Consider the following 461,373-nt stretch of genomic DNA (forward strand, 5'->3'; position numbering starts at 1 on the left):
GAAAATAAGCGTATTTATAAAGGTGAGATCACCATTGAAAACGGTAAAATTTCATCTATAACAGAAGCAGAACATAATGTTAATCATTACATCCTTCCTGGCTTTGTAGATGCACATATACATATAGAAAGTTCTATGTTAGTGCCTAGTGAGTTTGCGCGTTTAGCTGTAACTCATGGTACTGTTGCAACAGTTTCCGATCCGCACGAAATCGCCAATGTTTTAGGTGTAAAAGGTGTAGAGTTTATGATTGAAAACGGAAAAAAAGTACCGTTTAAATTTAACTTTGGAGCACCGTCTTGTGTGCCTGCAACAACTTTTGAATCGGCTGGAGCTGTTATAGATTCCGATGATATCAAAATCCTTTTAGAAAATCCAGATATTAAATATTTGGCAGAAATGATGAATTATCCTGGCGTTTTATTTAATGACGATGAAGTTATGAAAAAGATAGCTTGGGCAAAATATTTTAACAAACCTGTTGATGGACATGCACCGGGTATAAGAGGTGACGATGTTTCAAAATATATTAGAGCGGGAATTTCTACAGATCACGAATGTTTTACTTATGATGAAGCTTTAGAGAAGCTTCAAAAAGGTATGAAAATTTTAATTCGAGAGGGAAGTGCAGCCAAAAATTTTGAAGCTTTAATCGATTTATTACCAGAATATTTCGAAAACATGATGTTTTGTAGTGATGATAAACATCCTGACGATTTAATTCTTAATCATATTAATAAATTATGTGCAAGAGCCGTTGCCAAAGGCATCGATGTTTTTAAAGTATTGCAAGCGGCTTGCGTAAACCCAGTGAAACATTATAATTTGGATGTTGGTTTGTTGCAAGTTAATGATGTTGCCGATTGTATTGTGGTAGAAGATTTAAAAGATTTTAAAACACTTCAAACCTATATAAATGGTGAATTGGTTTCAGATAACGGTAAGTCGTTAATTAAGCCAGTTTCTTTTACAAATTTGAATAATTTCAACTGTACTAAAAAAGAAATTTCAGATTTTAAAGTCGCGTCATCATCAGATAAAATAAGAGTTATTGAAGCTTTAGAAGGTCAACTGGTAACCAATGAATTAATTGAACATTCGTTAATTGAAGACGGTAATCTTGTTTCAAATACCGAAAAAGATATTTTAAAAATGACGGTTGTTAATCGCTACAACGATCAAAAACCAGCCATGGCATTTATTAAAAACTTCGGATTGAAAGAAGGCGCTATAGCATCATCGGTTGGTCACGATTCTCACAATATTATTGCTGTTGGAGTTTCAGACGAAATGATTTGCAAAGCGGTTAATTTACTAATAGAAAATAAAGGTGGTATTTGTGCAGTTACTGCTTCCGAAGAAAAAATAGTATCCTTACCTGTTGCAGGAATTATGAGCGATAAAGATGGTGAAACTATTGGTAAACAATATGCTGATCTTGATGTTATGGCGAAACAATTGGGTTCTAATTTAAATGCGCCTTACATGACGCTTTCATTTATGGCATTGTTAGTCATTCCGTCTTTAAAATTAAGCGATAAAGGGTTGTTTAATGGTAAAGATTTTAAATTTACATCACTAGAAATTTAGTTTTTATATAACGTTAATAGGTTAGAGAGAATAGAGTAGAGAAAACAGAACAAAGAAGGTGAAATAATCAAGTAAAGTCATTTCGACTTCAGGAGAAATCACATAAAGAAAGTCACACAACCAACAGTACAGAACATAAAAAATGCCAGTAATAACCGATACTTACAAACCAAAATTCTTTTTTAAAAATGGATTTATTTCCACAATTTACTCTGGGCTTGTGCGTAGAGTTTCTATATCTCAAGAACGTGAGCGTTTAACATTATCCGATGGTGATTTTATAGATTTAGATTGGAGCTTTTCTCCTAAAAAATCTAAAGCCTGTATTGTGTTGCTTCATGGTTTAGAAGGGCATGCACAACGTCCTTATTTAACGGGTGCTGCAAAGCTTTTTAATGAGAATGAAATAGATGCAGTATCAGTTAATTTTAGAGGTTGTTCTGGCGAGATTAATACAAAGTTTAGAAGTTATCATTCTGGTGCTACTGAAGATTTGGTTGATATTGTTCAACATCTTATTTCAGAAAAAAAATATGAAACCATCTACCTTAAAGGGATTAGTTTGGGAGCTAATATTATTTTAAAATATTTAGGTGAACGCGATCATGTTCCAACAGAAGTTAAAGCTGCCATCGCAATCTCCGCACCCTGCGATTTAAATGGTGCCTGTGTAGAATTACATAGGTTGAAGAATAGTGCTTATGCGAGTCGCTTTTTGAGTCATTTAAAAGCGTCTTTAAAATTAAAAATGGAAAAATTTCCAAATGAAATGTCTTTAGAAACGTTTAATTCTATTAAAACGTTAAGAGATTTTGATAATGTTTATACCTCAAAAGCACACGGATTTGTAGATGCTGCGGACTATTACGAAAAAAGTAGCAGCCGACAATTTCTACCAAATATAAAAACGCCTACGTTAATTATTAATGCATTAAATGATTCGTTTTTATCTCCTGAATGTTATCCTGTAAAAGAAGCAAAAAACAATCCGAATTTATTTTTAGAAATGCCTGAGCATGGCGGTCATGTTGGTTTTATTTCTAAAAACAATATTTATTATAACGAGCAACGCGCTTTAGAATTTGTTAATAGTTTAGGATAACTTTTAGGTTTTCAAATCAGCTCGTATTGTCAATTTTTTGAGGCTATTGCTTTCTAATATTCAAATACATTAAAGACTAAACAATATTTTTACATTTGATAATTACGTCATTATTTTGCCAGTTTTCTAAAATATCATTTTTTAAAAGGATAAAATAGTAGGAAGGAGAGATAGCTTAGAGTCGGTTAATCCCATGTTAAAATAATAAGTTCGCAACATTTTCATTGTATTTTTAATATCTTAATACCAAAATATAAATCATGCCAACATTCAACTTAAAAGTTAACAACGAAAAACATACGGTCGAAGCCGATGCTGATACACCTTTATTGTGGGTGTTACGAGATAAAATTAATCTTGTGGGCACTAAATTTGGGTGTGGTATTGGGCAATGCGGAGCCTGTACAGTGCATGTAGATGGTAACGCGACTAGAAGTTGTTTGTTGAAAATTTCTCAAGCTGAAGGTTTAAATATAACGACCATTGAGGGGCTTTCTGAATATGGCGATCACCCGGTTCAACAAGCCTGGAAAGAGGTTGACGTTCCGCAATGTGGTTATTGTCAAGCAGGACAAATTATGACAGCTTCGGCTTTTTTGAAAACAAATCCTAGTCCTTCACAAACTGAAATACGAGATGCCATGCATGGGAATATTTGCAGATGTGCAGCTTACAATAGTATTGAGGAAGCAGTAAAAGTGGCTTCAGAAAAATTAAGTTAATCAACCTAATATATACAAAATGGCACCTTCAAAAAAAATGACATTCAGTAGAAGATCGTTCTTAAAATCATCGGCTTTAGCTAGTGGTGGTATGATAATAGGTTTTAATTTATTCAATGCTTGTAAGCCTGAAGCAAAACTTCCTGTAGATTTAAGCGCTTTAAATTACAATGATTTTAATGCGTTTATTAAAATTTCCGAAGAAGGAAAAGTAACTATTTTTTCACCTAACCCAGAAATTGGTCAAGGAGTGAAAACATCGATGCCGATGATTATCGCAGAAGAATTAGATGTGCTTTGGGAAGATGTTTACGTGGTTCAAGCACCTTTGGATACAAAAAATTATACACGGCAAGTAGCTGGTGGAAGCCAGTCTATTCGTTTTGGTTGGGAGCCTTTGCGCCAAACGGGAGCCACAGCAAAGCAAATGTTGGTTAATGCTGCGGCTGCAAGATGGGGCGTTGATGCTTCAGAATGTTCTGTTAAAAATGGTGTTATTACTAACACTAAAGGAGATAAACTTGGTTATGGTGATGTAGTTTTAGAAGCTGCAGTGCTTGAAGTTCCAGAAGATGTAACTTTAAAAGACCCTAAAGATTTTACTATTATTGGCCAAGGAAAAGGGAATGTTGATATTGATAAAATTATAACAGGCAAACCACTTTATGGGTTAGACTATAAAGAAGAAGGGATGCTTTATGCAACAGTTTTAAGGCCGCCTGCTTTTGGTCAAATTTTAGAATCTTTTGATGATTCTGGAGCCAGGGCTTTACCTGGAGTGGTCGATGTAATTACTATTGGAGAAAAAGTAAGAACCTATAAAGATAGCGGAAAAAATAGCTGGACAATGCCAATGAGTGGCACGGATAAAGTGGTTGTGATAGGGAAAACGACTTGGGATGCCATGAAGGGAAAGAAGGCCATAAAGGCTGTTTGGAAAACCGAAACTGCTCTTGAGAATTCTGAAACTCATGATAAAGTTCTATTAGATTTATTGGAAGGAAATAAATTTAAGACTAGACGACAAGATGGAAATGTAAAACAAGCTTTTGCAAATGCCGATAAGATTCTAGAACGTGTTTATGAGTCACCATTTTTACCTCATAACTGCATGGAACCTATGAATTTCTTTGCTAATGTATCTCCCGAAAAAGTGCATTTAGTTGGGCCCGTGCAAACGCCGGAAGCAGCTGCTCAAGTGGTTGCCGATTTATTGGAAAGAGATCTTGAAGAGGTAAGTATCGATATGACGAGAATGGGTGGTGGTTTTGGACGCCGATTGTATGGTGATTTTGTTTATGAAGCTGCCGAGATTTCTAATGCAATTCAAAAACCAATAAAATTAGTGTCTTCTCGTGAAGATGATATGACGATGGGTGTATATCGTCCTTCTTCGAAATATAAAATATCAGCTTCAATTAAAAGTGGAAAAATAACGGGATATCATTTAAAAGAAGCTTCTATTAACGGAAATATGTATGGTTTAATACCTAACTTTTTTCCAGCAGGAGCGATTGAAAACTATCAAGTAGATACCGCAAATTATAAAAGTAATATTACCACAGGAGCTTGGAGAGCGCCATATACCAACTTTTTGGCAAGTGCAGAACAAAGCTTCTTTGATGAGTTAGCAGAAGAATTAGGCATAGATCGTGTGCAAATGCACATGGATTTATTGGATAATGTTAAAAATAATCCAGATGCTAATATAGAATACAGTCCGGAGCGATTACAAGGTGTGTTGCAATTGGCTATTGAAAAATCGAATTGGGGTAAAACCGAAGCAGGTGTTTTTCAAGGTCTTTCTGTTTATTACTGCCACAATACGCATGTCGCGGAAGTTGCAGATATTACCATGGAAGATGGTATGCCAAGTGTTAAACGAGTTACCTGTGCCGTAGATTGTGGTATTGTGGTTAATCCGTTTGGAGCAATGAACCAAATAAAAGGAGGTGTTTTGGATGGTATTGGCCATGCTATGTATGCTGATTTTGGGTTTGTAGATGGTGTGCCTAAATCTAATAATTTCGATAGTTATCAGATGATTAGAATGGGGCAAACGCCAAAAGTAGATGTGCATTTTATTGAAAGTGATATCGATCCAACAGGATTGGGAGAACCTACGCTACCACCTATTGGTGCTGCTGTAGCTAATGCTATTTATGCGGCCACAGGAAATAGAATTAATAAACAACCGCTTGTAAATAACTTGAAGCCTAAAGAAAAAGTTTTAGGATAAAGTGTATTACTCATACTTTTTATGACACACGAATTTATAGACATTATTAATGAAGCGCTGCTAGCTAAAAAACGCAATTTAAAGTCCGTTTTAGCATCTGTAGTGGCGCTCGATGGCTCGTCTTATCGCAGGCCAGGAGTAAGAATGCTTATCGATGAAAAAGGAGGCATGGTTGGTGCTGTAAGTGGTGGTTGTGTGGAGAAAGAAATATTAAGACAATCGGCTTCTGTTTTTGAAACAGGACAAGCTAAAATGATGACTTATGATGGTAGATATCGCTTAGGTTGTGAAGGTGTTTTGTATATTTTAATAGAGCCTATTCAATTTTCTGATGCATTTCTAGATATGTTTTATGAGTGTATTGATGAAAGATATTCTTTTGAAATCATTTCATATTTTAATAAAAAAGAAGGTGTTTTCGATAGAATTGGTTCGTTCGTGAAATTTGAAAATAACGCAGTGTTTCCTATTTCCGAAGAAAAAGAAAATTTATCAAAATCAGAATCATTATCCGTCTTCAAACAAACTATGCCGCCAAGGTTTAAATTAATAATTATTGGTGGAGAACATGATGCGGTTCAATTATGCAAATATGCATCATTAACAGGTTGGGAGGTGTCTATAATTACAGGACCATTAGAACCCAAATCACTTAAAAATTTCCCTGGAGCGAAAACATTTTATGCAGTTTCACCAGAACAATTGAATGTTAGTAAAATAGATAACCAAACGGCTGTAGTTTTAATGACTCATAATTTTGCGACCGATTTAAGACATTTGGTTGCTTTAAAAGAAACGAATCCGGTATATATTGGCTTACTTGGTCCATCACGTAGGCGAGAAGATTTATTAAATCAGTTTGTGGAGTATACTCCAGAAATATCAGATGTTTTTTTAGATGCTATTCATGGGCCAGCAGGAATAAATATTGGAGCAGAAACACCTCAGGAAATCGCCATTTCTATTGTTTCGGAAATTTTAGCTCTTGTTAGGAATCAAAATCCGATGTCTTTAAGTAAGAAATCAGGACGCATTCATGCTCAGGAATAGGTTTTTCATTTTATGAAAAAAGAAAACCAAAATATAGTCACTGTAGTTCTAGCAGCAGGAGCTTCGACAAGAATGGGAAGTCCTAAGCAATTACTAAATTGGGGCAATTCAAGCTTATTGGAACATACTTTAAACACCGTTTTAGAGCTAAATTCATCAGAAGTTGTTGTTGTTTTGGGTGCTAATTTTGAGATTATAAAAAGTGAAATTTCTAAATATCCGGTTACAGTTTTAAACAATACATCTTGGAAAGTGGGTTTGGGGAAATCGATTGCTGTTGCGGTTGAGTATATTCAGAAGTTAAACTATAAAGTAGATGGTGTGATGATTGTATTAGCTGATCAGCCATTGATTAATTCTCGGTTTTTAGGAAAATTATGTAATGCATTTAATCCTAATAATAACCAGATTATAACAACTTCATATAAAAATGGAAAGCGTGGTGTACCTGTTATTTTTGATAAACATTATTTTAAAGAATTAATACTTTTGAATGATGACGATGGCGCTAAAACTCTCTTAAAAACGTATGCCACTTCGGTGAAATCTTTGAAACCTCAATCTGAAAATTTAGACATTGATTCTAAAGAAGATTATAATTATTTACATAAGGAAATTTTTAAAAAGTAGTTTATTCATTTGTAGCTAGCTGTTTTAGAGTATGATTTTATCAAAATAGAGGATAAATGCTGGTGTGAATAAAGATATTTTTGTGTCTTATGTTTTATTTAATCATTCTTTAGCTATGAAATATTTTTATTTCAATTTGATTAAGTCTTATATAAAAATGTAATTTTAGATAATTAAATAGAAACCACTATTATTTATGAGCAGTTCAGCAAAAGATAAAGCAAAAACACCAGAAGGATTTACCAATTTAAAAACGGAAGCTCCACCAAAAAATACGGTAGGTTTTGGCGCTTTAAAAGCGGCTGCAATACAAGTTAATAAATACATGAAAGCTTCTGATGCGTTGAAGTTATCATTGAAAATAAATCAGAAAGGTGGTTTTGATTGTCCAGGTTGTGCTTGGCCAGATCCGGATGATGAGCGTTCTGCTATTGGTGAATACTGTGAAAATGGTATGAAAGCTATTGCAGAAGAAGCACAGAATAAAACTATTAATCGTGATTTTTTTGCAAAATATGCTGTAGATGAATTAGCAAATTTTACCGATTTTGAAATTGGTAAATCTGGTCGTTTAGCAGAACCTATGTTTTTGCCGGAAGGGGCTACGCATTACCAACCCATTTCTTGGGAAGCTGTTTTTGAGAAAGTAGGAAGCCATTTAAATGCGCTAGATAATCCAGACGAAGCTGCTTTTTATACCTCAGGAAGAACGACGAATGAGGCGGCTTTTTTATATCAATTATTTGTACGCGAATTTGGGACTTCAAATTTACCCGATTGTTCGAATATGTGTCATGAAGCCAGTGGAAGCGCGCTCACTGAAACTCTCGGTATTGGTAAAGGCTCGGTAAAATTAGACGATTTATATAAAGCTGAAGTGGTTATGGTTATTGGTCAAAACCCAGCAACCAATCATCCAAGAATGCTAAGTGCTTTAGAAAAATGCAAAAATAATGGGGGTAAAATAATAGCGATTAATCCGTTGCCAGAAGCGGGTTTAATTAAATTCACCGACCCTCAAAATCCTATAAAATTATTAACTGGTGGTACAAAATTAGCAGATGTATTTGTACCAATTACTATCAATGGAGATGTAGCTTTTATAAAGGCAATTCTTCTAAAATTATTAGAAAAAGAAGAGGAGCTAGGTAATGTTTTTGATAAACATTTTATTGAGGAATATACTAGTGATTACAACGCGTTTATAGCAAATTTAAAAACTTATAATTTAGATGAATGCTTAAAATCTTCGGGTGTTTCTTTAGATGTTTTTAATCAAACTTTCGATTTAATTTTAAATAATGAAAAAATTATTGTGTGTTGGGCCATGGGGTTAAAGCAGCATGAAAATGCGGTTGATAATATTCGAGAGCTTGTTAATCTACTTTTACTAAAAGGAAGTATCGGTAAGGAAGGCGCTGGAACTTGTCCTGTACGTGGGCATTCTAACGTGCAAGGCGACAGAACGGTTGGTATATGGGAAGCTGCTCCACAAGCTTTTTTAGATAAAATTGAAATTAAGTATGGGTTTAAGCCGAGTGCAAAACATGGTTTTTCAGTTATTGAAACCATTAAAGCCATGTACGATAAAAAGGTAAAAGTCTTTTTTGGTTTAGGTGGTAATTTTATTTCAGCTGTGCCTGATACGGGTTATTCAGCTCAAGGATTAGCTAATTGTAACTTAACGGTGCATGTGAGTACAAAGTTGAATCGTTCGCATTTGGTTACGGGTAAAGAAGCTTTGATTTTACCATGTTTAGGACGTACCGAAAAAGATTATCAAAAATCTGGAGAACAGGTGCAAAGTGTAGAGAATTCAATGGGTGTGGTATCATCTACTAAAGGTATTTTAGAACCATGCTCTGATGATTTATTAAGCGAGGTTGCTGTAGTTTGTGGTGTTGCACATGCGACTTTAAAACATAAAACTAAGGTGAAATGGTTATCTTATAAAGATGATTATAAATTGGTTCGTGACGATATTGCTGAAGTGGTTTCTGGTTTCGAGGATTACAATACGCGTTTAAAAAATCCGTCAGGCTTTTATTTACCAAATGGAGCTCGCGTTAGAAAATTTAATACCAAAACAGGAAAAGCTAATTTTTCTGTTAATAAACTTCCTGAATGGAAATTAAAGGATGATGAATTGATTATGATGACAATACGTAGTCACGATCAATTTAATACCACAATTTACGGATTAGATGATCGCTACAGAGGTGTTTTTAACGAACGTCGTATTATTTTTATGAATCGTGAAGATATGGAGGCACGAGGATTAATAGAATCTCAGGTGGTTAATTTAAAGTCGGAATTTAAAGGTGTTAAACGCCATGCTAACAATTTTAAAGTGGTCGGTTATGATATTCCTAAAAACTGCTGTGCTACATATTTTCCTGAAACTAATGTGTTGGTGCCATTAGATAGTTTTGCGCATACCGCGAAGACTCCAGCATCTAAAAGCGTGGTGATTACGGTAGAAGCATCTATTTAAATCCTGATATTTTGATAATTGATAATCCTGTTTTTTGCCTAATACTTAATTAAACGATTGTCAATTTAGGAAATATGTAATTATTGGGGTGCTACGTAAAAAACTATACGTTTAAGTATTAAAATTAAGTAAAATTACTTAGTTTTGTCTTAAATACGTAGTTTATGAAAAATATCATAGTTGTTGGAAATGGAATGGTTGGTTATAAATTTTGTGAAAAATTTGCAGCACAATCTGGAAATGAAGCATTTAAAGTAACGGTTTTTGGTGAAGAACCTCGCCCAGCGTACGATCGTGTACACTTAAGTGAGTTTTTTGAAAATCAAGATGCCAAAGCTTTGGAAATGGCACCTGCCGAATGGTATGCTGAAAATGGTATAGAATTAATAACAGGTGAACGTGTTAGTGATATTCATCGTTCAAAAAAGACCATAACAACGGTTAAAGACCGTGAGTTTTCATACGACTACTTAGTTTTAGCTACAGGATCATCTGCTTTTGTACCACCAATAAAAGGTGTTGAGAAAGAAGGTGTTTTTGTATATAGAACTATTGAAGATCTAGAAGGCATGCTTGCTTATGCTGAAAAGGTTAAAAAAACAAATCCTAACCCTAGAGCTGCCGTACTTGGTGGTGGGTTATTAGGTTTAGAAGCTGGTAAAGCTGCTATGGATATGGGTTTAGAGCCACATATTGTAGAGTTTGCCTCTAAATTAATGCCAAGGCAATTAGATTCACGTAGTAGCCAGGTGCTTCAATTAAAATTGGAGTCTATCGGTTTAAATATTCACCTAAGTAAAGCAACCAATCAAATTTTAGGAGATAAAGCAATTACCGGAATGGAGTTTGGAGAAGACGACGTTTTAGATTGCGATATGCTTATTATTTCAGCAGGAATTAGACCAAGAGATGAACTTGGAAAAACTTGTGGTTTAGAAATGGGCGTACGTGGAGGTATTGTGGTTGATAACAAGATGCAAACATCGGACGATAGTATTTATGCTATTGGTGAAATTGCACTTTACAATCAAATGATTTTTGGGTTAGTTGCTCCAGGTTATGATATGGCTGGTGTTGCTGTGGATCAAATAATAGGTAAAACAGAAAGCTTAATGCCTGCTGAAATTGATATGTCTACCAAATTAAAATTAATTGGTGTAGATGTAGCCAGTTTTGGTGAGCCTTTTATGCCGGCATCAAAAGGGCATTCGGTTATTTTTGAAAATAAAACACAACATTTATATAAAAGAATTAATGTCAGTCTCGATGGTAAAAGTTTATTAGGAGGGATTTTAGTTGGTGATGCATCCGATTATAATATGCTTCATCAAGTGTACTTAAATGGTATGGCCATTCCTGAAGATGCTGCACAATTAATATTACCAGCAACCGAAGGCGGTGCTTTTGGTAGTGCTTTAGATTTACCAGATACGGCGCAAATTTGTTCTTGTGAAAATGTAAGTAAAGGTCAAATTTGTGGAGCTATTAAAGATGGTTCTTGTGAAGATTTAGCTGGTGTAATTTCAGCAACTAAAGCCAGTACAAGCTGTGGAGGTTGTAAACCTATGGTTACCGATTTGGTAAACGAAACATTGAAATCTCTTGGTAAAACGGTTAAAAATGTGATTTGTGAGCATTTTGAATATAGTCGTCAAGAATTATACGGTATTATAAAAATTAAAAAATTAACGTCTTTTGATGATGTTCTAGATACTTGTGGAACGGGGCATGGTTGCGAAACTTGTAAACCATTAGTGTCTTCAATCTTTGCTAGTTTATATAATTTCACCCCAAACAAAGAAGATGTTACACAAGATACAAACGATAAATTCTTAGCTAATATTCAACGTAACGGAACCTATTCTGTTGTTCCAAGAATTGCTGGTGGAGAAATTACACCCGAAGGTTTAATTGTTTTAGGTACAATTGGTGCTAAATATAATTTATACACAAAAATTACCGGAGGTGCACGTATCGATTTCTTTGGTGCAGAATTAAACGATTTACCAGCGATTTGGAAAGAGTTGATTGATGCTGGTTTCGAGAGTGGACATGCCTATGGGAAATCTCTAAGAACTGTGAAAAGTTGTGTAGGATCTACCTGGTGTCGTTACGGTTTAGATGAAAGTATTTCTTTCGCAATAGAATTAGAAAATAGATATAAAGGTTTACGCTCGCCTCATAAATTAAAAGGAGGTGTTTCAGGATGTATTCGTGAATGTGCCGAAGCTCGTGGAAAAGATTTTGGTGTTATTGCTGTAGAAGGTGGATGGAATTTATATGTTGGTGGAAACGGTGGTGCAACCCCAAGACACGCAGAATTATTAGCTGAAAAAATAGATAACGAAACGGTTTTAAAATATTTAGATCGTTACTTAATGTATTACATACAAACGGCTGCGCCATTAATGAGAACAGCTGCTTGGTTAGATAAATTGGAAGGCGGTATCGAGCAATTGAAAAAAATTGTTATTGAAGACAGTTTAAATATTGCTCCAGAATTAGAAAAGGAAATGCAGTTTTTAGTTGATGCTTACGAGTGTGAGTGGAAACAAGCGATAGAGAATGATAAAACTAAAAAACGTTTTAATCATTTTGTAAACTCAGATGATAGAGATGATAATTTAGTCTTTGTTCCTCTACGTGATCAAAAAATGCCAGAACTCTGGAAAAATTAAACAACTTCAAACAAAAATAAAAACGGCTAATTTTCAAAATTTACAGTAATAAATAAAATACAATTATGGATACAATACTTTCTCAATATAAAACGACTCCAATAAACGAAGTTACTGTTTGGTTTAAGGCAGGTGGTGTTACCGATTTTTTTGAAAACGGAGGAGGATGTGTAAAATACAAAGGAAAGCAAATTGCTGTTTTTAACTTTGCTAGAACAAAAGAGTGGTTTGCTTGTCAAAACGTATGTCCACACAAAATGGAAATGGTTTTATCTAGAGGGATGTTGGGCGATGATAAAGGAACTCCTAAAGTAGCTTGTCCATTACATAAAAAAACATTTTCACTAGAAACTGGAGAGAATTTAAATGGGGATTTAGATGCCATTGCAACTTATCCTGTTAAGATTGAAGAAGAAAATGTGTATATTGGCTTTTCAGATTAAAAAATGAAAAAATGAAACCTACAAGATTTGAAACTGCGATTGCTTTAATTGATAAAAAAAATGCTGAAGATATAAATACGTATTCGGTTTCGGGTATGGAATATCCAAAGGAATTATTGTACTCGCAACGTATGAGTAGAACCTTGTTGCAATTTGATCCGAATGCTTCTAAAGCCTTGCAAATAGCAGCTAGAGCACAGCATATTTGCCGTTGGAAAAGTGCTAGAAATGAATACCCAATGGATCGTGTTGGTTATTTAAAATGGCGCCAAGATTTAAAGCAAATGCATGCTGAATTAACTGGTGATATTTTGAAAGAAGTAGGTTACGATGATGAATTTATAGACCGCGTTAAGGCTATTGTACTTAAAAAATTAATCAAGAAAAATAAAGAATCTCAAACTATTGAAGATGTTATTTGTTTAGTGTTTCTTGATTTTTACTTCGATGAATTTGCTGCTAAACACAGCGATGAAAAAATAATTGATATTCTGCAAAAAACTTGGAAAAAAATGTCTGATGAAGGCCATGCCGAGGCATTGAAAATTAAGTTTTCCGAAAAGAGTTTAGCTTTAGTAAAAGAGGCTATTTCTTAAAAATTAAAATATATGACAAAAAACGGCAATTCTTTAGATCAGCGTACGTTTGGTAAATTGAGTCGTTTGTATATTATTGCCTTAAGCACCATTGCTTTATCGGTAATTGTAAGTAACATGTTTGTTCGCCAGCATTTAAAGGCGCAGCAGAGTGATTCTACAGTTATAAATGTGGCAGGTAGGCAGCGTATGCTGAGTCAGAAACTTACCAAAGAAATTTTATTGCTTGCTACTGCAGAAACTCCTGAGGCAAGTATTGTTATTAAAGATAGGTTAAAGAAAACATTGTCGCTTTGGCAATTATCCCACAATGCTTTGCAGGAAGGGGATGCTGAGCTAGGTTTACCTGCGGAAAATAGTAACGAAATATCTATAAAATTTAAAACGCTAAATGTTGTTTTTAAAGTTATAGAAGAAGCTGTACAGCGTATTATAACTAGTATTGAAATCAATGATGATTTGATACCTACGAATTTCAATAAAGATGTTAACTTGGTTAGAGATAACGAGGGTGATTTCTTGTTAATCATGGATCAAATAGTGAATCAGTATAGTTTAGAAGCGGACGAAAAAGTACGCTGGCTAGGCACACTAGAGACACTTTTAATGGTTTTAACCTTAGTTATTTTATTAGGAGAATTACTGTTTATCTTTTGGCCTACTGCGAAATCGGTTCGTGCAACTTTAGCAGAATTACTAAAGGCCGAAAAGCATGCTAAAAAAATGGCTTTTGACGCTGATGAGTTAAGCCATGCTAAAGAAAAATCTATTAAGGAATTACGTGCTTTAAGTCAGGCCATGGATGAGACTTTGCTGTTTGCTCGTATTTTATCTAGCGGCCAAATTATCCATATCGGTAATAAGTTTTCAAGACGTTTTAAATTCTCGAGATTTAATGATACGGCTATGTTTTGGAATGTTATGTCTACTATAGAAAGTGAGAAAATAGCATTAGAAAACTTAGTTACAAAACATAAAAAAACGGGTTGGCAAGGTGAAGTAAAAGCAACTACTAAAGAAGGCGAAAGCATTTGGTTAGAAATGGCTATAATTCCTTTTAGTCCAAATGATGAGAAAACAGAACTTCTTATTATAGCTTCTGAAATTACAGAGCGTAAAGCAGGACAATTGGAAATTGAACGCTTAAATAAAAAGAATTTTCAAGAAGAGATAAGTCAGCAGAAAATTATTTCAAGTAAAATTATTGAGAATCAAGAAAAGGAGCAGAACCGTATAGCTAAAGATGTTCATGATGGTATTGGGCAAATGCTTACAGGTTTAAAATATAATTTGGAAAGCATAAATATTAACGATATTGAAAAAACGGCTTCCAAAATTGAACATCTAAAAGAACTTACCACTAATATTATAAAAGGTGTACGTACGGCAACATTTAATTTAACACCACCAGAATTATCAGATCATGGTATTGTGCCTGCAATAGCTAAACTCACAAAAGAATTAGCTAGGCTTACAGCGAAAGAAATTGTGTTTTTTAATAAAACTGACTTTTCTGAACGTTTAGATTCTTTAGTTGAAATAAATATTTATAGAATAACTCAAGAGGCTATAAATAATGCTATAAAATATGCCGATTCTACTCATATTTTAGTGTCTCTTTCTCATAGTAAAAATATACTAAGTATTGTTATTGATGATAACGGGAAAGGTTTTGATCCTCAAAATGTAAAAAACTTTAAAAATGCCGATGGAGGTATGGGAATGACTTTCATGAAAGAACGTATAAAATATATAGATGGCCGTTTGTTTTTAAGTTCGGAAGAAGGCAAAGGAACTCGAGTTACTTTGAATATTCCTTTAAAGGATGATTAGTTTTTGAGTATTTTAGTGTGATTTTTTATTTTTTTGTCATGTCGAGGCATCGAGACATCGCATGAAAGTAAGTTTTTTGGTTAAGTATTATGTGATTTCTCCTATCGTCGAAATGACTACGGAGGTTAAATTAAGTCTCAGCGATTATTATGAAGTATCGAGACACCTTAAAAAAACGATTTCTTCACGTTGTCTTTTGAAATCTAAAATATTTGATTATTCAAACTTTCCCAATTGGTATTAAAATCAGAGATCAGCTTGTTTTTCTTTTCTCTTCTCCATTTTTTTAATTGTTTTTCTCTTTCTATTCCTGGCTTTGGAGATTCAAAAACTTCATAGTAAACTAAGTAAATACAATCGTATTTTCCGGCAAACGATTTTTTAGCATTCTGACTATCAAAATAATGTTGTGATAGCCTATTTTGTATATTATTAGTGAATCCTATATATAATGTGGTTCTGTATTTATTGGTTAATATGTAGACATAATACTGATGTTGCATGTTTAAATTTAATAAAAAATAACATAATGAAAGATTTTCTAGTTTTTGATTTGTGATTTATCATTTATTTGAAAGACTCTAAAAGGGTAGTTTTATGTACTAATGTTTGTCATGTCGAGGCATCGAGACATCACATTGGAGTGAGTCTTTTGTTAAGTATTGTATGATTTCTCTTGTCGTCGAAATGACTACCGAAGTTGATTTCAGTTTCAGCGATTGTCATGTCGAGGCATCGAGACATCACATTAGAGTAAGTTTTTAGATGCGTATTATGTGATTTCTCCTATCGTCGAAATGACTTGAATAGTTTATTTATGCAAAGTTTTAATCACTATCACATCACCTCCCAAAACACCAAGCCAACAATCAAATTCAAATTACGTAGCATTACTTAAAAAGTCTTACTTTTGTACTTATAATTGTTATTTATGGATATTATTAATGTTGTATTAGCAGATGATCATGTTTTAGTTCGTGATGGAATAAAGGCGCTTTTAGAAGATCAGTCTGGTGTAGTTGTTATAGACGAAGCTTCAAACGGAAAAGAAGCTTTAGAAGTTCTTAAAACCAATAAACCACATGTGTTAATTATCGATATACGTATGCCAGAAATGAATGGTATTGATGCTGTTAGAGAGGTTAATCGATTATATACAGATGTTCGCACACTTGTACTATCTATGCATGATTCGGAAGAGTATGTGTTACAAGCCATTCAAGCTGGAGCCGATGGTTACTTGTTAAAAGGAGCAAGTAAGGAAGAGTTTTTAAAAGCTTTGAATAAAGTAGCTTCTGGTGGAAAATATTTTACAGGAGATGTATCAGCTATTATCATGAATAACTTTGTTAACGGTAATACAAATACAGCTGTTGCTCCAAAAGTAAAGCCTGTAGAAGATCCTTTTAAGCTTACAAAACGCGAAAAACAAATACTTAATTTAGTACTTCAACTTAAAAATAATAAAGATATTGCAGACGAGCTAAACATTAGTAAACGTACAGCAGAAGTGCATCGTTTTAATCTTATGAAGAAATTAGAGGTTAAAAATTTAATGGAACTATCTAATAAAGCCAAGGAATATGGGTTAGAGTAAACAAATTAACGATAACTACTTAAAAGTTTTAAGTAGAGTTTACATATTTAGAGTTGTTAGGTTTTTATAAACTTACCAGCTCTTTTTTTATGCTTCATTTTTATTTAAAACTGTTATAATTATTATGTCTAATAGTTTAATTTATAAATAATTAAGCTGTTCCTTGTCTTCTGTTAATTATCATAATATAAGTTTCTTCTTAAAATTTAATACCATTTTACCAGATCCTCAAAAAGCTTAAACTAAAATTGTCAATCTAGCATAAATTTATAAATACGTATATTTTTTATATGTAAATTAAGTAATTATACTTAGTTTTGTAAGTATAAAATTATCAATTATGGCAAATTTAGCACAAGCAAAGTCAACAACACTAAGTTTATTAGATTTTAAAAGCGTTTCAACACGTACATTTTGGATAACTTCTATATCGTTTTTCATGTGTTTCTTCGCATGGTTCGGTATTGTTCCATTTATGCCCGATGTGGTTAAAGACTTAGGTTTAACACCAGATCAAAAATGGAATTCTATAATTTTAGCCGTTTCAGGAACCGTATTTGCGCGTTTACTTATTGGTAAATTATGTGATAAGTATGGTCCAAGATTATGTTATACTTGGTTACTTACTATTGGAGCGATACCTGTAATATTATGTGGTTTGGTACAAACGCCAACGCAGTTTTTAATTTGTAGATTATTTATTGGTTTTATTGGAGCCTCATTTGTTATCACACAAGTACATACATCTTTAATGTATGCACCAAATATTGTTGGTACAGCAAATGCGACATCTGCCGGATGGGGAAACCTAGGAGGTGGAGCTAACAGATTGGGTATGCCATTAATTGCTGCCGCTGTAGTTAGTTTTGGTGTAGCCGATGCTGACGCATGGAGATATTCTATGATTGTTGCAGGAATTGTTTGTTTCTGTATGGGGATTATTTATTTCTTCTTTACTAAAGATACGCTTAACGGAAACTTTAAAGACTTGAGAGCTTCAGGAGAAATGGTTTCAACTAAAAAAGATCAAATTGGGTTTTTAGAAGTTTTGAAAGATTATAGAGTTTGGATTTTATTCGTGGTTTATGCAGCTAGTTTTGGTATCGAGTTAACGGTTTATGGTACTATGGACGATTATCTTCAAAACACCTTTCAATTAGAGCGTGTTACAGCAGGAAACATTGTGTTATCATTTGCATTAATGAATATTTTTGCAAGAACATTAGGTGGATTCTTTGGAGATAAATTCGGGAAATTAAAAGGCTTAAGAGGTCGAGTTTTATTTTTAGCCTTCATTTTAACCATACAAGGTTTAATGCTTATTACATTTTCTACAACAACAAGTATTGTGGTTGGTGTTACATTTTTAATATTATTTAGTTTATCAGTTCAAATGGCAGAAGGCGCAACGTTTTCGGTAGTTCCATTTATTAATAAAAAAGCTATAGGTTCGGTTTCAGGAATTGTTGGAGCAGGAGGTAATGTTGGAGCGTTTTTAGCAGCAATGCTATTAAAATCACAATCGGCCGTAGCAGAAAAAGGAGCCATAATTGCTAGTCAGGGTTTAGGCGAAGAGGCTATTAAAGCCGCACAATCAGCAGCATCAGCTACCGCAGTTTCCAGTGGCTATTTCATAATTGGTGTCACAGTGGTTATAACTGCGGTAGTTTCTTTATCTATTCGTTTTTCAACGGAAGATGAGAAAGTAGCAAAAGTAGATGCTTTAGTAGAACCAGAGAACTTAATTTTGGTAAAGTAAAAGGTAGTATTACAAAGGTGTTTTTAATAAATAATAAATTAAATGCATCTTTTTTAAAGTATTCAGAATAATAAAAAATGAATTTGTTTTCTGAAGTTAAATAATGTTACTTAGTGTAAAATGTGAATCTCAATGATTAAAAACGAAGTAAAAACAACGTGTTCATATTGTGGTGTAGGCTGCGGAATTATTGTTAAAAAAGATAGCAATGGTAAAGTGTTGGTCGAGGGCGATAAAGATCATCCGGTAAACAAAGGTATGTTGTGCTCAAAAGGCATGAATTTACATTATGTAGCCAATGATGTTTCCGATAGAATTCTATACCCAGAAATGCGTTGGAGTCGTTCACATCCAAGAGAGCGTGTAAGTTGGGACGAAGGTTTAGATCGTGCAGCTAGTGTTTTTAAATCGATTATAAAAAAACATGGACCAGATAGCGTTGCATTTTACGTATCGGGACAAAGTTTAACCGAAGAATATTATATAGCAAATAAGCTTGCCAAAGGTTTTATAGGTACTAATAATATTGATACCAACTCTAGGCTGTGCATGAGTTCTGCAGTGGTTGGATACAAAAAAACATTTGGAGAAGATAGTGTGCCGGTATCTTATGAAGATATTGAATTGGCCGATTGTTTTCTTATTACAGGAGCAAACCCTGCTTGGTGTCATCCTATTTTATTCCGACGCATAGAAATGCGTAAAGAAGCAAATCCGGAGGTGAAAATTATAGTTATTGACCCTAGAAAAACCGATTCTGCTAATTTTGCCGATTTACATTTACAATTACTTCCAGGCACTGATGTTATTTTATATAATGCCATCGGAAGATGTTTGTATAAAAGAGGTTTAATAGATGAAAAATTTATAAAAGAACATACTGAAGGTTTTCAAGATTATAAAGAATTAATATTTAAAACATCATTAAAACAAGCTTCAAAACTTTGTGGTGTAGAGGAAAAAGATATTAGAAAAGCAGCCGATATTATTGGCGTTTCTAAAGGGTTTATAAGTATGTGGGCCATGGGGCTTAACCAAAGTGTGGTTGGTACCGATAAAAATGTATCACTACTTAATTTATCTTTAATTACGGGTCAGGTTGGAAAACCAGGATCAGGACCGTTTTCATTAACAGGTCAGCCCAACGCTATGGGCGGGCGTGAAGTAGGAGGTATGGCAAATTTACTTGCCGTACATAAAGATTTAGGCAACGAAGAACACCGTCGTGAAGTAGCTCAGTTTTGGGGCGTCGATCAAATCTCACCTAAACCAGGTTTAACCGCTACCGAACTATTTGATGCTTTAGAAAGCGGAAAATTGAAAGCGGTTTGGATTGCTTGTACAAACCCATTGGTGAGTATGCCGAACACCCACAAAATTGAAAGCGCCATGAAAAAGGCGAAGTTTGTGGTAGTTCAAGAAATTTCGCATAAATCGGATACTTTAGAATATGCCGATTTAGTATTACCAGCAGCAGGTTGGTTAGAGAAAGAAGGAACGATGACAAATTCTGAGCGTCGTATTTCATATTTACCAAAGGAAATAGAAGCTCCGGGAGAAGCAAGACCAGATGTTGAAATATTCTGCGATTTTGCACAACGTATGGGCTTCCGTGGATTTAATTTTAATAATGCTTCGGAAATTTACGATGAGTACGCATCAATGACCAAAGGAACAAATATTGATGTTTCTTACTTAAATTACGATAGATTAAAGAACGAAGGTACCTTTCAATGGCCAGTTCCAGAATATAGACATAAAGGAACACCGCGTTTATTTGAAGATAAAAAATTCTATACACCATCTCAAAAAGCGATATTCAATTTACCATCAACCATCGAGAATACTTCGGTGCAACCTAATGGCGAGTATCCTTTAATTTTAACTACCGGTAGAGTGCGCGATCAATGGCACACCATGACAAAAACTGGTAAAGTATCGCGTTTAAAAACACATTATCCAACGCCTGTTTTAGAGATTAATCCGGTAGATGCTTTTTTAAATAAAATTAAAGATGGTGATATTTCAGAAATAAAAAGTACAAACGGTGTTGTGCGTGTTCGTGCAAAAGTAACTGATACTATTAAAAAAGGTGTTGTTTTTTTACCAATGCACTGGGGTAAACAACTTCAAAGTAATTTAAATAGAGCAAACAATTTAACCAATACACATGTAGATCCGGTTTCTAAAGAACCCGATTTTAAATTTACCTGCGTTTCTGTTAACAAATATAAAAAGCCCGTAGATAAAATTATTATTGTTGGTGCAGGAGCGGCCGCTTTTAGGTTTGTTCAAAATTATAGAGAATCTAACGAGGTCGATGAAATTCATGTATTTTCAAAAGAGCCTAATTTATTTTATAACCGCGTTTTATTACCAGAGTATATTACTGAAGAATTAACTTGGGATGCGCTTTTAAAAATTAAACAATTAGAATTAAAAAAACTTAAAATAACGGTTCATCCAGAAACCTCTATTTCAAATATAGATTCTAAACACAACGTGGTTACCGATAGTAATGGCGTAGAACATAGCTATAGTAAACTTATTTTGGCAACAGGAAGTCGTGCATTTATACCAAGTGGTGTACAAATAGATTTACCAGGTAGATTTACCATGCGAAATAAGCAAGATGCCGATAGTTTTAAAGCCTATTTAGAAGCTACAGGTTTACCTCCAGAACAGCAACACGTTGTTATTGTAGGTGGTGGTTTATTAGGTTTAGAGTTGGCAGCAGCCATGAAACATAAAAACGTAAAAATTACTATAATCCAAAGGGCTTCACGCTTAATGGAACGTCAGTTAGATAAGGTTTCTAGTAAACTTTTAGCATTAGATGTGCAGGAGCGAGGCATTCAAATTTATTTTGATAATGAAGTAAGTACTGTTTTTGATGACGATGATACAGGCGAAATTAACATTACTCTTAAAAGTGGAAAGTTTTTAACAGCAAACGCTATTGTTTATGCCATTGGTACGCGTCCTAATATAGAGATAGCCAAAGAAAATGGTATTCTATGCGGACGTGGTGTTAAGGTAAATCAGCATTTACAATCGTCTATTCCAAATATATTCGCCATTGGTGAAATTGCAGAATTCAACAATCAACTATTTGGTATTACATCGGCAGCAGAAGAGCAAGCTAATATTTTAGCAAACTTTATAGCAGGCGATATTAGTGTATCGTACAGTGGTTCTGTTTTAATGAATATTTTAAAATTCAACGATTTAAACCTTTGTAGTATTGGAGAAATTAATATTCCGGAGAACGATTTAAGTTACCAAGAAATTATATTTACCGATATATCAAAACGCTATTACAAAAAATGTATTGTAAAAGACGATTTGTTAATAGGTGCTGTTTTAATGGGCGATAAAAATGAGTTTGCCGAGTTTAAAACCATGATTGAGAGTAAAATTGAAATGGCCGATAAACGAAACACGTTACTTCGTGGCGCTTCAAACGATGTTCCAGTTATAGGTAAATTAGTTTGCTCATGCAGTCAAGTAGGCGAAGGAAATATAGTAGAAGCCATCGAAAAAGGTTGTAAAGATTTTACAGAACTTTGCAATAAAACAGGAGCAGGCTTAGGTTGCGGAAGTTGTAAAACAGAAGTAAAAGAAATTTTGAATAACACCAAAGTATTAGCATAATTATGGAACCATATAGACTTAGAATTAACGGAGGTGTTTTATCACCAGGTGAATTAAAATATATTTGCGAAGCCGCAGAAGGTTTAGGTTTAGATGCTATTTCTTTCGGGTCTCGACAAGATATTATTTTTCCAGAGGAGATAGATAAAGAGAAGTTTTCTCAATTCGATAAAATTCAGTTTATAAAACCCAAGCGCGATGGTATAGAAAATATTGTATCATCGTACGTATCGGCCGATATTTTACCAAGTACCTCTTGGCTTACTAGCGATCGTTACCTATATATATTAGAACAATTTAAGCACGATTTAAAATTACGAATCAATATTATAGATCCAAAACAGCGCTTGGTACCCTTATTTACAGGTAATGTAAATTTCATCGCTTCAGAAAGTGAAGATTATTGGTATTTATACGTGCGTTTACCCGAGTGGAAAAAGACAGAAATGTATCCTGCTTTAATTTACAGTTGGGATATGGATAAGGTAGAACTTGCCATAGAGCAGGTTTTGCAAGAAGAGCCAGAAACCATCGAAACGCTTTTTGATTTAGTAAACGATGCTGTAGAAACAAATAACCGTACGGTAGATAAACCTTTAGAAGTTCCTTTTTACCCATTTCCTTATTATGAAGGCATGAATCGTTTTGGCGACAAATACTGGCTTGGTTTGTATTGGAGAAACAATAGATACGATTTAACTTTCCTTAAAGACATGTGCGATTTGTGTGCAGAAAGTAAAATAGGTAAAATCTGTATCACCCCATGGAAATCCTTTATAGTAAAAGGTGTGCCAATCGATTCTAAGTTAAAATGGGAAAAATTTCTTGGTAGTTACGGTATTAATGTGCGCCACTCTATGTTGGAACTTAATTGGCATTTACCCGTAAATGATAAAGATGCGCTAAACCTAAAAAAGTATTTAGTAACAAACTTCGATCAAAACGATATAAGTACCTATGGGTTAACATTTGGTATTTCAAATTTCGAAAGTAAATCTTACCATTTCACATCGGTAGTGATAGAGAAAAATAAAAAACCAGAACTTCTGGGCGATTTTATTATCCGCGATACCTACAATTTACTCTATGCTAAAAACTTCGACCCTAATACGGGGGAGTACATTATGCATGTGCAAGATGTAGATAAGGTAGAGCTTCCGGGTTTATTAATGGAGTTAAGTAAACTCTACTTTGAGCAACTAGGTACGCAACGTGAAGAAGTAAAAGCCGTAGAAGCTAAAAAAGAAACTACCGAAGAAAACGTTTACCAATGTCAAGATTGTTTAACTATCTATAATGAAGTTTTTGGCGATATCACTCAAGATATTGATGCACACACACGCTTTGAAGATCTTGATGAAACTTACGAATGCTCCCTTTGTGAAGCACCAAAAAGCAATTTTCAGAAAAAACTTTTAGTGAAATAATCCTTTTTAGAAGCTATTTCCTGCTATTCGCTATATCTTTTTTGTAGACCTAGCTCGAGTTTCTTACTATCAGCTAAAATAAAATCTTTTAGTAAAATTAGGAATATCAATACATTCAAAAAAGGATGCCGCTGCTATCAGGGCTAAACTATCCGTTATCATTATTTTAAATTCTAACATTTATTAAATTTGTAATAAGTAGGTATACAACTTATTCTAACAAGGTAATCTGTGTTTAGCGATATTACTTACATTAAAATTGTAACGGTCTAAAAGACTTACAGTGTTTTAGGGGCTTCTCGAAGATTTTGTTACAACTCAACTAGCTCCGCTAATTTGTTAAAAACCATTCGTCGACACTAAAGAGCTATTGGGCGCCATTAAAATCCAATTAGGCGAATTACCATTTTAAAACCCTTGTTTAGAACTATTTTTACATCAAATTCAAAGTAAAAAATATATAATACCCATGAAAACTCTCAACATATTATTAATAGAAGACGACATGATTGAAGTGATGAAGTTCCAAAGAACAATCTCATCTCTTAAATTAGATCACAAAATTATCGAAGCTAATAACGGTGAAGAAGCTCTAAAAATTTTAGAGAAAAAAGACGAATTACCTGACATAATTTTGTTAGATTTGAATATGCCGAAAATTAATGGCATTGAGTTTTTAAACATTTTAAAGTCGGATGATGTATTAAAGTACATCCCAACTATAATTTTAACAACCTCTCAAAATCAAAAAGATTTATTGGAGTGTTACAAAATTGGAATTGCTGGCTATGTTTTAAAACCTTTGAAATATGAAGATTACGTTTCTAAAATGGAAAAACTTTTAGCGTATTGGAGTATTAATGAATTAAAACAAATTTAAATGAAAGGTATTGTTTTTACTGAATTTTTAGATTTAGTTGAAGATAAGTTTGGACTAGAAATGGTCGATAGAATTATAACCGCTTCAACTTTAAAGTCGGATGGCGTTTACACAGCTGTGGGTACATATAGTTTCTCCGAAATGCTGCAGTTATTAGAGCATTTAAGTGAAAACACAGGTATATCCATAGATAATTTACTGCTAGTTTATGCAGAGCACTTTTTTAGTGTAATAGAGAAAAGTTACCCAGGGCTTTTAGCAACATATAAAGACCCTATAGAAATGATTTCTTCAATAGAAAACCATATTCATGTTGAGGTTAGAAAAATTTATCCAGATGCCGAGTTACCTACGTTCGAGGTGTTAGATAAAACCGAAGACTCATTGGTACTTATTTATAAATCGAGTCGTGCTATGCACCATTTTGGTTTAGGATTAATGAACAAAACATTTGAGCATTTTAATTCAACAGCTAAAATAGATTTAGAAAAAATAAAAGAGGACGGAACAGAAGTTAGATTTTTTATTCAAAGAAATTAATGAGTCAGGATCAGGCTGAAATATTACAACGCGCCCTAAAAAGAGAAAAAGCAGCAAGAAAAGCTGCTGAATCTATACTTGAAGAAAAATCGAGAGAACTTTTCTTTACTACCCAAAAATTAAAAAATTTACTAGACGAAAAATCTTCTCAACTTCAAGGTGTTTTTGAAAACATTATTGATGCTTATGTTGTAATGGATATTAATGGTAACGTTATAAAATTTAACGAAGCTGCCACAAAATTATTTGGTTACGATATTGATAAAGAAGAAGTAAACGTTAATAACCTAATCTATAAAGAAGACTACGAGTATGCTATAAATTCTTTTATAGAGTTAACAACTAATGGTTTTTTTAAAGATTACGAAGCACGTGTTTACACTAAATCTAAAGAGGTAAAGTGGGTACATATTAATGCCAGTATTATTTTTGATAAAGATAAAAAACCAGTTGCCGCTCAAGGTATTGTTAGAGATATTAGCGAGCAAAAAAAATCGGCAGAAAAATTAATAGAATCAGAAGATAGACTATCTACACTTATAATAAATTTAGATAGTGGTATCATTCTAGAAGATGAAGATAGAAATATAGTACTCACAAATAATAAATTTTGTGAGCTTTTTGGTATAGATGCCAATCCAGCAGATTTAGTTGGTATGGACTGCAAAGCTGCGGCAGAACGAAATAAAGTTTTATTTAAAGAGCCTGAGGCATTTATTCAAAGAATGCAAGAAATTGATGCGGCCAAAGAAAACGTTATTGGCGATGAGCTCGAAATGGTAGATGGAAAAATAATAGAGCGCAGTTACATGCCTATTATAACAGGAAATGAGTATAAAGGTTACTTATGGACTTTTACAGATATTACTTTAAAAAGGACTTATAGAGATAGTTTAGAAGCTCAAAAACAAAAATATTATAACATTATTGCTAACATGAATTTGGGTCTTGTTGAGGTCAATAACAACGACGAGATTTTAATGATTAACCAGAGTTTTACTGATATGTCTGGTTATACAGAAGAAGAGGTAAAAGGTGAAAATGCTGGTGTATTTTTTGCCGCCGAAGATGTTCGACAAATAATTGAAGCAGAAAATGAAAAACGTAAAAAAGGACAATCTAGTTCTTACGAGCTTAAAGCTAAAAACAAAGCGGGAGATATTCGCTATTGGTTAATAAGTGGAGCACCCAATTACGATATAGAAGGTAAAGTTATAGGATCTATTGGAATACATTTAGATATTACCGAAATTAAAAATTTAGAGCTTCAAAAAGAAAAACTTCTTGAAAAATTAGAGAAAAGTAACGATGAGTTACAAGAGTATGCACACATTGTTTCTCACGATTTAAAATCACCTTTACGAAGTATAGACGCTTTGGTAAGTTGGTTGAAAGAAGATAATAAGGATAAGTTGGATGATATGAGTATGCAAAACTTTGCGCTTATTGAAACCACTTTAGAGAAAATGGAGCAACTAATTACCGATGTTTTAAACTACTCCAGTGTTGGATCGGATATTGCAGAAAAAATAGAGGTCGATTTAGACGATATGTTAAATGGGCTAGTTACTATATTATACGTTCCAGAACATATCAAAATTAAAATACAAAAGCCTTTACCAAAAATACAGGGCGACCGAACTAAACTACAGCAACTTTTTCAGAATTTAATTAGTAATTCGGTTAAATTTATAGACAAGGAAGAAGGTAGTATTATAGTAGATTTTGATGACTTAAAAAGTCATTATAAATTCTCAATAAAAGATAATGGCATTGGTATAGATAAAAAATATCATGATAAAATATTTAAAATATTCCATTCATTAAAGAAAAGTAAAGATTCGTCTGGTATTGGATTATCGATTGTTAAAAAAATCGTCGATTTACATGAAGGTGAAATCTGGTTAGATAGCGAGCCTAATATAGGAACCACGTTTTATTTCACATTAAAAAAATAGCCATGAAAACAGTACAGTTAGTAAAACATAAAAATAAAGATTGGGAATACGTAATCGAAAAACAAGAATTAAAGGAACCTTTGGTTCTTGTTTTTGGAAATAGATATTTATTAGAAAACGGTACTATTTACGAAGAACTTAGAGCGCAATTTCCCGATGGTCATATTATATTTGCTTCATCTTGTGCAGAAATTTCATCTAATACTGTAAACGACGATAGTATTACGGTTACGGCTATAGAATTTGAAAAAAGTAAATTTGTTATTAAAACAAGCAACGTTTTAAATGCAGATTTAGACAGTTATAAAACCGGAAAAGACCTAATTAATCAATTACCGCAAGAAGGCTTAAAATATGTGTTTGTAGTCTCGGAAGGTAGTTTTATTAACGGTAGCCAGCTTACTCAAGGTATGAGTGCTTCTACAGATGATAATTTAATTATAACAGGTGGTTTATGTGGTGATGATGCGCGTTTTGAAAAAACCTTAGCATCTTATAACGAAAACCCTAAAGAAGGTGAGTTAGTTGCTGTTGGTTTTTATGGTGATACATTAGAAATTTCGTTTTCAATTCACGGCGGATGGACTCCTTTTGGGCCAGAACGTATTGTAACAAAATCTGAGGGAAATATCCTTTATGAGCTTGATGGTTTACCGGCTTTAGATTTGTACAAAAATTATTTAGGTGAAAAAGCAAAAGATTTACCAGGTGCTGCATTATTGTATCCTTTTAATGTGAAAACTGAAGATGAGAAACAATCTATTGTACGTTCTATTTTAAATATTGACGAAGAGAAGCATGCCGTAATTTTAGCTGGAGATATAAAAGAAAATGCTAAAGTACAATTAATGATGACTAATGTAGATAATATCGCAAATGCATCAGAACGTGCTGCTAAACAAGCTTTAGAATACAGAAAAAATAAGCCACAACTTGCTATGCTTGTAAGTTGTATTGGTAGAAAATTAGTGCTAGACCAACGTGTTGAAGAAGAAATAGAAGAAGTTATAGAGGTTATTGGTGAAGATGCCGTAATTACTGGTTTTTATTCCTATGGAGAAATTGCACCTTTTCACGGTGAAGTAGCGTGTCAATTACATAATCAAACCATGACGATAACGCTTATAAGCGAATAAATAATGAATTCATTACTAAAAAGACAAATACGTAAATTTTTAAGTGACGAATTAAAAAACAATGAGGATTTATCTGAGTTTCTTAACGCGGTAGATTTATCCTACAATAATTTTGACGAACAGTCTAGCATGATTCAAAGAGCGATGTCTATCAGCTCGGATGAATTATATTCAGCAAATCGGAAATTACAGAAAGAAGCCGATGAGCAAAAAGAGGTTATTGATAAACTGAAAAATGTAATCGATACTTTAAAGTTTTATAATCTAAAAGAAGATGAAAAAACCGAAAGTGTTGAGTTAACAGGTTCTAAACTTGTTGATTTTATTGATAATCAAACCAAAGAGATTATCGAAATGAATAAACAAAAGCAATCGCTTTTGACTGAGTTGGCTCATCAAAACCAAGAACTTAGTGATTATGCCCATATGGTATCTCACGATTTAAAATCTCCACTGCGTAGTATTGAAACTTTAACAACTTGGTTAAGAGAGGATTATGTTGGTTCTATTGATGAAAATGGTAAGAAAACATTAGATCTAATTAGGTCGAATGTAGAAAAAATGGATACCTTAATTACTGGTATTTTAGAGTATTCTACCATCGGTAAAAACCGAATTGATGTTTACGATGTTGATGTAGATAAGCTTATAGACGATATTATAAAAACAACCCAAGTTCCTGAAAACATTAGCATATCTAAAGCTAATCTACCCATTGTTAAAGGTGACAAATATAGGTTACAGCAATTGTTTCAAAACTTAATAGGTAATGCTATTAAGTATAATGATAAAGCTCAAGGAATTGTTGAAGTAGGGGTAGAAGATGTCGGTGAATATTGGCAATTTTATATAAAAGATAATGGGAAAGGAATTGAAGAAACCTACTTTAATAAAATTTTTAAAACCTTTATTAAGTTAGAAAATAATCCGGAATCTTCGGGAATCGGATTATCTATTGTAAAAAAAATAGTAGAATTATACGGTGGAAAAATATGGTTAGAATCTCAAGTTAATATTGGAACCACTTTTTACTTCACATTAAAAAAATCACCAAATGGAACAACCTAACCAAACTTACATCGATAGTTTATCTGGAGGAGACGAAGCTTTCAAACAAAAACTAATAGATATTATTAAAAAAGAGTATCCAGAAGAGAAACAAGTGTATTTTGACAACTATAATGCTAATAATTTTAAATTAGCTGCAGATAATGTGCATAAACTTAAGCATAAAATTAGTATTTTAGGCCTTGAAAAGAGTTATGATGTAGCTGTTGCTTACGAAACCAATTTATTAGAAGGTTCAATCGACCAAAAAGAGGAATTTGAAGCTATTTTAAACAACATAACAATATATTTAAAAGACCTCTAAATATTATTTATGAATTGTATTGTTATTGATGACGAAGCTACAGCTAGAGTAATTATTTCTCAACTATGCGCCAATGTGCCAAGTCTTAATGTATTAGAAGGTTTTCCTAATGCCATGCAAGCCATAAAATATTTAAATCAAAACGAAGTAGATTTAATTTTTTTAGATATACATATGCCGGATTTTACAGGTTTCGATTTTATTGATACCTTAAAAAATCCGCCAAAAATAATTTTAACCACATCAGATCCAAACTTTGCAATTCAAGCTTTTGAGTACGATTGTATTGTAGATTACTTGGTAAAACCCGTATCGCAAGAACGCTTTAATAAAGCTATTTTAAAAGCAGAGGCAAAGCAAGTTATTCCAGTTAAATCGGACTCTAATACGGATAAAGCAGAAACAACCTCTGGCAATCACCTTTATGTAAATATTGATAGACGTTTAATAAAAATCGATATCCCGAGTATTTATTTGGTTGAAGCTAAAGGCGATTATATTCAAGTAAAAACAGAAGATAAAAACTATACAGTACACTCTACATTAAAGAAAATTGAAGATAAATTACCAGATGATTTGTTTTTGAAAGTACACCGGTCTTACATTATAAATATCAAAAAAATTATTGATATTGAAGATAATAGTGTACTTATTAAAAAGGATGTTATTCCTGTAAGTCGCTCTAATAGACCAGAACTTATGAAGCGTTTAAACTTGCTTTAATTTGGTTTTTGGGTGATTTTAGAAGTGTTTGTTTTTGTGTCTTTATCATTGAAAAACTTATAAAATGAAGCCTTATTTTAAAAATAATTCAATCCAAATTTATAGAATATTAATAGGAATTGTGTTGATTGGAAAAATATCTAATTGGTTTCTAAATTACAGCGACGAAACTAATAAGTTACTTAATACAGTAATGTTCTGTTTAATAGGGATAGCTTACCTCACTTTTTCATGGGCTTTAGATAAAGCTTTTCTAAAACTCATATTTGCTATTTGCGGACTGTATTTAATAGTTATGAATTTTATACCAGACTTTGGTTGGAATTCACTAATTGGAATTACCTGTGTTTTGACGCCACATGTAATTGGTAAATTTTTACCAGAGGAAGACGTTGAAGAAAGAATTGTAATGTAGTAAAACTAGTTGCCACAACCATTTTAAATAAATATTACCGTAGATATATAATAGTTTATATCGCAAAAGTAATATCTACTGAGTTTTTTATCCTTCTTAATTGTTGTTATAAATATCTGATACTAATGATTAAAACGTCGTTATTTCTCTAAATTACTCAACCAATCCATACTTCTTTCAATAATTGAATTTGCTTTAACTTTCTTGTTTTTAGAGTGTTAAGTGTTTCTTGTTTGTTGTTTTTCTTCAATAAAACGAAACAAAAAGTGTATTACAGCGGTTTTATTTGCTTATTATCGTTGAAATGTAGTTAGAAGTATTCGTCTTTTAAATTTTACCATTCGTCGACACTTCAAATTAAGCTAATCGAAAAACATAAAATTCAACGGTCTTTCCTTATAATTTTGTCATCAAATTAATCCAATCACGATGAAGAAATTATTACTTATAACCGCAGTTTTATTATCAACTTTTTTAACGTCTTGTTCTGTAGAAGAGGATATTAACACACCAGAAGAATACAATACAGAAACCATTAATGTAGAGTATACTCAAATGGATTATGATATTGCAGAGTTAATTAATGAGCACAGAATTTCTAAAGGATTAACTGAACTTAATATTCTAAACAAGGCTTCTAAAGAAGCAATTTCTCATAATGCGTATATGGTTAAAAAAGGGACCCCAAGTCACGACTTTTTTTATGTACGTTCTGAGAATCTAAAAAAGGATGCAAAAGCTATAGCTGTTTCGGAAAATGTAGGGTACGGTTTTAGTACAGCAAAAACTTTGGTTAAAGCTTGGTTGAATAGTGAAGAGCATAGAAAAAACCTAGAAAACCCAAAATTTACCGACATGGGAATTTCATCTAAACAAGATGAAAATGGTAGAAGTTATTTCACTAATATTTTTGTAAAAAGATAATAACAAAAAACGGTTCAACGGCATTAATCTACCATTCGTCTACACCAAAATCGAACTAAACGAAAAATAAAATTTTCATCGTATTTCTAGAGTAAATTTACAGTATCATAAAAACCCAAATCATGACAACAACATTACCTACCTTAAAAAACAAAATAGTAGTACTTACTACGCTGTTATTTAGTTTAATAAGTACTTCACAAAACACACCTTTTAATTGTGATTATAGCGCTTATCTTTTTCAGTATAACGATGTTTATGCTATTGATTTAGCTTCGGGAAATTCATTTCTTGCAGCAGAAGATGTTACTCCAGGAAATATTAATGCAGCAGCCTACAATCCTGCAGATGGTTATATTTGGGGGTATGTAAGTACTCCTGCTCAAACTATTGTTAGAATAGGAAAAGATTTTAAAACAACATCTTTTGTAATTCCAGAATTTGATACTAAAAACAAGTATATTGGAGATGTTAATCCAGATGGTATTTATTATCTTAAAGGTGGCGGAAGCGCTTATTACAAAGTAGATTTAAATCCAGAATCTGATAATTACTCAAAATATATATCTAAAGAAACTTTATCTCAGAATATTAGTATTCACGATTGGGCTTTTAATGCTGTAGATGGTAATTTATATGCTTTAGAGAAAGGAACTAATATTTTATATAGAATTGATCCGGTAACTAGTGCTGTGCAAAGTTTAGGAGAAGTTCCAATTTTAGCAGGATTAAATTATACGTATGGTGCTGTCTATTTTGATGCTGATGGACGTTTTTACGTATCAGCAAACCAAACCGGAACTATTTATGTTATTCAAAGTGTTCAAAATTTAACTCCAGAATCTACTATGGATTCTAATTTATTCGCTTTTGGACCATCAAGTGCAAGTAACGATGGTGCACGTTGTCCAACGGCGCCAGTTGCTCAAGAAATTTGTGATAACGGTATTGATGATGATGGTGATGGGTTAATTGATTGTGAAGATCCATCTTGTTCAGGTTATACCGGTTGTCCAGTTTTACAAGTATCATCAACGTCTAGTGGGAACGACGGAGGTTTAGAAAGTAACAATAGATTATCTCAACAAATAAGTAAACGTAATTTTAATAGAGCAAAAAGTAGTTATAAATTTAATCAAACAGCTGCAAAACGTTTAACTAAGTCTAAAAACTACGGAAGATCTACGGCAACTAAGAATGGCTCTTTTCAACTATCAGATTTAATGCCTGTTGAAGCGATTAATGAAGATAGCGTGATTGAATCTTCTCCAACAGATTTAATAGGAATTACAAATGCAACCGAGGTTTATTCGGTAGATTATATTAGAAACAATCAATCTGTAGCATCAATTTTATTATTAAAAACAGAAGATGGTGTTTATGAGCATACAAAATATATTTGCGATCGTTTATTAGGCGCACAATTAATTTCTGTTTCAACTATCGAAATTAACGAACAGCAGTTTATTAAATCTTTAATTAGAACAATAGAAGGTACGGTAGAGTTTGTTTTAAGTCTTTCGGCTAAATCAATTAATAACGATCAAAACTTCGGAATAGAAAGTCACTGGAATTTAGATAAATATGAAGATAACGTAGGATTTTATAATTTTCAAATTTGGTCTAATTCTTTGGATGATTTATTAAAATTAGGAGAAGAAGTTGTAAGTCTTTTAGAAGTTCAAAAACCAATAGATAGCTACAACAATTCAACGCCACCAACGGTATTTGTTAGAACAGGACATTATAACAATGGTAGATTAAATCTACAAATTGTAAATACAAATAGAAGTGAAGGTGTTGTTTTTGATGGCGGTGTAAGATCTACAGAAACGCACGATGTAGAGTATGTATCTACTAATATTGATTTAAGTGGAGATTATATTTCTAATATTGAAGTTGATGCTGGAAGCTTATTTGATATCGGGTTTAGAATTGGTGATGGTGTACAAACTCCAGATGATTTATTCATGTCTGATGGTCCTTGGGGATTTGATGATGCGGCAACAAGTACAGAAGTTACAGAATATACTGTAGCGACAAACACAGAGGCCTTAAATGATGAAGACTTTAATATAGAGCGTAACATCACTTTAAAGGCTAATACTAGCGAGTATATTGCGGCTTACAGAGCTTTAACGCCTAAGTTTAATCCCATTGATTTATCAAGCTATAACAGCTTTAAATTTGAAGCTAAAGGTACAGGAACTCTTATTGTGAGATTAGTAAAAGAAAGTGTTGATAACTGGGAAACACAGTATAAAGCATCGATTAATTTAACAAACACTATGTCTAGTTTTATTTTACCATTTGCTGAGTTCGAATCGACTAATGGTACGCCACTAGATGCTAACGATGTAACATCTATAGTATTTACAATGCTTGCTGAAAATGGTGAGACAGTATCAAAAGAAATGACATTAGAGCAGCTACGTTTTGCAAAAGCAGGAACCTTATCTGTATCAACAATAAGTGAGGAAGATGGATTAGCAACTATGGCAACGCCTAACCCAATGGCATCTAAAACAAGCATACAATTTACAGCAAATCAAGCTGAAGATGTTGAGCTTTTAGTTTATAATCAACTTGGTAGCTTAGTTAATAAAATAGCTTTTAGTACAACACCTGGTGTAAATGAAATTGAACTTAACAGAGGGAATTTAAGCAGCGGTATCTATTTCTGTAAAATAAAAAGCAGTGTATCTCTTTACAAAACAACAAAACTACTCCTAGAATAATTAATAGCACATTACTCTTGTAGTATGGCGAAAGGCGCGAGTCTTTTGCCATTTTTTTTGTTTAAATATTTAGGTAATCTGTTCCTGTGTTTAATTAATTGAATAGTAATTGTTTATTGTGATTTCCTTGTTAATTAGTTTAACTTGTTTTTAGTTAAAGGATTTATTAGAATTCTATATTATTCCTTTTAATATGAAATATGAGCGTCTAAATATCTCTTTGTGGGATATAATTAAAACTACATTCATATAATTAAATTAATAGCATCTTGAATAGATTAGTAATACTCATTTAAATATGGTTAAGATTGTGGCTTTAATTTCCTTTTGAATAGGAAGATAAAGAAAGTAGTTTAAAATCTATTTTCTTGTTAATATAACCAGACAGTTTCATTTAAAACATAAGCAGTAGAGCTATTCTAATTTTTTAATTGATATGCTGAGGCTATATTGTAATTTGATAAGTAATCTTAAGGCGTAAGTTCTTAAGCCAAGCGTTACTCTTAGTAGTGTTAAAGCGTTTAAGTAGAGTAGGCTAAGTGCAACAATTTATAAGAACAGAAGAGGGGTTTAGACGTTGTGCCTTAACTATAAAACAAGAATATACCATGGTTTTCAATACTTATAGAAAAGCAAAAAGCTCCAATACATTGGAGCTTTTTTTAGTGGAAAATATTTCAGTAATTATATTATAGAAATATCCAAAATATATAATAAGTTTTGATCTATTCTCTAAAAATAGGCGTATCGAACAATAACCATTTAAAACGCAAACCGACTTCGTTAAATGTAAAACCAGCCGCCGTTGCCGATGCAATATTACTTCGTGTACCATAGAAATTTAATAAGGCACGTTCTGTAAACTTATAACCTAATTTTCCTTGTATGCGGTAAGTACTTTGGCTACTACCATCTTCAATGTATTGTAAACCTGTTGCTGCGGTAAGCTCATAAAACCAAGCTTTTGGCTTAGTAATGCTTTCATCTTTTATAATGTTTACAAAAACCTCAGCAGCGTTAAATGTTTCCGGACTAAAATATATAGTTGGTACTTGGTTTTTAAAAGTAATGTATTGGTAATTTAAACCCGCTTTTAAGGCTGGTTTGCTTAATATGTTATAGTATAACGATGTGAAAAGTAAATTTCTAGCATTGTCATCATTTTGCCATGTATAGAAATACTGAGTAAACCATCCTAAGTTAAAATTTGTACTTAAGTTGTAGTTGGCATAGAGGTTATTCATTACAATTTCTCTATCTAATAATTCAGCATTAAAACTTTGTATTTCACTTTTAAAACCAATATCTAAAACTTGAAGTTTAAATGGTTTTATGTTTAAAGAAATATCACTCACTAATTGTGTGTAGTCGCTTGTGTTCGCTTTCGCGGAAGTAACTCCAGCGGTTCCTTTAAAAGTGATGTTAGGTAATAATTGATAAGATAGTCCTAATGAAAAATCGTTAGATGTGGCATCGTTATCCGTAACCTTATTACTTGTTGTTCTATATGAGTAACTCGCCAACCATTTAAATTTTGTAGACGTTGGAAACTCTATATTCGTATTAACAGTAAAAGCCTTGTTGTCTCCATTATCAAAAGAGTAAGATGCTTTTGTTTCCCAAAAAGGAGTAAAGGTTGTGTTTAGTGTTTTTATAAAATTGGTAGCATCTTTTTGTTTGTCGTAAAATGTTAAGGTGTTTTCGGCAGATTTATAAGCGCCATCATATTTTCCAATAGCTTTTAAAGCATTTGCTTTACCTAGATTACCATCAAAAGAACTTTCTTCATTTTCTAAAATACTGTTGTAATCTACAACACTATCTTTAAAGTTACTTTTGTAAATGTTTAAAGTTGCACGTAATGCTAAAATCCAGTTTTCGTTAGGGTGCTTTTCAACTAAATCATCAATTAAAACTTTAGCTTCCTTATATTTTTTATTCCAAATTAAAGCCTGAATATATCGAACTTGAGTTTGTTGTATCAGCGATTCATCTGTTAATTGCGGAATAGAACTATAAGCTTCTGTACTTACATTAAGCGCATCTTTTTCTTTTCCTTTTAAGTGTTTCGCTAAAGCGATGCCGTTTAATGCAATGGTTTTATTGTCTAGATTCTCAGCTATCGTTTTATATGTATTTTCGGCTTCGTCGAATTTTCCGGAAATTAAATAAAGATTAGCCAAATTAAGTAAGGTGTCTTTATCGCCTTCAAAAAGCGTTAAGTTCTTTTTTAATAATTCTTCGGCACCATCATAATCTTGTTGCTGTTGTTTTTGGTAAGCATAGCCTAAATAAATATATTTTTTAGAGGTTAGAGCATTTGGGTTTCCTGGCAAAACTTCGAGCGCTTTATTCACATAGATTAAAGCATCGGCATATAATTTAAGGTTGGATAACGTATTGGCATAACCTAATAGGGCAGCGAAAGATTTAGAATCTTCTTTTATTAAAATTTCGTAGTAAGATTTGGCGTCAGGATAATTTTTATCCCAAAGTAAAGACTCGGCATAGTTTAATTTTATTTCAAAATCGTCAGGATATTTACTTAATAATTCTGTAAAAATGTTAACAGCTTTGCCAGATTCACCGAGTAATCCTACAGCCCGGCCGTAGCATAATTTAGCGGTTTTATTGTCTGGATAATCTTTTAAAACAGTTTCGAAAAACGATTCTGCTTCTGCATACTTTCCTGTTTCTAAGTAAGTAAACCCTGTTTGCATGTCTTGCGAAAAGGCAAAAACAGTTGTGAGTAACATAACGAATAAAAGGCGAAAATTTAAAGGCATAATTATATTTTTATTATCTTGTTGCAAGTTAATCAATAGTATGCAATCATTCATCTATAGCAAACCGTCACTGAACGAAATTTAAGCGCCTTCTGTTGATTCTTCGCTGATTTTTGCACTGGAAATAAATTATTTTACTAATGAATTAATCATTTAAAACCCCAAACCAATGCAGTTCTTTTCCCAAATTAAAGAAAAAAAAATAACACCTGAGCAATTATTTATGCTTAGTGTTTTAGCCGTAAACGGAGGTAACTATTTATACAACTTAATTTTAGGTCGTATTTTAGGTCCTGCTCAATTTGCTGATGCCGCTGTACTTATAACCTTTTTATTAGTTTTAAGTTTTGCTGCCATGACGTTTCAGTTAGTAACGGCTAAATTCTCTGTATTATTCGAAAATGATATTTTTCAGAGTTTTATTTCTAAAGTTTATAAAAACGCATTAGCCGTTGGTCTTGCATTTGGTGCCCTTATTATAATATTTGCCGGAGCGTTACAAAATGTATTTAATACATCATCTTCAAACATGTTTGTTGTATTTGGTTTTGGAGTGCCTTTATACTTTTTAATGAGTGTAAACCGAGGCGTGTTTCAGGGAAAAAAATCATTTAAAAACCTATCGATAACTTATCAAACCGAAATGTTAAGCCGTCTGGTTATTACTTTGGGGTTAATATTAATATTCGATATAAAATCTTCTGTGGTTATTGCTGTCGGGATCTTGGCATCGTTTGTATTTGGTTTATTTCCCTTTAAGTATAAAAATTTATTTCCGAAGAAAGCTTTAGTGTTGAGTCAAACACATTCAAAAGATATTCGTCATTTTTTTATAATTACGGCCTTTTACGAGCTGACTCAAATTATAATAAATAACAGTGATATTCTTTTAGTAAAACACTTTTTTGAATCTTACGAAGCCGGTTTATATGCATCTTTAGCATTAATTGGTCGTATTGTATATTTCATCGCCTGGATGTTTGTTATGTTGCTTTTACCAACTGTGGTAGAGCTAAAAAAGGAAGGTAAAAAAACAGCGCCTATTTTATTTAAATACGTGGGCTATATTGCTGCAATATCTATTACTATAATTTTGGTTTGTTTAGCTTTCCCTGAAACTATTATTACACTTCTATTTGGTGATAGCTATGTTTCTATGGCACCACTTTTATGGAAATATGCCATTGCAACATCTATGTTCGCGATCTCTAATATTTTTGCTTATTACTATTTATCGTTAGATAAGTATGTGCCTGTAGTTATTTCTGGTGTATTTGGTATGCTTCAAATGTTATTGGTAATCTATTTTCACGATAGTTTAGAGCAGGTTGTGTATATGCAAATTGTGGCTATGTTACTGCTGTTAGTGATACAATTAATCTATTTTAAATACGATTCTAGTAAAAGTGCTAAAACGCTTAATCTTAAGTAAGTTTCCATTTATCGACAGTAAACGACCATCGGTCTACAGTAACCCTTTTAATTAGTAATAATTACCCAAATTTGCACTGTAGATATTAATCATCATTTAATACCCCATATAATGAAGTTAGCAATTGTAACTGCATATCCGCCAAGTAAGGTCACTCTCAATGAGTATGCTTACCATTTGGTAAAACATTTTAGACAAAAAGAAGAGGTTACAGAGTTAATTTTGTTAACCGATAAAACCGAAGAGCCAAAGGATGTTACTTTTACGGAAGATGGATGTAAAATTACAATTAAAGAATGTTGGGAATTTAATAGCTACAGCAATATAACAAGCGTTACTAGTGCTATAAGCAATGTTAAACCAGATGCTGTATTATTCAATTTACAGTTTATGAAGTTTGGTGATAAAAAAGTGGCCGCAGCTTTAGGCTTAATGTTGCCTTTGGTTTGTAAAATGAAAAAAATACCAAGTATTGTTTTATTACATAATATTTTAGAAGAAGTTGATTTAGGAAGTGCAGGATTTACACAGAGTAAATTAATGCAAAAAGTATACGGGTTTATAGGTTCTACTTTAACACGATTGATTTTACAAGCTGATGTTGTGGCAGTAACTATGCAAAAATATGTTGATATATTAGAGCACAAATACAATGCTAAAAATGTAAAATTGATACCTCACGGTACTTTTGAAATTCCTGAAATGCCAGATTTTAATGTGCCTGTTACACCAATGGAAATTATGACCTTCGGGAAATTTGGAACTTACAAAAAGGTAGAAGGGATGATAGAAGCTGTAGAAAAGGTTAGAAACTCTACAGGTTTGGATTTAGAAGTTGTAATTGCAGGAACCGATAACCCTAACGTACCAGGCTATTTAGCTAAAGTACAAGAAGATTATAAGCATGTACCACAAGTTCGTTTTACAGGATATGTTGAAGAAAATGAAGTGCCTAAATTATTTAATGATAGTGCTGTAGTTGTGTTTCCATATACATCTACAACAGGAAGTTCTGGAGTATTACACCAAGCCGGAAGTTACGGTAAGGCAGTTGTTATGCCAGACCTAGGTGATTTAGCTCTATTAGTGCAAGATGAAGGTTACCGTGGTGAGTTTTTCGAGCCAACAAGTGTTGATAGTTTAGCAACAGCTATTGAGAACATTGTAACCAATGAAACTTACAGACGAGAATTAGGAAAAACAAATTACGAAGCGGCAACGGCACACCCAATGTCTCAAATCGCTCAAATTTATTTAAATACGTTCAATAAAATAATTGAAAAACGCGCTTAATATTAGCGCGTTCGAAGTGTTGATTAATTATTGGATATATATCTGAACGCGGGCTTGGTCTCTCCATTTTTGTTAATAAAACCAAAATGCTCCTGAGCTCGTTTTCTCCAAGGAAGTCTACCAACGACTTCTTTTGGTACTTCTGTAAAGTCGTATAAAGTCCAAGATATAAAAGCAATATCATGTTTTTTAAATATGTCTTGTGCTTTTTTATGAAACACAGCCTGATCCTCATCGTTATCTCCAAAAGGCTTCCAAAACCCATTGTAGGAAGACATACCATACTCACCTAAAACAATTGGTTTTATTGGTATTTCTGTTTTTAAGTGAGTGTATTTTTCTTCTAATACATCTAAACTTTCATAATAATGAAAGGATATAAAGTCTAGTTTATCTTTAAGTATGGGTGCACTATCTATATTATTCCAACCAATAGTTACAGCGTGCTCGCTATCAACAGATTTTACTAAATTTATCATATTATCTAGCCAAGCAATAACGATATCCTTTCCTCTAGATTCAAAATCTAAATTAGGTTCGTTTTTAATATCCCAAGCTAATAAGGCTTCATGGCTTTTTAATGCCGCTACAATGGTTTCTGCATGACGTTGGTTTAGTGTCCAGTCTAGCACAGAGTAATCTCCATAAAAATCAAAAAGCGTAACAATAACTTTTAGTTTTTCCGATTCAGCGACATCTAAGGTTTGCTTTAATCGATCTAGTTTTTTGTAATCTACTGTTGCTTTACCAAAACTTTCATAAGGCACAAAAATCCGTATCGTGTTTAAACCCGCTTTTTTAATAATTTTTAAATCTTTAGAAATGGTATCTAAATTAAACTTATCGCCATACATATCCCATGGCGAAGCTTGCGGATAATAATTAATACCTTTTATTTTAAAATTATTAAGTGATATTTGGGCGTTATCCAATTTCTGGATTTTCGTATTTTCTTTAACTAAATGCCTCATGCGCCAAAAACCATCTTCTAATAAAAACACCATTTTATAGGTAGATGTTTCTGTGGTTTCTAAAATTAAAGTATCGTTTTTAAAAACACGTTTATATTCTACAACATTATCATCGGTAACTACAGCAAGCTGGCCATCTTCACTATAAAATTCTAGGGTAGGGTGGTGCTCTAAAGTTGTAGCATCTATAGTGATGTTTTGCTCTTTATTTAATTCAATAAAATTGAATAAATTTTCGCGAGCATTATCGGTATAATAATCTTTTATACCTGCTGGTTTATTGGTTTTATATGCTATTTGCTTTACATACCAAGCATCGAGATAGTTGTTTTGTAAGGCGCTTAAGTTTTGCGAATCTATTGGTCGGCCTTCATTATTTAAAGGAGCCCAAGTAACTTTTGGTAAATATTGTTCTACTTTCTGTATTTCTGTATGCAGCATAGTACTTCTATCTGCACCCGTGTTTAAGTAGCTAAATAAAGCACTTACACCAGAAATTATTAATGCTACAAGCATAATGTATGAGGCTATTAAAATGGTGCGTAATATGTTTTTGCTTACACTTACCATAGTTTTATATTATTAAAAGTTTTTTCTAATCCAGCGGTTTGGATTTTGATATTGTAGTTGTCTGGTTTAAAGATATCAGATTTTAGATAAAAATGAGCATATCCATCAACCGATGTTTTAGTATATTTTTCAAGAAGTGTATCATTTTTGTAAACTAGAAGTTTTACTTGTAAGCCATCAGGAATCATTTGTTGCATAAAACTTTGGAGTGGACCCACATTGATATCTCGTCCGTCTTTAGAAAATTCAACAATAAAATCTTCAATAACTTGTGTGTATGCTATGGTTATGGTGTTACTTTCAGACATACCTTCTACGTAGGCTTTAATGCTCCAATTATCGGCATAATCTGGATGAATAATCTTAGCCGTAGCAATACCATCTAACGTTGTTCCTGAGGTTTTTAAAATGTTTCCGTTTTTATTGGTGATGTAGAAAATTACAAAAGTACCATCGCTTACAACGTTATCTTGCTTATCTTTTATTATTGTAGTCGAAAAGGTGGTCACTTGGTTACCATCGGCATAATCGTGAGGTCTGTGTGCCGAAATTTCAAAATCTACAGGCACGGCAGGCATAACGTTAATAGTGAATTCTTTGGAATTTATACTTAAACATTCAGATGATACGAGCATGCGTCCGCTTTCTTTTTTAGAATGAATATTTTTGAAGGCAATTAAATTGTTAGTAACAATATTATCTACTTCTTCCGAAGCTAGAAATTGATGTTTTGCATTTACAGTTGTGTTTTTTGGAACTGGGTTATCTAAAGAATCTGTTGGTATAATAACGAGCATGGTATAATCTTTACCTCCAGCTTCTATACTTGGCGGACCAATATAGGTTTCCATTGTGGCTACTTCGGGCTTAGGCACCATGTGAAATACTCCAGAAAGTGTGTTGCTGTTATAGATTAACGACCAATTGACCACACCTACTTTTTTATAAATATTTGTAGGGATTTGATAACGGAGTTTCTTGTTTTCTAAAGTTGGGGTAATTAATGTAGAGCCATAACTATTTGAGCAATACAGCATAGGTAGTAAGGCATCAGTAGTCGAAAACTCTAAAACTACGTTGGTACCAACAATAAAATCGGTTTGTGTGGTTAGTAGTTTTATGTTCGCTGTATTTGCGTGTATAGTTGTAAAGGATGATAATAAAATCAATCCTAAAGTTAATAGATGTGTACGTTTTAGTTGCATTAATTCGGGCTGCCTATATAAGTATTCATTTCAATTTTAATATAACTATAATCGGGATGCTCAATTTTTTGAAACTGAGTATTCGCATGATTTTCAATTCGATCGGGTACTATTTTATCTGAAATAGCATCGTTTGGTAAACCGTTAATAAAAATATTGGTCATATCATCATTAATAATTTTAACCGTACCATTTTTTATAATCGGGTATTCAAAATGAAGTTTTCTTTGTTGCCTTATGCCTTCTTTTACAAACATATGGTCTACCCAAAGCATATTTTTATCTTCATTGTAATAGGTTACCAATAACTGCGGAATTGTGATTTCTTGAATTCCGCTATTAAATAAATTTCCATCTATAACGCCATCTTCAATGTTTAATTCACTTAAAACAATATTTTTGTACAAATCTGATCCCGAGACATTACCGGCTACTTGTAAATTGAATTTTGTTGGTTGCTCTTCAAATTCAACAGGCGTAAATTCATCTGGATTAAAAGTATCTGGAATAGAATCTTGAGTTTTAGACCAAGCAATGCCTTCAAAATTAATTCGGAAACTACTAGATTCCTTTGGCATTAATTTATGTTTTACATGGTATTTAGCATTGTAGGTTGCTAATTGCTTATTATCATCATTATAGAGTGTTCCTTTTAAAATAACATCGGCAGGCACATTATCAATATTTTGTACTTCACCAATAATAGCGTAGTGGTTATCGTATTTTACAAGCTTAGCAGAAAGTACTTCTAAAACAGGTTGTTTTAAAATATCTTCATGATGCGTTTGTTCTGTTGTAATACGTCTTCTACCTTGGTTAAAATATTTAGTGACATTATTAGAATATAGCTGGTCTGGAGGTAGATCGGAATTTAAATCATCGGGTTGTAAAAACCATTTTCCTTTGTGGCTAGACAAGGTTTTATAGTCAATCTTCTCTATTTTTTCTAATGGTGTAATCCATTGTGTAGTCACTTTTGCAGATGCTGTGCTATCATTATGCATGGTGACTTCGGTTTCTATAGCATCCATTTTGGCATAACTACTCAGTAAACCATCGGTAACCGATATTTCTAGCATATACTGCGCTATAGGTAGATTACTGTCAGGATCAATTAAGCCATGTGCTGTTTCAAATTCTTTAAAATCTAACGCATCATAATAAGCGATAATAGCATTTTCTGGACTGCGCTGCGAATCGTTTTTAAGGTAGAATAAATAGATACCATAAACAATAACACACACCAATATAAGCGACCAAATATGCGTTATAAATAACACGCCTCTAGAGAATTTAATGTATCGTGTAGGGTATTTTAAAAAGTCTGGCTTTTCTTTAATTTTTGTTTTTAAAGCATTTACCCAAAGCATTTGTATATTAATTACAAATGCAATTAATACCGTTAAAAAAGGCATAACTCCCCAAAGAATTTTTAACCATTTGGCTACATCTTCCTTTGGTAAAATAGCAGGAACAGGCGGAATATTTAAACGCTCCCAAACCATAATACCATTTTCTAATTGCCGTAAACGTTGCCAGCCGCAATAGTAGAGAATGGGGTCGTAAAATTTATCGTTAGAAAATATATATTTTAGATTGTATTTTTCGGGTGTGGTTAAAAATTGCTGAAGCGATCCAATACCGGCAACACCTTTAAATTTAGAGTTTTCCAAACGTTCTATAGGGCGCGTAGTTAATTCTGGTAATCGCCTAGCAGAGTGGTAGTTTCCATCAACCGTCATGGCATCTGTTTGTGCACTTAACCAAGCCATCTGGTCTCCAAAACCCAGGGTTAAAAATCGCCATTTATCGTGATCATCTTGGTTTAAGAAATTCACAATAGGAAGCATTTTTATTTTCTGAGGTTGCGATGGTCTAAAGTATCCTAAACTCATGGTGAACATAACCATAAACACAAATAAGCCAGCAAGTATGCCGCCAATAATTCTGTGATAAACAGCTCCAAATTTAGTTTGAATAAGTTCTTTCAAATCGCCTTCTACAAATCGGTATGTAAATTCACCAAACAACGGTATAGACATTATGGACGCCCACAATGTAAAACGGTCTAAGGTTAAAATATTAAATGCCGTTTCGCCAAGTATTTTTAAAGGTACAGGCGTAGTACCACCAGTACCTAAAATAGTACAAATGGTTATAGATAAACCAAAAAATAAATAACGTTTAGAATAGTATCTATAAAATATATAAGGTAAAACAATAAGTAAAGTACCCCAAGGAATCAAAAAGAAAACCAAACCAGAAGATGTGATTTCCAAGAAATTATCACGAGAGCCATGTGGTATAGGGACTTGCGTAATAGGGTTTGCTTTAGAGTTTATCCAATAAGGCAGAATACAGAAAATAATAATAACCAGCGATAGCATACCGAAACTTACAATACGCTTAAAGAGTTTAAAAAAACTGTTTAAAAAAACCTTAAAGGTTACTTCTTTCATGGTGTTTACCTGCTCTCGAGATACATCCATAATAACCATACCAATTAAAGGGAATATGAAGAAGACCATCCCGAAAATAGGTGTTACATGGTGAGATGTTACAGTTACCGATATTAGCGATAGCGAGGTAACTAAGTACCAAAGTTTACCCGTTTTAAGCCATAAATATATTTCGGGTAAGGCATGCATCAATACTGATACACCTATAATACTAGGTAACTGACCAAATATGTGTAACGTTTCTACAAAAGAAGACGAGAAAACGGCTAGAACACAAGCATATCCTGCCACCGTTTTATCCGATGTGATTAATAGAGAAAACCGGTAAGATCCCGTTATAAATAATACAATAGCAATAAGAGCTACAGTAAACATACCAAATTTTAAACCTCCAATTAAGGAGAAAAACCCAATAGATTGATGTACTAACGGCGGATAACTTTGTACTGTAAAGCCCGTATACCACTCGTAATTCCAGGGCTCAAACCAACTATTAGCATAATGATCGGCAAAAAATAAATGTATTAAAGCATCATAAGTTGTTTCTAATGTAAAGAAAATAGAAGAGCCATGAAATGCAAGGCCAACTAGTAAGGCTACAATTAAATATTTATTAGATGTTTCTTTCATTAAGTGGTTTAAATCTCTAAGAGCTACATGGTAAAGATAAATAATTTCCTAAAGGCACATAATTTATTTATCTACAGAAATCTGCAACTCATCGACAGTTAAGCTGAGGTTAATCTAAATATAAATTTTAACAGGGAATTCAGACGTATTTTTGAAGTATAATCCACTGAAACACTAAAATAATGAAAATATTAGCCATAGACGATGACCAGCTAGTTCTGTTGCCGCTAAGGAAAAAACTAGAACAATTAGGATATCAAGTCTGCACCTCAACAGACCCAGAAAAAGGATTTGAAATCTTTGATAGCTTCAAACCCAACCTTTTAATTGTCGATATTAATATGCCAAAATTTTCAGGTTTGGAATTTATCAGGTATATTAGGGACATTAAAAATTCAACAATACCAATAATAGTACTCTCAGGAAATACAAGCGCCGAAGCTATTTCCGAAGGATTTAGATTTGGAATTAATGATTATTTAAAGAAACCAATAAGCTTAAATGAGATCTGTGATCGCATTAAACGTATAAATATTTATTTTAGAACCCATTAACCAATTCATTTAACCTACGAATTTTAAAAATTTTGTTATGAAAATATTAGCCATAGACGACCAACAGCTAGTTTTACTACCGCTCCAAAAGCGATTAACCGATTTGGGATACGAAGTTGTAATTGAAACCGATGCTAATCAAGCAATTTCGGTTTACAATACCTTTAATCCAGATTTAGTAATTGTTGATATTAATATGCCTGGAGTTTCTGGTTTAGATATTGTAAAGTATGTAAGAAACTCTAAAAATGGAGATACACCAATTATGGTGTTATCTGGAAATACAGAAGATAAAGTAATTACTGAAGGCTTTGATTTAGGTATTAACGATTACATGAAAAAACCGTTAAGCTTAAATGAAATTTCGGCAAGAGTAAAACGATTAATAGGTCAGCCAGATGTTGTAAGTACAAATGATACTACTGGAGATGGTGTAATACAACACCGTTGTGTTGGTGTGGTTATACCTTGTTATGATGAAGAGGAGCGCTTGTTAAGTAAAGAATTTACCGATTATATAAGCACAAACACAGGGTACCATTTGTGTTTTGTTAATGATGGTAGTAAAGATGATACCTTACGTGTTTTAAACGATTTAAAAAAAGGTAGAGAAGATTTTATTACAGTTTACGATTGCGAAAAAAATGGAGGTAAAGCCGAAGCCGTTAGGTTGGGAATGTTACACATGGCTAAACATGATGATTTAGATTATATAGGTTTTTTAGATGCCGATTTATCTACAGATTTAAGAGATTTTGACGATTTAGTAAAAACGATTGAAACTACAGATTTTAAAATTGTTAGTGGTTCTAGAATTAGTAGAATGGGGGCAAACATTACTAAAGAGTCTGCAAGAAAAATTATTAGTATGACTATTAATTTCATTATCAGAAAAATACTGGGAATGGACTTTAAAGACACACAATGTGGTGCTAAAATTTTTAGTAAAGATGTTATAGAACTTTCTTTTAGAGAAAAATTTGTTACACAATGGATTTTTGATGTTGAAATTTTTAAAAGAATGACCTTGTATTTTGGTACCGAAACTGCAAAAACTTACATCTGTGAGCAGCCATTAAAAAGATGGATTCATGCAGATGGATCTAAGCTATCCATGAAAGATTCAGTGAAAATCGTGGGGCAACTTGCTCAAATTGCTTGGGTATATAGAGGAAAGAAATCTAATGATAAAATAGTTAAGGCTTCTAGTGTGAAGGCCTAAATACTTGTCATGAAGATTGGAGTAATAATAGTATTTAATAATAATGCTTTAGAAATAGAAAGAGGGTTATTTGATAGTTTATTTAATTTTAGAAGTGAAGTTAAATTGTGCCTTATAAATAATGGCAGTAGAGATGATACATTAGATAAGTTAGAAATGTTGATAGACACATCTGGCTTAAATTGTACACTCATAGATATAAAACAAGATAAAGGAATAAACTTTGCTATTAAAGCGGGTGCCAGATATTTTTTTAATCAGAATAAATTAAAATATTTTGGATATTCTACCACATCAGATTTAAAAGTATCTGAAGATTTGTTTTATTTAATGAATGAGATAGAAAATTTTGTAAAGACAATGATTAATTTTCGAGCAGATAAAGTGGAAAGCACAAACAAAATGAAACCTGTGTTCTTCAAAATATAGCTTAAATAGAAAACTGTTCCTGCTTATGTTGTTTTTAAAACGAAACGCTAAAATCTTCCCCAGATTTTAGCGTTTTTTTTGTTTTAATATTGTTTTTTAATTGGGGTTAACCACCAATAGTTATCATACTTCTATTGTTATTGTGCAGTTTAGGTTCTTGTAATTTTTTTAGAGTATCCATACCACCTCGCACTTTAAATTTAGCTTGTACAGCTTTTTGGATAATTGGCTCAATAGAATTTCCTGCTCTCAAAGTTGTTAGTAAATCGGATTCTCCCGATGAAAACAAGCAGTTTTTTAATTGTCCGTTTGCTGTTAATCGCAATCTATTGCAAGAATCGCAAAACGGATTAGTCACAGAACTAATAATAGCAAAACTACCTTGGTAGCCTTTTATTTTATAGTTTTTAGAGGTATCATTTGGAGCATCGGTTAAGCGCACAATATCCGTTTCGGGGAAAGCGGCGTTAACCAATTGCATAACATCGGCATAAGATACCATTTTACTCATATCCCATTTATTGCCATCAAAAGGCATAAACTCTATAAACCGAACCGCAATGGGTAAATCTTTAGTGAAATGGATAAAATCGATAATTTCATCTTCATTAAAATCTTTCATCAATACCGCATTAAGCTTCACATTAAAACCTTCTTTTACTAAAAGTAAAATGTTGTTATAAACTTTCGTGAATTGATCTCGCCTCGTGATGTGCTTAAACTTTTTGGCATTTAAAGAATCTAAACTTACATTAATATTGTTAACTCCATTCTTTTTTAGAATATCAATATACTTATCTATAATTACAGCATTAGATGTAATTGATAATTCTACAGGAAGTGATGATAGTTGTTCTAAAATTACAGGAATATCCTTTCTAATTAAAGGTTCACCGCCGGTTAGTCTAATTTTAGTAACGCCATGTTTCACGAATATTTTTGCTATATCGTAAATTTCCTCGTAAGTCATTAAATGGCTTTTAGGCGAAAGCGGAACACCTTCTGCAGGCATGCAATAGGAGCAACGTAAATTACAGCGTTCTATTAACGAAATTCGTAAATATGCGTGATCTCTGCCGTGTAAATCTTGTAATACGGGAATTTCGTTTTTCATTACTATTATTTTAATTTATTCTATATTTTCAGGTTTAAAAAACCAGAAGTAATCTTTTAAAAACTAATCGTGTCTAGCGCCTTTCAAAATCCTGAAACTATGTAAAACAGCAGGGAAAATGGCATCCATAGATTCCTTAGCACCATTAGTTGAGCCAGGTAAAGCTAAAATTAGTGTATCTTTTATAGTACCAGCAACGCTGCGCGATAACATAGAAAACGGTGTACGGTCTTGGCCGTAATTTCTAATAGCTTCTTCAATTCCAGGAATACGCCTATCTAACAACGGAATTAAAGCTTCTGGTGTTACATCGCGCCCAGAAAGTCCTGTGCCTCCAGTGTAGATAACCATATCTATACCTTCGGCTTCGTATTGTTTGGCTTTAGCTTGAATATCTTCAATTTCATCAGGAATAATAACATATTCTGAAATTTTCACATCACAAGATTCTAGCTTTTCAATTATGGCTTTACCAGCTTTATCTTCTTTATGTCCAGCAGAAATAGTATCAGAACAAACAACTACTGCTGCTTTTAAATCTTTTCTAAAACGATCTCTAAAATCCGATTTCCCACCTTTTTTCTCTAATAACTTAATGGCGTGAATCTCGATGCCTTTATCAATAGGTTTTAACATGTCGTACATATTTAAAGCCACAACGCTTGCGCCGTGCATGGCTTCAACTTCTACACCTGTTTTGTAAATGGTTTTTACTGTAAAAAGCACGGTGATTTCCAATCCGTTAATATCGTATTCCACACCGGTAAATTCAATAGGTAAGGGGTGGCAATCGGGTAAAATATCTGGAGTACGTTTTACTCCCAAAAGCCCTGCAGCTTTGCTCATCGCAAAAACATGTCCTTTAGGCACGGTATCGTTTTTAATAGCTTCTATAGTTTCAGGTTTACTTACCTTTACCACAGCTTGAGCGGTTGCTGTGCGTAAAGTTGTGCTTTTATGGGTGATGTCGACCATTTTTCTAATGTTTAATCGTTGATTTGTTTAACTATTTACTTTCCATTGATGTGTTTCATCTTCAAAAATCTCTTTTCCAAAAACGGGTACATCAGCTTTAATCGCTTCAACTATAAATTCTAAAGCTTCAAAAACCACTTTCCGTCTCGGTGATGATACAAATACAAATAAGCATATTTCACCTGCTTTTACAGTACCTAAACTATGGTAAATGTGCATGCAGGTAAGGTCGAATTTATCAAAAGCAGCCTCTCGAATATCATGGAATTTTTTGTTTGCCATATCTTCGTAAGCCGTGTATTCTATAGCTGCTACCGTTTTGTCATCGATAACATCGGCACGAACTTGTCCTAAAAAAATGTTATGAGCACCAATACTTGTTTTCGTTTGATGTTTATAAATAGAATTCCCTATAAAGTCTGATGTTATTGGGCCTTCTTTAAATACGCTTTTAGGTTTTTTATCTTTCATTTAGTAACATGTTATTATGTTCGTTTATTTTGTTTTGTATTTCGGCGGCGCCTTCAAGAATACTAAAACAGTTTAATATGTTATGTTCTAATAATACTTCTACAGCGCGTTTACTTCGCATTCCTGATTGGCAGAAAATGGCTTTCTTTTTTGTGATATCGATTTGGTCTAGTTGATTTTCTAGCTGACTTAACGGAATATACATAACAAGTAAATCATTAAGTTTTGGTTGTTCATGAGTTTCTCTAACATCAATAAATTGAATGTTTTTTTCTGATAAAACGCTTTCAAATGAAATAGGAATAATTTCAATCTCACAATTCAAATTAATTGCTTTTAGATGAAAATTGTCTTTGTCTTTAAGAACAGATTGAATGGCAATTTCCGACCGTTTAATTTTTAAGGTTGTGTTTTCTAAAGTTAAGGCATTATAGCAAAATAGTTTCCCAGATAGTGTATTACCAAGTTCCAATATTATTTTTAAAACCTCATTAGCTTGCATGGAGCCAATAATTCCTGGAAGTACACCCAATACACCAATTTCGGAACAATTCGGGGCACTACCTTTTTCTGGAGCCTCAGGAAACAGGCAGCGGTAACTTGGACCATTTTGGTAATTAAACACAGAAACCTGACCTTCAAATTTATAAATAGCGCCAAAAACTAAAGGTTTGTTTGTTATAATGCACGCATCGTTAACTAAGTAACGGGTTTCAAAATTATCAGAACCATCAACAATAATATCGTAGGCTTTAAATAAATTAAGCGCATTTTTATGCTTTAGTTTTTCGGGATACGCTTTAATCGAAATATCACTATTTAAATCTTCTAAACGTGCTTTAGCAGCCTCTGCTTTATTTTTACCTAAAGTTGAAGTGCCATATAAAACCTGACGCTGTAAATTTGAAATATCAACAACATCAAAATCTATAATGCCAATGGTTCCAACACCTGCAGCGGCGAGGTATTGCAGAATAGGGCATCCCAAACCACCAGCACCAATGACTAAAACCTTGGCGTTATAAATTTTATCTTGACCGTTTTGGCCAATTTCTGATAAAATAATATGTCTGTTGTATCTGTTATTCATTTTTTACTAATTCAATAATTGTGTAATTTTTTATTTTAGATTGAAAATTTTACCCGCCGGCAAAAGGTGGTAATAATGCAATATCTTGTCCGGAAAGTTTAGTAGCTTCCGAAACCAATTCTTGATTTTGCGCGACTTTAAAACCGCTGTTTTCTAAGTTTTTGTATTTGGAACGAAGGAAGTTTAAAAGCTCTGAAACATTGTCTCCAGAAAACTCAATCTGCTCTTCCTTAACTTTTGTGATTTCAGCAATTTGGCCGAAATACTTTATATTTATTTGCATGCTTTTTAGCTGTTTTAATTCGTTTTGAGTGTTAACATTGGTTGTGAACTTCGCTTCATTTTTATTAAGAGAAATACTCTTAACGCTACATTGGTTTACTGCAAATTGTAATTTTCGTTCTCCCGCGTTTAATAGCTTCTCAAATTTAGTAGTGCAAGATTTACTATAAAGTGCAATCAGTGGCATTTTTCGATTATTACTTTCTATTTGAATAACTTCGGAAGTGGCATCGATAGCCGAAATTAACTGCCTTAAAACATCTGAATTTATCAAAGGAATATCGCAACTCAGTACTAAATTGTAATCTGTTTTAGATTCTTTCAAACCAGAATAAATTCCGGCTAAAGGCCCTGCGTTTTCAATAGAATCATTAATTCGGTTTACTCCAAAAACATCATAATCCGTATTATTTGCTACTATAATAAGTTTTGATACTAACGGCTTTAAAGCATCGATGCTATGTTGCATAAACGATTTACCATTCAGCATTAAAAAGCCTTTATCAGTACCCATTCTAGAACTTTTTCCGCCTGCGAGAATAATGCCTGTTATGTTCGTTTTATCTATCATATTTAAGTGAAAAATAATTTGCCGCAGGCAATAATTAAAACAAAGGATAAAATATAGCGCAGTTGCATGTTGTTTATTTTTTTACTTCCGAAGTAACCACCTAAAACACCTCCAATTAAAGCAATGGCTACTAATAGAAAGGATTCCTTTTGAAGTGTTACACCACTATATAATTGGCCAACCAAACCTGATGCTGAATTTACCCAAATGAATAGTGCAGAAACGGCTGCGGCTTCCTTCATTTTACCCCAATGAAATAGTAAAATTACCGGACTTAAAATAATGCCGCCACCAATACCAATGAGCCCGGAGAAAAACCCGATTATACTTCCGAAAAAGAGTCCTTGCCAAAGTTTTACTTCTTTTATATTATCACTTTCTTTTCCAAAAACATTCAGCATTTTTAATATGGCAAAAATGAGTAAAACGGCCAATATTTTTTTATAAATAGAAGCGTCAATTTCAATAGTACCACCAAAAAAAGCAAATGGAATAGAGGTTATTGCAAAGGCTAGAAATAGTTTTTTATTAAAAAAGCCTGCTTTAAAATAATAGTAAAATGAAATTCCTGCTACAAATAAATTAAGCAATAGGGCAGTGGGTTTCATTGTTTCTGGAGCAAACGAAAACAAAGCCATAAGGGCTAAATAACCACTTGCGCCACCATGTCCAACACTAGAATATAGAAAGGATACAATGGGCAAAATAATTAAAAACAAGGTTATGTTTTCGGTTTGTAGCATTGTGTTTAATTACTTATTATTTGTTTATGATTGTTGGATTATTTTTTAAGATAACTTCAGACATCATTCTGAGTACTTTTTTTGCTGCGTACTATAATTCATCAAGTTTCTGAGCTTGTTCATCTAAAAAATCCCAACAGTTTTTATTTATTTCATCGAACACAGCAATTAATTGTTTGCCATAATCTGTTAATTCTGCACCTCCGCCACCTTTGCCGCCAGTACTATTTATAGTTACAGGTTTTTTAGCCGATTTGTTTACAGAATCTATTAGCGACCATGCTTTTTTGTATGATAAACCTAAAGTTTTAGCTGCTTTAGATAAAGATCCTTCGGTTTCAATGGCTTTTAATAATTGTACGCGTCCTTCACCTAAAAGCACATGGTTTTTAGATTCTATCCAAATTCGGCTTTTAATTTTATAGCTCATATTATTCGGGTAAAATTATGGTTTCAACGGTTTTTCCTATGGTGATTTCCTGTTCGTTTTCATCCATAAAAACTAATGCGTTGGCCAAAGCAAAGGTTTGTTGCATGGCCGAACTTTGTCCTTCTAGAATTTCAACTTCTCCATTATTATAAATGGCTTTTAAAAACTGAGGCCTATCACCTTTTTTTAGAAAATGTGTTGTGGATTTGGCTGAAACCCGCTTTAATTCTAGATCTTCACGATTCATCATTTGCTGTAAGGCTATGTAAACATAAACGTAAAAACAAGTAAGTGCCGCAGCAGGATTACCCGGTAATGCAAAAACTTGAGTCGCTCCTTTTCTTCCGTAGAATAAAGGTTTTCCTGGTTTTTGTTTCACTTTATAAAAAAGTTCTTCAACGTGTAATTCCGTTAAGGCTCTACCAACAAAATCGTAATCTCCAACCGATATACCTCCTGTAATGATAACAAGATCGTTTTCATTAATTGCCGTTTTTAACTGAGCTACAGTTCGGCCATAATTATCAGCAACGTTGTATAAATTGATATCGTAGAACTTTAAATTGTACAGCGCACTCAGTAACATTTTAGAGTTGCTTTCGTATATTTTTCCGTGTTTTAAATCGGTTCCAGGGTCTACCAATTCATTTCCTGTGGTAATAATAGCTATAGATGGTTTTTTGTATACAGAGACTGTGGTGATACCTAAAGAAGCTAAAAAACCAATGGCCGCCGGTGTTAATTTTGTTCCTTTTTTTAAAGCTAAATCACCATGTTTTACTTGTTCTCCTAAAGGGCGAATATTTTGTTTTATAGAGACGTCACCTTCAATTTTTATTAATAGTTTTTCAACGGTAACTTTTTCTTGCATAACCACTGCATTTGCAGTTTTTGGAACGGCAGCTCCTGTAAATATCCGGTAGGCTTCCCCTGGTTTTAATACAGATTGGTGTCCATCGCCTGCTTGAATTTCTCCCATTAAGCGGTATGTGTTGCTATCGTGCAAGTTTAAAGCATATCCATCCATGGCCGATTGATTAAATGGCGGCATGTTAATAGGGGATGTAACATCTTTAGAAAGTATATAGCCACCGGCTTTTTCAACTGTTTTAATAGTTGTTTTCATTAGAGCGTTGGTGTTTGCCTTTACTGTAGAAATGGCTTGTGCTATGGAGATCATTATAAATATCGTTATGTATTAGCAAATATAACGATATTAATTTTTAATTCTACTTTTTTTATAACATGACATTTGTCATTTTATTTTGTTAAAAATTTTAACATATTTGCTAAGTCATTAAAAATTAGGCTTTTCTTTTTGAATGAAAAGGAAAAAAATGTATTTTTAACATAATATTAGTAGTTGATTTTTTACAAAATAAAATAAGAAAAGGTAGTTAATTAATAAACTTGAATAATTTATACTTGTGGATATACAAAACAAATTATTACCAAATAAAAAATCTAGATGGCGAACAATAGCGGTTTTTTTTATTGCTATTATCACAGGTTTAGGTTTATTTATGACGAAGGAGGCCGAATTGGTTTCTTACATGTCTGATGATCCTTTAGCTTGCGTAAACTGCCATGTTATGACACCGGTTTATAATAGTTGGATGCATAGTTCGCACAGAGAATGGGCATCTTGTAACGATTGCCATGTACCACACAACAACATATTTAATAAGTACTACTTTAAAGCGAAAGATGGTTTGTTTCACGCATCGGTTTTTACGTTAAGAGCAGAGCCAGAGGTGATGTTTATGCGAGAGGCATCTCAAGAGGTGGTTCAAAATAACTGTATTCGTTGCCATGTGCAGCAAGTTACACAGGTAAAGTATGATGGATATATAGAAGATCATGCTAAAAATAGAACGGAAAGACAATGCTGGTCTTGCCATCAAGAAGTACCACATGGTACAGTACATGGAATTTCAACAATAAAAAGTAATATAGCGCCACTACCAACAGATAAGGAAGAGGCTGTAATACCAAGCTGGTTGGAAAAAGAAATGGAAACCAAATAGATTTTAAAATAAATTATACTTAATACATGAAAAACAAGGTTTTATTTATTGTGACAGTAGTAGTCGTATTTCTACTGGGATTATTAGCATCAAGTATTGTTAATAGGAAAAACGAGGCTAAATATCAATATGTTCCAAAGGTTAACATTGGAGATAATGAGCCAAGAAATGCCGAATGGGGAAAAAATTATCCAGCCGAGTATCAGTCCTTTTTACAAACAGCCGACACTAGTTTTGCAACTTACCAAGGTGGTTCTGCTATGCGCGATATGCTAGATGAGGACACTAATTTAGTAGTGTTATGGGCTGGTTATGGTTTTTCTAAAGATTATAGTCAAGGTCGTGGCCACATGAATGCTATTAAGGATATAACAAACTCACTTAGAACAGGTGGGCCTAAAGGAGAAGGTGATGGACCAATGCCTGCTACATGTTGGACGTGTAAGAGTCCTGATGTGCCACGTTTAATGAATGAAAAAGGTATAGCCGAATTTTATTCTGGTAAATGGGCAGATAAAGGTGATGAGATTGTAAACCCAATTGGTTGTGCAGATTGTCATGATTCTAAAACTATGAAATTAACCATATCTCGCCCTGCTTTAGTAGAAGCTTTTGATGCTATGGGGAAAGATATTAACCAAGCAACACATCAAGAAATGCGTTCTTTAGTATGTGCACAATGTCACGTAGAATACTATTTTGATAAAAAGTTACCAGGAAAAGAAGGCATACCTTATTTAAAATTACCTTGGGAAAATGGTATGTCTGTAGAAGCTATGGAAGAGTATTATGATGCTATTGAATTTAGCGATTGGACACACAAATTAAGCCGTGCGCCAATGTTAAAAGCGCAGCACCCCGGATACGAAACTTACTTAACAGGCGTTCACGCCGATCGTGGTGTATCTTGTGCAGATTGCCATATGCCATATAAGAGTGAAGGCGGACAAAAATTTACAGATCATCACATACAATCTCCTTTAAACAATGTATCTAATGCATGCCAAGTGTGCCATAGAGAAGATGCCGATAAGTTAAAGATGAATGTTTATGATCGCCAACGTAAAACAGCCGAAAACAGATTGAAATTAGAAGGCTTTTTGGTTAAAGCTCATGTAGAAGCTAAAAAAGCTTGGGATTTAGGAGCAACAGAAGAGCAAATGAAAGATATTTTAATGGATATCCGTCACGCACAATGGCGTTGGGATTATGCCGCCGCATCTCACGGTGCATCTTTTCACTCTCCAGTTGAAACGGCTAGAGTTATAGGTAGTGGTTTTACTATTATTCAAGATGGTCGTGTTAAATTAGCACGTTTACTTGCTGAGTTGGGCCATAATGAAGCTGTAGCTATGCCAGATATTTCTACTAAAGAAAAAGCTCAAGAGTATATTGGTTTAGATATGGAAGCTTTAAGAAAAGAGAAAGCAGAATTTAAGAAAAACCTAGTACCAAAATGGTTAGAGGCTGCTAAAGAAAGAGAATCTAAATATGGCGCAAAAGATGTGTCTTTAAATAATTAAGAATAAGTATTCGTTTTTAATAATTAGGAAAGATAGTTTTTGATGATTAGTGATATCACCAAAACTATCTTTCTTTTTTTTAATAAAGTTTTATGCAGAAATTATACAAATTTTTTTCATCATCAAGGTTGGCTCTACTTTTATTACTAACATTTGCCATATCAATGGCTGTAGCCACATTTGTTGAAAACGATTATGGAACAAAAACAGCTTGGATAATCATTTATGATTCTTGGTGGTTTGAGATGGTTATGGTTGGTTTAGCTTTTTCATTCATCGCCAATATTTTTAAGTATAATTTATTAAAGAAAGAGAAGTGGGCCATTTTATTGTTCCATTTATCTTTCATTGTTATCATTCTTGGTGCAGGAATTACACGTTATACCTCTTATGGTGGCGTTATGCGTATTCGAGAAGGGCAATCGTCTAATGTGGTTATTTCAGATACTAATTTTTTATCAATAACTATTACTGATGGAAAAACGTCTAAAACGGTAAAAGAAAAACGATCGTTTTCATCGATAAAAAATAACGATTTCACATTAAAAACAGATTTTGAAGGCGCAACAGTAGCGGTATCTTACAAAGATTATGTCGAAGACGCCATTGCCGAAGTTGTAGAAAATGAAAAACATGGTGAGCCCCTTCTAGAAATGGTAGTTACCGAAGGAAATGGTAGAAATACCATATACCTTAAAAAAGGAGAAATTGAAAAGATAGGAGAGCATCAACATGAAATTGGTTTCAATTCGGATAAAAAAGGTATTATTAATATTGTTGAAGAAAATGGTGCTTTTAGTATCGATTCTCCTCACGATTTAGATTTCTTTATCATGTCGTCACAACAAGCAGGTGTTATTCCTAAAGATAGTTTGCATGCCATTACATTAAGAACATTATACCGATCGGGCGATATTTCATTTGTACCATTAACGTATTTCGAAAGCGGAATTTTTCATTTAAAAAGTGAATCTGAAGATTCTAAAGAAAACGATAAAATGAAGGATGATGCATTATTAGTAAATGTATCTGTGAATGATGCTGAAAAGCCTTTAAATATATTGTATCGCGAAGGTTTTCTGCCAACACACCACGAGGTGAATATTGATAATTTAAGAGTGATTTTATCTTATGGAGCAGGCGCAATAGAAACGCCGTTTTCTATTCAGCTAGATGATTTTCAGTTAGAGCGTTATCCGGGATCGTCTAGTCCATCGGCTTATGCTAGTGAAGTTACTATTTTAGATAACGATGAAAAAACACCGTTTAGAATTTTTATGAATAATGTGCTAGATTATAGAGGCTATCGCTTTTTTCAAGCAAGTTATGATACCGATGAAAAAGGAACCGTGCTTTCTGTTAACCATGATAGTTTAGGGACTTGGATTACGTATTTAGGATATTTACTGATGACGTTGGGTATGTTTTTTACCCTTTTCGGAAAAGCATCTCGTTTTCATTTAATTAATAAAAAGCTGAAGCATTTAAAAAAGAAACATGTAGCTGTTGTAATGTTGCTTTTTGGTTTACAGGCTTCATTTGCTCAGCAATTAAACGATTCTACAGCACAACAAATAGAACGTTTAGTAAAATCGCAAGAAGTAGATCGCGCACATGCCGATTATTTTGGAAGAATTTTGGTGCAAGACCTTGATGGTAGAATAAAACCTATAAATACATTAGGTTCTGAGTTTTTGAGAAAAATATCAAGAAAATCGAGTTTTTCTTATGAAGTAAATGGTGAAAAAGTAAAATTTGATGCCAATCAGACGTTTTTAGCCATGCACATAGCACCGCACGTTTGGCAGAAAATACCGCTTGTTAAGGCCGATTTTGATAAAACAGGTAACCTTTTTAAAGATGTGGTAGTTGGTACAAACAATCTATTGCCTTATAGCAGTTTATTAGATGATAAAGGTGATTATATTTTAACCAATCAAGTTGAAGAAGCTAACAAGAAAAAGCCTGCAGAACGTAATGAGTTTGACAAAGAGGTTTTAAAAGTTGATGAGCGATTTAATATTTTATATAATTTATTTGCTGGAAATTATTTAAAGATCTTCCCAAATAAGAATGATGCCAATAATACGTGGTTTAGTTTTAAACATCATTTTAGAGATTTCCCAGAGGAAGATGCTCAGTTCGCACAAAGTATTATCCCGTCTTATTTTAATGACATTGTAATGCTTAAGTATGAGGATGCTCAAGAGAAATTAATGTACATTAAAAAATATCAAGAGGTTTTAGGTTCGAGCGTAATACCAACTCCAGAGCGCATAGAAGCAGAGCTTTGGTATAATAAAGCTAATATCAGTTTTTGGTTATTTCAAGTGTTTTTTGCACTTGGTTTAATGTTACTCGTTTTGGCTATTGTAAAAATGTTTGTGCAGAAAAAAGGTATAGAGTTTTTCAATAATATACTTATAGTATTAACGCTCGTTTCATTTTTATGCTTTACAGGAAATATCATTTTACGTTGGTATGTGGCGCAACACGCTCCATGGAGTAATGGTTACGAAATGTTAGTTTTTGTGTCTTGGGTGTTACTGCTATGCGGATTGCTTACATTTAGAAAATCAGATTTTTCTTTACCACTTGCTACCTTATTTTCCGGGGCATTATTATTTGTAAGTTACTTAGATTGGTTAAACCCAGAAATCACCAATTTAATGCCTGTTTTAAAGTCGTATTGGTTAAAAATACATGTGGCAACCATTGTTAGTAGTTATGCGCCATTAGCATTGTCTGCTATTTTAGGTTTAATGGCGTTGTTACTTTATATTTTTAAAACACCAAAAACGAAGGCGATAATAGAAATTAAAATTAAAGAGCTTACTTATATTAATGAAATAGCCATGACTATTGGTTTGTTTGTATTAGCTGTAGGTACGTTTTTGGGAGGTGTTTGGGCCAATGAATCATGGGGGCGTTATTGGGCTTGGGATCCAAAGGAAACATGGGCTTTAATAAGTATTATTGTTTATGCCATTGTACTGCATTTAAGATTTATCCCGAAGCTGAACAACAACTTTATTATAAACGTAGCGAGTATGTTTGCTTTTTGGTCTATTATCATGACGTCTTTTGGAGTAAACTATTACTTGTCTGGTTTGCATAGCTATGCCGCTGGCGATCCGTTACCAATTCCTAATTTTGTTTATGTTTTGGCTGCTTTTATGATTATTGTAACGCTTTTGGCGTATTACAGAAAGAAGACTTTTTGTCGTAAAAATGAGAGCAGTAGAATAGATTTAAATTCTTAATCAATAGAGATATATACATAAAATCTAATTTTTAAATTACGGTTTTAATAATAAAGACATCATAAATATATGATGTCTTTATTGTTTTTAGAAACTATTTGCGTAATTATTAAAAATAAGTAGTGTTTCTAACAAGTAAGTATTAATACTTATATTTGTAAGAGTCGCTTAAAGCTTTTTTATGCAAAATACAGTTGTAAATACATATAGAACACCGCCAAACGTGAGATCGCTCACGAGAACGGCTTGCGAAGTATGTGATAATTCCGATTGTTTAATTAAAAATGTTTTAAAAACGTTAGGTCCTAAAACTCTAGAAAAAGAAAAGAGTGACATTCGTTGTAAAAAGGGCCAACAGTTTATAATAGAGGGCGCTCCAGTTAATGGCTTGTTTTTTATTCTCAAAGGTACTGTTAAGGTTTTTAGAACCGGTATTAATGGGCGCGAACAAATAGTGCGTTTTGCTAAAGAAGGCGAAATTATTGGCCATCGTGGTTTTGGTACTGAAGAGTATTATTCTATTGGGGCTGTGGCTTTACAAGACACGGTACTTTGTTATTTTTCTAAAGATAGTTTACAAGATGCTTTAAGAAAAAGCCCTGAGTTTAGTTATCAATTAATGTTGTTTTATGCCAACGAGCTTAACCGCAGCGAATCTAAAGTGAAGTCTATTTCTCAAATGACGGTTCGTGAGCGAGTTATTGACACATTGTTGTATATTAATAGAAAGTTTGGCGATTTACGTGGTTATCTCAATTTGCCACTAAGCCGAAAAGAATATGCCGATTATGCAGGAACCACAGAAGAGCAGGTAATCCGTGTGTTTTCTTTGTTAAAAAAGGAAGGTTTAATTTCTGCTAAAGGAAAAAAAATTGGTGTTCCTAATGTGCAAGCACTTAAAAATGAAATTAGCGAACATAACTATTTCCTAGATAGTTAAGCATCATTTTAAAGTTATTCAAATTATATTTTTATTTCACTTTTAGATTTTCTTGATTTCAAGGTAAAGACCGTTTAGTTTGTAAAAGTTATTCTTCATCTAAAAAACATTATTTCAACTTTATTTTTATAAATACGTGTTTTTATACGTAGTTTTTTATGTTTACTATGTTGGTTTACGTAGTTTGTTTTGTGTGTTTAAGTTATTGTTAATTAAGTTATTGGTTGTTTTAACTGTGTTTTCGCAGGTTTTTATATGATAAAAAAGCTATTGTTATATGGGGAATATCATGTATTAAATTGAGTTCTACTTATATATTTGCAATAAGTAAGTATTAATACTTAGTAATTAATTAAAACAATTCAACATGAAATCATTATTAACAAAATCCTCTTTAGTTGTTGCCTTAGCGGTTGCATTAAGTGCTTGCGGAGGCAAAGAGAAAAAGAAAGAAATAGCAGAAACTGTTGTAGCCGAAGTTTCTAAAACAAAAACATTAGATATTGAAAAACCACAATTAACATTTGGTTTTATCAAATTGACAGATATGGCGCCGTTAGCTATTGCGAAAGAAAAAGGATTTTTTGAAGATGAAGGTTTATTTGTTTCAGTTGAAGCACAATCGAATTGGAAAAATATTTTAGATCGTGTTATTGATGGTCAATTAGATGGTTCGCACATGTTAGCCGGGCAGCCTATTGCTGCTGGAGCAGGATTTGGTCGTCAAGCCGATTTAGTAACGCCTTTTTCAATGGATTTAAATGGAAATGGAATTACAGTATCCAACGATGTTTGGGCTAAAATGAAACCAAACGTACCAACAGGAGAAGATGGAAAGCCTGTGCACCCTATTAAAGCAGAAGCTTTAAAACCAGTAATTACAGAGTATAAAAACTCAGGTAAGCCTTTTAAAATGGGAATGGTTTTTCCGGTGTCTACACATAATTATGAAATTAGATATTGGTTAGCAGCAGCGGGAATTCACCCAGGTATGTATACGGCCGATAATGTACAAGGACAAATTGATGCTGAAGTTTTACTATCTGTAACACCTCCGCCACAAATGCCAGCAACGTTAGAAGCAGGAACTATTCACGGGTATTGTGTAGGTGAACCATGGAATCAACAAGCCGTATTTAAAGGTATTGGAGTTCCTGTAGTAACAAATTACGATATCTGGAAAAACAACCCAGAAAAGGTTTTTGTAATGACGAAGAAGTTTGTTGAAGATAACCCAAACACTGCTATTGCTGTAACAAAAGCTTTAATTAGAGCTGGTAAATGGTTAGATGAGCCAAGTAATAGAGCAGAGGCTGTAAAAATATTATCAATGTCTCAATATGTTGGCGCGCCAGAAGAGGTTTTAGCCAATTCTATGACAGGAACTTTTGAGTTCGAAAAAGGTGATAAACGTGATATGCCAGATTTTAATGTATTCTACAAGTACAATGCAACCTACCCGTTTTATTCTGATGGTATTTGGTTTTTAACTCAAATGCGTAGATGGGGACAAATTCCTGAGGCTAAACCAGCAGCATGGTATGCAGAAACTATTAATAACATTTACAGACCAGATATCTGGAAAGAAGCGGCTAAGCTTTTAGTTGAAGAAGGAAACATTCCTGCAGGAGATATTCCGGAAACAGATGGTTTTAAACCAGCAACGGCAGATTTTATAGATGGTACAACTTACGATGGAAAAGATCCGATTTCTTACATCAATAGTTTTAAAATAGGAAATAAAGATAAAGCGATACAATAATTAGTAAAGCCAATACATAGAGAAGTCATGAAGCAAAGTATAACATTAGGAAAAGTAACCAATTTTGTAGGGTTAGGGTTTTTAAGCACCTTAAAAGACCTATTTACTGGGAAGCTAGAAAGAGAAGATTTAAAAAACGTCCTACGTAAAACCGTTGTTCCACTGGCTTCTATGCTATTATTTATTGGGCTGTGGCATTTGGGTGCAAAATCTTTGTACAACATAGAAGCCGAATTTAAAATTGAAAAAGCCCTTACTGATCAAGGTCCTGAAGCTGCCGATGCTTTGCGTAGTTGTATGGCATCGGGAGATTCTAGTTGCCAACCGAATACGTTGCCATCACCGAGTCAGGTTTGGGATTCTTATAAATCATTATTAAGAGATCATAATATTATAAAAGCCGATAAAGCTGCGTTTATAGAAAAAACAGCTGTCTTAAACGAGAAACGTTTGGCAGAAGGCAAGGATGCTATTACGTATACAGGGCGACCATCTTTTGTAGATCAAATATTTAGAAGTTTAAAAACAGTATTTGCTGGGTTTTTATTAGCCTTATTTATTGCGGTGCCCTTAGGAATTTTCATTGGGTTGAGTCCGACTTTAAAAAGTGCATTCAACTGGTTTATTCAAATCTTCAAACCGGTATCTCCAGTAGTTTGGTACTTGCTTGTTTTTATGATTGTAAAAACATTGTTAATAGATTCTAGCGAGGATAGCTCGTTCACTATATCGTTTATTAGTGTTGGTTTTTGTTCTATGTGGGCTACTTTGGTAAATACTGCCATGGGTGTTGCTACGGTAGATAAAGATTATATTAATGTAGCGAAAGTATTGAAGTTGGGTCCTTTTCAAAAAATATTTAAAGTAGTATTACCATCATCTTTACCATTAATTTTTACAGGTTTAAAAATTACCTTATCGGTAGCTTGGATGGTTTTAATTGCTATTGAATTATTAGCTCAAAGTCCTGGTTTAGGTCTATTTGTTTGGGAAGAATTTCAAAATGGAGCAAACGACTCTAACGCTAAAATAATAGTCGCCATGTTTGTTATTGGTATCATTGGTTTCTTGTTAGATCGTATCATGCTAACCATACAAAACTGGGTGTCTTTTGATAAAACAGAAGGGATTTAATTGAACAAACGAATTCGCGTTAGGGATTGCAGCGAAAAGCCCACAGCGTAGGCACGGAGCGAGGACTTGTAACGTAAAGCCCGACCCTTGCGGTAACGCCCAAATAAAACTTATAAAAATGGCATATTTAGAATTAAATAATATTTATAAAACTTACGGTAAAGGCGAAAACGAACCGGAAGTGCTATCGAACATTAATTTATCGATAGAAGAAGGTGAATTTGTCGCTATTGTAGGGTTTACTGGTAGCGGAAAAACAACTTTGGTAAACTTAATTAACGGTTTAATTACACCTACTAAAGGCGAGGTTTTGTTTAAAGGTGAGCCTGTTATGGGAACTAGCCATGAACGTGGTGTGATTTTTCAAAATTACTCGTTGCTTCCTTGGTTAACGGTAGGACAAAATGTGTATATGGCTGTTAAGGAGGCTTTTCCTAAAAAGAGTAAAGCGGAGTTGCATGCTATTGTTGCAGATTATGTGGAGATGGTGAGTTTAACACCTGCCATTAATAAGCGTCCGAAAGAATTATCGGGTGGTATGCGCCAACGTGTATCGGTTGCTAGAGCTTTAGCCATGAAACCAGAAATGATTATTATGGACGAACCTCTTGGTGCTTTAGATGCTTTAACGCGTGGGAATTTACAAGATGAAATTTTAAACATCTGGGGAAAAGATAAACGTACAGCGCTGTTAATAACTAATGATGTAGATGAAGGTATTTACATGGCAGACCGCATTATTCCGTTACGTCCTGGACCAAATGCGACTTTAGGTCCTGAGTTTAAAATTGATATTGAACGCCCTAGAGATAAAACGGAAATGAATGATAATCCGAATTTCAAAAAAACAAGAAATGCCATTATTGAGTATTTAATGGATATTGGAAACGAGAGAAAAACTGAGGCTAAGGAAGCGATTGTACTTCCGGATTTGAGTCCTAAGGATTTTGTTAATCAATTTTAAAAGGAAAAGAAATGAGCGTTATCATTGAAAATAAACAGAGCCATACGTTTGAAAACCATGTTTTCCCATCTAACGATGTGATGCTGGATTTAAAGAATTTGAAAAAGGTTTACCCAACACCAAAGGGCGACTATGTGGTTTTGGAAGATTTAAACTTACAGATTAGAAAGGAAGAGTTTGTTACAATCATTGGCCATTCGGGCTGCGGGAAAACAACGATGCTTTCGATGATTGCTGGATTAAACCCTATTTCGGGCGGACATATATCTGTTTTAGGAAAGCATATAAAAGGCCCTGGACCAGATAGAGGTGTTATTTTTCAGGCGCCGAGTTTAATGCCTTGGATGACATCTTTACAGAATGTTTTGTTGGGCGTAAATAAAGTCTTTCCGCATGCTACAAAAGCACAAAGACATGATATTGCTAAGTATTATTTACAGAAAGTTGGCTTGGAAGATGCGTTCGATAAAAAGGCATCAGACCTTTCTCAAGGTATGCAACAGCGTGTTGGTATTGCTCGTGCTTTTGCTATTAAACCTAAAGTATTATTGCTCGATGAGCCTTTTGGTATGCTCGATTCTCTAACAAGAGGAGAGTTGCAAGATATTTTAATTGAAATTTGGAATAAAGAAAAAATTACAGCCGTTATGATAACGCACGATGTAGATGAAGCTATCTTTTTAGCAGATCGCGTGGTTATGATGACGAGTGGACCTAAAGCGAAAATTGGTGATATTTTGAATATTGATTTTGAAAGACCACGAACACGTAAATCTGTTTTAGAACACGACGATTACTACAAGTATAGAAAACACTTAATAGACTTTTTGGAGCATTAAAAAGTAATATAAACATGAGATTTATCATAAAGTAAAAACGGAGAGTCTTATACATTTGCCTTAATAAGGTAAGCATTATAAAAAATCAATCACAGGATAATTAAAAAACGTAAAACTAGAATTATGAAAAAAATTTATTTAACTATAAGCATACTAGCCTTAATGGTTCAATTTGCACAAGCACAGTTTACTTTAGATGGTGAGTTTAGGCCAAGAACCGAATACCGTAATGGTTTTGGTGGTATTATTCCAGATGCAGCAGACCCTGGTTTTGGAATTTCAACAAGAATTCGTTTAAATACAGGTTACTCTACAGAGAATTATAAGTTTTATGTAAGCTTGCAAGATGTTATGGTTTGGGGAGAAAATAGACAAATTTTACCTTACGACCAGAATAACTCGTTTGCTGTATTCCAAGCTTGGGCAGATATTAAATTAGGAGAAGGTTTTTCTACTAAATTAGGTCGTCAGGTTATTTCTTACGATGATCAACGTATTTTTGGAGGCTTAGATTGGGCACAACAAGGACGAAATCATGATGCTGCAATATTAAAGTATAACAAAGGGAAGTTTTTATTAGATGTTGGTTTAGCGTTTAATCAAGATTACTCGAACCCAACAGGATTTCAATCGACTTCTACAGCTTACGGCACTACAGGATATTTTTCTTATAAAACCATGCAATATGCTTATTTAAAACAATCTTGGGATAGTTTTTCTGGTAGCTTATTATTGTTAAACAATGGTTTTCAAAAATATGAAGCAGATGGTGTAACTCCAGATGGTGTAAACAGCATTCAAACTTTAGGAACACACTTAGATTATAAAAGTGGCGATTTTGGAGCAGCATTAAATGCTTTTACTCAAATGGGTGATACTGTTGATGGTGCTTATTTATTAGGCTTAGAGTTTACTTACAAAGCATCTGCTAAAGTTGGTTTAGGTGCTGGTATGGAACTTATTAGTGGTAACGATACTACAACAACCGATTCTGAAGCTTTCTTCCCGCTATACGGAACTAACCACAAGTTTAATGGTTTTATGGATTATTTCTACGTAGGGAACCATGCTAACAATGTTGGTTTATTTGATATTCACGTAAGTGCAAACTTTAAACTTAACGAAACTTCTAGCTTAATGGTTAAAGCTTTAAACTTTAGCGGTGAGCAAGAGTTAGCTAGTGGAGAGAAATCTTTAGGAACAGAGTTAGATTTAGTATATTCTAAAGCCTTTAAAGGTTATGCTTTAAAAATAGGGTACTCTCACATGTTTGCTAGCGATGGTATGTACGAATTAAAAAGTGTTACAGAAGCTGCTGCTGCCGATGTACAAAACTGGGCTTGGGCTATGTTAGTTATTAAGCCTAAGTTTTTAAACTAAGTTACTTTTAAAGAAACTCAAAATATTAAGAATCCCGCTTTTGGCGGGATTTTTTTTGTTTAAAAATCAGCCTAACCGAAAAAGAACTTACACGCAGTGAAAAACACCGTTAACTCATTATGGATAGTTTGTGGCTCATCCTATAGATATATTCGAGTAAGAAAAATATATATTATGAAACAACAATTAAGTATTTCGGTTAAGCAACCATGTTCGGAAGATTATAATCAATTTAAACCTACGGCTTGTGGCGGGTTTTGTAACTCTTGCGATAAGGAAGTGATAGATTTTAGAAGAATGAATGACCAAAAGTTAACGGCTTATTTTAAAACCAACCAAGAAAACACTTGTGGCATTTTTGCGACTTCGCAGTTAAAGACATATACTTTAGAAGATAAAACGGGAAGCAATACATCATCTTTTAATTTTCTGAGAGTGGCAAGTGTGGCTTTTATTTCGTTAATTTCTTTACAAAATATACAGGCGCAACAACTACAACGGCCAACGCAAACGGTACAAAAAGTAAGTGCTTTTGATAGTGAAAAGCAAACTGAAACAAATTCTTCTAAAACTGAATTTTTAAAAGGAACAGTTTCTGATACGTCTAGTCCGTTACCAGGTGTAAATATTATATTAAAAGGGACTACTATTAGTACAAGCACTAATTTTGATGGTGAGTTTGAGTTTCCTGAAATCTTAAAGGAAGGAGATATTTTAGTAATAAGTTACATTGGTTTCGAAACACAAGAAATCGCCATTAAAAAGAATCAAAAACCATTAGATATTGTAATGCGCGACGATGTTTGCATACTTGTTGGTAAAGTAGCTGTAAAAGAAGTTTATGAGTCTAAGCCAAACTTATGGCAAAAAATTAAAGGTATATTTTAGATGAAGCACTTTTTATTCATTTTAATATTCTTAGTTGGTTTTACGGCGGCATCTCAACAGTCAGATTTTAATACTATCGATTTTAAAAAAGCCGATAGTATTTCTGTATTGTACAATAATACCGCTTTAAAGAATTTACCCGTTTTAGCATATAATCTCACGTTTCATTTAGATTCTGATGTCGAAAAATTTAGAGTCATTTACAAATGGGTTTGCCTCAATATAGAAGGCGATTATGGTTTTTATTTGAAAACGACTCGTAAGCGGAAAAAGTTTAAAAATGATAGTTTAGCTTTTACCAATTGGAACAAGAGTTTGCAGAAAAAAGTGTTTAAACAGTTGGTAGAAAATCAAAAGACTATTTGCTCGGGTTATGCTTATTTAATTAAAGAATTAGCGTCTCTATCGGGTATAGCGTGCGAGATTGTAAATGGCTATAGTCGTTCACCAAGTAGCCAGATAGGAGCGCTTAGTGTGGCAAACCATTCATGGAATGCGGTGAAACTGAATAATAAATGGTATTTGGTAGATGCTACTTTAGCTAGCGGTTATTTTAATGTGAATGAAAACAAATTTATAAAGAGTTATAACGATGGTTATTTTTTAGCCGAACCAGAACAATTTTCTAAAAGTCATTTTCCTTTAGATTCAAAGTGGTTGTTGTCAGATGAAGCTATAGATAGTGATCAGTTTGTTAACGGGCCTATGGTTTATGGGAGTTCTTTTAAATATAAGGTTTCACCTATTTCTCCCAAGAGTCTGAAAAATGAAATTTTAAAAAATGATTATGTTGTTTTTAAGTTGATGGTTTTTGAAGAGCAAGATATAAATGATATAGAGCTTGTAATAATTAAAGGAGGTAGTTTTAAAGTAATTAAATTAGTAAATTATAAATATGAAGATGGTTTATTTGAATTCAAATATCAGTTTGATAAAAGAGGTTCTTTTGATGTTCACCTTAAAAAAGGAAATGATATTCTTGCTTCTTATAGCGTAAAAGTGGATAAGGGGAAAACGATTTAGATCTAATTTAAGAAAGTATGAGTGCTATTTTGTTTTAAAAAATCTCGTCTTATTTTTAAAGAGCAAATGAGACGAGATTTTATTTTAATTGAAAATTAATTTTTTACAAGCTTATAAACTGTACTTTGGTTTTTGTTATTAATCAACTTAACAAAATAAACTCCTTTGCTTAAATTATCCATTGATGCAGAATAAATTTCACTGTTCAAATTTACTTTATTCACAAGTTGACCTATTGAATTTAAGATTGAAATTTCAGAGATGTTTTCTTTAGATTTTATAGTCAGTTTTTGGTCTCCAGAAATAGGGTTAGGATAAAAGCTAATTATATTTTTAGAGAAGTTATTAACGCTTAAAGGAGACGCTTCTAATTTTCTAATTCGTTGATTATTGTAATCCGAAAAGATTACATTTCCAGAATTATCAATGGCAATACCGGTTGGTTTATTTATAGAAGTAGTTGTACCAACTTGTCCGTCACCATTATATGCAGCTGTACCTGTTCCAACAATAGTATTAATAACACCATCTGTTCCAATTTTTCTAATTCTATTATTTTCTCTATCAACAACATATATGTTTCCTGTTGCATCTAAAGCAACTCCATTAGGATCATTAAATTCGGCGTCTGTAGCCTGACCACCGTCTCCGCTAAAAGCATTGAAACCACCTTTGCCAGCAACGGTAGTGATGATACCACTAGTACTTATTTTTCTAATTCGATCATTGCTTCTGTCTGAAAAATAGACATTTCCACCGGCGTCAACAGCTATGCCATCAGGACTTTTTAATTTTGCGGCAGTGGCTAGACCGTTATCTCCAGAAAATCCACTATCACCTGTTCCGGCATAAGTAGATATAACTCCACTTGTATTAATTTTTCTTATTTTATGGTTGTACCAATCAGAAATATAAATATTTCCAGTAGCATCAACTGCAACACCCCTAGGGGTGTCTAAGTTAGCAGCAGTAGCTTGACCACCATCACCACTATCACCATCAGTACCATTACCTGCAACAGTAGATATAATACCGTCAGTAGCCACTTTTCTAATTCTATGGTTACCTCTGTCGGATATATATAAATTACCATTAGCGTCTACTGCTAATCCTGCAGGGAAGTCTAGTTTTGCTACACTAGCAGGTCCACCATCACCATCAAAACTACAATTACCGACAACACCGGCTATTGTTGTTATTGTTCCATCTGTAGCTATCTTTCTAACAACACAATTAGTGAGTTCTGAAAAATAAATATTTCCAGAATTATCAATCACAACATCTGAAGGTAAGTTTGTAACAGCAGAAGTAGCAGGACCTCCATCACCACTATAGCCTTGACTACCATCACCGGCAATAGTTGACACATTTCCATATTGAGAAAAGGAAAGTTGGAAGCATAAAAATAATAAAAAAGCGTATTTTTTTTTCATAAATGTAGGTTTTAAATGAAAACAAATATCTAATTAATATTGTTAAAAAAAATTATTTATTAAAATAATCTTATTAAATTAATGTAAAAGCTTACTTTTTTATCTGTTTAACGATGAAAATGTTATTAATATCCAATATTAGCTTGTTTGTTAAATATTGCAATGAATTTATTTATAGGTGCTTAAAAAATGGATTTTCTGCTTTTTAAGTTTAAGGAGTTATTATAGTAAATCTAAAACGGTATCAATAATTATTTTTTTAGTTTAGTATGTGTTTCAATTAAATTATCTAATCAAAAGTAGTATTACTATTGCATATCTCACAACTGAATAGTAATATTGAAATAATGAAAAAAATATTCACAAAAGCAATTTGGTTAATACTATACTTAGCATTCAATATTGTTTTGTTTTTTATTGAAATAAACCTGTTCTTCAGGAAGAATAACACTAGTTACAGCGGTAATAGTGATATTAATTCATTGGATGATTTTTTTGCTTTATCTCATGCTTCTTTTAATGTTCTTGGAGAATTAGCAATAGTTGGTTTTTCATTCGTGGCTATGGGTATAGCTTTGGTTGCTTTTTTACTTTTTATACCATTTCAAGTTTATTTTTTTAAACCAAAATATAAAACCAGTAAGAAGAAGTTTTTATTTAGTTTGCTAGCTGCTTTCTGTATAGTAATTATACTAAAATTGATTGTTTATATTTGGATGTTTGTGGATATTAATTATTAATGTTCGCTTTTTATTTACAACCAGATATGTCATTAATTTAAACAATAACCCATGAAGAAACTGATAGTTTTATTATTAATATTGGTAATGGGGTTTGCATCCTGTAAAAATTCAGAAAAGCAAATTGACAAGGTTGAAATTTCTAAACAATACTTTAAAGCTCTTAGCGATTCGGATTACTCAAAAATATCTAATTGCGTTACGGATAGTATAGCTACAATTGAAGGCGAGTATAAGATAACATATTCTAAAAAGGATTATTTGGAGTTATTGAAATGGGATGCTGTTTTTAACCCTAACTATAAAATACTTGAAATAGAGGAAGCGGGTGGAATGGTGATAGCAAAAATTTCAAAAATAGATAAAAGAATAGCTTTTCTTCAGGAAGTGCCATTTATAACACATCAAACTATAAAATTTCAAAAGGAAAAAATAATTAATATTGAAACGGAATATTTGGATTTTAGAGAAGCTACATGGGAAAGGAACAAAAACACACTTATAAGCTGGATTGATAAAAATCACCCTGAATTGAATGGATTTATACACGACCAAACAGAATCTGGCGGAATCAAATTCTTGAAAGCCATAGCGCTTTATAAAAACAGAGAATAAAGTGTTTGAACAATGAGTAAAACTCTTGATAAAATTCAGTGTTTAGGCAGCAGAATTGTTTTAATAAAAAGTCTTGATTCTTAATAAATTATAAAATTCCAAATACATTTATTACATTTAAGCATCAAACAAACTTAATTTATGCTTAAAAAAGTTTTTGGAAGCGCCGTTTTTGGTGTTGAGGCTACAACGGTAACGGTAGAAGTGAATGTAGATAAAGGCGTTGGTTACCATCTTGTAGGTTTACCCGATAATGCCATTAAGGAAAGTAACTTTCGTATAGCGGCAGCACTTCAAAACAACGGATATAAAATTCCTGGTAAAAAAATCATTATTAATATGTCGCCTGCCGATTTGAGAAAAGAAGGTTCGGCTTACGATTTAACTTTAGCTGTTGGCATTCTAGCCTCCACAGACCAGATTAAAGCAGAAGGGCTGGAAGATTACTTAATAATGGGAGAGTTATCTTTAGACGGTACGCTACAGCCTATAAAAGGAGCATTGCCTATTGCTGTAAAGGCTAGGGAGGAAGGTTATAACGGTTTTATACTTCCGATAGCTAATGCAAAAGAAGCTGCCATTGTAGATAATTTAGAGGTTTATGGTATTGATAATATTAAACAAGTTATCGAGTTTTTTGATAAAGGTATACCGCTAGAACAGACTATAATAGATACACGCAAGGAGTTTGAGCAGAATTTAGATTTTCCGGAGTTCGATTTTGCAGATGTAAAAGGGCAGGAAGGCATTAAGCGCTGTATGGAAATTGCTGCTGCTGGCGGACATAATATTATTTTAATTGGTCCTCCTGGAGCAGGAAAAACGATGCTTGCTAAACGATTACCAAGTATATTACCTCCAATGACCTTGCATGAAGCCTTGGAAACGACTAAAATACATTCTGTAGTTGGTAGAGTAAAAGATACGGGGTTAATGGCACAAAGACCTTTTAGAAATCCACATCACACAATTTCAAACGTGGCTTTAGTCGGCGGCGGAAGTTATCCGCAACCAGGCGAAATATCGATGTCTCATAATGGTGTTTTATTTTTAGATGAATTACCAGAATTTAAGCGTGAAGTTTTAGAAGTAATGCGTCAGCCACTAGAAGATCGCGAGGTTACTATTTCTAGGGCAAAATTCACGGTTACTTATCCTTCTTCGTTTATGTTGGTGGCGAGCATGAATCCAAGTCCGAGTGGTTATTTCAATGATCCCGATGCACCTGTAACATCTAGCCCAGCAGAAATGCAACGCTATTTAAGTAAAGTGTCGGGACCGCTTTTAGATAGAATTGATATTCACATTGAAGTAACACCAGTACCTTTTGAAAAATTATCGGATGATAGAAAAGGAGAGAGCTCGGTAGATATTAGGAAGCGGGTTACCAAAGCTAGGCAAATACAAACAAAACGTTTTGAAGATTCTGATAAAGTACATTATAATGCCCAGATGAATGTGAAGCAAATTAGAAAACATTGCGTTTTAGATGAGCCATCAAAACAGTTGCTAAAAACAGCTATGGAACGTTTAAACTTATCTGCTCGCGCCTATGATAGAATACTAAAAGTATCTAGAACTATTGCCGATTTAGAGGGTATTGCTGAGGTAAATGGTTCTCATATTAGTGAAGCTATACAATACCGTAGTTTGGATCGCGAGGGTTGGTTAGGGTAGACTTGCTAAAATATCTCCTCCACATGTTTTTTAATATTTGCTGCTATTTTGTCAATAGGTAAATCGTTGGAATCAAAGCCAAAAGGGTCTTCTATTTCTTCTGCAATTAATTCTAAACTCGCCAATACATAAAAAACAAAAACCACCACAGGTACTGCATAATATCCTAGGCTAAACACATAGCCAAAAGGTAAAGTCATGATGTAGAAAAATATAAATTTTTTAATAAAGGCACTGTATGAATACGGAATTGGTGTGTTTTTAATACGTTCGCATGCACCGCAAATATCAGTAAACGATTGAATTTCGGCATTTAAAATAATAAGTTGATCGCCTGTAATTTTCTTCTGTTCATGTAAATCGTGCACTTTTTGGAAAATCATTTTAGCGACTTGGTTCGGGTGGTGTTTGTGTTGATCTATTTTTAAATCGTCATGATCAAAAAGTTGTAAACTCGTTTCTTGATTGTTTAAATGTTTTACTAAAATGGATGCATAACTAGGTATTAACTTTTTAAAATAGCTCCTATCATGTTCTTCTTTTAAAATAACATGCAGTTTTATGGCTAAATTTCGGCTGTTATTAACGAGTGCTCCCCATAGTTTTCTGCCTTCCCACCAGCGGTCGTAGGCAGTATTTGTTCTAAAAACCAACAACAAGGAAATAACAAAACCCAACATACCGTGCATTACGGTAATGTTTGATAAATGACTTTTTTCTGAAAGTTTCCAGTATTCAAGTTCCATATAGCCAACTCCATAGGTGTAAATTCCAATAAAAATCATTAAAGGGAAAAGCTTTCTAAATGTATCCGATTTATGAAATCTAAAAATAAAGGTAATCCAATCTTTTGGGTTGTATTGTACCATAGGTAAATGCGCTTGTTATGTTTTGAAGGCAAAATTATAACATATTTTACATGTATTACTTCAAATTAATTAAAATCTATTTTTTATGATTTAAATATTTTCTGTTTTCATAAGCATGTGTTTTACTAATGTTACTTACTAAATTTGGATGCTTTTATAGTTTAATACTAAAAGTATTTAGAATAATTAAATAGCAGTTCTAGGAGGTGTCGCTAATGTGAATGGTTTTTATCTTAAAAAGTTATTTATTACAATAGTTTAGGTCGATAGGGGCGCTGTGGTAGAGAGGGAAATTCGATATCAATAAAACTTAAACTACTAAATAATTTTTTAGTAGTTTTGCAAAAAAACAATTTCTTTTACAGAATATAAGCAAAACAAAAATGAGTACAGACAAAAAAGTATGGTTTATTACTGGTGTATCATCAGGATTAGGTAAACAGTTAGCTAAAGAGGTGTTATCACAAGGACAAATTGTGGTAGGAACTTTTAGAAAACAAGACCAAGTAGAGGCGTTTAACAATGAAAACCCAGGGAATTCTTTTGGTGTACTTATAGATGTTGCTTCTTCACAAATGATTGTTGATGGTATTAAAACCATTTATGATAAATTCGGGAAAATTGATGTGGTTGTAAATAATGCCGGTTATGGTATTATGGGAAGTGTTGAAGAGATTTCTGATGAAGAAGTTAGAAGACAGTTTGAAGTAAACGTTTTTGGCGTTTTAACGACTATTAGAGCGGTTTTACCACAAATGCGTAAGCAACGTTCTGGACATATTATAAACATAACTTCTATCGCAGGACGTGTAGGTTCTCAAGGTTTAGGGATTTACAATGGTTCTAAATTTGCTTTAGAAGGTATTGGTGAAGCTTTAGCGGCAGAATTAAAGCCACTTAATATTAAAGTAACAAACGTTGAACCTGGACCATTTAGAACAGAATGGGCTGGAAGTTCTGCAGCTTATGATAATACTAAAATCGAAGATTACGAAAGTACTGTTGGTGAACGTATAAGAGGTTTGCAAGGTTTAAGTGGAAACCAACCTGGAGATCCAGAAAAAGCGGCAGATGCTATTTATAAATTGGCTCAGTTAGAAGAGGCTCCTGTGCATTTACCTTTAGGTAAAATCGCTTATGAAGTTTTCGGAAAAGTGAATAACGGATTAATAGAAGAATTAGCTAAATTTGAACACTTAGGTAAAGCATGTGATTTCGAATAGGTTGATATAACCAATTTTATATAAAGTAAAAACCGCCTAATGGGCGGTTTTTTTATTGGGTAATGTTTTGTTAGAAGGAAAGACTTTATTTTTGCTAAACCCACATTAAGAACAGTTTTTACAAGTACCAGTTAAAACACAATTAACATCCTGAACAATGTATGCCTTCGGGATAGAGAAATTAACTTCGGCATGCAAGCATTCTATAGTCTCACAGATTAAACATTTAAAGTGAAGATGATTCTTTGCTATTTCTTGTTCACCGACTTTATTGTACGATGCAAAATATTGTTTACCATCTTCGGCAACAATTTTATGCAAAACGCCATCATCACAAAATCTATTTAAAACGCGATAAATGGTCGCTCTATTGATATCAATATCTATTTCTTGTTCAATCGCATCCTGACTCATCGCTTTTCCGGTTTTTGTTAAAACCTCCAAAACAGCCTCTTTTGTTGGTGTATTTCTTCTTTTCATTTATTAATGCGATTTATTTGCAATAATTTATTGCGATTATGTTGCAATATTATAAAAACATAATATATTTGCAAAACCAATTAATGCGACAACATTGCATTTAAGTTGTCGAAATAATGAGAGAAAGTTAACAAATAGCGCGTTTACTTACTAGTTAAATAACATGTTTTATAAATTTTAGATGAAAATTAAAAATAACACTGTAGATATTATTGCTTTTTCTAGTTCGTTAATTTGTGCGGTTCATTGTGCTACAATACCACTGATACTTTCATTTTCATCATTGGGTAGTTTACATTTTCTAGGAAACCCCGTAATAGAGTGGACCTTTATAGCTTTTGGTATTGTGTTTGTTTTAGTCTCCCTTTGGCCGAGTTATAAAAAAACACATTTTAAATTAAAACCGTTGCTTTATGCTTTATTAGGTTTTTCATTCATTTTATTGGGCAGGCTAGATTTAAATGAATTTTGGGAAGTTAGCAATACCGTTGCAGGAGCTTCTCTAGTATCGTTAGCGCATTATTTTAATTGGAAGTTGTTACAAACAAAAGAAAATCATAAACATTAAAAATACGTTTCAGAAATCTAGTTTAATTATAGTGTTATTATAAATTAATGAAAACAAATCGCATAAAAAATAGTATTACTTATTTTTTACTTGTTATTTTCTTCTCAATGAAAATGGCAGGGTTTCATGTATTGTCTCATGCTGACGATGATGATCATGCTGTACATTGTAACATATGCGATCACGCGATAACCAATAACTTAACACCTCTACTTACTCCTGTTTTTTCTCCTTTTTCTTTAGATGATATTGAATATCTTCTTCCTAAAGAAATTAGTCAGAATTATAAATTTATACTGGCAAGCTCGTCTTCTAAAGATCAGCTTTTTTCCAGACCTCCACCATTTTTGTTATAATACCCTATTTCGTTTAATTTTTTAATAGCAACATTATGCCTAAGGGTTTATATAACCCTTATGGCATATATGTAAAACTTCATTTTTTTATAATGAGGTTTTAGATAAGCCATGTTGTCTTAATAAATTCCATGTTTAGGTTTGGTTTTCGCTCGCTCTCAAGGGCTATTTTTTCAATCTTATAACATTAATATGTTTTACAAAACATTAAGTATTTGGCTATGTTTTAGTCTATACGCCATGGCATTTACCCAAGATTCTTTAATTATAAAAGGTTTGGTAGTAAATGCAAAAACTTTACAACCTATTGAAGGTGTCAATATTATCGGAGACGGTTTTTTTTCGGTTTCATCATCAAAAGGTTCATTCATAATAAAAAACATTACCAATGGTAATTACGTTTTAAATGTGTCTCATATAGGCTATGCGCCTAAAACTATTAATGTACACGTATGGCGTAATATGGATCTTATTTATGTGGCTTTAGATGAAGCTGTAACAAATTTAGATGCTGTTGAGGTTAATGGAAAGACTAGTAAAAGGAGAGACAAGGAGTCTTCAACAATTTCTTATAAGGTATCCAAAGAATTTTTAAATCAAAACCGGGAAAACAGTCTAATGCAGACCTTAAGTAAAATCCCTGGAGTAAGTACCATTAATATTGGTTCTGGGCAATCTAAACCAGTAATTCGAGGTTTAGGGTTTAATAGGGTAGCGGTAGTGCAAAATGGAATAAAACACGAGGCACAACAATGGGGAAATGATCATGGTTTAGAAATAGATCAATATGGTATAGAGAATATACAGATAATTAAAGGTCCGGCATCTTTAGTATATGGGGCCGATGCTATTGCGGGTGTTGTAGATATAAAGCCTAATAAAATACCTGCTATAAACTCCTTTAATGGCGAGGTTAATCTTTTAGGTGAAAGCAATAATGATTTACTAGGTATATCGGTAGGCGTAAAGGCGAGAAAGGAAAATTGGTTTTATCGTAGTCGTTTAACATTAAGAGATTATGGCGATTACAAAGTGCCTACAGATAAAATTAATTACGAAAATTACATTTTTGAATTACATGACAATCATTTAAGAAATACCGCAGGTATAGAGGCTAATGCTAGTTTTAATATAGGGTATACTTCAGAGGGGTTTACTACGGAAACATCATTTAGTAACGTGAATGCTAAAAACGGTTTTTTTGCTAATGCTCACGGCTTAGAAGTTAGAACTTCTAGTATAGATTATGATAGTTCTAGTAGAGATGTCGATTTACCATACCACAAGGTGAATCATTTTAAAATTACAAATAATACATCGTTAGATTTAGGGAACCATACATTCCATTTAGATTTAGGTTACCAAAATAATAATAGAGAAGAACACTCCGAGCCTATACCACATGGCTATATGCCAACACCACCAGATAGTAAAGAGCGTGCTTTTAATAAAAACACGTACACTTTAAATGTTAAAGATGTTTTTAAACCTAATGCTAAGCATGATGTGGTTCTGGGGGTGAATATGGAATATCAAGATAACGATATTGGCGGTTGGGGTTTTTTAATTCCAGAATATACTCGTTTTACTGTTGGTGCTTTTGGTTACGATCAATTTGAAATTAATAAAAACTTACATCTACAAGCTGGTATTCGATATGATTTTGGTGTTGTAGATACGCACTCTTATTTTGATTGGTATCCGTCTACTCGAAATAATGACGATAATACAACCTCTAATATTTATCTGCAGAGGTCTCAGGATAAAACCTTGAATTTTGGAAGTACAAGTGCTTCTTTAGGTCTTAGTTATTTACGTAATAAAACAACGTATAAAATTAATATAGGAAAGAGTTTTAGAATGCCTCTATCTAATGAGTTGGCTTCAGATGGGGTTAATTATCATATGTATCGTTACGAAAAAGGGAATCTGGATTTAGATCCCGAAGCATCCTATCAATTAGATATGGAGGTAGATTATAATGCTAATAAGTTTAGTGTGGCTCTAAGTCCTTTTGTTAACTTTTTCGATAACTATATCTATTTAAACCCAACGTCTAGTTATTACGAAACGTTACAAATTTACGAGTATACACAAGCTAAGGTTTTTAGGGTTGGTGGTGAGTTAAGCGCAAGTAGTACGGTGCTAAAAAATGTAACGCTAAATGTTTCTGCGGAATATGTGTACTCTAGACAAACTAGCGGACCCAAAAAGAATTTTACACTGCCTTTTTCTCCACCATTATCTGGTAGGCTTTCGGCTAATTATCAATTTAAAGATTTGCTGTTTTTTAATAGTCCGCAATTAAGTGCCGAATTAAAAGTAGCAGGAGCTCAAAACGAAATTGTACCACCAGAACAAGTAACAGCCGGCTATCAGGTTTTAAACATGGCTTTTGTTTCTAAACTAAACAGCTCTAAAAATAGCCTTCCTATAGAAATGCGATTAAAATTAAATAATGTATTCCACACAAAGTATTTCGACCACACCAGTTTCTATAGGTTAATCGATGTGCCTGAGGCGGGCAGGAATATATCACTCTCTTTAACAATACCTTTTTAAATAAATTCAAATTAATTATTAAAAACAAACAAATGAAAACAACAATTATGAAAACAAATTTTAAAGTATTAGCCGTTACAGCTATTTTCGGACTCCTATTAAACTCGTGTAGTAGCGATGATACTGAAACACTAGACGCTCCTGTGATCTCTGGTTTTGAGTATGGCGAAGGTTCTACACATTCTACAGATTTAGTAGCTTATAAAGGTTCAGATATTCATCTAGAAGCTGTTATTTCTGCCGAAGCCGTAGTAAGTAGTATTACGCTTTCTATTCATGCTCACGATTTAACTCCAGGTGAGGATGAGGTAGATTGGGATTTTGAACAAGTATTTACAGATGCTAATTATTTAGTGATCAATCCTACATTTCATGAGCATGTAGATATACCAAATAATATCCCTGTTGGAGAATATCATGTAGAATTAACGGTTGTTGATGAGCAAGGTAATAGCACAGAGATTGAAGGTGATCTTCAAATTTTAGATAGTATCACCATAAGTGAGGCGTCTATCGATTCTACAGTGGTACGAGGTAATGATTTTCATGTAGAATTTATGATTAATGCAGTAAACGGCATTCATAATATTACAGTTGATTTTCATGCTCATGGCGTTACTGTAGGTGAAGGTGAAGTAGAATGGGATTATGAAGAAGAGTTTTTAGATGGTTACCATGAAGAAACTGAAATAGAATTCCATGAGCATTTTGATGTTCCTGCTACAGCACCAGCTGGAGAATATCATTTAAGCTTTGTTGTTGAAGATGAAGAAGGAAACACAAAAACATACGAATCTCATATAGATATTACAGTAGAATAAATACAATTATTCCGCATAGCAGCTCATGGTGCTATGCGGTTTTTAAAACCAATAAAATGAAATTTATATCAAAATATAATTACCTAAGCATATTGTTTGTTTTAATATTAGCATCCTGCTCCGGAGATGATAGTGCTAATAAAGATGAAGAAAAACCAACAATAAGTATTAATTACACCGAAGGGTTTCCACAGGCCTGCACAGAACTTGTAAAAGGCGAAACCTATACGTTTAAAGCAATGGTCACCGATAATTTAGCCTTGGCTGCTTATAGTTTGGATATTCATCATAATTTTGATCACCATACGCACGACGACCAAGAAGAAACATGCGATTTGGGAGATGTGAAAACAGCGGTTAATCCATTTATCTACGTCGAAAATTTTACTATAGAAGAAGGTTTAACTTCTTATGAAATAAATATTATTTTAACCATCCCTGATGATATTGATACAGGCGATTATCACTGCGCTTACTCGGTAACAGATTTAACAGGTTGGCAAGCTAGAACGTCTATAGATATTAAAATTATTGAATAAGCGATAATACATACTCGTAAGTCACCCCAAAAATAACAGCTAAACCGAAGCTCAGCAGAGTTCCTATTAAGATGTATTCGGTAAGCTTACGGTCTTTAGCTTTAGATAAATCGCTAAAGCGCAACACCGATTTTGCTGCAATTATAAAACCAATACCTTCCCAATGTTGTGTAATAATTAATGCAAATACAAACAAACGCTCAAGAATACCAATAAAAGCACCTGCGTTTTCTAAAGATAGATTACTGTTGTTTTCTTTAAAATACCATTTAGAAATTACAGTTTTCATAATGATAGATGAAACCACGGTAACACCTAAAAGCGCAGTGATAAATAATAAGAATTTAGGATTGTAAAGTGAGTTTATGTTTAGCTCGTACGGTTGATAAATACTAACAATAATAGCTATCACTATTAAATGTGCTAATTGATCTAAACCAAATAACAGGCGTCCGTTAGATTTTGTTTTCAGCCTTAGCTTAATAAGATCTATAATGTAGTGAGATAATATAATTGACACAAACGCCAGCCAATACTCAAAGTTAAATTGAAGCACCACAAGTAAAGCGGCAAAATGTACTAAAATATGATAATATAGATATTTAGACTTATGCTTTTTAGATTCTTTATGTGTAACCCATTTTTGAGGTTGCAATAGAAAATCACCTATAAAATGAGCAAGTATGAGTTTTATAAAAAGTATAATCATAGTGTTTTTACTTGTGCGTTATAGTAGTTTAATAGTTTAGAAATTTCGTCGAAACCACCACGTTTAAGGCCTTTACTAATATTACTTTGTGTGGTTTCAAAATGGTTGGCAAGCTCTACTTGAGTAAGTTCTGGGTTTTCTAGAGCCGTTTTTATAAGTTTTGCTGAGGTTGTAGTCCAGCTGTTTATGGTCAATAAAGCCAATTCGAACATAATATTGGTTTGTAAATCAAACTGTTTAAAAGGCGATTTAATGGCTAGAGTTGTTTTTTTTAAATCATCAAAACATTCTCCTGAGTTTATAAAAGCGGTGCCGTTAGATTCTGTTATTTTGTCCGATGTATAGGTTTTCTCCCCGATACCTATGGCAATTCTAACATCAATATTTTTAAATTGTTTAATACTCAATTTTATTAAAATAGCAGCTTTCAAAGCCTCTTCGGGTGGAGTTTCTAACTGAAAACTATCACCTCTAAAAACATCCCATTGTTTAGGTTGGCTTCCATATTGGTTTAAAACCTCCTTAAGGGCGTCTAACCATTTTTTTGGTTCGCTCGATTTCGAGTTAATAATATCTCCGGTTATTATGCTAGTCATGTTTTATTATAAGCTTCTTTATCAAATGTATTACTTTTCTTGTTTACTTCAAAATATATTCCTTTAAAATAGAATATTTAATTTTATTCCTTAATATGGTAATATTTATATTTATAACTGTTTTAGGTTATAATTTGAAATATATCGTAATTAACTACTATTTCTCTGCTTTAATTCTAAAAGCGAGGAAAATTAAAAATTCAAACTAATATCTTTGCATAAAAATTTAATATGGGTATGAAGTTATTTAAAGAATTTAAAGAGTTTGCTGTAAAAGGTAATATGATGGATATGGCAGTCGGTATTATAATTGGTGCTGCTTTTAACAAGGTAATCGATGTTTTAGCGAAAAAAGTAATTTTGCCTCCATTAACTTTATTAACTAGCGGTGTTAACTTTAAAGATCAGCGCCTTATCCTTAAAGATGCTGTTCTCGATGCTTCCGGAAAAATTTTAACCGATGAGGTTGCTATTGGTTATGGTGCGTTAGGTGAAGCTTTAATCGATTTTTTAATTATTGGTTTTACTATCTTTATCGTGGTAAAGTTTATGAATAGATTGAGAAATAAAGCACAAGATTCTGAAGATAAAACGGTTACAACACCTAAAGACATTGAATTATTAGCACGCCTTACCGATTTAATGGAAGAGCAAAATAAATTACTGAAATCTAAGTAGTATTATGGGAAAAACAGGGCGTGATAAAAACACGAAAAACAAAGCAAAGCATTCTAGGTTAATGGATCAAAAGAAGAATAAGAAAAAAGCCGAAATTGCTTTAAGAAAAGAGCGATTAAAGGAAATTATAAAACGTTCGAAAGAGGAGAAGAGTTAGTTTTAACTCTGCTCACTTTCAAACATATATTCACTACGTTCGTTATATTTTACATTTTCTTTTATAAGAATATCGATAGGTAAAAATGTTTTAGAATTTGGTGCTTTATTCTGAACCAAATAATCGGTTAATATACGCACGGCTTCATAGCCTTGATCGAATGGTTTTTGAGATATTAAAAAAGACACAGAATCGTTTAATAGGCATTCTATGTTTTGCGGCGTATTATCAAAACCAATCAGTTTAATATTTTCTAAAGTTTTATTTTCAATACAATCTACAATAATGTAAATTCTACTCGAAGGCACAAAAATGCCTTTAATTTCAGGGTTTTCTATTAAATAACTATTTATTTTTTCTTTAGTTTCTACCGTGTTATCTAAGCTTTCCAACTTTAATGTTTGGCTTTTAGAACTTACATTGTTTTTTAAGAAATAATCATTAAAACCTTTTATTCGGTTCGATACCGCGTTGTTTTTTAATATGTTATGTCGTGCTTGTAGAATTAAAAAAGTTTCAGCATTCGGACTACTAAAATGCATTAATTTTCCAGCAATATATCCAGCATTGTAAGAGTCTTGACCAACAAAAGCCATGTTTTTAAATCCATCAATATCAATGTTTAAAAACAAATAAGGAATATTTTTATCTTCTAAAAGTGCTACTATTTTTTTCGTTTCTTTCGAAAAGTTTGGCACCATAATTACTGCCGTAGGTTCCGATTCTAATAAAGTTTTAAAAGTCTCGAAGTAGGAGTGTGCATCATATTGATTAAACAGGAAATTATTAACCTGAATACCAAACGTTTTTAAATCATCGGCAGCTTTTAAAACACCCATATGTGGCGATTTCCAAAATAAATCATCAGCATTATGTTTAGGCATTAACGTTGCAATAGTATGCTTGTTTTTCATGGCAAGCGCACTCGCAATAGGATTTACACTAAAGTTATGCCGATCTAGAATTTCTCTAATCTTTACTTCTGTTTTTTTAGACACACCACCGCGATTGTGGATAACGCGATCTACGGTGCCTTCAGAAACTTGGGCTTCTTTTGCTATATCTTTTATTGTAATCATCTTAAATAGGTCACGTTTAACTTTATACGAAGCAATTAGAAACTGAAATGTATAACTTTAATGTCAAGCAATTTAGTTAATATTTTTTATTTTTTGTGTGCGCACACTATTTTTTTTCGTTACATTTGTGTGTGCGTACACGAAAACGCGAAATTAAAGAAAAATTCAACTATCAAAACTATGAGTAAAGTAATTGTTTTAACAGGAGCAGGAGGCGTTATTTGTGGCGCATTAGCCAAAGCATTAGCAAAAGAAGGTCATAAAATTGCCGTTCTAGATTTACGTAAAGAAGCCGCAGATATTATTGCAAACGAAATTAATGCCGCTGGCGGTGTAGCAATTGGTGTTGCTGCCAATGTTTTAGAAAAAGAATCGTTGCAAGAAGCTAAAGATATTGTGAATGCTAAATTAGGTGCTTGCGATATTTTGATAAACGGAGCAGGAGGGAATCATCCATTAGGGACAACTTCTAATCCTCATTTTGCTGAAGCAGATTTAGAAAATAAAGCAGAAGGCTTTAAAACTTTTTTCGATTTAGATCCTACAGGTATTAAGTTTGTATTCGATTTAAACTTTTTAGGTACTTTATTACCAACTCAAGTTTTTGCTAAAGATATGGTAGGCAAAAAAGGATGTAGTATTTTAAATATTTCGTCTATGAATGCTTTTACACCTTTAACTAAAATACCTGCATATAGTGGAGCAAAAGCTGCTGTATCAAACTTTACACAATGGTTAGCGGTACACTTTTCTAAAGTTGGAATTCGTGTAAATGCATTAGCACCAGGTTTCTTTTTAACCGATCAGAATAGAAGTTTACTTACCGAAAGCGATGGTAGTTTAACACCACGTGGTAATCAAATTATAGATCAAACACCAATGGGTAAATTTGGTGAGCCAGAAGATTTAGTAGGTACAACTTTATGGTTATGTGGCGAAGGCGCATCATTTGTAACAGGTGTAGTAATCCCTATCGATGGTGGTTTTAGCGCTTATAGTGGTGTTTAAATAAATCAAAATTCTGCAAGGTGTTAATCTTGTAAGTTTATAATAAAATATTAAAAATTATGGAACAAACATGGCGTTGGTACGGGCCAAATGATCCCGTATCGTTATCCGATATAAAACAAGCAGGAGCAACAGGTATTGTTTCTGCATTACACCATATTCCTAACGGACAAGTGTGGACTGTAGAAGAAATTCAAAAAAGAAAAGATACTATTGAAAAAACGGGTCTTACTTGGAGTGTTGTAGAAAGTGTACCTGTACACGAAACGATTAAAACACGTTCAGGAAATTTTCAAGACTATATTGAAAATTATAAAACCAGCATTAAAAACTTAGCAACTTGTGGTATCCATATTGTATGTTATAATTTTATGCCTGTTTTAGATTGGACACGTACCGATTTAGGATTTGAAGTTGAAGATGGTTCTAAAGCCCTTCGATTTGATGTGGTTGCTTTTGCTGCTTTCGAGTTGTTTTTATTAAAACGTCCGGGTGCAGAAAACGATTACTCTTCAGAATTACAAGCCGAAGCTAAAGTTTATGCCGAAAACCTTTCCGAAGAAAATAAAACGCAATTAATTAATAATATTATTGCAGGCTTACCAGGAGCAGAAGAAGGGTATACCTTAGAGCAGTTTCAAACGATATTAGATACTTATGCTGATATTGATGCGCAAAAATTAAGAGAAAACTTAGCAGCATTTTTAAAAGAAATTATTCCTGTAGCTTCACAAAATGAGGTGTTAATGTGCATTCATCCAGACGATCCACCTTACGCTATTTTGGGTTTACCTAGAGTTGTGAGTACAGAGGAAGATTATGCTTATTTATTTGCGCAAGTACCAGATAGATCTAACGGAATTACATTCTGTACAGGTTCTTTAGGTGTTCGAGCAGATAATGATTTGGTTCAAATATTCGAGCGTTTTGCCGATCGTGTACACTTTTTACACTTTAGAAGTACACAACGTGATGAAAAAGGAAACTTTTACGAGGCCAACCACTTAGAAGGTGATGTTGATATGTATAGCGTAGTGAAAGCGGTTGTTTTAGAAGAAAGACGCCGTAAAGCTGCAGGTATGAAAGATGCTTTAATTCCTGTACGTCCTGATCATGGACACCAAATGTTAGATGATTTACATAAGAAAACAAACCCAGGTTATTCTGGAATTGGAAGATTGCGTGGTTTAGCAGAGTTGAGAGGATTGGAGTTTGGAATTTCGAAAAGCATATAATTATGAGTACTATAAATTCAAAAAACTTTATAACTGATAATTTCTTGTTGCAGTCTGATATAGCTGAAACATTGTACCATCAGTACGCTAAAGATTTACCAATTATAGACTATCATAACCATTTATCGGCTAAGCAAATTGCCGATAATAAACCGGTTAAAAACATAACGGAGGTTTGGTTAAAAGGAGATCACTATAAATGGCGCGGCATGCGTGCTAATGGTATTGAAGAGTTTAATATTACCGGAGCAGCATCGCTAAAAGATAAGTTTTTAAGCTGGGCAGAAACAGTGCCTTATACCTTAAGAAACCCTTTGTTTCACTGGACTCAGTTGGAATTAAAGCGTTATTTTGATATCGATGATATTCTGCAACCAAGTACAGCAGAAGCTATTTATGCGAAAGCAAATAGTATTTTAGAGCATAAAACGCCTGCACAACTTTTAGAAGATATGAAGGTGGAAGTAGTTTGTACTACGGACGATCCTGCTGATGATTTAATGGATCATAAAAAAATTGCAGAAGGTGATTTTTATACCAAAGTATTACCAACGTTTAGATCGGATAATTTATTTTGGATAGGAAAGTCAAGCTTTTCTAAATATTTAATTCGTTTAGGAGATGCTTCAAGAATTACTATTAATTCTTTCGATGCTTTTCTAAAAGCGATAGATCAGCGTATTGCTTATTTTGATAATTTAGGCTGTAGATTATCAGATTTTGGACTAGGAGAATATTTAGAAATAGTAGATTTTACTAATGAAGATGTTGCCTTAATTTTCGATAAAAAATTAAAAGGAGAAATACTTTCAAATTCAGAGATTACAACATACCGTTCGTTTCTGTTTTTATATTTAGGAAAAAAATATCATGAATTCGATTGGGCACAACAATATCACTTAGGATCAATTAGAAATAATAATACTAGACTAGAAGCAGAAATTGGTCTAGATGCGGGTTGCGATTCTATTGGGGATTTTCCGGTAGCGGAATTCATGTCTAACCTTTTTAAATCTTTAGAGTCTACCAATCAATTAGCTAAAACTATTACTTATAATTTAAATCCGTCGCAAAACGAAGTATTCGCTACCATGATGGGGAATTTCCAAAATGGCGATACTGCAGGTAAAATGCAGTGGGGCTCTGGTTGGTGGTTTTTAGATCAGAAAGATGGTATGGAGAAGCAATTAAATACGCTCTCTAATATGGGCTTATTAAGTCGTTTTGTTGGTATGCTAACCGATAGTCGTAGCTTTTTATCATTTCCTAGGCATGAGTATTTTAGACGCATTTTATGTAACCTTATGGCAGAAGATGTTAAAAATGGACTTGTTCCAAATGATTTAGAATTTATAGGAAAAATAATTCAAAACATTTGCTATTTTAACGCTGTCAAATATTTTAAATTCAACGACTAGACCAAAAACACTAAACTAAACTAAATAAGAATGATGAATAGAATATTATATGCCTTTTTAATTTTGTTCGTTATGCAGAGTTGCAAAAAAGACGACGATATTAAAATGATGTATTTGGCACATACATTACCGCAAACACATCCCGTTCACAAAGGGATTTTAGAATTCCAAAAGGCTTTAAACGAAAAATCTGGAGGAAAAATACAAATCAAAATTTTTCCTGATGGCCAATTAGGTTCCGAGCGTGAAGCTTTAGAGTTACTTCAAATAGGGAGTGTTGCAGTTACAAAAGTAAGTGCGGCAACCTTATCTAACTTTGTTCCAGAATATCATATTTTAGGTATTCCATATTTATTTAAAGATAAACAACATCAATACGATGTTTTAGAAGGCGAAGTAGGGAAATCTATTTTAGAAAAAGGAAGTAAATTTTGGTTACGTGGCCTGTGTTATTATGATGCTGGTAGCCGTAGTTTTTATACATCGAATAAAGCGATACGTAAACCAGAAGATTTAAAAGGTCTTAAAATTAGGGTGATGAACAACCAAATGGCTATTAATATGGTAGAGGCTCTTGGAGGTTCGCCAACACCAATGGCTTATGGCGAATTATACACTGCTATACAACAAGGTGTGGTAGATGGTGCGGAGAATAATCCGCCATCATTTGTATCATCAAATCATTACGAAGTAAGTAAATATTATACTTTAGATCAGCACTCTTCAGTGCCTGATGTGTTGTTGATTGGAACCAAGTTTTGGGAAAAGTTAACTGCTGAAGAAAAACAATGGGTTCAAGAAGCAGCGGATGAATCATCACAAGCTGAAAAAGTGTTTTGGCAAAATTCTGTTGAAGAATCTATGGAGACAGCAAGAAAAGCTGGCGTAGAAATTATAATTCCGGATAAATTTTTATTTCAAGAGCAATCTAAATCTGTATTAGAAGCTTTTGTAAAAGAGCATCCAGAAATGAGTGAAATGATCAATAAAATCAAAAATCAATAAGTATGAAAAAAGCAGATATTCTTTTTGAAAAAGTATGTCGGATTATGGAAATCATTTTAGTTTTCATATTCGGATTATTGGTTATTGATGTTTTAAGTCAGGTATTTTCAAGATATGTATTAAACACATCTTTTGCATTTACCGAAGAGTTAGCGCGTTTCTCATTAATATGGTTATCTATACTTGGTGCAGCTTACTTAAGCGGAAAAAGAGAGCACTTATCTATGGACTTTTTATATCAAAAATTTTCGGGTAAAACCAAGAAAAAAGCACTCATATTTATCGAGATATGTATTTTATTATTTGCATTGGTAGTTATGGTAATTGGTGGTTTTAATTTAGTTTATACCACATTATATTTAGGGCAATTATCTGGTACATTGCGTATTCCTTTAGGATACATTTATGCTATTTTACCAATAAGTGGCCTTTTTATTATGTGTTTTTCTGTATACCATTTAGGAAAAATTAATGCTAACGAAATAACCGAATAATTATGAGTATTGAAGTAATAAGTATCATCGTTTTATTTGTAAGTTTCTTTACATTATTGATGTTAAGAGTACCAGTAGCTTATAGTATTGGTATTTCTACAACTATAAGTTTATTGTTGAATATTGATAAATTACCAGGTCTAACAACCATTGCGCAACGAATGACGACCGGTATTGATAGTTTTGCACTTTTGGCCATTCCGTTTTTTGTATTGGCAGGTGAAATTATGAAGCAAGGAGGTATAGCCAATAGGTTAATAAATTTCGCTAAATCTTTAGTAGCAAGTTTACCAGGAGGGTTGGCATATGTTAATGTATTAGCATCTATGTTATTTGGTGCTATTTCTGGGTCTGCTATTGCAGCAACTTCTGCCATTGGTAGTATCATGACCGATAGAATGGAAGAGGAAGGTTATCCAAGAGAATTTAGTGCATCGGTAAATATTACCTCTGCAACTACAGGTTTATTAATTCCGCCAAGTAATATTTTAATTGTTTATGCTTTAGCAAGTGGTGGTACAGCATCTGTAGCAGCGCTATTTATTGCAGGTTATTTACCAGGTATTTTATTAGGTGTTGCTATCATGGGGTATATTGCCTTTGTAGCTATTACACGTAAGTTTTCTAAAGGAGATCGTGCACCATTATCTTTAATTTGGACGTATTTTAGAAAAGCTTTTTTTAGTTTACTATTGTTAGTAATTGTAGTTGGAGGTATTGTAGCTGGTATTTTTACAGCTACCGAAGCTTCTGCTATTGCTGTGCTTTATGCTGCTGTTTTAGCATTAATTTATGGCGATGTAAAACCTAAAGACTTTTCATCTATTTTATTAACTAGTGCAAAAACTACAGCAGTAGTGATGTTTTTAATTTGTACTTCTATGGCTATGTCTTGGTTATTTTCTTTTGAAGGTATTCCGGAGCTTATTAGCAGTTTTTTATTAGAACAGTTCAGTAATAAAATAGTTATATTTTTAGTAATTAATATAGTGCTTTTAATTATCGGAACCTTTATGGACATGACGCCAGCAGTTTTAATTTTTACACCAATATTCTTACCTGTAGTAGTTGCTTTAGGTATGGATCCTGTGCATTTCGGAATTGTTTTAGTACTTAACCTTTGTATTGGGTTGTGTACACCACCCGTGGGCACCATTCTCTTTGTGGGTAGTGGTGTTGCAAATGTTTCGGTATCGCAAGTAATAAAACCATTAATTCCATTTTTGGTAATTATGGTTGTTGTGTTACTTTTAATTACTTACATCCCTGCAATTTCAATGTATTTACCACAACTTTTAGGGTTGTAAACGTAAATATTTAAATTATAATTTTAAGGTTGAATTTTTAGAAAGCTCACAATTTTATCGAGACTTTAAAAATTCAACCTTATTTAATTTTAATACATTTTGAAATTTCAATTTGAGACTTAACTGAAGTTTTATGGATGTAAAGTCCATTTATTCGACTTTTATGTTAAAACCTAAAGGGAATTGACGGATTATTGTAATTTTACTAAACAAAATGAGACGGAATAACATGTCTTCAAAATAGAACTCTTTTAGAATATAAATAATTTTGATTTACGTTTACAAAACTGATATAGACTTAAATCAGATTATTGTGTTTTTATCACAGTTGTTTTTACTGAAATTTATATGGCAAAACCATTTGAAATAAAAATTAACGAGGACTCTCGTGTACCAAAATACAAGCAAATAGTAGACTCTATTGTAAACGATATTTCTAAAGGAAAACTATCGGTTGGCGAAAAGATACCTTCTATAAATGAGTTGAGTGAATCTTGTTATTTATCTAGAGATACCGTTGAAAAAGCATATCGACAACTTAAGGAACAAAAAGCTATTGTTTCAGTTAAAGGAAAAGGTTTTTATACAGCGAAAACAGATTTAATTTCTAAGGTCAATGTGTTTTTCATGATTAACAAGTTGAGCAATTATAAAATGATGATCTATAATTCGTTTGTAAAAAACTTAGGTAGTGATGCGCTTGTTACACTATCTGTTTATCATTGTGAAGAATCTATTTTTATTAAAACCTTAGAGAAAAATTTAGGAGCCTTCGATTATTACGTAATCATGCCACATTTTAAATCTCAAGATTCTAAGCATATTAGTACAACTGCGCCTGTTAAACTGGCTATAGATAAAATTCCTAAAGATAAATTAGTTATTCTTGATAATAGTAAAATTGATATCGCTGGTAATTATGGAGCCGTTTATCAAGATTTTAAAGAAGATATTTATGAAGCGCTACAAGAAGGTTTAGAAAGACTTAAAAATTATGATAAGCTTGTTTTGGTATATCCAGATAAGTTGGTGTATCCATATCCAAAACGCATTGTGCATGGCTTTCAGAAGTTTTGTGCAGAGTTTAATTTTGAATTTGAAGTTTTAGATCAAATTTATGATCATATGGATCTTGATAGCAAAGATGCTTTTATTATTATTGAAGAAAACGATTTGGTAAACTTAGTACGCCAAGTGCGTAAAAAAAACTTGGTTCTAGGCATAGATATCGGTATTATTTCATACAACGATACACCTTTAAAAGAACTTTTAGGAATTAACGTAGTTAGTACAGATTTTCAAGCTATGGGCGATCAAGCGGCTTATTTGGTTTTAAATAATAAAAAAGATCAAGTAAAAAATGTATTTAATTATATTGAAAGAAATTCCATTTAAATCACGAGACTTTTTTAAATAAAAAAACGCCTGAATTTATTTCAGACGTTTCTAATTCTTCTACTATAAAATCTTATTTTCTAGAGGATATTGGGTTTTCACGTACATATGTTTTTCCTTCAAAAGAGATGTGGTAATCGCTTTCAAAAAATCGACTTGGTAAGTAATAATCGGTTGTTATAATTTGTGCACCAGATTTTTTGGCATCTTCAAAATGTTTATAATCGTTTGCTCTCGCTTCTTTTGTTCCGGCATCGGCACGTGTTCTAATAATATACCCTTTAGATACTAAACCAGATATGGTTTCATTCTCTGGGTTATTTATGATTAAAGTTGCAGCTTCTGGCGTTCCTGGTTCTGCATTTACAAACAAAACACGCTCTTTTAGTGACGGATGGTTTTTAATATATAAAGCGCGCTTAGCTTTTGCATCATCTAAAATAAAAAGAAACTTTCCGCGCGAAGCTTTTAAAGTTGGCCAGTTATTATTTAAAACAGCTTCTTCTAAGGTTGCATGTTCACCTCTAACATCGTCTGGAGTTATAAGTTTATCTCTGCCAAGACCAGTAATTAAAGCATCATCCAATTTTTTAAAACCAACTTCAGTAAAGGCTTCAGGTATAGTTCCAAATCTATTAGTGTCTCCATCTTTGGCTTCTAAAGTTATAAATATAGGTTCGTGCGTTGGGTTAGCGTCAGACCAAGATTTTATTGCCGTTAAACACGCTTCTAAAGTATTATAATGCGATCTAAAATCGATATCAGGCATGTGCAAAACTTTAAAACCTGGTTTTATCATATCTTTATTAGGGTCAAAATCTTCTTGCGCCTCGACAAACTGTAAACCTTTAGGATTTGCAAATTTCCCGCCTTCTGTATCAAGGTAAACATCTATTTCTAAATTTCGTAAGCCTAAATCTAACTGTTCTGGTATTGAGATATGATCGTATTGTAGAGATTTCATCTTATCACTTTGTGATTCTAAAAAGGTATACAATTTATCTTCAATAGCCTTTTTATAACTGTTGTGAGAACCTATAACTTGTATTTGATTAATATGTAAAGCATCGTGTTGCGCAAACAAATTAAAACTAAAAAATAGAAGGAGTAATGTGCTGTAATGTTTCATAAAATAAGTTGGGTTTTTTAGAGGCACAAAAGTAGATTGTTAAGTTTAATGCTATGTTAATAAATTGAAAACAAAACATAAATATTTACTTTCATATTAATGTTTTGAAAGATGTTTAGTTGGTTGATTTTATGTTTTTTAACGATTTATGGTCGGAATTGTAAGTTATAGTTTATTTAATAATGAGATAACGATAAGGTAAATTAGAACAGCTTAATATTTTCTTTTTTTGCAATCTCTAAGAGCATAACAACATGCTAAAACATTAAACCTATAACTTAAAAAATTCGACTCTATGTAATAATTAAATAGCAACCCTAATTTACAAATTAAAAACCGTAGTTGCTGGAACAACTACGGCTAAATTATTAAGCATTGTAAAACCAATCACTTAAAAATGTACACTAAAAATAATTTTTTTACACTAAAAAACATAGCTTTTTTAGTTTTATCTATTCTTTTATACCAAACAGGGTATGCAAATAGTATGCCTAATAGAGATTTAAATTTCAATAATAATACCTTTCAAACAACTATAAAGGGTATTGTTTTAGACGAATCTGGAGTACCATTACCTGGAGCTACCATTATTTTAAAAGGGACTTCAACAGGTGCTTCTACCGATTTTGATGGCGTATTTTCTATTAATGCCGCGATAGGGCAAACACTTCAGGTGTCTTTTGTAGGTTACGAATCTCAGTACGTTGATGTAACTTCTACAGATTTAAAAATTAACTTAAAGCCGTTAAACGCCATGTTAGATGAAGTTCTAATTGTAGGTTACGGCCAACAAACAAAAAAGGATTTAACAGGTGCAGTAACTCAGCTTTCTACTGGCGATTTTAAAAAGGGAGTTAATGTATCGCCCGATAATTTAATCCAAGGTAAAGTTGCAGGTGTACGTGTTGTACAATCTAGTGGCGAGCCTGGTGCAGGTGTTAATGTTTCCATTCGTGGTGTAGGGTCTATACGTAGTGGTAGTTCTCCTTTATTTGTGGTAGATGGTATACCGCTAAGTAATGAAAACGTTAGTGCTGCCAGCCCAAATGTTGGTTTGGGTAGTTCTAGCGCTAAAAACCCGTTAAACTTTTTAAATACTAGCGATATTGCTTCTATTACAGTTTTAAAAGATGCATCTGCAGCAGCTATTTATGGCGCTAGAGGTTCTAACGGTGTTGTAATTATCACTACTAAAAAAGGAAAAACTGGAGAAGCGTCTATTACCGTAGACTCTTATTTAAGTATCGCTTCTGTGATTAAAAAAACAGATGTTTTATCGGCTAGTGAATACAGAAACGCTATTACAGATGTTGCTTACGATCATGGTGGGTCTACCGATTGGCAAGACGAGTTATTGCGTAGTGCAGTAACACATAACAATAATTTCTCGTTTGCTAAAAAGACGGACAGCGGAAATTATTATACCTCTTTATCTTTTATGGATCAAGAAGGTATTGTGGAAACGAGTGGTTTTAAAAGAACAACAGCACGTTTAAATGCTGAAGAGTCGTTTTTAGACAACAAACGTTTAAAGGTTAAAGTGAATTTAACGGCCAGTCAAATTAACGAAACAGGAGTTCCAAATGGGGCAGATGCTGGATCGGATGGGCAGTTAATTATTCATGCGCTGATGGCAAACCCAACACAACCTGTTTTTACTGAAGATGGCGATTTTACCAACTTCAACTTAAACCAGAATTATAACCCTATGTATTTGTTGGATATTTATGATGACCATACGCAAACTCTGCGTGTTTTAGGAAATCTAGAAACAACATTTAGAATTATAGATGGTTTAGAATACAAGTTTAATTATGGTATAGATCGTTCGGTTTCCGAAAGAAATTCTACTATTTATCCAAATGCTACCGATAGAACGCCAGATGGTGCTTATGTTCAGAATAATTTAGAGTCTGAAATTGTTTTAATGGAACATTATTTAACGTACCGATTTGGTTTAAACAAAAGTAAGTTTGAAGTTTTGGGAGGTTTCTCTTATCAAGAATTCGATTTCTCTGGAACGTCTTTTTCTTTAATAGGTATAGATGAAAAAGGTACAGGTGTTGCTCCAGAATACGATCCTGGTTATTCTGGCGAGCAATCTGGAGTTAGCGGATATGCGCAAAGAAATGAGTTGCAATCCTACTTTGGAAGATTAAACTATAATTTTGATGATAAATATTTACTTACCGCTTCTTTAAGAGCCGATGGTTCTACACGTTTTGGAGAAAATAATAAATACGGTTATTTCCCATCGTTTGCTTTAGGTTGGAATTTAGATAACGAAAACTTTATTAGTGAAGTAGACGATATCGATCAATTAAAATTAAGAATGAGTTGGGGACAAACTGGTAACCAAGAAGTTCAGAATAAAATTACTCAAGCCAGCTATTCGCAATCGGCCTCAGGTGGTTATTATTTGTATGACGATTACAATTTAATAAACGGAATTGTTGTAAACCGTACGGCAAACCCAGATTTAAAATGGGAAGTTGTAGAACAATTAAACGTTGGTTTAGATTTTAGTTTATGGAATAACAAGCTTTACGGATCTTTAGATTATTATAATAAAACGACAACCGATGCTATTTTAAATATTTCTTCGGAACCATTAAGTCCTACAACAACCGTTTGGAAAAACATCGATGGAAAAATTGTAAACAAAGGTTTTGAGTTTGCTTTAGGTAGCAAAATTATTAATACTGAAGATTTTTCATGGAGCGTAGATGTTAATGGAGCAACTTTAGATAATGAAATACAAAACCTACCAGTATCAGAATTATACTCAGGTAGTGTTGCAGGTCCTGGATTATCTGGAGTTTTTGCCAATATCTATAAAAGCGGATACGAGGCTGGTTCTTTCTTTATGCTGAAACATTTAGGGTTTGATGCTGATGGAAACGATATTTTTGAAGATTTTAATGATGACAGTGTTATTAATACTGAAGATCGTCAAATATTTGAAGGCGCACTTCCAAATTTCACCTTTGGTTTAAATACAAACTTAAGCTACAAACGTTGGGATTTAAGTCTTGCTTTTATTGGGCAAACAGGAGGTTTATTGGTTAATAACACCAACTTGGCATTAAACATTAACAATATTGTTTCAGATAGAAATGTATTGTCTCAGTTTTATAACGATGGTGCGAGTTTCACGAACCAACCACAATTATCTACGTTGTACTTAGAAAAATCAGATTTCATTCGTTTAAACAATGCAAGACTTGGTTATTCTATAGATACCGATGCACTTAACATAACGTGGTTACAAGGTTTAAACCTTTACGTTAGCGGACAAAATATTTTCACAATCACTAATTATTCAGGATTCGATCCGTTGGTTAACAGCCCGCGAGCTTCTGGAGGAAATCAATCTATTGGTATAGATTATACGACTTATCCTTCCTCAAGATCATTTTTACTTGGTGCAACTTTAAAATTATAATTTATGAAAATTTCAAATAAAATATCAAAAATAGCTTCCGTATTCATGGTTAGTGCACTCGTTTTTAGTTGTACAGATTTGAATGAAGAAGTGATAGACGAAGTTATTGGTGGAGAAAGCTCTAACCCAGAAAGCGCCATGGCTGCGGCTTACGGTCAATTAGCAAATAGAACCTTTACCGATCACGGTAATGTATTTGGTTTGCAAGAATATCCAACCGATGAGTGTATGCTGCCAACCCGCGGAAGTGACTGGGGCGATGGTGGAAAATGGCGTGCATTAACCGAGTTTACTTGGGGAACAAACAATGCTGCAGTTGCCGGTACTTGGAATAATTTAACGAGCGGAATCACTAAAACCTTAACGGCAATTGAGTCTTTAGAGCAAAATCCAGATTATGCAAATTACGATTTGTTTTTAGCAGAAGCTAAAGGTTTATTGGCTTTATATCTTTACAATACGCTAGATTTATTTAACCAAGCGCCATACAGAGATCCGTTTACAGCGGGTGCGCCTTTAGAAATTCTTCAAGGAGAAACTGAAATCGATAACCTTATTGCCGATGTAGAACGTATTATACCAAACCTTGTTAATTTAGGTGAGCAACAAACCTATAATGGGCGTTTTACGAAACAGGCGGCTTATGCATTACTGGCAGATATGTACTTAAATAGAGCTGTTTTTAAAGATCGTTATAATGCCAGTTCTAGTTTTAATTTTACGGAAACTGCTGTAGATAATAATGGTAGCGATATGGATAAAGTTATTTATTACACATCATTATTAATTGATGGTAGCTTTAGTTTAGAGAGCAACTATTTCAAGAATTTTGATATAGATAATGGCAGCGGTTCTGAAATTATTTTTGCCATTGTTCAAGAAAATGATAACATTAGAAGTAGTGATAACGATTTTGCATACATGTCTACAGGGCGTGCACAAAAGCAAACACCAGATAATCGTGGTACAAACGGATCTTGCGTAGAACCTGAGTTTTACTACACTTGGGATGGAAATCATGATGATCCTCGTTTTCACCGTTACTACCAATATAGTGATGGTACTTGGTTTATGAACGATGGAACCACAGGGAGTGTACCTGCTGAAGATACCAGAACAGATACCGGAAAGTTACTTGTACATTTTAACCGTGGTTTACAAGTAGGGCAGCAGTATGGCCCAACTTTAGACGGAAAAGGTGGTTTTAATATGACAGTTGATGGACGTATTGAAATCAGTAAATTGTACATGGAAAAAAACACGACAACACCAATGGATTACACTCCTGATTTAGATTTTAGTAACCCTGTAGAAGCTGTGCTTTCTCAAGATCAAATTAATCGTGGTGTACGTAACTTTAAATGGGAATTCGACCCTAACTACGGTAACGGAAACTCTGCTGTAGATGTGCCATTATACCGTTTAGGAGGAATGTATTGTATGCGTGCAGAGGCTTATTTCCGTAACGGAGAAACAGCTTTAGCACTTGCCGATATCAATATGTTAAGAACAAGTAGAACGCGTGAAGCACTCTTCGGAAATGCGCCAGGTGTTGTTATTACTTCTTTAGATGAAACAACACTTTATAACGAAATTGGTTTTGAAATGTATTGGGAAATGTATCGTAGAAAACAAATGATACGTTTTGGAACTTTTGATAAACCTTATACAGCTAAACCAACTACGGAGCCGTATTTAAGAGTTTATGCTATTCCTCAGGCTACTATCGATGTAACCGCTGAAATTAGTCAAAATTTCGGGTATATCAATTAAGCATCAATTTTATAAATTGGTAATATGGAAAATCTCAGGCTTATGGTCTGAGATTTTTTTTTGAAGTAGTTTTTAAGAAGTTACCCGTTTAGTAATCAGGACCACCTTGTTATTGCCTAAGTCTGTAGTGAAAAATATGTAGAGATCGCCACCATCTTTAATGTTGAATTTTTTCCTAATATTTTGTACCGTTTCCGGGAAATTTCTCGTGGTGATGTTCGCTTTATTTAAGCCTCTTTTTTTTATCTCTTTTTTGTTATACGGTAAAATGTCTTCAATCTTAAAAGTCCTTCCAGGGAAATCTATTAAAGTATCATTGGTGTATAAATGCGAATGTTTATGAAGTTTAGAAACTTGTAATTGATTAGAAATAGAATCGAAAGCACCAGATTTTAAAATAGCCGAGTTCGGCTCGTAAAGATAGGTCAGTGGTAGGCTGTAATTAGAATCAGTCGTTTTTTCTTCATCTAAAATAAAACTAAAAAGGTCTTCTTTTTCCTTTTTAATATTGCATGTTTTAATACCGATATCTCCATTGAAATCAGCTTCTAAAATCCAAAGTAATTCTTTTACTTCGTTATTTACAGCTACAACATGTATGGTTTTTACATGCTTTAATTCGCCAATACCAACGGACAAATCGAGAAGCGGTGATGTTTTAATCATAATATTTTTACTTCTTTTAAAAAGTAAATCTAAATGCGTAGGTACATTAGGTAAGCAATCATTTAAAAAGAAAACTTTTCCTTTGCTATCATGTCGTCTAGAAGGGTCTATGTAAATCCAATCGAATTGAGAATCAAAGCTTTTTAAATACTCAATACCGTCAACAGTTTGTGTTTCTATGTTTTCAACACCTAACTGTTTGTAATTATGACTAACTATTTGAGATAATTTTGGGCTTATTTCGCAATGCGTAACCTTTTTAAAGCGTTTTGAGAAATAATAGCAATCTACTCCAAAGCCACCGGTTAAGTCGATTATAGTATCGCCTTGCATTAAATCCGCTTTATGTTTTGCTGTAACTTCAGAAGAGGTTTGTTCAATATTTAATTTATTAGGAAAATAAATGTTTTCAGCATTAAACCAAGTAGCTAACTTTTTTTCGCTTCGTTTTTTTGCTTCAATTTGTTCGATAATTTCGTTGGTTTCAACAGCTTCAAAATTGGTACCTTTTAATAAAACGGAGCTTATATCTGCCTTTAAATGAGCATCAATAAAATTTTGAATCTCAGTATGTAGTATAGAATTATTCAAAATGAATTTATAAACCTTTAGTTAGTTTTTTTACAATCTTGTTTTCAGCTAAAAACTCTTTTAAAATCACTTTAATAGCGGTGTAAGCAGGCACGGCTATTATTAAACCAATAATGCCAAAAAGAATACCTGTAATTAAAATCACCAAAAATATTTCTAACGGATGCGATTTTACACTCTTAGAAAATATTACGGGTTGGCTGCCAAAATTATCAATAAGTTGCCCAATCATGAACACAATAAATACCCAAAATGTTTTAGGTAAAATAACTTCGCTAAAGCTTTCGCCTAAGTTACTAGTCATGGTTAAAGTAAGCATTAATGCCGCGCCAATTAACGGTCCAACATAAGGAATAAGGTTCAACAATGCACATAGAAAAGCGATAACAATAGGGTTTTCTACACCAATAATAAGTAAACCGATGGTGTAAATAATAAATAGAATTAGTATTTGAAAAATAAGCCCTACAAAATATCGGGATAGTAGATCTTTAATTTTAGTTGAAGAGTTTTTCCAGCGAGACTCTTTGTTAGCGGGAATAAATGTTAGAATGCCATTTTCAAATAAACGGCTATCTTTCAAGAAGAAAAATGAAATAAATAATACTGAAAATAAACCAATACTAAAACTTCCAAGTCCACTTAAAACCGAGTTTAAAAAGTTCGGAATCATAGCGAAATTAATTTTAGACAGTAGGTTAGAGTCTTTTAAAGATTGTTCTACATCAATTTTATGTAAATCAAAATACTTGAGGATTTCAATATATAAATTTTCGATATTTTCTTGTAATAAGTCAATATCTAAAAGCGATAAATTTTGACCTTGTTTTACTACCAACGGAATAAATAAGCCAACCAAACCTATAAATAAGCTTAACAAAACAAGCATAGTTACAATAACGGCAATGGTATTTTTAAACTTCAATCTACGTTCTAAAAACAGAACAATAGGTCGGCCAATTAATGAAATTACTGCTGCTATGGCCACGTAACCAATCACCGATTGTATTTGGTATAGAAAATATAAAATGAGTGCTATGCCTAAAATAATGCCAATAGCTTTGAGTATACCGTTTGAAATGGTGTTCGAATTCATCTTGTAAATATAATATTATTTACGTTGAAATTTTGAGAGCACTCATTTTTTTGAAAATGGAGTAAATAGTAATTTAAGAAAGTTGCTTTGTGATTTCGTAAACAGCGATATTTGTGGCTTGTACAACATTCATACTGCTGTTTTGACCAAACATATCAATATGAAATACTGCATCTGATAGATTTAAAATAGCTTCGGAAACACCAAAGTTTTCATCACCAATTACTAAAACAATAGATTTTTCAGGTGAAAATTTAGCGGTGTGGATTGGTTCACTTTTATCCGTTATTTCTAAAGATATAATATGATGATTGTTTTCTTTTAATTCTTTTACAACCTCTAAAGCCGATGGACATATATCATAATTAACCACTTTTTCTGTTGCTCGTGATGTTTTCGATATTTTTCGTCCCAACTGAATGTTTTCACCACAAAGCACCAGTTTTTCAATACCGAAAGCATCTGCCATTCTAAATAAACTACCAATATTTGGTGCATTGGTAACATTATCGCATACCAAAGTGATTGGAAATGTACGTTTTTTGAAGTTGGTGGTGTAGTGGGTGAGTTGCACTGTAGAGTTTATTTGTTTAAGTGTGAGCTGTATTTTATTAATTTAGGTGAAAAGCCTTTCCACAAATATAGCTAGAATGGCTGGTTTTATATCCAAAGCAACATGTTAAGCCATCTGGACATTCATCATAATGAAAGTTAGAAAAACCAGTAGAATATGTGTGATTATTAATACTACTTAAAGATTGAAATATAAGCAATGCAATAAGTATAAATACCATGCTCTTAACTTTAATTGATGATTTTTTCATACGTTTAATCTCTAATGTTCAAAAGCATACTTTACAATATTAGCTCCCATTTTTAGAGCCTTTTCTCTAACATCTGCAGGATCGTTATGTATTTGTGGATCTTCCCAACCATCGCCTAAATCACTTTCATAAGTAAATAGCAATATCAATCTATCTTTTTCAAATAAACCGAAAGCTTGCGGGCGTTTGCCATCGTGCTCATGTATTTTTGGTAAACCTTTAGGGAAACTAAAAGCCGAATTAAAAACTGGGTGAGTGGCTGGCAATTCGATTAAATCTTTATTCGGAAACACTTTTTTAAGTTCCTTTGTAATATAAGGCTGCATGCCATAATTATCATCAATATGCAGGAAACCACCAGAAATTAAATAGTTACGTAAATTTTCGGAATCTGTTTCATTAAAAAACACATTACCATGTCCCGTCATGTGAATAAAAGGATATTGAAAAATATCAGGACTGCTCACTTCAACAGTTTCTACTTTAGGGTTTATTCTGGTATTAATATTTTCGTTGCAAAATGTAATTAAGTTTGGTAAAGCCGTGGCATTACCATACCAATCACCACCACCTTGATATTTTAAAATCGCCAAATCTTGAGCGGTACAAACCACCGAAAGCAGACAAAATAAAATGGAAGCAATGAATTTCATGATTTAAGTGTATTACATTTCATTAATAAACGCAACAGAATGACAAGCAACAATAGCTGCAGTTTCTGTGCGTAAACGTGTTTCTCCCAAAGTTACAGGAATAAATTTGTTTTGAAGTGCTAGATCTATTTCTTTAACCGAAAAATCACCTTCCGGACCAATTAAAATAGTGATATCTTGATTCGACTGGAGTTCGTTCTTTAACGATTTCTTATCGGTTTCTTCGCAATGCGCAATAAATAAATGTCCAGAAAAGTCTTGCTTTATAAAGGTTTTAAAAGGCACTGCCTCTTTTAATTCTGGTAAATAGCAACTTAAAGATTGTTTTGCTGCCGATTGAATAATGCGCTCAAAACGTTCTGGCTTAATGATTTTACGTTCGCTATGGTCGCAAATAATAGGGGTAATACTATCAATACCTATTTCTGTGGCTTTCTCTAAAAACCACTCATAGCGGTCGTTCATTTTAGTAGGAGCGACCGCTAGGTGTAAGTTATAATTTTTTTTAGGTTGTAATGTTTTGGATACAATTTCTGCTGTGCATTTATTGATATTAGGTATCGATATTTGAGCAGAAAAGAGCCAACCTTTTCCATTTGTAATATGCAAAGTATCTCCAACTTGTTTACGAAGCACTTTTACAATATGCCTGCTTTCTTCTTTTTCAAAAGAAAATTGTGTTGTGTTTTCGTTTATGTCGGGATTATAGAATAGTTGCATTAGTTTTTTGCTTCAACAATTTTTAAAACTTCAATTTCTGCGATGTCTTTAGGTTCATGTGTTTTTAAAACTACATAATACCAGCTTTTTTCAGTAACATCAACAGTAAAAATATCATTTAAGTGATGTTCGCTGCTTATTATTGCGTTTTCAAAATCAGGATGTACTTCTCCTGATAAAAACCAACCTAAATCGCCTCCTTTATTGGCATTATCGTCCATGGAGTATTGTTTAGATAGAAAATCGAAAGGTGCTCCGTTATGGTATTTTGCAATAATTTTATCACGCAAGTCATTAATTTCATCTCGTTTGTATTTAGTACCGTCTAGATAAATATAAGCAACTCTGTAATAGGTTTTCTTGTTTTTTTTAACAACTTTATATACGGTTTTCTCGTATTCGTTTTCGTTAACCTTAGTACCTCCAAGGCGCATATCGAAAAGCTCTTTTGCTAAATTTGTTTTGTGTTTTTCCTCATTAAAGGTGATAAGTTTGTTTTTTTTAGAATTTTTCGACTCTAGAAATTGTTCAATTTGTTCCGGAGTTTCAACAAGTTCTAATTCTTTTTCGATTGATTTTTGTGCATTCAAAAAAGATGAAAAGCCTATAAAGGCCGAAATAAATAAAAGTTTGGTCATAATATTTGGGGTATATTTTCAGAGCCAAATTTAAAGTTAATGTTTGTGATATGAAAGTAGAGGCTATAAGTTATTAAGAATATGTTGTTAATAGCTTTAAATTGAGTGTGTTGGTTTAGGGGTTTTTTACTTTTACTACGTTGAATAACAAGATTATTATTGAAGTTATGCGTTAATTTTCAGCTTTAAGCTGAATAAATAAAAGCACGAGCTATTAAATTTAGAACTGTAAAAAAGGATGAATCCATAGACCGTTCCGAAGAAAACGAAGCATATGAAACTTCTGAAAAACAAAAAAGCCACATAAATTATGCGGCTCTTTTTGAAAAAATATTATAATGAAATTTAGATTTTTAATCGTGCTGATGCTACTACATCCTGCTCGGCAAAATCTTCTTCTAAAAATTTTAAATATCCAACAATAGCAATCATTGCGGCATTATCTGTAGTGAATTCAAATTTAGGCACGTAGGTTGTCCAACCAAATTTTTGTTCACCATCTTTTAAAGCTTGTCTTATTCCCGAATTGGCCGAAACACCGCCACCAATTGCAATATGACTAATACCAGTTTCTTTGGTTGCCAGTTTTAATTTATCAATTAGGATACCAATAATAGTATATTGAATAGAGGCACAGATGTCGTTTAAGTTTTCTTCAATAAAGTTAGGATTAGCCTTAACTTCGCGCTGAATAAAATAAAGAACAGCTGTTTTAAAACCAGAAAAACTAAAATTTAATCCATCTACTTTCGGTTTTGTGAATTTAAAAGCTTTAGGATTTCCTAGTTTAGCGCGTTTATCAATTTCTGGACCTGCAGGATAACCTAGACCCAAAATTTTTCCGCTCTTATCAAAGGCTTCACCAACGGCATCATCAATGGTTTCGCCAATAACCGTCATATCAAAATGAGAATCTACACGAACAATTTGTGTGTGTCCGCCCGAAATAGTCATGGCTAAAAACGGAAAAGGTGGTTTATCAAAACCTTCTTCATCTATAAAATGCGCTAAAATATGCCCTTGCATGTGGTTTACATCAATTAACGGAATATTTAATCCGTAAGCTAAAGATTTTGCAAACGATGTGCCAACCAATAAACTCCCCATTAATCCTGGACCACGTGTAAAAGCAACAGCACTAAGTTGTTCTTTGGTAATATTTGCCTTTTTTAATGCTTGGTGAACTACAGGGACAATGTTTTGCTGGTGCGCTCTAGACGCCAATTCTGGTACAACACCACCAAATTCTTCATGTATTTTTTGAGTAGCAACAACATTACTTAAAATTTTACCGTTGTGTATTACGGAAGCCGCTGTATCATCGCAAGATGACTCAATTCCGAGTATATAAATATTTTGTTCCTTCATTAGTGAATATTAGGCACAATAATTGTTAATTTTGAATCCGAGTAACCGAATTAAGAAATTCTATTTGTTTGTGATTGCAAAAATAGTTTATTCTAAATAAAATTATAACGTTAAGGGTATCAAAAAATTTCTAAAAATATTATTGAAAATAGCAGGTATATTGCTATTGTTGTTCATCATTTTGGTGTTGGTTCTCTCTATTCCTGCCGTACAAACAAGTTTAGGTAATTACGTAACTAAGCGTATTAACAGCGATTTTAAGACCAATATAAATGTAAATCAAGTTAGTCTTCAATTTAATGGAGATGTTGAGCTTAAACAAATTTACATTGAAGATTATAGACAGGATACCTTAATAAGTATTGCCGAATTAAACACATCTATTCTAGGTGTTAGAAATCTAATTAATGGGCAATTGGTTTTTGGAGATATCGATATTGAAAATCTTAATTTTAATATTAAAACCTATAAAGACGAAGCAGAAACCAATTTAGATGTTTTTGTGGCACGTTTTGATAGTGATAATCCAAGATCGGAAAAAAGTAACTTTTTATTATCGAGTAGTGATGTATCCATATACAACAGTGTTTTTAAGTTTACAGATGAAAACAGAGAGACTTCAAAGTTGCTTCATTTTGAAGATTTAAACATTAATGCTACCAATTTTTTAATTAACGGAAGCGATGTAAATGCTAGAATTAATACCCTTAATTTTGTAGATAGTCGTGGTGTTACCGTTAAAAATATGATGACCGATTTTAGTTATACCCTAACAGATATGACTTTCGGGAATTTGAGTATTAAAACACCAAACTCGGAGTTAAAAGGTGATTTAAAATTCTCCTACGATAGGGCAGATTTTAAATATTTTACCGATAAGGTTTTGGTTTCGGCCAGTTTTAAAGATTCTAAAATTAAGTTAGACGAGTTAAATACGTTTTACAATGAATTTGGCGTAAACCAAACAGCAACTTTTAGTACCGATATTTCTGGAACCTTAAATGATTTACAAACCTCTAATTTAAAATTAAACACCAATAGAAATACACGTATTTACGGCGATATCAGCTTTAAAAACCTTTTTAATAAGGAAGAAGGTAATTTTTATATGAACGGGAAATTTAGAAATTTATCGTCCACATATAAAGATTTAAAAGCCTTGTTGCCAAATGTATTGGGTGCCGCTATTCCTTCGTCTTTCGATAGGTTAGGGTATTTTACGGTGGTTGGGAACTCTCAAATTACATCGTCTACGGTGGTTGCAGATATTCAAATAGATACCGAGCTAGGTTTTGTCGATTCTAACTTAAGAATAAGTAAAATTAACGATATTGATAATGCGGCTTATAAAGGTAATATTATTTTTGAGGAATTCGATTTTGGAACATTTTTAGACTCTCCAACCGTTGGTAAAGCATCTCTTAATTTTGATGTAGATGGTAATGGTTTTGTTACTAAAACTATTAATACACAAGTAAAAGGTGATGTGTTTGAAGTTGAGTACAATAACTACAAATATCAAGGTGTAAAAGTAGCCGGAAATGTTAGAAATAATATTTTTGACGGAAACCTTATCGCTAATGATAGAAACCTGAAATTAAACTTTACAGGCCTTGTAGATTTCTCTGAAACTGTAAATAAATATGATTTTGAAGCGAAGGTAGAATATGCCAATTTAAACGCTTTAAACTTCGTAAAAAAAGATAGTATTTCTATTTTTAAAAGTACAGTTAAAATGAATATGAATGCCAGTAATTATGATGATGCTTACGGTAAAATTTCATTTAGAAAAACTAATTATAAAAACGAAAATGACACCTATTATTTTGATGAATTCGATATTTCATCGCGTTTTAGCGAAGGTTTACGTTATATAGAAATTAACTCACCAGATATTATAGAAGGTGATTTTAAAGGAAAATTTAAATTTAAGGAGCTTAAAAAATTATTCGAAAATTCTATTGGTTACATTTATACCAATTATATACCGAATGAGGTAGAAGCGAACCAAAGCGTCGATTTTAATTTCACCATTTATAATAAAATTGTAGAAGTTATTTATCCAGAGCTTCAGTTGGCAAAAAACACCTTTATTCGTGGGCAAGTAGAGAGTGATGAAAGTCAATTTAAACTCACCTTTAAATCACCTAAAATTAAGCTTCAAAATTATTTTGCAAACAACATCGAGTTGCAAGTAGATAATAGTAATCCTGTTTTTAATACTTACGTAGAAATAGATAGTTTAAATACTAAATATTATAATGTTTCCAACTTCAATTTAATTAATGTAACGGTTAATGATACGTTGTTTATGCGATCGGAATTTAATGGCGGAAAACGTAATAAAGATAATTTCAACTTAAGTTTCTATCATACTATTAATGAAGAAAACGAATCGGTTATTGGGTTTAAACAATCGGATATTACAATCAAGGATAATAAGTGGAATATTAATGAGTTACAAGATAAGTTTCATAAAATATCATTTGATAAAAAATTAACGAAATTTAATATTGACAAGTTTAGAATTAACCATGAAAACGAAGAAATTAAACTCTCCGGATTTCTTAGAGATTCTACAGAAAAGGATATAAAACTTAACTTTACTAATGTCGATTTAGCTAAAATAACGCCAGATATCGATAGTTTAAATTTATCTGGAAACGTTAATGGTAAACTAGATTTAGTACAGCAAAACGGGAATTATTTACCCAATTCTAGTATCATCATCAATAACTTTAGAGTTAACGATTTTCTGTTAGGTTCTTTCGATGCTAATATTATTGGTAATGAGTCGTTAACAAATTACACAGTTGATGCAACAATTAAAAATGATGATTCTAATTCCTTTACCGCAAAAGGCGATATTTATGTAGCTGGTAAGGCCTCTAAAATTGATGTGAGTTTGATGTTTGATGGTTTCGATTTGTATCCTTTAAACCCTTTATTGCGCGATGTTTTAAGTGATATTCGCGGTAAGGCAGAAGGAGAAATACAGGTTGTTGGCGATTTAAGAAAACCTAATTTTAATGGTGAACTTATAGTAAAGAAAGCAGGTTTAGGAATTCCTTTTTTAAACGTGAATTACGATTTTGCAGAAAACGCTTCTGTGAGTTTAAAAAATCAAAGTTTTATATTTAACAACATCAATATTACCGATACAAAATACAAAACAAAAGGATTGCTAAAAGGCGATTTAAGTCATGTTAATTTCTCTAAATGGAGTCTAGGTCTAGATATAACAACTAAGAATTTATTGATTTTAGATACCAAAGAAACTGAAGACGCACTGTATTATGGCACAGGTTTTATTGGGGGTGAAGCTAGTATTTATGGACCAACTGAGGAGTTAAGAATTAATGTAATTGGAGAAACGAAACCAGGAACAGTGTTTAAAATACCGCTGAATGATGCTGAATCTTTTGGAGATAACACCTTTATACATTTTATTACTAAAGAAGAAAAAGAAGCACGTAGCAAAGGAGAGGAGCTTATTTTTGATGAAATTAAAGGTTTGGAGCTCGATTTTGATTTAGATGTAACCGAAGATGCCGAAGTAGAAATTATAATCGATAAAGCTACAGGACACTCTTTAAAAGGTAGAGGACGAGGCGGATTGTTAGTTGAAATTAATACTAACGGAAAGTTTAATATGTGGGGAGATTTCGCGGTTTTCGAAGGACTCTATAATTTTGCTTATGGTGGTTTTGTGCAAAAGCAATTTACAGTTCAACCGGGTGGAACTCTAGCTTGGGAAGGTTCGCCTTTAGATGCTGAGATAAACATGAATGCTATTTATAAAACGCAAGCTAATCCATCTCCATTATTAGATACACCAATTAATAGAAGTATACCTGTAGAATTAAACATTGCTTTAACAGGAAGTTTAGAGCACCCAGTACCAGAATTTACTTTTGAGTTTCCTAATGTAAATTCTACCATAAAATCGGAGTTAAATTACCGTTTGGAGTCCGATAGTGATCGTCAAGATCAGGCCTTGTATCTTGTGTCTACGGGTTCTTTTTCTGGAGGTTTAGATGAGCTTAATTTTTCGGGAACTATTGCCGAACGTCTTAACGGTATAATTAACAGCGTGTTTTCTAACGGCGATAGTAAACTGAGTTTGGGTTTAAATTATGAGGCCGGACAAAACACACCAGATTATCAAACCGATGATCGTGTTGGTTTAACACTGCAAACACAAATTAGCGATCGTGTACTTATCAATGGTAAAGTAGGTGTGCCTGTTGGTGGCGCAACCGATACAGTTATTGCTGGCGATGTGGAAGTTTCTTTTCTTTTAAATGAAGATGGTACGTTAACCGCTAAAGTTTTTAACAGAGAAAACAGTATTCGTAATTTTGGTGAAGATATTGGGTACACGCAAGGTGTAGGGCTTTCGTACAATGTCGATTTCGATACGTTTAAGGAGTTGCTTAGAAAAATATTCACTAAGAAGTCCGACAGTGAGGATGATGTGTTAGAGCGCCCTGAAAAGGAAGCAGAAAGCGCATTGCCTGATTATATTTCTGTAAAGCCAGCTTCAAAAAAATAATTCTTTTTCAATAATTCTCAATAAAATTACCTCAATTTGGTTTTAATCGAATAATTAGGGGTTAAAATAGCATGTTATTTAATATTTATTACTAAAACGTTATAGTATCAAACTACTAATAAAACAGTGTTAATAGTATGATTATATTCTTTTTCTTTATTAAATTTACGTTTTAATTATAAGAAATAAATGCCAAATAAAATAAAGAAAATAGGAGTGTTTACATCAGGAGGAGATTCTCCAGGTATGAATGCCGCCATACGTTCGGTAGTAAGGTCTTGTGCCTACTACAATATAGAATGTATTGGTATATATAGAGGTTACGAAGGCTTAATGGAAGGCGATTTTGAATCGATGGATGCCCGTAGCGTAAAAGGAATTATCAATAAAGGCGGAACTATATTAAAATCGGCACGTTCTACAGAGTTTAGAACCAAAGAAGGCCGTCAAAAAGCTTACGATCAATTAAACAAAGCAGGAATTGATGCTTTAGTTGCTATTGGTGGTGATGGTACGTTTACCGGCGCATTGGTTTTTAACGAAGAGTTCGGTTTCCCAGTAATGGGTATTCCAGGAACTATCGATAATGATATTGTTGGAACGTCTCATACATTAGGTTTCGATACGGCTCAAAACACCGTAGTAGAAGCTATTGATAAAATTAGAGATACAGCAAGTTCACATAACCGTCTATTTTTTATAGAAGTTATGGGGCGTGATGTTGGGCATATTGCCTTAAACACTGGTATTGCTGGTGGTGCTGAAGAGATTTTAATTCCTGAAGAAGATTTAGGATTAGAACGTTTGGTAGAATCTTTAAAAAGAAGTAGAAAATCAGGTAAATCGTCTAGTATTGTAGTGGTTGCCGAAGGTGATAAAATAGGTAAAAATATTTTTGAACTTAAGGACTATGTTGATGAAAACATGGAAGGGTACGATGTTAGAGTATCTGTGTTAGGGCACATGCAACGTGGTGGTTCTCCATCTTGTTTCGATCGTGTTTTAGCGAGTAGAATGGGCGTTAAAGCCGTAGATTCTTTATTAGAAGGTAAATCTAACTATATGGTAGGTTTAATTAATAATAAAATGCAGCTTACTCCTTTAGATAATGCCATAAAAGGAAAAACAAAAATTAACTTAGAATTATTGCGTGTCTCAGATATCATGAGCACTTAACATTTATAAACAAGAATATGTCAAAATTAAAAATTGGAATTAACGGATTTGGTAGAATAGGTAGAATTGCTTTTAGAGTAGCAGCTTCTAGATCTAATGATATTGAAGTAGTAGGAATTAATGATTTATTAGATGTTGATCATTTAGCTTACTTATTAAAGTTCGATTCTGTTCACGGACAGTTTGATGGAACTATCGAAACTAAAGATGGTAACTTAGTAGTAAACGGAAATACAATTAGAGTTACTGCAGAACGTAACCCTGAAGATTTAAAATGGGATGCTATTGGAGCAGACGTTGTTTTAGATTGTACTGGTATCTTCACAACTTTAGAAGGTGCTCAAAAACATATTACTGCTGGAGCTAAAAAGGTTGCAATTTCTGCACCATCTGCTGATGCACCAATGTTCGTTATGGGTGTAAACCATAAAGAAATTACTGCTGCACATACTATCGTATCTAACGCATCTTGTACTACTAACTGTTTAGCGCCATTAGCTAAAGTAATTAACGATAAATTCGGAATTGCTGAAGGTTTAATGACAACTGTTCACGCTGCAACTGCTACACAATCTACTGTTGATGGGGTATCTAGAAAAGATTACCGTTTAGGTCGTGCTTCTTTAAACAACATTGTACCAGCTTCTACTGGAGCTGCAAAAGCTGTTGGAAAAGTAATTCCTGAATTAAACGGAAAATTAACTGGTATGGCTTTTAGAATCCCTACTGTTGATGTATCTGTAGTAGATTTAACTTGTCGTTTAGAGCGTCCAGCTCCATGGGCTGAAATTAAAGCGGCTTTAAAAGAAGCTTCTGAAGGTGAATTAGCTGGTATTTTAGGTTATACTGAAGAAGGTGTTGTATCTCAAGATTTCGTATCTGAACCAAAAACAAGTACATTCGATGCAAACGCAAGTATGGCATTAAATGACGGTTTTGTAAAATTAGTTTCTTGGTATGATAACGAGTTTGGTTATTCAACTAAATTAATTGATTTAGCTCAACATATCGGATCAATATAATAAATAATTTATATATTTCCACAGTGTTATTTATTTTGAATAATGCTGTGGATTTTTTTATTCTAAGAACTTATGATTTTAATTGTAGATAGTGGTTCTACTAAGTCCGATTGGCTTGCTGTAGATAAAGACGGAAATAGATTAATGGATAAAATCCGAACTAAAGGATTAAATCCAGCCATTTTAAGCGAGAAAAAGCTTAATAAATTAATTAAGAAAAGTAAAGAATTAAAATCTAATGCCGATAAAGTAACACACGTGTTCTTTTATGGTGCTGGTTGTGGTACAGATAATGCGAAAGACTTATTAAGTACCGTTTTAAAAGATATTTTTACTAATGCTCATGTTGAAGTTAACGAAGATACATTAGCTGCCGTTTACGCTACTATTAACGATCCAAAAGAAGCTGCTGTAGTTTGCATTATGGGTACAGGTTCTAACTGTAGTTATTATGATGGCGAAGTATTACACCAACGCGTTATATCACTTGGTTACACGCTAATGGATGATGCTTCTGGTAATTATTATGGTAAGCAGTTAATTAGAGATTATTACTTTGGTAACATGCCAGAAAATGTTAAAATAGCCTTTGGTGCTAAGTTTAACATGGAGGCAGATTTTATTAAATACAACCTATACAAACAACCAAGTCCTAATGCTTATTTAGCAGGGTTTGCTGAATTTATGTTCTTACATAAAGATTCAGAATATACCATTAACTTAATTAAAGATGGTATTCGTTTGTTTGCAAAAAACATGATTTTCCAATTTAAAGAAGAGCTAGAAACAGCACCTGTACATTTTGCAGGATCTATAGCCTTTTTTGCTCAAAAAGAAATTAGAGAAGTTGGAGAAGAAATGGGCTTTACAGTTGGAAATTTTGAACGTAGACCAATTGATGGTTTAGTGCCATTTCATACCAATAATTTAAAGTAAAAGATAAATGCAAAAGCATTTAGCAATTTATATATCTAATAGTTTTGATAAGGATAGCCTTATCAAAACTATTTTTTTTGGAGAACTAATTTCTGGTTTTTCAAGTTTAAAGGGTGCACTTTTTTCTGAAGTAATTTTAAATAAATTTATAGATGAAGAAATACGTCACGGCAAAATGAACGTAGCTACTCAAACAAAAAATAGTTTACTTCATTCTTCAGAAGGTGAACGAAAAAAAGCACTTCTCGATCATATAATAGCTCAAAAACCCGATTATTTAGTAATTGATAATGTTTTTGGTAATTTAGACGTTGCTACACAAGCACATATTGAAAAGGAGTTGGCTGTTTTAAGCGAAACAACTTCAATTGTTCAAATTGCAAACAGAAAATTAGATGTGCTTCCTTTTATAAAAGGTATATATCAGGTAGAAGATAATAAGTTAGTTGAGTTTTCAAATACAGAAAATAAAACAGAACCTTTTTATTTTATTGAAGCTTTGCCTACGGTAGAGTATCATGATAAACCCGAAATTTTAAATCCTTTAGTCAAGTTTAATCAAGTATCAATTAATTATGGCGAACGTTCTATTCTAAATTCCATTTCATGGGAAATAAAATCTGGACAATTTTGGCAATTAATGGGACCAAACGGATCTGGTAAAAGTACCATACTAAGTATGATTTTTGGAGATAATCCTAAAGCGTACGGACAAGACATAACGTTATTTGGCGTAAAAAAGGGTAGTGGTGAGAGTATTTGGGATATTAAACAGAAAATTGGTTATTTTTCTTCGGAAATGCTTCGCGGTTTCACCCGCCGAGATGCTATTGGTAACATGATTGCTTCTGGTTTTTTTGATACCGTTGGTTTGTATAAAACACCAACCAATGCGCAAATAAAAATCGCGCAACATTGGTTACGCGTTTTAAATATGTTCGATATTAGAAAACAATGTTTTTTATCGCTTTCGCGCGGTCATCAGCGTTTGGTTTTAATAGCAAGAGCGATGGTTAAAAACCCGCAGTTGCTTATTTTAGACGAACCTACTAATGGTTTAGATGATAGTGATGCCGCTTTATTTTGCGAATTAATTAATAAAATAGCAACAGAAACTGATACAGCTATTCTATATGTATCTCATAGAAAAGAAGCTAATTTAGATCCTGATTTTATTTATGAATTACTTCCAACAGAACACGGTTCTACAGGGCGTGTAGTCGATTAATCTACCGCAGGTCTAATATCTACTGCTACTTTCATTTTATTGGCACCAGAACTATAAATAACACCTTTTAGAGGTGGCACATCATAATAATCACGACCATAAGCCACAATAATGTGTTGGTTTTTTGGTATTTGATTATTTGTAGGGTCGAAATCTACCCATCCAAATTTTGGAATATATACAGAAAACCATGCGTGAGATGCATCGGTTCCTATTAGTTTTTCTTTTCCAGGAGGCGGTAATGTTTCAATATAACCACTAACATAACGAGCCGGCAAGCCAATAGACCTTAAGCATGCAATCCCTATTTGTGCAAAATCTTGACAAACTCCTTTTTTCTTTTCCATAACTTCTTGGATAGGAGTAGCCACATTGGTAGCGTTTGAGTTAAACTCAAAATCGGTAAAAATGCGTAACATTAATTCTGAAGTTGCTTCGAATATAGGGCGATCTGGCTTAAAAGATTTTAAGGCGTAGTCTCTTATGTTTTTAGATATTTTAGCAATTAAAATAGATTCTAATAAAAACTGTTTTACTTCTAAAATTTCAGGTGAAATAGATTTTAATTCTTGTTTGGCTTCATCTAAAGTAATAGTGATCCCGCTTTCCGATTTATATATATCGGGCGCTAAAGTATAATCACGAAGTACTTTACTTTTTGCAATAACTTTTAATTCTTTATGGTATTGCTGTATGGAAAAACGGGTAATGGTGTTTCCAAAAAAGTCGGTACGTTCAGATATTTCTGTTGGTTTTGGACTAATTTCCAGATCGTAACTTAAAATGGTTTGTCCCAAAAAATCACGAGGTTTTAAGGTCGCGATATTATGACAAAATGTAACGCCATTGCCGTATTTGTAACTCGTGGTATGTGATAATTGAAAAACCATTATTGTAGTGGGAAGTTTTGATTAACCAATTGATTTTGTTGATATGAATGATTGAAATACGTATCAGAAATAGATAAAGAGGTTTGATGCAATAATTCGCTAAGCTCAGAAAGCATCTCTTCTAAATTCTCTCTTACAGCTTCTGTTTCATCTAACTCTAAAAGCGTATCGATATTCGATTTTTGAATAATTTGATTGGCCTCATTAATTAAATCGTAACATTTTGAGTTACCCGTAATACCAGTTGGTAATGGTAATTTTCCAATATCCTTTAAAATTCGACTTAATTGATAGGTGAGCGAACGGCTGTATTTATCGTTAAGTATAACTAATTTCACCACGTTTTCAACGCTAAGGTAAGATCGGTAACTGTAACGGTAAATATTTAAACTTTCATGACTAGATAGTAAAGCCTCTAGCATTTCATATTCTAAATCTTCATCATAGCTCGCCACAATTAAAGATCTGCATTTAGCAATAGTTAAACTCGCTTGTTCGGTTTGCAAACCAATAAAATAAAGTAGTAAACCTTGGTCTACTAAAATACTTTCTTCAATTAAACCCATAAACGCAATAAGGCGAGTAATAGTACTATCTAACAGTTTAAGCAATTGAGCTGCGGTATATTGCTTCTCTCTATCGTGCTTATTCCATAGTTTTTTGATTCCATCGAACACGCGCCACATATCTTTAGACCATAAGTTTCTAAGCGTGTAATATGAGTTGTTAAAACTGCCTAAAGTTTGTGCTAACGAACCTACTTTATAGCTATCTAGAACTAGAGCGTTTAATTCTTTTAACGGATTTTTAAGAAGTTCTTCTTTTCCTTTACCAACAAAACCAGGTAAAGTATGTGTGATGCCGGTTATGGCTTCAAAAATGATTTTTAAATTTTCAGAAGGTTCTTCTCCATTTTTATATTGCGAACTTTGCATGTTATTTAAACACATACGCAATAGGCGAGAAGTGACTAGCGCACGACCCAAGTAACGACCAGACCAAAACAGGTTTTCTGCTGTATGGCTTGGTAAATCGTTAATATCCGATACTGGATTTCGAAATTTATTATCCCAAGCATAATTATGAAAGTAGTTTTGCTGAGTGTCACTTACAACCCAAAAATCTTTACTAATTCCACCTCTTTGGTTAGATACTATTAAGTTTTCACGTTCTGCGGCAACACGTACTAAACCGCCAGGCATAATGCTGTAGCTGTCCTTTTTAGCGATAGCAAAGGTTCTACACATTATTTTACGTGGCTCTAATTTGCCATCTATAAATTCTGGCGCCGTAGAGAATTGTATTTTAGCTTGTGCTACAAATCGGTAAGGATTTGCTAATATTTCTTCTTTTAGTTTATTTAATTTGGCTTCATTTAAAAATTCACAGAAGTATATACTTTCTCTATTAGAACGATCAATTCGTTTTACAACATATTTTTTTATGTTCTTTAAAACATGATTTCGTTCCTTTTCTTGTCCACACCACCAAGAGGCTATTTGCGGAAGTAGTAATTCTTCATTTAAAAAATACTTACAAATAGCATTCATAAACGGGATAAGTCCAGAGTTTTCTAAAACACCGCTACCTATAGGGTTTACAATGCTTACGTTTTTTTGCCTAATAACATCTAGAATACCTGCGATGCCTAAGTAAGAATCTTCACGAAGTTCTAAAGGATCCATATAAACATCATCTACACGCCTTAAAATAACATGAACTTGCTTTAATTCCTTTAAAGATTTCATCCAAACTTTACCATTTCTAACCACTAAATCGTTTCCTTTTACTAAAGGATAACCAAGAAATGAAGACATGTAAGCATGCTCGAAATAAGTTTCGTTATGCGGACCAGATGTTAATATAACAATGTTTGGATTGTCGATATCTTTTGGAGCCGCATCAATTAGCATTTGGTTATAATCTTGAAAAAAATCGCTTGGCTGCTTAACGTTAATACCGTTAAATAAATTTGATGCCGCCTTGTTCATAGCGAATCTGTTTTCTAAAGCATAACCTAAACCAGAAGGTGCTTGCGTACGATCGTTAACCACCCACATACGGCCATCTGGGCCTCTTGCTAAATCGGCTGCGTGAATTAGTAAATCTTTAGAGGTGTTGTATTTTATTTGATCGCATTGGCGTAAAAAACCGCGATGCGCAAACAGTACTTCGTGCGGTACAATACCGTTTTTAATAAGTTCACGCTTACCATAAATATCTTTTAAAATTAAATTGAGTAACTCAGTACGTTGCTTTAAACCTTTTTCAATGGTTTGCCATTCTTTATCATGAATTAAAAAGGGTACAATGCTTAAATCCCAAGCGCGATGTAAGCCCTTGGGATCGTTATAAACATTGTAAGTTACACCGTTTTCGTCCATTAACCAATCAATTTCCTTTTGTCTAGAAATTAATTCGTCGGGACCTGCATCGGTTAAATTAGATAGTAAATCATCCCATTGTGGGTTAATTTTCATATTAGATTTCAATACTTCATCATAATTTTTATGATTGGTAAAATAATTCTGAAATAGTGTATTTGAATCTATGGTCATTTAATTTATTAATTACTTTTTTCTTAAATCTGTTGTGTTCGGAAACTCAAAATTAACTGGTAATTCTTTATAATTGAATTTTTTAGAACTGCCTTTCTTTTTAACGGTAATGCTTGATGAATTATCGTCTGTTATAGTTTCTTTTATTGGATCGATTTCTCCTTGTGTATGCCCAGATTCCCAAAAACGGTTAATTCGTCTAGATTCTGCTTCGTAACTATTCACCGGATGCACGTCGTAAGAACGTCCGCCAGGATGTGATACAAAATAGGTGCAACCACCAATAGAACGTTTGTTCCATGTATCAACAATATCGAATACAAGAGGAGAATCTACACCAATAGTTGGGTGTAACGCAGAATATGGATCCCATGCTTTATAACGTATACCTGCCACAAATTCTCCTTTTACAGAGGTTGCTTTAAGGTTTACTTTAACACCGTTGCAAGTTACAACATATCTTTCTTCCGTAAAGTTTGTAACCTTAATTTGAATTCGTTCCAAAGAGGAGTCAACATAACGTGCCGTTCCGCCGCCAGTCATTTCTTCACCTAAAACATTCCAAGGCTCAATAGCTGCACGAAGTTCTATATGAATGTTGTTTATAGTTACCATACCATGTAAAGGAAATCTAAATTCGAAAAAAGGATTAAACCATTCTTCTTTAAAGCGGTATCCTGCTTTATTTAGAGAGTTTACAATATCTTTTATATCTTCTCTTACAAAATGTTCTATTAAAAATTTATCGTGTAATTCTGTTCCCCAACGTACTAAATCATGCTCGTAAGGTTTTTTCCAGAACCAAGCAACCAAAGTACGTACCAATAAATTTTGCATTAAACTCATTTGCGGATGTGGTGGCATATCGAAAGCACGAAGCTCTAAAATACCTAAACGCCCCGATGATGAATCTGGCGAGTATAGTTTATCGATACAAAATTCTGCACGGTGTGTATTACCGGTTAAATCGGTTAATAAATGTCTAAACAATCTATCGGTTAACCAAAAAGGAACCTCGCCATCTTTAGGTATTTGGCTAAAGGCAATTTCAAGTTCGTATAGGTTTTCCATACGCGCTTCATCTATTCTTGGTGCTTGGCTGGTTGCACCAATAAAAGATCCTGAAAATAAATAAGAAAGCCCTGGATGATGTTGCCAAAATGTTAATAAACTTCGCAATAAACTAGGTTTACGTAACAAAGGACTATCCGCAGGAGATATACCTCCCAAAGTTACGTGGTTTCCACCACCTGTTCCTGTGTGCTTTCCATCGAGCATAAACTTTTCGGTACCCAGACGCGATTGTTTTGCTTCTTCGTAAAGCGTAAATGTATTTTTAGTTAACTCATCCCAGTTTTTTGCTGGATGCACATTAATTTCAATAACACCAGGATCAGGAGTAATTTTTAAGGACTCCAATCTGTTATCTTTTGGTGCAGGATAACCTTCTAAAATTACCGGAATATTTAATGCTTTTGCTGTCGCTTCGATAGACGAAAGTAAATCTAAGTAATACTCAGCACAATCTAATGGTGGTAAAAATAAGTATAGTTTTTGGTCTCTAACCTCGGCGCAAAGTGCAGTTCTAATAAAATAATTAGTTTTTGGACTTTCAAGATCACCATTAATGTAATCGGCATATCTGTTGGTGGCTACTTTTTTATAGCTAGGGAATCTACCACGTTTGGTAAATTGATCGGGTTCGAATTTTGGAAATTCTTCATATTCCGATTTATGAACTAACGAAGATAAAGGCAAACGTAAACCAACTGGTGAATTACCAGGCGTTAAAAACAAATGATTACGTCGAAACTGCCAGTCACAAGTAAGCCATTGACCAAAACTATTGTTTAATGGCATTAAATAACCAACAACTTTATTTGTGCCCTGCTCTAATATTTCGCCTAATTTCTTTTGAATTAACGAACCGTCTTTATCTTCTCTTGGATCAATATCTGTGGGTAAATTACCTTCTTCCCAAAGGAAATAAAAGGCATCTTCAAAGGCAGGCATTATCGTTTTATCGGTAACACCTAAATATTGAGTTAAGGTCTCTAAAAATAATTTATCGGCATTTTCTGGTACAACTTTATTATCAGCAAAGGTTGAAAGTAATTTTTCGTTATGCCAAATTACTCTACCATCTTTACGCCAACAAAGCTCCGTTCCCCAACGTGGTAAAGGTTCTCCAGGATACCATTTACCTTGTGCACGGTGTAAAAATCCGCCTTTGGCAAATTTATTAAATAAGCGCTTTGTTAAGTCGTCGGCTAGTTGTCTTTTATGTGGTCCATCGGCATCGGTGTTCCATTCCGGCGATTCCATATCGTCTATAGAAACAAAGGTTGGTTCGCCACCCATGGTTAAACGTACATCACCTTTTTCTAGTTCTTTTTCAACTTTAAAACCAAGTTTATAGATATCGTTCCATTGTTTATCTGTGTATGGTTTTGTAACACGAGGCGATTCGAAAATACGTTTTACGGAGTTTTCAAATTCAAACTCAGTTTCACAAATATCTGTCATTCCAGAAACAGGTGCAGCACTTTCAAATGAAGGGGTACAAGCTAAAGGAATGTGGCCTTCTCCGGCTAATAATCCCGATGTAGCATCGAAACCAATCCAACCAGCACCAGGTAAATAAACCTCTGCCCAAGCATGTAAATCTGTAAAATCTTCCTCAGGACCAGAAGGACCGTCAAGCGATTTTTCATCAGATTTTAATTGTACTAAATATCCTGAAACAAAACGTGCTCCAAAGCCTAAATGTCTTAATACTTGTACAAATAGCCAAGCATAATCACGACACGATCCATTTTTTTGAATTAGTGTTTCTTCACAGGTTTGTACACCAGGGTCTAGTCTAATATTATAGCTTAAGAACTCGTATATTTTCTGATTGATATCAATTAAAAAATAGATTGTTTTTCTTGGCGTATAATCTAAAGTTTTAATAAATTCATGAATAAGCGGACCATTATCTGTAATTTCTAAATAGGGTAAAAGTTCCTTTTTAATGGTATCGCTATAAGTAAACGGATATTCTTCCGCAGCTTCTTCAACAAAAAAGTCAAAAGGATTTATGGTTTTTAAATCGGCAATAATTTCAACTTCAACAGAAAGCTCAGTTGTTTTATCAGGAAAAATTAATCGTGCTAAATAATTACCAAAGGCATCTTGTTGCCAGTTGAAAAATTGATTTTCCGGTTTAATTTTTATAGAATAAGCCTCAATTGGCGTTCTGCTGTGTGGGGCAGGACGTAATCTAAAAATATGTGGAGATAGATTTATAGGTCTATCATACTTGTACTTCGTTTTGTGTGAGATTACAATTTTTAACGCCATAAATTTCTTGGTTTATTTTGAATGAATTTATTAGTAAAAAAGATTCTTATAAAAATACATTAATTTTCATTGTAAAATAGGGGTTTCGAATAAAACTAAGCGCTTTATTATAACTATTAAAACATTGAAAATTATGCTGATAAAAAATGATGATTTGATGAGTTTTGTGATTGTTTATCTTTTTTTTGATAAATATTCATGGTAATTATTTTGGAACCATGTCATGTTAATGATTGTAAAATCTATTTTCTTGCTCGTTAACTCTAATAAAAGTAGTACGTTTAGTGAGTTCCTTTAATCGAGAAGCACCAACATAGGTACAAGTACTGCGTAAACCACCCAAAATATCTTGTAAAGTAATATCTACAGGGCCTTTATAAGGCACTTCGACTGTTTTGCCTTCACTAGCGCGATATTCTGCAACACCACCAACATGTTTGTCCATAGCCGTGGAAGAACTCATACCATAAAATTTACGGAATTGTTTGCCGTTTTTTTCAATTATATCACCACCACTTTCATCATGTCCGGCAAGCATACCGCCTAACATAACAAAATCGGCTCCTGCTCCAAAAGCCTTGGCAATATCACCAGGAGTTGTGCAACCACCATCACTAATAATGTGTCCGCCTAATCCGTGAGCAGCATCGGCACATTCTATTATAGCTGAAAGTTGTGGGTAACCAACACCGGTTTTTACACGAGTTGTACAAACAGACCCTGGACCAATACCAACTTTTACTATATCGGCACCAGATAGAATTAGTTCTTCTACCATTTCGCCAGTAACAACGTTGCCAGCAATAATAACTTTATCTGGATATTGTTTTCGAGTGCTTTTTACAAAATCTGCAAAATATTCCGAATAGCCATTTGCGACATCGATACAGATAAATTTCAGTTCTGGATTTATTTTAAATATGGCCGCAAGTTTTTCAGAATCGTTTTTACCGATACCTGTGCTAACAGCAATATGATTTAAGTGTTTTTCTGAAATAGAAGATAAAAATGCTTTCCATTCCGGAATGGTGTAATGTTTATGTATGGCAGAAAAAAGTCCTTTATTAGCAAGTGCTTTGGCCATTTCAAAAGTGCCCACCGTATCCATATTAGCAGCCATAATCGGGATGCCGTTCCAAACTGTAGTACTGTGTAAAAATTTAAATTCACGCTCTAAACTTACTTCCGATCGGCTTTTTAAAGTTGATCGTTTCGGGCGGAACATAACATCTTTAAAGCCTAATTTTATTTCGTTTTCTATGCGCATTACTATCGATTGTATTTTATTGAAAATTATTAAAAGAAAATTTAAATTTAAACAAAAAGAATATAACTATGAGTCACTAATTAATTATATTAGTGTTTTAATCAATATATTTTTTGATTTGTTAACCTGCCAATTATAAATGAATTTTATCCCGGAGTCTGTAAAGTATATTACCGTAAAAAAGAAATTATCTTTTTCAATTTTCACTTCTATTGCGGCTATTTTAATAATTGGTTACCTTTTTGTTGATGATAAAATTTATGCTGAATTAGCAGCCTTATTTCTTTTCGTAGTTGCTGTTATTCAGGTTTTTGCTTTACAATTCTTTTTAAAGAGTTTATTGAAGAATGAAGTAATAAAAGAAAATTTAACATCTAGAATAAAGGAATTAAAAAGAGATCTAGAGAAATCTGAAAATTTAGCTGAGCACAAATCAATTTACTTAGCCAACATGAGTTATGAGGTGCGTACACCACTTAACACGGTTTTAGGTATGTTAAATATGCTTAAACAAACCAATTTGGATGGTGACCAGGTCGCTCAGGTAGAAATTGCAGAGTTCTCATCGATGCATTTATTGCAATTGGTGAAAATGGTTACGGATAATGCGGAAGTGGATAGTGCTGATGTGAAGCTGAATTTTATTGCTATAGACTTAAAACAAGATTTAGGTAACCTATTTAAAGTATTTGAATACCAAGCTTGGGAAAAAGGATTAGAATTCGATTTTAAATTTTTATTTGAAGAAAAAGATAAATCTCTAGTATACGGCGATTCTTCTAGAATACAACAGGTATTAATTAATTTGATAAATAACGCTATTAAATTTACTAATGCAGGGAAGATTTCGATTATAATAGATCAAACCGTAGGTATAGATCATGAACAAATTGTAACTTTTTATGTAAAAGATACAGGAGTAGGGATGCGATCTGATGAAGTTAAGCGCTTTTTTGATGATGACACTAGTATTCCGGCTTCTATTATTAAAGATTATCGCGGAGCAGGTTTAGGGCTTTCCATTTCGAGAAAGTTGGTTAAGCTCATGGGCGGAACCTTAAAGCTTGAAAGTAAAGAGAACGAAGGGTCTACCTTTTATTTTAGCCTTCAATTAAAAAAGACGCTTAATATTAAAATGGTTGAAGAAGCAACACCTGCGCTTCATGCTAAATTTAATGTGTTGGTTGCGGAAGATAATAGAATGAATCAAAAAGTAATTAAGTTTTTACTTGAGAAGCAAGGTGCCGATTGTACGTTTGCGAAAAACGGTTTAGAAGCTGTAGAACTTTATAAAATATTAGATTTCGATATGATTTTTATGGATATCTATATGCCAGATATGGATGGGTATGAAGCCACCCGTGAGATTATAAAAACTAAAAAGTATCAACAGCATAAAACACCAATTATAGCGGTGTCAGCAAGTGCTTTTGAAGAAGATATTGAAAGCGCAAAAGAAGCAGGTGCTAATGAATTTTTAGCAAAACCTCTTGAATTACCAAAACTAAAAGAGTTGTTGGATAAGTATGCGCTTTAAAATCTAATGGTGTTATCTATTTTATTGCGATAACACTAATTTCTACATTTACATTTTTAGGTAATCTAGCCACTTGTACGGTTTCGCGTGCAGGTGCAGTAGCATCGTCAAAATAACTTCCGTAAACTTCATTGATGTTTACAAAATCGTCCATATTACTAATAAAAATAGTCGATTTAATAACGTTTTCAAAAGTCATATCAGCAGCTTTTAACACGGCTTTCAGGTTATTCATTACTTGTGTAGTTTCAGCTTTAATATTTTCTAAAACAAGCTCGCTAGTTTCTGGGTTAATAGCTATTTGTCCAGACGTATATAATGTGTTTCCTGTTAAAACAGCTTGATTATATGGACCTATGGGTGCTGGAGCTTCGGTAGTTGTGATTATTTTTTTCATCTGTAAAATTATTTATAAGGTTGAAAATCGATTAAGTTCGACTATAAAAATAATGAATATATATTTCTGTGTAAACAAAAATATAGCACCTTCAATTTATAATTGAGTATCGGCCGATTTACGTTTTTCGTATTTAAGATCTTGTAAGAGGCTAGATTTTATACCAATGAAGAAATTCCATGAGGTATACGTTCCAAAAGGAACCCAGCTCAAGTTCATTCTCCAGCTTTCTAAATCACGTTCAAAACGAAGTTGAGTAGAGGTGAAGCCATTGTTTTTAACATCGTAACCAGATGATGCTCCAATAGACCATTTATCTGATAATTGAATGTCTCCAGAGAACATTAAAGAGTGTGATGATATTTCGTTTTGCCTTGTGGAATTAGAGTAATTTACAGCATAAGCTAAGCGTAAACTCCATGGGATTTTATAGCGATAAAGAGCGCTCTTAGTGTCTTTATCTTCATCGTCTTTTTTAGGGATGGGTTTAGAGAAATCTTGAGATACACCAAACATGTCATCGTCACGACCACCACCTTGTAAGTTTTCATCGCGATTTCTATCGTCGTCTTTAGAATCTTTTTTGCCTTTTTTATCACTAGATAATGACCAACTAGCTGTCATGTTCGCGCTAGTTAATCTAAATAAGCTTCCGCCGTTATCAACATTAAAAGTATCAATTCTATTATTGTTATTATCCAGAGCGTAAGGATCTAAAGTTGCTCCAAAATTTAAACTTAATTGATTATCGAAAAGTTGTGTACCACCACTCATTCTTATTGGGCTCCATTGTAAAGAGTCTCCAGCAAAATTATAAGATGTAGAAAAGTTTAAGTTATTAAGTAAAACCACCTTTTTAGGCTCGGTTGCCGTACTATCTTTATCGCGTACTTTAGCTTCTATATTATTGGATAATGAAATACCCATAGAGCTAGAAAATGTTTGACCTGGTGTACCGAATATGCTTTCTTCAAATCGGGTGAAGGACACGTCCTCTTTTGTTTCTCCATCGGCACTTACAACCTCGTAAGTATCATAATATTTATCGAAAGCAGGGTTAATATTGTAACTAATAGCAGGACGCATAACGTGCCTTATTTTCTGTATTTTAGGGTCTTTACCTTCTTTTTCAAAATCGAACATACCATAAATGGTAGTTCCTAAACTTGTACTAAAATTATAAGTTCTAAACGAATCGAAGCCGTTTACTGTTTCCGTAACTGTTTCTCTAGTTGTGGTGTCGAAACTTTTATCAATAGTTTTAAAGGTCCAAACTTCATTGAAGTTTGCACTAGTACTCATACTAAAATATTTGAATAACTTAAAGTTTGTTGTTAACGGAATACTATGTTGAAATCCTGCTTTGGCATCGTCGAACATTTCCTTTTTAAAGAATAAAGAATCTGTAGTTTCAATTCTGTTTTCCCCACGTAAATTATACTGGAAGTTTATGTTTTGAATAATCCCTTTTTTAGAACCTGTTTTAGGAGCAAAAGGATACATTCTTCCAATACTACCTTGCAGTGTAGGCAACGTCATATTAATAGTTTCTGTTTGCGTATTTTGCGAGTGCGTCGCTGTTAAGCTAACATTAACTTGTGGTTCTCCTTGAAAAGTTTTAGAGTAAGAAACCGAAGATGATAATGTATTATTAAATCGGTTTGCAATATTCACCTGGTTTAAAGAGCCGCTATAATAATTGCTACTACCAAGGTTTACCGAGGCAGAAAAACGTGAATTAGGATTAGCTTTGGAATCTTGACTATGAGACCATCTTAAGTTGTATAAGGTGTTTTTAGCATAATCGGAAAAACCAAGTTCACTTGTAATTAAGCTCTCATATCTAAAGGCTAAATTACCTCTATATTTATAGCGTTTGGCATAAGTGTTTTCAACTCTTAGCCCATAACTTCCGTTGGTATAATAATCTCCCAAAACAGTTAAATCTACATTGTCGTTAATTGCAAAATAGTATCCACCGTTTTGTAAAAAGAAACCTCTATCGTTTTGCTCACCAAAACTTGGTAAAATTATACCAGATGTATGTGTTTCTGTTTGAGGGAAAAATGCAAAAGGTAAACCTATGGGTGTAGGTACATCATAGATAAATAGATTAGCTAAGCCAGTTACAATCTTTTTACCAGGAACAATTTTCGCTTTTCTAAGCTTAATATAATAATCTGGATCTTCAAGATTTTCAGCAGTTGTATATTTTGCGTTCTTTAAAAAGTAGACCGAATCGTTTTCCTTTTTTGTAATGCTTGCAATTACAGTCCCTTCACCTTGCTCGGTTTTAGAATTATATATAAGTGCTTTTTTAGATTTTGAATTAAAAACAATAGAGTCAGGTTCTACCACGCTACTTCCTTGGGTAAACACAGGCTTTTGAGTGTATTCACCTGTAGTATCAATAATACCTCGAGCACGTACAGTATTTGTTGTATAGTCTACAGTAATACTTCCTGCAGAAATATTCATGTCTCCATAATCAATTTTAGCTTGGTTGTATAAATACAGTTTATGCTTTATTTGATTGAAGGTGGTGTAATCTACGGCACTATAAACGACTTTGTTTTCTAAAAGGCCTTTTTTAGGTTTAATAGAATCGGTTTGAGTGGAATCCTGAACTTTTTCATCAATTATTGGTGCTAGTACACTATCGGTTTTTATAGTCACCCGATTTTCAACAGAAGGTTTAATAGAATCCGTCTTTTTTTTGATGTCCTGCCCAAAGCTTAGCATGTTAATAAACATGGTAAAACTTAGTGCAAAAAGTATATTAAAGTTGTTTGTCTGCAACGCTTTTAAATGTATTTTTGTAAAAGTATGGCTCGGTTTTTGAAAAGCCAAAATTACATATATTTTTCTGTGAATGTTTTATATTCTTAGAAAAATTTTAAATTAAACTAAACCGAGTATTTTAATCGTTACTATTTTAAAAATGGCATGCTTTTTATTTTGAAAATAGCCGTAATTTTTAATACACCGGTTTAAAACACAATCTGATTTATCTCATGAAAACGAACACCTTATTACTTTTCGTATCTTTTATATTAGTATTAACATTTTCTTCATATGCAAATAATGGAAATAGCGACGGCGATAAGTTCGTAGTTGTACTAGATGCAGGGCATGGCGGTAAAGATCCCGGCAATATGGGAAATGGTTATAAAGAAAAAGATATTGCATTAAAAGTAGTTTTAGCCATTGGGAGTGCTTTAGAGAAAAACCCAAATATTGAAGTTATTTATACCCGTAAAGCAGATAAGTTTATAGATTTATTTGTGCGTGGTAAAATTGCGAATAAGGCGAAAGCCGATTTATTTGTATCTGTGCATTGTGATTCTCACACTTCGCAAGCTTACGGAGCAGGTACGTTTGTTTTAGGTTTACATAGAAATAATACTAATTTTGAAGTTGCCAAAAAGGAAAACTCAGTAATTCTATTAGAAGATAATTATCACCAAAATTACGCCGGATACGATCCTAATTCGCCAGAATCGGCAATTAGTATCATGATGGGTATGGAAGATTATCTAGATCAAAGTATTCAATTGGCAAGTTTAATTCAGAGTAATTTTGTTGGTAAATTAAAACGAAAAGATAGAAGTGTTAAGCAAGCCGGTTTTATTGTGCTACACCAAACCGTAATGCCAAGTGTATTGGTAGAGTTGGGGTTTTTAACAAATAATAAAGAAGGTGCGTATTTAAATTCGAAAAAAGGACAACAAGATATGTCTAAGGCTATTACAGATGCTATTTTGCAATACAAAGCGTCCATAGAGCAAAATGTTGCACATACTGTTTTTGAAGATGAAGTTGTAGAAACAGTCTCAACAAGTGATATATATAAGGACGTTACTTTTAAGGTACAAATAGCGGCAAGCTCAAAATCCATAGCAACAAAACCCTATAATTTTAAAGGTTTATCTACTATTTCTAAAGAAAAAACAGGTAACTTATACAAGTATTATTACGGTTCTACATCAAACTACACACAAACAAAGCAATTAGTGAGCGATGCAAAAAGTAAAGGCTATAAGTCTAGTTTTGTTGTTGCTTTTAAGAATGGTAAAAAAGTAAGTCTTACTGAAGCATTAAAAAGGTAATTCAGAAAATAAGAGCATTCTTTTTAAAATTATCTTAAATTTGTCTTTGTTATTTAAAGAAAATACAATTTGAAAATATCTAGAGAAGTAAAAACAGGCATATTAGTATTATTAGGAATTATCCTTTTCATATTTGGGTTTAATTACCTAAAAGGGCAAAACCTATTAGATAGTTCTAAAACCTACTACGCAGTTTACGATAATGTTGAAGGTTTAGCACCAGCAACACCTGTAACTATCAATGGTCTTAACGTTGGAAAAGTTATTAGTTTGAAATTTAAAGGCGATGGTTCTGGTAAATTATTAGTAGAATTATTGGTGGATAATGATTTTGAATTTTCAAAAAACAGTACTGCACAATTGTATGATACAGGTTTAATAGGCGGAAAAGCCGTGGCTATTATACCAGCTTTTGATAATGCAGGAACAGCTGAAAATGGAGCTATGTTAACAGGGAAAATAAAAGCAGGTTTAACAGATGCCTTAGCAAGTCAATTAACACCGTTACAAGCTAAAATTGAAATTATGCTTACAAGTGCCGATGCTTTAATTTCTAATTTAAATGATGTTTTAGATGAAAAAGGAAAGGCAAACTTAAAGTCTAGTTTGGCTAGTTTGAGTGAAACCATGAATTCTTTTCAAGGCACTTCAAAAGCTTTAAATAATATCATGCAAACCAATCAATCTAAAATCACTACAGTTTTAACTAATGCTGAAAGTGCAAGTAACGATTTGGCTAAAATGACAGGAGAACTTTCTAAAACAGATTTAGCAGCGACCATGAAGAATTTAGAAACTACACTAGCGAGTTTTGAAAACATTATGGCAAACCTAGAAAAGGGAGAAGGTACCATGGGTAAACTATTAAAAGACGACGATTTATACAATAATTTAGAAGGTGCAACTGAAGAATTAGAGTCTCTATTGTTAGATTTTAAATTACACCCAAACCGCTACACTAGAATTCTTTCTAAGAAAGAAATTCCATACCAAGAACCAGAAACTAACTAAGATTTAAATGACATATTTACCAAACATAGTATTCGCTATAATTTTATTTTGTGGCATTGGATATTTTGCAAAAAATGTAAAAAAATTATTCCGTAACATTAACCTCGGTCAAGATGTTGATGTTAGCGATAACAAACCCGAACGCTGGAAAAACATGGCACGCATTGCTCTTGGGCAAAGCAAAATGGTGCGTCGTCCTGTTTCAGGATTTCTACACGTTGTGGTTTACGTCGGTTTCGTAATTATAAATATTGAAGTTCTAGAAATTATAATCGATGGACTTTTTGGTACACACCGTATAGGTTTAAGTGTTTTACCAACATCTGTCTACGGTTTTTTAATAGGGACTTTTGAAGTTTTAGCATGTCTAGTTTTTGTATCTGTAGTTGTATTTTGGATACGTAGAAATATTATTAAAATTCAACGTTTTTGGAACAGTGAAATGACGAGCTGGCCAAAAAACGATGGAAATATCATTCTGTATTTCGAAATGGTTTTAATGAGCCTTTTCTTAATAATGAATGCTACAGATTTGCATTTTCAAGATTTAAACTCCGGAAATGTTATCAGTCAATATATAGCGCCAATGTTTTCTGGCTTAACAGAAACTACGTTGCATTTTATAGAGCGTAGTGCTTGGTGGATACATATTATCGGTATTTTAATTTTCTTAAATTACCTGTATTTCTCAAAGCATTTACACATATTATTAGCGTTCCCAAATACGTTTTACGGTAAATTAACACCTAAGGGCCAATTCAATAATTTAGAATCGGTAACTAATGAGGTAAAATTAATGATGGATCCTAATGCCGATCCATTTGCTGCACCAGCAGAAGGCGATGCCGATGAAGTTCCTGCTAAATTTGGAGCTAGTGATGTGCAAGATTTAAGTTGGGTAAGTTTATTAAATGCTTATACATGTACCGAGTGCGGACGCTGTACTAGCGAATGCCCTGCAAACTTAACAGGTAAAAAATTATCACCTCGAAAAATAATGATGGACACGCGTGACCGTCTAGAAGAAGTTGGTAAAAACATCGATGCCAACAATGGTGAATTTAAAGATGATGGTAAACAGTTACTTGGTGATTATATTACAAACGAAGAAATTTGGGCGTGTACTAGTTGTAACGCTTGTGTAGAGGCTTGCCCTGTGAGTATAGATCCATTATCAATAATTATTGAAATGCGTCGTTATTTAGTTATGGAGCAAAGTGCGGCACCAACAGAGCTTAATAACATGATGACCAATATTGAAAATAACGGAGCTCCATGGCCATACAACCAAATGGACCGTTTGAATTGGAAAGATGAAAAATAATGAATGAGATACGCTTTAATCATATTAATTTTAACTTTATTTTGTTTTAATCAGGTTCAATCTCAGGTTGGATACCAAAAAGATTCATTACAAATAAAGGTTTACGCTGCGATTGACTATGTCGATAGTCATCCATCAGAAATTAAGGTTAAAAAAGTGTTTTGTGATTATTGCTCAGAGTTTCAAATAGAAAAACTATCAGAAGAGGCTTACCGAAGAACGTTTTTAATTCGTAATGATAAAAATGTTCGACTTACAAACGGCACATTTAAACATGCTTTATACATTAGAGTTTCAAAAAAAGATTTAGCGGGTTTAAAAAGAGAAAATTTTGATATAGAAGAAGAAGACATAAACACAAATAATTAAAATAAACCATTTTAATTTATAAAAGAATAAAAATGAGCGAACAACTAAACGTACCAACCATGGAAGAACTCATGGCTCAAGGCAAACAACCCGATATTTTATTTTGGGTAGGTTCTGCTGGAAGTTATGATGATAGAGCCAAGAAAATAACACGTGCTTTTGTTAAAATATTAAATAAAGCCAACGTTAATTTTGCTGTTTTAGGCACCGAAGAAACTTGTACAGGCGATGTTGCAAAACGTGCAGGTAACGAGTTTTTGTTTCAAATGCAAGCCATGATGAATATCGAGGTTTTAAATGCTTACGAGGTTAAACGTATTGTAACTTGCGATCCGCATTCTTTTAATTGCTTAAAAAATGAATACCCAAGTTTAGGTGGTAAATATGATGTTTTACACCATACACAATTTATAAAAGAGTTAATCGAATCTAAGAAATTAGAGATAAAAGACGGGGTGTTTAATGGAAAACGCATCACTTTTCATGATCCTTGTTATTTAGGTCGTGCAAACTCAGAGTATGATGCACCACGTGATGTATTGGCAACATTAAACGCAAATCTTCTCGAAATGAAACGAAGTAAATCGACTGCATTATGTTGTGGAGCAGGAGGTGCGCAAATGTTTAAAGATGCAGAAAAAGGAGATAAGGAAATAAACGAACTTCGTACAGAAGATGCGCTTAAAACTAACCCGGAAATCATAGCAACGGCTTGTCCATATTGTATGACAATGATGAGCGATGGCGTAAAAGTGAAAGAAAAAGAAAGTGAAATAACCGTTTTAGATATAGCAGAATTAATTGCACAGTCTCAAGGTTTATAAATAATTCAATTTAATAAATGAAGGATGTTTAGGCTTAATTAACCCGAACGTTATTCATCTTATAAAGAAAAAATAATGCTAGTAGATTTTAATATATTACCACCAGAATCACGCGTTTGGATATACCAAGCCAATCGTTCGTTTAACGAACAAGAGCTAGAAGAAATTAAGGCCAAACTTAATGTTTTTATAGAAAACTGGACGGCACACGGTAGCGATTTACAATCGGGTTACACTATAGAGTATAAACGCTTTATCGTTATTGGTGTAAACCAATCTATGAGTCAGGCTACAGGTTGTTCTATAGATGCTTCGGTGCATTTTATTCAGCAATTAGAAAAGGATTACAACGTCGATTTAATGGATAAAATGAATGTGTCTTATAAACAAGGTGAATACGTTGCTTATAAAACATTAACAGATTTCCGTAAAATGGCAAAAGACAAAGCGGTTTCTAAAAATACTATTGTTTTCAATAACTTAGTTGCCAATGTTGGTGAGTTTAAAGAAAACTGGGAAGTTCCGGCAAGTGAAAGCTGGCATAGTAGATTTGTAAAGTAAAATTTAAACACCCACAAATAATTAAAATTTGTGGGTGTTTTTTTATGTCATTTTGTTATTCAAACAGTGTGATATTTTACAAGAATAGGGCAAAGTGTATTATTCTATAAAAAACTTTCATAATTCAAATAGAATAATGATTTTTACATCTTTCAAAAAGTAAAAACTAAATTATGGCTAAAGAGATTGTTTTATTAAATATTTCAGGACAGGATAAACCAGGTTTAACATCTAGTTTAACTGGCGTTTTGGCCGAATATGGCGCAAAAGTTTTAGATATTGGTCAGGCCAATATTCATGATACATTATCGCTCGGTATTTTGTTCGAAATAAAATCTAAAAAGAAATCGGCAGCCGTTTTAAAAGATTTACTTTTCAAGGCTTATGAGCTTGGTATTTCGGCTAAGTTTACTCCAATTTCTTTAGATAAATATGAAGATTGGGTTACACTTCAAGGAAAAGATCGTTACATCGTAACACTTTTAGGTGAAAAATTAGCAGCTAAACAAATATCTGAAGTAACGAAAGTAATTTCGGAAAAGAATTTAAATATTGATTCTATTAAACGTTTAACAGGACGTTTATCTTTAAAAAAGCAATCTGAATATCCACGTGCTTCTATTCAACTTTCCATTCGTGGTCAAATTGATAATAAAGCTGAAATTACTGCGAAGTTTATGCAAATTTCTAATGATCTCGATGTTGATATCGCTTTTCAGGAAGATAATATTTACCGTAGAAACCGTCGTTTAGTTTGTTTCGATATGGATTCTACGCTGATACAGGCTGAAGTTATTGATAAGTTGGCAGAACTTGCTGGTGTTGGTGATGAAGTAAAAGCTATTACAGAATCGGCTATGCAAGGGGAAATTGATTTCAACGAAAGTTTTAAACAACGTATGAAGCTTTTAAAAGGCTTAAGCGAAGAAGTTTTGCAAGATGTTGCTGTAAATTTACCAATTACTAAAGGTGCTCGTCGCTTAATTGATACATTAAAAAGTTACGGTTTTAAAACAGCAATTCTTTCAGGAGGATTCACATATTTTGGTGAGTATTTGAAAAAAGAATTAGGTATGGACTATGTTTATGCTAACCAATTAGAAATTGTAGATGGTAAGTTAACTGGTGGCTATTTAGGAGATATTGTTGACGGTAATAAAAAAGCAGAATACTTAAAAGAAATAGCCGCAAAAGAAGGTATTGATATTAGCCAAACTATTGCGGTAGGCGATGGTGCCAACGATTTACCTATGCTTAATTTAGCGGGGTTAGGGATTGCATTTCATGCGAAGCCTAAAGTAAAAGATAATGCACAAAGTTCTATATCTAGCATTGGTTTAGATGGTGTTTTATACTTGTTAGGCTATCACGACAGACATATTGATTTAATTGAGTAAAGATTATTTACTTGGTATTATAGAATAAAAAAAGCTCTAAAAATTTTAGAGCTTTTTTTATGGATTATATTTTGTTAGTCGCGATAAATTGCCATTATCGGGATGTCGAAATTGTTTAGCAAATCTTCAGTTAAACTAAAAGAGAATAGACGTTGGTAAAAATTCCGTTTATGGTTTATTAAGCAAACCATATCTATTTTGTTGTTAATGCAGTATTCTGTTAACGATTTCTTCAGGTTAATGGAATCTATAGAAATAAACTCTACGTTACTAAGGTGAGCTAAATCTAACGATTGCTTGAAGGTTTCCATTAAAGGAGAAATTGATTCTACATGTGCTAAATCGAAATGAATAACATGTAGTTTTGAATTGAATTCTTGAGATTTTTCGATAACATCTCCTAACGGAATAATTTCATCTTCTTTATAATCTACAAGAAAAACAATATTATCCAAATAACCATCGAAAACAGCTTTTTCTGGCACGGCAATAACGGGTTTGCTAATTTCTTCTAATATTTTAATGGTATTAGTTTCCATAAAAATGTTAAACAGGCTATTTTGGCTACTTTGTGTGCCCATAATAATCAAGTCAATCTTGTCTTCTTTTTTTATAATGTATTTTTTTAAAGACTCTACAAAAGTACCTTCATCTACAACATATTTTACGTTTAAATTTCCTGCTTTACTGTTTTTAATAAGTTTTTCAAATGGAGGGAATTTATCCTTTTTACTTCTAAAGTTCTGTATATCTACTTTATTGTAAACAGCCTGAGCATCTTCATTTAAAGGATCTCCCGCGGTATAAGTGTGATACACAATTAGCTTTGAATTAGACTTTTGTGCATATTCCATAGCATATGTAAAAGCATTTAAGGATAATTCTGTAAAATCTGTTGGAAATAATATGCTTTTCATCTTTTTAACGATTAGGGTTATGTTTTAATTTTAAATGAAAGTAAGGTTATAGCGTTGCTAAATATTTTACAGCATAAACTAGAACAATACTCACTACAAGGCCTATAAAAACTTTAAACAAATCCATACCTAAATTACTAAACATAGCTCTTCTAGGTTCATTTTTTCTAAGCATGTAGTTTAAGGCAATTTCTCTACCGGCCAGAATACCTATAAATACCCAGGTGGTACTCATTGGCACATTATTTAACTCCTTAAAGTAGAATAAAATAATACCGTATGTAAAATCTATAAGGGTAGCAGACCTTAAATCTACCGTGTTGGTTTTAGATTTAATGATACCTTGTATGGCGCCTCCTTTTTTCGCGATAATAAAAGCGAGCATCACTAATATAATAATTAACGAGAATATTAACTGCCATAATTCGAGTTGTCTTGGTAAGTAAACATAAATATTGGCAAAATCCTGAATAAGCCATTGCGACCATAAAAAACCGGTAGAACCCCATTGTAAAGCGGTCCATATTTGGTTTTCTTTTGCTGTAATTGAGTTTTCTATAAATTTTTTCTCTAGTACTTTAGATATGGCCAAATACAAAATAATGGCGGCAACAAAAGAAACCGCATAACCAGAAACGGATTTTAAAACCATATCTGTTAAATTCTTTTGGTTAAAAAACGTAAGAATTAAAAATGATGTGCTTACAGGAATTCCGGTACGCGTAAGTATCATTAAAATAATAGGAGGTAATATATAATACCATGAAAACGGGTTTGGCATAGGGTATTTTTCTAAACGTCCATAAGAGACATCGCCGTCATGAGTAATGTAACCATAGATAAGGGTAAATGTTAGAATACCACCTGCATAAAGCCACAACACCCACCATTTTTTTCGTTCATTAGAGCTTAGAAAAGTCCCTAACGTTTGGATGGTATCATTACCTATTACAGAATAGGCGGCTAATGTAAAGCCAAGATAAATAACTACTGTAGAAAAATCCATTGATAATGTTGGTCTGGTTGTTTTTTTATTTTGGTGGTAAATAACGTATTTAAAACAATATGATATGTTATATAATGTTTATTAATTAGTTAAATATTATTACTGCTAAATCTATTAAATTCAGAGGTGTAGAAGAGTTTTGTTTTTACGAAAAAGTGTATTTATTAATTAAACTTTTTTGATTTGGTAAATCATTACTGGGGTAGAAGTGATTGGTGTAAATGTGCTATATCTTCTAAAGATTTAATAAATGTTTTAAATGATTGATTTAAAAAAGGTTAACATTTTATTTTAATGTTTTATTAAGATTTAATCTAAATAAGCTTTGATTTCTTTAAAAAGAAAATATATTTGCAATTCTATTTATATCAAGTCTAAATAAAAATAAATTATGAAATTCAAATTATTTAACCCACTTTATCTTTTTACGTTAACACTTTTTGTAGCATCTTGTTCTAGTGATGATGATGGAGGAGACACAAGTGAAAACATCGAAAAGTCTGCTGTTATTGAAAACTACGCCAATCTTGTTTATCAATCTTATTTAGATAGTTATACAGGAGCCGTGTCGTTACAAACTGCGGTAGATGTTTTTATAGAAACACCAACTGATGCTAATTTTACAGCAGCAAAAACGGCTTGGTTGAGTGCTAGAGATATTTATGGGCAAACCGAAGCTTATAGAGAATGCAACGGTCCTGTAGATACAGAAAATGAAGCTTGGAGTGTTGGTAATGAAGGACAACTTAATGCTTGGCCAATAGACGAAAGTTATATTGATTATGTCGCATCTGGAACAGAAGCTTACGCAGGTAGTTTTACAAGTATTATTTCTGATACTACTGTAACTATAGATGAAGCGACTTTAGCTTCTTTAAATGAAGAAACCACCGATAAATCTATCAGTACAGGGTGGCATGCCATAGAGTTTTTACTTTGGGGGCAAGACAATACTTTACCAAGTGAAGATTTACCTGGACAACGTGAGTATACCGATTATACTACCGCAGATGATGCAGATCGTAGAGCTGATTATTTACAAGCTGCTACCGATTTACTAGTAAACGATTTAAATGCATTAACTACAACTTGGGCTCCAAATGGTGCTTATAGAACTGTTTTTGAAGCTTTAGATGAAGATGTTGCGTTAAAGCAATTTATTAACGGTGCTTTCTTTATTGCTGGTGACGAGTTAAGCTCGGAACGTATAATCGCTCCTGTAGATTCTACAGATGGTATTGATGGATTAGGGCAAGAAGATGAGCATTCATGCTTTAGTGATAATACGCACAAAGATATTTGGGCAAATGCGCAAGGTGTTTATAACGTAGTTTTTGGAGCTTATGGTAATGTCTCTGGAGATTCTTTTTACGATTTAGTAAAAGAAAAAGATGCAGCTCAAGCTGAAAAGTTAAAAGATGCGGCAGACGAGGCTATGGAAAAAGTAAATGCAATAGCTAATAATAGCGAACCTTTTGATTATCTAATAGCATTAGAAAACTCTACAGATGCTAACTTTGGTGTAGTGATGCAAAGTGTTGTTGCTTTACAAGATTGGGCAGATGAGATTAGTGCATCGGCAACTGTAATAGGAATTAATTTATAGAATAACACCCCATTTTTAAAGTGAAATCCCGAATTATACATTCGGGATTTTGCTATTTAAAATCATGATTAAAATGAAACTGAAAATCGTACTTATTTCCATAATTATAACTTGCTTATACAGTTGTTCCGATGATGATTATACGGCTACATCTAAAATTGAATATGAAGAAGGTGAAGAGTTTCTTACTGGTGATTTAGGAGTTAATTCAACAAGTAACAATGCTTTTGGTTTCGAAATCAGTGGATTATCATTTGTTGAGCAAGCCGAATTTGCTACAGGTAACTCCTTGTTTAATCAAACTTGGGTATCCTCGCCAGCATCTACAACAGGTCGAGATGGTTTAGGCCCAACATTTAATGCAAGAGCTTGCGCAACCTGTCACTTTAAAGATGGTCGTGGTAAAGCTTTTGTTAATGGTGAAGATTCTAGTGGCTTTTTAATGCGTATAAGTATGCCGGGACAAGATAGTAATGGAGATGCTTTGCCTGTTTTGGGCTATGGAACTCAACTTCAAGATCGAGCAAATAATGGTATTCCGTTTGAAGCGAAAGTTAATGTAACCTACGAAATTATTGATGGAGAATATGCCGACGGAACGTCTTATCAATTACAAAAACCAATTTATAGTTTTTCTCAAGAAGCCTTTGGTTCTCTTTCTGGTGTGCTAATGTCTCCTAGAGTAGCACAGCAAACTATTGGTTTAGGTTTAATTAGTGCTTTGCCAGATGAAGAAATTACAAAGTTTGAAGATGAAGCCGATAGTGATAACGATGGTATTTCTGGTCGTGCAAATTATGTTTATAATTATGATATAAACGAGAGAGATTTAGGTAAATACGGCTGGAAAGCCAATGCGCCTACATTAAAACAGCAAGTTGCTGCGGCCTTACATGGAGATATGGGCTTAACCACATCATTATTTTCAGATTCTAATTGTCCGTCACCACAGCAAGATTGTGCCGATGCTATTAATGGTGGTACTCCAGAAGTTACCGATGTACAATTAGATAAAATGTTATTTTATCAGGCGCATTTAGCAGTACCTAATAGACGAAATTATAAGGATGAAAACGTACTGAAAGGTAAAGCACTTTTCTCTTCATTAAATTGTATTGGTTGCCACGCTATTAATCAAAAAACGGGTACAGAAGCGGCAAGTGATTATCTTAAAAATATAACTATAAAACCATATTCTGACTTTTTATTACATGATATGGGAGATGATTTGGCAGATAATAGACCCGATTATTTAGCAACTGGAAATGAATGGCGAACACAACCGCTTTGGGGTATTGGTCTTATTTCCACAGTAAATGGCCATACTAATTTAATGCATGATGGTAGAGCCGCAAATATTGAAGAAGCTATACTATGGCATGGTGGAGAAGCAGAAGATATAAGAGAAGATTTTAAAAATCTTTCGGTTGATGACCGTGAAAACCTTATCAGTTTTGTGAATTCACTTTAAAAAAACGACTTATTTATTAGTTTCATATTAAAACTAAAACACTATTAAAAACATGAGAAATTTATCAATATTATTTCTGTCTTTTTTACTTTTCACTTGTAACTCGTCGGACGATAATACAAAAGCATCGTTTAAAGTCGATTTACTTTTAACCGATGTTGTTAACCAGAATATTCTACCTGCTGTAGATTATTTTGTTTCAGAAAGTGTTAATTTAAATACAGCTGTAGAAACCTATTTAGCAGCTTCTACAGAATTTAATTTAGAAGCTTTACGTGTGCAGTGGCAAGTTTCCGCGAAAGCGTATGGGAATATTTATGCTTTTAATATTGGAGATGTTCGTGGTCAGTTTATGCATCAGGCTTTATTCAATTGGCCAACATTACCAACGGCTATAGAAAACATTTTGATTAATAACGAAGTTGTAGATGAAGCGCTTGTATTAAGATTGAGTCCACAAATAAAAACACTTTCAGGCTTAGAATATTTGCTTTTTGGCGACGATTTAGCAACGGTTAATGCTGCTTTTGTTTCATCTGAAAAAAGAAGAAATTATTTAAAATATGCGGCTTCTGAATTAAAGGCGCAATCGGAAAGACTTCAGGGTATTTGGGGTACTGCAAACTCTGGTGCTTATGCTTCAACCTTTATAGCTAATCAAGAAACAGGAATAAAAGGATCGTTCAATTTACTATACAACGGTTTATTTAATTTGATTGATAATGCCAAAATCACTAAAATAGGTAAGCCTGCAGGTTTAGAGAATTCTGAGAATGTAAATCCAGAAATTTCACAAGCTTACTTTAGTCATACTTCATTAGCTATTCTCGAAAATAATATTAAAAGTTTAGAGGCGATTTATTTTAATCCAAATGGTTTAGGTATTTCAGATTATGTATTCGCTACAATAGACAATGATGATTTAAACAATGCTGTAGAAGCCAAAATAGCAGAAGTTTATGCAGTTATTGACGGCATACCGACTAATTTTTATACGGCTATTACAAGTAATCCAGAAGAGGTTAAAAATTTACACGAAAAACTTGGTGAGTTAGGTGTTTTATTTAATGTAGATGTACGTAGTATTTTATCTATTATTATCACAACTACAGATAATGATGGTGATTAATTCAATATTTTATTTAGGCTTTAAAATAGATTAAACAGCTTTGCTTCAACTTAAATTTAAAATCTGTTACAAACTTCTGTATAAATCTATCTTAAAGTCTTTTCATCTTCTTTTTAAAAGTATTATTTTGGCATGATTATTAGTATTGTATTAAACGACTAGTAATTTCTTAATTAATTCTTTTTATGCGTCATATAAAATTTATCGTAGTTTGTCTGTTTTCAGTACTTTCTATTTATGGTCAAAATTCTAAAAACCCCTTAGAAACAACCAACCCTCAAGCTCAACACAAATGGGTAGATAGTGTGTATTCTTCACTATCCTTATCCGAAAAAATAGGGCAATTGTACATGGTTCAGGTCATGTCTAGCCAAAGTGCTGCAACAAAAGTTAAGGTCGAAAATTTAGTAAGAAACAACCATATTGGTGGTATAATATATTCTAATGGCGGACCATACCGTCAGGCTAAACTTAATAATCAACTGCAAGCGATATCAAAAATCCCACTTTTAGTTGGTATGGATGCCGAATGGGGTTTAAGTATGCGTTTAGATTCTACTTATGCTTTTCCTTGGAACATGACGCTTGGAGCCATTAAAGATGATAAATTAGTTGAAGAAGCTGGTCGATATATTGGCGAACATTGCAAACGTTTAGGTGTGCACTTTAATTTTGCACCTGTTGTAGATATTAATACTAACCCTAAAAACCCAATTATTGGTAACCGTTCTTTTGGTGAAGACCGAGATAATGTTACTCGTAAGGCTTCTGCTTTCATGAAAGGAATGCAAGGCGCTGGAGTTTTGGCTAATGCAAAACATTTTCCTGGTCATGGCGATACCGATCAAGATTCACATTTAACATTACCAACTATTAGTTTTAATGAAAAACGCATAGATTCTATAGAGTTATATCCATATAGAAAATTAATTACCGAAGGACTTTCTAGTGTTATGGTGGCGCATTTAAATGTACCTGGTTTAGATAATTCTGGTGTGCCTTCATCTTTATCAAAACATATTGTTACCAATGTTTTAAAGGAGAAATTAGGCTTTAAAGGTCTTATTTTTACTGATGCCTTAACTATGAAAGGGGCTGCCGATTTTGATGAAACGGGCGATATTGATTTAGCTGCTTTTAAAGCTGGTAACGATGTGATGCTAATGTCTGAAAATGTAAGTATTGGTATTTCTAAAATTAAAGAAGCTTATAATAGAGGTGAAATTACAGAAGCACGATTAGAACTTTCGGTTAAAAAGATTTTAATGGCTAAGTACAAAGTTGGTTTACAGAATTATAAACCAATTAGTTTAAAGAATCTTGGAAAAGATTTAAATAGACCAGAAGATGATATTTTATATGAAGAACTACTAGAAAATGCCATTACTGTTGTTAAAAACGAGAATAACTTAGTCCCTTTAAAAAAGTTGGAAATTAAATCGATAGCTTATGTTAATTTAGGTGACGATTCTGGTGATGTATTTTTTAATGAACTTAAAAAGTATGGTAAAGTACATGCCGTAAAAGGAAATGATTTAGAAGAATTAATGGGAAGGTTAGAACCTTATAACACTGTTATTGTTGGTTTACATCGCTCTAACGCCAACCCATGGAAAAACTATAAGTTTACAGAAAAAGAGATTGGTTGGTTACACGAAATTTCTAGATCGCACAACGTAATTTTAGATGTGTTTGTTAAGCCTTACGCACTTGCCGATTTAAGAACAATGGCAAATATTGAGAGTGTTATAGTAAGTTACCAAAACAGTGCTATTGCACAACAAAAATCTGCACAACTTATTTTTGGAGCTATTCCTGCAAAAGGAACACTTCCTGTTTCTATTGGTCAGTTTTATAATGCTGGCGAAGGTATAGATAGTGAGGCTATAAAACGTTTAGGTTATACCGTTCCGGAGCGTGTGGGAATGAATTCTGAAAAATTAAACAGAATAGATTCTATCGCTAATTATGCTGTAAATAATAAAATGACACCCGGAATTCAACTTTTGGTTGCTAGAAAAGGAAAAGTTATTTACAATAAAAATTTTGGAAAACATACCTATAGCGGAAAGGAAAAAGTGGGTTTTGATGATATTTACGATGTAGCATCTCTAACAAAAATATTAGCAACCTTGCCTTTGGTAATGGAGTTAGAAGAACAAAACGTTATTTCGCTAGATACTAAATTAGTAGAAGTTTTACCTGAATATAAAGGGTCTAATAAAGAGAATGTAACTTTCAAGAAGATGCTTTCGCATTATGCGCAATTACGTCCATGGGAACCCTTCTATTATCATACTTTAGATACGGTAACTAAGCGCCCAAGTGCAAAATATTATAGAAAAATTAGAAGTCCAGAATTTAATGTTGAAGTGGCTAAAAACTTGTTTTTAAGAACTGATTATCAAGATTCTATTCCGAAGATAATTAAAGATTCAGAATTGCTAGATCGTTTGAGATACCGTTATAGTGACTTTCCTTATTATATTCTAAAGAAATTTATTGAAGAGTATTACGACAGAACGTTAGAGCAATTAACGCAAGCTCATTTTTATGAGTCGTTAGGTGCGAATAACACCATGTATAATCCGTACCATAAAATAAGTAGTAAAAAAATTGTACCTACCGAAGAGGATAATTATTATCGTTTTCAAAAAGTACATGGTTATGTGCACGACATGGGAGCTGCTATGCAAGATGGTATTGGCGGTCATGCGGGTGTTTTTAGTAATGCCAACGATGTTGCGAAAATTATGCAAATGTATTTGCAGAAAGGGTATTACGGCGGAAAGCGTTATTTAAAAGAAGAAACCGTAGATAAGTTTAATACGCGTTATTTTGAAGCTCAAAATAACAGAAGAGGAATTGGTTTTGATAAACCTCAATTAGGAACAGTAGGACCAACATGTGGTTGTTTATCTATGAAGAGTTTTGGGCATTCTGGTTTTACAGGAACTTATGCTTGGGCAGACCCAGATAAAGAAATTGTATATGTGTTTTTAGCAAATAGAACCTACCCAAATGCAGGTAAAAACTTGTTGTTAAAAGAAAATATTAGAACAGAAATTCAGCGTTTAATTTACGAAGCGATTGAAGATTAAAATTTTAAATTGAAGAGCATGAAAATAGGTATAGTGTGTTATCCAACATTTGGAGGTAGTGGCGTTGTAGCAACAGAATTAGGTTTAGAGCTTTCTAAGCGTGGCCATGAAATCCATTTTATTACATATAACCAACCTGTACGATTGGAGTTATTGGGCAATAACGTTCATTACCATGAAGTAAATGTACCAGAATATCCATTGTTTCATTACCAGCCCTACGAGTTAGCTTTATCGAGTAAACTGGTCGATATGGTGAAGCTTCATAAAATAGAAATCCTTCATGTACATTATGCTATTCCGCACGCATACGCGGCTTATATGGCTAAAAAAATGCTTATTGAAGAAGATATTTATGTGCCAATTGTAACTACACTTCATGGTACCGATATTACACTTGTTGGTAGTCATCCGTTTTATAAACCAGCTGTAACGTTTAGTATCAATAAATCTGATGCTGTTACTGCGGTTTCAGCGAGTTTAAAAGAAGATACACTACGTTTGTTTGATATAAAAAACGACATTGATGTAGTGCCTAATTTTATAGATTTAGAAAAATATAAGCATCATGGCGTTACAGAATGTCAACGCGGGATGATGGCTAAAGACAACGAAAAAATAATAACACATATTAGTAATTTACGTCCCGTAAAACGAATAGAAGATGTTATTAGTGTGTTTTATAACATTCAAAAAGCAATGCCAGCCAAACTGATGTTTATTGGTGAAGGACCTGAAAAGGAAAAGATGGAAATACAATGCGCTGAACTTGGTATTACAGATAAAGTAATTTTCTTTGGAAGAAGTAATGAAATTGATAAGATACTTTGCTTTAGTGATTTATTTTTATTGCCTTCTCAAACGGAAAGTTTTGGTTTAGCGGCTCTAGAAGCTATGGCGTCTGGTGTTCCTGTAATTTCAAGTAACACGGGTGGTATTCCAGAAGTTAATGTGCACGGTGTTTCAGGGTATTTAAGTGAAGTAGGCGATATTGAAGATATGAGCAAAAATGCTATACATATTTTAAGTGATGAAAATCGATTAAAAACCTTCAAAGAAAACGCTCGAAAAGAAGCTTTGAAATTCGACTTACACGAAATTGTACCTCAGTACGAGAAAATTTATGAAAAAACACTAGCCAAGTGTTTGGTGCTTTAAAATTATAACTCAGTTTCAAATCCACTCATATCAAAAGAAAATGGAAACATTCACCTTAGCACGCGTTATTCATGTTATAGCTGTTATTTTATGGATTGGTGGGGTTTCTATGGTAACTACTGTTATTATTCCAGCCGTAAAAAAGCTAAAATCCAAAGAAGATCAAATTAAAACCTTCGAAGCATTAGAAGGTAAATTTGCTATACAAGCTAAAGTAACAACTTTGCTAACGGGACTTTCAGGGTTTTACATGTTATATGTGCTCGATGCTTGGGATCGATATTTTGATTATCGGTTTTGGTGGATTCATGCTATGACTTTAGTTTGGGTACTTTTTACTCTTATTTTATATGTTTTAGAGCCGATTATATTGCATAAATTATTTAAAAAATATGTAGAAGAAAATCCTTCAAAAACATTTTCAATACTTCATAAGGCGCATTGGTTTTTACTAATATTGAGTTTAATAACTACGGCAGGAGCAGTTGCTGGTAGTCATGGTTGGTTTTTTATAAAATAAAAATCCGCCATAAATAGACGGATTTTTAAGAGTTTAATTATTGTGTTTAAAAATTTTAGAGCTAATATTTAATACACATCACTAACTGTTTCCGTTAGCGTTTTCATAAAAGCGACTAGGGCGTTTTGTTCTTCAGTTGTTAAATTAAGTTCATCGAAAGGCAAAGTTTGGTGTTCTAAATCGAAACCTAAACCGCCACCACCTCCAAGGTTGTAAAATTCTACAACTTCCTCTAAAGATTCGTAAACACCATTATGCATATATGGCGCTGTTAGAGCAATGTTTCTAATACTTGGTGTTTTAAACATGCCTTTATGCAGTGGTTCTTTAAAGCTCCAATAAAAACCTAAATCGTCATCAAGTTGTTTGTTTTCTACCGTTTCCGGAACTCCAATAACTTCTTTTTCTGTTTCTGTATAAAAAGGAGGAACGGTTCCGTTGGTTAAAGGCATAAAGTGACAAGTAGCGCATAAGGCTTTTCCCATAAATAAATTATACCCCAGTTTTTCTTCATCTGAAAAATTATTTTCTTCGCCTCTTATGTTTTTATCAAATTTAGAATTGAAACCATTTAAGGTTGAAATATAAGATGAAATTGCTTTTATAACATCCGTATTATTTGAAGAAATTTTTCCGAAGGCATCTTTAAAAAGAGTGGTATAAGTTGAGTCTTTTAGAATGGCGTTCGAGAATTTATGCACATCGGAATTAAACTCTTTATCATTTGTAAATACAGATGAAATTTGATCTAACAAGGTGTTTGAGCGTCCGTCCAAAAAGAAACCTTGTTGAAAGGCCGTATTTATAAGTGTTGGTGTGTTTCTTAGCAAGGGTTTACCTTGATTATCTAAATTTAGTGCAACATTATCGGCATAGCCTTTTTGAGGTAAATGACAGGTAATACAAGCCATTTTTCCGTTTTCGGAAAGTTTAGGGTCTGAGAATAATTTTTTACCCAAAGTAATCTGTTTCTCAGTTGGGTTTTGGTTGATAGCGGCTGTAAAATAGTTTAAATTAAAACTATCGTCTTCAAAAAAAGTAGGGGCATCAAAATTAAAAGGTGTTGTGTCTATTGGTTCCCAAAGTGCACTAGATTTTCTAATATCGACCCAATTCCGAGTAATCGGATTCATGTAATCGCGTGTAAATGTAAAGCGATCGAAAGTATCAAAATCTTGATTTTTATTAATAAAAGCAATAGCTTTTTCAATATTAGCATTAAAATCGGAGTCTAATTTTTCATTCTTAAGTTTAATACTATTTTGAATGGTAGCCTTATAGACGGTTTGTAAACTTTCTAGTGAAACAATAGTTTCATCAATACCTAAATGACTTACTGGCGTATCAAAACCAGATATGGCTAAGCTTACTATACGCAATAGTTGCTGGTGCGTGGCTATAAAAAAGCGTTGTGGATTAAGGTCTCTTTTTTCAATGGCCTTTTTGAGGTTTGAAAGCATGCCTTTTTGCACGTATAGTTCTTGTTTAAAATCGGCTTCGGAAGTTTCATTATCAAAAACACTTTCTTCTATTTTTTGATAACCAACGGGTTTTATAATCTTACCGGTGTCTTCTTTATAAATAGGTAGGGCAGGGCCGTTTACTCTGTGGCCAACCTCAGGATTTAAATACGATGCGTAAGGTTCGGCTTTTTTGAAAGCAACACGAGATAAAGCGAAATAGGTTTTGGCTTTTTTACCGTGCATACCTTCGGTTTCTAAACTATCGATATAACTTAAAGCTAAATCTATGTTTTGGGAGTAATAGTTTTGTGCAGCCGACCAATTTATTACAGAAATGGTTTCCTTTTTATTCTGTTGGCATCCAGTTATTGAAATGCAAATAATTAAGAAGAATAGCGATTTTAAATATCGAAACATGTGTGAAAGTTATAAAAATGAAAGAATCTTCATTGCGAAAATGAAGATTCTTAATATTAAAAAAATATAGTGTTTACTATCTAGCTAAGCCTTTTAATAATACAATTTGTCCACCTTGGTTATGTGGTAAACTGCTAGAAACAAAAGCATCGCTTTCCCAGTAATGTGGTTGTAAGTTTAAAATAAATGTATCTGGCACACCTACTTTATCAGAGATATCTGTTAAAGCACCAAACTCACCAGAAAACCCTGTAGATCCTGTTGGGTCTAAGTTATTTTCAACTTTTAATTCTAAAACAACTTTATTATTATTACCATCTAAATCGGCTTGGTAAATTTGTGCAGCATGGTTTCTAGAGAAAGAATTTGGATCTTCTTGCACGTAGATAAAGTTTTCTGTAACACAAATGTTATCCGGACTTTGTAATTCTGCAAGGTTACCATCTTGATTGTTAGTATCAGTGTTTCCGCTAATAATTTGAGTTAATTTACCTTCTAATGGATTGGTTTCATCAAGTTCAATTTTGTAAACAGTTCCCCAATCGTTATAAGTTCCTCTTCCAGGACCTCTTCCTGTTACAGCAAAAAATACGTCTCTTGCATTGGCATCGCTACCTTTTTTATAATCAACATCTTCAACACGCATAAACTGAGAAGCAAATACATTAGTACAAGCTGTTTCCATTTCATTTTTTGTTAAAGCAGCGCCATCTACGATTTCTACAAATTCGATATCGTAAGTTTTTTGAAAATCTAAACTACCTTCGTTGTAAACTTGATCTGCAGCAACATCCATAGTTCCGCCAGCACCATCAGAAACTTGCTTAAATCTTAAAACATAAATTTTTCCGTTTGCTAAATCTGCATCACCGTTTTCAGATAAATACATTGTTACTTGGCCTTCAGATCCGCTAGAATCATCATCTCCACCAATAATTACCGTTTTACCAGCATAAGCACCTTTTGGTAATGGCACAGCATTTTCCCAAGAGAATTCACCTAAAGCATCTAAACCAAAATCTGCAGTTGGAGTAGGCGTTTCAATCCAAGGATCAATTCCTTTAACATCGTAAGCGTAACTTTCTGAAGCAGATAAAAAGATATCTTTATCACCACCATGTACAGCAGCTTCCCACATAGTGCCAGAACATTGTCTTGCATAATCTGCAACACCACTATTTAATAACCAATCGCCAGAAATAGGATTAAGGTCTTTATCAAAACGAATTCTAGAAACAGCATAATCATCTTCTGCATTTACAACATAGATGTACTCTTCACCATCTTTTAAAAATCCTGCACCATCTTGAGCACCAACTAAACGAAAACCGTTAGAAAGCACATCGGTAGAACTTAATAAAGAAAAAGCTTCTACTGTACTAAATTCACTGTGTAATTTCACTAAAGGAGCTAAAGACGATTTGTTAGTAAACATGGCTACTGGAGGTGTAAAATCTTCACCATCCTCACCGTCTTTTCCGTCTTCGCCATCTTTTCCGTCAACACCGTTAATACCATCTTTTCCATCTTCGATATCACAGCTAACTATTACTGTACTTGCAGATGTTACAATAAAAAGGAATAAAAATAATTTAATGTACTTGTTCATCATTTAATATATAAATATTGGTTAATTAATTCGGTTCAAAATTAGAATTTGAATCAAAGAACCGTGTTAACTAACTGCTGTGGTTAATTTAATTTTAGGTAACCTTAGTGTTAAAAAGATTACTTTAATATTAACAATCTCTAGAATTAAGTACCGAAATGTTAAGTGAATATAAAATGAATGTTTTTTAAATTTAATACGACAAAATTGGTGGTTCAATTTCCTGTTAATTCTTAACGAAATTTTTAGAATTGCAAAATTGAATAAGCTTATATTTACACTTTCTATCTATTTTAATATGCCAGCAGACTGTATTTCGTTTAAAAACACAGGATATTTTTCAAGTTTAATTTGTGATTATCTCGATGAAAATCAAGAGTTAAAACCATTTTATAACCGTTTTCCAAACCTTGATAATTTCAAAAATCAAATTGAAGAAAAGGGAGCGAGTTTTACTCCAGAATCTCGAAATGTATTGCATAGTGTACTAAGTGAACAGTATAAAAAGGTTGATGCTTCAACATTAACACTTCAAAATATAGATTTATTAAAATTAGAAAACACCTTTACCGTTACAACAGGGCACCAGCTAAACTTGTTTACGGGACCACTTTATTTTCTGTATAAAATAGTATCGGCTATTAATCTTTCAAAAGAATTAAAAGAAAAATATCCCGATCAAAATTTTGTTCCTATTTATTGGATGGCAACAGAAGATCATGATTTTGATGAAATAAACTATTTTAATTTCAGAGGAAAAAAAGTACAATGGAATAAGGAGGCTAGTGGAGCCGTTGGAGAATTATCTACCGATGGTTTAGCGGAAGTTTTTGAAGTGTTTTCTAATGAAATAGGGCATACCAAAAACGCAGAGCATTTAAAAAGCCTTTTCCAAGAAGCCTATTTACAACATGATAATTTAGCCGATGCTACCAGATATTTGGCAAACGCTGTGTTTCACGAATATGGTTTAGTCATTGTTGAAGCCAATAATGCCGCATTAAAAAAAGAGTTTATCCCTTTTATAGAAACCGAATTGTTGAACCAAACATCGTTTAAGGCGGTTACGGAAACTATAGAAGATTTAAATAATTATTCTGAAGGCTATAAAGCGCAAGTAAACCCTAGAGAAATAAACTTATTTTATTTAAATGAAAATTTAAGAGAACGTATTGTTTTTGAAGACCATATATATAAGGTTGTAAATACGGCAATAACTTGGACTAAAAAAGCGATTTTAGATGAAGTAAAAAATTATCCAGAACGATTTTCTCCAAACGTAATTATGCGACCTCTATACCAAGAAGTGATTTTACCAAACCTGTGTTACATAGGTGGAGGCGGAGAATTAGCGTATTGGTTTCAATTAAAAAAATATTTTAACACAGTAAATGTACCTTTTCCTGTATTGTTATTAAGAAATTCAGTTTTAATTCAAACAGAAAGTCAGAGTAAAAAGCTTGAAAATTTAAATATTTCTAAGGAAGATGTTTTCTTAAAGCGAAGTGCCTTTATTAATAAAAAAGTTAGAGAAATTTCTAATATTGATATTGATTTCTCTGAACAAAAGAAGCATTTGTCACAACAATTTGAAAGCATGTACAAGCTAGCCGAAGATACTGATAAATCGTTTTTAGGTGCCGTAAAGGCTCAAGAAGTAAAGCAATTACAAGGTTTAGAACATTTAGAAAATCGTTTGCTTAAAGCTCAAAAACGTAAATTGAAAGATGCAGTTTCTAGAATGACCGACTTACAAACCGAACTTTTCCCGGGTGGTAGTTTACAGGAACGAAACACTAATTTTTCGGAGTTTTATTTAGAATATGGCGAGCAATTATTACCAAACTTAATAGAAAACTTACAACCTTTAAAAGGCGATTTTTTACTGTTAACAATTTAGTTAAAAAAGTTGCGGTGCTAATTCGTCATTTTAAAATCAATCCTTATTTTTGCGCATGCAACATGACAAGGTACTTATTTTAGACTTCGGATCGCAATACACACAACTTATTGCCCGTCGAGTTAGGGAACTCAACATTTACTCCGAAATACATCCATTTAACAAAATTCCAACCAATTTAGAAACCTACAAGGCAGTTATTCTTTCGGGAAGTCCAAACTCTGTAAGAGGTGAAGATGCTTTGCATCCTGATTTGTCAGAAATTAGAGGAAAAAAACCAATGCTAGCCGTATGCTATGGCGCTCAATATTTAGCGCATTTTTCGGGAGGTGAAGTAGCACCATCGAATACCAGAGAATATGGTAGAGCTAACTTATCGTTTATAAAAACAGATGAGCCTTTTGTGAAAAACATTAGCGAAGGCAGTCAAGTTTGGATGAGCCACTCTGATACTATTAAAAAATTACCAACAAATGGTGTTTTAATAGCGAGTACAAACGACGTAGAAAATGCCGCTTATAAAATTGAAGGAGAAAGCACTTATGCTATTCAATTTCACCCAGAAGTTTACCACTCTACAGATGGAAAACAACTTTTAGAAAACTTTTTAGTAGCTATCGCAGGTTTAAAACAAGATTGGACTCCAGATTCTTTTGTTGAAGAAACTGTAGCAGCTATTCGCGAAAAAGTAGGGAACGATAAAGTAGTTTTAGGGCTTTCTGGTGGTGTAGATTCTACCGTAGCAGCTGTTTTGCTTAACAAAGCTATTGGTGAAAACTTATATTGCATTTTTGTAAATAACGGATTGTTACGTAAAAATGAATTCACTTCAGTTTTAAAACAATACGAAGGTATGGGCCTTAACGTAAAAGGCGTTGATGCTTCTGAGCGTTTTTTAGAAGCTTTAAAAGGTTTAGAAGATCCTGAGAAAAAACGTAAAGCGATAGGTAATTCTTTTATCGAAGTTTTTGATGATGAAGCTCACAAATTAACCGATGTAAAATGGTTAGCACAAGGTACTATTTATCCTGATGTTATCGAGAGTGTATCTGCTACAGGCGGACCATCAGCAACTATTAAAAGTCACCATAACGTAGGTGGATTACCAGATTTTATGAAACTTAAAATTGTGGAGCCACTTCGTGCTATTTTTAAAGATGAAGTACGCCGTGTTGGTGCAACTTTAGGTATCGATCCAGAATTATTAGGTCGTCACCCTTTTCCTGGACCTGGTTTAGGAATTCGTATTTTAGGTGATATTACAGCCGAAAAAGTACAAATGCTTCAGGAAGTTGATGCTATTTTTATAAATGGTTTAAAAGAATGGGGATTATATGATAAGGTTTGGCAAGCAGGAGCTATGTTGTTGCCAGTTAACAGCGTAGGTGTAATGGGCGATGAGCGTACTTACGAGAAGTGTGTTGCACTTAGAGCAGTGGAAAGTACCGATGGTATGACGGCTGATTGGGTAAACCTACCTTATGAGTTTTTACAAAAAACATCGAACGATATTATTAATAAAGTTAAAGGTGTAAACCGTGTGGTTTACGATATTAGTTCTAAGCCACCAGCAACCATTGAATGGGAATAGGGGTTTGTAACCAATTTTAATCCTATGGAATTTTGTTTTAGCAAGCAGAAAACTAATGCCTATAATTTTTAAGAATTAGTTGGCTGTTTTGTTAAAAACGAACGTATATCCAAATAATGATAATACCTAATTGATGTTTAGGTTTTTGGCATGTTATGTGCTATAGCTATTAAAAACAAGCATCAATTAGGTAATTTTAAAAAAACATAAATGAGTAAATTCTTTTCCATTATTTTAATTGCATTAGTGTGTAGTTTTGGCACATTACAAGCGCAAAATTTTAGTACACACCAAGTAAAATCAGGAGAAACAGTAGAAAGTATTGCCAAGCGTTATTTTGTCACAGCTAGCGATATTTATACTTTAAATCCAGATGCTAAAAAGGAATTAAAGGCAAATACTATATTAATTATTCCTATTTCTAAAGCCAATCAGCCAACAGTTACTACGGTAAAGGAATTAAAAGGTTTTAGAACACACAAAACAAAACGTAAAGAAACCTTATACAGTTTAGCTAAAAAGTACGATGTATCGGAAGATGATATTAAAAAGTACAACAAGTTTTTATACGCGAATACACTTCGTAAAGGTGATAAGCTTCAAATTCCTATTTTAAAAGAAACTAAAGTTGTTGATGAAGTAAAGAATACAAAACCATATTTGGTACAAGCCAAAGAAGGTAAGTGGCGTATTGCTTATAAATTCGGAATTACTTTAGAAGAGTTAGAAGCGCTTAATCCTAAAATGGGTGCTGTACTACAAGAAGGACAAGAAATAAATGTTCCTAATTTAGATAAAGAAGATATTAAAAAGGTTGATGAAACTTACGGATACTATAAAGTATTACCGAAAGAAGGATTTTATCGTCTAAAATTAAAATTAGGTTTAACTCAAGAAGAGCTAGAAGCTTTAAATCCTGAATTGAAAAAAACAGGATTAAAAGTTGGTATGATTTTAAAAACACCACAAGGCAATACTAATTTAGCAGGTGTTGTAAACACAAGTTACGATGGTACTTCTTCTGATTTAAAAATGAAAATAAAAGATTACAACACAAAGCATATTGCTATTATGTTGCCTTTTAGATTAAATCGTGTGGAGTTTGATACCACTGCAGATACCAGAAAGAGTATTAAAAGTGATCCGTATTTAAATGCGTCTTTAGATTTTCAATCTGGAGTTTTAATGGCTATCGATTCTTTAAAAGCTTTAGGGCTTTCTCTTAAAGTTGATGTTTATGATACTAAATATGAAGTAAGTGAAGTGTCTAGAATTTTAGCTAACAACGATTTTAGTGATGTAGATGCTGTTATTGGTCCATTAACTCCAAGCACATTTGCCAAGGTAGCATCAGAATTACAAGTTTACAATGTGCCTGTAGTATCTCCAATTGGATCAGATTTACAATTACGTTCTAATGTTTTTCAATCTAGACCTAAAACAGAATTACTTAAAGGTAGAATTGTACAATTCGTTAAAAAAGATAGCTTAAGCAATAATGTTATTATTGTAGCAGATTCTAAGCATGTGTCTATAGTAAACGATTTAAAACGTACCTTTAATCAAGCGTCTATTGTTTATTCAAGAAAAAACAAAAAAGGACAAGATGAAAATTATGTACTTGTTAATGATATTGTAGGTTCGTTAAAAGCAGGTAATAATTATGTGTTTTTAGAAACTACTAATGCTGGTTTTGTATCTAACGTAACAAGTTTATTAGCTTCGGTTAATAACACTATAGAGCCTGGACAACAAAATAATAATAAAAAGAAAATCACTTTAGTTACAACCGATATGAATGATGCTTTTGAAGGTGATCAGGTTTCTAACGAACATTTATCTAAATTGAATTTTCATTTTGCAGCAACTTCAAAATGGTTCGATGAAACTGAAAATAGTTTTGTTAAAAAATACGAAAGTATATATAACACAACTCCAAATAAAAGAGCCGTTCGTGGTTTCGATTTAACTATGGATGTTGTTTTACGTTTAGTATCTTCAAATAGTTTATACGAGTCGGTTAACGAATCGCCATTAACAGAATATATTGAAAGTAAATTTGCGTACAAAAAAGATATTTCTGGTGGTTATTATAACGACAGTATTTATTTAGTAAAACATCAAAATTTACGTATTATAGAAGTGAAATAATAAAAATAAGTCAAGATATAATCTAATCGTTTTTATATCATATTAATAAATTCAATTTTTTATTGTGATTAAAATATTAGCCTTTTTATTTTGTACTATAAGCTTCCAAACAGGAGAAGCTGTTATTTCTTGGTCAGATGATTATAAATTGTCTTGGTCAGATTTTAAAGGAAAACCAAAGCCCAATTCAGGTGCAGTTGCAGAAACGGCATCAGGAATTAGCTTTGGTTTTTCCGTTAAAGAATTAAACTCTAATGTTGTAAGTTATACAGCGGAAGTTCACGCTTATTTTAGTGTCGAAAAATCTTGGTTTCATAAAGATAAAGCCAGTGATTATATTTTAAATCATGAGCAATTGCATTTTGATATTACAGAATTGTTTGCAAGGAAATTTAGAAAAGAAATTGCTCAACAAAAAGTTTCAAACGACATTAAGGCTAAGTTAAAAGTAATTTACAAAAAACATGTTACCGATTTAGGAACGATGCAAAAACGCTATGATGCGGAAACAGATCATTCTAAAAAAATCGATGCTCAACAACGATGGCAACTTTTTATTAAGAAAGAACTTGATAAGCTGTCTAAATTTAAACTTATAGAATAATAACCCTGTGGTTCCAGATAAACATTTCCTGATTACATTAGCGCATACCAAAATGCCTTTTGGTAAATACAAAGATCGTTACTTAATAGACTTACCCGAATATTACGTGGTTTGGTACCATAATAAAGGGTTTCCTAAAGGAAAGTTAGGCGATATGCTGAAACAAGTTTATGAGCTGAAATTAAATGGTTTGGAAGATTTAATTAGGAATATACAACGTAAGTATCCTAAATAAATAGTTATAGTTTATGCGTGTCTTCATTTTAAAATCTGCATAAATTAATTAAGATTACTAGCCGCTTTTTAATTAAAACTAATAACTTTGATATTATTAGAATTTAGTTATTCTAATGGCGCAGCGCTTTTCTTAAAACCCGTTGTATTTAACGAAACTATATTTATACATAAAATGACTTTAGCTGATTTAAAATCGGAGTTATCTGGAGAATTATTATTCGATAATTTATCAAAATCTATTTACGCCACAGATGCTTCGGTTTATAGAATGTTACCCATGGCGGTTGCATATCCAAAGGATAAAGAGGATATAAAAAAGCTAATTAGTTTCGCTAAATTTAATAATACAACTTTAATTCCGCGTACAGCAGGAACATCTCTAGCAGGGCAATGTGTTGGTAAAGGTATTGTGGTAGATGTCTCAAAATATTTCACCAAAATTATAGCGTTTAATAAAGAGGAGCAAACCGTTACAGTACAACCAGGTGTTGTGCGCGATGCGCTTAATAATTTTTTAAAACCTCACGGCTTGTTTTTCGGCCCAAATACGTCCACTTCAAACCGATGTATGATAGGCGGGATGGTTGGTAACAATTCATCTGGAACAACATCTATTCAATACGGTGTTACTAGGGATAAAGTATTACAATTAGAAACTATTTTAAGTGATGGAAGTGAAGCTGTTTTTGGCGAATTAACTTCTGATAATTTTAAAAAGAAAATAACAGAAAATACTTTAGAGGGAAAGATTTATAAATCGATTTACGAAGAATTAAAGCAGGATACAGTAAAAAATCGAATTATTGAAAACTTCCCTAAACCAGAAATTCATAGACGAAACACAGGTTATGCCATTGATGAGTTAATAAAATCGGATGTTTTTTCGGAAACTGCTGAGAAATTCAATATGTGTAAACTACTTTCTGGTAGTGAAGGCACATTGGCTTTTTCAACGGAAATCACTTTAAAATTAGATAGACTTCCGCCTAGCGAAGCCATTATGGTTGCGGCACATTTTGATAGTATAGAAAACTGTTTAAGTGCTGTAGAATTAACTATGAAACATAATTTGTTCAATTGCGAAATGATGGATAAAACCATTTTAGATTGTACAAAACAAAATAAAACCCAAGAAGAAAACAGAGCATTTATAGAAGGCGATCCCAAAGCTATTTTAATGTGCGAGGTAAGAGGTAATTCTGTTGCCGAAGTGGAACGTTTAGGATTAGCTTTAATTGAAGCCATAAAAACATCAGGACTTAGTTATGCTTACCCAGTGCTGTTTGGAGATGATATTCAAAAAGCAAATAATTTACGTAGTGCAGGTTTAGGCTTGTTGGGAAACATGATTGGTGATAAAAAATCGGCAGCTTGTATAGAAGATACAGCAGTTGCTTTACCAGACTTGGCAAACTATATAGCAGAATTTACGGCCTTAATGAAAGGCTACAATCAAGACGCCATTTATTACGCACATGCTGGTGCAGGAGAATTGCATTTACGTCCTATTTTAAATTTGAAAAAGGCTGAAGATGTTGTTTTATTTCGTAAAATAACAACTGATGTTGCTCATTTAGTTAAAAAATATAATGGATCCATGAGTGGCGAACATGGCGATGGTATAGTACGTGCTGAATTTATTCCTTTAATGATTGGTGAAGAAAATTATCAATTAATAAAGCGTATAAAATCGGTTTTCGATCCTAACAATGTTTTCAATCAAGGTAAAATTGTAGATGCTTTTCCTATGGATCAAGCGCTGCGTTACGAAGTAGACCGTAAAGAACCAGAAATAAAAACAATGCTCGATTTTTCGAAATCTCAAGGTATTTTAAGAGAAACAGAAAAATGTAATGGTTCTGGAGATTGCAGAAAATTACCTGAATTTGGCGGAACCATGTGCCCAAGTTATCGCGCAACACGAAATGAAAAAGACACCACTAGAGCGCGTGCTAATGCTCTACGAGAGTTTTTAACGAATTCTGATAAAGAGAATAAATTTGATCATGAAGAGTTAAAATCTGTGTTCGATTTATGTTTAAGTTGTAAAGCTTGTGCGTCGGAATGCCCGAGTAGTGTTGATGTGGCGAGTTTAAAAGCAGAGTTTCAATATCAATATCAAAAAGAACATGGTGTTCCGTTAAGAACAAAACTTTTCGCTTATAATAATAAATTAAATAAATTTGGAAGTATAGCGCCAAGTGTAACGAATTTCATGTTTTCAAACACGTTTACATCTTCAACATTAAAAAAAATATTTGGTATTGCTCCCGAACGAACATTACCATTAATTTCAAAACTAAATTTAGAAAAAGAATATAAAATTTATTCTAAAACTAGAGCTTCTAAAAGTTATATTAAAACCGTTTATTTATATAATGATGAGTTTACAAATTATTTGGATACCGAAGTAGGAGTAGATGCTTTAGAGCTTTTAAATGCTTTAAATTACAAGGTTGAAATGGTTACGAATGAAGAATCTGGAAGAACCTTTTTATCTAAAGGATTATTAGAACAAGCCAAAAAAGCAGCCAATAAAAATATAAACATTTTTAAAAATATAATTTCAGAAAACACACCATTAATTGGTATCGAGCCTTCAGCTATTCTAACTTTTAAAGATGAATATTTAAAATTAGCAGACGATAAAATTTCAGCGGAATCTATAGCAAAAAACACATTTTTAATTGAAGCGTTTATTCAAAAAGAAATTGAATTAGGCAATATAAAAGCAGAGCAATTTACTTCGGAAGCTAAAACCATTAAATTCCATGGGCATTGTCATCAAAAATCTGATAGCAATCAGTTGTCTAGTTTTAACGTTCTTAATTTGCCTAAAAATTATAAAGTAACTATTATACCAAGTGGTTGTTGTGGTATGGCAGGTAGTTTTGGTTACGAGAAAGAACATTATGGTGTAAGTATGCAAATTGGGGAACAAACATTATTCCCTGCTATTAAAAAAGCAGCTTTAGACACTGTTATATCTGCAAACGGCACAAGTTGTCGTCATCAAATTAAAGATGGCACAAATCGTGTTGCAAAGCATCCTGTTAGCGTTTTAAGGGAAGCTTTACTGGATTAATTTATAGATTTCAAAATAATCCGAAGTGTAATAAGTTGTCTCTTCCTTAATAATAATTTCTTTTTATTTTGCAATGGTTTTGGCTTTAAATATGAGGTTAAAATTACGTCAAATTCATTATAAATCAATCACTTTCAAATTAGCCTAAAACAATTCCTAAATAACTATTTAAATTTTGTAAATTTGCCTGCGTTTATAAGCGCAACATGACAACTACAGCAAAATACATTTTCGTAACCGGTGGGGTTACATCATCCCTAGGAAAAGGGATTATCGCGGCATCGCTCGCAAAACTTCTACAAGCACAAGGCTATAGAGTAACTATTCAAAAACTAGATCCGTATATCAATGTCGATCCAGGGACTTTAAACCCTTACGAACATGGTGAATGCTATGTTACCGAGGATGGTGCCGAAACCGATTTAGATTTAGGACACTACGAACGTTTTTTAAACGTGCCAACTAGTCAGGCAAATAACGTTACTACAGGTCGTATTTACCAAAGTGTAATTCAAAAAGAACGCCGTGGTGAATTTTTAGGAAAAACTGTTCAGGTGGTTCCTCATATTACCGATGAGATTAAAGAGCGTATTCAAATGCTTGGTAAATCTGGCGATTACGATATTGTAATTACCGAAATTGGTGGAACTGTTGGAGATATTGAATCTTTACCATACATAGAGGCTGTGCGTCAATTACGTTGGGATTTAGGTGAAAATAATGGTATTGTTATTCATTTAACGTTAGTACCATTTTTATCTGCTGCTGGCGAATTAAAAACAAAACCAACCCAACATAGTGTAAAAACATTAATGGAAAGTGGAGTACAAGCCGATATTTTGGTTTGTAGAACCGAGCACCAATTACCTATGGAATTACGTCGTAAACTAGCATTGTTTTGCAATGTTAAGCAAGAGGCTGTAATTCAATCGATAGATGCATCTACTATTTACGATGTACCTAATTTAATGCTAGAAGAAGGTCTAGATAAGGTTGTACTTAAAAAGTTAAATTTAAAAAGCATTGTACCAGATATTTCTAACTGGAATAAATTTGTACACCGTCATAAAAACCCAAAGTATGAAATTACTATTGGTTTAATTGGTAAATATGTAGAATTGCAAGATTCTTATAAATCGATTTTAGAAGCTTTTATTCACGCTGGAGCGGAAAATGAAGTAAAAGTGAATATCGAATCTGTACATTCAGAATATATAAATGAAGACAATGCTAAACTAAAATTAGGTCATTTAGATGGTGTTTTAGTTGCACCAGGATTTGGTGAGCGTGGTATTGAAGGTAAAATTGATGCTGTACGTTATGTACGTGAAAACAATGTGCCGTTTTTCGGAATTTGTTTAGGTATGCAAATGGCAGTTATTGAATTTGCTAGAAACGTACTGAATTTAAAAGATGCTGATTCTACTGAAATGAGTCCGGATACTAAAAACCCGGTTATCAGTTTAATGGAAGAGCAAAAAAGTGTTACCGATATGGGTGGAACCATGCGTTTAGGTGCTTGGGATTGCGATTTAAAAATCGGTTCGGCCATTCGTGATATTTATAAATCGGAAAGCATTAGCGAGCGTCACAGACATCGTTATGAGTTTAATAGTGATTACAAAGAGCAAATTGAAGCTGCCGGAATGAAAGCAACAGGATTAAACCCAAATACAGGTTTAGTTGAAATTGTTGAAATTCCTTCGCATCCTTGGTTTATTGGTGTGCAATATCACCCGGAATACAAAAGTACAGTTGCCAATCCGCACCCGTTATTTGTAGCTTTTGTAAAAGCAGGATTAAACTTTAGTAAAAAGCGTAAAAGTGCCAAGATGGCACAAAACGAATAGTGGATAGTTTTTTGATTTAAGAAAAATAATATATAAAGGCCTGATGGATGTTTTAATTTGTCAGGTCTAAAATTTGAATACATGGAAGAAAAGAAATTAGACGTTAATTCGATTATTGGTTTTGTACTTATTTTCGGAATATTAGCGTACATGCTTTGGCAGAATAAACCAACGCCAGAAGAGCTTGAAGCACAAGAAAAAGCAAAGCAAGAACAAGTTGCTGCTGAAAATAGTGCCAAGCAAAATGATACCAAAGTTATTACGGCAGACGATTTTAAGGTTGCCGGTGTTTCAGATTCATTACAATTAATTGGCCTTAAAAGTAAATTTGGTGCTTTTGCTTACGCAGCATCAACGGCTTCAGATAAAGAAACCCTTGTTGAAAGTGATGTTTTCGCTTTAAAATTTAGCAATAAAGGTGGTTACCTTTCAGAATTACAACTTAAAAAGTTTGTTAATTACGATTCACTTCCTATTTATTTAATAAAGGATCGTAATGCAGATTTCAATATCAATTTTGGAACTACAGATAGTAGAACTTTAAATACTAAAGATTTATACTTTACACCAACTGTTACAAAAAATGGTGAGAATACTGTGGTTTCAATGAAACTTAAAGTATCAGAATCTAAATTTTTAGAATACCGTTACGAGTTAAAACCGAACGATTACATGATCGATTTTACCGTGCGTTCTCAAGGTTTAAGCGATGTTATTAATAGCTCTCAAGTTCTTAATTTAGATTGGGCTTTAAAAGGATACAGACACGCTAAAAGTATTTCTTACGAAAACAGATATACAGATATTCATTACGAATATGAAGATGGTAAAGCCAACTACACTGGTGCTCGTGATGCTGATGAAGAGTTAGAAGATGTAACCTGGATAGGCTATAAGCAACATTTCTTTTCATCTGTATTATTAACAGATACGGCATTTAAAACAGCACAGATTAAATCTGAAAACTTAGTTGATGATGAAGTTGTAGATACCGTTTACACTAAATATTTCGATTCTAAAATGCCATTGGCATTACAAGCAGGAGAACTTAACCAATCTATGGATTTATATTTTGGTCCAAACGATTTTGAAGTTGTAAACTCTTATGATCGTAATTTAGATGAGTTAGTACCATTTGGTTGGGGACTTTTCGGTTGGATTAACCGTTATATCTTTACGCCATTATTCGGCTTTTTAGGAGGCTTTTTACCTTACGGTATTGCTATTATTGCCATGACGGTTTTAATTAAATTAATGCTATCATTTGTACAATACAAGCAGTTTTTATCGCAAGCGAAAATGAAAATTCTTAAACCAGAATTAGATGCTATTCGCGAAAAGCATAAAGACAATAAAATGAAAGCGCAGCAAGAAACTATGGCGTTGCAAACTAAAGCAGGAGCAAGCCCAATGGCGGGATGTTTACCAGCTTTAATACAGCTTCCTGTATTCTATGCGTTATTTCAATTTTTCCCTTCTGCTTTCGATTTAAGGCAAAAATCTTTCCTTTGGGCAGACGATTTATCATCTTATGATGTTATTGCAGATTTACCCTTTAACATTCCGTTTTATGGAAATCACGTAAGTTTATTTCCATTACTAGCGTCAGTTGCAATTTTCTTTTACATGCAATTAACAACGGGACAACAAGCGGCGTCGCAACCACAACAAGAAGGTATGCCAGATATGGCAAAAATGATGAAGTACATGATGTATTTCTCTCCAATTATGATGTTGTTTTTCTTTAATAATTATGCTTCAGGATTAAGTTTATATTACTTTATCTCGAACTTAATTAGTATCGGAATTATATTAGTGATTAAGAACTTTATTTTAGATGAAGACAAAATTCACGAACAAATTCAGGAGAAGAAAAAACAGCCTAAAAAGCAAAACAAATTTCAGAAAAAAATGGCTGAAATGATGGAGCAAGCAGAACAACAAAAGCAAGCTCAGAATAAGAAGAAATAAAGCATATTTTTTATATAATTTAAAAGCCCATGAACAAATTAGTTTATGGGCTTTTTCTTTTCTTCAATCTTGGGCGTTACCCAAAATGGTCAGGCTTTCGCTACTCAATCTTTTTTTAGCTAAGGCACATTGATAAAAGGTTATGCCATATTGAGATAATAATGTTATTATATTTATTGGAGTATAACCCTAAAAAAAGGATTTCAAACAAGCCGCTCAATCCTTAACGCAAAATCATGCCTTTTTAAAACTATAAAGTCTTTTTTTAGGCAGTTGCATTGTTTATATTAAATTCTATTCTCAGTGACTTATTAAAACATAAAAAAGTCTGTAAGTTTTTTACACTTACAGACCTTTAAAGAGAGATGCTTTATATCTTAAAGCTTGAAAATAAACCCTAGATTAATGCTACGGCCTATATTGTAAATACCATCGGTTTTTAATCTAGATAGATGGCTAATGTATGTTTTGTTTGTTAAATTGGTGCCAGAGATTGTAACCTGAACGTCATTGTTGAAAACCTCAAAACTACCGCCTAATCCTGCACTTAATAAGCTATAACCATCAGTCGCTGTTTCAAAATCACCAACATTGTTTTGGTCAAATGCGGTTAGGAGTTTTACAAAGGCATAACCATCTTGAAACCAATCTTTCTCAAATTCAATTCGAACCATATTGGTTAAAGTATTTGCGGGAATTAATGGTAAATAACTGTCATCATCTAGTTTTCCTGTAACCATTTCGAAACTCGATTCAAAGTGTAACCAATCTATAGGATGCGGGTGTAAGTGAAAACCAAATTCTCCACCATATAAGTAAGCATTGTCTTGTAAATAAAGGAAAACGGGATCATCATTTACAAAGGTTCCATCGGGAGATAAGAAAATGTAATTGTTTATTTTATTATAAAATCCATTAGCAAAAAGCTCTAAATGTTCATTCTGAAATTCTAAAGACAAATCGGCTTGAAAGTTTTGTTCACTTTTTAAGTTTTCATTTCCAATTTCATAACGGTTTGTACCTTCATGGCTGCCTTCCGAAGTTAATTCTGATAAGTTTGGTGCTCTAAATCCTGTTGCCAAATTTATACGGGTTGTTAAGTTTTTAGCAATATCTGTTTTAACACCAAAAGCACCATTAAAACTTTCAAAACTTTTATTTAAGCCGTTTAAAACATCGATAGTTCTGGTGTCAAAGCGGGCTCCAATTTGTATATCTGCTTTTTCAAAATGAATATGCGATGTTCCTAAAATACCAAAATCATTGGTTGTTGCGTCAGGTATAAGTTGTTCTTCACCGTAATTAGAATTGGTTTGGTGCATACCTTGTACACCAACTATAGTTTCAAATTTCTCTAATTGTGGTAAGCTATATTTTACATCATAATTAGCCGTTTTAAGCTTCATGTGTAAGGCTGCTTCTAGAATATCATCATCGTGATCTTCATCTTCGTGATGCTCTTCGTCATCATGGTCGTCGTCGTCATGATCTTCTTCTTCATGCTCCTCATCTTCATCGTGATCGTGTTCCTCTTCAAACTCTTTTCTATCATTATAGATATAACCTAAATTAATATCTAATCTCGAATCGTTAAAAAACACAGTCGATTTGGAGCTCATCACATGGTTTGTAATATCTTGATAAGGTAATAGAGGCGTTTTGTTTGTAGATTGTTCGCCTATTTCTTCTGGAATTCCAAGTTTCGAATGGTTGACGTTGTAACGAAATTCAGTTTTAAATTTAGAAACTTGATAACCAACACCTGCTTTAAAATCTTGCTCTCTAAAACGTGTGTTTGTTACGCGGTAATCCTCTGTATCGTAATCTGAGTGTTCTGCTAAACTTCCTCTAAATAAAAATTTCCAATTATTTTCTGAAGTTTTAAAACCAGCGCTAGTATTAAAACCTTGGGTATTACTAAAATAATTCGCTCCAAAATCACCAGCCGATGTACCTTCTTCTGCAAAACGTTCTGGGTTTAAATATAAAACACCACCAAGAGCATCACTACCATAAAGCAGAGAAGCAGGACCTTTTATAACTTCTACACTTTCAACTCCAGCATCGTTTAAGCCAAGGCCGTGTTCGCCTCCAAATTGTTGGTTTTCTAAACGGACACCTTGTGTATAGACCACAACACGATTTGAACTTAAACCTCTAATTACGGGTTTACCGATACCCATTCCTGTGGTTACACTTTCTACACCTGCAATATTTGTTATCCCGTCGGCTAAAGTTAGAGCGCCTTTTGCTTTTAAAGATTTAATAGATTTTTGTTCTACCTTCATCACATTATCACGCTGTAACTTATGGAAAGGCGTCGATATAATAATACTCTGCATTTCTATAGCAGATGGCACTAATTTTATTTCAATGGCTTCTGTGGATGGTATAACTAATTTTAGAGATTGTGTTTCGTAACCAATCATAGAAAATAAAATATTATAACTACCGGAAGGTAAGTTATCGATAGAGAAGCTCCCGTTTTCATCGGTGGCAGCACCTTTTTCTAAATCGGGAAAATAGATATTTACAAAGGCTAATTGATCTTGGGTTGAAGCATCTAGAACAACACCACTTATTGTATTTTGAGCATATACGCTCGAGATTGCTAAAAATAGCAATGTGCTTAAAAATATTCGCATATTGAGAGAGTTTGCGTTTTCTTGTTAAAATAAATTAAAAGAGAACGTGTTAATTTAAAAATAAGAACACCGAAGAATCTGGTGTGAGATATAATTAAATTAATACTGGTGGGCCACGAAGAGAAGCCTGTAATTGTTGAAATTCACTAATAAAACGGTATTGAGAAACAAGTTCTGTAGGTGTTTCTTTTTCAGTAAATAGAGTAAAAGTGTAATCTGGTAAAGAGAAGTTGTTATTAATATGAAACTTATGAAATTCACAATCTAAATCTACTTGGTGAATATGCAGTTTACCACCATCAGTACATACTTTATGATGATGATGGGCAAAAACATGAGCCATTTTTACACCTGCTGGAACAAACAGCATGAGTGCTAACAAAACTGTTAGTGCTTTAAAAATGATATGTTTTTTTATAGCGTTCAATTAATCTACCAAACGTTTTAAACCAATTCTACGGAGCATTTTCTTTTCGAAATTCCAAAAGAATTTATATTGCCCAAAGATCCAACCTATTAAAACAAGGAGGATTTGATAAAAAATAAAACCAATAACAATATATAAAAACCAGTATGCAAATGTTGGCAAATTGTCTCTGTTAATACCCATAAATTTTATTAACGGACGACTTACAAAAACAGAAGAAGATCCTGTAGAAGCAAAAACCAAGAAAATACTAATTAATTCCCATCGGTAATTGACTTCCCATTTTTTTTCTAGCTTCTCGAAAATTTTGAGAATAAATTTCAGGAGAACAAAAAAGATTACGGCTCCTAAACCTATTAAAATAGCTGGGTTTTCTTTAGAAATAAATAAGCCCGCCAATTTAAAAGAGGAGTAGCCTAATGCAACCAAACCTATAAAAGGAAAGATGAGTTGCCAATTTTTAGTTATTTGCCAGTTAGCCTTAAATTTTTGCACATGATACGTTTAGAAACGCAAAAATAGGTAAAGTGTTTTAAATACGAGGGTTGTAAGGCCCTAATCTTTGTTTATAAGTTCGTTGGAAGTAAATAAAGTAGTTATAAAGTTTGTAGTTTACTTCGTAACCATAATCTATATGGCTTTGATAATCAATTTGTAACTCGTATAAATTACTATTAAATCGAGAGGGTTGGTTCACGCGTTGGTTCCACTCAATAACGTATTGATAATTTCTAGTTTCTAAATATTGTTGTGAATAAAAGCCCTCTGGTCGTGCTTGGCTTGCTAACCAAAAGTTAAAACCTGGTTCTATGATGATAATTTCGTATTCTAAATCGTCGTTTGAAATGGTTACAGTATCACTTAGCTTTTCGTTGGCTACTTGTTCGTTTTCTGTTTTGTTTGGAACTGCTGTTCTTCCGGTATTACAACTAGCAACAAAAGCACAAACTAATAAAAGGTATATAAAGTTTTTCATAATAAATATTATTTAGTCAAATTTAGGCTTCATTACTCTGTTTAAAAAAGATGAATGAGTAAACCATGTTTTTGACTGAGCGAACGGCTTTAAGTTCATCTTAAATTTACAAAAACCATTCCTTAATACAGATAAACTAAATGGTTTTAACAAAAAAAGAGTCAAGCTATTAACTTGACTCTTTTTATATATTTATGTAATTCAGGAATTTATTTACCGAAAAGACCTCCTAAAAGACCTCCAATACCGCCAGATTTGCTAGCATTACCAAGTACCATTCCAGCTACATCATCAACAACGCTACCGTCTCCATCTGCATCTAAAATAGACTCTAAGAAACTTTGTTCTTTATCTGCAGAACTTCCACCAAGTAGACCACCTAATAAACTACCAATTCCGTTAGAATCACTAACGTTTTGTTGTTTAGCTTGGCTGCCTAGAACACCCATTAAAATAGGAGCTGCAACTTTTAATATGTTGGCAACAGAACCAGCATCTAAACCAGATTTCTGACCAATAACTTGTTCTACACCACTTTGTTTAGCTCCTAAAACGTGACCTAATATTTTTTCACCATCATTCTTTACAGAATCATCAACACCACCACTAAATAATCCACCAAGATTATCTAAAATGTTACCGTCTTGCTTACTTTGTATTGCTCCCATAAGTCCTGCTGCACCTTCTGGTGTTGCTGCATTACGTTGCATAGCTTTCATTAAAACGGGTAAAGCCATTGTTAATACGCTTCCTGTTTTGTCTGCGTCGTTTCCAGTTGATCCGGCAACACCGCTAATGATTGATTTTCCTAAGTCACTGCTTAATAAGTCTAAAATTCCTGACATTTGTTTTGTTTTTTAAGTAATACCTATTTAGAAGAAAAAGGTATCTAGGGTTTATAAATTGGATTTCAAGGTACAAAAAAAGTCCTTACTTCTAATATTAGGACACACAATTTACTGATAGGTCACATTTAAAATGAAGAAACCCTCGAAACTAAAAGTTAGGAGGGTTTTTATAAATTTAAATTATTACTAATTCTTATCCAAGAATAGAAATAATTTGAGTTGCTAATTCTGTACCAATTCTATCTTGCGCTTGGTTAGTTGCAGCACCAATATGCGGTGTAAGCGATAACGCAGAATTCATTAGTAATTGCATTTCTGGTTTAGGTTCTTTTTCAAAAACATCTAATGCAGCTCCCGCTACTTTTCCACTTTCAATAGCTTTAACAAGTGCTATTTCGTTAACTACACCACCACGTGCTGCGTTAGCAATAATAACACCATCTTTCATGATATTGAATTCTGCCTCGTCGATAACGTAATCATCTTGAGCAGGTACGTGAAGTGTAACAAAGTCAGATTGTTTTAAAACGTCGTCCTTAGAAATTGTTTTAATATCAAAGTTTACTTTTTGACCATCAAAGAAATCTAACTCTAAGTTAGCATTTTCTAAAAATGGATCGAAAGCAACCACTTTCATACCAGCACCTAGAGCTACTTTTGCAGTGGCTTGACCAATACGACCAAAACCTAAAACACCTAAAGTTTTTCCTTTAAGCTCAGTTCCTTTAGCATAAGCCTTCTTTAAACCTTTGAAGTTGCTATCACCTTCTAGAGGCATATCGCGGTTTGAGTTATGTAAAAAACGTGCTAAACCGTAAAAGTGACCAAATACTAATTCTGCCACAGAGTGAGAAGATGCAGCCGGTGTATTAATTACAGAAAGTCCTTTTTCGCGAGCATACTCTACATCAATATTATCCATACCAACACCACCACGACCAATAATTTTTAATCCTGGGCAAGCATCGATTAAATCTTTACGTACTGTAGTTGCACTACGTACTAATAATACAGCGATGTCTTTTTCGTTGATATAGTTTATTAATTGTTCTTGAGCTACAGTTGTTGTAATTACTTCGTAACCTGCTTTTTCTAAGGCATCAATTCCACTTTGAGAAACGCCATCGTTTGCTAATACTTTCATTGTAATTCTTTTTTTTATTCCCACGAAAGTGGAAATTTTTTATATTTAATTATAGTTGTTGTCTTTATTAGATTTCTACTCTCGCAGAAATTAAAAAGCTAATTTTTAAGCTTTCGCTTCTAATTCGCTCATAACTTCTACAAGTGCTTTTACACTATCTAAAGGTAAAGCGTTGTACATAGAAGCACGGTAACCACCAACACTACGATGACCGTTAACAGCGCTAATTCCTGCTTCTTTCAACATAGTTTCAAACGTTTCTTTTAAGTTATCGTTTGTAAGGTTGAAGGTTGCATTCATCATAGAACGATCGTCCTTAGCGGCGAAACCTTTAAATAATGGATTCAAATCAATTTCAGAATACATTAAACGAGATTTCTTTTCGTTTTCTTTCTCAATACCAGCAATACCACCTAAACCTTTTAACCATTCTAATGTTAACATAGTTGTGTAAACTGGAAATACAGGAGGCGTGTTAAACATGCTACCTGCTTTGATGTGTAATTTATAATCCATGATAGAAGGAATATCGCGAGATACTTTTCCTAATATATCTTCTTTAATAACAACTAAAGTTGTTCCTGCAGGGCCTATGTTTTTTTGAGCTCCAGCATAAATAAGATCGAATTGAGAATAATCTATAACACGAGAAAAGATATCACTACTCATGTCGCAAACCATAGGTACACTTGTTTTAGGAAACGATTTCATTTGTGTTCCAAAAATAGTATTGTTTGATGTGCAATGGAAGTAATCATAATCCGAAGGAACATCATAACCCTTAGGGATATAGTTGTAATTTGCATCGGCAGATGATGCTACTTCGTAAATATCATCTAATTTTTTAGCCTCTTTAATAGCTTTGGCACTCCAAGCTCCAGTGTTTAAATAACCTGCTCTTTTTTCTAAAAGATTCATAGCTACCATTAAAAACTGTGTACTTGCGCCACCTTGTAAAAATAATGCTTTATAACCTTTACCTTCTAAACCTAATAATTCTAAAGCTAAAGCTCTAGCATTTTCCATAATATCAACAAACTCTTTACTTCTGTGTGATATTTCGATTAAAGATAAACCTGTATTATTGTAATCAACTATAGCCTCGGAAGCTTTTAATAATACACTTTGAGGTAAAATACTTGGTCCTGCACTAAAGTTATGTTTTTTCATTTGTAAAGTTATATGGTTTTTTAATGGTTTTAAATATCATCCAAATTATACATTTTATTATACTTTAAAAATGTGGATGTTTCATTTAAATTTTCAAAAAATGTAAGATACAAAGTTGCTAATTAATTGCTGAATTGGTGTTAAAAATTCGATAATTTTTTCGTCAAATCGCTAACAAAAATTCAACAGAATCGACACTATCCGCATAATCCCAAAGTTCTGGTTTTTGTGTGGCTCCAAATGCGATTTCATTTTTTGTAAATCCTTTGGATACTACGCATTGTATTTTTCCTGAATCGGCCTCTAATTTTTCATTTAAAGCGGCTTTAGAATCGTAATACTCGTAAAACAGGGTTGCAATAGGCGAAGCGTAGCTTTCATCTTCTTTTATCATAAAGAATCCGTTTTCTAGCATATCGAATTCACTCATTAAATATACGGCTTTGTTATAATCGTAATTATTGGCGTATTTTGCTTTGTTTACAATATCGTGCCAATGGTAAATACCTTGAAAAAAGCCGTCAAATTTATAACCTTTAGGTACGTAGAGTTTAGATACGTTTCTACAGCCAAGACCATAATATCTAAAAATATCTTCCGATAGGTTTTTTAAATCATCTTCAGTTTCATTTCCGGTTAAAACCGCAACCGAATTTCTGTTATTCCTTATTATAGAAGGTTTTCCTTTAAAATAATATTCAAAGTAGCGGGCTGTATTGTCGCTTCCGGTAGCAATAACGGCATCAAAATCGGTAAGTTTTTCTTCCGTAAAGGTCATTTTGCCTTTAAACTGAGGTTCTACAAATTCTAAATATTTAGCTAAATAGGGTAGTAGGTGCTTATCGTTGCTAGATTGTTTTACAACAACCTCATGTCCGGAAATTAATACGGCAAGAAAATCGTGAAACCCAACTAAAGGAATATTTCCAGCCATAATAATAGCCACCTTTTTAGGTGTTACACTATTAAACTTATAAGCATTAAGCCATGTATTTAGCTTCTCGCTTGTTAAACTATCTGCCCAACCTTGCAATGCGAAAGCCATATTTTCTTTAGTAAACCAGCCGTTATGTTCTTCGGCAAGTTTTAGTTGGTGCTTAAAACCATCGAAAAACACATCGTTATGTTCAATATTATCTTTCTTTTGTATCACTTCGTTAGAAAATTGACTTAAAAATTCTCCTAATTTTACAAAAGCGTTAATTCTTTCTTGTAAATTCATTCTTAATTTGGTTATGAATAGTTTTGGCTTTATTTTTGCAACTGCAAATTTAAGGAAACTGTAATAGAGTTCTTAAATTTTAAAAATAAAAATTACTATGGCAATTATAATAACAGACGAGTGTATAAATTGTGGGGCTTGTGAACCTGAGTGCCCAAATACAGCAATATATGAAGGTGCCGATGACTGGCGCTATAAAGACGGTACAAGTTTAGATGGTACTGTTGTTTTAACAAACGGACATGAAGTAGACGCTGATGAGGCTCAAGAACCAATTAGCGATGAGCTTTACTATATTGTACCAGATAAGTGTACAGAGTGTAAAGGTTTTCATGATGAGCCACAATGTGCTGCAGTTTGCCCTGTAGATTGTTGTGTGCCAGATGAAGATGTTGTAGAAACAGAAGAAGAACTTTTGGCTAAACAACGTTTTATGCATCCAGAAGGATAGAAAATAAATACATTATAAATAAAAAAAAATCCTGAGCCTAAAGCTTAGGGTTTTTTTTGTGATAAACTGAAACTGAATTTCTCTGCTAAAAAAAGTGCTATTTTAGGTATTTGGAAAGTATTAGGGGCGTTTTGTTGTTAATTCGTAAGAAATTCGATTGAGTTAAATTTTACTTCAATTATGATATTTATTAATCTAATAAAGACCATATTAAGCACGGAATGGGTGTATTTTTGAATTGAATAGTCTCAAGATTAAACATAAACTCCTTTTAGTATGAAATTTAATGTAAAAAGTTCCTTGTCTTATAATGTAAATGGTCCCACAACATTTATTTTTAATATTCACGCTTTAAATACATCTAGTCAAACGGTTTTAGAAGAAAACTTAATGATAGATCCTGCTATTAATCATGATGTTTTTACGGCTCATGATGGACGATCTAAATTTATGAGATTAAAAATACAAGAACCGTGTAATTTTTCGATGTCATATTCTGCAATTGTAGACATGAGTTATAAAATTATTGATGAAAGTAACTCTGAGAATTTAGTGTCTGTTGTAGAACTTGATAGTTACATTGCTTCCTTTCTCTATCCAAGTCGTTATTGCCAATCTGATAAGTTAATGAAGTTTTCCTTTAAGGAATTCGGACACTACGCAACTGTTTACGATAGAGTTTTAGCAATAACCGAATGGATTTATAATAATATTGAATACACAAGTGGTAGTACAGATTCTCAAACTTCGGCCATAGATACGGTTACGGAGCGTGTTGGTGTTTGTCGAGATTTTGCCCATTTAGGGATTGCGCTTTGTAGAGCTTTATCTATTCCGGCAAGATATTTTACAGGTTATGCGTATCAATTAAATCCGCCAGATTTCCATGCGTGTTTTGAGGCTTATATCGATGGCGATTGGATTATATTCGATTCGACTAAATTAGTGGCTTTAAACGGACTAGTAAAAATCGCGAACGGTAGAGATGCCGCAGATTCTGCAGTGGCTAGTATTTTTGGAAACGCAGTTGGTACGTCCATTACTGTGGATTGCCAAGTTATGGACGATAATTTCCAACCCTTTGTTTATGGTGGAAATCAAAAAGGTATTTCTTTTCAATAGAAACGTATTTCATAAAAATAATAAAATCCCTAAGTTTGCGCTTAGGTTTTTTTATGTGAAATTAAATTGAAACACGTCTGAAATTATTTTAGACGATTTTTTTTTTTTGTTCAGCATTAAACCTTTTAAAGATAGTTTAGTCAAACCCCAAAAAAAAATATAGTTATGACAAAAAAGTGGATGCGTATAATACATCGTTATTTAGGATTTTTTTTAATCGGAGTAATGATTGTATACTCATTAAGTGGTGTTGTTTTGATTTTTAGAAATACCGACTTTTTAAAAAGTGAGACCAAAGTAGAAAAAACAATAAAACCAAATTTAAATGGCGAAGCTATTGGTCGTGCTTTAAAAATAAAACGCTTTAGAGCAGAAAAGACCGAAGGCGATTTAGTTTTGTTTAAAAATGGACAGTATAATAAAACTACTGGTTTAGCTGAATACACAAATAAAGAATTGCCATATGTGCTAAATAGAATGACGCATTTACACAAAGCCACATCGGCAGAGCCGTTATTTTGGTTGAATGTATTTTCTGGTGTGTCGCTTTTCTTTTTTGCAATATCATCGTTTTGGATGTTTATGCCAAAAACTAAAATCTTTAAAAAAGGTATGTATTTTACAGCTTTTGGGGTGGTGCTAACCATAATTATGCTATTTATTTAATACTGTGTTTATTTAGAAAACATATAGAATTTTGTTTACTATAACTTTCTTATTTTTGTTTAGATGAATACAGAAAAAGTATGCTTGTTTTTAAACGGCGAACAACCAAAGTCTATTCCAGATTTAGAAAACTATAAAATAGTTTGTGCCACAGATGGCGCCTACAAGTTTTTAGAAGCAAATAATATTGTTCCTAATTTTATCAGTGGCGATTTTGATTCTATTGAAACTATTCCGGATGCTGTTGAAGTGATTCATACACCAAATCAAGATTTTACAGATTTTGATAAAGTTTTGCAAATTCTTTCTGATAAAGGATTTAAAACGGTTCATGTTTTTGGAGCAAGCGGGAAGGAGCAAGACCATTTTTTAGGAAATTTACATACGGCACTACAATGGAAAACAAAGCTCGATTTAACTTTTTTCGATAATCATGGCTATTATTTTTTAGCTGATAAATCTTCGGAAATTAAAAATTGCTTAGATAAAACGGTGTCGTTAATTCCGTTACCGAAAGCTACTGGTATTGTAACTTTAGGTTTGCAATATGCTTTAAATAATGAAACTTTGGCTTTTGGAGACCGTATAGGTACACGCAATAAGGCTGTAGAAAATAATATTTCGATAAATTTTAAAACGGGTAATTTATTTTTATTTATTAATGATTAATAGATTCTAAAACATAAAAAAAGCCGAGCAATATTGCTCGGCTTTTTTATTTATTTTTTTTAAAAATACTTTTTATAATTTAAAGTTTAATCTAGCAAAGGCATACGTACCATCAGATCCCATTTGTACAGAATCGGCTAAACCACCTTGATCTGTCCATCCATCAAATTGTGGAGTCGGGTAGGTGTTAAATAAGTTATTAGCACCAATACTCAACTTTAGTTTATCCGAAATTTGGTAACCTAAGCTTAAATCTACAATTAAAGCGGCTTCATAAACATCGGTAGCTACAGGGAAAAGCGCATCTGCTTCAGCTTGTGTTGTTGGAGGAGAATCTACCCATTGAAAATCTTGAAGTGTTACTTCACTAAATTGAGTTAAAGCAACAGAAGCATTGAATTTTTTGTTAGTATACCCAAGGTTTAAACCAAATTTATAATCTGGAGCCGCAGCTTTTAAATAAGCTTGAGAAAATGGTCCGAAAAATGTAAACTCATTTAGAGCACCATTATGGATTTCTTTAATGGTTAAATCATTTAAATTACCAATTAAATCTACTTGAAGTTTACCTTCGTCTCCTACGCTGGTTCCGTAACCCAAAACAATATCTAAACCATTAGTTCTGGTATCTACACCATTTGCAAAAAATTGGGCGGCATCTACATTCAATGGTCCTAAAACAGTTTGATCTGTAAAGTTGTCGGTTAAAATAATACGATCATCAACCGAAATAGAATATGCATCAATAGTTGCTGTAAAACCTCCTTTTTTATAAGTAAATCCAATACTAGCGTTAAAGGCTTTTTCCTCGTTTAACTGTCCTATACCAAAAGCTTTGGTTACTGTACTATTATTAGCTGATAGTAAAGATGGTACTGAAGTTCCTGCAACAATATTGGTAAACTTTAGGTTGTAATACAATTGAGCTAAAGATGGTGCTCTAAAGCCTGTAGAAATAGAACCTCTTAAAGTGAAGTTATCAGTAACTTTTAATCTACTCGTTAATTTTCCGTTAAAAGTACTTCCGAAGTCACTGTATTGTTCAAATCGTAAAGCTCCGGCAAGCATAAAAGCTTCAGAAACATTAAGCTCGGTATCAAAATAAATACCATAATTTGTTCTGCTTCTATCTACTTCGTTATCTGGACTATAACCAGGAAAACCTTGTGAACTTCCTGATAAAACATCGTCGTTAGAATCTGTTGCAACGGTTTGTAACGCCGGGTTTGTAATTATCACGCCGTTTTCATCATAAAGCCCGTAAGAGGCTTCTTCGCCTGCAAAAATGCCAAAGTTTTCTGTTCTATATTCAAAACCAAAGGCTAGACTTAATCCAGAAGCAACATCATCTAAATATTTATTAAAATCTAAACCTGTAGTGTTTTGAGATAAGTAATGTCCACCAGCATCAAAATCTGTAGGCGATAAATCTTGCATAGATGCATTATTACTGTCCTTTATATAGTAGTGGAAAAAGTTTTTTCCGAAGGTATTATTGAAATCTACATTCCAACCATTTTCCATTTCATGTCTTACACCAACCGAAACAGAAACATCGGTAATGTTAGAGGTGATTCTAGGTGTAAAACCGTTAGGGTATAAGCTAGGTACCGATCTGTTATCACCATTTGCAAAACTATCTCTAGAAAAAGCATAAGCGTCGGTATCTCTATAGTTTCTACCACCAAAAGCATAAATTTCGGTATTATCATTAATAGGTAAAGCGGAATTAATCATAAAGTTAAAACCATCAACACCAGCGCTACCATATCCTTGACGCCAAGAAAAACCAGGTCTAAGTGTGTTTTGTCTCGATAAAAATTCTGTTGTAAAATTCATGTAACCACCGGCATCGTTTAAAGATACACCGTAATTAGCGTCAATTTTTACAGTTTCTCCATCCCAGCTCTTACTTTTTCCATCTAAACGATTTTCACCTTCTACATTACTTAAAGTTTCGCCCGTAGCAGCTTCCCAACCGTCACCAATAGCTGTGCTGTATGCACCGTAAGTGATACCACCAGTAAAACCATCGGTATTATCTTTTAAAACAATATTGATTACACCAGCAATGGCATCCGATCCGTATTGTGCCGAAGCACCATCTCTTAAAACCTCAATGCGTTTGATGGCATTTGCAGGAATAGCGTTTAAATCTGTTCCGGAATTTCCTCGACCACGAGTTCCAAAAATATTTACTAAACTCGATTGGTGTCTACGTTTACCGTTAATTAAAACCAAAGTTTGATCTGGACCTAAACCACGTAAAGATGCCGGAACAATATGGTCGGCACCATCAGACCCCGATTGTTTACTTGCATTAAAAGAAGGCGCTGCATATTGTAAAATCTCATTAACTTCAACCTTTCCGGTGTTAGATGCAATATCTGCAACATTAATAACATCAACGGGAACAGCAGTATCTATAGCAGTTCGTTTTGGGCTACGAGAACCTACAAGCATCACTTCATCTAAGCTAACGCCATCATCTAGGGTTACATTAAATGTTGAACGGTTGTTTACGGCTATTTCTTTAGAATCGTAACCAACATAGCTAAAAACTAGTGTTGAGTTACCATTTGCTGAAATGCTGAAGTTTCCATCAAAATCAGAAATAGCACCATTTGTTGTTCCTTTTTCCACAACGTTTACTCCAGCAATTGGCATTCCCGATGCATCGGAAATATTACCTTTGACGACCTGTTGTGCATACGAAAACATAAAGCTCCCTAAGCACAGTATTAACGTGTAAAGTTTTTTCATAATTTAATTAATTTTGTTTTTGAGTTATTTAAAGCTAATATATGTTAAAATTATATTAAAACCATTTGATTGTCGCTTAAAAACGTGCTGAATACGCTGTTAAAGTTTGTTTTTGTTGAATTATGTGTAATCTATTCTCTTTAAAAATAAATAATAGAAATACTCTCAATATACCCTATATTTGCACTCGAAAAATATAGGTTCCCACGTTACGGGAATAATAAAATACATATTTCAATGAAAGCAGGCATCGTAGGATTACCAAACGTAGGGAAATCGACTTTATTTAATTGTTTATCTAATGCAAAAGCGCAAAGTGCAAACTTCCCGTTTTGTACAATCGAACCTAATATTGGTGTGGTAAATGTGCCAGATCCGCGTTTAGAAAAGTTAGAAGAATTAGTAAACCCAGAGCGTGTACAACCCGCAACTGTAGAAATAGTTGATATTGCAGGTTTAGTAAAAGGCGCTAGTAAGGGTGAAGGTTTAGGAAATCAGTTTTTAGCGAATATTCGTGAAACCGATGCTATTCTTCATGTTTTACGTTGTTTTGATAACGATAATATTATACATGTTGATGGTAATGTAAATCCTATTCGTGATAAGGAAACTATCGATATGGAGCTTCAACTTAAAGATTTAGAAACGGTTGATAAAAAGCTCGATAAAGTAAAACGTGCTGCTAAAACAGGAAACAAAGACGCTCAAAAAGAAGAAGCTGTTTTATTAAAAATTAAAGCAGCCTTAGAATCAGGAGTATCTATTCGTGCTTTAGAATTTTCTGAAGAAGATGATATTGAATTCGTAAAACCATCGCAATTTATTACAGATAAGCCAGTAATGTACGTTTGTAACGTAGATGAAGGTTCTGCTGTTTCTGGTAATGCTTATGTAGAGTTAGTACGTGAGACGGTTAAAGATGAAAACGCAGAAGTTTTAGTTTTAGCTGTTGGTACGGAAGCTGATATTAATGAATTAGACGATTACGAAGAACGCCAAATGTTTTTAGCAGATATCGGTTTAGAAGAAGCAGGAGCGGCTAAATTAATTCGTTCGGCTTATAAGTTATTAAACCAACAAACTTATTTTACAGCAGGTGTAAAAGAGGTTCGCGCTTGGACGGTTGATATAGGTGCTACGGCTCCACAAGCTGCAGGTGTTATTCATACCGATTTTGAAAAAGGATTTATTCGTGCCGAAGTTATCGGTTATGAGGATTTTGCAAGTTATGGTAGCGAAGCTAAAGTAAAAGAAGCAGGTAAAATGCGTGTTGAAGGTAAAAACTACATTGTTAAAGATGGCGATGTTATGCATTTCTTATTCAACGTGTAACAATATAATATATTGCATTTTAAAAACTTCATTTCTACATCTTAGGAATGAAGTTTTTTTATGTCTAAACATGAGGTTGTTACTTGAAAAACAAGGTGTTAAACATGGAGGTTTTAATAAGAAAATTAGCTTTAAAGCCCTGATACGAATTTCGTAGTAAAATTGAATAAAATAACGTTTATAGAAATGCTTTCATTTAGATATGTTGCGGAAAATCTAATTTGAACGTCGTAATTATATCTTTTTTTGAATTATTATCAATATTAGAATTCTAAATTCGCGGTATGCAAGCAACAAAAAAGTTTTGGTCGGGTATCGCTATTGGTGTTTTAGGAATTGTTTTATTTTCCTCTAAAGCCGTCATGGTAAAATTAGCTTATAAGTATCAAGTCGATGCTATAAGTATTTTACTGTTGCGTATGCTGTTTTCTTTTCCGTTTTATGTTGTAATAGCTATTATTTATAGAAATAAAGTAGAAGGTGCAATCCTTAGGCATAAAGATTATGCTTGGGTGGTTTTCTTTGGTTTTGTGGGGTATTATTTAGCAAGTTATTTCGATTTTGTTGGTTTAACGTATATAAAAGCGAGCTTAGAGCGTATTATCTTATTTTTATATCCAACTATCGTTATTCTGTTAAACCGCATCTTTTTAAAGCAGGCAATCTCTAAAATACAAACCATTGCTATTGGCCTGACTTATGTTGGAATTATTATTGCTTTTTCCGATGAAGTGAACGTCTCAGGGACCGATGCTTATTTGGGTGGTTTCTTTATATTATTGAGTGCCATAACCTATGCCTCGTATTTAGTGGGTAGCGGTTGGTTAATACCTAAATTTGGTGTTATTAAATTTACTGCTTATGCCATGTTGGTGTCTTGTTTTTGTGTGTTTATCCATTATGGATTTATTGGTAAAATGGACTTATTAGGCTTTACTTGGGAGGTTTATTTACTAGGTTTCCTAATAGCTGTTTTTGCAACGGTAATTCCTTCGTTTTTAGTGTCATTATCAATAAAAATGATAAGTTCGTCCAACTTTGCCATTGTGGCAGGTATTGGTCCAATTTCAACCATAATATTAGCATCTATCTTTTTAAATGAGTCGCTAACTTTGCTTCAGTTTTTTGGAGCGTTAATAGTTATTGGTGGTATTGTGTTTATGTCGATAAAAAGCAGGAAAAAAGACTAAAAACAGCGTTTAAATAATAAAAACACTCTATTGTTCATTACTTTGTTTGCTTGCTATTTTATTTTTTATTTACTTGTGCTATCTTAGCTTTTTAAATCCCAAAATTACGAAATCTTAATGGCAGAAGAATCTAACTATACCGAAGATAATATACGCTCACTCGACTGGAAGGAACATATTAGAATGCGTCCGGGTATGTATATTGGAAAGCTTGGTGATGGTAGTTCGCCAGACGATGGTGTTTATATTCTTTTAAAAGAAGTTTTAGACAACTCTATCGATGAGTTTGTGATGGGAGCAGGGAAAAACATCGAAATTTCTATACAAGGCGTAAAAGTTACCGTTCGCGATTACGGTCGTGGAATTCCTTTAGGGAAAGTAGTCGATGTGGTTTCCAAAATGAATACCGGTGGTAAATACGATTCTAAGGCCTTCAAAAAATCGGTAGGTTTAAACGGAGTAGGTACTAAGGCTGTTAATGCTTTATCTTCCTTTTTTAGGGTAGAATCTACACGTGATAATAAAAGTGCTTCCGCGGAATTTTCTCAGGGAAACCTAACAAATGAGGAGTTTTTAGAAGAAACATCGCGTCGTAAAGGAACCAAAGTATCTTTCATTCCTGATGAAATTATCTTTAAAAAATATAAGTATCGTAACGAGTATATCGTTAAAATGCTTAAAAACTATGTATACTTAAACCCAGGTTTAACTATAGTTTTTAATGGTGAGAAATATTTTAGTGAAAACGGATTAAAAGATTTATTAGCCGAAAAAATAAACGAATCAGATTTGTTATACCCTATCATTCATCTTCGTGGTGATGATATTGAAGTGGCGCTTACACACAGTAAAACACAGTATAGTGAAGAATATAATAGTTTTGTAAACGGACAGAATACCACGCAGGGTGGAACGCATTTAACGGCCTTTCGTGAAGCTTTGGTAAAAACCATTCGTGAGTTTTATGGTAAAAATTACGATGCTTCAGATGTTAGAAAGTCTGTAGTTTCGGCCATTGCTATTAAGGTTATGGAACCAGTATTCGAGAGTCAGACAAAAACTAAATTAGGTTCTACAGATATGGGAGGCGAGTTGCCAACCGTTCGAACGTATATTAACGATTTTCTTAAAAAATATTTAGATAATTATTTACATAAAAACCCAGATACAGCCGATAAAATTCAACGTAAAATTCTGCAAGCAGAGCGTGAACGTAAGGAGTTATCGGGTATTCGTAAACTGGCTAAAGATCGTGCTAAAAAAGCGAGTCTTCATAATAAAAAGTTACGCGATTGTCGTGTGCATTTTGGCGATACTAAAAACGTAAGAAACTTAGAGAGCACTTTATTTATCACCGAGGGAGATTCTGCATCGGGTAGTATTACCAAGTCACGAGATGTAAATACACAAGCCGTTTTCAGTTTAAAAGGAAAGCCTTTAAATTGCTACGGATTAACCAAAAAAATAGTTTACGAAAACGAAGAGTTTAATTTACTGCAAGCCGCATTAAATATAGAAGAAAGCTTAGAAGATTTACGTTATAACAATGTAGTAATTGCAACAGATGCCGATGTCGATGGTATGCATATTCGCTTGTTGTTAATTACATTTTTTCTTCAGTTTTTTCCAGAAGTTATAAAAGAAGGTCACCTTTATATATTACAAACACCATTATTTCGTGTGCGAAATAAGAAAGAAACAATCTATTGTTATTCTGAAGATGAACGCCGTAGTGCTATAGAGAAGTTAAAACCAAAGCCAGAAATCACTCGATTTAAAGGTTTAGGTGAGATTTCTCCAGATGAGTTTAAGCATTTTATAGGTCAAGACATTCGTTTAGATCCTATTATGCTAGATGATAATATGTCTATTGAAGATTTATTATCTTTCTATATGGGCAAAAACACACCAACACGACAAGAATTTATAATAGATAACCTTAAAGTAGAGGTCGATTTAATAGACGAATAACATCTTATTATTATCAAATTGAGAATTTTATATGTTTAAATTTAAATATTTAGTAATTTTGCAGTACAAATATTAAAAATAATCATAAATCACTTACTGTCAGGCTGTTTTGAATATAGTTTGGAAGTAAGTCTTAAAAATTTTATAAAGATGTTATATATTAAAGACAAGAGTAAAGAAAAAAGACGTTCCTATGACTATTTACACAATCACGATGTGACAAGTAAAGCAAAGAAACGTAGAAAAACTGGACGTGTTACCCTTAGCGGTAAACCAAAAGAGTAATCATTTTTAATGGCAGAAGACGAAAACGACGATTTAATTAACAACCAAGAAGAAGAACCCCAAGAAACCATTACCCGTGTTACGGGTATGTACAAAGATTGGTTTTTAGATTACGCATCTTATGTAATTCTGGAGCGTGCTGTACCTGCAATCGAAGACGGTTTTAAACCCGTACAACGTAGGATTATGCATTCCATGAAGGATTTAGATGATGGTCGATACAATAAAGTAGCGAACATTGTTGGGCATACCATGCAGTATCACCCTCACGGAGATGCTAGTATTGCCGATGCTATGGTTCAAATTGGTCAAAAAGACTTGTTGATTGATACCCAAGGAAACTGGGGTAATATTCTAACAGGCGATCGTGCGGCAGCTTCACGTTATATTGAGGCACGTATATCTAAGTTTGGCTTAGATGTTGTTTTTAATCCTAAAATTACCGAGTGGCAAGCGAGTTACGATGGACGAAGAAAGGAACCGGTTAATTTACCGGTAATGTTCCCGTTATTGTTAGCGCAAGGTGGCGAAGGTATTGCGGTAGGTTTGTCTACAAAAATTTTACCACACAATTTTATTGAACTTATAGATGCTTCTATTAAGCATTTACAAGGTAAACGTTTTACCATTTTACCCGATTTTCCAACTGCTGGTATAGCCGATTTTTCGAACTATAACGACGGGCTTCGTGGTGGAAAGGTAAGAGTGCGTTCAAAAATATCACAACTAGATAAAAATACTTTAGTAATTACTGAGTTGCCTTTTGGTACTACAACCACCACATTAATCGATTCGATATTAAAAGCGAACGATAAAGGTAAAATTAAAGTTAAAAAAATTGAAGATAATACAGCTGCCGAAGTTGAAATTTTGGTGCATTTACCATCTGGATTATCTCCAGATAAAACTATTGATGCGCTTTATGCTTTTACAAGTTGCGAGTCGTCAATTTCTCCATTAGGTTGTGTTATTGAAGATAATAAACCACTATTTGTAGGGGTTACAGAAATGCTTAGAAGAAGTACCGACAATACGGTAGATCTTTTAAAACAAGAATTAGAAATTCGTTTAGGTGAATTTGAAGAACAATGGCATTTTGCGTCTTTAGAGCGTATTTTTATTGAAAACAGAATTTACCGCGATATTGAGGAAGAGGAAACTTGGGCAGGTGTAATTAGTGCCATAGATAATGGACTTAAACCTCATATAAAACATTTAAAACGTGCTGTAACCGAAGAGGATATTACACGTTTAACTGAAATTCGAATTAAACGTATTTCAAAATTTGATATTGATAAGGCTCAACAAAAAATTGATGCTTTAGAAGAACAAATTGCACAAATTAAACATCATTTAGCGCATTTAATAGATTACGCTATAGCGTATTTCACCCGTCTAAAAAAAGAATATGGTGAAGGTCGTGAGCGTAAAACAGAAATTAGAACTTTTGATGATGTTGATGCTACTAAAGTTGTTATTAGAAACACAAAACTCTTTGTAAATAGAGAAGAAGGTTTTATAGGAACCTCTTTGCGTCGTGATGAATACGTTGGCGATTGTTCTGATATTGACGATATTATTGTGTTTACCAAAGCTGGTATCATGATGGTAACAAAAGTGGATACCAAAACCTTTATAGGTAAAGGTATTATTCACGTGGCTATCTTTAAGAAGAAAGATAAACGTACTATTTACAACATGATCTATCGTGATGGTAAAGCAGGGCCATCCTATATCAAACGATTTGCTGTTACTGCTGTAACTCGAGATAGAGAATACGATTTAACTAACGGAAATAAAGGTTCTGCATCATTATATTTTTCTGCGAACCCTAATGGAGAAGCAGAAGTAATATCTATTTTATTACGTCAGGCTGGAAGTATTAAAAAGTTGAAATGGGATATCGATTTTACTGATATCTTAATAAAAGGACGTGCTTCTAAAGGAAATTTAGTTACTAAGTATCCTATTAAACGTGTAGAATTAAAAGAAAAAGGGGTTTCTACTTTAAAACCTCGTAAAATTTGGTTCGATGATACCGTACAACGTTTAAATGTTGATGGTCGTGGCGAACTTATTGGTGAATTCAGAGGTGAAGATAAGCTTCTAATTATCAATCAATCAGGAATGATTAAAACGGTAACTCCAGAAGTTACTATGCATTTTGATGACGATATGATTGTCATGGAAAAATGGGTGCCAAACAAACCTATTTCTGCGGTGTATTTTAATGGCGAAAAAGAAATGTATTACGTTAAACGTTTTTTAATAGAGCAAGAAGGTAAAGAGGAGCATTTTATTTCCGATCACCCAAATTCTTTATTAGAAATTGTTTCTACAGATTGGAAACCTATGGCAGAGATTGTGTTTGCTAAAGAGCGTGGTAAAGAACGAAAAGAAAACTTGGAGGTTAACTTAGAAGAATTTATAGCTATAAAAGGTATTAGCGCTTTAGGAAATCAATTAACGAAAGAGAAGGTAAATCAAATTAATGTATTAGATCCAATTCCTTTTGAATCTCCTGAAGAAGTTCATGCAGCAAATATTGAAGTTAATGGAGAGGAAACTGTTGATGGTTCTGAGGAGGATTTAGATGATGAATCGCAAACCACTTTGTTTTAATTTTGTTCGCTTAGATATTTGCGTATAACGAAAATGTTTTTCAATGCTTATTGAAAAAAATAATAAAAAAAACCAATCTTAAGCTATTAATAGTTAAGATTGGTTTTTTTACTTTTATGATTTAGTCTTATTTAAAAAACTTTTTAACCGCGCTACCTTTATCAGTAACTATTTGTAAAATGTAAACACCATGAGGTAACGTAGTCGTTTCTATAAATGTTTCTTTGCTTGTTCTTACATTGATTCCCGAAATATTAAAAACTAATAATTCTTCAACATTAACTCCTTTTGGGCCGTTAACTCGAATATCATTGGTTGTATTTATGATAGTAAATTCATTTTTTAAAGATGCGCTAGCAATACTTAAAGTTAGTGCAGGATCTTCGGTAACGGATTTAAATCCTGTCCAACCAGCATCTTCGTATTTTTGTGTCGTTCCTTCAGGAATGAATAAATCTATTGCAGCGTTAACATTAAAGGCGTCAGAAGGTAATGCAGCAGGATTAGCACTGTAAGATTCTACATTTGTGATAAGATTATCTGCAAATGCCTCATTACCAATAGATGTAAGATTACTTCCTAAAACAACGTGTGTTAAATAATTTTCGGAAAAAGAGTTTTCTCCAATACTAGTTACGCTATTCGGAATGGTGATTTCTTTTAATTCGTTACCCATAAATGCGTTATCTCCAATAGAGTTAACGCTAGAAGGAATTGTAATATCTGCTATTTTATTGTTGTAAAAAGCATTGTTATCAATAAGTTCTACATTATCACCAATAATTACACTTGTTAAAGCATTAAAACTAAAAGCATTGCTTCCAACAGAAATTATACTATTTGGTATTGTAATAGTTGTTAAATCATTATTAGAAAACACATGATCTTCAAGAGAAGTTAAGGTGTTAGAGATTGTTGCGGTTTTTAATGAATTATCACTAAAAGCATAAGCGCCAACAGATGTTACGGTGTCAGGGATGTCAATGTTTTCTAATTTACTATTAGTAAAAGCATTGTTGCCAATAGATGTAATGCTTTTAGGTATGGTAACACCTGTTAAAGAAGAACCAAAAAAAGCGCCAAAGGCTATAGATGCTACAGTGTAGGTTGTTGAATTAGCATCATTTGTTACAGAGCTCGGTAATGCCAATGCTGTTGCTTTACCTTTATAAGATTTGATTTCGACTGCAAGAGCAGGTTGTCCTGCGTTTGTATACTCAATATCATCTTTAATAAAAGGAGTTTGAGCAAATAAAACGGAATTAAATAGTAGTAAAATAAATAGATTTAAATTTTTCATTTTTTTTGGGGTTACGTTAAATTATACAAGTAGGTTTCCGTAAGGATTTACGTTAAAAATACGCATTTAGATCATTTTTTTCAATTAAAAAGTAAAATAATCGGTTAAATGACACGAAATGAAAGTAATAAATCTGATGATTTATTTTTTTTAACTCAAAAAAAGAGATGGCCAAAGCAAAAAATGTGGTGATGTAATTGCTTTAAAAAAAGAATTCATTCTACTTTTTGTAAATACGCAAAGCACAGCATGCTCAAAAAGTCGAAAAGACAGTTTAGTTTGGTAAATATTGATTTGCTTAATGATTAAGAAAGCAAAGCGTCAGAAGCATAAAAAAGTAAATATAAGATTATGGTTTTTTTCGAAATTAAACCATTTGTGCTTGTACTGAAGTTATTATTTTTTCTAAATCACTTTCGTAATCAAACCAAAGTGTGCTTTCATTTCTTTTAAACCAGGTAAGCTGACGTTTTGCGAAACGGCGCGTATTCTTTTTAATTTCTGAAATAGCAAATTCTAAAGTCCATTCTCCGCTTAAATATCTAAACAATTCTTTGTAGCCTACGGTGTTTAATGCATTCAAATCTTCGTAGGGAAGTAGTGTTTTAACTTCGTCTAATAAACCACTATTTATCATGATATCTACGCGTTGATTTATACGATTGTAAATCAGTTCACGATCGGCTGTTAAGCCCACGGTAATTGTTGTAAACGGACGCTTGTTTTTTTCTTTATTTAAGAATGAAGAATAGGGTTTTCCGCTACCAATACAAACTTCTAGAGCACGAATTACACGATGTGGATTATCTATAGAAATGGTATTATAGGTTGTTAAATCTAATGCTTTTAATTGTGTTATTAAAGATTCTAAACCGTTAATCTCTAATTCTTTATTTAGTTCTTCTCGAATAGATGGTTTAACTTCAGGAAAGTAGTCTAAACCTTTGGTTACGGCATCGTTATATAAGCCAGAACCGCCAACCATGACAGCGACATTGTTAGTTTTAAAAAGTTGCTCTAAACAGCTTGTTGCATCTTTTTCGAAGGCGCCAACATTGTAATTATCTTGCACCGATTTATGATGAATAAAGTGGTGTTTTGCGCCAGCAAGTTCTTCTGCATTAGGAGCCGCTGTGCCTATTTGCATTTCTTTAAAAAACTGACGAGAATCGGCCGAAATAATTTCAGTTTTAAAGTGCTGTGCTAGTTTTATACTTAGAGCTGTTTTTCCAATGGCGGTTGGGCCAACAATAGAAATGAGATATTTTGGTGTTGTGCTGATGAGATTTATTTTTTTAGAGTTTTCAAAAATAGAGAAAAGCAAGGAGTTTTTTTAATGAAATAAGAAAGTATTGTGGTGTTAGCTTCTTTAAAATGGTTTTGAAAATACACTTTTAAGAAAAGCAAGACTTAATTGAAGAGCAAAAGTTGGCGGATAAGTGCGTTAAGGATTGAACGGTTTGTTTAAGCTCCCCGACCTTAGGAGGGAGCGCGTAGTGAAAGCCTGACCCGATAGAGTAACGCCCAAAAATTAATGTAATTTATTGCCACAGTTGTAGCAAAATTCTGCTTCGTCTTTATGATTACTTGCAAGGCAATTTTGGCACGATTGTGAGTTTAAATTTACTTTAGGTTTTTGTGGTGTTGCGTCTTTGTCTTTACTCTGGTTAACGTATTCGGCCGAAACAATACCGGTTGGAACCGCTATAATGCCATAACCTAAAATCATGATAATGGCAGCTATTAATTGACCAATTGGTGTTATAGGTGCGATATCTCCAAACCCAACCGTAGTCAGGGTTACAATGCACCAATACACACTTACAGGTATGCTTGTAAACCCACTAACTTCGCCTTCTATAAGGTACATAAGTGTCCCGAAAATAATAGATAAGATAAGTACGGCAAATAGGAATACCGATATTTTTGCACGACTGGCTTTTAGCGAATTAGTAAGAACTTGTGATGCGCCAAGAAAACGGGCTAGTTTTAAGATCCGGAATACACGCAATAAACGTAAAGCGCGTAATGCGGCAAGTGCGTGAATACCACCAAATAATAGCGATATGTATTTTGGACTTGTGGATAGTAAATCGATGATACCGTAAAAACTGGTAACGTATTTTAAAGGCTTTTTTACCGTAACAATACGGGCAATATATTCTATACTGAATAGAATGGTGATAATCCACTCTGAAATGTTTAGTAAATTGTGGTATTTAGCATCGAAACTCTTAATACTTTCTAGCATAACGAGCACAATACTCGCAATGATAGCAATGAGCAGGATAACATCGAAAAGTTTACCCTTTGGGGTGTCGGCCTCGTAAATGATTTCGTGAAGACGGATTTTCCAATGTTTTTTTGATGTTTGACTCATAGTATTTCAAAAGTAAGAAATGATTTTCTATTTTTTCTTGAATAATATTAATGAATTTGTTTGAATATCGACAACTTTATTCATCATTTCCTTTAAATACGGGTAATATTCCGGCGGATATAGAGCATCGTTAAAGCGTACTTTAAACATAAGTTGTACTTGGTTTTCTTTTACAGCCGATGAATAAGATATACTGCCTTTGCTATTTGGTATGGCAAGATTTACGCCTTTTGGAGTTTCCGAAACTTCGTATACTTCGGGATCAAATTTCAATCTTAAGGTATAGAAATAGGTGTCGGCGTAACCAAAGTCTATAGGGTAGGAGCGCTCTTGTAGCTTAAAGGGGTTAGTCGTAAAAAACTTTGCTATAAACGGATTTAAGTAAAGCAAATTAGCGTCAGGATTATCAAACTCTAAATCGACGTTGTAAGATTCGTTAAACCCATTACTAGTTTGGCTTTCGCTTAATACCTCGTGGTTTGTAATCTCTAAATTCGGGTGTTTATCTTCTAGTTTATCGATGTAGTTATCGTTGTTCGGGAAATAAGCTTTTTTAGCATTTAAGGCGTGGTAGCCCGTTTTTTTACCCTTTACAGTACCGCTAACGGTTGCATCATTATTTAGAGTTAACTCTGTAATGTACATGGTTGTGGTTGGGTGTTTTGGCGTAATATCAACCCATTCGCTGCCAGCCTTAAAATCCATAACGCGTCCTCTTTCATTTAAACATCTAAAAGGAATTTCTCCAAATGTTAAAAACTTATCTGTAGCGTCTAAAAAATACGTATCATCACCAATAGTGGCTTGTACTATTAAATAATTAAAATCTGATATTACAGGGTAGATAACGGTAGGGAATCCGTTATTTCGAGTAGAAAGTAGTACTGGTTTTACATCGATATCGGCTTCTCTTAATATGTTATGTAGTAGGATGTTTATAGATGAAACGTTGCCAGAACGTGTTTCTATTAAATCTTTTATGGATACATTTTTAAAAATTTTATAATCGCCATTCCATGTATATTGCTCTTGCACGTATTGATAAATAGCTTCAGTTTTTTTTAAAGCATCGGTTTCGTTGATAATATCATCGGTTAAAAGATCTTCTAAGTCAACAGACTTTCTAATTTGCTTACCAATTTCTTTTTCCGATTTTAGTTCTTTATCAACGCTTTTCCATGTTTTTGTATAGTGCTTAATAGAGCCGTCCATGCCTCTAAAAGTCTCTAATTCGTACTCTATACGTGCTAAATAGTTACTTTTAGTCGTCATGTAATCTTCTTCAATAAAAGCTGGAATGTCTTTCATGGCAAAAGTGCTGTTTCCGCAATCTGCGGTTGCGCCATTACGCATCACTAAGCATTCTTTTTTTATTTCAGATTCTGCAATATCTAGTTTTTCTTGACCAACTAATTTTGTGTGATACAGCCAGTTTGCTGGAATGCTCGCTTTGTATTCACTATAAAGTTTAGGAATATCACTCTGGAAATCCCAACCGTGGTATTTAAACATAAACGGTGAAATAACTTCGTAACTATAAGTAATTACTGAGCCCTCTTTAATATTTGGTAAAGTGAATTTAACCAAAGTTGTGTTCTCGTTATAGTCTTCAGTATAAATATCTTTTTCTAAAAGGTGAGATTTAATTAAATTACCACCAACTTCATTATAGGTAATGGCTTTAATATTTTCAATTTTCTCTTTACTGTTCTCGCTTTTGTATAAGTAAATAGCAACATTGGCATGCTCGAAACCTTCTGTATTAAGTAGTTTTATTTTGTGTTTTATTTTGGTGTGTAAATCGTATTCTTCTTTATCTACATAACTATCGCCTTGCTCGTAAATCACTAAGGCGTTAGCGGAAGAATCTTTTGCAAAGGTTCTCGTTTGTATATCTTCGAGACTTACTGTAAAAGTGTCGGAGCTGTATGGCTCTTCTTGTGCGGAAATAAATAATGTGTTTAATAGGAAGAAAAATAGCGTAATGTGCTTCATGTGTTAATTGAAGTTTATAATTTTTAATCGTTTGTTTTTACGAATATAATTCTTGATAATATGCTGTGCATCACGGTTGTTTTCCATAGGAGTGATAATGGATTCTAGTACCTCAATATTATTAATTTGATAGTTTAAATTAACAAAGCCAAGTCCTTTAAAAACACCGTTTTCAATTAAAATAGCACTGCGCTCATCGATGTCGCGACCTCTATCAATAATTACCATGTTTTTTTTAACGTAGCTATGCTTTTCAATTAAAGCATTTACGCGTTCGTTGTATGCTTCGGGTGCTTCTTTTTGAATACAAGCACCTGCGCATTCTTTAATATCGTAACTAAAACAACTTGTTTTTGTTTTGTAAAGTCCAGCTAGTTTTTGGCATAGTTTGTATTCTTCAACAACGTGGGTTAAAAAACTCTTTGCGCTTTGTCTATTGGTGAACGTGGTTATGTTTTTTTTACGACCATCGGCCATATCAATTTTTAAATTTATATAGCCGTTTTTGTCTACAAAACTATATAAAGCATGTGTAAAAATAGAACGACGTAATGCTCTATTAAATAGTGGTTTGTTTTGTTTTATTTCTTCGTTTTCTTTTAGAAGTGCTACAAGTTCACTTCCGGTAGATTCAAAGGTGACGGTACTTACTAATCGTTGTAGTTTTTTAGACTTCGAGTTGGTGCCTGTAAAGTGTTGGTTTAGGCGTTTTTTAATATTATTGCTTTTACCAATATAGATAATATCGCCTTCGGCATTATGTATGTAATATACGCCAGTAACCGATGGAAGGGTATCTAAAATATTTAAAAACTTAGAATCTAGCTTGTTTTTTTTATGAAGCTTTACAGATTGCTGAATAATATTTTTTGAGGTGTCTTTAGCAAGTAGAAGTTTAAATAGTTTTACCGTAGCTAGTGCATCGCCAGAAGCACGGTGTCTATCGGTTACCGGAATGCCAAGAGAGCGCACAAGCTTGCCTAAACTGTAAGAAGCTTGGTCTGGTATCAAATCTTTAGAAAGTTCTACAGTGCAGAGTGTTTTACGTTTATAATCGTAACCTAAACGTCTAAATTCCGTGCCTAGAATACGATAATCGAATTGCGCATTATGCGCCACCAAAATACAATCTTCAGTAATTTCTATAATACGTTTAGCAACTTCGTAAAACTTAGGCGCATCTCGTAGCATTTTACTGTTTATACCAGTTAAATTAACAACAAAGGGCTGGATTTCACGTTCCGGGTTTACAAGACTTATAAATTGATCGACAACCTCGTGGCCGTCAAACTTGTAAATGGCAATTTCGGTGATGCCTTCTTCGTTAAATTTACCACCTGTGGTTTCAATATCTACTATTGCGTACAAATGCTTTTCTTTTTGTATGTAATCGTCCGTGTGTAATTGGCGGTGCTTAAATTGCCGTCTGTATACTGCGGGCCATCATGTGTATTAGTAATTCCTTAAACCAAATATACTACTTCCAACACGAACCATGGTACTTCCGCATTGAATTGCCAATTTATAATCACCACTCATTCCCATGGAAATGGTTGTAAAGGCGCTATTATTGGGGTTTATCGTTTTTAAATCATCAAAAGTAGATTTCAGTAATTTGAATTCGCTTTCAATTTGAGTTTCATCATCTGTAAAGGTCGCCATGCCCATAACACCTGTAATATTCACGTTTTTTAAAGCTAAAAAAGCTTCCGATTGTATAATATCGATAGCATCTTGAGGCGCTAAACCAAATTTAGAATCCTCCGAAGCTATTTTTATTTGTAACAAGCAATTAATAACTCTATCGTGTTTTAACGCTTGTTTGCTTATTTCTTCAAGTAATTTAAAATTATCAACACCATGAATTAAAGCTACAAAAGGCGCCATGTATTTCACTTTATTACGCTGTACATGCCCAATCATGTGCCATTGGATGTCTTTTGGCATGGCTTCATATTTGTCTGCCATATCCTGAATTTTATTTTCACCAAAAATGCGTTGTCCCGCATTGTAAGCTTCCATAATATCAGAAACTGGTTTGGTTTTAGAAACAGCAACAAGCGTTACGTGTTCTGGTAAAGTTGATTTTATATGAAGGAGATTGTCGTTAACACTCATTATATTATATATTTTGTTTGTTGTCTATTTTGTAAATAGTGCCTACAAAAATTGCTTTGAAACCTTTTCGGCTTTTCTGTTTTCCGAGTAATCGTAAAAACCTTCGCCCGATTTTACACCCAGTTTTCCTGCATTAACCATATTGACTAATAGTGGGCAAGGTGCGTATTTTGGGTTTTTAAAACCGTTGTACATCACGTTTAAAATAGAAAGACAAACATCTAGGCCAATAAAATCGGCTAATTGTAGCGGTCCCATAGGGTGCGCCATACCAAGTTTCATTACGGTGTCTATTTCATTTACGCCAGCAACGCCATTGTATAAGGTTTCTATAGATTCGTTTAGCATAGGCATTAAAATACGGTTTGCTACAAACCCAGGGTAATCGTTAACTTCTACAGGTGTCTTGCCAAGTTTAGCAGAAAGATCCATAATGGTTTTTGTAACCGCATCGCTGGTGTTGTAACCACGAATAATTTCAACTAAAGCCATAATAGGCACCGGATTCATAAAATGCATGCCAATTACGTTTTCTGGTTTCTGTGTTACGGCAGCAATTTGTGTAATAGAAATAGAAGAGGTGTTGGTTGCTAAAATACAGTTAGGCTCGCAAACATCACTCAATTGTTTAAAAATTTTCAGTTTTAAATCGAGGTTTTCGGTTGCTGCTTCTACAATTAAATCGGTGTTTTTTACACCATCAGGTATTGCTGTATGCGTGGTAATGTTGGCAAGCGTATTGTTTTTATCGGTTTCGGTAATTTTTTCTTTAGTCACCATGCGATCTAAATTTTTCGCAATAGTATCCATGCCTTTTTTAAGGGCTGCTTCGTTAATATCGATAAGGTTTACGCTAAAACCACTTTGCGCAAAAGTATGCGCAATGCCATTTCCCATGGTGCCTGCGCCAATAACTGCTATGTTTTTCATTCTGGTAATTTTTTTTATTTCCGCGTAAGCGAAAACTTTAAACTATTTAGAATTTCTATTGCTTAAGCTACAGTTGTATTAAAAGCAATTAATAATTTGTGTTGCAACGCGCAAAGCTTCTGTGCCGTCGTGTAGGGTTACAACTGGTGTGGTGTTGGTGTTTATGGCGTGTGCAAAAGTTTCCAATTCATCTAAAATAGAGTTATTATCGGCTACTTTTGGGTTATCAAAATAAATTTGTTTTTTAACGCCTTCAGCATTTTGTAATACCATATCGAAATCTCCAGGTACTTCTGGAGCATCTTTCATTTTAACCACTTCACATTTCTTTTCAAGAAAATCTACAGAAATATAAGCGTCTTTTTGGAAAAAACGCGCTTTACGCATTTTTTTAAGTGAAATTCTGCTTGCCGTAAGGTTGGCAACACAGCCGTTTTCGAACTCTAAACGTGCATTGGCAATATCTGGTGTGTCGCTAATTACAGAAACACCACTGGCAGAAATATGTTTTACTTTAGATTTTACAACGCTTAAAATAATATCGATATCGTGTATCATTAAATCTAAAACCACAGGCACATCGGTACCACGCGGGTTAAATTCTGCTAAACGATGCGTTTCAATAAACATCGGTGATTTTATATCGTCTTTTATGGCTAAATAAGCTGGGTTAAAACGCTCTACGTGCCCAACTTGGCCACGTAAATTATTTTCGGCTAAAAGTTCTCTAATATGTTCAGCCTCTTCAACGGTATTAGTAATTGGTTTTTCAATAAAAACATGCTTACCCTTTGCTATAGCTCGCTTTGCGCAATCGTAATGCGATAGGGTTGGGGTTACAATATCTACCATGTCTACAGCGTCGATTAAGGCGTCTATAGAACTAAAAAATTTGTATCCAAACTCGGCTTCTACAAGTTTTCCGTTGGCTTCATCGGCATCATAAAACCCGACAAGATTATATTTTTCTGATTGTTTAAGTAGTCTTAAATGAATTTTTCCAAGATGACCAGCACCAAGTACTCCAGCGTTTAGCATAATAATAGGTTTTCAACAAAAATAACATAATTAAAACGTCCTTTTGCTTAATTGGGCTTAAAATTTTCTTCGGATTATTGTTAAAAATAAATTCTTATAAAATTGTTTTACCCTTAGAAATCTTTGACTAATTTTAACCCTGTAAAACCTCCCAACCATTGAAAGACACTTTTAGACACCAAGGATTAAGACAACAACTCGTTAATGTATTAAAAAACAAAGGCATAACCAACAATGCGGTTTTGGCTGCTGTAGCTAAAATACCAAGGCATTTGTTTATGGATTCTAGTTTTTTAGATCATGCATATCAAGATAAAGCCTTTCCGATTGCTGCAGACCAAACCATATCACAACCTTATACGGTGGCGTTTCAAAGCGAGTTAATGCAAATAAAACCTGGGCATAAAGTTTTAGAAATTGGTACAGGTAGCGGATATCAAACCGCGGTTTTGTGCGAATTAGGAGCAAAAGTGTATAGTATAGAGCGTCAAAACGAGCTATTTAAAAAAACGAGCAAGTTTTTGCCTAAATTGGGTTACCGACCTAAAAAACTCATTTTTGGCGATGGTTATATTGGTTTAAAAACCGAAGCGCCTTTCGATAGTATTATTGTAACTGCTGGCGCGCCTTTTGTACCAAGACCATTGTTGAGTCAGTTAAAAATTGGCGGACGCTTAATTATTCCTGTGGGCGATGATGTTCAAATTATGACACTTTTTATTAGAAAAGGGCCCAAAGAATTTGAACAAGAAGAGTTTGGTGAGTTTAGATTTGTACCCTTGTTAGAAGATAAAAACTAAATCTATTTTTATTCACTCTAAAATATTGATATACTTTATTTTAATACAAAAGAGTAAACCATTAGTTTGATGCTAAGGTTTACTCTTTTTTGTTGAAAATTACTTTAAAATATCTAAGGAAATCATGCAGGATTTCATGGTTTGGAAACTGCGTTCAATATCATCATCTAAGCCTATAGAAAAACGGATTAAGCCTTCCGATAGGCTCATTTCTTTCTGTTCCTCTTCTGGTATTTCGGACGATGTTGAGCTTCCTGGAGCGCTAAAAAGCGTTTTATAAAATCCAAGACTTACCGCTAAATAACCTAAGTTTTTATTCTGCATAAGTTCCATAAGCGCATTTGCTTTTTCAGCAGAACCAACATCTAGTGTTAGCATACCGCCAAAACCATAAGCCGCGTTCATCATGCTTTTAAATAGCGTGTGCGATGGGTGTGAGGCTAAACCAGGATAAACGGTTTTTAAACCCAATTGCTCAAATCTTTCAGCTAAATACAGCGCGTTTTTACTGTGTTGCTGCATTCTAATATGTAATGTTCTTAGGTTTTTTAATACCGACGATGCGCGCAAACTATCCATGGTAGCGCCTATAAGCATAGAAGCTCCGCTGTTTACGTTTCTTAAATCGTTAATAAACTCTTGTGTACCACAGACCACGCCACCAACCGTATCGCTAGATCCGTTAATAAACTTGGTTAAACTGTGTATTACAACATCGGCACCTAAAATGGCAGGCGATATAGATAGTGGCGAAAACGTGTTATCTACCACTAATTTTAAATTATGCTTTTTAGCAAGAGCCGCTAAACCTTTAATATCGGCAACTTCTAGCAGCGGGTTGCTAACAGACTCGCAATACAATACTTTAGTTTTTTCGGTAATAGCAGCTTCTACAGCGTCTAGCTTAGTAATATCTACAAAACTAGTAGCGATGTTAAAACGCGGTGTAAAATTTTTAAGAAACGCATACGTGCCGCCGTAAATGGTTCTGCTCGATACTATATGGTCGCCGCTACCGCATAATTGTAGTAAAACCGGAGTAATAGCGCCCATGCCAGAAGCCGAAACATTTGCAGTTTCTGTGCCTTCCATAGCAGCTAAAGCTTCGCCTAAATATAAATTAGAAGGCGAGGAGTGGCGCGAATAGAGGTAGCAACCATCGGCATTACCTTCAAAGGTATCAAACATGGTTTTTGCTGATAGAAAGGTGTATGTAGACGAGTCGGAAATGGAAGGGTTAACACCTCCAAATTCTCCAAAATATTGTAAATCTTGAATGTTGTTTGCGGGTTTAAAAGCCATAGGTGGTTGTTTTATGTTTTACACAAAGTAGGCTTATATTAGATTGTAAAACAAGCGGATTCTATTTTATAGGAAAATAAATCTGTTTTAATTTAATTATTCGGAATATATTTCAGTACATTGTTGTTTAAACCTTATTTTTAAGAAATATTTTCGATTATGATTTTTGATACTACCGATAAAAAACTGCTAGAGTACCTGCAAACAGACAGTAAACAAACCAATAAGGCACTTGCTAATAAATTAAACCTATCGGTAACAGCGGTTTACGAGCGTATTAAAAAACTAGAAAAAGCGGGTTTTATATCGGGTTATATTGCTTTAGTAAGTAAAAGTAAAATTGAACGCGATTTTGTAGTGTTTTGCCACGTAAAACTCGTGCAGCACAGTCAAGATTATGTGGTAAAGTTTGAAAAAGAAGTGGCTAAGCTGCATGAAGTGCTAGAGTGTTACCATTTAAGTGGTGAGTACGACTATTTGCTTAAGGTTATCGTTAAAGATATGGTGGCCTTTAGAGCCTTTATGGTAGAGAAGTTAACTTCCATAAATCATATAGGAAGTACACATAGTATGTTTGTTATAAATGAAGTGAAATATACTACAGCGATTAATTTTTAGCCGAAAATTTTATTATTTAAGCTAATATTTAAGGTTTTTCATACGGAAAACTACTTTATTTTCTAATTGTGTTCAACTAATTTAAGATGGATAAATCTTTTTACTACATTAGCGGAAACCTAACCATTTTAACCAAACATTTATGAAGAATTTAGTGTGCATTATTTTAGGCTTTGTTATAGGAGCTGCATTAACTTATTATTTTTGTCCAAGGCCATTAGAAGGCGCTGTAGCAGAAATTGATAACCCAACCGGAACCATTACAATTCTAGAAGCGACAGAATTAAGTGCGAATTGGGAACAAAACAATCCAAAAGAAATAGACTCTACAATAGAGTTAGACGATAATTCTAAAAGAAAGCCCATGCGTTCTGTAATGTGGAGCTTAAAAAACATTGAAGATTATATCGCTTTCGCTGAAAAAGAATCGGATAGTGTAGGATATACCATGACGGGTTTACGCGTATATTTAGGTAATTACGGAAAAAACGGAAAACCTGGTAAGAAAAACAGAAACACCATGTTTATTGTGCCAACAGGTCATAAAAACACTGCTAAAGCAAGTAGTTTAAATATTTCGCTTAGAGGTGATAAGGATGAAGATATTCCGGTAGATCCATTGAATGAAGGTGGGACAGGAGAAAGGGGGTATCCTTGATAAGCACTTTGTATGGAAGAATTTTTATTAACGTATAAATTCCCAATAACAACTGGAGTTGAAGTTTTAGCAGCTGTTACAGGTTTGCTTTTTTTAAAAAAGTATAAACCTACAGTTGCTAAATTTTTTATATACTTTTTGGTGTATTTGACTTTGTGTGATTTTGCCTCTAATTACGTACGTTATATTAAAAATGATGGATTGTTTGGTTTTTTGCAAGGTACGGTGTTTGTTAAAAATTATTGGTGGGGTACGTTGTTTTGGAAAATAGGGGCTATTATGTTTTTTGCATTTTATTATCATAGAGTTTTGAAAACGGACGTTTTTAAAAAGATGGTAAAAATAGCTGCTTTTAGCTTTTTGTTGTTTTCAATAGGCTATATTGCTTTTAATTGGGACGATTATTTTATCATGTTATTTCCTGCTATTAGTGTTTTTGGGGCTTTTATTATTTTTTTATGTACGGTTTGCTATTTTATAGAGGTATTGAAGAGCGATAAAATACTCACCTTTTACAAATCGCTAAATTTCTATATTAGTTTTGCTATTTTTATTTGGTGGCTAATTATTACACCTTTGGTGTTTTACGATGTGTATATGAGCCGTTTAGATTGGAATTTTATCTTTTTAAGATGGCAGATTTATTTAATTGCCAATATTACTATGTATTTAACTTTTACCTTTGCTTTAATATGGTGCAAACCGGAGAACGACTAGCAAGTACTGCTTCCGAGAGATATTTATTAATTTATATGGTTGCCGTTTTGGTAATTATCACGGCTTTAGTGGTGGTATTTTTTGTAGTGTTTTTAAAGCGAAAAAACAAATTGCTCGAAGATCGTATAAAGCAGCAACAGGCTTTTGAGTCGGAAATTGCACGTGCGCAAACAGAAACGCAAGAGCAAACCTTAAAGAATATAGGTTGGGAGCTGCACGATAATGTTGGGCAGTTGTTGTCTTTTGCAAGTATGCAATTAAGTATTTTAAAAATGCAGGTCGATGCCGATGTGCGTGATAAATTTAAAGATACTACTGCTGCAATAAGTGAGAGTTTATCAGAGGTGCGAGCGCTTTCTAAAACTCTAAATAATGAGGTGATTTTAAATATTGGTTTCGAGAAATCGATTTCTAATGAGTTAAACCGACTTAATAAACTAAAGTTCGCTTCCGCGGAATTAAAAGTTATTGGAGACAAGATTGAGTTTGAAGATAGAAAGCACGAAATTATTATATTTAGAATTCTTCAGGAGTTTTTATCTAATACCGTGAAATATTCTCAAGCCGAGAACTTAAATGTTATTTTAGAATACACCGATAAAAATTTAAAAATCACAGCTAAAGATGATGGTGTAGGCTTTAATATGGATACCGTAGAGAAAGGTTCTGGCTTAATTAATATGCGTAGTCGTGCTAATTTAATTGGCGCCGCTTTTAGTTTAGAATCGCAACCTGAGCATGGTGTAACTTTAATTTTAAATTACCCGTTGCTGTAATATTTCTCGTTTTATTTTCTTTTAATTTTATGTGAAGTATTTAAAAAATAACTTCAACCATTTAAGTTTGCCCTGGTATGGCGCATAGCGCACCGGTGGATCTATCCAATTTTTACGATTTACAATGGATTTATGGTGCGAAAATGTATCGAAACCAAACTTACCATGGTAATTTCCCATGCCGCTAAAACCAACGCCTCCAAAGGGGAGTTTATCGTTTCCGAAATGCATAAGCGTATCGTTTATTACGCCGCCACCAAAACTAAATCTTTCAATTAAATCTTTGGAAAAGGCTTTATTGTTCGAGAATACGTAAAAGGCAAGTGGTTTTTCATATTGAGAAATTACAGATTCAATATCTTGTTCGGTTTCAAAAGTAAGTATCGGTAAAATAGGTCCAAAAATTTCTTCTTGCATTACAGGGCTATCCAAATCGGGATTATCTAGTAGTGTAGGTGCTATGTAGCACGTGGTTTCATCTATTTCTCCACCAAAACTAATGGTTTCTTGGTTTAGCATATTTGCCAAACGCTGGGTGTTTTTCTGATTTATAATTCTAGGAAAATCTTCCGAAGCTTTAATATCGTTGCCGTAAGCTTGTTTTATTTCTTCAATTAAAGCCTTTGTAAAATCCGTTTTTATCTGTTTTTTAACTAAAATATAATCTGGTGCAATACAGGTTTGTCCAGCATTTAAAAATTTGCCCCAAACCACGCGTTTGGCGGTAAGTTTCAAATCTACAGTATCATCTATAATACATGGTGATTTTCCGCCTAATTCTAAAGTAACTGGTGTAAGGTGTTTTGCGGCGGCCTGAGCTATAATTTTTCCAACGGAAACACTTCCTGTAAAGAAAATATAATCCCAACGTTGGTTTAGTAGGGCTGTGGCAACATCTACGCCGCCTTCTATGCTAGTTACTAATCCCTCAGAAAACACATTTTTTACTAGGTTAGAAATAAGTCTCGAAGTATTTTCGGTAAGTTCACTTGGTTTTAAAACTACAGTATTTCCTGCTGCAATGGCTAGTATTAGAGGTTCTAAAGCTAAAATAAACGGGTAATTCCAGGGTGAAATAATTAAAACGCTACCATAAGGTTCTTTATAAATAAAACTGCTTGCCGGAAATAGGAGCAGGCTACTAGATACGCGTTGTGGTTTTGCCCATTTTTTTAGATTTTTAATCACCAAATTTAATTGAGACATTACCATGCTGTATTCGCTTAGGTAAGTTTCAAATTCCGATTTTTTAAAGTCTAATTTTAGGGCGTTAAAAACCGCTTGCTCGTTAGCTTCTAATTCTTCTTTTAAAGCTTTTAATATTGAAATTCGAAACGCAACAGATTTTGTTTTTCCAGATTTAAAATACTCTTTTTGCTTGACGATAATTTCAGGAATAGCTTTCAAATGGCGAGAGGTTTTTAGTTGAAGTTAAAAGGTGTTTTTAAAAATGGTAACATTTTGATTTTAAACAGTGCACGCATCCCAAATTGGATCTTTAGGTAAAGGTGCTGTAACTTGAATAGGTTCTTTTTTTACAGGGTGAATAAAGCTTAAATGTCGCGCATGTAAATGGATGCTTGCGTCTTTATTACTTCTATCAAAACCGTATTTTAAGTCGCCTTTTATTTGGCAACCAATGGTTGATAATTGCGAGCGTATTTGATGATGTCGGCCTGTTTCTAAATTGATTTCTAACAGGATATAACGGTCTAATTTCTTTAGCGTTTTGTAATGAAGAATGGCTTTTTTGCTCTCATTCACTTCTTTATTATGCGCGTAAGATTTGTTATTTTTGGGGTTCTTTTTTAACCAATGTGTAAGCGTGTCTGCGTTTTTTGGTGGCGCATTTTTCACTACAGCCCAATAGGTTTTTTTAGCTTCCTTGTCGGCAAAAAGCTTGTTTAACCGCGGTAGGGCTTTACTGGTTTTAGAAAACACAATAATTCCCGTAGTTGGCCTATCTAACCTATGGACAACGCCTAAATAGACGTTGCCTGGTTTGTTATATTTTTGAGCAATATATTCCTTAACAACTTCGCTTAATGGTTTGTCGCCGGTTTTATCGCCTTGTACAATATCTCCGGCGCGTTTATTGACGATAATAATGTGATTATCTTCAAAAATGACCTGAAGGTTGTCTTTATTTGATAGTATTTTGCTAGACATTTATAAAATGCACGGGTTTATGCTTAATGTTTTAGATGAAATTTAAATGAAATAAACAATTAGTATTGTTCGCTTTCATTTGGGAAATCACTCGATTTTACATCTTCTACGTATTGAGATAGTGCGCCCGTCATGTCTTCATATAAATTTAAATAACGACGTAAAAATCTTGGGTGGAATTCGTGCGTCATACCAATCATATCGTGTAAAACTAAAACCTGACCATCAACACCGTTTCCTGCGCCAATACCTATAATAGGAATGTTTACGCTTTCGGCTACTTTTTTAGCTAAAGCTGCGGGTATTTTTTCTAATACAATAGCAAAACAGCCTACTTTTTCTAGCATTTTTGCATCTTCGATTAAATCTTCAGCTTCTTTTTCTTCTTTAGCTCTAACGGTGTAAGTTCCGAATTTATAGATAGATTGCGGTGTTAAGCCTAAGTGGCCCATTACTGGGATTCCTGCATTTAAAATACGCTTAATAGATTCTTTAATTTCACGACCACCTTCTAGTTTTACTGAATGTGCACCACTTTCTTTCATGATTCTAATTGCAGAACGTAGCGCTTCTTTTGGATCACTTTGGTAGCTTCCGAAAGGTAAATCTACTACAACAAGTGCGCGATGTACGGCGCGAATTACAGATGATGCATGGTAAATCATTTGGTCTAAAGTAATTGGTAGCGTGGTTTCGTGACCTGCCATTACATTACTTGCAGAATCGCCTACTAAAATTACGTCTACACCAGCGCCATCTACAATTTTGGCCATAGTGTAATCGTAAGCGGTTAGCATTGATATTTTTTCGCCATTGGCTTTCATGTCAATCAATGTTTTTACCGTAATTCTTTTGTATTCTTTTTTTGCTGTAGACATTATATTTTATGTTTTATTTTATTAATAGGATGTTTTGCGAAGGCGTATGCTTTTAAATTTTCAACAGAAATAATATATAGGAAACGCTTCGCTTTAGTGAATGCTGTTTAGTTTGGTGTTGGTTTGTAAAAATACTAAATAAGTTTTACGAAACTTAATGTTTACTTAAGTTCTTTAAAGGCGTAGCGCTAGGCTTTCTTTTTACTGTAATATTCGTTAAGAACCGACTGTCTGCCTATGGTTTTGGTGATAATATCTTTTTCTAAATCCCAACCTCGTGCTGGAGAATATTGGCGTCCGTACCAAATAATTTGTAAATGGAGGTCGTTCCAAAGTTCTTCTGGAAATAGACGTTTGGCATCTTTTTCGGTTTGTACTACGTTTTTTCCGTTGGTTAAATTCCAACGATACATCAATCTATGTATGTGTGTGTCTACAGGGAATGCCGGAATTCCAAAGGCTTGAGATAATACTACAGCAGCGGTTTTGTGGCCTACGGCTGGTAGTTCTTCTAAAGCTTCGTACGTTTTTGGGACTTCACCATTGTATTTGTCGATTAATATTTGCGATAAACCGTGAATACCTTTGCTTTTCATAGGTGATAGACCAACGGGTTTTATAATCTCGCGGATATCTTCTACGGTAAGTTTAACCATATCATAAGGGTTGTCGGCTTGCTCAAATAATAGAGGTGTAATTTTATTGACACGCACATCGGTACTTTGTGCAGACATTAACACGGCAATAAGTAGTGTGTACGGATCTTTATGGTCTAAAGGAATTGGTATTTCTGGGTAAAGTTTATAAAGTGTATTAATAACAAAGTTTACCTTTTCTTGTTTAGTCATAAATTGTACTTTTGTTTTAGAAACCAAAGTTAATACTATGAACACACTAAAACAAGGTGATGCCGTTCCTAATTTTTCGGCATTAGATGAACAAGGAAATACCATTTCGTTAAGCGATTATAAAGGGCAGAAGCTAGTCGTGTTTTTTTATCCAAAGGCAAGCACGCCAGGTTGTACGGTAGAAGCTTGTAATTTGAGAGATAATTATGAGGTTTTAAAAGAAAAAGGTTATGCTTTATTGGGTGTAAGTGCAGATTCTGCTAAACGCCAGTCTAATTTTAAAAATAAACACGAATTTCCATTTCCGCTATTAGCTGATGAGGATAAAACGGTAATTAACGCTTTTGGCGTTTGGGGGCCAAAAAAGTTTATGGGTCGCGTTTACGACGGTATCCATAGAATGACTTTTTTAATTGATGAAAATGGTGTTGTAGAGCGCGTAATTGAAAAAGTGAAAACAAAAGATCATTCAGCTCAAATTTTAGAGTAAACGCTAAAAGTAGAAATAAAAAAAACGGCTATATTGTTGAAGTATAGCCGTTTTTGCGTTTTATGTAAAGTATTACTTTCTTTTTCTGCTTAGTGTTAAAGGGCGTCTGGTGTAGCCAAATAAACGGTATTCTTTAATTAAATCTTCGGTGCCTTCTGGAACCATAGATTCCCAGCCTGGCTCTCCGTTTGCTATTTTATTTAAGATTTCTCTCGAGAAAATATTCATGATAGATTCATCGTAATCTTCAATATCAATAACTTTTCCGTTGTATTTAAAGAATTTGTAAAGCTCCTTCATTCGTGGATAAACTTTTAAGTTTTCACTTGTAATAAGTTCTCCCGTTGCAGGATCTTTCATTGGGTATAAGTAAACTTTTAAATCTTTAAAGAATAACTTTCCGAAGGCTTCTAAAATACCACCACTAATATGTCTGTAATATTTCTCGTCGAAAATATCTACCAAATTGCTAACGCCCATAGCAAGACCCATTCTTGCTTTGGTGTAGTTAGAGAAGTATTCTACAACCTTAAAGTATTCTTGGAAGTTAGATATCATAACCGATTGTCCAAGAGAACATAGTAAATCTGCACGATCTATAAAATCTTGTTCGTCAATTTCACCTTCTGCTCTTAAATTAGATAGGGTAATTTCGAAAACCACAACCGTTTTATCTTCATCTACCTTGTTTTCTTTAATGAACATTTCGTATGATTTCTCATACATAGCCATGTTCACTTTAGTTACCGGTCTAAAACTTCCACGTAGCGCTAAAATGTTTTTCTTGTAGAATATACGAGCAGGAAGTACGTTTGTACCATCTGGTCCGAACATTACCGCATCGGTCATGCCGTTCTTTACAAGTTGTAAGCTCATTAAACGGTTATCTATGTTTTTAAATACAGGTCCCGAAAAGTTAATGGTGTCTATTTCTATTTGGTCTTTATCTAGGTGATCGTATAGATAACGTAGTAATTTTTTAGGTTCGTTGTATTTGTAAAACGCGCCGTAAATTAAGTTGGTTCCTAGAACACCAAGCGTTTCTTGTTGTAAACGTGCATCGGTTTCTTTAAAACGGAGGTGTAAAATAATTTCGTTGTATTCGCCAGTGGCTTCAACTTGATATTTAATACCTACCCAACCATGACCTTTGAATTGCTTAGCAAAATCAATAGTCGCTACGGTGTTAGCGTATGTGAAAAATATTTTATTCGGATTTTTTTCACGAGTTAAACGATTTTCCATGAGGTCCATTTCATGGGTAAGCATTTTGCGTAAACGTGCTTCTGTTACGTAGCGTCCGTCGTCTTCAACACCATAAATGGCATCACTAAAATCCTTATCGTAAGCAGACATTGCTTTGGCTATAGTACCTGAGGCACCACCAGCTCTAAAAAAATGACGACAAGTTTCTTGTCCTGCGCCAATTTCTGCAAATGTTCCGTAAATGTTTTCGTTTAAGTTAATCCGAAGAGCTTTAGATTTTAACGAGGGAATATCATTAAACTCTTTATCGCCTTTAATGGTAATATCCATATATTATATAGGTTAGGTCCGTACTGACAAAGGTATTAAATAAGTATGCTAAACAAAAAAATAAGTTTATTTTTGTTTCAAAATTCACACTTTTGAAAATCACTTTTCTCGGCACAGGCACATCGCAAGGTATTCCAATAATAGGGAGTAAGCACCCGGTTTGTTTAAGTAACAATAAAAAAGACAAGCGTTTACGTGTTTCCGTTTTAGTAGAATGGGATGGGTTTACGTGCGTTGTAGATTGCGGGCCAGATTTTAGATATCAAATGCTACGTTCGGGTTGTGAAAAAATTGACGCTATTGTGTTTACGCACGAACATTCTGACCATGTAATGGGGTTTGATGATATTCGTCCGTTTTATTTTAGACAAGGCGATATTCCTATTTATGCGCATCAGCGGGTTTTAGATTCTCTAAAGCAACGTTTCGATTATGTGTTTAAAACAGAAAATCGATATCCTGGTGCGGCGGCTGTCACGGTAAACGAAATTGAAAATAAGCCTTTTAGTCTTGGAGGTTTAGAGGTTATGCCTGTAAATGGAACGCATGGTGGTTTGCAAGTTTTTGGATTTAGGTTTAAAGATTTTGCTTACCTCACCGATATGAAGCGTGTAGAAGTTGTTGAAATTGAAAAAATTAAAAACGTAAAGATTTTAGTGGTGAATACGTTGCGTATTGAACCGCATCACTCGCATTTTAACTTAGAGGAAGCTTTAGCTTTTATAGAAAAAGTAAATCCTGAAAAAGCATATTTAACGCATATTAGTCATTTATTAGGTTTTCACGACGAGGTTGAAAAAACGCTTCCTGAAAATGTGTTTTTGGCTTATGATGAATTAGAATTAAATTTATAAAATTACCCTATGACGAAAAAGATTTTCATGTATTTGTTTGTGTTTGCGATGTTACTTGTATTGTTTCAATACGTTAACGCGAAACGTGTTTTTGAGGATATGAATAATAAACTCGGTAAGCAAAAAGTACAAGTTGAAAAGTATAAAGATTCTGTTTTGGTTTTAAATACTGAAATTTCAAATCTGTCGTATTTCAATTTAGAACGTAATGAAGATGCTTTGAGCTATTTTGAGCGTGATGGATTTAATGTTGAAGAATTAATTCCGTTTATAAAAGATGAACTTTATGCTTTGAATGAAGTGAAGGGTGAACATCCGTTAATTCCTTATGCATCTAGCGAAGGGCGACGTATGTTAATTAATAAAGTAAAAATGCTAAACCATAAATGGATTATCGCCGATTTCTCGGATGGTGAATTCTGGGGTGAACTTTTTATAACGTATCGCGTTACTGAAGATAAAGAACTCAAGTTTAATTTAGTAGAGTCTTTTTTATATCCATTGCCATAGATTATTCTTCTCTGTAGGCAATTCCTTTTTGTTTTTTAGTTTCTCCAACATACGAGTATTCATAAGTGTAAGATGAATCGGTAGTTGTTAGTATCTTTAAGTGAATATCTTTTTGTTCTGCCATATTCTTTGGGTTTATGGTTTTAAAGATCACCTCGCAGTCGTTAATCCATCTTAGTTGCGACGAATCTGTTTTGCTGTCATAGACTTCCACTTGTAGTGTTTCGCTACGTTTAAACCTCGATTTGTAGATTACATCATTAATAGTGACTTCGCTATAGAATGCGCCTGTTTTAAAATCTTTGCATTCGCGAGCAGACTCGTAACAGTTAAAAAGAAAAAGCACAGGTAAAAGGTATAGAAATCTCATAGGTATATCTTGAAATGCAAAATTACTTTAATTCTGATAGTTTTTAAAACTTCCGTCGGAATAAAAAATAACAATACGCTCAATTGTTTTATCGCTATCTACTTGAAGATTTAAACTATTCTGGATGCTTTCGGTTTTAGGAGGATTTGGAATAGCGGTATTTTGAGGTGGAGTTGGTGTATTAATTTCTTGAGCTGTTTTTTGTTGAGCAGGAAATTCACCCTTGCCATTCATCAACCAATACAATTCTACTTCCGGAAAAGCGGTAAGGGTTTTTAGAACAAATTCTAAACTCGGCTTATTTCTACCAGACAATATATGTGAAATGCTAGAGCGTTGCACACTAATTTTTTCAGCGAAAGAAGAGGCAGATTCTCCGTAGTATTCCATCACTTTTTGGAGTCTTTTAATGAAAGCTTCGCTGTTTATCATTGTAAATTCGGGTTTCTGGTATTTGATGTTACAAATGTAATAATTATATGTTAATCGGTAACATTAAATGTGTTAAAACTGCTGACAACGTACAAGTTAAGCTTTAAATATTGGTATTTAATTATCTGAAAATAAGTTGTTTAGTTAGATTTTTACGAATCCGTTGTTTTTTATATATAATCGCAGGCTGAAATTGTATACTAATGTAAACAAATGTATTGATTTTTAGTGTTTACAATTGTAAATTAGTAATTGTTTACATTTGTATCATAAATAAAACACATGAAATTAGAAGTTATAAAATCCTTGTTTTTAAAACACAAAGAATCGCGTTTATCACATCGCTATATCACCAACAATCATATTAAACCACTTTTAGAAAACCTAGAAAAAGAGATCGTTATTGAAGTGATTGGAACCTCTGTTTTGGATGAATCTATTTATGGGCTAAAAATTGGTGAAGGTGAAAAATGCATCTTAATGTGGTCGCAAATGCACGGAAACGAATCGACAACAACCAAAGCTATTTTTGATTTATTAAACAGCTTATTGGATAAGGATTCTAATTTAAACCACATTTTAGAAAACTGTACCTTATATATAATACCAATTTTAAATCCCGATGGTGCTAACGCTTATACACGCATAAATGCCAATCAAGTCGATTTAAATAGAGATGCACAAAACCTTACGCAACCTGAAAGTAAGGTGTTACGCGATGTATTTACTAAGTTTAAACCACATTTTTGCTATAATTTGCACGGGCAGCGCACTATTTTTAGTGCAGGCAACACAAATAAGTTGGCTAGCGTATCGTTTTTAGCGCCTGCGCAAGATCAGGCGTGTACGGTAACGCCTAATAGAAAACGTGCTATGGAGGTGATTGCTGTAATGGATAAAGCTTTACAAGCTATAATACCAAATGGAGTAGGTGTGTATGATGATGCTTTTAACTTAAACTGTGTTGGTGATGCGTTTCAATGTGAAAATGTGCCAACTATTCTGTTTGAAGCAGGACATTGTAAAGATGATTACGGTCGTGAGGTGACTCGTGAGTTGATTTATACGTCTTACTTAGCATCTTTAGATTACATCGCTAAAAACGACGTTACTGGCGATAAGCACGAGGCTTATTTTAATATTCCGGAGAACGGTAAGTGTTTTTATGATATTATTATAAGAAACGTAAAAGCTGAAAATACTTCCGAAGAAAAAAGTACAGATATTGGTATTCTATATCAAGAGAAATTAGTTGATAACCGAATTGAATTTTTACCAAAAGTTGATAAAGTTGAAAACTTAAACAACTTTTATGGGCATAAAGAATTTGATGCTAAAGGTTTAGCTGTGTTAGATGGGGAAGGAATTGATATACAAGTTGGTTACGAAAACGTTTTCGTAATAATTAATAACCAAAAAATATCATTATTAATGAAATAAAGCGCAGTTAAAGTGTGTAATTATTAACAAAAATGTATTATTTTCGCTTTTTATTTAAGAATAGTTAATTATGGGGAAAATAAAGTTAGACGAGATTGATCACCAAATTCTTGATATGTTAATCGATAACACAAGAATTCCGTTTACAGACATTGCAAAGAAATTATTAATATCTGCAGGTACTGTTCACGTACGTGTTAAAAAAATGGAGGAAGCAGGAATTATTCGTGGTTCGTCTTTAACATTAGATTATAAAAAATTAGGTTATTCGTTTATTGCTTATGTTGGCGTTTATTTAAACAACACCTCGCAAACTAAATTCGTTTTAGAACGTATAAACGAGATCGCTTATGTTACTGTAGCGCATATTACTACTGGGAAATTTAATATTTTCTGTAAAATTAGAGCTAGAAGTACAGAGCATGCGAAAGAAGTTATTTTTATGCTAGATGATATTGAAGGTGTTTATAGAACAGAAACAATGATATCATTAGAAGAAAGTATTAATGATAAAAAACGACTGATGCATTCTATTTTCAGTGATATGTAGGTAACGCATTAAAAAATATAAATATTAGCCCTTTCTATTTAAATAGAAAGGGCTTTTTTTATGGAAACGGTTTCTTATAGCTGATAATAGGTATTTTGTAGAAATATTTTTTGTTTATACATTATATATAAGATATTTATACTTGCTATTAATATTACAGAGTGACCTAACCAAAACCAACCCATGTTATTTAATTCATTTGAATTTTTTGTATTCCTTATTGTTGTTTATTTTCTATACTGGTTTGTCCTTAAGAAAAGTCTAAAAGGGCAAAATATACTCTTGCTTGTTGCAAGCTATTTTTTCTACGGTATTTGGGATTGGCGTTTTCTCTCATTAATTCTTTTAAGTACTATTGTCGATTATATTATTGGTCATAAAATACATGATACTGATGATGATACGCGTAGAAAACGTTGGCTATGGTGTAGTGTTGTGTTTAATATAGGGTTATTAGGTTTCTTTAAATATTATAACTTTTTTATTGATTCTTGGGTAGATTTAGCTTCTACGCTAGGTTATACCATGCAAAGTACTTGGACGCTAAAAGTGATTCTTCCGGTAGGGATTTCGTTTTATACGTTTCAAACCATGTCGTATTCTTTTGATATTTATTATAGAAAACTTAAGCCAACCAAAAGCTTTCTATCATTTGCGGCATTCGTAAGTTTCTTTCCGCAGTTAGTGGCAGGGCCTATAGAGCGCGCTTCAAACTTATTATCGCAAATTTCAAATAAGCGTAATTTTAGTTATGCGCAATCTGTTTCTGGTTTAAAATTAATTCTTTGGGGATTGGTTAAAAAAGTAGTGATTGCAGATGCTTTGGGTCCAATTGTGGATGATATTTTTTCAAACTATGGTTCTTACCCAAGTTCTACCTTATTAATAGGTGCGATATTCTTCGGGTTCCAGATTTATGGTGATTTTAGTGGATATTCAGATATTGCTATCGGTACAGCCAAACTGTTTGGTATAGAGCTTATGTCTAACTTTAAATTTCCATATTTCTCAAGAAATATTGCTGAATTTTGGCGTCGTTGGCATATTTCATTATCATCTTGGTTTCAGGCTTATATTTATGTGCCACTTGGTGGGTCTCGAGAAGGGAAATTAAAAACCATTAGAAATGTATTTATTATTTTTCTGGTAAGTGGAATTTGGCATGGTGCCAATTGGACCTTTGTTTTATGGGGATTAGTGCATGCTTTAATATTTATTCCTGTTTTGCTTTTAGGTAATAACACCAAGTATAAAAACACAGTGATTGCTCAGCATACCATGTTGCCATCTGTAAAAGAGCTTTTGAGTGTTTTTGGTGTCTTTTTTATTGTAACCATTGCTTGGATATTTTTTAGGTCGGCATCTATTGGAGATGCTTTTAGTTTTATAGGCGGATTAACAGAGTTTTCTTCAGCGCCATATTTTCATCCAAATGGTTACAGAATGGTAGATTACTACATTCTGGTTGTGCTGTTTTTATGTTATGAATTTATTATTAGAAGAGATGAGCGTGCACCGTTCAACTTTAAAAACAGATATGTTCGGTTTTTGGTTTACACCATTATGGTTTTCGTGATGATGTTGTTTTATGATAGTGGTATAGATCGTTCATTTATATATTTCCAATTTTAATACTTATGAAAAAACTAATATTTAAATCCGGACTATATTTCATACTTATTTTAGTAGCGTTAGAGCTCTTTGTTCGTGTACTTCACTTAGGAAAAGATAGCCCAGCACGTTATATTGATGAGTTTAATGTTGAAAAATGGGAACCCAATCAAGGCGGTTATTCGGTAACAGGGAATAGAAGGATGAATTTTGCTGAATACCATATTAATAAATCGGGTTATAATTCGTATCGTGAATTTAATCCCACTATGGATAAAACTGAAATTGCTTTAGTTGGCGATTCTTTCATCCAAGGCTTTCATCAAGATTATTACGATTCTGTTGGTAAGAAAATTGAAAACCAATTGGATGGTGTTGAAGTTTACGAGTATGGCTATGCTGGTTACGATTTTGCAGATCAACTTCATTTAATGCATCAATATAAAGATGCCTTTGATAAAATTGATTACGTGGTTTTGGGTATTCGTTTTCGTGACGATTTGTTTCGTGATGAATATAAAGTTATTTACGACCGTATGCGTTTAGAATCTTCTATGTATAAAAATGCTAGAAAAATAAAACTTTTGGTATATGCACAAGGTATCGGAATTTTAGATCCAGTTAAAAAGTTTCCAGGAAAACTTATTTCTTTTTTTAAGAATAGCTCTAAAGTCGTTGCTGAACCTAAACCAGAAACGATTCAAGACATAGAGGAGAAGCAAGCTAAGTATATAAAGAATTTTGAATCGCTGGTTGAAAAATATGGTTATGATAAATCTAAATATGTTTTGCTTTTGGATAAGAGTGAAACACCACAAGTTTTCTTAACTTATTTAAGAGATCATGGTTTTAAATATATAGATTTTGGTGAGTCTTTAAATAACTCAAAAACACCACCAACTTTAGTTTATGATCAACATTGGAATAATCATGGTCGAAATCTAATTGCTGAATGTGTTGTTAATGCGTTTAAAAGCTTTTCTGCAGATTAATTGTAGTATAAAATTTCATAACAAACAAGTTAACCCTGTTAAAAGTATTTGAAAGAATAATTTTGATTCGTTTTTTATTATTGCCCTATATTTACCACATATTAAAAATATAGACGGCGTTTTAAGGTAGATATCTGTACTTAAAACGATTTTAAATTGGGAGTAATAAAATTAAAAAAAAATGTTAAATAATAAAGTCTAAACTTGGGTTTCCCTCGTATATACTTGGGGTCTTATGTGTAGACACAATGCTTATTTTTTATCAAAATAGGTGTAGAAATTTAATTTATTACAAACAAATCATATACAGGTATATTTTATTATGAATATATTAATTACATCAGCAGGAAGACGCGTTTCATTAGTTGAAGCTTTTCAAAAAGAATTAACGGCTGTATTTCCAGAAGGCAAGGTGATGACAACCGATTTTAACATTAAACTATCTGCGGCATGTCAAGTATCAGATCAATCTTTTCAAATGCCATTAGTTAGCGATGCAAGTTATTTCGATCGTCTGCTTAAGGTTTGTTTAGATAATGATATAAAGTTAGTAATCCCGACAATTGATACCGAATTACTTTTATTGGCTAAAAAGAAAAAGCAATTTTCAGATCATGGCATTAAAGTGATTGTGGCTTCTGAAGAGTTTGTTCAAATGTGTCGAGATAAACGTGAAATTCATGTGTTTTTTGAAGATCATAATGTTCAAATAGCAAAAGAGTATTCTAAATATGATTATAAGTTACCTATTTTTATTAAGCCGAAAAACGGAAGTAGAAGTATAGATACATATACCATTACAAAGCATGAGCAATTAACAAAGTATCATTTTAAAAATGATGATTTAATGTTTTTAAAATATTTAGATCATAATGAATTTGATGAATATACTTGTGATTTGTATTATGATAAAACCCATAACTTAAAATGTATTGTTCCAAGAAAACGTATTGAAGTAAGAGATGGTGAAGTTAATAAGTGTGTTGCCGAAAAAGGTGCTTTGGTAGATTACCTAAAAGAAAGATTAAGTTTTATTGATGGTGCTATTGGTTGTTTAACCGCTCAGTTCTTCAAGCATAAAGAAACTAATGAAATTTTTGGTATAGAAATAAACGCACGTTTTGGAGGCGGATACCCTTTATCTTATTTTGTAGGTGCTAATTATCCAAAATGGTTAATTCAAGAGTATTTACAAGAAGAGGATATCACTATCGAATATTTTGCCGATTGGGAAGAGAATTTATTAATGCTGCGCTACGATAAAGAAGTTTTGGTACATGACTACAAAGAATAAAATAGTATTTGTATTTGATTTAGATGATACACTTTACAAAGAAATTAATTTTTTAAAATCTGCTTACAAAGAAATATCGCAATACATTTCTGAAAAAAGTGATTTTGAGTCGGAAGCTATTTATGATAAAATGATTACATCTTATTATAATGGTGATAATCCTTTTCAAACGGTTTTAGACTTTGTTCAATCTGAAGAAATTACAATATCTGCATTACTTGATATTTATAGAAACCACGAACCAAATATTATTTTAACAGAATCTCATCAAGATATTTTAACTTATTTAAAAACGAATGTTTATAAAATAGGTTTAATTACAGACGGTAGGAGTATTCAACAAAGAAGTAAGTTAAAAGCGTTAGGTTTAACCGAGTATTTCGACGATATTATTATTTCTGAAGAGTTTGGTTCAGAAAAACCTAATGTTAAAAATTTTAACTTTTATTTAGATAAATACGGAGAAAATTATAAGTACATTTATATTGGTGATAATACTAAAAAAGATTTCATTGCGCCCAATGCTTTAAACTGGATAAGTATCTGTTTAGTAGATAGTGGCGAAAACATTCATAAACAAACATTCGATTTAGAAGAAAAATTAAAACCCTTATTTGTTATTAATAGCTTAAAACAAATTCCAGAAATTTTAAAAAAATTGAATAATTTTAATGAACTTAGTTTATAGGAAAATACAAAACAAGGAAGATTTAAGCGAATACCTGTCTAAGGTAAATTTATTTAAGGAAATATATCCGTTTTATAAAATTATAGTTGGAAATATAGATGAGTTAAGTGACAACCAACTTGGGTATTTCACATTAGAAGAAAATGGAAACATTATAATTCTAATGCCTTTTAGATTACGAGAAATAGAGCATAAAGTTGAAGGGGAAACATATTATGATGTTATTTCTCCTTATGGCTATAGTGGTCCTTTATACAATAAAAATACATCCCGAGCTTATTTATTAGATTTTTGGAACCAAGTTGATCTTTGGTATCAGGAACATAATGTGGTTTGTGAATTTATACGTTTTAGTTTAAACAATAATTACCAGTTCTATTCTGGTAAATTAGTGCCTACATTATCAAATGTAAAAGGTTATATCATTCCTGATGAAAAAGCACAATGGGATGCTTTTAAACCTAAAGTAAGAAATAATTATAGAAAGGCGGTTTCTAATGGTTTGCGTTTTGAAATTACTCAAGATAGTGCAAATTTAGAAGCCATAGAATGCTTTCATAGTGTTTATATTGAAACCATGACGCGGATTGGTGCTGCTTCAGAGTACTTTTATTCTTTAGAATATTTTAAAAATATCGTTCAACGAAATAAAGATAATTTTGCCTTAGCTTTTGTTTATAAAGATGATATTGCTATTTCTGTTGAGCTTATCTTGATTTTAAGAACCACCATGTATTCTTATCTTGGAGGTACATTAGCAGATTATTTTAATTATCGACCAAACGATTTCTTGAAAATAGAAGTTATGAATTGGGCGCGTAAAATAGGGCATGAGTACTATGTTTTAGGTGGTGGAAGAAAAGATGATGATAACCTGTATCATTACAAAAAAACATTTTTCCCTAATGATGGCGATGTATTGTTTTATACCGGACGAAAGGTGGTAAATACTAAAGTTTATAAGGAACTAGATCATATAGTGAATGGTCCAAAAGAAGCTAGTGCGCCAAAGTCTAAAATTTCTAGTAAAACGTATTTCCCTATTTATAGACAAGCTTAAAAAATCAGCTTAAAAAACGAAGTTTACTCTAAGATGAAAGGTCTTTCTTTTTATTAAGATACCCTTCATTTTCATGTCTATCTCTTATTTCTAGAGCAGGATTTCCATACGCAATTTTGAAGCTGCTAATATCTTTAATAACAGTAGATCCGGCACCTACATGCGTATGAGCGCCAATAGTAATGCCACCAATTACGCAAGAACCAATCCCGATTGAACTGCAAGTTTGAAGACTTACATGTCCTGCTACATTTACACCAGGCGCTAAACTAGAAAAAGGTTTCATAATGCAGTCATGACCTAAAGAAGACGACGTATTTAAAATACAAAACGCACCAATAGATGCATTCGCATTGGCTATAGATCCTGGCATTATTGAAACGCCTTCAGCAATAGTAACATCTTTTCCGATAATAGCATTGGGGTGAATAGCCGAAATATATTTAAAATTTACTTGTAATGCTTCAATTTTTAAATGCATTTGGCGGCGATCAAAATTATCACCAATAGCAATAATACCTCCTATAACTTGGTTTGTTTTAATTAAATCAGGTAAGTTATCCTCTGTTCCTAAAACTTCATAATTAAACAGTTTGGATCCTATAGGCTTAAAAGAATCGATTAAACCAAAAATGGTGTATTCATTTTGCCTTTCTATAATATCGATAATAACACTGGCATGGCCAGAAGCACCTATAATAATGATGTTGGGTTTTTCGGTAGGATGTAATTGCATTTAACTTGAAACTAGCTTTGGGTTTGTAAAAATTTTACGACTCTAAAATACATGAAATAATATTCTTAAAGCTAGAAAAAAGATAATTTTAACGTTCCTATTAAAAAATGAATCCACGTTTGGTTATTCATCCGCACCACCTGTAAACGTTGTCATGTTTAATCCGTCACTACTATTTATACCTTGCGGTACAACGAGTCGTTTAGCGGTTAAAAGCATGATTTGCAAATCCAACAAAAATGAAATGTTTTCAACATACCAAACATCATAAGTAAATTTTTGATTCCAAGAGATTGAGTTACGTCCTTTTACTTGAGCCCAACCTGTAATACCTGGTTTTACATTGTGACGTTTTTTTTGCACTTCGCTGTATAATGGTAAGTAATCCGTTAAAAGTGGACGTGGGCCAACTAAACTCATGTCGCCTTTAAGTACATTAATTAACTGTGGAATTTCATCTAAAGAATATTTTCTTATAAAATTTCCGATTTTGGTTACCCGTTGATCGAAAGGCAGAAACTCACCATTTGCATCCTTCTTATCATTCATGGTTTTGAACTTGATAATTTTGAAAATCTTTTCGTTTTTACCAGGACGCTGCTGGTAAAAAAAAGCTTTCCCTTGGTTAGCGATTAATAAGCATACAAAAACTACGAAAAAAATAGGAGCGAGTAGAAGTAAAGCGGTGAACGCAATTATAAAATCTAAAAATCTTTTAACTATAAAATACATGTAATAGGATTAAAATTAATTGAATAAGTGTTTCTCATTAAACTTAATTCAGGTTCAAAAGTATTGTATTTTTTTAAGGATTTAATTAAAAACACGTTTATGTTTCAATATTATCGATGTTTTAATTTTATTCCATCAGTGTGTCGATTTTATTGAAAATTTAAGAAGAAAATAGGTTAATTATTTCACTCATGTAAGCCATATCGTTGTCATCATATCTGTAATCTATATGGATATTTAAATAGAAACCATAAACTTCAGGATTATTCGGCCATAAAAGGGAAGGATAAATATTGTTCTTGATAAGATGTGTCTTAAAACGCGACATTATAGTTTCATCTGTAAAATGTAGCGTAAGTCCGAATGGAGTTTCTGTACCTTCTATTATGTTGAAGCTTTTATTCGTTTTTAATACATGTTTTAGCGCTTTGTAATTAGATGTTTTTAGTTGCAAATAGTCAACTTCTAAATAATTTCCCAATGTTTTTTTATTGGTTTCGCTAAGTTCAACCAAATCGTAATTATGATGCATTTTAGTTTCAGCTTCACCAACGAGTGCTAAAAATTCTGTTTTCAATTCATGATCATCATGATCTTGAGATTCAAATAAAGCTTTTTTCCGCATAGCTAAAGCAGTTGTGCCCCATATATCTGTAAAGATATTAGAATCGTCTAGATCTAAAACTTTTAAAGAAGTTCCGTTGGGTTTCCATGCTATGCCTCCAAGCGGAGCAGGTACTGATTTTCTAAGCGATGCCACGCAAAAATGGGTTTTGCTGTTTAAACAAGCGGAGCTTAACCAACCGTGCGAATGATCTTCAATAATAGTAACATCATTAGTATCACATGTAATATTACACTTTGAAATCCCCCAAAAGTTATTCACTAAAATAACATCGTCGCTTTGGGCGAATTCATTAGCTTCAATAGTGAAATTAGGGTCAGAAGGGTCTACTTTATACGTTTTTATGTTGCTGTAGTTACTTTTTAGCCAATGTGCTACGTGCTGGCAATAATATTCTGGCAACCAAAAAGTGTTAATGTTTGAATCTAACTTTATTGTTTCTATAACGTACTTTATCGCATGTCGGCCCGTATAGAATAGTTTATTATTTTCCGGATAAAAATTATTTACGGACGTTGCTAAATGTTTTGAAGTTGGATCTATATAAGAAAAAAAAGAACCATAGCCTTTTTTATCACTTTTAATATGCGACATAATTATAAACGATATATGTTATTTAATCTCGAGACTTTAAAAATATTAATAAAATCTATACCAGAGAAGTTCTACTCTTAGTTTTGTGCGATATAGTTGTTCAATGTCATTTTTCGCTTTCCTGAAGATAACAGAGGTATTTCATCAACCATTATAATATTTATCAAAGCATCATCACCGAGGAAACTTTTAAATTTTTCTATAAGTTCATTTTCAAACTTAAAATTTCCAGAGCAATTTAATTTAATGGTATAGGTTGTTTTGCTTTCTTGAATAAGTTGAATTTGCTTAACACCTTCAAAACGAATACTATTAATCATAATAAACGACGATACTATCACACCTTTGGTATTGTAAATAGTGTCTGTTTTTCGTCCTTCAATCCTTTTTAAAGTTGGCAGACTAACTGTAAAATCCATGGCACCAAGATCTCCGGTATCGTAACGGATTAACGGCATAGCGTAACTAAATAAATCGGTAACGACAATACGCCCTAATTCGCCTTTTGGAGCTTGTTCGTCGTTATGGAGATTTAATATTTCAATATGGTAAGATGCCCAATTAATTTGGAATACCTCGCTATTTGGTGTTTGCTGTGCAAGAATACCATTCTCCATATTAGAGTAACGTGAGAGCATAGGGCAATTAAAATAATATCCCATACGTTGTTTGGTGTATGCATTAATACCTTCGGCCATCCCGATAATAGATTTGAAATTAGCGTCTATTGGTTTTTCATTTTTAGCGTCAAGGAATTTGCAAACTTGTTCGAAAGCAGAAGGGAAGCCTAGCCAGCCTTTGTGTCCCGATGTCTTTTTAATCTGTTCAATCAGGTTTTCAATACGCTCGTTATTTAGGTTAATAACTTCAATGGGTTTTAGGTTTTGCGCCCAGTTTTTAAAGTTTGAGTTTTTAAAATTCAATCCCCAATATCTCAAATACCATAATTGGTAACCAATTTTAAAACCAGCCAATTCAGAGAAATAAATAGTGTCAGCACTATTTCTATAAATTTTATTTTTATTATGAAGCACTTTAAATGGTGTGCCTGTAGATCCACTAGTAGAGCGTGTTATGTTTTTTTTATTCAGAAAAACATTTGATTTAAAAAGCTCTTGGTTTTCTGTAATCTCAATTTTATTTATAACCGGAAACTGTTCAAAATCCTTTTCAGAAAGATTAAGGCTTTTATAAAAGGGCGTGGTTTGTATGCTGTGTTTTAAAAGTTTGATTAAGTTTTGCTCACGTTTAATTTTTGTAGTTTCAAAACTATTGAGCGTATCACTGATGTCGATTACGTGTTTTTTTATCGGACTACCTTTTAAAGTATCTAACCACCAAAATAAAGTGTTGCGGAATCTTTCTAAAACAACGTTACTCATTTATTTAATTTTTAAGCTCAAAAAGCACGTCTTTAATGTGTTTATTATTGAGGTAACCACCGCAAGCCACATCGGTAACATGTAGAGAAGGGCTTTCATTACCTTCAAGAAGTATTGGGCCTTCGTTTGTAATAGCAACATCCCAACCTACAATTCGGTTTGGTAATGCGTTTGACGCCTTTATCGCGAGTTGAAAAGCTTCTTTGTAAAATGGAATTTGAAATCCATCTAAAGTCACTTGAGAATCTGGATGCTCGGTAACTATCTTGCCGCCTTCAACAATATCCTGTCGTCCCACACCTTGTAGTTTTCCTGATTCTAAATTTAAAGACACGTAGAACCCTCCAGTATGTGTATTGTCGGTAAAGGTGTTTCCCATGCCAAAACGCATAAGGGCAGAGAGCACGTGTGCTTCATTATTACTATTTATATAGGTATCTATTCTAATTGTGTTTACGGAGTTGCTAAATATGCCGTTAATGGTATCGTGTTGATCAACATAAGCTTGGTGTACATAGCTATTCGATATTAAAGTAGGGTATATGTTTTCAATTTGCGATTCCAAATTTTCCTTTTTTAGTAAAAAGCAACCTTGGCCGCCTTCACCTAAAGTGGGTTTTAAAAATAGCGTATCGATATTAGATGTTTTAAAAACGCGATTAAAAAAAGCTAAAGCATCTTGTTTAGATTTTATTACTTCGTTTTCATTCTTATAAAACCAATGCGCTCTAAAATTATAACTCCATAGCGTTGGTGTTGGCAATTTAGAATTTAAGCAGTAGTTGTAAAAGTTTAATTTATTTTTTAAAATCGACGAAATTTCAGGAAACACCATTTTCTTAGAACCTGTAATTAAGTAATATTCTTTTAAACTTAAATAGTTCTTATAGTTTACAACATCTTTTCTATATAGATATTTTCTAAAATAATCTGTAGGTAGCATTTTTTTATCCATGCCATACAAAACACATTCCTTTAATACTTGTGGCAAAGGTTTTTTGTTCGAATCCTTTAAGTATACGTTTAAGTATTTCAGTCTCGAAAGCATGTCTTTATTATTTTAGTGTGTTATATTCACTCAGTAAGGCATCCCAAACCACTTGGCGTTCAAAATTATTAACGATATGCGCTCTACATAATTTCCCCATAGTTTTAGACGCGTTACCAAGTTCTAAAACGGTTTCCATGGCTTTTAATAAAGCTTCGGTATCTTTAACAGGAATAATTAATCCTGTTTTTTCGTGATCTACAATTTCATTACATCCATTAATGTCGGTTACTATGCAAGGTAATTCCATGGCACCAGCTTGCATTACTACATTGGGAAAGCCTTCTCGGTAACTCGGGAAGGTTAACGCGTTGGAAATCGCAAAGTACGGGCGCACATCATCAACCCAACCTGTATTCATTACGGCATCGGTTTGTTCTATAAATTCTAATGTTTCTGGAAGTAAAGGATCAAGCTCCGTTTCATAAGGGCCAACTAAAAGTAATTTAATATGGTTTTGTTTAGCATGTAACGTTTTAAAAGCAGCAACAAGCTCGTTAATTCCTTTGTCTGTTACCAAACGTCCAATAAACACAAAAACAAAATCGTTAGGTTTTATATTAAGTGTGGCTCTTAAAGCTTGGTTTTTATCAGCATCGTTAAAAAGTTGCGGATCAAATAAACTGGTATCAATACCATTCGAGCTTCCGTTGGCAATCACCTTTAGTTTAGGTTCCTTGGTAAAACCTTCTTCTAGAATAATATCTTTTAAGCCATAAGAGTTCGGATAAATTTTAGTGGCGCAGCTATAGGTAATGCTTTCAACGGTATTTAAAAGTGTACGTTTTAAACCGGTAGCTTCAACAAGTGGTAAACCAGCTATGGTATGTAATCTGTGCGGAACGCCAGCTAAAAACGCAGCTAGCATACCTAATGTACCTGCCTTTGGCGTGTGGGAGTGTACAATAAAAGGTTTTTCTTTTTTGAATACTTTATAAAGTTGGTATACAGCCACTAAATCTTTAAGCGGCGTTATTTTCCGCGTCATTTCTACAGCTACGGTTGGTATGCCTTCTAGTTCAATCAGTTTTTCTAAATGATTATCCTCGCCTTTAGATGATATGCCTAAGATATCAAAGTATTGAGACATAAAGCGAAGTTGTCCTTTTAATAAGCCGCTAAGCGATAATGGGACTGTGGTTATTCTAATTATTTTTTTTTTCATTTTATCGGTAGGGCGTTGTAAATCTCGACAAATATATAAAACTTAATGTTGGCTTAATATTAAGGGCTTGTATTTTATAATTATTAGCTTTTTTTTTGTCATATTAATTATTGTGAACAAGTCTGTGGATCATAAAATAGGACTGTGTAAGTAAAATGACTTAACTGATTGATTTATAGGTAACTAATTTCCTACAAACCAGCAAATCAAGTTGTAAAAAGTTATTAACAAAGGCTTTTTTTTAACTTTAACATAGTTATTTTCGCAACTTGCAAATTTAGATAGTCCAAATCTCTCTTAGCCTCGTAATTAATTATAAGTATAACTGAAAGAAAACAGCTAGACTGTATTTCATCGTTGAAAAATGCATTTTGTCGAGTATTCACCTACAGAAAACTGCATTTCATCGAAAAAATATGTTTTTAAACGATATTTCTTATAATATTGTCTCGTTGAATCTTTTGAAAATTAAATTATGAAGAAATTAAAGAATTTAATGTTAGTCACATTAATCGGAATGAGTGTATTGGGCACATGGTCTTGTAACAATGAAGAATTGTATGAAGAACCTCTTGCTGTGATGGAAGATGAGAGTAATGAAGATGTCGATGATACTGTTACTGATGTTAATAGTCCTTGTGATTTTACTTTAGAGAATCTTGAAGCTAATTCAACAGTTGTTGTTAACTGTATTATAGATTTACAAGGTGAATCTTTAGATTTACCAGAAAATGTAACTTTATTATACGAAGGCGGAGATATTATCAATGGTACGCTTGTTTTCTCAGAAGGATCTTCTATTGATGGTGATTTATTAGGTAATACACTTGAAGTTGGCGGAACAAAACCAGCTTTAAGAGACACTTCTTTTGCTTTCGATCCTAAAAGATGGGGTATTATTGAAGGTGTTGTTTCAGATGAAGTTGCTCTTAGTAACAGAGATATTTTAGAAAATACAATGCTTTTAGCTAAAGCGTATGGTATTGATACTTTTAAGATAGATGAGCTAGACGCTTATTTCTTGGTTAGTAGGGTTACTAGTAGCACTTCTAATAGGAATTTTTACCCAGCCCAGGAAGCTATAAATATACCTGCAGATTTTAATTTAATAATGACTGACAATACTCATTTAAGGGTGTTTCCTAATAGCTCAGAAAAATATAGTTTATTAGCAGTTTATAATGCAAATAATATAACTGTTACTGGAGGGAATTTATATGGTGATCGTGATGAACATGACTATTCTAATGGCAATACCCATGAGTGGGGACATGTTTTGACTCTAGAAGCTACGAATAATACCATAATAGACGGAGTTAAAATATTAAATGGATCAGGTGATGGACTAAAAATACACAGTTTAAATTTTACTTTTCAAGATAACTACATTCCATCTCATAATATTATGATTAAAAATTGTGTTTTTGATAGCAACAGACGAAATAATGTGTCGATTACAGATGGATATGATATTTATATTGAAAATAATGAGATTTTGAATGCAGGAATAGATACAAATAACTCAAAAGGTGTAAATCCTAAATTTGGAATCGATATTGAAGCTGTTAGAACTTCTGATGGTAGTGGAGGTTATATTTTTTATGAACGATCTGAAAGAATTTACATACGAAACAACACTGAACGTGGCAGTGCTGCAGGATCTGTTACCGTACATATTGGATATGATGTTATTGTAGAAGGAAATACCGTTGAAAAGGGATTAAGTTATTCATATGCTTCTGGCACAAAAATTATTAATAACATAGTGACTGCAGGATCGTTGGGCGGAGGTACTGGCATTACGGCAGGTAAAAAATTAACAGGTTCTTCTGATTCTATCTTTGATAACGAAATATCAGGAAATACTGTAACTGGATTTAATGTTGGTATAAATGTTCAAAATAGAAGCACGGTTGTGACTAATAATAAAATTTATGATTTTAGTACAGGTATTTTTCCTACCGAATTTTTAAAAGATTCGAGAATATCTGATAATACATTGGTGAGTGAAAGAGTAAATAGTACAGGTATTTTTATTAATGGTTCTATGTTAGAAAATGTAATAATTGAAAACAACGATGTTGAAGTTACACGAAATGCTCTTAAAATAACTAGAGGTAATTCGACTGATGAATCTGCTGAGTATTCATTTACTTTAAAAAACAATATTTTTAAAGCCCCTAGCTATTCACAAATTTCATATTCAAACGGTGTTGTGTTAGAAGATAATAGTTTTAATCATGGAATTCAAGTTTTTGGTTCATCAGATATTGGTTTTTATAATAATACCATTGTGGCAGATGGTCAAGATGGAATTCAATTAAGATTAGAAAATACTAATATCATAATGGAATCTAATGCTATTAGTGTTGGAGACAAAATGACTTGTATTAAAGTTGATTCGGCAACGTTATTGAGTCAAATAAAAAATAATGAAAATACATGTAAATAATAACTATGTATGAAAATAATAATCTGATTTAAAAAATTAGAACTTTTTAAAAAAGGGTTAAACTTATTAAAAATAAGTTTAACCCTTTTTAGTTTATAAAGACTTTTAAACAAATACTGAAAGCATTTCTCTTTTAATATTTGTATAAATAATCATCTTACAAAATTAAATCAATAAAACAGTATGTTTTGAGCACTCAAGCCTCACAATTGCGCCATAGTATAAGGACAAATCATTTGCTGTTTTTAAGGCTTGCCCCGATGCATCACTTGTAGATTCTCATAATATAAGTACATTCAATACATCTTTTCCCTCCACGTATTAAAGCTATATTTTTTTTATTAATTTTGCCGGAATCCCACCAACTAAAGCATGGTTTTCTACATTTTTATTAACTACGGCTCCTGCGGCTATTATTGTTCTTGTTCCAATACTTACATTGGCTAAAATTCTACAACCACAACCAACCCAAACATCGTCGTTTACTAATACAGGGCCTTTTGTAGTATCATTGTATTTGATGGGAATATCTTGATTATTCCACGTATGGTTAGTAGTCATGATGGTACTGGCATGAGCGATTGAAACGTTATCACGAATGGTCAATCCTCCTGTCCCATCTAGATAACACATAGAGTGAATGCTAACATTGTTTCCTATGGATGTGTTTTGAATACCCTTAAGAAAAACCCCTGGGTGTATAGATACATTATTACCACAACTTTTTGAAAGATTTTTAAAAATTACATACCTAATTAATAGCCCTATATGTCCGGGTGTATTTCTAAACATAAGAAAGAAAATAGTGTTGATATACCTTGGTGTTAATTTATTTACAGAAACTAATATATTTATTAGCCCGCTTAATCTCTTTGTCTTTTCTCTTCCTGTACTCATTTTAGTTTGTTTTATTCATAACTCCGTTTTTAGTGGTACTCATAACGTAAAAATATAATACAATACCAAAAGGGATAGCAAAAAAAGTTAATATTTTTTTTGGAGATTCATATAAAAAGCGCCAATTCTTTGTCATAATACTGCAAGAAACATAATGTATAGCATTTCTTAAACGTTCACTAAAGGTATACGAATATACCATGCGTTCTTTTCGTTCATGGGCAAACCCTTTAGGGTGTTTTTTATATTGATTAAAAATATTTAAACTAGAACCATCAACCATATATTCTACATCACAAAACACTTCATTAAAACAAAGCATATAATAATCTTGATCAATAAGCATATATTTATAACCCAAGGGCACAAAACGCTCACCTTTAAATATTGGATACTCAGGGTATTTTTTAATAATCTCTGTACGGTAAACAAATTTTTTATCGCCCACCACATTATATTTGCTTTTCAGTTGGTAATACTTGCATTCCTTAAGATTATCGGGAAAAGAAGTGCCTATTACATCACCTTTTCTATCAATATCTAAGCCTATCATACCCGCATACCTATCGTTACCATATTTATTCCATAAATTTAAAATATTCTCGATGGCATTATCAGGCATAAAATCATCTGAGTCAATACATACGTTTAGTTCTGTATCAATTAAGCGATATGCCGTATTATGAGCTCCATGCATCCCTTGATTTTTTTGATACGTGTATTGTATGTTTATTTTATTTTCTTTTATCCATAGATTAACTAGGTCTTTAGTATTATCTGATGACCCATCATCAATAATAAGCCAAGTAAAATTTTGGTTCGTTTGCCTTACCAAACTATGGTAACATGCTTCTAAGCAATAGGCGCGGTTGAAAGTTGGGGTGAAAATTGTAATTTGTATCATGATAAAATTATATTATATGCACTGAACATATCAATATTTAATTAAAAAAAATCAAATATTTCTTGCTATTTTATTCTCAGTACTTGTTTAAATGGTGCGATATTATAACTGAAACATCAAGTATCATTTTATAAATAGATTTTTGTTCATATATAATAATCATTGGCTCTGTAATTGTATTTTCAACTATTTCTCTTCAATAATTATAAGTGTAAATTCCAAATTTTGATTAATAAGTAATTATACTAAACTCTGTCATCGGCATAATAAATAAGATACATTAAATAAGTAAATGCAAAATATGCGAGATAAATATAACCTAGCATGATATGCTGACGCTTGAAAAAATTCTGTTTTAATAAAGGGTATATAATAACAATGGCCATCATAAACCAAGAAAGGTATGCAAAACGATTAGAAAAATTTGCCCTAATCACTAAAATCCAAAAACCGTTTGTTATTAAATAGATGTTAAATAGTTGTTTATATACTTTATCGTCAAATTTTCGTTTAAAAATAAAATACCAACCTGCAAATACAGGAAAAGCACTATAAAACAAAAAGTCATAACGAAAACCAGCACCTCCAGCACTTTCCCCAGATAAATAACCACTTAACCTATCATCGGCAAAACCAAGGGACGTAAACAACGAAATCCAAACCCCACCAAGAGCAATAGATAGCGGAATAGCGGCTAACCAAAAGGATAAAAATGTTTTAGGATTATTATAAATAACTGTAGCACTATAGGCTAGTATAACTAAGAGCATGGATTTATGAAATAACACAGCCAAAACAAAAAGTGATATCATTTTAATTTTATTGTTTTGGTATGATATACCCCAAAGAAAAAAGGAGGTTGCTATACCATTTCGTACACCGTTAACACCATATGCCCAAAAAGAAAAGGATACGATAAACATTAAAAAGCAATAAAACCAAAATTCTTTAAAAAAAGCTTTTGATACTTTGTACATGGGGTATATATAGAGCGTAGCACAAACGAGAAAAAAGTTGTTTACAGACATAAAACTAGCACATGTTTTCATGAAAAGATGAAAAAAGATGTCTTTATCAATAAGAATAATACCACCATTTTTATAATGATTAAAATGTCGTGCATATGTCCGCATATCAGTAAAATAACGACCGCTAACAGGCCTTAAACCTATATACAACACAATAAGTACTAAAATGATTAAGCCAATGGTTTTTATATATGCTATATTTTTAGTAGCATGCATATCTAAAATAAAAGAATGCAAAAAAGTTATAAGAACAATTACTAAGCAAGTATATGTAAATATATCATAATAATATTTTAATGGTATAAATTCAATCATATTTTATTATTTCTACTTTACAAGTAAATTTTAATAATATTATAAAAAAACAAATCATTATTTTGAACTATGTTTGGTTAATTTATAAATAGAATCACATAGATTTTTCGTAAAATCAACCCCTCCATACTTATCTAAATGATTGCCATCGTAAGTTTTATAGTTATTATCATGAGATAAGTTTAAATAGTTAATCTTTTTTTTAACCGCAATCTCTTGAATATCAGCATCAAAATTAGGCCAAAAATTAGTTTCAACTTGCATTATATCTTTATCAATAGGCATTCTTAACAAAAAGATATCACCAAAGGTAGCTAAATAAGTGATTAGGCTTTCAAGACTTTTCAAGCGGAAAGCAGATTTATTCCATTTTTCAGAAAATCCTTCATACATAATAACTTGGTTTTTTTTCCATGATTTAAGCATCAAACTATCTTTAGGTAAATTAGATTCTTCAAGCCAGCCATCTTTATGCATTTTAGAAGTTCGCCGAACAATTGATTTAAAATGAAAGTAATCAAAATTTTTAATGAAATATTCGAAATTGGGACTAATGCTGACTTGTTCCATATTATGAGGAGGCATTCCTTCTTCAAAAAAAACACTATTTTTAACATCATCTTCTTCTCGTTCGGAGAGTATCCATGGATTAACGGTTATTATAAATAAGCCATTTTTAGTATCAGGACTCAATTTTCTTTTTATACTTTCAGTGTACAATGGACCGTATGCTATTTGCGCTATGGTAAAACTATAATTCATTATAGGTAGTTGATACTCATGATCTTTGTTATTAAAGTAAGAATCAATAACTGATGGCTGAATGCCTTGCATGCTTCTAGAATCTCCTAGTATAAATGAGCTTGATTTAGGAGTTGTAAATTTTTCATAAAAATAGTCAACGTAACCTCCTGAAGTTATTAAAATAGTGGAAATTATGGTAATTACCACTAAAAAAAATAAAATGGATTTGATTAAAAATTTTTTCATTTTAAAACTGAAAATATATAAACGATTGTGATTTAGCTCCAAATATCAATATTAAACAAAAAATGAAAGTATAGATTGTCCATCTAAACAGTGCAAAATTAACATTATTTAGCACTAATCCATGTTGTTGTTTTCTATTTAACCATTCAAAAAACACTAAAATAAAAATGAATATAAATGGTTTCAAATCTACAGTAGGTATATCTAAAATAGTAATAGAAAAAAGATTATAAATATAGTTAAAAGCTACATTAACACTTGGTGCTCTAAAAAATACCCAAGCTAAAATCGTGATTAAAAAAGTGGTCGTGACTTGTAATAATTCTTTGAAACCAATAAAAACACTGTTTTCTGCAACATTATTAGTGTTTTTTCTGTTTTTATTTAATAGAAGTAATGGTAAAAAATATATAGCATTTAAAGCCCCCCAAATCATGAAAGTCCAATTTGCCCCATGCCAAAAGCCACTGACTATAAATATTATAAATGTATTTCGAATTTTCTTTGATAGATTCCCCTTACTGCCTCCTAAAGGAATATAAACATAATCTCTAAACCATGTTGATAAAGATATATGCCATCTGCGCCAAAATTCAGCGATATCTCGAGAGAAATATGGAAAAGCAAAATTTTGCATTAAATTAAAACCAAATAGTCTAGAAGTACCTATGGCAATATCTGAATACCCAGAAAAATCACCATAAATTTGAAAAGCAAAAAATAATGCGCCAACAAAAAGCGTACTTGCATTATAATCAGCATAATTATCAAATACTTGATTTGCTATTAATGCGCAATTGTCGGCTACAACTATTTTTTTGAATAGTCCCCATAAAATTTGACGGAGACCATCTGCGGCTCTGCCGTAATCAAATTTTCTTTTTTTGTAGAACTGAGGGAGCAAGTTAGTAGCCCGTTCAATAGGTCCAGCGACAAGTTGAGGGAAGAAGCTAACAAATGCAAAGAAAGCAACTGGATCTCTTGTTGGTTTTAGATTACCTCTATATACATCTATGGTATAGCTCATAGTCTGGAATGTATAAAAACTAATCCCTACCGGTAATATGATGTTTAGCGTAAGTGTGTCAATTTGGTATCCAAATGATAGAAAGGCTTCTTCTAATGACTGTGAAAAGAAATTAAAGTATTTAAATACTCCCAAAAAACCTAGATTAACAAACATACTTATTGTGAGCCAATTTTTTTTTGATTTTTGGGTATTTGCATTCTCAATAAAAAGACCACAATAATAATCTATAATTGAACTAAAAAGTATAAGAGATAAAAATCGATAATCCCACCAGCCGTAAAAAATATAACTAACAACTAAAAGTAAAAAGTTTTGTAACTTAATACTTTTATTAAAAACAAACCAGTATAGTAAGAAAACTATTGGTAGGAATATTAAAAATTCAAAAGAGTTGAATAACATTTTTTAACTATTAATTTCTAAATATTTTTTACAAACTTTTTCTAAATTAAATTTAGCAAGAAGTAATTCTTTATTATTATTTAATGTTTTTTTATATTTCGTATTCAATAAAACAGAAATAATGGCTTCAGAAAGTTTTCTTTCTTCATGATTTATAATATTTTTATCAATCGGTATTCCTAATTTTCCTTGAAATAAATTTGGAGTAATTATACCTGCTTCGACATCAATGTTTTGACCTAAATCATTGGTGGTTCCTGATGATACTCCCATTAGTTCAATTATACCTTTGGTGCAAAAAGACGATACTATTGGTACACCGACGCATATAGATTCTACAATAACATTTGGTGTGCCTTCATAATGTGATGATAGAGCTAATAAATTTGCTTTAGCTAGATATTTATAGGGGTTGTTTTTTCTTCCAAGAAAAAATACTTTATTTTCAATATTAAGAATTTTAATTTTTTCTTTTAAAAAGGCCTCTACATGTATATCTCCATCACCAATAAAAATAAGGTTTGTATTTGGTCTAGTTTCTAATACGAGGTTAAAAGCCTCAATTAAATGCCAAGGAGATTTTTGAATAGATAACCTTCCTAAAAATAAAATTGAATCTTGACCGAATAATTCGAGTTCGTTTTTATTTTCTATTGGTTCTAATGATTTTTTTTCAATTAGCTTTAAATCGTGAGGATTATATATTACTTCTAATTTATTTACAAATTTAAAACCACATTTGCTTATTAAATCTTCCTTAATATCTTTACTTATACAAACAACTTTATCTAGTCTTTTATAGGTTGTTTTATAACTTAATTTGAATATTTTATTAAAAAATGATTTATTGGTGAATTCAACACTTTTTAATGCATGAATACTAGCTACTTTAAATTCCTGAGAATAACTTAACGAGCTAAAAAAATTAGCCATATCTCCAAATGAGATAGTATGGGTTATTGCATGCTTTTTAACTACTTTTTTTATTAACCTAGGAATTGAAAAATAAAATGCCATTCTTTCGAATTTCGACATTTGGCTGAAATCAATATTTTTTAAAAACAACTCATCTTTACCAAAATTAATTATATCATCTTTTAACGCTATAAATTTCATGGCTTTGACTTCATAGCCTATACTTATGTAGTGATTGTAGAAAGATAGAGCTAAACGCTCCATGCCTCCAACACTTCCATATGGCATTATTAAAAGTATTCGTTTCATATTTTATTTAGTTAAAGCTTTAAATAAACGATCCCAATTTGGGACTATAATTTCTGGTAAATATAATTTAGCTTTCTGTCTTGCCTCTAAACCCATTTCTTCTCTTAGCTGATAATCAGAAAGTAAGGAATCTATACGTTTGCTCAGCATTGAAATATTGCCGTTTTCTACAAGAAAGCCATCTTTATTGTTGGTAATTATATCTACAGGACCACTAGGGCAATCAAAGGATACACAAGGTAATCCGCAAGCCATAGCTTCAATTAGTACCATTCCAAAGCCTTCAGATCTTGAAGACATGACGTACAGAGAAGCTTCTAGATACTTACTTTGTATGTCTTTAACAGGTTCAAAAAAGGAGACGGAATTTGTTATACCTAAAGTACTAGCTAAATGAATATGTAATCTTTTTTTATCTATTTTTCCATAAATTTCTAATTTCCAATTGGGATGCTTGTTGGCTATTATCTTCCAGGTTTTTAATAATCGATCATAGCCTTTTTGAAAACCGTGATTACCAACAGTGATAATTTTTTTATTTTTTAAGGTTGATTTTTGTTCAGGGTAAAATGATAACGGATTAGGTATAACTTGTAAGTTATTTAAATGCCATTCTTTTAAATTTTCATTTGTTAATACTACAAATACCTGGTACTTTTTAGCACCTATATGCATTAACTTCCTTAACAAAGAAAACTTTAATTTGTTAAGGAAATTTAATTTGTCTTTATTTTTAAATATGTTTATTGATGCATGTCTTTCATAAACCATAGGGCAGGGGTAGCCTATAATTGAAGGAGTAAAAAAACCTTTTAAGCCATCATCGCAAACAGAAATAACATCTGGTTTAATACTTTTTACAATGGACTTAATACTTGAGCGGTAGGATAATAAATATTTTATTGGATTTCCACTTATAGTTATATTATGGTAGGTTAAACTATTACTAAATTTATAAAATAGAGCTTTATCTTTTTGATTTAGGGTAATTATATGTACATCATATCCTAAATTATCGGCGAGATAGTTCGCTTTAATTGATAATACACGTTCTAGTCCACCTGAACCACTTATCTGATTTGTGATATATAATAGCCTCAATATATTATTTGTTTATAAATTCTTTGCACTTTTCCTTTAAAGGCTCTGCTAGTGCATGATGTAGTCCAAGGTTTTTAACCATTGTATTGGCATCTATTTTACCCTTTAGGTTAAAATTAGTAGTAAACTCTCCTGTTTTTGTATTAACATCAACACGATTAAAAAGTTCTAAAATACCATCAAAACGACAAGAATCTACAAAACTATCAAAACCATTCACAAAAATAACAGGAGTCCCTAATGCCAAACAAGGAAGAGCGCAATGTATTCTAGATGTTACTACTAATTTAGCTCTTGCATATTTATGAAGCAAATCTTCTGCCATAGCAAATTTTTCATCATCGCTATAGGTATTTGAGTTTGGCTCTTGATTAACAGATTTAGCATTTTTTAGTAAATCTGCGTCTATAAAGTTCTTTACATGCTTCTGTTTTTTCTTTAATTGAAAAATTTTTCCATTTAGAGTACTACGTACAATCGCTTTAAAGTTGTAAAACACTTTTTGTTTTCTAGGGTAGTTGTATAAAGGATCTACAATATAAATGTCATCACCACGTTCAGAATCATCAACTTTATAAGAATCTAAAGTTAACGTTAAGCAGCCGGTAAAATAGGCATCGATACCTTTTTCTTGTAAAGTTTTTGCAGTAAACTTATCCCTACAGCCGATAGGAGCATGCTTTTTTAAATAAGCAATACCTTTGTCGCTAAGCATAAAAGGCGCGGCGGTATTATTCATATGAAAAGAGACAAAAAGCGGATCAATAGCGTTAGAAGGTACCCAATTATGAATGTTATGAGTAAACCAACCGTTCATAATCAGCTTTGTTTTTTCTCCTTCATATTCTGCTAACTTTTCTCGATTCAATAAAACATCTGTTCGAGGCAAAAATTGTTTTGCAGCTAAACTTTGAATGTTATCGCCTACGTTAAAAAAACGTTTATTTTCAGCGTATTTTAATAAACTGTATTTCATAATTTAAGAATATCTAATTTTTTTATATATTGAGTAAACAGTGGATAAACGATTTCTTAAAATAAACTTTAACTTGTAAGTCCATCGTTTGGGATTATTCACCTTTTTATCCAAAAGGTCATGTAATTTACCACTTCTTATTTTATCTATCTGCGTTTCTTCTTCTTCTCTGTTTTTGAATATAAATATAGAAGTTGCATTTTTTGCTTTTTCCATAAGCTCCCACCAAAAATACTGCATTCCTTTATTTGCAGTACCTTGTTCTAAAAGCTTGAACATATTTTCATATAGGTTTTCATTTATATTAAAGCCATAATTATTTGGGTTTTCACCATTCAAAATTAGCCCTAATATAGTTCGATAGCATTTTTCACACTTACCACAATTAAATTGGGTTCTTAATTCTGAATAGCAAACTCTTAGCTTAAAATTATTTTTATTTTCTTTAGAAAATTGACTAATTAAATCAACTTTGTCCTGCCTTTTAAGTTCATAGGCGTCGTGAAAAACTTTAATACCTGCCCAGCTAATTTTCTCATCGCCTAAAGGTGTAGAACCCCAAGCAATGTCAATTTCTTTCGTATAGGAAGAGGCTATGTAAATACTGCCATATTCTTTGATATAGGATAAAGGTGCTAACGAACCTATAAGTGATAATCCATGCTGTACCTTTCCCCACCAGCCAATATCTTTTAAAAGTAACGATACTTGGTATGTATAAAACTCTCTTACATTAGTTTCAATATACTCTTTTGCGTTTTTTTCTAAAATAGATTCATTTTCGATGTATGAAGTAAAGCTAGTCCATTGTTCTTTGTCTTCTATTTCTATATCAGCACCTAAGATAGTTACTAAATCGGGAGTTTTATCAAAAACCCTAATATATGTGGCATAAGCATCTACACCTCCGCTAAAAAGCATAGCCGAATTATTATTGTCATCAATTTTATTTTTAACTAATTTTTCGGCAAATAAATCCCCCTTTAGAGTATAATCAGGGTATTGTTTTTGAAATTCAATTTTAACCAATTTCAAAGCGTTAAAGAAATCTTCATCTACTTCTTGAACTTCAACATCAAAACCTGCAAACCAAGCTATAGTCATTACATTTGATAAAAAAGGAATCACTAGAATACTTTTGGGAACGTTCTCAATGTTTATGCCATATTTAGCATAAAAAGGCTGTTTTACGTTAAAGTATTTTTTTACCGAGCTATTAGTTGCTAAGTAATTATAAAAGATTTTTTGGCCATCGGCTTGAATCTCAATATTATTTAATTTTAGCATAAAAATTCAATTTATTTAATATTGGGGATAATGTTTTTCTAAATAATTCTTTCTCAAATGCAATAATACCTAACTTGTACATTAAAGTGCTATAGACAATAGAATATATAAGGGCTTTAAGTAAAAAATTTAACCAGCCCGAACCTGCTATATAATTAATAAAATAGCTAATTATAAAAATTAGAATAACAGTTAATAAGCTTTTATTAAATAGTTCTTTAAAAAAGCGTATGATATTTAAGCCGATTACATTATGATAATAAAAATTCATAACATTTTGTACAATAACCCAACCTGTAACTGTCCCAATTATCATACCTAGAGCTCCATAAGATTTGGCTAAAAATGCCCCTATAGCAGCACCTAATATTAAAAATGACAAATATAAAATTGCTTTAAATGATAATTTACTTTTGGCTTCTAAAATAGAATTTCCAAAACCTTGTATCAAGGGTAGGGTATAGGCTAGCATAATTAATAATGCAATGAGCCAAGTTTCGTGACTTCCTTTCACTCCCAATGTTTTGCCGACCCATAAATCAACAAATTGATTGCCAAATAGAGCAAAGGCTACTAATATATACATCAAAACGACAAACGAAATTCGGCCTATTTTAATCATCATACTTGTAAGTTCTTCCCCTGTAGCATTGTCTACAGTCATTTTTGTTGCTCTTGGTAAAAACACACTAGAAATGGCTGTTGAAAACGCCCCGTAATAAGTACCTAAAACAATACCGATGCCGTAAATTGTTAGTACCTCTGGAGTTGCAACTCTTCCCAGAATCCAATGGCCTGCTTTCCACTGTAATATACTAACTATCGCAAAGATAAAAATCCATGTAGAATATCCGAAAATCTGTTTAACATATTTAAATTTAAACTCGTGAAGTTTAAAGCGTACTTTTAGTTTAAAAAACACAAAATATATTTCTATGCATATGAAAACTGCATTAAATACAGTATCAATCACCACTAAAGCAATGGCCTTTCCTCCCATGGTTAAGACAGCCACAACTGTTATCGTTCTAAGGATATAACGGATGATATTAACTGTTTTTGGAAAAACAAACGCCTCGTATCCATAACAAATACCTTTAAAGCTGCCACCAGGTAAGCCTATTGCTATATTAAATATTAAAAGAACAAAAATAGTTTTAGCGATACTAATCTCATGTGGTGACATTTTTGTAAAATATGTATCGATATGGCCATAAAAAACAAAGCCTATTATGAAGACCATTGTAGAAATAGCTGCATAAATAAGCATGGTAGTAGCCAAAAAATTTTCTTCGGCTTTACGGTCGTTTTCTGCTTTATATTTAGCTACAAACCTTACAATGGTATTATTAAGACCAAAATCTAAAACCGATATGGTACCCACAAGCGCACCAATAGCAACATAAATACCATATTCAGATTGTCCAACATTACTAAGTATGAAGGGGGTCATAAAAAGCCCTACTATATTAGTTAAGAATATAGTAGTATAGTTTAATAAAGCTCCAATTTTTAATTGACTCACAAGTTTGTATATTCGTTTTTGTAATCGTTCGGTTTACAATCTACCGTTAACCTTTTCTTTTAATATCCCCTTAACATCATATAAAACCCCATTAGGTTTTAATAGACTACTCCAGTTAACATCTAAAAACTCTTTATGCGCTACGGTAAGTACAATAACATCAAATTGACCTTCTGGTAATTGTTTTACTGTTTCTAAGCCATACTCGTGCATCACTTCCTCTGGGTTTGCCCACGGATCGTAAATGGTCATATCGGTTTCGTAGCTCTTCAATTGGTTAATTACATCTACAGCCTTTGTATTTCTAACATCCGGACAATTTTCTTTAAAGGTTATTCCTAAATTTAAAATACGCGCATTTTTGATACGAATATCATTTTTAACCATCAGTTTAATAATCTCAGAGGCTACATATTGTCCCATACCATCGTTTACACGACGACCCGCTAAAATAATTTCGGGATGGTAACCCACTTCTTGCGCTTTTTGTGCTAAATAATAGGGATCGACACCAATACAGTGTCCGCCCACTAAACCTGGTTTAAAAGGTAAAAAGTTCCATTTGGTACCAGCAGCCTCTAAAACGGCATGGGTATCGATATCCATAAGGTTGAATATTTTAGCTAACTCGTTTACAAAAGCAATATTGATATCGCGTTGCGAGTTCTCGATAACTTTTGCAGCTTCGGCCACTTTAATAGTAGGAGCGAGGTGCGTACCTGCCGTAATGATACTTGCGTATAAGGCATCTACTTTTTTACCGATTTCTGGCGTAGAACCTGCGGTTACTTTTAAAATTTTATCTACGGTGTGCAATTTATCGCCCGGATTGATACGTTCTGGAGAATAGCCAGCGAAAAAGTCTTGGTTGAATTTTAAACCACTTATTTTTTCTAAAACAGGAACACATTCATCTTCGGTTACACCTGGGTATACGGTAGATTCGTAAATAACGATATCTCCTTTTTTAAGCACCTTGGCAACGGTTTCACTCGATTTATACAATGGTGTTAAATCGGGTCTGTTGTTTTTATCAATAGGTGTAGGGACTGTAATAATGTAATAGTTACAGTCTTTAATATCATCTAAATTAGAAGAACAGATTAAACCATTCTCATCGTTTTGAGATGTTTTTAAAACGGATTTTAAGACCTCTTCTTCAACTTCTAGGGTAGCGTCTATTCCTTTTGATAAGGCTTCTATTCTAGATTGGTTAATATCGAAACCAACTACGTTAAACTTTGTTGCAAAAAGACGTGCAAGTGGTAAACCTACATATCCTAAACCTATAACAGCTATTTTATCTTTGTTCATAATAATTTATTGTCCTATTGAATAATATTCGAATCCTATATGTTCCATTTCAGCTTTATCTAAAATATTTCTACCATCAAAAATGAAGGCAGGTTTTTTCATGTTGCTGTAGATTGTTTTCCAATCGTAAGTTTTAAACTCGTCCCATTCTGTCATAATCGCAATGGCATGGGCATCGTTTGCGGCCTCGTAAGCAGAATCTACACTTATAGCGCCTGATTCATTTTCTGCTTCGCTACGTGTGTTTAAGTAATTTAAATCGGTTTGCACTTTAGCATGCGGTACTTTGGGATCGAAAACCGTAATGTTAGCTTGTTCGTTTAATAAATGATCTGCCACATAAATAGCCGCAGATTCACGAGTATCGTTAGTATCCTTTTTAAAAGCCCAACCTAAAAGTGCTATTTTTTTTCCGGAAACGGTATTGTAAAGTGTTTTGATTAAGCGATCGGAAAAACGTCTTTTTTGGTGATCGTTCATGATAATCACTTGTTCCCAATAATCGGCAACCTCAGTTAAACCATAACTTCTAGCAATATAAACGAGGTTTAAAATATCTTTTTGAAAGCATGAGCCTCCAAAACCAACTGAAGCTTTAAGGAATTTTGATCCAATTCTAGAATCCATTCCAATGGCTTTGGCCACTTCGTTAACATTAGCACCTGTAAGTTCGCATAATTCTGAAATAGAATTAATAGACGATATACGTTGTGCTAAAAAAGCGTTTGCGGTAAGTTTAGATAACTCCGACGACCATAAATTGGTACGTAAAATTCTATCGTCTGCCACCCAACTGCTGTAAATATTGGCTAAAGCTTCAATAGCCTCTTCGGATTCTCCTCCAATTAAAACACGGTCTGGGTTTAATAAATCTTCAACAGCTGTACCTTCTGCTAAGAACTCAGGATTCGATAAAATATGAAAATTAATATTATTACCTGTATTGTGTAAAATACTTTTAATAGCCTCGGCTGTTCTCACTGGTAGAGTCGATTTTTCAACAACTATTTTATCAGTTTTAGCAACATCGGCAATATTGCGGGCACATAATTCAATGTATTTTAAATCGGCGGCCATACCTTTTCCTTTTCCGTAGGTTTTAGTAGGCGTGTTTACAGAGATAAAAATCATTTCAGCTTCATCTATAGCTTGATCTATATCTGTGGAGAAAAATAAATTCTTTCCACGCGTTTCTTTTACAATATCGGCTAAGCCTGGCTCATAAATTGGAAGCTTAGACACATCAGCATCGTTCCAAGCATCAATACGGGCTTGGTTAATATCTACAATAGTAATTTTTAAATGTGGATTATTTTTTGCGATAACAGCCATAGTAGGGCCACCAACATAACCTGCACCTATGCAGCATATACTTTTTACTGTCATAAAATTATAAATTTTCCCAATACCAAGATACCGCTTCTTTTAGACCAGTATTAATATCGAATTCTGGCGCGTAGCCTAATAATGTTTTAGCTTTATTGATTGAAGCTAGAGAATGAGGAATGTCTCCAGCTCTGTTGTCTCTATGTTTAATTTCTACGTTTTTTATATTATCGTCAAATTCTGATAAATATGTTTTTAAAAGCGTAGTCAATTCTTTTAATGTAGTACGTTCGCCATAAGCAACATTATAAACGGTGTTTAATGCGTCTTTATTTGTTGTGGTAAGCGCACGTAAATTCATTTGAACCACGTTATCGATATACGTGAAATCTCTTGAATAACTTCCGTCTCCATTTATAATAGGTGACTCGTGACTCACGAATTGTTGAACAAATTTCGGGATTACTGCGGCATAAGCACCATTAGGATCTTGTCTTTTTCCAAAAACATTGAAATAACGAAGCCCAACAACATCTAAATTATAAGTGGTATGGAAAATATCGGCATACAACTCGTTAACATATTTAGTAATAGCGTAAGGCGATAAAGGTTTACCAATAGTCTCTTCAACTTTAGGTAAAGCTTCATGATCACCATAAGTAGACGAGCTTGCTGCATATACAAAACGAGAAACGCCTGCGTCTCTAGCAGCGACTAACATATTTAAGAACCCAGAAACATTAACGTCGTTTGTAGTGATAGGATCGTTGATAGAACGTGGTACAGAACCTAATGCAGCTTCGTGTAATACCAAATCGACTGTGTTACAGGCTTTATGGCAATCGTCTAGTTTTCTAATATCACCTTCAACAAGATTAAAGTTTGTGTTTGATAAAAAAGGCGCTAAGTTTTTTCTTTTTCCGGTAGAAAAATTATCTAAACAGGTAACCTTTATATTATGGTCTAATAAAACTTCAATTAAATTGGAACCAATAAAGCCAGCTCCACCTGTAACTAAAATGTGTTTTCCTTTCAAAGTTTTTATTAAGTCAGCAGTCATATAAAAATGGGATTTTAATTTATTAATGAGCAAATATGTGAAAAATATATTTAACTCGTTTAGTAAACTATATTAAGGTTGCCTTTTTACCGATGAAAGTCATTATTATGTTAAAATATCCGATGAAGTCTTCTTTAAAATGAGGAATTGAAATGAAAAGAGGCGTTTAATTATCTAATCGTTCTATATATGTATTTAAGAAGTCTTTTGTAGATGGATTTAGCTATGTAGTTTTTTTCTTAACGGAAAAACATCTGAGATTAATAATGAATTACAAGGATGTGTTTATGACGCTTTTTAAGTTTTTGTTTTGCTTCGATGTTAATGCTGTTTTTTTTAATTGAATAATATAGAGTGGGGAAAGAATAGGGGAGAGGTTCTTATTTTTTGTTGAAAACTTAATATGTATTGCAATGAATAGAAATTAAGCATAATTTCTTATTAGTTATTATGTTAATGGAAGCGTTATTTATCCTTGTAGTTTCAACCTAGTAAATAGTATTGAAATATGTCAAAAATTAATGAACTGTTAATTGAAACAAGCTAAGACGTGTTTTTCTCTAATAAAAAGTGTGGTTTTGTTATAGAATAAGTAAAACGCCTTTTTATTAAACCCTAATAAAAGTAATCAACTATTTTGTTTTAACTCGCCTTTACATACGTGTATCTACGTAGGTTTCCGGAAGGGGAATTGGCTTTGTAGCTCTTTTCGACATCGACGAGTTACAAAAGATTCACTATGAACTAAACAGCTAACTGTATTTAACCGATTTTTATAATAGTTTTAGCGAATTAAAACCAAAGTAGCATTTCTACTTAAAAACAATTAGTAAATTTACACCATCAGAGAATGCATAATTTAAATTGATTAATAGCAAATTGATTTATTATGTTTTGTAAAATTGCTTAATACTCTCCAAGGCCGTTCAATTTTAAACCCTTGATTATTAGAATTTAAAAGTAGATTTTATAGGATGTTTTATAAAAGAATTAGGCCAATATTTGATTAAACGCTTGGTAATATATCTGTAGAGGGAAAATATTATAACAAATGTTTATTTAGAATACTGTTAAAAAATATAACAGCTGGCATAATTAATGTTATTAAATAAAATGTAAATGCTAACAAAAACTAAAATTTATTTGTCTTCACCACACATGGGTGGTAATGAGCAGAAGTTCGTAAACGATGCTTTTGAGACAAATTGGATAGCACCTTTAGGACCAAATGTAAATGGTTTTGAAGATGATATCAAATCTTATTTAGGTTCTCAAAATGAGGTTGCGGTTCTAAGTTCTGGAACAGCATCGATTCACTTAGCTTTAGAATTAATAGGCGTATCAAAAGGCGATGAAGTATTATGTCAAAGTTTTACTTTTTCGGCATCTGCAAACCCTATTATGTACTTAGGAGCAACTCCTGTTTTTATTGATAGTGAAAAAGACACATGGAACATGTCTCCGGAATTACTTGAAATAGCTATTAAAGACCGAATAGAAAAAAATAAAAAACCGAAAGCAATTGTAGCGGTTCATTTATATGGTATGCCATATAAAGCGAATGAAATTAACGCCATTGCAAAAAAATATGACATTGCTGTTGTTGAAGATAGTGCAGAGGCTTTAGGAAGTACTTACCACGATAAAGCTTGTGGAACGCTTTCTGATTTTGGAATCTTATCTTTTAACGGAAATAAAATTATAACAACTTCTGGTGGTGGTGCTTTAATTACTAAAACAAAAGCATTAAAAGATAAAGCCGTGTTTTTATCGACACAAGCTAGAGATGATGCGCCACACTACCAACACTCTCATGTAGGTTATAATTACAGAATGAGTAATGTTTTAGCTGGAATAGGTCGCGGACAAATGGAAGTTTTGAATGATAGAGTTTCTGCTAGACGTGCTAATTATGAATTTTATAAAAAACATTTATCTGGTTTTAATACCATCGAATTTGTAGACGAACCTGCTGGAAGTTATTCTAATAGATGGATAACCTGTATAAAAACAGACTCGTTTGAAACTCGCGAAAAAATAAGATTAACGTTGTTAGAAGACGATATTGAATCGAGACCATTATGGAAACCTATGCACACACAACCTGTTTTTAAAGATTGTTTGCATTTTTCTGACGGAACTTCAGAGCATCTCTTTGAAAAAGGATTGTGCTTGCCAAGTGGTTCGAATTTAACTAACGACGACTTAAATAGAATTTTAGAAATAATCAATAATACCCCAAACTTATGATTAAAAATTACTTTGCCTTATACTCTCAGAAATACGCCTCAAAATGGCTTGTTTTGGCTATCGATTTAGCGATAGTGATGACAACGTTTTGTATGGCCTATTTTATTCGATTTAATTTTTCATTAGATTTTAATGTAGAACAATTTACTTTACAGTTACCATTTATTTTTTCAGTAGCATTAATAAGCTTCTTGATAGTAGGCTCTTTTAAAAGTGTAATACGTCATACCGGTTTTACAGATGTGATTAATTTATTTAAATCAGTAGCTTTAATAGCTTTTATAACTGGAGTATGTGTGTTATTTAATAATAGAGTGGAACTTGTTTCTAATTTTACTGTACCTAAAACGATTATTGTTTTACACGCTATTATTAGTTTCTTGTTTTTAAGTGCAAGTCGTTTAGTTTTTAAAATGGCTTTTAAGCATTTAAAATGTAAATTATTATCTACGAAACGTATTTTGATTTATGGTGCCGGAGATCAAGGAATTATTACTTATAATGCTTTATTGAATAATACGGCATCTAGCTATATTGTTGTTGGTTTTATTGATGATAATGTAAAGAAAAAAGGAAAAAATATTGACGGTGTGCCTATTATGGCGTTTAATCGTATTACATCTGAGTTTGCCGCGGCAAATAATATTGATGAAATTGTTGTAGCTTCTGTGGGCATAGGACCAGCGAGATTAATTGCTTTAGTAGATAATTTATCTGATGTTGATGTAAAAATAACAAAAGTACCACCTATTGAGAATTGGATTAATGGTGAATTGAGTTCAACTCAAATTAAACAAGTACAAATTGAAGATTTATTAGGTCGTGCACCAATTGAAATAAACAACCCGAATTTAGAGAATGAGTTTACTGGTGAAACTGTTTTAGTTACTGGTGCTGCTGGTTCTATTGGTAGTGAGTTGGTTAGACAGTTAGCTGAGTTTAATGTGAAGCATTTGATTTTAGTTGATCAAGCTGAATCTCCTTTATATGATGTTGAGCAAGATTTAAAACGAGCAGGAAAAAGAAGCTATACAGCTATTGTAGCAGATATTCGTGATGGATTAAGAATTGACAGTATTTTTCAGGAATACAAACCTACTATGGTTTTCCATGCTGCAGCTTATAAACACGTGCCATTGATGGAGAAAACGCCATATGAGGCTATAAAAATTAATGTAAACGGTACAAAATTATTAGCTGACACAGCTTCTAGATATAGCGTTAAGAAATTTGTTTTTGTATCGACTGACAAAGCGGTAAACCCAACAAGTGTAATGGGAGCTACGAAGCGTATGGCAGAAATGTACATTACTTGTCTTCAAAAAGAAAGCAAAACAAAATTTATCACAACACGATTTGGAAATGTATTAGGATCTAACGGTTCTGTTATTCCATTGTTTAAGAAACAAATTGATAAAGGTGGGCCATTAACAGTTACTGATAGTGAAATCACAAGATATTTTATGACGATTCCTGAAGCTTCTCAATTAGTTTTAGAAGCTGGAACTATGGGGAAAGGTGGGGAAATCTTCATATTTGATATGGGAGAATCTGTTAAAATATTTGATTTAGCTAAGAACATGATTAAGTTATCTGGTTTAAGATACCCAGAAGATATTGATATCAAAATTACAGGTTTAAGACCAGGTGAGAAGTTATATGAAGAATTATTAGCTAATGGTGAAAACACCTTATCTACATATCACAAGAAAATTTTAATTAGTAAAACTCGTGAGTTGGATTACGAAAAAATTAAAATGTCTATAGAAGAACTGTGTATTACAAATCGTTTCCAGAATAACAATATCGTTCTTAAAATGAAACGTTTAATCCCTGAGTATAAATCTAATAATTCAGATTACGAAAGGTTTGATAAACGCGTTCAAACATACAAGAAAAACAAAGGTTTAGGAACTTCTACAACCGATAAAAACTATGCTAATAGTTAATTGAATTCAAAATTTTAATAACTCCCCAAATAATTATAGAACTAATAATGAATTATTTCTCGTACAAACAACATGTCACAAGGTTGGCAGTTATACTTTTATGTTTTTTAGTTTCATCTTGCTACACTAGAAAGGATATTGTTTATTTTCAAGATGCTAAAAATTTTGAAACTATAGTTGAAACAGACACGTTTAAGGCAAAAATAAAAATAGGTGATATTTTAAGTATCAATATCTCTACTATAGATTTGGATGTTACAAAGCCTTATAATTTGGTTGAAGCATCTGGAGGAGAATCTGGAGGTGGTAAACTTATAGATTACTTAGTCGATGTTGAAGGAGATATTGACTATCCTGTTTTAGGTAAGGTAAAATTAGTAGGTTTAACCATTGAGGAAGCCAAAAATTTATTGAAGAAAAAATTTGAAGAAGGCGATTTATTGGTAAATCCAGTAGTTATGATTCGAATTAAGAATTATAGAATATCTCTTTTAGGAGGAGTATCTAGGCCAGGTGTTTATCCAATAACTAGTGAACGTATATCTATTTTAGAGGCTATAGCAATGGCTGGTGATTTAAATATTAATGGTAAAAGAACTGATGTTATGGTTATTCGTGATTTTAACGGAACAAAAACATACACGCAAATAGATTTAACGAGTAAAGAGGTGTTTAATTCGCCGGTATTCTATTTAACACAGAATGACATTGTTTATGTGCAGCCTAATAAATCGGCTATAAGTAGTGCTTCTGGAGATTCTAGAATAGGGTTAATTTCTTCATTAGTAACAATAGCAGCAACGGCTGCAATTCTATTAACTCGATAATTTTATTACAGACATGGATAACACCTTTTCTTCATCAAAAATTGATCAAAAATTTAATTTAAAAAAAACAATAGGACTTTACACTAAGCATTGGTTTTGGTTTGTTCTAAGTGTTTTAATATTCATTTCATTAACTTATCTATATCTAAGATATACTATTCCTCAGTATCAAGCTTCGTCAGAAGTTTTAATTATTGAGGATAGTGATGAAGGTACTAATGATATTTTCAATGAGCTATCTCTGTCTTCGGGAGCCGAGGATGCTTCTATGGAAGATGAGATTTTAGTTTTCAAATCAAGAAAAGTACTTAAAAATGTTGTTGAGGATTTAAATTTGAATCTTCAATATTTCACACAAGGTGTTGTTTTAGAAAATGAGATTTATAACAGAACACCTTTTGAAGTGAATTTAATGTTTTCAGATTCTTTAACTACCGATGTCAATTTTAATTGTTTCGTGAATGTGATTTCTGACACGTCTTTTGAGTATCGTGTTTATGAAGATGATGAACCATCAACTAAAGAATTTGGTGCTCCAATAGAAACTTATTTTGGAAATGTGGTAATTTTGCCTGATGCAGATGAAACTAAAACGTATTTGAATCGTGATATTCGTGTACAAATAGGTCGTGTTGCTGATGTTGTTGAGGATTTAAGAGGAAAGATAAGTGTTACAGGTGGACAAGAAGGTTCTCGTATTTTGACATTATCATTAGTCGACCCTATAGAGCAAAAGGCTAAAGATATTTTAAATACTCTAATAGAAGAGTATGATGCCCATACTTCGGAAATAAAAAACAGAAAATCGGAAGGAACATCAAGACTTATTGATGATCGTATTTCTCGAGTGTTTTCAGATTTAGAAAACGTAGATGCTAGTATTGCTCGATTTAAAATAGGAAATAAAGTTACGGATGTTGGCTCTCAAGCAGGACAATATATGACTCAAAGTTTTCAAAACGAGCAACAAATTGAAAACATTAGAACGCAATTAAAATTATTAAACTATACTAAAGATCGTTTATCAAGTAGTTCGGGTTCATTCCAAGCTGTACCGTCAAATTTAGGTGACGGAAGTATTAGTGCATTATCAGGGCAATATAACGCCTTATTGAGTCAAAGAGAAAATAAGTTAAAAAGTGCTGGAGCGAAAAACTCGATTGTACAACAGTTAGATCAATCTATATCTAACGTTAAGAACAATTTATCTCAAAATATTAATGCGACAACGCGAACTTTAAATATTCAATTAAATAGTTTACAGAACCAGTATCAAAAGGTAAACTCAAAGATTAGCTCTGTTCCTGGACAGGAGAACAAGTTAAAGTCTATTGAGCGTAGTCAAGGTATTAAGGAATCTATTTACTTATATCTTCTACAGAAAAAAGAAGAAGCTATTATATCTCAAACCGTAACATCATCTAATGTAAAGGTTATTGATCCTGCTTATTCTTATGGACAAGTTTCACCTAAAGGTTCAATTTTATATATGGGAGCCTTATTTTTAGGGTTTTTAATTCCTTTTGGATTTATTTATGCTAAAGATTTATTGGATACTAAAATCCATAATAGAGAAGACTTACACAAAGAAATAGATAACATGTCTATACTTGGCGAAGTGCCGAGAATAGCTAAAAGTGATAAGCATTTAGTAGAGCGTAATGACCGTTCTATTTTATCAGAGTCTTTTAGAATTATTAGAACAAACTTTGATTTTGTTAGTCGTGGTAGAAATGTAGAGAAATACAACAATGTTATATTTGTAACATCTACAATTAATGGTGAAGGAAAATCGTTTTTTAGTATGAATATGGCTTTAACCTTAGCTAGTACTAATAAAAAAGTTTTATTAATTGGTGCTGATATTAGAAATCCACAAATTTTCTCTGCGATTAGATCTGTTGAAGATAAAGTAACAGCGCAAGCAGGGCTAACTGATTATATCGCTGATAAATCAATTAATTTAAATAGTATCATTAGTGAACATACAGTTAACGATATAAAGGTTGATATTTTATTCTCAGGAAAAATCCCTCCAAATCCTGCAGAATTATTAATGAGTGATCGTCTTGAAGAATTGTTTGATACTGTTGCTGCCGATTATGATTACGTTATGGTAGATACAGCGCCATCAATGCTTGTAACGGATACGTTGTTAATTAGTAAATATGCTGGACATACATTCTACGTAACTAGAGCAGGCTATACTGAAAAAGAGATCTTAAACTTTACTAAAGAGATTCATGCTGATAACAAATTGAACGGTATGATGCTTGTTGTAAATGATGTTGATCAATCTAACTTCGGTTACGGAGCGAGATATGGTTACTACGGTGCGCCAGAGAAAAAAGGATGGTTCAGCAGAAAAAAAGCTTAAATATATAATCAATTAATCCATTGATTTAAATTAAAAAACGCGTTAAAGTAATTACTTTAACGCGTTTTTTTTATGATGTAAATTTTACTAATAAATTAGCTAGCATAAAACTCAAAAGCATCTAATATAACGCTATCGTCAACTAAGCAGTCTATTTTAGTAACACCAACATCTTCTAGTAAAACAAAGTTAATGTTACCGTGGTGGTTTTTCTTGTCGTATTTAAGTAATTCGATGATGGCAGGAAGTTCACTTTTTTCAATAGTGATTTTGCCATAGTAACTTAAGAATAGGTCTTTAATTTTTAAAGTTTTCTCTTTAGGGAAATTTGTAAGTTCTGTTGATATATAGCAAGCTAATATCATTCCAACAATTACAGCTTCTCCATGTAGTAAAGTTGTTTTATTCGGATTACTTAAAAAATAAGATTCTATAGCGTGGCCAAGTGTATGTCCAAAGTTTAATGTTTTTCTTAAACCGTTTTCGAAAGGATCTTCTTCAACAACATTTTTCTTAATAATTACCGATTCGTAAATTAACCCATCTAAATCATCTAATGATAGTTTAGATAAATCTTCAAACTTACTCCAATAACTATCTCCTGTAATTAAACCATGTTTAAGCATTTCTGCTAGTCCAGAACGCATTTGGTTTACTTCTAAGGTATTTAAATAATTAGTATCTATCAATACTAAATTAGGATTACTAATAACACCTACTTGGTTTTTTAAATGACCTAGATCTACACCGGTTTTTCCTCCAACAGAAGCATCTACCATAGAAAGTAGAGTAGTTGGTACATTTATATAAGCAATACCGCGTTTAAAGGTACAGGCTACAAAACCTCCTAAATCTGTAATTACGCCACCACCAATATTAATTAGTAAACTTTTGCGGTCGGCATCCAATTCTGATAACGTATTCCACACACCAACGCACGTGTCAATAGTTTTATTTATCTCTCCAGATTCTATTTCCATAATTTCAATTACAGCAGTTGTTTCCATTTTTTCCAAGAAAAGAGGCAAACAATGTTGATGTGTATTCTCATCTACTAAGATGAAAATTTTAGAGAAATTATTATCTTTAAGATGTTTGTTTAGTGAAGAATAACAAGTGTTATTAAAATGTATTGTACAGTTTTTTGTGCTAATAGAATCCATAAAATATTTAAACTTTTTAAGAATGTGAAATTAAGGAGATTTTATATAAAATGATAACTTAGCAATAATTATATTTGCAAAAAAAACAGCAAATGAATACGAATTTGATATTTAATAACACCGAAATCGCATTTTCCTTGAAAAGCGACTCCGAATTAGAAAGAGCTTACTTCTTGTTTAAGATGATTTCTATAGAACCTTTAGTGCGTATTGGAACTGTAGCAACCAATTTTGCTTTAAAGGCGCATTTGCCTATTGAAGGATTAATTCGTTCTACAGTGTTTGATCATTTTTGTGGAGGCGTTAGTGAAGACGACTGCCTTGTTCCGATTAATAATATGTTCCAAAAGGGAGTGAGCTCTGTTTTAGATTATTCTGTTGAAGGAAAAGAAAATGAAACGGAATTTGAGGGTGCTAAGGATAAGTTGTTGAAAATTATTGAATTTGCTAAAAATCTAGATGCTATCCCTATTGCTGTATTTAAACCATCTGCATTCGGACGTTTTTTTTTATATGAAAAATTATCAAAAGGAGATACTTTATCAGAAAAGGAACAAGAAGAGTGGGATAGAGTTATTGCGCGTTTTGATAGTGTTTGTGCTAAGGCTAAAGCTTATGATGTTGCTGTTTTAATTGATGCCGAAGAAAGTTGGATTCAAGATGCTGCCGATGACTTAGTAAGAGCATTAATGGTGAAATACAACACAGAAAAGCCTATTGTTTATAATACGTTGCAAATGTATCGCCATGACCGCATGTTGTTTTTAGAAGCAGAACATGCAAAAGCTAAAGCAGGAAATTATTATTTAGGTTTTAAATTGGTTCGTGGCGCTTACATGGAAAAAGAAAATGATAGAGCAGAAGATAAAGGCTATTTGTCACCAATATGTGTGAGTAAAGCAGCTACAGACCAAAACTTCAATACAGCAGTTAACTACATGCTAGAAAACCTAGATGATATGTCGGTCTTTGCTGGTACACATAATGAAGATAGTTCTTATTTGCTAATGGATTTAATGGAGAAGAAAGGTATTGCTAATAAGGATGCTCGTGTTTGGTTCGGTCAATTATATGGTATGAGTGATCATATTAGTTTTAATCTTGCAAATGAAGGTTATAATGTGGCTAAATACATGCCATTCGGACCTGTGAAAGATGTGATGCCTTATTTAATTCGTCGTGCTGAGGAAAACACCTCTGTAGCCGGACAAACGGGACGTGAACTAGCTCTATTATCTAAAGAGAAAAAGCGAAGGAAATCGATTTAATTTTTAAAGTAACTATCTAAAATGGCTTTTACTTCTTTATTAGGGGTAAAGGCTTTAATTTCTGAAATACGCTTTAAGTAGTTAAAAGGAAATGTGTTTTGTGTTTTTTTTTGCACTATTAAAATATCTTTATGTTCTGAAGGCATTAGTATTTCATTTTCAGAAACTAAATCTTCATGAAGTTTTTCTCCTGGGCGTAATGTCGAGAATTTTAAGTCTACTTGTTTTTTATTGCAAAATAAAGTAAGACGTTCTACTAAGTCTATAATTTTTATAGAATTACCCATATTAAAAGTTAACAAAGTATTCTCTTGATACTTATTTTGAGATATTTTCAATATGAGTTCACAAGCTTTTTCTTTATTAATAAAATATCTAGAAATAGCCTTATGCGTTATAATAACAGGCTCTCCTATTTCAATACGCTTTTTAAATAGCGGTACTACAGATCCGTTTGAACCAAATATATTCCCGAATCGCGTGGTAATAAATATGGTAGATTTAGAAGTTGATAATGAAAGTAGATAATCTTCAGCAATACGCTTAGAAATTCCCATTATACTTATTGCGTTTACAGCTTTATCTGTAGATATGTAGATGAATTTTTTAACGCCATAAATAACAGATAAATCGGCAAGTATTTGAGTTGCTAAAATATTCACTTTTATAGACTCAAAAGGATTTAATTCCATTAACGGTACATGCTTATAAGCTGCCGCATGAAAAATAACAGTAGGCTTAAAAGTAAAAAAAAGATGTTCTAAGCTTTCTTTTTGAGTAATATTTAAAATTAAGAAATTAACGTTTGTTCTGTTTTCAAATTCTGGTTCGTTAATTAAATCGTGTAATGGAGACTCAGCAATATCAATTAAAATAAGTTTTTTAAATGGGTATTGGCTTATTTGTCTAGCAAGCTCGCTTCCTATAGAACCAGCAGCACCAGTAATTAGAATGGTTTCATTTGAAAAATTGAAATCTAAAATAGTTCTAGAAGGCTTTTCTATTTCAGGAAATAAACCTGATGTTTTTAGTAAGTGATCAATCTGATTTTGAGTTGCTGTATCCATTAAATTTTATCTGCTGTTATGCAAATTAGTGATAATAATTTCGAAGAACAAAACTTGTTAAAAAAGGAATTACTTCGCTATTACTTTTATAATAGTGAGTCCAATTAATTTTAAATCAAAAAAGAAGTTACGGTTTTTGATATATTCTTTATTGAATTTGAGCTTATCAGGAATTATCGTTTTTATAAATAATTCTTCAGGATTATCGGCTGCCTTTAATAACTCTACTTCATTTCTATATTTTAAAGAGGCTAAACCTGTAATACCGGGACGTACCTGAAAAATTTTCATATCATCTTCAGAATAAAAATTAACATAATATCTAAGTTCAGGTCTAGGGCCAACAAAACTCATGTCGCCTTTTAGAATATTAATAAGTTGAGGAAATTCGTCTATTTTATACCGTCTTAAAAAATAACCAACTTTAGTAACGCGAGAATCGTGGTTACCTAAAGTTAATAAGCCTTTTTGTTGCGATTGTATCTTCATGGTTCTAAACTTGAAAATATTAAAATCACAATTGTTTTTACCAACACGACCTTGAACAAAAAAAACAGGTCCTCTTGAATCTATTTTTATAATAATTGCTAAAAGAAGTAGAAGAGGCAATAGAAATATTAAGCCAAACAAAGAAAAAACAACATCGAAAGTTCGTTTTATCATTAAGGCTGTTCTATTTTTAAATCGGTAATAGTTGCAATACTATCGCAGTTTTCAACGGTTAGAATAACATCTTTTTCGTTGAATTCACCTTCTACCATATAAACACCACAAGGTTTGGTTCTAGGGTCACTATCAGAAAAATTGATGTCTCCTTTCTTTAGAATACGTCTAATTTCGGTAGAATCAATAACATTATCATCAATATAACTAAAAACTAAAGAGTTGAATACAATGGTTTTGGAGTTGATATTCTTTAAAACTCGAGCATCTGGGCCATAGCTACATGATGTTTTTTTTCCGTTTAAAAAGAACGCTAAAATAATTAAGCCAATAGAAAATCCGCCAAGATAATAGCCAATACGCTGAATAAGTTTCATTTAAAATAATTTGATAATAATTTAAGGAAAGTAGGCTAAAATATAAGCAAATTAATATCGCTGTATTCTAATCCAAACCATTCTCCCACAGATTTACTCGTTAAAATCCCGTGGTAAAAATACAACCCATTTTTTAAACCGCGATCAAAACGTAGCGAATTTTCTAAACCACCATCTTCAGCAATTTTTAGTAAATATGGCGTAAAAATATTACTAATAGAAACAGACGCTGTTCTAGAATATCTTGCAGGAATATTAGGGACGCAATAATGAACAACGTTATGTTTTACAAAGGTAGGATGTTTGTGTGATGTAACTTCACTAGTTTCAAAACAGCCACCCATATCGATACTTACATCAATAATAATAGCTCCTTTTTTCATGTGTTGCACCATACTTTCGGAAACCACAATAGGCGCTCTATTAGTACCGCGAACTGCACCAATAACAACATCACAGCGTTTTAAAGCTTTAGTTAAGTTTTTAGGCTGAATGGTTGATGTATATATTGGGCGCCCCAAATGCGTTTGAATACGTCGTAATTTAGTTAACGAATTGTCAAATACTTTTACATTGGCACCTAAACCTATGGCGCTTCTGCTGGCAAATTCGCCTACGGTTCCTGCTCCTAAAATAACAACCTCTAAAGGCGGAACACCACTAATATTACCAAACATGAGTCCGTTGCCTGTGTTTGCGTCAGAAAGTAATTCTGCTGCGATAAGTACAGAAGCTGTTCCCGCAATTTCACTCAATGATTTTACGGCAGGGTAGGCATTATCAGAATCTCTAATAAACTCAAAAGCTAAGGCGGTAATACGTTTTGCAGCTAAAGTTTCAAAATATTTTTTATGCTGTGTTTTTAGCTGTAAAGCAGAAATAATAATGGTTTGCGGATTGATAAGTTTAATTTGTTCTAAACTTGGTGGCTCCACTTTTAAGATCATCGGGCATGCAAAAACTTTCTCGGTGTCTTTTGTTATTTCAGCTCCAGCTTCACTGTAATCTTTATCACTAAAATTAGCGCCTTCTCCTGCACCAGACTCTAGTAAAACACGATGTCCGTTGCAGACTAAAGCGTAAACAGCATCTGGCGTTAAACACACGCGCTTTTCTTTGTAAGCGGTCTCTTTTGGGATTCCTATAAATAATTCTCCTTTTTTCTTAAATATTTCTAGAGTTTCCTCTTGAGGTAAAAGTTGTTGCTTTGTAAAAGGTGAAAGTGTTTTATTCATATTTTTTAGTAAAAAAAAACAAATTACAAATAAATTTTGTAATTCAATTCATCAAAATATAGAATTAAAACGAAGAAATATAAACCTTCGTAGAAATGTAAGAATTTTGATTAATTATGGTAAGGGCATACCGCAAAATGTATTCGTTTTTTTATTTTAAGTTTGCATTAAGTTTACATGTATGATGCGAAAAATTGTTACTTTATTTATATATTTGTTTTCAATCCTAGGGCTTGCTCAAGGCCTGGAAATAAAGGGAAAAGTTGTTGATACAAAAAATAATCCGGTTGCTTTTGCTAACATAGTTGTTTCTGATGGAATAAATACTTCAGATTATAAAGGTACTATTTCTAATGAAACTGGTGATTTTAAAATTGGGAATTTAGAGAGTAAAAAGTATACTCTAAATATTAGTTTTTTAGGATATAAAACACAAACTATTGAAATTCAGCTTGATAAAAACACTTCTCTTGCTGATATTATTTTAGAAGATGAAGAACAGCAATTAGAAGGTGTACTTATCGTTGCTAAAAAACCAACTGTAAAACGTTTGGTGGATCGTTTAGTTTTTAGTGTTGAAAATTCTACATTATCTAATAATAACATGCTCGATGTTTTAAAACATACGCCAGGAGTTATGGTAAATAACGATGGTATTTCTGTAAAACATACTAGCCCCACTATTTATATTAACGACAGAAAGGTTCATTTATCTACTACAGAGGTTATACAGCTTTTGGAGAGTATGCCTGCTAATAATATTAAATCTATAGAGGTAATAACTTCGCCACCAGCTAAATATGAGGCAGAAGGAGGAGCTGTGCTTAATTTTGTTACAAGTAAAAATTTGGTTTCGGGATATAATGGAAGTGTTTTTGGTAATTTTAAACAGGGGTTTGAATTTCCAAAATACTCGGTTGGAACAAGTCATTTTTTTAAGGGTGAAAAAATAAACGCTTACGTTAATTATAATGTAAGTCCGAGAAAAGATTTTAGAAATACCGATGAGTTTATTAATTTTATAGATAACGGTGAAACGACTTCTAGTTGGGAAACGGACTACAATAGAACTCGAAAATCATCAAATCAAAATATAAATAGTAATATAGACTATACTATTAACGATAAGAATACCTTGAGTTTTTCGGCTAATTTAATGTTTCTACCTAAATCGGGAACCGAGACCGATATCAATTCGTTAACCAAGGTATATGGAGCCACAGGCGTTTTAGATTCTACGTTTAATACCATGAACGCTGCGGTAGACAAAACAACTAATGCTGCATTTACATTGGATTATATCCATAAATTAAACCAAGACGGTGAGCAATTATCATTTAGTGCACATCATACTAATTTTAATTTTGATAGTGATCAAGATGTAAATACCGAATATTTATTTCCCGATCAATCTTTAATTAGAAACAATGAGTTTCAATCGCTTTCTAATCAAGACATCAAGCTTTATACTGGGCAGGTAGATTATGAGTTACCTATTGGTGAAACTGCTTTTATAGAAGCAGGAGGGAAGGCTTCTTTTATTAATTCTGAGAGTGTTATTAATCGATTTTTGATTGATAGCGGAATTCGAGAGCAAGATTTAGCAAATTCTGATACTTTTCTATATGATGAAACTAACTTGGCTATATATGGTAGTTACAGTAAAGATTGGGATAATTGGAGTTTAAAAGCTGGGTTAAGAACAGAATACACAAATATTGAAGGAAACTCTTTATCTGAAAATCAAATTAATAAATCTGATTACATTAAGTTTTTCCCGACATTTCATATTATGAATGTTTTAAATGAAAATAACGAAATTTATTTCACTTATAATAAAAGTATCTATAGACCAAGGTATAGCCAGTTAAATCCCTTTAAATTCTTTTTAAGTGATAACTCATACAATACTGGAGATCCAAATTTGAAACCGCAAATTGACGATAGTTTTACTTTAGGTTATACTTTAAATTCTAAATATACTTTTGAACTTTATTATAGAAACGAGAATGATCCTTCAATACAAATTACGTTTCAAGACAATGATTCTAAATTGTTAAAAAATATTGATACCAATATAGATAGAAGTATATCTTATGGATTGGATTTTACAACATTTACCCCTGTGATGTCTAACTGGGATGTTTATGCATATTCGTCATTGTTTTATTATGAAAATAGATTTGCAGCTTTAGAAAGCAATAACCAATTATATACTACCGATAAATGGTCTGTGTATTTACAAATGGTAAATTATTTTTCTTTTTTAAAGGATAAAACATTAACTGCAGATGTAGTTTTAACTTATATTTCGCCATTAGTGGATGGGCCTAGTGAAGTTAGTAATAGAACGGGACTAGATATAAGTTTTCGTAAAACGTTTTGGAATAATAGAGCGTCTTTAACTATGGGCGTAACCGATATTTTTAACACTCAAAATTTCACACAAACCACAAAGTATTTAAATCAAGATATATTATTAAATTCTAGAATTGAAAACAGAATGTTTACCCTTGGTTTTAATTATAAGTTTGGTAATTTCAGGTTGCAAACAAATAAGAAAGATATAGAGTCTATTGAACGTGATAGACTAAATTAATTAGGCTATGCTTCATTTGATGATTGCTATGTTTGTATTACCTCTTTAAGCTGGCTTAAAACTTATTACTGAAGGATTACTCAGTATAAAAACTCTATTTTAAAGCTCCTACTGAATATTTAGACAACTTCCTTTACCTGGGTTGAGATTTATTTTTTGAACACGTTAAAAGCTTTGTATAAAAAAAGAATCCGCAAAACCAATTTGGCTTTGCGGATTCTTTTTTATATGATCTTCATGTATTTTTAAATACTATTTCCTGATAACACTAGGAAATCTTTCATAAAGCTTCAATAAGAGAAATATTATCAACAGAGTAGTTAGTCGCTATTAGAAATATTCTTTTACTTTATGCCAAAAACTTGTTGGCGACACTTTAAATTCGTCCTCTAAATCTTGTAGGGACTTGTTTGCGTTATTTACCTTATTAAATATTTGTGCTCTTATTAGGTAAATGGAGGGAATGATTATAACCATAATCGGAATCAAATACACGAGTTGGTTTGAATCCACATAATTTAAATCATCATTTATTGTTGTGAATATTTGATAAATATACATCGAAATTGGCACTAACAACGTGTGGTACCACCAGTGGCGACAAGTAAAAAACCAAATAAACAGTAAAAATAGGGGCATTGCTTTTCCCATTATGGTCCAAGCGACAGTAAGCATACTTCCGTAATATCTACTATCATATCTGAACAAAAAAGTATCCCAAGTTGGTGTATTTGGGACACTTTCGTATAGGTAAAATAAATAGGGGCTAGTTGCAATTAATGTTGCGACTATACTTCCTATTATCAAACTTTGTTTATCCGTGCGTTGGAACTCTGATTGCACTTCTTTGAATTTTTGCAGTTTGCTGTTCATCTTGATTAATTGTGTTAGCTGCATAAGCTGTCAACAACATTCCTCCGAAAATCGCAACTGCGATTAAGTAATTTTTTGCTTTCATTCTGTAGGGGGTTTTAATATTTATATTTCAAATCTAAATAAAGACCGAGTTGTAAAACCTACTGAAACGTTAAAATTATGTTAAAAACATTGTTTTTGAAAATTCTCACTGAGGGTTTCCCGTAAAACACTATTTTTTTAGGAACTTTTTTGGTTGTTATAGCGTATTACTGGCTATAGTTGTTAGGGTTGTTATTGTTTATTCTGCTACTAATTGTCGTTTATTTTCCGATTGAATTGATAACTTTATAACACATTCATCACCCGATAAAATTGGTTCTATAATATCAGGCCATTCAATAATTATCCAATTATCAGAATCCAAATAATCTTCTATACCAAAATTATAGGCTTCTTCTAAATCATTAATTCTATACAAATCAAAATGAAAAATTTTTTCTTCATTCAATTTATATTCGTTTACAATAGAAAATGTTGGGCTGCTAACATCGTCTTTACTACCCAAAGCTTTTACAAGTGCTTTTATTAATGTTGTTTTACCAACACCCATATCGCCGTAAAATAATAGGGTTCTTCCAGATGCATAACTAATAAGTTGGCTTGCAACCTGATCAACCTCGTCTATTGTATAATTTATATTCAATTCGAAAATTTTAACTTAACAATATTAAGGAATATAATTTAAAAACACCAAAAAATATGTTAAACTTATTAGTGTTTATGGCTGTTCGCACATTTTTATTGATAAAACGGAGAGTGATGGTTTATTATTCTAATCAGTGTAGTGCTGGCATGCAGATATGTATTTATGAAATGTCTTACAGAATAGTTAGCTGTTAAGTTTATTAAATAAAAAGCTGCTTTTCCGTTTTAATTTTTGAGCATAAAAAAAAGTGTTCAAGATGTTTTACCATCTGGAACACTTTTACAGAATATTAATTGTAAAATTATAGCAAAACTATAATTAAAAAATTTTATCCGTGCGTCGGTACGCGAATCGCACTTCTTTGAATTTTAGCGGTTTGCTGCTCATCTTGTTCAATTGAATTCGCTGCATAAGCTGTAAATAACATTCCTCCGAAAATCGCCGCTGCGATTAAATAATTCTTTGTTTTCATTCTATAGGGATTTAAATAATTATATTCCAAATCTAAAGAAAGAGAGAGATGTAAACGGGTTGCAAATGTTAAAATTATGTTAAAAACGTGTTTTTTTTAAAAATTCACTACGGGTTTCCCGTAAAAAAGCACTTAACAGCTGATTTTTCTTATAAATATGGGTTTGCTAGCGATTCTCATTGAGTTTCTGGTTTTCGCTGTCAATTTAGATTTAAGTGTTTTTTAGTGTAAATCACTCTTTTGAGTTTGTTTAAAGTCTTGATAATTTGATGTGTAAGTCATCAAATGTTAGTTTTTTATATAACAAAAAGCCATTTTAGATTTTTAATTAAAAATCTAAAATGGCTATGTATTTATAGGTTTCTCTCTATTGTGTAAGGGAAGTGTTTGTTCTTGCTTTTCTAATCATTAAATAATTCAGAAATTAGAATTTATTTTACACACTTTTACTTCTTTGGATTAAATACTACAAAAGGAATAATCATCTCTTCTAATGATACACCACCATGCTGATATGTATTTCTAAAATAACTTACGTAATGATTATAATTATTTGGATAAGCAAAAAACATATCGGTTTTCGCGAAAATAAACGAGCTACTCATGTTAATAGATGGTAAATGGATTTCTTTAGGATCTTTAGCTACAAACACATCTTTGTTTTCATAAGTTAAACTTCGTCCTGTTTTATAACGTAGGTTTAAGCTAGTATCGCGATCTCCAATAACCTTAGATGGGTTTTTCACGTTTATAGTACCATGATCGGTAGTTAAAATAAGTTTAAAGCCCATTTGTTGCGCTTGCTGAATCATTTCCAGTAATGGTGAGTTTTTAAACCAACTATGCGTTAAAGAGCGATAAGCTTTATCATTAGAGGCTAATTCTTTCACAACTTCCATTTCTGTTTTAGAGTGCGAAAGCATATCAACAAAATTATAAACCACTACAGTTAAATCATTCTTTTTTAAACTTTTAAAGTTATCAACTAACTTTTTTCCAGATTTTAAGTTGGTTATTTTGTAATATTCATGCTCTAAATTACCAAGTCCTAAGCGTTTTAATTGTGTTTCTAAAAACTCGGCTTCAAATAAGTTTTTACCACCTTCATCTGTATCATTTTTCCAATATTGAGGAAAAAGCTTTTCCATATCGCTTGGCATTAAGCCAGAAAAAATAGCATTTCGTGCGTATTGCGTAGCAGTAGGCAAGATGCTAAAGAAGGCTTCTTCCTTTTCTTTTTTATAGTAGTTGTTAATTATTGGCTCAAAAACTTTCCATTGATCGTAACGTAAATTATCGATTACAACCAATAAAGTTGGTTGCTCTTTACTGATTTCTGGAGCAATTTTTTCTTTAAACAATGTATGCGACATAATTGGCGCATCGGTATTAGGCTCAAACCAATCGGCATAATTTTTATCTATAAATTTACCAAAGTGCGAATTAGCTTCGTTTTTTTGAGATTCCAAAATTTCGAACATGCCAACATCTTCAATATCTTCTAACTGAATTTCCCAATACACCAGTTTTTGATAAAGCGCAACCCATTCTTCAAAACTGTTTACCATGGATAGATCCATAGCAATTTTTCTAAATTCTTGCTGATAATTAGATGTTGTTTTTTCTGAAACTAACCTAGAGTGGTCTAAATTCTTTTTTAAACTCAATAGAATTTGATTCGGGTTTACTGGTTTTATAAGGTAATCGGCAATTTTGTTACCAATAGCTTCTTCCATAATGTATTCTTCCTCACTTTTAGTAATCATTACCACCGGAAGGTTATCGCGTTTCTCTTTAATTTCGTGTAATGTTTCCAAGCCGCTTAAACCCGGCATGTTTTCATCTAAAAATACAATATCAAAGTTTTCATCATCCAAAATATCAATAGCTTCCGAGCCACTATTACATTTAGTAACCTGGTAGTTTTTCTTTTCTAAAAATAAAATATGTGGTTTTAGTAAATCAATTTCATCATCTACCCAAAGTATTTTTATTGTATTCATTTGTATGTTTTTGTAAAGGTTTATAAAGTGTAAAATATTAAGATATCATTGATATTTACAAGCGCTAAAATTTTAGTTAGGCTCATATCATATACCTATATTTGTAAATAATAATTGTAAAAACTTAAAGTTTGAACAAACTAAAGATATTAAACGACCCAATTTACGGATTTATTACTATTCCAAATTCGCTAATATTCGATTTAATTCAACATAAATACTTTCAGCGCCTACGCAGAATTACGCAAATGGGTTTATCATATATGGTATATCCGGGCGCCCATCACACAAGATTTCATCATGCCATTGGTTGCGTACATTTAATGCAACAAGCTGTTAATGTACTTCGTTTTAAAGGGGTTAGCGTTTCTGACGATGAGGAAAACGCACTCTACATAGCTATTTTATTGCACGATATTGGGCATGGTCCGTTCTCGCATGCCATGGAGCATAGCATTGTAAATAACGTGTCTCATGAGGAAATTTCAATGCTTTTTATGGAGCGTTTAAATGAAGAATTTAACGGAAGTTTAACGCTGGCTATCGAAATATTCAAGGGTAATTATCACCGTGAGTTCTTGTATCAGCTTATTTCTGGTCAGTTTGATATGGATCGCGCCGATTATTTAAAACGTGATAGTTTTTATACCGGTGTAGCCGAAGGGAATATAAATAGTGAACGTTTAATTACCATGTTAAATGCCGTAGATGATAAACTTGTAGTTGAAGAAAAAGGAATCTATAGCGTTGAAAAATTTATAATTGCACGCCGTTTAATGTACTGGCAAGTGTATTTGCATAAAACGGGTATTGTAGCCGAGCAACTTTTAATACGTGTTTTAAAACGCGCCAAAGAGTTAACATTAAAAGGTGTAGAGTTAGAAGCGAGCAAACCACTACAATATTTTCTAAAAAATGAAATTTCTATTGATGATTTTAATGATGAAGTATTAAGCGTGTTTTCTCAATTAGATGATTACGATATCATTTCTGCAATGAAGGCTTGGCAATTTAATGACGATTTTGTTTTAAGAAATATTTGCGAAATGATTATTAATAGGAATCTTTTAAAAATTAAGTTAAAGAATAAACCTATTAAGAAAGCAACCCTAGAAAAACAGATTAAAATATTTGTTAATCAACACCAGATAAGTAGAGAAGAGGCTGACTACTTTGTGTTTACAGGAAGTATTTCTAACCAAGCATATCAGTTAGAGACGCAAGGAATTAACATCTTGCATAAGTCTGGTAAAATAGAAGATATTGTAAAAGCATCCGATCAGCTTAATTTAAAAGCGCTATCAAAACCGGTTACCAAATATTATATATGTTACCCTAAGGTTAAAGTTTAACACATTTTTCCTATTTTTGCCAAAAATCAAACAAAACAATAAATCTTTAGTGTGAAGTTTACTGCACAACAAATAGCGGGTATTTTAGAGGGAGAAGTTGTCGGTAACCCGGAAGCTGAAGTCTCTAAACTATCAAAAATAGAAGAAGGGTTTGAAGGTTCTTTAACCTTTTTAGCCAATCCTAAATACACCGCACATATATATAAAACACAAGCGTCTATTACTATTGTAAATAAAACGTTTGAACCAGATAACGATTTAAAAACTACGCTTATAAAGGTAGATGATGCTTATATGGCATTCTCTAAAATACTCGAATATTACAATTCTGTAAAACTTAATAAAGTAGGCGTAGAGCAACCATCCTTTATCTCAGAGTCTGCTAAGTATGGCGAGAACCTATACATAGGAGCTTTTAGTTATATTGCCGATAATGTGGTGATTGGAAATAATGTAAAAATTTTCCCAAACAGTTACATAGGTGATAATGTAACATTGGGTGACAATACTATTATTTTTTCAGGAGCTAAAATATATTCAGAAAGCATCATAGGTAAAAACTGTGTAATTAATTCTGGGGCTATTATTGGTGCCGACGGATTTGGTTTTGCTCCAAATGAAAATGGTGGATATAACAAGGTTCCACAAATAGGAAATGTAATTCTAGAAGATTTTGTTGATGTTGGCGCAGGTACAACTATTGATAGAGCAACACTAGGCTCAACCATAGTAAGAGAAGGTGTTAAATTGGATAATCAAATTCAAATTGCACATAATGTTGAAATTGGTAAAAACACTGTGATTGCTGCACAAACCGGTATTGCTGGCTCAACACATATTGGCGAACATTGCCAAATTGGCGGTCAAGTTGGTATTGCAGGTCATATTACCATTGGAAATAACGTTAAAATACAGGCGCAGTCTGGTATTGCTAGACATGTAAAAGATAATGAAATTCTCCAAGGCTCACCAGCTTTGGCTATTAGCGATTATAATAAGTCGTATGTTCACTTTAAAAATCTTCCTAAGATTGTTAAAAATATAAATGATTTAGAAAAAATAAATGGGAATAGTTAACACTGAGATCAAACAAAAAACCATTCTAAAAGATGTTACTTTAACAGGAGTTGGTTTACACACAGGTAAAAATGTAACCTTAACTTTTAAACCAGCCGCAGCTAATACTGGGTTGTGTTTTAAACGTGTAGATTTAGAAGGCGCACCTGTAATAGAGGCCGATGCCAACTATGTAACCAGCACACAACGTGGTACGTGTTTAGAGAAAAATGGAGTATCTATTCAAACATCAGAGCATGTTTTAGCAGCTCTTGTTGGTTTAGATGTCGATAATGCTTTAATTGAATTAAATGCAGCCGAGCCTCCAATTATGGATGGGTCGTCTAAGTTTTTTGTGGAAGCTATTGAAAAAGCTGAAATTGTAGAGCTAGATGCTTTTAGAGAAGAGTATGAGGTAACAGATATTATTTCATATATCGATGAAGAGTCTGGTAGCGAGATTTTAGTAATGCCTGCTAAAGAATATCAAATTACTACTATGGTAGATTTTGGTACTAAGGTTTTAGGAACTCAAAACGCAACCTTAAATCAAATTTCAGATTTTAAAGAAGATATTTCTAATTCAAGAACATTTAGTTTTCTTCATGAAATAGAAATGCTTTTAGAGCATGGCTTAATAAAAGGTGGCGATTTAAACAATGCTATTGTTTATGTTGATAAAGCCTTATCTCCAGAAACTATGGAGAAGTTAAGAATAGCCTTCAAAAAAGATAATATTGCCGTTAAACCAAACGGTATTTTAGATAATTTAACACTGCATCACCCAAATGAAGCGGCTCGCCATAAACTGTTAGATGTTTTAGGTGATTTAGCTTTAGTTGGTACTCGCATTCGCGGAAAAGTGATTGCTAACAAACCTGGGCATTATATTAATACTCAGTTCGCGAAAAAATTATCGAAGCTTATTAAAATTGAACGTAGAAACAATGTTCCTAAAATAGATTTGAATCAAACACCTTTAATGGATGTGAATCAAATTATGGATATGTTACCTCACCGTCAGCCATTCTTATTAATCGATAAGGTTTTTGAATTGTCTGATAGTCATGTAATCGCTCAAAAAAATGTTACCATGAACGAAGAGTTCTTTAAAGGTCATTTTCCTGGCGCTCCAGTTATGCCAGGTGTTTTAATAGTAGAGGCTATGGCACAAACGGGCGGTATTTTAGTTTTAAATACAGTTCCAGATCCAGAAAATTATCTAACATTTTTCATGAAAATGGATAAGGTTAAGTTTAAACAAAAGGTTGTTCCTGGCGATACATTAATTTTCAAATGTTCGTTAATTACGCCAATACGTCGTGGTATTTGCCATATGCAAGGTTATGCTTACTCAAACGGTAAACTTTGTGCAGAAGCAGAATTAATGGCTCAAATATCAAAAGTAAAATAAGTAGGTAAAGGCGGGTAATTCCTGTTTTAACTTATTAAGATTAAACTAAAAACTTACAAATGAATCAACCATTGGCATATGTGCATCCAGGTGCAAAAATTGCAAAAAACGTGGTCATAGAGCCTTTTACAACCATACATAACAATGTTATCATTGGCGAAGGCACATGGATAGGTAGTAACGTAACCATTATGGAAGGTGCACGTATTGGAAAGAATTGTAATATTTTTCCAGGATCTGTAATTTCTGCAGTTCCTCAAGATTTAAAATATAACGATGAAGATACCACTGTTGAAATTGGAGACAATGTCACTATTCGTGAGTGTGTTACCATAAACAGAGGTACTACCGATAGAATGAAAACAGTTATTGGTAATAATTGTTTAATTATGGCTTATTGCCACGTTGCCCACGATTGTATTGTTGGAAATAACTGTATTTTTTCTAACAACAGTACGCTTGCTGGCCATATCACTATTGGTGATTATGTGGTTTTAGCAGGTATGACGGCTGTTCATCAATTTGTATCTATTGGCAATCATGCCTTTGTAACTGGCGGATCGTTAGTTAGAAAAGATGTTCCTCCTTTTGTAAAAGCAGCAAGAGAGCCACTTTCTTATGTGGGTATTAATTCAGTAGGATTAAGACGAAGAGGTTACATCACAGAAAAAATTAGAGAAATTCAAGATATCTATAGAATTTTATATCAGAAGAACTATAACAACACGCAAGCTGCCGAAATTATTGAAGCAGAAATGGAAGCCACTCCAGAGCGTGATGAGATTCTTCAGTTTATCAAAAATTCTCATAGAGGTATCATGAAGGGATACTTCAAAGCAAATTAAATCGATTATTTAATCTTTCAAAAAAGAGATTAAAACAAATATTAAATTTCAAAATTAAATTATGGTAACTACAAGTGATATTAGAAATGGTTTATGCCTTAGATACAATAATGATATATATAAAATTATAGAATTTTTACATGTAAAACCAGGAAAAGGTCCAGCATTTGTAAGAACTAAAATGAAAAGTGTAACCACCGGAAAGGTTTTAGATAACACATTTTCTGCAGGTCATAAATTAGAAGATGTTCGTGTTGAAACTCATAAATTTCAATATTTATATAATGATGGTGAATTTTACCATTTTATGAATGAAGCAGATTATACTCAAATTCGTTTATTAGAAGCGGCTTTAGATAATCCAGGTTTAATGAAAGAAGGCGAAGTTGTAACCGTATTAATTAATACTGAAGATAACTCACCACTTTCTGTAGATTTACCAGCAAGTGTTGTTTTAGAAATTACAGCAACGGAACCTGGCGTTAAAGGTAATACAGCAACTAATGCTACAAAACCTGCAACCGTAGAAACTGGAGCAACTGTAAATGTACCTTTATTTATTAATGAAGGTGATAAAATTAAAGTTGAAACAGCAAAAGGAACTTACAAAGAGCGTGTAAAAGAGTAAAGCAATTCTTTAGTATTCAGTTTATCTAAACCTATGAAATTTCCAAAACAACACACTTTAAAACAAATTGCAGACCTTATTGGTTGTGATTTTGTTGGGGATTTAAATTTTCCTGTTCTAGGCATGAATGAAATTCATGTTGTAGAAGCAGGTGATATTGTTTTTGTAGATCATCCAAAATATTATGATAAAGCCTTAAACTCTGCGGCAACTATTATTTTAATTAATAAGAAGGTAGATTGTCCAGAAGGGAAAGCGTTATTAGTAAGTGATGATCCGTTTAGAGACTTCAATACTTTAACCAATCACTTTAAGCCTTTTCAGTCTGCTAACAGTGCTATTTCAGCGTCAGCTAAAATTGGAGAAAACACAGTAATTCAACCAAATTGTTTTATTGGGCATAATGTTGAAATAGGCAAAAACTGCTTAATTCATGCCAATGTTAGTATATATGATGATACCGTAATTGGTGATTATGTTACCATTCATTCAGGAACGGTTTTAGGTGCAAATGCATTCTATTATAAAAAACGTCCTGATGGTTATGATAGATTAAAATCTGGCGGACGTGTGGTTATTGAAGACCATGTTGATATTGGAGCTGCATGTACTATAGATAGAGGTGTAACAGCCGATACACGTATTGGTTACGGATCTAAATTAGATAATCAAATTCAAATTGGGCACGATACCGTTTTAGGTAAAAAATGCCTTATCGCATCGCAAGCAGGTATTGCTGGTTGTGTGGTTGTTGAAGATGAAGTTGTAATTTGGGGACAAGCGGGCGTTAAAAGTGGAATTACGATTGCAAAAGGCACCGAGCTTTTCGCGCAATCGGGCTTAGGACATTCAACCGATGCAAACAAAGCATACTTTGGTTCACCTGCAGGTGAAGCTAGAGAAAAATTTAAGGAATTAGCCTATATTAGAAAGATTCCTGAAATATTAAAATCAATAAAAAAATAACAAAAAGTAATTCGGTTTTTACTTTAAAAATAGAATTCAAAAAATTACTTTTGTTAAGTAAATAAAATAACGATAAAAAATCTTCTATGAGCGTTTTAGTAAACAAAGATTCAAAAATAATAGTTCAAGGTTTTACAGGTAGTGAAGGTACTTTTCACGCCAGCCAAATGATTGAATACGGAACCAACGTTGTTGGTGGTGTTACACCAGGAAAAGGTGGTCAAACACATTTAGATAGACCTGTTTTCAATACTGTATTAGAGGCAGTAGAGCAAGTAGGAGCAGATACTACCATTATTTTCGTACCGCCAGCTTTTGCTGCCGATGCAATTATGGAAGCTGCCGATGCTGGAATAAAAGTTATTATTACAATCACTGAAGGTATTCCTGTTGCTGATATGATTACAGCATCTAGTTACATAAAAGGTAAAGATTGTCGTTTAATCGGCCCTAACTGTCCAGGTGTTATTACGCCAGGTGAAGCTAAAGTAGGTATTATGCCAGGTTTCGTTTTCAAAAAAGGTACTGTTGGTATTGTTTCTAAATCAGGAACTTTAACTTATGAAGCTGCTGACCAAGTTGTAAAACAAGGTTTAGGTATCACTACAGCTATCGGTATTGGTGGAGATCCAATTATTGGAACATCTACTAAAGAAGCTGTTGAATTATTAATCAACGATCCAGAAACTGAAGCTGTTGTAATGATAGGTGAAATTGGAGGTCAATTAGAAGCTGATGCTGCTAACTGGTATAAAGCTAGTGGAAGTAAAAAACCAGTTGTTGGTTTTATCGCTGGTGAAACTGCACCTGCAGGTCGTACTATGGGACACGCTGGAGCAATTGTTGGTGGTAGTGATGATACTGCACAAGCAAAAAAGACTATTATGAGAGCATGTGGAATTCACGTTGTAGATTCTCCTGCTGAAATTGGAAAGAAAATTGCAGAAGTTTTAGGTAAATAATTACTTACTTAAACTCAAATATAATTCATTTGAAAAATCGTTAACTTTATTTAAGTTAACGATTTTTTTATGCTTAATTTTAAGGACACAATCTAAAAACTTCAATCTATGACTCAAATTAAAACACTTTTTGTGTTGGCAATTTTAGCGACATGCTTTAGTTGTAAAACAGATCAAAACTCAGAAGTTGCCGCTGCTACAACAGCGCATACCGATGCTAATGGGTTTTCTTATGAAATTACCGAAAACGACCCAACCGGTTTAAGGCTTTACACCTTAGAAAATGGTTTAAAAGTTTATTTAAGTAAAAATACCGATGAACCTAAAATCCAGACTTATATTGCTGTTCGTGCGGGTTCTAATTACGATCCTAAGCAATCTACAGGTTTGGCTCATTACCTGGAACACATGGTGTTTAAAGGCACAGATAAAATCGGCACGCTCGATTGGGAAAAAGAAAAAGTGTATTTAGATTCTATTTCTAATTTATATGAAGCACACCGTGCAGAAAGCGATCTTGATAAAAAGGAAGAGTTATACAGAAAAATAGACGAAGTTTCTTTGGAAGCATCTAACTATAGCGTAGCTAACGAGTATGATAAAATGATTAGTTCTTTAGGCGCTACAGGGACCAATGCACATACTTGGTTTGAAGAAACTGTTTATAAAAATAAAATTCCCGCCAATGAATTGGATAAATGGTTAACTGTAGAAAGTGAACGTTTTAGCATGTTGGTATTACGCTTGTTTCATACAGAGTTAGAAGCTGTTTTTGAAGAATTCAATAGAACACAAGATAGTGATTTCAGAAAAGGATATTATGCCATGTTAAAAGGCTTATTCCCTAATCATCCTTATGGTCAGCAAACTACAATTGGTAATGCCGAGCATTTAAAAAACCCATCTTTAGTAGATATTCATAATTACTTCAACACGTATTATGTGCCTAATAATATGGCTATGGTTTTAGTTGGCGATTTAGATTTTGATGCTACCATAACAAAAGTTAATAAATCTTTTGGTGCATTTAAAAATAAAGAAGTTACACATCCTGTTTTACCAAAAGAAGATGCACTTACATCTCCGGTAACTAAAGAAGTTTTTGGTCCAACAGCTGAAAATGTATCTATAGCGTTTAGAGCTCAAGGTATTGGTAGCGAAGATCAAAAATTTGTAACCTTAGCAGATATGATTCTAGCTAACGGAAATGCTGGTTTAATAGATTTAAATTTAAACCAGAAGCAAGTTGTGCAAAATGCTGGTTGTTCTCCAACGTTTTTAAATGATTATGGTTATCATCAATTTACAGGAACTCCAAAAGAAGGACAATCTCTAGATGATGTTAAAGCACTTTTATTAGAACAAATTGAAAAACTAAAGAAAGGTGAGTTTGAAGATTGGATGATTGATGCTGTGGTAAACGACTTAAAACTAAGTCAAACCAAACAATATGAAAACAGTACGGCTTTAGCTTCGGCATATTACAACGCTTTTATTCATCATGAAGAATGGGCTAGCAAAGTAAAATTTCTAAACGATTTAAAAAAGGTAACCAAGCAAGAATTGGTAGATTTTGCTAATAAATTTTACCAAAACAATTATGTGGTAACCTATAAGCGCCAAGGTGAAGATTCTAATATTGTTAAGGTTCAAAACCCTGGTATCACGCCGGTTCATTTAAATAGAGATAAAAGTTCTGAGTTTTTAACCGCTTTCAATAGTATAGAGTCTGAGGATTTAAAACCAAAGTTTATAGATTATAAAACGGCTATTAAAACTACCGAAACTAATAACGGTATCGAGGTATCTTACATTGAAAATGAATTGAATGATTTATTCGATTTAAATATTATTTTCGATATGGGTGGCGATAACGATAAAAAACTACAACTTGCTGCTAATTATATGGATTACTTGGGTACAGCTAAGTATAGCAACGAGGAGTTAAAAAAGGAGTTTTACAAGCTTGGTGTAAGTTATTATGTTTTTGCTGGAGATGATAAAACTTATGTTGGACTTAATGGCTTAAAAGAAAATTTACCAAAAGGTTTAGAGCTTTTAGAAAATCTATGGAATAATGCTGTTCCAGATCAGGATGCCTATAAAAAATATGTAGAATCTATAATAAAAGGTCGTCAAGATAATAAAGGTCAAAAAGGTAGTATTCTTTGGAACGGTTTAATGAGTTATGGTAAATATGGCGAAAAATCTCGTTTAAGAAATATTTACAAAACCGATGAATTAAATGCTATCGATCCTAAAGAATTGGTTGATATTGTTAAGGATATGAAAAACTACAAACAACGTGTTTTTTATTATGGAAAAGATATTGATGCTGCTGTAGCGGCTCTAAATACAAGTCATACCATTCCTGAAGATCTAAAACAATACCCTGAAGCTTTAGTTTATGAAGAACAAGAAACAGGAGGGAATGTTTATTTTGTAGATTTTGATATGGTACAGTCGGAAATGTTATTCTTAGCAAAAGGAGAGCCATTTAAAGCTGAAAACATTGCGGCTTCAACGTTGTTCAATACTTATTTTGGTAGCGGGTTATCGTCTATTGTATTTCAAGAAATACGCGAATCTAAATCTTTAGCATACTCAGCTTTTTCTAGTTACCAAATGGCTGATGAAAAAGAAAATGCGAATTACGTTATGGCATATATGGGCACACAGGCCAACAAAATGCCACAAGCCGTAAGTGCTATGATGGACTTAATGACCGATATGCCTGAAGCTGAGAAACAGTTTAATGCCGCTAAAGAAGCTACTCTTAAGAAAATAGCAGCACAGCGTATTACTAAATCTAATATTTTCTGGAATTATGAAAGTTTGAAAAAGCGCGGTATTGAAAATGATAATCGAGAAGCGATGTACAATACCATAAAAGATATGACTATTGAAGATTTACGCGACTTTTTTAATAGTAATATAAAAGGGGAAAACTATAATGTAATGGTTATAGGGAATAAAAAAGACATCGATTTTAAAGCTTTAAAAGAGCTTGGTAAAGTTCAAGAAATGGATGTGGATTTTCTATTTAATTATGAAAAGACAGAAAAATTAAAAATGTAAACAAATAGCCGATAAGTTTTTTAACCTATCGGCTTTTTTTATGTGCAGTTATAATAGGAATTCTTATATTTGATTTTGGTTAAAGGTTAGCAATAATCATTAATAGAATTAGAAATCAACTAAAAATTTATAATCCATTTTAGAAGTAAATACATGGTTAAAACCTAATTATTTAAAGACGCTCGAATGGGAAATAAAAAATAATAAGTAAATACATGAAATTATTAGAAGGAAAAACGGCCATAATTACTGGTGCAAGTAGAGGTATTGGGAAAGGTATAGCTGAAGTTTTTGCGCAACATGGTGCAAATGTAGCGTTTACATACAGTTCGTCTGTAGAAGCGGCTAATGCGTTAGAAAAAGATTTAAATGCACTTGGTGTTAAAGCTAAAGGTTACCAAAGTAATGCTGCAAATTTTGACGATGCTCAAAAATTAGCGGCAGATGTAGCTGCTGAGTTTGGAAGTATTGATATTCTTGTAAACAATGCAGGTATCACTAAAGATAATTTATTAATGCGTATTAGCGAAGACGATTTTGACACTGTAATTGAGGTGAACTTAAAATCGGTTTTCAACATGACGAAAGCGGTGCAACGTACCATGTTAAAACAACGTAAAGGCTCTATTATTAACATGAGTTCTGTTGTTGGAGTTAAAGGTAACGCTGGGCAGACCAATTATGCGGCATCAAAAGCTGGTATTATTGGTTTTTCTAAATCTGTAGCTTTAGAGTTAGGTTCAAGAAACATTAGAAGCAACGTAGTTGCTCCAGGTTTTATTGAAACTGAAATGACTGCTAAGTTAGATGAAGAAGTGGTGAAAGGATGGCGTGCAGGTATTCCATTAAAACGTGGTGGAACTCCAGAAGATATCGCAAATGTTTGTGTGTTTTTAGCTAGTGATATGTCGGCTTATGTAACGGGACAAACCTTGAATGTTGATGGCGGAATGCTAACTTAGAATTATTTTCCATTTCCTCGCAAGAGGGGATTTCATCAAAACACATCAAAATTTTTTAATGAGTTCAGAAACTCTATTATACATTATACTCGCTGGAATAGTAGCGCTTTCATTAGCTCTGTTTCAGTATATCAATAAAAGGAAAAGCATGTCTAAATTGAACATGCTTTTCGCTTTTTTGCGATTTATTAGTATATTTTCAATTCTTATTTTATTAATAAATCCAAAATTTAACCAAACTACGTTTACTACAGAAAAGCCAAACTTGGTTATCGCTGTAGATAATTCGAATTCAATAAAACATCTTAATCAAAGTGAAAAGGTTAAAACTTTAGTTGAAACAATTTCTAGAAATTCAGAATTGAAAGACAAGTTTAATCTTTCATTTTACACTTTTGGAGAAACCTTTAAAGCTTCTGATTCGCTTACTTTTACAGAAAAGCAATCGAACATCAATGAAGCCTTTACTCAGTTGTCGCAAATTTATAAAACAAGTAATGCACCAACAGTTTTAATTTCCGATGGAAATCAAACATTAGGGAACGATTATGAGTTTGCTAGCAATACTTATAAGCAACCTGTTTACTCAATAATATTAGGTGATACTATTACGTATGTCGATTTAAAAATCCAGCAGTTAAACGTCAATAAGTATGCTTATTTAAAAAATAAATTTCCAGTGGAAGCCATTGTTGTTTATAGCGGAAACTCTAATTTAACTTCTAAGTTTGTTGTAAAGCAAGGCAATGCTACTGTGTTTTCTCAAAATGTATCATTTTCGAAAAATAATAATTCAACACTTCTTAATTTTAATTTACCAGCTTCTCAAGTAGGCGTTAGTGCTTATAAAGCATATTTAGTTCCAATAGAAAACGAAAAAAATAAGGTTAATAATTACAAGAATTTCGCTGTAGAAGTTATCGATCAAAAAACCAATATTGCTGTAGTTTCTACGTTTTCGCATCCAGATTTGGGGAGTCTTAAAAAAAGTATAGAAAGTAATGAGCGTAGTACAGTTTCATTTTTTGAGCCAAATGAATTTATTTCAAAAATAAATGACTTTCAATTAGTTATATTATATCAACCGAATAATAAGTTTAAAGAGTTAATTGCTAAGTTGAATACTGAAAACAAGAATAGATTTATAATAGAGGGGAGTAATACTGATTTAGATTTTCTGAATAAAAACAATACAACTTACGATCATGAAATAACAGATCAAACAGAAAATTATCAGGCTCAGTTGAACTTAAATTATACGCCTTTTTTAGTAGATGATATTAATTTCGAAGCGTTCCCTCCATTAAAATCAAATTATGGATCGGTTGTTTTTTCGGTGCCGTTTGAAACTGTTTTATATAAAAACGTTAATGGTATTTCAACTCAAGAACCGTTGTTTGTAACTCTTGAAGCAGGAGGAAGGCGAGAAGCTATTCTCTTTGGTGAGAATATCTGGAAATGGCGTTCACAGAGTTTTCTGAATTCGAAATCGTTTAATCAATTTGATGATTTCCTTGGGAAGATTATTCAATACTTAGCTTCAAATAAAAAGAGAAATCGTTTAAATGTTGATTACGAATCTTTTTATAACGGGAGTGGAAATATTGTTATTAAAGCTGAGTTTTTTGATAAGAATTTTGTTTTCGATACGCGCGAAAGTCTTCAGATAAAGATAATTGATAAGCTTTCAAAAGAAGAAAAAACATTTCCTTTTATTCTTAAAAATAATAACTATCAAGTAGATTTAAGTAGTTTACCGCCTTCAGAATATAGTTTTACTGTTCGTACGTCAAAAGAAAATCTCTCGAAATCTGGTAGTTTTCAAATTCTAGAATACAATGTGGAGCAGCAATTTTTAAATGCTAATTCTAAAAAACTACAACAATTGGCTGTAAGTAGTAATGGTGAGAGTTATTTTATCGATAACCATGAAGCCGTAATCACCGATTTATTAAATGATGATCGCTATCAGTCTATTCAAAAAAGCCATAATACGAGTCGTCCGTTAATAGATTGGAAGTACTTATTAGCTGTTATCGCATTGGCGCTTTCTGCAGAGTGGTTTTTACGTAAATATAAAGGTCTCATTTAATTGAAAAAAAAAGCAGTAAATCTTCTTGGTAATTGAAGTTTTACTACTTTTTTTATATTAAAACTTTGAGTTGTATTATCCTCGTATAGACAATAATGGGATATCTAATCCAGAAGACATAATTCGTGTTTTACTTTTATGAATTAACGAAGACCAGAAGCCGTACTCGTAAGGCACCATAATTAGAACATCTGGCTTGTATTCTAGCATTTCGTTTCTTATTTCGTCTATAACAGCTTCAGATTGCACATTTTTATAAAAATAAGAGACTTCTTCTAGTGGCTTTAAAATTTCAACGTTGCTTTCTAATTCTGATATTTTATTATTTACATGAAACACTCTTAATTCAGCATCAAACTTTTTAGTAGTCTTCTTAATTTCTTTTAAAATGTTAGATGTTAATCCTTTATCCAAATCACAAGCGAATAAAATTTTGTCGATGCTTGTAAATTTTGCTTTTAACGGCACAGCCAAAATAGGAATCTCAATTTTATTAATAGCTTCGGATGTTGTACTACCTAGTAAATCGCCTTCTATGGTTTTTGTGTGCATGCCCATAATAATCATATCGGCATGATGTTCTTCAATAGCGCGTTGTAATTGTTTAAAGTATTCGCCCATGGCAAAATCTACTTTAATTTCAACGCCATAAGTTTCAGAAAGCTTCTTTGCGCGATTTTCTATTTTGGTTTTTGCATAATCTATAGATTGTAATATATTTTTGTAAGGCAATCTAGATTGCACCACGTGTATGGATAGAATATGTAAGTGAAAAAGCACCAATTTTGCTTTAACTTTTTTAGCGGTTTGTATAGCGTATAAGGTTGCGTTTTGGGCTTCTTCCGAGAAATCGGATGATATAATAATCGTTTTCATAATATGAAATTTTTAGGGTATAAAATCTATATTAAAATTAAGGATTTTAGAGGGAATTAGCTATAGTTTTAACACTTGATTTGTGCTGTCTATAATCGGTTTTTAATTCGTTAAAGCTGTTTAAATACCTTATCTTTGAGAACTAAATAAAAAATTAAATATGGAAAAATTACCAAAAATTGCATTTCCCTTTATTATTGGAATAATTGTACTAATTATAGTTGTATCAAAATCTTTAGTAACCATTGGTCCTGGTGAAGGTGGTGTTTTATTTGAGCCTTTAGGGGGTGGTGTTAATACGGAACATACTTATGGTGAAGGTTTTCATATTGTAGCACCATGGAATGATATGATTGTTCAGAAGGTGCGTCAACAATCTATTTCAGAAAACATGAATGTACTTTCTGTAAATGGTTTAGATATCACTGTAAGCGGAACAATTTGGTTTCAACCAGAGTTTAAAAACTTAGGTAATTTAATACAAACAAAAGGTGAAGATTATATTCGTGAGCTTTTAAACCCAGCGATTAATGCGGCAGCAAAAAGTGTTGTAGGGCGTTATACTCCAGAGCAATTATATTCTAGTAAAAGGGATATTATTGAATTAGAGATTTTGGAAGAAGTAAGAAACGAGTTAGACGGTCAGTTTGTAAATGTAAAACGTGTGCTTGTAGAAAACGTAAAACTACCAACTACTATTAAAGATGCTATTGAGCGTAAACTTAAACAAGAGCAAGAATCTTTAGAATACGAGTTTAGATTAGTTACCGCGAAAAAAGAAGCAGAAAAAGTAATTATTGAAGCGCAAGGTAAAGCTGATGCAAATAGAATTTTAAGTGCATCGCTTACAGATAAAATACTTCAAGATAAAGGTATTGAGGCTACAGTAAAATTATCTGAATCTCCAAATAGTAAAACTATTATTATTGGTTCTGGAGATAGTGGATTACCTATTATTTTAGGAAATCAATAATTAAATTGAACAGTATGGATTAAACAACGCAGTATTTTAAACCTTATTTTGAAGATTAATTAATCTTTTTTTAATAAAACTAAGGAAAGCATAAATATTGAAAATTTAATTCTGAATAATTTGGCGTTTTAAACATATATTTTGCATATTTGTAACGTTATAAAAACAAAAGACATGACTTTTATTCAAATCCATCATCATTTTCAAATTTGCTCTCAGGCGAAGTGAAAATGTATTGAATAAAATCAACATATATTTAAACCCGTTTGAGCCAATCAAGCGGGTTTATTTTTTTAAAACCAACGAGATTGTTTCAAACTCATAAACCAAATAAAATGAGTAACTTAAGAATTGCAGTACAAAAATCAGGACGTTTAAATGAAGACTCAATGGCGCTTCTAAAAGATATCGGTATTTCTATCGATAACGGTAAAGATCAATTGAAAGCTTCGGCTAAAGGGTTTCCTGTAGAAGTGTTTTATTTAAGAAATGGAGACATTCCTCAATATTTAAAAGATGGTGTTGTAGATGTCGCTATTATCGGAGAGAATGTTTTAATTGAAAAAGGAGAAGGTATCAATGTGGTTGAAAAATTAGGTTTTTCTTCATGCCGCGTTTGTATTGCTGTGCCTAAAGATGCCGATTATAAAGGTGTTAAAGATTTAGATGGTATGCGCATTGCGACATCTTATCCAAATACGGTGCAACAGTATTTAGAGAAAAATGGTATTACTGCAAACCTTCACATTATTAACGGCTCTGTAGAGATTGCGCCAAATATTGGTTTAGCCGATGCTATTTGCGATATTGTTTCTAGTGGAAGTACGCTGTTTAAAAACAATTTAAAAGAAGTTGAAACTATTTTAACTTCGGAAGCAGTACTTGCGGTTTCTCCAGTTCTAAGTGAAGAAAAGCAAGCTATTTTAGATACCATTCAATTTAGAATTCAATCGGTTTTAAAAGGAAGAAACTCTAAGTATGTGCTTTTAAATGCACCTAATGATAAGTTAGACGCTATTATTTCATTATTACCAGGCATGAAAAGTCCAACGGTATTGCCATTAGCGCAAGAAGGATGGAGTTCTGTGCACTCTGTAATTCCGAAAAACGATTTCTGGAATATTATTGAAGGCCTAAAAGCAAATGGCGCACAAGGTATTTTAGTTTGTCCAATTGAAAAAATGGTGCTTTAATTAATTTGTTTTTCTATTTCCGTTAAAACGGAAATCTCAAAATGTAAGAGTATGCAAATAATAAACAATCCAAATAAAATCGATTGGTCGGAAATTTTAAAACGTCCAACCCAAACGGTTAACGATATTGAAGGTACAGTAACACGTGTTTTTCAAGATGTCATCGCTAGAGGTGATGCGGCTATAAAAGAATATACTGTTCGTTTTGATGGTGTAGATTTAGAGTCGAATATCGTATCTACCGAAGAGATTGAAGCGGCTGTAAAAGTGGTTGCAGAACCACTTAAAAATGCGATTAAGAAAGCAAAACATAATATTGAAGCCTTTCATAAAGCTCAAAAAACAACTAAAGTTGAAGTAGAAACAACAAACGGTGTATCGTGCTGGCAAGAAAAAAGACCTATTGAAAAAGTAGGTTTGTATATTCCTGGCGGAACAGCGCCTCTATTCTCAACGGTTTTAATGTTGGCAGTTCCAGCACAAATTGCAGATTGTAAAGAGATTGTTTTATGTTCTCCTCCAAATAAAAAAGGGGAGTTGGCGCCAGAAATTTTATTTGCAGCGCATTTATGTGGTGTTACCAAAATTATTAAAGTTGGTGGTATTCAGGCTGTTGCTGGTTTAACTTTTGGAACAGAAAGTATACCTCAGGTTTATAAAATTTTCGGACCTGGAAATCAATTTGTAACCGTGGCTAAGCAATTAGCAACTAAACACGGTGTGGCTATAGATATGCCGGCCGGACCAAGTGAGTTATTAGTTGTTGCCGATAAGAGCGCAAATGCAGCTTATATTGCTTCAGATTTGTTAAGTCAAGCTGAACATGGTACTGATAGTCAGGTTATTTTGGTTTCAACTTCAAAAGATATTATTGAAAAGGTTTCTGGTGAAATTGAGAAGCAATTAGAAGTACTTCCGCGTAAAGCGATTGCAGAAAAAGCGATTGCTAATTCTAAGCTGATTTATGTTGAAAATCATGAGATTGCCTTAGAAATGATTAATGAGTACGGCCCAGAACATTTTATTATTTGTACTGAAGCTAATGACTTTTATGTTGATGGTATTCGCAATGCGGGTTCTGTTTTTATTGGTGATTATACACCAGAAAGTGCAGGAGATTATGCTTCGGGAACCAACCATACTTTACCAACTAACGGATTTAGTAAAGCGTATTCGGGTGTGAATTTAGATAGCTTTTTAAAGCAAATGACGTTTCAAAAAATATCTAAAGAAGGACTTTTAAATATCGGTGAAACTATTGAATTAATGGCAGAAGCAGAAGGTTTACAAGCTCATAAAAATGCTGTTTCTATCCGATTAAAAGATTTGAGAAATGATTAAGTTAAAAAATATAGTTAGAGATAATATATGGAATTTAAAGGCATATTCGTCTGCAAGAGATGAATTTAAAGGCACTGCTGATGTTTTTTTAGATGCTAATGAAAACCCATACGGGACATTAAATCGTTATCCAGATCCTCATCAAAAAGCGATTAAGGAAAAGCTGTCTGCTCTTAAAGGGGTAGAAACAAATCAGATTTTTGTTGGTAATGGAAGTGATGAAGTTATCGAATTGGCATTTCGTATTTTCTGTGAACCAGGAAAAGATAAGGTTTTAACCTTTTCACCAACTTACGGTATGTACGATGTATCTGCGAATATCAATAATATTGAGTTGATAAAACAGCCGTTAATTAATGATTTTCAGATCAGCCTAAATCAATTACAACCGTTTTTAGATGTTAAAGAACTAAAAATTATTTTTATATGTTCGCCAAATAATCCAACAGGAAACAATTTAAACCCCGAGGATCTTGAGTATATTTTAGAAAATTTCAATGGTGTTGTTATAGTCGATGAGGCGTATATTGATTTTAGTTCACAAGACTCTTTCATCAAAAATATTAATAAATACAATAACTTAATTGTTAGTCAAACCTTTAGTAAAGCTTGGGGATTGGCAGGTGTTAGAGTAGGGGTTGCTTATGCAAGTGAAGCCATTATTAATTTATACAACCGTGTAAAACCTCCTTATAATGTAAGTACATTAAATCAGGATGCGGTTTTAGATAGACTTAATAATTTAGAAGAAGTAAAGCATAATATTGATTCTATTCTTTCAGAAAGAACAAAATTAAAAAAGGCATTAAAAAAGCTTCCTTTAGTTAAAAAAATCTATCCAACAGATGCCAATTTTTTATTAATTGAAGTTGATAATGCCGATAAGGTTTATCAATATTTAATTGATGAAAAAGTTATTGTTAGAAATAGAAATACGCAAGTTGATAACTGTATTCGTATTACGGTTGGTACAATTGGGGAAAATGAAAGGTTGATAAAATCATTACTGAATATAAATTAAAGAGAATGAGTTACGATTTAGATTTTTGGAAATATAAAAAAGATATTTATCTAGATAATCAAGATACTTACGAAAAATGTTCTGACGATCAATTGATTGAGGGTTTAGAAGATTTAGAAATTGAGTCAATAATAAAGGATATTCAAGAAGAATATGTTGATTGGAAAATGAAAGAGAGTGATATTGATTTTGAAAACCCAGAAGGAAAAGGTGCTTTTCAAATATTTACTACAAAACAATTTATTCGTTTTGATTGTTATGGAATGGAAGGTGATGATATGAATAGGATAATAGAAGTAATGAGTAAATATGATTGTCCCTTATATGATCCACAGGTTCCTCAACGATATGACGGAAGATAAAAATGGAATTTAGTCAAGTATAGAATTTAAAACATATATAGGTTCCTAATGCAAATTTAAGAACATTATAAATAGAATAATAGATCCTGTGACAAGTTCAGGATTGATTAATTAAGTTAATTAGATGTGTAAAAAAGTACTTTTTATCGACAGAGACGGAACTTTAGTTTTAGAACCGCCAGTAGATTATCAATTAGATAGTTTGGAGAAATTAGAATATTACCCTAAAGTATTTCAATACATGGCTAAAATAGCTAGTGAATTGGATTACGAATTGGTAATGGTAACTAATCAAGATGGTTTAGGGACAGATTCTTTTCCGGAAAACACGTTCTGGGCACCGCAAAATAAAATTATGGATGCGTTTGCTAAAGAAGGCGTTGTTTTTGCAGATGTACATATCGACAAAACATTTCCTCATGAAAATGCAGTAACGCGCAAACCTAGAACCGGTTTATTAACAAAGTACTTTTCTGAAGATTACGATTTAGAAAATTCTTTTGTATTAGGTGATAGAATTACCGATATGGAATTAGCTAAAAATTTAGGGTCGAAAGGTATTTATTTGTCTGAAGATCCGGAATTAGGAGCAGATGAAATTGAGACTTCAAAACAAGAAATTTTAGACTGTATTGCATTAACAAGTAACGATTGGGAAGCTATTTATAATTTTTTAAAATTAGAAGATCGCGTTCAAGAAATTACGAGAAACACTAATGAAACTCAAATTTACATTAAGTTGAATTTAGATGGTTCTGGTAAGAATGATATTGATACGGGCTTATCGTTTTTCGATCATATGTTAGATCAAATTGGACGTCATGGCGCTATGGATTTAACAGTTAAAGTAGATGGTGATTTAAATGTAGACGAACACCATACCATTGAGGATACTATGATTGCTTTAGGTGAATTATTCAATAAAGCTCTAGGTAATAAATTAGGTATTGAGCGTTACGGATTCTGTTTACCAATGGACGACTGTTTAGCACAAGTTGCTGTAGATTTTGGTGGTAGAAACTGGTTAGAATGGGATGCGGAATTTAAGCGTGAGAAAATTGGTGATATGCCAACTGAAATGTTTTTCCACTTGTTTAAATCGTTTACCGATGGCGCAAAATGTAATTTAAATGTTAAGGCTGAAGGCATAAACGAACACCATAAAATTGAAGGTATTTTTAAAGCTTTCGCAAAAGCAATGAAAATGGCGGTTAAACGCGATTCTAATAAAATGTTTTTGCCGAGTACAAAAGGGATGTTATAGAATGTTTTTTTTGTTTTTAGTGAATGGTTTTTAATATAATCATGCAATAAACAATCAAAAACGAACAACAAGAAAATGAAATTAGTTATAATAAATTACGGAGCCGGAAATATAAAAAGCATACAGTTTGCTTTTAAACGCTTAGGTGTCGATGCTATTTTATCGAACGATCCTGAAGAAATTTTGGCGGCCGATAAAATTATTTTCCCTGGTGTTGGAGAGGCGAGTTCAGCCATGAAAATGTTAGAAGAGAGTGGATTGGCAAATTTAATTCCAAAATTAAAACAGCCGGTTTTAGGTATTTGTTTGGGTATGCAATTGATGTGTAAAACCACTGAAGAAGGCAAAACCAAAGGTCTTGGTATTTTTCAAACGGATGTAAAACGTTTTGATCATTCTGTAAAAGTACCACACATGGGTTGGAACGTGATTAAAGATTTAAAATCCGATTTATTTAAAGGTCTTAAAGACAACGAATACATGTATTTGGTACATAGTTATTATGCTGAGCATTGTAATGAAACCATTGCAAAAACCGATTATGGCTTAAATTATGCATCGGCTTTACAGCATAATAATTTCTATGGTGTACAATTTCACCCAGAAAAAAGTGGAACCGAAGGTGCTAAAATTTTACAAAACTTTCTAAACCTTTAATTTAAGATAAGTTAAAATTTCTTAGCGAGGTATGATAGAAATACATAGAAAAGGATAGTAAGAGATATTAATAGAATATCTTCAAATAAAGGAAATTGTTTTGCTGTCATTTGAGCAATTGCAATAGAAATAAATAATCGAAATGCTAAGTTTTTTATTATATTCATAAGTTTCAAATATAAAATATAATTTTAAACGCACTTTAGAATATAAAAAGAATAATTTTAAATAAACCTTGAGCTAATTTCAGGGTTGATTAACAAGTGAACTAATGAGAATAATACCAGCAATAGACATTATAGACGGGAAATGTGTTCGACTTTCAAAAGGCGATTACAGCACAAAAAAAATATATAATGAGCATCCTTTAGAAATCGCTAAACAATTTGAAGCTCATGGTATTGAGTTTTTACATTTAGTAGATTTAGATGGCGCTAAAGCTAGTCATATTGTAAATCATAAAGTTTTAGAAGAAATAGCTTCTAAAACGAGTTTAAAAATTGATTTTGGTGGTGGTTTAAAAACGGATGATGATTTACGAATTGCATTCGAATCTGGTGCTGGTCAAATCACTGGTGGTAGTATTGCGGTTAAACAACCTGATGTTTTTAAAAATTGGTTATCTAAATTTGGTGCCGACAAAATTATTTTAGGAGCCGATGCTAACAACGAAAAGATAGCTATTAGTGGTTGGTTAGAAGAATCTGATGAAGATTTAATTCCCTTTGTTCAAAATTATCAAAAAGATGGTGTGCAGTATGTTATTTGCACAGATATCGCTAAAGATGGTATGTTAGAAGGCCCTTCTTTCGATTTGTATGAAAAAATGTTAGCACAACTGCCAAATATAAAATTAATAGCAAGTGGTGGTATTTCAACGTTTGATGAATTACCGAAATTAGCCGAATTGGGTTGCGAAGGCACCATAATCGGTAAAGCCATTTACGAGAATAAAATAAGCTTAAAACAATTAGAGGATTTCATTTTAAATAAATCCTAATCCGTTTTTAGAAGGTCATTTATTGATAGTGAACAACTAAAAACCAACAACATTAAAAATAATGCTTACAAAAAGAATAATTCCTTGCTTAGATATTAAAAACGGTCGTACTGTAAAAGGTGTGAACTTTGTAGATTTACGCGACGCTGGAGATCCGGTAGAATTGGCAAAACAATATGCCGATGTTGGTGCAGACGAACTTGTTTTTCTCGATATTTCGGCGACTTTAGAAGGTCGTGGCACCACGTTGGATATGGTTTTACGTGTTGCAGAACAAGTGAATATTCCGTTTACAGTAGGTGGTGGTATTTCTTCTGTAGAGCATGTAGACGAGCTTTTACACTGTGGTGCAGATAAGGTATCTATAAATTCATCGGCAGTAAAACGTCCGGAATTAGTAAACGAGTTATCAAATAAATTTGGAAGTCAGTGTGTGGTTGTCGCTATCGATGCTAAACAAGTTGACGGACAATGGAAAGTGCATTTAGCTGGCGGAAGTATTCCAACGGATATTGATTTATTCGAGTGGGCAAAAGAGGTTGAAACACGTGGTGCAGGTGAAATTTTATTTACATCAATGAATCACGATGGTACAAAAAATGGTTTTGCTAATGAAGCTTTAGCTAAATTATCAGAAAGCTTGAATATTCCAATAATAGCATCGGGAGGTGCGGGTAATGTTCAACATTTTATTGATACCTTTGAAATCGGAAAATCGGATGCAGCTTTGGCTGCTAGTGTTTTTCACTTTGGTGAAATTCCAATTCCTGAATTAAAGAAAGAATTAAAAGCAAATAATATCGAAGTACGACTTTAGTCGTCATGCTGAATCTAATTCAGCAACCTATAAAATTTTATTATGACTATTAAATACGACAGTAACGGACTAGTGCCTGCAATTATTCAAGATGCAACAACAAAAAATGTTTTGATGTTGGGGTATATGAATGCTGAATCTTACGAGAAAACTTTAGAAACTAAGACAGTTACTTTTTTTAGCAGAAGTAAGCAACGTCTTTGGACTAAAGGTGAAGAAAGTGGTAACTTTTTAAACGTAGTCGATATTAAAAACGATTGTGATAACGATTCTCTTTTAATACAAGTAAATCCTGTTGGGCCTACCTGCCATACCGGAACTGATACGTGTTGGAAAGAAGAAAATAAATCTAATTACGGGTTCTTTTCAACGTTAGAAGATGTCATTACAGAACGTGTTGCTAATAAGGATACTCAAAAATCTTATGTAGCGAGTTTGTTTGCAAAAGGTATTAATAAAGTGGCACAAAAAGTAGGTGAGGAGGCTGTAGAAACGGTTATTGAAGCTATGGATAATAACGATGAGTTATTTCTATATGAATCTGCCGATTTAATGTTTCATTACCTCATGTTGCTTCAAGCTAAAGGCTTCACATTAAAGGATATTGAAAAGGAATTAATAGGTAGACACAAGTAAAATATTCCTTTTGAAAAAGTATTTTTATTTAATTACCATACAATATTTGGGTTATCGTTTTCATGGTTGGCAAAAACAGCCGAACGTGAAAACGTTGCATTTAATGGTGGATAGAACGTTTAATTTTATCCTAGAAGGTAAACGTTTTAAGAGTTTAAGTTCGGGTAGAACAGATGCTATGGTGTCTGCAGAATGTGCTGCAATAGAGCTCTTTTTATTCGAACCTATTGAAGATATACCAGCTTTTTTAGAGCTTTTTAATCGTAATTTACCGCAAGATATTCGCGCCTTAGAGATTAAGGAAGTTGATGCCAAATTCAACATTATTCAAAGCTCTAAAATTAAAGAATACTTATACTTATTTGCACATGGCGAAAAGTGTCATCCTTTTTGCGCACCTATAATGACAACGATTCTTGATGAGTTGGACATTGAACTCATGAAAGAAGGAGCTAAGTTGTTCGAAGGCGAAAATTATTTAAAAACTTACTGCTACAAACCTACCGATAATGGAGTTTACACCCGCGAAATTATGCTGTGTGAATTGGTAGAGAACACTTTATATACAGCCAACTATTTTCCTGAAAAAACATATATCCTTCGTGTACAAGGCAAAGGCTTTATGCGAAATCAAATCCGTTTAATGATGGGGACACTTATAGATTTAGGAAAAGGCAAGCTATCACTTCAAGATATAAAGGATAGTTTAAAACCTGATAACGATATTAAGATGAATTATATCGCTCCAGCATCGGGTTTAATACTAAAAAACATTGATTTTATAGATTAATTTATAATCTTTTCTTCTTAATAATTTTAACTTTTTGGGATTTATTTAACATAATTTAAGTTAAATAAATCTTAATACCGTTAAAGCCTGTTAAAGGCCTTGACATTTTTTATATAGCCATTATATTGGGTGGGAACACAAACAATAAATTATGAGCTATTTAAAAATGAATGATGAGGACTTATTACCCGTGGTGGTAGAAATGAATATTTTATTAGCTGACTACCACGTTTACTATCAAAAATTACGAAGCAATCATTGGAATATAGTTGGAAGAAATTTTTTCGATTTACACGAAAAATTTGAGTCCATGTATAATGATGCTCGCGTAAAAATTGATGAAATCGCAGAGCGTATTTTAACGCTACGTTATCACCCAATGAGTCAAATGGAAGATTATCTTAAATCTTCAACTATAAAAGAAAAAGCCGTGCTTAAATCCGATCGCGCTATGGTTTTAGAAACCTTAAACGATCACAAATTACTTTTGGAACAAATGGGAAAAGTAATGGAGAAAGCAAATGCAGCTACCGATGAAGGGACAGCCGATTTAATTGGTGCCTATATTCGAGAACTCGAGAAAACGAGTTGGATGCTTGAAGCTTGGACAAAAAAGCCTTCTGAGGTTGCACATCCCGAAGTTGTGGAGGTGATGTAAGTTTTGTTAATTTTCCTTAAAAATTAATTAATAAATCATAAAAAAAAATAATAAAAATGGATACAGCATTTAGTGAGGCTTTTAATGGTCTCGTAACAAAATTAGAAGGTTGGTTTGCAACTATAATACATTATTTACCAAATTTAGCATTGGCAATTTTAGTATCTGTAGCTGCATATTTTGTGGCGAAATATGTAAATAACTTTACATACAAAATTGTTTCAAAACGAGTAAAGCAAGACTCCGTATCAAAAATGATGTCTAGAATTGCCGCAGTAGTTGTGGTGCTAATAGGTTTATACATATCATTAGGTATATTAAATTTAAGTAAAACGTTAACCTCGTTATTAGCTACAGCCGGTGTTGCTGGTTTAGCAATTGGTTTAGCGTTACAAAACACGTTAAGTAATACGGTTGCAGGTATATCACTTTCGTTTAGAGAAAAAATACAAATCGGAAATTGGGTAGAAACCAATGGCCATTCTGGAGAGGTAATGGATATAAATTTAAAAGAGTTTGTTATAAAGGAAGCCGATAATAATATTGTGATTCTTCCTAATAAAATGATTTTAGAAAATCCTTTAAAAAATTATTCTTTAACAACCAGAATGCGTGTCGCATTAAATTGTGGTGTTGGGTATGAATCGGATTTGGAAGAAGTAAAAAGATTAACAAAACAAACTATAGCAGAAACTTTTGACCAAGTAGAGAGCGCAGATGATGTTGAGTTTTACTATGAAGAATTTGGAGGAAGTTCTATTAATTATTTATGTAGATTTTGGATTGATTCTGAAAGTTTACTTGAAAAATATAGAGCAAAAACATCGGCTATTATAGCAATTAAGAAAGCTTACGATAAGGCTGGAATTAATATTCCGTTCCCTATTAGAACGTTACAATTTGACAACAAATTATCTGTAGAAGGCGAACAAGTAGCGAAGCAGAATGAATTCTCTAACAACTAGAGTAGGTTTATCATTCGTGATAAATTATTAATTCAAATTATTAAAAATAAAAACAATGAAAAATTATATATACATGTTTGTATTGCTTGTTTGCGGTGCAACCATGGCACAAGAAAAACCAAAAGAAGTAAAACAAGAAACCATTGAGAAAACGGTTAAATACAATAACGGAGAAGAAATAACCGAAAGTAAACTTAAAGTTATTTCTCGAGAAACATCGAACGTAGAGTTGGCCTTGGATGATAAGGAAAAGGTAGATCAACAACGGGTTGCAACAACTAAAAAGGTTGAGACAATGGTGATGGTAGATGATGATGTGGATCCTGATTACGATTTGTTATCCAAAGAAACTCACTTTATAAGTGATGATAAAAGTTTCAAATTTTCGCCTAGTGATGGCGGATTCAATATTATTTTCGATAATAATGATAATGAGTTTGTTGTTGTAGGAAAAGCTTGGAGTACTAAAAACCCTGGGAGTTATATTGTAAAAGGAGAAACATATAACGGCATTGGTTACTTAACCGAGAAAGGTGAGTTTGTTGTAGAGCATTACAATGCTGATTCTAAAAGTATAGAAACAATTTCATACAAGCCAGTAAAACTATAATAGATAACGGTGTTAAGTTATTTATAAAAGTCCCGATTCGTTCGGGACTTTTTGTATTTTAGATGTTCAATAAAAGGAAAGTAATATATATGAGTGTTTCTGTGCCGAAAGCGGCTTTTACATATTTAAAAAAGTTAGAAAAAAATAATAATCGCGAATGGTTTGGAGAGCATAAGCCAGAGTTTCAATCTGTTCAAAAAGATATAAAAGTATTTTATAATACGCTGTTAGAGGCTTTAAGTACGCATGATGAAATTGATAAACTTAAAATTTTTAGAATTTATAGAGATGTACGGTTTTCTAAAAACAAGCTTCCTTACAAATCACATTTCAGTGGTTCTTACCGTAGAGTAAAACCGAGATTGCGTGGTGGTTACCATGTGCAAATAAAACCAAATAACGAAAGTTTTATTGCTACCGGATTTTGGGATCCTGCTCCGGCCGATTTAATGCGTATTCGAAAAGAGTTTGAAATGGACGATTCTGAAATCCGCGAGATTATTAGTAAAAAATCGTTTCAAAAAACTTGGGGTGGTTTTGTTGGAGATGAAGTAAAAACAGCGCCACGCGGATTTAATAAAGAAGATAAAGCCATCGATTTAATTAAAAAGAAACAATATATTTTTATAAAGAAATATACTGATACCGAAGTTTTAAACCCTGATTTTATAAACGAAGTAAGTTCTGCATTTAAGGTGATTCGTCCGTTTTTCGATTATATGAGTGATGTGTTAACCACTGATTTAAATGGAGTTTATTTGATTGAGGATTAATTAATTAGGTGAAATAAGGAGAGTATTCATTTTTTTGATTCAATTCGAAAAACATAATCTTTTTTATTACTTTAGGCGTATATGTTTATTTAAAAGCCCTAAACATATGAAAAACCAAAACTTACTATCAATTTGCTTTATTTTAATAACATCACTTAGCTCTTTTTCACAAATAAATCAGGTTAGCTTTGTTAATTCTAATTATAGTTATGGAGTTCAACCTACAAACATTGGGTCTAGTGATATTTATGATGCCTACCTTGCCTGGAGAAATACTTTTGCAGAAACTTGCGTGAATGGACGCTACCGTATAAAATTTGATACGCCATCAGAAACTGTATCTGAAGGAATTGGATACGGTATGTTGCTTTCTGTTTATGCCAATGACAAGGAATTATTCGATGGTTTATGGCTGTATTATAAGGATTTCTCTAATAATAATGGTGTGATGAACTGGAAAATTAGTGAATGTTCAACCGTTATTGGTTTTAACGGAGCATCTGATGCAGAATTAGATGCTGCTTATGCTTTAATTGTTGCAGAAAAAAAATGGGGCAGTTTAGGTGATTTAGATTATAAAGAGAATGCTTTAACTTTAATAAACACCATTAAAAATCACGAAATAGAAAATGGTACTTACGTTCTAAAACCTGGAGATGTTTGGGGCGGGTCGAGCAATACCAATCTCTCTTATTTATCACCTGGATATTTTAAGGTTTTTGGAACTTATTCTAATGATGTAGCTTTTTGGGAGGCTGTAAGCGATAAAAGTTATGATATTTTAAATACCAACTTATCTAAGAACAATGCATCTTATAATTTAGTTTCAGATTGGTGTAAGGCTGATGGAACATATTCAAATGAAGTGTCCTGGGCTTACGACGAAGGGAAATCTTATTATTATGATGCGGCTAGAACACCTTGGCGAATAGCTTTAGACTATATATGGTATGGAGGTTCGAAAGCTCTTAATTACGCTTCTTTATGTAACGATTTTGTAAATGCACAAGGTGGTTTTAATCAAATTTACCCAGGCTATTCTCAACTAGGCGTTGCTATAGATATATCTTATAAAGATCCCACTTTTACAGGAGCGTACGCCGTAGCAGCGATGTCTGCATCTAATCAAAATTTTGTAAATAATGGTTATTCCGAATTAAAAAACCAACCTACAAATGCCTATTTTGGAGCTACTTTAAGAGTTATTTATATGTTTGCATTATCAGGAAACATGTATAACGCCATTTCAAACAATACTTTGGGTAGTGAAGCTGATACTCAAAACTCTTTTAGTTTCTATCCAAATCCCGTTTTAAATGATCTAAACATTTCATTTACAACATCAAAATACAGAAATATAAATGTGTATTCTATTAATGGCCAACTTTTACTATCTAAAAACGAAAATGCTTTAAACGTAAAAATAGATTTAAGCAATTTTAAAGCCGGAATTTATTTTCTAAATATCGATAACAAAGAAAACTTAAAAATAATCAAAACCTAATTTACGTTTCCAAAACAAAAGGCATTATATTTTATCTATTTCATTTTAAAATAAATAAAAAGATAACGCCTAAAATTTAGTTAAACAGCAGTTAGTAATTCCGGTTTATCAAAAAGCTGAATATTGCTTAAAAGTCTATCTTTTACAATATTCATCATGCGTTTGTTTAGCGCCGAAGAGTTTTCAGTGTAAATTAAATATTCTTCCACAGTAAAAATACCGGTGATCATGCCTTTTAGAGAGTTTCTAAATTTCATATTTTTCTGAATGGCATTTTCAATATATTCCATACGTTTATCGAGCGTTAAACCATGAAAAACCGATTTATGCTTTATAATGTAATTTCTAAAAGCGGCAACAAGTAAATCGTTTTGCATTTTAATGCATGGGCGGAGTACTAGGTTTTGGAAACGCTCCTCGCTACTCATAGCATCATTAATGGTTGCTGTTAAAATCTCTGGACGAATACTCTTCAAATTAAAATCTCTTGAATTCATAGTTTTGATTTTTATTCAAGATAGAAATTAATAAGACTGTAATAGTATTTGTGTATTTTAATTATTCACGAGGTTATTAACATTTAATATTTTTATCTTTATAATCTCATTATTTTACATCTTTTTAAACCGTATTAATACAACGTTTTACATGAAATTTGGCAGTGTTACAAATCCTGAAACTATTGATTTTACCTTACCTCAAGATCATATAGATACTAAGCGCATTTTAAATACGGCAAAGGATGATTATATGCCAGATATTTATGTAGGTTGTGCAAAATGGAATAGGGCAGACTTGAAAGGGTTTTATCCTCGTGGTACAAAAGATGAACTTAAATATTACGCTTCACAATTTAATTCTATAGAGCTAAACGCTACATTTTATCGCATTTTCCCTGCGGAACAGTTTGAAACTTGGTATAATAAAACTCCAGAAGGTTTTAAGTTTTTTCCGAAGTTGAATCAAGAAATTAGTCATTATAAACGTCTGCATAATATTGAAGGTATTGTTGAGCAATATCTATTCAACGCTTCTCATTTAAAAGAAAAACTAGGCACTGTCTTTTTACAAATGCATAGTAATTTTACACCGAAAGATTTTGATAAAGTAGTCTCTTTTGCTGAAAAATGGCCAAAAAGTATTCCGTTAGCTATTGAATTCAGACATACCGATTGGTATAACGATAAAGTGGTTTCAGAAGACTTGTATCAACTTTTGGAAGATAAGAATATTTCCAACGTTATTGTAGATACCGCTGGACGTCGTGATTTAATGCATATGCGATTAACAAATTCTACAGCCTTTGTACGCTATGTTGGTGCTAACCACCCTTCGGATTATGCGCGATTAGATGATTGGATTGAGCGTTTAAAACTTTGGAACGAGCAAGGTGTTAAAGAAATAGATTTTTTTATTCATCAAAATATTGAAGTAGAATCGCCATTGCTTTCAGCATATTTTATAAAACAGATTAATGAAAAGTTAGGATACGCCTTAAATATTCCGAATGAGGAGAAACAGCAATCCTTATTTTAAGTTAATAATAAAAACACATACTAGAATAAGTAAGAGTAATTAACATGGTTGTTTTAATCCTCACTTTTAGAGTACCTTTATTTAATAAAAGAACTAAAAATTAAAGATATAAAATATGAGATTTCATACTAGAAAATGGGTTAAACCCGAAGATTTAAATGCCAATGGTACATTGTTTGGCGGTCGGTTATTAGAATGGATTGATGAGGAAGCTGCTATTTATTCTATCATCCAATTAGAGAACCAAAAAGTGGTAACAAAATTTATGAGTGAAATCGATTTCAAATCGTCTGCAAAGCAAGGTGATATTGTAGAAATTGGTATCGATGTTGTAAAATTTGGAAAAGCCTCATTAGTGTTAGGAGCAGAGGTTAGAAATAAAATGACGAGAGAAACCATTATTACAATTTCAAACATTGTAATGGTTAATATTGGGCCTGATGGTAAAGCATTACCGCATGGTAAAACAGAAATTGAATATGTGGCCGATAGGTTGTAAAAATGAGTGTTGATATTCTTTTAAAAATTGTAATCATTTTTAAGATTTCATTGCATTAAATTCAAATTATATCAGTTCCGTTGGTGATTTTATAAAAATAAAGTAACTAAGGACTATAAAGTTTTGAAATACTGTAATAAACTTTAAATTTGTTACACTTATAGCTTTAAAGCTATTTTAATACAAAAATTTAAATTTTTTATGAGTAGTACATTATTTGACAAAGTGTGGGATTCGCATGTAGTGCGAAACATTGCAGATGGACCAGATGTGTTTTATATAGACCGTCACTTAATTCACGAAGTTACAAGTCCTGTGGCTTTTGTAGGTTTAAAAAGTAGAGGCTTAAGTGTTTTGTACCCAGACCGTACATTCGCTGTTGCCGATCACAATACACCAACAATTAATCAACACTTACCTGTTGAAGATCCTTTATCTGCTAATCAGTTAAAAACTTTAGAAGATAATGCTAATCAATACGGTATTAGTCACTGGGGATTAGGTCACCAAAATAATGGTATTGTTCACGTTGTAGGACCAGAAAACGGTATTACACTTCCAGGAGCAACTATTGTTTGTGGAGATTCACATACATCTACTCACGGTGCTTTTGGAGCTATTGCCTTTGGTATTGGTACTTCAGAAGTAGAAATGGTGCTTACTACACAATGTATTATGCAACCAAAACCAAAAAAGATGCGTATTAGCATTAATGGACCATTAAGTAAAGGTGTTACACCTAAAGATGTTGGTTTATATATTATTGCACAATTAACAACGTCTGGTGCAACTGGATATTTTGTTGAGTATGCTGGTGATGTTTTTGAAAACATGACTATGGAAGGTCGTATGACGGTTTGTAACTTATCTATCGAGATGGGTGCACGTGGTGGTATGATTGCTCCAGATGAAAAAACTTTCGAATATATTAAAGGTCGTGCCATGACTCCAAAAGGAGCTGATTGGGATAAAGCGATGACATATTGGGAAACGTTAAAAACTGATGAAGATGCTACTTTCGATAAAGAATTAGTGTTTAATGCAGCAGATATTGAACCAATGATTACCTACGGAACAAATCCGGGAATGGGTATGGGTATTTCTAAAAATATTCCGTCTGCAGAATCTGTAGAAGGTGGTAAAGCTACTTACGATAAGTCTTTAGCTTATATGGGTTATGCTGAAAATGAATCTATGATCGGTAAGAAAATCGATTACGTATTTATTGGAAGTTGTACTAACGGACGTATTGAAGATTTCCGTGCGTTTGCTTCTATTGTAAAAGGAAGACAAAAAGCAGATAATGTTACAGCTTGGTTAGTACCAGGTTCTCACATTGTTGAAGCTAAAATTAAAGAAGAAGGTTTACTAGATATTTTTGAAACAGCTGGTTTTGTATTAAGAGAACCAGGATGTTCAGCTTGTTTAGCAATGAATGATGATAAAGTACCTGCAGGAAAATATGCAGTAAGTACATCAAACAGAAACTTTGAAGGTCGTCAAGGACCAGGATCTAGAACTTTATTAGCTAGCCCGCTAGTTGCAGCAGCAGCAGCAGTTACAGGTGTAGTTACAGACCCTAGAGACTTACTATAAGTTCGCAGTGTATAGTCAACGGTTGTTAAGTTAATTAACAGAACAATATGTTGATTTTATAAAAGAATAAAAAAATAATCGTCAGTTTATGGCAGCTTACTGCTCATTGAATACTGGCAAACTGAATATTAAAAAAATGGCATACGATAAATTTACAACATTAACGAGTAGCATAGTACCGTTACCAATAGAGAATGTAGATACCGATCAAATTATACCAGCTCGTTTTTTAAAAGCGACCACTCGTGATGGTTTTGGAGATAACCTTTTCCGCGACTGGAGATATAACGGTGATAATACACCAAAAGAAGATTTTATATTAAACAATCCAATTTACACAGGGAAAATTTTATTAGGAGGAAAGAACTTTGGTTCAGGTTCTTCTCGTGAGCATGCTGCTTGGGCGGTTTACGATTATGGTTTTCGTTGTGTAGTGTCTAGTTTCTTTGCAGATATTTTTAAAAATAACTGTTTAAACATTGGTGTATTACCAGTACAAATTAGTCCTAAATTTGCAGACGAAATTTTTGAAGCTGTTTATGCAGATCCAAAAACAGAAGTTGAAATTGATTTAAAAGCTCAAACTATTACATTGCTTTCTTCAGGAACGAAAGAAAGTTTTGATATTAATGGTTACAAGAAAGACAACATGCTAAATGGTTTTGATGATATCGACTATTTACAAAGTATGAAAAGCGAGATAGAAACATTTACAGAATCTCGTCCTTTCTAAAAAATGGAAGTAAAAAGAATTGAAATAATGGATACGACATTGCGCGATGGTGAACAAACCTCGAGCGTGTCGTTTTCTGCTTCTGAAAAGCTCACTATAGCTAAACTTTTATTAGAAGAACTAAAAGTAGATCGTATTGAAATTGCCTCGGCACGTGTGTCGGAAGGTGAACTTCAAGCGGTTAAAGATGTTACAGCATGGGCTAAAGAAACCAACTATTTAAATGCTGTTGAAGTTTTAACTTTTGTTGATAAAGGCATCTCTATAAACTGGATGCTAGAAGCAGGAGCAAAGGTGCAAAACTTACTTACTAAAGGTTCGTTAAACCATTTAACGCATCAGCTAAAAAAAACTCCAGATCAGCACTTTACAGAAATTAAAGAAAATATTAATCAAGCCACAGAACACGGTATTGAAACTAATATTTATTTAGAAGATTGGAGTAATGGTATGCGAAACTCTAAAGCTTATGTTTTTGAATTTTTAGAGTTTTTATCAACACAACCTGTAAAGCGCGTTATGCTTCCTGATACTTTAGGCGTATTAACACCAGAGGAATCTTTTAATTTTGTAAAAGAAATTAAAGATAAATACCCGAGTTTACATTTTGATTTTCACGCACATAACGATTACGATTTAGGTGTTGCCAATGTTATGGCTGGTTTAAAAGCCGGAGCAAATGGTTTGCATTTAACAATTAATGGTATGGGTGAGCGTGCAGGAAATGCGCCAATGGCTAGTACTATTGCTGTTATAAACGACTTTATGCCTGAGGTTGAAATTGGTGTAAACGAAACCTTTTTATATACTATTAGTAAACTGATAGAAACCTTTTCTGGTTTTATGATTCCTGCTAATAAGCCCGTTGTTGGTGCCAATGTATTTACGCAAACTGCGGGAATACATGCCGATGGTGATAATAAAAATAATTTGTATTTCAGTGATTTAATGCCAGAGCGTTTTGGGAGAACCCGAAAATATGCTCTAGGAAAATCGTCTGGAAAGGCTAACATACAAAAGAATTTACAAGAATTAGGCCTTCAGCTAGATGGTGAAGATCTTAAAAAAGTAACTCAACGTATTATTGAGTTGGGCGATAAAAAACAAGTAGTTACCAAAGAGGATTTACCTTATATTATTTCGGATGTTTTAGACAGAAGTTATGAAGAAAAGGTGAAAGTGAACGCATACGTGCTAACGCATGCTATGGGTCTAAAACCAACAACTACGGTTTCACTTACTATAAATGAAGAAGTGTTTGAAGAAAGCGCTCATGGCGATGGCCAATTTGATGCGTTTATGAATGCTATTAAAAGTGTTTTTAAACAGAAACAATTAAAGTTGCCTAAATTAGTGGATTATGCTGTTCGTATACCACCGGGAAGTAACTCTGATGCGCTTTGTGAAACCATTATTACATGGAAAAGTGCTGAAAAAGAATTTAAAACACGTGGTTTAGATTCCGATCAAACAGTTTCGGCAATTAAGGCTACTGAAAAGATGATGAATATTGTTGTGAGTTGAAATAATCTCAACGATTGGCGGTAGAAGGAAAGGGATGAGTAAAAAGAAACGCCAAAAAATAAATAGAATTTAAAGTTTAAAAATTAATAAAGATGAAATTTAATATTGCAGTTTTAGCAGGTGATGGTATTGGACCTGAAGTAATGGAGCAAGCACAAAAAGTTAGTGAAGCGGTTGCGGAAAAATTTGGACATGAAATAACTTGGAAGCCAGCATTAACAGGTGCTGCCGCTATTGATGCGGTTGGTGAACCTTACCCAGACAGTACGCACCAAGTTTGTTTGGCTTCGGATGCTGTTTTATTTGGAGCTATTGGTTTGCCTCGTTTTGATAATGATCCTTCGGCAAAAGTACGTCCAGAAAATGGTTTACTTCAAATGCGTAAGCAATTGGGCTTATTTGCTAATTTAAGGCCAACGTTTACGTTTCCGTCTTTATTAGATAAATCACCTTTAAAACAAGAGCGTATTGAAGGAACAGATTTAGTGTTTTTACGTGAGTTAACTGGCGGAATCTATTTTGGAGAAAAAGGTAGAAGAGATGGTGGTGAAACGGCTTTTGATAACTGTGTTTATACCCGTGTTGAAGTACAACGTTTGGCTAAAAAAGGTTTTGAATTAGCAATGACACGTTCTAAAAGATTATGTTGTGTTGATAAAGCTAACGTAATGGAGACGTCTCGTTTATGGAGAGAAACTGTACAGGCTATGGAAAAAGATTATCCTGAAGTTGAAGTAAGTTACGAGTTGGTTGATGCAGTTGCTATGCGTTTGGTACAATGGCCAAATACCTATGATGTATTAATTACTGAAAACTTATTTGGTGATATTTTAACAGATGAAGCTTCTGTAATTTCTGGATCTATGGGATTAATGCCATCGGCATCTATGGGAGAAAAGAACTCTTTGTTTGAACCTATTCACGGATCTTACCCACAAGCAACAGGATTAAATATTGCAAACCCAATGGCCATGGTTTTATCGGCTGCAATGATGTTTGAAATTGCTTTTAATTTACCTGAAGAAGGAAAAGTAATTAGAGATGCTGTAAATAAAGCTTTAGCTGAAGGTATTGTTACTGAAGATTTAGCCGATGGCGGAAAAGCTTACGGAACTAAAGAAGTAGGAGATTATCTTGCTGCAAATATCTAGAGTTAACTAACTCAATTATATAAAAAAAACCTGTTAAGCAATTGGCTTAACAGGTTTTTTTATGTGAATATTTTAATGTTTAAAATATATACTTAACATATTTATTTAAAGCGACAATCTTAATTATTTGATGGTAGCTTTATAGATCTGCTATATTTTTTATAATTATAATCTATAACTATAGAGTCTATTTTTTTATCGTAAAGATGTGCATATTCCTTTTTAGGTAAGCTAACTTTTCCTTTATATTTTTCTTGCTCTGCTAAATTATTAATAGCATATTTTTCTAAAAAATCTGGGTAAACCATATAGACAACCTTAGTTTGAATATTTTCAATTACTATAAATTGATTTTCGAAAAGAAAATATTCACTTGTTAAATTGTAATTTTCAGCTTCAGCAACAGAAATTAAATCTCTTTCATTGTAGCCGTCTATACTTTTAGTAACATAATAAGCTCCTAATTTTTTATATGGACCTACAAATATGGTCTCAGGTTTAAAAACACTTCTTCTTATTTTATACTTATTATATTTTCCGATTGAAACTTCGCTAGGCACAATTTCATATTTTTTTACAGACTTTAAAGTTCTTTGTGCTATTCTTAAACGATTGTTTACATCTGCGATTTCTTTTTTAACAGTAGATGTAAGTTTTGCTTCTTTATTTAGGTTAGCTATTCGAGTACTATCTGCTTTAGCTTTGTTGGTAAATGCTAAAGCTTTTTTATAAAAAGGTGTTAGCCGTTTAGTAGATGGATTTTTCCCAATTGTTTTATATACAACACTGATTATTTCGAAAGTATAAGGAGAACCACCTTCTTTTTGGCTAATAAAAGTGTTTAATTCTTCTTCAAAGAAAAAGTCTACACTTTGCGCTTTTACTTGAAAACATATTATATAGGCTATTACTATAAAATAAGTTTTTTTCATATTTAAATATTTATTCATTTCTTAATTTATAAAGAGCCTATAGTTCGGCTAATTATATTGCAAATATATAAAAGTAAGGTGTATAGTAAAGAAAACCTTATATAAAGAATTAATATATAGGAGAATTACTAACGAATATTTAATGATTACTAATTTAGTTTTGAATTAAGCTGAACAACTTATTTATTTTTGAAGTAATCTCAACTAGGTGGCTCAAAAACTTATAACTCGAAGTAAGGAAAGGCTTTAATAACATGATTGAAAATATTAGACATGATATACTCACGAAGGTCCTAGCTTTTATCATGATTATTTTTCGTGTCGTATAAATATTAAATTCTAACTAAAAGTGTCTAAAAATAATAAATTCGTAATTACAATATTTATTTGCCTTAAAATTTTGTGAAAAAAAAGGGTTAACGGTATAAATTTTTTATTTTTAAAGATTATATATCTAACCCTTTCTTTATGAAAAAAACAATACTAGTAACATTATCATTAATGATGTGCTTAGCTTCTACAAACAACTATGCGCAATCTAAAAGAAAAAAGAATAAAAAAGATAAAAGTGAAATATCTAAACCCGTTGAAAAGAAAAAGGAAGGTAAAATAAAACCTTACAACGAAGTGATTACTAAAAGTGCAATTTCCGATGATGGTTTGTTTAAAACCCATCAGGTTGGAGAGTCTTACTTTTATGAAATTCCTATGGAGCATTTAGGAAAAGATATGCTTCTGGTAAGCAGGATATCTAAACTCCCTGCTAACATGGGAGACGGTTATGTTAATGCGGGTACTAAAACCAATTCGCGTTTAGTAACATGGGAGCGTTTTCAAAACAAAATATTAATTAAAGAGAAATCTTATAGTTCGGTAGCTAATGAAGAGTTACCAATTAGTATTTCGGTTAAATCTAATAATTACGAACCTACATTATTTGCTTTTGATATTAGCGCGTTTAGCAAAGATTCTACTGCTGTAGTGGTCGATGTTACTAAGTTTTACACGAGTGATGTTAAGGCTATTAGTGGTTTACCAGCTTATATGCGCACGGAGTATAAGGTGAAAAATTTAGATGCTTCTAGAAGTTTTATAAACAGTGTTAAAAGTTTTCCTGAGAATATTGAAGTTGTACAAGATATGACTTACAATGCATCTGCACCACCATCTTTTAGAAGTGGTGAATCTATAAGTTTACAAATGAATCAATCTATGATTTTGTTACCAGAAAACCCAATGCAATCTCGTTTTTCAGACGAACGTGTGGGATGGTTTACTTTAGATTATGTAGATTATGGAAGTGAAGCATTAAAATCTGACACCAAAACTTTCATTCGTAAATGGCGTATGGAGCCTAAAGATCCCGAAGCTTATGCTCGTGGTGAATTGGTAGAACCTATTAAGCCTATTGTGTATTATTTAGATCCGGCTACGCCAGAAAACTTACGTAAATACATAAAAGAAGGCGTAGAGCTTTGGCAAGGTCCTTTTGAGAAAGCTGGTTTTAAGAATGCCATCATAGCTAAAGACCCGCCAAGTAAGGAAGAAGATCCAGATTTTAGTCCAGAAGATATTCGTTATTCTGTAATTCGTTATGTAGCAAGCACAACTAGAAATGCTATGGGACCAAGCGTATCAGACCCAAGAACGGGGGAAATTATTGAAAGTGATATTATTTGGTATCATAACCATTTACGCTCTTATAGAAATAGATATTTAATTGAAACGGGCGCCGCTAATCCTGCAGCTAGAACATTAAATACACCGAAAGAAGATATTGGTGAAATGATGAAAATGGTAATTGCTCACGAAGTAGGGCATACCTTAGGTTTACCACATAACATGAGTGCGAGTAAAGCTTATGATGTTGAAAACTATAGAAATGGTGATTTCACACAAAAAAACGGTATTGCTTCTACTATTATGGACTATGCACGTTATAATTATATTGCGCAACCTGGAGACCAAAACATCAGGTTTATTAGACAACTAGGAGCTTATGATGATTATGCAATTAACTGGGGATATCGTGTTATTCCAGAGGCCCATACTCCAGAGGCAGAACTAATAACTCTAGATGGTTGGATTCTTGAAAAAGCTGGTGATCCAAAATATATCTTCGGAAAACAAAGAAGCCGTTTTGATCCTACATCACAAACAGAAGATATAGGAAACGATGCTATAAAAGCGAGTACTTATGCGCTTAAAAACTTAAAATATGTTTCTATTCATTTACCAGAATGGACTAGCGATGTTACTAATGATTATGATGATTTAGAGGAATTATATGATGAGTTATTTGGAGCATGGCGTCGTTACATTAGTCATGTTTTAACCAATGTTGGTGGTGTACATGAGAATTTAATTAACCCGAACCAATCAGGAATTCCGTTTGAAGCTGTACCTAAAGAAACTCAAAAGGCATCCGTACAATGGTTGCACGAAAATGCATTTACTACACCAAGTTGGTTAGTTGAAAAAGAACTTTTAAGCCGAACAGATTTTGAAGGTTACACAGCGCGTTTAGGTAAATACCAAAACAGTTTTTTAAATAAATTATTAAGCCAGGAGATTCTAGAACGTTTAATAGATCATGAAACTATAGATGCAAACAATTACTCTGCTTTAGAGTTATTACAAGATGTTCGTAAAGGACTTTGGACAGAAGCTAATGCAACTAAAAATGTAGATATTTATCGTCGTAATTTACAACGTGCATATATTGAGCGTATGGCTTTTTTAATGACGGAATCGTCAGATGTTAGAGCTTTGGCTAGAGGAGAATTATCGGTATTAAAAAAGATTGTTATTAGCGCGTCTTATCGTTCTACTGAAACTACAACAAAATACCACTATAAAGATTGTTTAGAGCGTATTAATACCATTTTAGATCCTAAATAGGAGCGATGCTTTATCAAGCTTAACATGATAAAAAGAAAAAAGCGTGAATTCTAAATTAGAATTCACGCTTTTTTTTATGCTTGTTTAAAATGTATATTAATTATTTTTTAATCATTAGTTTTTCAGAAGCGCCATCGGTGCCTTGCATAAAGTACATACCTTCGCTTAAGTCTCCAACATACACTGTAGTTTCAATAGTTGCTGTTGCATTGAATGATTTTACAGTTTGTCCCAATTGGTTAATAATTTTAAATTGTCCACCTAAACTAGATTTAATTTTCACTTGGCTAGAACTAGGGTTTGGATACATTGAAAAATTAGATTTGCTATCGGTAATCTCCGTTGTTCCTAGAGTAGATACAGTAATGCATGTAGATTCTACTGAACAGTCTAAAACAGAAATCCATACTTTGTAATTTCCAGGTTGGGTCGCTGTAAAACTTTGACCTGTTTCATCTGCTATGAGTAAATCACTTCCGTCACCACATTTATACCATTGGTATGATGCACCTGATTGAGTTGCTGTTAATACTCCTGCATTTTCGGTTACCTCATTATTAATTTCTGCCTTCACGGTTACTTCAATCATTGCACATGATGTATCACTGCTACAACCTCCTTCACCTCTTATGTAGTAAGTAGTTGTGGTAGACATAGCTTCAAGCAAATACGTAGATGTTACTGTCGACCCCACTAAAGTTCCTCCACAAGAATCAGTATAAATACTCCATTCTGTAGCATCATTTAAATTTCCACTAATATTTAAAGTTGTGTTTTCTCCATGACAAACAGGATTAGATGTAGCAGTTACTGTTGGAATATCTGGTTCCATACAAGGCACTGTAACGTTAAATGTAGTTGAAGATACAGGAAAAGGCACAGCATTATCAAACTCCCAATTTGAAAGATTCATTATAGCAGCTAGAATTGTAGCTTTATCACCTGTATGCAACGATGTAGGCATATAACGAGCGTTATCAACTTCTGGTTGTGCACCTCCATTCGGAAAAAGACCTAAAGCGTCTGTACCATTAGTTAAACCGTTTGGCAGAAGAGAGTTTGAGTTACTAGGTGAAATACTCCAAGCATTTCCAGGAGTTCCTGCTATTCCACTATTTGCATTAATACCAGCCACGAAATCAGTCGCTGTAGGCATTCCTGTAGATTGATAAATAAAAAGATTATCACCTGCAGTTCCCAACATATTTCCTGTGTTTGTTGGGTTAAAGGCTCCGGTGCTAGAAAGGGACGCTATTCCGGAACCTGAAGAAGTAAAACTTAAGATATTTGTATCAATAGAAATTTCTTCTCCTGCTAAAAAATCTGATGTAGCTGTAAATTCAATCGAGGATTCAATAGCATCTAAAGAACTTCCGTTCCATGCTTCATCAGTTATTATAAATTTAGTTGAATTAGCTATTGGCACCAAAAGAACAAACGAGAGTGTTTCATCATCTGTATTGATTCGTGTAAAAGCTATATCACCTTCGGTTAACACAGTTTGAGAAAACACAGGCAAACTTGTAAGTGACAGAGCAAAAAATAACAATGTTATTTTTAAAAACTTTAATGTGTAATTGTTTTTCATATTTTAAAGATTTGTGTTGATTTAATTAGCTGCGTGATGGGTATATGCCTTGAAGACAAATTATATAATTGATACCCAAATAAGGAGTTCTAATATCAAAAGGCAATTGGCTTCCGTTATTAAGAATATTAACATTTCCTTCTACGTTAACATTTCCATTTGATAAGTTCGCATCAGGAGTATCACTACTATATATTTTGTTAGCTCCTCCAATACTAGGAATTGCTAGACTATTATTTGTAGGATCATCTGAGTTTGCTTCTTCCGCAACGGCAGGCGTAGTTGAAACACCGGATGTTTGGGTAAATGTAGCGGTATGACTGTGAGAAGGCATATTTGAAACAGTTAAAGTGACATTTTCTCTTCCTCCTTGAGATCCTTCTCTATAAGTAGACAATCCAGGGCCATTACCAGGTCCTATAGCCGCTCTTCCGCGTAAATCTGGTAATGCAAATGTCGTTCTGCCATCTCCACCATATATTGTTCCTACAATTGAGAATAATGCGGTGTTTTGAGAGATTGCTAATAACTGTCCTTGACAAAGTGCCCAACCTCGGGGAGCAAAATTACCTGCAAATATTCTCACTTCTCCAATATAGCCTTCTTGGGCTGTACTGTTAAAATTTGATAATAAGCAGATTAGGAATAATCCGGTAATTTTAATTTTTAATTTCATCATTTAAATTTGGTTATGGTTAATAAGCGACAAACATAATGAAATAGACTACATTAAGTTAGTTATAAGTGCATTTAATCGTATTTATACGTAGATACACCTATTTAAAGATGTTTTTCGTCGATGAAAATATGTTTGTGTAGATTTTTAATAAAAAGATTATTTATATTGTCATGCTAAGGTTTTATCGAATAATAAAGAAGCCTTTATAGTCAAATTATTAAAAACAATAAACTCTGCGAAATCAGAATTGAAGTTCAATTAAATTTAAAGCAGTAAATTTGTTTTCAACCGAAAAGTAACAAAACCCCAAACTTACAAATGAGTGAACATATTGACGACTTATTACGAGAAAATGCACGCCTAAAGGCACGTCTCGAAAAGCTAGATTCTAAAAAATCTGTATCTAATAAGCGCGGCGTTTTTAAGTTTGTTGGAACCCTAATTGCTGGTAAAAACCTTAAAAAGAGTATTTATAATTCTATAAATGAATTTAATGAGCAGCATAAAATATCAATAGATACTACATCTAATCTTGTAGCAAGTTTAATTAGGCGCATTACCCGAATTGGTGTTATTGGTTTGTTGGTGGCCATTTTGCCAACAACCTTAATGTTTTACCAAAACAATTTATTAAAAATTCAGAATAGTAAAATAGAAACCCAAACACATTTAGCTGAAGCGTCTCGTCGTTCTACTCAAATGTTTATTATGGGCGAAGTTTTGAGTGATGTAAATAGTGAATTAAAAAGCAATGCTTCCTCTAGACTTTCTAATACTTTAGCAGGACGAATTATAGGCTTAAGCCGTGCCATGAAGCCATACAGATACATGGTAGGCGATAAGCTTATTGACGAACCTATTAGCCCAGAGCGTGGACAATTACTTATTTCGTTGTGTAAGAGTAAAATTTCATCATCTTTTTTTGTGGATGAAATTTTACAAGAAAGTGATTTTACAAAATCAGAATTAATGGATGCTAAATTAAGAGGCTCTATTTTAAGAGATATTAATTTAAATGATGCCAATTTATCTGGATCTGATTTAATGAATGTTGATTTACAAAACGCTAGCTTAAAAAACAGCAATTTATCGCACGTTGATATGGACGATGCTAAATTAATTAACGCCAATTTAGAAGGTGCTAATTTAACTGGAGCTTTTTTAATTAGAGCGAATTTAAAAGGAGCAAACCTAACTAATGCGGTTTTAGATAGTGTAAAAGTAGATCGAGGCGACTGGTTATTACATATAAGAGATAAACTTAAAATTAAGGGTGCAGCAGAGCTATTCGAAACCTATAAAATTGATAGCGTATTTTATTACGAGGCTTCTAAGCTTAAAAAACCAATGATTTTAAGACGATAAGAAGACTCATTCCTATTTAAAAAAAGGAAGTGTTTTGAACTTCTTAAAGACTAACAACTAGTTTTTGACCTATTTTTAAAAGGCTTGTTTTTCTTATAGAGTTGGTTTTACAAAGTCTGGAAAGTGAAATTCTGTATTTATCAGAAATACCAGAAAGCGTTTCGCCACTTCTAACTACATGTATCTTTTTTCTACCGTCTTCCTTATGGCTAGCTTCGGCCATAGATTTACTGGTAAGAAGTTCTAATTCCGTTTGTCGTTTAGAACCGTGATATTGAGCCGTTACCCATTTTTTAGTCACCCATAAATTTTCGTTTCTAATGGCGTTGCTTTCCGAGAAATCGAATAAATATTCTGGGTTTATATAATTACCTTTATAACTTACAATAAGATGTAAATGGCTGCCTCTTGCATTTCCAGATTTACCACCAATACCAATAATATCGCCAGCAGTTACGGTATCATTTGCTTTAACTTGGTATTCCGATAAATGGGCATAACCTGTTTCTAAGCCATTATAATGACGTACAACTACAATGCGTCCATGCCCCGAGCTATATCTCGCAAACCTAACAATACCATCAAACATGCTTCGAACAGAGTCTCCTGTAACTAAGTCGATATCTATACCTTGGTGCGCACGCCCTCTACGCCAACCATAGCGCGATGTTATTACCTTTTTACCATCAATAGGTGAGGTGTAAGTACTATCTGAAAATGTAATTTCGAAAGGTTGAATTTTAATGTCACTTCTATAAGGATCGAAATTGATACTATCCCATTTTTCATTAGTAATGGTGGCTTCAAATCGTTCTTTCTGTAGCTGATTGTTTAGTTTGTATTCCGTGTAAACGTTGGCTAAAGAATCTAGTTTTTGTTTTATTTCGGCTGTGTTTTGAGCGGTTAAAGATTGAAAAATACCGAGCAAGTATATGAGAGAAATAACTTTTTTCATGAAATAATATTAACTTTTAAAACGCTATTAAATCTTTTAAAATCTAATAGCGTTTTTTGTGCTTTTTTTAATAGAAATTACTGGTTACGCAGCAATGTATAGTTTAAAATATTGTGTTTGGTAATTAAGCTTTAAAACTACCATGACTTGGCAGCTCAAAAATTTCTAAATCGAAATAGGGTAGTGCTGCTATAAGATGATCGAAAATATCCGACATAATATACTCGTAGTTTTCCCAGCGTTTATCGCTACTAAAAGCATAAATTTCTAAAGGAATACCTTGTGTAGTTGGGGCCAATTGGCGCGCCATAATCATCATGTCTTTATTTACCGCAGAGTGCTGCTTTAAATAAGTATCAATGTATTTTCTAAAAACACCTAAATTACTAAGGTTACGTCCGTTTAGTAATAGGTTTTTATCAACGTTATTCGAGTTGTTGTAAGTTTTAATATCTTCTTGTCTGCCTTCTAAATAAGACGTTATTAAATGAATCCCTTTTAGTTTTTCAACATCGGCATCGGTTAAATATTTAACACCGGTTTGTTTAATGTAAAGCGCACGTTTAATACGTCTTCCTTCAGAATTCGTCATACCACGCCAGTTTTTAAACGAATCGGATATTAAGGCATAAGTCGGTATCGTGGTTATCGTTTTATCGAAATTTTGCACTTTTACGGTGGCTAAATTAATTTCGATAACATCACCATCGGCTCCGTATTTTTCAAAAGTAATCCAATCGCCAATGCGCACCATATCGTTAATAGATACCTGAATACTGGCTACAAAGCCCATAATAGTATCTTTAAAAACAAGTATAATTACTGCAGAAATAGCACCTAAACCGGTAACAAATTTTATAAACTCAATACCTGTTAAAATTGCAATGGCCGACATAATACCGCCAAGCCAAGAGAAAATCATGAAAACCTGTATGTAACTATCAATAGGTTTATCTTTAAAACGAGGTAAGGTTTTTAGGTAATCTTTTAAGGCATTAAGTGAGCTTCTAACAATCCATAAAATTAAAATAATGGCAAAAACTTCTAATCCACGCTCAAAAACATCTTCAAAAGTTGGAAAATCTCCAAATACTTCAGGTACAAATCTAATAGCTATAAGTAAGGGAATAATGTGTGCTATATTACGTGGTACTTTATTGGCAACCAATAAATCGTCAAAATTAGATTTAGATACCGAGGCAAACTGAGCAAAGGTTTTTACTAATATTTTTCGTGTTACAAAATCTATAATAAACACAGCTATTAGTAACGCAACTAATAGTGCAAGCATGTTTAAATACTTGGCCGAGTTTTCGGTAAAACCACTTAATATTAAATAGTCATAAAATTTATGTTGCAAACCACTCATTAAACGGTTGGTTTTAAAAGTTTGCTTTCAACATAAAAAGTTCCGAAAGGAATAACTGAAGCTACAAGCACAATAAGAAAGGTTTTATTAGTCCATTTCATGTCACTTTTAATTAAAAAAGCTAAAATAATGTAGACTATAAAAAGCATTCCGTGAGGCATCCCTAAAAGTTTTACGTATTCAGGATTATCGGAAATGTATTTAATTGGAGTTGCAATAAATAATAAAAGAAGATAAGATACACCTTCTAAAAAGGCTACAATTCTGAAAATATTTAATAATGAAAACATGCTGTAAATTTTCAGCAAAAATAAGGTTCTAAAGTTGTAATCCCTTCATAATAATCGTTAAAAATAAGATAAATAGTAGGTGAAATTCCTTAATGTAAAAACCTGTTAAAGGGCACTAAAAATAAGAATACCATAAAGTGCAAAACGGATAAACCTTAGCGAACCAAAAAGCATAACATTTTTAAACGGAAATTCGATAATTCCGGCTGCCAAACAAGCAATAGAAAAGGGTAGAGGCAATACCGCACCAACCATAATTAAAAAGCCACCCCATTTTTTTGAATTTTTAAGTTGCTTTTCCATTTTAACGGCAATGTAATTATGTACCGATGGAATTTTAGTTATGGTGCGCCCCATCCAATAAGATACCAAACCGCCACCATAAGATAGCACGGCTAAAACTCCTAAATAAAACCAAGGACTATACATTTTACCTGCCCAGGCAATAAAAATTTCTGGTGGAACCAAACCTAGAAGTGTTTCTGAAACAAAAAAGAAACTTAAAACACCGTAAGCCGGAAGTATTTCGGTTAAATGTGTTAGTGTTTTGTTGATATCGAAAAAATGATTTACCACATATACCAAAATAACGATACCAATAATATAAGGTAAAGCCTTCTTTACAGCTTGCCAAACAAAGCTGTAAAACCCTGTGTAAGAGTAGTATTGATGTAAAAGCTTGAATTTAGATTTCTTTGCTTTTGATTTTGGATCCGGCTTCATTTTTGATAAAATTTTGGGCTGACAAATATAAGATTATTTTTTTAGTCGTAGACTAAAGCTAAACGTTACATAACAGTACTTTAACATTTGCTTTTTCAATAATTATGCCATGAATGATAATAAAAACGCTCAAATTTTGTTAAAAAAAGAATAAGCGTACAAAAACCGATAATTAATTGGTTCGTAAGATAATATGTCGGTATTTTGCATTTCATAAATTATATCGATACCTTAACCAAAGAAATTAAACAAATTTAGCTTGAATAGAACTTTACTTTTAGTGTTATTAATGTTTAGCTTTATATTTAGCTATGGTAAGCCTCAAAATAAAACAGAGAAGGCTGGCGATAGCATAAGTGTATTGATAGATTTGGCTCGTAAAGAAAATTTTGGTTCTAACTTCGAGAAAGCGTTAGAGTATTCTATAATTGCCGTAAAATTGGCTAATATTTCTAATGTAACAGATAAGCAAGCCAGAGCCTATAATAGTTTAGCAACTACATATCAAATGTTAGACGATGATCGTAGTGCTGAAAAATACTTTTTACTTACCCTTAAATTCGGTAGAGAATTAAATAGTGATTATATCACCGCTTCTGCTTTAAATGGTTTAGGAAGTGTTTATTCTAAAGATGAAAAAACCTTAGATAAATCTATAAAATATTACGACGAAGCTTTTATTTATGCCACAAAGCATGGTAATCCGGTTAATATTTCGGCGTGGTATTTAAATATGGCTGGTTTGTTTTTAGATTTTAATAAAACCGACAATGCTTTACCTTATTTAGAGTCTGCCACCAAAACCATAGCAGATAATAATATTGAAGACCCTGTTTTTTTAGCGACGTTGCATTACCTAGAAGCGCTTTATAACAAACAGAAAGAGGTATTTGATATCGCCAATATTCATTTAGAGCATGTTATAGAAATTGCTGAAAAAGAAGAGCTGTATCCAGAATTGATAGACAGTTACAATTTGCAATATGAAATATTTGAAGCCCAAAACAATTATACCGAAGCGATTGCCGCTTTAAAAAATAAACAGTTTTATAAAGATTTAAGCTTTAATACCGAAAAACGTTTAAAATTAGAAGATCTAAATGCGCAGTTTAAATTTAGTGAATACCAAAAGGAAATTACACAGGCTCAATTAGAAACCGAAACTTCTAATTCTAGAAATAATATTATTACGGCTATTGTAGTCTCCTTTGTTTTGTTTTTCTTGTTAATGCTTTTTCTTGTGCATTCGTTTAAAGATAAACAAAGACGAAAAGATCTTGAAGCAGCACGATCTAAAACCGAACATTTAACTAGTTTAAAATCGGAATTACTGAGTAATATTAGTCATGAGTTACGTACGCCTTTGTACGGTGTTATGGGGATAACCTCAATGCTTGCCGATGATAAGACTTTGGGTGTAGAACATAAAAACTTAATTAATTCCTTACAGTTTTCGGGTAACAGATTACACGAATTGGTTAATAAAATTTTACGAATTACCGAAATTGAATCGGATAGGGTAGCGGAGAAAAAAACAATTATCAATCTACAAGTTTTAATAAGCGACCTTATAAATTCGCTTAATTATTCGGCTAAAGAAAAAGATAACGAGCTGGTTTTAAACATGCCTGCAGCTATAGATAATCTATATTATTTAGATAGTTTAAAGCTCACGGAAATTTTAGATAATTTAATTTCTAATGCTATAAAATTCACCAATCAAGGTAGAATAGATGTTAGCGTAGCACTTATAAATACAGATAGTGATATCGATTATTTAGAGTTTAAAGTTGAAGATACCGGTATAGGCATCGCTAATGAAAACCATACATTAATATTTGAAAATTTTAAACAAGCCATAGAAGAAAACACATCGTTTGGTTCTGGTCTAGGTTTATCTATTGTAAAAAGCCATGTAGAAACCATGGGCGGAAAAATAAAATTAGATAGTGCGCTTGGTTTAGGTAGTGTATTCTCGTTTGTAATTCCTTGTGAAATTGCTACGCCAGATGTTATTGCCAAAAGTACTTTACATAATAGAACAAAGCCGTTAAAGGTTTTAGTTGTGGAAGACAATAAAATTAACCAAATGATTACCAATAAACTTATTGTTTCTATTGGACACATTTGTACGATATCGCATAACGGATTAGAGGCCGTAGAACGTTGTAAAACGGACGATTTCGATTTAATACTTATGGATATCAATATGCCGTTAATGAATGGCTTTGAAGCTTCTAAAACAATAAAATCTTTTAAACCAGATTGTAACATTGTTGCATTAACTGCATTAGAAATTAGTGAAGTTAAAGAACAATGTATGGCCGTTGGTATGAATGGTATTGTAAATAAACCTATAGGTAAAACCCAGCTTAAAGATATTATACAAATGAATGTGGCTTAACAGGATTTCGTCATTCGTGTTTTCTATATTTTATTTGTAGTTTGAATGATACTAGAGTATGGTTTAAAATATCCTATTTTACATAATATTAATTATAGTACAAATATATTATATGCTTAAAACAGCGAATAGAACTTTTTCTGTTCTATTTTACATAAATGCAGATATAGCGCCTTTAGGTCTATATCGTCAGCATTCATGTAACAGCTGTTTTTACGTGATGATGTTTGCTAAAATTGGTAAGCTAAAATAAAATCAAATTGCTCTGGCAATTTATTTTAGACACAATTATCCAACGCCAAAATAAAAGCTAACCTTTTTGCTCTTATTAAAAATCGCGCATTCGATAAAATGTACGTAATAAAAAATTTTAGACGATTCTCGTGGATTGCCACAAGAGTATAAAATTTAAGAATCGACTTTTTAGGAGATTTACGAAGACATTTGAAGTTTCTGCAAATAATTAAATATGTGAGTAAAAATAAAATTCTATGTACTTATTCTATTCTCTCGTTACTATTTAATCTTTTTTAATTAAGAACTTCTAATATTATGTAAAATAGAAAATATCACAAATAATTTAATACTTTTTCAAGACTAAAATATTAAGCATATTTTTGTAATAAGTAAATAATTAATTATCAACTAAATAAAAAAAATATGCCTAAAATTCATTTACATTTCCTTCAAAATTTAGACAATGATTCTTATAAATTTTGGCAAATAGTAACTCTTGACGAACAACCAAAACTGAATTCTATCTTTAACTATACACAAGAAATGTTTGACAATATTCCGAGTGAAGAATTAGACCGTTTCAAAAAATTTTCATTTGGTATTGGAAACTACTATGTCAAAACAATTATTGATTATACGGATAAAGCTGGAGAAATCGACTATATAATTGAATTAGTCTATAATCTCAATTAAATTTAAAATCTTTTTTTTTGATAAAAAAAGAAACAAAAAAATCAAGACTGCGTATAATTTTGGAAACAATTAAGGTCCGTTATGCTATATTTTAGGAAACATTGTAACTAATTAAGATTACTTTGAAATCCCTTGTGTATTTAGAACTATTAAGAGGCTTTATTACTAAACCCCTAAAATATGCACGCTCATTTGTTTTTGACCCAAAATTTTATGAGGTCATTTTATTAGCATTTTTCGATATTCTTTATTAATAGGAATTAGGAAATCGTTACCTCCATATAATTCTGTCCATACTTCTTTAAATCTATCAAAGCCTGATAGCTGTTCTTTATCTATAAAATATTCTTTTACAAAATAATAATAGCTATCTTTTAATTTACTTTTATCCAAATCACTTTGCTTAAGTAAAGCCTTCTTTTTCTTATCTTTTAATTTAATATTTTTATCTATTATTTCCTCCTCAATAAGAAAATCATCTTCAGTATTAGTTGGAACATTTTTTATCACTGTCCATCTATCATTAAATAATTGGCTTTTTATAGAATCTCTGAAACTTTTTGAGAGTCTATTTTTTTCAAGCATGTATGATAATTTATCATTTAATAGATAGTCATTGTGTACTAAATGTCTTCTACGTCTTCTTGGTGTGTCTCCTAGACTAAACCAGTCTAACAAACTAGATTCTCCATATTGTTTTGGCTCTAATAAATTTTTATAAAAATAGTTTGGGTCATTATTTTTAGTTAGAGCTTGATAAAAAACTTTTTTATCTAAAAAAGTAAAATTTGAACTATCAAAATCTTTTAACCAAACTTGATAAAATACTTCCAGTCCCAGGGATTTAGCAATAAAAGGAGTCATTAATGTAAACTTGTCTCCAGAAACTACTACATATTTGCTTATATCAATTTTTATCCCAGAAAATTGTAAGATATTTTCTTCGGGTACCCAATATTCACCCACTTTATTAAATTCAGTCTTGTTAAGAACATCAATTATTTTAAAACACACATTATTAATTAGTTCATTTTCAAAGGGTAATCTATCGTTCAATAAATAATCTCTACTTAAACTTAAAGGCATTTTTGCATTTCCATCAAAAACAGAAACGGTAGGGTAACTCCAAGGGAATTCTGGCAATTTGTATCCTCTAACAACTTTAAATCCATTACAATATAACTTATGACCTCTACGTTCCTCCCATCTACTTGAATAATAATATAAATCTGGACTATTATAATCTATAGTCCAATGAATTGATTTAAATTCCTTGGTATTAAACTTATACCAACCTTTATATGGAATTTCCGGTATTGAGGATATTTTTAAATTAGATAAGCTAAATATATTTTTAAGGTTATCATCTTTTATGATGAGTTCTACTCTTGGCAAATCCATAACATACCAATTAAACCATTCCAATTTATTAACTTCATCTCTTCTTCTATAATTAGATAAAGTGTATTTCTGTTTTTTAAGGTTTTTAAATTGTAGAATTAACTTTTGAAATTCATCGTTAATTTCTTTTTTCAATTTGATTTTTATGTAAGTTCCTATTTCACAATCTGTTTTTAATAATTCAACTTGTGTGGTACTTAAAGAAGCTTTACATTGAAAACCATTTTCAGATTTATAATGTTTAGTATAAAGCTCAAATTCGTCTCCTAATAAAAAAGCAGCTAATACTCCAACGCCAAACCTTCCAGTTTTTTCAATTTTCACTTCACTATCTTCAACAAAGCTCTTCTTCCAAAGCATGCTATTTCTAAAAGATGCACCAGCTCGAAAGAAGAAATTTATTATTGTATCCTTCGCCATTCCAATACCATTATCTTTTATTGTTAAATAGTACTCTTTCGAATCAACTTCTAATTCTTCCAGTGCTATTTCAATGTTTTGATCAAATGATTCTTCGATATAGGCGCGCTCTTTAACTGCATCTACTGAATTTTGAAGGAGTTCCCTAACTCCATATTTTGGGTCTTCACCATATAACGGTCCTATTAAAAGTTTTAATAATTCTGGGTCAGCATCAAATCTTATTTTTTCTGGTATAAATTTAACCGTCTCCCCGTATTTTTCAATGTTATCCAAATTAGAAGTCAGCCTTCTAAACTTAATTTTTAGATTTTTCAATTCTTCATCTTTACCATATACTTCTCCAAGTATTGCCCAAGAAATATCAAATTCACTTTGTATATCATCAAATAATTTTCTCAATTCTAAATATATCAAACTATTTTCTGGCTTTGCAGTAACGAAAATCCTCTCTGGGTCAGCCGTTTTAACACTTATATCCTTAATTGAATTATGCTTTTCCCACTCTTTTTTAGAGATTGGGCTTGAAAAACGTTTAGTTTTTACCAACAAAGAGTTAGCTCTTTCAGAATGTATTTGAATATAATCGGCTATTCTTAAAACTGTCATTAAAAAAAACACCTTTATATCATATGGAATATTCCAAGTTTCTCCATGTCTATCTTTTAAATAATCAAATGATTTTCTTAAATTCATACCATGGCTTCTAGCTACAAGACCACATATATCTATAATTTCTTTGTCAATATTCGTATTAGTCAATATGTTTTTTTCTCCTAACTTAGTCGGAAATCCACCGTGACTTATTTCGTGTGCTAACCTTGCATGGTGTCTCCTTAAAAATTCTCCATATAGCTTTCTTGAGGAATCATCAAGATTATCAATATCTGGTTCTGAAACTTCAATCTTTGAGTTACCAAATATGTTCGTCAATTGTTCGTCATTAAATCGTTTGGCTTCGTAAAAAAATTCATTCCACTTATCCTCCCAAGAGAGGCTGTCAAAATAATGTACCCTATTTTGTTCATAATCTTTATCAAAAATCTTTTTTAGACCTTCACTTGAAATATGCATTCCGACATCATGAAGGATAACTGCCATAATCAAAACAGCAATGTCCTTTTCATTAAGAAACTCAAATGACTCATCTGATATTAAGTTGCATGCAGTATTAAGAACTTCTTCTATGTGAGCGATACCATGGTCGGTAAACTCTTGGAAGAACTCTAACTTATTGTCTTGAAGTATCACACTGAAATTTGAGATAGTACCATCAATAAAAGCTCGATAATCACCAGTCAATTTTTCATCAAATCTTTGAGGGATTTTTATATTCATAGTTGATTTTTATTTATTACAGGAAATTTTAAATTTACAAAATATTGTAGGAATTTTTATGTTGGAAAACCGTAAATATTTGAAAGATATTAATTAGTAATCATTCCACACACATTACGCTTCCCTCCTACGTCGTCGCATAAAAAGTGTTCCATTAACATTGTAGAAGAAACTTTTTAGGAGAAATTTTTTAAAGAAACGGTAGTAACAACTTTCGCTTTTAACCAAAGCTCAAGTTACATAACGCAGAACATTATAGTACAAATATATTATATGCTTAAAACGGCGAATAGAACTTTTTCTGTTCTATTTTACATAGATGCAGATATAGCGTTAGGTCTATATCGTCAGCATTTATGTAACAGCCGGTTTACAGTCGTAGTTTGATTAATATACATAAGCTATAATTCAACATAATTCTGCAATATTTTTTTCTAGGACATTCTCGTAAAGGTTTCCGCGAGAATATAAAATTTTAAGAAAAACGTTTGGAAACCTATTTTGAATTGTGAAAAATTGATTAATTTTTCACAAAGCGCAAAACTGTTTCTACTTGGCTTTGATCCATTAATTTTATAAAATATATTCCTTGCGATAATTTTTTTATATCTATACTTTTTATACCACCATTATCACCGTTTTCTAAACACAATTTTCCCGCAGTATTGTATATCTTAAATTGTAATATCAACCCTTCATATTTTATGGATATTTTGCTGTTAGATGGCGAAGGAAATAAACGCATGTTTTGGATGGATTGTTCTGTAATACTTAAGGCTTTTTCGATAAAAGTTGTCGATACCGTATTCGTTATAATGGGTTGATTAAAATCAAAAAATATGCTTGCTTGACCTAAAATAATATCTCCAACATTAACTTCTTTTTCAGGTTTTATCCTAAAGACTAAAAAACCTTTACTCTCTTCTTCGTTGTTATCTTTATAATTTAAATTGATGTCTTCGAACAAAAAAGTAATTTTATTATCTTTTAATGAAGTAACTAAGCCTTCATGACTAGATGTGAGTATTTGAAATGTCTTTCTGTCTAATTTTGCATCTAGTATGTCTTCTATCCTCACATTGATTGCAGAAGCTGTACCAATATTTTGAAAATTAATTATATAATGCAAGTAATTATCAGCTTGTTCAACAGGAACTTCATTACCTTCTAATACAGTTTTATCATTTGGGTCATAAGAACCTATTATAATTTGTTGAAGCTCAAACCTATTATTATCTAGGTCAACATCTTCAAATGAGATTCCTGTGCTTGCAATTAGAGTTAGAATATCACCATTGTTTACTGTTGGAGGTGTGAAAATATTAAAATTGACAATAATACTTTTTTGTTCAAATGGCAATAAATCCTGAAAACCCCATGTTAATAGTCCTGTACTTCGCGAGTCTTCATTGATAGATGCATTTATAAAATTAAGTTGGGAATTTTCATATTCTAGTATGACAGAACCTTCTTCAATCGATGTTCCAATATTCTCATAAATCAATTCATAACTAATATCAAAACCTGCCCTTGCTTCCTTTAGAGGAATCAATGTCACAGCAATATCTCTAGCAATTTGCTTTTCGATTAAACAAAAATTAACCGTTTCGTCTTGTATAAGGTTTTCAAAATTAGAGGTATATTCTTGTGGGAATATTTCAAAATATTCATCATTTACAGATGCTGTAGTTGTAAAACTTCCTTCTTCTACATAAAGCACATATTCCCCTGTATCATCTGTTATAGTAGAAAATGATGTTAAGTTATTACTAGTATAAACTAAAGTGTTCTTGACAGGAATATCGTTAACATCGCAACCGTTATCATTAATATCATATAAAATTTGACCATTAATTGTGTTGAACTCATCTCCACATAAAGATATTATTTCTTCAGAACTATTGCATCCTTCTAAATTATTCTCAATTATATATTCTGCATTACTTGTTAGGTAATTACATACATTAATTGTCTCACAAAGAGACAAATTTATATTGTCTTTTATAGTTAATTTTGTTATTGATTCGTTATGAATATTTTGAATACCAGATAGACTTTCAAGACTACCGTTTTCAGTTATTACTAGCTCTCCGTTAATTGAATTCAGGGCTTTAAAGCCCTCTAAACTAAGTAGTGAATCATTAGCGTCAATGGATAATTTAGCGTCTACTTTATTCAGTTTGGAAAGTGTATTTACGGATTCCAGTTTAATATTATTATTAAGATTAAAATTGCCCTCTATAAATTCCAAATTGTCAAGACCTACTAAATTTTCAAGATTCGCATTATTTGTTATTGATAACGCACCACCAACTGAGTTTAGTCCTTCTAATCCTTCTAAATTTAATAAAGAATTATTGGTATTAATTACCAACCCATTAACTTCATTGAGATTAGAAAGTGCATTTAATGTTTCTAAACTCAAGTTATAACTAATACCGAGGGTGTTTACTGATGTTAAATTTTTAAGACCTTTTATATGCGCCAAGGAATCATTTCCAATAATGCTCATCATATTTAAGACCGTTATTTTCTCTAAACCATCTATATTGATTAATTTATCATTACCAGCAAAGGTAAATATTTCTCCTACATACTCTAAATTTTGAAGCGCGTTTAATTGAGTCAATTCATCGTTATACGCTATGTATAAATCATCTCCAACCGTTTTTAATGAACTTAAACCTCTTAGCGTTTGCAAACTGTTGTTATATTTGATTTCAAAAGGCATTGCTGCAAGCGGACTAACTTCTTCTAATGCTTCTAGGCCTTCCAAATCTATTAGAGATTTGTTTAGATAAATAACAAACTCTCCTCCTATAGTTTTAAGATTATTTAACCCCATTAAATTTATTAGGGAATCATTAGATTTAATAAGTACATCTCCATTTATACTCGTAAGTCCTTCTAGTCCTTTAAGGTCAATTAAATGGTTAGAATTAAAAATATTTAATTTTTCGATATGCTCAATCTTACAACCATCTAGGGTTACTAACGCATTTTGATGAATTTCTAATTCACCTTCTACATGCTTTAAATTATCCAATCCTTCTAAGTTTAGCATTGCCGTATTAAAGGCTATTCTAAAACTCCCCGCAATGCGTTCTAAATTTTCTAATCCATTTAAATTCAATAAAAACTCACTATATTCAATCCTTAAATAACCATTAACCATTTTTAAATTACGTAATCCATATAAATTTAGAACCCCATTATCACTAATTACAGCACTTCCATCAATTGTGTGAATAGAATCTAAACCTTCTAGACTCGTTAAGGAATCATTTCTTGAAATTAAAAAAGCGTTATTGTATGGGTTAGATGCTATAACCTTTAAGCTACTTAAGGCTTCAATACTATTTAACTTATTATTTAATGTTATAAATAATCCATGTACCGAATTTAGTACGGATAAGCCATCTAAACTAAGTAACTCTTGGTTTGAATTAAGCTTAAATACCCCTCCAATTTCTATTAAATTATTTAATCCTACTAATGACTGTATTTGGTTATTTCTTTGGATTGTTAGGTCGCCATTTACTGTTATAAGAGACTCTAAGCCATTGAGGTTAATTAAAGATGTTGTTGTTCCTAGAGAATTTTCGCCGATGGTTAAATCTCCTTCAATAAGTGTTATGCCAATTAGCCCGTTTAGGTTTTTTATATCACTACTACCTTTTATGACTAAATCATCATTAATTTGAGTACAGTCAGGATAGTTTTTTGCAAAATCATCGATTTGCTGTTGTGTGGTTAAAACAATTTCCGTAGTTGGACATTGGGAAAATAAGTTTGTTAAAGTAAATAGTAGGAAAAGTAAAGAAAATAATAGTTTTTTCATGATATGTAGGTTAAAGCTTTGGGGCTTTAGAATGGAAAAAGTAAAAATGGTATTTTTTTTTAAATTTTAGAAATAATTACCAATAAAATCGACGCAATGCATCAAAGCTGTACAAATTATTTAAAAAAGTAAAATTTTTGTAGTGTAATTTCATTCCATACTACTATTTATTGTTGCCTAATTCTTATAATGTGGTTCCTAGTTCGCAAATGATGTTAAATTATAATTCAAAAATAATAAAGTTACTTCAAAAAAGATGTAGTGCAAGAAAAGACAGAAAAGCTAAAAATAAAAAAGTGAGAATTTGGTTAAATAACTTTAGTGCTACCTAAGAATTATTCTAGTAAAATTTTATTAATCTCATTCCATACACACATTCCACTACTCTCCAGTGTTCCACTGACATTGTCAAGAAATATTTTAGAATAAAAAAACAAGAAAATGTAGTAATAACTTTCGCTTTTAACCAAAACTCAAGTAACATAACGCGGAACATTATAGTACAGATATATTATATGCTTAAAACGGCGAATAGAACTTTTAGGTTCTATTTTACATAGATACAAATATTTTTCAAATACGCGATTCTCAGCGAAACCTCAGAATTATAAGTTTGTCCAATAATTAAGAACAGCCTCAACTTAATAATACAATCTAAAATCGAGTAGTTTACAAAGTTTGTAATGTCTTTGATGCAAATCTTCCACAACATCTAGCATGTTATCATCTTCGTTAAACAAGTTAAAGAATGCGATGTCCAGACTTGAGCTAGTAATTCCATTAGAGGCATTACCGTACCCTGAAATACCTCTTGCTCCAGTGATATCTAAAAAGTATTGAGCTTCTTCTTCGTCTAAATCTAAAACTTTAGCGTTGGAAAAATGTAAAATCTTTCCGTCTAATCGTCCTTCAAAAATTTCTGCAATTTCTTGTAAACTATAGTAATAGTCGTTTAAACAAATACTATTAGCTTCACCTGTAATAACCAAGTAAATTATTTCGTAATCTTTAAAATTATGATCACCTAAAACCAAGGCGTTTAAGTTGTCTTCTAATCCTTCAATGGTGTCGCAAGTGTTATAAATACTAGCTACTCCGTATTGCGAGGTTAATTGATCTAGTTTTTTTTGAGCTTCGGTAACGGTATCTATTTCTACATCTTCAACCGCTTCTAAACAGTAAATGAAATAATCGGTATCTATTACTTGTTCTTGGGGTAATTGCTGTCTTTTTTCTAACAAATCTCAGAATTTATGAAGGTATTTAAAACACAAAATTAATATAAATCTTTTACTCTTTTTAGCGATTTCATCTAAAACATATAAGAGCTCAAATAGAACTTTTTTAAATATTGAGGACCAACCTTTATGTTAGTAATAACATAGATTCTATTTCCCTTAGTTTTTTTTGTTTCGTAATTAAAGTTCAACATTCTATATCTTCGTAATATATTTTTATTAAGAAAAACACCATTTTAATGAGAAATAACGCCAATACTAAAGTTTGTTTTCCAACAGAATTTGAAGCTATAATAGATAGAATAGCAAACATAAATCCTGTGGGTTACAGCAAATCTAGAAACTATATAGACGGTGCAGTAAGTTATTTATCGCCTTATATTTCTCGTGGTGTGATTTCTACAAAATTTGTTTTTCAAGAATTATTAAAGCGAGGTTTTAATCCAAACACTATATTAAAATTTATTCAAGAACTAGCATGGCGGGATTACTGGCAACACGTTTGGATTGCCAAAGGTGATGCTATAAATAAGGATTTAAAACATACGCAAACTCCGGTTATAACAAACGGGATTTCTAAAAGTTTAGCCGATGGAACTACAGGTATTAAGGCTATAGATATTGGTGTTAAACAACTTAACAGCACAGGCTATATCCATAACCATTTAAGAATGTACATAGCTTCTATGTCTTGCAACATTGCTCAAAATCATTGGTTGCATCCCGCTAAATGGATGTATTATCATTTATTAGATGCAGATTGGGCAAGTAATGCGCTAAGTTGGCAATGGGTTGCTGGTGCAAATAGCAATAAGAAGTATTATGCCAATCAAGAAAATATTAATAACTTTTGCTATACCGAGCAAACGGATACGTTTCTAGATGTATCTTACAATGATTTTGAAAACTTATCTATACCTGAGGTGTTAACATTTTCTGAACCATTAGATTTAAAAACTCCGCTTCCAGAATCTAAAACTATAATTATAAATGAGGAGCTACCTACACTAATTTATAATTTTTATAACTTAGATCCGGTTTGGAAAAACAACGAATCTGCCAATCGAATCCTCTTATTGGAACCCTCACATTTTGAGGCATATCCCGTATCTCAAAAGACTATTGATTTTATAATTGGTCTCTCAAAAAACATAGAAAATATCCAAATATTTGTAGGTGAATTTAGTGAGCTTACATTGTTATACCGTTTAGAAAACGTGTATTACAAAGAGCATCCTTTGAATGTACATTATATAGGTGTCGAGGGGCAAAGAGATTGGATGTTTGATGTAAAAGGCTACTACCCTTCTTTCTTTGCTTTTTGGAAAAAATGTAAAAAAGAAATTATATTCTAAATTCAAAATTGTCACAACTTCTGCTGCATTACAGATTGTTAAATCTTGTAATTATAAGTTAACCTCGCTCCTGTTTTCTCAGTTGATAATAGATTAAAAACTTAGGATTAATTTATTTTGTTTAACATTATATCTAAAAAGTTAAACAAAACATATCTTTTTTAACTATATTTACCTTTAATTTAGAGATGTTATCCCCCTTTTAACGCGAGTAAATATGAACAAGCAAGATTGTAAAATACATATTATAGGTGCTGGAGTGAGTGGCTTAATAGCTTCAAAGGTTTTGGAAGATCATGGCTATAAACCTGTAATAATCGAAGCTACAGATCGTGTTGGAGGACGCGTTAAAACAGATATAGTTGATGGTTATCAATTAGATCGCGGATTTCAAGTTTTACTTACAGCCTATCCAAGTGCCCAAAAATACTTAAATTTTGAAGCTTTAGAGTTACAGCATTTTCTTCCTGGTGCTACTATTTTTAATAATGGAAGCAGAAAAACTATTGGGGATCCTTTAAGGGAAATATCCTTACTTTTTCCAACCTTGCTATCAGGTATAGGAACGTTTTCAGATAAATTAAAAATTTTAAAATTGGATAGTCTTCTGAAAAAAACTTCTATTACTGAAATTTTCGCTAAACCAGAAAAAACAACACTTCAGTATTTAATAGATTTTGAGTTTTCTCAAGACATGATAACGCTCTTTTTTAAACCTTTTTTTAGTGGTATATTTTTAGAGCCTAACCTAGAAACATCTAGCAGAATGTTTGAGTTTGTCTACAAAATGTTTGGTGAAGGTTTTGCTACCTTACCTAAGGCCGGTATTGAAGCTATACCAATGCAATTAAAATCTAATTTAAAACAGACCACATTTAAATTTAACACAAAGGTTAAGTCTGTAGATACTGGTAAAATTTTATTAGAAAACGGAGCGGAATTACAAAGCGATTACACCATAATTGCTGCCGATGCTAGTGCACTTTTGATGAATTTAAAAAAGCAAGAGACTGAATGGAAATCTTGTGACACACTGTATTTTGAAACAAGCACTAGAAGTATAAATAAGCCGCTAATTGGCCTTATAACGAAAGAAGATGCACTTATTAATAATATATTTTATCACACAAGTATTTCATCAAAATCTAGAGGTACCAAAGAATTATTATCTGTTACTGTTGTAAAAGAGCATAATTTATCTTCTGATGCTTTAAAAATACGAGTTGAACACGAGTTACAACAGTATTGTGGTATAGAAGCACATGCTCTTATAAAACATTATGTAATACCAAAAGGATTGCCAAAACTAGATGAATTACAGTATGAAAGACCTATCTCCGAAATTGAAAAAACGAGTCGTGTTTTTCTAGCTGGTGACACGCAATTAAACGCTTCGTTAAACGCCGCAATGATGTCTGGTGAGCAAGCCGCTTTTAGTGTATTACAATCTTTAAAATCTAGTTTAACCAATTCAAAAACTTAACAGAATAATCTAATCACCAAAAAAAAAATCTAACTTTAAAAATAATTTCATGGAATATTTAATAATTATAATCAAAATTGCAATCGCCCTAAGTATAATCAACGTATGGCTATTTCGTATTAATAAATCTACAAGCTGGAGAGGGAATAATGCTAGTAGCATGAAGGAGGAATTTAAAAGCTACGGTTTACCAGAGTGGTTAATGTATGTTGTTGGAAGTTTAAAACTACTATTTTCTTTAGGTCTTTTGGTGTCTATATTCTATAGTTCGTTCGCAGCACCATCGGCACTTGGAATTGCGTTTTTAATGCTTGTGGCTATAATAATGCATATAAAAATAGGTGATCCTATTAAAAAATCTTTACCTGCATTTATATTTTTATCACTATCCCTAATTGTCGCTTTGGTTTAATATATTAAATATAAATTTTTAAAAAATAGAAAAATAAATAGCCGTTAAAAATCATAAACACAAATGAAGGTAATGCTAGTATAAATGGATCTTTAATTTTTAATCTTACTAGAAAACCTAATAACATTTGTATTGTTAGTCCTGCCGTCGCGATAACGCCTAATAATGGATTTACAAAACTGTATAGAAGGGCGAGCCCAGCTAATATTTGTAAAATACCCGTTATTTTTCGTTGCTTCTCACTCAACTGAAACCGTAAAAACTCCTGCTTCATTTTATCAGAAAACAAACAGCCGTATCCATAAAATAGAAAGGAGATTGCCGATAAAATAATTAAAGTAGTATGTAGAATTTTCAAATTGAACGTATTTATATGTATTATTAAAATATAAAATACCCTATTGTAGAATTTTTACAATAGGGTATTAATTTTGTAACGATTACTTTAAATTTTATAATTTAAAAAGCAGGTTCAGGTCTACCTTTTAAACGTTTTTCAATTTTTTTCTTCTTTTCAGTTAAGCGCTTCATGATATCCATTACGCTAGTATCTTTAGACTTTTTGTAAATTTCGTTTAAGGCGAGTATTAAACGCTTTGCTTCTCGCGATGCTACTACTCTGTCACTTGTAGACATATTACTCATTTTCGCGTTTTCAAACTCAATTGCTTCGTTAATCAATTCCATAGTTTTGCATTTTGTTTATTTCTATATAAATATAATTAAACAAAAGGTACATTAAGGGTATATACAATTGATTATAATTATTTTAATATTGATTTAAGTTATAATAGAAATAAAATTTCATATTTAAACGAGCATTTTCAATGCTCAAAAATGTTTTTTTACTAATTAATAATGCAGGCTTTTCTTTTATAAGCCTCTTCCCTATTATAATTTTATTACTTTTTCGACAATACCTTGTATTCTAAAATCCGTAGTTAGAATTATAGGTTGATGTTTCGAATTTGTAGAATGTGGTTTTAACACAATAGTATCTCCATTATCTATAAACTCCTTTACGGTAGCATCATCATCAATTAAAGCAACCACCAGATCGCCATGGTTAGCAACTTGCTGCTGTTTAATTAATAGTAAATCTCCGCTAGTAATACCTTTTTTATTCATAGAATCACCAGCAGCTCTTAAAAGAAAATAATCACTTGCATTTTTAACCAATGTCTTAGAGATGGAAATTTTTGCTTCAATATTTTCTTCAGCATAAATAGGTAAGCCACAAGCTACAGAACCAATCAACGGGATTTCCACAGTATCACTACTGCTCGATTCTTTTGATACCAATGGGTTAGCGTCCAGTAATTCTCTGGCTTCAACTTGCAATAGATTTGCTATTTCAAAAAGCATTTCTAGACTAGGCTGCCTTCTGTTCTGCACATAAGAATTTACCATATTATAGCTTTTATTAAGCTTGGTAGCGAGCCAGGTTTGCTTTATGCCTTTTATTTCTAATACTTCTTTAATACGATTCATAATTAAACCATTGGTTTCAGAGTACGAATTTAAACAATAAATATTTATATATCATATAATGAGATATTAATTATGACTAATATGAGGTTTTTTATCCAAAAAATCATTTTATATTTGATTAGATTGTATCTTTGGGCTTCAAATTAAACACCTACTAATGTCTTTTCAACGTGTACAAGAAAAACTAAATATCCTTGCAGATGCTGCAAAGTATGATGTTTCTTGCTCCTCTAGTGGGAGTAACAGAACTAATAAAAACAAAGGATTAGGCGATGCCTCGGCTTCTGGAATTTGTCATTCTTATACAGAAGATGGTCGCTGTGTTTCCTTATTAAAAATTTTACTAACCAACCATTGTATTTTTGACTGTGCCTATTGTGTAACTCGTAAAAGTAACGACGTTAAACGTGCTGCTTTTAAGGTTCAGGAAGTGGTGGATTTAACCATGAATTTTTACCGACGTAATTATATTGAAGGCTTGTTTTTAAGTTCTGGTATCTTTAAAAGTGCCGATTACACTATGGAACGCTTAGTGGCTGTGGCTAAAAAATTAAGATTAGAAGAGAATTTTAATGGCTACATTCATTTAAAATCCATTCCCGGAGCGAGCGATGAGTTGATGCGTGAAGCTGGTTTATACGCCGATAGATTAAGCGTTAATATTGAAATTCCAACCGAAAAAGGCCTTAGACTTTTAGCGCCTGATAAAAACAGAGCCGATTTTATAAAACCCATGGAAAAGGTTAAAAATGAAATCATTCAATATAAAAGTGAAAAGAAAATAATTAAAAGTACACCCAAATATGCTCCTGCCGGACAAAGCACGCAAATGATTGTTGGAGCAAGTGGCGAGAATGATATGCAAATCATGTACACGTCCAATTATTTTTATAAAAACTTTAATTTAAAACGTGTTTATTATTCGGGTTATGTACCCATTAGTTACGATACGAGATTACCGCAAATTGGCACACCTGTCCCGATGTTGCGAGAAAACAGGTTGTATCAAACCGATTGGCTTCTGCGTTTTTACGGCTTTAATATTGAAGAAATTTTAAACGAACAAAACCAAAGTCTAGATTTAGATATCGATCCTAAATTGGGTTGGGCACTGCGTAATATGCATGAATTCCCCGTAGATGTTAATAAAGCTGATAAACGCATGCTTGCTAGAATTCCTGGTTTAGGCATGAAATCAGTTTTTAAAATTTTAAATGCAAGGCGCTACAGGCAGCTTAACTGGGATCATTTAAAAGCTATTGGCGTTGCCTTCAATCGAGCGCAATATTTTATGGTTTGTGCTTCAAATCAATTTGAAAAGCGAGATCTCACTCCAGAAAAAATTAAAGGTTTAATACTACAAAACTCTAAAAGCAAATACACATCAATGCTTAGTAACCAATTAAACCTGTTTGGATAGTAATACTATGGAAACAACTTTAGTTTACGATGGCACGTTCGATGGGTTTTTAACCTGCGTTTTTATGGCGTATGAGATGAAATTAAAACCAGTCTCTATCGTTAAAGAAAAGCATTTCCAGGAGCCGATGTTCGGGAGTTGGGATTTGGTTAATACTGAGCTAGAGAAAGCAAACCGGGTTTGGGCGGGTTTAAAAAAGAAAATGTCTGCCAATGAGTTGCAACGTTTTTACTATGCCTTTTTAAGCGAAAAACCAACCGTAGAAAACACCATATATCAAGCCATTTCATATGTATTTGAATCTAAAAACAACGTTGCCTCAGATTTTGGAAACGTTCATATTTTACAACTTTCAAAACTCACTAAAAATGTAAGTCGAGAAAAACATAGAATGGAAGCTTTCGTTAGGTTCAAACTCACAAAAGACGGTGTTTATTTTGCAAATATAGAACCCGATTTCAATGTTTTACCATTAATAAAAAGACATTTCGAAAAACGCTATGCAGATCAAAAGTGGCTTATTTACGACTTAAGCCGAAAATATGGCATCTATTACAATCTGGAGTCCGTAGAACTTATTAGTCTCGAACTCGATCGTAATTTTGATCCTTCTAAAACATCAACAGAATTTTTCGCACCTATTGAATTAGAGTTTCAACAACTGTGGCAAGACTATTTTAAAAGCACAAACATCAAGTCACGAAAAAACATGAAACTCCACATTCAACATGTACCCAAACGCTACTGGAAATATTTAAGCGAAAAGCAATAAAAATAATAGTTATTAGAAGCTATTTCCTGCTATCCGCTATATCTTTTTTGTAGATAGCCTTAAAATTGTTTTTCATCTTAAACCGTTTTCTTCAACCTAAGTTTAGTCCTAATTAAATAACAAAAAAAAGGATGCCGCTGCTATCAGGGCTAAAACTATCTATTAAGTTTATTTTTAATAGAAAATCAGAGTGCACTTCATTATCTGTGTTAAGAAATAACCTTCAAAACATCAATTTGTTTCAGTAACCGTCGACACTTATCCGCCACTCACCATAATTAAAACTCAACTTAGCGAAACACAATTTTTAAGCTAGAATTAAGTATTACTTTTATTTCAGATAAGAAATCCCTGTCACTTTTAATGTGCAGTACATGAGAATGATACAAACCAAATTAAAAGTGATTCTTAACAAAATGGGATACTAAATATATATTTTGTATTCTACCGCTTCTCTCATATTGTTGCTTTGTAAAATGAGCACAATAATACGGCGGTAGTTTACTTTTATTAAAATTATACTTCCTTCCTCAGCACCTCCAAAGGTGGACTTTTTAATACAGATTTTAAGTTACTTAATCCAACCAAAACAACTAAAAACGTAATACTTGGCAGAAAAACTAAAAACGGAATTACCGATGGTACAAACGGTTCTTTAAACAAAAATGTGGCTATTAATTGACTTCCAATAAAAGCTAATAAAATCCCTGTTAAGCTTCCTAAAACACCTAAATAAACGTATTCTAGAGCCGTAATTTGTAAAATTTGCGTGCTTTTTGCTCCTAAAGTTCGTAGTAACACACTTTCTTTTATGCGTTGGTATTTGCTATTTCTAACAGAACCAATAAGCACAATAAAACCAGTTAGAATACTAAAGAAGGCCATAAAATTAATAATCCATGATATTTTATCTAGAATATCTTCAACAATGATAAACACCTGGCGTAAATCTAAAATAGTAACATTCGGGAATTTCTGAACCAAATCGCTTTGCAAAGTAGCCGAACTTTCTTCATCTGGTACATGCGTCGTCATGACATTAAACGTTGGTGCACTTTCTAATACACCCACCGGAAATAAAACATTGAAATTTATTTTCATACTGCTCCAATCCACTTTACGAATACTACCAACAACGGTTTCCTTAAGCACACCCTGAATATTAAAAACAACGGCATCCCCAATTTTCAAATTAGCATCTTTAGCAATATTGTCTGTTATTGAGATATAGATGGGTTTTCCGGGTTCCATTTTACCTGTCCATTCACCTTCCAAAATTTCTTCGGTATCTACCAAAGCATCTCTATAGGTTACTCTAAGCTCTCGGTTTAAAATCCATTTACGCATTTTAATGGTGGTGTCTTGGCGAATTTCATTTACCGATTTACCACGAATACTATGCATGCGCATTGTAATAATTGGTATGTTATTAATCACCTCCAAGCCTTTACTTTTAAAAGTCTCTAAAAGCGCCGTTTCCTGTTCTTTTTGAACATCCATTAAAATGATATTGGCATCATTTTGCTTGTTTTCTATAGTGGTTTTTGCCAATAAAATATCTTTGGTAAAATACAGCGTGCTTATTAAAAATGTCCCTAGTCCAATCGCTAATACCAATACCATGGTTTGGTTGTTTGGTCGGAATAAATTCAATAAACTTTGACGTTTAGTGTAACCCCAAGAGCTCGGGAAATATTTTTTAATTAATTTAATAAATATCTGTGCTATCCCAGCCATAATGGCAACTGTGGTAAAAATTCCGACGGTAAAAAATAATCCGTTTAAGGCATCTTTTAGCATCCAAAACGCAAACAAAAAGATAAAAAGACCAATAGCCAACATAACGGCAATTCTCGCTTTTTTAGGCTTCTGAAGATTATCTTCCGAGCCTCTTAAAACCTCTAAAGGCGATACATACCAAGTTCCTAATAAAGGTAATAAAGCAAATAACACCGACATTAAAACGCCTAAAGTAATCCCCATAATTATAGGCTGCGCCGAAATAGAAATTTCAACACTAAAAGGTAAAAAGTCTTGTAAAATATAAGGAAATGCATATTGCAATGCTGTACCTATTCCCGAACCTATTAAACCTCCAATAAGTCCAATGCTAATAATTTGCAACAAATAAATTAAAAAGGTTTGTTTTCTAGAAGCGCCTAAACACTTTAAAACAGCCACACTTTTTAGCTTTTCTTTAATGTAAATATGCACAGAACTTGCAATACCAATACAACCCAATAAAAGCGCTATAAAAGCGACTAAATTTAAAAACCGACTCACATTATCATAGCGTCTGCCTAAACGTTTGCTCGTGCTAATATGCGTGTCAAGATCTGCGTTTTCCGCTTCAAGAACGGGTTCTAATGTTTTCTTTAAATCGTCTAAATTAGCTTTTGGGTCTTTAAAAAAGTATTGATATTCTTTTCTACTTCCTAATTGTATTAATTCGGTTTTATCTAAAAAACGAAACGGAATTAAAACGGTTGGCGCCACTGAAGATGAAATGGCTGTACTACCCGGAATGGCTTTTAATTCTCCAATAATAGGTAGTGTTAACTCTCCTATTTTAATAGAATCTCCAGGTGTAATCTTGTATTGTAAAAGTAGCGTGGCATCAACTAACGCGCCGCCTAAGTTCTGGTAAGTAGCACCTGCATCTTTTGGTGTGGTTGTTATATTTCCGTAAAAAGGAAATGCGCCTTCAATCGCTCTCACTTTCACTAATTTTGTGCCGTTATTTTTAGGGAAAGCAGCCATAGACACAAAGTTAACTTCAGATGCATCGGCACCTAAAGAATCTATAATAGCTTGTGTTTTTTCGGTAGGTTTTTGTTTGCTATCAATTACAAAATCGGCACCCATTAAGGCTTTCGATTGTAGCTTTATATTTGATTTTAAATTATCGCTAAATAATTGAATGGAAACCACCGCAGCAATCCCCAATATTATGGAAGCCATAAAAAGCAATAACCTAGAAAGGCTGGCTTTTCCATCTCTCCAAGCCATTTTAAAAAGCCATTGAAAATTCGGTTTTGAATAAATCTTGCTCATTAGATCGCGCTTGTTTTTTCGTTTGAAATAATCTTACCGCCTTTCAATCTTAAAATTTGTTGGGTGCGGTTTGCCAAATCTAAATCGTGGGTAATAATCACCAAAGTGGTTCCAGCTTCTTTATTAAGTTCGAAGAGTAATTGAATCACCTTTTCACCGGTTTCTTCATCTAAATTCCCTGTAGGTTCATCGGCAAATAAAATAGACGGTTTGTTAGAGAAAGCACGCGCCAAAGCAACACGCTGTTGTTCTCCACCCGATAATTGCGATGGATAATGATGCAAACGATCTCCCAAACCTACTTTTTCTAATAAAGCAATACCAGATTTAGAAGCGTTTTTTTCGCCTTGCAATTCCAAAGGAACAATCACATTTTCTAATGCCGTTAAAGTGGGTAGTAACTGGAAATTTTGAAAAATAAAACCGACTTCTTTATTTCGTAAAGCGGCGCGTTCATCTTCATTTAAATCATGCAAAGCCGCACCGCATAATTCTATGCTTCCTGAGGTTGGATAATCTAAACCTGCACACAAACCTAAAAGCGTAGTTTTTCCGCTTCCTGAAGGTCCTACAATAGAGAAAACACTCCCCTGTTTTACTTCAAAAGAGATATTGCTAATTACTGTTAATTTTTTAGAACCACTGGTATAAGTTTTCTCTAAATCATTAATCTTTAATATATTTGACATGACGCTTATTTAATGTTTTTACTAAAAAATCCCGATGTTGAAAAATAGACAATTGATAATAAATATCAACAATAGAACTCAAAAGGTTTTCTTAAAATTTTGTTGTTTTTACGTACTACTATTCTTATTGTCTTGTAAACAAGATGCTACTAAAAAAGCTACGGATTCAGCTGAAACTGCGCCAGAAACTGAAGTTGAAACCACCAAAAGCACAAGCTCTAAAAAAATAGTATTTTTCGGAGATAGCTTAACAGCTGGTTATGGTTTGGATGATGTTGATGATGCATTCCCTAGTATTATTCAGGATAAAATAGATGCTTTGGGTTTGGGTTACAGCATTGTAAATTCTGGTGTTAGCGGTGAAACCACTTCTGGCGGAAAAAATAGAATTGACTGGGTTTTAAATGAAGAACCTAGTATTTTTATTCTAGAATTGGGTGCTAATGATGGTTTACGTGGTGTGCCTTTAGACCAATCTAAAGCCAACTTACAAACTATTATAGATGCGGTAAAAACCAAATATCCAGAGACTATTATTGTTTTAGCAGGTATGCAAATTCCGCCTAATATGGGACAAGATTACACTACAGCGTTTAAAAATATGTTTCCCGATTTAGCTAAAGAAAACAACTTGTATTTGGTGCCTTTTCTGTTAGAAGATGTTGGCGGTATTCCAGATTTAAATCAATCGGACGGCATTCATCCTACAAAAGCAGGTCATAAAATATTGGCTAAAAATGTTTGGACGGTTTTACAACCTATCCTTAAATAATAAACCGCTATTTTATTTATTAAACTAGTTTTTATCCTTTCGTTTCTTTCTCCAAAGTATATAAAAGAAAACCGCTAAAACGGGTAAAATAATAAACACAATCAACTCAAACGGATCCGATAAATCTAATGGTTGGTTGTCGTCTGGGTTTGGAGTTCCCATTGGTAATTGTAAAATCAATGTATTAAATAATGCTAGCATGTTTTTAAGGGTTTTACCCAAATTTAAGAATTTAAAAACGGCTAACCAATCTAAACGCCAACTACCTTTATTTAAGATATCATCTTATAAATTAAATTTAGATACCTCTAACTCAAAATAAGCGTTCTTGCCATTTCTAAAAGCAACTTTTTTTCTTCAATCGATCTTTTTAAAGGCAATTGTGCCAAACCAATTAATCTACGCATAATTTCTATTCCGGCAACTTTGGCAAGCAAATTGGCGTTCAATGTTTTTGGATATCTATTTTTTATGCTTTCTAAGCAATCGATGTTCATGGTGATCATAATAGTATGTGCAGCCATAACGCCAATATCAAATTCGGCAAAACCCATAAAACTAAATTCCGGATCAATGACATAGGTATGGTTTGCCTTCATCATCCAACTTCCAGGATAATAATCGCCGTGCAAAAGCGTATCACCTTTAGATAAGTATTGCTCGCCAACCTTTGCAATCTCTGTTTTTAAAGCGGCATCATGTCTGTAAATTAAAGCCAATTCCTGAAGTCCGTTTTGAATGGTATCTAAATGAAAATCGCTATCCTTTAAAAAAGGCAAAACAAATATGTGTTGATGGTTGAGCAAACGCAAGGCCATATTTTCAGGATATGCTGTAGGTTTAGATTTATGAATTTCCGCAGCAATATCTATAAGTTCATGCAGTTGCGAGCTGTGCATTGTTCTATCTTCATAGAGATACGACATATCTTGGCAATCGCCTAAATCTTCGAGAATAAGCAAATAATTTTCTGCATTATAAGCCAGTATTTTAGGAATATGTGGTGCAATTACCTTATTGGTAACCGCTTTGTAAAACTGAAACTCCACATCAATACGCTCAATAGGTGCCGTAATATCTTGATATTTCTGAACAAACGGACGCGATTGTTTTACAATAAAAGACCGCGTATTGGTACGGATTCTAAGCACCACATTCATGTTGCCCTCACCAGGTTTTTCTATAGAAAGAATACGTTCTTGTTTTAGGTCTAAAAACCCCATGGTATTTAAAGACGCCTCAAAATCTAAAATGGAACTATTAATATCTAAATACATAGGTTATTTTTTATTTAAGCTTTGCCAGAAATCTGTTTTCATAAGGTCTACATCTATTTTTGTATGGATGTTTATTAAGCGAGGTGTGTTTTCTGGTGGTGTTAAAAAGGTCTCAATTTTGGATAATTCCGGATGTGCGAGCGCTTCAATAATAGCAACATCCCACATAATCCAGCTTTTCTTTTCCGGATCGTCTTTGGTCCACCAACGCTCGTACGTGTCCCAACGGTTTATTAAATAATCGGCAACACCGCCTTTGTTTTTTAATTGCGCATCTACTTCTGCTTTAGTAAACACCAAGTGTTGGCTGGTTGTTGCCGTCATGATACTTAAATCTAGACTTTTGGTATTTAGAAGAATATCCACCGCTTTTGGGTCGTTACCTGTATTGAATTCTTTTTTGTTATAAGTGTTGGTTTCCACGGTATGCCAAAAACCAAGATAATGCACTTTTAGTTTTTCTATAATCGAAGGATCTTCCAAAATAGCACTCGCCACATTGGTGCTCGATCCTAAAATAACCACGTTTAGCTTTTCGCCAGCGGGTAATTTATGCGCCATTTTAACAATGAAGTTTGATGCTGGAGAACTCGCTGGTTCTGTAATTTTGGTTATCGGTACATTGCTTCCTAGTGGTAGCGGAATGCTGTAATTCCCCATTAAGTTCAGTATCTTTTCGTTAATATCTTGGCTTTCTTGTACGGTGTTTTCGGTTGCCAATGGTGATGTATGAAACTGTGCCGAAGTAATACCCAAAATATTAAAACTCGGTTCTTTAATGGCTCTCACTATAGCATAAAGATCGTCTACTTCATTAGCGGTATCGGCATCTATAATGATGGGTAAACGGGTGTCTTTTACCTGTGCGCCTGCTGTAACCTGAGTAAAAACGGAAACTAGAAGTATTAATTGAAACAAAGAAACGTAAATCCCTTTATTGAAATTTACGCTCTTAAATATATTGAGTTTATGATGTTGTTGTTGCATGTAGCTTTCTATAATTGCTGAAATAATTTGTATTTACAAAAGTACAAACTATACGCTTAATGCAGCCTTTGGTCGTAGAAAGTGATGGAACATTACTTGGTTGGGGATGAAGATTTTTAAATACAAATCATTTTTGAAGATAATATTTATAGAATTGTTAATCGAGTTTTAATATAATAATAGATAGACAAAAATTTATGAATATTGTTTTATAATTTAGTTTCCATTTACTTCTTCGTTAGTCTATTTCTTTTCAGGAATAGTTAGTTTTGTTTCTTTAAATATATGATTTATAATACTATGTTCAATTATGCCACTATGCATAGCCAAATTAAACATCTCTGTTAAATCTTGATTATAAAGCCCTTTTGATTCATTTAGAATCTCAATCACTTTTTCTAAATAGTTTCTCATGATAAAAACAAATAATTTATTATCATTTTTTAAATGAAGAATTAGTTTTCTACATACTTCATCTGCCTTAGAGATTAAATTAGAAGAGTGTTCAAATAGTCCTAAGGTGAAAAACCTGATATGATCTGAAGAAACATCTGTTCTGTTTAAAATAACATCTAAAATGTCATTAAATATCCTGTTTAATTTCCTTCCGTCCAAATAATCATTTTTTAATAAATCATCCAAAAAAATCAAATCTTCCGGAAGGGGGTTTTCTGTCCTAGCTATAGAGATGAGATATTCATCATAAGCACTCATAAAAGACGTGCTCTTGGTTAGTTTTTTATCTAAAAGGTCATTAAGAACCAATCCCTTAAAAGCAAAGATAAAATTACTATCCTTATCAAAATTTTCAAGCCAAATTTCTTTTGAAGCATTTTTTAGCTTGTATAGAATTTTATCATATATATAGTTAACAGATTTAAAGCTATGATTATTTTTTTTAAAAGTTAACTCTAGGTTTCTCCTTCTTAAATCAAATATTTTATCTTCATTATACATTTCATCAAAATGATGACTCCAATCATCAAACCGATTCAAAAAATCTATGAAATTATTTGGGAAAATTTCTGTTTGAATTTTGTCTAGGTTTTTGAAAATCCATTCTATATCTAATACTTGTGAAAATCCAAATTGTTCAAGAGTTATGATATTAATTACTTTATTAAGTAAAGGGTATTTCTGGTTTTTATCTATAACAAGTTTTAAAAGTTCCCCTAAATTAATATAATGATGTATTACTTCTGCTATATTTTCTGCATTTTCTATACTAGCTAATTCATCGATAAAAAAGCGACTTCTTGGCTCTGTATATTTTAATTGAGCAATTTGATTTGCAATTATATCAAAGTAAGGTCCTTCCTCGTTACTTCCATTTTGGTTTAAATAGTTTGTCGCGATTGTTTCAGGAATAAGTTTTATACTTTTTTTACCTGTAAGTATCTTGATTATTTCAATTAATGATTTAATTTCATCATTGCTGGAATGTGTTATTGCTTGTAGTTTTATTTCAATATGTTTTCTGAATTCTTCAAAATTATAACTCTTATCATTATTTTTTAAAAATTTTATAACATGCAACCAATTGTAATTCATTGATATTCCATCTTTGTGCTCAATATAATATGTGTTTAATTCTTCAGAGTTGGTGTGAATTTTTAAATCTTTTGATGAACATTTATTATTATTAAATAAATTCTCCATATCATCAATATAATGAACAAATTGCTCAGGAGTTAATCGAACATTAGTTAAATCAGGTATTATTTTAATTGATTTATCATTTAAATATTTAATTAAATCAAATATTGTTGAATAATAATCACTTGCATTATCAGATTTCTCAAATTTCTCCCTGCTTTTATTTACTAGTTTATTAGCTAATTTCTTGGCTGTACCTTTTGAAGTCTTTATTAAGATGTCTTTGTGCCAATCATTTAGTGTTTGAAAATCCTCTTCTATCCGGTTATCTAAACTCTTACCAAATTTCTCCCAATAATTAGATAAAGAGTTCGGGGGTATTACATCTTTAATTTCATCTAATATTTTTGCAATATTTTCTGGTCTTGAACTAGGAAAGTCTCCTCTCTGAATTACATTATCAAAATATGTTTTAAACTCACTATGCTTTTTAACTTCTTTTAGGACGTCGAAATTAGCCTTAATAAATATATCATGAATATTGTTTTTCAGTAAAATCTCACTTGATTTTTCTTTATCCACGTTATAAACTATAGCCGCGAGATTCTCTTCTAATTCAATATTATTATTAAATAAATATGACTCATGCTCAAGAAATTGTTTATTTGAAATAGTTGTTAAAGGATTTGCTAGAATCTCTTTTTTTCTCAAGGAGAAAAGAGCTAAATATTTAATATCTATTGAACTATTATGTTGCAGATAGAGAGACACTAAATTATTAATAAATGTTATGATATCTCTCGGTCTTCTGTTATTGGTGTTAGTAACTATTTCGTAGAGAGATGAAATAAAATCAATGTCGTCTTCAACAATAATTTTCTTAAAAGCCTCTTTAAATTTTAAAACAAAGAATTTTTTCCAATCAGATAATACTGGGGGTGAAATTCTAAAAATTGTCGAAAAGGTTTTACCAATAAAATTATCTATTATATCTGAATCCTTTTCTTCATTAAAGTGACTTGATAAGTGTATTTTATCATAAGGTATAATAACCCAAACATTATCAATGTTCTCTTCTGCAAAAAAAGTATGTATTGATGACCACAATGATAGTACTTTAGAACTATCGGATAGTCTGTCCATATTATCAAAAACTATAACTAAACCTTCTGATTTTAAATCTGTAGTTATTTTTTCAAAATATTCTTTAAAACTCTTTACAGAAGGTTCTTCTTCCAAAGTATACTCGAACTCTTCAGAAGTTAAGTCTGAACCACTAAAAATGTAAAATAATTGTTTAAATCTATCTTTAAATTTTAAAGTTTTTGTTTTTTCATCATTATCGAAATCATTATATTCTTTTACTATTTCTTTAATTCCCCAAATAAATAAAATTGCAGGTAAAAAATATTTTATTAAAATAAGTTTTAATATTGGTGCTTGATAACAAGAAATAAAATCTCTAGTACTAAAAAAGTCTTGGTTTAAAATATCTAAAAAAGAAAATAATAAAATTGAACCCATTATTAGAATCCAATAGAACTTGATCTTAGGGAATTTTTCTGTTGTCTTAAGAGAAGTTTTAGAAAGTAATCTTTGTAGTTGTTTATCCCAGTCAATAGCGTCTTTAAACTTGTTTTTTTTCTTTAGATCTGAAATTAATTCTTCGAGAAATGTTTTTCTAGTTAAATCTTCTTGATGTCCCCAAGCATCATAAGTAAAAAAGAAATAATCTGAATTTAATTTTGTAAATTTAGAGTTAAGAATACTAACCACGTTAGATTTACCTGAGCCCCATTCACCTTCTAACCCAATTACATTATTTGGTAATGACTTTTCTCTTATAAGCTCAAAAATTGTTTGAGATATTTTTTCATGCGACTTACTCTCAAATAAATCTTCTCCAGTTGGAGAACTAGCTATATATACTGGTTTTATTTTGTTTTTTTTACTACTCATAATGTGATTAAAAAAAGAAAGAATTCATGAGTGATTTACCTAATTTTATTTAAGTAGAATCTTGCCTCAAAGCATAAGGCTGAAATTTACAAAATATTATAAGAATTAATTTACGGAAACCCGTAATCGTATGACTTTTATTTAAAATAACTTCTCAAATACAAACCCCAGCCCTTCTCACCTATTTTCAAGCAAAAAAAGTATATCTGCCCGCCATTGAAATTAAAGGTAAAAATGTCATTAAAAAAAATGACCCACTCACCTATGCATCGTATCCAAAATCTCAATAATCTCTGTTTTCTTTCGAACAGAAACCGGAACATTTTCGCCATTTTTCAGCATTAAATAACCGCCATCAGATTTTATGTATTCACTCACATAGTCTAAATTAACCAAGTGACTTTGGTGGATTCTTATAAAACTGTAACTCTTTAGCATATCTGCAAAATACTTCAATGTTTTAGTGACAAACACCTTACGCTTATCTTGAAGATGAAAAATGGTGTTATTACTATCAGATTCACAACGAATAATATCATCTAAACTCACAATAATAATTTTATCTAGTGTGTGTAACGATATTTTATCTGGCTTTTGTTCTGGAGCAGAAAGTGTTTCTTTTAAAATGGTTAATCGTTCTTTATTAGGTTGTATTTGCTTTTTAGCACGATCTACAGCCAAATCCAATTCCTCGTAAGTGTACGGCTTTAAAACATAATCTATAGCCGCGAATTTAAAGGCTCTAATAGCAAACTCATCACTGGCTGTTACAAAGATAATTTTCGATTTTAAATCGGGGAAAATCTCTAGAATATCAAAACCAGTTCCATCGCCCAACATAATATCTAAAAATAGAATATCGGGTTGTTTTTTACGTAAAACCTTTGCTGCTTCTACAACACTTTGTGCGGTGGCTATAATTTCAACTTCGGGATGCCTGGTTTCTAAATCGCTTTTTAAAAGTTGTAAAGCATCAATCATGTCTTCTACAATAATGGCTGTAAGCATAGGTTCTCTAATAATCTGTTAATAAAGGAATTTTAAAGGTAATATTTGTTCCGCCAATAGTACCGTCATCATTTTTAATTTCGGTAATCTGCAGTACATTTTCGCCCGAAATGGATATTAAACGCTCTTTTGTAACGGTAAGCGCCATAGATTGGTGATCTGTTTTTATTTTTGTTTCCTGAGATTTAAAAATACCAATACCATTATCGATTACTGTACAATGTAAATAATGTTCGGTAGTATTAAATTCAATTTGAAGCACTCCTGCTTTGTCGCCTTTTAAAATACCATGGCGAATTGCGTTTTCTACAAAAGGCTGAATTAACATGGGTGGCACAAGAATTTCTTCTGGATCGAGTTCGCAGTTACTAGTAATTGAAAACGTAAACGGTTTTGCTGCCATTAACTGCTCTACAGTAATATAATGGCGTATGGTTTTAATTTCTTGCCCTAAAGTTATCTGGTCTTTTCTCGAGTTATTTAGCGTTTCTCGAAGTAAGGTTGCAAAACTATTTATTGTGGCATTCATTTTATCTGGTTTGTTAATAGCCATAGCTTTTATGCCATTCAAAACATTGAAGATAAAATGCGGATTCATTTGTAATTGCAACGCCTTATGTTCTAGAGTAAGCAGGTCGTTTTTTATTTGCAATTGTTCTTTATCCGCTTTGTTTTTTAATCTTATTCTTCTAATGTATAGCCAACCTAGAATTAATAAAAGTAAGATTGCGAAGCCTATTACAGTCCATTGGAATGCTGCTTTTTTGTATAACGGACTATCGATAAAAAAGTTGAATTTTATGGGTGTACTTTCCTCCCATCTGTAATTTCTAGATTGCACAGAAAATTGATGCGCGCCATAAGCTAAACCTGCAAAGTTTTGTTTGTTCTCTTTAGACCACGGACTCCACGCGTTTTGGTTTAATTTAGACCGATATTCTATTTGATTTGGATGATCGATATCCACACTTCTATAGGTAAAACTTAATTGGGTTTGGTTAGGGTTTAAGTTTAGAACTTTGTTTGTATTGGTCCAAACTTTTAAGTTGATAGAATCGACACTTTTATAAGCAACTTGCACATCTTTAAAATAGATTTCGGGTTTTAAAGTACTTTTGCTAGCAGCACTAGGTATGTATTCCGTTAAGCCATAAAGCGCGCCAAACCAAAGGTGGCCTTTTTCATCTTTATCTACGGCATTTAAACAAGTTTCTATACCTAGAAAACCATCGTTTCTTCCAAAATGATAGATGTCTTCAATATCGCTATCTTGGTTTAATTGAATTTTATCTACACCGCGTTCTGTTCCTGCCCATAAATAGCCTTGATTATCAAATATTAATTGATATATATTTTCTGAAGACATTTTTTTCGCTCCTTTTAAAGGCTTAAAAACTGGAGTGTTATCGCTAATTTTTGAAACCCAAATACCTTTTCCGGCTGTTCCTAGAAACAGTTTATCTTGATGAAATAATAAGGTTCTTATTGTAGTTTGTTGATTTAAAGCGGCCCCTAAAGCTGTGTGTTTACCGTTTTGAATATAACCTAAAAGACCTGTTTGTGTGGCGTACCATAATCTGTTTTGATTATCTAATGCGATGTCTTTTATGTATAAATCGGTGATGCCAGATTTTTTACCATATCTTTTTTTGATAACTAAGCTATCCTTTTCATTATCGTAATTAAACTGTATAATACCACTAGAATAAGTGGCTGCCCACATGGTGTTTTGGCCTTTAACAAGCTTACGAATCCAATCGAAAGGGAATCCGTTTTCGCTATTTAGAACCCTGTTTTTAATTACTGTTTTGGTAAATACTTTTGTAACAACGTTTAAAGAATCGCTATAATCGGGAACTAAACTATCTACTGTTTTCGTGGTTCTTAAAAGTACACCATTACCATCCGATCCGGCCCAAATATTTCCATAATCGTCACTAGTTATGGTCTTTATTTTTATATTCGAAAAGCCTTTAATTTTAGGTATATGATGAATGCCTAACGTATCTATTTGAGTTAAACCAGCTTCGGAACTCGATATCCAAAGGCTGTTTTTTGCATGATGTACAGCATAAATACGATTGCCTTTTAAGCCCGATGATGCATCGAAATGTTGAAAATTATTTTGGAAATATTTATAGAAACCACCACCAGATGTGGCAATCCAAATATTAGATTGTCTATCGGTAAACGTTTTTCTAATATGTGAAACCGAAAGCCCTTTGGATTTGTTTATGTTTCTTTTTTCAGAATAATTTTGGGTATCTATAATGCTTATGCCATCATTATCTGTTGCCACCCATAATTCATTTTTATTATGAATTTCCATGGAATTAATACCAAGTGGTTCTCGTAATAAAATAGGCGATTCATTATTTTTTTGATCTAATATTAAAATACCATCTCTGTAAGTTGCTGCAAATATTTTATGGTTGTTATAAACTACAGATTTAAAATTATTTGTTTCTATTTTTTCTATTTGAAGTCCTGTGCCTTCTAGCCCATTGCTTTTCCAAAGACCAGTATTAGTTGCTATCCAATAAAAAGCACCATCGAAAATAATAGTGTTTACCATACTAGAATCGATGTCTGCGTGTATGCTTAGTTTTTTAAGTTTTTCAGTATTAGAATAACTATAAACCCCTTGTGCTGTTCCTAAATAAAGTCCTTTTTCTGATTTATAAAAATGATTGACTTGCGGACATTTAAAGTTTGAAAAGTTGTTTTTTATTTTAATAGATAACCCGAGATTTGTTCCAATATATAGGCTATCATTAGACGTGTATAACGCATGAATATAATTGGAAAGCAGTCCGTCATTCTCATTCCAAATAGAAAAATTGGTGCCATCAAAATTACAAAGTCCGCCTCCTTGTGTGCCTAACCATAAGTAACCTATTTCATCTTGAACAATATCGTATACTTGAGATTGTGGTAAACCATCTTCTATGGAATACGATCGTAATTGACTGTTTTGCGCACCGATAAAAGGGCTTACAAAAAGCAGAAATAATAGGACGTATGTGGTGTATTTATTCAAATGGGGATATTGTTATAAAGTATATTTTACTTGCTATAAGCGCTTAAAATTTAAATTTGTCTATGACTAGATTTTCGGTTAAATATAAACTTTTTTTATGTTTACTACCTTCCATTTAGATATTAAACCCTTATTCATTTTTAATTGAATTGGTTAAATTTTTCTAGTATCTCGTTTTATTCAAATTAATAATTTCGTTTTGGTTGAAAAGTAAACGGATTTCTAATATATGCTGCAAATATGGTAGCCATAACAATTAGAATTGCAACTTCATACGGTTTTCCTTTGTACATATGAATAACGACAATAAGCGTCATGTAAAACGCTAAAAGTATGGTTCCGATTACAATCGTTTTATTGTACAAAAATAAAGCTGTCGCTATTAATAGAAAAACGCCCGTTATGACAAGTATAGTGCTGTTTGTGATAATTTTATTCATTTCACTAGGATGCAATATTTTATCTAAAGCATTCGGTATAAAGAATAATGTTATTATAGCTGACGGTAACCATATTAATATGGTTTTAAATATTTTTTTTGGATCCATTTTTTATCTAATTTTTAAGAGTGAATTGTATTTTATATTGTTTGGTATAAACTAGTATCGTTTATTGCTGTGTTTCTATATTCTGTTGCATCATCTTTCTGTAAAATGGGCTGTAACACACAAAGCACTGTTGTTTTTCCTTTAATAAGAAGTTTGTTGCCACGGATTTCACTTTTCCAACGGTATTTTTCTATAGGAATATTTAGGTTGTATAAAATAGTTGCCATTTCTGAAGACTCGGAAATCCAATCCATAATAGCATCTCTATCACTAAGCTTTGGAATTTCTGATTTATTATTAAAAGTAAACTCCCATTCTACAGGAATATTAAACTTGTAACTATAAATGCCACCTAAGCCTGTTTCTTTTCTTGTTTTTAATGCTGTAAACCAATCTATTTTAGTTTGTGGATAACTCGCTTTAAAATCTTTTGAAAGTGCTGCTGGACCTGGAGATTCGGCTGTTGGGTAATATCCGTAATAAGGTTTAGCTAAATAGTGTCCTGCATATTTACCTCCAAATACATTAAAATATGAAGACGCAATTATTTTTGGTGATTCTACTGTTGTAAAGACTTGTTTTAAAGCCTGTAAAAGTGCTTTATTTGCTCCTAAACCACAGGAATGAAAAACAATTTGCGTGGTATTATTAACACCCGATTTTAAAACGGGCATATTATTTTTGGATTCAGATAAGGTTTCTACCGTAATACGTTCGCCGTTTTTTGTTGTTTTTAAAGACATGCCTAACCAAGGATTACTATGGCTTACAATGTAAATTTTATCGTATGTTTTACTAGCAGTTTCATTAAGAAAGCTAATGATTTCTTCTATTGAAAATAAATGATCTACAACCTGTATATCTTGTGCTTCAAAATAGTGTTTTGCATTGGTGTAATAGGTATTATCACCTTCATCAAAGCCAGCAATAAAAACAATAGATTCTGTCTTTTCTGTAAATTCTATAGGCAAAGCAAGTGCCGTTTCCGGTGTTTGCGAAAACGGCTTCTTGCCGCCTAATATTAGAATTAAAAAGATTAATATTGAATATAGTTTCATTATTACTTTTTTAGAAATTATTAGGGTTTAAATGCTCACTAGCTACTAAATCTTCATTGCTTTTTGGCATATCTTCTATTTTAACCAATTTGTATCCGTTCCATTTGTATTCACTAATAATTAGTTTTTTATCTTCTTTGGCGTTATCATTATTAGCTATCGTTTTATGATCGGTAATAAAGGTTTCTAAAACCAATCTGCTTTTTACACCTTCCATATCCGATGGGAAAACAAAGGATTCTGTTTTACTGTACGATGTATCGCAGTGATCTATTAAACTGGCTACGTTTGTAAATTTCCCATTGTTCCAAAAAATGTACATTTTGCCTTTAGTTTCATTTCCTTCGGCTGCTGGAATATCAAGAGCGATAATATCTTCAACATTAAACAACCCTTTGTTTCCAATGTTTTTCATATTCAAAGCTTTAGACTGATGTCCGTTGAAAACAATTTTATCTATTTGAACCCCGTTTTTAAAAGCTCGTAATTGGTGTTTTTGTTCAATTTCACCTGCTTCATTTACGGTAGCACTTTCAAAACCGTAAGCAAATTTAACGTTGTGGCTTGCTTCACTACCAAAGGTTTTTTGAGCTATTAAACCGCCCCAAACCCAACCAGAGTCGTTACCAATACTTACGCGATACCAGTTGCTTTTAATGCCATCTAAGGTATCTTCACGTTCACTTTTTTCTTGTATAATCATTTTGGTTCCAATAGGTAATAATGCTACTGCTTTCCCTTTTATTGATGGATTTTCACGTAAGTAAACGTGGTCTGCAAGTAAGTATTCATAAGTTACTTTGCTTACCGTGGTACTTGGTGTTGCTGTTGCGAAATTTACTTGTGGTTCTGTTTGGCCAAACATGGTTGACATTGCTGCTAGGCATAATCCTAGGATACTGTTTTTTACATTTTTCATTTTGAATAAATTTAAAGATTAATATTAATTATTGTCAATGCCTGAATAGGCTACTGATTCGTTGTCGTTAAAGTCATCATCATTCCACGCAAAACTTTGTAGAATTTTAAGATCTTTAATAGTGTGCTTTTCTGTAAAGCTGACCTCTGTTTTAAGTATTATGGCTTCTTTACCAAGTTTTTGTACTGGGAATATATATTGAACTTCTGTTGTTGTGTTCTCGCAAAATTCGTTTTCTATATATGGTAATGAAATAGACTCGTTAGTATCCGTTATCATGTAATAATGAGTTTCGGCATGGTAGCAACATGTGCTATAATTGATGTCTACTTTTATAATTTCATTAATGTTATCCAGGTTAGGATCTGTTAATAATGTAATAGTAACATCTTCAAAAAGATCAAGATCTAGAATGCTTAAAGTTGCTATTTTCATAGAAGCATCGTCTGTCGCTACAATATCGAACAGTGCTGTAGCATATTCTTGCTGCTTGGTGTCCATTCTATTTGCAACAGTATACTTGTTTGTTTTATTAAACTCTTGCGCATTTGTAAACTGAAAACTGATTACTGTGATTAAAAGAATAATTAGATTTTTCATGGTATATATATTAGGTTGTTATGTTTCTATACCTCAAAATTAAGGGAGAACTAAGGGTTTATTTGGTCGCTTCTAGTATCCGTTAGCTATAAACTAGAATTCGTTGTTATTTGATGGTTTATACTTATTTGGATTACCATTTCCCTCAAGTTTATCTATGCCAACAAAAAGAAAACCTGCAAAGTTTTTAAGCCTTACAGGTTCTTCTAATTTTTGAAATTATAGGGTGATAACTGTTTTATTCTCTATTCAGAATAACAACTTCAATTAAAAAAAATCAATCGTTAAACTATCATTCTACAAATTCCTCATATTGATATTCTAAATCAAGGTTACTATCCGCTTTTGTGTTTTGTTGTTTAAAATTATATACACTATCTCGGGTTTGCACTGATTCAGTATTTAAATAAAAATCAATGCAATGACATCTCACTAAAATCATATAAATATTTAACGCGATACATGATACAACTGCTATTTTTAAAACGTTTTTTATCATCTTTTTAAGGTTAAAGTTATACTTCTATTCACATTTAATATTTTTACAGATAAACCCGTAAATTCTTTAAAAACAGATGACGCATAAACCCAGGTACCATGGTCTAGAACTTCAATTTCTGTAATTTCACCTTCGGCATTAAATTTAATACGTAGGCTTTCATATTGTTTTAAGTATTTGGTTACTAAAGTTGTGTATAATGCTTTAAATTCCATCTTAATTTTTCTTTTATCGATTTTCAATAGGTTTTCATTCATTGTTATAGAAAAAGACTTCTTAAACATGGTTTTTTTAGAGACTTCTGCTTCTGCTCCAACAGCCGAATTACTTACGTTTTTAGGCATAGGAAGCGGTTGTTTTATAGTTTTTAATGTACCGTCTTCATTAACAATGGTTTCATCTACAGCTACAAAAGAGGTGTAATTGGTTACCAGGTTGTATTTTATTCCTAAGTCTATAACATCTTGCTTTACATCATCAGAAAACAACTTATTGTAATCGTCTAGTTCTTCTATTCGTTTTCTTGCCCATAAATAACGTAAGGCTTTGTTTTTAGAGCTTACATTACTTCGATATACCTGGAATTCTTGTTTAAATTTTTTCTTGCCCTGGTAGCCGGAAATTATAATACTTCCTTCTGCTTTACCATGGTATTTTCCATAAACAAGAACTGGTCTAGCTGCAAAAACATCAGGAATGCTACTTGGAGCCATATCATAGATTTCAAAACCTTTTGCTTTAAGTTTTACTTGTGTTAATAAAGGCGTTTCTATATAATTTTTAAAAGCTTTTGCTGTTTCTAAAGCTTCCGTTTTAGAGGTTGCTATAAAAGATTCGCTATTAGATACTTTTGCCATACCTTCTATTAAATACCGATTTACACTAGAGCCTATACCAAAAGTGAACACATTGGCTTGGTCTAAATTGTTTTTAATAAGCTCGAAAGCTTCTTTTTCTACACTCACATAGCCATCTGTTATTACAACCATAGAACGCGCACTGCTTGAGTCTTTTCTTGGTAATTTATAAGCTAATTTTAAAGCGTTGAGTAATTCTGTACCGCCTCCGCCTTGTCCTTCAGAAAGAAAAAGAATAGCAGCTTCTATATTTTTTTCATTGACTTCAACTGAATTTGTACTGAAAACAGTAGAGCTAGAAGCAAATAACTGAACGTTAAAAGTATCTGTAGCACTAAGATCGCAAAGTAAATTACGCATGAGTTCTTTTGAAACTTCTAAAGGATAACCATTCATAGACCCCGAAACATCAACAATAAAAAGGTATTCTCTCGATGGAATATCTTTGAAATTAATTTTGTTTGTTGGTTCCATTTGTAGCGCAAAGAAGTTCTCATCGCCATGTTCATATAACAATAAACCAGATTGTATACTATTGCCACGAAGATTGTAGTTTAAAATAAAATCTCTGTTCCCAGGGTTTTTATTACTTTTTGATAAAAATATTTCTGCTGTTTTTGGATCTGGATAATTAATATTTACTTGGTGGCTGCTGCTATTTATATTTTGGATAATCATGCCAGCGTTTAGTGTCACTTTAATATCATAATTAAAAGTACTTGCAGATCCTTTTGGGGTATATGGCGAATTAAAAGCAGCTTCTACATGTTCGCTTTCTCCTGTAAATCTTGGACCTACTATTGCTGGAGCTACAAATTGATAGGTTCCATTAATAGGAACTAATAATTCGGTGTAATAGATAGCAATAGTAATTTCATCACTAGGCATAATATTTCCCACATTCATTTGGAAAACATTAGGTCTGTGTTGGTCTAGTTTAGCTGCTCGCTTCCCTTGTTTTACAGCCGTTTCATATACTTTTTGAGCTTCTTGCTTTTCAAATATTTTGGCATTTATAATACGATTGCCAATCGTCATCTGCATTTTATGAACTGCGGCTTGAGTAGACAACGGAAAAACATATTTAGCTTCTATGGGCGATTCTCCTTTATTTTGATACACTTGCGTAAGCTTAACGTGCGCAATAGTTCCCGAAATTTCGACTTCTGTTTTAGATGATTTTAAAGGAATTACAGCGTCTTTGGTAAAAACCGCTAGATAAGGGCTATCGCTATTTTGAGCAAAGCCTAAAGAGATAGAACAAAAAAGTAAGAGTGTAACTAAGTATTTCATGGTTTTATTTTTTAGATTGTTGTTATTTATACATCAAATCTAAAAGAGAAGCCATGCTAATCTAAGTGGGTTTTAGAATTCGTTGGGGTTAATCTAGAATTCGTAACATCGTTATATATTAAAAAAATGATTAATCAAAGTTTTGATATTATATCCATAATAGAAGGTGATAAAAATGTAAATATTAAATAATTAAGAAAGTGATTTAATTGCTATGTAACAGAGCATAGTTGTTCTAATATTCTTATCTGCTTATTAAAGTAATCCTTCACTTATTATATAGCTATTAATAAATAGGTTAGTGTTATTTTATTTCAAGAAAAAAACACTATAACCCCCTTTTTTTTAAAATTTATTAAAGTATAACTTTTAATAAAACACATTTATTATGCTTTTTTTAATGACCGTTTATCTATTAAACTTTTTTTTACAACCGTTCAACTAATTTTAAAAGCAACTCTCAAGAATTTAAAATATTTTCGCACCAGTTAATAATAAATATAAAATAAAAATTGTGACTTATTAAATTTAAAGGTGTCTTATAAATAGAACAACTTTAAATATCTCTCTAATTATTACGCTTAAAAATTTTATCATTAGGCCCTCAAATCATGATAAAGTTGTTTTCTAGATTAATTCTGAATTTGGTATTAATCTTGATTATGTTGTAATGAATAAATAAAAACTATGAAAAACTTAACCCAAAAAACATTAATACTTATAACTATGTTATTCGTAAGCTGTATCTATGCGCAGCAAGAAAAAGGAATAATCGGTAATGATAACTGGCTTAGTTATTGGACAGATTTTAAACCTAAAACAAATGATTATGGTCAACCTAGTCAAATTTTAACTGGTAACATTACTGAAGATACTAAGTTAACTAAAAGAGAAATCTATTTATTAGTAGGAAATGTTTTTGTAACAGGAAACGCAACACTTACTATAGAACCAGGTACTATTATAATGGGAGATTCTAAATCTAATGGTTCTCTAATTATTAGTAAAGGATCAACTTTAATCGCTGAAGGTCTAGAAACAGATCCTATTGTTTTTACGTCAAGTAAAGATATTAAGAAAAGTGGTGATTGGGGTGGATTATTTATTCTTGGTGATGCTCCTATTAATCAAATGGGTGGTGTATCTAATGTAAAATATGGTTTTCAACAAGTATCCAATCAAAATGCTCTTTATGGAGGAGAAAATGCTAGAAGTAATTCAGGTGTTTTGAAATATGTAAGAATAGAGTACGCAGGAAAAAGAACTAAAGACAATGGTTATTTTAGCGGTATTACTATGGCTGGTGTTGGAAGCGAAACTGTTTTGGAAAACGTTATGGTGACTTACTGTAAAGGAAATTCTTTTAATGTTATTGGAGGAGTCGTTAATTTAGATAAAATGGTTTCTTATAGAAGTAATGGTAATGATTTTGATTTTAATTATGGTACTCAATGTAACATAACAAACTCATTAGCTATACGCTCTCCTTATGTTTCAGGTTCAGAAGAATCTAGATCTATGTCTATTTCATCTTATAACAGAAAAGAAGAAGTAGATTATTCAAAAAAATCCACATTGGTTACTGCTAAGAACATATCGATAATTAATTTAAGTAACGATTTAGCTTCAGCTATTGAAATAGGCTTAGTAAAAGAAGGTATCTATGTATCTAAAGATGCATCTTTAAATATGAGTAAAAGTGTTATTTCTGGATTTAACCCAGCCGTAATATTAGATAATGAAATTGAGTTATCTACTGAAAACTTGAATAAGCTAAAGTTTAGTGAAATGTATTTCAATAACAGTAATGGAAATATTTTTATAAAAGACAAACCTAACAATGAAGATTTAGAGAATTGGTACGGTAACAGCTTATTCTTTAATGTGTATTCTAAAGGTTCAGATTCTGAAACATTTATTGATTCTCAAGACGCAAAAAATCTTGATTTTAGATTAAAAATTGATGAAATTATAGCTTCAAATTAATATTGGGTTTATAATTTGAAGATTGGTTATCTTCTTAAATAAAAAAAGTGATATTTCTATTAATAGAAGTATCACTTTTTTTATATGCCAAATTTAGTAAAATTCTATACCTATTAAGGGTTCCCTCCTACTCAATCACATAAAAAACACTCAATTATTTATGTAGAATAAACTATAATTACCCAACAAAAGTATACTCTAGAATACTTTGTTAATAGGTTATCTTAGTTTTAAAGTTTTACATAGGTGTAATGGTATAAAGATATTTTAAATTACTCATTACTAAGCTATACTAATTCAGAGAAGAATGGTTAATAAAATTAACAGAATGAATTATCTATTCGGCTTGATAATCTTTATATTTAATACATCTAACTAATCTTATAAAAAAAGTATATTTGTCAGCGATTGTAAATTATGGCATCATTAGATAACTTCTAAGTATTTATATAAATAACTACTTTTTAGATTAATGTTAAAATCATAATCTTCAATCATTTTTTTGTGATTTTTTAATCTAAATTATACATTATGAAACATTCAATCATAGTACTTACAGCTGTTTTAATGAGCGGTTTGGCTTATGCCCAAGTTCAGGTTTCGGTGAGTACAGGTTACGCCTTTGCGAGTGCAGGTATGAAATTAGGAGAAACGGTAAACGTTTCGGAAACAGGAAACTCTTATGGGAGTTATGGCGAAGGAGCCAATGTGCAGATAAGAGGAACTTACTTTTTTAATGAGTCTTTTGGTGTCGATTTAAGTTTTGGGTATCTACAAGGTACAGACCAAACGGTATCGGAGGTTAATACGCCTAGTACCGATATAAATGCGGTGGCTAGAGCTCGTGCTTTTGGAGCATCGACGTCTGTGGTGTATAAATTTACAAATAACATTTACGGTCGTTTTGGAGCCTTATTAAAAGTAGGCGGAAAAACCGAAGCGGTGGTGTATAGAAAAGCGGTGTTTTCGGAAGCTGAAGCAGATGCTTTTGGTGTGCCAGAGGGATCGTATTCTGAAACGAACTACACTGAGGATTTCCACGGACATTTTCCGTTAGGTTTTGTTGGGGCTTTGGGTTATAAATTCGATTTAGATTCTAATTTCAGTTTGTTTGTAGAGGCCGAATATTACGGTATTAGTTTAAAGCGTAAAGACTCAGAACTTGCTGAGTTTAATACCAATATTGTACTGCCTGATGGAACGGTTGCTGTAGAGAGTTTTTACTCGCTAGATAACTTGCCTGATGGTACGGTTAGAAAAACAACGTATGTCGATAATTTATCGAATACCAATACCGATGATTCTAAAAAGCTATCTCAAAAGGTGCCATATTCTTCTTTCGGAATTAACTTTGGTATTACTTATAAGTTTAAAAAACGTGCCGATAAATAGTAGTCTGCATCTACCTAAACCATGGTTTTATTAGCTAAATATTGTTAATAGTAACTTTGTAAAAAAGGATATAGATTAATATAAAATTTATTTGAGGTTCAGGAGTTTCTTAACAGAAATAAATGAATCTTAAATAAATTTTTTGCTTTATAATATATTGGTGTTTTCTAGGAAAGTTTACTTGCTAAACCACGTCTAATCGATGGAGTTGTTTACATAACTATATATTGATAAAACATATGAGTGATATTTTCCATGACGGGCAATTAGCAGTGCAAAAAAAAGCAGGTGAAGAAAACATAGCTATAGCAAGAATACCGATGATAAAGGATTCGCTTCATCCAAGATCGATACCTTTTTTAGAATATCAGGTTCTTGCGTTTCCTGGTAGTGAAGATGAAAATGGTGATCTTTGGTTGTCTTTATTAGTTGGTGAAAGAGGTTTTATTAATATCCCTTCTGTAGAAGAAATTAAGTTCGATTTATCTAAACTAAAAAGTAATCGAGATGATATATTTTTTAAGAATATTGAAACTAGGCCAACCGTAGGTATATTATTTCATGAAGCTGCAAGACGCGCACGATATAGAGCTTGGGGTGTTGCTCGAACAGAAGGAAATGAACTTAGTATTGCTATAAAAATGGGCTACCCGAGTTGCCCGAAACACATACAACGCGAAGTTATTGAAGTACCCGAAAATGCAGCACTTCCTGTTTCTAATTATGAAAACGGAACGCTTTTAGGTGCATTAGAACTGGATGTGATAAGTAAGGCTCATACGTTTTTTATAGCAACACAAACCAAAAAAGGAGATATTGAATCGTCTCACCGAGGTGGCGACCCTGGGTTTATTGAAATTCTAGAGCATGGCGTATTGCGTGTGCCCGATTATTTAGGCAATAGTATGTTTAGTACTTTGGGTAATATTTATGAAAACCCGAAAGCGGCTTTGCTTTTTGTAGATCATAAAAAGGGTGAAACATTGCAACTTTCTGGTAAAGCAACATTACAATTTGAACAGAATTCTGATGATGATTTTTACAAGTCGGGAGAGACAGGACGATTTTGGACTTTTGAAACAAAAAAATGGATTAGAACAATAAACCATCATACGGTAGATACCGAGTTTATAGATTTTTCACCGTTTAATGTTGTAACCAAAAAATAAAGAAATGTATAGCCTGTTTAAAAATCTAAGATGGATTTAATTAAATTATTGTTTAATATATCGTCCACAATTTTTGAAGCTTGTATTGGTACTTGACTGGGATGACTTTGAAATACTTTTTTATTTAATTCATCTACTGTATTAGAGAACTTAGTGGCTTTGTTTTTAGAAAATTTACTGATTTTAGAAGTATATCTGGTGTTAAATTGCAAGTTTTCGGGATCTACGATTCCGGCAGCAACATAGCCTCTTGTTTTTTTAGAACACCTACACGGGTTGTTGGTATTTACCAATCCACATTTTTTATTCATCCAATTGTAGAGTTCTTTTCGGGTGCGCATTAATTTAATTCTGAAATTACCCGGCGTAATGCCTAAAATTTCTCCACCAAGGTTGTGGTCCAAATCAAACATTTCACCTAAAATATAAATCATGCGTTGTTCTTGAGACAAACAAAGTAACATGCCTGTAGTGCAATTAATTCTAATTTCTTCTATGGTATCTCTATATTCTTTTTGTTCCTGATCATTCAAATCAAAACTCGGAATATTATCAATGTCGTTAAAATAATTTTCAAAATTAACCACTTGTAACTTTCCGTTTTTCTTTTTATTATTTAGAAAATGATTGACTGTGATGCGGTATAACCACGTTCTAAATTTACTTTCTCCATTAAATTTAGCTAAAGCCGTAATAACTTTTATAAAAACTTCTTGTGTAATATCTTCGGCATCGGCAACATTACCAACCATTTTTAATGCCAAATTATAAACAAAAAGCTGATGACGAATAATAAGCGTTTGAAGTGCTTTTTTGTTTCCGTCTATCGACAAATCGACCAACTCAGTATCGTTATAATCGGTGTAATTATCAGAAAAAAAATCTGTCATAACAGTAAATTTAAATAAGCCTTATTCTAAAACATTTAAAATAAGGCTTATAATTGAAATTCTATATAGATATTGAATTAAATAGCGTTGATGCCACCATGTACCGGGATTTCTTCACCAATAATATATGAAGATTCATCTGATGCTAAAAACAATACTGCTTTTGCTACTTCTGATGGTTCTCCAAAACGTTTTAAAGCGGTTTGTGCTGTAATCCCTTCTGCTGCTCCAGAAAGCACATCGTCAGGTAAACCAATTTTACCCCAAAAAGGAGTTCCTATTGGCCCTGGGCTTACTGCATTTACACGTATACCTTGATCCGCAAGCTCTGCTGATGCAACACGTACAAGAGACCTTAAAGCGGCTTTACTTGCGCTTAATAAACTAGAGCCACCAAAACCAATTTGGTTTAACCATGAGGTTGTAATAACTACAGACGCTTTTGGGTTTAAATTTTTAATTGCTTTTTGTAATGTAAAATAAGAGCCTTTAAAATTTACATCCATCATATCATCAAAAAAGGCTTCGTCTGTATCTGCTACAGGTGCTAATTTTCCTTTTCCAACATTAATAAATAAAGTATCAATACCTCCAAACTTAGATTTGGTTTCTGCAAATAATCGATCTAAATCAGCATGATTAGTTACATCACCTTGCACACCATAGCTATTTACTCCTAATTGTTTTACTGCAGCATCTAAGGCCTCTTGCCCTCTACCGAAAAGCACTACTTTGGCCCCGTTATTTACAAATTCTTGCGCTGTAGCTAAACCAATACCACTTGTACCACCTGTAATAACTGCTGTTTTTCCTTCTAATTTTCCCATTATCTTTTTTGTTTTTTTAAATAAATTAAACATGATATTATTCTTTTCGTTATTACTTGGACAACAGAAAAATAGTGGTGTTACAAAAGTCTCAGAAATATTAATTTGTTTAAGAAAGATTAAAAGCTGTTTCAAATTCGTTTTTTCAAATTATATAGTCTAAAACCAATAAAGAAAACTCTGTTTTTTCTTAAGAAACTATCTGTTTCAAAAATTTCTACGGCAATAATCTATTTAAATGAGGTAATCGGCGACGCATTCTTCGGCTAACTTGCACCTTATAATCAATACTTTAATAAAAGAACTTGTTTGTTTTCGGTTTTAGCTTCACTCAAAACGCAGCATTCATTATTAAAATCACATTGAAGAAAGAATCATAAATTTTTAAAATTAGAATTACAATGAATAAAACTATTTCAAAATCAGTATTCGCAGGTATTATAGCAACCGCAGCCATGACAATTATTATGCTTATGGCTCCAAATATAGGAATGCCCGAAATGGCGCCATGGAAAATACTATCGAGCGCATTAATTGTTTCTGTGGTAGAAGGCTGGATTTTACACTTTGTAATGGGGATACTCTTAGCTTTTGGTTATAGCTATGTTTTTGCACCGAGTGTTAATATACAAAACACTTGGATAAAAGGTGTTGTATTTGGTATTGCTGCTGTAGTGGTTGCCCAAATTGGTATGAAATTAATGGGGATGGTTTTCGAAATGCCACCTATGGATGGCAGCATGCCTATGCGATTAATTGCCATGCTTATTGGCCATATTGTGTTTGGTATTGTAACCGTAAAAATAATAGGGAAATAACCCCAATTTGGAATTGTATAATAATCTGGTTTACGAATGCCAAAGTGGTATTGGTAAATAAAATATAAACTTAAAAATATTAAATTATGTCTAAAAATGTATCAGAACAATTACTTGATATTTTATTGAGTGTTGGCGTAAAGAAAGTATATGGAGTTACTGGCGATGCCCTTAACTTTTTTGTAAAAGCAATAGAACAGCGCGATGGCGTAGATTGGATAGGAATGAAACATGAAGGTAATGCATCTTTCGCTGCTTTTGGTCATAGCCAAACAACAAATAATTTAGCGGTTTGTGCCGGAACTGTTGGTCCTGGTGCGTTGCACTTAATTAACGGACTTTATAATGCAAAAAAAGAACGCACGCCTGTTATTGCTATTACCGGACAAATAAACCAAAAACAACAAGGGACGAGCTTTTTTCAGGAGGTAGATTTGAAAAAGGTTTTTGATGATGTTTGCGATTATCAGGCTATTATTGAAACGCCCGAACAAGCGCCTATGGTAATACAACGTGCCATTAAAATTGCTATGGCTAACAACTCGGTTTGTAGAATTGAATTAGCGGCTAATGTTGCTGAAATGAAAGCTGAAAACGATCAATTTATACACCCAATACTTAAATATAAATCGAATTTAGTTCCCGATGAAGCTGTGATTTTAGAAGCGGCACATTTAATAAATAATGCCAAAACAGTTGGTATTTTGGCTGGTGATGGTTGCCGTGAAAGTCGTGAGGCTGTAATTGCTTTATCTAAGCGACTAAACGCGCCTATTACCCACAGTTTGCGTGCTAGTGATGTTTTTGATCATGATACCGAAAATGTGGTGGGACTTACAGGCTTAATAGGAAATCCATCGGGTTACAATGCCGTGATGAAGTGTGATTTATTGTTGATGTTAGGAACAGATTTTCCGTATATCGATTTTCTTCCGCATGATACGAAAACCATTCAGGTTGATATTAGACAAGAAAATATAGGAAATAGAACAGCCGTTACTTTGGGTGTTTGGAGTGATATTTCATCGTTTTTAGAGCTGCTTAATCCGAAGATAAATCAAAAGGAAGATTCTCAATTTATGGATAAACTAAAAGAGAGTTTTAATAATTGGAGACAGAATATGAAGGAACAGGCCTCGCCTACTCGTGAAAACGAACCTTTGCACCCACAAATATTTGCCGATTTAGTAAATGAACATGCTTCTAGCGATGCTATTTTTACTGTGGAAACTGGAACTTCGGCTATTTGGGCAGCGCATCATATTTCGTTCAATAAACAGAGACGTTTAATTGGTTCTTTTAATCATGGATCTATGGCTGTTGGTTTGCCATCGGCTATTGGAGCGCAAATGGCAAATCCGGATAAAGAGATTTGGTGTTTAAGTGGCGATGGCGCTTTTAATATGGCGATGCAAGATTTTATTACGGCTGTTCGGTATGAGCTCCCTATAAAAGTATTGATTTTTAATAACTCCGAACTTAGTTTTGTAAAGTTAGAAATGGAACAAGTTGGTCTTGCTGCCAGTTTAGATGCTTTGCATGAAACGAATATGAATTTTGCTGAATATGCCAAACTCTGTGGTGGCGATGGTGTGCGCGTAGAACATGCCAAAGATATTGATGCGGCTATAATACAAGCAAAACATAGTAAAAAGCCATTTATAATTGATGCTGTAGTTAGTAGTGGCGCCTTGTCTTTACCGCCACATATAGGTGTTAAAGAAGCTATTGGTTTCGGAACGTCTAAGTTAAAAGAAGTCGGACAAGTAATTACTGGAGATAAAGATCAATGGCAAAACTTAAAAAAGGAATTGCAGTCTTATTTCGATTAAACTTTAAATAAAATAGATTAAACTGCTAAAAAGTGGTTGTCTGGCACAAGATATATTAAAAAGAAAAAACCTATTAAAACATTAGCTTTAATAGGTTTTTTAATATGAAATAAATTGAGGTTCTGTATTATTTTAAAACTCTAATTCTGTGATTATCATAATCTGCAATATAGATTGTACCGTCTGTAGTTACTAACATACCTGCAGGATTGTAAAATGTCGCTTGAGAAGCAACACCATCATCACTACCTGATGAACGTGTACCTGCAATAGTGGTTACTTCTGCATTTGGAGTTATTTTTCTAATGTTATGTTCCGATCTATCAGAAACTAATAAATTACCATCATTATCGATAGTAATTCCGTTTGGCACACCAAAACTGCTACTTGTTCCAACGCCATCGCTAGAACCAGAAACTCCATTACCAGCAAAAACAGTTACAACACCAGCTAAAGTTACTTTTCTAACTGTACGACCAAATTGATCGGTAACCATTAATTCGTTATTGTTACTTAACACAATGGCTCTTGGATCTTTAAATTGAGCGCTGCTACCTGTACCATTATTATAACCTTCGGTTCCTCCTGCTAGCGTACTCACTACACCTGCAGTTGTAATTTTTCTAATACTTTGGTTTTCTAAATCGGCTACATAAATGTTACCATCAGCATCTGTAGTTAAACCAGATGGCTTGTTGAATTTAGCAGCGGTACCCATACCATCTACAAAGCCAGAAGAGCCACCAGCAAAAGTTGTAACTACTCCGGCTAAACTTACTTTACGAATTCTGTTGTTCGAGCTATCTGCAACGTATAGAAAACCATCTACACCCATAATAATATCTGTTGGACGGAATAATTTAGCGTCGGTTCCTGTGCCATCTGCAAAACCATTAAAACCACCTACTAAAGTTGAAACTAAGCCAGCTGGTGTAATTTTTCTAACGGTGTGGTTTCCGTATTCGGTAACATAAATATTTCCAGCATCATCAGTAGCCATTCCTGTTGGTCTGTTAAAAGTTGCTATAGAGATATCTCCATCTACGTACCCTTCAGTAGAACCTGCAAACGTACTCGCTGTTAAAGCTTCTATAACATCTATTAAACCAATTGTTATTTCTTGAGCAAAAATGATATCTGTGTTTTCTAAGGTTACTACAATAGTGGTTATTATTTCTGGTAAGGTTTCAAAATCTAACAAACTACTATCTACAACTCTAATTTCTCCCGTAGAAGGGTCGATTTCAATAGCACCATCTACGCTTACACTTTCCATACTAAAAACTAATGCCTCATTACTATCTGTTGTTGCAGTTACTACTGCGATAACTGTACCTGTAGCCGCGTTTTCTTCAATAGTAAAAGCTGAATCGGAAGTAATGACTAAGCTAGAATCTAAAACATCATTTATCGTGATGGTGAAATTAATATCTTCGGTTTCTGTATCTACTTTAGCTTCTATAACTCCAGTAATTTCAGTATTTGCTTCATAATCGAATGCCGTGTTATCTGCAATTAAAAGTTCGCCAGTAGTTGGGTTAATACTTACTGAGCCATCTGGTGTTTGAGATTTAATACTGAAAGTTATATCGCCTTCGTTTGCACTTGCTGTTACGGTACCTAAACTGGTTTCGTTTTCTTCGTTTTCGTCTATGGCTGTCGCGAAATCTTCAACTGTAATAACAATTTCAGTATCTGGAGTTTCTTCTTCTTTTTCTGTTTCATCTTTAGTACATCCAAAAAGGACGAATACTATAGATACTAATAGTAGGTTTGAAATTAAGTGTTTCTTCATGTCTTGGGGTTTGATAATTTAGTTAAAATCAATATTCATTTCATTATTTTTAATCGATTAAATACATTTATTAACGACTAAAAGCGACGAATATAAGACTAATTATAAGAAACTAGTTGAATTATTAGAAGATTTCAAAATTGGAGCAAGTTATGAACCCCATAAATTTGTAATAAACTTGCATTGCCTTATTGATTTATCTTCTTATTGAAAAAGATAAATTTGAAGTGTATGATTATTTAGAACCTTGGATGGATGTAATGTTTAAAATTCTAGTTATAAACTAATACGATTAACTTTTCGGAAGAGTAAAGAAAAACGTAGAACCAACTCCTTCTTCACTTTTTAACCAAATAGAACCATTATAATACGTGATAATCTTTTTAACAATAGAAAGTCCAATACCAGAAGAAGCTCCAGTGCTTTCTAGTTTAGTAAATACTTTAAATATTTTATCGAAATAATCTGCTTTAATACCCATACCATTATCCTTTACATAAAACTCGTAATGCTCTGGCTTTTCGGAATATCCAACATCAATAATGCCGTTATCTTTATCACTATACTTAATAGCATTTTGAATTAAGTTTTGAAAAACTTGCTTAAATCTCCAAGTATTTCCGAACAACGTTGGTAGATTTTCTTGAACTGTTATGGTTGTATCGCTTGGCGTTAAAACGGTTTGAAGAACATCGTCGATCATTTCATTGAAATCAACATGTTTATCTTCAGATTCTAAACGATCTACGGTAGAGTAATCTAAAATACCCTTAATTAAAAAGTCCATTTTTTCCACATTAAACAAAGCTTGTTCTAGTGGTTTCATATCCTCTTTTGATACTTTATCTTTATGGTCGTACATAAACCAACCTACCAAAGTATGTATATTTATTAATGGCGCTTTTAAATCGTGAGATACTACGTGGGCGTATTCATTTAGCTCTACATTTTGTTGTGATAAGCTTTTTAGTAACTCTTCTTTTTTCTTTTCTTGTTCTTTTATTTGGTCTTCATTTTCTTTTCGCTGCTTAACATTTACCAACATGTTTGCAAAAACAAAAAGAATTTCCTTTTCCTTATCGTTGTATTTATTAATCTTTTTAACGGAGTCGAAACCAATAAAACCAATTAACTCATTGTTCTTAATTTTAGGAATAGTAATTAAACTTTTTATACCTTGAGGTTCTAAAATGGCTTTTAAACCAAACTCACCATCGTCGGGTAATAAACTCACATCTTCAACAAAGAAAGCCTCTCCTTTTTTATGAGCCTCTAACCAATGTGTAATATGATCTATGGGTATATTTTGTAGATGCTCTATTTCTGGCTCAATACCTTCTGCACACCATTCATAGGTGTTGGAGGTTGTATTGTTTACAAAATCGTAGGAGAATATGTAGCTTCTATCCGATTCTACAAACTCGCAAATTTGTTTAAGTGATTTTTCTAGAAGTTTATCAATATCCGATAAATCTGAATTGATATATGTTGTAGAAATATTAATTAATAAGTCTTGAAAACGCAGTTGACGTTCTATGATTTTATCTTTTTCTTCTTGGCTGAAACTTGTTTCTGAAATTGATTTCGCTTGGTCCTGGTGATCTGCTTTCATTCGACTTATTAAGATTTAAAATAAAATGTAGTCTTTTATACTTGACTAAGATAATATTTAGATTCTTCTTATTAAAATATAAGTATCAGTGATATGAAATAAAATACTACGTCACTATGCTAAATGCTCTAAAATGCAAAATATAGCAAGCGTTTAGCTTGAATAATTGAATATTGCTATTTGTATTTCTAAACTTATTCTGAAAGTATTGAGCAAAAAAAAAGTAAACCCATAGAATTTTCATTCCACAAATTTACTTTTTTAAAAGAAACGGATTCTAATTATACTTGTTTCTTATTTAAATCTTTTATTAAGTTAGAAGCATAGATGCCAATAAATAATCCTGCTACACCAATACAGCACCACATAAACCAAGGTTGTTGCCAAAAAGACGTTTGTGTTACAGCTTCTTTAGCAGGCTCTATAGTCTTTATTGATGTTATAGTTGCTAACGGTAAAGTCTTTTTTAAGGTATTTACAACTTCCGAAATATCATAATCTGGAAAATTAAGTGCTTTGTTTCCGGCTGTAACTTTATATGTAGTTTGAGGCTTTAAAGCAGCAACCATATACATAGGTTTTTGCATAAACTCAATGCTACTAATTTGAAGTTTAGGATTGTCCTTATTTTCAATTTCTAAATATAATTCACCTTCAACCATTGGCGGAATATCGAAAACAAGATCTTTATCTGAACGTAATGAAAACGAGCTAATAACTTTTCTATATGTTTCGATGTTGCGTTTTTCTTCACGAGACCTTAAAGCATACAACGTGGCATCACGACTATAAAGTGCTGGCCCTGTAATATTCAGTTTCATTTGATGGATCACTTCTGGTCTTTCAAACGTAATATGCACTTGTGTTTTTTTGTTTTCTTCTGAAAAAGAAATTGTTTTTACAGGAATATCATCCATTTTTATTGGAGATATAGTTTCTTTCTCAGCACTCACCTTTCCTATTTTTAAAAGGTTTATTGGTAACGAATGTTTATCATTGAAAACCACTTTTAAATAACGATAAGCCCCTAAAGGAAAATTAATAACCTTATAAACTTGAGTGTCTTCAGGATGACTTAAATTATCCAATTGTCCATTATTAACAATACCAAACCATTTTGTTTTATTGTTACTTCCTTCTAGTTTGTAACTTTTAGAACCTTGATAATTTGCAATTAAAAATACTGCTTGTTTGATAGATTTATCTGGATTTTCAAATATATACGTAGAGCTACTATCGGTTTCTTGTGATGTTGAAACCATTGCAAATTCTGTAAAATCTGAAACTTGAGTTGTTTTAAAAGCCGTTACCGATTTTAAAAAATAAGGCACTTGATTCCCTTTAGCGTCTAAAATTCTAAGATCACGTAAATTGGCTGTAGCATGCGTGCGAAAATTATAAGGCACAGGAATGTGGTGCAATCCAGCTTCTGTTACAGGCTTTATTTCTCCTTCTACGGTGTGTTTTTGACCAAAAGCCATAGTGACACATAACATAAAAAGTAGTTTAATCGATGTTTTCATTTTCTGTTGTTTTCTCATCATCAATAACCAAAACTTTAATTTTTTGATATATGAATGAAATAATTAAAATAAGAATTCCTAATAGTATAAACGCGATAATTTTTCCGGTTTCAGATACGTTACTAATGTCATAAGCAAAAAGCTTAACAATGGTAAGTCCTAAAAGTGTTAGCGCAATAATTCGTAAAGGTTTTAATTGTTTTTTAATACCCCAAAGTAATAATACAAACGCTAAAACACCCCATAATACGGGAAGTCCTGTTTTTATTATTTTATTTTGGCCAGTTGAAAATATAGCATATTTATTAACTTGTGGGTCTTGCATTGCAGAAAAGTCCATAAGGTGAAGTCCTTGTAAAATCACTTCGTTACTTGCTAAAAGTACTAAAGCAAATACGGCAATCCAAATGGTGAATTTTCCATTGAAAATGGTAAACACTTTTTGTGTTTTATTACTGTTGTAAACCAAATACCAGAAATACATAATAAAAACTAAACCAACAAAATGCATGTTATAAGATATCCTGTAAGTATCGCCATAAAGTATATATTCTTCAATTTCTTGCATTGGTAATGTTGCCATACCAAAAGTAAATATGACTATATTAAAAATAGCTAAAACATTAATTATTTTATCATTAACAGTTGTTCTGTTTCGGTATAAAACAAAGCATAATACAGCTGTAAATAAAAAGTGATATTGTAAACATATTGATAATAAGGCGTTAAACAAATAGTGCTGATCTGCTTGATAGACCACTTCCGTCATTCCAACAAAGTAAGCCATAACTACGGCAACAATTCGGGTAAGTTTTTTATAAATAACCGGATTGAAAACTAAACCAAATTTTTCTAGTTTCTCAGTCTCTTTACGTAATAATAAGTGCACCGCAACAAGGGATAAAACCACTAAAAGCCCAGCAATAAATACAGGATTAAGCACGATACTAAAATCTTCTGCATTAGTGTAAACTTCCCAGTCCATTGCCAAACTACCTATCATTAATGCTTGTACTATAACAGATGCAAAACGGTAACTTTTAATTTGAGATTTTTGAGCCAACCACATTAACATAACCGCTTCAATTGCCCAGAACATGGTAATGTTGTTTCCTGAAAATTGAATAGGAATTGCTAAAGTTATAAAGGTTAAACTTAAACCTATTAATAGATAAATTCCTTTTTTGTCTAAACCGAATTTTTTGAATAATAATAGCGAATAGCCCATGTTCATTATAGCTAAAAAGGCTGTAAATAATCCTCTTAACTCTGGTTTGTATTGAGATAAAATAAACATACCAATACCGTAAAACACAAAGTTGTTACTTGCTAACATCCCCAATTGAATACCACTAAAACTACCTTTATTTCGTAGGTTGTTTATAGTCGTCATTATTAAGAATATTAAGTAGAAAATGAAACCAAAAACTAAACCACCAAAATAATGTGGCTCTAAGCTCAGTGAATCTTTAGTGACCCAACCAGCAAATAGTAATATGGTAAATATGAAGGCTAGAATGTGTAAAAGGTTCCATTTTTTAAAATAGGCCAATGTTAATATACCAATATCTAAAATAGCGATATAAGTAAACAATACAACATAATTTCCGCTACCTGTACTAATCATGAACGGGACGGCAAAACCGCCAATAAGTGATAATACAGCCAATTCCATTCTATTGTATGATAATGAAATGAGACAACTAAAAGCGGTTATCACAACCATAATAGCAAACGCAACTTCTTGTCCAAACAATTTATATTCATGGAACGCAATGCCAATAGTGAAGTAGAAAATAGCAATGGCACCTGCAACAAGCACAGAACTAAATGGTGCGTACTTTTTGCGTAATTTATGTGCAATAAAGAGCACTAAACTACCAGCAAGAATACCAATACCAACACGAGCAGGTTCGTTAATCCAATCTTTATCTATGGCGAATTTTACAAAATAACTAATACCTAAAACTAGAATTAAAATACCAATTTTATTAATTAAGTTTTCGCCAATAAACTTTTCTAAATCTGGATTTTTCTGTTTAAAACGATCCCAAAGTGGCAGAGCAGGCTCGTTTTCTTCCTTTTGAATAGGAGCGGCAGATGCCACATAAGTAGTATCTTGATTTTCGAAAGTGGTTTCAGTGTCGGCATTTTCAAAAGTTTCAACGGCTTCATGATCTATAATTTCGTTGTTGTAAAACTTGTAATCATTTAACAACGTATTAATAAACTCAAAATCACTAGCTTCCTTAACCTCATTGATGTCAAGGACATCAACCATTTTATTTCTTAATCTATGTAACGTTTCAGAGTCTTGAGACACTTTTGCAGTAGCTAAAATATTCTTTATAATATCAACATCTTTCGTGTTCAATTTAGTAACACTGGCATAAGTTGGTGAGTATTCTTCTTCCGTTGCATTTTCAACAACTTCAGGGAATTCTACAGGCGTTTCAATTGGTGGAATAACAGTTTCAGGAACATCCTCCTCAACATATTCTTCTTTAGCATATTGCTCAAAAGCATTATCATGAATAGGTTCTTCTTGAGTCGAATGCTCAAAACGCTCTCTTGATAATAGCTTTTGAATTCCGCTTAATTTATCCCTTAAATCATTTATATCTCCCTTTAACCGTTCTCTTTCTCTACTATATTTAGTATTCTGAAAGATTAATAAAAGTATAATTATAACTGAAAGAGTATATTCCATAGGGGTTGGATGTATTAAGTGCTACAAATAATAGTACGCAATGTAATACTTATCTTTAAGATTATATATTTTAGATAAAAAGAAGAATAAAATATATAGATTTAATATGCAAAAAGCGTCTTTTAACGAAAATGTGATCTAAAACATAGATTCATATTTTAATTAAAAGACGCTTCGCTCCTATTTTGCTTTATAACGTGCTTATTCCAAAAGTTGAAAACACATTAATTTTCAGTTTTAATTCAATTCCTTCATAATTTCAGAAAACAACTCATAAGATCGTATTCTATCTTGCACATCATAAATATTAGTAACAGCAATAATTTCATCTGCTTGAGTTTGTTCCATAAAGGTTTTAACTTGAGCTTTTACAGTAGCTTTACTTCCTACAAAAGAATACTTCAACATTTGATGAACCTGCGGATTTTTAATAATCTCCTCTAAATCTGGCGTCATATCTGTTGGTGGTTGTACAAAGTCTCGTTTTCCGGTAAAGATCCCGACAATCATACGAATTAATGATGTGAATAAGCGTTGTGCTTCTTCATCGGTATCTGCAATTATAATATTGACACCCGCCATAACGTAAGGTTTTTCTAAATCTATAGAAGGTTTAAACTCCTTACGATAAATGTCTATGGCATTCCATAAATGTGTAGTTGCAAAATGACTCGCAAAAGCATAAGGCAATCCGTTTTTAGCAGCCAAATGTGCGCTATCTGTGCTAGAACCCAAAATATAAATAGGCACTTCTACCCCTTCGGCAACTGTGGCTCTCACTTTAGACGTCGCATTTTCTTTGGAGAAATAAGTCTGTATTTTGTCTAATTCGTGTGGGAAAGCATGTGCGGCATCCATAAAATCCGAACGAATGGCTTGCGCGGTCTCTCTATCGGTTCCAGGTGCTCTACCTAAACCTAAGTCAATACGGTTTGGGTATAAAGATCCCAAGGTTCCAAATTGTTCAGCTATAATTAAAGGAGAATGGTTTGGTAACATTACACCTCCAGAACCCACTTTAATCGTGTTGGTACCTTGAGCGACATAGCCTATTAAAACCGATGTGGCACTACTACCAATATTGTGTGCGTTATGGTGTTCTGCCAACCAATAGCGAGTATATCCAAAGGTTTCGGCATGTTGCGCTAAACTTAAAGCGTCGTTGTATGTTTGTTTAAGTGTATGCCCTTGAGAAACCAATGCAAGATCTAAAATGGAATACTTTGTATGTTGTGTTTTCATGTGCTAATAATCTATTGAAGTAGGTGTTCTTTGAGGAAAATTCTATTAAACAAAAGTACTTCTTTAAATAAAAAACTTATCCTAAGAAATTCCTAAATTTGTGAAACCTTAATCTAGAGTTTAAAGATGAATATAGAAATAGAAAGCATACATGTTTTAGACCTAGATGGTGTGGCCACAGACCTAATGGAGCTGTATAAAAACAAGGTTTTACTAATCATTATTTATAACAATGATTGTTTGGGTTGCACGGGTCGTGCTATACCTTTGGCTTATAAGTTTCAACAGAAATACCCATCGATTCAGGTTGCTGGTATACATGCCGATTTTGTAAATAGAGAAGGCACAAAAGCGTCTATTAAAAGTATATTTACAAGTGGTGAAAATCCATTTCCTATTTATATAGATAAGCATCATCAGGTTTACGATCAATTCAAATCTGAAGGCACACCACAATGGTTGCTTATTTCGGAAAAAGGCGAACTGTTTCGTTCTATTTTTGGATCGCAAGATAATGCCAAGAATCGCTTATTCTATGCTTTAGAAAGTCTTTGTGAAGATTGAAATTATTGAGGCATTCGTTATTACTCGATGCTTCTAATTAAACCAATATTATAACGTTCTAAATCGCTTAAAAAATCATTTACATTTTTGTGTTCTGGTCTGTACCAATCTTGATTTCTAAAGTAAAGATCCATTTTCCCGTTCTTAATAAAAATATAGCCATAACGTGCATATATTTCATTTCTCATAATCTGCAAGTCGTCAGGATGCATAGCATGTAATTCAGCAGGTTGTAATTTTTTATATGAAGCTTCTATGTATTTCCCGTAATAGGAATCTTTTAAAATTAATTCGGATTTTGTTCCTATTTCAAACTTACTATCTTCAATCCAACTAGACCAAGGATTATCAATTTTTAAACTTTTATAAAGCGCTCCGTTTTCAGTTTTATAATGAACAAATTGCCCAGTATGCTGATCGCTAGAAAACTTGCCTGTTTTATCAATTTTAATATTTGTGAGATTGATGTAGTTACTTTTCCATTGGTTTGTATCATCTACCCAAGAGCCATTTTCTACTTGGCCAATTATGAAGCCTCCAGAAAAAAATAAATTTAAATTCGATTCCATTTCGCTTTCACCAAAATGATATGTGCCTTGATACTCCATTTCAAATTTAGGAACCCAAGGCATTAAATCAGATTCAGAAATCTCTTGTCCGCCCCAATATTGTGCAAAAACAGAGTTAGAAATTAGTAGTACAATTATTAAGAGTCTCATATTATTTGTTCATAAACGCAGCTAACCTTTTGTTAGTGGTTTGTTGAATTTTGGTTTTCATATAAGGCGTCCAACCTAATAAATATCCCGGAGCTCCCATGGCTTGTTTGGTCCACTTCCATAAATCAAAAGTATCAAAATGTTCTATAATTTTACCGTCTTTAAATTTAAAGGCAGCACTAACTTTATTAATAACTTTTCTTTTTTTCTCTCCGTAAAAATATTCTGCAACCCAATTTGCTTTTCCGGTTTCAGCATTAGCTTCTATATTGTTAAAGCTGATTTTAGTATCTCCTTTCTTTTGTGAAAGCAACATTTCCCACATTTTAAAAGCGCTTTTACCTTCTAACCTTCCGAATACAGCATCTTGGAATACAACATCTTTGTGATAACATTCTAGCATGCCTTCAAAATTTCCATTAGAAAATGATGTGTAAAACTTCTCTATTATTTCCTTGTTCTCCATTTTAATATCCATTTTTCAAATTGTATTCAAGCTATTATTTTCAAACAATCGTTTCAACTTATTTCTTATGAAACAACCACCAGTTCATATCACGAGTTAACTCAAATCCTAATTTTTGATAAAGCGGAATCGCTAAGTTACCTTTATTTGTGTGTAAAATAGGTTGCTTATTTACTTTCAAAATTTCTTTTGTGTTGTGCGCTATAAGTTGTTTTGCTAATCCTTTTCTTGTATAATTGGGGTGTGTAACCACAGCACTAACTTCTATAAAAAGATCGGTTTGCATGCGCTGACCAGCTATTGCTACTAATTTACCATCTTTAATGATACCGTAATAATTACCCATTTCAAAGGTTCGCTTTTTATAATAACCAGGCATAACTAACCAAACTAGATTGTAAATTTCTTCAATATAGCTATCGTCAAGCAATACAATATCTTCTGTTATTTCAACGTCTGATAGTTGATTTAATACCATTTGACAGCCGTTGATTTTTCTATCTAAGACCACGTTTTTTTCGTCTATTATAGGTGTTTGGTTTTCTGAAACAAAGAAGAATGAATCTGATTTTTTCACATATTCACTTGAAGCTTCTGCCGTCTTTGTTTCATCGAAAAAAGCTCCAAACGGACAAACCTCATGGTGATAAAATTGTACACCATCGGAAACCACAGCAAATCTTTTATGCGTTTCTTTTAATGAATGCCAAACTGGATTTTTTAATTGATCTTCTAAATTTATCATTAGAAATACTTAAATTAATTGTTCAACGGAATTGTAGTTCCAACAAACCTAACTAATACTCTGTTTTATCCATTTTTTTAGTCCATTCATTAAATGGCTCTAAAGCAATTTCACGAGCTAATTGTTCGAACGGGATACTTCTTTTTTCGTACGGTAACGGAATTTCCTTGTAGATAAACTCATCGTCAAAACCGATATTAGCCGCGTCTACCTGATTACTTCCGTAGTAAACCTTATCTGGTCTAGCCCAATAAATAGCGCCTAAACACATAGGGCAAGGCTCGCAAGAGGTATATATTTCGCAACCATCTAGTTGAAAAGAATCTAAGTTTTTACATGCATCTCTAATGGCCGTAACTTCGGCATGTGCTGTAGGGTCGTTGGTAGATGTTACTTTGTTATTACCGCGACCAACTATTTTTCCGTCTTTAACAACTACGCAGCCAAATGGGCCGCCTTCATTGTTGTTCATTCCTTTTAAAGCTGCATTTACAGCTTCCTGCATAAATTTTTCTTTGCACATCGTTCTTCTAATTTTTCCGAAAAGTACAGATTATTTGCTGTTTTATTGATGGAGATTTGAGATTATTTTAATTGATAATTTAATGTTCTCTATAAGCTTTCAAAATTTTAAACAAAAAAAGCCCATCAAAATAAATTGATGGGCCTTTTTAAAAACTTTAAGTATATATTTAGATAACTTTTACGTTAACTGCATTTAATCCTTTGTTTCCTTCTTGTAAATCAAATTCAACAACATCGCCTTCACGAATCTCGTCTACTAAACCTGAAATGTGTACAAAATGATCTTTGTCTACACCTTCTTCTGTGATAAATCCGAATCCTTTAGTGTCGTTGAAAAATTTTACTGTTCCTTTACTCATAATAATATAGTATTTATAATTACTTACTTAAACGCAAAGATAGTGCCAATTTATAGATAAGGACTACCAATCTATAGGAAAATAATCTTTTAAAAATTTACCCGACCAATGTTTTCCGGTATTAATGCCGTCAATAAGCGGATCCATTACCCTCGCGGCGCCATCAACAATATCGAGCGGTGGTTGAAAATCGTGAACTTCTACCTTTTTCTTCGATAATTCGGCCGGATCTTCGTCGGTTACCCACCCAGTATCGACTGCATTCATGTAAATTCCCGACTTTGCAAAGGTAGCTGCCGAGGTATGTGTTAGCATATTTAAGGCTGCTTTTGCCATGTTTGTATGCGGATGTCTATCTTGTTTTTTAAACCTATGGAACTTCCCTTCCATGGCCGAAACATTTATTATGTGTTTTTTACCTGTGTTTTCCTTCATCATTAAATTTGATAAACGGTTACACAACACAAAAGGCGCTACGGCATTTACAAGCTGTACTTCCACCATTTCGGTAGTTTCTATTTCGCCTAATTTTAAACGCCAGCTGTTGGTTTTACGTAAGTCTACTTGTTGTAAATCGGCATCTAATTTTCCTTCTGGAAATACCTCTGAGGTTTGTAACGAGTTATCAAAACTGTAAGGTATTTGAGAAAGTTCGGCCGAATTACGCAAACCAATACCTGGTTCTGGACCGTGCCATGTTACTGGCAACACATTATTTTTACTCGTTTTAGCCGTGTTTACACTTAAATCTGTAAGTTCTTGCAAACAGCTTACGTGATCGTTTAATAAGGTTTGTGCTAATTTTGGTAACTGGTCTACGGGTAGTTTTTCGTTTTCCATTAAATGGAAATAAAACCCAGACGGACGACGCACTGTTTGTGCGGCGTTATTTATTAAAATATCTAAGCGATCGTATTTCTGCTCTATATAGTTACAGAAAATTTCAACACTTGGTATGTGGCGTAAATCTAAGCCATGTATATGTAAACGGTCGCTCCATTGTTTATAGTCGTCTTCTTTAGAAAAGCGAATAGCAGAATCTGCCGGAAAACGTGTGGTAGCTACAACCGTTGCACCAGAGCGCAATAACATTAATGTAATATGATAGCCAATTTTTAAACGCGAACCTGTAATTACAGCTACTTGATCTTTTAAATCGGTGGTTTGAAAACGTTTGGCATAGTTTAAATCACCACATTCCGTACACATAGTATCGTAAAAGTGATGCAATTTGGTAAATACCGTTTTACAAACGTAGCAGTTTCTAGGCGATTCTAACTCTGGAGTATCTTCTGAAATAGCTGCTGCAGCTAATAACTTAGGCGCTACAAATAAAGCCGATTCTCTTGCCGAACGAATACCTGTAGATTTACGTGCGTGCTTATCTTTGGCAATCATTTTACGTTTTGCCGCTTTTTTAGCATCTTTTCTACGGCGTTGAAACTCATCGCGATTTGGACGAGATAACAATCCCGAAGCTTTAAACAGCGCATTACGCTGTGCTTCTGGAAGCTCGAACATTTGGTTAGTATCTGCATTTAATTGCTCTAAAATAGCAATGCATTGGTCTATTTCTTCTGGAGAAACAATCTTATGGTTAGCCGTTTGGCCTTGTTTATCTTCTTCTGGCATATATAAAAGTGATATATCGCAATAGGGTTGATATAAAAAATAATTCGTGCAAAGATAGCGATACCTTAGTCTAGATTTACTGAAATGATTTGTTAATATTTTAAGTGATTTATTGAGCGTTTCCTGAGATTATTTAAAAGATAAAAAACGGGTTTCTTTGAAGATTATTTATAGTTTTGAAAAAAAATCATACAAATGAGTTTGTTTTCTGCATCAAATTTAAACCTAAAAGGTATTAAGAGTATATTATTGTTTTGTTTTCTATATAGTTACGTATCATGGAGCCAATCGGAAGAACCTAGTATGTATCATAATCATGCCATTGATATGATGCGAGAAAACATTAAATTTTTAGCAACTACCGAAGAATACGCAAATAATACCACTTTTTTAGAACTAGCAGAAAAGCTACCTAAAACATTTGATCGCTATAACATTAAAAACTACGAAACCACTTTAAAATATATAGCCGATGAGCTCGAATTAAGCGAAGCAACCATCAAGAAATATTATTCACCATTTCACTTCACCAAAGAGATGGCCAATATGCATCACGTAGCTACACATGCTCTGGCAGATATTTATTTTACATCAGAAAACTACAAACAGGCTATTGCTTTTTACGATAAAGCGATGTTTACACATGCGCCTAAAGGAACTAGCGGAACGACTATAAATAAAGATTTTTTAAGAATGGAGTTCGATGTATCGGAAGCTTATTTTGAGCTCAAAAATTACGATATGGCCGTGCTTCACCTTTTACATAACCTAATGAACCAGCAAAGTTATGGCGACCATGTAACCAATACTTTAAAAGAATATGAAGCTCTTATTGATGCTGCCGTGTTTTTACCAAAATTAGAAGCTATGCTTAAAACCATACAGAAAGGTGAAGGATATAATTTGAAGTATAATTTTAACGGAAAAACAATCCAGTTTTCACCCTTTGTAGAATCTCCTAGTTCTTGCCGAGCCACTATTTTAAGTTCTGATTTTTACAAAAGTTTAAAGAAAAATGCCGTTTTAAAAAAAACAGCCTCTGCCCCATCTCCTAAAACCATTAAACCAATTAAGAAATTAGCTAATTTTAAAATTGATGATAATATATTTCATCATGCCAATGCTATAAATGATTTTATAAAAGCCGTATTAATTATTGGTAATACCGAGGCTTTTTCTAAAGATGACACTTACCAAACTACAGCAATCAGCCTTATTACGCATCTTGAAAATGATACGTTTAATGAGGCTATTAAAGAGTTAGAGTACATTGTAAACGAAGCTTTTTCTATTAAAGCAAGTATTGAAACTTTAGATGAAAAACAAAAGAAAGCTGTAGAAAATATTCGTCATTTTGCTTTGCATTACAAGCTAGATATTATAATGGCCAATAAGGAATATCCTATGGCCCTTGGAGCCATACAATATGTGAAATCTGTGGAAGGTTTTGCTTTTGTATCAGATAACGAAAAAGAGATTGAAACTGATAGAGAAGATTTATTATTTACTGAAGCTTATGCTTATAATGGTTTTGCAACTAGCGAGTTTGGTTTAATTAATATGCTTGGTGCTTTAGTTAATTGTGATAATTATGAAGCTGAAATAAACACCATGATGATGGATGTCGCAAACGCATTAGGCAAAGAACGCGTCGTAAAGTTTTTAACGCAACTTGAAACTAATGTTATAGATAATCAGGCTGATGAAATTACTTTAACTTCTGCGCCTTTTAATGTTAAGGTGCCAAATATAAAAGAGCTTAGTAAAGATCAAATCACGAATAAAATACAGACTAGTGCTATTTGGAAGGGGTTCATGGAGTAGTACAAATAATGAATAAACGTATCTAAAATTCAGCTTATAGCCTTTAAAATACTATCTATTTTTTTTATAGTTTCTTTGTAGCCAATATCGAACAATTCTTGCGATTTACTGATAGAAAACATGCTATAATTTAAATGTTTATCAATACATATTGAAACATCACATTTCTCTATACGCTCTTGCATAGTGCTCCAAATGGCTAATTGCAAACAGCGCTGTGTAATTTGTAAGGTGCCTTTAATTTGATCCTTATGCTCATGTTCGTTAACACTTACTCCTATTATTTTTTCTGAAGTTTCAAATAAGGGTTCGATAGGTAAATTATTTAGTAATCCGCCATCTACATAGAGCTGATTATTAATTTTTATGGGCTTAAATAATAACGGAATGGCACAAGATGCGGCAATAAACTCTATTAACTTTCCAGACGAGCGAATTTCGTAAGCTCCTACATTTATATTAGACGCACAAATGGATAAAGGTGTTTTTAAGCTACTAAAATCATCGGTTAAATATTGATTTAGAAAAGATTTTAAACGTGTCATTTCCGTTAACTCCTTATTGACTAATCCTATTTTGAAAATTTGTAAAAACTCGTGACTTTTAGCTAATTCTAATATTTTTAAAGGCGTGTAGCCATTACAATACAAAGCACCAACCATAGCACCGGCACTAGAACCAGATACATGTGTTGGGAAAATTCCGTGTTCGTTTAAAGCGTGTAGCACTCCAATGTGTGCGTATGCTCTTGCCCCACCGCCAGAAAGTACGAGTCCTATTTTTTTATCAATTGTAGTTCCTTTTTGCGCCATCAGTGTTTATCCGTTTTCTTTTTTATCGTCTACCTTTTAACCATTTATCTAATGGTTCTATGGTTAAATTAATAAAGAGAATTAATGTTGTGCAAATCGCCGTTTCCTTATAAAAACCTGTGGCGGCAATACAGCCAATAGCAGCACTACACCAAATTGTAGCGGCAGAACCTAAACCATGTACATTGGCGCCTTCTCTAAATATTACTCCTGCACCTAAAAAACCGACACCTGTAATAATCTGTGCAATTATTCGGGTAACATCTACGGTTGCGTCTTCATTTTTAATCATGTATGATAGTAAAACAAATATAGCCGCTCCAGAAGCGACTAACATATTGGTTTTTAATCCAGCTGTTTTTTGACGTAATTGTCTTTCGAAACCAATCGCTAAACCTGCTAAAGCAGCCACGGCAAGGCGTAATGTGAAATCTGTAACTGTCATGTTGTTTTTGTATATGAAAGGTTGCGGTTTTATTAGAATCTAAAATAGGAATTATTTTTAGATTCTAATAAATACGTTTTTAATTTATAGACAACTACTAGGTAGTCCAAAGCATTGGTGCTTAATTATAAAAATAGTTAGGTATTTACGTCCATTCTTCTTTCAAAATGCTGTAAACATAAGTTCCTTCACTCTCCCCGTAAGATTGAATATTATAATTTCTAAGCAGGCCTTCCTTTATTGCTCCAAGTTTTTCTACTGCCTTTTGCGATTTAATGTTTTTTACATCAATTCTAAATTCAATTCTTCTAAACAATAATTTGTTAAAACAATAATCTAAAAGGAGCTTTTTACAAATCTTATTTATTCCAGTTCCTTGCAATTTCTCAGCAATCCAGGTCCATCCAATTTCTAATCTTCTATTATGAAAATCAATATTACCAAACATTGTTATACCAACTGGTTTTTCGTCATCTTTTTTTAATATAATAAAAGGGTATAACTCTCTGTTTAATTTTGCAGATAAGCAATAGTTGAAATATTCTAATAAATCATTGTCATTTTTAACTCTGGCACCAAATTCTCCCAATTCTTGAGTAAAACTAATTGTTCTAATTTTACTTATATCTGATTTATTTAGTGGTCGTAAAACAAGAAAATCATTTTCGATTATTAGCTCATTAGAAAAAAAATCTTTGTTATTCATTTAATAATTTAGTTTCGTAGAAACTTAATGATTGTTCAATTCCATCATCAACTATTTTACATGTATTTGTTTTTTTAGTTAATTATGTAATTTTATGTTCGTTAGATTTGTCCGTAAAATAGATTACATTTTCTCGATTTGGACCACTATAATCAACTTTGTTCTTTTAAATATTTAATTCTATCATCTTATCCAAGCTATTAAGTTTTGAATTCAATCAATTTGGTTTCAAAATCTAGATTTCCTTTAGGAATAATTGAACTTAAAATACTGATAATCATTTTTTTATATTTCGTTTAAAAACTCCATCTAGTTCAGAATTATGTTCGTTTTTCGGAATTGTAAATTTTATATAAACTTTTTTTCAAATGTTGCTAACCATATCATAACTGCAGTTAAATATAACAATAAATTTCATCCTAAACCTTCATGCAAAGAACTTAATCTCTTACAATACTGAGCACTGCATCTTGCACAGGCACAGGAATATGTTTTTTGCTTTTTATTTTCTGAATAAGAAACACAATTAAGGCAGTCAAAAATAGGCCTAGTAATATTTTAGTTGATAAAAAAGAAGCTTGATTATCGATTTGTTTTACAAAGGTGTTTCCTTCTGTTTTCAACTTTATAGAAAAATTATTCGATTTATTTAAAACAAAATGCTCTTTATTAAATCCAGATTTTAATAATAATAAAGCGCTTTGGCTTCGGTTAATATCGCTAAAAGCAGTATTGCTCACTTCTATTTGTTTTATATCATCTGGAACGCCCATTACTTGGAAAACGACTTTAGTTTCGTGACCTAGTTTTACAACACCATGTGTTAATTTTACTTCAGCATTCTGGTTATTAATAGTAATATTTATGTTGTTTTTCATGTGTTCCAAAACCATCTCTTGAAACTCTTCGGGCATTTTATAAGGCATATTGGCAAATTGTTTACGGACTTCCGTTTGAAATGCTGTTAACGATCCGCTAACTTGTAGCACCCAAGTTTTGTTGTCTTGTTCTACCAACATAGTGGTCGATATATCGGGCTGATGGGCTTGCATTAAAATAGACGAGCTCAAGAAAAGTATAATTAAGGCTAGTTTTTTCATAATAAATAAGTGTTGTAATATTAATTTCCGCGAAAGCGATTTAAATACGTGCCATTTATAGAACAGCACGTATTAATTATTAGTTTTAAATAGCGTAAGCGCCGTACAAACAATCTATAAAATTGTTGTTTCCTGCAGCATCTACATGGTAATGGTAACCTCTAGTTTCATCACTATGGCCTCTACAAGCATCTAAACCTGTAGGTTCGTTTCCGTCGGCATCTAGCTCGGCATATATACCATGGCCATCTAAGGCATAACCAATCATAGAGGCGTGCGTATCTTCTTGTGCTATTTGAGTACTAACACCAGTTGCCGCGTGATAATGATATCCTGCAGCCAGATTAATGTGTCCGCCAGCATCATCAAAAGGCGCTAAAGTATAAGCTCCTAAAATAGCATCGGTTGGTGCTGGAGCATCAAAAACAACGCCATTAAAAGCAACACCTCTTTGAGATGGACCTGATGCGACAGGACCAAAACCGCCGCTAAAATTAACAGGTGTGGTTTGTTTTATAGGTGTAATTGGTATTAAGTACGTTTGCGTAATATCGGTAACGTAAGAAGGTAAACACTCTACACAAAAATTCTCATATTCTTCACCTACATTTGGGTTTGCGGCATTTGCGCAATCATCTTCGGTTTCGGTTGTGTAAATATCACCGTTTTCATCGTACATGTGCCATGTGGTATCATTATAGAAATCAGCCATGTTTTTTATAAAATCGCCATCTACATCATACACTTCGCCACTTTCTAACCAAATACCTCCTGCAGAAGCATCATCGGAAATGTTACCCGGACACCATGGTCCCATTTCATGATCAGATGGTGCACTAGTCGCTACTATTTCGTAACAATTGGTACTCGTGCCATCTGATAAAGTACAAGGTACCGTGGTGACTGTTACGGCCGATGTGTTTGTTAAAAATAGTGATGAATCGACGTCTAAAACTAAATCGTCACCTTCTTCGGCTGTTTCCGAATCTGTTGTGTTACTGTCATCGGAATTACATGCCGTAAAGGATAAAATAATCATGCAAAAAAGGATAAAACTTTTTAATACTATTTTGTTTGTTTTCATGAGCGTAAGATTTTTATTATTGATTGTTATATGTTATTTTAGATTATCTTTTCTGTTTTAACTTGTGCTTAAATACTCGTTTTATGAAAACTTTGTGAAACTTAACATTAAGTTAACATTAGATGTGTTTTAGTTGAAAAGGCTGTTAAGTATTGATTTTGCTCATTTAATACGGTATTATCCATGCTTAAATAGTAAATCTCTATGGTGTCATTAGTATTTAGAATTTGTAAAAATGATAGTAATACTATTATATTTGCGTAAATAAGTTTTAATTATGAAAGATTTACTGTTGAAATTTAAAATTGAGTTACCTCAAGGTATCTATCTAAAGGATCCTGAATCTTCTACTTTAGGAAAAAAAATTATCGAAAATAGCATTATTCTTATTGAAGATATTGGCTTTGAAGATTTCAATTTTAAAAAGCTCGGAAAACAAATAGGTTCTAACGAAAGTTCGATATATCGTTATTTTGAAAGTAAACATAAAGTACTATTATATTTAACGTCTTGGTATTGGAGTTGGTTGGAATATCAATTAGTTTTGGAAACTTACAGTATGACTAATATTGAAGACAAATTAAAAAAAGCCATCGAGATTGTTACCAAAACAACCGAACAAGATGATAAATACACGCATATTAACGAAGTATTACTTAATAAAATAGTAATTGAAGAAAACTCAAAATCGTACCTAACCAAGGATGTCGATACTGAAAATGAAGAAGGACTTTTTCTTCCTTTTAAACGCGTTGTACATCGTTTATCAGACATGATTATTACTTGTAGCCCAACCTACGAATATCCGTTAAGCCTAGCTTCTACTATTATAGTTGGTTCTTTAAAGCAACATTTTATAAAAAAACATTTTAAATCAATTTCTAACTACGATGGTGATAAGCAACCAACAGATTTTTTCACAGATTTAGCCCTAAAAACATTATTAATAAATGGATAACACTACTTTATCACCCTGGAAACGCTTTATAGGTTTACTACGATTAGAGCGTAAAGATATTTACCAAATTGCATATTATGCCGTATTCGATGGTTTGGTAGCTTTATCGCTTCCGTTAGGAATTCAAGCTATTATTAACTTACTTCAAGGTGCCCAAATTTCAACTTCTTGGGTAGTATTAGTTATGCTAGTTACAGCTGGTGTAGCTTTTTCTGGCGTGCTTAAACTCATGCAAATGCGTATTATTGAAACTATACAGCAACGTATTTTTACACGTGCATCTATAGAATTAAGCTATCGTTTTCCGAAGATTAAAATGAGGGAATTACGTCAATATTACCTTCCGGAATTGGCAAACCGATTTTTTGATACACTAACCATTCAAAAAGGATTATCGAAAATTTTAGTAGATATTCCTTCGGCGTTATTACAAATTATATTCGCCTTACTTTTACTTTCGTTTTACCATCCGTTTTTTATAATTTTTGGTTTACTATTATTAGTACTTATCTACGTTGTTTTTAAATATACTGCTAGGCGCGGTTTGGAGACGAGTTTAAAAGAATCTAAAGCCAAGTACAAAGTGGCTCACTGGTTACAAGAAATTTCTAGAACCGTTATTAGTTTTAAGCTTTCAGGAAAAACAAGTTTGGCTATTGATAAAAGTGACGATTTAGTAGCTGGTTATTTAGACTCTAGAGAAAAACATTTTAAGGTTTTGGTGCTTCAATTTATACAATTAATAGGCTTTAAAGTATTAGTTACACTGGGTTTATTATTAATTGGTGGCTTCTTAGTTTTAGACCAACGTATGAACATTGGGCAATTTGTTGCCGCAGAAATTATTATCATCTTAATTATTAATTCAGTTGAAAAACTAATCAAAGGTTTAGAGTCTTTTTACGATGTTTTAACCTCTATTGAAAAACTAGGCCAAGTAGTAGATATGTCTTTAGAGGCTCAAAAAGGCGAAGCTGTTAAAAAAGATGCCGATTTAACCATTGAGTTTCAAAATGTATCTTATCAAGTTGAAAACCGCTATAAACCAATTTTAAGCGATGTATCTTTCACTATAGCACCTAAAGATAAAATTTTAATTAAAGGAGAAAGTGGTTCTGGAAAATCTAGTTTATTACAGCTTATTGCGGGACTAATTTCTCCATCTTCTGGGTATGTTTATGTAAATAATCTATCATTACAGAGTTTGATTAAAAATGAATACCGATCTAATTTAGGATTATCATTATCGGAAGAATCTCCATTTGAAGGCACACTAAGAGAAAACATCACTTTTGGAAATAAAGATATTAGCGATGAAACTATTTATGAAGTTTTAGAGCGTTTAAAGTTAACAACCTTTTTACAACAGCAAACCAAAGGGTTAAATACCATTTTAAAACCAGAAGGCAAGCAAATGGCCTACACAATCTCTAAAAAAATAATACTTGCCAGAGCATTAGTTAAACAGCCAAAACTCTTAATTCTTGAGAATCCGCTGGATCATTTCGATAAAGACGAAGCTAAAATACTTATCGATTTACTAGCGAACCCTAAATGCCCATGGAGTTTAGTTGTGGTTAGTAACAACGGCTTTTGGGAAGAAAAATGTAATAAGCATATTGTGCTTAAAAATGGAGTTATCATCAATAAACAGTAAGCTATGTTAAATATAACAAACAATAAAGTTTCAGAATATATAGACATTAAAAGCTTTAAATCTGGAAAAGAAATTTTTACGGTACAATACCATAAACGATTTAAAAAGTTTCTAATGGTATTTTCAATACTAATTGTAGTGATTGTCTTTTTACCATGGACTCAAAATATATCGAGTACCGGTTTGGTAACCACTTTAAAACCTAACCAGCGTCCACAATCTATTCAGTCTCAAATACCAGGGCGTGTTGAGGAATGGTTTGTACAAGAAGGCGATTTTGTAAAAAAAGGAGATACTATTATTCGTATTTCTGAAGTAAAAAGTGATTATTTCGATTCACGTTTAGCAGAACGAACAGGTGATCAGCTTAGTGTAAAATCATCTTCTGTTGAAGCCTATAAAAACAAGGTAGTTGCTTTAGGTAATCAAATTTCTGCTTTGCAGCAAGAACGTCGATTAAAGCTAGAATCTGCCAAAAATAAATTATTGCAATCTCGTTTAAAAGTCACCACAGATAGTATGGATTTCGAGGCGACAAAAATTAAAGCCGATATAGCTAAAATTCAATATGAACGTACTATTTCTTTACAAGAAGAAGGCTTGAAAGCGGTTAAAGATGTGGAAGAAAAACGTGCAAAACTTCAAGAAGCAGATGCTAAACTTATATCGCAACAAAATAAGTATTTAAGCACTAAAAATGAATTGATTAATGCGCAAATTGCAATCTCGACTATAAGTGCAACGTATGGCGATAAGTTAGCTAAAGCTCAAAGTGGTTTGTATACTGCACAATCTAGCGGTTATGATACCGAAGCCGAGGTTTCTAAATTAGAAACCAGTTTAGCAAATTATACTAAGCGTACCAGTTTACTATTTGTTACAGCACCACAAGATGGTTACATAAATAAAGCTATTAAATCTGGTATTGGTGAAACTTTTAAAGAAGGTGAGCAACTGGTGAGTATTATGCCGGCAGATTACGATTTAGCTGTTGAAATGTACGTGCGTCCAATAGATTTACCTTTAATCCATACGGGTGAAAATGTTCGTGTGCAGTTTGATGGTTGGCCTGCTATTATTTTTAGCGGATGGCCAAATGTATCTTATGGTACTTATGGCGCTAAAATTGTAGCTATCGAAAACTATATTAGTACCAATGGTAAATACCGTGTGTTACTAAAACCAGATGCTGATGATGTGGCTTGGCCAGAAGCCATTCGTGTAGGTTCTGGAGCAAAAAGTATAGCACTACTTAATGATGTGCCAATTTGGTTTGAACTATGGAGACAAATAAATAGCTTCCCTCCTGATTTCTATAAGCCGGATAGTAAAACTGAATATTCTAAAGATAAAAAGTAAACCGAATGCATAAACTTGTAATTATTGTACTGTTTTTAATGTCTTCCGTAGGTTTTTCGCAAGAAAACGATACTGTATTATCATTAGAAGAATATTTAGGGTATGTAAAAAAATATCACCCCATAGTGAAGCAAGCTCAATTAATCACTACGGAAAGTGAGGCTAAACTATTGAAATCTAGAGGTGCTTTCGATCCAAAATTAGAAGTTGATTATAATCGTAAAAAGTTTAAATCGACGACTTATTATGATAAGCTAAATAGCACTTTTAAAATTCCAACGTGGTATGGCGTAGAGCTTAAAGCTAATTATGAAAATAATGATGGCAGTTACTTAAATCCGGAATACAACACGCCAGATGATGGCTTGTATAGCGCAGGTGTTTCTGTTTCGTTAGCAAAAGGCTTATTAACCAATGAACGTATGGCGACTTTAAAACAGTCTAAATTGTATTTAAAATACGCTCAAGCGGAACAAAAACTTGTTATTAACGACATTTTATACAATGCTATTTCCACCTATTTTAATTGGCTGAAAAACTACCAAGCTAAATTGGTTTACAGCGATTATTTGGTAAATGCAGATACACGATTAAAGAATGTGAAAAGCAGCTTTTTTGCAGGAGACAAACCCGCTATTGATACCCTAGAGGCTAATATTAATTTTAAAAGTAGAAAACTTGATTATGAAAAAGCTAAAATTGGATATATAAAATCGGCTTTAGAACTTTCTAATTATTTATGGTTAGAAAACAATATTCCCTTAGAGTTAGAAGAAGGCATTTCTCCTGATACCACTACCATTGATAAAATTGATGTAGTACTGAATAGTTCTGTGTTAAATAGTACTGATGAATTAATTGCTAATCATCCAAAACTGCAAAGTCTTCAGATAAAACAAGAAATCTTAACCGTAGATAAGCGTTTAAAAACAAACAACTTATTACCAAAAATAGATTTGCAATATAACTTTCTATCGAGTGATTATGAGAATGTAAATAGCTTTAATACGGCCAATTATAAAAGCGGATTAAACATTAGTTTCCCTTTGTTTTTAAGAAAAGAACGTGCCGATTTAAGACTCGCTAAATTGAAACTTCAGGATATAGGTTTTGATATTTCTGCAACGAAAGTGAGCTTAAAAAATAAGGTGAATGCCACCATACAAGAAATAGATTCGTATAACACACAATACGATTTATTGCAAGATATTGTAGTAGATTACAAGGCGTTTGTTAAAAGTGAAGAACGTAAATTTAGTTTAGGTGAAGGTTCTCTATTTTTAGTAAATTACAGAGAAGTTAAACTCATTGAAAGCCAACTAAAAGCTATCGATGTGGAATATCAATTGTTTATCAGTAAATCGAATTTATTACGAGTTTTAAATAATTTAGAGTAGTTTTATTGATGCTTTAATCACACAACTCCTCCACTAACCAAAGTGGTTTTTTATTAAATGATACCCAGTCGGCTTTCAAAGCATCATACAACTTATCTATTTCAGTAAAGTCGGCTATGTTGCTATCAGGATCTGCTTTCAGTTCTAAAATATATTCCATGAGTTCGTAGCATACAGTAAATTGACCGCAAGCAATTAACGTTTGCATTCTGTTTTTTACAATATCTTTTTTATCCCACCATAATGTAGTTGGCGTTTCAGAAGCTGTTAGGCAAACACTTTCTAAGTTTTTACTTGGTGCTTTTATGCCTTTATTATAAGCAGGCGTTTTCATGTATGGCGATTTTTTACCACTCAATTTATAAACCGTTGCTGTAATACGTTTGTTTTTTAATTCGTTTTTAGAATAGAATAAATCGTAGTTAACGCGACGCATTTGTTTTAAAAACACATCGTTTATCATAGTCATAGCAGAAGTTACACGATTAGAAAGCATTACTTGTATTAAGCTAATGTCCAATTTTTCAAACGTTAAAATATCATCTAGTAAAGCTTCGGGGATATTTTTATTAAAGAGATGTTTCAATCTAGAGAGTACTGCTATTTTAACTGACCATGCTACAAGGCCAAAAACAGTTAAGAGCAAACCCATACCAAAAAGTGCACTTCCTAAAATATACCAACCCACATAATCTGCTGGCCCAAAAACCTTCATATTATTTAAAAGTAAAATTGCTAAACCAACCAATAGAATAGACCAATAAATGGGTTTAATCGAAAAATATTGCAACACCTTATTTATAACTCGTTTGGCGGTCGATTTCTTTTCAATTTTAGTAGCATCTTGTTTCCAAGGTTTCATTTTATAACTACCTACATCGTTCACGATAATTAAGTCTAGTTTGCCTTTCATCCTATCGTTAATAAGCATCATGCTACCAACCCCTTGATTATCCGCTATACCTCCATCCATAATGCCTACACCATCAATAAAAGTGTCTAGACCTTTTAAATTTTTATATGAAGAACTGTCATGATTTTTAAAATAATCGTCAGGGAACACTAACGGTTCAAACCCAACAGGAAAGCATGATGACGAGGCGATAACATCTCCTAATTCAACATCATTTCGTAAAGCGTTAATTTCTTTTTGATTGTTTCTATAAAGCGGGTTATTTCCAAAATATCCGCGATTTTGAAACCGATAAGTTAAACCAAATGAAAAATCGGTAGCATTGAAACAAACTTGTTCTAGCTGTTTTATTTTGCTTTTTTCAAACTTACCAAATGCGCCTTCAAAAACAGGCATTTCTGAGTACGTTAAAGCAAAAGCATTTATTAACGATCTGTTTTTATAAGGATTAGCTTTCCAAATTGTATCATTTTCTAGCTTCGCAATGGCATTTTCTAATAATACATCGTTTTCTGGTGTAAACGTATTGTAAAACTGCTTAAAAAAGGCTTTAAAATTATAATTAGGCATTTGTACCGCCTTGGCATAGCCAACTCCTGTAAGTGTGCCTCCACTTACTGTGCTCAGCGCTTTAACCGATTTTAATAGAGAATTATTTTTATAAGAAACATGATCGAGATAAGATAAAACACCTAAAGCAAAAAAAGTCGCACGATAACCGCCACCACTAAAGCAAAGGCCTATGTTTTCAAAAGGTGTGAATTCTGATTTTTTATCTAATTCTTGTGCCATGATCTGTTTTGTGTCTTTCCGCTTTAAAGATAGTTATAGATTTAAAACTATTTGTAAGTAAAATCACTTGATTGTGTTTTATTTCTGAATTATCTAAATTTTACGCTTATACATTCTTTCATACTTAACAATATAAAAGCAAAAACCTCTCATAAAAATTGAATAATATCAATAATTATGAAAGGTTTACTATTCTAAATTGCAAAAGCAAAATAGATAATTTTATGATGTGCGTTTTATTTTAAAAGCGCTAATAATCCTGTTAATTCCGATAGGTCTAAACTAGAATCGTTATCGACATCTAATGCGCTAAAGTTATCTGAAACAGAGCCGATTGCTTCTGTAGAGCTAATGGCTTCATCTTTATTTGCATCCAATAAGGTAAACAAGCTAGATATTTGTTGTACTGTAGAGTTAGAGCTTAAAGAACTTAATAAAGTTGCTGCACTAGCAATGCTAGATGTATCCATATTTTTTACACTGTTACAACTTGTTAAACTTACAACAACAGCTAGCGATAGTATTACTTTTTTCATAATAGGTTTTAATTTATTTTGAACAAATGTAGTGCTACGCGCTATTTTTGAGAAAAGGAATATACCAACACAGCAATTTTATCTTTTAAACAAGTAGATTTTTAGACGAAATAGTTTTAACTCCTAATTTCGTTTTCTTTATTCTTATCTAAAGACACTAGCTGTTCCTTCACAAGTCCATTCCGTATCATTTTCATCATCATCGTAAGCAATAAATGTATTTGTACCTGTGAAATTGTCATCGGTTTCAGAATAAAGGTAATTGCCCGTAAATTTACGTTTGCTACCAGAAGGCAATGTGTATATGGTTTCAATAATTAATGTATTACCATTCAACTCATAATAAGAACTTGTTAAGTAACCAGGGTCTGTAAATTCTATAGTTTGATCTGCTAAAAATATAAATTCAAACGCTGGACCTTCTCCTAATTCAAAATCGCCAGAACATGTTTCCCCATGTCTTTGAAAATTCCAAGAATCCTCAAGAATTTGTTCATCTAAACTTTTTGTTTCATTATTATCATCAGATGAGCAAGACATGATTAAGCCTCCAAGTATTATGAATAAAATAAGTTTTTTCATTTTTGATATATTTAAGTTATTAGTTGTGTTTATTACTCGTAAATGTATTCAATAGTACCTATTATCACAAGACATGAAAGTTAATATTAGAAAAAGTGCAATTAAGGGAGGATAAAGTCATTTTTTTAATTTTCATAGGTTTATTATTTGTTTTGAGAGAAGTAAATGTAGGTAAAATCCATTAAAAGTATTATCGTTCTAACAAAGACAATCCCCAACAAAGAGACTAGTATATTAAAAAAAACTGATTATCTGTTTGTTAGAGATGAAAAAATAATGATGAAAAAATATGTTCCTAATCAATTGATCAGAACATAGAAATGATAGACTTTTGAAGAAATTAATCCAATTCCTCTTTTAACTTGGTGATTAATATTTTAGTCTTACCACGTAGCATTTTAGCATTGTTGAGCTGTATCTGCGTTTGTAATAAACGGTCTATAATACTGTTTTGGTATTCCTTATTATTCAGTAAAATACTATAATTAGATTTACTTCCAAATTCTTTAATATGCTGATACTTTATGTTTTCTTTAGGAAGCATATCTACCAACGAAATATGTTTTTCTAAAACAGGTTTTAACCTATCGCTAATTATCGCTTTAATTTTGTCGTCTTGCTCCTTAAAACCGTTTATTTTACTTGGGTATACAGCTATTAAATCTTTGAGGTCATCACTTTCAATAATCTCAAATTTAGTAGTATTTACAATAGAATTTACAGAGTTGTCTAGCAAACTAACATCTTTGTGCTGTATATTAATTATGGTGTCTTTAGCGCCTTGAGTGATTTCATTTGGAGCTTTGCCAACATATTTTAAAGTGTTTTCTAAATAAACTATCGTTTTAGGATACTCATCTATTAACCCCTTTAGTAAGTGTAAGTTGGTATTTAATTCTTCGTTTAAGTTCTGGTAGATTTTCTGTTCTACAATATTATTCTTTCTAATATCGTTAAGATCATTTATTTTCCAAGCAATTGAAATACCAATTACAATAAGTATAATTTCGCCAATAGAATAAACCAAATAAGACTTAAACTTACCGAAGGCTATTAGGTTTCTTCTTAATTTACGGAATAGTTTCATGGATGATTATTTGGAAATATAAAGGTGAAATTAACCCTATAAATTATAGTGAATTACTATTTACAAATTCTAGAAAAGCAGGTTTATACTGCTCAGAAACAGTAATACGTTGGTTATTGATAATAATTTGACTACGCTCAATAACTTCAATATTTTTTAAAGACACAATAAAAGAGCGATGCACACGTAAAAACTGAGTTTCTGGTAATTCTTCTTGTAAAGATTTTAAGCTCATTAAAGTTAAAATAGGTTTCGGATTATCCTTTAACCAAATTTTAATGTAATCTTTCAAACCCTCGAAATATAAAACATCAGAGAGCTTTATACGTAGTTGCTTGTATTCCGATTTTACAAAAAGAAATTCTTTTACTTCGGAAATAACAGGTTGTTGTTTTCCTTTTAATAATGCAAACCAATGATTTGCTTTATTTGCTGCTGCTAAAAACTCGGCATAATCAAAAGGCTTCAATAAATAGTCTAAGGCTTCAACTTTAAAGCCTTCCAAAGCATATTGATCAAAAGCGGTTGTAAAAACCACACGCGTCTCTTTTGGAAGCATTTTAGAAAACTCTATACCTGTTAAATCTGGCATTTGTATATCTAAAAACAATAAATCTACAGGCTGTTCCTTTATAAACTCCATTGCTTCAATAGCACTGCTACATTTTTGTTTTAGCTCTAAAAATGGTGTTTTTTTAACATAGCTTTCCACTAAATTAAGCGCCATGGGCTCATCGTCTACAATAACACAAGTAATTTTTATATTGCTCATACGTTTGGTTTATATATTAAAAGTAGTACTAACTTAGTTTACAGTGTATCTAACAATAACCTCATTATCTAGAATAACATTTGTTGACCATATAAATTGTGCATCTGCCTCACTATTATCAAAAATATCAATAAAATTGGTGTACGCAGGTTTATTATCAACGCCAATGGTATTATTTGTAAATTCGGTTGCATTTGGCCATTCGTTATCATCAAAATCTGCTGATTGCCAATTTAAAGGGACTTTCCAATGTAAGGCGTAATATAATGTTCCGTCGTTAGAATCTTCCGTACTACAAGTTTTGCTTAATCTTAAAGTTCCTTCTTCGCTAGCACAAGATAAATCCCTTAAAGGGGCTGTGTAAAATGTTTGAGCTTTCCAGTTGGCATCTGTCGTAGCAATTATATCTCCATTAGCATCTTTAAAAACAGCCACCATACCACCATCTCCAGGATGAAACGCTTGTCCTCTATTTGCTTCAGAACCTAATCCACTATTTTCTTCCCAGTCTACTAATTTCATTGCTATTGTAAAAGGTGTATTCACCTTAAACCGAACAATATTCGAATTAAATTGCGTAAAAGGCACATTATCTTTAGCTACAGGAACGCCATTAATATACATCTCAAAGTAGTTATCGGCAAATACATAAGCCGTAACTATCTCGCCATCGGCATCAACTTCAATAATATCGGTTCCGTCTAATGCTGCTAAGGCTTCATCGGCAGATGCGTACTCTACTTTTGTGCAAGGGTTAAACAAATCGGATGCAAAAGGAAAACTATCATCAGTAAAATTAACCTCAGCAGGAACCGTCCATTTACTACCATCTGTTGCAGTAGAAGTTCCAATTGGCGCTTCTCTACCTCTATCACATTCAAATATATTTTGGGTAAGTACGGTTGCCGATCCTTGAGATACAGATGCTGTACCTTTATAAATTTCTGAATTTTCGGCAGTCGTTTTTTTACTGTTTTGACCGTTTTTACAAGCTGTCATCGTTAAAGAAGCGAAAACAAAGAGTAGTAAAGTGTTCTTTAAGTATATCATTTTATTGTTATTTTTAATTTGAGTCTATAAATGTTAGAGTCGTTCTGTCTATAATGTTTACAGTTGCCAATGCATTCATAAATACATTGTAATCTACGTTTAAACTACGTGTTTTAGGTAACGAAGCAGGTGTTTCTGCTAAAGCATATAGCGCTATGGTGTATTCATGTTTACCTTTTCCACGAGAACAAGGCGAAGTATAAGATATGGCCGTACCATCTTTATTTGCACCCATAAACCAATTGCCTTTAGACGCCATTTTATATGGTATTCCTGTGGTTTCAGGATCTATATCCCATAATAAGAGGTATGAATTGATTTCTGTTTTATCATCTCTTTTAGGGTAATGATACATTACAATAGCTAAAGATTTAGTGGCTTCAGGAACATTTCCCCATGAAAGTGGAATGGAATTTTCGACATCATTGACCTTCTCTTCACACTTGTAAATATCCAATAATTCACCATTCTTTATAGCATTGCTTGATAGTTTAAAATCGGAATGTATAGTTTTAAAATCATCATGATTTACTTTTGTTAGTTCTTTGTCATTGTTTTTGCAAGACATAAAACACGTAACAAGCAGAAGCACTAAAAATTTCGAATGTTTCATTTTTCTCTAGGTTTATAAGTTTCAACCGTTGATGTACCATCAGGATTTATAAATTGATAGCTGTAATTATCTTCATTGTCCCACTTATAATTTATGATATATTCTTCTGAATCTAAACTGTACGTTAATACATAAGAATTTTCTCTTAAAGATTTGAAATCAATAATTTTAGCACCGCGTAACGGTGTTAATGCGGGCCGTAATTCTTGCGTTCTAGGTTGCGGATACACTTGGTTTTCTGGTGCTTTTGTTTTTGGATCTAATTGTACTTCGCCCCGCATACCTGCAATAAAATAAGGGTACTCTTTAATAGTATAATATTGATAAGAACCATCTGAGTTTGTTTTTCCTAAATAGGCATCCAATGTATCCGTTGTTTCGCCGTACACAGGAAATCCATCAACAGCATAAGCAACGGGGTTTCCTGCCCCAACTTGATCTTGCAAATGTACTGGTGGTAAATGGTAATGATAATCGTCTGCACGACCACAATGTCCTCCCCAATTATCTAACTCTCCAATGGCATTTGCATCTTCACCCCTATTATTTAAAGGGTTAAAAATGGGGATTCCATTTACAGCAACAGCAATGGCTCCTTTAAGTAAATTGGTTTTTGTAGATAATGGGTTTTCTGCCATTTTTGGATGCGTAGGTATAGCCCAACTATTGTTACCCGTGTAATTTTGCTTAATAGGCACTTGTTGTTGCCAGTTTGTAATACCAACCATCATATCATGATCTGGTAACCCATTTGATGAAATATAGAGATAATTATCATCAGAATGAGTTGAAACCCCATCAAATTTCTCGAAAAAGGTTTGCATCATCGCAACATCATTCGAAAGTGTTTCTGTTTGACTTGTTTTAGTAGTACTTGTATTTTTGCAAGACACAATAAAAAGCACGACTAAACTAAGTGTGCCGTGCGTGAGGTAAATAGCTCTTTTTTGGTTTATGAGTTTGTAAACAGAAAAAGATAAAAGAAAGATACCAAAAGCGATAAGACTTATATTAAAGTGAGATAAAGGTTGTGACTCCACTTCAATAGTTGCATTATTATTTAAAGATTGAATGAACCCACTTTTGGATTTAATGTAATCTTGATCGACTTCTGTAAATTCTGAAATTTCATATATATTGACCTTATGGTTGCTATCTAAAAGCCAAACCTCGCCATTTTCATATTTTATAAAGTCAGCATTTATTGTTTTGTTTTTGGTTATTAGTTCCCATGTTTTCAAAGCTAGCTCATGTCCACCTTCATGCGCAGAAATAGAGCCAAAAGAAAAGAGGAAGAGAATCATTAAGATCGAATGTTTCATAGGTTTTAAAAGTTATAGGTATAGTTAAATTTATTCTTTTAAAGTGTTTTTAATTTTATCAATATTTAAGCTATTTGCCATAGCATTAAATATTTTATAATAGGCACTCTCATTGTTGTACAATGCCACATGAGTACCCTGTTCGATAACTTTTCCTTTTTCTAAAACAATGACATTTTCGGCGTCAATTATTTGAGAAATACTGTGGGAAATAACGATTACTGTTCGCCCTTTTTTTATGGCGTCTAAACTTTTCTTGATTTCTTCAGTTGCTATGGCATCCAAACTCGCCGTGGGTTCATCAAGAAAAATAATAGGAGGATTTTTCAAAAATAATCGTGCTATAGAAACCCGTTGTTGTTGCCCTCCAGATAGTAATGTTGCTTTTGAATTATAGCCCTCTGGCAATTGAATAATTTGCTCATGGATATAAGCTTGTTTTGCTGCCGCTACAACCTCGTTATCTGTAGCATTTTCTTTTCCGTAAAGGATGTTTTCTTTAATGCTTCCATTAAATATATGATTTTTTTGTAATACCAACCCAATGTTATCTCGGAGCCAATGCGTATCATATTTTTGTAAATCAACTCCATCTAAAAGTATTTCTCCTGAGGTTGGTGCATAGAATTTATCTAACAAATTAATGACTGTGCTTTTTCCAGCACCACTTAAACCAACTAGAGCATTTATCGTATTGGGTTTAATAACCATCGAAACATCATAAAGGGCTTTGGTTCCGTTAGGATATGCAAAATCTACATCTATAATTTCAAAAGTACCGGTGAATTTTTCAGGAATGTAAGTGCCACTTAATTCTGTTTCTTCATCGGCGTCCATAATTTCAAAAAATGCATCCGAATATATTATTGCATCTTGTACTTCATCATATATGCGATGTAATTGTTGTATAGGTGCCGATACATTGTTAAATAGTAAAATATGAAACATTATGGCGCCGATAGTCATGCTGCCATTTAAAACAAAATAAGCGGTTAATATGATAATAATTACGACTCCAAATTGTTCTGTGAATTTCTTCAATCCGTCAAATAAGAAACTTAATTTTCTTGTTTGTAATTGATTTTCAGTCATGTCTAACTGAATGGCTTCATGCTTTTTACTTTCAAAATTTTCTCTTGTAAAAGATTTTATAACAGTAATAGAATTTATTAAACCAATTATGCCATTATTCTTTGTTTCTCTATATTTCCTCATGGTGCGTCTAAAACCTTTCAGTTTTTTAGCTTGCAGACTGCTTATGTAGAAGAAAAGTGGAATAATTGAAAGACTCACTAACCCCACATATACATTGGCGTTGAACATGATAATTAAAGCGACAAAGGCGTTAAAGAATAACGGTAATATATCTATGAAGAAGTTTTTTACTAACTGTGTAAGGCTAGAAACGCCTAAATCTATTCTGGTTTGTAATTTGCCGCTTTCATTAGTTGGAGAACTATAAAAAGCCATTTTGTAAGTCAATATGCGTTCTACAATGTTTTGAGCAAAGTCTTTTGAAATGTAAATTTTCATTTTTTCTCCATAGAACTTTTGACCAAATTGTACTAATGCATAAAAACCTTCTTTTAAAAGCAGAATAATACTAATTGTTGCTAATAGCGAAAACCCCTCTTTTACGGTTTTATTAGCTTCACTTAATGTCGTTAATTCATCAACGGTGTAGCGTAATACTAACGCATTAACCTGCGCCAATAATGCGCCAATTATGGTTAGGATTAAAGACGCAATCACCAATTTTTTATAAGGTTTTACGTAATCCCAAAGTTTTTTAAAAAGCTCTACAAGCGTTTGCTTAGAGGCATCTTTCATATATTAAAGTTTAAACGTATTGTGATTTGAGAATTCAATTATTTTATTATGCTTAGTTTGTTTCCACTTCTAAGGTTACCAAAAACCGATCATCTTTTAGAATAGTTTTAAAGCTGAATTTATCTGAATACAATAACTCTAAACGCTTCTCTAAATTCTGAAGTCCAATACCAGAGCCACTTTTATCGTCTGTTTTCTTCGGGAAATTATGGTTTTCAACTGAAAACAAAACGGTATTATCATCACAAGTCATATTAATATCAATAGTACTTGGTTTAGTCGCCGAAACGCCATGTTTAAAAGCATTTTCGATTAACGAAATAAATAATAAAGGTGCTATTTGTATACCTGTTTCTTTAACAGGAAAGCTATAGCTAACACTTGTTTTATCGGACACTCTTAGCTTCATTAAATCGATATACTTTTTAAGAAAATCGATTTCTTTACTAAGCGGTACAACTTCTAAATTAGTCTCGTACAACATATAGCGCATCAATTTACTTAAACTATGTATAGAAGACTTGGCTTGATCTGGCGAAATATCTACTAAAGAATAAATGTTATTTAAAGAATTAAAGAAGAAATGCGGTTGCAATTGATAATGTAAATGCTGTAACTCCGATTTTAATTTAATATTAGCGGCTTCCTTACGTTCAGCTTCCGTTTTAACCCATCGTTTTGTAGATTTTAATGCTACTGAAAAGAACAAAGGAGCCAAATACGATAGCAATTGTATGTAAATAGCCATTTTAAATGGAGGATCTGTTCTCTCGGTATTTGCGAGACGCTTTTTTAAAATATCTTGAAAATAGTTGTCTTCAATATATTCTTTTAAAAACAAGAAAAATCCTATCAGTGCTATATTTACCGTTATAAATAATAACGTTTTTTTAGGAAACAAAAAACGATCTATCAACACAAAATAATTGAAGTAAAAGATAATTGCAGAAAAGAACAAAGGAATCCAAAAATGTGCTTTAACTCTATCTAACTCTTGATCTTGATTATAAGATAACAAGTAAGGCAAACTGACTAATGTTAGCCAAACTAGCAGATGCAAAAAGATGGTTATGTTTTTATTCTTGTACATTAACTTTAATTTAATTTTACTATTCTTTTGTTACAAAAAGGTCTATTTACTCCTGTACAATTGCATTTCCTGCAACACCATTTAGACATTTTATTATTTGATTACCTCCTGGTTCTCCAGCATGATAATGGTAACCTCTAGTTTCGTCTTCATGACCACCACAATCATCTAAATCTGTTGGTTTATGGTCATTTTCGTCTAAAAGTGCATAAATACCAAAACCATCGATAGCATAGCCTAACATTGGGGCATGCACATCTGCTTGATTTACTTCCTTTGTAAATCCTGTAGCTGCATGATAATGGTAGCCTCCATGAGGATTTACATGTCCTCCTTGATCATCTAAAGGCGCAATAGTATGTGCAGCCAATATAGCTTCTGTTGGTGCTGGTGGATCAAAATTAACACCATTAAAAGCGACACCAATAGCACCTCTTCTAAAGCGTTGTTCATTATTTGTATAAACTGGTGTAACCGGAATAGTATACGTTGTTACTTGGTCTTTATAATATTTAGGTAAACACTCTACACAATAATTCTGATAGGCTTCTTCCACATCTGGCTTTGCTGCTCCTTCGCATTCTTCCTGTGTTGCAGTATACTTTACGCTACCATCTTCTCTAAAGACTTTCCATTCATCATCTTTATAAAACTCGGCTAATTCTGCAATAAAATGACCATCTACATCATAGACTTTTCCATCTTCAAACCAAATACCTCCTTTTTCTTTAGCATCATCAATATGTCTTGGGCACCAAGGTCCCATTTGATGCTCTGATGGTCTTGAGTTGGTTTTAAACACATAGCATAATGTTGGTGTTCCGTCTAGTTCCACGGTTTCCTGAGTAATTTTCCCAATAATATTATCTGCGATAAAGTAATCTGGATTTACTGAAACAACTTTAACTAACTCTGTATTTTTATCTGATTTACAGGACGCCATTACAATGGTGATTGCTAAAAGTAAAAATGGTTTTAAATGTTTGCTGGTTTTCATGTTTATCCGTTTTATTAATGAGTTAGAATCACGAGTCTTTACTCGTAACGCAACGCGGTTATAGGATCTAAAGCCGATGCTTTTCTAGCTGGATACCATCCAAAAAAGATACCTGTTACAGCACATACTGCAAAAGAAATAACTATAGAATACATCGCCACGCTTGTAGGCCAATTTAAGAATTTTTCTATGAACACCGTTGCTCCAAGCCCTAATAATACACCTAAAACTCCTCCGGTTATGCTTATCAAAATGGCTTCTATTAAAAATTGCATTAAAATATCGGAGCCCTTTCCTCCTACAGCCATACGTAACCCAATCTCTTTTGTACGTTCTTTTACGGAAACATACATGATATTCATAATCCCAATTCCTCCAATTAATAAAGAGATACTAGCTACCGCAACTAGCAGTATTGTAAGCATTTCGCTAGTTGAACTGAACGTTGAAATTAATTCTTCCATAGAACGCACAGTAAAATCGTCTGTATCACTATCTGTTAATTTGTGTTGTTCTCTTAAAATTTCAGAAACTTCTAAAACAGCATTTGGCGCCTCTTCCTCACTGATAGCAGATGACATAATCTGATTTAAATGATCAATAGCTAAAATACGTTTTTGCACCGTTGTATAAGGTGCAATAACTACATCGTCTTGATCTTGACCAAAGGTGTTTTCTCCTTTTTCTTCTAAAACACCTATGACTTTAAACGGAATATTATTAAAACGAATCATTTGCCCTACAGACTCTTGCCCATCAGGAAATATATTATCTACAACCGTTTGACCTATTACAGCCACTTTAGAGGCTGTTTGAACCTCAGCATCTGTAAACATGCTTCCACTTTGTAAATCAACCACTTTAATGTTTAAATACTCAGGGTTAACACCGTAAATCGAGGATGGCCAGTTGCTAGACCCATTAATAACTTGTCCTTTACCTTCTACCACTGGCGTGCTATAACTTAGTAAAGTCGACTGCGCTTTAATCGCTTTATAATCATTTAAAGTCAGCGATTCCATAACACTTGCCTCTTGCCTTACACCGCCTCTTGTGTCTGCGCCTGCTTTTATCGTTATCATATTAGACCCCATACTTGATATGGTAGTCCGAATACTCTCTTTTGAGCCTTCTCCAATAGCTAACATTGCAATAACGGAAGCTACACCTATAATAATTCCAAGCATCGTTAATAAGGTTCTTGTTTTATTAAGAATAATGGCTTTTGTTGCGATTTTAAATAAATTTAATAGTCTCATAATTAATCGTCTTGTTTAGGTAATTTGGCCAATTCATTTGCTGCAGATTGAATATTATCATTCTTATAATCTTTCATAACCGCACCATCTTTTAATACAATGGTTCTACTACTAAATGTAGCAATATCCGGCTCGTGCGTAACAAATGTAATCGTAATACCTTGTTTGTTTAACTCTTGAAATAAGGACATAATTTCATAAGATGTCCGCGTATCTAAGTTCCCTGTCGCCTCATCGGCTAAAATCATTACTGGATTATTAACTAGTGATCTGGCAATAGCAACACGCTGCTGTTGTCCTCCGGAAAGTTGAGATGGTGTGTGATGTAAACGTTCGCCTAATCCTACTTTCTCTAAAGCTTCAATAGCACGTTTTCTGCGTTCTTCTGTAGATACTTTACTGTTATATAACAGTGGTAATTCTACGTTTTCAATAGCTGATGTTCTTGCTAATAAATTATAAGATTGAAAAATGAATCCAATTTTCTCGTTTCTAATAGTTGCCAATTCATTTCTAGATAAGTCTTTCACTCTTACACCATCAATTTCATAGGTTCCAGACGTTGGTTGATCTAAACATCCTAAAATGTTTAACATCGTACTTTTTCCAGAACCACTTGATCCCATTATAGTGACAAACTCACCTTCTTTAATATCAAACGAAATGCCTCGTAATGCATGAACCGTCTCGGTTCCCATGGTAAACTCTCGCTTTAAATCTTCTATTTTTATGATTGCTTTGTTCATGGTTTTTTATTTTTTCTTGTTACCTCCTGGGCGTTGTGGCATAAATGGACTTTCGCTTTTAGCATCTGCACTCACTTCCGATTTTGCAACGCCTTTTAAACTATACACTAATTTTTCACCTTCTGAAACACCACTTAACACTTGTACATTTACACCATCACTCGCGCCAAGCGTTACCGTTTTAGGTGAAATAGACCCGCTACTTTCCAATACCCAAAGTGTTGTTCCTTCTTTAGTTCTTTCAGTGTTATTAGCTTCTAATTGGTGTTGTAAATTATAGCTTGCAAAGACTTCTTTTTCTGGTTTAAAGTTGATGGCTTTAGCTTCCGCAGTTAATACATCATTTAATTCTAATGTGTAAATTGAAATAGTTGCTGTTAATCCTGGTTTTAGTTTTAAATCTGGGTTATCTGCTTTAATTACAACGGTATACGTTACTACATTTGAAGTAACAGTTGGGTCCAATCTTACTTGTGTTACTTCACCTTCAAAGGTTTCACCTAAGTAAGCATCGACTGTAAAAGTTACGCGTTGCCCTTCTTTTACTTGTCCTATATCTGCCTCATCCACATCTGCCTCTACTTGCATTTCTTTTAAATCTTGTGCAATAGTAAATAGCGTTGGTGTACTTAAACTTGCTGCTACCGTTTGCCCTTCGTCAATAGCTCTAGATAAAACCACACCATCGATAGGCGAATAAATATTAGCATAACCTAAATTAGTTCTGGCTTGTTGTAAATCTGAATAACGTTGCGTCACCGTTCCTTTTGCTGTTTGATAGTTGAAAGTAGCATCATCAAAATCAGATTTGCTTATCACTTGATTATCAAATAACGTTTTCTGTCTGTCGTAAATCGTTTGCGTGTAGTTTCTTTGGCTAACCGCATTATCATAAGCTGCTTGTGCTTGCGTTTTTGCTGCGTTTAAATTAGTTTTATCCAATTCAGCAATCAACTGTCCTTCCGTAACCACACTGTTATAATCCACATATATTTTTTCAACTACACCAGAGACTTGTGTACCAACCTCAACTTGTGTAATTGGTTCCATTGTACCTGTTGCAGTAACCATGGTAGTGACGTTTGCTTTTTTTACTGCTATTGTTTTAGCTTCAATGATAATAGCGTCGTCAGCTTTTATAAATGAATATCCTACAATAGCGAGTACTACAATGACAATGCTACTTATTATAATGTTTTTTTTATTTTTCATGATCCTTTAGATTAAAGTTTGATATCGTTTCCTTGATAAAATTGTAATAATTGGTGATATAAAATATTTAGGTATTTTGCTTGCAAATAGTTTTGCTGTGCATTAGTGTACGTGTTTTGGCTAATTACTAAATCGGTTGTGCTTAAATCGCCTAATTCATATTTCTTCTGAGCTAGTTTGTAACTTTGTTCTGATGCTTCTTTGGAAGCTTCCGCAGCTATAATTTGTTCTTGTGCAGATAATGCGTTTTGGTAAGCCGTTTCTACTTTCTTGTAAAGAATTTTTTCAGTAATTTGTTTCTGAATTTCAGCCTTTTCAATATTTATGGTAGCCGATTGTACTGCTGATTTTGTTGCGTTTCTATTAAAAATAGGAATGGTTAATGATAAGCCTAACTTCTGATTAAAGTTAACATCAAACTGATCGGAAAATGTATTATCGTTTATACTTGTATAACCAGAACCTACACTTCCGGAAAGTGATAATGTTGGCGAATATCCTCCTTTAGCAATATCGAGTTCTTTCTCTTTTGCTGCTACATTTAACTTACTAGCTTCTATTTCTGGCAAGTAATTTAGCGCGTTGTTATATATGGAAATTCTATCTAATTCTAAATTTATTAGATCCATATTTTCGTCAATAGACTCAATTTCTAAATCGTCCATTGGTGTTAGCTCTAATAGTTGTTTCAAATCAATAATATACTGTTGATAATTGTTCTTAGCTGCAATTAAATTGTATTGATTAGTAGCTACTTGACTCTGTGCTTCTGTATAATCACTTAAAGCAATAGTTCCTGCATCTAAACGGGCTTTTGCTCTCAATACTTCTGTTTTAGAAGCTTCTAAATTAGATTCGGCAATAGCAATATCTTCTTTACTGAAAAGTGCTTGCAAGTAGTTTTCTAAAAGGCTAATAACAATGCTGTTTTTTGCTTCTTCTTCTAAAAAAATATTTTGTTCTAAAAGAATTTTATTCTGCTTAATTTGATTACTTATTTGGTTGCCTTTAAACAGCGTTACAGAACTATTTATACCCACATTAGTACTGTGTATTTGATCGGTAACATAACTACTTGTAATAGGGTCAATAGTATTTCCGTTAGAAAAACTTTGAGACGCACTACCAAATAAGTCTGGTAATCTAGACGATTTTGCTTTACTATAATCTACTTCGGCAAGATTTGTATTTAAAGAAGCATCTTTTACGCTAATATTATGTGCTATAGCATAATTGATACAATCTTCTAAAGACCACACATTCGAGCTAACGTCTTTAGGTGTTTCTTGCCCTATTGAAATCTGTGCAAATAGAAAGCTTGCGATAATAATATATAATTTCATTTGTTAAGGTGTTTTTGTTTTACACTTCAAAAATGAAACTAAATACATCCTTATAAAATAGTAATAGAAGTTTGATGGAATTGACTATACCAAAACCCCTATTCTATCGACGAGATTTTTATAACTATTGCAGATAATTGAAATATAGATAAAAGCCTTTGAACTTTTGATAAAACTTGATTTAAGGGCTTTATTTAACGGATATTATACCAAGGAAACAATCCGTAATCATTAACTTTGTTTACAGTAAATTTAATTGATGAATTAGCGATTTTATATTTTTTACTGAAACTTTTATCTGTAACAAAAGTTACTGTGCTTTATATTAAAATCGAATAATTTCGTCGGCAACATATACAAATTATTGCTTTTATGGAAGACATGCTTTTTTATGATAGAATGCAGTTTGCTTTTACCATTACCTTTCACTACTTATTTCCGCAATTAACTATGGGCTTATCGCTTATAGTGGTTTATTTTAAAGGGAAATATCTTTATTCAGAAATTGAAAAATATAACGACGCTGCTAAATTTTGGATGAAAATTTTCGCACTAAACTTCGCTATGGGTGTGGTTACCGGAATACCAATGGAATTTCAGTTCGGAACCAATTGGGCTAAATTCTCGGAGCTTACCGGTGGTATTATTGGACAAACCTTGGCAATGGAAGGCATGTTTTCGTTCTTTTTAGAATCTTCATTTTTAGGACTTTTTATTTTTGGTGAAAAGCTTCTAGGGCATAAACTCCATTTTGTTACTGGGTTTTTAGTCTTTTTAGGTTCTTGGGCCAGCGGCTATTTAATTATTGCTACGCATTCCTGGATGCAGCATCCCGTGGGTTATGAAATTTTGGAAAACGGCCGATTTGTTCTAAACAACTTCAGTGCCCTATTTTCAAATCCATGGTTATTACCATCCTATTTCCATAATCAATTAGCATCGGTAATTACGGCATCGTTTGTTGTAGCTGCCATTGGCGCATTCTATATTCTGAATAATAAACACAGCGAATTCGGAAAACTCTTTGTAAAAACAGGTGTTGGTTTCGGTTTAGTATCTAGTATTTTAGTGGCATTCCCAACAGGAGATTTAGTAGCTAAAAACGTTGTAAAACACCAACCGGTAACCTTTGCAGCTATGGAAGGAATTTTTGAAACCGAAGAAGGCGGCTCGGAAATTGTTTTAATTGGACAACCTAATATACTCGAGCAAAAACTAGATAATAAAATAGCCGTTCCAAATATTCTAAGCTTTTTAACCTATCAAGACTGGAATGCGGAGATTAAAGGTTTAAATGAATTTGATAAAAGCACACACCCAACAAACATACCTGGGCTTTATTATGCTTATCATATAATGGTTGGTTTAGGTACCATTTTTATAGGTTTAATGTTATTGGCGGCCGTACAGCTTTTCAGAAAAAAACTATATACTACAAAATGGATTCTGTGGGCACTTATGTTTATGCTTCCTTTTCCATATATCGCCAATACAACAGGTTGGTATACTGCAGAATTAGGCCGACAACCCTGGTTAGTGTATAACTTGCTGCGCACCGCAGATGGTGCATCACCAACCGTGTCGGCAGGAAATACGTTATTTACACTACTTGGTTTTATTGGTTTGTATTTGCTTTTAGGTTTGCTGTTTTTAATGCTAGCCGGAAAAATAATTAACAAAGGTCCACAACTTAACAACACACATTAATTATGGAATTATTTTGGTATATCGTTTTAATGACCATGTTGGCTGTTTATGTCATTTTGGATGGCTACGACTTTGGAGCAGGAATTATTCATTTGTTTTTTGCTAAAACAGAAAAAGATAAAAAAGCAATAACTAACGCTATAGGTCCTTTTTGGGATGCCAACGAGGTTTGGCTTATCGCCTCTGGTGGGATCTTGTTTTTTGCATTTCCAACGTTGTACGCCTCATCGTTTAGTGGCTTTTATTTACCCTTAATTATGATTTTATGGTTACTAATTTTTAGAGCTATTGGTTTAGAGTTACGCGGACAAATACACAACCGCATATGGGAAGCCATTTGGGATAAAGCTTTTGGAATATCTAGTTTGCTTTTGGCCTTGTTTTTTGGTGTTGCTCTAGGTAACGTAGTTCGTGGTGTTAATTTAGGTAATGTTGTAAATGGTGTATCTACGCACGAAGCACATTTTTTCTTTTTACCACTTTGGAACCCAACATTTAGTCCACATGCAGAAGCCTTAGGTGTTATCGATTGGTTTACACTTTTACTAGGTATTATTGGTGTGATATCTTTAGCAATCCATGGTGCAAATTGGATTATTTTTAAAACCAATTCCGATTTAAACACCAAGCTTAGAAAGGTGATTTTCAACTTAAATATTGTACTATTAGTTTTAGTAATTATCTCAATTTTAATTTGGCATTTAATAGAACCAAAACCATTTCACAACTTTTTTAAATACCCTTGGTTATGGTTATTCCCTATTATAACATTAACAGGGTTATTGGGTTTGTTCAAAATTAAATCATTTAAGAAAGATGGCTATGGCTTTATATTTTCATCTTTATTTTTGTTTGGAGGTTTAACCACAACCGTATCGTCAATTTTCCCTAAAGTATTGCCTTCAACAAATGATATTAATCCAGATTTAACGCTTTATAACGTAGCAGCAGATGAGTATGGTTTATCTGTTGGTGTATATTGGTTTGCTATCGCTATTGTGTTAGTGGCTGTATATATGTTTATTCAATATAAAGTCTTTAGAGGAAAAATGGACGATGTTGGTTATGGAGAACATTAAATTTTAAAATATTTATAGATTATGCAAACCCCAATATATACATCTATTAAATTAGAAAAATTAATTAAAAAACTAATTAAAACAGAACCGATAAAAAACTTAGGTTTGTTAGGAAAATGGAATGCTACTATTTTTCATGTTAATAGAAAAAAGTGTTGGCTTGTGGCTAATGCAAAAACACAATACTCTATAATTTTAACAGATATAAAAGCGAAGGATTTAAAAAATATTTCGGATATTTTTAAGAACGCATTTTATACGCAGTTAATCTATGATGGTATTATTATAGATTTTGAAATAGTAAATTCACTTATTGGTGAAATAACCTTTTTTAGGACTGATAATGATAGAAAAACTACAGGCTTTCAAAACGATAGGCTTTCGCATTTAGAGTATTGGAAAGATGAATTTAATAGCTTAGAAGCTATGCCCATTAAAGATTTAACAAGCCGTATGAATAATATACCTATCCATATTGGAGAAAGTAAAAAAATGGCAGATTTCACTTATGCTAAAAGCGAAATGGAACAATGTATTGAATCTATACAATTATAAATTACTCCTTATTTTAAGTTTGTATTGCAATTAATAACGCCAAGATATCTTATATTTTTTATTGTAGAATTAGAGATTAAATTATCTTCGCGCGATGTGGATGTATTTAGGGCTTTTAGCCGCGTTATTTTTAGGGTTACACAACTTATGTAAAAAGCATGCCGTTCAAGGCAATGAAGTGTTTCCGGTGCTTTTAGGTACGGTAGGTTCAAGTTTTATTTTTCTTTTGCCATTTTTCATTGGTTCAATTTATTATCCTGAATTCACTAAAGGCCTCGGCTTTTTTATAGAACCTATTCCGTGGCAAACACATGGTTTTATTTTTATAAAATCGGCTATTATGGCAAGCTCATGGGTTTTAGCATATCAAGCTCTAAAACATTTACCAATAACCATTGTTACTCCTATTCGGTCTGCAGGTCCGTTTTTCACGTTTATAGGCGCTATTCTTATTTATGATGAAAAACCTAACGGATTACAATGGGTAGGCTTTTTTCTTATTATATTTTCGGTTATGCTCTATTCCAAAATTGGAAAAAAAGAAGGTATTAACTTTAAACGAAACAAATGGATTTTTGCCATTATAGCAGCTACGTTTTTAGGAGCCTCTAGCGGATTGTACGATAAATTTTTAATACAAAGTTTATTTCTAGATCCACAAACCTTATTATTTTGGTTTAGCTTTTATGTTATTTTAATCCTTTTAGTGATACTATCGATAACTTGGTTTCCTTTTGCAGACAAAAGAAAAGCCTTTAAATGGAGATGGACTATACCGGCTGTTGGAATTCTTTTAACATCGGCAGATTATTTCTATTTTAAAGCACTGCAAGATCCTGAAGCTTTAATTATGCTACTTTCCGCTATTAAGCGAAGTCAGATTATAATTGCCGTGGTTGTTGGTGGTTTAATATTCAAAGAACAGAATAAACGCAAGAAATTAGTACCACTTGTTGGCATTATGCTAGGTGTTTTTCTTATTCTGTATTCATAGTATAAATATATTTCATATTTCTAAACATCTTATAACAATAGTTTTAGCGGTAAAACAACGTCACTCATCTTAATTTTCAACTATTGAATATAAACTTTTGTTAAAAAAAGAATGAACGTTCATTTTTTACATATATTTGTACTCACAAAACATAGAGATGAAACTTTTTTGGAACATTTTAAGAGTATTACTTGCCATATTTATGATATATGCAGGTGCTCAACATTTTGTTAATGTTGACTTTTTCAAAGCCTTTGTTCCAGATTTTCTGGTGTACAAAGCATTTATTATTTACGCATCGGGAGTTATAGAAGTAATGCTAGGTATATTATTACTTATACCACAATACAAACGCACAGCGGCTAGCGGTATTTTTGTATTAATGATATGTTTTTTACCAATACATGTTTGGGATGTGTTTTCTGCAAACCCTGCAATTGGTAGTCATGAAGCCGCATTAATTAGATTGCCATTGCAACTTGTATTAATTGCGTTGGCTTATAAATTTACAAAAAATCAATAAATTATGGCTAAGCTACAGAAAAGTATAGATAAACGTAATGCATTGGTAAAAGCAACCATAGAGTTGGTAAACAACGATGGTTTCCATGCAACACCTATGAGTAAAATAGCTAAAATGGCCAATGTTTCGCCTGCAACTATTTACTTATACTTTGAAAATAAACAAGATTTAGTAAATCAGACTTATATAGATGTAAAAGCGGAATACACAAAGTATGCTTTTGAAACTTATGATGAAAACATGAGTGTTGAAGCTGGCTTTGAATTAATATGGAAACGTATTGCCGATTTTAAACTAAAGGAATGTGAACACGCTATGTTTTTAGCACAGTGTGATAATTCGCCTATGATTGATGAAGCAAGTCGCCAACAAGGTATAAAACACTTGCAACCCCTACTCGATTTGTGGAAACGTGGTAAAGAGGAAGGTGTTATAAAACCATTATCAGATTATCTTTTATATGCTTATGCCATTAACCCATTATCGTTTTTAATGATGATACAAAAACGTGGCGTGTTTCAATTAGATAAAGAACATTTAGAAGAAGCTTATCAATCTGCCTGGAGCAGTATAAAAGTTTGTAAATAACATGAATAAAACAGCTATTATACTTGGCGCAACTGGTTTAACAGGGAATATTATTCTTCATAAATTAATTGAAGATGATAGATATAAAACCATCAAACTGTTTTCTCGTTCTAAAATAGAAGGATTACCTGATAAGGTAGAACAATTTATAGGAGATCTATTAAACCTGGAAGATTTTAAACCCGATTTCAAAGCAGACGAAGTCTATTGTTGCATTGGTACAACTACCAAGAAAACACCAAATAAAGAACTCTATAAAAAAATAGATTATGGTATTCCGGTAACGGCAGCAAAGCTTTCAAAAGAAAACAACATACCTACGTTTTTAGTGATATCAGCTATGGGTGCTAATGAAAGCAGTAATGTGTTTTACAATAAAACAAAAGGCCAAATGGAGCACGATGTTTTAAAACGAAATATAAAAAACACTTTTGTGTTAAGACCATCTTTAATTGGTGGCGAAAGAAAAGAACATAGACTATTAGAAAAAATTGGACTGGCTGTTTTCCAAGTCATTGAACCCTTATTTATAGGGAAGTTAAAACAGTATAAAATTATAGATGCCGAAACCATTGCAACAGCGATGATAAAATTAGCAAATAACAGAAGTAATGCCGAAGTGATTATAACTTCAAACGATATAAAACAAATTTCAAAACAATAACTAAAAAATAAATTTAAGATATGGAATTATTAGATAAATTAAACTGGAGATACGCTGCAAAAGCGATGAATGGCGAGAAAATAGCTGAAGATAAAGTAGAACGTATTTTAGAAGCAGCTCGTTTAGCACCAACATCTAGCGGTTTACAACCTTTTGAAATTTTTGTAGTAAAAAACCAAGATGTTAAAGAGAAAATTAAGCCTGTAGCTTGGAACCAATCTGTTGTTACAGACTGCTCTCACCTACTTGTTTTTGCTGCTTGGGATACGTACACCCCAGAAAGAATTAACTATATGTTCGATTTAACCAATGATATTCGTGGTTTCAAAAACGAAGGTTGGGAAGATTATCGTAAAATGTTATTAAACTCTTACCCTCAAAAAGATGCGGAAGAAAACTTTAATCATGCTGCAAAACAAGCTTACATTGCTTTCGCAGAAGCGCTTACTGCTGCTGCTTTCGAAGGTGTAGATACTACCCCAATGGAAGGTTTTGATGCCGATGCTGTAGATCAAATTTTAGGTTTACGTGAAAAAGGTTTACGTAGTGCCGTTTTATTACCAATGGGTTATAGAAAAGATGATGCAGATTGGTTAGTAAATCTTGTAAAGGTTAGAAAACCTATGGAAGACTTAGTGACTGTAATTGAATAAAAAAAAGAAAAATGACAAAGACAATTTTATTAAACAATAGACCAAAAGGAAAACCGACAGTTTCAAATTTTGAATTTGTTAGTGACCATACTGAATTAAAAGTTGGCGAAGGAGAAATCTTGTTAGAAGCTGCTTATGTATCTGTTGATCCTTATTTAAGAGGACGTATGAGCGATGCAAAATCGTATGTGCCTCCTTTTGAACTTAATAAACCCGTACAATCTGGAGTGGTTGCAAAAGTAGTTGCCTCTAAAAACAAAAACTTTGCTGAAGGTGATTATGTTTCTGGATTGTTAAGTTGGAAAACACAACAAATTTCTACAGGTGAAGGCCTTTTAAAAGTTGATGGCGATAAAGCACCATTAAGTACTTATTTAGGTGTTTTAGGAATGACGGGCTTAACGGCTTATTTAGGGTTAAACGAAATAGGAAAACCTAAAGCAGGAGAAACTATTGTGGTTTCTGGTGCTGCTGGAGCTGTAGGCTCTGTAGTTGGGCAAATAGCAAAAATACTAGGACTTCACGTTATAGGAATTGCTGGAACCGACGAGAAAATCGAGATGCTTAAAAGTAAATTTGGTTTCGATGCTGGTATTAATTACAATACAAGCAAAGATATTAATGCAGACATTAAAGCTTTAGCGCCAAATGGTGTCGATATTTATTTTGATAATGTTGGTGGGCCTATTTCGGATGCTGTTTTATTCAACATCAATCGTTTTGCACGTATGATTATATGTGGTGCTATTTCGGTTTATAATGAAACAGAATTACCAAAAAGCGTTAGTGTACAACCATTTTTAGTTAAAAATAGTGCCTTAATGCAAGGCTTTATTGTTTCTAACTATGCTGAAAAATTCCCAGAAGCTATGAAACATTTATCAGGATGGTTAGCAGAAGGTAAATTAACTTACACTGAAACTATTGTTGATGGTTTCGATAATATTCCTAATGCTTTTATCGATTTATTCGAAGGTAAAAACAAAGGAAAAATGATAGTGAAAATTTAAAAAATTAAAGAGAAAGAAGATGAACAATTTTGAATTTAAAAATCCGACCAAAATTATTTTTGGAAAAGATTCTATTGAAAAATTAGAAAATGAAATTCCGAAAGACGCTAAAGTATTATTGCTTTATGGTGGCGGAAGTATTAAGAAAAACGGTATTTACGATCAGGTTAAAACAGCTTTAACAAAGGTTGAAGTTGTTGAGTTTGGAGGTATTCCTGCAAACCCAGAATACTCTGTATTAATGGATGCTTTAAAGGTTATTAAAGATGAAAACATTAGCTATTTATTAGCTGTTGGTGGTGGATCTGTAATAGATGGTACCAAGTTTTTATCGGCAGCAGCATTATTTAAAGGTGATACACCTTGGGATATTTTAAGCCAAAATATTAGAACGGAAAAAGGTATGCCTTTTGGAACCGTTTTAACTTTGCCGGCTACAGGATCAGAAATGAATTCTGGAGCTGTAATTACTAGAAAAGAAACAAAAGAAAAATTAGCTATGGGTGGTCCTGGTTTATTTCCTGAGTTTTCAATTTTAGATCCGCAAGTGATTACCTCTATCCCAAGACGCCAATTGGTAAACGGTTTAACCGATGCCTTTACACACGTTTTAGAACAATACATGACGTATTCGGTTGGTGCTTTATTGCAAGATCGTTTTGCTGAAAGTATTTTACAAACCATTATAGAAGTTGCTCCAAAGGTTTTAAAAGACCCTACAGATTATCAAGCAGCCTCTAATTTTATGTGGAGTTGCACGATGGCCTTAAACGGATTAATCCAAAAAGGAGTGCCTAATGATTGGGCTGTTCACGCCATGGGGCACGAATTAACGGCTTTATTTGGTATTGATCACGCGCGTACTTTAGCTGTAATTGCACCAAGCCATTACAAATATAATTTTGAAGCTAAAAAAGAAAAATTAGCACAATACGGTGAGCGTGTTTGGAATATTACTGAAGGTAGCATGGACGATAAAGCTTATGCGGCGATTGAAAGAACGGAAGCGTTTTTTAACGAATTAGGTATAGACACTAAATTATCCGATTACACCAAAGATTACGAAGGCACTGCCGAAGAAATCTCTAAACGTTTTACAGATCGTGGTTGGTTAGGCTTAGGTGAACACCAAAGTTTATCGCCTGATAAAGTTGAAAAAATTGTAAAAATGGCTTACTAATTTTATTGATGAAGACTTTAAAAACATTAGCCATAGCATTTACAATAATTACAGCTTCAAGTTGTAAAGACGTAAAACAAGAAACAATTTCTGAAAAAGTTTCAGAAGTAAAAACAGAATTAAAAAAACAAAACGACATGAAAATATTATTTGTATTAACATCTCATGATAAATTAGGAGATACAGGAAAAAAAACAGGATTTTGGGTAGAAGAATTTGCTAGCCCATATTATACATTATTAGATAAAGGTGCTAAAATTACTATTGCTACACCAAAAGGTGGTGCTGCACCAATAGACCCAAGTAGTGATTCTCCAGATGCTGCTACAGCTTCTACAGATCGCTATAATAAAGACGAAGATGCAAAATCAAAAATTGCAAACACTGAGGTTTTAGCCGATATGAATCCTAACGATTTTGATGCGGTATTTTATCCTGGTGGTCATGGTCCTTTATGGGATTTAACCAATGATAAAGCATCGGTTGCTTTAATTGAAGCATTCGATCGTCAAGAAAAACCAATCGCTTTTGTATGTCACGCACCAGCTGTATTAAAAGATGTAAAAAATGCAGACGGAACAGCTTTAGTAAAAGGAAAGCGTGTTACAGGGTTTTCTAACTCAGAAGAAGCAGCTGTTGGATTAACAGAGGTTGTGCCTTTATTATTAGAAGATATGCTTATTGAAAATGGAGCATTGTATTCTAATTTAGACCAATGGAAACCATACGCTGTACAAGATGGTAACTTAATTACGGGTCAAAACCCAGCATCTTCAGAATTGGTTGCAGAAAAATTATTAGAGAGTTTAAAATAATTTAAACATACTTTTATAGAGTAAAAGGTTGCCCATTATTTGGGCAACTTTTTTTTTTGAATTTTCATTAATTCTTTCATTAAAAACCTGCAGAATTCCCTTAGTTATTTTAATAAAGCCACTATACTCAATCGACTAAAAATTGTTTTTTATCGAAGTTAAACGCTTTTAAACTGTTTTTATGCATAAAAAACCGTTAAAAGAACGTTTAATATTTTTTCTGATTTATTAAGGTTTTATCTTGTATTAAAATCCAATTACCCTAAACTTAAAAAAGTATACCCCATACCCATGCAAGCCTATTTTAATATACATCATTTCAAATTTTGCAGTATATTTTTGTGGGTTATTCTTAGTTCATTTAGTGTTAATAATTCGGTTTATGCACAAGAAGACATCAAGAAAAGTCTACAGCAAAAAATAAAGAAACATAAGGAAAATAATAATTTTCAAAGAGATACTACTTATGTTAATCTATTGTATCAATTAGGCATGCAATATGCACAATACAATTTAGACAGCTTACTTATTATTTCTAACGAATCTATTAAATTGGGTAAGTCTATTCCCTATCCTAAAGGCGAAGCTCAAGGATATTTAATCGAAGGCTTATACTACTCTAATATAGGGAAACAAGACCGTGCAATTTCGTATTTCAAAAAATCTGTTTCTATAGCTATTATTAATTCGGAGACTAATTTATTATTAGAGTCTAAAATTAAATTGGCTGCAGAATATAAATATAAAGAAGACTATGCCAATGCTTTAAAGCATTACTTAGATGCCATAGAAATAGCCAAAATATATAATAATGAAGCGTACTTATCTAAATGTTATTTAAATATATCGTCAATATACCGGGTTCAAAAAGAGTATGAACAAACCATTTCATTCTTATCTAAATCACTAGAAATAAATGAATTAAATAAAGATGAAGCACAAGTAGGTAAAACATTAAATAATTTAACGGCTTGTTTTATTGAAATGGGAGATTTAGAAAGTGCCTCTACTTCTATTAATCGGGCTATTTCTATTTTTGAAAAAGTAAAATTAGATTCATGGCTTTCTTATGCTTATGAATTAAAAGGATCTATTTATATTAAAAAAGGGCAATTCAATCAAGCTTTACGATGGTTAAGTAAAAGTGAAAAAATTCACGCTAATATTGATAAAGGGCGATACAAAATTCCTTTATACACAAATTTAGCTAAAACATATTTTGGTCTTAAAGATTATGATACGGCGGAAAGTTATGCTTTAATGGCGCTTCAAATTTCTAAAAAATTGAATATTTTAGAAGAACGCGACCTTACTTTAAAAGTGCTCTACGAAATAAAAAAAGCAGATAACGATTTTGAAAAGGCACTTGCTTATTTAGAAGAGTTAAAAGCGACATCGGACACGATTAACAGTAATAACAACATTAAAGAATTAAGAATACTAAAATCTAACTTAGAATTTGAACAAGAGAAAGAACAATATATCTCAGAAAGTCAACAAAAACACACTTTACAACTTAGTTATATTTACTTTTCTATTCTAATTATTCTGGCGTTTGCTATTATCATATTTATCCTCAAAAAGAATAACAAAACTCAAAATACATTAAACGAAAAATTATTAGAAAATACCGAGGCGCTTAAAAAAAATCAAACACATTTAAATGAAGCAAATAATACTAAAATTAGATTGTTTTCTATTATTGCCCACGATTTAAAAGGTCCGATAAATTCATTTAAATCACTTTTAGATTTATTTAATAAAAGCGAATTGAGTAAAACAGAGTTCATGGAGTTTATGCCAGAAATTGGTAAAAACATTGATTCTATTGCTTTCACTTTAAACAATTTATTAACATGGGGACAAAGCCAAATGAATGGCTTATCTACCAAGCCAGATTTTATAAGTATTAAAAAATTAGTAGACGAAAGTTTTAGGTTGCTTTCTAAGCAAGCCGAAGTAAAATCTATTTCAACCATAAATAATATTGACGAAAATGTAATTCCTTGGTCTGATAGAGATCAAATAGATGTTGTTATTCGTAACCTAATAAGTAATGCTGTTAAGTTTACTCGTGAGCATGGCACAATAACTGTTTCCGCAGTTGAAGAAAATCAATTTTGGAGAATTCAAGTTAAAGATAATGGTGTTGGTATGGGCGAAGAGGCTGTAGCAAATGTTTTTACGGAAAAAGAAACTGCTATTGCTTACGGTACTTTAAACGAAAAAGGTACAGGTTTAGGTCTTCGCGTTTGTAAAGAGATGGTCGAAAATAATGGTGGACGTATTTGGGTTGAAAGTGATATAGATAAAGGCTCTACGTTTTCTTTTACGCTTCCTAAAACCGAAACGGCTTAGTATTCTTTTTTTATAAGGTTTCCAATTTATTACAAATCCATTTAAATATTATTCCATATCCAAAGTTTAAAAGTGTTTTTAATCAAATTAACTATAGTATTTACAGCATCTTTTTAACCATTCAACTGAAATAGAACACTTTTAATCGATAAAATAAGTATTTTATCGAGAATATATGTGCGAAAATTATATAAATACTAAAATATCATTGGTGCGTTCCATTTTGCAAACTATATTGCGAAATAAACAATAAAACATTACAAACAAGCTGTTTAAAGCTATTCATGCTACACGTATTAAACATAAAAAATATTAAACTATCCTATCTGTTTTTATTGATGGCAGCTATTACTTTGTTTAATAGTTTTTCTGCTTTCTCACAAGACAGAATAAAAAAAGAAATACAAAGGGATATTAAGAAATTACAAGAAACTCCCAATTTCGAAAGAGACACTACATATATCAATTTATTACATGAATTAGGAAGAGAATACAATCAGTACAACCTAGATAGCTTACTAATTATTTCAAACCAAACCATAGAGCTAAGTAAAGCCATTAAATATGCTAAAGGTGAAACTGAAGGCTATATTGTTAAAGGTGGTTACTATTCGGATATAGGAGAGCAAGATGAAGCCATATTCTATTTTATAAAGGCCAATTTAAAGGCCAGGGCGATAAATGATATAAGTCTAATCCTTTTTTCTTACAGTGAATTAGCAAAAGAATATATGTATAAAGATGAATATGCTAAGTCTTTAAAAACGTTTTTAACTGGTATTGAAATTGCTAAAGAAAATAAAAATGACAAGTGGTTACCTGTTCTTTATATAAATATTTCTGTACTATACAGTCTTCAAAAGGAATATGATCAACCTATATTCTTTTTAAAAAAGGCTCTAGAAGTTAATGAGCGAAATGATGATCAAAAATTAACAGGTATTATACTCTCAAACTTAGCGTTTACATATATAGAAATTGATGATGTAGAAAAGGCTAATGCCCCAATTAATAAGGCCATCAATATTTTTGAAGCTCTTGAAATGAATAGTTGGTTAACTTATGTCTACGAAATAAAAGGCACAATTTTCCTTAAAAAGAACGAGTATGATAATGCTTTGTTTTGGTTGAATAAAAGTGAAGTACTCCATAAAAACATCGATCAAACCAGATATAAAATACCACTTTACCTGCTTTTATCTAAAGCATACTACGGGCTTAAGAATAACGAAATAGCAGCATCTTATGCGGTAAAAGCACTAGAAATATCTAAAGACCTTAATAATTTAGAGAACCGAGATGAAATTCTAAAAGTTTTATATGAAATTAAAAAAGCAGACGAAGATTTTGGGCAAGCCTTAACTTATTTAGAAGAATTTAAAGCAATCTCTGATACTATTAATAAAAATAATAATATTAAAGAATTAAGCATCCTTAAATCGAACTTAGAATTTGAACAAGAAAAAGAAAAATATATCTCTGATAGTGAACAAAAGAACCTCTTGCAACGTAGTTATATATACTTTTCAATATTAATTATATTAGCATTTACTATTATTATCGTGATTCTTAAAAGGAATAATAAAATTCAAAATAGCTTAAACCAAAAACTGATAGAAAATACACATGCACTTAAAAAAAATGAAATACATTTAAATGGAGCCAATAATACTAAAATTAGATTATTCTCCATTATTGCTCACGATTTAAAAGGGCCGATAAATTCATTTAAATCACTTTTAGATTTATTTAATAATAGTAAAGTGAGCCAAACAGAATTTATGCACTTTATGCCGCAAATAGGCGAAAACATAGAGTCTATTGCTTTCACTTTAAACAATTTATTAACTTGGGGACAAAGCCAAATGAATGGTTTATCTACCAAACCCGATTTTATTCCTGTTAATAGATTAGTAGACGACAGTTTAAGGCTGCTTTCTAAACAGGCCGAAGGAAAATCTATTTCAACTATAAATAACATTGAGAGCCATGTAATAACTTGGTGTGATATTGATCAAATAGATATTGTAATTCGTAACCTAATTAGTAATGCCGTAAAGTTTACACGAGCGCATGGCACGATAACCGTTTCAGCCATCGAACAAGAGGAGTTTTGGCAAATACAAGTTAAAGATAATGGTGTTGGTATGAGTGACGACGTGCGAACTAATATCTTTTCTGAAAAAGAAACATCTACAACTTATGGAACTCAAAACGAAAAAGGAACTGGTTTAGGTCTACGTGTTTGTAAAGAAATGGTTGAAAACAATGGCGGAACCATTTGGGTAGAGAGTGAAATAGAAAAAGGTTCTACATTTTATTTTACGCTTCCTAAAAGTCAGAAACAATAACAATCATAAGCGAAATATTCCTTAATTTAAGTAACTTTTCTGTTTTAAGCAAAAAAAAGACCAAGCTTACACTTGATCTTTTCTCTCTAAAAAATTATTAACTCTAATATCAATTTTACGTATTCAGAAATTAATCTCTTATAAATAAAACGATATGCTATTAAGGCTTATGCCTCTCCTCTTGCAGGATAATCTGCTTTTAATATATAATCAATACCGCCTAAAACATCATTAAAGCTTGGTCTACCAAAAGGCATCGATTGTATAGATGCCCAGTAAACTATTTGCTCTGGTGTTACCAAAAATAAACCTGGCTCTGCAAAATGTTTTGGTTCTTGTTTAATCCCTTCTGAAATAAATAAGCCCCATTTTCTAGCATCTTCTATAGATACGCCATAACCTAATGGTATATCTGCAATATCCCATGCTTCATGTGTTGCTTTTGCAACTTCTTCTGTATCGGTGCTTATCGCGATAACATTAACGCCACGCTCTGCAAATTTATTTAATTTCTTTTGTAAATCTTCCAGCTGACTTTTACAAACAGGACAGTGTTTACCTCTGTAAAATAAAACTAATGTGAAGTTTTCTGGTGACTGTTCGCTTAATTTCCATGTGGTACTATTAACTAATTGTACTTCTAATTCTGGTGCTTTTTCTCTTGGTTTAATCATTGCGTTTTATGCTTTAATTAATTTTAAAGTTGGTCGTAATTATACAACGGTCTTTACTATTAATATTTGTTAATATATTTAATGTAAAGATACCGGCTATCTTAACCACGGTGTTACATAATTATAGGAATACCTTACAACATTGACGTATTTCATAAAACAAAAAAAGCTGCATATAGCAGCTTTTTAGTTATTAGAAGTAACATGTATTATTAAATAATATATGTACGTACTTTTCTTTTTTTCAACCTCATGTTATTGGTTTTATCAATAATACTTTCAGCTCTTGCTTTAGGTATCGCAACAAAGGCACAATCTTGCTTTAACTCAATAACACCAATTTCAGATTTATCTAAATGGCATTGTTTAAAAAGTAAACCAGCAATATCGCCTTTTGATATTTTATCTTTTCGACCACCAGAAATAAATAGCGTACTCCATGGATTGGTAATTCTAGTTGTTTTTCCTTTCGGTATTACGGTTTCGGTAGTTTCAATAAACTCAGGCGTGGTTTCTTTTTCCCATTGTAATACATAGGCTGTACCTTCTGTATTCATACGCGCGGTTCTACCATTTCTATGAGTGAATTCTTCAGCTTTTAAAGGAAGTTGATAATGAATAATGTAGTTAAGTTCCGGAATATCTAAACCACGTGCAGCCAAATCGGTAGCAATAATAATTTGATGGGTTCCGTTTCTAAATTTTATTAAAGCGCGCTCTCTATCTATTTGCTCCATACCACCATGAAAGCAACCATGACCAATTTTATTATCATTTAAAAAATCGCTTACATATTGAATAGTATCTTTAAAATTACAGAAAATAATGCCTGGTTTATTTCCAATATGATTTAATAAATCGACTAAAGTTTGAAGTTTATTTTTATCTGGAGATATTACTTTTTTAATTTCTAGTTTAGAAACTTTCGTGTCTAAATAATCAATCACCAATTCGTTTTCTAATCCAACAAATTTTGGGATTTCAATATCTTGAGTTGCCGAAGTTAAAATTCGTTTTTGAATATATGGTAGATTACTGATAATCTCGCTCATCTCTTTCTCGAAACCAACTTCTAGAGATTTATCAAATTCATCTAAAACTAATGTTTTAATATCTTCAACTATAAACGTCTCACGACGTAAGTGATCGGCAACACGACCAGGTGTACCAATTAAAATAGCTGGCGTGTGTGCTAAATCTATTCTATCTTTCGAGAAGTTACGACCACCATAAACGGCATTCGCTTTAAAACCAGAACCCATGGTGCGAATTACTTGCTCAATTTGTATTGCTAACTCGCGTGATGGTACTAAAATTAAGAGTTGTACGTTTTCGCAGTCCTTATCTAAAGCTGTAATGGTTGGTAATAAAAACGCAAGTGTTTTACCTGTTCCGGTAGGCGATAAAAGCACGGTGTTTTCAACATTGGTAATAGATAGCAACGCTTCTTCCTGCATGGAATTAAGCGCCTTAATTTTCAGTTTATCTAAAATATGTTGTTTGGTTTTTCTAAAATTATCCATTACTTATTTTTTCTTTTTCTTCTTTACCACTGCTGGTTTTTCAACTATAGTATTGTTTTCGGCAATGTAATTTGCTAAAATTTTATCAACCAGTTCTTCCTTTGTTAAATGATGAAAAATAGTTTTCACTTTGGCTTTAAAATCTTCTGGAATATCTCGGTTTGGTTTAGTTTTAAATATTTTTCTAGCCCAAATTAACCCGTTATTCTCTTCGATACTTTTAGCATCTGCTTTTTGATAAACTTTAAACTTAATCCCTAATTCTTCTTCAAATTCTGGAATATCTTGTACTTCATCTTCCTGAATAACACTTAATGATAAACCAGTAGCTCCTGCCCTAGCTGTACGTCCGCTACGGTGTACATAAGCATCATAAGTATCCGGTAAATGATAATTTACAACAAATGCCAAATCTTTAACATCAATACCACGAGCCGCTAAATCTGTAGCTACTAAAATATTAATGTGTCCTTCTCTAAACTGTCCCATTATACGATCACGAATACCTTGCGATAAACTACCGTGTATGGCTCCAGAAGAGAATTTATTTATAGCTAAATTTTTAGCAAGTTTATTTACTGCCGCTTTAGTTTTACAGAAAATGATACCACGTTGGCCTTCATTAGAATTTAAAAAATGCATTAATACATTTAGTTTTTCAATAGGTTCAACAACCACATATTGGTGATCTATACCTTGATGACCTGTAGTTTCCATATTAGCCTCAATAGTTACCACGTGTTTTGATAAACTATTTTGCACCAATTGTTTAATAGTACCAGGCATAGTTGCTGTAAACAATAGCGTTCTTCTACTTTTTGGCAAAGCCTTAATAATAGCATCTACACCTTCTTTATGAGCGCTCACCATTTCATCAGCTTCATCTAAAATAAAATAACTAATCTCTTTAACGTTTATTGCGTTTCTTTCGATTAAATCGGCTAAACGTCCTGGTGTTGCGACTACAATATGCGTAGTTGCTTTAAGTTTTTCAATTTGAGGTTTTATAGGAATACCTCCAAATAAACCCGCTATAGACACTTTAAGTTCTTCTGAATTAAAAGACTCTAAATTGTTATAAATTTGTTGTCCTAATTCTCTAGTTGGGGCTAAAATAACCGCTTGTATATTGGTTTTACCACTATCTATTAATTGAAGCAATGGTAATCCAAAAGCTGCTGTTTTTCCTGTTCCTGTTTTCGCAATAGCAACAACATCGTCGGTTTTAGTTAAAATTACCGGAATGGCTTTTTCTTGAATATCGGTTGGTACAGTGATATTTAATGCTGCTAAACTGCTTTGCAATGCATCGTGAATACCTAAACTAGAAAATGATTGTGACATAAATTATATTTTGTGCAAAGATAGTAGAGTTTTGCTGGTTTTATTCATTTAAATGTTTCGATTTAACAACGTTTATTTAAATGAAGAGAAATATTTAGACATAAAAAAACAGCATCTAAACTAATAAGATGCTGTTTTAATATTTATAAACTTATTCGCTATTATTTAAGCGATTTCATATCAATTACAAAACGATATTTTACATCGTTGCTTGTTACACGCTCGTAAGCTTTATTAATATCTTGCATATCAATTATCTCGATATCACTAGTAATATTGTGCTCTCCACAAAAATCTAGCATTTCTTGAGTTTCCTTAATACCGCCAATTAAAGAACCAGCAATACGTTTACGTCCACCAATAACACTTCCACCATGGAAAGGTTTTAAAGGTTCTACAGCTCCAACTAAAACCATAGTAGCATCAATTTTAAGCAATCCTAAATATGGATCCATTTCGTGACCAACAGGAATGGTGTTTAATATAAAATCGAAACTCCCTTGGTGTTTCTTCATATCCTCAGCATCTTTAGATACCAATACCTCATGAGCTCCTAATCTTTTAGCATCTTTTCCTTTTTCTGGAGACGTTGTAATCATAACTACATGCGCTCCTAAAGCGTGTGCAAATTTAACGCCCATGTGTCCTAATCCGCCAAGACCAATAACACCAACTTTATCTCCTTTTTTTACTTTCCAGTGGCTCAATGGCGACCATGTTGTAATACCTGCACATAATAAAGGAGCCGTTCCTGCTTCATCTAAATTTTCAGGAATACTTAAAACAAATTTTTCATCGACAACTACAGAGGTAGAATACCCTCCGTAAGTTTGAGCGCCTTCAATATGTTTATCTGGGCTGTTGTAAGTCCAAGTTGCTCCTTTTTCGCAAAACTGCTCCAAATCTTGCTCACAAGAAGAACAGGTTTGACAAGAGTCTACCAAGCAACCTACACCAACTAAATCGCCAACTTTATAGTTGCTAACACCATTACCAACTTCTACAACACGACCAATAATTTCGTGTCCCGGAACTACTGGGTACGTAGAACCTTTCCAATCGTTTCTTGCTGTGTGAATGTCACTATGGCAAACACCACAGTAAGTAATATCAATTTTTACGTCGTCGGTTCCAACCGATCTTCTTTCTATATCTAAAGGTTTTAAATCTTCTGTTGATGCTGTTGCACCATATGCTTTTACTGTTGTAGTTGCCATTATTATGATTTTTTTAATGTTACTTTAAGTTCTATTTCTGTATTTAATAACTTCGATATTGGACAAACTTCTTTTGCCTTGTGTGCTATTTGTTGAAATTGCTCAGCATCTATTTCAGGGACATCACCTACTAAATTTATGGTGATTTTTGTAATAGCGCCATCTTCAAAATTAACGGTCGCATCAACATCTAAAGTTGTTACCGTAAAATTATTTTCGTTTAACAAAAAGCTCAATTGCATGGCAAAACAGCCTGCATGTGCTGCACCAATTAACTCTTCTGGGTTTGTTCCTTTTTCACCATCCTCAAAACGTGTGTGAAATGAATATTGTGTTTTATCTAAAATCTTACTTCCTGTAGTAATATTTCCTTGTCCGTCTTTACCACTTCCTTTCCATTCGGCATTTGCTTTTCTTGTAAATTTCATGTTGTGTGTTTTAAGTTAAACTTCTAATTATTTAGAAGCTTTTGGATAATCGGTATAGCCCTTTGCTCCGGTTGTGTAAAAGGTATCTTGATCCCATTCGGCTAATTCCAAATGGTTCTCAAAACGCTCTACTAAATCTGGGTTTGAGATAAAAGGTTTACCATAAGCTATTAAATCAGCATCACCATCTTCTAACACTTTATTTCCTTTTTCTTGATCGAAAGCGGTGTTAATCATTAAAGTACCGTTGTATAAGGGTCTAAAATGTTTCGCTATTTCGGTTACAGCAAAAGGAATTTCAGATACATCTGTAAAGGGTTCAGATAAATGTACGTATGCTAAATTGTAATCGTTTAGTTTTTTTATAATGTATTCAAACGTTGGAATCGTTTCCTCATCCATCGTAATTCCGAATAGTCCATCTAAAGAAGGATTAAAACGAACACCTATTTTTTCCTGCGGAATAACCTCTTTCATAGCCTCTAGAACTTCAAAGAAAAAACGAGTTCTGTTCTCAAAATTTCCGCCGTATTCATCTGTTCTTTTGTTAGATGTTCCATTAAAAAATTGGTGAAATAAATACCCGTTTGATGAATGAATTTCTACACCGTCAAAACCTGCTTTTACTGCATTTGCTGCTGCATTTTGAAAATCTTTAACCGTTTGTTTAATGTCTTCAATAGTCATTTCTCTAGCGGCTACAGTGTCTTTAAAACCTTCTGGAGTGAATGATTTTGCGTGTGGATTTAAGGCTGACGCCGAAACCGGTAATTCTCCGTTATGAAAATCTGGATGCGACATACGCCCAACATGCCATAACTGAATAAAGATTTTTCCGCCTTTATCGTGCACACGTTTTGTTACTTTTTTCCAGCCTTCAACTTGGGCATCGGTATGGATTCCTGGTGTGTTAATGTATCCCACGGCCTGCTCAGAAACTTGAGAACCTTCAGAAATAATTAAACCTGCCGAAGCACGTTGCTCGTAATACAAGCCTTGTAATTCGTCGGTTGCTACCTTACCTTCGTTATCTGCACGACTACGCGTCATGGGAGCCATAACGACTCTATTTTTAAGATTTATATTCTTGTTATATGGTACTAATAAAGGTTGCTTGCTCATGTTGTAATGTAAATTGTTACTTACAACAAAGTTACAAGACATGTTTGCCAATCTCATTGACCTATATCAATTAAGAAAGTTTTAACTTTTCATCTGTTTCCTTACTCTACTTAGGTTTTCTGGAGATACACCTAAGTAATTTGCGATGTCGTAATTAGGAACTCGGTTTTCAATATTTGGATACGATGTACAGAATTCTATATATCGTTCTTTAGTGTTTTTCTCTAAAGTAGATAGAATGCGTTTACGTTGAGAAATAAAAGCTTGAGTAACCAAAACTCTAAAATAACGTTCGAAAATTGGCGCTTTATTATATATGTTTTGAAGGCTATCATAATTGATAGATAATAGCTGAGAATCTTCAATAGCTTCAATATACAATCTCGATGGGACTTGGTTGTAAAAGGCATCAAAATCACCAATCCACCAGTTCTCTACAGCAAACTGAATAATATGTCTACTGCCCTTTTCATCTATATAATAACCTTTTAAACAGCCTTTAACTACAAAATATTCATGTTTTACTGTAGTGCCTGGTTTTAGTAAAAACTGACCTTTAGCAACAGAAATTTCATTTAGAACCGCGTAAAATAATTGCATATCCGCAACTGTTGGCTTTATATGATTTTGTATGTGTTTTGTTATAGATTGATGCATATACAAAGATGCTAAAATGATTGTTTTATATGAATGAAATAGCCTTTTTTATTTTAGATTGGAACAGTTTGTTTTTTAAGATTTTATAAATGACATGATTTAAGAATATGTCGTTTATCGAAAAATTAAGCATTTTATACTATTCTGAAATAACATTCGTTTTCTTGTTTAGACTAAATTGATGCTTATTAATAATCAAAAATATGCTTTATCAATTTGTTCAATATGTATTATTATTTTAAAATGAATTAATGAAAACCTTACCTTATTACCTATTATTCTCAATTTTTATTCTAGTAAGTTCTTGTGGACATGATCAATATGAAGGCATTACAGATGATGAAACTGAACCCGTAAATCAAGAAGATTTAGATGAAGAAGGTTTGCCTATTAAAACTTTTAATGCGCAGTTACCTGAAATTTCTTTAATAACAGAATACACAATCGATTTGGATTTTTGGGATATTCCGAATACAAATTCGGATGTTGTTAAAACTACCGAAAATTTACAAGCAGCTATAGATTGGGCACATAACGAAGGTTACACACGCGTTATTTTACCAAATGGCGATTATTTAGTTGGCGAAGATATTAACGATATTTATTACGGTGGTATAGAAATATATGATAATACCGAGTTTGTTTTTAGTGAAAACGCTGTATTATCTATTGATGCCAATAACAAATGGAATTATTGCGTTTTACGTTTAAACGGCGATAATATAATTGTAAGAGATGGCGAAATAAAAGGGGAACGTGATACGCACATTTTCACAACTCGTGATGATGGAAGTACCGCTCATGACGAAGGCCATGGTATTTGCGTTTGGGACAACAATAATGTTTTAATAGAAAATATGGAAATCCATGATGTCACAGGCGATGGATCTTTAGTTCTCGATTCTAACGATGTAACTTTTATTAACAACAACATCTATAATAACAGGCGCCAAGGTATTTCTATTGTCGGTGGTATGCGTATTGAAATAAGTAATAATGAAATACACCACATTAACGGAACTTCGCCTCAATTTGGCATTGATATAGAAGGTCCGGGTCGTGTGGACGAAGACATTTTAATAGAAGACAATTATTTTCATCATAATTCTGGAGGCGATATAGTAAATGCAACAGGAGAAAACGTATATATTCTCGATAATATTATGGAGCAAGGTGACGATAGCGAATATACCGATGGCCCAATAGTAAGCTGGCATAAAACCCATAATATTATTGCCCGTAATACGGTAACTATGGTTAGTGGTTCTGCTAATGGCAGGTTAGGTTATATTCAATATTCTAGCGGCGGTGATAAAGGCCATAACAAAACCACTTACGTACACGAAAACATAATGAATAACTGTGGCATGTACATGTATAACAGCTCGGATGCCGATGTGAGACGTAACCAATTTTTAGGATATTTTGTAGCGTTTTCAGATTTTGAAAATGTTACTTTAATTGATAATCTTGTTACTTATTCTGAAGAATTTACCAACCTGAGATATTGCTGGTCTTACCGTTTTAAAAACGCCACAGGTTTTGCTAGCGGAAACTATTTGGGAGATAATTTAGAAGAATTACCTCTAGATGAAACAGAGCCTTACACCATGCAATGTGTGCTAGATGGCTGGTAAATCGATAAAAATTAAAGATTTAAAATTAAGGATAACTTTTTAAGAAAAGTTATCCTTTTTTAGTTTTGTTTAAAGCCTTTCTAATATGTTCGCTATCCCAGTGATTATCGTATTCTACAATGCCGCGTTTAAAATCTTCATTTAAGAATTTCTCTTGTTGCTCAAGCTCTTTTTTAGCTTTGAATATATAGTTTTTTTCGTCTTTAGGCTCTTGCGATAAACGTCTTAAACTATCCTCATCATACTTAATGAAATTTTGAACTTGTCGGTTTAAAGTGTATTTTCTGAAACCCATTTTACTCAAAACATCTTTAGCTAACGTAAGTGAAGTTTCTAAAGATTCTCGGTAAATATTTTCATTTCCAAGGTTAAGTAGTTCATAAGCATCGTATCTATTTTTAGTACGAATCATGAATTCCACATGTGGATATTTCTCTTTTATAATTTTACCAATGGCTTTTGAAACCGAGATTTTATTGGTGGCGCAAATAACAATTTTAGCCTCTGCAATACCAGCCGATTCTAGTAAATCGAGACGTGTAGCATCACCATAATAAACCTCAAATCCCATTTTTCGAAGAAAATCAACACGGTTAGAGTCGTGATCTAGAATAGTAGCTTCTACACCATGAGATCGCAGAAAACGCCCAATAGTACTTCCGAAGTGACCAAAACCTACTAATATAATTTTTTGAGTTTTCGCGATATGATCCATTGGTCGTTTTACAGACTCTTTTGTGCCTGTTCTTGGGAGTATAAAACGTTCGTTAATAATACCAATAATTGGCGTTAAAGACATACTAAGTGCCGTTATTACCAACATCATATCCATTTGTTCTTGTTCTAAAATATTTAATCCAAAAGCAAACGATAGTAATACAAAAGCAAATTCTCCAATTTGAGCCAAACTGCAAGTAAGCAGTAGTTTTTGATCTAATTTCAGTTTAAAAATATGGCCTGTAATATATAATACAATACCTTTTAATATGATAATAGCAACCAAAATACCACCAATTTCTAAAGGACTATTTGCTATAACAATAAAATTGATTGATGCGCCTACAGCCATAAAAAACAAGCCCAGCATTAAGTTTTTAAAAGGTTCTAAGGTACTTTCTAGCTCGTGTTTAAATTCACTATTAGACAATACAACGCCACCTAAAAAAGCGCCTAAAGCAGGACTTAAGCCAACAAATTCCATTAAAAGTGAAATACCAAAAACAATTAAAAAAGCTGCTGCTATTAGTAATTCTCTAACACCAGTTTTGGCAACTTTACGAAGCATAGGTACTATTAAATAACGGCCTGCTACTATAATTACAACTACCGATAAAATAATAGATAAAGTTTGTAAACCTAATGGTAAACCATCTAACAAGTTGGTATGATCGCTCACGTTTTCCGCGGAAGCGCTAGCATCAGTATTAGATAATAACGGAATAAAACCCAACATGAAAATAACTATAATATCTTGAAATAATAAAATAGAAAATGACGAAGATCCAAAAGTGGTTTCCATTAAACCTTTCTCTTTTATAGTTTGCATAGCAATTGCGGTAGATGATAATGCTACGGCCATAGAAATAACTAAAGCCACTTTCCATTCGAAACCTAAAACAGTAAATAAAATATAGGAAAGTAACATGGTGCCTCCTACTTGTATACCTCCCATGCCTACAATGGTTTTCCGCATGTTCCAAAAGTTTTTTGGTTCTATTTCTAATCCTATTAAAAATAGCATCACAACAACGCCAAATTCAGCGAAATGCATAATATCTTCACCTTCATTTCCTATAAAACCAAAAACATAAGGTCCAATTAAAACACCGGCAAGCAGATAACCAATAACGGAACTTAAGCCCAAGCGTTTGGCGATAGATACGCAAATAATGGCTCCTGCTAAAAATACAATGGCTTCAAAAAGGATACTTCCTGTCATAATAATTAAGCGTTATTTAGTTCTGGTATATCATTTAAAAAAGCACAGCCATTAAAATCTCCTAAGGTGTAATCTTGCTGCAATAAATCGATTAAATCGCTATATTGTTTAGCGTGATTTGATAAGGCCTCATCATCTAAATTATGCGTCCCCATAACGGCAAACGGCGGAAAATAAGTCATACCACACAGGTTAGCTGTTTGTTCAAAAGGCCTTAAAAATTGATTTACTGTAAAACTATTGGAACCCTGAGAACAATATAATTCCTTAGAGCCTCCTGTAGTAATTACATTTAGGCAGGTTTTATATTCTAAAGCATTAGTATTTGGACCGTAAGCCCAACCAAATTCTAGAACCATATCGATCCACTGCTTCATTAAAGGCGGACAACTATACCAATAAAACGGATGATGCCAAATAATAACATCATGCTGTTCTAGTAGTTCCTTTTCAGCTTTAACATTAATGTGAAAATCGGGGTATTTCTCATATAAATCATGGAAAGTAACGCCTTCCTTATCTTTTACATGATCAACGAGTATAGTATTTGCTCTAGATTTTTCAAACTTTGGATGCGAAAACAAAATTAATATTTTTTTCATATGACTATCAATTTATTGCTTTCCAGCATTAAAAGTTAAAGAACCTAGTTCGATATTAAATCGAAAGAAATTTTAATACCTTGAATTATCATACCTGTACCAATAATGGCAATTATTAAACCCATTATTTTTCCTATTACAGAAATAACGTTATATCCCACAAACTTAACAATATGGTCGCTTAACTTAAAAGTGAAATAAGTTATTAAACTCATAGATCCGAAAATAAGAATCACCAAAAACATTTGTAATGGTGCAGCGTTTGATACAAAGTTCATGGCTGTTACAATAGTTCCTGGACCAGCTAAAATTGGTATTGCTAATGGAGAAACAGCAATATCTTCTTCAATATGGACATCGTTTAAACTTTTTACATTCGATTGTTTAGACTGTAACATCTCGAAACCTATAAAAAATATTAAAATTCCACCTGTAATTTTAAAGGCAGGAATACTAATATTGAATAGTTCAAAAATATATTTTCCTAAAAGAATAAACACCACAACAATTATAAAAGCAATGATATTTGCCTTTTTATTGATGGCATCTTTGGTCTGTTTATGCGCACCTTGTGTTAAGGATACAAAAACAGTCATGTTTGAAATAGGGTTAGTAATAGCAAAAAAACCAGTAAATACGGTTATTGCAAAGGTAATTAGGTTATCCATTTAATGCGAAAATTTGAATCTGGAAAGAACTTGAATTACTTCTGTTTCACCAAATCAATTTTAATTTATTTTTAATATTTATTTTACGAATTGGTTTAATATAAGAAATGCTGAGATTAATTAAAAAATTAATTTCAGCATTTTAATAAAATAGGTTGTTATAACCTTATTAATTAGAGACCTATTTCCAAGTTACAATATCATCAAAGTTTCTTCTAGATTTACCATGCGCCGGATCTTCTTTTCTGTATCCAAAGGCTGCCATGTAAGCTAAGCCGTATTTATTTGTGTCTACACCAAATTTTTCTTGTAATAAAGCCTCTGCTTTTTCTTGATGAAAACCTTCTATTGGGCAACTATCAATACCTGTTAAAGCAGCAGCTGTCATCATATTTCCTAAAGCGATGTAAGCTTGCTTAGAAGACCAATCGAATAATTTTTTATCACTATCTAAATCAAAATCACGCTCTTGAAATTCTCTATAAAAAGTAGAATACATATCTATAACATCTTGAGGTAATTGCTTTACATCCTTCATCATGTGCATAATATAATCTGCATCATGCTTTACCATAGGCGCTTTCATGGCTAAACCTAAAATAAAATGACTTGCTGTATCTAATTTTAAAGGTGCTCCCCAAGCTACTGGTTTTAATAATTCGCGTAATTCTTTATCTTGAACTACGATGAAATGCCAAGGTTCGAAACCAAATGAACTTGGTGATAATTGAGCTGTTTTTAATATGAAATTAATATCTTCATCTGAAACCGTTTTAGTAGAATCAAATTCCTTAGTAGCATGTCTAAAATTAAATGCGTTTAAAATATCTTCTTTTGCAATGTTTGGCGTACTCATTTTATATTTTTTTAATTGATGTTTTAATGTTTGTGCAAATATATGCGCGTTTAAGTTTTAATTTGAAGTATAAAAAAAGGTGAATTAGGTATAAATCGAGGTATTAAACAAGAAAAAGGATACTTTTCGATAAAATTGATGCTTTAAACATGCTTATCGACTTCTATTTGTACCATAAAATAAGAACGAACCCTTTATTAATACCTTCAAACTTATTCAATCCATCTGAACGTTAAATTAATTCGTGGTCTAATCTTTCTAGAGGTTTTTGGTATTTTATGTTTCCAATTGTCTTGGGTAGCGCCTTGCATAATTAAGAAACTTCCGTGTTCTAAAGGAATACCAACACGGTTTAAATCTTTGCGTGTGGCATGTTTTAACTGAAAATTTCTAGTTTCACCAAAAGTTACAGAACCTATAACGGTATTTTTCCGTTGATCAGCTTCATAATCTTGATGCCAATCTACACTATCATTTCCATCGCGATAATAATTAAGTAAGCAACGTTGAAATTTAATATCAACCTCCTGCTCTATTCGTTCTTTTATAAATAGTAAATCAGCATTCCAAGGCACCATTCTACTTTCACTTTCAGCATAAACCATTAGTTCATCCTCAGATCCATACCATGCCGTTAACCTAGGTAAATCTACCTGTTTTCCGTAAATAGTCAATTGGTCTTGTTCCCAAATGGTATTTTCTATTAAGCTGTGATAAAGGCGATCACTTTCTTCTACAGAGAAAAAATTTTCAAATAATATAACCTCCGCTCCGGGAAGATTAAATTCCGTTTTTATAATTTCATTTGTAGAAAATAAGTTGGGTTGTTTAAATAAATCCATGATTCCTTCCTTTAAAGTTTAATCGTAGAAAATGGTAAAAACTAACAGTTATGTTTTATCAATTATAGTCTTATGCTGCAAAATGTCTTTTATAAAATAAATAAGCATAATTATTATGAAAAACGAAAATGGCAGCGACGTGATAATTAACAAGCGCTGAACAGCTTCTAATACATTTATATCTGCTTTAATGTTACCTAAAAGCACTAAAGCAATAGTTGCTAATAAAATAAAAACAGACCAAATAACACGATGTGTTTTACTCGGGTTTTTAGCGCCTTTATCTGTAAACATACTCAGTACAAATACCGCAGAATCTACTGAAGTAATTAAAAAACTAATTAATAAAACAATAGATGTTATATTTAAAAATGTGGCATACGGATAATGTTCAAAAAACACAAAAATTGAGGAAAACACATTGCCAAACTCATCATTATAAGCTCCCCTATTTTCTATTAATTGAAAGGCCGAAGTTCCAAAAACCGAAAACCAAAAAAATGTTCCTAATGATGGAATAATTAAAACTCCCAGTAGCAATTGCCTTATGCTACGCCCCTTAGAAATACGTGCAATAAATATTCCTGTAAACGGTGCCCAAGCCAACCAAAATGCCCAATAATAAAAGGTCCAACCTGTTAAAAATTCTAAACCCGGATTGTAATCCCCAAGCGCTAAGCTAATAGGTACAAAATCGATTATGTAATTATAGGTTGAAGTAACAAATGCTATTAAAATAGCCTTTATATCGCTTGTAAAAAAGATAAATAACAAAATCGCGAAAGTGACAATGATATTTAATTTAGAAAATATTTTAATGCCTTTATTAACACCTTGCCAAGTCGAATAACAAGCAATTGCAGAAATAAGCACACATAAAATTATGGTTGTTGTTAGTCCGAAATCTTGGTTTGAAATATGATTTAAGCCACCATTAATTTGTGTGGTTCCTAAGCCAATTGCGGCAATTAACCCAAACACCGTTGTAATAATGGTTATAATATCGACACTGTTTTTAAGTGTTTCACTTTTAGAATAATCTTCAATGGTCGAACTGATTCTTACCTTTTTCTTTTTAACATGTAAGGCGTAGCCAACTATAACTGCAAATAGGCCATAAAATGCCCAAGCTGTAAGTCCCCATTGATAAAACGTAAACTCTAAAGCCACTGTTTCCGCAGATAAATTAGAACTAAACGGTGGGTTCTGCTGCATAAAAACCGGTTCTTGCACAGCTCTCAATAAAATTCCGGAACCCATTCCTGCGCTATACAGCATAGCTGTCCAAGACCATAACGAGTATTCTGGTTTGGATGATGGTTTTCCCAATTTTATTTTTCCATATTTGGAAAGAGCTATAATTAATAGCGCTAAAACACAGCCAAAACCTAAATACAAGTAAAAATAGCCAAAGTAGTTTCTAACCCATAAAGAAGTGCTTTCAATAGCTTTATAACTCGTTTCAGTAGCTAAAAACACGATTAATGTAAAAGTAAATATGATGCTGATTGAAACTGATAAAATGGTATGTTTTCTAATATATTTTAAAATCAAATTATAGCTTTTTTGTAAAAATAGAGATTAGTATTTAAATGTGATTAATTATCCTTTAATTTAAGCTGGAAGTCGGTTTGAAATGTATATCAAAAGGATAATATGGTATAAATAAAGGTTTGAAGTATGAAAATATACATTTGTAGTTCTTTTTTAGCTAAATTTGAATAGAATTTTCAATAAATCATACTGAAATGCAAGTAATTGAAGCTTATAAACCTTTTGAAATACAAGAAATAGAATTAACAGATTGGAAACAGCGCCCTGTGAAAAACAGCTTTTTCGAATTGGTTTTGATAAAGGAAGGTCAAGGCACACAATGTATTAACTACAACGAGCATCAGTATAATAAAGGGAGTATCTTTTTATTACCACCTTTAAAATGTCACTCTTTTTCTATTGAGCAACCTACAAAATTTGTGTTTTTAAAATTTACAGACACCTTTTTTAAGAGTGTAAACCGCATTACTATTGATAGAAATGAATGGTTTAAAGAAGCCTCGTATATACTATCAAACTACAATCAATTACCAGGTGATATTATAAAAAATGAGGTCGACAGAAATCATCTAGAAAGCTTAATTTCGATGATTTTACAAGAATCTAGAAATTATGGAGAATCGTCTATAAATCTTGTAACCAGCTTAATGACTAGTGTTTTGGAGTTACTAATACGAAATATTAAAAAGAGTAGTTATTTTGAATTGCCTAAAAATAATTCGGATGATAGAATTACTAAAATGCTAACCTATATTAACGAAAATCTTGACAAAACAGAATTACTGAAAGTTGAAAACTTATCTGATGTGTTTATGATGTCTCCAACATATGTTAGCGAATTCTTCAAAAAACAAGTAAACATGCCATTGCGAGAATATATAATCAAAGCAAAGCTAAAACAAGTAGAAATACGTTTACTCAACTCCGATTTTACATTAACTCAAATTGCAGACGAATTAGGCTTTACAGATGTCAGTCATCTTTCTAAAACCTTTAAACGTTATGCAGGCACTTCTATCCGCGAGTTTAAAAATAATGGTGAATATATGCTACTTAAGCGAGGTGCTTGCGCTTCTAGTATTAGAGCTTAGTTACTTCTTGTAAATAAAAAAAACGGATTCTAAAACTCAAAACTTTCACCGTATTAAACCACAAATCAATTAATTAGATTTTAGTTTTTTATAAGTTAAGTATTGAATTAAAGAACCCGTTTTTACTAAGAACATTAATTAATTAAATAATCAGTTTATGTGTTCATTTTTTAAAATTTACAATGTTCTGGTCTATTTTTATAAACATAAGCAAATTGCCCAATAGCCATTCGTTCTGAAGCTTCTTTTGCTCGCTTTGCTAAAGCACCAACAAACAGGCGATCTATTGTAGAAGCCCATAATTGTAGCCATCGATTAAAATGATTTTGATCCATACCATGGTTTAAGTATTTATCAACTTCAATATGTGCTTTGCTTGGGTTACCTTTAAAACAGACTTCCCCAAACAAATTAGTAACCCAAAAATCGGTAAGTTTTTCAATATGCGGCGGCCATTGTTCATCAGTTAAATGATGATTAAAAATGGGGCCTAACATATCATCCTTTCTAATTATGGTATAAAACTCGGATACTAGTTTATTTACGTCTCCTCTGTTTTCTATGTTCTTCATTCTATTTTAATGTATTAGTTTTTCTTTTTAAGCAATAAATAGTTTCTCCTATAGTAAACCAGCAGAAATAAAATATACCCACAGAGAAAATCACATCACCAATCATACGCATCCATTTTAAAGTTTGTACCGTTGGTGAATATAATAAATCTGCACTACGAGCAAACGAATATCCTTTTGTTATTGAGGTGTACGCTTGTATAATTCCAACTGGCAACATACTAAAAACAACCATAGCAACTAAACCAATATTTAACAACCAAAAGGCACGTTTTAGTTTTTTAGACTCCCAAACACGATCGGAATAAAAACGTAAACAAATAATAATGAATCCCATACCTAGTAGACCGTAAACTCCAAATAATGCGGTGTGTGCGTGTACTGCTGTTGTATTTAAACCTTGAATATAATACAAGGCAATTGGAGGATTTATTAAGAAACCAAATACACCTGCACCTACCATATTCCAAAAAGAAACAGCGATGAAAAAGAATATAGGCCATTTGTATTTTTGCATCCAATCGTGTTCTTTTAAAATATTCCAGTTTTCACGAATTTCAAAGCCCATTAAAGTTAATGGCACCACTTCTAAAGCACTAAATGTGGCTCCTAAAGCAATTGCTTGTACAGGTGTTCCTGAATAATATAAGTGGTGAAGTGTTCCAATAATTCCACCTGCCAAAAATATAGTTGCCGATGCAATAGAAGCTCGTCCAGCTGTTTTAGCTGAAAGAATCTTCATTCTTAAGAAAATAAAAGCAATAATTACGGTTGCAAAAACTTCAAAGAATCCTTCTACCCAAAGGTGAACCAACCACCATCTCCAATAGTTAATTACTGGTAAACTACTGTTTTCACCATACATTAATCCTGAAAAGAAAAACATACCAATGGCAATTACAGAAATCAATAGTATGATTAATAAATGTTTAGAATCGTCGTTTTTCTTAATAGCAAAAACCACGTGTCTGCCCACCATAATTACCCATAATACAAGGCCAATTGCTAAAAATATTTGCCAGAAACGACCGAGGTCCATGTACTCGTAACCTTGATGACCAAAGAAGAAATTGGTTGTTAAATCTAAAAATTGGTGCACACCCAACCACTCACCTATTAATGAGCCTAAAACAATAACGAGTAAAGCTCCAAAAAGGAAGTTTATTCCAAATACCTGAAATTTCATTTCTTTACCGCTAATCATTGGTGCCAAGAATAAACCTGTAGCTAACCATGTTGCAGCAATCCAAAATACAGCTAATTGTGTATGCCAAGTTCTGGTAATAGAATATGGTAAAATACTAGATAAATCCATACCAAAAAAGGCTTGACCTTCTACAGTATAATGCACTGTCAATGCACCTAAAATAACTTGTAAGGCAATCAATAATGAAATCACAATAAAGTATTTTAAAACCGATTTTTGAGATTTTACAAGAACAAGTGTATCTAAAGGATCTTGTTTTGGGTGAACAATAGCATCACCTTTTTCATGTTTTCTGAGGTAGTAATATGTTAAAATCCCTATAAAAAGAAGTAAAAGCACTACAGAAAATCCAGACCAAATTTGAGAATCGGCAGTAATAGTATTACCAATTAATGGCTCGTGTGGCCAGTTGGATGTATAGGTGTAATCTTTTTCTGAGCGGTTTGTACTAGCTGCCCAAGACGTCCAAAATAAGAACGCATTTAATTGTTCTAACTTTTTAACGTCAACTAAAGCGCCTACAGGTATGGCATATTTTTCGTGTCCGTTAGAAAAAATATCTGTATAATGTTTAGCGTTTTCTACAATAGCACTATAACGATCTTTTGTGATTGTAACACTTTCATTTGATGGATTATACGTGTTTGTTTTTATAGTTTTAATTAAACGTGCTTTCAATGCTGCCTTTGGCTCTACTCCTAAACTTTCATAACTTGTATTAAAGTCTCTTTGCGCCCAAGTTTCTAATAAAAAAACAGCTTCTTTATGGATCCAATCGGCACTCCAATCGGGAGCAACATAACTACCGTGTCCCCAAATAGAACCTACTTCCATACCTCCAATAGACTCCCAAACGTTTTGTCCTGTTTGTATATCTTCTATAGTAAATACGGTTTCGCCGGTTTCTTGTATAATAACTGTTTTAGGAATTGGCGGTTGTTTTTGATAAACTTCTGTCCCTACCCAAATTAATGCGATAAAGGATAGTATTACGACGCTGGAAAATGCGATCCAAACTTTTTTCATTGTGATTGATTTTTATTAGTTTCTAGAAATAATTATAGTTTTGCAACGTCTTGAACACGTTCTACGGTATCTGCAATAGAAATGGAAAGTCTAACAATAGAATCTTGCAATCCATTTAAATCGTGCGGCACATTAGCGTCTAACGCTATCAGTGCTCCCTTTTTCAATATCTTTTGTTCTCCGTTTACACCAAACTCTATCTCACCTTCAAAAATTTCAACTATTATTGGGTATGGTGCTTTGTGCTCCTTCATCAATTGTCCTTCTTTTAAGGCAATCCTTAGTTCTTTTGTGGTGTCTGTTTTTAATAATAACGTTATACTTGGTTTGTCTTCGGTATAAATAAGTGCTTCTGTAAGTGATGCTGTTTTCATAATTATTTCATTTAAATTGTTAGTAATGCGCTGTTGTATTTTTTCATCATCTTCGTTATAATGGATTAAAAGACCTTTTTATCTTTTTTTTAATCCCAATTATAGATAATTTTATAAATACTTCTCTTCGCAAAGATAGTTTATTTTAATAAAAGACAAAATTATCCGCTATTAAAATAATAGTTATTTTATCTCAATTAAAATCTAAATAAAAAAGGAACTATTTCAAATTGAAATAATTCCTTTTTTACTAAAATTTATAAAGTTTTTTATGGTCTTTGATTTTGCCCTTGCCCTCTTGGTGGTCTTTGTCCTCTACCACCCTGTCCTGGAGGAGGCCCAGCAGGATGTCTTTCTTCTTCAAACTCCCCCATTAAACAACGTCCAACATATGGATAAGTATCTGTAACCATATATACATAACCTCCATTAACATAAACACCGTTACACTCATCTAAATCCCCTAAACCTTTAACGTATTCCCAATCGGAAACAAACGTACCATCAAACTCATCATTTTCTAACTCCACATCCATACTTGTTTTAGGATTAGAATACGTACAATCTGTAGCAGAATAAATTCCGTCAATTATCTGGAAACTAGACTTAAATGCTCCAATTTTTGAATAATAAATAGGAAAACCATCCTTGGCAAAACCAAGATGAACCAAATCTTCTCCAGAATCAAAAGCCTCTACAAGCGCTTCCGAAATACCGTGGTAGTGATATTCTCCTGTAGGTTGCACGTGTGCGTTATTAAAATCTAAACCTAAATTAATTAAATCTTGTACAGCTTCAACTCTAAAATTCTCTCCACTATCGCAAATTACCATTTCTGCCGTTTCTGGTTCAAGCTTTACACCATTTAAAGCCACACCTGGTTCTCTCATCCATTTGGCTGCACCTGTAAAGGTTGGTTTTAAAGGAATTTTATAAGATTTATTTTGTGCAGAAATGGTATTAGGGTTTCCCTTTCTAGGGTATTCTCCAGTGGTGTGGTTTGGCAACGCATTGGTTGTCATTACACGGTAATCTCCATCTATAGCCATTGTGGTTTTGGTACCATACGTACTATTGTTAATGGTATAATTCCCAAAATAATTATTAGAGATTTCTGTTTCGTTTTGTTCCGTAGTTGTATTGCTTTTTTGGGCGTGGCAACCATAAAACAAGGTAATTACACCTATTAGTAAAGTAGTTTTATAATTCATTTTTATATTGTTTTCTAATTTAGATAAGAAAAAACTTAAAAACTTGCGTCAATGTTTCTTTTTTTTTAAAACTTTTTCAAAATTCTTCAGAAAAAAGCTTCAAAATTAACATAAAAAGAAAGGGATGCATTTTATATTTGTAAGGTAGCCAAATAACTCATTTCATGATCTTAAAACGTTTAAAACATATTATTTACTTCTTCTTTTTTATAGGAAGTATTTTAGGTAACGCTCAAAATAAAACTATAGAAATTAAAGGGAAAGTTCTAGAAGCCGAAAGTAAACAAACTATAGAGTATGCCACAATATCTATCTTGGATGTTGCAACCAAGAAACCTGTGACTGGAACAATAACTAACGAAAAAGGTGTGTTTTCAATAGATGTAAAAGCAACTAATTTTTACATTGAAGTGAGCTTTTTGGGCTTTACAACCAAAACATTTAAAACCTTTAATGTAGTAAACAACACTATCGATTTAAAAACCATTAGCCTTTCGGAAGATTTAGAATCTTTGGGTGAAGTTTTGGTAAGAGCAGAAAAATCGCAAACCGAGTTTAAGCTAGATAAACGTGTATTTAATGTGGGCTCAGATTTAAGTGCTACTGGTGCGGGTGCTTTAGAGGTGTTAAACAATGTACCTTCTGTAAATGTGAGTATTGAAGGTGAAGTTAGCTTACGCGGAAATTCGGGCGTGCAAATCCTAATTAATGGGAAGCCTTCTGTTTTGGCTAGTGCCGACGGTAATGCACTAGGAACTATTACTGCCGATATGATTGAAAAGATAGAAGTTATTACAAATCCATCAGCTAAATATGATGCTGCAGGTACTTCTGGTATTATAAATATTGTGATTAAAAAATCTGAAAAGAAAGGCTTAAATGGTTCAGCGTCATTAAATGTTGGGGTGCCAAATAGTAATAGTTTCGGGTTAAGTTTAAACCGTAGAACAGAAAAGTTTAATCTATTTAGTCAGTTAGGTTTTGGCTTGCGTACCTACCCTGGAGAAACTGAAAGTATTAACCGCGACTTGTTAAACAATACAGAAATAAACAGTATTGGAGATAGTGAGTTTGACGAAAAATTCAGTAATATTTTAATAGGTACCGATTATCATATTAACGACAGAAACGTGATTACCCTTTCAGGATCTTACGCTTACGAAGTGGAAGATCAAAGTTCGCAACAAAACTATACTGGTTTAGATGCTTCCAATAGTGTTACCGATGCTTGGCTTCGTGATGAAAAAACTGAGGCTACCAATCCAAAATTGCGTTATGAATTGCAATATAAAAAGGATTTCAAACGTCACGAAAATCAAAGTTTACTTTTTAGCGCTTTGGGAAGTTCTTTTAGAAAAGATCAATCGTCTAATTTTAATAATACAACTAGCATTGGTGATTTGCCCGATGAACTTCAAAATACAAGAACCGATTATAAGTTGGAAGATTACACCTTTAAATTAGATTATGTCCACCCTTTTTTGGAACATTACACAATAGAAACAGGTTCTCAATATGTTATTAATCAAGTCTCAAACGATTTTGCCGTTAGCGATTTTGAAGAAGGTGTTTGGGTCGATAATACTGATTTAACGAATGTTTTTAATTTCGATCAAAATGTATTTGGTGTTTATACTACAGCCGCTTACGAAGGTGAAAAATGGGGTATTAAAATGGGTATTCGTTTAGAAGATACACAAATTGAAACCCTATTGGAAACCACCGATGAGAAGGACTCCAAGAATTACACAGACCTCTTTCCTAGCGCGCATACTTCTTATACTGTTAGTGATAATTTTTCATTACAAGCGGGTTATTCACGACGTATTAATCGTCCAAATTTACGATCATTAAATCCATTTTCTAATATTAGAAATAACTTCAATATTTCTACAGGAAATCCAGATTTACAACCGGAATACACAAATTCTTATGAGTTAACCAGTATTCATAAAATAGGAAAAGCCTCTTTAAACCTCAGTTTATACAACCGTTATACCACCGATGTTATTGAAAATATTACAGAGTATGCAGATGACGTTAGTACTTCACGTCCTGAAAACATAGGGACAAGTAATACCACTGGTTTTGAATTTAACGGAAAATACAATCCTATAAACTGGTTTTCATTAAGCGGAGAATTCAATATTAATTTCTTTGATAGACAAGGTGTTTTTGAATCTGAATCTTTCGATTTTAAAGGAAATAGATGGACTACAAGTTTAACTTCAAAATTTAAATTACCTCTAGATTTCGATTTTGAAATGTCTGGCGATTACCAATCTAAATTTAAAAGTTTACAAGGTGAAACCTATGATAATCTGTATGCCGATCTAGGTCTTCGTAAAAAGATTTTAAAAGGAAAAGTTATATTAAATATGAGTGTGCGAGATGTTTTTGCTTCTCGTGTAAACCAATCGGAAACTTCACAAGATGACTTTTATTTATACAACAGCCGTAAACGCGGTCGTTTTGTTACTTTTGGCGTAAGCTACGGTTTTGGAAAAGGTGAAGCCATGGAATTTTCTGGACGTAGACATTAATTTATTTTATATGAAAAACCTTGTATTGTTTACTCTTGTCGGGATATTGTGCCTACTCTATTCTTGTAAAGATGAAAAACAGCCTGTTTTGGTTGAAAACCTAGCTGTGGAGACCATTGTTAAGGAAATTCCGAAGAAAAAAATAGACAGCATGATTACCAAAGATTTTGTTCTCGGAAAATTCAATTACACCAAGCATCACGCTTTTGAAAAAGTAAGTGCTTCTCATTCCTCCAAAACAATTTACTTAAACAAGAATTGTTATGAAGCCTTCAAGGCCATGCATAAACAAGCAAAAGCAGATGGTATTAATTTGATTATTATTTCTGGAACACGAAATTTTTACGAGCAAAAAAGTATTTGGGAGCGTAAATGGAAAAAATACGAGAGCTTTGAACCAAATGCACGTGCTTTAAAAATTTTGGAATATAGCTCCATGCCAACATCATCACGCCATCATTGGGGAACAGACATGGATTTAAATAACCTAAACAATAGTTATTTTGAAAAAGGTGAAGGTTTAAAAATTCACAATTGGTTATTAAAGCATGCCAAATCGTATGGTTTTAAGCAGGTTTACACCGAAAAAACACATGGAAGAACGGGCTATAATATGGAGAAATGGCATTGGTCTTACATGCCGTTAGCTGAAACTTATTTAGAATTTTATAATGCTAATATTAGTTACACCGATATTGTTGACTTCAAAGGATTTGAACAAGCCCAAGAACTAGATGTTATAAAATATTACGTTAATGGAATTTCTAAAGATTAATTTATCTTAAAATACCATCGATTGATTTAATCCAATCGTTAATGTCGGTATGGTTTGTATTAATGGCAACACTTCCATTTCCGTAAGGTGCGTAAATATTTTCATTAGTTACAGAAAAGAATCCAACACAAGGCGTTAAAGCTGCGCTAGCCAAGTGCATCACACCATTATCTGCTGCAATAAAAACACTTGTATTGCTCATGATACCTGCCATTTCACGAATATCTTTACTATAAAAATTTAAAGATTTAAAATTGATCTTTGAAATATTCTCAATAGGCAACATTTCAATAATATTAAAATCTGGATATTCCGTTTTTAAACGTTCATACAAAGCTTCCCACCACGTTTCAGAATAACATTTATCTCCCGTAGCATTGGTATAAATACAAATGGTTTTCTTGTCATTCTTAATAATATCATCTAAAATAGTTTTTCCTTTTGCTTTTTCAGCATCTGTTAATTTAATATCTAAAACAGGCATTGGGCTCTCATTTTTAGGAAAACCTAAACGATTTAAGTTATACCTTAAATTATAAATAGGGTATTTAGAAATATGTAAATGATCACTGAATGTATTCTGTATACTTTCGTTTACATCACCGAATACTTTAATTTTAGCTTTAGCCAAATTCGTTAATAAACGTCCAGAAGATGAGTTTTTATCACCATTTATAACCAAATCGTAAGCATTAGATTTAATCGAAGCCCAACTTTTAGCGTATTTAAAAAGGTTGCTAAATGGTTTTCTTGGTAATTGAATAATTTTAGAAACCTGCTTATAGTTTTCAAAAACAGGATAGGCAACACCTCCTTTTACAAATAAATCTATTTCGCAGTTAGGGAAGGTATTTAAAACCTCTTGTACTAATGGCGTTAATAGTAACTGATTACCTAAACGATGATTAGGACGAATAATTAAAACACGTTTAATGTCTTCCGCCTTAAGCGAACCCTTTTGAGGTTCAGTATAAGAGCTACCAACATTTTTAGTAATGTTACGCATTACTCTTCTTCTTACTTTGTTTACGCGTGTTTTAAAAGTCATCTATTAAATTATCTAAAAATAAGATTGTAAAATTACAAATAAGCGCAGAGCTTGGCAAAAAAACAATTAGGCCTTGTTTTTCTCTTTATATCTAATGTTTAAAATAAGTCCGCCAACAATTAACGCAATACCAAGTAAGCTCCAAAATGTGTACACTTCACCAAAAATAAAAGTCCCGAAAATTAAGGTAAATACGACTTCAATATATTTTAAAGGCGCTACTTGGCTTGTAGAAGCCATTTGGAAAGCTTTGGTCATGTAAACCTGTCCGAAATAACCAAATACACCTAGTATACCGAGTAAAAGCCACTCTTTACCTATTGGCATAATCCAATTGTTTATCGAGCCCAAAAGACCTACTAAGGTTGAAATAATCATGAAATAATTAACCACTACTACGGGATGTTCACTTTTCCCTATTTTACTCAATATAATGTAAACTAAACCACTAAAAATAGCCGAAATAAAGATTAAAAGAAGTCCGTAACCACTCACTTCTTTATCAAATCCCTTTAGAACTAAAACGCCAGCAAAAGCAAGTGCAAAAAAGAACCACTGCACTAATTTAATTTTTTCCTTAAGTAAGAATACTGCAAATATAGCAGCGAAAATTGGAGCTAAATATCTTAAAGATACTGCACTACCTATGGGTAAATATTTGGTAGCCATGAAAAACAAACTCATAGACGTTACGCCTACTACACCGCGCAGAATCAATAATTTTTTATTGTTACCTGCAAACGAAATTTTATTTTTTAATAAGAAACCAAATGTAAAAAACAGAGAGCCTACAGAACGAAACAGAACAATTTGAAAGGCACTGAAATTACTTAAATATTTTACTGTGGTGTTCATGCAAGCAAAGGCTAACGTACTAATAAGCATGAATTGTAAAGCTTTTTTAACGTCCAAGAGATCGGGGTTTAAATTTGCGTTTCGAATTTATAAAATAGACACCAGTTAATAGTATAACAGCTGCAATAATAGATTGTTTTGTTAAATTTTCGTCTAAAACGAACCATCCTAAAAACAAAGCGATAACCGGATTTACATAAGTCGACGTTGATACTTTTTCTGGTGAAACTTCTTTTAGTAAATAATTAAACGCTGTAAAAGCGATAATACTACCAAAAATAATAAGCATAAGCATAGACCAAAGTACTGGAGTGCTCCAAGTTGTTGGCGATGTCCACTCTTCTCCAAAGCATACACTTGCTATGGCTAACATTACACCACCGGAAAGCATTTGGTAGCCTGTGTTCACAAAAAAGTTTTTCGGTAAATTAGCGTTACCTACAAATATAGAGGCATAAGCCCAACTAACCATGCATACAAAAATCATGATCATTCCTAAAATTTGTCCGTCTTTGCTAATTATTTGTTTCTGGCTCACTAATAGAAATATACCTAAAAAACCTAAGGCCACTCCAATGTAAGACATAGCAGATATTTTTTTGCCTTGTAAAATGCGCATTAAAATAAGTACAACAAGAGGTTGTGCAGAAATTTCTAAAGCAGTAAAACCACTATCTACAAACCTAAGCGCCCAAACTACAACGCCATTACCAAAAGCTAGAAATAAAAAGCCTGCTATAATGGTGTTTTTTAATTGCGTTCTAGTGATGGAAAGATCAAATTTTAAAATTTTAGCAATTATAAAAATAAGAATACTAGCCGTTATAAAACGCATGGAGCCTAACATAAATGGCGGCAATTCTGTTACCGCTATTTTATTAAGCAAATAAGTAGATCCCCAAATTACGTAAATGGCAAAGAAGGCCAATACAATAGAAATCGTTTTACGAGAAACAGCCATTAAAAACCTTTTTAAAAAGAAATAATCCTCACAGTAAAACTGTTGAGGATTATTTTAAAATTTCCTTTAAATAAAACGCGATAAGTTCTTTAAAAAGAACCATTTAACGAATGTATTATATTTTCTTTACTCTAACGGCATTCATACCTTTTTGACCACGTTCAAGATCATAAGTTACTTTGTCGTTTTCTTCAATATCGTCTAATAAACCGCTAACATGAACAAAATATTTCTCTTGATTCACGCTGTCGATAATAAAACCAAAACCTTTAGAATGATCAAAAAATGATACTTTTCCTTCTTTAATTACTGGTTCTTCTTCAATACGGTCTTCCTTTTTAGGGATTCCCAATTCGATACTTTCGGCTTCAACCTTTTCACGCATAGCCGGGTCTGGCGGCGTATCGGTTAAATTTCCGTTAAAATCTACATAAGCAAACTGGATGCCTTGCGGGTTTTCTTTAGCTTCTGCCTTACGAGCGTCCTTCTTCTTTTGCTTTTCCTCTCTTTTCTTTAAGCGTTTTTTCTCTTTTTCAATTTTGTTAAATGTGACTTGCGATTTTGCCATAGTTTAAAATATCCTACTTTTTTTTGTAAATTAATAAGGAGTAAAGATACGGCTTATTTTTATGATGTGATAATATTCAGAGGATTAAAAATATATTCGAATTAAAATAGTTTAAATTAACAAATCCCTTATTTCTACGGCGGTTTTCGATATTATCATCTATTTGCTGGTTGCGACTTTACTGTTTCAAGAGATATACCAAATAATTATTCTATAAAAAGGCATCAATATTGTCTTCAAACAGAAAAACAAATAGAACTACTACTTCCCTCTTCCAAGTTCATTTTCAGTAATAAAACCATCTTTATTTGCGTCTCTTTTATCAAAGTTTTCTTTTAGCTTTCCTTTAGCTTCCGTTTTAGCTATTTTTCCATCTTTATTTGTATCCAAACGCTTCAGCATATTTTCAAAATTAGGTCCTTGATTATTTTTTGTCCCATTTGGAATTTGCTGGGGTGTGTTCGTATTACCTTCAGCTTTTGGAAACGTCATTAAATCTTCAGCATAAAAAATTGAACCTGTATAGTTTTCGTTTATGGCTTGGCTTGTTGCAACTTCATCTACATTATTAAAATTTAAATGCGTTAATACTAAGTTTTTAACTTGAGCTTCATTTGCCATTCGTGAGCTTTCATCTAAATTAACATGTGCATGCTCTTTATTTCCTCTATTTTTTCCGTTACCTGTTCTCTTGTTTGCCTTTCCTTCTTCAATAGCTCCACCAGAATCAATAATTAAATAATCGGCTTGTTTTGCTAGTATGGGTAAACTTTCGGAATAAGATAAATCTCCCGAAATAACAATGGATTTTCCACCAGCATCAAAACGATATGCCATGGTTGCAATGGTATGGTTTACGGGCGTGCAAGAGATTTCTATATCGCCAATAGTAAAGCTTTGGTTGCCCTCTAATTCGTTTACAGTAAAATTATTAGCAACATCGCTAAAAGCACGTTGCTTTTTAGATAGTCTATAAGCAATATCTTCTTCGTAGTTCTTTATAATGCTATTAACCAGATCGCTGGTTGGCTTCGGTCCTACCACTTTAAATTGATCTGCAGCTAGCAAGGTTTTAATAAAAATTGGCGTAAACTCTTCATTATGATCTAAATGATGATGAGTAAAAAGAAGCGCATCCAAATCTTTATTTTTTACCTGTAACTTATACAAATTACCTTGAGTTCCATTTCCCATATCCACTAAAAGATTAGTGTTTTTGTATGAAATTAAAACAGAAGGTCCTGCCCGCTCCGTATTGTATTTAGGCGAACCCGAACCAATAATGGTGGCTGTTAACTCATTTTGAGATTGAGAAAAAAGTTGAAAACTTAAACAGAAAATTAAAATAGAGATATACTTCGTCATTATTAAATATTTTCTAATAAGACCTATAAATCCATAAAAGGTTTAAACGTCTCAGAAAATCAAATAATAATTTGAAAAAAGTATTAAAGTTTAAATGGTTATTCTTCTATTGGTGGATGCCCGTGAATTTCTTCAAAAACTTCATCAAAATTAGAACGTAAATATGCGTTTAGCTTTTTGCGATAATCACCTTTTAACCACTCTACAAAGTTAAATGTACTTTTACTAATACATTTTGTATAGCGTTGTATACGGAAATCGATATCGTCTCCAAGCATTTTGGCTAAGCCTAAGGCATCGTAAACATCTTCACTGTTCTCAATACAAATTTTTGCATGATGCTCGATAGAACGCTCTAAAACCACTTTAGAAGATTCTCCGTTTCTAATAGAACTTACATATGTTTTCTGAATATCGAAATACACATCTTTAGACTTTGCAAACTCGGCGCGCAAGGCATCCGGCATTTCATATCTAAAGTTACTTTCTAATTCATCATCACTTAAAATGGCATCTAAATAATAGTTTGGAGAACGGAAAATACGTTGCCAATCCAAATCTTCTCCCCAAGGACCAAAACGGTGGAAGTTGTTTCCTAAATCGATAACTGCAAAAGATTTTTTGTCCTTTAAAATACGAGAACCACGACCAATCATTTGGTAGTAAAGCGTTAACGATTTTGTTGCACGATTTAAAATAATGCTTTCTACAGTAGGCTCATCAAAACCCGTGGTTAAAATACTAACCGATGTTAAAATAGCACCAGGCGTTTTCTTAAACCATTTTAGTATCATGGCACGCTCCTTTTTAGTGTTTGTATTATCTAGGTGAGCTACTGGGTAACCGGCACGTCTAAACGAATCGTAAACATGTAAAGAGGTATTAATACCATTATTAAAAATAAGCGTTTTCTTGCCTTTACAACGTTCTTCATAAGCTTGTACAAGCTTAGAAAGCATGTCGCTAGCTGTATATAAATCTTCAGAAGATTTTACAGTATAATCACCATTGGCACCAACAACTAAAGAGGTTAAACCTACATTATATGAAAACATTTCGGCACGCGCCAAAAAGCCATTTTCAATAAGCGATTCTATACTTTCTCCAACAATTAACTCATCGTAATTATCGGTCATTGGTAATTCCATGCTCGAACTTAAAGGCGTTGCTGTAACTCCTAAAATAAACGATTGGCTAAAGAATTTAAATAACTTTGTAAATGAATTGTAGTGCGCCTCATCAATAATAACTAAACCAATATCAGAAATATCAAGTTTATCATCATTTAAACGATTATTTAAGGTTTCCACCATAGCTACAAAACAGCTAAAATCTGCTTGATCGCTCAAATCGGCCTTACTATCAACCACTTTATTGTTTACACCAAACTCAGTAAGTACGTTCGATGTTTGACGGCACAATTCAATTCTGTGCGTCATTACCAACACTTTCTTTTTGTGTGTTTTCAAAAATTGACGAACAATCTCTGAAAATATAACTGTTTTCCCTCCTCCTGTTGGAAGTTGATATAGTAAATGGTAATCGGCTGGAGATTCTTCAAAACTTGTAAAAATTTTGTCAATAGCACCTTTTTGGTAACTATATAAATCTTTCCCTGCTTTTCTTTCTTCTAATTCGGTTTTGGAAACGGACATGAAATATTCTTTAAAGTGGCTGCAAAAATAACACCTTTAAAGGGTTTTTATGGTATGTTCTTAGTGAAAATTTTAAATCATGTTTGATTTCTCTACTTTCTACTAAATATAAAAAGTAATTTATACATTTACAGTATCAAAAAAATAAGATTATGCAAATTAATGATAAGTCTGGAGTTAAAAGCTATTTAGCAAATCCAAAACGATATGATACCATGACCTACAAAAGGTCTGGGAAAAGTGGCGTATTGCTGCCTGCCATCTCTTTAGGTCTATGGCATAACTTTGGTTTTGTTGATAATATACAAAATGCCAGAGAAGTGTTAAGATGTGCTTTCGATTTAGGAATTACGCATTTTGATTTAGCCAATAATTACGGCCCTCCTTACGGTTCTGCCGAAGAAAACTTTGGTACCATATTTAAAAATGATTTTAAAAATTATAGAGATGAAATGTTTATCGCGACCAAAGCAGGTTACGATATGTGGCCTGGGCCTTACGGCAATTTAGGTTCTAGAAAATATTTGATTTCGAGCATAGACCAAAGTTTAAAACGTATGAATTTGGACTATGTTGATATATTTTATCATCACCGTCCAGATCCTGATACACCTTTAGAGGAAACTATGGGAGCGCTAGCTGATATTGTTCGCCAAGGAAAAGCTTTATATGTTGGTATTTCTAATTATCAGCCAGCAGAAACGCAACGTGCAGCCAAATTATTACGCGAATACAATGTCCCTTTTATATTGCACCAAGCAAGATATTCTATGTTAGATCGCTGGGTTGAAGATGGACTTTTGGATACCTTAGAAGACAACGGTGTTGGCTGTATTACCTTTTCACCACTAGCCCAAGGTATGCTTACCGATAAATATCTACATGGTATTCCTAAAGACTCGAGAGCAGCAAAAGATTTAACGTATTTAAATACTGAAACCGTAAACGAGAATATTGAAAAGATTAAGAAACTTGCTGAAATTGCAGAATCTCGCGGACAAAAATTATCGCAAATGGCTATTGCTTGGATTTTAAGGCAAAAGCAAGTGGCATCGGTATTAATTGGTGCGAGTTCTACAAATCAATTGAAAGAAAATGTAAAGGCTTTAGATAATTTAGAATTTACTGAGGAAGAATTAAAACGTATTGAAGAGGTGCTTTCTTAAAAAAGGGAAGTGTTTTAATAATGAAAATATGATTAAGCCAATAAGAATAATTGAATCAGATATTGAAGTTGAACTTTATACTGGCACTTTTGATGTTTATGTTCTCGGTGGTTGGGATGTTCTTGTTGACGATTTTACTTTTTCTCTTACAAATACTTTAACGGGAAGAGTAATTAACCCAAAAGTTACACAATGGCGTGTACAATCTTATCAAGATGGGGAAAGAGCAAAAAAAATCATGACTCTTGATGTTCCAGAAAAAGGGAAATATTTAATTGATTTTAAGAATCAAGATAGCTTAAAAGTTTGGAAAGCAGGCTTCCCTTTTATAAGTAGGTTACTAACATTGCCAATTGAAAAACAATGGGTTCAAATTTGTATAGTTTAAAGAATAATGGTTGATTCTAGAAAGTAAATTATAGAGACTAAAAACATAAATCCAACAGAATAAAAATGCGTTGATTATCAAAATGAAAAAACTACTTCCATTCATTATAATACTTTTATTTTTTAATATTTCTTTTGCTCAAAAAAGCGAAAAGGAATTATTAAGCAAGTACAATTCTTATATTGAGAGCAACGTAGAAAAGGAGAAATGGAAAACGAAATACTACCTTTCTAATGGACTAATTACTATACAAGAAAATTATTATAGAAGTGAATTACGAAGCCGAATAGAATTTGAATATGACGAATTTGGAAACATTGAGCGAAAAATTAACAACTATAATATTAATAAAGAAAATGAAAATAATGTTTCAAATATAAAATTGGTATATAAAGACTCTTTGTTAATAAAAAGAGAGTATAGTTTTGGAAAGACTGAAAAATATTCCGATTTCAATGAATTCGGAAAACCAAAACTGATTGAAACAGAGGAATTAGTTTTGCTTAAACCCTTCACTAGAGAACTACTTGTGTATGATACTGCAGGAAACATTATCAAATCTACTACTTCCAGTGATTATCAAAATAGTGATATTTCCACTAAACCCGAGAACGAAAAATCTATAACCAGTTACAAATACGACGATCATAATAACGTAATTGAAATTCATAGAGCATTTGAACCAAAACAAGAGTTTCCCATTCAAATTACTGGCGGACCACTTTTATATAAATATGAGTATTTTAGATATGAATACAACAAAAAAGGTCTTTGGACTAAAAAGTATAAAACAGTAAATGGAGAGGAATATTTGGTTACTAAAAGAAGATATAATTAAAAGATCCGCGTCTAATCTTTAACCACAACAACAGTAACTCTCACTCCTGCTTCTAACGCCCAAACTTTGCTAGCTATAACAGCACCAGTTTCGTCAACTATACGGTACTCAGCAGTATTTGGCCCAGAAGAACCTGTGTTTATAGCAAAGAACTCAATTTTATTAGATCCTTCTTCCAACTTCAAAGTAAAACCACTAAAACTCCTACCTAAATACACGTTAGATCTCAATACATCACCATTAACATAAACACGCAATAAATCGCCATCAATAGCACTGTGATCTCTATACTTAATCTGTACCGATAAAGATTTTGTATGGTAGTCGCCCCAAAAAGCATCTTCTTTTAAACCACTATTTTCACCATAACCATCTGGCAATACAGATTTGGCTTGTCGGTCTAAGTTTTTAGTATATAGCTCGCCTGGATTTCCAAATTCTTCCTCCGGAAACATAGATAATTGTCTTTTAGGCATACTTAAATCTACTGAAACTCTTGGTGCATTCAAACCATTTAAAGGGTCTGCTTTGGCTTCAATAGGTGTAGATGGTTTTGGTATTTCGGCTTTTAAAGAATCTTTTTTGCTTTCAATAACAGGAAATGGCGTAGACTTATTTCTACTATCTATTTGGGAAAAACTAGAGATAGTAAAAACTAAAAATATAAAAAATGAAAAATGAAACTTCATTGGTTTGTCGGCGTCTTTTAATTATAATAGGAAACAAAATTGCTATAATTATGCTTCAAAGATAATTGTTATCGTTTAAATCACAATTATACGTGTTTCTATTTAGGAAAAAATTAATACAATAACCATTCCTAAAATATCTCAACGTTTATAATTGCATGATTATTAGCGACAAAATATTAAATTCTCCTTAAAAATGAACCTAGTTCTACAAAGCAAGGTTATATTTATAAGAATATTAAATGGTTTATAAAACTAATTCGCCAAAGAAGCTCCTTTGTTTTTTTGAAGAGTATAAGCTATTTTTTTAAATTAATAGATTCTACTTTAGACCATAAATAACCTTCAGCAGACATACCTTCAATATAAATTTTTACATTATCAGAACCATAATTTGGCACTTTAAAAGTTAATTCTCCTTCATCATTAGGTGTAAGGTTCGGTATCCAATGAATGGCTCCAAACTTTAAGAACGTATTGGAAGTGGTATTTATGTAATTGGGCTGATAATATTCTTTAGGTATCGAAAAACCAAAAAGATTGTCTATCGTCTGATAATCATCTCCAAGAGTACTTAAACCTTGACCATTTCTAGTGAAAATTTTGATGGTTCCAGCTGGTGAATCACCTGGGTTTGGCATGCGACTAATATACATGTCTTCCAAATCTAAAACTCTTAGATTTAACAATGTTTTAAAATCATCAAACAATGGCATGTTGTCGATATAAACAGACGGTACTGAATTTCCAGGTACTATTCGTCTTGTCTTAATAAACACATTATCAAACGTAGTAACAACATCAAATCCATTTTTTCTAATTATACTTACTATAGGCTCATTTTGAAAATCAAACTCAACTAAATTGATATATTTTGCTCCATGCATCGATATAAGTGGCTTGTTTTTAGGTATCTCATCTTTATGTCGAACTTTGAAAACTATGGTGTCTAATAGCTCTGTTAATTTAAAATTTAAGTTGAGATTATTACCTGTTTCGTCTATTTGCTGTATCTCTGATATACTTTTTTTATAAGCACTTAAATTTTGTAAGTTATCATTAATGCTTTTCGGGAATATGTTGGCATATACAAATGGTTTGGTGAATTTTCCGTTTTTGTTTTTTAAACTAAAATTAATACTTGTGTCATCCGCAAAGAATAAATTTTCAAAAGTAAAAGTTGAATTCTCAATAATGCCAGATTCATGAATTTGATTTTCTGATGAAGATAGCACTATCAAATCTCCTGCTTTTTGTTTATAACTATTAAGACTTCCCTTTATCACGAACCCTGTTTCAAATACATAATTAACGCTTAGTGGCGCTTTGAAGATGTCATCCCAATTATACCTGCTCCATCCTTGATTTAATAATAATAAATCTAAATCATATAGCGTCTTGTGATCGTTATTACTGAAATAATAATACGGGTTTTCTATATTTCCATTTATATAAGGAGTCAATAAAAATGAAGTCATTATTGTAGATTGACTGTTATATGATTCATTTGATGCAGGTAAAACTGATACACTAAAACTCGGATTAATCTCTGTGTTGATATTTGTTCTAAGTTTCACCGTGCTAGAATCTTTTTGATTTTCTATGCCTTCTACCATGATTTCTTTAATTGGTGTTTTTAAATTATTAAACACCAATCTCTCAGCAACGGGTTTGTAATTTTCATTAACTAAAGTAAGTATATTAATACCTGGTAATAATTCTGGTTTCTTTAACCTGAGAAAATATTTTAGTTGATTTTCTACAAAATCAATTTTTAATTTTATTATTTGTCCTCCCCTATGTACTAACAAATAATAAGATTTACCAATTAAATCCCGTATAGTAAAATTATTGGTTTCCAAAGCGATTATTACGTTATCGTTATTTGTAACAGCTGCTTTAAAAGAGACACCTTTTTTCTCAATTATTCCAATTGGTCTTGTTATGATTTCACTAGTTGCTAGAGAAATGCTAACGCTGTAATTAGTGCTTGCTTTGGCATTTAATGAAAACTTCCCTAACCCAAATTGATTGCTCTTAAAAGTTGTAATTATATTTTTGTTTTCATCAAAAACAGTTCCTTCCTTAATTGCAACTCCATTTCCTTTATTATTTAATAATTTAAAACCAATAGTATTGTTAACATCTTCAACAATATGGCCGCCTTCTGGCAGAAACTGTAAATCATATTTACTTTCACTTACTAAATTTACATTATCTTCTTGCCTATCACCAATAATTTCAATCATTTGAACGTGAGACAAATCTTCCTTAAAATTTTTCATCCAATTAGTGCTTGTTTTTACAAAGTAAATTCCGGGAGTGAATTTTTCTTCAATTAAAAAATTTCCATTGGCATAACCTTTTGAGGCGTAAAGAAGTTTTGAAGCAATAATATTTCCTGATTCATTAAAAATACTAACATAAATATTAGTTGTACTCTCGAAAGGTATTTGATAGTTATTGTTATAAATATAGGTTTTAAACCAAATTTCTTCTCCTTCAAAAAATCTGGATTTATTGAAATGCGTAAAAATTGTTTCTCGCTCCAATTCAAAATATTCGTCATATTTTTTTATTATATCCTCAGAAGATTTAATTTGTGAAAAAACTGTTGAAGAAAAATTAAGAAATAATAAAAGTAAAAGAAAGTGTTTTTTCATAAAGTTGATTTGCGAAAATACTGACGCAAATTTACAGAAAAAATATAAGCTGTAATGATAATGTTTGATTTTAAATGGCTTTTATATTTTACGTTTACGATTTTATATTATTAAGTTCTATATCGAAAATCTCATCGATTTCTCTCAACTTTAAAGCTTTCTTACTCCTCTATTTTTTAAGTTTTTTCATTAGCTATGTTGCACTTAATGTCAAAATTAAAAAATGCTATAATTTCTCTCTTACAAACATCAATACTATTTAAAACAATAATTTTAACATTAACATCGTTACCGATGGCTCTCATTATTTAAAAGGTGAATTATTAAAAAAATCCGGAGGCATGGAAGGACATTCGCATTAAACCCACACGTTATAAACTGATTTAAAACCTCTTGTATTCCATGAATAGAAGTTAAAAGAACTACTGCTATCTTATTTTTGTAGTAGTTCTTTTCGTTTTATGGTATTGTTTTTGTGTGTCTTGATTACATATTAACATTTAAATTTTAACATTTATGAGACATTCAAAAGAAGCACCAGAAGTTAATGCAGGCTCCATGGCCGACATTGCATTTTTACTACTAATTTTCTTTTTAGTAACCGCAACTATTTCCTCCGATGCAGGAATCAATCGGGTTTTGCCAGCCGAATGCCCAACGGGAGATTGTGAAAGCTTAAAACATGAGCGCAACATTTTACGCATTGTTATTAATAATAATGATGGAATTATGATTGAAAATGAACAGGTTGATTTAGCCGATTTGAAAGAGGCTACAAAAGCCTTTTTGGATAATAATGGTGATGGTACTTGTTTGTATTGCAATGGGAATAAGTTCCCCAATGCATCGGACAATCCCGAAGATGCTGTGGTTTCACTTCAAAACGGACAACAAACTACTTACAAGCAATTTGTGGCGGTTCAAAATGAATTATCTAAAGCTTATTTTGAATTAAGAAGCAATTACGCTGCTAATGTTTTACAGAAATCGGTTGATAATTTGAGTAAAGAAGATTTACAGAAGGTTAAAAAAGCTTACCCGTTTATCCTATCAGAAGCCGAAACGAAGTAAAAATTATTACTAGTTTGAATATTGAGTTCTTTTGCGGCAACAGAATAACTCAATATTCTTTATATTAATACTTTAAAATTGCTATCAACTCGGCTTCAAATCTATTTTTTGGTAAATACTGATTTTCTAAAGTTTTTAAAAACGGAATTGGCGTATCTAAACTCGCTACACGTTTTACCGGCGCATCTAAATACTCGAAACACTGCTCCATAATTTGTGCTGAAATATCACTAGCAATACCTCCAAACATTGAATCTTCCTGTAAAATAATAGCTTTCCCTGTCTTTTTAACTGAATTAAATATAGCCTCTAAATCTAAAGGCTGTAATGTTCTTAAATCAATAACATCGGCGGAAATTTGAGGATTCTTTTTCAAAGTTTCTAAAGCCCAATGCACGGCTGCTCCATAACTAATAACAGTAATGTCTTTTCCTGTTTTCACTAAATTAGCTTTCCCTATTGGAAGTGTAAAATAATCTACTGGAACTTCTTGACGAATACTCCTATACAAGCCTTTATGTTCAAAAAATAGCACCGGATTTGGATCGTTTATGGATGAAGCTAATAATCCTTTAACATCATATGGAAATGCTGGGTAAATAACTTTTAAACCCGGAGTTTTAGTAAACCAAGCCTCATTGGTTTGCGAATGAAATGGGCCTGCTCCAACATCGCCACCACATGGCATTCTAATCACTATATCTGCATTTTGTCCCCATCTGTAATACGATTTTGCCAATAAATTAACAACAGGATTAAAACCAGAACTCACAAAATCGGCAAATTGCATTTCTACAATACTTTTAATTCCCGCAATAGATAAACCGTAAGCGGTTTCAATTATAGCTGATTCGCAAATGGGTGTATTCCGTATTCTATCTTTTCCAAAGGCTCCAATAAATCCTTCGGTAATTTTAAACGCACCACCGTATTCTGCAATATCTTGCCCCATGATAACTAAACTGTTATCACGTTGCATACTTTGTTTTAAACCTTCGGAAACCGCATCAATAAAACGTATTTCTTTAAATCCAGAACAACTACTAACTATTTTATTTTCAAAAGAATGAAATACATCGTTTAACTCATTAGCTTCATTTGGTATTATTTCATCTTCACTATATGCTATATCTAAATGTTTATTAATTTCATTTAAAATATCTGCTTTTAACCGTTTATTTTCTTCTTCATTTAAAATATTGCTATCTCTCAAAAATAACTCGAAATTAGTTATCGGATCTTTTTTAGACCACATATCCAACACATCATTTGGAACATATTTTGTACCACTCGCCTCTTCATGACCTCGAATTCTAAAGGTTTTAAATTCGATTAAAACAGGTCTTGGGTTTTGACGAACACTCTCTGCTATTGTGTTCATTTTAGAATAAACTTCAATAATATTATTACCATCAATAATATGCGATTCCATACCATACCCAAGTCCGCGATCGGCAATATTTTCGCAATTATACTGTTGGTTTGTTGGTGTAGATAATCCGTAACCATTATTTTCAACACAAAATAAAACGGGTAATTCCCAAACCGAAGCGACGTTTAAAGCCTCATGAAAATCGCCTTCACTCGTTCCGCCTTCTCCAGTAAAAACGGCTGTAACTTCATTTTTATTTTTCAACTTAGATGCTAAAGCAATCCCGTCGGCAACACCTAATTGTGGTCCTAAATGCGAAATCATGCCTATAATTTTATAGTCTTGCGAACCAAAATGAAACGATCGGTCTCGTCCTTTTGTAAAACCAGAAGCTTTACCTTGCCATTGCGCAAACAATTGACTTAACGGAATTTTCCTTGTTGTAAAAACTCCCAAATTACGGTGCATTGGCAGAATATATTCGTTAGAATTTAAAGCCACAGTTACCCCAACAGAAATCGCTTCTTGGCCAATTCCTGAAAACCATTTACTGATTTTCCCTTGTCTTAATAGCACAAGCATCTTCTCTTCTACTAGCCGTGGTTTTAGCATATTCTTGTAAAGTGTTAATAGAATTGCGCTATCTAGATTATGGTTTTGATAATTAAATTGGCTAGAAGTCATAATATAATCAGTTTAATCTAGTAAATATAACGTATTAATCAATAATTCTCAGAAATATGAATATAAAATAGAGATTACAAAACTCCCCAATGTTTTTGTACATTTGTATCACATTGATTAAAATTATTTTATAATGAATATTATACCTAGCGTTAATTTAAAAGATTTTATTTCTGGCGATATCGACAAAAAGCAACAGTTTGTAGATGCCATTGGTAAAGCATATGAAGAAATTGGATTTGTTGCTTTAAAAGGGCATTTTCTAGATGATACTTTAGTTGAAAATTTATACCAAGAAGTAAAAAACTTTTTTGAGTTAGAGACCGAAACTAAACGTAAATATGAAATTCCAGGAATTGGAGGACAACGTGGTTATATCTCTTTCGGAAAAGAAAGTGCAAAAGGTAAAAAAGAAGGCGATTTAAAAGAGTTTTGGCATTTTGGACAGTATGTTGATGATAATGATGAACTGAAAGCAGAATATCCAGAGAATGTAATAGTTGAAGAACTTCCAGAATTTAATAAAATAGGAAAGGAAACTTACCAAATGCTTGAAAAAACAGCTAAATATGTTTTACGCGCATTGGCTTTACACCTTAATTTAGAAGAAACATATTTCGATAATTACATACACAACGGGAACTCTATTTTACGCCCAATTCACTATCCACCAATTACAGAAGAACCTAAAGAAGCCGTTCGAGCTGCTGCTCATGGTGACATTAATTTAATTACCCTTTTAATGGGGGCTCAAGGTCGTGGTTTACAAGTGCAAAACCATAAAGGTGAATGGATTGATGCTATTGCTGAAGATGATGAGTTAATGATTAATGTTGGAGACATGCTTTCTAGACACACTAATAATAAATTAAAATCGACTATACACCGTGTTGTAAACCCGCCTAAAGAACTTTGGGGTACATCTCGTTATTCTATTCCGTTTTTTATGCACCCAGTTAGTGCCATGAAATTAGATGTTTTAGAAGGTTGCATAGATGAAAATAACCCAAAACAATTTGATGATATTACAGCCGGAGAGTTTCTAAACGAACGCTTAATTGAATTAGGATTAAAGAAAAAGTAAATACCTAAGTCGTAGTTTTTAGTTGAAAAATCAATGACTACGACTCATACTTCCAACCAAAAATAAATTATGGATTTACAAGACCAATTAAAAAACCTGTTTCCAGAACATATTGAAGAAGAAACTCCCGAAAGCGAGCAAAAAAGATCTGATATATGGATGCAAGATGATCCTATACTTTGTAAATATGAAAAGCGCAAAGGAAAACCTATCACTATTTTAGATGGCTATACTGGTGCTACCGAAGATTTTAAAATTTTAGCAAAAGAAATTAAAACTAAACTAAGTGTTGGTGGTAGTTTTAAAGACGATAAAATTATTATCCAGGGAGATTACAGAGATAAAATTATGGGCATGTTAAAAGAAAAAGGGTTTAACGTAAAACGCGTTGGAGGTTAATTTATGAGCAAACAGTTACTGCATATTACAAACAGCGGACATCTGTCTGGTCGTTTAACGGAATTAGAAATTCAAGGAGAACAGTTAACTTGGCAAGAATTATTTTGTGAAGGTCCTACATTAGAAACTATTCATTGTAAAGAATCTATTCAGGTTAGAAAATCATTTTTGCATGATTTTTATGATGTGGATTTAGATTTAAAGAAAGTAGATATTGAGCTAGAAAAACTAGATGATGCGGAAGCTAAATATTCTGAAATTATCCTTTGGTTCGATTACGATTTGTTTTCGCATATCAACATGCTAGCTGTAATTAGCCTAATTTATCAGAAGAAAATAAAACTTCCTATATCTTTAGTGTGCAGCGGTAGAATTCCTGGCAATAAAAGCTTAACAGCCCTAACCGAATTAAATACATCTCAACTTGTAAATCAATATAAAAGCAAGGTTACTTTAAATAAAGATGATATCGATATGGCCACTACGGTTTGGGGCATTTACTGTGGCAAAGACCATAATTTATTGAAACCATTTATTGTAAAAAGCTCGAGTTTTAAATACTTAAGTAATTGTTTAAAAGCGCATTTAGAACGCTTTCCAAACTCTAAAGATGGTTTAAATATTTTAGAACGTAACATTCTTGAAATTGTTCGTGACAATACCATTAAATCCAAACATCATTTATTGGGTTATGCTCTAAATTACCAAGGTTATTATGGCTATCGCGATTTACAATTGGCTAGATTTATTGATAAACTAAGTGTGTTTTTAATTGATGAAGAAAATAGTATTACACTAAATCGAGATGGTCATGAAGCTCTTTTAAGTCAACATAATTTTTCGAAAGAAATTGATAGTGATATGCGTTTTGGCGGTGTTAAAAAGTATGATTTTCAATTTAGTAAACCATTAAACAAACTAATAAAAACTGTAACGAATGCCAATTAAAGAATCTGAACTTATATTAAATCCAGATGGTAGTGTTTATCATCTAAATTTAAAACCCAAAAATATCGCACAAACCATCATTTTTGTGGGTGATCCAGATCGTGTTTCAAAAATAACCGAGCATTTCGATTCAATTGAATTCTCTACCCACAAGCGTGAGTTTAAAACAGAAACTGGTCTTTATAAAGGTAAACGTTTATCTGTAATTTCTACAGGCATTGGTGCCGATAATATTGATATTGTTATAAATGAACTAGATGCTTTAGTGAACATAAATCTAGAAACTCGAGAAATTAATAAAGACTTAGTTAGCCTAGATATTGTTAGAATAGGAACTTCAGGGTCTTTACAAAGTGATATTCCTGTTAATTCATTTTTAATGAGTTCTCATGGTATGGATATAAACGGTATGCTTCATTCTTATAAAACCGAGCACATTTCGCATCCTGATATTGAAGATGCTTTTGTTGCACATAGCGATTGGGATAAAAACAAATCGACACCTATTATTGTTGAAAAAAGTACTGAACTTGCTGAAAAGTTTAAAGATGAAAATGTAAAGCTTCATCAAGGTATTACAGTTACGGCTAACGGATTTTATGGTCCTCAAGGTCGTGTGCTTCGTTTACCGCTTCGAGATTCAGAATTGAACAACAAAATTGATAGTTTCAAATTCAACGATTACCGTATTACAAATCTTGAAATGGAAACATCTGCCATTTACGGTTTATCTAAATTATTGGGGCATCGTGCCGTATCTTTAAACGCTATTATCGCGAATAGAGCAAACGGTAGCTTCAGTGAAAATCCTGAAAAAATCGTTAATAGTTTAATTCAATTTTCATTAGATAAAATAATTGCTTAGTACCTCAAAATCATGACAAAAGTAAATATAGGCGGTGTGCCAGAACACTTTAATTTAGCTTGGTATTTAACCCTAAAAGAAGGTGAGTATAAAGATGAAAACATAAACCTTCGTTGGCACGATTATTATGGTGGCACTGGTGCCATGTGTAAAGCGTTGCGTGATGGAGATATTGATATTGCCGTGATACTAACAGAGGGTATTGTAAGAGATATAATTGCTGGAAACCCAAGTAAAATTGTGCAAACATTTGTGCAAACACCTTTACATTGGGGTGTGCATGTCGCGCAAAATTCTACATACAAAACCGTAGCAGATTTAAAAGGAACCAAAGCAGCTATTAGCCGTTATGGATCTGGTTCTCATTTAATGGCTTATATAAATGCACAAAACCACAACTGGGATTTAGAAAAAGATCTTGATTTTGAAGTGATAAAAAACCTTGATGGTGCTGTAGAAGGCTTAACTCAAGGTAGAGGCGATTACTTTTTATGGGAAAAATTCACGACTAAACCTTTAGTAGATAATGGTGTTTTTAGGCGAATTGATAATTGTCCGTCTCCATGGCCTTGTTTTGTAATTGCAGTTCGCGAAGATTTTATAAAAAACAATGAAGTTGAATTAAAAACAATTCTTGATATAATTAATAACACGACTAGAGCGTTTAAAGATATCCCAAGTATAGATAAAACTATAGCTAACCGTTATGAACAACAATTAGAAGATGTTCAAGAATGGTTAGGTATTACAGAGTGGTCTCAGGAGTTAATAGATAAAGACACACTAAATAATGTGCAAAAGGAATTATTTGCGTTAAATATTATCCCTGAAATAGTGGATTACGAAACCTTAACACACAAATTATAATCACTTATAAAACAACAAAAAGCCCATTTAGACGAATGTTTAAATGGGCTTTTTTATTTATTAGAAATCTTGTTATACTTTGTTTGTTTAAGATTTTGGCTCCTCTGCTTCTACTTGCTCCGGTTGTTCTGGCTGTTTAAACAAATCGATAAACGCCTGCCCCATATTATCAATAACATAACTAGCAATTAAACTTTGATAACCATAATCTTCAACAGCAATATCTGCAGCTTTGCCATGTAAGTACACGCCAAATATAGATGCTACTACAGGATGATAACCTTGAGAAATTAAACCTGTAATAATACCCGTTAACACATCTCCACTTCCGGCTGTAGCTAGTCCTGGATTTCCGGTGGTATTAACATAAAGTGTATCATCAAAAACAGTAATGCTATTAGCACCTTTAACCACTATGATAACTTTATATTTATTAGAGAAAGCTTTAACTTTTTCTAACTTATCAAAATCGTTTTCCCAACTTCCTATTAAACGTTCTAATTCTTTTGGGTGTGGCGTTAAAACGGTTTCTTCCGGTAATAGTTTTAGTAAGCTTTTCTTTTTAGCTAATAAATTAATACCATCAGCATCTATAACAAGAGGCTTTTTGTTGGTTTTCAAAAAGGCTTCAAAAGCTTTCTGAGACTTAGCATCTGTTCCCAAACCAACACCAATACCTATTACGGTTGGTTCTATATCAAATTTTATATTCGTTATCTTTTCATCATCAGCATCTGTAATTACCATAACTTCTGGCAGAGCTGTCTGTAAAACATGATATCCACATTTTGGAATATAAGCAGTCACTAAACCTGCTCCTGCCGAAAGTGCCGAACGGCTCGCTAAAGAAACAGCTCCTATTTTACCATAACTACCTCCAATAATTAAAGCGTGCCCAAATTGCCCTTTATGAGAAAATTTTTCGCGAGGTATATAGTTCGGTAATACTTCATTCTTACCAATTAATTGCACTTCTGTTTGTGTGTTTGATAAAAATTCAGGATCTAAACCAATATCTAAAACTTCCCATTGCACAGTATATTTAGCCGTTTCTGGTAAAAAGAAAACAAGTTTAGGTGAAGCAAAACTAAGCGTATAGCCAGCATGCACCACAGCATCTTCATCTGTAACAGCTTTATCTGTGTATAATCCAGAAGGAATATCCACAGCCAAAGTAAACGCTTTAGACGCTCTAAAATGAAGGAATAAGTTCTTAACCCATTCATCTACAGGTCTGTTTAAACCAATTCCAAAAACACAATCTACAATAATATCTTGTGCTTCTATAACTGGAAAATCTTCTTTACATTTTAAAAGTGTTGGCCACTTTTTCGTTACATTTTTAATGCGATCGTAATTAATTAAAAAATCTTTAGATCTTTTATCACTGCAGTTCACCACAAAAGTATTTACGTTGTAACCGGCTAAAATTAAATGCCTGGCCAAAACCAAACCATCGCCACCGTTATTACCTATACCGCAAAAAACATGTATCGGTACTTGGGCGCCTTGCATACGTAAATCGATCCAATTAAAAATCTGACTTCCTGCACGCTCCATTAAATCGGTTGATGAAATTTGTTGCTTTTCGGCTGTAAGTTTATCGCCTTCGTAAATTTGCTCTTTGGAAAATATTTTCATTAATAGTATTATTATTGATTTTTCAATCCTTCTTAAACTTTGTCGCTTTTTTTCTATGAAAATCGCTACTATATAAGAATTCTATAAAAAATTTGTTTTAGTTTTTTTATAAGGCTAAAAGTAATACTTTTGGAACATATTATATAACTATAATGATTCAATTCAACCAAAATATAAACGCTACAACTTCTTTTTCTACGAAAGGAACGGCTACTATTTTGGCTACAACTACAAATATTACAACCCTTTGGGGTTGCTAATTATATATTCTTCAGGCAATATTTGCGATTTTATAAATCGCATAATCAAAAATATTTTTTTTAATTTTTCAATTCATTAAAACATGAAAGTTTTAAAATTTGGAGGAACTTCTGTAGGTTCTTCAGAAAACATAAATAGAGTTATTAGTATTTTAGAAAACCATGGCAAAACAGATGCCGTTGTTTGTGTAGTATCTGCTGTTGGCGGTATTACAGATAAATTACTGTTAACAGGTAAGCAAGCTCAAAATAAAGACATTAGCTATAAAGACACGCTAAACTTAATTAAGGATATTCATTTTAGTATTATAAATGAATTGAACTTGGGTACCGGTGAAAACATCACCAAAGTGGTTGATAATGAATTTCAAGAATTAGAAGATTTACTAAACGGCATCTATTTAATAAATGAGTTATCCCCAAAAACATCGGATAAACTTGTAAGTTTTGGCGAAAAACTGTCTTCTTTTATTATTGCTGAAACCATGAAGAATCGTGGTTTATCAGCCGATAGAAAAAATTCTCAGGAGCTTGTAGTTACTAACTCTAACTTTACAAAAGCAGAAGTTGATTTTAAAATCACCAATGCTAATATTCAAGATTACTTCAAAACGGCAGTTCAAAATATTACTATTTTACCTGGTTTTGTTTCAAAATCTAAATTAGGTGAACAAACTACACTTGGACGTGGCGGGTCGGATTTTACGGCTGCTATTGTTGCTGCAGCTCTAAAAGTAGATCAATTAGAAATCTGGACAGACGTTAGTGGTATGTACACAACTAACCCTAGAATGGTGAAACAGGCTTACCCGATCTCTAAGATTTCGTATCAAGAAGCGATGGAATTATCGCATTTTGGAGCCAAAGTATTATATCCACCAACGGTACAACCTGTGTTAAGTTTAGGAATCCCTATTCATATTAAGAACACCATGGAACCAGAAGCTGTTGGTACAGTCATTTCGAATGAAATTGTTGAAGAGTCTACTCCTGTTAAAGGAATTAGCAACATAAGCAATATAGCCTTATTGACATTGCAAGGTAGCGGTATGGTTGGTATTCCTGGGTTTTCTAAACGTTTATTTGAAACGCTTTCGCAGGAAAAAATTAATGTGATCATGACCACTCAAGCGTCATCAGAGCATTCTATTTGTTTAGGTATAGACGAAAAAGAAGCAGATAGCGCTAAAATAGCTATTGATGCTGCTTTTGAAAATGAAATTGCATTAGAAAAAATAGATCCAATTATTGTTGAAACCGGTCTTTCAATCATTGCACTTGTTGGTGATAAAATGAAAAACCATCAAGGTATAAGCGGTAAAATGTTTAGTACTTTAGGAAAAAACAATATTAATATTCGTGCTATCGCTCAAGGTGCTTCAGAGAAAAACATATCTGCTGTAATTACAGAAAGTGATGTTAAGAAAGCTTTAAACACGTTACATGAGCAGTTTTTTGAATCTAAAACAAAACAATTAAATGTATTTATCACTGGTGTAGGAAATGTTGGTGAGCGTTTGGTTGAACAAATAAAACAACAAAAGAAATACTTAAAAGAAAACCTTAAAATTAATCTTCGTGTTGCTGGATTATCAAATTCTAGAAAGATGATTTTTAATGAAGAAGGTATCAATTTAAAAAATTGGAAAGAGCAATTAGAAGATGGTAAACAAGCCACTCTACAAGGTTTCTTTGAAAACACAAAAGCATTAAATTTACGTAACAGTATATTTGTAGATGTTACTGCAAATGCAGATGTTGCAAATCTTTATGCTGATTATTTACGCCAAAGTATTGGTGTAGTAGCTTGTAATAAAATTGCATGTTCTAGTGATTTTAAAAATTATAAATTACTTAAAGAATTATCTTTAAAATATAATGCGCCTTATCTATTTGAAACTAATGTTGGTGCAGGTTTACCAATTATTGATACATTAAATAATTTAATTGCTTCTGGAGATAAAGTGAATTCAATTCAGGCTGTATTATCAGGAAGTTTAAACTTTGTGTTTAACAACTTTACAGATAAAACGAAGTTTTACGATGTTGTAAAGCAAGCTGGAGCTGAAGGTTATACTGAACCAGATCCAAGAATTGATTTAAGTGGTGTAGATGTTGCTAGAAAAATTTTAATTCTTGCTAGAGAAAGTGGTGTTGAAATGAATTTAGAAAACATTGAAAACACATCGTTCTTATCGGAAGCTGGATTGAAAAGTGATTCTGTAGATGATTTTTATCAAACTTTAATTGCAGACGAAGCACATTACCAAAAGTTATATGCTTCTGCGAAAGCGAACAATTGCCAATTAAAATATGTAGCACAATTTAACGACGGTAAAGCAAGTGTTGGTCTTCAAGAAATTCCTGAAGGACACCCGTTTTATAATTTAGAAGGTAGCGACAATATTGTGATGTTTTACACACAACGTTACCCAAAACAACCTATGATTATTAAAGGTGCCGGAGCTGGTGCAGATGTTACTGCTTCTGGTTTATTTGCCGACATAATTAGAATAGGAAACGATTAAATAAGCAAATAATTGCTTGATGAGATTTCCGCCTTCGTGGAAATAACAAAAGAACTTTTGGAATGAACGAAATAAAAATATTTTCACCGGCAACCGTTGCCAACGTATCATGCGGATTCGATGTTTTAGGATTCTGTTTAGATAGTGTTGGCGATGATATGGTGATTAGAAAAACCGATAAAAAAGGAATTTTTATAACTAAAATTGTTGGTTTCGACTTGCCTTATGAAACTGAGTTAAACGTTGCTGGCGTTTCGGCTTTAGCCATGTACAACGCTATTGATGTAGATTTTGGTTTTGAAATTGAAATATACAAAAACATAAAGCCTGGTAGTGGTATTGGAAGCAGCGCTGCAAGTGCCGTTGGTAGTGTTTTTGGAATGAACGAACTCTTAGGACGTCCGTTTAATAAAACAGAACTAACAGCTTTTGCTATTAAAGGTGAAGCTATTGCAAGCAAATGCGAACATGCTGATAACCTCGCTCCTGCCCTTTTTGGTGGTTTTACTTTAGTGAAAAGCATTAACCCTGTTCAAATATTAGAAATTCCATCACCAACGGATTTATACGCAACCATTATACATCCACAGATAGAAATTAAAACATCAGAATCTCGTGCTGTACTTCCAAAAGAAGTTGCACTTAGCGATGCTATAACCCAATGGGCTAATGTTGGCAGCTTGGTACATGCTTTGCATACTAGTGATTATAATTTACTTAAAGACTCACTGCACGACGTTATTGTAGAACCGCATAGAAGTAAGTTAATACCGCATTATAATGATGTAAAAAAGGCATCATTGCAAGCAGGCGCTTTAGGTTGTGGTATATCTGGTTCAGGACCATCAATATTTTCATTAAGCAAAGGTTTGGAAACAGCTAACAAGATAAAAGAAGCCATTAATAACGTTTATGCAAAAACAGGAATTGAATTTGATATTCACGTTTCTAAGATTAATACAGAAGGCGTTAAAATAGTTTAAGTTTGATTAATCTCGTCTTTTAGACGTTAATAAAAATCACGCTTAAGAATTACAAATTAATAATAAATAGTTTCCTGCTTAGGCAGGTTTTCATAAATTATGAACTACTACTCATTAAACAAAGAAGCAGCAGACACATCGTTTAAAGATGCTGTTATAAAAGGATTAGCACCAGATAAAGGCTTGTATTTTCCTGAAAGTATTACGCCTTTGCCAAAGTCATTTTTCGATAATATTGATAATTTATCGCATGCCGAAATTGCTTTCGAAGCTATTAAACAATTTGTTTCACCGGAAATACCTGAAAATGTTTTAAAAACTATAGTTGAAGAAACATTGTCTTTCGATTTCCCTATTGTGAAACTTAATGACAACATTTCTACTTTAGAATTATTCCATGGACCAACCATGGCTTTTAAAGATGTTGGCGCTCGATTTATGGCGCGTTGTTTAGGTTATTTCAACAAAGACAACACCAACGAAGTTACTGTTTTAGTAGCTACATCTGGAGATACTGGTGGTGCTGTTGCCAATGGATTTTTAGGAGTTAAAGGTGTAAATGTTGTGATACTTTACCCTAGCGGAAAAGTGAGTGATATTCAAGAAATGCAACTTACAACTTTAGGGCAAAACATAAAAGCATTGGAAGTAGACGGTACTTTTGATGATTGCCAGGCTATGGTAAAAACAGCTTTCTTAGACGAAACTTTAACAAGCAAAATGCAACTTACATCGGCCAACTCGATTAACGTGGCACGCTGGTTACCACAACTTTTCTATTTTATGTTTGCTTACAAGCAATTACATAATACACACGAAAACATTGTATTCTCTGTACCAAGTGGGAATTTTGGTAATGTTTGTGCCGGAATGATGGCGCAACAATTAGGCTTGCCTATTAAGCATTTTATTGCTTCTAATAACGAAAACAATGTGGTTACACGTTATTTAGATTCTGAAAAGTACGAGCCAAAACCATCTGTGCAAACTATTAGTAATGCTATGGATGTTGGTGCACCAAGTAATTTTATTCGTATACAGGAAATTTATAAAAACAACTTTAGCGCTTTAAAAGAAAACATCTCTTCTTATAGTTTTTCAGATGATGAAACTCGAGAAGCGATGTTAGAAATTTTCAATAAATACAATTATGTTGTAGATCCGCATGGAGCTGTTGGATATTTAGGTTCTAAAAACTACTTAAAAGATAACCCTAACGCACATTGCGTATTTTTAGAAACTGCTCACCCAACAAAATTCTTAGATGTTGTAGAAGAAGTTATAAAAGAAAAACAACCACTTCCTGAGCAAATACAATCGGTTATGGGAGGAGAAAAAGTTGCCATTTCTATTGCAACTTATAACGATTTAAAAGATTTCTTATTAAGCTAAACCTTTAAAGAAATCAACATAAAAAAACGGTTTTACAAACATAAACACTCTAGGATGTTTAGTTGTAAAACCGTTTTTGCTTTATATATGAAGGCCTTCTATAAAAAGGTGTCCTTATTATATTAAGTCGTTAACACTTTATCATACTTTTTCAAAATTGAGAAAACATCCTCTTTACTAAAAGGTTTAGATAGTATATCATCGAAACCTAGAGTATCCAATTTATCAATAATTTCAGTACTTGGTATGTTCGCGGTAAAAGCAATAACGATAACATCTGGTCTATGCTTTTTAATATGCCCAATAGCTTTAAAACCATTCATTTTAGGCATTTCTAAATCTAAAAGAACAAGGTCAATATCTTTATGTAATTTTATTTCTTCAATAGCCTCAAGGCCGTTTGTTCCTTTGTATATTTTTGGAACGTGCTTTTCTAATAGTTTTTTAGCATACATCATGCTAACCATATTATCTTCTACTAATAATAAGGTTGAATTCAATGAAAAATCATCACTGAAAGTTTCTTTGTTTATCAATTTCTTGGGAGTTAATTCAACGCGTTCTAAAGTTAAAGGGAATTGAAATCGCGTACCTTTATTTATTCTACTTTCTATTTTTATCTCAGAGTTCATGGCTATTATAATGGATTGAGAAATAGCCAAACCTAAACCTGTGCCACCGTATACGGGATTTTTTTCATTTTTAATTTGATGAAAACTTTCAAATACTTTCTTTAAATTTCTAGGAGCTATGCCAATTCCGGTATCCTGAACCACAAAATGTACAGATGCCATATCATTATCTAATTCAACAACTTCAGCCGAAAAGGTAATTCTGCCTTGTTCTGTAAATTTAATGGCATTTGATATCAAATTATGTACAACCTGAGCAAAACGCTTTCCATCTACATTAACAACAACATCCTTTAATCTACTATCGATGTACGAATGAAGTTCTAAGTTTTTTTCTTCTGCTTTATTAATAAACGGAATTGTAATTTTATTAAGAAAATCGTAAAGTTCTTTAGGTTCATTAAACAACTCAAAACGGCCAGATTCTATTTTATGAATATCTAACATATCATTAACCAATAATAACATGTTATCATTACAATAGTCTAAAATTTCAAAGTACTTCTTAGTCGTAGCCTCGTTGTTATCATTACCTAAAATTAATTGGGTAACACCATTAATACTATTAATTTGTGTACGTAATTCGTGCCCAAGGTTAGATAACACTCTAGTTCTTCGCTCCTTCTCGTTTTCGGCATCTTCCTTATCACTAAATATTTTTTTTATAAAAGATTTACTTTGTCCAAGTGCTTGTAGCGAAAAAATCATAATAAGTATAAAAGCTACCGATGAGTTGATAACAAACTTTAAGTGCACTTCTTCTTTTGTTAAATCCGTATAATAGTTTGAATATAGTGGAGAAACCACAACAGTAATAACCATTAATGAAATAATTACCGCATATAGAATATTAGTATGTTTTTGAAAATAGATTTCATGCCTAATAACGTACGGCAAGCAAAAAAGCATAACCAATTGAAACCAATAATACCCAGACATTAAACCTTCTAAATAAGATAGACCAACCAATGCACTTCCTAATGTTATGTATACAATATATGGGCCAGCTAAATAATTACGGCGTACCACAAAAAAATAAACACTAACAAAAAAACTTATTAAAGGCAATATAATGAGCAATGCCGAAGCGGTTAAACCTTGCTTGTAGTTCCAAATAGTGTAAGCACCAGTAAAAAGCGTAGTAGATAAATAAATACGAATAGCGTGCTTAAAAAAAGTTTTACGCTTTAAATCTTTAAAATTGAGAGTCCTTATTGTTGGTTCCATTTGGAAATTGCTACAGACAAAAGAAACGCTTTTACCGATTAAATGCAAGTTTGGTAAAATATTTTTTCAAAAAAAACACTTAGAAATGCTTTTAATCTATAATCTATTCCATTCTTTTTGAAATAATTATCAATACAGCCTCTATTATAGGTGTTAATATATCATCAGAATAGATTAAAAGTAAATCTATATTTTTTCAATACATTTGTTTTCTGAAACGATTCACTAATATTTATAAAATCATAAAAACACAACCTTAATGAAAAACACAGCCTTAACCCAAACTCACGAAGCTCTAGGAGCTAAAATGGTACCTTTTGCAGGATATAATATGCCTGTTCAATATGAAGGTGTAAATGCTGAACATGAAACGGTAAGAACCAGTGTTGGTGTTTTTGATGTTTCTCATATGGGTGAATTTTTAATTGAAGGTCAACATGCATTAAGTTTAATTCAAAAAGTATCTAGTAACGATGCTTCAAAATTAACTATAGGAAAAGCACAATATAGCTGTTTACCGAATGATGATGGTGGTATTGTAGACGATTTAATTATCTATAAAATAAAAGAAGAGACTTACCTTTTGGTGGTTAATGCCAGTAATATTGAAAAAGATTGGAATTGGATTCAGTCTAAAAACAATGTTGGCGCAGAAATGAAGAATTTAAGCGAAGACTATTCATTATTAGCCATTCAAGGTCCAAAAGCTATTGAAGCTATGCAATCTATTACAAGTCATGATTTGGCTGCTATTAAATTTTATAACTTTGTAGTTGGAGATTTTGCAGGTATCGAAAACGTGATTATATCGGCTACTGGTTATACAGGTAGTGGCGGATTTGAAATTTATTGTAAAAACACCGAAGTAAAACAAGTTTGGGATAACGTTTTTAAAGCTGGTGCAGATTACGGCATTAAGCCTATTGGTTTAGCAGCACGTGATACCTTACGTTTAGAAATGGGGTATTGCCTTTACGGAAATGATATTGATGACACCACCTCTCCTATTGAGGCTGGTTTAAGCTGGATTACAAAATTCAACAAAGATTTTACAAACTCCGAGGCTTTAAAAGCTGAAAAAGAACGCGGATCGGAAAGAAAATTAATTGCTTTTGAATTAGACGAGCGTGGTATTCCTCGTCATGATTATGATATCGTTGATGGTAATGGTAACAAAATTGGTGTTGTAACTTCTGGAACCATGTCTCCTAGTTTAGGTAAAGGTATTGGTTTAGGTTATGTACCAACGGTTTTTGCCGATGTAAACAGTAAAATAAATATTCAAATTAGAAAAAAAGCGGTACCTGCAACAGTAGTTAAATTACCATTTTACAAATAGTCTATGCTAGATTTTCAAGCTATTTTAGAAAGCATTCAAAAAAACGCCACAGAAGCACCCGATAAAGGTGATGTGGCAACATATATTCCGGAGTTAGCCCATGTTAGTAAGGATAACTTCGGAATTCATTTACGTACTTCCGATGGTAAAAGTTATGGGGCAGGCGATTTTAATAAACCCTTTTCCATACAGAGTATTTCTAAAGTTTTAGCACTATCTAAAGCTATGTCGCTAATTGGCGAAAATATTTGGGAACGTATGGATGTCGAGCCCTCTGGCCACCCGTTTAATCAATTGGCTTTATTGGAAATTGAAAATGGTATTCCTCGAAATCCATTTATTAATTCTGGAGCTATTGTAATTGCAGATATTCTACTTTCAAATTTAGAAAATCCAAAAGAAGATTTTTTAAATTACGTACGCGATTTAACTAACGATCAAACTATAGAGTATAACCAAGCCGTTGCAGATTCTGAAAAACGAACAGGTTTTAAAAATTATGCGGCAGCCAATCTTCTAAAATCATTTAAAAATTTAGACAATC

At 32.7% G+C, this 461,373-nt stretch carries 382 protein-coding genes and 1 pseudogene (2 of these 383 running past the window's edge); 202 read left to right on the forward strand and 181 right to left on the reverse strand.

Going from position 1 to position 461,373, the window contains the following annotated elements; translation table 11 throughout:
• From ade to V6246_RS01985, 11 genes are all read left to right on the forward strand, one after another.
• Positions 1-1,590, forward strand: partial view of an adenine deaminase gene (gene ade, locus V6246_RS01935; protein WP_341558723.1) — the 3' portion only. It extends 30 nt beyond the left edge of the window; only the last 1,590 of its 1,620 coding nucleotides appear in the window; its start codon lies off the left edge, out of view; the stop codon is at positions 1,588-1,590.
• 142 nt (positions 1,591-1,732) lie between these two features.
• Positions 1,733-2,692 carry a YheT family hydrolase gene (locus V6246_RS01940; protein WP_341558724.1) on the forward strand — a complete coding sequence of 320 codons (960 nt, stop codon included), beginning with the start codon at positions 1,733-1,735 and terminating at the stop codon, positions 2,690-2,692.
• 260 nt (positions 2,693-2,952) lie between these two features.
• Positions 2,953-3,414 carry a (2Fe-2S)-binding protein gene (locus tag V6246_RS01945; protein ID WP_159020070.1) on the forward strand — a complete coding sequence of 154 codons (462 nt, stop codon included), beginning with the start codon at positions 2,953-2,955 and terminating at the stop codon, positions 3,412-3,414.
• A 37-nt stretch (positions 3,415-3,451) separates the two neighbouring features.
• The gene (locus V6246_RS01950; RefSeq protein WP_341558725.1) at positions 3,452-5,653 is read left to right on the forward strand and encodes a xanthine dehydrogenase family protein molybdopterin-binding subunit; all 2,202 of its coding nucleotides are present in this window, start codon (positions 3,452-3,454) and stop codon (positions 5,651-5,653) included.
• A 21-nt stretch (positions 5,654-5,674) separates the two neighbouring features.
• Positions 5,675-6,703: an XdhC family protein gene (locus V6246_RS01955; protein WP_341558726.1), complete on the forward strand. Its 1,029-nt coding sequence runs from the start codon at positions 5,675-5,677 to the stop codon at positions 6,701-6,703.
• Positions 6,704-6,715: 12 nt separating this feature from the next.
• Positions 6,716-7,333 (forward strand): nucleotidyltransferase family protein, encoded by a 618-nt coding sequence (locus V6246_RS01960; protein WP_341558727.1) that lies wholly within the window; start codon positions 6,716-6,718, stop codon positions 7,331-7,333.
• Positions 7,334-7,529: 196 nt separating this feature from the next.
• A complete protein-coding gene (locus V6246_RS01965) occupies positions 7,530-9,827 on the forward strand; it encodes an FdhF/YdeP family oxidoreductase (protein ID WP_341558728.1) in 2,298 nt (765 codons plus the stop codon).
• Positions 9,828-9,991: 164 nt separating this feature from the next.
• Positions 9,992-12,505 carry a nitrite reductase large subunit NirB gene (gene nirB, locus V6246_RS01970; RefSeq protein ID WP_341558729.1) on the forward strand — a complete coding sequence of 838 codons (2,514 nt, stop codon included), beginning with the start codon at positions 9,992-9,994 and terminating at the stop codon, positions 12,503-12,505.
• Between the two features lie 65 nt (positions 12,506-12,570).
• Complete coding sequence (gene nirD / locus V6246_RS01975) at positions 12,571-12,948, forward strand: nitrite reductase small subunit NirD (RefSeq protein WP_341558730.1); 378 nt, start codon at positions 12,571-12,573, stop codon at positions 12,946-12,948.
• A gap of 11 nt (positions 12,949-12,959) precedes the next feature.
• A complete protein-coding gene (locus tag V6246_RS01980; protein WP_159020077.1) occupies positions 12,960-13,544 on the forward strand; it encodes a DUF4202 domain-containing protein in 585 nt (194 codons plus the stop codon).
• A gap of 12 nt (positions 13,545-13,556) precedes the next feature.
• The gene (locus V6246_RS01985) at positions 13,557-15,377 is read left to right on the forward strand and encodes a sensor histidine kinase (protein ID WP_341558731.1); all 1,821 of its coding nucleotides are present in this window, start codon (positions 13,557-13,559) and stop codon (positions 15,375-15,377) included.
• Between the two features lie 203 nt (positions 15,378-15,580).
• Here V6246_RS01985 and V6246_RS01990 read toward each other — a convergent pair whose 3' ends face one another.
• Positions 15,581-15,880: a GIY-YIG nuclease family protein gene (locus tag V6246_RS01990; protein WP_341558732.1), complete on the reverse strand. Its 300-nt coding sequence runs from the start codon at positions 15,878-15,880 to the stop codon at positions 15,581-15,583.
• Between the two features lie 428 nt (positions 15,881-16,308).
• On the opposite strand from V6246_RS01990, the gene V6246_RS01995 reads away from it, so the two are divergent.
• From V6246_RS01995 to V6246_RS02060, 14 genes are all read left to right on the forward strand, one after another.
• Positions 16,309-16,974: a response regulator transcription factor gene (locus V6246_RS01995; protein ID WP_042494830.1), complete on the forward strand. Its 666-nt coding sequence runs from the start codon at positions 16,309-16,311 to the stop codon at positions 16,972-16,974.
• Positions 16,975-17,314: 340 nt separating this feature from the next.
• The gene (locus V6246_RS02000) at positions 17,315-18,733 is read left to right on the forward strand and encodes an MFS transporter (protein ID WP_341558733.1); all 1,419 of its coding nucleotides are present in this window, start codon (positions 17,315-17,317) and stop codon (positions 18,731-18,733) included.
• A 132-nt stretch (positions 18,734-18,865) separates the two neighbouring features.
• Positions 18,866-22,387 (forward strand): molybdopterin-dependent oxidoreductase, encoded by a 3,522-nt coding sequence (locus V6246_RS02005; protein WP_341558734.1) that lies wholly within the window; start codon positions 18,866-18,868, stop codon positions 22,385-22,387.
• 2 nt (positions 22,388-22,389) lie between these two features.
• Positions 22,390-23,814, forward strand: coding sequence for a rubredoxin domain-containing protein (locus V6246_RS02010; protein WP_341558735.1), 1,425 nt, complete (start codon positions 22,390-22,392; stop codon positions 23,812-23,814).
• A 469-nt stretch (positions 23,815-24,283) separates the two neighbouring features.
• Entirely contained in the window at positions 24,284-24,694 is a 411-nt protein-coding gene (locus V6246_RS02015) for a response regulator (protein WP_042494833.1), read from the forward strand.
• Positions 24,695-25,234, forward strand: a complete 540-nt coding sequence (locus V6246_RS02020) for a heme NO-binding domain-containing protein (RefSeq protein ID WP_042494834.1) — start codon at positions 24,695-24,697, stop codon at positions 25,232-25,234.
• Positions 25,234-27,192 carry a PAS domain-containing sensor histidine kinase gene (locus V6246_RS02025; RefSeq protein ID WP_341558736.1) on the forward strand — a complete coding sequence of 653 codons (1,959 nt, stop codon included), beginning with the start codon at positions 25,234-25,236 and terminating at the stop codon, positions 27,190-27,192. Before V6246_RS02020 ends, V6246_RS02025 begins: the two co-directional genes overlap by 1 nt.
• 2 nt (positions 27,193-27,194) lie before the next feature.
• On the forward strand, positions 27,195-28,328 hold the full coding sequence (locus V6246_RS02030; RefSeq protein WP_341558737.1) for an FIST signal transduction protein: 1,134 nt from the start codon (positions 27,195-27,197) through the stop codon (positions 28,326-28,328).
• Between the two features lie 3 nt (positions 28,329-28,331).
• Positions 28,332-29,396, forward strand: a complete 1,065-nt coding sequence (locus tag V6246_RS02035; RefSeq protein WP_341558738.1) for a sensor histidine kinase — start codon at positions 28,332-28,334, stop codon at positions 29,394-29,396.
• Positions 29,383-29,700, forward strand: a complete 318-nt coding sequence (locus V6246_RS02040) for an Hpt domain-containing protein (protein WP_341558739.1) — start codon at positions 29,383-29,385, stop codon at positions 29,698-29,700. The genes V6246_RS02035 and V6246_RS02040 overlap by 14 nt, the downstream gene beginning before the upstream one ends.
• A gap of 9 nt (positions 29,701-29,709) precedes the next feature.
• Positions 29,710-30,423 (forward strand): LytR/AlgR family response regulator transcription factor, encoded by a 714-nt coding sequence (locus V6246_RS02045; RefSeq protein WP_341558740.1) that lies wholly within the window; start codon positions 29,710-29,712, stop codon positions 30,421-30,423.
• 64 nt (positions 30,424-30,487) lie between these two features.
• Complete coding sequence (locus tag V6246_RS02050; protein ID WP_341558741.1) at positions 30,488-30,838, forward strand: hypothetical protein; 351 nt, start codon at positions 30,488-30,490, stop codon at positions 30,836-30,838.
• A gap of 429 nt (positions 30,839-31,267) precedes the next feature.
• Positions 31,268-31,762, forward strand: coding sequence for a CAP domain-containing protein (locus V6246_RS02055; RefSeq protein ID WP_341558742.1), 495 nt, complete (start codon positions 31,268-31,270; stop codon positions 31,760-31,762).
• 122 nt (positions 31,763-31,884) lie between these two features.
• Positions 31,885-34,500, forward strand: coding sequence for a DUF6923 family protein (locus V6246_RS02060; protein WP_341558743.1), 2,616 nt, complete (start codon positions 31,885-31,887; stop codon positions 34,498-34,500).
• Positions 34,501-35,225: 725 nt separating this feature from the next.
• Here the strand turns inward: V6246_RS02060 and V6246_RS02065 are convergent.
• Positions 35,226-37,286 carry a tetratricopeptide repeat protein gene (locus V6246_RS02065; protein WP_341558744.1) on the reverse strand — a complete coding sequence of 687 codons (2,061 nt, stop codon included), beginning with the start codon at positions 37,284-37,286 and terminating at the stop codon, positions 35,226-35,228.
• A gap of 169 nt (positions 37,287-37,455) precedes the next feature.
• Here V6246_RS02065 and V6246_RS02070 point away from each other — a divergent pair, with 169 nt between their 5' ends.
• Both V6246_RS02070 and V6246_RS02075 read left to right on the forward strand, forming a co-directional pair.
• On the forward strand, positions 37,456-38,718 hold the full coding sequence (locus V6246_RS02070) for an oligosaccharide flippase family protein (protein WP_341558745.1): 1,263 nt from the start codon (positions 37,456-37,458) through the stop codon (positions 38,716-38,718).
• Between the two features lie 111 nt (positions 38,719-38,829).
• Positions 38,830-40,011 (forward strand): glycosyltransferase, encoded by a 1,182-nt coding sequence (locus V6246_RS02075; RefSeq protein ID WP_341558746.1) that lies wholly within the window; start codon positions 38,830-38,832, stop codon positions 40,009-40,011.
• 23 nt (positions 40,012-40,034) lie between these two features.
• On the opposite strand, the gene V6246_RS02080 is transcribed toward V6246_RS02075, so the two are convergent.
• The 3 genes from V6246_RS02080 to V6246_RS02090 are packed head-to-tail and all read right to left on the reverse strand — an operon-like array spanning position 40,035 to position 45,846.
• The gene (locus V6246_RS02080) at positions 40,035-41,552 is read right to left on the reverse strand and encodes a glycoside hydrolase family 2 TIM barrel-domain containing protein (protein ID WP_341558747.1); all 1,518 of its coding nucleotides are present in this window, start codon (positions 41,550-41,552) and stop codon (positions 40,035-40,037) included.
• The gene (locus V6246_RS02085) at positions 41,546-42,757 is read right to left on the reverse strand and encodes a hypothetical protein (protein WP_341558748.1); all 1,212 of its coding nucleotides are present in this window, start codon (positions 42,755-42,757) and stop codon (positions 41,546-41,548) included. Before V6246_RS02085 ends, V6246_RS02080 begins: the two co-directional genes overlap by 7 nt.
• Positions 42,757-45,846, reverse strand: coding sequence for a hypothetical protein (locus V6246_RS02090; RefSeq protein ID WP_341558749.1), 3,090 nt, complete (start codon positions 45,844-45,846; stop codon positions 42,757-42,759). Before V6246_RS02090 ends, V6246_RS02085 begins: the two co-directional genes overlap by 1 nt.
• A 182-nt stretch (positions 45,847-46,028) precedes the next feature.
• On the opposite strand from V6246_RS02090, the gene V6246_RS02095 reads away from it, so the two are divergent.
• Genes V6246_RS02095 through V6246_RS02105 form a run of 3 tightly spaced genes read left to right on the forward strand, consistent with a single transcriptional unit; the run spans position 46,029 to position 48,051 of the window.
• Positions 46,029-46,400 (forward strand): response regulator, encoded by a 372-nt coding sequence (locus V6246_RS02095; RefSeq protein ID WP_341558750.1) that lies wholly within the window; start codon positions 46,029-46,031, stop codon positions 46,398-46,400.
• Between the two features lie 37 nt (positions 46,401-46,437).
• The gene (locus V6246_RS02100; RefSeq protein WP_341558751.1) at positions 46,438-47,622 is read left to right on the forward strand and encodes a response regulator; all 1,185 of its coding nucleotides are present in this window, start codon (positions 46,438-46,440) and stop codon (positions 47,620-47,622) included.
• A 9-nt stretch (positions 47,623-47,631) separates the two neighbouring features.
• Positions 47,632-48,051, forward strand: coding sequence for a glycosyltransferase (locus V6246_RS02105; RefSeq protein WP_052415278.1), 420 nt, complete (start codon positions 47,632-47,634; stop codon positions 48,049-48,051).
• 106 nt (positions 48,052-48,157) lie between these two features.
• Here the strand turns inward: V6246_RS02105 and moaA are convergent, their stop codons facing one another.
• The 8 genes from moaA to V6246_RS02145 all read right to left on the reverse strand — a co-directional run bounded on the left by moaA (position 48,158) and on the right by V6246_RS02145 (position 54,907).
• Positions 48,158-49,165, reverse strand: coding sequence for a GTP 3',8-cyclase MoaA (gene moaA, locus V6246_RS02110; protein WP_341558752.1), 1,008 nt, complete (start codon positions 49,163-49,165; stop codon positions 48,158-48,160).
• A 63-nt stretch (positions 49,166-49,228) separates the two neighbouring features.
• Entirely contained in the window at positions 49,229-50,140 is a 912-nt protein-coding gene (moaCB, locus tag V6246_RS02115) for a bifunctional molybdenum cofactor biosynthesis protein MoaC/MoaB (RefSeq protein WP_074936230.1), read from the reverse strand.
• Between the two features lie 27 nt (positions 50,141-50,167).
• On the reverse strand, positions 50,168-50,611 hold the full coding sequence (locus V6246_RS02120; RefSeq protein WP_159020103.1) for a molybdenum cofactor biosynthesis protein MoaE: 444 nt from the start codon (positions 50,609-50,611) through the stop codon (positions 50,168-50,170).
• A complete protein-coding gene (gene moeB / locus V6246_RS02125; protein WP_341558753.1) occupies positions 50,601-51,701 on the reverse strand; it encodes a molybdopterin-synthase adenylyltransferase MoeB in 1,101 nt (366 codons plus the stop codon). The genes V6246_RS02120 and moeB overlap by 11 nt, the downstream gene beginning before the upstream one ends.
• A 49-nt stretch (positions 51,702-51,750) precedes the next feature.
• Entirely contained in the window at positions 51,751-52,554 is an 804-nt protein-coding gene (locus tag V6246_RS02130; protein WP_341558754.1) for an NTP transferase domain-containing protein, read from the reverse strand.
• Between the two features lie 2 nt (positions 52,555-52,556).
• Complete coding sequence (locus tag V6246_RS02135) at positions 52,557-53,297, reverse strand: sulfite exporter TauE/SafE family protein (RefSeq protein WP_341558755.1); 741 nt, start codon at positions 53,295-53,297, stop codon at positions 52,557-52,559.
• A 91-nt stretch (positions 53,298-53,388) separates the two neighbouring features.
• Positions 53,389-53,727 carry a winged helix-turn-helix domain-containing protein gene (locus V6246_RS02140; protein WP_341558756.1) on the reverse strand — a complete coding sequence of 113 codons (339 nt, stop codon included), beginning with the start codon at positions 53,725-53,727 and terminating at the stop codon, positions 53,389-53,391.
• 1 nt (position 53,728) lies between these two features.
• Positions 53,729-54,907: a molybdopterin molybdotransferase MoeA gene (locus V6246_RS02145; RefSeq protein ID WP_341558757.1), complete on the reverse strand. Its 1,179-nt coding sequence runs from the start codon at positions 54,905-54,907 to the stop codon at positions 53,729-53,731.
• A gap of 247 nt (positions 54,908-55,154) precedes the next feature.
• On the opposite strand from V6246_RS02145, the gene nrfH reads away from it, so the two are divergent.
• From nrfH to V6246_RS02200, 11 genes are all read left to right on the forward strand, one after another.
• Entirely contained in the window at positions 55,155-55,754 is a 600-nt protein-coding gene (gene nrfH / locus V6246_RS02150; protein WP_233268013.1) for a cytochrome c nitrite reductase small subunit, read from the forward strand.
• Between the two features lie 26 nt (positions 55,755-55,780).
• Positions 55,781-57,277 carry an ammonia-forming cytochrome c nitrite reductase gene (nrfA, locus tag V6246_RS02155; RefSeq protein ID WP_341558758.1) on the forward strand — a complete coding sequence of 499 codons (1,497 nt, stop codon included), beginning with the start codon at positions 55,781-55,783 and terminating at the stop codon, positions 57,275-57,277.
• A 92-nt stretch (positions 57,278-57,369) separates the two neighbouring features.
• On the forward strand, positions 57,370-60,540 hold the full coding sequence (gene ccsA / locus V6246_RS02160; RefSeq protein WP_341558759.1) for a cytochrome c biogenesis protein: 3,171 nt from the start codon (positions 57,370-57,372) through the stop codon (positions 60,538-60,540).
• 181 nt (positions 60,541-60,721) lie between these two features.
• A complete protein-coding gene (locus tag V6246_RS02165; RefSeq protein ID WP_162857628.1) occupies positions 60,722-61,480 on the forward strand; it encodes a Crp/Fnr family transcriptional regulator in 759 nt (252 codons plus the stop codon).
• A gap of 367 nt (positions 61,481-61,847) precedes the next feature.
• Entirely contained in the window at positions 61,848-63,242 is a 1,395-nt protein-coding gene (locus V6246_RS02170; RefSeq protein WP_341558760.1) for a CmpA/NrtA family ABC transporter substrate-binding protein, read from the forward strand.
• 27 nt (positions 63,243-63,269) lie between these two features.
• Positions 63,270-64,376: an ABC transporter permease gene (locus V6246_RS02175; protein ID WP_341558761.1), complete on the forward strand. Its 1,107-nt coding sequence runs from the start codon at positions 63,270-63,272 to the stop codon at positions 64,374-64,376.
• Between the two features lie 118 nt (positions 64,377-64,494).
• Positions 64,495-65,340, forward strand: coding sequence for an ABC transporter ATP-binding protein (locus V6246_RS02180; RefSeq protein ID WP_074936212.1), 846 nt, complete (start codon positions 64,495-64,497; stop codon positions 65,338-65,340).
• Positions 65,341-65,351: 11 nt separating this feature from the next.
• A complete protein-coding gene (locus tag V6246_RS02185; RefSeq protein ID WP_341558762.1) occupies positions 65,352-66,179 on the forward strand; it encodes an ABC transporter ATP-binding protein in 828 nt (275 codons plus the stop codon).
• 123 nt (positions 66,180-66,302) lie between these two features.
• Positions 66,303-67,559 carry an alginate export family protein gene (locus V6246_RS02190; protein WP_341558763.1) on the forward strand — a complete coding sequence of 419 codons (1,257 nt, stop codon included), beginning with the start codon at positions 66,303-66,305 and terminating at the stop codon, positions 67,557-67,559.
• A gap of 174 nt (positions 67,560-67,733) precedes the next feature.
• A complete protein-coding gene (locus V6246_RS02195; protein ID WP_341558764.1) occupies positions 67,734-68,447 on the forward strand; it encodes a carboxypeptidase-like regulatory domain-containing protein in 714 nt (237 codons plus the stop codon).
• The gene (locus V6246_RS02200) at positions 68,448-69,470 is read left to right on the forward strand and encodes a transglutaminase domain-containing protein (protein ID WP_341558765.1); all 1,023 of its coding nucleotides are present in this window, start codon (positions 68,448-68,450) and stop codon (positions 69,468-69,470) included.
• A gap of 95 nt (positions 69,471-69,565) precedes the next feature.
• Here the strand turns inward: V6246_RS02200 and V6246_RS02205 are convergent, their stop codons facing one another.
• On the reverse strand, positions 69,566-70,903 hold the full coding sequence (locus V6246_RS02205) for an NHL domain-containing protein (protein WP_341558766.1): 1,338 nt from the start codon (positions 70,901-70,903) through the stop codon (positions 69,566-69,568).
• Positions 70,904-71,250: 347 nt separating this feature from the next.
• Here V6246_RS02205 and V6246_RS02210 point away from each other — a divergent pair, with 347 nt between their 5' ends.
• The 3 genes from V6246_RS02210 (at position 71,251) to V6246_RS02220 (ending at position 73,935) form a co-directional block, all read left to right on the forward strand.
• On the forward strand, positions 71,251-71,643 hold the full coding sequence (locus V6246_RS02210) for a hypothetical protein (protein ID WP_341558767.1): 393 nt from the start codon (positions 71,251-71,253) through the stop codon (positions 71,641-71,643).
• A 51-nt stretch (positions 71,644-71,694) separates the two neighbouring features.
• A complete protein-coding gene (locus V6246_RS02215) occupies positions 71,695-72,258 on the forward strand; it encodes a hypothetical protein (protein WP_341558768.1) in 564 nt (187 codons plus the stop codon).
• Positions 72,259-72,399: 141 nt separating this feature from the next.
• On the forward strand, positions 72,400-73,935 hold the full coding sequence (locus tag V6246_RS02220; RefSeq protein WP_341558769.1) for a YifB family Mg chelatase-like AAA ATPase: 1,536 nt from the start codon (positions 72,400-72,402) through the stop codon (positions 73,933-73,935).
• Between the two features lie 5 nt (positions 73,936-73,940).
• Here the strand turns inward: V6246_RS02220 and V6246_RS02225 are convergent, their stop codons facing one another.
• Entirely contained in the window at positions 73,941-74,804 is an 864-nt protein-coding gene (locus V6246_RS02225; protein WP_341558770.1) for a bestrophin family protein, read from the reverse strand.
• Between the two features lie 383 nt (positions 74,805-75,187).
• On the opposite strand from V6246_RS02225, the gene V6246_RS02230 reads away from it, so the two are divergent.
• Positions 75,188-76,027 (forward strand): oxidoreductase, encoded by an 840-nt coding sequence (locus V6246_RS02230; protein WP_341558771.1) that lies wholly within the window; start codon positions 75,188-75,190, stop codon positions 76,025-76,027.
• A 105-nt stretch (positions 76,028-76,132) separates the two neighbouring features.
• Here the strand turns inward: V6246_RS02230 and V6246_RS02235 are convergent, their stop codons facing one another.
• Positions 76,133-76,507, reverse strand: coding sequence for a Fur family transcriptional regulator (locus tag V6246_RS02235; RefSeq protein ID WP_341558772.1), 375 nt, complete (start codon positions 76,505-76,507; stop codon positions 76,133-76,135).
• Positions 76,508-76,688: 181 nt separating this feature from the next.
• Between V6246_RS02235 and V6246_RS02240 the strand changes: the two genes are divergently transcribed.
• The 5 genes from V6246_RS02240 (at position 76,689) to V6246_RS02260 (ending at position 81,353) form a co-directional block, all read left to right on the forward strand.
• The gene (locus V6246_RS02240; RefSeq protein WP_341558773.1) at positions 76,689-77,075 is read left to right on the forward strand and encodes a MerC domain-containing protein; all 387 of its coding nucleotides are present in this window, start codon (positions 76,689-76,691) and stop codon (positions 77,073-77,075) included.
• A gap of 47 nt (positions 77,076-77,122) precedes the next feature.
• Positions 77,123-77,431 (forward strand): hypothetical protein, encoded by a 309-nt coding sequence (locus tag V6246_RS02245; protein WP_341558774.1) that lies wholly within the window; start codon positions 77,123-77,125, stop codon positions 77,429-77,431.
• 240 nt (positions 77,432-77,671) lie between these two features.
• Positions 77,672-79,993 (forward strand): TonB-dependent receptor, encoded by a 2,322-nt coding sequence (locus tag V6246_RS02250; RefSeq protein ID WP_341558775.1) that lies wholly within the window; start codon positions 77,672-77,674, stop codon positions 79,991-79,993.
• 32 nt (positions 79,994-80,025) lie between these two features.
• Positions 80,026-80,814, forward strand: a complete 789-nt coding sequence (locus tag V6246_RS02255; RefSeq protein ID WP_341558776.1) for a DUF4625 domain-containing protein — start codon at positions 80,026-80,028, stop codon at positions 80,812-80,814.
• Between the two features lie 56 nt (positions 80,815-80,870).
• Positions 80,871-81,353, forward strand: a complete 483-nt coding sequence (locus V6246_RS02260; RefSeq protein ID WP_341558777.1) for a DUF4625 domain-containing protein — start codon at positions 80,871-80,873, stop codon at positions 81,351-81,353.
• Here the strand turns inward: V6246_RS02260 and V6246_RS02265 are convergent.
• Together V6246_RS02265 and V6246_RS02270 are read right to left on the reverse strand one after the other, a co-directional pair.
• Positions 81,343-82,062 carry a DUF3307 domain-containing protein gene (locus tag V6246_RS02265; RefSeq protein WP_341558778.1) on the reverse strand — a complete coding sequence of 240 codons (720 nt, stop codon included), beginning with the start codon at positions 82,060-82,062 and terminating at the stop codon, positions 81,343-81,345. The genes V6246_RS02260 and V6246_RS02265 overlap by 11 nt on opposite strands.
• The gene (locus V6246_RS02270) at positions 82,059-82,658 is read right to left on the reverse strand and encodes a SatD family protein (RefSeq protein WP_341558779.1); all 600 of its coding nucleotides are present in this window, start codon (positions 82,656-82,658) and stop codon (positions 82,059-82,061) included. The genes V6246_RS02265 and V6246_RS02270 overlap by 4 nt, the downstream gene beginning before the upstream one ends.
• Before the next feature lie 237 nt (positions 82,659-82,895).
• Between V6246_RS02270 and mscL the strand changes: the two genes are divergently transcribed.
• Positions 82,896-83,336 carry a large conductance mechanosensitive channel protein MscL gene (gene mscL / locus V6246_RS02275; RefSeq protein ID WP_341558780.1) on the forward strand — a complete coding sequence of 147 codons (441 nt, stop codon included), beginning with the start codon at positions 82,896-82,898 and terminating at the stop codon, positions 83,334-83,336.
• Positions 83,337-83,340: 4 nt separating this feature from the next.
• Positions 83,341-83,493: a hypothetical protein gene (locus V6246_RS02280; RefSeq protein ID WP_162857627.1), complete on the forward strand. Its 153-nt coding sequence runs from the start codon at positions 83,341-83,343 to the stop codon at positions 83,491-83,493.
• 2 nt (positions 83,494-83,495) lie between these two features.
• On the opposite strand, the gene V6246_RS02285 is transcribed toward V6246_RS02280, so the two are convergent.
• Positions 83,496-84,572 carry a substrate-binding domain-containing protein gene (locus V6246_RS02285; protein ID WP_341558781.1) on the reverse strand — a complete coding sequence of 359 codons (1,077 nt, stop codon included), beginning with the start codon at positions 84,570-84,572 and terminating at the stop codon, positions 83,496-83,498.
• Positions 84,573-84,752: 180 nt separating this feature from the next.
• Between V6246_RS02285 and V6246_RS02290 the strand changes: the two genes are divergently transcribed.
• From V6246_RS02290 to V6246_RS02320, 7 genes are all read left to right on the forward strand, one after another.
• Positions 84,753-85,580: an SDR family oxidoreductase gene (locus tag V6246_RS02290; RefSeq protein WP_341558782.1), complete on the forward strand. Its 828-nt coding sequence runs from the start codon at positions 84,753-84,755 to the stop codon at positions 85,578-85,580.
• Positions 85,581-85,639: 59 nt separating this feature from the next.
• Positions 85,640-86,815, forward strand: coding sequence for a mannonate dehydratase (uxuA, locus tag V6246_RS02295; RefSeq protein WP_341558783.1), 1,176 nt, complete (start codon positions 85,640-85,642; stop codon positions 86,813-86,815).
• A 2-nt stretch (positions 86,816-86,817) separates the two neighbouring features.
• A complete protein-coding gene (uxaC, locus tag V6246_RS02300) occupies positions 86,818-88,233 on the forward strand; it encodes a glucuronate isomerase (protein ID WP_341558784.1) in 1,416 nt (471 codons plus the stop codon).
• A 30-nt stretch (positions 88,234-88,263) separates the two neighbouring features.
• Positions 88,264-89,238 carry a TRAP transporter substrate-binding protein gene (locus V6246_RS02305; RefSeq protein WP_341558785.1) on the forward strand — a complete coding sequence of 325 codons (975 nt, stop codon included), beginning with the start codon at positions 88,264-88,266 and terminating at the stop codon, positions 89,236-89,238.
• Between the two features lie 2 nt (positions 89,239-89,240).
• A complete protein-coding gene (locus tag V6246_RS02310; protein ID WP_341558786.1) occupies positions 89,241-89,732 on the forward strand; it encodes a TRAP transporter small permease in 492 nt (163 codons plus the stop codon).
• Positions 89,733-89,734: 2 nt separating this feature from the next.
• Positions 89,735-91,039, forward strand: coding sequence for a TRAP transporter large permease (locus V6246_RS02315; RefSeq protein ID WP_199270209.1), 1,305 nt, complete (start codon positions 89,735-89,737; stop codon positions 91,037-91,039).
• A gap of 348 nt (positions 91,040-91,387) precedes the next feature.
• Entirely contained in the window at positions 91,388-92,434 is a 1,047-nt protein-coding gene (locus tag V6246_RS02320) for a GntR family transcriptional regulator (RefSeq protein ID WP_341558787.1), read from the forward strand.
• 73 nt (positions 92,435-92,507) lie between these two features.
• Here V6246_RS02320 and V6246_RS02325 read toward each other — a convergent pair whose 3' ends face one another.
• Positions 92,508-93,563 (reverse strand): phosphatidylinositol-specific phospholipase C1-like protein, encoded by a 1,056-nt coding sequence (locus V6246_RS02325; protein WP_341558788.1) that lies wholly within the window; start codon positions 93,561-93,563, stop codon positions 92,508-92,510.
• 397 nt (positions 93,564-93,960) lie between these two features.
• On the opposite strand from V6246_RS02325, the gene V6246_RS02330 reads away from it, so the two are divergent.
• Together V6246_RS02330 and V6246_RS02335 are read left to right on the forward strand one after the other, a co-directional pair.
• Positions 93,961-97,008, forward strand: a complete 3,048-nt coding sequence (locus tag V6246_RS02330) for a SusC/RagA family TonB-linked outer membrane protein (protein WP_445818982.1) — start codon at positions 93,961-93,963, stop codon at positions 97,006-97,008.
• 3 nt (positions 97,009-97,011) lie between these two features.
• Positions 97,012-98,781 (forward strand): RagB/SusD family nutrient uptake outer membrane protein, encoded by a 1,770-nt coding sequence (locus V6246_RS02335; RefSeq protein ID WP_341558789.1) that lies wholly within the window; start codon positions 97,012-97,014, stop codon positions 98,779-98,781.
• A gap of 72 nt (positions 98,782-98,853) precedes the next feature.
• On the opposite strand, the gene V6246_RS02340 is transcribed toward V6246_RS02335, so the two are convergent.
• The 7 genes from V6246_RS02340 to tsaD all read right to left on the reverse strand — a co-directional run bounded on the left by V6246_RS02340 (position 98,854) and on the right by tsaD (position 105,337).
• Positions 98,854-100,038: a class I SAM-dependent methyltransferase gene (locus tag V6246_RS02340; RefSeq protein WP_341558790.1), complete on the reverse strand. Its 1,185-nt coding sequence runs from the start codon at positions 100,036-100,038 to the stop codon at positions 98,854-98,856.
• 7 nt (positions 100,039-100,045) lie between these two features.
• Positions 100,046-101,134, reverse strand: a complete 1,089-nt coding sequence (locus V6246_RS02345; protein ID WP_042494874.1) for an AI-2E family transporter — start codon at positions 101,132-101,134, stop codon at positions 100,046-100,048.
• 73 nt (positions 101,135-101,207) lie between these two features.
• On the reverse strand, positions 101,208-101,708 hold the full coding sequence (locus tag V6246_RS02350) for a TrmH family RNA methyltransferase (RefSeq protein WP_341558791.1): 501 nt from the start codon (positions 101,706-101,708) through the stop codon (positions 101,208-101,210).
• A 261-nt stretch (positions 101,709-101,969) separates the two neighbouring features.
• Complete coding sequence (locus V6246_RS02355) at positions 101,970-102,611, reverse strand: DUF4159 domain-containing protein (RefSeq protein ID WP_341558792.1); 642 nt, start codon at positions 102,609-102,611, stop codon at positions 101,970-101,972.
• A gap of 12 nt (positions 102,612-102,623) precedes the next feature.
• Complete coding sequence (locus V6246_RS02360; protein WP_341558793.1) at positions 102,624-103,331, reverse strand: 16S rRNA (uracil(1498)-N(3))-methyltransferase; 708 nt, start codon at positions 103,329-103,331, stop codon at positions 102,624-102,626.
• Positions 103,331-103,969, reverse strand: a complete 639-nt coding sequence (locus tag V6246_RS02365) for a peptidylprolyl isomerase (protein WP_282148235.1) — start codon at positions 103,967-103,969, stop codon at positions 103,331-103,333. The genes V6246_RS02360 and V6246_RS02365 overlap by 1 nt, the downstream gene beginning before the upstream one ends.
• Positions 103,970-104,314: 345 nt before the next feature.
• Entirely contained in the window at positions 104,315-105,337 is a 1,023-nt protein-coding gene (gene tsaD / locus V6246_RS02370; protein ID WP_341558794.1) for a tRNA (adenosine(37)-N6)-threonylcarbamoyltransferase complex transferase subunit TsaD, read from the reverse strand.
• Positions 105,338-105,479: 142 nt separating this feature from the next.
• Here tsaD and V6246_RS02375 point away from each other — a divergent pair, with 142 nt between their 5' ends.
• From V6246_RS02375 to V6246_RS02395, 5 genes are all read left to right on the forward strand, one after another.
• Positions 105,480-109,892 (forward strand): translocation/assembly module TamB domain-containing protein, encoded by a 4,413-nt coding sequence (locus V6246_RS02375; RefSeq protein WP_341558795.1) that lies wholly within the window; start codon positions 105,480-105,482, stop codon positions 109,890-109,892.
• 189 nt (positions 109,893-110,081) lie between these two features.
• Positions 110,082-111,068 carry a 6-phosphofructokinase gene (pfkA, locus tag V6246_RS02380; RefSeq protein WP_042503934.1) on the forward strand — a complete coding sequence of 329 codons (987 nt, stop codon included), beginning with the start codon at positions 110,082-110,084 and terminating at the stop codon, positions 111,066-111,068.
• A 17-nt stretch (positions 111,069-111,085) separates the two neighbouring features.
• On the forward strand, positions 111,086-112,090 hold the full coding sequence (gap, locus tag V6246_RS02385; protein WP_042494878.1) for a type I glyceraldehyde-3-phosphate dehydrogenase: 1,005 nt from the start codon (positions 111,086-111,088) through the stop codon (positions 112,088-112,090).
• 72 nt (positions 112,091-112,162) lie between these two features.
• A complete protein-coding gene (locus V6246_RS02390; RefSeq protein ID WP_341558796.1) occupies positions 112,163-113,026 on the forward strand; it encodes an N-acetylglucosamine kinase in 864 nt (287 codons plus the stop codon).
• A 7-nt stretch (positions 113,027-113,033) separates the two neighbouring features.
• Positions 113,034-114,254, forward strand: coding sequence for an ATP-binding cassette domain-containing protein (locus tag V6246_RS02395; RefSeq protein ID WP_341558797.1), 1,221 nt, complete (start codon positions 113,034-113,036; stop codon positions 114,252-114,254).
• Here V6246_RS02395 and V6246_RS02400 read toward each other — a convergent pair.
• From V6246_RS02400 to V6246_RS02415, 4 genes are all read right to left on the reverse strand, one after another.
• Positions 114,251-115,144 carry a transglutaminase family protein gene (locus V6246_RS02400; RefSeq protein WP_341558798.1) on the reverse strand — a complete coding sequence of 298 codons (894 nt, stop codon included), beginning with the start codon at positions 115,142-115,144 and terminating at the stop codon, positions 114,251-114,253. The genes V6246_RS02395 and V6246_RS02400 overlap by 4 nt on opposite strands.
• A complete protein-coding gene (locus V6246_RS02405; protein ID WP_341558799.1) occupies positions 115,144-117,702 on the reverse strand; it encodes a circularly permuted type 2 ATP-grasp protein in 2,559 nt (852 codons plus the stop codon). Before V6246_RS02405 ends, V6246_RS02400 begins: the two co-directional genes overlap by 1 nt.
• 12 nt (positions 117,703-117,714) lie before the next feature.
• Complete coding sequence (locus V6246_RS02410; RefSeq protein ID WP_341558800.1) at positions 117,715-121,047, reverse strand: transglutaminase family protein; 3,333 nt, start codon at positions 121,045-121,047, stop codon at positions 117,715-117,717.
• 226 nt (positions 121,048-121,273) lie between these two features.
• On the reverse strand, positions 121,274-122,314 hold the full coding sequence (locus tag V6246_RS02415; protein ID WP_341558801.1) for a GMP reductase: 1,041 nt from the start codon (positions 122,312-122,314) through the stop codon (positions 121,274-121,276).
• A 139-nt stretch (positions 122,315-122,453) separates the two neighbouring features.
• Between V6246_RS02415 and V6246_RS02420 the strand changes: the two genes are divergently transcribed.
• Positions 122,454-123,851 carry a response regulator gene (locus tag V6246_RS02420; protein ID WP_341558802.1) on the forward strand — a complete coding sequence of 466 codons (1,398 nt, stop codon included), beginning with the start codon at positions 122,454-122,456 and terminating at the stop codon, positions 123,849-123,851.
• 16 nt (positions 123,852-123,867) lie between these two features.
• Here V6246_RS02420 and V6246_RS02425 read toward each other — a convergent pair whose 3' ends face one another.
• Entirely contained in the window at positions 123,868-124,248 is a 381-nt protein-coding gene (locus V6246_RS02425; RefSeq protein ID WP_341558803.1) for a RidA family protein, read from the reverse strand.
• A 96-nt stretch (positions 124,249-124,344) separates the two neighbouring features.
• Entirely contained in the window at positions 124,345-127,098 is a 2,754-nt protein-coding gene (locus V6246_RS02430; protein WP_341558804.1) for a putative LPS assembly protein LptD, read from the reverse strand.
• A 164-nt stretch (positions 127,099-127,262) separates the two neighbouring features.
• Here V6246_RS02430 and V6246_RS02435 point away from each other — a divergent pair, with 164 nt between their 5' ends.
• From V6246_RS02435 to serB, 7 genes are all read left to right on the forward strand, one after another.
• Complete coding sequence (locus tag V6246_RS02435) at positions 127,263-128,357, forward strand: N-acetylmuramoyl-L-alanine amidase family protein (RefSeq protein WP_341558805.1); 1,095 nt, start codon at positions 127,263-127,265, stop codon at positions 128,355-128,357.
• A gap of 69 nt (positions 128,358-128,426) precedes the next feature.
• Complete coding sequence (locus tag V6246_RS02440) at positions 128,427-129,368, forward strand: MlaD family protein (protein ID WP_341558806.1); 942 nt, start codon at positions 128,427-128,429, stop codon at positions 129,366-129,368.
• A gap of 7 nt (positions 129,369-129,375) precedes the next feature.
• Entirely contained in the window at positions 129,376-130,692 is a 1,317-nt protein-coding gene (locus tag V6246_RS02445; protein WP_341558807.1) for a (Fe-S)-binding protein, read from the forward strand.
• Positions 130,693-130,695: 3 nt separating this feature from the next.
• The gene (locus V6246_RS02450) at positions 130,696-131,061 is read left to right on the forward strand and encodes a hypothetical protein (RefSeq protein ID WP_341558808.1); all 366 of its coding nucleotides are present in this window, start codon (positions 130,696-130,698) and stop codon (positions 131,059-131,061) included.
• Positions 131,062-131,093: 32 nt separating this feature from the next.
• A complete protein-coding gene (locus tag V6246_RS02455; protein ID WP_133965779.1) occupies positions 131,094-131,885 on the forward strand; it encodes a (Fe-S)-binding protein in 792 nt (263 codons plus the stop codon).
• Positions 131,886-131,960: 75 nt separating this feature from the next.
• Positions 131,961-132,446, forward strand: coding sequence for a hypothetical protein (locus V6246_RS02460; RefSeq protein ID WP_042494888.1), 486 nt, complete (start codon positions 131,961-131,963; stop codon positions 132,444-132,446).
• A gap of 173 nt (positions 132,447-132,619) precedes the next feature.
• Positions 132,620-133,843: a phosphoserine phosphatase SerB gene (gene serB / locus V6246_RS02465; RefSeq protein WP_341558809.1), complete on the forward strand. Its 1,224-nt coding sequence runs from the start codon at positions 132,620-132,622 to the stop codon at positions 133,841-133,843.
• Between the two features lie 74 nt (positions 133,844-133,917).
• Here serB and V6246_RS02470 read toward each other — a convergent pair whose 3' ends face one another.
• Both V6246_RS02470 and V6246_RS02475 read right to left on the reverse strand, forming a co-directional pair.
• Complete coding sequence (locus V6246_RS02470) at positions 133,918-134,760, reverse strand: universal stress protein (protein WP_341558810.1); 843 nt, start codon at positions 134,758-134,760, stop codon at positions 133,918-133,920.
• Between the two features lie 46 nt (positions 134,761-134,806).
• Entirely contained in the window at positions 134,807-135,766 is a 960-nt protein-coding gene (locus tag V6246_RS02475) for a hypothetical protein (RefSeq protein ID WP_341558811.1), read from the reverse strand.
• Positions 135,767-136,157: 391 nt separating this feature from the next.
• On the opposite strand from V6246_RS02475, the gene V6246_RS02480 reads away from it, so the two are divergent.
• From V6246_RS02480 to V6246_RS02505, 6 genes are all read left to right on the forward strand, one after another.
• Positions 136,158-137,372 carry an imelysin family protein gene (locus V6246_RS02480; protein WP_341558812.1) on the forward strand — a complete coding sequence of 405 codons (1,215 nt, stop codon included), beginning with the start codon at positions 136,158-136,160 and terminating at the stop codon, positions 137,370-137,372.
• A 73-nt stretch (positions 137,373-137,445) separates the two neighbouring features.
• Complete coding sequence (locus V6246_RS02485; RefSeq protein ID WP_341558813.1) at positions 137,446-138,843, forward strand: di-heme oxidoreductase family protein; 1,398 nt, start codon at positions 137,446-137,448, stop codon at positions 138,841-138,843.
• Between the two features lie 52 nt (positions 138,844-138,895).
• Complete coding sequence (locus V6246_RS02490) at positions 138,896-139,972, forward strand: imelysin family protein (RefSeq protein ID WP_341558814.1); 1,077 nt, start codon at positions 138,896-138,898, stop codon at positions 139,970-139,972.
• 185 nt (positions 139,973-140,157) lie between these two features.
• Entirely contained in the window at positions 140,158-143,073 is a 2,916-nt protein-coding gene (locus V6246_RS02495) for a glycoside hydrolase family 3 N-terminal domain-containing protein (protein ID WP_341558815.1), read from the forward strand.
• Between the two features lie 18 nt (positions 143,074-143,091).
• The gene (gene bshA / locus V6246_RS02500; RefSeq protein ID WP_159020168.1) at positions 143,092-144,231 is read left to right on the forward strand and encodes an N-acetyl-alpha-D-glucosaminyl L-malate synthase BshA; all 1,140 of its coding nucleotides are present in this window, start codon (positions 143,092-143,094) and stop codon (positions 144,229-144,231) included.
• A 40-nt stretch (positions 144,232-144,271) separates the two neighbouring features.
• Positions 144,272-144,751 (forward strand): hypothetical protein, encoded by a 480-nt coding sequence (locus V6246_RS02505; protein ID WP_341558816.1) that lies wholly within the window; start codon positions 144,272-144,274, stop codon positions 144,749-144,751.
• Between the two features lie 68 nt (positions 144,752-144,819).
• On the opposite strand, the gene V6246_RS02510 is transcribed toward V6246_RS02505, so the two are convergent.
• Both V6246_RS02510 and V6246_RS02515 read right to left on the reverse strand, forming a co-directional pair.
• Positions 144,820-146,631, reverse strand: a complete 1,812-nt coding sequence (locus V6246_RS02510; RefSeq protein WP_341558817.1) for a cytochrome-c peroxidase — start codon at positions 146,629-146,631, stop codon at positions 144,820-144,822.
• 76 nt (positions 146,632-146,707) lie between these two features.
• Entirely contained in the window at positions 146,708-148,240 is a 1,533-nt protein-coding gene (locus V6246_RS02515) for a hypothetical protein (RefSeq protein WP_341558818.1), read from the reverse strand.
• A 298-nt stretch (positions 148,241-148,538) separates the two neighbouring features.
• Here V6246_RS02515 and bshC point away from each other — a divergent pair, with 298 nt between their 5' ends.
• The 8 genes from bshC to yidC all read left to right on the forward strand — a co-directional run bounded on the left by bshC (position 148,539) and on the right by yidC (position 161,629).
• Positions 148,539-150,140 carry a bacillithiol biosynthesis cysteine-adding enzyme BshC gene (bshC, locus tag V6246_RS02520; RefSeq protein ID WP_341559893.1) on the forward strand — a complete coding sequence of 534 codons (1,602 nt, stop codon included), beginning with the start codon at positions 148,539-148,541 and terminating at the stop codon, positions 150,138-150,140.
• 55 nt (positions 150,141-150,195) lie between these two features.
• Positions 150,196-151,731 carry a glutamine-hydrolyzing GMP synthase gene (gene guaA / locus V6246_RS02525; protein WP_341558819.1) on the forward strand — a complete coding sequence of 512 codons (1,536 nt, stop codon included), beginning with the start codon at positions 150,196-150,198 and terminating at the stop codon, positions 151,729-151,731.
• Between the two features lie 210 nt (positions 151,732-151,941).
• Complete coding sequence (locus tag V6246_RS02530) at positions 151,942-153,882, forward strand: LysM peptidoglycan-binding domain-containing protein (protein WP_341558820.1); 1,941 nt, start codon at positions 151,942-151,944, stop codon at positions 153,880-153,882.
• A gap of 64 nt (positions 153,883-153,946) precedes the next feature.
• Positions 153,947-154,486, forward strand: a complete 540-nt coding sequence (locus V6246_RS02535; protein ID WP_341558821.1) for a DUF922 domain-containing protein — start codon at positions 153,947-153,949, stop codon at positions 154,484-154,486.
• A gap of 7 nt (positions 154,487-154,493) precedes the next feature.
• Entirely contained in the window at positions 154,494-154,721 is a 228-nt protein-coding gene (locus V6246_RS02540) for a DUF3820 family protein (protein WP_074936106.1), read from the forward strand.
• A 174-nt stretch (positions 154,722-154,895) separates the two neighbouring features.
• A complete protein-coding gene (locus V6246_RS02545) occupies positions 154,896-157,808 on the forward strand; it encodes an FAD-binding and (Fe-S)-binding domain-containing protein (protein ID WP_341559894.1) in 2,913 nt (970 codons plus the stop codon).
• A 206-nt stretch (positions 157,809-158,014) separates the two neighbouring features.
• Positions 158,015-159,658, forward strand: a complete 1,644-nt coding sequence (locus V6246_RS02550) for a CTP synthase (RefSeq protein ID WP_159020175.1) — start codon at positions 158,015-158,017, stop codon at positions 159,656-159,658.
• Between the two features lie 81 nt (positions 159,659-159,739).
• Positions 159,740-161,629, forward strand: coding sequence for a membrane protein insertase YidC (yidC, locus tag V6246_RS02555; RefSeq protein ID WP_341558822.1), 1,890 nt, complete (start codon positions 159,740-159,742; stop codon positions 161,627-161,629).
• Positions 161,630-162,006: 377 nt separating this feature from the next.
• Here the strand turns inward: yidC and V6246_RS02560 are convergent, their stop codons facing one another.
• The 8 genes from V6246_RS02560 to V6246_RS02595 all read right to left on the reverse strand — a co-directional run bounded on the left by V6246_RS02560 (position 162,007) and on the right by V6246_RS02595 (position 170,061).
• On the reverse strand, positions 162,007-164,274 hold the full coding sequence (locus V6246_RS02560) for a TonB-dependent receptor (RefSeq protein WP_341558823.1): 2,268 nt from the start codon (positions 164,272-164,274) through the stop codon (positions 162,007-162,009).
• Positions 164,275-164,368: 94 nt separating this feature from the next.
• Positions 164,369-164,701 (reverse strand): hypothetical protein, encoded by a 333-nt coding sequence (locus V6246_RS02565; protein WP_341558824.1) that lies wholly within the window; start codon positions 164,699-164,701, stop codon positions 164,369-164,371.
• Entirely contained in the window at positions 164,702-165,196 is a 495-nt protein-coding gene (locus tag V6246_RS02570; protein ID WP_341558825.1) for a DUF6787 family protein, read from the reverse strand. It lies immediately after the preceding gene.
• Positions 165,197-165,233: 37 nt separating this feature from the next.
• Entirely contained in the window at positions 165,234-165,677 is a 444-nt protein-coding gene (locus V6246_RS02575; RefSeq protein ID WP_341558826.1) for a DUF6146 family protein, read from the reverse strand.
• 209 nt (positions 165,678-165,886) lie between these two features.
• On the reverse strand, positions 165,887-166,522 hold the full coding sequence (locus tag V6246_RS02580; protein WP_159020182.1) for a DUF937 domain-containing protein: 636 nt from the start codon (positions 166,520-166,522) through the stop codon (positions 165,887-165,889).
• A gap of 196 nt (positions 166,523-166,718) precedes the next feature.
• Positions 166,719-167,669 (reverse strand): D-2-hydroxyacid dehydrogenase, encoded by a 951-nt coding sequence (locus V6246_RS02585; RefSeq protein WP_341558827.1) that lies wholly within the window; start codon positions 167,667-167,669, stop codon positions 166,719-166,721.
• Between the two features lie 105 nt (positions 167,670-167,774).
• A complete protein-coding gene (gene serC / locus V6246_RS02590; protein ID WP_341558828.1) occupies positions 167,775-168,839 on the reverse strand; it encodes a 3-phosphoserine/phosphohydroxythreonine transaminase in 1,065 nt (354 codons plus the stop codon).
• Positions 168,840-169,002: 163 nt separating this feature from the next.
• Positions 169,003-170,061: an acyl-CoA reductase gene (locus V6246_RS02595; protein ID WP_341558829.1), complete on the reverse strand. Its 1,059-nt coding sequence runs from the start codon at positions 170,059-170,061 to the stop codon at positions 169,003-169,005.
• Positions 170,062-170,158: 97 nt separating this feature from the next.
• Between V6246_RS02595 and V6246_RS02600 the strand changes: the two genes are divergently transcribed.
• The 4 genes from V6246_RS02600 to V6246_RS02615 all read left to right on the forward strand — a co-directional run bounded on the left by V6246_RS02600 (position 170,159) and on the right by V6246_RS02615 (position 172,969).
• Complete coding sequence (locus V6246_RS02600) at positions 170,159-170,512, forward strand: 4Fe-4S dicluster domain-containing protein (RefSeq protein WP_159020186.1); 354 nt, start codon at positions 170,159-170,161, stop codon at positions 170,510-170,512.
• A 276-nt stretch (positions 170,513-170,788) separates the two neighbouring features.
• Entirely contained in the window at positions 170,789-171,634 is an 846-nt protein-coding gene (locus tag V6246_RS02605) for a transglutaminase-like domain-containing protein (protein WP_341558830.1), read from the forward strand.
• Between the two features lie 165 nt (positions 171,635-171,799).
• Positions 171,800-172,300, forward strand: coding sequence for a hypothetical protein (locus tag V6246_RS02610; protein WP_341558831.1), 501 nt, complete (start codon positions 171,800-171,802; stop codon positions 172,298-172,300).
• A gap of 63 nt (positions 172,301-172,363) precedes the next feature.
• Positions 172,364-172,969 carry a thiamine diphosphokinase gene (locus tag V6246_RS02615; protein WP_341558832.1) on the forward strand — a complete coding sequence of 202 codons (606 nt, stop codon included), beginning with the start codon at positions 172,364-172,366 and terminating at the stop codon, positions 172,967-172,969.
• Between the two features lie 72 nt (positions 172,970-173,041).
• On the opposite strand, the gene V6246_RS02620 is transcribed toward V6246_RS02615, so the two are convergent.
• The gene (locus V6246_RS02620; RefSeq protein WP_341558833.1) at positions 173,042-175,732 is read right to left on the reverse strand and encodes a TonB-dependent receptor; all 2,691 of its coding nucleotides are present in this window, start codon (positions 175,730-175,732) and stop codon (positions 173,042-173,044) included.
• Positions 175,733-175,969: 237 nt separating this feature from the next.
• On the opposite strand from V6246_RS02620, the gene ychF reads away from it, so the two are divergent.
• The 4 genes from ychF (at position 175,970) to V6246_RS02640 (ending at position 183,132) form a co-directional block, all read left to right on the forward strand.
• A complete protein-coding gene (gene ychF / locus V6246_RS02625; protein WP_341558834.1) occupies positions 175,970-177,064 on the forward strand; it encodes a redox-regulated ATPase YchF in 1,095 nt (364 codons plus the stop codon).
• Positions 177,065-177,348: 284 nt separating this feature from the next.
• A complete protein-coding gene (locus V6246_RS02630; protein ID WP_341558835.1) occupies positions 177,349-178,254 on the forward strand; it encodes a DMT family transporter in 906 nt (301 codons plus the stop codon).
• Positions 178,255-178,371: 117 nt separating this feature from the next.
• Positions 178,372-180,225 (forward strand): DNA topoisomerase IV subunit B, encoded by a 1,854-nt coding sequence (locus tag V6246_RS02635; protein ID WP_341558836.1) that lies wholly within the window; start codon positions 178,372-178,374, stop codon positions 180,223-180,225.
• Positions 180,226-180,519: 294 nt separating this feature from the next.
• Positions 180,520-183,132 carry a DNA gyrase/topoisomerase IV subunit A gene (locus tag V6246_RS02640; protein WP_341558837.1) on the forward strand — a complete coding sequence of 871 codons (2,613 nt, stop codon included), beginning with the start codon at positions 180,520-180,522 and terminating at the stop codon, positions 183,130-183,132.
• Positions 183,133-183,259: 127 nt separating this feature from the next.
• Here V6246_RS02640 and V6246_RS02645 read toward each other — a convergent pair whose 3' ends face one another.
• From V6246_RS02645 to V6246_RS02680, 8 genes are all read right to left on the reverse strand, one after another.
• On the reverse strand, positions 183,260-184,432 hold the full coding sequence (locus V6246_RS02645) for a leucine-rich repeat domain-containing protein (RefSeq protein ID WP_341558838.1): 1,173 nt from the start codon (positions 184,430-184,432) through the stop codon (positions 183,260-183,262).
• Between the two features lie 367 nt (positions 184,433-184,799).
• Positions 184,800-185,756 (reverse strand): tRNA (adenosine(37)-N6)-dimethylallyltransferase MiaA, encoded by a 957-nt coding sequence (gene miaA, locus V6246_RS02650; protein ID WP_445818983.1) that lies wholly within the window; start codon positions 185,754-185,756, stop codon positions 184,800-184,802.
• A gap of 207 nt (positions 185,757-185,963) precedes the next feature.
• Positions 185,964-186,812: an ion transporter gene (locus V6246_RS02655; protein ID WP_159020197.1), complete on the reverse strand. Its 849-nt coding sequence runs from the start codon at positions 186,810-186,812 to the stop codon at positions 185,964-185,966.
• Positions 186,813-186,839: 27 nt separating this feature from the next.
• Positions 186,840-188,807, reverse strand: coding sequence for a transglutaminase domain-containing protein (locus V6246_RS02660; protein ID WP_341558839.1), 1,968 nt, complete (start codon positions 188,805-188,807; stop codon positions 186,840-186,842).
• Between the two features lie 3 nt (positions 188,808-188,810).
• Positions 188,811-190,175 carry an exonuclease domain-containing protein gene (locus V6246_RS02665; RefSeq protein ID WP_341558840.1) on the reverse strand — a complete coding sequence of 455 codons (1,365 nt, stop codon included), beginning with the start codon at positions 190,173-190,175 and terminating at the stop codon, positions 188,811-188,813.
• Positions 190,176-190,259: 84 nt separating this feature from the next.
• A complete protein-coding gene (locus V6246_RS02670; protein ID WP_341558841.1) occupies positions 190,260-190,925 on the reverse strand; it encodes a YggS family pyridoxal phosphate-dependent enzyme in 666 nt (221 codons plus the stop codon).
• Between the two features lie 42 nt (positions 190,926-190,967).
• On the reverse strand, positions 190,968-191,855 hold the full coding sequence (locus V6246_RS02675; protein WP_341558842.1) for a 3-hydroxyacyl-CoA dehydrogenase family protein: 888 nt from the start codon (positions 191,853-191,855) through the stop codon (positions 190,968-190,970).
• 78 nt (positions 191,856-191,933) lie between these two features.
• Positions 191,934-192,893: a Gfo/Idh/MocA family oxidoreductase gene (locus V6246_RS02680; RefSeq protein ID WP_042506507.1), complete on the reverse strand. Its 960-nt coding sequence runs from the start codon at positions 192,891-192,893 to the stop codon at positions 191,934-191,936.
• A gap of 158 nt (positions 192,894-193,051) precedes the next feature.
• Between V6246_RS02680 and V6246_RS02685 the strand changes: the two genes are divergently transcribed.
• Positions 193,052-193,693, forward strand: a complete 642-nt coding sequence (locus V6246_RS02685) for a protein-L-isoaspartate(D-aspartate) O-methyltransferase (RefSeq protein WP_042494933.1) — start codon at positions 193,052-193,054, stop codon at positions 193,691-193,693.
• 99 nt (positions 193,694-193,792) lie between these two features.
• On the opposite strand, the gene V6246_RS02690 is transcribed toward V6246_RS02685, so the two are convergent.
• Entirely contained in the window at positions 193,793-194,995 is a 1,203-nt protein-coding gene (locus V6246_RS02690) for an aminotransferase class I/II-fold pyridoxal phosphate-dependent enzyme (RefSeq protein ID WP_341558843.1), read from the reverse strand.
• Between the two features lie 159 nt (positions 194,996-195,154).
• Here V6246_RS02690 and V6246_RS02695 point away from each other — a divergent pair, with 159 nt between their 5' ends.
• The 4 genes from V6246_RS02695 to V6246_RS02710 all read left to right on the forward strand — a co-directional run bounded on the left by V6246_RS02695 (position 195,155) and on the right by V6246_RS02710 (position 197,764).
• Positions 195,155-195,613 carry an Lrp/AsnC family transcriptional regulator gene (locus V6246_RS02695; RefSeq protein ID WP_341558844.1) on the forward strand — a complete coding sequence of 153 codons (459 nt, stop codon included), beginning with the start codon at positions 195,155-195,157 and terminating at the stop codon, positions 195,611-195,613.
• A 142-nt stretch (positions 195,614-195,755) separates the two neighbouring features.
• Positions 195,756-196,271 carry a hypothetical protein gene (locus V6246_RS02700; RefSeq protein ID WP_341558845.1) on the forward strand — a complete coding sequence of 172 codons (516 nt, stop codon included), beginning with the start codon at positions 195,756-195,758 and terminating at the stop codon, positions 196,269-196,271.
• Between the two features lie 12 nt (positions 196,272-196,283).
• Positions 196,284-196,988 (forward strand): hypothetical protein, encoded by a 705-nt coding sequence (locus V6246_RS02705; RefSeq protein ID WP_341558846.1) that lies wholly within the window; start codon positions 196,284-196,286, stop codon positions 196,986-196,988.
• Positions 196,964-197,764: a sensor histidine kinase gene (locus V6246_RS02710; RefSeq protein WP_042506961.1), complete on the forward strand. Its 801-nt coding sequence runs from the start codon at positions 196,964-196,966 to the stop codon at positions 197,762-197,764. Before V6246_RS02705 ends, V6246_RS02710 begins: the two co-directional genes overlap by 25 nt.
• 27 nt (positions 197,765-197,791) lie before the next feature.
• On the opposite strand, the gene V6246_RS02715 is transcribed toward V6246_RS02710, so the two are convergent.
• The 4 genes from V6246_RS02715 to V6246_RS02730 all read right to left on the reverse strand — a co-directional run bounded on the left by V6246_RS02715 (position 197,792) and on the right by V6246_RS02730 (position 201,659).
• Positions 197,792-199,162, reverse strand: coding sequence for an aldehyde dehydrogenase (locus V6246_RS02715; protein WP_445818989.1), 1,371 nt, complete (start codon positions 199,160-199,162; stop codon positions 197,792-197,794).
• A 69-nt stretch (positions 199,163-199,231) separates the two neighbouring features.
• Entirely contained in the window at positions 199,232-199,933 is a 702-nt protein-coding gene (locus V6246_RS02720; RefSeq protein WP_341558848.1) for an RluA family pseudouridine synthase, read from the reverse strand.
• Positions 199,934-199,992: 59 nt separating this feature from the next.
• Positions 199,993-200,811 carry a 3-methyl-2-oxobutanoate hydroxymethyltransferase gene (gene panB / locus V6246_RS02725; protein WP_042494940.1) on the reverse strand — a complete coding sequence of 273 codons (819 nt, stop codon included), beginning with the start codon at positions 200,809-200,811 and terminating at the stop codon, positions 199,993-199,995.
• Positions 200,812-200,999: 188 nt separating this feature from the next.
• Positions 201,000-201,659, reverse strand: a complete 660-nt coding sequence (locus V6246_RS02730) for an endonuclease III domain-containing protein (protein ID WP_042506973.1) — start codon at positions 201,657-201,659, stop codon at positions 201,000-201,002.
• Between the two features lie 37 nt (positions 201,660-201,696).
• On the opposite strand from V6246_RS02730, the gene bcp reads away from it, so the two are divergent.
• A complete protein-coding gene (bcp, locus tag V6246_RS02735) occupies positions 201,697-202,149 on the forward strand; it encodes a thioredoxin-dependent thiol peroxidase (RefSeq protein ID WP_341558849.1) in 453 nt (150 codons plus the stop codon).
• Positions 202,150-202,221: 72 nt separating this feature from the next.
• On the opposite strand, the gene V6246_RS02740 is transcribed toward bcp, so the two are convergent.
• Positions 202,222-203,685: a TonB-dependent receptor gene (locus tag V6246_RS02740; RefSeq protein ID WP_304404731.1), complete on the reverse strand. Its 1,464-nt coding sequence runs from the start codon at positions 203,683-203,685 to the stop codon at positions 202,222-202,224.
• A 92-nt stretch (positions 203,686-203,777) separates the two neighbouring features.
• Here V6246_RS02740 and V6246_RS02745 point away from each other — a divergent pair, with 92 nt between their 5' ends.
• Together V6246_RS02745 and V6246_RS02750 are read left to right on the forward strand one after the other, a co-directional pair.
• Complete coding sequence (locus tag V6246_RS02745; protein WP_341558850.1) at positions 203,778-204,539, forward strand: MBL fold metallo-hydrolase; 762 nt, start codon at positions 203,778-203,780, stop codon at positions 204,537-204,539.
• Positions 204,540-204,548: 9 nt separating this feature from the next.
• Positions 204,549-205,049, forward strand: a complete 501-nt coding sequence (locus tag V6246_RS02750; protein ID WP_341558851.1) for a hydrolase — start codon at positions 204,549-204,551, stop codon at positions 205,047-205,049.
• Between the two features lies 1 nt (position 205,050).
• Here the strand turns inward: V6246_RS02750 and V6246_RS02755 are convergent, their stop codons facing one another.
• The gene (locus V6246_RS02755) at positions 205,051-205,419 is read right to left on the reverse strand and encodes a DNA topoisomerase IV (RefSeq protein WP_341558852.1); all 369 of its coding nucleotides are present in this window, start codon (positions 205,417-205,419) and stop codon (positions 205,051-205,053) included.
• Between the two features lie 27 nt (positions 205,420-205,446).
• Positions 205,447-205,851, reverse strand: coding sequence for a helix-turn-helix domain-containing protein (locus V6246_RS02760; RefSeq protein ID WP_042494948.1), 405 nt, complete (start codon positions 205,849-205,851; stop codon positions 205,447-205,449).
• Between the two features lie 282 nt (positions 205,852-206,133).
• Here V6246_RS02760 and V6246_RS02765 point away from each other — a divergent pair, with 282 nt between their 5' ends.
• The 7 genes from V6246_RS02765 to V6246_RS02795 all read left to right on the forward strand — a co-directional run bounded on the left by V6246_RS02765 (position 206,134) and on the right by V6246_RS02795 (position 213,486).
• Positions 206,134-207,291 carry a M14 family zinc carboxypeptidase gene (locus V6246_RS02765; RefSeq protein WP_341558853.1) on the forward strand — a complete coding sequence of 386 codons (1,158 nt, stop codon included), beginning with the start codon at positions 206,134-206,136 and terminating at the stop codon, positions 207,289-207,291.
• A 70-nt stretch (positions 207,292-207,361) separates the two neighbouring features.
• Positions 207,362-207,841, forward strand: a complete 480-nt coding sequence (locus tag V6246_RS02770; protein WP_042494949.1) for an Lrp/AsnC family transcriptional regulator — start codon at positions 207,362-207,364, stop codon at positions 207,839-207,841.
• Between the two features lie 282 nt (positions 207,842-208,123).
• Positions 208,124-209,473, forward strand: a complete 1,350-nt coding sequence (locus V6246_RS02775; protein ID WP_341558854.1) for an MBOAT family O-acyltransferase — start codon at positions 208,124-208,126, stop codon at positions 209,471-209,473.
• Positions 209,474-209,478: 5 nt separating this feature from the next.
• Positions 209,479-210,444, forward strand: a complete 966-nt coding sequence (locus V6246_RS02780) for a hypothetical protein (RefSeq protein ID WP_341558855.1) — start codon at positions 209,479-209,481, stop codon at positions 210,442-210,444.
• A gap of 322 nt (positions 210,445-210,766) precedes the next feature.
• Entirely contained in the window at positions 210,767-211,738 is a 972-nt protein-coding gene (locus tag V6246_RS02785) for an ATP-grasp domain-containing protein (RefSeq protein ID WP_341558856.1), read from the forward strand.
• The gene (locus V6246_RS02790) at positions 211,722-212,426 is read left to right on the forward strand and encodes an HAD family hydrolase (protein ID WP_341558857.1); all 705 of its coding nucleotides are present in this window, start codon (positions 211,722-211,724) and stop codon (positions 212,424-212,426) included. The genes V6246_RS02785 and V6246_RS02790 overlap by 17 nt, the downstream gene beginning before the upstream one ends.
• Positions 212,410-213,486, forward strand: coding sequence for a GNAT family N-acetyltransferase (locus V6246_RS02795; protein ID WP_341558858.1), 1,077 nt, complete (start codon positions 212,410-212,412; stop codon positions 213,484-213,486). Before V6246_RS02790 ends, V6246_RS02795 begins: the two co-directional genes overlap by 17 nt.
• Positions 213,487-213,514: 28 nt before the next feature.
• On the opposite strand, the gene V6246_RS02800 is transcribed toward V6246_RS02795, so the two are convergent.
• From V6246_RS02800 to V6246_RS02825, 6 genes are all read right to left on the reverse strand, one after another.
• Positions 213,515-214,222: an acetyltransferase gene (locus V6246_RS02800; RefSeq protein WP_341558859.1), complete on the reverse strand. Its 708-nt coding sequence runs from the start codon at positions 214,220-214,222 to the stop codon at positions 213,515-213,517.
• Positions 214,223-214,345: 123 nt separating this feature from the next.
• Positions 214,346-214,954, reverse strand: coding sequence for a sugar transferase (locus tag V6246_RS02805; protein WP_341558860.1), 609 nt, complete (start codon positions 214,952-214,954; stop codon positions 214,346-214,348).
• Positions 214,955-215,114: 160 nt separating this feature from the next.
• On the reverse strand, positions 215,115-216,173 hold the full coding sequence (locus V6246_RS02810) for a hypothetical protein (RefSeq protein WP_341558861.1): 1,059 nt from the start codon (positions 216,171-216,173) through the stop codon (positions 215,115-215,117).
• Between the two features lie 77 nt (positions 216,174-216,250).
• Entirely contained in the window at positions 216,251-217,555 is a 1,305-nt protein-coding gene (locus V6246_RS02815) for a CoF synthetase (RefSeq protein ID WP_341558862.1), read from the reverse strand.
• Positions 217,556-217,559: 4 nt separating this feature from the next.
• Positions 217,560-218,546, reverse strand: a complete 987-nt coding sequence (locus V6246_RS02820; RefSeq protein ID WP_341558863.1) for a sugar-transfer associated ATP-grasp domain-containing protein — start codon at positions 218,544-218,546, stop codon at positions 217,560-217,562.
• Between the two features lie 64 nt (positions 218,547-218,610).
• Positions 218,611-219,768, reverse strand: a complete 1,158-nt coding sequence (locus tag V6246_RS02825) for a glycosyltransferase family 4 protein (RefSeq protein ID WP_341558864.1) — start codon at positions 219,766-219,768, stop codon at positions 218,611-218,613.
• Positions 219,769-220,243: 475 nt separating this feature from the next.
• Here V6246_RS02825 and V6246_RS02830 point away from each other — a divergent pair, with 475 nt between their 5' ends.
• Positions 220,244-222,220, forward strand: a complete 1,977-nt coding sequence (locus V6246_RS02830) for a hypothetical protein (RefSeq protein ID WP_341558865.1) — start codon at positions 220,244-220,246, stop codon at positions 222,218-222,220.
• Positions 222,221-222,547: 327 nt separating this feature from the next.
• On the opposite strand, the gene V6246_RS02835 is transcribed toward V6246_RS02830, so the two are convergent.
• The 13 genes from V6246_RS02835 to V6246_RS02895 form a co-directional block, all read right to left on the reverse strand.
• The gene (locus tag V6246_RS02835) at positions 222,548-223,117 is read right to left on the reverse strand and encodes an acyltransferase (protein ID WP_341558866.1); all 570 of its coding nucleotides are present in this window, start codon (positions 223,115-223,117) and stop codon (positions 222,548-222,550) included.
• A gap of 1 nt (position 223,118) precedes the next feature.
• The gene (locus V6246_RS02840; RefSeq protein WP_341558867.1) at positions 223,119-224,021 is read right to left on the reverse strand and encodes a glycosyltransferase family 2 protein; all 903 of its coding nucleotides are present in this window, start codon (positions 224,019-224,021) and stop codon (positions 223,119-223,121) included.
• A 245-nt stretch (positions 224,022-224,266) separates the two neighbouring features.
• Positions 224,267-225,364 carry an EpsG family protein gene (locus V6246_RS02845; protein ID WP_341558868.1) on the reverse strand — a complete coding sequence of 366 codons (1,098 nt, stop codon included), beginning with the start codon at positions 225,362-225,364 and terminating at the stop codon, positions 224,267-224,269.
• A gap of 57 nt (positions 225,365-225,421) precedes the next feature.
• Positions 225,422-226,354 carry a hypothetical protein gene (locus V6246_RS02850; protein WP_341558869.1) on the reverse strand — a complete coding sequence of 311 codons (933 nt, stop codon included), beginning with the start codon at positions 226,352-226,354 and terminating at the stop codon, positions 225,422-225,424.
• Position 226,355: 1 nt separating this feature from the next.
• Entirely contained in the window at positions 226,356-227,786 is a 1,431-nt protein-coding gene (locus V6246_RS02855; protein WP_341558870.1) for an MBOAT family O-acyltransferase, read from the reverse strand.
• Between the two features lie 3 nt (positions 227,787-227,789).
• The gene (locus V6246_RS02860) at positions 227,790-228,965 is read right to left on the reverse strand and encodes a glycosyltransferase (RefSeq protein ID WP_341558871.1); all 1,176 of its coding nucleotides are present in this window, start codon (positions 228,963-228,965) and stop codon (positions 227,790-227,792) included.
• A 48-nt stretch (positions 228,966-229,013) separates the two neighbouring features.
• A complete protein-coding gene (locus tag V6246_RS02865) occupies positions 229,014-230,111 on the reverse strand; it encodes a glycosyltransferase family 4 protein (RefSeq protein ID WP_341558872.1) in 1,098 nt (365 codons plus the stop codon).
• Between the two features lie 4 nt (positions 230,112-230,115).
• The gene (locus V6246_RS02870; protein ID WP_341558873.1) at positions 230,116-231,087 is read right to left on the reverse strand and encodes a polysaccharide pyruvyl transferase family protein; all 972 of its coding nucleotides are present in this window, start codon (positions 231,085-231,087) and stop codon (positions 230,116-230,118) included.
• Positions 231,088-231,090: 3 nt separating this feature from the next.
• Positions 231,091-232,374: a hypothetical protein gene (locus V6246_RS02875; RefSeq protein ID WP_341558874.1), complete on the reverse strand. Its 1,284-nt coding sequence runs from the start codon at positions 232,372-232,374 to the stop codon at positions 231,091-231,093.
• On the reverse strand, positions 232,358-233,899 hold the full coding sequence (locus V6246_RS02880; RefSeq protein ID WP_341558875.1) for a lipopolysaccharide biosynthesis protein: 1,542 nt from the start codon (positions 233,897-233,899) through the stop codon (positions 232,358-232,360). The genes V6246_RS02875 and V6246_RS02880 overlap by 17 nt, the downstream gene beginning before the upstream one ends.
• A gap of 33 nt (positions 233,900-233,932) precedes the next feature.
• Positions 233,933-235,213, reverse strand: a complete 1,281-nt coding sequence (locus V6246_RS02885; RefSeq protein ID WP_341558876.1) for a nucleotide sugar dehydrogenase — start codon at positions 235,211-235,213, stop codon at positions 233,933-233,935.
• Positions 235,214-235,219: 6 nt separating this feature from the next.
• A complete protein-coding gene (locus V6246_RS02890; RefSeq protein WP_341558877.1) occupies positions 235,220-236,599 on the reverse strand; it encodes a nucleotide sugar dehydrogenase in 1,380 nt (459 codons plus the stop codon).
• A gap of 4 nt (positions 236,600-236,603) precedes the next feature.
• A complete protein-coding gene (locus tag V6246_RS02895) occupies positions 236,604-237,599 on the reverse strand; it encodes an SDR family oxidoreductase (RefSeq protein WP_304404705.1) in 996 nt (331 codons plus the stop codon).
• Between the two features lie 1,119 nt (positions 237,600-238,718).
• Between V6246_RS02895 and V6246_RS02900 the strand changes: the two genes are divergently transcribed.
• The 4 genes from V6246_RS02900 to V6246_RS02915 all read left to right on the forward strand — a co-directional run bounded on the left by V6246_RS02900 (position 238,719) and on the right by V6246_RS02915 (position 245,002).
• Entirely contained in the window at positions 238,719-239,849 is a 1,131-nt protein-coding gene (locus tag V6246_RS02900; protein WP_341558878.1) for an aminotransferase class I/II-fold pyridoxal phosphate-dependent enzyme, read from the forward strand.
• Positions 239,846-241,798, forward strand: a complete 1,953-nt coding sequence (locus V6246_RS02905; protein ID WP_341558879.1) for a polysaccharide biosynthesis protein — start codon at positions 239,846-239,848, stop codon at positions 241,796-241,798. Before V6246_RS02900 ends, V6246_RS02905 begins: the two co-directional genes overlap by 4 nt.
• 83 nt (positions 241,799-241,881) lie before the next feature.
• Positions 241,882-242,625, forward strand: a complete 744-nt coding sequence (locus tag V6246_RS02910) for a polysaccharide biosynthesis/export family protein (RefSeq protein ID WP_341558880.1) — start codon at positions 241,882-241,884, stop codon at positions 242,623-242,625.
• Between the two features lie 13 nt (positions 242,626-242,638).
• A complete protein-coding gene (locus tag V6246_RS02915) occupies positions 242,639-245,002 on the forward strand; it encodes a GumC family protein (RefSeq protein WP_341558881.1) in 2,364 nt (787 codons plus the stop codon).
• Positions 245,003-245,097: 95 nt separating this feature from the next.
• On the opposite strand, the gene aroB is transcribed toward V6246_RS02915, so the two are convergent.
• Positions 245,098-246,165, reverse strand: coding sequence for a 3-dehydroquinate synthase (aroB, locus tag V6246_RS02920; RefSeq protein WP_341558882.1), 1,068 nt, complete (start codon positions 246,163-246,165; stop codon positions 245,098-245,100).
• 92 nt (positions 246,166-246,257) lie between these two features.
• Here aroB and V6246_RS02925 point away from each other — a divergent pair, with 92 nt between their 5' ends.
• On the forward strand, positions 246,258-247,433 hold the full coding sequence (locus V6246_RS02925; protein ID WP_341558883.1) for a proline dehydrogenase family protein: 1,176 nt from the start codon (positions 246,258-246,260) through the stop codon (positions 247,431-247,433).
• Here V6246_RS02925 and V6246_RS02930 read toward each other — a convergent pair.
• The 4 genes from V6246_RS02930 to V6246_RS02945 all read right to left on the reverse strand — a co-directional run bounded on the left by V6246_RS02930 (position 247,430) and on the right by V6246_RS02945 (position 250,775).
• Positions 247,430-248,500, reverse strand: coding sequence for a polysaccharide biosynthesis protein (locus tag V6246_RS02930; RefSeq protein ID WP_341558884.1), 1,071 nt, complete (start codon positions 248,498-248,500; stop codon positions 247,430-247,432). The two genes, V6246_RS02925 and V6246_RS02930, sit on opposite strands and share 4 nt — an antisense overlap.
• A gap of 69 nt (positions 248,501-248,569) precedes the next feature.
• Positions 248,570-249,163: a sugar transferase gene (locus V6246_RS02935; protein ID WP_341558885.1), complete on the reverse strand. Its 594-nt coding sequence runs from the start codon at positions 249,161-249,163 to the stop codon at positions 248,570-248,572.
• Entirely contained in the window at positions 249,163-249,540 is a 378-nt protein-coding gene (locus V6246_RS02940) for a DUF4258 domain-containing protein (RefSeq protein WP_133965874.1), read from the reverse strand. The genes V6246_RS02935 and V6246_RS02940 overlap by 1 nt, the downstream gene beginning before the upstream one ends.
• A 35-nt stretch (positions 249,541-249,575) precedes the next feature.
• Positions 249,576-250,775 carry an alanine dehydrogenase gene (locus tag V6246_RS02945; RefSeq protein WP_159020251.1) on the reverse strand — a complete coding sequence of 400 codons (1,200 nt, stop codon included), beginning with the start codon at positions 250,773-250,775 and terminating at the stop codon, positions 249,576-249,578.
• Between the two features lie 181 nt (positions 250,776-250,956).
• On the opposite strand from V6246_RS02945, the gene V6246_RS02950 reads away from it, so the two are divergent.
• Positions 250,957-253,374: an outer membrane beta-barrel family protein gene (locus tag V6246_RS02950; protein ID WP_341558886.1), complete on the forward strand. Its 2,418-nt coding sequence runs from the start codon at positions 250,957-250,959 to the stop codon at positions 253,372-253,374.
• A gap of 330 nt (positions 253,375-253,704) precedes the next feature.
• Here V6246_RS02950 and V6246_RS02955 read toward each other — a convergent pair whose 3' ends face one another.
• The 5 genes from V6246_RS02955 to porX all read right to left on the reverse strand — a co-directional run bounded on the left by V6246_RS02955 (position 253,705) and on the right by porX (position 257,413).
• Positions 253,705-254,217, reverse strand: coding sequence for a hypothetical protein (locus V6246_RS02955; protein WP_341558887.1), 513 nt, complete (start codon positions 254,215-254,217; stop codon positions 253,705-253,707).
• Complete coding sequence (locus tag V6246_RS02960; protein WP_162857623.1) at positions 254,189-254,332, reverse strand: hypothetical protein; 144 nt, start codon at positions 254,330-254,332, stop codon at positions 254,189-254,191. The genes V6246_RS02955 and V6246_RS02960 overlap by 29 nt, the downstream gene beginning before the upstream one ends.
• A gap of 198 nt (positions 254,333-254,530) precedes the next feature.
• Positions 254,531-254,935 (reverse strand): tRNA (adenosine(37)-N6)-threonylcarbamoyltransferase complex ATPase subunit type 1 TsaE, encoded by a 405-nt coding sequence (tsaE, locus tag V6246_RS02965; protein ID WP_159020253.1) that lies wholly within the window; start codon positions 254,933-254,935, stop codon positions 254,531-254,533.
• Between the two features lie 331 nt (positions 254,936-255,266).
• A complete protein-coding gene (locus tag V6246_RS02970) occupies positions 255,267-255,410 on the reverse strand; it encodes a hypothetical protein (RefSeq protein WP_162857622.1) in 144 nt (47 codons plus the stop codon).
• 446 nt (positions 255,411-255,856) lie between these two features.
• Complete coding sequence (gene porX, locus V6246_RS02975) at positions 255,857-257,413, reverse strand: T9SS response regulator signal transducer PorX (protein ID WP_341558888.1); 1,557 nt, start codon at positions 257,411-257,413, stop codon at positions 255,857-255,859.
• A 131-nt stretch (positions 257,414-257,544) separates the two neighbouring features.
• Between porX and V6246_RS02980 the strand changes: the two genes are divergently transcribed.
• The 10 genes from V6246_RS02980 to V6246_RS03025 all read left to right on the forward strand — a co-directional run bounded on the left by V6246_RS02980 (position 257,545) and on the right by V6246_RS03025 (position 270,768).
• Positions 257,545-258,765: an HD domain-containing protein gene (locus V6246_RS02980; protein ID WP_341558889.1), complete on the forward strand. Its 1,221-nt coding sequence runs from the start codon at positions 257,545-257,547 to the stop codon at positions 258,763-258,765.
• Positions 258,766-258,816: 51 nt separating this feature from the next.
• On the forward strand, positions 258,817-259,842 hold the full coding sequence (lpxD, locus tag V6246_RS02985; RefSeq protein ID WP_341558890.1) for a UDP-3-O-(3-hydroxymyristoyl)glucosamine N-acyltransferase: 1,026 nt from the start codon (positions 258,817-258,819) through the stop codon (positions 259,840-259,842).
• On the forward strand, positions 259,829-261,235 hold the full coding sequence (locus V6246_RS02990) for a bifunctional UDP-3-O-[3-hydroxymyristoyl] N-acetylglucosamine deacetylase/3-hydroxyacyl-ACP dehydratase (protein WP_341558891.1): 1,407 nt from the start codon (positions 259,829-259,831) through the stop codon (positions 261,233-261,235). The genes lpxD and V6246_RS02990 overlap by 14 nt, the downstream gene beginning before the upstream one ends.
• 59 nt (positions 261,236-261,294) lie before the next feature.
• The gene (lpxA, locus tag V6246_RS02995) at positions 261,295-262,080 is read left to right on the forward strand and encodes an acyl-ACP--UDP-N-acetylglucosamine O-acyltransferase (protein WP_074935972.1); all 786 of its coding nucleotides are present in this window, start codon (positions 261,295-261,297) and stop codon (positions 262,078-262,080) included.
• Between the two features lie 61 nt (positions 262,081-262,141).
• Positions 262,142-262,708, forward strand: coding sequence for an elongation factor P (gene efp / locus V6246_RS03000; RefSeq protein ID WP_341558892.1), 567 nt, complete (start codon positions 262,142-262,144; stop codon positions 262,706-262,708).
• A 33-nt stretch (positions 262,709-262,741) separates the two neighbouring features.
• The gene (locus tag V6246_RS03005; RefSeq protein WP_341558893.1) at positions 262,742-263,674 is read left to right on the forward strand and encodes a UDP-3-O-(3-hydroxymyristoyl)glucosamine N-acyltransferase; all 933 of its coding nucleotides are present in this window, start codon (positions 262,742-262,744) and stop codon (positions 263,672-263,674) included.
• A gap of 86 nt (positions 263,675-263,760) precedes the next feature.
• A complete protein-coding gene (gene sucD, locus V6246_RS03010) occupies positions 263,761-264,636 on the forward strand; it encodes a succinate--CoA ligase subunit alpha (RefSeq protein ID WP_159020259.1) in 876 nt (291 codons plus the stop codon).
• 108 nt (positions 264,637-264,744) lie between these two features.
• Positions 264,745-267,714 carry a M16 family metallopeptidase gene (locus V6246_RS03015; RefSeq protein ID WP_341558894.1) on the forward strand — a complete coding sequence of 990 codons (2,970 nt, stop codon included), beginning with the start codon at positions 264,745-264,747 and terminating at the stop codon, positions 267,712-267,714.
• A gap of 215 nt (positions 267,715-267,929) precedes the next feature.
• On the forward strand, positions 267,930-268,676 hold the full coding sequence (gene fabG / locus V6246_RS03020) for a 3-oxoacyl-[acyl-carrier-protein] reductase (protein ID WP_159020261.1): 747 nt from the start codon (positions 267,930-267,932) through the stop codon (positions 268,674-268,676).
• Between the two features lie 58 nt (positions 268,677-268,734).
• Positions 268,735-270,768 (forward strand): VWA domain-containing protein, encoded by a 2,034-nt coding sequence (locus V6246_RS03025; protein WP_341558895.1) that lies wholly within the window; start codon positions 268,735-268,737, stop codon positions 270,766-270,768.
• A gap of 75 nt (positions 270,769-270,843) precedes the next feature.
• Here V6246_RS03025 and V6246_RS03030 read toward each other — a convergent pair whose 3' ends face one another.
• Complete coding sequence (locus V6246_RS03030) at positions 270,844-271,644, reverse strand: universal stress protein (RefSeq protein ID WP_341558896.1); 801 nt, start codon at positions 271,642-271,644, stop codon at positions 270,844-270,846.
• A 160-nt stretch (positions 271,645-271,804) separates the two neighbouring features.
• Here V6246_RS03030 and V6246_RS03035 point away from each other — a divergent pair, with 160 nt between their 5' ends.
• From V6246_RS03035 to V6246_RS03110, 16 genes are all read left to right on the forward strand, one after another.
• Positions 271,805-272,617 (forward strand): prohibitin family protein, encoded by an 813-nt coding sequence (locus V6246_RS03035; RefSeq protein WP_042495022.1) that lies wholly within the window; start codon positions 271,805-271,807, stop codon positions 272,615-272,617.
• Between the two features lie 335 nt (positions 272,618-272,952).
• Positions 272,953-273,810 (forward strand): ATP phosphoribosyltransferase, encoded by an 858-nt coding sequence (gene hisG, locus V6246_RS03040; protein ID WP_341558897.1) that lies wholly within the window; start codon positions 272,953-272,955, stop codon positions 273,808-273,810.
• A gap of 51 nt (positions 273,811-273,861) precedes the next feature.
• The gene (gene hisD, locus V6246_RS03045; protein WP_341558898.1) at positions 273,862-275,151 is read left to right on the forward strand and encodes a histidinol dehydrogenase; all 1,290 of its coding nucleotides are present in this window, start codon (positions 273,862-273,864) and stop codon (positions 275,149-275,151) included.
• Positions 275,144-276,172: a histidinol-phosphate transaminase gene (hisC, locus tag V6246_RS03050; RefSeq protein WP_341558899.1), complete on the forward strand. Its 1,029-nt coding sequence runs from the start codon at positions 275,144-275,146 to the stop codon at positions 276,170-276,172. The genes hisD and hisC overlap by 8 nt, the downstream gene beginning before the upstream one ends.
• Positions 276,173-276,177: 5 nt before the next feature.
• Positions 276,178-276,534, forward strand: a complete 357-nt coding sequence (locus tag V6246_RS03055) for a hypothetical protein (RefSeq protein ID WP_341558900.1) — start codon at positions 276,178-276,180, stop codon at positions 276,532-276,534.
• 124 nt (positions 276,535-276,658) lie between these two features.
• On the forward strand, positions 276,659-277,798 hold the full coding sequence (gene hisB / locus V6246_RS03060) for a bifunctional histidinol-phosphatase/imidazoleglycerol-phosphate dehydratase HisB (RefSeq protein WP_341558901.1): 1,140 nt from the start codon (positions 276,659-276,661) through the stop codon (positions 277,796-277,798).
• 75 nt (positions 277,799-277,873) lie between these two features.
• Complete coding sequence (hisH, locus tag V6246_RS03065) at positions 277,874-278,455, forward strand: imidazole glycerol phosphate synthase subunit HisH (protein WP_341558902.1); 582 nt, start codon at positions 277,874-277,876, stop codon at positions 278,453-278,455.
• A 271-nt stretch (positions 278,456-278,726) separates the two neighbouring features.
• Complete coding sequence (hisA, locus tag V6246_RS03070; protein WP_341558903.1) at positions 278,727-279,455, forward strand: 1-(5-phosphoribosyl)-5-[(5-phosphoribosylamino)methylideneamino]imidazole-4-carboxamide isomerase; 729 nt, start codon at positions 278,727-278,729, stop codon at positions 279,453-279,455.
• Positions 279,456-279,516: 61 nt separating this feature from the next.
• Positions 279,517-280,272, forward strand: coding sequence for an imidazole glycerol phosphate synthase subunit HisF (gene hisF / locus V6246_RS03075; protein ID WP_042495030.1), 756 nt, complete (start codon positions 279,517-279,519; stop codon positions 280,270-280,272).
• Between the two features lie 42 nt (positions 280,273-280,314).
• On the forward strand, positions 280,315-280,908 hold the full coding sequence (gene hisIE, locus V6246_RS03080) for a bifunctional phosphoribosyl-AMP cyclohydrolase/phosphoribosyl-ATP diphosphatase HisIE (RefSeq protein WP_159020268.1): 594 nt from the start codon (positions 280,315-280,317) through the stop codon (positions 280,906-280,908).
• A 10-nt stretch (positions 280,909-280,918) separates the two neighbouring features.
• Positions 280,919-281,698, forward strand: a complete 780-nt coding sequence (locus V6246_RS03085) for a tRNA pseudouridine synthase A (protein ID WP_159020269.1) — start codon at positions 280,919-280,921, stop codon at positions 281,696-281,698.
• 151 nt (positions 281,699-281,849) lie between these two features.
• Positions 281,850-282,356: a Dps family protein gene (locus V6246_RS03090; protein ID WP_341558904.1), complete on the forward strand. Its 507-nt coding sequence runs from the start codon at positions 281,850-281,852 to the stop codon at positions 282,354-282,356.
• Between the two features lie 56 nt (positions 282,357-282,412).
• On the forward strand, positions 282,413-283,321 hold the full coding sequence (locus V6246_RS03095; protein WP_341558905.1) for a mechanosensitive ion channel family protein: 909 nt from the start codon (positions 282,413-282,415) through the stop codon (positions 283,319-283,321).
• A 55-nt stretch (positions 283,322-283,376) separates the two neighbouring features.
• On the forward strand, positions 283,377-283,931 hold the full coding sequence (locus tag V6246_RS03100; protein ID WP_341558906.1) for a hypothetical protein: 555 nt from the start codon (positions 283,377-283,379) through the stop codon (positions 283,929-283,931).
• A gap of 89 nt (positions 283,932-284,020) precedes the next feature.
• Positions 284,021-284,704 carry a DUF2461 domain-containing protein gene (locus V6246_RS03105; protein WP_341558907.1) on the forward strand — a complete coding sequence of 228 codons (684 nt, stop codon included), beginning with the start codon at positions 284,021-284,023 and terminating at the stop codon, positions 284,702-284,704.
• A 106-nt stretch (positions 284,705-284,810) separates the two neighbouring features.
• The gene (locus V6246_RS03110; protein WP_341558908.1) at positions 284,811-286,208 is read left to right on the forward strand and encodes a glycosyl hydrolase family 8; all 1,398 of its coding nucleotides are present in this window, start codon (positions 284,811-284,813) and stop codon (positions 286,206-286,208) included.
• A gap of 80 nt (positions 286,209-286,288) precedes the next feature.
• Here V6246_RS03110 and V6246_RS03115 read toward each other — a convergent pair whose 3' ends face one another.
• Entirely contained in the window at positions 286,289-286,705 is a 417-nt protein-coding gene (locus V6246_RS03115; protein WP_341558909.1) for a glyoxalase, read from the reverse strand.
• A 151-nt stretch (positions 286,706-286,856) separates the two neighbouring features.
• On the opposite strand from V6246_RS03115, the gene V6246_RS03120 reads away from it, so the two are divergent.
• From V6246_RS03120 to leuB, 6 genes are all read left to right on the forward strand, one after another.
• A complete protein-coding gene (locus V6246_RS03120; protein WP_341558910.1) occupies positions 286,857-287,744 on the forward strand; it encodes a DUF72 domain-containing protein in 888 nt (295 codons plus the stop codon).
• A 115-nt stretch (positions 287,745-287,859) separates the two neighbouring features.
• A complete protein-coding gene (locus V6246_RS03125) occupies positions 287,860-288,243 on the forward strand; it encodes an acyl-CoA thioesterase (protein ID WP_042506793.1) in 384 nt (127 codons plus the stop codon).
• A 201-nt stretch (positions 288,244-288,444) separates the two neighbouring features.
• Positions 288,445-289,839, forward strand: a complete 1,395-nt coding sequence (gene leuC / locus V6246_RS03130; protein ID WP_341558911.1) for a 3-isopropylmalate dehydratase large subunit — start codon at positions 288,445-288,447, stop codon at positions 289,837-289,839.
• Positions 289,840-289,975: 136 nt separating this feature from the next.
• The gene (leuD, locus tag V6246_RS03135) at positions 289,976-290,572 is read left to right on the forward strand and encodes a 3-isopropylmalate dehydratase small subunit (protein WP_159020277.1); all 597 of its coding nucleotides are present in this window, start codon (positions 289,976-289,978) and stop codon (positions 290,570-290,572) included.
• Positions 290,573-290,575: 3 nt separating this feature from the next.
• Positions 290,576-292,096 carry an alpha-isopropylmalate synthase regulatory domain-containing protein gene (locus tag V6246_RS03140; protein WP_341558912.1) on the forward strand — a complete coding sequence of 507 codons (1,521 nt, stop codon included), beginning with the start codon at positions 290,576-290,578 and terminating at the stop codon, positions 292,094-292,096.
• Positions 292,097-292,188: 92 nt separating this feature from the next.
• Entirely contained in the window at positions 292,189-293,247 is a 1,059-nt protein-coding gene (leuB, locus tag V6246_RS03145; protein ID WP_341558913.1) for a 3-isopropylmalate dehydrogenase, read from the forward strand.
• Positions 293,248-293,366: 119 nt separating this feature from the next.
• On the opposite strand, the gene V6246_RS03150 is transcribed toward leuB, so the two are convergent.
• Positions 293,367-294,197, reverse strand: a complete 831-nt coding sequence (locus tag V6246_RS03150) for a hypothetical protein (RefSeq protein ID WP_341558914.1) — start codon at positions 294,195-294,197, stop codon at positions 293,367-293,369.
• Between the two features lie 450 nt (positions 294,198-294,647).
• Here V6246_RS03150 and V6246_RS03155 point away from each other — a divergent pair, with 450 nt between their 5' ends.
• Positions 294,648-297,080, forward strand: coding sequence for a zinc-dependent metalloprotease (locus V6246_RS03155; protein ID WP_341558915.1), 2,433 nt, complete (start codon positions 294,648-294,650; stop codon positions 297,078-297,080).
• Between the two features lie 100 nt (positions 297,081-297,180).
• Here the strand turns inward: V6246_RS03155 and V6246_RS03160 are convergent, their stop codons facing one another.
• A complete protein-coding gene (locus V6246_RS03160) occupies positions 297,181-298,668 on the reverse strand; it encodes an Ig-like domain-containing protein (protein WP_341558916.1) in 1,488 nt (495 codons plus the stop codon).
• Positions 298,669-298,693: 25 nt separating this feature from the next.
• A complete protein-coding gene (locus V6246_RS03165) occupies positions 298,694-299,347 on the reverse strand; it encodes a phage tail protein (RefSeq protein ID WP_341558917.1) in 654 nt (217 codons plus the stop codon).
• A gap of 318 nt (positions 299,348-299,665) precedes the next feature.
• Between V6246_RS03165 and V6246_RS03170 the strand changes: the two genes are divergently transcribed.
• Positions 299,666-300,712 carry a pentapeptide repeat-containing protein gene (locus tag V6246_RS03170; protein WP_341558918.1) on the forward strand — a complete coding sequence of 349 codons (1,047 nt, stop codon included), beginning with the start codon at positions 299,666-299,668 and terminating at the stop codon, positions 300,710-300,712.
• 43 nt (positions 300,713-300,755) lie between these two features.
• Here V6246_RS03170 and V6246_RS03175 read toward each other — a convergent pair whose 3' ends face one another.
• The 4 genes from V6246_RS03175 to V6246_RS03190 form a co-directional block, all read right to left on the reverse strand.
• Positions 300,756-301,667, reverse strand: coding sequence for a M23 family metallopeptidase (locus V6246_RS03175; protein ID WP_341558919.1), 912 nt, complete (start codon positions 301,665-301,667; stop codon positions 300,756-300,758).
• A 124-nt stretch (positions 301,668-301,791) separates the two neighbouring features.
• Entirely contained in the window at positions 301,792-303,036 is a 1,245-nt protein-coding gene (locus V6246_RS03180) for a mechanosensitive ion channel family protein (RefSeq protein WP_341558920.1), read from the reverse strand.
• Positions 303,036-303,326, reverse strand: coding sequence for a DUF3817 domain-containing protein (locus V6246_RS03185; protein WP_159020287.1), 291 nt, complete (start codon positions 303,324-303,326; stop codon positions 303,036-303,038). Before V6246_RS03185 ends, V6246_RS03180 begins: the two co-directional genes overlap by 1 nt.
• A 105-nt stretch (positions 303,327-303,431) precedes the next feature.
• Positions 303,432-304,049, reverse strand: a complete 618-nt coding sequence (locus V6246_RS03190; RefSeq protein WP_341558921.1) for a YqaA family protein — start codon at positions 304,047-304,049, stop codon at positions 303,432-303,434.
• 259 nt (positions 304,050-304,308) lie between these two features.
• On the opposite strand from V6246_RS03190, the gene V6246_RS03195 reads away from it, so the two are divergent.
• Positions 304,309-306,453, forward strand: a complete 2,145-nt coding sequence (locus tag V6246_RS03195; protein WP_341558922.1) for a tetratricopeptide repeat-containing hybrid sensor histidine kinase/response regulator — start codon at positions 304,309-304,311, stop codon at positions 306,451-306,453.
• Between the two features lie 660 nt (positions 306,454-307,113).
• Complete coding sequence (locus V6246_RS03200; protein ID WP_341558923.1) at positions 307,114-307,383, forward strand: hypothetical protein; 270 nt, start codon at positions 307,114-307,116, stop codon at positions 307,381-307,383.
• Between the two features lie 219 nt (positions 307,384-307,602).
• Here the strand turns inward: V6246_RS03200 and V6246_RS03205 are convergent, their stop codons facing one another.
• The 3 genes from V6246_RS03205 to V6246_RS03215 form a co-directional block, all read right to left on the reverse strand.
• Positions 307,603-310,542 (reverse strand): HD domain-containing protein, encoded by a 2,940-nt coding sequence (locus tag V6246_RS03205; RefSeq protein ID WP_341558924.1) that lies wholly within the window; start codon positions 310,540-310,542, stop codon positions 307,603-307,605.
• 520 nt (positions 310,543-311,062) lie between these two features.
• Entirely contained in the window at positions 311,063-314,383 is a 3,321-nt protein-coding gene (locus V6246_RS03210) for a DUF7619 domain-containing protein (protein WP_341558925.1), read from the reverse strand.
• 641 nt (positions 314,384-315,024) lie between these two features.
• A complete protein-coding gene (locus V6246_RS03215) occupies positions 315,025-315,624 on the reverse strand; it encodes a DUF6642 family protein (protein ID WP_341558926.1) in 600 nt (199 codons plus the stop codon).
• Positions 315,625-315,860: 236 nt separating this feature from the next.
• Here V6246_RS03215 and V6246_RS03220 point away from each other — a divergent pair, with 236 nt between their 5' ends.
• The 3 genes from V6246_RS03220 to V6246_RS03230 all read left to right on the forward strand — a co-directional run bounded on the left by V6246_RS03220 (position 315,861) and on the right by V6246_RS03230 (position 318,871).
• On the forward strand, positions 315,861-316,976 hold the full coding sequence (locus V6246_RS03220) for an FAD-binding domain-containing protein (RefSeq protein WP_341558927.1): 1,116 nt from the start codon (positions 315,861-315,863) through the stop codon (positions 316,974-316,976).
• A 217-nt stretch (positions 316,977-317,193) separates the two neighbouring features.
• Positions 317,194-318,459, forward strand: a complete 1,266-nt coding sequence (locus V6246_RS03225) for an NAD(P)/FAD-dependent oxidoreductase (protein WP_341558928.1) — start codon at positions 317,194-317,196, stop codon at positions 318,457-318,459.
• A 49-nt stretch (positions 318,460-318,508) separates the two neighbouring features.
• The gene (locus V6246_RS03230) at positions 318,509-318,871 is read left to right on the forward strand and encodes a DoxX family protein (RefSeq protein WP_341558929.1); all 363 of its coding nucleotides are present in this window, start codon (positions 318,509-318,511) and stop codon (positions 318,869-318,871) included.
• Between the two features lie 4 nt (positions 318,872-318,875).
• Here V6246_RS03230 and V6246_RS03235 read toward each other — a convergent pair whose 3' ends face one another.
• From V6246_RS03235 to V6246_RS03250, 4 genes and pseudogenes are all read right to left on the reverse strand, one after another.
• Positions 318,876-319,229, reverse strand: coding sequence for a DoxX family protein (locus V6246_RS03235; protein WP_341558930.1), 354 nt, complete (start codon positions 319,227-319,229; stop codon positions 318,876-318,878).
• A gap of 101 nt (positions 319,230-319,330) precedes the next feature.
• A complete protein-coding gene (locus V6246_RS03240; protein WP_042495083.1) occupies positions 319,331-319,558 on the reverse strand; it encodes a hypothetical protein in 228 nt (75 codons plus the stop codon).
• A 204-nt stretch (positions 319,559-319,762) separates the two neighbouring features.
• Positions 319,763-320,212 (reverse strand): transcriptional repressor LexA, encoded by a 450-nt coding sequence (gene lexA / locus V6246_RS03245; protein ID WP_445818990.1) that lies wholly within the window; start codon positions 320,210-320,212, stop codon positions 319,763-319,765.
• A pseudogene (locus V6246_RS03250) lies at positions 320,186-320,362 on the reverse strand (helix-turn-helix domain-containing protein); the annotation flags it as partial. The gene lexA and the pseudogene V6246_RS03250, both read right to left, overlap by 27 nt.
• Before the next feature lie 157 nt (positions 320,363-320,519).
• Here V6246_RS03250 and V6246_RS03255 point away from each other — a divergent pair.
• Both V6246_RS03255 and V6246_RS03260 read left to right on the forward strand, forming a co-directional pair.
• On the forward strand, positions 320,520-321,782 hold the full coding sequence (locus V6246_RS03255; protein ID WP_341558931.1) for a putative DNA modification/repair radical SAM protein: 1,263 nt from the start codon (positions 320,520-320,522) through the stop codon (positions 321,780-321,782).
• A gap of 7 nt (positions 321,783-321,789) precedes the next feature.
• On the forward strand, positions 321,790-322,554 hold the full coding sequence (locus tag V6246_RS03260) for a TIGR03915 family putative DNA repair protein (RefSeq protein ID WP_341558932.1): 765 nt from the start codon (positions 321,790-321,792) through the stop codon (positions 322,552-322,554).
• Between the two features lie 516 nt (positions 322,555-323,070).
• Here the strand turns inward: V6246_RS03260 and V6246_RS03265 are convergent.
• Together V6246_RS03265 and V6246_RS03270 are read right to left on the reverse strand one after the other, a co-directional pair.
• Positions 323,071-325,563, reverse strand: coding sequence for an ABC transporter permease (locus V6246_RS03265; protein WP_445818991.1), 2,493 nt, complete (start codon positions 325,561-325,563; stop codon positions 323,071-323,073).
• 44 nt (positions 325,564-325,607) lie between these two features.
• Entirely contained in the window at positions 325,608-326,297 is a 690-nt protein-coding gene (locus V6246_RS03270) for an ABC transporter ATP-binding protein (protein WP_341558934.1), read from the reverse strand.
• 127 nt (positions 326,298-326,424) lie between these two features.
• Between V6246_RS03270 and V6246_RS03275 the strand changes: the two genes are divergently transcribed.
• Positions 326,425-327,069, forward strand: a complete 645-nt coding sequence (locus tag V6246_RS03275; RefSeq protein WP_341558935.1) for an arylesterase — start codon at positions 326,425-326,427, stop codon at positions 327,067-327,069.
• Between the two features lie 24 nt (positions 327,070-327,093).
• Here V6246_RS03275 and V6246_RS03280 read toward each other — a convergent pair whose 3' ends face one another.
• The 11 genes from V6246_RS03280 to V6246_RS03330 form a co-directional block, all read right to left on the reverse strand.
• Positions 327,094-327,270, reverse strand: coding sequence for an adenylosuccinate synthetase (locus V6246_RS03280; protein ID WP_341558936.1), 177 nt, complete (start codon positions 327,268-327,270; stop codon positions 327,094-327,096).
• A gap of 107 nt (positions 327,271-327,377) precedes the next feature.
• On the reverse strand, positions 327,378-328,346 hold the full coding sequence (locus V6246_RS03285) for a phosphotransferase (RefSeq protein ID WP_341558937.1): 969 nt from the start codon (positions 328,344-328,346) through the stop codon (positions 327,378-327,380).
• Between the two features lie 3 nt (positions 328,347-328,349).
• Positions 328,350-329,333 carry a nucleoside hydrolase gene (locus tag V6246_RS03290; protein WP_341558938.1) on the reverse strand — a complete coding sequence of 328 codons (984 nt, stop codon included), beginning with the start codon at positions 329,331-329,333 and terminating at the stop codon, positions 328,350-328,352.
• A 243-nt stretch (positions 329,334-329,576) separates the two neighbouring features.
• Positions 329,577-332,888: a P-loop NTPase fold protein gene (locus V6246_RS03295; protein WP_341558939.1), complete on the reverse strand. Its 3,312-nt coding sequence runs from the start codon at positions 332,886-332,888 to the stop codon at positions 329,577-329,579.
• A 258-nt stretch (positions 332,889-333,146) separates the two neighbouring features.
• Positions 333,147-333,896 (reverse strand): LytR/AlgR family response regulator transcription factor, encoded by a 750-nt coding sequence (locus tag V6246_RS03300; RefSeq protein ID WP_042503643.1) that lies wholly within the window; start codon positions 333,894-333,896, stop codon positions 333,147-333,149.
• Positions 333,897-333,903: 7 nt separating this feature from the next.
• Positions 333,904-336,936 carry a ligand-binding sensor domain-containing protein gene (locus V6246_RS03305; protein WP_341558940.1) on the reverse strand — a complete coding sequence of 1,011 codons (3,033 nt, stop codon included), beginning with the start codon at positions 336,934-336,936 and terminating at the stop codon, positions 333,904-333,906.
• Between the two features lie 185 nt (positions 336,937-337,121).
• Complete coding sequence (locus V6246_RS03310; RefSeq protein WP_341558941.1) at positions 337,122-337,484, reverse strand: hypothetical protein; 363 nt, start codon at positions 337,482-337,484, stop codon at positions 337,122-337,124.
• Positions 337,485-337,516: 32 nt separating this feature from the next.
• Positions 337,517-338,542: a hypothetical protein gene (locus tag V6246_RS03315; RefSeq protein WP_341558942.1), complete on the reverse strand. Its 1,026-nt coding sequence runs from the start codon at positions 338,540-338,542 to the stop codon at positions 337,517-337,519.
• Between the two features lie 10 nt (positions 338,543-338,552).
• The gene (locus V6246_RS03320; protein WP_341558943.1) at positions 338,553-339,461 is read right to left on the reverse strand and encodes an SH3 domain-containing protein; all 909 of its coding nucleotides are present in this window, start codon (positions 339,459-339,461) and stop codon (positions 338,553-338,555) included.
• A 24-nt stretch (positions 339,462-339,485) separates the two neighbouring features.
• Positions 339,486-340,061 carry a hypothetical protein gene (locus tag V6246_RS03325; protein WP_341558944.1) on the reverse strand — a complete coding sequence of 192 codons (576 nt, stop codon included), beginning with the start codon at positions 340,059-340,061 and terminating at the stop codon, positions 339,486-339,488.
• Between the two features lie 495 nt (positions 340,062-340,556).
• Positions 340,557-342,710 carry a VIT and vWA domain-containing protein gene (locus V6246_RS03330; protein ID WP_341558945.1) on the reverse strand — a complete coding sequence of 718 codons (2,154 nt, stop codon included), beginning with the start codon at positions 342,708-342,710 and terminating at the stop codon, positions 340,557-340,559.
• A gap of 687 nt (positions 342,711-343,397) precedes the next feature.
• Between V6246_RS03330 and V6246_RS03335 the strand changes: the two genes are divergently transcribed.
• From V6246_RS03335 to V6246_RS03345, 3 genes are all read left to right on the forward strand, one after another.
• Positions 343,398-344,696: a hypothetical protein gene (locus tag V6246_RS03335; protein WP_341558946.1), complete on the forward strand. Its 1,299-nt coding sequence runs from the start codon at positions 343,398-343,400 to the stop codon at positions 344,694-344,696.
• 531 nt (positions 344,697-345,227) lie between these two features.
• The gene (locus V6246_RS03340; protein WP_341558947.1) at positions 345,228-346,088 is read left to right on the forward strand and encodes an outer membrane beta-barrel protein; all 861 of its coding nucleotides are present in this window, start codon (positions 345,228-345,230) and stop codon (positions 346,086-346,088) included.
• A 239-nt stretch (positions 346,089-346,327) separates the two neighbouring features.
• The gene (locus V6246_RS03345; RefSeq protein ID WP_341558948.1) at positions 346,328-347,257 is read left to right on the forward strand and encodes a pyridoxamine 5'-phosphate oxidase family protein; all 930 of its coding nucleotides are present in this window, start codon (positions 346,328-346,330) and stop codon (positions 347,255-347,257) included.
• Positions 347,258-347,274: 17 nt separating this feature from the next.
• On the opposite strand, the gene V6246_RS03350 is transcribed toward V6246_RS03345, so the two are convergent.
• Together V6246_RS03350 and V6246_RS03355 are read right to left on the reverse strand one after the other, a co-directional pair.
• Positions 347,275-348,147, reverse strand: a complete 873-nt coding sequence (locus V6246_RS03350; RefSeq protein WP_341558949.1) for an RNA polymerase sigma factor — start codon at positions 348,145-348,147, stop codon at positions 347,275-347,277.
• Between the two features lie 77 nt (positions 348,148-348,224).
• Complete coding sequence (locus V6246_RS03355) at positions 348,225-348,974, reverse strand: SDR family oxidoreductase (protein WP_341558950.1); 750 nt, start codon at positions 348,972-348,974, stop codon at positions 348,225-348,227.
• 401 nt (positions 348,975-349,375) lie between these two features.
• Here V6246_RS03355 and V6246_RS03360 point away from each other — a divergent pair, with 401 nt between their 5' ends.
• On the forward strand, positions 349,376-349,792 hold the full coding sequence (locus V6246_RS03360; RefSeq protein ID WP_341558951.1) for a DUF6789 family protein: 417 nt from the start codon (positions 349,376-349,378) through the stop codon (positions 349,790-349,792).
• 86 nt (positions 349,793-349,878) lie between these two features.
• Positions 349,879-351,624 (forward strand): thiamine pyrophosphate-dependent enzyme, encoded by a 1,746-nt coding sequence (locus tag V6246_RS03365; protein WP_341558952.1) that lies wholly within the window; start codon positions 349,879-349,881, stop codon positions 351,622-351,624.
• 127 nt (positions 351,625-351,751) lie between these two features.
• Here V6246_RS03365 and V6246_RS03370 read toward each other — a convergent pair whose 3' ends face one another.
• From V6246_RS03370 to V6246_RS03390, 5 genes are all read right to left on the reverse strand, one after another.
• Positions 351,752-353,419 (reverse strand): NHL domain-containing protein, encoded by a 1,668-nt coding sequence (locus tag V6246_RS03370; protein WP_341558953.1) that lies wholly within the window; start codon positions 353,417-353,419, stop codon positions 351,752-351,754.
• A 292-nt stretch (positions 353,420-353,711) separates the two neighbouring features.
• A complete protein-coding gene (locus V6246_RS03375; RefSeq protein WP_341558954.1) occupies positions 353,712-355,031 on the reverse strand; it encodes a GAF domain-containing sensor histidine kinase in 1,320 nt (439 codons plus the stop codon).
• Between the two features lie 281 nt (positions 355,032-355,312).
• Positions 355,313-356,554: a hypothetical protein gene (locus tag V6246_RS03380; protein WP_341558955.1), complete on the reverse strand. Its 1,242-nt coding sequence runs from the start codon at positions 356,552-356,554 to the stop codon at positions 355,313-355,315.
• The gene (locus V6246_RS03385; protein WP_341558956.1) at positions 356,538-359,264 is read right to left on the reverse strand and encodes a DUF2339 domain-containing protein; all 2,727 of its coding nucleotides are present in this window, start codon (positions 359,262-359,264) and stop codon (positions 356,538-356,540) included. The genes V6246_RS03380 and V6246_RS03385 overlap by 17 nt, the downstream gene beginning before the upstream one ends.
• 237 nt (positions 359,265-359,501) lie before the next feature.
• Positions 359,502-360,506 (reverse strand): LLM class flavin-dependent oxidoreductase, encoded by a 1,005-nt coding sequence (locus V6246_RS03390; RefSeq protein ID WP_341558957.1) that lies wholly within the window; start codon positions 360,504-360,506, stop codon positions 359,502-359,504.
• 126 nt (positions 360,507-360,632) lie between these two features.
• On the opposite strand from V6246_RS03390, the gene V6246_RS03395 reads away from it, so the two are divergent.
• Positions 360,633-361,070, forward strand: coding sequence for a TlpA family protein disulfide reductase (locus tag V6246_RS03395; protein WP_341558958.1), 438 nt, complete (start codon positions 360,633-360,635; stop codon positions 361,068-361,070).
• A 20-nt stretch (positions 361,071-361,090) separates the two neighbouring features.
• On the opposite strand, the gene V6246_RS03400 is transcribed toward V6246_RS03395, so the two are convergent.
• The 6 genes from V6246_RS03400 to V6246_RS03425 all read right to left on the reverse strand — a co-directional run bounded on the left by V6246_RS03400 (position 361,091) and on the right by V6246_RS03425 (position 365,516).
• Positions 361,091-361,789 (reverse strand): YARHG domain-containing protein, encoded by a 699-nt coding sequence (locus V6246_RS03400; protein ID WP_341558959.1) that lies wholly within the window; start codon positions 361,787-361,789, stop codon positions 361,091-361,093.
• 1 nt (position 361,790) lies between these two features.
• Positions 361,791-362,255, reverse strand: a complete 465-nt coding sequence (locus V6246_RS03405) for a nuclear transport factor 2 family protein (RefSeq protein ID WP_341558960.1) — start codon at positions 362,253-362,255, stop codon at positions 361,791-361,793.
• Between the two features lie 58 nt (positions 362,256-362,313).
• Positions 362,314-363,000: a GNAT family N-acetyltransferase gene (locus tag V6246_RS03410; protein ID WP_341558961.1), complete on the reverse strand. Its 687-nt coding sequence runs from the start codon at positions 362,998-363,000 to the stop codon at positions 362,314-362,316.
• 52 nt (positions 363,001-363,052) lie between these two features.
• Entirely contained in the window at positions 363,053-363,523 is a 471-nt protein-coding gene (locus tag V6246_RS03415) for a nucleoside deaminase (protein WP_042495148.1), read from the reverse strand.
• Between the two features lie 169 nt (positions 363,524-363,692).
• Entirely contained in the window at positions 363,693-363,884 is a 192-nt protein-coding gene (locus tag V6246_RS03420; RefSeq protein ID WP_159020372.1) for a cold-shock protein, read from the reverse strand.
• A 63-nt stretch (positions 363,885-363,947) separates the two neighbouring features.
• Entirely contained in the window at positions 363,948-365,516 is a 1,569-nt protein-coding gene (locus V6246_RS03425) for an SDR family oxidoreductase (protein ID WP_341558962.1), read from the reverse strand.
• A 195-nt stretch (positions 365,517-365,711) separates the two neighbouring features.
• On the opposite strand from V6246_RS03425, the gene V6246_RS03430 reads away from it, so the two are divergent.
• Positions 365,712-367,340 carry a hypothetical protein gene (locus V6246_RS03430; protein ID WP_341558963.1) on the forward strand — a complete coding sequence of 543 codons (1,629 nt, stop codon included), beginning with the start codon at positions 365,712-365,714 and terminating at the stop codon, positions 367,338-367,340.
• A gap of 29 nt (positions 367,341-367,369) precedes the next feature.
• On the opposite strand, the gene V6246_RS03435 is transcribed toward V6246_RS03430, so the two are convergent.
• The 5 genes from V6246_RS03435 to V6246_RS03455 form a co-directional block, all read right to left on the reverse strand.
• Complete coding sequence (locus V6246_RS03435; protein WP_341558964.1) at positions 367,370-368,152, reverse strand: patatin-like phospholipase family protein; 783 nt, start codon at positions 368,150-368,152, stop codon at positions 367,370-367,372.
• Positions 368,153-368,174: 22 nt separating this feature from the next.
• Complete coding sequence (locus V6246_RS03440) at positions 368,175-368,597, reverse strand: MgtC/SapB family protein (RefSeq protein ID WP_341558965.1); 423 nt, start codon at positions 368,595-368,597, stop codon at positions 368,175-368,177.
• Positions 368,598-368,742: 145 nt separating this feature from the next.
• Entirely contained in the window at positions 368,743-369,303 is a 561-nt protein-coding gene (locus V6246_RS03445; RefSeq protein ID WP_341558966.1) for a GNAT family N-acetyltransferase, read from the reverse strand.
• 440 nt (positions 369,304-369,743) lie between these two features.
• Entirely contained in the window at positions 369,744-370,403 is a 660-nt protein-coding gene (locus V6246_RS03450; RefSeq protein ID WP_341558967.1) for a DUF6702 family protein, read from the reverse strand.
• Positions 370,404-370,488: 85 nt separating this feature from the next.
• A complete protein-coding gene (locus tag V6246_RS03455; RefSeq protein ID WP_341558968.1) occupies positions 370,489-371,487 on the reverse strand; it encodes a YHYH protein in 999 nt (332 codons plus the stop codon).
• Positions 371,488-371,764: 277 nt separating this feature from the next.
• On the opposite strand from V6246_RS03455, the gene V6246_RS03460 reads away from it, so the two are divergent.
• Genes V6246_RS03460 through V6246_RS03475 form a run of 4 tightly spaced genes read left to right on the forward strand, consistent with a single transcriptional unit; the run spans position 371,765 to position 376,858 of the window.
• Positions 371,765-372,445: a TetR/AcrR family transcriptional regulator gene (locus V6246_RS03460; protein WP_341558969.1), complete on the forward strand. Its 681-nt coding sequence runs from the start codon at positions 371,765-371,767 to the stop codon at positions 372,443-372,445.
• Positions 372,438-374,102 carry a peptidase domain-containing ABC transporter gene (locus V6246_RS03465; protein ID WP_159020388.1) on the forward strand — a complete coding sequence of 555 codons (1,665 nt, stop codon included), beginning with the start codon at positions 372,438-372,440 and terminating at the stop codon, positions 374,100-374,102. Before V6246_RS03460 ends, V6246_RS03465 begins: the two co-directional genes overlap by 8 nt.
• A 3-nt stretch (positions 374,103-374,105) precedes the next feature.
• On the forward strand, positions 374,106-375,461 hold the full coding sequence (locus V6246_RS03470; RefSeq protein ID WP_341558970.1) for an HlyD family secretion protein: 1,356 nt from the start codon (positions 374,106-374,108) through the stop codon (positions 375,459-375,461).
• 5 nt (positions 375,462-375,466) lie between these two features.
• Positions 375,467-376,858 (forward strand): TolC family protein, encoded by a 1,392-nt coding sequence (locus V6246_RS03475; protein WP_341558971.1) that lies wholly within the window; start codon positions 375,467-375,469, stop codon positions 376,856-376,858.
• 13 nt (positions 376,859-376,871) lie between these two features.
• On the opposite strand, the gene V6246_RS03480 is transcribed toward V6246_RS03475, so the two are convergent.
• The 15 genes from V6246_RS03480 to V6246_RS03550 form a co-directional block, all read right to left on the reverse strand.
• Positions 376,872-378,563 carry a patatin-like phospholipase family protein gene (locus V6246_RS03480; RefSeq protein WP_341558972.1) on the reverse strand — a complete coding sequence of 564 codons (1,692 nt, stop codon included), beginning with the start codon at positions 378,561-378,563 and terminating at the stop codon, positions 376,872-376,874.
• A gap of 236 nt (positions 378,564-378,799) precedes the next feature.
• Complete coding sequence (locus V6246_RS03485; protein ID WP_341558973.1) at positions 378,800-379,099, reverse strand: hypothetical protein; 300 nt, start codon at positions 379,097-379,099, stop codon at positions 378,800-378,802.
• Between the two features lie 144 nt (positions 379,100-379,243).
• Positions 379,244-379,681 (reverse strand): hypothetical protein, encoded by a 438-nt coding sequence (locus V6246_RS03490; RefSeq protein ID WP_341558974.1) that lies wholly within the window; start codon positions 379,679-379,681, stop codon positions 379,244-379,246.
• Positions 379,682-380,021: 340 nt separating this feature from the next.
• Positions 380,022-380,768, reverse strand: coding sequence for a hypothetical protein (locus tag V6246_RS03495; protein ID WP_341558975.1), 747 nt, complete (start codon positions 380,766-380,768; stop codon positions 380,022-380,024).
• 43 nt (positions 380,769-380,811) lie between these two features.
• Entirely contained in the window at positions 380,812-381,540 is a 729-nt protein-coding gene (locus tag V6246_RS03500; RefSeq protein WP_341558976.1) for a LytR/AlgR family response regulator transcription factor, read from the reverse strand.
• A gap of 33 nt (positions 381,541-381,573) precedes the next feature.
• Complete coding sequence (locus V6246_RS03505; RefSeq protein WP_341558977.1) at positions 381,574-382,590, reverse strand: hypothetical protein; 1,017 nt, start codon at positions 382,588-382,590, stop codon at positions 381,574-381,576.
• A 13-nt stretch (positions 382,591-382,603) separates the two neighbouring features.
• Positions 382,604-383,203 (reverse strand): YbhB/YbcL family Raf kinase inhibitor-like protein, encoded by a 600-nt coding sequence (locus V6246_RS03510; RefSeq protein WP_341558978.1) that lies wholly within the window; start codon positions 383,201-383,203, stop codon positions 382,604-382,606.
• On the reverse strand, positions 383,200-384,525 hold the full coding sequence (locus V6246_RS03515; RefSeq protein WP_341558979.1) for a YHYH protein: 1,326 nt from the start codon (positions 384,523-384,525) through the stop codon (positions 383,200-383,202). The genes V6246_RS03510 and V6246_RS03515 overlap by 4 nt, the downstream gene beginning before the upstream one ends.
• Positions 384,526-384,555: 30 nt before the next feature.
• Complete coding sequence (locus V6246_RS03520; protein ID WP_341558980.1) at positions 384,556-386,355, reverse strand: ABC transporter ATP-binding protein; 1,800 nt, start codon at positions 386,353-386,355, stop codon at positions 384,556-384,558.
• Between the two features lie 52 nt (positions 386,356-386,407).
• On the reverse strand, positions 386,408-387,445 hold the full coding sequence (locus V6246_RS03525) for a sensor histidine kinase (RefSeq protein WP_341558981.1): 1,038 nt from the start codon (positions 387,443-387,445) through the stop codon (positions 386,408-386,410).
• 46 nt (positions 387,446-387,491) lie between these two features.
• On the reverse strand, positions 387,492-388,442 hold the full coding sequence (locus V6246_RS03530; RefSeq protein WP_341558982.1) for a YHYH protein: 951 nt from the start codon (positions 388,440-388,442) through the stop codon (positions 387,492-387,494).
• Between the two features lie 38 nt (positions 388,443-388,480).
• Positions 388,481-389,701, reverse strand: a complete 1,221-nt coding sequence (locus V6246_RS03535) for an ABC transporter permease (RefSeq protein WP_341558983.1) — start codon at positions 389,699-389,701, stop codon at positions 388,481-388,483.
• Between the two features lie 2 nt (positions 389,702-389,703).
• A complete protein-coding gene (locus tag V6246_RS03540) occupies positions 389,704-390,447 on the reverse strand; it encodes an ABC transporter ATP-binding protein (protein ID WP_341558984.1) in 744 nt (247 codons plus the stop codon).
• A gap of 6 nt (positions 390,448-390,453) precedes the next feature.
• Positions 390,454-391,659 carry an efflux RND transporter periplasmic adaptor subunit gene (locus V6246_RS03545; RefSeq protein WP_341558985.1) on the reverse strand — a complete coding sequence of 402 codons (1,206 nt, stop codon included), beginning with the start codon at positions 391,657-391,659 and terminating at the stop codon, positions 390,454-390,456.
• An 11-nt stretch (positions 391,660-391,670) separates the two neighbouring features.
• Positions 391,671-393,002: a TolC family protein gene (locus V6246_RS03550; protein WP_341558986.1), complete on the reverse strand. Its 1,332-nt coding sequence runs from the start codon at positions 393,000-393,002 to the stop codon at positions 391,671-391,673.
• Positions 393,003-393,374: 372 nt separating this feature from the next.
• On the opposite strand from V6246_RS03550, the gene V6246_RS03555 reads away from it, so the two are divergent.
• The 13 genes from V6246_RS03555 (at position 393,375) to V6246_RS03615 (ending at position 407,479) form a co-directional block, all read left to right on the forward strand.
• The gene (locus V6246_RS03555; protein ID WP_341558987.1) at positions 393,375-394,709 is read left to right on the forward strand and encodes a cytochrome ubiquinol oxidase subunit I; all 1,335 of its coding nucleotides are present in this window, start codon (positions 393,375-393,377) and stop codon (positions 394,707-394,709) included.
• A 2-nt stretch (positions 394,710-394,711) separates the two neighbouring features.
• Positions 394,712-395,788, forward strand: coding sequence for a cytochrome d ubiquinol oxidase subunit II (cydB, locus tag V6246_RS03560; RefSeq protein ID WP_341558988.1), 1,077 nt, complete (start codon positions 394,712-394,714; stop codon positions 395,786-395,788).
• A 21-nt stretch (positions 395,789-395,809) separates the two neighbouring features.
• On the forward strand, positions 395,810-396,343 hold the full coding sequence (locus tag V6246_RS03565; RefSeq protein ID WP_042503596.1) for a DUF6933 domain-containing protein: 534 nt from the start codon (positions 395,810-395,812) through the stop codon (positions 396,341-396,343).
• 94 nt (positions 396,344-396,437) lie between these two features.
• Positions 396,438-397,337 (forward strand): DMT family transporter, encoded by a 900-nt coding sequence (locus V6246_RS03570; RefSeq protein ID WP_042495188.1) that lies wholly within the window; start codon positions 396,438-396,440, stop codon positions 397,335-397,337.
• Between the two features lie 157 nt (positions 397,338-397,494).
• The gene (locus V6246_RS03575; protein ID WP_042495191.1) at positions 397,495-397,860 is read left to right on the forward strand and encodes a DoxX family protein; all 366 of its coding nucleotides are present in this window, start codon (positions 397,495-397,497) and stop codon (positions 397,858-397,860) included.
• A 3-nt stretch (positions 397,861-397,863) separates the two neighbouring features.
• A complete protein-coding gene (locus V6246_RS03580) occupies positions 397,864-398,448 on the forward strand; it encodes a TetR/AcrR family transcriptional regulator (protein WP_341558989.1) in 585 nt (194 codons plus the stop codon).
• 1 nt (position 398,449) lies between these two features.
• Positions 398,450-399,112: an NAD(P)H-binding protein gene (locus V6246_RS03585; RefSeq protein ID WP_042495194.1), complete on the forward strand. Its 663-nt coding sequence runs from the start codon at positions 398,450-398,452 to the stop codon at positions 399,110-399,112.
• 20 nt (positions 399,113-399,132) lie between these two features.
• Entirely contained in the window at positions 399,133-399,765 is a 633-nt protein-coding gene (locus tag V6246_RS03590; RefSeq protein ID WP_042503591.1) for a nitroreductase family protein, read from the forward strand.
• A gap of 11 nt (positions 399,766-399,776) precedes the next feature.
• Positions 399,777-400,775, forward strand: a complete 999-nt coding sequence (locus V6246_RS03595) for an NADP-dependent oxidoreductase (RefSeq protein WP_074935844.1) — start codon at positions 399,777-399,779, stop codon at positions 400,773-400,775.
• 19 nt (positions 400,776-400,794) lie between these two features.
• Positions 400,795-401,955 carry an iron-containing alcohol dehydrogenase gene (locus V6246_RS03600; protein WP_341558990.1) on the forward strand — a complete coding sequence of 387 codons (1,161 nt, stop codon included), beginning with the start codon at positions 400,795-400,797 and terminating at the stop codon, positions 401,953-401,955.
• An 8-nt stretch (positions 401,956-401,963) separates the two neighbouring features.
• Entirely contained in the window at positions 401,964-402,770 is an 807-nt protein-coding gene (locus V6246_RS03605; protein ID WP_341558991.1) for a type 1 glutamine amidotransferase domain-containing protein, read from the forward strand.
• A 339-nt stretch (positions 402,771-403,109) separates the two neighbouring features.
• A complete protein-coding gene (locus tag V6246_RS03610) occupies positions 403,110-405,128 on the forward strand; it encodes a tetratricopeptide repeat-containing sensor histidine kinase (protein WP_341558992.1) in 2,019 nt (672 codons plus the stop codon).
• 284 nt (positions 405,129-405,412) lie between these two features.
• Positions 405,413-407,479 carry a tetratricopeptide repeat-containing sensor histidine kinase gene (locus tag V6246_RS03615; protein WP_341558993.1) on the forward strand — a complete coding sequence of 689 codons (2,067 nt, stop codon included), beginning with the start codon at positions 405,413-405,415 and terminating at the stop codon, positions 407,477-407,479.
• A gap of 167 nt (positions 407,480-407,646) precedes the next feature.
• On the opposite strand, the gene V6246_RS03620 is transcribed toward V6246_RS03615, so the two are convergent.
• The 7 genes from V6246_RS03620 to V6246_RS03650 all read right to left on the reverse strand — a co-directional run bounded on the left by V6246_RS03620 (position 407,647) and on the right by V6246_RS03650 (position 414,387).
• Positions 407,647-408,153: a peroxiredoxin-like family protein gene (locus V6246_RS03620; RefSeq protein WP_341558994.1), complete on the reverse strand. Its 507-nt coding sequence runs from the start codon at positions 408,151-408,153 to the stop codon at positions 407,647-407,649.
• Positions 408,154-408,365: 212 nt separating this feature from the next.
• The gene (locus V6246_RS03625) at positions 408,366-409,676 is read right to left on the reverse strand and encodes a DEAD/DEAH box helicase (protein WP_341558995.1); all 1,311 of its coding nucleotides are present in this window, start codon (positions 409,674-409,676) and stop codon (positions 408,366-408,368) included.
• Between the two features lie 3 nt (positions 409,677-409,679).
• A complete protein-coding gene (locus tag V6246_RS03630) occupies positions 409,680-411,020 on the reverse strand; it encodes a DEAD/DEAH box helicase (RefSeq protein WP_341558996.1) in 1,341 nt (446 codons plus the stop codon).
• 161 nt (positions 411,021-411,181) lie between these two features.
• Entirely contained in the window at positions 411,182-412,237 is a 1,056-nt protein-coding gene (locus tag V6246_RS03635; RefSeq protein WP_074935838.1) for an NAD(P)-dependent alcohol dehydrogenase, read from the reverse strand.
• A 2-nt stretch (positions 412,238-412,239) separates the two neighbouring features.
• Positions 412,240-412,665: an OsmC family protein gene (locus tag V6246_RS03640; protein WP_341558997.1), complete on the reverse strand. Its 426-nt coding sequence runs from the start codon at positions 412,663-412,665 to the stop codon at positions 412,240-412,242.
• Between the two features lie 27 nt (positions 412,666-412,692).
• Positions 412,693-413,787, reverse strand: a complete 1,095-nt coding sequence (locus tag V6246_RS03645; protein ID WP_341558998.1) for an alkene reductase — start codon at positions 413,785-413,787, stop codon at positions 412,693-412,695.
• Between the two features lie 81 nt (positions 413,788-413,868).
• Positions 413,869-414,387, reverse strand: a complete 519-nt coding sequence (locus V6246_RS03650) for a Crp/Fnr family transcriptional regulator (protein ID WP_341558999.1) — start codon at positions 414,385-414,387, stop codon at positions 413,869-413,871.
• A gap of 308 nt (positions 414,388-414,695) precedes the next feature.
• Here V6246_RS03650 and V6246_RS03655 point away from each other — a divergent pair, with 308 nt between their 5' ends.
• Positions 414,696-416,081 carry a right-handed parallel beta-helix repeat-containing protein gene (locus V6246_RS03655; protein WP_341559000.1) on the forward strand — a complete coding sequence of 462 codons (1,386 nt, stop codon included), beginning with the start codon at positions 414,696-414,698 and terminating at the stop codon, positions 416,079-416,081.
• Positions 416,082-416,130: 49 nt separating this feature from the next.
• Here the strand turns inward: V6246_RS03655 and V6246_RS03660 are convergent, their stop codons facing one another.
• The 6 genes from V6246_RS03660 to V6246_RS03685 all read right to left on the reverse strand — a co-directional run bounded on the left by V6246_RS03660 (position 416,131) and on the right by V6246_RS03685 (position 422,542).
• A complete protein-coding gene (locus V6246_RS03660; RefSeq protein WP_341559001.1) occupies positions 416,131-418,020 on the reverse strand; it encodes a monovalent cation:proton antiporter-2 (CPA2) family protein in 1,890 nt (629 codons plus the stop codon).
• Between the two features lie 5 nt (positions 418,021-418,025).
• Positions 418,026-418,622, reverse strand: a complete 597-nt coding sequence (gene kefF, locus V6246_RS03665; protein ID WP_341559002.1) for a glutathione-regulated potassium-efflux system oxidoreductase KefF — start codon at positions 418,620-418,622, stop codon at positions 418,026-418,028.
• Between the two features lie 44 nt (positions 418,623-418,666).
• A complete protein-coding gene (locus V6246_RS03670; protein ID WP_159020435.1) occupies positions 418,667-419,290 on the reverse strand; it encodes a MarC family protein in 624 nt (207 codons plus the stop codon).
• A 181-nt stretch (positions 419,291-419,471) separates the two neighbouring features.
• The gene (locus tag V6246_RS03675) at positions 419,472-420,146 is read right to left on the reverse strand and encodes an NAD(P)H-dependent oxidoreductase (RefSeq protein WP_341559003.1); all 675 of its coding nucleotides are present in this window, start codon (positions 420,144-420,146) and stop codon (positions 419,472-419,474) included.
• A gap of 212 nt (positions 420,147-420,358) precedes the next feature.
• Entirely contained in the window at positions 420,359-420,988 is a 630-nt protein-coding gene (locus tag V6246_RS03680) for an alpha-ketoglutarate-dependent dioxygenase AlkB family protein (protein WP_341559004.1), read from the reverse strand.
• Between the two features lie 48 nt (positions 420,989-421,036).
• The gene (locus V6246_RS03685) at positions 421,037-422,542 is read right to left on the reverse strand and encodes a BCCT family transporter (RefSeq protein ID WP_341559005.1); all 1,506 of its coding nucleotides are present in this window, start codon (positions 422,540-422,542) and stop codon (positions 421,037-421,039) included.
• A 194-nt stretch (positions 422,543-422,736) separates the two neighbouring features.
• Between V6246_RS03685 and V6246_RS03690 the strand changes: the two genes are divergently transcribed.
• Positions 422,737-423,633 carry an AraC family transcriptional regulator gene (locus V6246_RS03690; protein WP_341559006.1) on the forward strand — a complete coding sequence of 299 codons (897 nt, stop codon included), beginning with the start codon at positions 422,737-422,739 and terminating at the stop codon, positions 423,631-423,633.
• Between the two features lie 170 nt (positions 423,634-423,803).
• Here V6246_RS03690 and V6246_RS03695 read toward each other — a convergent pair whose 3' ends face one another.
• The 4 genes from V6246_RS03695 to V6246_RS03710 all read right to left on the reverse strand — a co-directional run bounded on the left by V6246_RS03695 (position 423,804) and on the right by V6246_RS03710 (position 428,023).
• Positions 423,804-424,205, reverse strand: coding sequence for a group III truncated hemoglobin (locus V6246_RS03695; protein WP_341559007.1), 402 nt, complete (start codon positions 424,203-424,205; stop codon positions 423,804-423,806).
• A 1-nt stretch (position 424,206) separates the two neighbouring features.
• Positions 424,207-426,438: a nitric-oxide reductase large subunit gene (locus tag V6246_RS03700; protein WP_341559008.1), complete on the reverse strand. Its 2,232-nt coding sequence runs from the start codon at positions 426,436-426,438 to the stop codon at positions 424,207-424,209.
• Positions 426,439-426,470: 32 nt separating this feature from the next.
• Positions 426,471-426,812: a cupin domain-containing protein gene (locus tag V6246_RS03705; RefSeq protein WP_341559009.1), complete on the reverse strand. Its 342-nt coding sequence runs from the start codon at positions 426,810-426,812 to the stop codon at positions 426,471-426,473.
• Between the two features lie 269 nt (positions 426,813-427,081).
• A complete protein-coding gene (locus V6246_RS03710; RefSeq protein ID WP_341559010.1) occupies positions 427,082-428,023 on the reverse strand; it encodes a YHYH protein in 942 nt (313 codons plus the stop codon).
• 164 nt (positions 428,024-428,187) lie between these two features.
• Here V6246_RS03710 and V6246_RS03715 point away from each other — a divergent pair, with 164 nt between their 5' ends.
• Both V6246_RS03715 and V6246_RS03720 read left to right on the forward strand, forming a co-directional pair.
• Positions 428,188-430,566 carry an outer membrane beta-barrel family protein gene (locus V6246_RS03715; RefSeq protein WP_341559011.1) on the forward strand — a complete coding sequence of 793 codons (2,379 nt, stop codon included), beginning with the start codon at positions 428,188-428,190 and terminating at the stop codon, positions 430,564-430,566.
• 10 nt (positions 430,567-430,576) lie between these two features.
• Positions 430,577-431,341, forward strand: a complete 765-nt coding sequence (locus V6246_RS03720; RefSeq protein WP_341559012.1) for a M15 family metallopeptidase — start codon at positions 430,577-430,579, stop codon at positions 431,339-431,341.
• 1 nt (position 431,342) lies between these two features.
• On the opposite strand, the gene V6246_RS03725 is transcribed toward V6246_RS03720, so the two are convergent.
• The 6 genes from V6246_RS03725 to V6246_RS03750 all read right to left on the reverse strand — a co-directional run bounded on the left by V6246_RS03725 (position 431,343) and on the right by V6246_RS03750 (position 437,793).
• Positions 431,343-432,389 carry a glycosyltransferase family 9 protein gene (locus V6246_RS03725; protein WP_341559013.1) on the reverse strand — a complete coding sequence of 349 codons (1,047 nt, stop codon included), beginning with the start codon at positions 432,387-432,389 and terminating at the stop codon, positions 431,343-431,345.
• Positions 432,390-432,455: 66 nt separating this feature from the next.
• A complete protein-coding gene (locus V6246_RS03730) occupies positions 432,456-433,274 on the reverse strand; it encodes a DMT family transporter (RefSeq protein ID WP_341559897.1) in 819 nt (272 codons plus the stop codon).
• A 16-nt stretch (positions 433,275-433,290) separates the two neighbouring features.
• Positions 433,291-434,205, reverse strand: coding sequence for an EamA family transporter (locus tag V6246_RS03735; protein ID WP_341559014.1), 915 nt, complete (start codon positions 434,203-434,205; stop codon positions 433,291-433,293).
• 115 nt (positions 434,206-434,320) lie between these two features.
• Positions 434,321-434,773: a cold-shock protein gene (locus V6246_RS03740; protein ID WP_158849650.1), complete on the reverse strand. Its 453-nt coding sequence runs from the start codon at positions 434,771-434,773 to the stop codon at positions 434,321-434,323.
• Positions 434,774-435,034: 261 nt separating this feature from the next.
• On the reverse strand, positions 435,035-436,138 hold the full coding sequence (locus V6246_RS03745) for an MBL fold metallo-hydrolase (RefSeq protein ID WP_341559015.1): 1,104 nt from the start codon (positions 436,136-436,138) through the stop codon (positions 435,035-435,037).
• Positions 436,139-436,236: 98 nt separating this feature from the next.
• The gene (locus V6246_RS03750) at positions 436,237-437,793 is read right to left on the reverse strand and encodes a DEAD/DEAH box helicase (RefSeq protein WP_341559016.1); all 1,557 of its coding nucleotides are present in this window, start codon (positions 437,791-437,793) and stop codon (positions 436,237-436,239) included.
• Between the two features lie 152 nt (positions 437,794-437,945).
• Here V6246_RS03750 and mgrA point away from each other — a divergent pair, with 152 nt between their 5' ends.
• From mgrA to V6246_RS03765, 3 genes are all read left to right on the forward strand, one after another.
• Complete coding sequence (mgrA, locus tag V6246_RS03755) at positions 437,946-438,959, forward strand: L-glyceraldehyde 3-phosphate reductase (protein ID WP_341559017.1); 1,014 nt, start codon at positions 437,946-437,948, stop codon at positions 438,957-438,959.
• A 28-nt stretch (positions 438,960-438,987) separates the two neighbouring features.
• Positions 438,988-439,347, forward strand: coding sequence for a hypothetical protein (locus tag V6246_RS03760; RefSeq protein ID WP_341559018.1), 360 nt, complete (start codon positions 438,988-438,990; stop codon positions 439,345-439,347).
• A gap of 82 nt (positions 439,348-439,429) precedes the next feature.
• Entirely contained in the window at positions 439,430-440,185 is a 756-nt protein-coding gene (locus tag V6246_RS03765; RefSeq protein WP_341559019.1) for a hypothetical protein, read from the forward strand.
• Positions 440,186-440,196: 11 nt separating this feature from the next.
• Here V6246_RS03765 and V6246_RS03770 read toward each other — a convergent pair whose 3' ends face one another.
• Positions 440,197-440,874: a hypothetical protein gene (locus V6246_RS03770; protein ID WP_341559020.1), complete on the reverse strand. Its 678-nt coding sequence runs from the start codon at positions 440,872-440,874 to the stop codon at positions 440,197-440,199.
• A 299-nt stretch (positions 440,875-441,173) separates the two neighbouring features.
• On the reverse strand, positions 441,174-443,537 hold the full coding sequence (locus tag V6246_RS03775) for a hypothetical protein (RefSeq protein ID WP_341559021.1): 2,364 nt from the start codon (positions 443,535-443,537) through the stop codon (positions 441,174-441,176).
• Between the two features lie 516 nt (positions 443,538-444,053).
• Here V6246_RS03775 and V6246_RS03780 point away from each other — a divergent pair.
• Positions 444,054-444,608 carry an ExbD/TolR family protein gene (locus tag V6246_RS03780; RefSeq protein ID WP_341559022.1) on the forward strand — a complete coding sequence of 185 codons (555 nt, stop codon included), beginning with the start codon at positions 444,054-444,056 and terminating at the stop codon, positions 444,606-444,608.
• A gap of 64 nt (positions 444,609-444,672) precedes the next feature.
• Here the strand turns inward: V6246_RS03780 and V6246_RS03785 are convergent, their stop codons facing one another.
• Positions 444,673-446,664: an alpha-ketoacid dehydrogenase subunit alpha/beta gene (locus V6246_RS03785; RefSeq protein WP_341559023.1), complete on the reverse strand. Its 1,992-nt coding sequence runs from the start codon at positions 446,662-446,664 to the stop codon at positions 444,673-444,675.
• A 133-nt stretch (positions 446,665-446,797) separates the two neighbouring features.
• On the opposite strand from V6246_RS03785, the gene V6246_RS03790 reads away from it, so the two are divergent.
• The 5 genes from V6246_RS03790 to V6246_RS03810 all read left to right on the forward strand — a co-directional run bounded on the left by V6246_RS03790 (position 446,798) and on the right by V6246_RS03810 (position 450,827).
• Complete coding sequence (locus V6246_RS03790; protein ID WP_159020456.1) at positions 446,798-447,748, forward strand: isopenicillin N synthase family dioxygenase; 951 nt, start codon at positions 446,798-446,800, stop codon at positions 447,746-447,748.
• 69 nt (positions 447,749-447,817) lie between these two features.
• A complete protein-coding gene (locus tag V6246_RS03795; RefSeq protein ID WP_341559024.1) occupies positions 447,818-448,147 on the forward strand; it encodes a translation initiation factor in 330 nt (109 codons plus the stop codon).
• 3 nt (positions 448,148-448,150) lie between these two features.
• Positions 448,151-449,095, forward strand: a complete 945-nt coding sequence (locus V6246_RS03800; RefSeq protein WP_341559025.1) for a DUF1835 domain-containing protein — start codon at positions 448,151-448,153, stop codon at positions 449,093-449,095.
• Complete coding sequence (locus V6246_RS03805) at positions 449,085-449,960, forward strand: nucleoside phosphorylase (protein WP_341559026.1); 876 nt, start codon at positions 449,085-449,087, stop codon at positions 449,958-449,960. The genes V6246_RS03800 and V6246_RS03805 overlap by 11 nt, the downstream gene beginning before the upstream one ends.
• Positions 449,961-449,972: 12 nt before the next feature.
• Positions 449,973-450,827, forward strand: a complete 855-nt coding sequence (locus V6246_RS03810) for a substrate-binding domain-containing protein (RefSeq protein WP_341559027.1) — start codon at positions 449,973-449,975, stop codon at positions 450,825-450,827.
• Positions 450,828-450,914: 87 nt separating this feature from the next.
• Here V6246_RS03810 and V6246_RS03815 read toward each other — a convergent pair whose 3' ends face one another.
• Positions 450,915-452,468, reverse strand: coding sequence for an NAD(P)H-hydrate dehydratase (locus V6246_RS03815; RefSeq protein ID WP_341559028.1), 1,554 nt, complete (start codon positions 452,466-452,468; stop codon positions 450,915-450,917).
• A gap of 343 nt (positions 452,469-452,811) precedes the next feature.
• Between V6246_RS03815 and thrA the strand changes: the two genes are divergently transcribed.
• The 3 genes from thrA to thrC all read left to right on the forward strand — a co-directional run bounded on the left by thrA (position 452,812) and on the right by thrC (position 457,631).
• Positions 452,812-455,256, forward strand: a complete 2,445-nt coding sequence (thrA, locus tag V6246_RS03820; protein WP_341559029.1) for a bifunctional aspartate kinase/homoserine dehydrogenase I — start codon at positions 452,812-452,814, stop codon at positions 455,254-455,256.
• A 62-nt stretch (positions 455,257-455,318) separates the two neighbouring features.
• Positions 455,319-456,239, forward strand: a complete 921-nt coding sequence (locus V6246_RS03825) for a homoserine kinase (protein ID WP_341559030.1) — start codon at positions 455,319-455,321, stop codon at positions 456,237-456,239.
• 99 nt (positions 456,240-456,338) lie between these two features.
• Positions 456,339-457,631, forward strand: coding sequence for a threonine synthase (thrC, locus tag V6246_RS03830; protein WP_341559031.1), 1,293 nt, complete (start codon positions 456,339-456,341; stop codon positions 457,629-457,631).
• A gap of 122 nt (positions 457,632-457,753) precedes the next feature.
• Here thrC and V6246_RS03835 read toward each other — a convergent pair whose 3' ends face one another.
• On the reverse strand, positions 457,754-459,490 hold the full coding sequence (locus tag V6246_RS03835) for a hybrid sensor histidine kinase/response regulator (protein ID WP_341559032.1): 1,737 nt from the start codon (positions 459,488-459,490) through the stop codon (positions 457,754-457,756).
• A 259-nt stretch (positions 459,491-459,749) separates the two neighbouring features.
• On the opposite strand from V6246_RS03835, the gene gcvT reads away from it, so the two are divergent.
• Together gcvT and V6246_RS03845 are read left to right on the forward strand one after the other, a co-directional pair.
• Positions 459,750-460,829 (forward strand): glycine cleavage system aminomethyltransferase GcvT, encoded by a 1,080-nt coding sequence (gene gcvT, locus V6246_RS03840; RefSeq protein WP_341559033.1) that lies wholly within the window; start codon positions 459,750-459,752, stop codon positions 460,827-460,829.
• Positions 460,830-460,832: 3 nt separating this feature from the next.
• On the forward strand, positions 460,833-461,373 hold the 5' portion of the coding sequence (locus V6246_RS03845; RefSeq protein WP_341559034.1) for a glutaminase. It continues 374 nt past the right edge of the window; 541 of the gene's 915 nt are visible here — the first part of the coding sequence; it begins with the start codon at positions 460,833-460,835; its stop codon lies beyond the right edge, outside the window.

The sequence above is a fragment of the Algibacter sp. TI.3.09 genome, assembly GCF_038154905.1.
Lineage (GTDB): Bacteria > Bacteroidota > Bacteroidia > Flavobacteriales > Flavobacteriaceae > Algibacter.

Excerpts from the sequence above, each read along its gene's own strand:
- V6246_RS01940 (WP_341558724.1), top strand. The coding sequence starts at position 1,733 with ATGCCAGTAATAACCGATACTTACAAACCAAAATTCTTTTTTAAAAAT.
- V6246_RS01945 (WP_159020070.1), top strand. The coding sequence starts at position 2,953 with ATGCCAACATTCAACTTAAAAGTTAACAACGAAAAACATACGGTCGAA.
- V6246_RS01950 (WP_341558725.1), top strand. The coding sequence starts at position 3,452 with ATGACATTCAGTAGAAGATCGTTCTTAAAATCATCGGCTTTAGCTAGT.
- V6246_RS01955 (WP_341558726.1), top strand. The coding sequence starts at position 5,675 with ATGACACACGAATTTATAGACATTATTAATGAAGCGCTGCTAGCTAAA.
- V6246_RS01960 (WP_341558727.1), top strand. The coding sequence starts at position 6,716 with ATGAAAAAAGAAAACCAAAATATAGTCACTGTAGTTCTAGCAGCAGGA.
- V6246_RS01965 (WP_341558728.1), top strand. The coding sequence starts at position 7,530 with ATGAGCAGTTCAGCAAAAGATAAAGCAAAAACACCAGAAGGATTTACC.
- nirB (WP_341558729.1), top strand. The coding sequence starts at position 9,992 with ATGAAAAATATCATAGTTGTTGGAAATGGAATGGTTGGTTATAAATTT.
- nirD (WP_341558730.1), top strand. The coding sequence starts at position 12,571 with ATGGATACAATACTTTCTCAATATAAAACGACTCCAATAAACGAAGTT.
- V6246_RS01980 (WP_159020077.1), top strand. The coding sequence starts at position 12,960 with ATGAAACCTACAAGATTTGAAACTGCGATTGCTTTAATTGATAAAAAA.
- V6246_RS01985 (WP_341558731.1), top strand. The coding sequence starts at position 13,557 with ATGACAAAAAACGGCAATTCTTTAGATCAGCGTACGTTTGGTAAATTG.
- V6246_RS01990 (WP_341558732.1), bottom strand. The coding sequence starts at position 15,880 with ATGCAACATCAGTATTATGTCTACATATTAACCAATAAATACAGAACC.
- V6246_RS01995 (WP_042494830.1), top strand. The coding sequence starts at position 16,309 with ATGGATATTATTAATGTTGTATTAGCAGATGATCATGTTTTAGTTCGT.
- V6246_RS02000 (WP_341558733.1), top strand. The coding sequence starts at position 17,315 with ATGGCAAATTTAGCACAAGCAAAGTCAACAACACTAAGTTTATTAGAT.
- V6246_RS02005 (WP_341558734.1), top strand. The coding sequence starts at position 18,866 with ATGATTAAAAACGAAGTAAAAACAACGTGTTCATATTGTGGTGTAGGC.
- V6246_RS02010 (WP_341558735.1), top strand. The coding sequence starts at position 22,390 with ATGGAACCATATAGACTTAGAATTAACGGAGGTGTTTTATCACCAGGT.
- V6246_RS02015 (WP_042494833.1), top strand. The coding sequence starts at position 24,284 with ATGAAAACTCTCAACATATTATTAATAGAAGACGACATGATTGAAGTG.
- V6246_RS02020 (WP_042494834.1), top strand. The coding sequence starts at position 24,695 with ATGAAAGGTATTGTTTTTACTGAATTTTTAGATTTAGTTGAAGATAAG.
- V6246_RS02025 (WP_341558736.1), top strand. The coding sequence starts at position 25,234 with ATGAGTCAGGATCAGGCTGAAATATTACAACGCGCCCTAAAAAGAGAA.
- V6246_RS02030 (WP_341558737.1), top strand. The coding sequence starts at position 27,195 with ATGAAAACAGTACAGTTAGTAAAACATAAAAATAAAGATTGGGAATAC.
- V6246_RS02035 (WP_341558738.1), top strand. The coding sequence starts at position 28,332 with ATGAATTCATTACTAAAAAGACAAATACGTAAATTTTTAAGTGACGAA.
- V6246_RS02040 (WP_341558739.1), top strand. The coding sequence starts at position 29,383 with ATGGAACAACCTAACCAAACTTACATCGATAGTTTATCTGGAGGAGAC.
- V6246_RS02045 (WP_341558740.1), top strand. The coding sequence starts at position 29,710 with ATGAATTGTATTGTTATTGATGACGAAGCTACAGCTAGAGTAATTATT.
- V6246_RS02050 (WP_341558741.1), top strand. The coding sequence starts at position 30,488 with ATGAAGCCTTATTTTAAAAATAATTCAATCCAAATTTATAGAATATTA.
- V6246_RS02055 (WP_341558742.1), top strand. The coding sequence starts at position 31,268 with ATGAAGAAATTATTACTTATAACCGCAGTTTTATTATCAACTTTTTTA.
- V6246_RS02060 (WP_341558743.1), top strand. The coding sequence starts at position 31,885 with ATGACAACAACATTACCTACCTTAAAAAACAAAATAGTAGTACTTACT.
- V6246_RS02065 (WP_341558744.1), bottom strand. The coding sequence starts at position 37,286 with ATGCCTTTAAATTTTCGCCTTTTATTCGTTATGTTACTCACAACTGTT.
- V6246_RS02070 (WP_341558745.1), top strand. The coding sequence starts at position 37,456 with ATGCAGTTCTTTTCCCAAATTAAAGAAAAAAAAATAACACCTGAGCAA.
- V6246_RS02075 (WP_341558746.1), top strand. The coding sequence starts at position 38,830 with ATGAAGTTAGCAATTGTAACTGCATATCCGCCAAGTAAGGTCACTCTC.
- V6246_RS02080 (WP_341558747.1), bottom strand. The coding sequence starts at position 41,552 with ATGGTAAGTGTAAGCAAAAACATATTACGCACCATTTTAATAGCCTCA.
- V6246_RS02085 (WP_341558748.1), bottom strand. The coding sequence starts at position 42,757 with ATGCAACTAAAACGTACACATCTATTAACTTTAGGATTGATTTTATTA.
- V6246_RS02090 (WP_341558749.1), bottom strand. The coding sequence starts at position 45,846 with ATGAAAGAAACATCTAATAAATATTTAATTGTAGCCTTACTAGTTGGC.
- V6246_RS02095 (WP_341558750.1), top strand. The coding sequence starts at position 46,029 with ATGAAAATATTAGCCATAGACGATGACCAGCTAGTTCTGTTGCCGCTA.
- V6246_RS02100 (WP_341558751.1), top strand. The coding sequence starts at position 46,438 with ATGAAAATATTAGCCATAGACGACCAACAGCTAGTTTTACTACCGCTC.
- V6246_RS02105 (WP_052415278.1), top strand. The coding sequence starts at position 47,632 with ATGAAGATTGGAGTAATAATAGTATTTAATAATAATGCTTTAGAAATA.
- moaA (WP_341558752.1), bottom strand. The coding sequence starts at position 49,165 with ATGAAAAACGAAATTCCCGTATTACAAGATTTACACGGCAGAGATCAC.
- moaCB (WP_074936230.1), bottom strand. The coding sequence starts at position 50,140 with ATGGTCGACATCACCCATAAAAGCACAACTTTACGCACAGCAACCGCT.
- V6246_RS02120 (WP_159020103.1), bottom strand. The coding sequence starts at position 50,611 with ATGAAAGATAAAAAACCTAAAAGCGTATTTAAAGAAGGCCCAATAACA.
- moeB (WP_341558753.1), bottom strand. The coding sequence starts at position 51,701 with ATGAATAACAGATACAACAGACATATTATTTTATCAGAAATTGGCCAA.
- V6246_RS02130 (WP_341558754.1), bottom strand. The coding sequence starts at position 52,554 with ATGATAGATAAAACGAACATAACAGGCATTATTCTCGCAGGCGGAAAA.
- V6246_RS02135 (WP_341558755.1), bottom strand. The coding sequence starts at position 53,297 with ATGCTACAAACCGAAAACATAACCTTGTTTTTAATTATTTTGCCCATT.
- V6246_RS02140 (WP_341558756.1), bottom strand. The coding sequence starts at position 53,727 with ATGAGCTATAAAATTAAAAGCCGAATTTGGATAGAATCTAAAAACCAT.
- V6246_RS02145 (WP_341558757.1), bottom strand. The coding sequence starts at position 54,907 with ATGATCTCCATAGCACAAGCCATTTCTACAGTAAAGGCAAACACCAAC.
- nrfA (WP_341558758.1), top strand. The coding sequence starts at position 55,781 with ATGAAAAACAAGGTTTTATTTATTGTGACAGTAGTAGTCGTATTTCTA.
- ccsA (WP_341558759.1), top strand. The coding sequence starts at position 57,370 with ATGCAGAAATTATACAAATTTTTTTCATCATCAAGGTTGGCTCTACTT.
- V6246_RS02165 (WP_162857628.1), top strand. The coding sequence starts at position 60,722 with ATGCAAAATACAGTTGTAAATACATATAGAACACCGCCAAACGTGAGA.
- V6246_RS02170 (WP_341558760.1), top strand. The coding sequence starts at position 61,848 with ATGAAATCATTATTAACAAAATCCTCTTTAGTTGTTGCCTTAGCGGTT.
- V6246_RS02175 (WP_341558761.1), top strand. The coding sequence starts at position 63,270 with ATGAAGCAAAGTATAACATTAGGAAAAGTAACCAATTTTGTAGGGTTA.
- V6246_RS02180 (WP_074936212.1), top strand. The coding sequence starts at position 64,495 with ATGGCATATTTAGAATTAAATAATATTTATAAAACTTACGGTAAAGGC.
- V6246_RS02185 (WP_341558762.1), top strand. The coding sequence starts at position 65,352 with ATGAGCGTTATCATTGAAAATAAACAGAGCCATACGTTTGAAAACCAT.
- V6246_RS02190 (WP_341558763.1), top strand. The coding sequence starts at position 66,303 with ATGAAAAAAATTTATTTAACTATAAGCATACTAGCCTTAATGGTTCAA.
- V6246_RS02195 (WP_341558764.1), top strand. The coding sequence starts at position 67,734 with ATGAAACAACAATTAAGTATTTCGGTTAAGCAACCATGTTCGGAAGAT.
- V6246_RS02200 (WP_341558765.1), top strand. The coding sequence starts at position 68,448 with ATGAAGCACTTTTTATTCATTTTAATATTCTTAGTTGGTTTTACGGCG.
- V6246_RS02205 (WP_341558766.1), bottom strand. The coding sequence starts at position 70,903 with ATGAAAAAAAAATACGCTTTTTTATTATTTTTATGCTTCCAACTTTCC.
- V6246_RS02210 (WP_341558767.1), top strand. The coding sequence starts at position 71,251 with ATGAAAAAAATATTCACAAAAGCAATTTGGTTAATACTATACTTAGCA.
- V6246_RS02215 (WP_341558768.1), top strand. The coding sequence starts at position 71,695 with ATGAAGAAACTGATAGTTTTATTATTAATATTGGTAATGGGGTTTGCA.
- V6246_RS02220 (WP_341558769.1), top strand. The coding sequence starts at position 72,400 with ATGCTTAAAAAAGTTTTTGGAAGCGCCGTTTTTGGTGTTGAGGCTACA.
- V6246_RS02225 (WP_341558770.1), bottom strand. The coding sequence starts at position 74,804 with ATGGTACAATACAACCCAAAAGATTGGATTACCTTTATTTTTAGATTT.
- V6246_RS02230 (WP_341558771.1), top strand. The coding sequence starts at position 75,188 with ATGAGTACAGACAAAAAAGTATGGTTTATTACTGGTGTATCATCAGGA.
- V6246_RS02235 (WP_341558772.1), bottom strand. The coding sequence starts at position 76,507 with ATGAAAAGAAGAAATACACCAACAAAAGAGGCTGTTTTGGAGGTTTTA.
- V6246_RS02240 (WP_341558773.1), top strand. The coding sequence starts at position 76,689 with ATGAAAATTAAAAATAACACTGTAGATATTATTGCTTTTTCTAGTTCG.
- V6246_RS02245 (WP_341558774.1), top strand. The coding sequence starts at position 77,123 with ATGAAAACAAATCGCATAAAAAATAGTATTACTTATTTTTTACTTGTT.
- V6246_RS02250 (WP_341558775.1), top strand. The coding sequence starts at position 77,672 with ATGGCATTTACCCAAGATTCTTTAATTATAAAAGGTTTGGTAGTAAAT.
- V6246_RS02255 (WP_341558776.1), top strand. The coding sequence starts at position 80,026 with ATGAAAACAACAATTATGAAAACAAATTTTAAAGTATTAGCCGTTACA.
- V6246_RS02260 (WP_341558777.1), top strand. The coding sequence starts at position 80,871 with ATGAAATTTATATCAAAATATAATTACCTAAGCATATTGTTTGTTTTA.
- V6246_RS02265 (WP_341558778.1), bottom strand. The coding sequence starts at position 82,062 with ATGATTATACTTTTTATAAAACTCATACTTGCTCATTTTATAGGTGAT.
- V6246_RS02270 (WP_341558779.1), bottom strand. The coding sequence starts at position 82,658 with ATGACTAGCATAATAACCGGAGATATTATTAACTCGAAATCGAGCGAA.
- mscL (WP_341558780.1), top strand. The coding sequence starts at position 82,896 with ATGAAGTTATTTAAAGAATTTAAAGAGTTTGCTGTAAAAGGTAATATG.
- V6246_RS02280 (WP_162857627.1), top strand. The coding sequence starts at position 83,341 with ATGGGAAAAACAGGGCGTGATAAAAACACGAAAAACAAAGCAAAGCAT.
- V6246_RS02285 (WP_341558781.1), bottom strand. The coding sequence starts at position 84,572 with ATGATTACAATAAAAGATATAGCAAAAGAAGCCCAAGTTTCTGAAGGC.
- V6246_RS02290 (WP_341558782.1), top strand. The coding sequence starts at position 84,753 with ATGAGTAAAGTAATTGTTTTAACAGGAGCAGGAGGCGTTATTTGTGGC.
- uxuA (WP_341558783.1), top strand. The coding sequence starts at position 85,640 with ATGGAACAAACATGGCGTTGGTACGGGCCAAATGATCCCGTATCGTTA.
- uxaC (WP_341558784.1), top strand. The coding sequence starts at position 86,818 with ATGAGTACTATAAATTCAAAAAACTTTATAACTGATAATTTCTTGTTG.
- V6246_RS02305 (WP_341558785.1), top strand. The coding sequence starts at position 88,264 with ATGATGAATAGAATATTATATGCCTTTTTAATTTTGTTCGTTATGCAG.
- V6246_RS02310 (WP_341558786.1), top strand. The coding sequence starts at position 89,241 with ATGAAAAAAGCAGATATTCTTTTTGAAAAAGTATGTCGGATTATGGAA.
- V6246_RS02315 (WP_199270209.1), top strand. The coding sequence starts at position 89,735 with ATGAGTATTGAAGTAATAAGTATCATCGTTTTATTTGTAAGTTTCTTT.
- V6246_RS02320 (WP_341558787.1), top strand. The coding sequence starts at position 91,388 with ATGGCAAAACCATTTGAAATAAAAATTAACGAGGACTCTCGTGTACCA.
- V6246_RS02325 (WP_341558788.1), bottom strand. The coding sequence starts at position 93,563 with ATGAAACATTACAGCACATTACTCCTTCTATTTTTTAGTTTTAATTTG.
- V6246_RS02330 (WP_445818982.1), top strand. The coding sequence starts at position 93,961 with ATGTACACTAAAAATAATTTTTTTACACTAAAAAACATAGCTTTTTTA.
- V6246_RS02335 (WP_341558789.1), top strand. The coding sequence starts at position 97,012 with ATGAAAATTTCAAATAAAATATCAAAAATAGCTTCCGTATTCATGGTT.
- V6246_RS02345 (WP_042494874.1), bottom strand. The coding sequence starts at position 101,134 with ATGAATTCGAACACCATTTCAAACGGTATACTCAAAGCTATTGGCATT.
- V6246_RS02355 (WP_341558792.1), bottom strand. The coding sequence starts at position 102,611 with ATGAAATTCATTGCTTCCATTTTATTTTGTCTGCTTTCGGTGGTTTGT.
- V6246_RS02360 (WP_341558793.1), bottom strand. The coding sequence starts at position 103,331 with ATGCAACTATTCTATAATCCCGACATAAACGAAAACACAACACAATTT.
- V6246_RS02365 (WP_282148235.1), bottom strand. The coding sequence starts at position 103,969 with ATGACCAAACTTTTATTTATTTCGGCCTTTATAGGCTTTTCATCTTTT.
- tsaD (WP_341558794.1), bottom strand. The coding sequence starts at position 105,337 with ATGAAGGAACAAAATATTTATATACTCGGAATTGAGTCATCTTGCGAT.
- pfkA (WP_042503934.1), top strand. The coding sequence starts at position 110,082 with ATGCCAAATAAAATAAAGAAAATAGGAGTGTTTACATCAGGAGGAGAT.
- gap (WP_042494878.1), top strand. The coding sequence starts at position 111,086 with ATGTCAAAATTAAAAATTGGAATTAACGGATTTGGTAGAATAGGTAGA.
- V6246_RS02390 (WP_341558796.1), top strand. The coding sequence starts at position 112,163 with ATGATTTTAATTGTAGATAGTGGTTCTACTAAGTCCGATTGGCTTGCT.
- V6246_RS02395 (WP_341558797.1), top strand. The coding sequence starts at position 113,034 with ATGCAAAAGCATTTAGCAATTTATATATCTAATAGTTTTGATAAGGAT.
- V6246_RS02400 (WP_341558798.1), bottom strand. The coding sequence starts at position 115,144 with ATGGTTTTTCAATTATCACATACCACGAGTTACAAATACGGCAATGGC.
- V6246_RS02405 (WP_341558799.1), bottom strand. The coding sequence starts at position 117,702 with ATGACCATAGATTCAAATACACTATTTCAGAATTATTTTACCAATCAT.
- V6246_RS02410 (WP_341558800.1), bottom strand. The coding sequence starts at position 121,047 with ATGGCGTTAAAAATTGTAATCTCACACAAAACGAAGTACAAGTATGAT.
- V6246_RS02415 (WP_341558801.1), bottom strand. The coding sequence starts at position 122,314 with ATGCGCATAGAAAACGAAATAAAATTAGGCTTTAAAGATGTTATGTTC.
- V6246_RS02420 (WP_341558802.1), top strand. The coding sequence starts at position 122,454 with ATGAATTTTATCCCGGAGTCTGTAAAGTATATTACCGTAAAAAAGAAA.
- V6246_RS02425 (WP_341558803.1), bottom strand. The coding sequence starts at position 124,248 with ATGAAAAAAATAATCACAACTACCGAAGCTCCAGCACCCATAGGTCCA.
- V6246_RS02435 (WP_341558805.1), top strand. The coding sequence starts at position 127,263 with ATGAAAACGAACACCTTATTACTTTTCGTATCTTTTATATTAGTATTA.
- V6246_RS02445 (WP_341558807.1), top strand. The coding sequence starts at position 129,376 with ATGACATATTTACCAAACATAGTATTCGCTATAATTTTATTTTGTGGC.
- V6246_RS02450 (WP_341558808.1), top strand. The coding sequence starts at position 130,696 with ATGAGATACGCTTTAATCATATTAATTTTAACTTTATTTTGTTTTAAT.
- V6246_RS02455 (WP_133965779.1), top strand. The coding sequence starts at position 131,094 with ATGAGCGAACAACTAAACGTACCAACCATGGAAGAACTCATGGCTCAA.
- V6246_RS02460 (WP_042494888.1), top strand. The coding sequence starts at position 131,961 with ATGCTAGTAGATTTTAATATATTACCACCAGAATCACGCGTTTGGATA.
- serB (WP_341558809.1), top strand. The coding sequence starts at position 132,620 with ATGGCTAAAGAGATTGTTTTATTAAATATTTCAGGACAGGATAAACCA.
- V6246_RS02470 (WP_341558810.1), bottom strand. The coding sequence starts at position 134,760 with ATGAAAAGCATATTATTTCCAACAGATTTTACAGAATTATCCTTAAAT.
- V6246_RS02475 (WP_341558811.1), bottom strand. The coding sequence starts at position 135,766 with ATGGATTTTTCTACAGTAGTTATTTATCTTGGCTTTACATTAGCCGCC.
- V6246_RS02480 (WP_341558812.1), top strand. The coding sequence starts at position 136,158 with ATGAAATTCAAATTATTTAACCCACTTTATCTTTTTACGTTAACACTT.
- V6246_RS02485 (WP_341558813.1), top strand. The coding sequence starts at position 137,446 with ATGAAACTGAAAATCGTACTTATTTCCATAATTATAACTTGCTTATAC.
- V6246_RS02490 (WP_341558814.1), top strand. The coding sequence starts at position 138,896 with ATGAGAAATTTATCAATATTATTTCTGTCTTTTTTACTTTTCACTTGT.
- V6246_RS02495 (WP_341558815.1), top strand. The coding sequence starts at position 140,158 with ATGCGTCATATAAAATTTATCGTAGTTTGTCTGTTTTCAGTACTTTCT.
- bshA (WP_159020168.1), top strand. The coding sequence starts at position 143,092 with ATGAAAATAGGTATAGTGTGTTATCCAACATTTGGAGGTAGTGGCGTT.
- V6246_RS02505 (WP_341558816.1), top strand. The coding sequence starts at position 144,272 with ATGGAAACATTCACCTTAGCACGCGTTATTCATGTTATAGCTGTTATT.
- V6246_RS02510 (WP_341558817.1), bottom strand. The coding sequence starts at position 146,631 with ATGTTTCGATATTTAAAATCGCTATTCTTCTTAATTATTTGCATTTCA.
- V6246_RS02515 (WP_341558818.1), bottom strand. The coding sequence starts at position 148,240 with ATGAACAAGTACATTAAATTATTTTTATTCCTTTTTATTGTAACATCT.
- bshC (WP_341559893.1), top strand. The coding sequence starts at position 148,539 with ATGCCAGCAGACTGTATTTCGTTTAAAAACACAGGATATTTTTCAAGT.
- guaA (WP_341558819.1), top strand. The coding sequence starts at position 150,196 with ATGCAACATGACAAGGTACTTATTTTAGACTTCGGATCGCAATACACA.
- V6246_RS02530 (WP_341558820.1), top strand. The coding sequence starts at position 151,942 with ATGAGTAAATTCTTTTCCATTATTTTAATTGCATTAGTGTGTAGTTTT.
- V6246_RS02545 (WP_341559894.1), top strand. The coding sequence starts at position 154,896 with ATGACTTTAGCTGATTTAAAATCGGAGTTATCTGGAGAATTATTATTC.
- V6246_RS02550 (WP_159020175.1), top strand. The coding sequence starts at position 158,015 with ATGACAACTACAGCAAAATACATTTTCGTAACCGGTGGGGTTACATCA.
- yidC (WP_341558822.1), top strand. The coding sequence starts at position 159,740 with ATGGAAGAAAAGAAATTAGACGTTAATTCGATTATTGGTTTTGTACTT.
- V6246_RS02560 (WP_341558823.1), bottom strand. The coding sequence starts at position 164,274 with ATGCGAATATTTTTAAGCACATTGCTATTTTTAGCAATCTCGAGCGTA.
- V6246_RS02575 (WP_341558826.1), bottom strand. The coding sequence starts at position 165,677 with ATGAAAAACTTTATATACCTTTTATTAGTTTGTGCTTTTGTTGCTAGT.
- V6246_RS02580 (WP_159020182.1), bottom strand. The coding sequence starts at position 166,522 with ATGTCAGGAATTTTAGACTTATTAAGCAGTGACTTAGGAAAATCAATC.
- V6246_RS02585 (WP_341558827.1), bottom strand. The coding sequence starts at position 167,669 with ATGAAAGTATTAGCAAACGATGGCGTTTCTCAAAGTGGAATTGATGCC.
- serC (WP_341558828.1), bottom strand. The coding sequence starts at position 168,839 with ATGAAAAAACATAACTTTAGTGCAGGACCAAGTATTTTACCTCAAAGT.
- V6246_RS02595 (WP_341558829.1), bottom strand. The coding sequence starts at position 170,061 with ATGAATTTACAAGAAAGAATTAACGCTTTTGTAAAATTAGGAGAATTT.
- V6246_RS02600 (WP_159020186.1), top strand. The coding sequence starts at position 170,159 with ATGGCAATTATAATAACAGACGAGTGTATAAATTGTGGGGCTTGTGAA.
- V6246_RS02605 (WP_341558830.1), top strand. The coding sequence starts at position 170,789 with ATGAAATTTAATGTAAAAAGTTCCTTGTCTTATAATGTAAATGGTCCC.
- V6246_RS02610 (WP_341558831.1), top strand. The coding sequence starts at position 171,800 with ATGACAAAAAAGTGGATGCGTATAATACATCGTTATTTAGGATTTTTT.
- V6246_RS02615 (WP_341558832.1), top strand. The coding sequence starts at position 172,364 with ATGAATACAGAAAAAGTATGCTTGTTTTTAAACGGCGAACAACCAAAG.
- V6246_RS02620 (WP_341558833.1), bottom strand. The coding sequence starts at position 175,732 with ATGAAAAAACTTTACACGTTAATACTGTGCTTAGGGAGCTTTATGTTT.
- ychF (WP_341558834.1), top strand. The coding sequence starts at position 175,970 with ATGAAAGCAGGCATCGTAGGATTACCAAACGTAGGGAAATCGACTTTA.
- V6246_RS02630 (WP_341558835.1), top strand. The coding sequence starts at position 177,349 with ATGCAAGCAACAAAAAAGTTTTGGTCGGGTATCGCTATTGGTGTTTTA.
- V6246_RS02635 (WP_341558836.1), top strand. The coding sequence starts at position 178,372 with ATGGCAGAAGAATCTAACTATACCGAAGATAATATACGCTCACTCGAC.
- V6246_RS02640 (WP_341558837.1), top strand. The coding sequence starts at position 180,520 with ATGGCAGAAGACGAAAACGACGATTTAATTAACAACCAAGAAGAAGAA.
- V6246_RS02645 (WP_341558838.1), bottom strand. The coding sequence starts at position 184,432 with ATGAAAAATTTAAATCTATTTATTTTACTACTATTTAATTCCGTTTTA.
- V6246_RS02655 (WP_159020197.1), bottom strand. The coding sequence starts at position 186,812 with ATGAGTCAAACATCAAAAAAACATTGGAAAATCCGTCTTCACGAAATC.
- V6246_RS02660 (WP_341558839.1), bottom strand. The coding sequence starts at position 188,807 with ATGAAGCACATTACGCTATTTTTCTTCCTATTAAACACATTATTTATT.
- V6246_RS02670 (WP_341558841.1), bottom strand. The coding sequence starts at position 190,925 with ATGAGTGTTAACGACAATCTCCTTCATATAAAATCAACTTTACCAGAA.
- V6246_RS02675 (WP_341558842.1), bottom strand. The coding sequence starts at position 191,855 with ATGAAAAACATAGCAGTTATTGGCGCAGGCACCATGGGAAATGGCATT.
- V6246_RS02680 (WP_042506507.1), bottom strand. The coding sequence starts at position 192,893 with ATGCTAAACGCTGGAGTACTTGGTGCTGGTCATCTTGGAAAAATTCAT.
- V6246_RS02690 (WP_341558843.1), bottom strand. The coding sequence starts at position 194,995 with ATGGCTTTTAAACCCGCAAACAACATTCAAGATTTACAATATTTTGGA.
- V6246_RS02695 (WP_341558844.1), top strand. The coding sequence starts at position 195,155 with ATGATTTTTGATACTACCGATAAAAAACTGCTAGAGTACCTGCAAACA.
- V6246_RS02700 (WP_341558845.1), top strand. The coding sequence starts at position 195,756 with ATGAAGAATTTAGTGTGCATTATTTTAGGCTTTGTTATAGGAGCTGCA.
- V6246_RS02705 (WP_341558846.1), top strand. The coding sequence starts at position 196,284 with ATGGAAGAATTTTTATTAACGTATAAATTCCCAATAACAACTGGAGTT.
- V6246_RS02710 (WP_042506961.1), top strand. The coding sequence starts at position 196,964 with ATGGTGCAAACCGGAGAACGACTAGCAAGTACTGCTTCCGAGAGATAT.
- V6246_RS02720 (WP_341558848.1), bottom strand. The coding sequence starts at position 199,933 with ATGTCTAGCAAAATACTATCAAATAAAGACAACCTTCAGGTCATTTTT.
- panB (WP_042494940.1), bottom strand. The coding sequence starts at position 200,811 with ATGTCTACAGCAAAAAAAGAATACAAAAGAATTACGGTAAAAACATTG.
- V6246_RS02730 (WP_042506973.1), bottom strand. The coding sequence starts at position 201,659 with ATGACTAAACAAGAAAAGGTAAACTTTGTTATTAATACACTTTATAAA.
- bcp (WP_341558849.1), top strand. The coding sequence starts at position 201,697 with ATGAACACACTAAAACAAGGTGATGCCGTTCCTAATTTTTCGGCATTA.
- V6246_RS02740 (WP_304404731.1), bottom strand. The coding sequence starts at position 203,685 with ATGGATATTACCATTAAAGGCGATAAAGAGTTTAATGATATTCCCTCG.
- V6246_RS02750 (WP_341558851.1), top strand. The coding sequence starts at position 204,549 with ATGACGAAAAAGATTTTCATGTATTTGTTTGTGTTTGCGATGTTACTT.
- V6246_RS02755 (WP_341558852.1), bottom strand. The coding sequence starts at position 205,419 with ATGAGATTTCTATACCTTTTACCTGTGCTTTTTCTTTTTAACTGTTAC.
- V6246_RS02760 (WP_042494948.1), bottom strand. The coding sequence starts at position 205,851 with ATGATAAACAGCGAAGCTTTCATTAAAAGACTCCAAAAAGTGATGGAA.
- V6246_RS02765 (WP_341558853.1), top strand. The coding sequence starts at position 206,134 with ATGAAATTAGAAGTTATAAAATCCTTGTTTTTAAAACACAAAGAATCG.
- V6246_RS02770 (WP_042494949.1), top strand. The coding sequence starts at position 207,362 with ATGGGGAAAATAAAGTTAGACGAGATTGATCACCAAATTCTTGATATG.
- V6246_RS02780 (WP_341558855.1), top strand. The coding sequence starts at position 209,479 with ATGAAAAAACTAATATTTAAATCCGGACTATATTTCATACTTATTTTA.
- V6246_RS02785 (WP_341558856.1), top strand. The coding sequence starts at position 210,767 with ATGAATATATTAATTACATCAGCAGGAAGACGCGTTTCATTAGTTGAA.
- V6246_RS02790 (WP_341558857.1), top strand. The coding sequence starts at position 211,722 with ATGACTACAAAGAATAAAATAGTATTTGTATTTGATTTAGATGATACA.
- V6246_RS02795 (WP_341558858.1), top strand. The coding sequence starts at position 212,410 with ATGAACTTAGTTTATAGGAAAATACAAAACAAGGAAGATTTAAGCGAA.
- V6246_RS02800 (WP_341558859.1), bottom strand. The coding sequence starts at position 214,222 with ATGCAATTACATCCTACCGAAAAACCCAACATCATTATTATAGGTGCT.
- V6246_RS02805 (WP_341558860.1), bottom strand. The coding sequence starts at position 214,954 with ATGTATTTTATAGTTAAAAGATTTTTAGATTTTATAATTGCGTTCACC.
- V6246_RS02810 (WP_341558861.1), bottom strand. The coding sequence starts at position 216,173 with ATGTCGCATATTAAAAGTGATAAAAAAGGCTATGGTTCTTTTTTTTCT.
- V6246_RS02815 (WP_341558862.1), bottom strand. The coding sequence starts at position 217,555 with ATGAGTAACGTTGTTTTAGAAAGATTCCGCAACACTTTATTTTGGTGG.
- V6246_RS02825 (WP_341558864.1), bottom strand. The coding sequence starts at position 219,768 with ATGAAAAAAAAAATAATTAGAATAACCACAGTCCCATTATCGCTTAGC.
- V6246_RS02830 (WP_341558865.1), top strand. The coding sequence starts at position 220,244 with ATGAAGAAATTAAAGAATTTAATGTTAGTCACATTAATCGGAATGAGT.
- V6246_RS02835 (WP_341558866.1), bottom strand. The coding sequence starts at position 223,117 with ATGAGTACAGGAAGAGAAAAGACAAAGAGATTAAGCGGGCTAATAAAT.
- V6246_RS02840 (WP_341558867.1), bottom strand. The coding sequence starts at position 224,021 with ATGATACAAATTACAATTTTCACCCCAACTTTCAACCGCGCCTATTGC.
- V6246_RS02845 (WP_341558868.1), bottom strand. The coding sequence starts at position 225,364 with ATGATTGAATTTATACCATTAAAATATTATTATGATATATTTACATAT.
- V6246_RS02850 (WP_341558869.1), bottom strand. The coding sequence starts at position 226,354 with ATGAAAAAATTTTTAATCAAATCCATTTTATTTTTTTTAGTGGTAATT.
- V6246_RS02855 (WP_341558870.1), bottom strand. The coding sequence starts at position 227,786 with ATGTTATTCAACTCTTTTGAATTTTTAATATTCCTACCAATAGTTTTC.
- V6246_RS02860 (WP_341558871.1), bottom strand. The coding sequence starts at position 228,965 with ATGGAGCGTTTAGCTCTATCTTTCTACAATCACTACATAAGTATAGGC.
- V6246_RS02870 (WP_341558873.1), bottom strand. The coding sequence starts at position 231,087 with ATGAAATACAGTTTATTAAAATACGCTGAAAATAAACGTTTTTTTAAC.
- V6246_RS02875 (WP_341558874.1), bottom strand. The coding sequence starts at position 232,374 with ATGCTAAAATTAAATAATATTGAGATTCAAGCCGATGGCCAAAAAATC.
- V6246_RS02885 (WP_341558876.1), bottom strand. The coding sequence starts at position 235,213 with ATGAACAAAGATAAAATAGCTGTTATAGGTTTAGGATATGTAGGTTTA.
- V6246_RS02890 (WP_341558877.1), bottom strand. The coding sequence starts at position 236,599 with ATGACAGTAAAAAGTATATGCTGCATAGGTGCAGGTTATGTTGGTGGC.
- V6246_RS02895 (WP_304404705.1), bottom strand. The coding sequence starts at position 237,599 with ATGACTGCTGACTTAATAAAAACTTTGAAAGGAAAACACATTTTAGTT.
- V6246_RS02900 (WP_341558878.1), top strand. The coding sequence starts at position 238,719 with ATGCTAACAAAAACTAAAATTTATTTGTCTTCACCACACATGGGTGGT.
- V6246_RS02905 (WP_341558879.1), top strand. The coding sequence starts at position 239,846 with ATGATTAAAAATTACTTTGCCTTATACTCTCAGAAATACGCCTCAAAA.
- V6246_RS02915 (WP_341558881.1), top strand. The coding sequence starts at position 242,639 with ATGGATAACACCTTTTCTTCATCAAAAATTGATCAAAAATTTAATTTA.
- aroB (WP_341558882.1), bottom strand. The coding sequence starts at position 246,165 with ATGGATTCTATTAGCACAAAAAACTGTACAATACATTTTAATAACACT.
- V6246_RS02925 (WP_341558883.1), top strand. The coding sequence starts at position 246,258 with ATGAATACGAATTTGATATTTAATAACACCGAAATCGCATTTTCCTTG.
- V6246_RS02930 (WP_341558884.1), bottom strand. The coding sequence starts at position 248,500 with ATGGATACAGCAACTCAAAATCAGATTGATCACTTACTAAAAACATCA.
- V6246_RS02935 (WP_341558885.1), bottom strand. The coding sequence starts at position 249,163 with ATGATAAAACGAACTTTCGATGTTGTTTTTTCTTTGTTTGGCTTAATA.
- V6246_RS02940 (WP_133965874.1), bottom strand. The coding sequence starts at position 249,540 with ATGAAACTTATTCAGCGTATTGGCTATTATCTTGGCGGATTTTCTATT.
- V6246_RS02945 (WP_159020251.1), bottom strand. The coding sequence starts at position 250,775 with ATGAATAAAACACTTTCACCTTTTACAAAGCAACAACTTTTACCTCAA.
- V6246_RS02950 (WP_341558886.1), top strand. The coding sequence starts at position 250,957 with ATGATGCGAAAAATTGTTACTTTATTTATATATTTGTTTTCAATCCTA.
- V6246_RS02960 (WP_162857623.1), bottom strand. The coding sequence starts at position 254,332 with ATGAAAGCAAAAAATTACTTAATCGCAGTTGCGATTTTCGGAGGAATG.
- V6246_RS02970 (WP_162857622.1), bottom strand. The coding sequence starts at position 255,410 with ATGAAAACAAAGAATTATTTAATCGCAGCGGCGATTTTCGGAGGAATG.
- porX (WP_341558888.1), bottom strand. The coding sequence starts at position 257,413 with ATGAATACAATAAAAATACTTTGGGTAGATGATGAAATTGATTTACTA.
- V6246_RS02990 (WP_341558891.1), top strand. The coding sequence starts at position 259,829 with ATGGGAATAGTTAACACTGAGATCAAACAAAAAACCATTCTAAAAGAT.
- lpxA (WP_074935972.1), top strand. The coding sequence starts at position 261,295 with ATGAATCAACCATTGGCATATGTGCATCCAGGTGCAAAAATTGCAAAA.
- efp (WP_341558892.1), top strand. The coding sequence starts at position 262,142 with ATGGTAACTACAAGTGATATTAGAAATGGTTTATGCCTTAGATACAAT.
- V6246_RS03005 (WP_341558893.1), top strand. The coding sequence starts at position 262,742 with ATGAAATTTCCAAAACAACACACTTTAAAACAAATTGCAGACCTTATT.
- sucD (WP_159020259.1), top strand. The coding sequence starts at position 263,761 with ATGAGCGTTTTAGTAAACAAAGATTCAAAAATAATAGTTCAAGGTTTT.
- V6246_RS03015 (WP_341558894.1), top strand. The coding sequence starts at position 264,745 with ATGACTCAAATTAAAACACTTTTTGTGTTGGCAATTTTAGCGACATGC.
- fabG (WP_159020261.1), top strand. The coding sequence starts at position 267,930 with ATGAAATTATTAGAAGGAAAAACGGCCATAATTACTGGTGCAAGTAGA.
- V6246_RS03025 (WP_341558895.1), top strand. The coding sequence starts at position 268,735 with ATGAGTTCAGAAACTCTATTATACATTATACTCGCTGGAATAGTAGCG.
- V6246_RS03030 (WP_341558896.1), bottom strand. The coding sequence starts at position 271,644 with ATGAAAACGATTATTATATCATCCGATTTCTCGGAAGAAGCCCAAAAC.
- V6246_RS03035 (WP_042495022.1), top strand. The coding sequence starts at position 271,805 with ATGGAAAAATTACCAAAAATTGCATTTCCCTTTATTATTGGAATAATT.
- hisG (WP_341558897.1), top strand. The coding sequence starts at position 272,953 with ATGAGTAACTTAAGAATTGCAGTACAAAAATCAGGACGTTTAAATGAA.
- hisD (WP_341558898.1), top strand. The coding sequence starts at position 273,862 with ATGCAAATAATAAACAATCCAAATAAAATCGATTGGTCGGAAATTTTA.
- hisC (WP_341558899.1), top strand. The coding sequence starts at position 275,144 with ATGATTAAGTTAAAAAATATAGTTAGAGATAATATATGGAATTTAAAG.
- V6246_RS03055 (WP_341558900.1), top strand. The coding sequence starts at position 276,178 with ATGAGTTACGATTTAGATTTTTGGAAATATAAAAAAGATATTTATCTA.
- hisB (WP_341558901.1), top strand. The coding sequence starts at position 276,659 with ATGTGTAAAAAAGTACTTTTTATCGACAGAGACGGAACTTTAGTTTTA.
- hisH (WP_341558902.1), top strand. The coding sequence starts at position 277,874 with ATGAAATTAGTTATAATAAATTACGGAGCCGGAAATATAAAAAGCATA.
- hisA (WP_341558903.1), top strand. The coding sequence starts at position 278,727 with ATGAGAATAATACCAGCAATAGACATTATAGACGGGAAATGTGTTCGA.
- hisF (WP_042495030.1), top strand. The coding sequence starts at position 279,517 with ATGCTTACAAAAAGAATAATTCCTTGCTTAGATATTAAAAACGGTCGT.
- hisIE (WP_159020268.1), top strand. The coding sequence starts at position 280,315 with ATGACTATTAAATACGACAGTAACGGACTAGTGCCTGCAATTATTCAA.
- V6246_RS03090 (WP_341558904.1), top strand. The coding sequence starts at position 281,850 with ATGAGCTATTTAAAAATGAATGATGAGGACTTATTACCCGTGGTGGTA.
- V6246_RS03095 (WP_341558905.1), top strand. The coding sequence starts at position 282,413 with ATGGATACAGCATTTAGTGAGGCTTTTAATGGTCTCGTAACAAAATTA.
- V6246_RS03100 (WP_341558906.1), top strand. The coding sequence starts at position 283,377 with ATGAAAAATTATATATACATGTTTGTATTGCTTGTTTGCGGTGCAACC.
- V6246_RS03105 (WP_341558907.1), top strand. The coding sequence starts at position 284,021 with ATGAGTGTTTCTGTGCCGAAAGCGGCTTTTACATATTTAAAAAAGTTA.
- V6246_RS03110 (WP_341558908.1), top strand. The coding sequence starts at position 284,811 with ATGAAAAACCAAAACTTACTATCAATTTGCTTTATTTTAATAACATCA.
- V6246_RS03115 (WP_341558909.1), bottom strand. The coding sequence starts at position 286,705 with ATGAATTCAAGAGATTTTAATTTGAAGAGTATTCGTCCAGAGATTTTA.
- V6246_RS03120 (WP_341558910.1), top strand. The coding sequence starts at position 286,857 with ATGAAATTTGGCAGTGTTACAAATCCTGAAACTATTGATTTTACCTTA.
- V6246_RS03125 (WP_042506793.1), top strand. The coding sequence starts at position 287,860 with ATGAGATTTCATACTAGAAAATGGGTTAAACCCGAAGATTTAAATGCC.
- leuC (WP_341558911.1), top strand. The coding sequence starts at position 288,445 with ATGAGTAGTACATTATTTGACAAAGTGTGGGATTCGCATGTAGTGCGA.
- leuD (WP_159020277.1), top strand. The coding sequence starts at position 289,976 with ATGGCATACGATAAATTTACAACATTAACGAGTAGCATAGTACCGTTA.
- V6246_RS03140 (WP_341558912.1), top strand. The coding sequence starts at position 290,576 with ATGGAAGTAAAAAGAATTGAAATAATGGATACGACATTGCGCGATGGT.
- leuB (WP_341558913.1), top strand. The coding sequence starts at position 292,189 with ATGAAATTTAATATTGCAGTTTTAGCAGGTGATGGTATTGGACCTGAA.
- V6246_RS03150 (WP_341558914.1), bottom strand. The coding sequence starts at position 294,197 with ATGAATAAATATTTAAATATGAAAAAAACTTATTTTATAGTAATAGCC.
- V6246_RS03155 (WP_341558915.1), top strand. The coding sequence starts at position 294,648 with ATGAAAAAAACAATACTAGTAACATTATCATTAATGATGTGCTTAGCT.
- V6246_RS03160 (WP_341558916.1), bottom strand. The coding sequence starts at position 298,668 with ATGAAAAACAATTACACATTAAAGTTTTTAAAAATAACATTGTTATTT.
- V6246_RS03165 (WP_341558917.1), bottom strand. The coding sequence starts at position 299,347 with ATGATGAAATTAAAAATTAAAATTACCGGATTATTCCTAATCTGCTTA.
- V6246_RS03170 (WP_341558918.1), top strand. The coding sequence starts at position 299,666 with ATGAGTGAACATATTGACGACTTATTACGAGAAAATGCACGCCTAAAG.
- V6246_RS03175 (WP_341558919.1), bottom strand. The coding sequence starts at position 301,667 with ATGAAAAAAGTTATTTCTCTCATATACTTGCTCGGTATTTTTCAATCT.
- V6246_RS03180 (WP_341558920.1), bottom strand. The coding sequence starts at position 303,036 with ATGAGTGGTTTGCAACATAAATTTTATGACTATTTAATATTAAGTGGT.
- V6246_RS03185 (WP_159020287.1), bottom strand. The coding sequence starts at position 303,326 with ATGTTTTCATTATTAAATATTTTCAGAATTGTAGCCTTTTTAGAAGGT.
- V6246_RS03190 (WP_341558921.1), bottom strand. The coding sequence starts at position 304,049 with ATGAAGCCGGATCCAAAATCAAAAGCAAAGAAATCTAAATTCAAGCTT.
- V6246_RS03200 (WP_341558923.1), top strand. The coding sequence starts at position 307,114 with ATGCCTAAAATTCATTTACATTTCCTTCAAAATTTAGACAATGATTCT.
- V6246_RS03205 (WP_341558924.1), bottom strand. The coding sequence starts at position 310,542 with ATGAATATAAAAATCCCTCAAAGATTTGATGAAAAATTGACTGGTGAT.
- V6246_RS03210 (WP_341558925.1), bottom strand. The coding sequence starts at position 314,383 with ATGAAAAAACTATTATTTTCTTTACTTTTCCTACTATTTACTTTAACA.
- V6246_RS03220 (WP_341558927.1), top strand. The coding sequence starts at position 315,861 with ATGAGAAATAACGCCAATACTAAAGTTTGTTTTCCAACAGAATTTGAA.
- V6246_RS03225 (WP_341558928.1), top strand. The coding sequence starts at position 317,194 with ATGAACAAGCAAGATTGTAAAATACATATTATAGGTGCTGGAGTGAGT.
- V6246_RS03230 (WP_341558929.1), top strand. The coding sequence starts at position 318,509 with ATGGAATATTTAATAATTATAATCAAAATTGCAATCGCCCTAAGTATA.
- V6246_RS03240 (WP_042495083.1), bottom strand. The coding sequence starts at position 319,558 with ATGGAATTGATTAACGAAGCAATTGAGTTTGAAAACGCGAAAATGAGT.
- V6246_RS03255 (WP_341558931.1), top strand. The coding sequence starts at position 320,520 with ATGTCTTTTCAACGTGTACAAGAAAAACTAAATATCCTTGCAGATGCT.
- V6246_RS03260 (WP_341558932.1), top strand. The coding sequence starts at position 321,790 with ATGGAAACAACTTTAGTTTACGATGGCACGTTCGATGGGTTTTTAACC.
- V6246_RS03265 (WP_445818991.1), bottom strand. The coding sequence starts at position 325,563 with ATGGCTTGGAGAGATGGAAAAGCCAGCCTTTCTAGGTTATTGCTTTTT.
- V6246_RS03270 (WP_341558934.1), bottom strand. The coding sequence starts at position 326,297 with ATGTCAAATATATTAAAGATTAATGATTTAGAGAAAACTTATACCAGT.
- V6246_RS03280 (WP_341558936.1), bottom strand. The coding sequence starts at position 327,270 with ATGCTAGCATTATTTAATACATTGATTTTACAATTACCAATGGGAACT.
- V6246_RS03285 (WP_341558937.1), bottom strand. The coding sequence starts at position 328,346 with ATGTATTTAGATATTAATAGTTCCATTTTAGATTTTGAGGCGTCTTTA.
- V6246_RS03290 (WP_341558938.1), bottom strand. The coding sequence starts at position 329,333 with ATGCAACAACAACATCATAAACTCAATATATTTAAGAGCGTAAATTTC.
- V6246_RS03295 (WP_341558939.1), bottom strand. The coding sequence starts at position 332,888 with ATGAGTAGTAAAAAAAACAAAATAAAACCAGTATATATAGCTAGTTCT.
- V6246_RS03300 (WP_042503643.1), bottom strand. The coding sequence starts at position 333,896 with ATGCTTACAGCCATTATTGTAGAAGACATGATTGATGCTTTACAACTT.
- V6246_RS03310 (WP_341558941.1), bottom strand. The coding sequence starts at position 337,484 with ATGGATCCAAAAAAAATATTTAAAACCATATTAATATGGTTACCGTCA.
- V6246_RS03315 (WP_341558942.1), bottom strand. The coding sequence starts at position 338,542 with ATGAAACTATATTCAATATTAATCTTTTTAATTCTAATATTAGGCGGC.
- V6246_RS03320 (WP_341558943.1), bottom strand. The coding sequence starts at position 339,461 with ATGAAAAATGTAAAAAACAGTATCCTAGGATTATGCCTAGCAGCAATG.
- V6246_RS03325 (WP_341558944.1), bottom strand. The coding sequence starts at position 340,061 with ATGAAAAATCTAATTATTCTTTTAATCACAGTAATCAGTTTTCAGTTT.
- V6246_RS03330 (WP_341558945.1), bottom strand. The coding sequence starts at position 342,710 with ATGAAATACTTAGTTACACTCTTACTTTTTTGTTCTATCTCTTTAGGC.
- V6246_RS03335 (WP_341558946.1), top strand. The coding sequence starts at position 343,398 with ATGAAAAACTTAACCCAAAAAACATTAATACTTATAACTATGTTATTC.
- V6246_RS03340 (WP_341558947.1), top strand. The coding sequence starts at position 345,228 with ATGAAACATTCAATCATAGTACTTACAGCTGTTTTAATGAGCGGTTTG.
- V6246_RS03345 (WP_341558948.1), top strand. The coding sequence starts at position 346,328 with ATGAGTGATATTTTCCATGACGGGCAATTAGCAGTGCAAAAAAAAGCA.
- V6246_RS03350 (WP_341558949.1), bottom strand. The coding sequence starts at position 348,147 with ATGACAGATTTTTTTTCTGATAATTACACCGATTATAACGATACTGAG.
- V6246_RS03355 (WP_341558950.1), bottom strand. The coding sequence starts at position 348,974 with ATGGGAAAATTAGAAGGAAAAACAGCAGTTATTACAGGTGGTACAAGT.
- V6246_RS03360 (WP_341558951.1), top strand. The coding sequence starts at position 349,376 with ATGAATAAAACTATTTCAAAATCAGTATTCGCAGGTATTATAGCAACC.
- V6246_RS03365 (WP_341558952.1), top strand. The coding sequence starts at position 349,879 with ATGTCTAAAAATGTATCAGAACAATTACTTGATATTTTATTGAGTGTT.
- V6246_RS03370 (WP_341558953.1), bottom strand. The coding sequence starts at position 353,419 with ATGAAGAAACACTTAATTTCAAACCTACTATTAGTATCTATAGTATTC.
- V6246_RS03375 (WP_341558954.1), bottom strand. The coding sequence starts at position 355,031 with ATGAAAGCAGATCACCAGGACCAAGCGAAATCAATTTCAGAAACAAGT.
- V6246_RS03380 (WP_341558955.1), bottom strand. The coding sequence starts at position 356,554 with ATGAAAACATCGATTAAACTACTTTTTATGTTATGTGTCACTATGGCT.
- V6246_RS03385 (WP_341558956.1), bottom strand. The coding sequence starts at position 359,264 with ATGGAATATACTCTTTCAGTTATAATTATACTTTTATTAATCTTTCAG.
- V6246_RS03390 (WP_341558957.1), bottom strand. The coding sequence starts at position 360,506 with ATGAAAACACAACATACAAAGTATTCCATTTTAGATCTTGCATTGGTT.
- V6246_RS03395 (WP_341558958.1), top strand. The coding sequence starts at position 360,633 with ATGAATATAGAAATAGAAAGCATACATGTTTTAGACCTAGATGGTGTG.
- V6246_RS03400 (WP_341558959.1), bottom strand. The coding sequence starts at position 361,789 with ATGAGACTCTTAATAATTGTACTACTAATTTCTAACTCTGTTTTTGCA.
- V6246_RS03405 (WP_341558960.1), bottom strand. The coding sequence starts at position 362,255 with ATGGAGAACAAGGAAATAATAGAGAAGTTTTACACATCATTTTCTAAT.
- V6246_RS03410 (WP_341558961.1), bottom strand. The coding sequence starts at position 363,000 with ATGATAAATTTAGAAGATCAATTAAAAAATCCAGTTTGGCATTCATTA.
- V6246_RS03415 (WP_042495148.1), bottom strand. The coding sequence starts at position 363,523 with ATGTGCAAAGAAAAATTTATGCAGGAAGCTGTAAATGCAGCTTTAAAA.
- V6246_RS03420 (WP_159020372.1), bottom strand. The coding sequence starts at position 363,884 with ATGAGTAAAGGAACAGTAAAATTTTTCAACGACACTAAAGGATTCGGA.
- V6246_RS03425 (WP_341558962.1), bottom strand. The coding sequence starts at position 365,516 with ATGCCAGAAGAAGATAAACAAGGCCAAACGGCTAACCATAAGATTGTT.
- V6246_RS03430 (WP_341558963.1), top strand. The coding sequence starts at position 365,712 with ATGAGTTTGTTTTCTGCATCAAATTTAAACCTAAAAGGTATTAAGAGT.
- V6246_RS03435 (WP_341558964.1), bottom strand. The coding sequence starts at position 368,152 with ATGGCGCAAAAAGGAACTACAATTGATAAAAAAATAGGACTCGTACTT.
- V6246_RS03440 (WP_341558965.1), bottom strand. The coding sequence starts at position 368,597 with ATGACAGTTACAGATTTCACATTACGCCTTGCCGTGGCTGCTTTAGCA.
- V6246_RS03445 (WP_341558966.1), bottom strand. The coding sequence starts at position 369,303 with ATGAATAACAAAGATTTTTTTTCTAATGAGCTAATAATCGAAAATGAT.
- V6246_RS03450 (WP_341558967.1), bottom strand. The coding sequence starts at position 370,403 with ATGAAAAAACTAGCCTTAATTATACTTTTCTTGAGCTCGTCTATTTTA.
- V6246_RS03455 (WP_341558968.1), bottom strand. The coding sequence starts at position 371,487 with ATGAAAACAAACAAAATAGTATTAAAAAGTTTTATCCTTTTTTGCATG.
- V6246_RS03460 (WP_341558969.1), top strand. The coding sequence starts at position 371,765 with ATGAAAGATTTACTGTTGAAATTTAAAATTGAGTTACCTCAAGGTATC.
- V6246_RS03465 (WP_159020388.1), top strand. The coding sequence starts at position 372,438 with ATGGATAACACTACTTTATCACCCTGGAAACGCTTTATAGGTTTACTA.
- V6246_RS03470 (WP_341558970.1), top strand. The coding sequence starts at position 374,106 with ATGTTAAATATAACAAACAATAAAGTTTCAGAATATATAGACATTAAA.
- V6246_RS03475 (WP_341558971.1), top strand. The coding sequence starts at position 375,467 with ATGCATAAACTTGTAATTATTGTACTGTTTTTAATGTCTTCCGTAGGT.
- V6246_RS03480 (WP_341558972.1), bottom strand. The coding sequence starts at position 378,563 with ATGGCACAAGAATTAGATAAAAAATCAGAATTCACACCTTTTGAAAAC.
- V6246_RS03485 (WP_341558973.1), bottom strand. The coding sequence starts at position 379,099 with ATGAAAAAAGTAATACTATCGCTAGCTGTTGTTGTAAGTTTAACAAGT.
- V6246_RS03490 (WP_341558974.1), bottom strand. The coding sequence starts at position 379,681 with ATGAAAAAACTTATTTTATTCATAATACTTGGAGGCTTAATCATGTCT.
- V6246_RS03495 (WP_341558975.1), bottom strand. The coding sequence starts at position 380,768 with ATGAAACTATTCCGTAAATTAAGAAGAAACCTAATAGCCTTCGGTAAG.
- V6246_RS03500 (WP_341558976.1), bottom strand. The coding sequence starts at position 381,540 with ATGAGCAATATAAAAATTACTTGTGTTATTGTAGACGATGAGCCCATG.
- V6246_RS03505 (WP_341558977.1), bottom strand. The coding sequence starts at position 382,590 with ATGATATACTTAAAGAACACTTTACTACTCTTTGTTTTCGCTTCTTTA.
- V6246_RS03510 (WP_341558978.1), bottom strand. The coding sequence starts at position 383,203 with ATGAAACATTCGAAATTTTTAGTGCTTCTGCTTGTTACGTGTTTTATG.
- V6246_RS03515 (WP_341558979.1), bottom strand. The coding sequence starts at position 384,525 with ATGAAACATTCGATCTTAATGATTCTCTTCCTCTTTTCTTTTGGCTCT.
- V6246_RS03520 (WP_341558980.1), bottom strand. The coding sequence starts at position 386,355 with ATGAAAGATGCCTCTAAGCAAACGCTTGTAGAGCTTTTTAAAAAACTT.
- V6246_RS03525 (WP_341558981.1), bottom strand. The coding sequence starts at position 387,445 with ATGTACAAGAATAAAAACATAACCATCTTTTTGCATCTGCTAGTTTGG.
- V6246_RS03530 (WP_341558982.1), bottom strand. The coding sequence starts at position 388,442 with ATGAAAACCAGCAAACATTTAAAACCATTTTTACTTTTAGCAATCACC.
- V6246_RS03535 (WP_341558983.1), bottom strand. The coding sequence starts at position 389,701 with ATGAGACTATTAAATTTATTTAAAATCGCAACAAAAGCCATTATTCTT.
- V6246_RS03540 (WP_341558984.1), bottom strand. The coding sequence starts at position 390,447 with ATGAACAAAGCAATCATAAAAATAGAAGATTTAAAGCGAGAGTTTACC.
- V6246_RS03545 (WP_341558985.1), bottom strand. The coding sequence starts at position 391,659 with ATGAAAAATAAAAAAAACATTATAATAAGTAGCATTGTCATTGTAGTA.
- V6246_RS03550 (WP_341558986.1), bottom strand. The coding sequence starts at position 393,002 with ATGAAATTATATATTATTATCGCAAGCTTTCTATTTGCACAGATTTCA.
- V6246_RS03555 (WP_341558987.1), top strand. The coding sequence starts at position 393,375 with ATGGAAGACATGCTTTTTTATGATAGAATGCAGTTTGCTTTTACCATT.
- cydB (WP_341558988.1), top strand. The coding sequence starts at position 394,712 with ATGGAATTATTTTGGTATATCGTTTTAATGACCATGTTGGCTGTTTAT.
- V6246_RS03565 (WP_042503596.1), top strand. The coding sequence starts at position 395,810 with ATGCAAACCCCAATATATACATCTATTAAATTAGAAAAATTAATTAAA.
- V6246_RS03570 (WP_042495188.1), top strand. The coding sequence starts at position 396,438 with ATGTGGATGTATTTAGGGCTTTTAGCCGCGTTATTTTTAGGGTTACAC.
- V6246_RS03575 (WP_042495191.1), top strand. The coding sequence starts at position 397,495 with ATGAAACTTTTTTGGAACATTTTAAGAGTATTACTTGCCATATTTATG.
- V6246_RS03580 (WP_341558989.1), top strand. The coding sequence starts at position 397,864 with ATGGCTAAGCTACAGAAAAGTATAGATAAACGTAATGCATTGGTAAAA.
- V6246_RS03585 (WP_042495194.1), top strand. The coding sequence starts at position 398,450 with ATGAATAAAACAGCTATTATACTTGGCGCAACTGGTTTAACAGGGAAT.
- V6246_RS03590 (WP_042503591.1), top strand. The coding sequence starts at position 399,133 with ATGGAATTATTAGATAAATTAAACTGGAGATACGCTGCAAAAGCGATG.
- V6246_RS03595 (WP_074935844.1), top strand. The coding sequence starts at position 399,777 with ATGACAAAGACAATTTTATTAAACAATAGACCAAAAGGAAAACCGACA.
- V6246_RS03600 (WP_341558990.1), top strand. The coding sequence starts at position 400,795 with ATGAACAATTTTGAATTTAAAAATCCGACCAAAATTATTTTTGGAAAA.
- V6246_RS03605 (WP_341558991.1), top strand. The coding sequence starts at position 401,964 with ATGAAGACTTTAAAAACATTAGCCATAGCATTTACAATAATTACAGCT.
- V6246_RS03615 (WP_341558993.1), top strand. The coding sequence starts at position 405,413 with ATGCTACACGTATTAAACATAAAAAATATTAAACTATCCTATCTGTTT.
- V6246_RS03620 (WP_341558994.1), bottom strand. The coding sequence starts at position 408,153 with ATGATTAAACCAAGAGAAAAAGCACCAGAATTAGAAGTACAATTAGTT.
- V6246_RS03625 (WP_341558995.1), bottom strand. The coding sequence starts at position 409,676 with ATGGATAATTTTAGAAAAACCAAACAACATATTTTAGATAAACTGAAA.
- V6246_RS03630 (WP_341558996.1), bottom strand. The coding sequence starts at position 411,020 with ATGTCACAATCATTTTCTAGTTTAGGTATTCACGATGCATTGCAAAGC.
- V6246_RS03635 (WP_074935838.1), bottom strand. The coding sequence starts at position 412,237 with ATGGCAACTACAACAGTAAAAGCATATGGTGCAACAGCATCAACAGAA.
- V6246_RS03640 (WP_341558997.1), bottom strand. The coding sequence starts at position 412,665 with ATGAAATTTACAAGAAAAGCAAATGCCGAATGGAAAGGAAGTGGTAAA.
- V6246_RS03645 (WP_341558998.1), bottom strand. The coding sequence starts at position 413,787 with ATGAGCAAGCAACCTTTATTAGTACCATATAACAAGAATATAAATCTT.
- V6246_RS03650 (WP_341558999.1), bottom strand. The coding sequence starts at position 414,387 with ATGCAATTATTTTACGCGGTTCTAAATGAAATTTCTGTTGCTAAAGGT.
- V6246_RS03655 (WP_341559000.1), top strand. The coding sequence starts at position 414,696 with ATGAAAACCTTACCTTATTACCTATTATTCTCAATTTTTATTCTAGTA.
- V6246_RS03660 (WP_341559001.1), bottom strand. The coding sequence starts at position 418,020 with ATGACAGGAAGTATCCTTTTTGAAGCCATTGTATTTTTAGCAGGAGCC.
- kefF (WP_341559002.1), bottom strand. The coding sequence starts at position 418,622 with ATGAAAAAAATATTAATTTTGTTTTCGCATCCAAAGTTTGAAAAATCT.
- V6246_RS03670 (WP_159020435.1), bottom strand. The coding sequence starts at position 419,290 with ATGGATAACCTAATTACCTTTGCAATAACCGTATTTACTGGTTTTTTT.
- V6246_RS03675 (WP_341559003.1), bottom strand. The coding sequence starts at position 420,146 with ATGAGTACGCCAAACATTGCAAAAGAAGATATTTTAAACGCATTTAAT.
- V6246_RS03680 (WP_341559004.1), bottom strand. The coding sequence starts at position 420,988 with ATGGATTTATTTAAACAACCCAACTTATTTTCTACAAATGAAATTATA.
- V6246_RS03690 (WP_341559006.1), top strand. The coding sequence starts at position 422,737 with ATGCAAGTAATTGAAGCTTATAAACCTTTTGAAATACAAGAAATAGAA.
- V6246_RS03695 (WP_341559007.1), bottom strand. The coding sequence starts at position 424,205 with ATGAAGAACATAGAAAACAGAGGAGACGTAAATAAACTAGTATCCGAG.
- V6246_RS03700 (WP_341559008.1), bottom strand. The coding sequence starts at position 426,438 with ATGAAAAAAGTTTGGATCGCATTTTCCAGCGTCGTAATACTATCCTTT.
- V6246_RS03705 (WP_341559009.1), bottom strand. The coding sequence starts at position 426,812 with ATGAAAACAGCATCACTTACAGAAGCACTTATTTATACCGAAGACAAA.
- V6246_RS03710 (WP_341559010.1), bottom strand. The coding sequence starts at position 428,023 with ATGAATTATAAAACTACTTTACTAATAGGTGTAATTACCTTGTTTTAT.
- V6246_RS03715 (WP_341559011.1), top strand. The coding sequence starts at position 428,188 with ATGATCTTAAAACGTTTAAAACATATTATTTACTTCTTCTTTTTTATA.
- V6246_RS03720 (WP_341559012.1), top strand. The coding sequence starts at position 430,577 with ATGAAAAACCTTGTATTGTTTACTCTTGTCGGGATATTGTGCCTACTC.
- V6246_RS03725 (WP_341559013.1), bottom strand. The coding sequence starts at position 432,389 with ATGACTTTTAAAACACGCGTAAACAAAGTAAGAAGAAGAGTAATGCGT.
- V6246_RS03730 (WP_341559897.1), bottom strand. The coding sequence starts at position 433,274 with ATGCTTATTAGTACGTTAGCCTTTGCTTGCATGAACACCACAGTAAAA.
- V6246_RS03735 (WP_341559014.1), bottom strand. The coding sequence starts at position 434,205 with ATGGCTGTTTCTCGTAAAACGATTTCTATTGTATTGGCCTTCTTTGCC.
- V6246_RS03740 (WP_158849650.1), bottom strand. The coding sequence starts at position 434,773 with ATGGCAAAATCGCAAGTCACATTTAACAAAATTGAAAAAGAGAAAAAA.
- V6246_RS03745 (WP_341559015.1), bottom strand. The coding sequence starts at position 436,138 with ATGACGAAGTATATCTCTATTTTAATTTTCTGTTTAAGTTTTCAACTT.
- V6246_RS03750 (WP_341559016.1), bottom strand. The coding sequence starts at position 437,793 with ATGTCCGTTTCCAAAACCGAATTAGAAGAAAGAAAAGCAGGGAAAGAT.
- mgrA (WP_341559017.1), top strand. The coding sequence starts at position 437,946 with ATGCAAATTAATGATAAGTCTGGAGTTAAAAGCTATTTAGCAAATCCA.
- V6246_RS03760 (WP_341559018.1), top strand. The coding sequence starts at position 438,988 with ATGATTAAGCCAATAAGAATAATTGAATCAGATATTGAAGTTGAACTT.
- V6246_RS03765 (WP_341559019.1), top strand. The coding sequence starts at position 439,430 with ATGAAAAAACTACTTCCATTCATTATAATACTTTTATTTTTTAATATT.
- V6246_RS03770 (WP_341559020.1), bottom strand. The coding sequence starts at position 440,874 with ATGAAGTTTCATTTTTCATTTTTTATATTTTTAGTTTTTACTATCTCT.
- V6246_RS03775 (WP_341559021.1), bottom strand. The coding sequence starts at position 443,537 with ATGAAAAAACACTTTCTTTTACTTTTATTATTTCTTAATTTTTCTTCA.
- V6246_RS03780 (WP_341559022.1), top strand. The coding sequence starts at position 444,054 with ATGAGACATTCAAAAGAAGCACCAGAAGTTAATGCAGGCTCCATGGCC.
- V6246_RS03785 (WP_341559023.1), bottom strand. The coding sequence starts at position 446,664 with ATGACTTCTAGCCAATTTAATTATCAAAACCATAATCTAGATAGCGCA.
- V6246_RS03790 (WP_159020456.1), top strand. The coding sequence starts at position 446,798 with ATGAATATTATACCTAGCGTTAATTTAAAAGATTTTATTTCTGGCGAT.
- V6246_RS03795 (WP_341559024.1), top strand. The coding sequence starts at position 447,818 with ATGGATTTACAAGACCAATTAAAAAACCTGTTTCCAGAACATATTGAA.
- V6246_RS03800 (WP_341559025.1), top strand. The coding sequence starts at position 448,151 with ATGAGCAAACAGTTACTGCATATTACAAACAGCGGACATCTGTCTGGT.
- V6246_RS03805 (WP_341559026.1), top strand. The coding sequence starts at position 449,085 with ATGCCAATTAAAGAATCTGAACTTATATTAAATCCAGATGGTAGTGTT.
- V6246_RS03810 (WP_341559027.1), top strand. The coding sequence starts at position 449,973 with ATGACAAAAGTAAATATAGGCGGTGTGCCAGAACACTTTAATTTAGCT.
- V6246_RS03815 (WP_341559028.1), bottom strand. The coding sequence starts at position 452,468 with ATGAAAATATTTTCCAAAGAGCAAATTTACGAAGGCGATAAACTTACA.
- thrA (WP_341559029.1), top strand. The coding sequence starts at position 452,812 with ATGAAAGTTTTAAAATTTGGAGGAACTTCTGTAGGTTCTTCAGAAAAC.
- V6246_RS03825 (WP_341559030.1), top strand. The coding sequence starts at position 455,319 with ATGAACGAAATAAAAATATTTTCACCGGCAACCGTTGCCAACGTATCA.
- thrC (WP_341559031.1), top strand. The coding sequence starts at position 456,339 with ATGAACTACTACTCATTAAACAAAGAAGCAGCAGACACATCGTTTAAA.
- V6246_RS03835 (WP_341559032.1), bottom strand. The coding sequence starts at position 459,490 with ATGGAACCAACAATAAGGACTCTCAATTTTAAAGATTTAAAGCGTAAA.
- gcvT (WP_341559033.1), top strand. The coding sequence starts at position 459,750 with ATGAAAAACACAGCCTTAACCCAAACTCACGAAGCTCTAGGAGCTAAA.